General features: G+C 72.5%; 430 protein-coding genes and 3 pseudogenes (1 of these 433 running past the window's edge). 195 read left to right on the top strand and 238 right to left on the bottom strand.

From position 1 onward, the window contains the following. Positions 1 to 168: 168 nt before the first annotated feature. The 6 genes from ACQP00_RS27705 (at position 169) to ACQP00_RS27680 (ending at position 3,515) form a co-directional block, all read left to right on the top strand. A complete protein-coding gene (locus tag ACQP00_RS27705) occupies positions 169 to 729 on the top strand; it encodes a HEAT repeat domain-containing protein (RefSeq protein ID WP_433199838.1) in 561 nt (186 codons plus the stop codon). Between the two features lie 37 nt (positions 730 to 766). After that, positions 767 to 1,165, top strand: coding sequence for a hypothetical protein (locus ACQP00_RS27700; protein WP_433199835.1), 399 nt, complete (start codon positions 767 to 769; stop codon positions 1,163 to 1,165). Further along, positions 1,155 to 1,865, top strand: coding sequence for a hypothetical protein (locus ACQP00_RS27695; protein ID WP_433199832.1), 711 nt, complete (start codon positions 1,155 to 1,157; stop codon positions 1,863 to 1,865). The genes ACQP00_RS27700 and ACQP00_RS27695 overlap by 11 nt, the downstream gene beginning before the upstream one ends. A gap of 111 nt (positions 1,866 to 1,976) precedes the next feature. After that, complete coding sequence (locus tag ACQP00_RS27690; RefSeq protein ID WP_433199829.1) at positions 1,977 to 2,207, top strand: hypothetical protein; 231 nt, start codon at positions 1,977 to 1,979, stop codon at positions 2,205 to 2,207. 144 nt (positions 2,208 to 2,351) lie between these two features. After that, the gene (locus ACQP00_RS27685; protein WP_433199826.1) at positions 2,352 to 3,212 is read left to right on the top strand and encodes a phosphotransferase enzyme family protein; all 861 of its coding nucleotides are present in this window, start codon (positions 2,352 to 2,354) and stop codon (positions 3,210 to 3,212) included. A 3-nt stretch (positions 3,213 to 3,215) separates the two neighbouring features. Next, complete coding sequence (locus ACQP00_RS27680) at positions 3,216 to 3,515, top strand: hypothetical protein (protein WP_433199823.1); 300 nt, start codon at positions 3,216 to 3,218, stop codon at positions 3,513 to 3,515. On the opposite strand, the gene ACQP00_RS27675 is transcribed toward ACQP00_RS27680, so the two are convergent. The 5 genes from ACQP00_RS27675 to ACQP00_RS27655 are packed head-to-tail and all read right to left on the bottom strand — an operon-like array spanning position 3,505 to position 8,567. Next, positions 3,505 to 3,945, bottom strand: a complete 441-nt coding sequence (locus ACQP00_RS27675) for an N-acetyltransferase family protein (protein WP_433199820.1) — start codon at positions 3,943 to 3,945, stop codon at positions 3,505 to 3,507. The genes ACQP00_RS27680 and ACQP00_RS27675 overlap by 11 nt on opposite strands. After that, complete coding sequence (locus tag ACQP00_RS27670; RefSeq protein ID WP_433199817.1) at positions 3,942 to 4,859, bottom strand: hypothetical protein; 918 nt, start codon at positions 4,857 to 4,859, stop codon at positions 3,942 to 3,944. Before ACQP00_RS27670 ends, ACQP00_RS27675 begins: the two co-directional genes overlap by 4 nt. Next, positions 4,856 to 5,503, bottom strand: a complete 648-nt coding sequence (locus ACQP00_RS27665; protein WP_433199814.1) for a hypothetical protein — start codon at positions 5,501 to 5,503, stop codon at positions 4,856 to 4,858. The genes ACQP00_RS27670 and ACQP00_RS27665 overlap by 4 nt, the downstream gene beginning before the upstream one ends. An 11-nt stretch (positions 5,504 to 5,514) precedes the next feature. Next, positions 5,515 to 7,875 carry an ABC transporter permease gene (locus tag ACQP00_RS27660; protein WP_433199811.1) on the bottom strand — a complete coding sequence of 787 codons (2,361 nt, stop codon included), beginning with the start codon at positions 7,873 to 7,875 and terminating at the stop codon, positions 5,515 to 5,517. Next, positions 7,872 to 8,567: an ABC transporter ATP-binding protein gene (locus ACQP00_RS27655; RefSeq protein ID WP_433199808.1), complete on the bottom strand. Its 696-nt coding sequence runs from the start codon at positions 8,565 to 8,567 to the stop codon at positions 7,872 to 7,874. Before ACQP00_RS27655 ends, ACQP00_RS27660 begins: the two co-directional genes overlap by 4 nt. A 152-nt stretch (positions 8,568 to 8,719) precedes the next feature. On the opposite strand from ACQP00_RS27655, the gene ACQP00_RS27650 reads away from it, so the two are divergent. Together ACQP00_RS27650 and ACQP00_RS27645 are read left to right on the top strand one after the other, a co-directional pair. Beyond that, positions 8,720 to 10,048 (top strand): sensor histidine kinase, encoded by a 1,329-nt coding sequence (locus ACQP00_RS27650; protein ID WP_433199805.1) that lies wholly within the window; start codon positions 8,720 to 8,722, stop codon positions 10,046 to 10,048. After that, a complete protein-coding gene (locus ACQP00_RS27645; RefSeq protein ID WP_433199802.1) occupies positions 10,045 to 10,731 on the top strand; it encodes a response regulator in 687 nt (228 codons plus the stop codon). Before ACQP00_RS27650 ends, ACQP00_RS27645 begins: the two co-directional genes overlap by 4 nt. Here the strand turns inward: ACQP00_RS27645 and ACQP00_RS27640 are convergent. Both ACQP00_RS27640 and ACQP00_RS27635 read right to left on the bottom strand, forming a co-directional pair. Beyond that, positions 10,697 to 11,452 carry an arylamine N-acetyltransferase family protein gene (locus ACQP00_RS27640; RefSeq protein WP_433199799.1) on the bottom strand — a complete coding sequence of 252 codons (756 nt, stop codon included), beginning with the start codon at positions 11,450 to 11,452 and terminating at the stop codon, positions 10,697 to 10,699. The genes ACQP00_RS27645 and ACQP00_RS27640 overlap by 35 nt on opposite strands. A gap of 10 nt (positions 11,453 to 11,462) precedes the next feature. Beyond that, positions 11,463 to 12,188, bottom strand: coding sequence for a LamG domain-containing protein (locus tag ACQP00_RS27635; protein WP_433199796.1), 726 nt, complete (start codon positions 12,186 to 12,188; stop codon positions 11,463 to 11,465). 88 nt (positions 12,189 to 12,276) lie between these two features. Here ACQP00_RS27635 and ACQP00_RS27630 point away from each other — a divergent pair, with 88 nt between their 5' ends. Next, a complete protein-coding gene (locus tag ACQP00_RS27630) occupies positions 12,277 to 13,077 on the top strand; it encodes an alpha/beta fold hydrolase (RefSeq protein WP_433199793.1) in 801 nt (266 codons plus the stop codon). A 148-nt stretch (positions 13,078 to 13,225) separates the two neighbouring features. On the opposite strand, the gene ACQP00_RS27625 is transcribed toward ACQP00_RS27630, so the two are convergent. The 6 genes and pseudogenes from ACQP00_RS27625 to ACQP00_RS27600 form a co-directional block, all read right to left on the bottom strand. After that, positions 13,226 to 13,729, bottom strand: a complete 504-nt coding sequence (locus ACQP00_RS27625; protein WP_433199790.1) for a hypothetical protein — start codon at positions 13,727 to 13,729, stop codon at positions 13,226 to 13,228. Between the two features lie 118 nt (positions 13,730 to 13,847). Continuing rightward, positions 13,848 to 14,474 carry a response regulator gene (locus ACQP00_RS27620; RefSeq protein WP_433199787.1) on the bottom strand — a complete coding sequence of 209 codons (627 nt, stop codon included), beginning with the start codon at positions 14,472 to 14,474 and terminating at the stop codon, positions 13,848 to 13,850. Next, the gene (locus ACQP00_RS27615) at positions 14,471 to 15,472 is read right to left on the bottom strand and encodes a sensor histidine kinase (RefSeq protein WP_433199784.1); all 1,002 of its coding nucleotides are present in this window, start codon (positions 15,470 to 15,472) and stop codon (positions 14,471 to 14,473) included. Before ACQP00_RS27615 ends, ACQP00_RS27620 begins: the two co-directional genes overlap by 4 nt. 5 nt (positions 15,473 to 15,477) lie before the next feature. Next, a complete protein-coding gene (locus tag ACQP00_RS27610) occupies positions 15,478 to 16,044 on the bottom strand; it encodes a hypothetical protein (RefSeq protein ID WP_433199781.1) in 567 nt (188 codons plus the stop codon). A 70-nt stretch (positions 16,045 to 16,114) separates the two neighbouring features. Continuing rightward, positions 16,115 to 16,798, bottom strand: a complete 684-nt coding sequence (locus ACQP00_RS27605) for a hypothetical protein (RefSeq protein ID WP_433199778.1) — start codon at positions 16,796 to 16,798, stop codon at positions 16,115 to 16,117. A gap of 40 nt (positions 16,799 to 16,838) precedes the next feature. Continuing rightward, positions 16,839 to 17,549 (bottom strand): annotated as a pseudogene (locus ACQP00_RS27600) (DUF4419 domain-containing protein); the annotation flags it as partial. An 80-nt stretch (positions 17,550 to 17,629) separates the two neighbouring features. On the opposite strand from ACQP00_RS27600, the gene ACQP00_RS27595 reads away from it, so the two are divergent. Beyond that, positions 17,630 to 18,283, top strand: a complete 654-nt coding sequence (locus tag ACQP00_RS27595) for a hypothetical protein (RefSeq protein ID WP_433199775.1) — start codon at positions 17,630 to 17,632, stop codon at positions 18,281 to 18,283. Here the strand turns inward: ACQP00_RS27595 and ACQP00_RS27590 are convergent. From ACQP00_RS27590 to ACQP00_RS27560, 7 genes are all read right to left on the bottom strand, one after another. Next, positions 18,169 to 18,663: a histidine kinase gene (locus tag ACQP00_RS27590; protein ID WP_433224015.1), complete on the bottom strand. Its 495-nt coding sequence runs from the start codon at positions 18,661 to 18,663 to the stop codon at positions 18,169 to 18,171. The genes ACQP00_RS27595 and ACQP00_RS27590 overlap by 115 nt on opposite strands. 5 nt (positions 18,664 to 18,668) lie before the next feature. Beyond that, the gene (locus ACQP00_RS27585) at positions 18,669 to 19,067 is read right to left on the bottom strand and encodes a hypothetical protein (protein ID WP_433224366.1); all 399 of its coding nucleotides are present in this window, start codon (positions 19,065 to 19,067) and stop codon (positions 18,669 to 18,671) included. Between the two features lie 9 nt (positions 19,068 to 19,076). Beyond that, complete coding sequence (locus ACQP00_RS27580; protein ID WP_433199772.1) at positions 19,077 to 19,235, bottom strand: hypothetical protein; 159 nt, start codon at positions 19,233 to 19,235, stop codon at positions 19,077 to 19,079. A 115-nt stretch (positions 19,236 to 19,350) separates the two neighbouring features. Then, entirely contained in the window at positions 19,351 to 19,863 is a 513-nt protein-coding gene (locus tag ACQP00_RS27575) for a hypothetical protein (protein WP_433199769.1), read from the bottom strand. Between the two features lie 70 nt (positions 19,864 to 19,933). Next, positions 19,934 to 21,406 carry a DUF4419 domain-containing protein gene (locus tag ACQP00_RS27570; protein ID WP_433199766.1) on the bottom strand — a complete coding sequence of 491 codons (1,473 nt, stop codon included), beginning with the start codon at positions 21,404 to 21,406 and terminating at the stop codon, positions 19,934 to 19,936. Positions 21,407 to 21,437: 31 nt separating this feature from the next. After that, positions 21,438 to 21,722: a hypothetical protein gene (locus tag ACQP00_RS27565; RefSeq protein ID WP_433199763.1), complete on the bottom strand. Its 285-nt coding sequence runs from the start codon at positions 21,720 to 21,722 to the stop codon at positions 21,438 to 21,440. A gap of 170 nt (positions 21,723 to 21,892) precedes the next feature. Then, entirely contained in the window at positions 21,893 to 23,356 is a 1,464-nt protein-coding gene (locus ACQP00_RS27560) for a DUF4419 domain-containing protein (RefSeq protein ID WP_433199760.1), read from the bottom strand. 44 nt (positions 23,357 to 23,400) lie between these two features. Between ACQP00_RS27560 and ACQP00_RS27555 the strand changes: the two genes are divergently transcribed. Both ACQP00_RS27555 and ACQP00_RS27550 read left to right on the top strand, forming a co-directional pair. Beyond that, positions 23,401 to 24,033 (top strand): hypothetical protein, encoded by a 633-nt coding sequence (locus tag ACQP00_RS27555; RefSeq protein WP_433199757.1) that lies wholly within the window; start codon positions 23,401 to 23,403, stop codon positions 24,031 to 24,033. Between the two features lie 197 nt (positions 24,034 to 24,230). Beyond that, positions 24,231 to 24,671, top strand: coding sequence for a hypothetical protein (locus tag ACQP00_RS27550; RefSeq protein WP_433199754.1), 441 nt, complete (start codon positions 24,231 to 24,233; stop codon positions 24,669 to 24,671). Between the two features lie 74 nt (positions 24,672 to 24,745). Here the strand turns inward: ACQP00_RS27550 and ACQP00_RS27545 are convergent, their stop codons facing one another. From ACQP00_RS27545 to ACQP00_RS27530, 4 genes are all read right to left on the bottom strand, one after another. Beyond that, positions 24,746 to 24,973, bottom strand: a complete 228-nt coding sequence (locus tag ACQP00_RS27545) for a hypothetical protein (RefSeq protein ID WP_433199751.1) — start codon at positions 24,971 to 24,973, stop codon at positions 24,746 to 24,748. A gap of 93 nt (positions 24,974 to 25,066) precedes the next feature. Next, a complete protein-coding gene (locus tag ACQP00_RS27540) occupies positions 25,067 to 25,834 on the bottom strand; it encodes a hypothetical protein (RefSeq protein ID WP_433199748.1) in 768 nt (255 codons plus the stop codon). 48 nt (positions 25,835 to 25,882) lie between these two features. Continuing rightward, positions 25,883 to 27,184: an MFS transporter gene (locus ACQP00_RS27535; RefSeq protein WP_433199745.1), complete on the bottom strand. Its 1,302-nt coding sequence runs from the start codon at positions 27,182 to 27,184 to the stop codon at positions 25,883 to 25,885. Next, positions 27,181 to 27,681 (bottom strand): PadR family transcriptional regulator, encoded by a 501-nt coding sequence (locus ACQP00_RS27530; protein ID WP_433199742.1) that lies wholly within the window; start codon positions 27,679 to 27,681, stop codon positions 27,181 to 27,183. The genes ACQP00_RS27535 and ACQP00_RS27530 overlap by 4 nt, the downstream gene beginning before the upstream one ends. 58 nt (positions 27,682 to 27,739) lie before the next feature. On the opposite strand from ACQP00_RS27530, the gene ACQP00_RS27525 reads away from it, so the two are divergent. Then, entirely contained in the window at positions 27,740 to 28,483 is a 744-nt protein-coding gene (locus ACQP00_RS27525) for a phosphotransferase family protein (protein WP_433199739.1), read from the top strand. On the opposite strand, the gene ACQP00_RS27520 is transcribed toward ACQP00_RS27525, so the two are convergent. Further along, a complete protein-coding gene (locus tag ACQP00_RS27520) occupies positions 28,480 to 29,100 on the bottom strand; it encodes a GNAT family N-acetyltransferase (RefSeq protein WP_433199737.1) in 621 nt (206 codons plus the stop codon). The two genes, ACQP00_RS27525 and ACQP00_RS27520, sit on opposite strands and share 4 nt — an antisense overlap. Positions 29,101 to 29,153: 53 nt before the next feature. Here ACQP00_RS27520 and ACQP00_RS27515 point away from each other — a divergent pair, with 53 nt between their 5' ends. The 5 genes from ACQP00_RS27515 to ACQP00_RS27495 are packed head-to-tail and all read left to right on the top strand — an operon-like array spanning position 29,154 to position 33,363. Further along, positions 29,154 to 29,927: an ArsR/SmtB family transcription factor gene (locus ACQP00_RS27515; protein ID WP_433199734.1), complete on the top strand. Its 774-nt coding sequence runs from the start codon at positions 29,154 to 29,156 to the stop codon at positions 29,925 to 29,927. Next, entirely contained in the window at positions 29,920 to 30,372 is a 453-nt protein-coding gene (locus tag ACQP00_RS27510) for a hypothetical protein (protein ID WP_433199731.1), read from the top strand. The genes ACQP00_RS27515 and ACQP00_RS27510 overlap by 8 nt, the downstream gene beginning before the upstream one ends. Before the next feature lie 42 nt (positions 30,373 to 30,414). Next, positions 30,415 to 30,975 carry a PadR family transcriptional regulator gene (locus ACQP00_RS27505; RefSeq protein WP_433199728.1) on the top strand — a complete coding sequence of 187 codons (561 nt, stop codon included), beginning with the start codon at positions 30,415 to 30,417 and terminating at the stop codon, positions 30,973 to 30,975. Next, a complete protein-coding gene (locus ACQP00_RS27500) occupies positions 30,950 to 31,609 on the top strand; it encodes an ABC transporter ATP-binding protein (protein WP_433199725.1) in 660 nt (219 codons plus the stop codon). The genes ACQP00_RS27505 and ACQP00_RS27500 overlap by 26 nt, the downstream gene beginning before the upstream one ends. Continuing rightward, on the top strand, positions 31,606 to 33,363 hold the full coding sequence (locus ACQP00_RS27495) for an FtsX-like permease family protein (protein WP_433199722.1): 1,758 nt from the start codon (positions 31,606 to 31,608) through the stop codon (positions 33,361 to 33,363). The genes ACQP00_RS27500 and ACQP00_RS27495 overlap by 4 nt, the downstream gene beginning before the upstream one ends. A gap of 4 nt (positions 33,364 to 33,367) precedes the next feature. Here the strand turns inward: ACQP00_RS27495 and ACQP00_RS27490 are convergent, their stop codons facing one another. Then, a complete protein-coding gene (locus ACQP00_RS27490; protein ID WP_433199719.1) occupies positions 33,368 to 33,649 on the bottom strand; it encodes an SCO0607 family lipoprotein in 282 nt (93 codons plus the stop codon). A 19-nt stretch (positions 33,650 to 33,668) separates the two neighbouring features. Here ACQP00_RS27490 and ACQP00_RS27485 point away from each other — a divergent pair, with 19 nt between their 5' ends. Continuing rightward, complete coding sequence (locus ACQP00_RS27485; protein ID WP_433199716.1) at positions 33,669 to 35,246, top strand: HEAT repeat domain-containing protein; 1,578 nt, start codon at positions 33,669 to 33,671, stop codon at positions 35,244 to 35,246. Positions 35,247 to 35,273: 27 nt separating this feature from the next. Here the strand turns inward: ACQP00_RS27485 and ACQP00_RS27480 are convergent, their stop codons facing one another. Beyond that, the gene (locus tag ACQP00_RS27480) at positions 35,274 to 35,588 is read right to left on the bottom strand and encodes a hypothetical protein (RefSeq protein ID WP_433199713.1); all 315 of its coding nucleotides are present in this window, start codon (positions 35,586 to 35,588) and stop codon (positions 35,274 to 35,276) included. Positions 35,589 to 35,607: 19 nt separating this feature from the next. Beyond that, positions 35,608 to 36,318: an HD domain-containing protein gene (locus ACQP00_RS27475; RefSeq protein ID WP_433199710.1), complete on the bottom strand. Its 711-nt coding sequence runs from the start codon at positions 36,316 to 36,318 to the stop codon at positions 35,608 to 35,610. 33 nt (positions 36,319 to 36,351) lie between these two features. Here ACQP00_RS27475 and ACQP00_RS27470 point away from each other — a divergent pair, with 33 nt between their 5' ends. Next, entirely contained in the window at positions 36,352 to 37,152 is an 801-nt protein-coding gene (locus ACQP00_RS27470; RefSeq protein WP_433199707.1) for an expansin EXLX1 family cellulose-binding protein, read from the top strand. Here ACQP00_RS27470 and ACQP00_RS27465 read toward each other — a convergent pair. Both ACQP00_RS27465 and ACQP00_RS27460 read right to left on the bottom strand, forming a co-directional pair. Beyond that, complete coding sequence (locus ACQP00_RS27465; protein ID WP_433199704.1) at positions 37,149 to 37,496, bottom strand: hypothetical protein; 348 nt, start codon at positions 37,494 to 37,496, stop codon at positions 37,149 to 37,151. The two genes, ACQP00_RS27470 and ACQP00_RS27465, sit on opposite strands and share 4 nt — an antisense overlap. Then, the gene (locus tag ACQP00_RS27460; protein ID WP_433199701.1) at positions 37,497 to 37,886 is read right to left on the bottom strand and encodes a TetR/AcrR family transcriptional regulator; all 390 of its coding nucleotides are present in this window, start codon (positions 37,884 to 37,886) and stop codon (positions 37,497 to 37,499) included. It lies immediately after the preceding gene. 87 nt (positions 37,887 to 37,973) lie between these two features. On the opposite strand from ACQP00_RS27460, the gene ACQP00_RS27455 reads away from it, so the two are divergent. Beyond that, the gene (locus ACQP00_RS27455; RefSeq protein ID WP_433199699.1) at positions 37,974 to 38,705 is read left to right on the top strand and encodes an SCO6745 family protein; all 732 of its coding nucleotides are present in this window, start codon (positions 37,974 to 37,976) and stop codon (positions 38,703 to 38,705) included. Between the two features lie 225 nt (positions 38,706 to 38,930). On the opposite strand, the gene ACQP00_RS27450 is transcribed toward ACQP00_RS27455, so the two are convergent. Continuing rightward, positions 38,931 to 39,401, bottom strand: a complete 471-nt coding sequence (locus ACQP00_RS27450) for a DUF427 domain-containing protein (protein ID WP_433199696.1) — start codon at positions 39,399 to 39,401, stop codon at positions 38,931 to 38,933. Positions 39,402 to 39,441: 40 nt separating this feature from the next. Between ACQP00_RS27450 and ACQP00_RS27445 the strand changes: the two genes are divergently transcribed. From ACQP00_RS27445 to ACQP00_RS27425, 5 genes are all read left to right on the top strand, one after another. Further along, the gene (locus tag ACQP00_RS27445) at positions 39,442 to 40,098 is read left to right on the top strand and encodes an alpha/beta fold hydrolase (protein ID WP_433199693.1); all 657 of its coding nucleotides are present in this window, start codon (positions 39,442 to 39,444) and stop codon (positions 40,096 to 40,098) included. A 102-nt stretch (positions 40,099 to 40,200) separates the two neighbouring features. Beyond that, the gene (locus ACQP00_RS27440) at positions 40,201 to 40,758 is read left to right on the top strand and encodes a hypothetical protein (protein ID WP_433199690.1); all 558 of its coding nucleotides are present in this window, start codon (positions 40,201 to 40,203) and stop codon (positions 40,756 to 40,758) included. 1 nt (position 40,759) lies between these two features. Beyond that, entirely contained in the window at positions 40,760 to 42,196 is a 1,437-nt protein-coding gene (locus ACQP00_RS27435; RefSeq protein ID WP_433199687.1) for a dihydrolipoyl dehydrogenase family protein, read from the top strand. Positions 42,197 to 42,243: 47 nt separating this feature from the next. After that, the gene (locus ACQP00_RS27430) at positions 42,244 to 42,543 is read left to right on the top strand and encodes a hypothetical protein (protein ID WP_433199684.1); all 300 of its coding nucleotides are present in this window, start codon (positions 42,244 to 42,246) and stop codon (positions 42,541 to 42,543) included. 98 nt (positions 42,544 to 42,641) lie between these two features. After that, positions 42,642 to 43,211, top strand: coding sequence for an adenylate kinase (locus ACQP00_RS27425; protein WP_433199681.1), 570 nt, complete (start codon positions 42,642 to 42,644; stop codon positions 43,209 to 43,211). Between the two features lie 32 nt (positions 43,212 to 43,243). Here ACQP00_RS27425 and ACQP00_RS27420 read toward each other — a convergent pair whose 3' ends face one another. Then, a complete protein-coding gene (locus ACQP00_RS27420) occupies positions 43,244 to 43,840 on the bottom strand; it encodes a TetR/AcrR family transcriptional regulator (RefSeq protein ID WP_433199679.1) in 597 nt (198 codons plus the stop codon). 65 nt (positions 43,841 to 43,905) lie between these two features. Continuing rightward, positions 43,906 to 46,401, bottom strand: a complete 2,496-nt coding sequence (locus ACQP00_RS27415) for an AAA family ATPase (protein WP_433199676.1) — start codon at positions 46,399 to 46,401, stop codon at positions 43,906 to 43,908. Positions 46,402 to 46,463: 62 nt separating this feature from the next. Here ACQP00_RS27415 and ACQP00_RS27410 point away from each other — a divergent pair, with 62 nt between their 5' ends. Both ACQP00_RS27410 and ACQP00_RS27405 read left to right on the top strand, forming a co-directional pair. Then, the gene (locus tag ACQP00_RS27410) at positions 46,464 to 47,036 is read left to right on the top strand and encodes a TetR/AcrR family transcriptional regulator (protein ID WP_433199673.1); all 573 of its coding nucleotides are present in this window, start codon (positions 46,464 to 46,466) and stop codon (positions 47,034 to 47,036) included. Beyond that, positions 47,033 to 47,683: a lysophospholipid acyltransferase family protein gene (locus tag ACQP00_RS27405; protein WP_433199670.1), complete on the top strand. Its 651-nt coding sequence runs from the start codon at positions 47,033 to 47,035 to the stop codon at positions 47,681 to 47,683. The genes ACQP00_RS27410 and ACQP00_RS27405 overlap by 4 nt, the downstream gene beginning before the upstream one ends. A gap of 7 nt (positions 47,684 to 47,690) precedes the next feature. On the opposite strand, the gene ACQP00_RS27400 is transcribed toward ACQP00_RS27405, so the two are convergent. From ACQP00_RS27400 to ACQP00_RS27390, 3 genes are read right to left on the bottom strand one after another with little or no spacing between them, the layout of a single operon-like run. After that, positions 47,691 to 48,110, bottom strand: coding sequence for a DUF1810 domain-containing protein (locus ACQP00_RS27400; protein ID WP_433199667.1), 420 nt, complete (start codon positions 48,108 to 48,110; stop codon positions 47,691 to 47,693). 9 nt (positions 48,111 to 48,119) lie between these two features. After that, on the bottom strand, positions 48,120 to 48,443 hold the full coding sequence (locus tag ACQP00_RS27395; RefSeq protein ID WP_433199664.1) for a nuclear transport factor 2 family protein: 324 nt from the start codon (positions 48,441 to 48,443) through the stop codon (positions 48,120 to 48,122). A 31-nt stretch (positions 48,444 to 48,474) separates the two neighbouring features. Continuing rightward, complete coding sequence (locus tag ACQP00_RS27390) at positions 48,475 to 49,269, bottom strand: hypothetical protein (protein ID WP_433199661.1); 795 nt, start codon at positions 49,267 to 49,269, stop codon at positions 48,475 to 48,477. 109 nt (positions 49,270 to 49,378) lie between these two features. On the opposite strand from ACQP00_RS27390, the gene ACQP00_RS27385 reads away from it, so the two are divergent. Next, on the top strand, positions 49,379 to 49,939 hold the full coding sequence (locus ACQP00_RS27385; protein ID WP_433199658.1) for a MarR family winged helix-turn-helix transcriptional regulator: 561 nt from the start codon (positions 49,379 to 49,381) through the stop codon (positions 49,937 to 49,939). Between the two features lie 215 nt (positions 49,940 to 50,154). Beyond that, a complete protein-coding gene (locus tag ACQP00_RS27380; protein ID WP_433199655.1) occupies positions 50,155 to 51,399 on the top strand; it encodes an RNA-guided endonuclease InsQ/TnpB family protein in 1,245 nt (414 codons plus the stop codon). Between the two features lie 13 nt (positions 51,400 to 51,412). On the opposite strand, the gene ACQP00_RS27375 is transcribed toward ACQP00_RS27380, so the two are convergent. The 3 genes from ACQP00_RS27375 to ACQP00_RS27365 form a co-directional block, all read right to left on the bottom strand. After that, positions 51,413 to 53,512 (bottom strand): carbohydrate-binding module family 20 domain-containing protein, encoded by a 2,100-nt coding sequence (locus tag ACQP00_RS27375; protein ID WP_433199652.1) that lies wholly within the window; start codon positions 53,510 to 53,512, stop codon positions 51,413 to 51,415. A 149-nt stretch (positions 53,513 to 53,661) separates the two neighbouring features. Beyond that, positions 53,662 to 55,200 (bottom strand): glycoside hydrolase family 13 protein, encoded by a 1,539-nt coding sequence (locus ACQP00_RS27370; protein WP_433199649.1) that lies wholly within the window; start codon positions 55,198 to 55,200, stop codon positions 53,662 to 53,664. A 44-nt stretch (positions 55,201 to 55,244) separates the two neighbouring features. Continuing rightward, a complete protein-coding gene (locus tag ACQP00_RS27365) occupies positions 55,245 to 56,252 on the bottom strand; it encodes a LacI family DNA-binding transcriptional regulator (protein WP_433224013.1) in 1,008 nt (335 codons plus the stop codon). Between the two features lie 168 nt (positions 56,253 to 56,420). Here ACQP00_RS27365 and ACQP00_RS27360 point away from each other — a divergent pair, with 168 nt between their 5' ends. From ACQP00_RS27360 to ACQP00_RS27335, 6 genes are all read left to right on the top strand, one after another. Further along, positions 56,421 to 57,659 (top strand): sugar ABC transporter substrate-binding protein, encoded by a 1,239-nt coding sequence (locus ACQP00_RS27360; protein ID WP_433224011.1) that lies wholly within the window; start codon positions 56,421 to 56,423, stop codon positions 57,657 to 57,659. Position 57,660: 1 nt separating this feature from the next. Then, on the top strand, positions 57,661 to 59,145 hold the full coding sequence (locus ACQP00_RS27355) for an ABC transporter permease subunit (protein WP_433199646.1): 1,485 nt from the start codon (positions 57,661 to 57,663) through the stop codon (positions 59,143 to 59,145). Further along, a complete protein-coding gene (locus ACQP00_RS27350; protein ID WP_433199643.1) occupies positions 59,142 to 59,987 on the top strand; it encodes a sugar ABC transporter permease in 846 nt (281 codons plus the stop codon). Before ACQP00_RS27355 ends, ACQP00_RS27350 begins: the two co-directional genes overlap by 4 nt. Beyond that, complete coding sequence (locus ACQP00_RS27345; protein ID WP_433199640.1) at positions 59,984 to 61,681, top strand: glycoside hydrolase family 13 protein; 1,698 nt, start codon at positions 59,984 to 59,986, stop codon at positions 61,679 to 61,681. Before ACQP00_RS27350 ends, ACQP00_RS27345 begins: the two co-directional genes overlap by 4 nt. 100 nt (positions 61,682 to 61,781) lie before the next feature. After that, on the top strand, positions 61,782 to 62,609 hold the full coding sequence (locus ACQP00_RS27340; RefSeq protein WP_433199637.1) for a transglutaminase-like domain-containing protein: 828 nt from the start codon (positions 61,782 to 61,784) through the stop codon (positions 62,607 to 62,609). Positions 62,610 to 63,154: 545 nt separating this feature from the next. Continuing rightward, on the top strand, positions 63,155 to 64,546 hold the full coding sequence (locus ACQP00_RS27335; protein WP_433199634.1) for a DUF6891 domain-containing protein: 1,392 nt from the start codon (positions 63,155 to 63,157) through the stop codon (positions 64,544 to 64,546). Positions 64,547 to 64,692: 146 nt separating this feature from the next. Here ACQP00_RS27335 and ACQP00_RS27330 read toward each other — a convergent pair whose 3' ends face one another. Further along, positions 64,693 to 66,156 (bottom strand): MFS transporter, encoded by a 1,464-nt coding sequence (locus ACQP00_RS27330; protein WP_433199631.1) that lies wholly within the window; start codon positions 66,154 to 66,156, stop codon positions 64,693 to 64,695. Between the two features lie 158 nt (positions 66,157 to 66,314). Between ACQP00_RS27330 and ACQP00_RS27325 the strand changes: the two genes are divergently transcribed. The 3 genes from ACQP00_RS27325 to ACQP00_RS27315 are packed head-to-tail and all read left to right on the top strand — an operon-like array spanning position 66,315 to position 67,821. Beyond that, positions 66,315 to 66,671 carry a MarR family winged helix-turn-helix transcriptional regulator gene (locus ACQP00_RS27325; RefSeq protein ID WP_433199628.1) on the top strand — a complete coding sequence of 119 codons (357 nt, stop codon included), beginning with the start codon at positions 66,315 to 66,317 and terminating at the stop codon, positions 66,669 to 66,671. A gap of 24 nt (positions 66,672 to 66,695) precedes the next feature. Further along, positions 66,696 to 67,229 (top strand): cysteine hydrolase family protein, encoded by a 534-nt coding sequence (locus ACQP00_RS27320; RefSeq protein WP_433199625.1) that lies wholly within the window; start codon positions 66,696 to 66,698, stop codon positions 67,227 to 67,229. 52 nt (positions 67,230 to 67,281) lie between these two features. After that, the gene (locus ACQP00_RS27315) at positions 67,282 to 67,821 is read left to right on the top strand and encodes a hypothetical protein (protein WP_433199622.1); all 540 of its coding nucleotides are present in this window, start codon (positions 67,282 to 67,284) and stop codon (positions 67,819 to 67,821) included. A gap of 8 nt (positions 67,822 to 67,829) precedes the next feature. Here the strand turns inward: ACQP00_RS27315 and budA are convergent, their stop codons facing one another. After that, complete coding sequence (gene budA, locus ACQP00_RS27310; RefSeq protein WP_433199619.1) at positions 67,830 to 68,540, bottom strand: acetolactate decarboxylase; 711 nt, start codon at positions 68,538 to 68,540, stop codon at positions 67,830 to 67,832. Between the two features lie 57 nt (positions 68,541 to 68,597). Next, positions 68,598 to 71,927 carry a glycoside hydrolase family 3 C-terminal domain-containing protein gene (locus tag ACQP00_RS27305; protein ID WP_433199616.1) on the bottom strand — a complete coding sequence of 1,110 codons (3,330 nt, stop codon included), beginning with the start codon at positions 71,925 to 71,927 and terminating at the stop codon, positions 68,598 to 68,600. A gap of 331 nt (positions 71,928 to 72,258) precedes the next feature. On the opposite strand from ACQP00_RS27305, the gene ACQP00_RS27300 reads away from it, so the two are divergent. The 4 genes from ACQP00_RS27300 to ACQP00_RS27285 all read left to right on the top strand — a co-directional run bounded on the left by ACQP00_RS27300 (position 72,259) and on the right by ACQP00_RS27285 (position 75,518). Beyond that, positions 72,259 to 72,597, top strand: coding sequence for a hypothetical protein (locus tag ACQP00_RS27300; protein ID WP_433224009.1), 339 nt, complete (start codon positions 72,259 to 72,261; stop codon positions 72,595 to 72,597). Continuing rightward, a complete protein-coding gene (locus tag ACQP00_RS27295; RefSeq protein WP_433199613.1) occupies positions 72,594 to 73,079 on the top strand; it encodes a roadblock/LC7 domain-containing protein in 486 nt (161 codons plus the stop codon). The genes ACQP00_RS27300 and ACQP00_RS27295 overlap by 4 nt, the downstream gene beginning before the upstream one ends. 60 nt (positions 73,080 to 73,139) lie before the next feature. After that, positions 73,140 to 73,817 (top strand): RraA family protein, encoded by a 678-nt coding sequence (locus tag ACQP00_RS27290; RefSeq protein WP_433199610.1) that lies wholly within the window; start codon positions 73,140 to 73,142, stop codon positions 73,815 to 73,817. A 129-nt stretch (positions 73,818 to 73,946) separates the two neighbouring features. After that, positions 73,947 to 75,518: a putative Ig domain-containing protein gene (locus ACQP00_RS27285; protein WP_433199607.1), complete on the top strand. Its 1,572-nt coding sequence runs from the start codon at positions 73,947 to 73,949 to the stop codon at positions 75,516 to 75,518. A 48-nt stretch (positions 75,519 to 75,566) separates the two neighbouring features. Here the strand turns inward: ACQP00_RS27285 and ACQP00_RS27280 are convergent, their stop codons facing one another. The 10 genes from ACQP00_RS27280 to ACQP00_RS27235 form a co-directional block, all read right to left on the bottom strand. Next, positions 75,567 to 76,559 carry an ABC transporter permease gene (locus ACQP00_RS27280; protein ID WP_433199604.1) on the bottom strand — a complete coding sequence of 331 codons (993 nt, stop codon included), beginning with the start codon at positions 76,557 to 76,559 and terminating at the stop codon, positions 75,567 to 75,569. Continuing rightward, a complete protein-coding gene (locus ACQP00_RS27275; RefSeq protein ID WP_433199601.1) occupies positions 76,556 to 78,037 on the bottom strand; it encodes a sugar ABC transporter ATP-binding protein in 1,482 nt (493 codons plus the stop codon). Before ACQP00_RS27275 ends, ACQP00_RS27280 begins: the two co-directional genes overlap by 4 nt. After that, complete coding sequence (locus ACQP00_RS27270; protein WP_433199598.1) at positions 78,037 to 79,074, bottom strand: sugar ABC transporter substrate-binding protein; 1,038 nt, start codon at positions 79,072 to 79,074, stop codon at positions 78,037 to 78,039. Before ACQP00_RS27270 ends, ACQP00_RS27275 begins: the two co-directional genes overlap by 1 nt. Then, complete coding sequence (locus ACQP00_RS27265; protein WP_433199595.1) at positions 79,071 to 80,381, bottom strand: L-fuconate dehydratase; 1,311 nt, start codon at positions 80,379 to 80,381, stop codon at positions 79,071 to 79,073. The genes ACQP00_RS27270 and ACQP00_RS27265 overlap by 4 nt, the downstream gene beginning before the upstream one ends. Positions 80,382 to 80,599: 218 nt before the next feature. Continuing rightward, positions 80,600 to 83,737: a glycosyl hydrolase family 95 catalytic domain-containing protein gene (locus ACQP00_RS27260; protein WP_433199592.1), complete on the bottom strand. Its 3,138-nt coding sequence runs from the start codon at positions 83,735 to 83,737 to the stop codon at positions 80,600 to 80,602. A 174-nt stretch (positions 83,738 to 83,911) separates the two neighbouring features. Then, complete coding sequence (locus ACQP00_RS27255; protein ID WP_433199589.1) at positions 83,912 to 84,394, bottom strand: SRPBCC domain-containing protein; 483 nt, start codon at positions 84,392 to 84,394, stop codon at positions 83,912 to 83,914. Beyond that, positions 84,391 to 84,711, bottom strand: a complete 321-nt coding sequence (locus tag ACQP00_RS27250; protein ID WP_433199586.1) for an ArsR/SmtB family transcription factor — start codon at positions 84,709 to 84,711, stop codon at positions 84,391 to 84,393. Before ACQP00_RS27250 ends, ACQP00_RS27255 begins: the two co-directional genes overlap by 4 nt. Positions 84,712 to 84,736: 25 nt before the next feature. Further along, positions 84,737 to 85,387 carry a response regulator gene (locus ACQP00_RS27245; protein ID WP_433199583.1) on the bottom strand — a complete coding sequence of 217 codons (651 nt, stop codon included), beginning with the start codon at positions 85,385 to 85,387 and terminating at the stop codon, positions 84,737 to 84,739. Continuing rightward, positions 85,384 to 86,553, bottom strand: a complete 1,170-nt coding sequence (locus tag ACQP00_RS27240; RefSeq protein ID WP_433199580.1) for a sensor histidine kinase — start codon at positions 86,551 to 86,553, stop codon at positions 85,384 to 85,386. Before ACQP00_RS27240 ends, ACQP00_RS27245 begins: the two co-directional genes overlap by 4 nt. A gap of 50 nt (positions 86,554 to 86,603) precedes the next feature. After that, the gene (locus tag ACQP00_RS27235) at positions 86,604 to 87,245 is read right to left on the bottom strand and encodes a hypothetical protein (RefSeq protein ID WP_433199577.1); all 642 of its coding nucleotides are present in this window, start codon (positions 87,243 to 87,245) and stop codon (positions 86,604 to 86,606) included. Between the two features lie 157 nt (positions 87,246 to 87,402). Here ACQP00_RS27235 and ACQP00_RS27230 point away from each other — a divergent pair, with 157 nt between their 5' ends. Genes ACQP00_RS27230 through ptsP form a run of 9 tightly spaced genes read left to right on the top strand, consistent with a single transcriptional unit; the run spans position 87,403 to position 94,558 of the window. Further along, positions 87,403 to 87,984, top strand: a complete 582-nt coding sequence (locus tag ACQP00_RS27230; protein ID WP_433199574.1) for a hypothetical protein — start codon at positions 87,403 to 87,405, stop codon at positions 87,982 to 87,984. Positions 87,985 to 87,993: 9 nt separating this feature from the next. Then, a complete protein-coding gene (locus ACQP00_RS27225) occupies positions 87,994 to 88,755 on the top strand; it encodes a DeoR/GlpR family DNA-binding transcription regulator (protein WP_433199572.1) in 762 nt (253 codons plus the stop codon). Further along, on the top strand, positions 88,752 to 89,702 hold the full coding sequence (gene pfkB, locus ACQP00_RS27220) for a 1-phosphofructokinase (protein ID WP_433199569.1): 951 nt from the start codon (positions 88,752 to 88,754) through the stop codon (positions 89,700 to 89,702). The genes ACQP00_RS27225 and pfkB overlap by 4 nt, the downstream gene beginning before the upstream one ends. A gap of 12 nt (positions 89,703 to 89,714) precedes the next feature. Beyond that, the gene (gene mtlA / locus ACQP00_RS27215) at positions 89,715 to 90,857 is read left to right on the top strand and encodes a mannitol-specific PTS transporter subunit IIC (protein WP_433199566.1); all 1,143 of its coding nucleotides are present in this window, start codon (positions 89,715 to 89,717) and stop codon (positions 90,855 to 90,857) included. A gap of 6 nt (positions 90,858 to 90,863) precedes the next feature. Then, positions 90,864 to 91,172 (top strand): PTS lactose transporter subunit IIB, encoded by a 309-nt coding sequence (locus ACQP00_RS27210; RefSeq protein ID WP_433199564.1) that lies wholly within the window; start codon positions 90,864 to 90,866, stop codon positions 91,170 to 91,172. Continuing rightward, positions 91,165 to 91,599, top strand: coding sequence for a PTS sugar transporter subunit IIA (locus tag ACQP00_RS27205; RefSeq protein WP_433199561.1), 435 nt, complete (start codon positions 91,165 to 91,167; stop codon positions 91,597 to 91,599). Before ACQP00_RS27210 ends, ACQP00_RS27205 begins: the two co-directional genes overlap by 8 nt. Continuing rightward, positions 91,596 to 92,636, top strand: a complete 1,041-nt coding sequence (locus ACQP00_RS27200; RefSeq protein WP_433199558.1) for a zinc-dependent dehydrogenase — start codon at positions 91,596 to 91,598, stop codon at positions 92,634 to 92,636. The genes ACQP00_RS27205 and ACQP00_RS27200 overlap by 4 nt, the downstream gene beginning before the upstream one ends. A gap of 10 nt (positions 92,637 to 92,646) precedes the next feature. Then, positions 92,647 to 92,925, top strand: coding sequence for an HPr family phosphocarrier protein (locus tag ACQP00_RS27195; protein ID WP_433199555.1), 279 nt, complete (start codon positions 92,647 to 92,649; stop codon positions 92,923 to 92,925). After that, a complete protein-coding gene (gene ptsP, locus ACQP00_RS27190; RefSeq protein ID WP_433199552.1) occupies positions 92,918 to 94,558 on the top strand; it encodes a phosphoenolpyruvate--protein phosphotransferase in 1,641 nt (546 codons plus the stop codon). The genes ACQP00_RS27195 and ptsP overlap by 8 nt, the downstream gene beginning before the upstream one ends. Before the next feature lie 164 nt (positions 94,559 to 94,722). Here the strand turns inward: ptsP and ACQP00_RS27185 are convergent, their stop codons facing one another. From ACQP00_RS27185 to ACQP00_RS27165, 5 genes are all read right to left on the bottom strand, one after another. Next, positions 94,723 to 95,547 carry a polysaccharide deacetylase family protein gene (locus ACQP00_RS27185; RefSeq protein WP_433199549.1) on the bottom strand — a complete coding sequence of 275 codons (825 nt, stop codon included), beginning with the start codon at positions 95,545 to 95,547 and terminating at the stop codon, positions 94,723 to 94,725. 543 nt (positions 95,548 to 96,090) lie between these two features. After that, the gene (locus tag ACQP00_RS27180; protein WP_433199546.1) at positions 96,091 to 96,825 is read right to left on the bottom strand and encodes an enoyl-CoA hydratase/isomerase family protein; all 735 of its coding nucleotides are present in this window, start codon (positions 96,823 to 96,825) and stop codon (positions 96,091 to 96,093) included. A 640-nt stretch (positions 96,826 to 97,465) separates the two neighbouring features. Further along, a complete protein-coding gene (locus ACQP00_RS27175) occupies positions 97,466 to 98,671 on the bottom strand; it encodes an RNA polymerase sigma factor (protein WP_433199543.1) in 1,206 nt (401 codons plus the stop codon). A 9-nt stretch (positions 98,672 to 98,680) separates the two neighbouring features. Then, positions 98,681 to 98,806 (bottom strand): hypothetical protein, encoded by a 126-nt coding sequence (locus ACQP00_RS27170; protein ID WP_433199541.1) that lies wholly within the window; start codon positions 98,804 to 98,806, stop codon positions 98,681 to 98,683. Between the two features lie 156 nt (positions 98,807 to 98,962). After that, on the bottom strand, positions 98,963 to 99,319 hold the full coding sequence (locus ACQP00_RS27165; RefSeq protein WP_433199538.1) for a YciI family protein: 357 nt from the start codon (positions 99,317 to 99,319) through the stop codon (positions 98,963 to 98,965). Positions 99,320 to 99,432: 113 nt separating this feature from the next. On the opposite strand from ACQP00_RS27165, the gene ACQP00_RS27160 reads away from it, so the two are divergent. Further along, complete coding sequence (locus ACQP00_RS27160; protein ID WP_433199535.1) at positions 99,433 to 100,752, top strand: PQQ-binding-like beta-propeller repeat protein; 1,320 nt, start codon at positions 99,433 to 99,435, stop codon at positions 100,750 to 100,752. Here the strand turns inward: ACQP00_RS27160 and ACQP00_RS27155 are convergent. The 3 genes from ACQP00_RS27155 to ACQP00_RS27145 all read right to left on the bottom strand — a co-directional run bounded on the left by ACQP00_RS27155 (position 100,740) and on the right by ACQP00_RS27145 (position 104,768). Continuing rightward, positions 100,740 to 101,096: an MmcQ/YjbR family DNA-binding protein gene (locus ACQP00_RS27155; RefSeq protein WP_433199532.1), complete on the bottom strand. Its 357-nt coding sequence runs from the start codon at positions 101,094 to 101,096 to the stop codon at positions 100,740 to 100,742. The genes ACQP00_RS27160 and ACQP00_RS27155 overlap by 13 nt on opposite strands. Then, positions 101,086 to 101,760, bottom strand: a complete 675-nt coding sequence (locus tag ACQP00_RS27150) for a TIGR03086 family metal-binding protein (protein ID WP_433199529.1) — start codon at positions 101,758 to 101,760, stop codon at positions 101,086 to 101,088. The genes ACQP00_RS27155 and ACQP00_RS27150 overlap by 11 nt, the downstream gene beginning before the upstream one ends. A gap of 74 nt (positions 101,761 to 101,834) precedes the next feature. Then, a complete protein-coding gene (locus tag ACQP00_RS27145; RefSeq protein WP_433199526.1) occupies positions 101,835 to 104,768 on the bottom strand; it encodes a glycoside hydrolase family 48 protein in 2,934 nt (977 codons plus the stop codon). Positions 104,769 to 105,106: 338 nt separating this feature from the next. Between ACQP00_RS27145 and ACQP00_RS27140 the strand changes: the two genes are divergently transcribed. After that, positions 105,107 to 105,538, top strand: a complete 432-nt coding sequence (locus tag ACQP00_RS27140) for an SPW repeat protein (RefSeq protein WP_433065996.1) — start codon at positions 105,107 to 105,109, stop codon at positions 105,536 to 105,538. Between the two features lie 33 nt (positions 105,539 to 105,571). On the opposite strand, the gene ACQP00_RS27135 is transcribed toward ACQP00_RS27140, so the two are convergent. Further along, positions 105,572 to 106,087 carry a DinB family protein gene (locus tag ACQP00_RS27135; protein ID WP_433199523.1) on the bottom strand — a complete coding sequence of 172 codons (516 nt, stop codon included), beginning with the start codon at positions 106,085 to 106,087 and terminating at the stop codon, positions 105,572 to 105,574. Positions 106,088 to 106,148: 61 nt separating this feature from the next. On the opposite strand from ACQP00_RS27135, the gene pgm reads away from it, so the two are divergent. Then, the gene (gene pgm / locus ACQP00_RS27130) at positions 106,149 to 107,780 is read left to right on the top strand and encodes a phosphoglucomutase (alpha-D-glucose-1,6-bisphosphate-dependent) (RefSeq protein WP_433199520.1); all 1,632 of its coding nucleotides are present in this window, start codon (positions 106,149 to 106,151) and stop codon (positions 107,778 to 107,780) included. A gap of 22 nt (positions 107,781 to 107,802) precedes the next feature. Here pgm and ACQP00_RS27125 read toward each other — a convergent pair whose 3' ends face one another. Further along, complete coding sequence (locus ACQP00_RS27125) at positions 107,803 to 108,456, bottom strand: adenylate kinase (RefSeq protein WP_433199517.1); 654 nt, start codon at positions 108,454 to 108,456, stop codon at positions 107,803 to 107,805. A 215-nt stretch (positions 108,457 to 108,671) separates the two neighbouring features. Beyond that, positions 108,672 to 109,046, bottom strand: coding sequence for an FKBP-type peptidyl-prolyl cis-trans isomerase (locus ACQP00_RS27120; RefSeq protein WP_433199514.1), 375 nt, complete (start codon positions 109,044 to 109,046; stop codon positions 108,672 to 108,674). A gap of 67 nt (positions 109,047 to 109,113) precedes the next feature. Between ACQP00_RS27120 and ACQP00_RS27115 the strand changes: the two genes are divergently transcribed. Together ACQP00_RS27115 and ACQP00_RS27110 are read left to right on the top strand one after the other, a co-directional pair. After that, positions 109,114 to 109,668: a hypothetical protein gene (locus tag ACQP00_RS27115; protein WP_433199512.1), complete on the top strand. Its 555-nt coding sequence runs from the start codon at positions 109,114 to 109,116 to the stop codon at positions 109,666 to 109,668. A 43-nt stretch (positions 109,669 to 109,711) separates the two neighbouring features. Continuing rightward, positions 109,712 to 111,394 carry an MFS transporter gene (locus ACQP00_RS27110; RefSeq protein WP_433199509.1) on the top strand — a complete coding sequence of 561 codons (1,683 nt, stop codon included), beginning with the start codon at positions 109,712 to 109,714 and terminating at the stop codon, positions 111,392 to 111,394. A gap of 34 nt (positions 111,395 to 111,428) precedes the next feature. Here ACQP00_RS27110 and ACQP00_RS27105 read toward each other — a convergent pair whose 3' ends face one another. Continuing rightward, positions 111,429 to 112,442 carry an NYN domain-containing protein gene (locus ACQP00_RS27105; RefSeq protein ID WP_433199506.1) on the bottom strand — a complete coding sequence of 338 codons (1,014 nt, stop codon included), beginning with the start codon at positions 112,440 to 112,442 and terminating at the stop codon, positions 111,429 to 111,431. Between the two features lie 110 nt (positions 112,443 to 112,552). Here ACQP00_RS27105 and ACQP00_RS27100 point away from each other — a divergent pair, with 110 nt between their 5' ends. From ACQP00_RS27100 to ACQP00_RS27085, 4 genes are all read left to right on the top strand, one after another. Further along, positions 112,553 to 113,962, top strand: coding sequence for a sigma 54-interacting transcriptional regulator (locus tag ACQP00_RS27100; RefSeq protein ID WP_433199503.1), 1,410 nt, complete (start codon positions 112,553 to 112,555; stop codon positions 113,960 to 113,962). A gap of 2 nt (positions 113,963 to 113,964) precedes the next feature. After that, on the top strand, positions 113,965 to 115,917 hold the full coding sequence (locus tag ACQP00_RS27095) for a VWA domain-containing protein (protein WP_433199500.1): 1,953 nt from the start codon (positions 113,965 to 113,967) through the stop codon (positions 115,915 to 115,917). 97 nt (positions 115,918 to 116,014) lie between these two features. Then, on the top strand, positions 116,015 to 117,418 hold the full coding sequence (gene tnpB, locus ACQP00_RS27090) for an IS607 family element RNA-guided endonuclease TnpB (protein ID WP_433199497.1): 1,404 nt from the start codon (positions 116,015 to 116,017) through the stop codon (positions 117,416 to 117,418). Positions 117,419 to 117,489: 71 nt separating this feature from the next. Continuing rightward, positions 117,490 to 117,645, top strand: coding sequence for a DUF6131 family protein (locus ACQP00_RS27085; RefSeq protein ID WP_223092164.1), 156 nt, complete (start codon positions 117,490 to 117,492; stop codon positions 117,643 to 117,645). A gap of 48 nt (positions 117,646 to 117,693) precedes the next feature. Here ACQP00_RS27085 and ACQP00_RS27080 read toward each other — a convergent pair whose 3' ends face one another. Continuing rightward, complete coding sequence (locus tag ACQP00_RS27080) at positions 117,694 to 119,511, bottom strand: tetratricopeptide repeat protein (protein ID WP_433199495.1); 1,818 nt, start codon at positions 119,509 to 119,511, stop codon at positions 117,694 to 117,696. 373 nt (positions 119,512 to 119,884) lie between these two features. Between ACQP00_RS27080 and ACQP00_RS27075 the strand changes: the two genes are divergently transcribed. Continuing rightward, complete coding sequence (locus ACQP00_RS27075; RefSeq protein ID WP_433199492.1) at positions 119,885 to 121,099, top strand: hypothetical protein; 1,215 nt, start codon at positions 119,885 to 119,887, stop codon at positions 121,097 to 121,099. 4 nt (positions 121,100 to 121,103) lie between these two features. On the opposite strand, the gene ACQP00_RS27070 is transcribed toward ACQP00_RS27075, so the two are convergent. From ACQP00_RS27070 to ACQP00_RS27060, 3 genes are read right to left on the bottom strand one after another with little or no spacing between them, the layout of a single operon-like run. Then, positions 121,104 to 121,613: an NUDIX hydrolase gene (locus ACQP00_RS27070; RefSeq protein WP_433199489.1), complete on the bottom strand. Its 510-nt coding sequence runs from the start codon at positions 121,611 to 121,613 to the stop codon at positions 121,104 to 121,106. An 11-nt stretch (positions 121,614 to 121,624) separates the two neighbouring features. After that, positions 121,625 to 121,993 (bottom strand): pyridoxamine 5'-phosphate oxidase family protein, encoded by a 369-nt coding sequence (locus tag ACQP00_RS27065; RefSeq protein WP_433199486.1) that lies wholly within the window; start codon positions 121,991 to 121,993, stop codon positions 121,625 to 121,627. Next, positions 121,990 to 123,624, bottom strand: coding sequence for an ABC-F family ATP-binding cassette domain-containing protein (locus ACQP00_RS27060; protein WP_433199483.1), 1,635 nt, complete (start codon positions 123,622 to 123,624; stop codon positions 121,990 to 121,992). Before ACQP00_RS27060 ends, ACQP00_RS27065 begins: the two co-directional genes overlap by 4 nt. Positions 123,625 to 123,777: 153 nt before the next feature. Here ACQP00_RS27060 and ACQP00_RS27055 point away from each other — a divergent pair, with 153 nt between their 5' ends. Continuing rightward, a complete protein-coding gene (locus ACQP00_RS27055; RefSeq protein ID WP_433199480.1) occupies positions 123,778 to 125,721 on the top strand; it encodes an MDR family MFS transporter in 1,944 nt (647 codons plus the stop codon). A gap of 122 nt (positions 125,722 to 125,843) precedes the next feature. On the opposite strand, the gene ACQP00_RS27050 is transcribed toward ACQP00_RS27055, so the two are convergent. Further along, positions 125,844 to 126,764, bottom strand: coding sequence for an NAD-dependent epimerase/dehydratase family protein (locus ACQP00_RS27050; RefSeq protein WP_433199477.1), 921 nt, complete (start codon positions 126,762 to 126,764; stop codon positions 125,844 to 125,846). A 77-nt stretch (positions 126,765 to 126,841) separates the two neighbouring features. On the opposite strand from ACQP00_RS27050, the gene ACQP00_RS27045 reads away from it, so the two are divergent. Beyond that, positions 126,842 to 127,267, top strand: a complete 426-nt coding sequence (locus tag ACQP00_RS27045) for a MarR family winged helix-turn-helix transcriptional regulator (RefSeq protein WP_433199474.1) — start codon at positions 126,842 to 126,844, stop codon at positions 127,265 to 127,267. Positions 127,268 to 127,333: 66 nt separating this feature from the next. On the opposite strand, the gene ACQP00_RS27040 is transcribed toward ACQP00_RS27045, so the two are convergent. Beyond that, positions 127,334 to 127,873 (bottom strand): general stress protein, encoded by a 540-nt coding sequence (locus ACQP00_RS27040; RefSeq protein ID WP_433199471.1) that lies wholly within the window; start codon positions 127,871 to 127,873, stop codon positions 127,334 to 127,336. A gap of 236 nt (positions 127,874 to 128,109) precedes the next feature. Between ACQP00_RS27040 and ACQP00_RS27035 the strand changes: the two genes are divergently transcribed. From ACQP00_RS27035 to ACQP00_RS27020, 4 genes are all read left to right on the top strand, one after another. After that, positions 128,110 to 128,352, top strand: coding sequence for a PspC domain-containing protein (locus ACQP00_RS27035; RefSeq protein ID WP_433065939.1), 243 nt, complete (start codon positions 128,110 to 128,112; stop codon positions 128,350 to 128,352). A gap of 84 nt (positions 128,353 to 128,436) precedes the next feature. Then, entirely contained in the window at positions 128,437 to 129,117 is a 681-nt protein-coding gene (locus ACQP00_RS27030) for an alpha/beta hydrolase (protein ID WP_433199468.1), read from the top strand. After that, entirely contained in the window at positions 129,044 to 130,426 is a 1,383-nt protein-coding gene (locus ACQP00_RS27025) for an ATP-grasp domain-containing protein (RefSeq protein WP_433199466.1), read from the top strand. Before ACQP00_RS27030 ends, ACQP00_RS27025 begins: the two co-directional genes overlap by 74 nt. A 274-nt stretch (positions 130,427 to 130,700) precedes the next feature. Next, a complete protein-coding gene (locus ACQP00_RS27020) occupies positions 130,701 to 130,880 on the top strand; it encodes a hypothetical protein (protein WP_433199463.1) in 180 nt (59 codons plus the stop codon). A gap of 13 nt (positions 130,881 to 130,893) precedes the next feature. Here the strand turns inward: ACQP00_RS27020 and ACQP00_RS27015 are convergent, their stop codons facing one another. Genes ACQP00_RS27015 through ACQP00_RS27005 form a run of 3 tightly spaced genes read right to left on the bottom strand, consistent with a single transcriptional unit; the run spans position 130,894 to position 132,975 of the window. Further along, positions 130,894 to 131,529 carry a nucleotidyl transferase AbiEii/AbiGii toxin family protein gene (locus ACQP00_RS27015; protein ID WP_433199460.1) on the bottom strand — a complete coding sequence of 212 codons (636 nt, stop codon included), beginning with the start codon at positions 131,527 to 131,529 and terminating at the stop codon, positions 130,894 to 130,896. Beyond that, on the bottom strand, positions 131,526 to 131,864 hold the full coding sequence (locus ACQP00_RS27010; RefSeq protein WP_433199457.1) for a hypothetical protein: 339 nt from the start codon (positions 131,862 to 131,864) through the stop codon (positions 131,526 to 131,528). The genes ACQP00_RS27015 and ACQP00_RS27010 overlap by 4 nt, the downstream gene beginning before the upstream one ends. 37 nt (positions 131,865 to 131,901) lie before the next feature. Then, entirely contained in the window at positions 131,902 to 132,975 is a 1,074-nt protein-coding gene (locus ACQP00_RS27005) for an AI-2E family transporter (RefSeq protein ID WP_433224007.1), read from the bottom strand. A 174-nt stretch (positions 132,976 to 133,149) separates the two neighbouring features. Between ACQP00_RS27005 and ACQP00_RS27000 the strand changes: the two genes are divergently transcribed. The 3 genes from ACQP00_RS27000 (at position 133,150) to ACQP00_RS26990 (ending at position 135,460) form a co-directional block, all read left to right on the top strand. Further along, on the top strand, positions 133,150 to 133,875 hold the full coding sequence (locus ACQP00_RS27000; RefSeq protein ID WP_433199454.1) for a lysophospholipid acyltransferase family protein: 726 nt from the start codon (positions 133,150 to 133,152) through the stop codon (positions 133,873 to 133,875). Next, positions 133,872 to 134,816, top strand: coding sequence for an acyl-ACP desaturase (locus ACQP00_RS26995; RefSeq protein WP_433199451.1), 945 nt, complete (start codon positions 133,872 to 133,874; stop codon positions 134,814 to 134,816). Before ACQP00_RS27000 ends, ACQP00_RS26995 begins: the two co-directional genes overlap by 4 nt. Before the next feature lie 281 nt (positions 134,817 to 135,097). Continuing rightward, positions 135,098 to 135,460, top strand: coding sequence for a histone-like nucleoid-structuring protein Lsr2 (locus tag ACQP00_RS26990; RefSeq protein ID WP_433199448.1), 363 nt, complete (start codon positions 135,098 to 135,100; stop codon positions 135,458 to 135,460). 68 nt (positions 135,461 to 135,528) lie between these two features. Here ACQP00_RS26990 and ACQP00_RS26985 read toward each other — a convergent pair whose 3' ends face one another. Next, positions 135,529 to 137,979, bottom strand: coding sequence for a fibronectin type III domain-containing protein (locus ACQP00_RS26985; protein WP_433199445.1), 2,451 nt, complete (start codon positions 137,977 to 137,979; stop codon positions 135,529 to 135,531). Between the two features lie 512 nt (positions 137,980 to 138,491). Between ACQP00_RS26985 and ACQP00_RS26980 the strand changes: the two genes are divergently transcribed. The 3 genes from ACQP00_RS26980 to ACQP00_RS26970 all read left to right on the top strand — a co-directional run bounded on the left by ACQP00_RS26980 (position 138,492) and on the right by ACQP00_RS26970 (position 144,229). Further along, on the top strand, positions 138,492 to 141,239 hold the full coding sequence (locus tag ACQP00_RS26980) for a putative bifunctional diguanylate cyclase/phosphodiesterase (protein WP_433199442.1): 2,748 nt from the start codon (positions 138,492 to 138,494) through the stop codon (positions 141,237 to 141,239). 273 nt (positions 141,240 to 141,512) lie between these two features. Then, a complete protein-coding gene (locus ACQP00_RS26975) occupies positions 141,513 to 142,772 on the top strand; it encodes a type III PLP-dependent enzyme (RefSeq protein ID WP_433199439.1) in 1,260 nt (419 codons plus the stop codon). A 134-nt stretch (positions 142,773 to 142,906) separates the two neighbouring features. After that, on the top strand, positions 142,907 to 144,229 hold the full coding sequence (locus tag ACQP00_RS26970) for a hypothetical protein (protein WP_433199436.1): 1,323 nt from the start codon (positions 142,907 to 142,909) through the stop codon (positions 144,227 to 144,229). Positions 144,230 to 144,271: 42 nt separating this feature from the next. On the opposite strand, the gene ACQP00_RS26965 is transcribed toward ACQP00_RS26970, so the two are convergent. The 6 genes from ACQP00_RS26965 to ACQP00_RS26940 all read right to left on the bottom strand — a co-directional run bounded on the left by ACQP00_RS26965 (position 144,272) and on the right by ACQP00_RS26940 (position 151,105). After that, a complete protein-coding gene (locus ACQP00_RS26965) occupies positions 144,272 to 145,459 on the bottom strand; it encodes an ROK family protein (protein WP_433199433.1) in 1,188 nt (395 codons plus the stop codon). Between the two features lie 40 nt (positions 145,460 to 145,499). Beyond that, positions 145,500 to 146,753: a sugar ABC transporter permease gene (locus ACQP00_RS26960; protein WP_433199430.1), complete on the bottom strand. Its 1,254-nt coding sequence runs from the start codon at positions 146,751 to 146,753 to the stop codon at positions 145,500 to 145,502. Continuing rightward, complete coding sequence (locus tag ACQP00_RS26955) at positions 146,750 to 147,514, bottom strand: ATP-binding cassette domain-containing protein (protein ID WP_433199427.1); 765 nt, start codon at positions 147,512 to 147,514, stop codon at positions 146,750 to 146,752. Before ACQP00_RS26955 ends, ACQP00_RS26960 begins: the two co-directional genes overlap by 4 nt. 43 nt (positions 147,515 to 147,557) lie before the next feature. Continuing rightward, positions 147,558 to 148,646 (bottom strand): sugar ABC transporter substrate-binding protein, encoded by a 1,089-nt coding sequence (locus tag ACQP00_RS26950; RefSeq protein WP_433199424.1) that lies wholly within the window; start codon positions 148,644 to 148,646, stop codon positions 147,558 to 147,560. Positions 148,647 to 148,758: 112 nt separating this feature from the next. After that, the gene (locus tag ACQP00_RS26945) at positions 148,759 to 150,300 is read right to left on the bottom strand and encodes a PQQ-binding-like beta-propeller repeat protein (protein ID WP_433199421.1); all 1,542 of its coding nucleotides are present in this window, start codon (positions 150,298 to 150,300) and stop codon (positions 148,759 to 148,761) included. Between the two features lie 55 nt (positions 150,301 to 150,355). Then, complete coding sequence (locus ACQP00_RS26940) at positions 150,356 to 151,105, bottom strand: M15 family metallopeptidase (RefSeq protein ID WP_433199418.1); 750 nt, start codon at positions 151,103 to 151,105, stop codon at positions 150,356 to 150,358. A gap of 19 nt (positions 151,106 to 151,124) precedes the next feature. Between ACQP00_RS26940 and ACQP00_RS26935 the strand changes: the two genes are divergently transcribed. After that, the gene (locus ACQP00_RS26935) at positions 151,125 to 152,069 is read left to right on the top strand and encodes a L,D-transpeptidase family protein (protein ID WP_433199415.1); all 945 of its coding nucleotides are present in this window, start codon (positions 151,125 to 151,127) and stop codon (positions 152,067 to 152,069) included. A gap of 71 nt (positions 152,070 to 152,140) precedes the next feature. On the opposite strand, the gene ACQP00_RS26930 is transcribed toward ACQP00_RS26935, so the two are convergent. From ACQP00_RS26930 to ACQP00_RS26915, 4 genes are all read right to left on the bottom strand, one after another. Next, entirely contained in the window at positions 152,141 to 153,211 is a 1,071-nt protein-coding gene (locus ACQP00_RS26930) for a DUF4037 domain-containing protein (protein ID WP_433199412.1), read from the bottom strand. A gap of 54 nt (positions 153,212 to 153,265) precedes the next feature. Further along, positions 153,266 to 158,827 (bottom strand): carboxyl transferase domain-containing protein, encoded by a 5,562-nt coding sequence (locus ACQP00_RS26925; RefSeq protein WP_433199409.1) that lies wholly within the window; start codon positions 158,825 to 158,827, stop codon positions 153,266 to 153,268. A 330-nt stretch (positions 158,828 to 159,157) separates the two neighbouring features. Next, positions 159,158 to 160,588: an ATP-binding protein gene (locus ACQP00_RS26920; protein ID WP_433199406.1), complete on the bottom strand. Its 1,431-nt coding sequence runs from the start codon at positions 160,586 to 160,588 to the stop codon at positions 159,158 to 159,160. Further along, the gene (locus tag ACQP00_RS26915) at positions 160,585 to 162,246 is read right to left on the bottom strand and encodes an FAD-dependent oxidoreductase (protein ID WP_433199403.1); all 1,662 of its coding nucleotides are present in this window, start codon (positions 162,244 to 162,246) and stop codon (positions 160,585 to 160,587) included. The genes ACQP00_RS26920 and ACQP00_RS26915 overlap by 4 nt, the downstream gene beginning before the upstream one ends. On the opposite strand from ACQP00_RS26915, the gene ACQP00_RS26910 reads away from it, so the two are divergent. Next, the gene (locus tag ACQP00_RS26910) at positions 162,149 to 162,598 is read left to right on the top strand and encodes a ubiquitin carboxyl-terminal hydrolase 14 (RefSeq protein ID WP_433199400.1); all 450 of its coding nucleotides are present in this window, start codon (positions 162,149 to 162,151) and stop codon (positions 162,596 to 162,598) included. The genes ACQP00_RS26915 and ACQP00_RS26910 overlap by 98 nt on opposite strands. 368 nt (positions 162,599 to 162,966) lie before the next feature. Here ACQP00_RS26910 and ACQP00_RS26905 read toward each other — a convergent pair whose 3' ends face one another. Next, positions 162,967 to 163,836, bottom strand: a complete 870-nt coding sequence (locus ACQP00_RS26905) for an NAD(+)/NADH kinase (protein WP_433199397.1) — start codon at positions 163,834 to 163,836, stop codon at positions 162,967 to 162,969. A gap of 10 nt (positions 163,837 to 163,846) precedes the next feature. Next, on the bottom strand, positions 163,847 to 164,488 hold the full coding sequence (locus ACQP00_RS26900; RefSeq protein ID WP_433199394.1) for a DUF1275 family protein: 642 nt from the start codon (positions 164,486 to 164,488) through the stop codon (positions 163,847 to 163,849). A 117-nt stretch (positions 164,489 to 164,605) separates the two neighbouring features. Here ACQP00_RS26900 and ACQP00_RS26895 point away from each other — a divergent pair, with 117 nt between their 5' ends. After that, a complete protein-coding gene (locus ACQP00_RS26895; RefSeq protein ID WP_433199391.1) occupies positions 164,606 to 165,349 on the top strand; it encodes an ATP-binding protein in 744 nt (247 codons plus the stop codon). 33 nt (positions 165,350 to 165,382) lie between these two features. Here ACQP00_RS26895 and ACQP00_RS26890 read toward each other — a convergent pair whose 3' ends face one another. The 4 genes from ACQP00_RS26890 to ACQP00_RS26875 all read right to left on the bottom strand — a co-directional run bounded on the left by ACQP00_RS26890 (position 165,383) and on the right by ACQP00_RS26875 (position 171,671). Then, positions 165,383 to 166,024 carry a dihydrofolate reductase family protein gene (locus ACQP00_RS26890; protein ID WP_433199388.1) on the bottom strand — a complete coding sequence of 214 codons (642 nt, stop codon included), beginning with the start codon at positions 166,022 to 166,024 and terminating at the stop codon, positions 165,383 to 165,385. 560 nt (positions 166,025 to 166,584) lie between these two features. Continuing rightward, a complete protein-coding gene (ahcY, locus tag ACQP00_RS26885) occupies positions 166,585 to 168,102 on the bottom strand; it encodes an adenosylhomocysteinase (RefSeq protein ID WP_433199385.1) in 1,518 nt (505 codons plus the stop codon). A gap of 142 nt (positions 168,103 to 168,244) precedes the next feature. Beyond that, positions 168,245 to 168,913, bottom strand: a complete 669-nt coding sequence (locus ACQP00_RS26880) for a hypothetical protein (RefSeq protein ID WP_433199382.1) — start codon at positions 168,911 to 168,913, stop codon at positions 168,245 to 168,247. Between the two features lie 103 nt (positions 168,914 to 169,016). Then, positions 169,017 to 171,671, bottom strand: a complete 2,655-nt coding sequence (locus ACQP00_RS26875) for a DEAD/DEAH box helicase (RefSeq protein ID WP_433199379.1) — start codon at positions 171,669 to 171,671, stop codon at positions 169,017 to 169,019. A 760-nt stretch (positions 171,672 to 172,431) separates the two neighbouring features. Between ACQP00_RS26875 and ACQP00_RS26870 the strand changes: the two genes are divergently transcribed. Further along, positions 172,432 to 173,049: a hypothetical protein gene (locus tag ACQP00_RS26870; protein WP_433199376.1), complete on the top strand. Its 618-nt coding sequence runs from the start codon at positions 172,432 to 172,434 to the stop codon at positions 173,047 to 173,049. Between the two features lie 537 nt (positions 173,050 to 173,586). Here ACQP00_RS26870 and ACQP00_RS26865 read toward each other — a convergent pair. Beyond that, the gene (locus ACQP00_RS26865) at positions 173,587 to 174,789 is read right to left on the bottom strand and encodes a ferric iron reductase (RefSeq protein ID WP_433199373.1); all 1,203 of its coding nucleotides are present in this window, start codon (positions 174,787 to 174,789) and stop codon (positions 173,587 to 173,589) included. 50 nt (positions 174,790 to 174,839) lie between these two features. Here ACQP00_RS26865 and ACQP00_RS26860 point away from each other — a divergent pair, with 50 nt between their 5' ends. Further along, complete coding sequence (locus ACQP00_RS26860) at positions 174,840 to 175,943, top strand: type III PLP-dependent enzyme (protein ID WP_433199370.1); 1,104 nt, start codon at positions 174,840 to 174,842, stop codon at positions 175,941 to 175,943. A 178-nt stretch (positions 175,944 to 176,121) separates the two neighbouring features. Then, the gene (locus tag ACQP00_RS26855) at positions 176,122 to 177,810 is read left to right on the top strand and encodes a substrate-binding and VWA domain-containing protein (protein WP_433199368.1); all 1,689 of its coding nucleotides are present in this window, start codon (positions 176,122 to 176,124) and stop codon (positions 177,808 to 177,810) included. On the opposite strand, the gene ACQP00_RS26850 is transcribed toward ACQP00_RS26855, so the two are convergent. Then, on the bottom strand, positions 177,807 to 179,186 hold the full coding sequence (locus ACQP00_RS26850) for an IucA/IucC family protein (RefSeq protein ID WP_433199365.1): 1,380 nt from the start codon (positions 179,184 to 179,186) through the stop codon (positions 177,807 to 177,809). The two genes, ACQP00_RS26855 and ACQP00_RS26850, sit on opposite strands and share 4 nt — an antisense overlap. Before the next feature lie 157 nt (positions 179,187 to 179,343). On the opposite strand from ACQP00_RS26850, the gene ACQP00_RS26845 reads away from it, so the two are divergent. Further along, positions 179,344 to 179,709 carry a hypothetical protein gene (locus tag ACQP00_RS26845; RefSeq protein ID WP_433199362.1) on the top strand — a complete coding sequence of 122 codons (366 nt, stop codon included), beginning with the start codon at positions 179,344 to 179,346 and terminating at the stop codon, positions 179,707 to 179,709. A gap of 142 nt (positions 179,710 to 179,851) precedes the next feature. Further along, positions 179,852 to 180,205: a nuclear transport factor 2 family protein gene (locus ACQP00_RS26840; protein WP_433199359.1), complete on the top strand. Its 354-nt coding sequence runs from the start codon at positions 179,852 to 179,854 to the stop codon at positions 180,203 to 180,205. Here ACQP00_RS26840 and ACQP00_RS26835 read toward each other — a convergent pair. Further along, positions 180,187 to 181,107 carry an ADP-ribosylglycohydrolase family protein gene (locus ACQP00_RS26835; RefSeq protein WP_433199356.1) on the bottom strand — a complete coding sequence of 307 codons (921 nt, stop codon included), beginning with the start codon at positions 181,105 to 181,107 and terminating at the stop codon, positions 180,187 to 180,189. The two genes, ACQP00_RS26840 and ACQP00_RS26835, sit on opposite strands and share 19 nt — an antisense overlap. 76 nt (positions 181,108 to 181,183) lie before the next feature. On the opposite strand from ACQP00_RS26835, the gene ACQP00_RS26830 reads away from it, so the two are divergent. The 6 genes and pseudogenes from ACQP00_RS26830 to ACQP00_RS26805 all read left to right on the top strand — a co-directional run bounded on the left by ACQP00_RS26830 (position 181,184) and on the right by ACQP00_RS26805 (position 185,807). Beyond that, positions 181,184 to 181,546, top strand: a complete 363-nt coding sequence (locus ACQP00_RS26830; protein WP_433199354.1) for a hypothetical protein — start codon at positions 181,184 to 181,186, stop codon at positions 181,544 to 181,546. A gap of 149 nt (positions 181,547 to 181,695) precedes the next feature. Then, positions 181,696 to 181,959: a ribbon-helix-helix domain-containing protein gene (locus ACQP00_RS26825; RefSeq protein WP_433065821.1), complete on the top strand. Its 264-nt coding sequence runs from the start codon at positions 181,696 to 181,698 to the stop codon at positions 181,957 to 181,959. Further along, positions 181,956 to 182,357 (top strand): hypothetical protein, encoded by a 402-nt coding sequence (locus ACQP00_RS26820; RefSeq protein ID WP_433199351.1) that lies wholly within the window; start codon positions 181,956 to 181,958, stop codon positions 182,355 to 182,357. Before ACQP00_RS26825 ends, ACQP00_RS26820 begins: the two co-directional genes overlap by 4 nt. An 841-nt stretch (positions 182,358 to 183,198) precedes the next feature. After that, a pseudogene (locus ACQP00_RS26815) lies at positions 183,199 to 183,558 on the top strand (DUF6319 family protein); the annotation flags it as partial. Between the two features lie 843 nt (positions 183,559 to 184,401). Next, the gene (locus tag ACQP00_RS26810) at positions 184,402 to 185,190 is read left to right on the top strand and encodes a lysophospholipid acyltransferase family protein (protein ID WP_433224005.1); all 789 of its coding nucleotides are present in this window, start codon (positions 184,402 to 184,404) and stop codon (positions 185,188 to 185,190) included. Positions 185,191 to 185,612: 422 nt separating this feature from the next. Then, a complete protein-coding gene (locus tag ACQP00_RS26805; RefSeq protein ID WP_433224364.1) occupies positions 185,613 to 185,807 on the top strand; it encodes a hypothetical protein in 195 nt (64 codons plus the stop codon). Here ACQP00_RS26805 and ACQP00_RS26800 read toward each other — a convergent pair. Both ACQP00_RS26800 and ACQP00_RS26795 read right to left on the bottom strand, forming a co-directional pair. Beyond that, complete coding sequence (locus tag ACQP00_RS26800) at positions 185,777 to 186,328, bottom strand: LuxR family transcriptional regulator (RefSeq protein WP_433199348.1); 552 nt, start codon at positions 186,326 to 186,328, stop codon at positions 185,777 to 185,779. The two genes, ACQP00_RS26805 and ACQP00_RS26800, sit on opposite strands and share 31 nt — an antisense overlap. A 147-nt stretch (positions 186,329 to 186,475) precedes the next feature. Beyond that, positions 186,476 to 189,019 carry a helix-turn-helix domain-containing protein gene (locus ACQP00_RS26795; protein WP_433199345.1) on the bottom strand — a complete coding sequence of 848 codons (2,544 nt, stop codon included), beginning with the start codon at positions 189,017 to 189,019 and terminating at the stop codon, positions 186,476 to 186,478. Positions 189,020 to 189,274: 255 nt separating this feature from the next. Between ACQP00_RS26795 and ACQP00_RS26790 the strand changes: the two genes are divergently transcribed. From ACQP00_RS26790 to ACQP00_RS26775, 4 genes are all read left to right on the top strand, one after another. Continuing rightward, entirely contained in the window at positions 189,275 to 190,762 is a 1,488-nt protein-coding gene (locus ACQP00_RS26790; RefSeq protein WP_433199342.1) for a dynamin family protein, read from the top strand. Positions 190,763 to 190,826: 64 nt separating this feature from the next. Next, complete coding sequence (locus tag ACQP00_RS26785) at positions 190,827 to 191,687, top strand: nucleotide exchange factor GrpE (protein WP_433199339.1); 861 nt, start codon at positions 190,827 to 190,829, stop codon at positions 191,685 to 191,687. Continuing rightward, positions 191,684 to 193,603 carry a dynamin family protein gene (locus tag ACQP00_RS26780; RefSeq protein ID WP_433199336.1) on the top strand — a complete coding sequence of 640 codons (1,920 nt, stop codon included), beginning with the start codon at positions 191,684 to 191,686 and terminating at the stop codon, positions 193,601 to 193,603. Before ACQP00_RS26785 ends, ACQP00_RS26780 begins: the two co-directional genes overlap by 4 nt. 11 nt (positions 193,604 to 193,614) lie before the next feature. Beyond that, the gene (locus ACQP00_RS26775; protein WP_433199333.1) at positions 193,615 to 194,343 is read left to right on the top strand and encodes a hypothetical protein; all 729 of its coding nucleotides are present in this window, start codon (positions 193,615 to 193,617) and stop codon (positions 194,341 to 194,343) included. A gap of 70 nt (positions 194,344 to 194,413) precedes the next feature. On the opposite strand, the gene ACQP00_RS26770 is transcribed toward ACQP00_RS26775, so the two are convergent. Next, on the bottom strand, positions 194,414 to 195,916 hold the full coding sequence (locus ACQP00_RS26770; protein WP_433199330.1) for an Hsp70 family protein: 1,503 nt from the start codon (positions 195,914 to 195,916) through the stop codon (positions 194,414 to 194,416). A 104-nt stretch (positions 195,917 to 196,020) separates the two neighbouring features. Here ACQP00_RS26770 and ACQP00_RS26765 point away from each other — a divergent pair, with 104 nt between their 5' ends. From ACQP00_RS26765 to ACQP00_RS26730, 8 genes are all read left to right on the top strand, one after another. Beyond that, positions 196,021 to 196,782, top strand: coding sequence for a glycerophosphodiester phosphodiesterase family protein (locus tag ACQP00_RS26765; protein WP_433199327.1), 762 nt, complete (start codon positions 196,021 to 196,023; stop codon positions 196,780 to 196,782). Continuing rightward, on the top strand, positions 196,773 to 198,161 hold the full coding sequence (locus ACQP00_RS26760) for an MFS transporter (RefSeq protein WP_433224003.1): 1,389 nt from the start codon (positions 196,773 to 196,775) through the stop codon (positions 198,159 to 198,161). Before ACQP00_RS26765 ends, ACQP00_RS26760 begins: the two co-directional genes overlap by 10 nt. A 56-nt stretch (positions 198,162 to 198,217) precedes the next feature. Then, complete coding sequence (locus ACQP00_RS26755; protein WP_433199324.1) at positions 198,218 to 201,205, top strand: AfsR/SARP family transcriptional regulator; 2,988 nt, start codon at positions 198,218 to 198,220, stop codon at positions 201,203 to 201,205. Between the two features lie 11 nt (positions 201,206 to 201,216). Further along, positions 201,217 to 201,927 (top strand): thymidine kinase, encoded by a 711-nt coding sequence (locus ACQP00_RS26750; RefSeq protein ID WP_433199321.1) that lies wholly within the window; start codon positions 201,217 to 201,219, stop codon positions 201,925 to 201,927. A 119-nt stretch (positions 201,928 to 202,046) separates the two neighbouring features. Next, the gene (locus ACQP00_RS26745) at positions 202,047 to 203,999 is read left to right on the top strand and encodes an Hsp70 family protein (protein WP_433199318.1); all 1,953 of its coding nucleotides are present in this window, start codon (positions 202,047 to 202,049) and stop codon (positions 203,997 to 203,999) included. 53 nt (positions 204,000 to 204,052) lie between these two features. Then, positions 204,053 to 204,523 carry an NUDIX domain-containing protein gene (locus ACQP00_RS26740; RefSeq protein ID WP_433199315.1) on the top strand — a complete coding sequence of 157 codons (471 nt, stop codon included), beginning with the start codon at positions 204,053 to 204,055 and terminating at the stop codon, positions 204,521 to 204,523. A 249-nt stretch (positions 204,524 to 204,772) separates the two neighbouring features. Then, the gene (locus tag ACQP00_RS26735; protein ID WP_433224001.1) at positions 204,773 to 205,225 is read left to right on the top strand and encodes a DUF6193 family natural product biosynthesis protein; all 453 of its coding nucleotides are present in this window, start codon (positions 204,773 to 204,775) and stop codon (positions 205,223 to 205,225) included. Between the two features lie 170 nt (positions 205,226 to 205,395). Beyond that, positions 205,396 to 207,765, top strand: a complete 2,370-nt coding sequence (locus tag ACQP00_RS26730; RefSeq protein WP_433199312.1) for a HelD family protein — start codon at positions 205,396 to 205,398, stop codon at positions 207,763 to 207,765. A 91-nt stretch (positions 207,766 to 207,856) separates the two neighbouring features. On the opposite strand, the gene ACQP00_RS26725 is transcribed toward ACQP00_RS26730, so the two are convergent. Continuing rightward, positions 207,857 to 208,417 (bottom strand): histidine phosphatase family protein, encoded by a 561-nt coding sequence (locus ACQP00_RS26725; protein ID WP_433199309.1) that lies wholly within the window; start codon positions 208,415 to 208,417, stop codon positions 207,857 to 207,859. 197 nt (positions 208,418 to 208,614) lie between these two features. Here ACQP00_RS26725 and ACQP00_RS26720 point away from each other — a divergent pair, with 197 nt between their 5' ends. Next, entirely contained in the window at positions 208,615 to 209,256 is a 642-nt protein-coding gene (locus ACQP00_RS26720) for a class I SAM-dependent methyltransferase (RefSeq protein WP_433199306.1), read from the top strand. After that, positions 209,253 to 210,221 carry a tyrosine-type recombinase/integrase gene (locus ACQP00_RS26715; protein WP_433199303.1) on the top strand — a complete coding sequence of 323 codons (969 nt, stop codon included), beginning with the start codon at positions 209,253 to 209,255 and terminating at the stop codon, positions 210,219 to 210,221. The genes ACQP00_RS26720 and ACQP00_RS26715 overlap by 4 nt, the downstream gene beginning before the upstream one ends. A gap of 387 nt (positions 210,222 to 210,608) precedes the next feature. Here the strand turns inward: ACQP00_RS26715 and ACQP00_RS26710 are convergent, their stop codons facing one another. The 6 genes from ACQP00_RS26710 to ACQP00_RS26685 form a co-directional block, all read right to left on the bottom strand. Then, on the bottom strand, positions 210,609 to 212,291 hold the full coding sequence (locus tag ACQP00_RS26710; protein WP_433199300.1) for an acyl-CoA dehydrogenase family protein: 1,683 nt from the start codon (positions 212,289 to 212,291) through the stop codon (positions 210,609 to 210,611). Between the two features lie 157 nt (positions 212,292 to 212,448). Then, positions 212,449 to 214,095, bottom strand: a complete 1,647-nt coding sequence (locus ACQP00_RS26705; protein WP_433199297.1) for a hypothetical protein — start codon at positions 214,093 to 214,095, stop codon at positions 212,449 to 212,451. A 160-nt stretch (positions 214,096 to 214,255) separates the two neighbouring features. Beyond that, complete coding sequence (locus tag ACQP00_RS26700) at positions 214,256 to 215,716, bottom strand: MFS transporter (protein WP_433199294.1); 1,461 nt, start codon at positions 215,714 to 215,716, stop codon at positions 214,256 to 214,258. A 57-nt stretch (positions 215,717 to 215,773) separates the two neighbouring features. After that, positions 215,774 to 216,238 carry a MarR family winged helix-turn-helix transcriptional regulator gene (locus tag ACQP00_RS26695; protein ID WP_433199291.1) on the bottom strand — a complete coding sequence of 155 codons (465 nt, stop codon included), beginning with the start codon at positions 216,236 to 216,238 and terminating at the stop codon, positions 215,774 to 215,776. A 1-nt stretch (position 216,239) separates the two neighbouring features. Beyond that, positions 216,240 to 217,196: an endonuclease/exonuclease/phosphatase family protein gene (locus ACQP00_RS26690; RefSeq protein ID WP_433199288.1), complete on the bottom strand. Its 957-nt coding sequence runs from the start codon at positions 217,194 to 217,196 to the stop codon at positions 216,240 to 216,242. Positions 217,197 to 217,224: 28 nt separating this feature from the next. Continuing rightward, complete coding sequence (locus tag ACQP00_RS26685) at positions 217,225 to 218,430, bottom strand: winged helix DNA-binding domain-containing protein (protein WP_433199285.1); 1,206 nt, start codon at positions 218,428 to 218,430, stop codon at positions 217,225 to 217,227. A gap of 50 nt (positions 218,431 to 218,480) precedes the next feature. Here ACQP00_RS26685 and ACQP00_RS26680 point away from each other — a divergent pair, with 50 nt between their 5' ends. Both ACQP00_RS26680 and ACQP00_RS26675 read left to right on the top strand, forming a co-directional pair. Beyond that, entirely contained in the window at positions 218,481 to 218,801 is a 321-nt protein-coding gene (locus tag ACQP00_RS26680; RefSeq protein WP_433199282.1) for a DMT family transporter, read from the top strand. 1 nt (position 218,802) lies between these two features. Next, entirely contained in the window at positions 218,803 to 219,342 is a 540-nt protein-coding gene (locus tag ACQP00_RS26675) for a TetR/AcrR family transcriptional regulator (protein WP_433199279.1), read from the top strand. On the opposite strand, the gene ACQP00_RS26670 is transcribed toward ACQP00_RS26675, so the two are convergent. The 3 genes from ACQP00_RS26670 to ACQP00_RS26660 form a co-directional block, all read right to left on the bottom strand. Next, positions 219,328 to 221,388, bottom strand: a complete 2,061-nt coding sequence (locus ACQP00_RS26670) for a 3-hydroxyacyl-CoA dehydrogenase NAD-binding domain-containing protein (protein WP_433223999.1) — start codon at positions 221,386 to 221,388, stop codon at positions 219,328 to 219,330. The genes ACQP00_RS26675 and ACQP00_RS26670 overlap by 15 nt on opposite strands. A 65-nt stretch (positions 221,389 to 221,453) precedes the next feature. Next, positions 221,454 to 222,665: an acetyl-CoA C-acetyltransferase gene (locus ACQP00_RS26665; protein WP_433199276.1), complete on the bottom strand. Its 1,212-nt coding sequence runs from the start codon at positions 222,663 to 222,665 to the stop codon at positions 221,454 to 221,456. Positions 222,666 to 222,715: 50 nt separating this feature from the next. Then, entirely contained in the window at positions 222,716 to 223,525 is an 810-nt protein-coding gene (locus ACQP00_RS26660; RefSeq protein ID WP_433199273.1) for a class I SAM-dependent methyltransferase, read from the bottom strand. An 87-nt stretch (positions 223,526 to 223,612) separates the two neighbouring features. Between ACQP00_RS26660 and ACQP00_RS26655 the strand changes: the two genes are divergently transcribed. Continuing rightward, on the top strand, positions 223,613 to 224,278 hold the full coding sequence (locus ACQP00_RS26655; RefSeq protein ID WP_433199270.1) for a winged helix-turn-helix transcriptional regulator: 666 nt from the start codon (positions 223,613 to 223,615) through the stop codon (positions 224,276 to 224,278). Positions 224,279 to 224,472: 194 nt separating this feature from the next. Next, a complete protein-coding gene (gene rox, locus ACQP00_RS26650; protein WP_433199267.1) occupies positions 224,473 to 225,945 on the top strand; it encodes a rifampin monooxygenase in 1,473 nt (490 codons plus the stop codon). Here the strand turns inward: rox and ACQP00_RS26645 are convergent. Continuing rightward, positions 225,872 to 227,116, bottom strand: coding sequence for an acyltransferase family protein (locus tag ACQP00_RS26645; protein ID WP_433199264.1), 1,245 nt, complete (start codon positions 227,114 to 227,116; stop codon positions 225,872 to 225,874). The two genes, rox and ACQP00_RS26645, sit on opposite strands and share 74 nt — an antisense overlap. Before the next feature lie 78 nt (positions 227,117 to 227,194). On the opposite strand from ACQP00_RS26645, the gene ACQP00_RS26640 reads away from it, so the two are divergent. The 9 genes from ACQP00_RS26640 (at position 227,195) to ACQP00_RS26600 (ending at position 237,377) form a co-directional block, all read left to right on the top strand. Then, positions 227,195 to 228,106 carry an SDR family oxidoreductase gene (locus ACQP00_RS26640; protein WP_433199261.1) on the top strand — a complete coding sequence of 304 codons (912 nt, stop codon included), beginning with the start codon at positions 227,195 to 227,197 and terminating at the stop codon, positions 228,104 to 228,106. Between the two features lie 11 nt (positions 228,107 to 228,117). Further along, a complete protein-coding gene (locus tag ACQP00_RS26635; RefSeq protein ID WP_433199258.1) occupies positions 228,118 to 229,902 on the top strand; it encodes a cation:proton antiporter in 1,785 nt (594 codons plus the stop codon). A 35-nt stretch (positions 229,903 to 229,937) separates the two neighbouring features. Further along, a complete protein-coding gene (locus tag ACQP00_RS26630; RefSeq protein WP_433199255.1) occupies positions 229,938 to 230,366 on the top strand; it encodes a MarR family winged helix-turn-helix transcriptional regulator in 429 nt (142 codons plus the stop codon). Between the two features lie 34 nt (positions 230,367 to 230,400). Then, on the top strand, positions 230,401 to 231,168 hold the full coding sequence (locus ACQP00_RS26625) for an SAM-dependent methyltransferase (RefSeq protein WP_433199252.1): 768 nt from the start codon (positions 230,401 to 230,403) through the stop codon (positions 231,166 to 231,168). A gap of 9 nt (positions 231,169 to 231,177) precedes the next feature. Then, positions 231,178 to 232,284, top strand: a complete 1,107-nt coding sequence (locus ACQP00_RS26620) for a CaiB/BaiF CoA transferase family protein (protein WP_433199249.1) — start codon at positions 231,178 to 231,180, stop codon at positions 232,282 to 232,284. Next, positions 232,281 to 233,828, top strand: coding sequence for a hypothetical protein (locus tag ACQP00_RS26615; RefSeq protein WP_433199246.1), 1,548 nt, complete (start codon positions 232,281 to 232,283; stop codon positions 233,826 to 233,828). The genes ACQP00_RS26620 and ACQP00_RS26615 overlap by 4 nt, the downstream gene beginning before the upstream one ends. Before the next feature lie 375 nt (positions 233,829 to 234,203). Further along, complete coding sequence (locus ACQP00_RS26610; RefSeq protein WP_433199243.1) at positions 234,204 to 235,619, top strand: hypothetical protein; 1,416 nt, start codon at positions 234,204 to 234,206, stop codon at positions 235,617 to 235,619. 236 nt (positions 235,620 to 235,855) lie between these two features. Next, complete coding sequence (locus ACQP00_RS26605) at positions 235,856 to 236,200, top strand: RNA polymerase-binding protein RbpA (RefSeq protein ID WP_223092257.1); 345 nt, start codon at positions 235,856 to 235,858, stop codon at positions 236,198 to 236,200. A 139-nt stretch (positions 236,201 to 236,339) separates the two neighbouring features. Further along, on the top strand, positions 236,340 to 237,377 hold the full coding sequence (locus ACQP00_RS26600; protein WP_433199240.1) for a pentapeptide repeat-containing protein: 1,038 nt from the start codon (positions 236,340 to 236,342) through the stop codon (positions 237,375 to 237,377). Between the two features lie 428 nt (positions 237,378 to 237,805). Here ACQP00_RS26600 and ACQP00_RS26595 read toward each other — a convergent pair whose 3' ends face one another. Further along, the gene (locus tag ACQP00_RS26595; RefSeq protein WP_433199237.1) at positions 237,806 to 238,150 is read right to left on the bottom strand and encodes an STAS domain-containing protein; all 345 of its coding nucleotides are present in this window, start codon (positions 238,148 to 238,150) and stop codon (positions 237,806 to 237,808) included. Between the two features lie 65 nt (positions 238,151 to 238,215). On the opposite strand from ACQP00_RS26595, the gene ACQP00_RS26590 reads away from it, so the two are divergent. Continuing rightward, positions 238,216 to 239,712 carry an MFS transporter gene (locus tag ACQP00_RS26590; protein WP_433199234.1) on the top strand — a complete coding sequence of 499 codons (1,497 nt, stop codon included), beginning with the start codon at positions 238,216 to 238,218 and terminating at the stop codon, positions 239,710 to 239,712. Positions 239,713 to 239,954: 242 nt separating this feature from the next. On the opposite strand, the gene ACQP00_RS26585 is transcribed toward ACQP00_RS26590, so the two are convergent. From ACQP00_RS26585 to ACQP00_RS26505, 17 genes are all read right to left on the bottom strand, one after another. Further along, positions 239,955 to 240,317, bottom strand: a complete 363-nt coding sequence (locus ACQP00_RS26585; protein WP_433199231.1) for a hypothetical protein — start codon at positions 240,315 to 240,317, stop codon at positions 239,955 to 239,957. Between the two features lie 163 nt (positions 240,318 to 240,480). Further along, a complete protein-coding gene (locus tag ACQP00_RS26580) occupies positions 240,481 to 240,942 on the bottom strand; it encodes a GNAT family N-acetyltransferase (protein ID WP_433199228.1) in 462 nt (153 codons plus the stop codon). 89 nt (positions 240,943 to 241,031) lie between these two features. Continuing rightward, entirely contained in the window at positions 241,032 to 241,589 is a 558-nt protein-coding gene (locus tag ACQP00_RS26575) for a hypothetical protein (protein ID WP_433199225.1), read from the bottom strand. Between the two features lie 46 nt (positions 241,590 to 241,635). Beyond that, positions 241,636 to 242,265 carry a uridine kinase gene (locus tag ACQP00_RS26570; protein ID WP_433199222.1) on the bottom strand — a complete coding sequence of 210 codons (630 nt, stop codon included), beginning with the start codon at positions 242,263 to 242,265 and terminating at the stop codon, positions 241,636 to 241,638. Further along, positions 242,262 to 242,768, bottom strand: a complete 507-nt coding sequence (locus tag ACQP00_RS26565; RefSeq protein ID WP_433199219.1) for an FxsA family protein — start codon at positions 242,766 to 242,768, stop codon at positions 242,262 to 242,264. Before ACQP00_RS26565 ends, ACQP00_RS26570 begins: the two co-directional genes overlap by 4 nt. Positions 242,769 to 242,822: 54 nt before the next feature. After that, complete coding sequence (locus ACQP00_RS26560; RefSeq protein ID WP_433199216.1) at positions 242,823 to 243,626, bottom strand: polyprenol monophosphomannose synthase; 804 nt, start codon at positions 243,624 to 243,626, stop codon at positions 242,823 to 242,825. Further along, positions 243,623 to 245,329, bottom strand: a complete 1,707-nt coding sequence (lnt, locus tag ACQP00_RS26555; protein ID WP_433223997.1) for an apolipoprotein N-acyltransferase — start codon at positions 245,327 to 245,329, stop codon at positions 243,623 to 243,625. Before lnt ends, ACQP00_RS26560 begins: the two co-directional genes overlap by 4 nt. A gap of 732 nt (positions 245,330 to 246,061) precedes the next feature. Continuing rightward, positions 246,062 to 247,264: a glutamate mutase L gene (locus ACQP00_RS26550; RefSeq protein WP_433223592.1), complete on the bottom strand. Its 1,203-nt coding sequence runs from the start codon at positions 247,262 to 247,264 to the stop codon at positions 246,062 to 246,064. After that, positions 247,261 to 247,647, bottom strand: coding sequence for a hotdog domain-containing protein (locus tag ACQP00_RS26545; protein ID WP_433223590.1), 387 nt, complete (start codon positions 247,645 to 247,647; stop codon positions 247,261 to 247,263). The genes ACQP00_RS26550 and ACQP00_RS26545 overlap by 4 nt, the downstream gene beginning before the upstream one ends. Further along, positions 247,644 to 248,411, bottom strand: coding sequence for an OAM dimerization domain-containing protein (locus ACQP00_RS26540; protein WP_433223588.1), 768 nt, complete (start codon positions 248,409 to 248,411; stop codon positions 247,644 to 247,646). Before ACQP00_RS26540 ends, ACQP00_RS26545 begins: the two co-directional genes overlap by 4 nt. Beyond that, complete coding sequence (locus ACQP00_RS26535; protein WP_433223586.1) at positions 248,408 to 249,955, bottom strand: lysine 5,6-aminomutase subunit alpha TIM-barrel domain-containing protein; 1,548 nt, start codon at positions 249,953 to 249,955, stop codon at positions 248,408 to 248,410. Before ACQP00_RS26535 ends, ACQP00_RS26540 begins: the two co-directional genes overlap by 4 nt. An 18-nt stretch (positions 249,956 to 249,973) precedes the next feature. Beyond that, positions 249,974 to 251,464 (bottom strand): amidohydrolase, encoded by a 1,491-nt coding sequence (locus tag ACQP00_RS26530; protein ID WP_433223584.1) that lies wholly within the window; start codon positions 251,462 to 251,464, stop codon positions 249,974 to 249,976. Then, a complete protein-coding gene (locus ACQP00_RS26525; RefSeq protein ID WP_433223582.1) occupies positions 251,461 to 252,486 on the bottom strand; it encodes an L-erythro-3,5-diaminohexanoate dehydrogenase in 1,026 nt (341 codons plus the stop codon). The genes ACQP00_RS26530 and ACQP00_RS26525 overlap by 4 nt, the downstream gene beginning before the upstream one ends. Before the next feature lie 66 nt (positions 252,487 to 252,552). Further along, a complete protein-coding gene (locus tag ACQP00_RS26520) occupies positions 252,553 to 253,128 on the bottom strand; it encodes a GTP-binding protein (protein ID WP_433223580.1) in 576 nt (191 codons plus the stop codon). Continuing rightward, the gene (locus ACQP00_RS26515) at positions 253,109 to 253,609 is read right to left on the bottom strand and encodes a DUF742 domain-containing protein (RefSeq protein WP_433223578.1); all 501 of its coding nucleotides are present in this window, start codon (positions 253,607 to 253,609) and stop codon (positions 253,109 to 253,111) included. The genes ACQP00_RS26520 and ACQP00_RS26515 overlap by 20 nt, the downstream gene beginning before the upstream one ends. Further along, on the bottom strand, positions 253,606 to 254,016 hold the full coding sequence (locus tag ACQP00_RS26510) for a roadblock/LC7 domain-containing protein (RefSeq protein ID WP_433223576.1): 411 nt from the start codon (positions 254,014 to 254,016) through the stop codon (positions 253,606 to 253,608). The genes ACQP00_RS26515 and ACQP00_RS26510 overlap by 4 nt, the downstream gene beginning before the upstream one ends. Further along, the gene (locus ACQP00_RS26505; protein WP_433223574.1) at positions 254,013 to 256,235 is read right to left on the bottom strand and encodes a nitrate- and nitrite sensing domain-containing protein; all 2,223 of its coding nucleotides are present in this window, start codon (positions 256,233 to 256,235) and stop codon (positions 254,013 to 254,015) included. Before ACQP00_RS26505 ends, ACQP00_RS26510 begins: the two co-directional genes overlap by 4 nt. A 232-nt stretch (positions 256,236 to 256,467) precedes the next feature. Between ACQP00_RS26505 and ACQP00_RS26500 the strand changes: the two genes are divergently transcribed. Beyond that, a complete protein-coding gene (locus ACQP00_RS26500) occupies positions 256,468 to 257,838 on the top strand; it encodes a KamA family radical SAM protein (RefSeq protein WP_433223995.1) in 1,371 nt (456 codons plus the stop codon). Between the two features lie 60 nt (positions 257,839 to 257,898). Then, a complete protein-coding gene (locus ACQP00_RS26495; protein WP_433223572.1) occupies positions 257,899 to 258,324 on the top strand; it encodes a hypothetical protein in 426 nt (141 codons plus the stop codon). Between the two features lie 233 nt (positions 258,325 to 258,557). Here the strand turns inward: ACQP00_RS26495 and ACQP00_RS26490 are convergent, their stop codons facing one another. The 11 genes from ACQP00_RS26490 to ACQP00_RS26440 all read right to left on the bottom strand — a co-directional run bounded on the left by ACQP00_RS26490 (position 258,558) and on the right by ACQP00_RS26440 (position 272,142). After that, entirely contained in the window at positions 258,558 to 259,241 is a 684-nt protein-coding gene (locus ACQP00_RS26490; protein ID WP_433223570.1) for a potassium channel family protein, read from the bottom strand. A 24-nt stretch (positions 259,242 to 259,265) separates the two neighbouring features. After that, positions 259,266 to 260,597, bottom strand: coding sequence for a TrkH family potassium uptake protein (locus ACQP00_RS26485; RefSeq protein ID WP_433223568.1), 1,332 nt, complete (start codon positions 260,595 to 260,597; stop codon positions 259,266 to 259,268). Positions 260,598 to 260,607: 10 nt separating this feature from the next. Continuing rightward, the gene (gene dinB / locus ACQP00_RS26480) at positions 260,608 to 261,798 is read right to left on the bottom strand and encodes a DNA polymerase IV (protein WP_433223566.1); all 1,191 of its coding nucleotides are present in this window, start codon (positions 261,796 to 261,798) and stop codon (positions 260,608 to 260,610) included. A gap of 39 nt (positions 261,799 to 261,837) precedes the next feature. Continuing rightward, positions 261,838 to 263,232, bottom strand: coding sequence for a GH1 family beta-glucosidase (locus ACQP00_RS26475; protein WP_433223564.1), 1,395 nt, complete (start codon positions 263,230 to 263,232; stop codon positions 261,838 to 261,840). A gap of 47 nt (positions 263,233 to 263,279) precedes the next feature. Then, positions 263,280 to 264,293: an ABC transporter ATP-binding protein gene (locus ACQP00_RS26470; RefSeq protein WP_433223562.1), complete on the bottom strand. Its 1,014-nt coding sequence runs from the start codon at positions 264,291 to 264,293 to the stop codon at positions 263,280 to 263,282. Then, complete coding sequence (locus ACQP00_RS26465; protein WP_433223560.1) at positions 264,290 to 265,330, bottom strand: ABC transporter permease; 1,041 nt, start codon at positions 265,328 to 265,330, stop codon at positions 264,290 to 264,292. The genes ACQP00_RS26470 and ACQP00_RS26465 overlap by 4 nt, the downstream gene beginning before the upstream one ends. A gap of 1 nt (position 265,331) precedes the next feature. Next, the gene (locus tag ACQP00_RS26460; protein WP_433223558.1) at positions 265,332 to 266,312 is read right to left on the bottom strand and encodes an ABC transporter permease; all 981 of its coding nucleotides are present in this window, start codon (positions 266,310 to 266,312) and stop codon (positions 265,332 to 265,334) included. Beyond that, on the bottom strand, positions 266,309 to 267,436 hold the full coding sequence (locus ACQP00_RS26455; RefSeq protein ID WP_433223556.1) for an ABC transporter ATP-binding protein: 1,128 nt from the start codon (positions 267,434 to 267,436) through the stop codon (positions 266,309 to 266,311). The genes ACQP00_RS26460 and ACQP00_RS26455 overlap by 4 nt, the downstream gene beginning before the upstream one ends. Positions 267,437 to 267,540: 104 nt before the next feature. Then, positions 267,541 to 269,190 (bottom strand): ABC transporter substrate-binding protein, encoded by a 1,650-nt coding sequence (locus ACQP00_RS26450; RefSeq protein ID WP_433223993.1) that lies wholly within the window; start codon positions 269,188 to 269,190, stop codon positions 267,541 to 267,543. 140 nt (positions 269,191 to 269,330) lie between these two features. Continuing rightward, positions 269,331 to 270,350, bottom strand: coding sequence for a LacI family DNA-binding transcriptional regulator (locus tag ACQP00_RS26445; protein ID WP_433223554.1), 1,020 nt, complete (start codon positions 270,348 to 270,350; stop codon positions 269,331 to 269,333). Between the two features lie 259 nt (positions 270,351 to 270,609). Then, positions 270,610 to 272,142: a protein kinase domain-containing protein gene (locus ACQP00_RS26440; protein WP_433223552.1), complete on the bottom strand. Its 1,533-nt coding sequence runs from the start codon at positions 272,140 to 272,142 to the stop codon at positions 270,610 to 270,612. 208 nt (positions 272,143 to 272,350) lie between these two features. Between ACQP00_RS26440 and ACQP00_RS26435 the strand changes: the two genes are divergently transcribed. Next, on the top strand, positions 272,351 to 272,926 hold the full coding sequence (locus ACQP00_RS26435; RefSeq protein WP_433223550.1) for a hypothetical protein: 576 nt from the start codon (positions 272,351 to 272,353) through the stop codon (positions 272,924 to 272,926). A 4-nt stretch (positions 272,927 to 272,930) separates the two neighbouring features. Here the strand turns inward: ACQP00_RS26435 and ppgK are convergent, their stop codons facing one another. From ppgK to ACQP00_RS26385, 10 genes are all read right to left on the bottom strand, one after another. Further along, positions 272,931 to 273,692 (bottom strand): polyphosphate--glucose phosphotransferase, encoded by a 762-nt coding sequence (gene ppgK, locus ACQP00_RS26430; RefSeq protein WP_433223548.1) that lies wholly within the window; start codon positions 273,690 to 273,692, stop codon positions 272,931 to 272,933. 88 nt (positions 273,693 to 273,780) lie between these two features. Next, positions 273,781 to 274,041 carry a Prokaryotic metallothionein gene (locus tag ACQP00_RS26425; protein ID WP_433223546.1) on the bottom strand — a complete coding sequence of 87 codons (261 nt, stop codon included), beginning with the start codon at positions 274,039 to 274,041 and terminating at the stop codon, positions 273,781 to 273,783. A 48-nt stretch (positions 274,042 to 274,089) separates the two neighbouring features. Further along, positions 274,090 to 275,664, bottom strand: coding sequence for a SpoIIE family protein phosphatase (locus ACQP00_RS26420; RefSeq protein WP_433223544.1), 1,575 nt, complete (start codon positions 275,662 to 275,664; stop codon positions 274,090 to 274,092). Next, on the bottom strand, positions 275,661 to 277,367 hold the full coding sequence (locus tag ACQP00_RS26415; RefSeq protein ID WP_433223542.1) for an ATP-binding protein: 1,707 nt from the start codon (positions 277,365 to 277,367) through the stop codon (positions 275,661 to 275,663). Before ACQP00_RS26415 ends, ACQP00_RS26420 begins: the two co-directional genes overlap by 4 nt. Then, entirely contained in the window at positions 277,364 to 278,401 is a 1,038-nt protein-coding gene (locus tag ACQP00_RS26410; protein ID WP_433223540.1) for an ATP-binding protein, read from the bottom strand. The genes ACQP00_RS26415 and ACQP00_RS26410 overlap by 4 nt, the downstream gene beginning before the upstream one ends. After that, entirely contained in the window at positions 278,398 to 278,817 is a 420-nt protein-coding gene (locus ACQP00_RS26405) for an ATP-binding protein (protein WP_433223538.1), read from the bottom strand. Before ACQP00_RS26405 ends, ACQP00_RS26410 begins: the two co-directional genes overlap by 4 nt. Continuing rightward, positions 278,810 to 279,211 carry an STAS domain-containing protein gene (locus ACQP00_RS26400; protein ID WP_433223536.1) on the bottom strand — a complete coding sequence of 134 codons (402 nt, stop codon included), beginning with the start codon at positions 279,209 to 279,211 and terminating at the stop codon, positions 278,810 to 278,812. Before ACQP00_RS26400 ends, ACQP00_RS26405 begins: the two co-directional genes overlap by 8 nt. Continuing rightward, positions 279,211 to 280,065 (bottom strand): STAS domain-containing protein, encoded by an 855-nt coding sequence (locus ACQP00_RS26395; RefSeq protein ID WP_433223534.1) that lies wholly within the window; start codon positions 280,063 to 280,065, stop codon positions 279,211 to 279,213. Before ACQP00_RS26395 ends, ACQP00_RS26400 begins: the two co-directional genes overlap by 1 nt. 185 nt (positions 280,066 to 280,250) lie before the next feature. Then, a complete protein-coding gene (locus ACQP00_RS26390) occupies positions 280,251 to 280,499 on the bottom strand; it encodes an SCO4226 family nickel-binding protein (RefSeq protein WP_433223532.1) in 249 nt (82 codons plus the stop codon). A gap of 114 nt (positions 280,500 to 280,613) precedes the next feature. Continuing rightward, entirely contained in the window at positions 280,614 to 280,862 is a 249-nt protein-coding gene (locus ACQP00_RS26385; protein WP_433223530.1) for a hypothetical protein, read from the bottom strand. A gap of 35 nt (positions 280,863 to 280,897) precedes the next feature. Here ACQP00_RS26385 and ACQP00_RS26380 point away from each other — a divergent pair, with 35 nt between their 5' ends. From ACQP00_RS26380 to nth, 3 genes are all read left to right on the top strand, one after another. Next, complete coding sequence (locus ACQP00_RS26380; RefSeq protein ID WP_433223528.1) at positions 280,898 to 281,686, top strand: methyltransferase domain-containing protein; 789 nt, start codon at positions 280,898 to 280,900, stop codon at positions 281,684 to 281,686. Between the two features lie 70 nt (positions 281,687 to 281,756). Continuing rightward, positions 281,757 to 282,746 carry a malate dehydrogenase gene (locus tag ACQP00_RS26375; RefSeq protein ID WP_433223526.1) on the top strand — a complete coding sequence of 330 codons (990 nt, stop codon included), beginning with the start codon at positions 281,757 to 281,759 and terminating at the stop codon, positions 282,744 to 282,746. 68 nt (positions 282,747 to 282,814) lie between these two features. Continuing rightward, positions 282,815 to 283,510, top strand: coding sequence for an endonuclease III (nth, locus tag ACQP00_RS26370; protein WP_433223524.1), 696 nt, complete (start codon positions 282,815 to 282,817; stop codon positions 283,508 to 283,510). Here the strand turns inward: nth and ACQP00_RS26365 are convergent. The 4 genes from ACQP00_RS26365 to ACQP00_RS26350 all read right to left on the bottom strand — a co-directional run bounded on the left by ACQP00_RS26365 (position 283,503) and on the right by ACQP00_RS26350 (position 289,683). After that, complete coding sequence (locus ACQP00_RS26365) at positions 283,503 to 284,552, bottom strand: DNA glycosylase AlkZ-like family protein (protein ID WP_433223522.1); 1,050 nt, start codon at positions 284,550 to 284,552, stop codon at positions 283,503 to 283,505. The genes nth and ACQP00_RS26365 overlap by 8 nt on opposite strands. Positions 284,553 to 284,818: 266 nt before the next feature. Further along, entirely contained in the window at positions 284,819 to 287,167 is a 2,349-nt protein-coding gene (gene lon / locus ACQP00_RS26360; RefSeq protein ID WP_433223520.1) for an endopeptidase La, read from the bottom strand. A gap of 123 nt (positions 287,168 to 287,290) precedes the next feature. Beyond that, the gene (locus tag ACQP00_RS26355; RefSeq protein WP_433223518.1) at positions 287,291 to 287,515 is read right to left on the bottom strand and encodes a hypothetical protein; all 225 of its coding nucleotides are present in this window, start codon (positions 287,513 to 287,515) and stop codon (positions 287,291 to 287,293) included. An 89-nt stretch (positions 287,516 to 287,604) separates the two neighbouring features. Further along, positions 287,605 to 289,683: an ATP-binding protein gene (locus ACQP00_RS26350; protein ID WP_433223516.1), complete on the bottom strand. Its 2,079-nt coding sequence runs from the start codon at positions 289,681 to 289,683 to the stop codon at positions 287,605 to 287,607. 50 nt (positions 289,684 to 289,733) lie between these two features. On the opposite strand from ACQP00_RS26350, the gene ACQP00_RS26345 reads away from it, so the two are divergent. From ACQP00_RS26345 to ACQP00_RS26335, 3 genes are all read left to right on the top strand, one after another. Further along, entirely contained in the window at positions 289,734 to 290,354 is a 621-nt protein-coding gene (locus tag ACQP00_RS26345; RefSeq protein WP_433223514.1) for an NADPH-dependent F420 reductase, read from the top strand. 10 nt (positions 290,355 to 290,364) lie between these two features. Continuing rightward, positions 290,365 to 290,673 carry a hypothetical protein gene (locus tag ACQP00_RS26340; RefSeq protein ID WP_433223512.1) on the top strand — a complete coding sequence of 103 codons (309 nt, stop codon included), beginning with the start codon at positions 290,365 to 290,367 and terminating at the stop codon, positions 290,671 to 290,673. A gap of 67 nt (positions 290,674 to 290,740) precedes the next feature. Then, the gene (locus ACQP00_RS26335; RefSeq protein WP_433223510.1) at positions 290,741 to 291,496 is read left to right on the top strand and encodes a PP2C family protein-serine/threonine phosphatase; all 756 of its coding nucleotides are present in this window, start codon (positions 290,741 to 290,743) and stop codon (positions 291,494 to 291,496) included. Between the two features lie 113 nt (positions 291,497 to 291,609). On the opposite strand, the gene ACQP00_RS26330 is transcribed toward ACQP00_RS26335, so the two are convergent. Both ACQP00_RS26330 and ACQP00_RS26325 read right to left on the bottom strand, forming a co-directional pair. Continuing rightward, positions 291,610 to 292,764, bottom strand: coding sequence for a CynX/NimT family MFS transporter (locus tag ACQP00_RS26330; RefSeq protein ID WP_433223508.1), 1,155 nt, complete (start codon positions 292,762 to 292,764; stop codon positions 291,610 to 291,612). Between the two features lie 174 nt (positions 292,765 to 292,938). Further along, positions 292,939 to 293,511 (bottom strand): TetR/AcrR family transcriptional regulator, encoded by a 573-nt coding sequence (locus tag ACQP00_RS26325; protein WP_433223506.1) that lies wholly within the window; start codon positions 293,509 to 293,511, stop codon positions 292,939 to 292,941. Between the two features lie 77 nt (positions 293,512 to 293,588). Between ACQP00_RS26325 and ACQP00_RS26320 the strand changes: the two genes are divergently transcribed. The 5 genes from ACQP00_RS26320 to ACQP00_RS26300 all read left to right on the top strand — a co-directional run bounded on the left by ACQP00_RS26320 (position 293,589) and on the right by ACQP00_RS26300 (position 302,474). Next, a complete protein-coding gene (locus tag ACQP00_RS26320) occupies positions 293,589 to 294,773 on the top strand; it encodes an FAD-dependent monooxygenase (RefSeq protein ID WP_433223504.1) in 1,185 nt (394 codons plus the stop codon). Between the two features lie 718 nt (positions 294,774 to 295,491). Beyond that, positions 295,492 to 295,872 (top strand): CAP domain-containing protein, encoded by a 381-nt coding sequence (locus tag ACQP00_RS26315; protein WP_433223503.1) that lies wholly within the window; start codon positions 295,492 to 295,494, stop codon positions 295,870 to 295,872. A 731-nt stretch (positions 295,873 to 296,603) separates the two neighbouring features. Beyond that, positions 296,604 to 297,896 carry a glutamate-cysteine ligase family protein gene (locus ACQP00_RS26310; RefSeq protein ID WP_433223501.1) on the top strand — a complete coding sequence of 431 codons (1,293 nt, stop codon included), beginning with the start codon at positions 296,604 to 296,606 and terminating at the stop codon, positions 297,894 to 297,896. A gap of 29 nt (positions 297,897 to 297,925) precedes the next feature. Then, positions 297,926 to 298,864, top strand: coding sequence for a ribose-phosphate diphosphokinase (locus tag ACQP00_RS26305; RefSeq protein WP_433223499.1), 939 nt, complete (start codon positions 297,926 to 297,928; stop codon positions 298,862 to 298,864). Between the two features lie 163 nt (positions 298,865 to 299,027). Further along, positions 299,028 to 302,474 carry a BTAD domain-containing putative transcriptional regulator gene (locus ACQP00_RS26300; protein WP_433223497.1) on the top strand — a complete coding sequence of 1,149 codons (3,447 nt, stop codon included), beginning with the start codon at positions 299,028 to 299,030 and terminating at the stop codon, positions 302,472 to 302,474. A gap of 20 nt (positions 302,475 to 302,494) precedes the next feature. On the opposite strand, the gene ACQP00_RS26295 is transcribed toward ACQP00_RS26300, so the two are convergent. After that, positions 302,495 to 303,142 (bottom strand): hemerythrin domain-containing protein, encoded by a 648-nt coding sequence (locus tag ACQP00_RS26295; RefSeq protein ID WP_433223495.1) that lies wholly within the window; start codon positions 303,140 to 303,142, stop codon positions 302,495 to 302,497. A 123-nt stretch (positions 303,143 to 303,265) separates the two neighbouring features. Between ACQP00_RS26295 and ACQP00_RS26290 the strand changes: the two genes are divergently transcribed. Continuing rightward, positions 303,266 to 304,447 (top strand): cytochrome P450 family protein, encoded by a 1,182-nt coding sequence (locus ACQP00_RS26290; RefSeq protein WP_433223493.1) that lies wholly within the window; start codon positions 303,266 to 303,268, stop codon positions 304,445 to 304,447. A 3-nt stretch (positions 304,448 to 304,450) separates the two neighbouring features. Here ACQP00_RS26290 and ACQP00_RS26285 read toward each other — a convergent pair whose 3' ends face one another. From ACQP00_RS26285 to ACQP00_RS26270, 4 genes are all read right to left on the bottom strand, one after another. Beyond that, positions 304,451 to 305,050 carry a hypothetical protein gene (locus tag ACQP00_RS26285; RefSeq protein WP_433223492.1) on the bottom strand — a complete coding sequence of 200 codons (600 nt, stop codon included), beginning with the start codon at positions 305,048 to 305,050 and terminating at the stop codon, positions 304,451 to 304,453. A gap of 68 nt (positions 305,051 to 305,118) precedes the next feature. Next, complete coding sequence (locus ACQP00_RS26280; RefSeq protein WP_433223991.1) at positions 305,119 to 305,475, bottom strand: tetratricopeptide repeat protein; 357 nt, start codon at positions 305,473 to 305,475, stop codon at positions 305,119 to 305,121. 36 nt (positions 305,476 to 305,511) lie between these two features. Further along, a complete protein-coding gene (locus tag ACQP00_RS26275) occupies positions 305,512 to 306,342 on the bottom strand; it encodes an alpha/beta hydrolase (RefSeq protein ID WP_433223490.1) in 831 nt (276 codons plus the stop codon). 199 nt (positions 306,343 to 306,541) lie between these two features. After that, entirely contained in the window at positions 306,542 to 306,928 is a 387-nt protein-coding gene (locus ACQP00_RS26270; RefSeq protein ID WP_433223488.1) for a VOC family protein, read from the bottom strand. Between the two features lie 50 nt (positions 306,929 to 306,978). Between ACQP00_RS26270 and ACQP00_RS26265 the strand changes: the two genes are divergently transcribed. After that, a complete protein-coding gene (locus ACQP00_RS26265) occupies positions 306,979 to 309,351 on the top strand; it encodes a hypothetical protein (protein WP_433223486.1) in 2,373 nt (790 codons plus the stop codon). A gap of 29 nt (positions 309,352 to 309,380) precedes the next feature. Here the strand turns inward: ACQP00_RS26265 and ACQP00_RS26260 are convergent, their stop codons facing one another. Both ACQP00_RS26260 and ACQP00_RS26255 read right to left on the bottom strand, forming a co-directional pair. Beyond that, on the bottom strand, positions 309,381 to 310,400 hold the full coding sequence (locus ACQP00_RS26260) for an ABC transporter substrate-binding protein (protein ID WP_433223484.1): 1,020 nt from the start codon (positions 310,398 to 310,400) through the stop codon (positions 309,381 to 309,383). Positions 310,401 to 310,584: 184 nt separating this feature from the next. Further along, positions 310,585 to 311,328, bottom strand: a complete 744-nt coding sequence (locus ACQP00_RS26255; RefSeq protein WP_433223483.1) for an AraC family transcriptional regulator — start codon at positions 311,326 to 311,328, stop codon at positions 310,585 to 310,587. Positions 311,329 to 311,427: 99 nt separating this feature from the next. Here ACQP00_RS26255 and ACQP00_RS26250 point away from each other — a divergent pair, with 99 nt between their 5' ends. Both ACQP00_RS26250 and ACQP00_RS26245 read left to right on the top strand, forming a co-directional pair. Beyond that, positions 311,428 to 313,032, top strand: coding sequence for an ABC transporter transmembrane domain-containing protein (locus ACQP00_RS26250; protein ID WP_433223481.1), 1,605 nt, complete (start codon positions 311,428 to 311,430; stop codon positions 313,030 to 313,032). After that, positions 313,029 to 314,711 carry an ABC transporter ATP-binding protein gene (locus ACQP00_RS26245; protein WP_433223479.1) on the top strand — a complete coding sequence of 561 codons (1,683 nt, stop codon included), beginning with the start codon at positions 313,029 to 313,031 and terminating at the stop codon, positions 314,709 to 314,711. Before ACQP00_RS26250 ends, ACQP00_RS26245 begins: the two co-directional genes overlap by 4 nt. On the opposite strand, the gene ACQP00_RS26240 is transcribed toward ACQP00_RS26245, so the two are convergent. Genes ACQP00_RS26240 through ACQP00_RS26230 form a run of 3 tightly spaced genes read right to left on the bottom strand, consistent with a single transcriptional unit; the run spans position 314,626 to position 317,485 of the window. Continuing rightward, complete coding sequence (locus ACQP00_RS26240; RefSeq protein ID WP_433223477.1) at positions 314,626 to 315,450, bottom strand: ABC transporter ATP-binding protein; 825 nt, start codon at positions 315,448 to 315,450, stop codon at positions 314,626 to 314,628. The genes ACQP00_RS26245 and ACQP00_RS26240 overlap by 86 nt on opposite strands. Beyond that, positions 315,447 to 316,496: a FecCD family ABC transporter permease gene (locus tag ACQP00_RS26235; protein WP_433223475.1), complete on the bottom strand. Its 1,050-nt coding sequence runs from the start codon at positions 316,494 to 316,496 to the stop codon at positions 315,447 to 315,449. The genes ACQP00_RS26240 and ACQP00_RS26235 overlap by 4 nt, the downstream gene beginning before the upstream one ends. Then, complete coding sequence (locus tag ACQP00_RS26230; RefSeq protein WP_433223473.1) at positions 316,493 to 317,485, bottom strand: FecCD family ABC transporter permease; 993 nt, start codon at positions 317,483 to 317,485, stop codon at positions 316,493 to 316,495. The genes ACQP00_RS26235 and ACQP00_RS26230 overlap by 4 nt, the downstream gene beginning before the upstream one ends. Positions 317,486 to 317,681: 196 nt before the next feature. Between ACQP00_RS26230 and ACQP00_RS26225 the strand changes: the two genes are divergently transcribed. Further along, positions 317,682 to 318,938 carry an FAD-dependent oxidoreductase gene (locus ACQP00_RS26225; protein ID WP_433223471.1) on the top strand — a complete coding sequence of 419 codons (1,257 nt, stop codon included), beginning with the start codon at positions 317,682 to 317,684 and terminating at the stop codon, positions 318,936 to 318,938. Between the two features lie 48 nt (positions 318,939 to 318,986). On the opposite strand, the gene araA is transcribed toward ACQP00_RS26225, so the two are convergent. Genes araA through ACQP00_RS26190 form a run of 7 tightly spaced genes read right to left on the bottom strand, consistent with a single transcriptional unit; the run spans position 318,987 to position 327,295 of the window. Next, entirely contained in the window at positions 318,987 to 320,471 is a 1,485-nt protein-coding gene (gene araA / locus ACQP00_RS26220; protein WP_433223469.1) for an L-arabinose isomerase, read from the bottom strand. Beyond that, complete coding sequence (locus ACQP00_RS26215; protein WP_433223467.1) at positions 320,468 to 321,127, bottom strand: L-ribulose-5-phosphate 4-epimerase; 660 nt, start codon at positions 321,125 to 321,127, stop codon at positions 320,468 to 320,470. The genes araA and ACQP00_RS26215 overlap by 4 nt, the downstream gene beginning before the upstream one ends. Further along, positions 321,124 to 322,737, bottom strand: a complete 1,614-nt coding sequence (locus ACQP00_RS26210) for a ribulokinase (protein WP_433223465.1) — start codon at positions 322,735 to 322,737, stop codon at positions 321,124 to 321,126. Before ACQP00_RS26210 ends, ACQP00_RS26215 begins: the two co-directional genes overlap by 4 nt. Further along, positions 322,734 to 323,750, bottom strand: a complete 1,017-nt coding sequence (gene yjfF, locus ACQP00_RS26205) for a galactofuranose ABC transporter, permease protein YjfF (RefSeq protein WP_433223463.1) — start codon at positions 323,748 to 323,750, stop codon at positions 322,734 to 322,736. The genes ACQP00_RS26210 and yjfF overlap by 4 nt, the downstream gene beginning before the upstream one ends. Next, positions 323,747 to 324,772, bottom strand: coding sequence for an ABC transporter permease (locus ACQP00_RS26200; protein WP_433223461.1), 1,026 nt, complete (start codon positions 324,770 to 324,772; stop codon positions 323,747 to 323,749). Before ACQP00_RS26200 ends, yjfF begins: the two co-directional genes overlap by 4 nt. Further along, positions 324,769 to 326,271: a sugar ABC transporter ATP-binding protein gene (locus ACQP00_RS26195; RefSeq protein ID WP_433223459.1), complete on the bottom strand. Its 1,503-nt coding sequence runs from the start codon at positions 326,269 to 326,271 to the stop codon at positions 324,769 to 324,771. The genes ACQP00_RS26200 and ACQP00_RS26195 overlap by 4 nt, the downstream gene beginning before the upstream one ends. 31 nt (positions 326,272 to 326,302) lie before the next feature. Then, positions 326,303 to 327,295 (bottom strand): ABC transporter substrate-binding protein, encoded by a 993-nt coding sequence (locus ACQP00_RS26190; RefSeq protein ID WP_433223457.1) that lies wholly within the window; start codon positions 327,293 to 327,295, stop codon positions 326,303 to 326,305. Between the two features lie 305 nt (positions 327,296 to 327,600). On the opposite strand from ACQP00_RS26190, the gene ACQP00_RS26185 reads away from it, so the two are divergent. Beyond that, a complete protein-coding gene (locus tag ACQP00_RS26185) occupies positions 327,601 to 328,587 on the top strand; it encodes a LacI family DNA-binding transcriptional regulator (protein WP_433223989.1) in 987 nt (328 codons plus the stop codon). A 55-nt stretch (positions 328,588 to 328,642) separates the two neighbouring features. Here ACQP00_RS26185 and ACQP00_RS26180 read toward each other — a convergent pair whose 3' ends face one another. From ACQP00_RS26180 to ACQP00_RS26125, 12 genes are all read right to left on the bottom strand, one after another. After that, complete coding sequence (locus tag ACQP00_RS26180) at positions 328,643 to 329,644, bottom strand: LacI family DNA-binding transcriptional regulator (RefSeq protein WP_433223987.1); 1,002 nt, start codon at positions 329,642 to 329,644, stop codon at positions 328,643 to 328,645. A 176-nt stretch (positions 329,645 to 329,820) separates the two neighbouring features. Beyond that, positions 329,821 to 330,273: a hypothetical protein gene (locus tag ACQP00_RS26175; RefSeq protein WP_433223455.1), complete on the bottom strand. Its 453-nt coding sequence runs from the start codon at positions 330,271 to 330,273 to the stop codon at positions 329,821 to 329,823. After that, positions 330,266 to 330,859: a hypothetical protein gene (locus ACQP00_RS26170; protein ID WP_433223453.1), complete on the bottom strand. Its 594-nt coding sequence runs from the start codon at positions 330,857 to 330,859 to the stop codon at positions 330,266 to 330,268. The genes ACQP00_RS26175 and ACQP00_RS26170 overlap by 8 nt, the downstream gene beginning before the upstream one ends. A 7-nt stretch (positions 330,860 to 330,866) precedes the next feature. Then, positions 330,867 to 331,781: a formylglycine-generating enzyme family protein gene (locus ACQP00_RS26165; RefSeq protein ID WP_433223451.1), complete on the bottom strand. Its 915-nt coding sequence runs from the start codon at positions 331,779 to 331,781 to the stop codon at positions 330,867 to 330,869. Continuing rightward, on the bottom strand, positions 331,778 to 333,187 hold the full coding sequence (locus tag ACQP00_RS26160; protein ID WP_433223449.1) for a sulfatase family protein: 1,410 nt from the start codon (positions 333,185 to 333,187) through the stop codon (positions 331,778 to 331,780). The genes ACQP00_RS26165 and ACQP00_RS26160 overlap by 4 nt, the downstream gene beginning before the upstream one ends. Then, on the bottom strand, positions 333,180 to 334,640 hold the full coding sequence (locus ACQP00_RS26155) for a sulfatase-like hydrolase/transferase (RefSeq protein WP_433223447.1): 1,461 nt from the start codon (positions 334,638 to 334,640) through the stop codon (positions 333,180 to 333,182). The genes ACQP00_RS26160 and ACQP00_RS26155 overlap by 8 nt, the downstream gene beginning before the upstream one ends. Positions 334,641 to 334,663: 23 nt before the next feature. Next, positions 334,664 to 335,653: an aliphatic sulfonate ABC transporter substrate-binding protein gene (locus ACQP00_RS26150; RefSeq protein WP_433223445.1), complete on the bottom strand. Its 990-nt coding sequence runs from the start codon at positions 335,651 to 335,653 to the stop codon at positions 334,664 to 334,666. Then, complete coding sequence (locus tag ACQP00_RS26145) at positions 335,650 to 336,423, bottom strand: ABC transporter ATP-binding protein (protein WP_433223443.1); 774 nt, start codon at positions 336,421 to 336,423, stop codon at positions 335,650 to 335,652. Before ACQP00_RS26145 ends, ACQP00_RS26150 begins: the two co-directional genes overlap by 4 nt. Before the next feature lie 64 nt (positions 336,424 to 336,487). Continuing rightward, positions 336,488 to 337,264 (bottom strand): ABC transporter permease, encoded by a 777-nt coding sequence (locus tag ACQP00_RS26140; protein WP_433223441.1) that lies wholly within the window; start codon positions 337,262 to 337,264, stop codon positions 336,488 to 336,490. A gap of 377 nt (positions 337,265 to 337,641) precedes the next feature. After that, on the bottom strand, positions 337,642 to 338,787 hold the full coding sequence (locus ACQP00_RS26135; RefSeq protein WP_433223439.1) for an ROK family transcriptional regulator: 1,146 nt from the start codon (positions 338,785 to 338,787) through the stop codon (positions 337,642 to 337,644). A gap of 217 nt (positions 338,788 to 339,004) precedes the next feature. Then, positions 339,005 to 340,168, bottom strand: a complete 1,164-nt coding sequence (locus tag ACQP00_RS26130; protein WP_433223437.1) for an LCP family protein — start codon at positions 340,166 to 340,168, stop codon at positions 339,005 to 339,007. A gap of 259 nt (positions 340,169 to 340,427) precedes the next feature. Then, complete coding sequence (locus ACQP00_RS26125; protein WP_433223435.1) at positions 340,428 to 341,417, bottom strand: ArsR family transcriptional regulator; 990 nt, start codon at positions 341,415 to 341,417, stop codon at positions 340,428 to 340,430. 383 nt (positions 341,418 to 341,800) lie between these two features. Between ACQP00_RS26125 and ACQP00_RS26120 the strand changes: the two genes are divergently transcribed. Next, positions 341,801 to 343,012 carry an MFS transporter gene (locus ACQP00_RS26120; protein WP_433223433.1) on the top strand — a complete coding sequence of 404 codons (1,212 nt, stop codon included), beginning with the start codon at positions 341,801 to 341,803 and terminating at the stop codon, positions 343,010 to 343,012. A 303-nt stretch (positions 343,013 to 343,315) separates the two neighbouring features. Then, entirely contained in the window at positions 343,316 to 343,948 is a 633-nt protein-coding gene (locus ACQP00_RS26115; protein ID WP_433223985.1) for an FhaA domain-containing protein, read from the top strand. An 18-nt stretch (positions 343,949 to 343,966) separates the two neighbouring features. Here the strand turns inward: ACQP00_RS26115 and ACQP00_RS26110 are convergent, their stop codons facing one another. Then, positions 343,967 to 345,256, bottom strand: coding sequence for a M20/M25/M40 family metallo-hydrolase (locus ACQP00_RS26110; RefSeq protein ID WP_433223431.1), 1,290 nt, complete (start codon positions 345,254 to 345,256; stop codon positions 343,967 to 343,969). On the opposite strand from ACQP00_RS26110, the gene ACQP00_RS26105 reads away from it, so the two are divergent. Beyond that, entirely contained in the window at positions 345,230 to 346,273 is a 1,044-nt protein-coding gene (locus ACQP00_RS26105) for a hypothetical protein (protein ID WP_433223429.1), read from the top strand. The genes ACQP00_RS26110 and ACQP00_RS26105 overlap by 27 nt on opposite strands. Before the next feature lie 78 nt (positions 346,274 to 346,351). On the opposite strand, the gene ACQP00_RS26100 is transcribed toward ACQP00_RS26105, so the two are convergent. Continuing rightward, positions 346,352 to 346,879 carry an HIT family protein gene (locus tag ACQP00_RS26100; protein ID WP_433223427.1) on the bottom strand — a complete coding sequence of 176 codons (528 nt, stop codon included), beginning with the start codon at positions 346,877 to 346,879 and terminating at the stop codon, positions 346,352 to 346,354. 209 nt (positions 346,880 to 347,088) lie between these two features. Next, on the bottom strand, positions 347,089 to 348,012 hold the full coding sequence (locus tag ACQP00_RS26095; RefSeq protein WP_433223425.1) for an EcsC family protein: 924 nt from the start codon (positions 348,010 to 348,012) through the stop codon (positions 347,089 to 347,091). Positions 348,013 to 348,097: 85 nt separating this feature from the next. On the opposite strand from ACQP00_RS26095, the gene ACQP00_RS26090 reads away from it, so the two are divergent. After that, positions 348,098 to 348,895, top strand: a complete 798-nt coding sequence (locus tag ACQP00_RS26090) for an SAM-dependent methyltransferase (protein WP_433223422.1) — start codon at positions 348,098 to 348,100, stop codon at positions 348,893 to 348,895. Here the strand turns inward: ACQP00_RS26090 and ACQP00_RS26085 are convergent. Continuing rightward, a complete protein-coding gene (locus ACQP00_RS26085) occupies positions 348,892 to 349,290 on the bottom strand; it encodes an OsmC family protein (RefSeq protein ID WP_433223420.1) in 399 nt (132 codons plus the stop codon). The genes ACQP00_RS26090 and ACQP00_RS26085 overlap by 4 nt on opposite strands. A gap of 103 nt (positions 349,291 to 349,393) precedes the next feature. Between ACQP00_RS26085 and ACQP00_RS26080 the strand changes: the two genes are divergently transcribed. Genes ACQP00_RS26080 through ACQP00_RS26070 form a run of 3 tightly spaced genes read left to right on the top strand, consistent with a single transcriptional unit; the run spans position 349,394 to position 353,252 of the window. Further along, positions 349,394 to 351,214, top strand: coding sequence for an FAD/NAD(P)-binding protein (locus tag ACQP00_RS26080; RefSeq protein WP_433223418.1), 1,821 nt, complete (start codon positions 349,394 to 349,396; stop codon positions 351,212 to 351,214). Further along, the gene (locus ACQP00_RS26075; RefSeq protein WP_433223416.1) at positions 351,211 to 352,446 is read left to right on the top strand and encodes a putative PEP-binding protein; all 1,236 of its coding nucleotides are present in this window, start codon (positions 351,211 to 351,213) and stop codon (positions 352,444 to 352,446) included. The genes ACQP00_RS26080 and ACQP00_RS26075 overlap by 4 nt, the downstream gene beginning before the upstream one ends. Next, positions 352,443 to 353,252, top strand: coding sequence for an NAD(P)H-binding protein (locus ACQP00_RS26070; RefSeq protein ID WP_433223414.1), 810 nt, complete (start codon positions 352,443 to 352,445; stop codon positions 353,250 to 353,252). The genes ACQP00_RS26075 and ACQP00_RS26070 overlap by 4 nt, the downstream gene beginning before the upstream one ends. Positions 353,253 to 353,526: 274 nt before the next feature. On the opposite strand, the gene ACQP00_RS26065 is transcribed toward ACQP00_RS26070, so the two are convergent. Further along, entirely contained in the window at positions 353,527 to 354,297 is a 771-nt protein-coding gene (locus ACQP00_RS26065) for a class I SAM-dependent methyltransferase (protein WP_433223412.1), read from the bottom strand. Then, entirely contained in the window at positions 354,294 to 354,821 is a 528-nt protein-coding gene (locus ACQP00_RS26060; protein WP_433223410.1) for a GNAT family N-acetyltransferase, read from the bottom strand. The genes ACQP00_RS26065 and ACQP00_RS26060 overlap by 4 nt, the downstream gene beginning before the upstream one ends. A gap of 90 nt (positions 354,822 to 354,911) precedes the next feature. Here ACQP00_RS26060 and ACQP00_RS26055 point away from each other — a divergent pair, with 90 nt between their 5' ends. Together ACQP00_RS26055 and ACQP00_RS26050 are read left to right on the top strand one after the other, a co-directional pair. Then, on the top strand, positions 354,912 to 355,955 hold the full coding sequence (locus tag ACQP00_RS26055) for a serine hydrolase domain-containing protein (RefSeq protein ID WP_433223408.1): 1,044 nt from the start codon (positions 354,912 to 354,914) through the stop codon (positions 355,953 to 355,955). A gap of 97 nt (positions 355,956 to 356,052) precedes the next feature. Next, positions 356,053 to 356,910, top strand: coding sequence for a flagellin (locus tag ACQP00_RS26050; protein WP_433223406.1), 858 nt, complete (start codon positions 356,053 to 356,055; stop codon positions 356,908 to 356,910). A gap of 375 nt (positions 356,911 to 357,285) precedes the next feature. On the opposite strand, the gene ACQP00_RS26045 is transcribed toward ACQP00_RS26050, so the two are convergent. Beyond that, on the bottom strand, positions 357,286 to 358,143 hold the full coding sequence (locus ACQP00_RS26045) for a DNA-3-methyladenine glycosylase family protein (protein ID WP_433223404.1): 858 nt from the start codon (positions 358,141 to 358,143) through the stop codon (positions 357,286 to 357,288). A gap of 65 nt (positions 358,144 to 358,208) precedes the next feature. Between ACQP00_RS26045 and ACQP00_RS26040 the strand changes: the two genes are divergently transcribed. The 4 genes from ACQP00_RS26040 (at position 358,209) to ACQP00_RS26025 (ending at position 361,580) form a co-directional block, all read left to right on the top strand. Next, positions 358,209 to 359,159, top strand: a complete 951-nt coding sequence (locus ACQP00_RS26040) for a helix-turn-helix transcriptional regulator (protein WP_433223402.1) — start codon at positions 358,209 to 358,211, stop codon at positions 359,157 to 359,159. A gap of 175 nt (positions 359,160 to 359,334) precedes the next feature. After that, positions 359,335 to 359,514, top strand: a complete 180-nt coding sequence (locus ACQP00_RS26035) for a hypothetical protein (protein ID WP_433223400.1) — start codon at positions 359,335 to 359,337, stop codon at positions 359,512 to 359,514. 121 nt (positions 359,515 to 359,635) lie between these two features. After that, positions 359,636 to 361,204, top strand: coding sequence for a methyl-accepting chemotaxis protein (locus tag ACQP00_RS26030; RefSeq protein WP_433223398.1), 1,569 nt, complete (start codon positions 359,636 to 359,638; stop codon positions 361,202 to 361,204). 10 nt (positions 361,205 to 361,214) lie between these two features. Then, complete coding sequence (locus ACQP00_RS26025) at positions 361,215 to 361,580, top strand: VOC family protein (RefSeq protein ID WP_433223396.1); 366 nt, start codon at positions 361,215 to 361,217, stop codon at positions 361,578 to 361,580. Between the two features lie 152 nt (positions 361,581 to 361,732). Here ACQP00_RS26025 and ACQP00_RS26020 read toward each other — a convergent pair whose 3' ends face one another. Then, the gene (locus ACQP00_RS26020; protein ID WP_433223394.1) at positions 361,733 to 362,311 is read right to left on the bottom strand and encodes an adenylate kinase; all 579 of its coding nucleotides are present in this window, start codon (positions 362,309 to 362,311) and stop codon (positions 361,733 to 361,735) included. A gap of 315 nt (positions 362,312 to 362,626) precedes the next feature. Here ACQP00_RS26020 and ACQP00_RS26015 point away from each other — a divergent pair, with 315 nt between their 5' ends. Continuing rightward, positions 362,627 to 363,211, top strand: coding sequence for a carboxymuconolactone decarboxylase family protein (locus ACQP00_RS26015; protein ID WP_433223392.1), 585 nt, complete (start codon positions 362,627 to 362,629; stop codon positions 363,209 to 363,211). Positions 363,212 to 363,231: 20 nt separating this feature from the next. Here the strand turns inward: ACQP00_RS26015 and ACQP00_RS26010 are convergent, their stop codons facing one another. Continuing rightward, positions 363,232 to 363,855 (bottom strand): hypothetical protein, encoded by a 624-nt coding sequence (locus tag ACQP00_RS26010; protein ID WP_433223390.1) that lies wholly within the window; start codon positions 363,853 to 363,855, stop codon positions 363,232 to 363,234. Positions 363,856 to 363,991: 136 nt separating this feature from the next. On the opposite strand from ACQP00_RS26010, the gene ACQP00_RS26005 reads away from it, so the two are divergent. Genes ACQP00_RS26005 through ACQP00_RS25995 form a run of 3 tightly spaced genes read left to right on the top strand, consistent with a single transcriptional unit; the run spans position 363,992 to position 366,952 of the window. Next, entirely contained in the window at positions 363,992 to 365,854 is a 1,863-nt protein-coding gene (locus ACQP00_RS26005) for a sensor histidine kinase (protein ID WP_433223388.1), read from the top strand. Further along, on the top strand, positions 365,851 to 366,492 hold the full coding sequence (locus ACQP00_RS26000) for a response regulator transcription factor (RefSeq protein WP_433223386.1): 642 nt from the start codon (positions 365,851 to 365,853) through the stop codon (positions 366,490 to 366,492). The genes ACQP00_RS26005 and ACQP00_RS26000 overlap by 4 nt, the downstream gene beginning before the upstream one ends. A 1-nt stretch (position 366,493) precedes the next feature. After that, positions 366,494 to 366,952, top strand: a complete 459-nt coding sequence (locus ACQP00_RS25995) for a hypothetical protein (protein ID WP_433223384.1) — start codon at positions 366,494 to 366,496, stop codon at positions 366,950 to 366,952. Here the strand turns inward: ACQP00_RS25995 and ACQP00_RS25990 are convergent. From ACQP00_RS25990 to aceA, 3 genes are read right to left on the bottom strand one after another with little or no spacing between them, the layout of a single operon-like run. After that, positions 366,939 to 367,850 carry an NAD(P)H-binding protein gene (locus ACQP00_RS25990; RefSeq protein WP_433223382.1) on the bottom strand — a complete coding sequence of 304 codons (912 nt, stop codon included), beginning with the start codon at positions 367,848 to 367,850 and terminating at the stop codon, positions 366,939 to 366,941. The genes ACQP00_RS25995 and ACQP00_RS25990 overlap by 14 nt on opposite strands. A gap of 20 nt (positions 367,851 to 367,870) precedes the next feature. Beyond that, a complete protein-coding gene (aceB, locus tag ACQP00_RS25985) occupies positions 367,871 to 369,463 on the bottom strand; it encodes a malate synthase A (protein WP_433223380.1) in 1,593 nt (530 codons plus the stop codon). Then, the gene (gene aceA, locus ACQP00_RS25980; RefSeq protein ID WP_433223378.1) at positions 369,460 to 370,728 is read right to left on the bottom strand and encodes an isocitrate lyase; all 1,269 of its coding nucleotides are present in this window, start codon (positions 370,726 to 370,728) and stop codon (positions 369,460 to 369,462) included. Before aceA ends, aceB begins: the two co-directional genes overlap by 4 nt. A 153-nt stretch (positions 370,729 to 370,881) precedes the next feature. Between aceA and ACQP00_RS25975 the strand changes: the two genes are divergently transcribed. Then, positions 370,882 to 372,261 carry a short-chain fatty acyl-CoA regulator family protein gene (locus ACQP00_RS25975; RefSeq protein WP_433223376.1) on the top strand — a complete coding sequence of 460 codons (1,380 nt, stop codon included), beginning with the start codon at positions 370,882 to 370,884 and terminating at the stop codon, positions 372,259 to 372,261. On the opposite strand, the pseudogene ACQP00_RS25970 reads toward ACQP00_RS25975, so the two are convergent. Further along, positions 372,248 to 373,029: pseudogene (locus ACQP00_RS25970) on the bottom strand (serine hydrolase domain-containing protein). The gene ACQP00_RS25975 and the pseudogene ACQP00_RS25970 sit on opposite strands and share 14 nt — an antisense overlap. Before the next feature lie 36 nt (positions 373,030 to 373,065). On the opposite strand from ACQP00_RS25970, the gene ACQP00_RS25965 reads away from it, so the two are divergent. After that, positions 373,066 to 373,416 (top strand): VOC family protein, encoded by a 351-nt coding sequence (locus ACQP00_RS25965; RefSeq protein WP_433223374.1) that lies wholly within the window; start codon positions 373,066 to 373,068, stop codon positions 373,414 to 373,416. 145 nt (positions 373,417 to 373,561) lie between these two features. Here ACQP00_RS25965 and ACQP00_RS25960 read toward each other — a convergent pair whose 3' ends face one another. Then, positions 373,562 to 374,425: a hypothetical protein gene (locus ACQP00_RS25960; RefSeq protein ID WP_433223372.1), complete on the bottom strand. Its 864-nt coding sequence runs from the start codon at positions 374,423 to 374,425 to the stop codon at positions 373,562 to 373,564. A 59-nt stretch (positions 374,426 to 374,484) separates the two neighbouring features. On the opposite strand from ACQP00_RS25960, the gene ACQP00_RS25955 reads away from it, so the two are divergent. Next, positions 374,485 to 374,904, top strand: coding sequence for a MarR family winged helix-turn-helix transcriptional regulator (locus tag ACQP00_RS25955; protein WP_433223370.1), 420 nt, complete (start codon positions 374,485 to 374,487; stop codon positions 374,902 to 374,904). After that, complete coding sequence (locus ACQP00_RS25950; protein WP_433223368.1) at positions 374,901 to 375,287, top strand: hypothetical protein; 387 nt, start codon at positions 374,901 to 374,903, stop codon at positions 375,285 to 375,287. Before ACQP00_RS25955 ends, ACQP00_RS25950 begins: the two co-directional genes overlap by 4 nt. Positions 375,288 to 375,479: 192 nt before the next feature. Here the strand turns inward: ACQP00_RS25950 and ACQP00_RS25945 are convergent, their stop codons facing one another. The 4 genes from ACQP00_RS25945 to ACQP00_RS25930 all read right to left on the bottom strand — a co-directional run bounded on the left by ACQP00_RS25945 (position 375,480) and on the right by ACQP00_RS25930 (position 379,397). After that, positions 375,480 to 376,883 (bottom strand): M36 family metallopeptidase, encoded by a 1,404-nt coding sequence (locus ACQP00_RS25945; RefSeq protein WP_433223366.1) that lies wholly within the window; start codon positions 376,881 to 376,883, stop codon positions 375,480 to 375,482. 72 nt (positions 376,884 to 376,955) lie between these two features. Beyond that, a complete protein-coding gene (locus tag ACQP00_RS25940; protein WP_433223364.1) occupies positions 376,956 to 377,180 on the bottom strand; it encodes a CATRA system-associated protein in 225 nt (74 codons plus the stop codon). A gap of 442 nt (positions 377,181 to 377,622) precedes the next feature. Continuing rightward, on the bottom strand, positions 377,623 to 378,741 hold the full coding sequence (locus ACQP00_RS25935) for a sensor histidine kinase (protein ID WP_433223362.1): 1,119 nt from the start codon (positions 378,739 to 378,741) through the stop codon (positions 377,623 to 377,625). A 2-nt stretch (positions 378,742 to 378,743) separates the two neighbouring features. Further along, positions 378,744 to 379,397 carry a response regulator transcription factor gene (locus ACQP00_RS25930; RefSeq protein ID WP_433223360.1) on the bottom strand — a complete coding sequence of 218 codons (654 nt, stop codon included), beginning with the start codon at positions 379,395 to 379,397 and terminating at the stop codon, positions 378,744 to 378,746. An 86-nt stretch (positions 379,398 to 379,483) separates the two neighbouring features. Here ACQP00_RS25930 and ACQP00_RS25925 point away from each other — a divergent pair, with 86 nt between their 5' ends. Both ACQP00_RS25925 and ACQP00_RS25920 read left to right on the top strand, forming a co-directional pair. Then, the gene (locus ACQP00_RS25925) at positions 379,484 to 380,320 is read left to right on the top strand and encodes an ABC transporter ATP-binding protein (protein ID WP_433223358.1); all 837 of its coding nucleotides are present in this window, start codon (positions 379,484 to 379,486) and stop codon (positions 380,318 to 380,320) included. Beyond that, a complete protein-coding gene (locus ACQP00_RS25920; protein WP_433223356.1) occupies positions 380,317 to 381,309 on the top strand; it encodes an ABC transporter permease subunit in 993 nt (330 codons plus the stop codon). The genes ACQP00_RS25925 and ACQP00_RS25920 overlap by 4 nt, the downstream gene beginning before the upstream one ends. On the opposite strand, the gene ACQP00_RS25915 is transcribed toward ACQP00_RS25920, so the two are convergent. The 5 genes from ACQP00_RS25915 to ACQP00_RS25895 form a co-directional block, all read right to left on the bottom strand. Next, positions 381,302 to 383,365: a PQQ-dependent sugar dehydrogenase gene (locus tag ACQP00_RS25915; RefSeq protein WP_433223354.1), complete on the bottom strand. Its 2,064-nt coding sequence runs from the start codon at positions 383,363 to 383,365 to the stop codon at positions 381,302 to 381,304. The two genes, ACQP00_RS25920 and ACQP00_RS25915, sit on opposite strands and share 8 nt — an antisense overlap. 124 nt (positions 383,366 to 383,489) lie before the next feature. Further along, entirely contained in the window at positions 383,490 to 385,298 is a 1,809-nt protein-coding gene (locus ACQP00_RS25910) for an endonuclease/exonuclease/phosphatase family protein (protein ID WP_433223352.1), read from the bottom strand. A gap of 185 nt (positions 385,299 to 385,483) precedes the next feature. Further along, the gene (locus ACQP00_RS25905; RefSeq protein WP_433223350.1) at positions 385,484 to 386,008 is read right to left on the bottom strand and encodes a hypothetical protein; all 525 of its coding nucleotides are present in this window, start codon (positions 386,006 to 386,008) and stop codon (positions 385,484 to 385,486) included. Between the two features lie 241 nt (positions 386,009 to 386,249). Next, positions 386,250 to 386,927, bottom strand: a complete 678-nt coding sequence (locus ACQP00_RS25900) for a response regulator (protein ID WP_433223983.1) — start codon at positions 386,925 to 386,927, stop codon at positions 386,250 to 386,252. A 193-nt stretch (positions 386,928 to 387,120) separates the two neighbouring features. Beyond that, positions 387,121 to 388,710 (bottom strand): ATP-binding protein, encoded by a 1,590-nt coding sequence (locus tag ACQP00_RS25895; protein WP_433223348.1) that lies wholly within the window; start codon positions 388,708 to 388,710, stop codon positions 387,121 to 387,123. Between the two features lie 191 nt (positions 388,711 to 388,901). Here ACQP00_RS25895 and ACQP00_RS25890 point away from each other — a divergent pair, with 191 nt between their 5' ends. Continuing rightward, positions 388,902 to 389,591 carry a DUF4386 domain-containing protein gene (locus ACQP00_RS25890; RefSeq protein WP_433223346.1) on the top strand — a complete coding sequence of 230 codons (690 nt, stop codon included), beginning with the start codon at positions 388,902 to 388,904 and terminating at the stop codon, positions 389,589 to 389,591. A gap of 803 nt (positions 389,592 to 390,394) precedes the next feature. Here the strand turns inward: ACQP00_RS25890 and ACQP00_RS25885 are convergent. Continuing rightward, the gene (locus ACQP00_RS25885; protein ID WP_433223344.1) at positions 390,395 to 390,583 is read right to left on the bottom strand and encodes a DUF3072 domain-containing protein; all 189 of its coding nucleotides are present in this window, start codon (positions 390,581 to 390,583) and stop codon (positions 390,395 to 390,397) included. Between the two features lie 213 nt (positions 390,584 to 390,796). Here ACQP00_RS25885 and ACQP00_RS25880 point away from each other — a divergent pair, with 213 nt between their 5' ends. From ACQP00_RS25880 to ACQP00_RS25865, 4 genes are all read left to right on the top strand, one after another. Beyond that, positions 390,797 to 391,213, top strand: a complete 417-nt coding sequence (locus ACQP00_RS25880) for a hypothetical protein (protein ID WP_433223342.1) — start codon at positions 390,797 to 390,799, stop codon at positions 391,211 to 391,213. Between the two features lie 545 nt (positions 391,214 to 391,758). Continuing rightward, positions 391,759 to 392,688, top strand: a complete 930-nt coding sequence (locus ACQP00_RS25875) for an amino acid ABC transporter permease (protein ID WP_433223340.1) — start codon at positions 391,759 to 391,761, stop codon at positions 392,686 to 392,688. Continuing rightward, a complete protein-coding gene (locus tag ACQP00_RS25870; RefSeq protein WP_433223338.1) occupies positions 392,685 to 393,449 on the top strand; it encodes an amino acid ABC transporter ATP-binding protein in 765 nt (254 codons plus the stop codon). Before ACQP00_RS25875 ends, ACQP00_RS25870 begins: the two co-directional genes overlap by 4 nt. An 18-nt stretch (positions 393,450 to 393,467) precedes the next feature. Next, on the top strand, positions 393,468 to 394,448 hold the full coding sequence (locus ACQP00_RS25865; RefSeq protein ID WP_433223336.1) for an ABC transporter substrate-binding protein: 981 nt from the start codon (positions 393,468 to 393,470) through the stop codon (positions 394,446 to 394,448). A 19-nt stretch (positions 394,449 to 394,467) separates the two neighbouring features. Here ACQP00_RS25865 and ACQP00_RS25860 read toward each other — a convergent pair whose 3' ends face one another. Next, positions 394,468 to 394,896 (bottom strand): GlcG/HbpS family heme-binding protein, encoded by a 429-nt coding sequence (locus ACQP00_RS25860; protein WP_433223334.1) that lies wholly within the window; start codon positions 394,894 to 394,896, stop codon positions 394,468 to 394,470. Positions 394,897 to 395,103: 207 nt separating this feature from the next. Between ACQP00_RS25860 and ACQP00_RS25855 the strand changes: the two genes are divergently transcribed. Then, the gene (locus ACQP00_RS25855) at positions 395,104 to 395,727 is read left to right on the top strand and encodes a TetR/AcrR family transcriptional regulator (RefSeq protein WP_433223332.1); all 624 of its coding nucleotides are present in this window, start codon (positions 395,104 to 395,106) and stop codon (positions 395,725 to 395,727) included. A gap of 39 nt (positions 395,728 to 395,766) precedes the next feature. Here the strand turns inward: ACQP00_RS25855 and ACQP00_RS25850 are convergent, their stop codons facing one another. Continuing rightward, positions 395,767 to 395,946: a hypothetical protein gene (locus ACQP00_RS25850; RefSeq protein WP_433223330.1), complete on the bottom strand. Its 180-nt coding sequence runs from the start codon at positions 395,944 to 395,946 to the stop codon at positions 395,767 to 395,769. 116 nt (positions 395,947 to 396,062) lie between these two features. On the opposite strand from ACQP00_RS25850, the gene ACQP00_RS25845 reads away from it, so the two are divergent. Next, positions 396,063 to 396,452 (top strand): hypothetical protein, encoded by a 390-nt coding sequence (locus tag ACQP00_RS25845; RefSeq protein ID WP_433065268.1) that lies wholly within the window; start codon positions 396,063 to 396,065, stop codon positions 396,450 to 396,452. A 69-nt stretch (positions 396,453 to 396,521) separates the two neighbouring features. Here ACQP00_RS25845 and ACQP00_RS25840 read toward each other — a convergent pair whose 3' ends face one another. Genes ACQP00_RS25840 through ACQP00_RS25830 form a run of 3 tightly spaced genes read right to left on the bottom strand, consistent with a single transcriptional unit; the run spans position 396,522 to position 399,131 of the window. Further along, positions 396,522 to 396,854 (bottom strand): TraR/DksA family transcriptional regulator, encoded by a 333-nt coding sequence (locus tag ACQP00_RS25840; protein WP_433223328.1) that lies wholly within the window; start codon positions 396,852 to 396,854, stop codon positions 396,522 to 396,524. 16 nt (positions 396,855 to 396,870) lie between these two features. After that, a complete protein-coding gene (locus ACQP00_RS25835) occupies positions 396,871 to 397,545 on the bottom strand; it encodes a response regulator (RefSeq protein WP_433223326.1) in 675 nt (224 codons plus the stop codon). Continuing rightward, positions 397,542 to 399,131 carry a sensor histidine kinase gene (locus tag ACQP00_RS25830; RefSeq protein ID WP_433223324.1) on the bottom strand — a complete coding sequence of 530 codons (1,590 nt, stop codon included), beginning with the start codon at positions 399,129 to 399,131 and terminating at the stop codon, positions 397,542 to 397,544. The genes ACQP00_RS25835 and ACQP00_RS25830 overlap by 4 nt, the downstream gene beginning before the upstream one ends. Before the next feature lie 54 nt (positions 399,132 to 399,185). Here ACQP00_RS25830 and ACQP00_RS25825 point away from each other — a divergent pair, with 54 nt between their 5' ends. From ACQP00_RS25825 to nhaA, 7 genes are all read left to right on the top strand, one after another. Beyond that, positions 399,186 to 400,574 (top strand): cation:dicarboxylate symporter family transporter, encoded by a 1,389-nt coding sequence (locus ACQP00_RS25825; protein WP_433223322.1) that lies wholly within the window; start codon positions 399,186 to 399,188, stop codon positions 400,572 to 400,574. 289 nt (positions 400,575 to 400,863) lie between these two features. Further along, entirely contained in the window at positions 400,864 to 401,955 is a 1,092-nt protein-coding gene (locus tag ACQP00_RS25820; protein ID WP_433223320.1) for an ATP-binding protein, read from the top strand. A 279-nt stretch (positions 401,956 to 402,234) separates the two neighbouring features. Then, the gene (locus tag ACQP00_RS25815) at positions 402,235 to 402,369 is read left to right on the top strand and encodes a hypothetical protein (protein WP_433223318.1); all 135 of its coding nucleotides are present in this window, start codon (positions 402,235 to 402,237) and stop codon (positions 402,367 to 402,369) included. A 9-nt stretch (positions 402,370 to 402,378) separates the two neighbouring features. After that, entirely contained in the window at positions 402,379 to 403,479 is a 1,101-nt protein-coding gene (locus ACQP00_RS25810; RefSeq protein ID WP_433223316.1) for a YeiH family protein, read from the top strand. A 67-nt stretch (positions 403,480 to 403,546) separates the two neighbouring features. Beyond that, positions 403,547 to 404,497: a sulfotransferase family protein gene (locus ACQP00_RS25805; RefSeq protein ID WP_433223314.1), complete on the top strand. Its 951-nt coding sequence runs from the start codon at positions 403,547 to 403,549 to the stop codon at positions 404,495 to 404,497. A 2-nt stretch (positions 404,498 to 404,499) separates the two neighbouring features. Further along, positions 404,500 to 405,384, top strand: coding sequence for a hypothetical protein (locus ACQP00_RS25800; protein WP_433223981.1), 885 nt, complete (start codon positions 404,500 to 404,502; stop codon positions 405,382 to 405,384). Positions 405,385 to 405,464: 80 nt separating this feature from the next. Then, positions 405,465 to 406,616: a Na+/H+ antiporter NhaA gene (gene nhaA / locus ACQP00_RS25795; protein WP_433223312.1), complete on the top strand. Its 1,152-nt coding sequence runs from the start codon at positions 405,465 to 405,467 to the stop codon at positions 406,614 to 406,616. Between the two features lie 164 nt (positions 406,617 to 406,780). Here the strand turns inward: nhaA and ACQP00_RS25790 are convergent, their stop codons facing one another. After that, complete coding sequence (locus ACQP00_RS25790) at positions 406,781 to 407,179, bottom strand: ArsR/SmtB family transcription factor (protein WP_433223310.1); 399 nt, start codon at positions 407,177 to 407,179, stop codon at positions 406,781 to 406,783. Positions 407,180 to 407,263: 84 nt separating this feature from the next. Between ACQP00_RS25790 and ACQP00_RS25785 the strand changes: the two genes are divergently transcribed. Then, positions 407,264 to 409,321 carry a heavy metal translocating P-type ATPase gene (locus ACQP00_RS25785; RefSeq protein WP_433223308.1) on the top strand — a complete coding sequence of 686 codons (2,058 nt, stop codon included), beginning with the start codon at positions 407,264 to 407,266 and terminating at the stop codon, positions 409,319 to 409,321. On the opposite strand, the gene ACQP00_RS25780 is transcribed toward ACQP00_RS25785, so the two are convergent. After that, positions 409,313 to 409,651, bottom strand: a complete 339-nt coding sequence (locus ACQP00_RS25780) for an STAS domain-containing protein (RefSeq protein ID WP_433223306.1) — start codon at positions 409,649 to 409,651, stop codon at positions 409,313 to 409,315. The two genes, ACQP00_RS25785 and ACQP00_RS25780, sit on opposite strands and share 9 nt — an antisense overlap. A gap of 50 nt (positions 409,652 to 409,701) precedes the next feature. Further along, positions 409,702 to 410,112 (bottom strand): PaaI family thioesterase, encoded by a 411-nt coding sequence (locus ACQP00_RS25775; protein WP_433223304.1) that lies wholly within the window; start codon positions 410,110 to 410,112, stop codon positions 409,702 to 409,704. A gap of 32 nt (positions 410,113 to 410,144) precedes the next feature. On the opposite strand from ACQP00_RS25775, the gene ACQP00_RS25770 reads away from it, so the two are divergent. After that, positions 410,145 to 411,302, top strand: a complete 1,158-nt coding sequence (locus ACQP00_RS25770) for a serine hydrolase domain-containing protein (RefSeq protein WP_433223302.1) — start codon at positions 410,145 to 410,147, stop codon at positions 411,300 to 411,302. Here ACQP00_RS25770 and ACQP00_RS25765 read toward each other — a convergent pair. Beyond that, on the bottom strand, positions 411,299 to 412,267 hold the full coding sequence (locus ACQP00_RS25765; protein ID WP_433223300.1) for a zinc-dependent alcohol dehydrogenase family protein: 969 nt from the start codon (positions 412,265 to 412,267) through the stop codon (positions 411,299 to 411,301). The two genes, ACQP00_RS25770 and ACQP00_RS25765, sit on opposite strands and share 4 nt — an antisense overlap. A gap of 369 nt (positions 412,268 to 412,636) precedes the next feature. Between ACQP00_RS25765 and ACQP00_RS25760 the strand changes: the two genes are divergently transcribed. The 3 genes from ACQP00_RS25760 (at position 412,637) to ACQP00_RS25750 (ending at position 414,142) form a co-directional block, all read left to right on the top strand. Beyond that, on the top strand, positions 412,637 to 412,978 hold the full coding sequence (locus tag ACQP00_RS25760) for a hypothetical protein (protein ID WP_433223298.1): 342 nt from the start codon (positions 412,637 to 412,639) through the stop codon (positions 412,976 to 412,978). Positions 412,979 to 413,045: 67 nt separating this feature from the next. Further along, positions 413,046 to 413,429, top strand: a complete 384-nt coding sequence (locus tag ACQP00_RS25755; RefSeq protein ID WP_433223296.1) for a hypothetical protein — start codon at positions 413,046 to 413,048, stop codon at positions 413,427 to 413,429. Between the two features lie 5 nt (positions 413,430 to 413,434). Then, positions 413,435 to 414,142 carry an FHA domain-containing protein gene (locus ACQP00_RS25750; protein WP_433223294.1) on the top strand — a complete coding sequence of 236 codons (708 nt, stop codon included), beginning with the start codon at positions 413,435 to 413,437 and terminating at the stop codon, positions 414,140 to 414,142. Here the strand turns inward: ACQP00_RS25750 and ACQP00_RS25745 are convergent. Genes ACQP00_RS25745 through ACQP00_RS25735 form a run of 3 tightly spaced genes read right to left on the bottom strand, consistent with a single transcriptional unit; the run spans position 414,123 to position 416,571 of the window. Then, entirely contained in the window at positions 414,123 to 414,749 is a 627-nt protein-coding gene (locus tag ACQP00_RS25745; RefSeq protein WP_433223292.1) for a DUF4291 domain-containing protein, read from the bottom strand. The genes ACQP00_RS25750 and ACQP00_RS25745 overlap by 20 nt on opposite strands. Before the next feature lie 8 nt (positions 414,750 to 414,757). Then, positions 414,758 to 415,408 carry a response regulator gene (locus ACQP00_RS25740; RefSeq protein ID WP_433223290.1) on the bottom strand — a complete coding sequence of 217 codons (651 nt, stop codon included), beginning with the start codon at positions 415,406 to 415,408 and terminating at the stop codon, positions 414,758 to 414,760. Further along, positions 415,408 to 416,571 carry a sensor histidine kinase gene (locus ACQP00_RS25735; RefSeq protein ID WP_433223288.1) on the bottom strand — a complete coding sequence of 388 codons (1,164 nt, stop codon included), beginning with the start codon at positions 416,569 to 416,571 and terminating at the stop codon, positions 415,408 to 415,410. Before ACQP00_RS25735 ends, ACQP00_RS25740 begins: the two co-directional genes overlap by 1 nt. Here ACQP00_RS25735 and ACQP00_RS25730 point away from each other — a divergent pair. Further along, complete coding sequence (locus tag ACQP00_RS25730; RefSeq protein WP_433223286.1) at positions 416,570 to 417,187, top strand: class I SAM-dependent methyltransferase; 618 nt, start codon at positions 416,570 to 416,572, stop codon at positions 417,185 to 417,187. The two genes, ACQP00_RS25735 and ACQP00_RS25730, sit on opposite strands and share 2 nt — an antisense overlap. Here ACQP00_RS25730 and ACQP00_RS25725 read toward each other — a convergent pair. Beyond that, the gene (locus ACQP00_RS25725) at positions 417,138 to 418,592 is read right to left on the bottom strand and encodes a hypothetical protein (RefSeq protein ID WP_433223284.1); all 1,455 of its coding nucleotides are present in this window, start codon (positions 418,590 to 418,592) and stop codon (positions 417,138 to 417,140) included. The genes ACQP00_RS25730 and ACQP00_RS25725 overlap by 50 nt on opposite strands. Positions 418,593 to 418,603: 11 nt before the next feature. Further along, positions 418,604 to 419,545, bottom strand: coding sequence for an AraC family transcriptional regulator (locus ACQP00_RS25720; protein WP_433223282.1), 942 nt, complete (start codon positions 419,543 to 419,545; stop codon positions 418,604 to 418,606). Positions 419,546 to 419,619: 74 nt separating this feature from the next. Between ACQP00_RS25720 and ACQP00_RS25715 the strand changes: the two genes are divergently transcribed. Continuing rightward, on the top strand, positions 419,620 to 420,597 hold the full coding sequence (locus tag ACQP00_RS25715; protein ID WP_433223280.1) for an SDR family NAD(P)-dependent oxidoreductase: 978 nt from the start codon (positions 419,620 to 419,622) through the stop codon (positions 420,595 to 420,597). Between the two features lie 52 nt (positions 420,598 to 420,649). Then, positions 420,650 to 421,372: a DUF2470 domain-containing protein gene (locus tag ACQP00_RS25710; RefSeq protein ID WP_433223277.1), complete on the top strand. Its 723-nt coding sequence runs from the start codon at positions 420,650 to 420,652 to the stop codon at positions 421,370 to 421,372. Positions 421,373 to 421,383: 11 nt separating this feature from the next. Here the strand turns inward: ACQP00_RS25710 and ACQP00_RS25705 are convergent, their stop codons facing one another. From ACQP00_RS25705 to ACQP00_RS25685, 5 genes are read right to left on the bottom strand one after another with little or no spacing between them, the layout of a single operon-like run. Beyond that, positions 421,384 to 422,472 carry an LLM class flavin-dependent oxidoreductase gene (locus ACQP00_RS25705; RefSeq protein ID WP_433223275.1) on the bottom strand — a complete coding sequence of 363 codons (1,089 nt, stop codon included), beginning with the start codon at positions 422,470 to 422,472 and terminating at the stop codon, positions 421,384 to 421,386. Next, a complete protein-coding gene (locus tag ACQP00_RS25700; protein WP_433223273.1) occupies positions 422,469 to 423,494 on the bottom strand; it encodes an LLM class flavin-dependent oxidoreductase in 1,026 nt (341 codons plus the stop codon). Before ACQP00_RS25700 ends, ACQP00_RS25705 begins: the two co-directional genes overlap by 4 nt. Continuing rightward, on the bottom strand, positions 423,491 to 424,816 hold the full coding sequence (locus tag ACQP00_RS25695; protein ID WP_433223271.1) for an NtaA/DmoA family FMN-dependent monooxygenase: 1,326 nt from the start codon (positions 424,814 to 424,816) through the stop codon (positions 423,491 to 423,493). Before ACQP00_RS25695 ends, ACQP00_RS25700 begins: the two co-directional genes overlap by 4 nt. After that, positions 424,813 to 425,850, bottom strand: coding sequence for an LLM class flavin-dependent oxidoreductase (locus ACQP00_RS25690; RefSeq protein ID WP_433223269.1), 1,038 nt, complete (start codon positions 425,848 to 425,850; stop codon positions 424,813 to 424,815). The genes ACQP00_RS25695 and ACQP00_RS25690 overlap by 4 nt, the downstream gene beginning before the upstream one ends. Next, positions 425,847 to 426,617 (bottom strand): glutathione S-transferase C-terminal domain-containing protein, encoded by a 771-nt coding sequence (locus tag ACQP00_RS25685; protein ID WP_433223267.1) that lies wholly within the window; start codon positions 426,615 to 426,617, stop codon positions 425,847 to 425,849. The genes ACQP00_RS25690 and ACQP00_RS25685 overlap by 4 nt, the downstream gene beginning before the upstream one ends. Before the next feature lie 204 nt (positions 426,618 to 426,821). Here ACQP00_RS25685 and ACQP00_RS25680 point away from each other — a divergent pair, with 204 nt between their 5' ends. The 12 genes from ACQP00_RS25680 to ACQP00_RS25625 all read left to right on the top strand — a co-directional run bounded on the left by ACQP00_RS25680 (position 426,822) and on the right by ACQP00_RS25625 (position 437,355). After that, positions 426,822 to 428,444, top strand: coding sequence for an ABC transporter substrate-binding protein (locus ACQP00_RS25680; RefSeq protein ID WP_433223265.1), 1,623 nt, complete (start codon positions 426,822 to 426,824; stop codon positions 428,442 to 428,444). Positions 428,445 to 428,446: 2 nt separating this feature from the next. Then, positions 428,447 to 429,367: an ABC transporter permease gene (locus ACQP00_RS25675; RefSeq protein ID WP_433223264.1), complete on the top strand. Its 921-nt coding sequence runs from the start codon at positions 428,447 to 428,449 to the stop codon at positions 429,365 to 429,367. Positions 429,368 to 429,369: 2 nt separating this feature from the next. Continuing rightward, on the top strand, positions 429,370 to 430,161 hold the full coding sequence (locus ACQP00_RS25670) for an ABC transporter permease (RefSeq protein ID WP_433223262.1): 792 nt from the start codon (positions 429,370 to 429,372) through the stop codon (positions 430,159 to 430,161). 1 nt (position 430,162) lies between these two features. Continuing rightward, a complete protein-coding gene (locus ACQP00_RS25665; RefSeq protein WP_433223260.1) occupies positions 430,163 to 431,758 on the top strand; it encodes a dipeptide ABC transporter ATP-binding protein in 1,596 nt (531 codons plus the stop codon). Further along, a complete protein-coding gene (locus ACQP00_RS25660) occupies positions 431,755 to 432,438 on the top strand; it encodes a GNAT family N-acetyltransferase (protein WP_433223258.1) in 684 nt (227 codons plus the stop codon). Before ACQP00_RS25665 ends, ACQP00_RS25660 begins: the two co-directional genes overlap by 4 nt. Further along, complete coding sequence (locus ACQP00_RS25655; RefSeq protein ID WP_433223256.1) at positions 432,435 to 433,238, top strand: LLM class flavin-dependent oxidoreductase; 804 nt, start codon at positions 432,435 to 432,437, stop codon at positions 433,236 to 433,238. The genes ACQP00_RS25660 and ACQP00_RS25655 overlap by 4 nt, the downstream gene beginning before the upstream one ends. After that, the gene (locus ACQP00_RS25650) at positions 433,235 to 434,494 is read left to right on the top strand and encodes an LLM class flavin-dependent oxidoreductase (RefSeq protein ID WP_433223254.1); all 1,260 of its coding nucleotides are present in this window, start codon (positions 433,235 to 433,237) and stop codon (positions 434,492 to 434,494) included. The genes ACQP00_RS25655 and ACQP00_RS25650 overlap by 4 nt, the downstream gene beginning before the upstream one ends. 58 nt (positions 434,495 to 434,552) lie before the next feature. Then, entirely contained in the window at positions 434,553 to 435,062 is a 510-nt protein-coding gene (locus tag ACQP00_RS25645) for a flavin reductase family protein (RefSeq protein WP_433223252.1), read from the top strand. A gap of 28 nt (positions 435,063 to 435,090) precedes the next feature. Continuing rightward, entirely contained in the window at positions 435,091 to 435,591 is a 501-nt protein-coding gene (locus ACQP00_RS25640) for a hemerythrin domain-containing protein (protein WP_433223250.1), read from the top strand. A gap of 77 nt (positions 435,592 to 435,668) precedes the next feature. After that, positions 435,669 to 436,649: an LLM class F420-dependent oxidoreductase gene (locus tag ACQP00_RS25635; RefSeq protein ID WP_433223248.1), complete on the top strand. Its 981-nt coding sequence runs from the start codon at positions 435,669 to 435,671 to the stop codon at positions 436,647 to 436,649. A 71-nt stretch (positions 436,650 to 436,720) separates the two neighbouring features. Next, on the top strand, positions 436,721 to 437,227 hold the full coding sequence (locus ACQP00_RS25630; RefSeq protein ID WP_433223246.1) for a GAF domain-containing protein: 507 nt from the start codon (positions 436,721 to 436,723) through the stop codon (positions 437,225 to 437,227). Next, positions 437,224 to 437,355 (top strand): hypothetical protein, encoded by a 132-nt coding sequence (locus ACQP00_RS25625; RefSeq protein WP_433223244.1) that lies wholly within the window; start codon positions 437,224 to 437,226, stop codon positions 437,353 to 437,355. The genes ACQP00_RS25630 and ACQP00_RS25625 overlap by 4 nt, the downstream gene beginning before the upstream one ends. 11 nt (positions 437,356 to 437,366) lie before the next feature. Here the strand turns inward: ACQP00_RS25625 and ACQP00_RS25620 are convergent, their stop codons facing one another. Genes ACQP00_RS25620 through ACQP00_RS25610 form a run of 3 tightly spaced genes read right to left on the bottom strand, consistent with a single transcriptional unit; the run spans position 437,367 to position 438,357 of the window. After that, positions 437,367 to 437,678, bottom strand: a complete 312-nt coding sequence (locus tag ACQP00_RS25620; RefSeq protein ID WP_433223242.1) for a nucleotide pyrophosphohydrolase — start codon at positions 437,676 to 437,678, stop codon at positions 437,367 to 437,369. Between the two features lie 17 nt (positions 437,679 to 437,695). Next, positions 437,696 to 437,899, bottom strand: coding sequence for a hypothetical protein (locus tag ACQP00_RS25615; RefSeq protein ID WP_433223240.1), 204 nt, complete (start codon positions 437,897 to 437,899; stop codon positions 437,696 to 437,698). Between the two features lie 8 nt (positions 437,900 to 437,907). Further along, positions 437,908 to 438,357: a MarR family winged helix-turn-helix transcriptional regulator gene (locus tag ACQP00_RS25610; protein WP_433223238.1), complete on the bottom strand. Its 450-nt coding sequence runs from the start codon at positions 438,355 to 438,357 to the stop codon at positions 437,908 to 437,910. Between the two features lie 63 nt (positions 438,358 to 438,420). On the opposite strand from ACQP00_RS25610, the gene ACQP00_RS25605 reads away from it, so the two are divergent. Next, on the top strand, positions 438,421 to 438,789 hold the full coding sequence (locus ACQP00_RS25605) for a VOC family protein (protein ID WP_433223236.1): 369 nt from the start codon (positions 438,421 to 438,423) through the stop codon (positions 438,787 to 438,789). 9 nt (positions 438,790 to 438,798) lie between these two features. Here the strand turns inward: ACQP00_RS25605 and ACQP00_RS25600 are convergent, their stop codons facing one another. From ACQP00_RS25600 to ACQP00_RS25565, 8 genes are all read right to left on the bottom strand, one after another. Then, positions 438,799 to 439,206, bottom strand: a complete 408-nt coding sequence (locus tag ACQP00_RS25600; RefSeq protein WP_433223234.1) for a hypothetical protein — start codon at positions 439,204 to 439,206, stop codon at positions 438,799 to 438,801. 9 nt (positions 439,207 to 439,215) lie between these two features. Beyond that, positions 439,216 to 441,306 carry a glycoside hydrolase family 15 protein gene (locus tag ACQP00_RS25595; protein WP_433223232.1) on the bottom strand — a complete coding sequence of 697 codons (2,091 nt, stop codon included), beginning with the start codon at positions 441,304 to 441,306 and terminating at the stop codon, positions 439,216 to 439,218. A 42-nt stretch (positions 441,307 to 441,348) separates the two neighbouring features. Further along, positions 441,349 to 442,077: an SDR family NAD(P)-dependent oxidoreductase gene (locus ACQP00_RS25590; RefSeq protein ID WP_433223230.1), complete on the bottom strand. Its 729-nt coding sequence runs from the start codon at positions 442,075 to 442,077 to the stop codon at positions 441,349 to 441,351. Continuing rightward, positions 442,074 to 442,739, bottom strand: a complete 666-nt coding sequence (locus ACQP00_RS25585; protein ID WP_433065150.1) for a type 1 glutamine amidotransferase domain-containing protein — start codon at positions 442,737 to 442,739, stop codon at positions 442,074 to 442,076. The genes ACQP00_RS25590 and ACQP00_RS25585 overlap by 4 nt, the downstream gene beginning before the upstream one ends. Positions 442,740 to 442,750: 11 nt before the next feature. After that, on the bottom strand, positions 442,751 to 443,791 hold the full coding sequence (locus ACQP00_RS25580) for a phosphotriesterase family protein (protein WP_433223228.1): 1,041 nt from the start codon (positions 443,789 to 443,791) through the stop codon (positions 442,751 to 442,753). Beyond that, positions 443,763 to 444,212, bottom strand: a complete 450-nt coding sequence (locus ACQP00_RS25575) for a DJ-1/PfpI family protein (RefSeq protein ID WP_433223226.1) — start codon at positions 444,210 to 444,212, stop codon at positions 443,763 to 443,765. The genes ACQP00_RS25580 and ACQP00_RS25575 overlap by 29 nt, the downstream gene beginning before the upstream one ends. Before the next feature lie 70 nt (positions 444,213 to 444,282). Further along, positions 444,283 to 445,149 carry an ROK family protein gene (locus ACQP00_RS25570; RefSeq protein ID WP_433223224.1) on the bottom strand — a complete coding sequence of 289 codons (867 nt, stop codon included), beginning with the start codon at positions 445,147 to 445,149 and terminating at the stop codon, positions 444,283 to 444,285. Then, positions 445,142 to 445,990, bottom strand: a complete 849-nt coding sequence (locus ACQP00_RS25565; RefSeq protein ID WP_433223222.1) for a cupin domain-containing protein — start codon at positions 445,988 to 445,990, stop codon at positions 445,142 to 445,144. The genes ACQP00_RS25570 and ACQP00_RS25565 overlap by 8 nt, the downstream gene beginning before the upstream one ends. An 88-nt stretch (positions 445,991 to 446,078) precedes the next feature. Between ACQP00_RS25565 and ACQP00_RS25560 the strand changes: the two genes are divergently transcribed. Further along, the gene (locus ACQP00_RS25560) at positions 446,079 to 446,834 is read left to right on the top strand and encodes a GntR family transcriptional regulator (protein WP_433223220.1); all 756 of its coding nucleotides are present in this window, start codon (positions 446,079 to 446,081) and stop codon (positions 446,832 to 446,834) included. Here ACQP00_RS25560 and ACQP00_RS25555 read toward each other — a convergent pair. The 3 genes in view from ACQP00_RS25555 to ACQP00_RS25545 are tightly spaced (at most 4 nt apart) and all read right to left on the bottom strand, a layout consistent with a single transcriptional unit that may run on beyond the window. Then, on the bottom strand, positions 446,831 to 447,655 hold the full coding sequence (locus ACQP00_RS25555; protein ID WP_433223218.1) for a carbohydrate ABC transporter permease: 825 nt from the start codon (positions 447,653 to 447,655) through the stop codon (positions 446,831 to 446,833). The two genes, ACQP00_RS25560 and ACQP00_RS25555, sit on opposite strands and share 4 nt — an antisense overlap. Next, entirely contained in the window at positions 447,652 to 448,584 is a 933-nt protein-coding gene (locus ACQP00_RS25550) for a carbohydrate ABC transporter permease (protein ID WP_433223216.1), read from the bottom strand. Before ACQP00_RS25550 ends, ACQP00_RS25555 begins: the two co-directional genes overlap by 4 nt. Positions 448,585 to 448,588: 4 nt before the next feature. After that, a protein-coding gene (locus ACQP00_RS25545) for an extracellular solute-binding protein (RefSeq protein WP_433223214.1) crosses the window boundary here: on the bottom strand, positions 448,589 to 448,634 show its 3' portion. The gene runs 1,256 nt beyond the window's last position; the window shows 46 of its 1,302 coding nt (coding positions 1,257–1,302); its start codon lies beyond the right edge, outside the window; it ends in the stop codon at positions 448,589 to 448,591.

Raw genomic sequence — 448,634 nt, 5'->3', positions numbered from 1 at the left:
AACAACGCCAGTGGGACCTGGTCACGCGGGCTGCATCGGCACGGCGGCGCCGAGGCGCTGAACCTGGCCTCGCGGCTGAAGGGCCACCCCGACCCGGCGTACCGAACCCTGATCGCCAACGTCCTCGGCCAGCTCAACGGCGCACCGAGCCTGCCGCCGCTGCTCACGATGATCGAGACCGAACGCGACCCGGCCGTGCTCGCCGCCATCGCCGTCGCCTTCGGCCACATCGGCGACGAGCGCTGCGTCGAACCACTGGTCCGGCTGCACCCGCACCCCGACGCCGACGTCCGGATGGGCGTCGTCTTCGGGCTGCTCAAGCGTCCGGAACCGGCGGCTCTCGACGCGCTGATCACCCTGTCGGCCGACAGCGACGCCGGGGTACGCGACTGGGCGACCTTCGGCCTGGCCCGCCAGACCACGCAGGACTTCCCGCGCCTGCGCGCCGCCCTGGCCGCCCGCCTCGCCGACGAGGACCCGGACGCCCGCGCGGAGGCGATCCACGGCCTGTCCGTCCGCGGCGACGCCCGGGCGCTGGAGCCGCTGCTCGACGCGCTGCGCTCACCGGAGCCGATTAGCGACTCCTTCGTCATCACCGAGGCGCTGTACGCGCTGGCCGCCGCGACCGGGGACCCGCGCCTGCACCAGTACCTCATCGCCGACCGCGAGGACCATCCGGACGACGAGGTCCCGGAAGCTCTGACGGCGGCCCTCGCCCGTTACGCGTAGCTGTCGAGGGGGCAGCCCCAAGATACAATCCTGCCCGATGCGAGCAGACCACCCGATCGACCGCCTGGTAGCCACGGTGCAGGGCACGCCCCCCGACTCCCTGCGGGCGCTGGCGACGCAGCTGCCCGGCCGGCGGCGGTGGATCCTCGGCCCGCCCGAATTCGTCGGTGGATCGTCGTTCGTCCTGTCGATCCATACCGCCCGCCCGCCGTGGGACGAGGCCCTGGACGCCGCGACCGACCGGGCCCACCTGGACGAGGTCAAGGACCTGCTCGGCGAGCTCTGCCGCATCTCCGCCGAGCACGGTACCGAGTTCGCCGTCGACTTCGCCGGCGAGATGATCGGCACCGTCGAGGACGGCCAGATGGACACCTCGCTCGAGGTCGGCCTGCTCGCCGAGTGGCAGCGCGTCCTGGACGACCGCCGTGTCGTATGACCTCGCCGTCTGGGAGGGCGACCGCCCCGCCGACGACGCCGCCGGGGCCGCGGAGTTCCAGCGCCTGTACGGGCGGCACGCGGGAGACGAGCCGACCGCCCGGATCGCCGCGTACGTGGCCGCCCTGCTGGAACGCTACCCGGACATCGACACGGACGACGGTGCCGACAGCCCCTGGTCGACCGGCCCGCTGATCGGCGAGGCACGAGGCCCGCTGGTGTACTTCCCGATGGTCTGGAGCGCCTGCGAGGAGGTCTCCGCCTGGGCCGCGGACCTCGCCGCCGAGCACGGCCTGCAGTGCTTCGACCCGCAAGAGAATCGCATGCGAACCCCCGCCAACCGCCCCGCCACGGTTCCCCGCGTCGCCAAGGTGACGCCCGAGGACATCGCGCTGTTCGACGCAAGCTTCACCGAGCACGGCTGGACCGGCACCCGCCGCCGCAAGGACGGCCGCCAGACCCTGCGCGACTACCAACGTGACGCCACCCCGGACTCACGAATCGTCGCGCGGCTGACGTTCAACCCGACCACTCGCGGCGTAGAGGTCTCGGCAACGATCGGCGTCGAGCACGACGCGGTGAACGACCTCTACCTCCGGTTCCTGGGATCCACGCCAGGCGGCATCTGGACCTACGGCCGCAGCGTCGCCGATCTGGTGCCCCGCGACGGCGGGCACGACCCGTGGACCCGCTGGAAATAGACGGACCGCCAACCGGCGGCCGAGGTCGCCGCGGTCCTCGCCGACGACGTCATCCGGTACGGCCTGCCCCAGGTCCAGCCCCTGCTGCCGCTCGACGGCCTCATCGAGCGCATGTCCGCGGTGCCGCGCCACCAGGCCTGGGACGGCATCCTCGCCACCGCCTGCGGGTTGGCCGGACGGATGGACGAGGCCCGCACGCTGCTCGAGCGGTACGCGGCCCAGGCCGCCGAGCAGAACGGCGGCATGGCGGAGCAGTCCTGGCGTTTCGTGCGCGCGTTCACCGCGCGCTTCGAACTGTCGAACCTGCCCTTCGAGATCCCTGACGCCCAGGACAGGGCCTAGCGACCGCGCCGGCGCACGAGGCCGATCCCGCAGGTCACAATGCCGACGAGCCCGAGCCCGCCCCAGAGGCGCTGCAGCGATTGCGGAGTGCGGGCGGGCAAAAGTCGGTCGCCTGTCGTGCACGGGACTGCTTGACTGCGATGCGTGATCGACGATGGGCTGCTTCGCGAGGCCCTGGCGGGCCTGTGGGGGCTGGACGGGGTGGCCGTCGAGGTCCACAACGGCGGCATGAACTCCGCGACCTGGTTCGTCACCGACGGCGGCCGGCGGTGGGTTGCCAAGGCCGTCGTGCCCGCCTCGCGCCGCTCGTTCGCCGGTGGCCTCACGGTCGCGGCCGCGCTCGAGAACGCGGGCATCGCGGCGGGAGCGCCGGTGCCGACCCGCCACGGAGACCTCGTCGCCGATGTCGGCGGCGTGCCGATGACGTTGCTGACCTGGGTCGCCGGCGAGGAGCTGGCGGACCCGGCGATCCTCGGCGCAACGCTCGCCCGAGTACACCGCGCGTTGCGAGGCGTTTCGGTGCCCGACGCCGAACGGTTCCACTGGGTCGATCCGCGTGCCGAGCACCTGGGCATCCGGCCGTGGGTGCGGGCCTCCGTCGCCGGGGCCGTCGCGGCCTACGAGCAACTGGACCCGGCGACGCTGACGTGGGGCCTGCTGCACACCGACCCCGCGCCCGAGGCGTTTCGGATGGACCGTGCCGGGAACGTCTGCGGGCTGATCGACTGGAGCACCGCGATGGTCGGGCCGCTGGTGTACGACCTGGCGTCCGCTGTCATGTACGCGGCGGGGTCGGGAGCACTGGTCGATGCCTACCTGGAGCAGGGAGTCGTGTCGCGGGCCGAGGCCGGGCGGGCGTTGGGTGTCATGCTGCGCTTCCGGTGGGCGGTGCAGGCCGACTACTTCGCGCGCCGCATCGCCGCCGACGACCTGACCGGGATCGCCGGCGCCGCGGACAACGAGCGCGGGCTCGACGACGCGCGGCTGGGACTGGAGGGGTACTGAGCGATGCACCACGTACGCGCGCAAGCGGTCCGGTGGGTCGAGGAGGACTGGCCCAGATGGGTCGAGGTGCACCTCGTCGAGGCGGACGGGACCGTCGTGTCGATCGTCGAGAAGGTGCCGGTCGTCGACGACACCGATCGGATGGTGCCCGGCTGTGCCTTCCCGGTCGAGCTGGAGATTCCCTGCGACGTGGTCGACGGCAGCGACGAGCGGGCCGTCGCGATCCGGCTCCACCACGGCATCGAGGACCAGCAGGGCCGGACGCTGTTCCATGTGGACGCGCGCTCGCTGACTACAGCGTGAGGCGGAGGATGAAGTTCAGGCCGAATTCGGTGTCGGAGGTGCGGACGTCCGTGTAGCCGAGCCGGTGGTAGAAGTCGTGGGCCGAGATGCTGGCGCCGGTCTCCATGTACTCGCGGCCCTCGCGGGCGGCCAAGTCCTCGATGTGGCGCATCAGCGAGCGGCCCAGGCCCTGGCCGGCGGCGGCCGGGTGGACGAACATGGTGTACACCTTGTTGCCGTCGCGGGAAACCGTGCCGACCACGCCGTCGACGTCGGCGACGTACATTTCGCGTCGGCCGGCCAGCTCGCGGATGCGGGACTCGGTGAAGTGGGCGCACATCCGGTCGATGATGTGGGGCGGGTAGTCGCGGCTGTTCACCTCGCGCAGGCAGGTGGCGATGAGCGTGGCCACGGCGGGCGCGTCGGCGTCGGCGAACCGTCGGATCGTCACGACGCCGCCGCGGTGAGGTCGTCGAGGTCGATGGTGTACCAGGTGGAGCGGACGAAGGCGTGGGCACGGTCGGCGCGGGCGAAGTACCGTACGCGCTGGGTTTCCAGGCCGTCCGGGAACACGATCCGGCACTGGGCGCCCTGTTGCACCACGCCGCCGGAGCCCAGCCTCAGCAGGGTCGCGACGTCGTACTCCGCGCCGTGGCCCCTGATCAGCGCCAGCTCGGGGCCGCGGCGCAGGAGGGTGTGGGCGTAGCGGTACGGCGACTCGCCCCAGTCGGTGACCCGGTCGCCCGTCGCCGAGAGGATGTGGAAATCCGTGTACGGGCAGAAGTACGCGGTCTCGCCGGTCAGGTTGAGCGTGTAGCAGTCCACGATGTCGCGACGCGGGTACAGCCAGTCGACGCTCAGGTCGTCGTTGAAGCGCGCCAGGCCGTGCCCCTCCGGGCCGGGGCCGCCCAGGGCCTCGTCGAAGTAGCTCGCCCACACCTTGCCGGCCGCAGTGGTGAACAGGTCCTCGATGGCGTCGCCGAGGTGGGCGCGTCGCTCCAAATCGCCGGCTGCCGTCCACACCTCGGCGTTCGGTTCGCCGGGCCTGGCTCGCGCGGAGGCTACGAGCACGCGGCCCTCCGGCAGCGGCTGGACGAAGCTCAGCCGCAGGTCGGTCGCGATGTCCACGGCGGCGACGGCGTGGCGCCGATCCAGCACGTGCCAGGTGACCTGTTGGCGCCCCGGAGCATCGCGGTACGGCCACACAGCGACGGCGGTGCCGTCCGGGCCTACGCCGGCCACGCCCGGAACGTCCACGGTGGCGGCGGGGTCGGAAGGGGCCAGGACGCCGTGGCGGCGCAGCGGGGCGACGGGCAGGCGCAGCACCTCGAGGCGGCGGCGCAGCTTGTCGGCGTCGTCGGTCACGGGGCCAGGCGGGCGGCGAGTTTGCGCAGGTACTCCTCGACCTGGGCCCGGTCGTAGCCGCGCATGACGACCAGCAGTTCCGGCTCGGCCAGCGCCGCCCGCACCTCCGCGCGCTCCGCCTCGGAGCCGGAGACCAGGGCGTCCTGCGCGCGGCGGATCAGGCGGTCGATGCGCCCGGGCTCATAACCGCGCAGCACCGTGTCGAACGAAGGCTTGTCGGCGCGGCGGGCGAGGCGGTCCTCGAAGCGGTCACCGGCGAACTCGTGCAGAGCAGCAACAAGAGCATCCTGCGACTGTCGTACGTCCTGCAGCTTCAGCACGATCCGCCCGCCCGGTTCCAGGAGCAGGTGGGGGCCGGACATCGCGGGCGGCACCGGCTCGTCGAGGACGACCTTGTCGATCGTCGACCAGGGCTGCAGCCCGGCGGTCGTCGTGATGCCGTCCGAGGCGATCCGGAAGACGAACGGGCGGAACTCGTCGCGGATCAGGACGGCCGCCATCACCAGGGCCAGCAGGCCCCCGGCCGCCAGGATGAGGCGGCCGGGGCCGTTGTCGCTGCCCCAGGCGCAGGCCAGGGCGGCGACGGCGAACACGGCGACGAGGAGAGCGAAGCCGAACGAGCGGCGTCTGCGCTGCAACTCCATGCGCCGGAACACTACTCGGTGCGCAGGGCCTTCGCGGTACTGGTCCGGGCCGCCCAGCCCGCCGGCAGCAGGGCACCGGCCACGGCGATGACGAGGCCGCCGAGCGCGAGGGGGGCGAGGACGCTCAGGGAGTACACCTGCAGGATCTTCGGCGGGAAGCGGGTGCCGGCGGCGTGGCCCATGGCCGGCAGGACCCAGTCGTGCAGCGCCATGCCGGCGGGGACGCCCAGCACGCCCGCCACCAGGCCCAGTCCGGCGACCGAGGTGAGGACCATGGCCACGGTCTGCCTCGGTGCCATCCCCAGGGCCTTGAAGACGCCGAGCTCGTGGACGCGCTCGCGGGTGTCCAGCACGACGGTGTTGAGCACGCCCAGGCCCGCCACCGCCATGAGCATCAGGGTGAGCGTGAAGGCCAGGGTGTCGATGACGACGACCGTCTCGCCGATGTCGGCCACGTTGACCTCGGCGTGGCCCTTGTCCCCGAGGGCCGCGTTCAGATTTTTCGTGTACTGCCCGAGGTCCGTCCCGTCCGTCAGCAGCACCTCCCACATCTTGAACCGGTCCTCGCCGAGGCGCATCCCGTCCAGCGAGCGCGTGTCGGTGATGAGCTTGCGGCCGTCGCCGCTCAGATCGAGGGCCTCGCCGACGATCGTGAGCTTGGCCGAGGTGCCGTTGCTGGACACGGTGACGGTGTCGCCGACGTGCACGCCGGCCGCGTCGAGGAAGCCGCTCGGCACGACCGCCTCGCCGGGGGCGGCGAACCAGCGGCCGCTGATCATCTCGTAGCTGGCCCAGGAGGCGTCGCCGTCGAACAGCACGGCGCGGGTGGTGCCGGTCAGGCCGGCCACGGTCACCTCGGTGTCCTGCATGGCGAAGTACCTGGCGGTGCCGGGCTGGGCCTTGATGGCCGCCTCGATCGCGGCCGTGTCGGGTCCGGACGACGACGGCGGCGGCGAGCCGGGGGACGGCGGGGCGATGCCGACCTCGACGTCGCCGGCGGTGCGCTTGTTCATCGCGGCCTGGACCTCGCCGACCGACAGGGCCAGGCCGGTGCCGAACGTGACGCCGAGCGCGCCCAGGGCGACCGCGGCGGCGATCGTCGCCGAGCGGCCGGGGCGGGTGAACGGGTTGGCCAGGCCCAGGCTCACCGGGCGGGGCAGCGGCAGCCGGCCCAGCAGGTGGCGGGCGGCCCGGCCGCGGCCCAGCGACGGGGTGCGGCCGACGGCGAGGGCGTCGACGGTGCGCAGCCGCCCGGCCCGCAGCGCCGGCACGAACGCGGTGACGGCGACCGCGGCCAGGGTGGCGAGCGGTACGGCGAGCGAGACCCACCAGTCGATGGTGTTGACGCCGGTGCCGAAGGCCTCGCCCTCCTCGTTGAGGATCGGCACGGCGGCCAGGTTGCCCAGCGGCACCCCGACCAGCGCGCCGATGGTCGCCGGGATCAGGGCCTGCATGACGTAGGCGCGGGCGACCTGGCCGGGGCTGTAGCCGAGGGCCTTGAGGATGCCGATGCGCCGGGTCGCCGAGCCGACGGCCCCGCTGACCACAATGCCGATGATGAGCACCGACATGACCAGGCCGAGCACGCCGAACGCGACGACGAACGGGGCGAAGGTGGCCGCGATCCGCTCGGTCTCGGTCTTCACCGTGAGCCACGACGTGCCGCCCTGCAGGGCACCCTCCGGCACCGTGGCGGCGACGGCGTCCTTGCCGGCGTTGATGCCGGCGTCGGTCGTGGCGCTGGCGAAGCGGTACAACATCTGCAGTCCGCCCTTGCCCTCGGGCGTGAGCGCGGTGACGGTCGCCGGAAGGGCCCAGACCTGGCCGGTGCGGCCGATCGAGCGGGCCAGGCCGACGACGGTCAGCACCGGCTGCCCGGGGGCGGACTGGACGCGGAACCGGTCACCGACGGAGAACGGGCCGCTGTCGTCGAGGAACACGATCTCGCCGGGCCCGGTCGCGTACCGTCCGGCGGTCAGCTCCAGCCGGTCCAGCCCGGTGCCGGCGTCGGGCCGGCCGACGAGGGAGAACGCCGGCAGTTCGACGCCCTCGGGCACGCCGAGCTTGTTGCTCACCACGGTCGGCACGAGCTCGGTCGTCGGGTACGGCCCGGCCGCCTCCGTCACCCCGCTCGCCGTCCGGGTGGCGTCGAGCTGGGCGGCGGTCACCTTGCTGGCATCGAACTGGGCGGCCAGGTGGGCGCCGTGCTGGCGGTCGAAGGCCCGCGCGAACGGCTCCGAGGACGCCACCAGCAGCCCGACCGCCAGCACCGACGCGGTCACGGTGAGCAGCGTGGTGAGGACCATGACGACGGTCTGCACCCGGCGCCGGCCGACGCCGGAGCGCACGATCCCGCCGATGCCCGCGCTCACGCGGTCACGCCCAGCGGCGACCCGGCCAGCCGGCCGTCGACGAGCGAGATGGTCCGGGTCGCGCAGGCCTCGGCCAGGGCCAGGTCGTGGGTGACCAGCAGCAGCGTCTGGCCGTCCCGGTTGAGCTCGGTGAGCAGGTGGCGGACCTCCTGGCCGGAGGCGGTGTCCAGGGCGCCGGTCGGCTCGTCGGCCAGCAGCAGCGGCGGCCGGTTCATCAGCGCCCGGGCCACCGCCACCCGCTGCCGCTCGCCGCCGGAGAGCCGGCCCGGGAACGCCTTCGCGTGCCGGGCCACCCCGAGGTACTCCAGCAGTTCGTGGGCGCGCTTCTGGGCCGGGCCGCGGGCGGTGCCGGACAGCTGCGCGGGCAGCAGGACGTTGTCGGCGACGGTCAGATCGTCCAGGAGGTTGAAGAACTGGAAGACCATGCCGATCCGTTGCCGCCGGTACTGCGCCGAGCCCGCCTCCGACAGCCGGTCCACCCGCACCCCGTCGACCGTCACCGTCCCCGACGTCGGACGGTCGAGCCCGGCGATCAGGTTGAGCAGCGTCGACTTGCCGCTGCCGGACGGTCCCAGCACCGCGAGGGCCTCCCCGCGCCGCACCCGCAGGCTGAGCCCGGCCAGGGCCGCCGTCCCGCCCTCGTACTGCTTGGTCACATCGTCGAACTCGATGAGCACCGCTGATTCGGTCATGCCGCGGACGCTATGGCCGCGCCCGGTGCCCGGGCGTCGGCCGCCGTGCGGGTTTCGGGTCGGCCGCGCGGCGTACGGGCGGCGGGGTCATCCTTGCGATGTACGCACCGGTCGGGACGCGCGCCGGGCCGGGCGTCGGCGAGACTGGGCGGGTGAAGCTGCGGGAACTCGCCGCCCGGCCCTGGGGGGCCGCGGTGGCCTGGCTGCGCGCGGAGACGCCGAACCAGCCGCGGCCGACCGCGTGGGCGTGGGCGGCCGACATCATCCTCGCCGTGCTGCTGGCCGTCGGCGCGGTCAACGGCGCCACCGAGCCGGTCGGGCACGACGCCGACGTGCCGATCGTCGTGTACGGCCCGTTCGGTCCCTACGACCCGGACCCGCCCGACCGGCCGGATCTGCCGGATCTGCCGGATGCGCCAGGCGCCCCGCAGGACCGGTACCGCATGCCGTTCCCGCCGCCCGAGGACAGCGAGCCGGCCGGTGCGCTGCTGATCGTCGCCGCGCTGACCGCGCTGCCGCTGGCCTTCCGGCGCCGCTACCCCCTGGGCTCGTTCCTGCTCATCGCGGTGTGCGCGTTCCGGGTGTACCGCATGGACGGCGACCCGACCTGGACCGTCGTCGCCTCCGTGATCGCCGCGTACAGCGCCCCGATGTACTCCCGCTACCGCAACCTGGCCCTGGCCAGCGTGGTCGTCGCGGCCGCGATCGCGGTGAGCGACCTGCAGGAGAACGTGCCGAGCCTGCCGCAGGGCCTGCTGCTGTTCCTGATGTTCTCCTCGGTCGGCCTCGCCGCGAACGCCATCCACACCTGGCGGGTCCGCGCCCGCGCCGCCGAGCGCGACCGCGAGTCCGCAGCCCGGCTCGCCGTCGACCGTGAACGGGCCCGCCTCGCCCGGGAGCTGCACGACGTCGTCACCCACAACGTGAGCGTGATGGTCGTGCAGGCCGGCGCCGCCCGCAAGGTCATGGACGCGCAGCCGGACCAGGCCCGGGAGGCGCTGCTGGCGGTGGAGGCCGGGGGCCGGGCCGCGCTGACCGAGCTGCGGCAGGTGATCGGGCTGCTGACCGTCGACGCCGACGGTGCCGACCTGGCCCCGCAGCCGGGCCTCGACCAGCTGGAGACGCTCGTCGCCCGGGTCCGCGAGACCGGGGTCCCGGTGAGCCTCGCGGTGGCCGCGCCGGCGGTGTCGCCGGGGATCGGGCTGGCCGCGTACCGGGTCGTGCAGGAGGCGCTGACCAACGCGGTCAAGCACGCCGCCGGTGCCGCCGTCGACGTCGTGGTGTCGGCCGACGGGCGGGTGCTGACCATCGACGTGGCCGACTCCGGCGGGGTCGCGGCGCCGGGCGCGCACGGCAGCGGCCGCGGCCTCGCCGGGCTGCGCGAACGGCTGACCGTGTACGGCGGTACGCTCACCGCCGGCCCCCGCCCGACCGGCGGATTCCGCGTGGTGGCCGAGATTCCCCTGGAGGCGTCCCCTTGACCGCACCGCTGCGCGTGGTGATCGCCGACGACCAGGCCCTCGTCCGCACCGGCTTCCGGATGATCCTCACCGCCGACGGGATCGACGTCGTCGCCGAGGCCGCCAACGGGGTCGAGGCGGTCGAGGCGGTCCGCCGCACCGTGCCCGACGTGGTGCTCATGGACGTGCGGATGCCGGAGATGGACGGCCTCGAGGCGACCCGCCGCATCCTCGCCGACGAGGCCGCCACCGCACCCCGGGTCGTCATCCTGACCACGTTCGACCTGGACCGGTACGTCTACGCGGCGCTGTCCGCCGGCGCGTCCGGGTTCCTGCTCAAGGACGTCAGCCCCGAGCAGCTCGTCGCGGCCGTCCGGCTGGTGCGGGCCGGGGACGCGCTGCTCGCACCGGCGATCACCCGGCGGCTCATCGAGCGGTACGCGGCCCGCGACGCCCGCACCGCCACACTGCACCGGGACCTGTCCACGCTGACGCCCCGCGAGGTCGAGGTGCTGGCGCTGCTGGCCCGCGGACTGTCCAACGCCGAACTCGCCGAACGGCTGTTCCTGTCCGACGCCACGGTCAAGACGCACGTGGCCCGGATCCTGTCCAAGCTCGGTCTGCGCGACCGGGCCCAGGCGATCGTGGTCGCCTACGAGACCGGGCTCGTCACGCCGGGAACTTCGGGGCCGGCGGCGAGCTGAGCGCGATGCCGAAGCGCTCGCGGTACACCTGAAGGATTTCGGGCTCGGAAAGCACGCGCTCGTCGCGCCCGGCGGCGGTGGTGTGGATGAGCTTGTCGCCGGCGAGCGTGAGCCGGCCGTCGCCGGTGAGCCGGGAACAGGTCAGCGACCGGGTGAAGTGCGACTGCGGCGAGGTCTGGTGGAACCAGCACGTCGGCCCGAAGTCGCTCAGCGCATAGGAGCGGGAGTCGATCCGGTACTCCGGGCCGCCCGGACCGGCGACATCATGGCCCTCCGGGTGCGGGGTGACGGTGTAGACGCCGCCGGGATCGTCCTGCGGCCCGGTGCCGCCGAGGCGCAGCGGGTGGTGCGCGAACTTCCCGAACCCGACGTCGACCAGCCAGTCCTCGCCGTCGAGGCGGACCTTGAGGGCCAGGTGGTCGAACGGGAACCCATACCCGGAGCCGTTCCAGGTGCGCGCCGAGTGCAGGCTCACGTGGTACCCGAGGTCGCGCAGCAGCAGCGCGAACGCCCCGTTGACCTCGTAGCAGAACCCGCCCCGCCGGCGCCGCACGATCTTGTCGAGCAGCCCCTCGTCGTCGAGCCGGACGGGTTCGCCGAGGCCGATGCTCAGATTCTCGAACGGTACCGTGCCCAGGTGCGCCCGCTGCAGCGTGCGCAGCGCCGCCAGGTCCGCCGCGGCCGGCCGGGCGGCGCCGATCCGCGCCAGATAGTCGTCCACACGCGCGAGACTAGCGCGCCTCGAGCGAGACGTAGTCCAGGTCGCCCGCGTAGTAGTCGCAGCCGACGTCGCGCTGGTCGCAGTCGGTCTTGCCGCCGACGGACAGCGGCCAGCCGTTGGCGATGTACCCGGTCCAGCCGGACGCGCGCGCCTCGGTCCGCCCGTCGACGACGAGCGCGATCCCGGCCTGCGTCCGCTCGCAGCGGACCGTGTGCCAGCGCCCGTCGTTGAGCCGGCTGCGCGAGGAGACGATGAGCGAGCCGTGGTCGCCGCGGAACAGGCACTGGGCGACGCCGCTCGGGATCTGCAGCTTGTAGTTCCCGCCGTCGACCGTCGCCTGTCCCTTCTGGACGATGTTGCCGAAGTGGTACTGCGTGCGCAGCCGCACCGTCACCGCGAAGTCCCGGTTCCCGGGGTTGAGGTCCGGCGCGCTGCGCACGGTCGCCAGGTGCCGCGGATGCGTCGGCGGGGTGTCGGGCTCGAGCCGCTCGAAGCGGTACCCGGTCTCGCCCTGCACCCGCACGCCCGTGCGCACCTCGGAGCCGACGGCCCCGTCGAGCCCGTGGCCGGAGCCGTCGACCATGGTGCGGGCATGCTCGCCCTCGTTCATCTCGTACCGCGCGACGGTGTGCCCGGCCGCCGCTTCCGTCACCGCCCCGGCGCCGGCGGCGGTGGCCACGAGCGTCGCCGCGGTACTGAACGTGACGGCGACGACGTACCGCCCTCGATTGTGCATAAATTCCCCCGCTCGATCATGCCTGCTGTCATCCTAAATGCCCGAAACATCCTCTGATGCGGTTTTCTGCGTCGGAGATCATGGTTTCGTGCAACGCATCGACCTCCACCGCGACGACGTCGTCCTGTCCTGCCTCGTGCACGGTCCCGCCGCCGCCCCGCCGGTCCTGCTACTGCACGGCCTGGCCGGCGCGGCCGCCGAGCTCGCGCCGACGGCCCTGGCGCTGGCGGACCGCTTCCGCGTCGTCGTCCCGGACCAGCGCGGCCACGGCCACAGCACCCGCCGCCCCGCCGACCTGTCCCGGCACGCCTTCGCGGCGGACGCCGCCGCTGTCATCGCAGAGCTGTGCGGCGGCGGCCCGGCCGCCGTGGCCGGCCAGTCGATGGGCGGCCACACCGCGCTGCTGCTGGCCGCCTGGCACCCTGCCCTCGTCAGCCGGCTCGTCATGCTGGAGGCGGGCGTGGGCGGCATGGCGCCGGACGACGACTATCCGGCCCGGCTGGGCCGCTGGTTCGCGGGATGGCCTGCGCCATTCGCCTCCCGCGCGGCGGCGGAGGAGTTCCTCGGCGGTACGGCGACGGCGCGGGCCTGGGCCGCGGACCTGGAGCCGACCCCCGACGGCCTGCGCCCGCGCTTCGACGCCGACGTGATGGAGGCGGCGATCCGGCCGGTGGCAGCGGAGGCGCGGTGGGACGAGTGGTCCTCGATCACCGCGCCGACGCTGCTGATCCGCGGCTCGCGCGGCACCTGCCCACCGGAGGAGGACGCGCGGATGCGTTCGCTGCGGCCGTCGGTGGGCTACGAGGTCATCGCGGACGCGGGGCACGACGCCCACCTGGACCAGCCGGCCGCGTGGCTCGACCTGCTCAACCGGGAACTCCGCCCGTAGCCGCCGCAACCGGACGGCGGCGACCACGGGGCGGCGCCCGGCCGCCGGCCGTCGAGATGACGTGCAGGTCGGTGTGACGCTCGAACCTCGATGGTGACTCGCCGTGCTGGTGCTGGGCGCGGTGGCTGGACCGGGACGCGGCCCGGGGTCAGGATGTGGACGGCCGCGGACTGGCGTTGCGGCGGTCCTGCTCGGTCTGCCCGAGGTCGTAGGCCTCGATGTCCCAGGCGGTGATGGTGGCCGGCCGGTCGATGGCGATGGTGAACGGGCCGTGGTCCTGGTCAGCGGCCTCGATGCCGTACGCCGGGAACCAGGCGTCCGAGAACTCCCACCGGCCGGTGCAGGGCCCGTGCACGGTCATCCTGAACGGGTGCGGGGTGCTCACGACGATGCTGAGCTCGCCGGTGCCCGTGCAGCGGACCCGGAGGTGGAGGTGAAAGCCGCTGGGTATCGAGACCTCGGCGTGGCCGGCGCCGTAGACCGTCGAGCTCCATGCGCCGGCCGGGTGGTCGTACGAGTCGGGCGTCTGGTCGGGCTCGGGTGTCGAGGCGGTCGTCCGGTTCGGCCCGGGTATCGACGCGGCCGCATGGTCCGCCCCGGATTCCGGGTCAGGCCGGGAATCGCTGGTGCAGGCGGCCAGCCCAAGGAACACTGCAAGAGCCCCTGCGTACCACCGGCCAGTGCAATGCCCCCGCATGGTGGCAGGGTACAGAGGCCCGGCAACGCGCGGCGGGCGGCAACTGCCGGTCGGCAGGTATCGGGGGCGCCGGTCACGGCAGGAGGCCGCGGTCGCGGGCGTACACCGCGGCCTGGGTGCGGTCGCGCAGGCCCAGGCGGGTCAGGATGCGGGAGACGTGGTTCTTCACCGTGCCCTCGCTCAGGAACAGGCGGCCGGCGATCTCGCGGTTCGTGGCGCCCGTCGCGACCAGGCGCAGGATCTCCAGTTCGCGGCCGGTCAGGTCGTCCGGGGTGTCGGCCGCTCGGGTTGCGGCCAGGCGGCGGGCCACCGACGGGTTGAGCTGGGCCACGCCCCGGTGGACCAGGCGTACCGCGTCGGCGAGTTCGGCCGCGCCGAGGTCCTTAAGCAGGTAGCCGTCCGCGCCCGCCCGCAGCGCCAGGGCCACGTAAGCGTCGTCGTCGAAGGTGGTGAGCATGATGACGCGGCAGGTGGGGTGGGTGCGGCGGATGGCGCGGGTGGCCTCCACGCCGTCGAGGCCGGGCATGCGGACGTCCATGAGGATCACATCCGGTACCAGAGCGGCAGTTTGCGACAGCGCCTCCTCGCCCGACGCGGCGGTGCCGGCGATCTCGATGCCGGGCTGGATGCTCAGCAGTGACGCGATGCCGTCGCGGACCAGTTGCTGGTCGTCGACGACGAGGACGCGGACCGGGGTCATGCGGGGATGCTCACCCGGACCCGGACGCCCGTGCCGGTGGGGGCGACGGAGAGGGTGCCGCCGAGCTGTTCGACGCGTTCGCGCATGCCGCGCAGGCCGAACCCCGTGCCCGGTTCGTCCGGCAGGCCGGTGCCGTCGTCGGTGACGGTCAGGGTGGCGGTGCGGCCGCGGAAGTCGGCGACGACGGACATGGTGCGGGCCCGGCCGTGGCGGCGGGCGTTGGTCAGGGCCTCCTGCGCGGCCCGGTACAGCGCCAGCCGTACCGGCGCGGCCAGGGTCTGCTCGTCGCCCGCGATGTCGACCGTCACGTCCGCGGCGTGGCGGGCCAGGTCGTGCAGGGACGGCGGGTCGTCGCGCAGCTGGCGGACCGAGTCGCGGACCTCGGCCAGGGCCTGCCGGGCCGACCAGCGGGCGTCGGTGACCGCCTGCGCGGCCGCGTCCTCGTCGCGGTCGCGGAAGGCCTCGGCCTTTTCCAGCTGTACGGCGATCGCGGTCAGATGGTGCCCGAGACTGTCGTGAAGGTCGCGGGCGACCCGGATGCGTTCGCGGGCCGCGGCCAGCTCCTCGGCGCGTCGCAACCCGCCGGTGGCCAGGGCCGCCGCGGTCAGCGCCAGGGTCAGGCCGACGGCGTACATCACGAGGTCCCGCGGGTCGCCGCGGCCCGTCAGCGCGTAGCCGGCCGCGAGCACCGCCGCACCCACGACGCCGAGGGCGATGGCGGTGCGGCGGCCGGCAGTGAAGTACGCCGCGAAGGGAACGGTGATGAACAGCGCGCCGGTGAGACCGTCGGGGTCGAACGGCACCACGGCTGCGAGCGCCGCCAGCCGGGCGAGCAGCCACGCCCGATGCCCGCGGTCGAGGGCCTCGACGACGGCGAGCGCGAGCACACCGGCGGCGAACCCGGCCGTGGACGCGCCGACGGGGTGTGCGGCCAGCCCGGCGACGAGCACCGCCCCGCACAGCACGAACGGCACCCACCGCACCGGCAAGGCCCTCACAGCCGTCAGGCTACTTGCACCAGGGCCCGCCGCGGCAGCGCGACGAGCGACAACCAGGTCACGGACGCGCCCGCCGCCACATGGACGAGGCTGGTCCACGCCGTGTCGTCGAGCGGTGCGAGCGCCGCGAGGAGGGTGAGCGCGAGCCCGTACCCGGCCGCGGGCACCCTCGGGAACACCCCGGCCCGCAGCAGCGACGCCCCGAACAGCAGCGTCCCGGCCACGAACACCCCCGCACACGCGAGCAGCGCCGGCCCGGTCGGCCCGTCCTTGACCGCCGCCACGGTCGCGGGGTCGAGATAGAAGAGCACGACGTTGAGCGCGAAGGCGACACCCGTGAAAAGCCCCAACCCCAGCAGGTGTACCGCGAACGCCACCGCCCCGAACCGCCCCGCCCTCGGCCGCTGATGCAGGTACAGCGCGGTGGCGGTAGGTGCGGCGAGCGCGGTGCCGAGGCCGAGCACGAGACCGGTCGCCGCGGTCTCGCCGGTGAACGCCTCGACGGCCCCGGGCAGGGCGATGGTCAGTCCGAGCAGGACGCCGCAGCCGGCGCCGAATCGTTGCAGCCACATGCCCGGGGACGCTATCGACGGTGACCCGGCCCGGGGGAGTGCCGACCGGCCAATCCGGCACCGCCACTCGTCACTGGATCAGCTCGCTGAGCCACCCGGTCCGCAGGTGTGTGATGTCGCCGCCGCTGTCGAGGGCGGCGTCGAGCAGCATCGCCAGCGACGTGCCCAGCACCGGCACCTCGGCCGGATCGTCGGCGAGAAAGTAGAGGCCCCAGTCCCCGTCCCCTTCCTTGCGTACGCGGCCCACGATCCAGTAGGTGATCCCGGCCTCGATGTCGGGCGCCCCGATGATGCTGCGGCCGTCGTCGAGGTCGAACAGCCGCTCCGCCGCCCACAGCCGTGCCGTGAGCCCGTTGAGGCCGCGATGCTCGTCCACCGGCCGCAGCCGCCACCGCCCGCCGAACAGCGAGGCGGTGCCGAGCCGGCGGTAGAGCCCGATCACGTCCGCGGGCGCGTCGGCGGGCAGATCCCGCCCCGGCGTGGTCTCGTGGCCGGCCACGATCCGGTCGATGACGTCGTCGATCTCGAGGGCCTTGGCCGCCACGTGCCAGCCGGCGATCGGCTGCAGCGCACCGCCGGCGTCCTGGGCCACCCCGATCAGGCCGCCGTGCAGCGCCACCTGCGAGTTGACGCCCCGGGCGCGGTCGTTGAGGTTGATGGTGACCTTGGACAGCGTCGCGGGTACGGAGTCGCTGCGGATGCCGGGCGGGTCCTCCGCGACGTCGCTGGGCTCGCCGATCGGCAGCTCCAGCATCGGGTTCCGGCACGTCGACGGCCGCCGCGCCGAGGTACGGGTAGAAGCGCGTGACCCAGCCCGTGATGACATCCCCGCCGTAGGCGTCGACGGGGCTGTAGATCCGTTGCCAGAAGGCGATGTCCGGGTCGCCCTGAGCGGCCCGGACGAACTCGTCGGTGATCGGGCGCAGCGAGCGGCACCACTGCTCCAGCCCGAACGTCGCGACGGCCTCGACCCGTTCGCGGATCCGGGTCCAGTCCTCGACGGTGCCGGTGAGCGTGACGGCCGGGATGCCGCAGACACAGACGAGCCAGTACGAGAAGTACGGCGAGTACGCGTCCAGCAGGACCACCCGCCCGACGGTCCGCTCGAGCTCCGTGCTGGTGGAGAAGTCGCAGTCGAACAGCGCGGCATCGTCGATCTCACCGGCGAGCAGCTTCGCGAACGAGTCGGTCAGGTACGACCACTCGTCGGCGGTCACGGGCAGCGCGAGCACCTCGACCGAGAGGGGCTTCTTCTCCTCGTGCCGCACCAGCAGCGCCCGCAGTTCCTCGGCGTGCAGCCGGATGTGCTGGGCGAGGCCCTGCGTGATGGTCAGCCACACGGCGTCGGGCGACAGCACGAGCGGCCGGTGGTCCGCGAACGCGCGGGAGACGGCGCTGAGCAACGGATGCACGCCGTCGGGTTCGAGGACCTGCCGGTCGGTCACCCCCGATCGCGAGGGCCTCAGGGAACAGGGATCGGACGGTCCGGGTGGGCAGAAGCGCATCGGCGGGCGTGACATCATCGACCGCGAAGGTGACCATGGACGGACCTTAGCGGCGTTGACAAGCCCTGCACCATGTACCCATGGCGAGTAGCACGGACCTCGGCTGGTGGGGCCGGCACCCGTACTTCTACGTGAGCTTCACGACGAGCATCGCCCTGGTGTTCTGGGCGGCACTCGCCTTCGCGGCGCTGGTCGACCTCGAGATGGCCTTGGCCGTGGGCGGGTGCGGCGGCGTGCTCGGCGTGCCGATGACCATCGCCGCCGTGTACGCCTGGCGCTACCTGCTCAAGGACCGCCACCTCGACGAGCGGGACCGGTGGAACTGGGACCGTCCACTCGGGACGGTCGCGCGGGTCCTGGTGTGGGTGGGGTTCGCCGCGATGCTGGTGGCGACCGTGGACGGGTTCTACGACGCGTACCGGTTCGACCGCTACGGCCGCACCGCGGAGGCCGTCGTGACCCGCGTCGAGCCGGGCAGCACCTTCGTGACCGTCGCCGGCCGCGAGGCCGAGCTGTCGCCGGGCCGCGGCGACCCCCGCCCGCAGCCGGGCGAGCGCATGCGGGTCCTGCACATCCCCGGTACCGCCGACGTGGACTTCACGGATCGCTGGCCGTACCGCTACGCGTTTCCCGCGGCGTTGATCGCGGCGGTCCTGGGCGTGTTCGCGCTGGCCCGGCGGCCCGGCGGGGCAGCGGCAGGGCGAGGACGGCGGCGAGCAGCGCCAGCAGCGTGAGGATCAGCCCGATCTCGTGGAAGCCGGCGATCGGCCCGACCCGCACCGCCCGCGTCGCCAGCAGCGAGCCCAGCACCCCCACGCCCAGTGAGCCGCCGAGGCGTTGGGCGATGTTGAACAGGGTGTTGCCGTCGGCGAGCTGGTCGTCGGTCAGCGGGTCCAGCATGACCGACAGCAGCGGCGTGATGCCGAAGCCGAACGTCCTGCGCGTGCCGGGCCAGCTCGTGCAGCGACGGCGGGTCGTCGCGCAGCTGCCGCACCGAGTCGCGCACCTCGGCCAGGGCCTGGCGGGCCGACCAGCGGGCGTCGGTCACGGCCCGCGCGGCCGCCTCCGGGTCGCGGTCGCGGAACGCGTCGGCCTTCTCAAGCTGTACGGCGATCGCGGTCAGGTGATGCCCGAGGCTGTCGTGGATGTCGCGGGCGACCCGGTTGCGCTCGCGGGCCGCGCCAGCTCCTCGATCCGGTCCATCGCGCCGACCGCCAGGGCCGCGGCGGTGAGCGCGAGCGTGAGCCCGACGGCGTACATCACCAGGTCGCCCGGGTCGCCGCGCCCGCTCAGTGCGAAGCCGGCCGCCAGCACCGCGGCCCCGCCGGCGCCGAGGGACGAGCACGGCCAGGCGGGCGAGCAGCCAGCCCCAGTGCCGGCCCGCGACCGCCTCGACCGCGCGGCGAGCGCGAGCACCCCGGCGGCGAAGCCGAGCGACGACGGGCCGAGCGGATGCGCGACGAGACCGGCGACGAGGACCGCCCCGCACAACACGAACGGCACCCAGTGGACGGACATGGCGTCAGGCTACTTGCCGTGTTGGGGGCGGCGGGAGTGCCGGTCGGCCACGGTACCGCCGCCGAACGTCACCGTGCGAGCCCGCTCAGCTTCCCGGTCGTCGAGGTCGAAGGCCGTCTGCACCCACCGGTTGCCGGGCAGGGACTGCACGTAGCAGCGCTCCTCCACCAGTGACCATGCCGAAGACCGTAGCGGCGCCGGCAACCCCGTTACGGCGTCCGTCGTGGCGGTCAGGCTACGTGCACCACGGCCCGGCGCGGGAGGGCGGCGAGCGACAACCAGGTCACGGAAACCCCGGCCGCCACGTGGACCAGGCTCGTCCACGGCGTGTCGTCCAGCGGGGCCAGTGCGGCGAGCAACGTGAGGGCAACGCCGTACCCGGCCGACGGCAACTTCGGAAACGCCCCGGCCCGCAGCAGGGAAACCGCGAAGCAAAGGTTTCCGGCAACGAACACCGCCGCGGAAACCAGCAGCACCGGCCCGGTCGGCCGGCCTTCACCGCGGCCACCGTTGCCGGGTCGAGGGAGAACAGCACCACGTTGAGCGCGAATGCGACGCCGGTGAACAAGCCGAGGCCCAGCAGGTGTACGGCGAACGCGGCCCGCCCGAACGCGCCGGTCCGGTCGCGCTGGTGCAGGTACAGGGCGGTCGCGGCCGGGGCGGCCAACGCCACCCCGACGCCGAGGACGAGGCTGGTCGCGGAGGTTTCGCCGGTGAAGGCCTCGACGGCCCCGGGCAGGGCGATCGCCGGGCCGAGCAGGACGCCGCAGGAGGCGCCGAATCGTTGCAGCCACATGCCCCGGGACGGTATTGGCGGTGCCGCGCCGGCCGGGAGTGCCGACCGGCCAGTCCGGCACCGCCACTCGTCACCGGCCGACCTGGTCGAGCCGCCCGGTCTCCAGGTGTGCGATGTCGCCGCCGCTGTCGAGGGCCGCATCCAGCAGCATGGCCAGCGACGTGCCGAGGACCGGGACGTCCGCGGGGTCGTCGGCGAGGGTGTTCAGCTCGTACCTGGTCGCACCCATGGCGATCCGGCCCGCGATCCAGTACGTGGTCATCGTCCGCTCGTCGAACGCCCAGGCGATGCTGCGGCCGTCGTCGAGGTCGAAGACCGTCTGCGCCCACAGGTTGCCGGGCAGGCGCAACACGTAGCAGGGCTCCTCCACCGGCACCAGCCGCCAGCGCCCGCCGAACAAACTCGCCGAGCCGATCTTGTGGTAGAGGGCCACCACTTCCTGGGGCGAGTCGTCGGGCAGCCCCAGGGACGGTCCGGTCTCGTGCCCGGCGACGAGCCGGTCGAGCACGTCGCCCATGTCGATCGGCGCGGGGGCCACGTACCAGCCGGCGACCGGCCGCAGCGCCCCGCCCGCGTCCTGGGCGACCCCGATCAGCCCGGCGTGCAGGGCCACCGCGACGTTCTCGCCGGCGGCCCGGTCGTTGAGGTTGACGACGACCCGCGACAGCGTGGCCGGCACGTCGGTGCTGGTGAGGCCCGGCGGCGTGTCAGGACCGGTGTCCCGCGGCTCGCCGATCGGGAGCTCCAGCATCGGGTTCGGCCGATCGGGCACGGCCCCGCCGTTGAGGTACGGGTAGAAGCGCGTGACCCAGCCCGTGACCACGTCTCCGCCGTAGGCGTCGGCCGGGCTGTAGATCCGCTGCCAGAACGCCACGTCCGGCGCGCCCTCGGCGGCGCACACGAACTGGTCGGCGATCGGCCGCAGCGACCGGCACCACTGTTCCAGCCCGAACTCCTCGATCGCGTCGACCCGCGCCCGGATGCGCCGCCAGTCCTCGACGGTGCCGGTGACGGTCACCGCAGGAATCCCGCAGAGGGCCGTGAGCCACAGCGAGAAGTACGGCGAGTAGGCGTCGAGGAGCACCACCCGCCCGGCCGTCCGCTCGATCTCGGTGCTGGTCGAGAAGTCGCACTCGAACAGCGCGGCGTCGTCGATCTCCCCGGCGAGCAGCTTCGCGAACACCTCGGCCGTCTCGGCCCACTCGTCGGCCGTCCCGGGTCGACGGTTCGCCACGACCTTGAGCGCCTTCTTCCCCGCGTGCCGGACCAGCCGGGGCCGCAGCTGCTCGGCGTTGAGCCGCACGTGCTGCGCTACGCCCTGCGCGATGGTCAGCCACACGGCATCGGGCGACAGCACGAGCGGCCGGTGCTCCGCGAAGGCCGTGGCGACGGCGCCGAGCAACGGATGCACCCGGTCGGGCTCGAGCACTTCGAGGCCGGGCTCGACGCCGACCGCGAGCGCCTCGGGAAACAGCGTGCCCGCCGGCCGGGTCGCCAGCCTGGTATCGGCCGGCGTGACGTCATCGACCGCAAAGGTGACCATGCCGAAGACCTTAACGGCGCCGGCAACCCCGTTACGGCGTCCGCGGCGGACCCGCCTCGCCGCTCCACCACGCGACCAGACGCTCGGCCATCGCGCCGGTGCCGTTGCGCGCGGGGTCCATGCCGAAGTGGCCGCGCAGCTCCGCGTCGAGCAGCGCCCGGACTCCGTCCGCGTCGGCGCCGCCCGCGAGGGTCTCCAGGAGCGGCGAGAGCATGCAGTCGTACTCGTCGGTGTTGGTGACCGGATCGGCAACGCCGATGAAGTCCCAGTCGTTGAGCAGCGAGCGCAGTTCGTCGGCCCGCTCGTACGGTGACATGGCCTCAGGATGGCACGTGGATCAGCCTGATCCTGCCGCGGCGGTCAGCCGCGGGAGGGCGGCGAGCGACAACCAGGTCACGGAAACCCCGGCCGCCACGTGGACCAGGCTCGTCCACGGCGTGTCGTCCAGCGGGGCCACGGCGGCGAGCAACGTGAGGGCAACGCCCGTCAGCGGCCGACCTGGTCGAGCCGCCCGGTTTCCAGGTGCGCGATGTCCCCGCCGCTGTCGAGGGCGGCGTCGAGCAGCATCGCGAGGGACGTGCCCAGCACCGGCACGTCAGCCGGATCGTCGGCCAGCCGGTCGCCGTCGAACTCGTCGACGCCCGGCCGGATGCGGCCCACGACCCAGTACGTGGTCCCGGTCTGGAAGTCGACGGCCGAGATGATGCTGCGCCCGTCGTCGAGGTGGAACAGCGGCTGCGACCACAGCCCGGCGACGTCGGCGAGGTACGGCCGCTCACGGGCCGGCACCAGCCGCCAACGCCCGCCGAACAGCGAGGCGGTACCGATGCGGTGATAGAGCGCGACCACCTCGGCGGGCGCGTCGTGGGGCAGCTCCTGGCGCGGGGTCGTCTCGTGGTCGGCCACGATCCGATCGATGACGTCGTCGATCTCGAGGACCGCGGGCGCCACGTACCACCCGGCGACCGGCCGCAGCCCGCCGTCGTCGTCCTGGGCCACCCCGATCAGCCCGGCGTGCAGCGCCACCCTCGTGTTCTCGCCGGCGGTCCGGTCGTTGAGGTTGACGTTGGCCCGGGAGAGCGTCGCGGGCACGACGTCGCTGCGGATGCCCGGCGCGCCCGCGCGGACGTTGCGCGGCTCGCCGATCGGCAGCTCCAGCATCGGGTTGGGCGTGTCGACGACCGACGCGCCGAGGTACGGGTAGAAGCGCGTCACCCAGCCCGTGACGACGTCCCCGCCGTACGCGTCGACCGGGCTGTAGATCCGCCGCCAGAACGCCGGGTCCGCATGGCCCCGCGCGGCGAGCACGAACTCGTCGGCGATCCCCCGCAGCGAGCGGCACCACAGCTTCAGCCCGAACGCCTCGACGACATCGATGCGCTCGCGGATGCGGGTCCAGTCGGCCACGGTACCGGTCAGCGTCACGGCCGGAATCCCGCAGACGCACGTGAGCCACAGCGAGAAGTACGGCGAGTACGCGTCGAGCAGCACCACCCGCCCGGCGGTCCGCTCGACCTCGGTGCTCGTGGAGAAGTCACACTCGAACAGCGCGGCGTCGTCGATCTCCCCGGCGAGCAGCTTGGCGAACGACTCGGCCACCGCCGCCCACTCGTCGGCGGTCCGGGGCCGCGCCTCGACCTCGACCGACAGCCGCCGCTTGCCCTCGTGCCGCACCAGCAGCGGCCGCAGCTCCTCGGCGTGCAACCGGATGTGCTGCGCGAGCCCCTGCGCGATCGTCAGCCACACGGCATCGGGCGACAGCACCAGCGGCCGATGCTGCGCGAACGCCCGGGCGACGGCACTGAGCAACGGATGCACCCCGTCGGGCTCGAGCACTTCGAGGCCGGGCTCGACGCCGACCGCGAGCGCCTCGGGAAACAGCGTGCCCGCCGGCCGGGTCGCAAGCCTGGCATCGGCCGGCGACACGTCATCGACCGCGAAGGTGACCATGCCGCGCACCCTATCGGCGTTGACAAGCCCCGCACCATGGGCACATGGCGAGCGGCGGCACGGACCTCGGCTGGTGGGGTCGGCACCCGTACTTCTACGTGACCTTCACGACGAGCATCGCCCTGGTGTACTGGGTGGCGCTCCTGCTCACCGCGCTCGCCGCCCCGTCGGCGCTGCTCGCGGTGGCCCTGTGCCCCGGCGTGGTCGGCGTCCCGATGACGTTCGCCTCGGTGTTCGCCTGGCACCACCTGCTCGTCGACCGCCACCGCGACGAGCGGCAGCGCTGGAACTGGGACCGCCCGGTCGTGGGCGTCGTGCGGGTCCTGCTGTGGGTCGGCTTCGCCGTCATGCTCGCGGTGACCGTGACCGCCGGCTGGGACGCGTGGCGCTTCGACCACCACGGCCGCATCGCCGAGGCCGTCGTGACCCGCGTCGAGACCAATGCCATCTTCCTGACCGTCGCCGACCGCGAGGCCGAGCTGTACCGCGGCCGCGGCGATCCCTGGCCCGCGCCGGGCGAGCGCCTGCAGGTGCTGCACATCCCCGGTACCGCCGACGTCGAGTTCGCGGGCCGCTGGCCGTACCGGGACACGCTGCCCGCCGTCCTGCTCACCGCGGTCCTCGGCGCCTTCGCGATCGCCCCCAACCCCGGGAAACGGCGGCGGCGTCCTGCCTGAACGGCGGAAGGCGCTCAACGTGTGACCGAACCCGCCGGGATGGTCTCCGGGCGGTGCACTAGCGGATTGTCCGCGCTCCTGGGCAGCATCGTGGCGTGCAACCTGCTCCGGCCGGCACCGCGCTCCCGCCACCCCGGAGCCGGGCCACCACGCTGCTCGCCTGCTTCGCCGTCGGCGGCATCCTGTTCGCGGCAACTATGGTGTTCCTCGCGTATCGCGGCGCCGGCGTGGAGGTCCCCGGCCTGTCGGCCGAGCCGCGAACCGTCGAGGCGGCCAGGACCGCGCTGCAGCATGCGATCGACAGAAGCGCGGCCGGCGATGCCGGCGGCGCTTGGGATCTGCTGTCGAAGCGTGGCCAAGCGGCGGTCAGCCGAGCCGACTACATCGCCTATGCCCAGGCCTGTCCAGGAATCCGCGGCCTCACCGGCGAGGTCACCGACGTTCGCCTCCTGACCTCCGACCGCGCCGTCGGAATTCTGAAGGTCCTCACCTTCGCGGTGCAGATGGTCGCGGTCTACGAGTCGGGGCACTGGAAGTGGGAGCCCGACGCTGAGCAGGTCGAACGGCGGTCGCGGCCGCTGGCCGAGCAGATCGCGGCCGCACACGCGGACGGTTCCTGCCAGCCAGGTACGTCGTAACGAGGCCTCATGAACCGGCAACGTCACCACGCCGGTCGCGGGCCGCAGACCACGCACCCTGCGCGCATGCGCCGTCAACCCGCGAGCAGTTGAATCCGCTCGACCGCCACCCATTCGGTGTGGTCGGTGAAGCCCAGGCGCAGATCCCGGCCCCGGACCAGGACCGTGCCGCAGCTTCCGTTGCCGCACCGGACGACCTCAAGGCCGATCTGATTCGAGATGCGCTTGCTTGCCTGCGTCGACTGGGCGTTCACCCGGCGACTGCACGACGGGCAGACATTCTTCTCCGGTACATCAGCCACCGATTGATGGTCGCCGTCTTCGACGCCGGAATGCGATCGTCTTTCGGCTGACCTTCCATCGACGAAGGCCGCGTCGTGGGGGTCGGGGGGCGGCTACTTGAGGGCTTCGAGCAGGGCGGGCGGCGCGGGCTGGGCGCCGGGCGGGGCGGTGATGGTCACGGGCTTGCCGAAGTCGGTGAAGCGCAGCGTCGTGTCGTACGCCGGCGACTGGATCGCCTGCGGCACGGTGATCAGAAGGGTGACGAGGTAGCCGTCGCCGACGGTGGCCTGGAAGGCGATCTGCTTGGCGGCGTCGCCGAGTTGTTGCATGGTGGCGCGGCCCGCGTCGGTCTTCGTCATGTCGAGGACGCCCTTGAAGTTGCCGGGTCCGGTCTTCTCGGCGCTGACCAGGCCCGCGGTCAGGGCGGACAGGTTGGCCGGGTCGTCGCCGTTGATGCCGAGCTTGGTCAGCGGGCCGGACTTCGCGCCGTCGACGTGGATCCAGGTGCCGGCGGCGAGGCCGGCGATCGGGGTGGCGGACTTGAGGTACAGGTCGGTGCCGATGCGGACCATCTCGAAGCCGTCCATGGCCGCGGTGCTGGCGTTGCGGGCCGCGTCGATCTTGCCGGTGACCTTGTTGTCGAGGCTGGCGGAGACGGACGTGGTCTCGGCCGTGTACGCGGACGTGGTGCCGGCCGTCTTCGCGGTCGCGGCCAGCAGCTCGGTCCGCGCGTCGGCGGGCGGCGGCGCGGCGGTCGTGGCGGTGGCCGCGGTCGGCGCGCCGGCCGGTTGGGCGACCGGCGTCTTCGGCTTGGCGCAGGCGGCGGTGGTCAGCACCGCGCACACCGCGAACCCGATCAGGACAGCACGACGTGAACCCATGCGGCGTTCCTCCCCGTATTCGATCGCCACCGGAGCGACGATCATAAATCAGACGGCGAGCCGGCGGGGAAGTGGCAGGGCCAGGAGGGCGGCGAGCAGGGCCAGCGCGGTGAGGATCAGGCCGATCTCGTGGAAGGCGGCGACCGCCCCCACCCGCACCGCCCGCGTCGCCAGCAGCGAGCCCAGCACCCCCACGCCCAGCGAGCCGCCCAGGCGCTGGGCGATGTTGAACAAGGTGTTGCCGTCGGCGAGTTGGGAGTCGGTCAGCGGCTCCAGCATCACCGACAGCAGCGGCGTGATGCCGAAGCCGATCGCCGCCGCGCGGCCCGAGAGGATCGCCGCCGTGGCCCACAGCGGGGTGGCCGGGGTGAGCAGCAGCAGGGCGCAGCTGGCCAGGGCGAGCAGGAGGAAGCCGGCGCAGACGAGGAGGCGTACGCCGTAGCGGTCGGCGAGCCGCGCGCCCGCCGCGGTGCCGAGGCCGGTGATGAGGCCCTGGGGAAGGAGCGCCAGGCCGGTGGCGAGGGCGGTGTGGTGCTGGACCGACTCGGTGAAGATCGGGAGCAGGAAGACCGCGGCGAACGCGACCACCGACGACACGACGCTCAGGACCAGGGCGAGGGCCGAGCGGCGGTGGCGGAGCAGGGCCAGGTCGACGGCGGGGGTGGCGGTGTGGCGGGCCCACAGGACGTACAGGAGCAGCGGCACGGCGCCGAGGACGACCGCGTGGGCGAGGGCGGCGACGAGGCCGGTGGCGAGCAGGAGCAGGCCAACGGGGTCGGGGCGGGCGGCGGGGGAGCCGGCCGGGGCGAGCTCGGGCGGCACGCGGCGCAGGCCCAGCAACGCCAGGAGACCGATCGGCAGGTTGACGAGGAAGATCCAGCGCCAGCCGCCGGCGGCGATCAGCAGGCCGCCCAGGGACGGGCCCAGGGCCGGGGCGAGGAAGAACAGCAGGCCGGCGGCGACCGGGATGCGGCGGGCGGCGCCCTGGCCGAGCAGGACGCTCATCGCGAGCGGGACCAGGGGAGCGCCGGCCAGGCCCTGCAGCGCGCGGGCGGCGACCAGGGCCCAGATTCCCGGGGCGGCCGCGCACAGGACGGAGGCGGCGACGAAGCCGGCCAAGGCCCAGGCGTAGACGCGCATGGTGCCGAAGCGGCGGGCCAGGTACGACGTGGCGGTCAGCCCGGCGGCCAGGGCGAGCAGGTAGCCGCTCACCACCCATTGCGTGTCGGCGAGGCCGGTGTGCAGTTCGGTGGCGATGTCGGGGGCGGCGACGTTGACGATCGACGAGTCGACCATCGTGAGCAGGGGCCCGGCGAGCAGGCCGAGCTGCATCAGGCCGGTGAGCTTCATGCCTCGGCCGCCAGGGTCGCGATCCAGGCCAGTTCGCGGTCGACGCGGTCGGTGAGCTCGGTCACGACCAGGCTGCCCCAGCGGTGGTCCCGGGACTTCTCGGCCAGGGCGCGCATGTGCCCGGCCTGCGTTTCCAGCGCCGTGGTACGCGCGGCCAGCACCCGCCGCCGCTCGTCCGTCGTGAGGTGCTCGAACTGGCCGAGACGGGTCAGGAACTCCGGCTCGTCGGCGGCCCGCTCGGCGGGCAGGTCGGCCAGCATGTCGTGCAGCAGTTCGCGGCCGAGGTCGGTGATGGCGTACACGTGCCGGGGCGGTTTGCCCTCATGCTGCTCGGCGGTGCGGGTGACGGCGCCGGACTCCTCGAAGCGGCGCAGGGCCGGGTAGAGCGTGTTGTTGTGCAGCGCGTACGCCGTGGTCGCGGACACGTTGCGCTTCAGCTCGTAGCCGTGGACGGGGCCGCGCTGCAGGTGGCTGAGGATCACGATGTCCATGTACATGCCGTCCAGGGTGACATAGGTACAACTGGACGAGCAAGCATCCGGGACAATGATCGGCATGGACGAGGTGCACGTCGTGGTCGCGCACTCGGAGCGCACGACCCTGCGCGTCGGGGACGTCTTCGTGAAGGTCGACGCCGACCCGGCGCGGCTGGAGGTCGAGGCGGCCGCGATGGCCCTCGCGCCGATTCCGACCCCGAAGCTGCTCTGGTACCAGCCGCCGGCCCTGGCCATCGCCCGCCTCCCCGGCCGGGCGCTCGGCAAGCTCGGGGAGCCCTCGACCGCCTCGTCCGCCGCGTGGGCCGCCGCCGGGGCCGTCGTGCGGGCGCTGCACGAGGCGCCGCTGCCGCCGTGGGAAGGGCCGGGCCGCGACGCGCTCGCCGCCGAGCTGGAGACCGAGTGCGCGCTGCTCGTCGCGAACGGCATCCTGCCCGCCGAGCTGGTCGAGCGGAACCGGCGGATCGCGGAGCGGGCGCTGCGGCCGTACGAGCCGGTGTTCGTCCACGGCGACCTGCAGCTCTCGCACGTGTTCGTGGACGGCGACGCGGTCACCGGGGTGCTCGACTGGTCCGAGGCGGCCCGGGGCGACGCGATGTTCGACCTGGCCACGCTCACGCTCGGGCACGAGGAGCACTTCGCTGCCGTCCTCGCCGGGTACGGCACCGAGGTGGACCTCGACGCGATCCGGGCCTGGTGGTCGCTGCGCAGCCTGTGCAACGTGCGCTGGCTCGCCGAGCACGGGTTCGACCCGGCCGAACCCGGCTGCGAGGTCGACGTGCTGAAGGCCCGGATGAAGGATTAGCGGTACCGCTCGACGCGCGCCCGCAGCCGCTCCTTGACCTGCGGCCACTCGGCGGCCGTGATCGAGTACATCGCCGAGTCGCGCAGCCTGCCGGTCTCGCCCGAGGCCCACGACTGCGACCAGTTGCGCAGCACGCCCTCGAAGGTGGCGCCGACCGCGGCGATCGCGGCGCGCGAGCGGGCGTTGCGGGCGTCGGTCTTGAGGTCGACCCGGGCCACGTGCCACGTCTCGAAGGCGTGCGTGAACAGCAGCAGCTTCGCCTCCGCGTTGATGCCGGTGCCCTGGGCCGCCGGGCCGAGCCAGGTGAAGCCGACCTCGACCGCGTAGGGGTCCGACGTTCCGGGCAGGAAGCGCGGGTCCCAGAACGACGTGCCGCCGACGGCCTTGCCGGACGCGCGGGAGATCTGGGCGTACGACATCATCCGCCCGGCGTCCATCCGCGCCCGCATGTCGGCGTAGTAGGCCGGCAGTTCCTCGGGGCGCGGCACCCACGTCCAGCCGAAGGAGTCGCGGTCGCCGCCGCCGGCCTCGGCCAGGTCGGCGGCGTGCCGGTCGTCGAGCGGTTCGAGGAGGACGAGGCGGCCCTCGAGGGCCGGCGCAACAAGTCGAAACGTCACCGGGCGATTGTGGCGTTGACAATAGGCAGGCAAACACCTGCATAATGGGGGCCATGGAGCTCGTGTTCAAGGCGCTCGCCGACGAGACCCGGCGCACCGTGCTCGACCGGCTCCGCGCGCGCAACGGCCAGACGCTGCGGGAGCTGTGCGACGAGCTCGGCATGGCCCGGCAGTCGGCCACCCAACACATCGACATCCTCGTGCGGGCCAACCTCGTCACCGTCGTGCGGCGGGGGCGGGAACGGCTGCACTACCTGAACCCGGCCCCGATCCACGACATCGAGGAGCGCTGGATCTCGGGGTTCGACCAGCCGCGCCTGCGGGCGCTCGGCGCGATCCGGCGCCAAGCCGAGGAGGAGTTCGCCATGACGACGACAATCCCGACCTATGTGTACGTCACCTACATCCACGCCACCGCCGAGCAGGTGTGGCGGGCGCTGACCGACGCCGACCTCTCCGCCCGGTACTGGGGCCACCCCGCGGTCTCCGACTGGGAGCCCGGCGCGCCGTGGGAGCTGCGCCGCCCCGACGGCAGCGGCACCGCGGTCACCGGCACGGTGCTCACGACCGAGCCGCCGACCCGCCTGGTGATGACCTTCGAGGACTCGCCGGACGAGGAGCGGGAGCCCTCGACCGTGACCTTCCTCATCGAGCCGCACGAGTCGATCGTCCGGCTGACCGTCACGCACGAGCGGCTGGCGAACGTGGACCAGTACCAGGGGATCGCGGCGGGCTGGCCGGCGGTGCTGGCGAACCTCAAGTCGCTGCTGGAGACCGGCGACGTGCTGCCGGCGGCGCCGTGGGCGATGGGCCGGGCCCATGGCTGAGCGCTTCGACGCCACCGGGCTGCGGCAGGCCTTCGCCGCGCTGCTGAGGACCGAGCCGCGCCCCGAGCCGCCGCCGGGGGAGTGGGACACCGGGCAGATCCTGGCCCACGTGTCGCTGGTGACGGCGGCGACGATCACGGCCGTGAACGGGGCCGCTTCGGGTGCGATCGCGACCTACGACAACCGCCTCGCCCAGGACCCGTGGACCCTCGCCCGCGTCGCCGGGCTGGCCGGCGGCCCCGACGGGCTGCGCGCGCGGATCGCGGCCCAGGGCGAGGCGCTGTGCCTGCTCGCGGAGGGGCTCAGCGGGGCCGAGCTGGCTTCGACGGTACCGTCGCTGCTCCTGTCCAACGGCCAGTGCCTCGTCGACGCGTCGATGTCGATCGCGGACATCCTCGGCGGCCTGGCCACGGCCGAACTGCCGGGGCATGCCAATCAGCTCTGAGACTATTGCCAGTGGGTATACTCACCGGGAATAGTGAGGGCCGTGACGATCGCCTATGCGCTGCTGGGACTGCTCGAGGCCACGAGCCGGCACGGCTACGACCTCAAGCAGTCCTACGACCGGCGCTTCGGCGGGGCCCGGCCGGTGCGCTTCGGGCAGGTCTACCGCACCCTCGCCCAGCTGGAGCGGGACGGGCGGGTCACGGTGCTCGGCGTCGAGGCGGGCGGCGGGCCGGACCGCCGCCGGTACGCGATCACCCCGGAGGGCGTCACCGGGCTCGGCGCCTGGCTCGCCGAGCCCGAGGACCCGCAGCCGCAGCTGCAGACCGTCCTGTTCACCAAGGTCACCCTCGCGCTCATGTCCGGGCGGCCCGCCGCGGCGTACCTCGACGCCCAGCGCGCCCGCCACCTCGCCGTGATGCAGGAACTCACCGCCGCCCGCCGCGCGGCCGCGTCCGCCGCCAAGCACGGCATCGACGCCATGCTCATCGACTACCAGCTCTTCCACATCGAGGCGGACCTGCGCTGGCTGGACCACGCCGAGTCGCGCCTGCCGACGCTGGCCGAGGAGTGCCGCGATGACCCCGATCCTCGCCGGGCATGACCTGCACAAGTCCTACGGGCTGACCCCGGCCCTGCGCGGCGCCGCCGTCGAGGTGGCGGCGGGCGAGATCCTGGCCGTGATGGGCCCCAGCGGCTCGGGGAAGTCGACGCTGCTGCACTGCCTGGCCGGGGTCCTCGCGCCCGACCGCGGCCAGGTGTACTTCGCCGGCGCCCGCCTCGACCGCCTCCCCGACCGGCGCCGGGTCGAGCTGCGGCGCACCGCGTTCGGGCTGGTGTACCAGTTCGGGCAGCTCGTGCCGGAGCTGCCGGTGGTCGAGAACGTCGCCCTGCCGCTGCTGCTGGCCGGCCGCCCCTGGGGCGCCGCGGTCACCGAGGCCCGCGGCTGGCTCGCCCGGCTCGGCCTGGCCGGGCTCGACGAGCGGCGGCCCGCCGAGCTCTCCGGCGGCCAGGCTCAGCGGGTCGCGCTCGCCCGGGCCCTCGTCGCCCGGCCGAAGATCGTGTTCGCCGACGAGCCGACCGGCGCCCTGGACTCGGCCGGCGCCGACGACGTCATGGAGATCCTCGTCGCGGCGGCCCGGGACCTCGGCACCGCGGTCCTGATCGTCACCCACGAGTCCCGGGTCGCCGGGTTCGCCGACCGGGTGGTTCTGCTGCGCGACGGCGACGTCCGGTGAACGCCCTGCTCCGCCTCGCCCTGCGGCTGGCCGTCGGCCGCGACGGTCGCGCCCGCACCGTCCTCACGGCCGTCGGCACCGGGCTCGGCCTGGCCCTGCTGCTGCTCAGCCTCACCGCCCCGGCCGCCCTCGCCGGCCGCTACGCCCGCGTCGACTGGCACGACGCCGCCTACTCCGCGCTGAGCCCCGACACCGGCGACGGCCCGGTCGCCGACACCGCCGACGGCGCCCTGTTCCTCGCCGTCACCGACTACAACAACGGCAACCGCATGACCCGGGTGTACTACGCGGCGCTCGGCCCCGACGCGCCCGTCCCGCCCGGCCTCGACCACGCGCCGGCGCCCGGCGAGGTCGCCGTGTCCCCGGCCCTGCGGCGCCTGCTCGCCGCGACCGCCGACGACGAGCTCGACGACCGTTTCCCGGGCCGGGTCACCATGACGATCGGGCCCGCCGGCCTCGCCCACGACCGCGAGCTCGTCGGGGTCATCGGCCGTACCCCGGAACAGCTCGAACACGTCCGCTCGGTCGGCCGCGTGCACGGCTTCACCGGCGTGCGGCCGACCGCCTGGGCCATCACCGCCGCCCTGTCCGGGTTCGTGCTCGCCGGCGCCCTGCTGGTGCTGATCCCGATCGTGCTGCTGGTCGCCACGGTGGCCCGGGTCGACTGGCGCCGCCGGGAGGCCCGGTTCGCCGCCCTCCGGCTCGCCGGCGCCACCCGGGGCCAGGTCGCGGTCCTCGCCGCCGGGGAGGCCGGGGTCGGCGCCGCGGCCGGGACGGTGCTCGGCTGGCTGCTGTACGAGGCGGGCCGGCGGGTCCTCGCCGCGACCGTGGTGTTCCAGGGCGGGCACTTCTGGCTCGACGACGTCGCCGTGCCGGGCCGGTGGCTGGCGGGTGCGCTGCTCGCGGTACCGGCGCTGGCGCTGCTGACGTGCCTGCTGTCGCTGGGCCGGATGCGGGCGCACCGGCCCTCGCCGCGGCTGGGCGGGTTCGTGGGGCGGTGGCTGCGGCGGCTGCCCGTGGGGGTGGGCGTCGTGCTGGCCGCGCGCCGGATCGCCCACGACCCGCGCTCGGCGTTCTCCCCGGCGGTGGTGGCCGGGCTGGCCGCCGGCGGGCTCGCGTTCCTGGCGTCCCTGGCCCCGGTCGCGCCGGCCGCCCCATCCGGCGTCGTCACGATCGACACGGGCGGGGTGGCCCCCTCGGTCATCGAGCAGCTGCGCGGCCCCGGCGTGATCGTCAAGGGCAACCTCGTGATGGTACCGACGGACGGTTCGCTCGCCGCCGAGAACCGCGTCCGCACCCGGGTGGCGAACCTCGTGCCCAACGCGATCATCAACAGCGGCCGCGACCCGATCGACCACCACCTGGAGACGTTCCTGGCCGACCTGGACCGGCTGGCCGCCGTGGCCGCCGCGTTCGTGCTGGTCATCGGGGCGTTCGGGGTGGCCGCGGGCACCGCCGGGGCGCTGCTGGACCGCCGCCGGCCGGTCACGCTGCTGCGCGCCGCCGGGGTGCGCTGGGGCGAGGTGCGCCGCGCGGTGCTGCTGGAGACGGCGGCCACCATGACCGTGGCGTCGGCCGCCGGGGTCGCGCTGGGCCTGCTGGTCGCGCAGGTGTCCGGCCCCGCGCGGCAGTGGCCCGGGATCGGCCTCTACGCGACCGTCGCCGCCGGGATCGTCGCGGCCGTGCTCTGCACCGCGCTGACGCTGCCGCTGCTGCGGCGCAGCACCCGGCCGGAGCGCGCGCGGTTCGCGTGAAGGGTCACTGCTCCACCACGGTGCCGTGTTCGTCGACGACCTTCGTCTGCCAGTAGCGGTACCACTCGTCGTCGATGTAGACGGGTTCCTGGCCGGCCGGGTAGCGCACGTAGCCCGACGGCGGCTGCTGGTCCTTCGGCACGCACGCGGCGCCTGTCCGGTTCCCGACCGCCTTGACCGGGTACTCCTGCGAGCGGCAGACCCGCTCGCGGGTGTTACAGCCGGTCACGGGCAGGAGCGTGAGGGCGAGCACGGCCACGGCGGAACGGATGCGGACGCGGTGCATCCCACTATGGTGTACCACGATGGCGCTGAATGACCGGCTGCGCGACGCGTTGCGCGACCCGAACGCCGTGGTGCGGCTGGACGCGGCGCGCGCGGCCGCCGGCACCGGGGACCACCGGCTGGTCGAGCCGCTGCTGGAGGTGGCGCTGCGCGACACGGCCGAGGTCCGCGTGTCCGGCGGCCTGGGCGAGACGTTCGAGCACGTCGGGGACGCGGCCGCGGTCGCCCTCGGCGAGATCCTCGGGCGCCGCGGCGGCATCGACACCCGGGTCGCGCTGGCCGTGGAGGACCTGCGCTGCGACGACGACCGGGTCGCCACCCTGCTGTACTACCTGGGCCCCCGCTACGAACCGCTGCGCCAGCGCCTCGAGCACCACGAGCAGCCCCGGCTGCGGCTGCGGGCGGCCCGGGCGGTGCTGTCCATCAACCGGACCGCCGAGTTCGCCGCGCGGCTGCTCAACGACCCGTCGCCGCTGCTGCGCCTGGAGGGCCTGCAGGCGCCCGCGCACGTCCGCGACGACGGGGTGTGCCTGCGGCTGATGCGCCTCGACGCCGACCCGCGGGTGCGCGCCGAGGCGGCGATGCTGCTGCGGTTCAGCGGCGCCGGCGTCGAGCCGTTCGCCACCGCCGCGCGCACCGAGCGTGACCCCGCGGTGCGGGCCGCGCTGGTGGCCTGCCTGGCCCACCGCCGCCGCGACCCGGAGGCGGTGCGGGCGATCGCCGGGCTGCTCGGCGACCCCGGGGTGGCGGTCCGGCGGGCGGCCGCCGAGGCGTTGCGCGACGCCACCGACCCGGTCGCCGGGACGGCCATCGGGCTGCGGGTCCTGGCCGAGCCCGACGACGAGACCCTGGCCGCCCTGCTGCGCTACCGCGGCCTGCTCGACGACGCGCCGGAGTTGCGGCCCCTCATCGAGCGCCTGCACCGGTACGCGAACTTCGACGACGACCGCCGCGCGCTCGGCGCCCTGCTCAACGCCCGCACCCGCGCCACGGAGCCGGCCGGGTTCAGCGCCGACGGCCGGATGCTGCGCGCGGTGCTGCGCCAGGCCGCCGACGCGCTCGGCTCCGACCCGCTGCGCGACTGGCTCGACGACCCCGCCCGGCCGCTCCCGGTCGGTTCGCCGGAGGTCGAGGAGTGCGTGCAGGCGTGGTCGTCGCTGGACCCGGAGCGAGCGCTGAACGCGGGGGAGCACGCGGCGTACACGGCCGCCATCGCCGACCCCGCCTACGCCGCCCCGGACCCGGTCCGCGGCCCGACCACCGCCGCCCGCCGCGCCCTGGAACTGACCCGGATCGCGCACGTGCTCACCGCCCGGCTGCTCGCCGCCGGGGCCGAGCCGCCGCCGGCCGCGCCGATCCAGCGCCTCGTCCTGCCGGGGGAGAACCCGATCGAGGCGCTGCGCTCGGTGCTGTCGGTCGCCGAGTGCCGGCGGGCGAAGAACGTGGCCTGGCTGCGGCTGCTCATGCGCCCGGCCGACGAGACCTGGTACCTGGAGCAGCTGCGCGGGGCGGGCCTGCCCGAGGACCAGGTGACCGACTGGCACGTCGAGGTGGCCGCGACCGCCGCCGAGGGCCGCCGCACGACGGGCTACCGCTGACCGCTCGCTCTACTGTGGACGCCGGGGTCAGTCGGCCACGCGGGGCATGACCGGGCGCAGGCGCTGTACCGTGGCGGCCAGGGCTTCTCCGAAGAGCGGGTCGGTCCAGGCGGCGTCCTCGAGGGCCTGCACGATGCGCCGCCGGGTGCCCACCGTCGGTGTCGGTGACGCGGCGGACTCCCGCTCCAGGGTGACCAGCGCCGGGTCGTCCTCCAGCTTCGCCCGCACCAGGCCGGCCAGTCCCCGCAGCTGCTCCTCGATCGCGGGCTCGGCCTCCTGCGCCTGCCCCCGGTCGAACAGGTGCGACGCCAGCCAGCCCACCGCGAGTTCCACCATCGTCACGACGAATACCTTCGCACATTCACCGGCCGTCAAGAATGGCCGCGAACCGCTCCTCGGCGAGGTCGAGGTGGCGAGCGATGTGTTGTTTCACCAGCCGTGACAGAGGTGTGTCGGGCCGCGCGACGAGTTCGCGCAGCACGGGGACCATGGGGCGATATTTGGTGGCCAGCCGCTCGACTTTCGGTCCCGTGGTATGGATCACACCGACGCCGTTGTCGGTGAAATCGGACAGCTTGATGACCCGCGCCCACGGCTCGCCGTCGAGACTGGTCCTGACGTGCTCGCGGTACTGCTCGTGCTTGTCGTATGACGGGTCGTACTCGGGGTTGGTGACGGCCTCGACGAGCCGCGCGACGCGATCGCCGAACCGCTTCGCGAGCTCCGCGACCGCCTCCTCGGTGCTCGCGCCGTCCTTCCCGGCGAGGGCGTCCGGATGGTCCTCGACCGTGTCGTGCAGGACGGCGGCCGCGATCACGTCCACGTCGGACACCTCGTAGTGGTGCATGATGCGGATCGCGACGCGCAGCAGGTGGTTGACGTACGGCTCGCGCACCCGCCGGTCCTCCCGGTGCAGCTCACCGGCCAGGTCCAGGGCGGCGGCGAGCCGGTCGCGGTCGGGCGGGGCGAAGCGCTGGATCTCCAGGCGGTAGCGCTCGCGCAGGCCGGGCTCGCCATAGATCTCGGTGATCGCGTGCAAGGGCATCGTGCCGATGTACGTCGGGAACTCCATGGACAAGCATTATCAGCCGCTACGATCCCGGACATGAACCGCCGTCACCTTCGCTGGATCGTGCCCGCCGCCACCGTCGTCGTCGCCTCGGTGGTCGCGGTCGTGCTCGTGACCCAGGTCGGTGGCAGCGCGGCGTGCGCGGCCGGCGGTTCCGCCTCCTACTACACGGCCGGGCGCAACGGGATGTGCAACCTCGGCACGCCGGCGGAGGGCGCGTACGCGGCGGTCGGGAAGGCGGAGTACGCGGGCGGCAAGGGCTGCGGCACCCTGCTCGACGTGACCGGCCCGAACGGCACCGCCCGCGTGCAGGTGGTGGACCTGTGCCCGAGCTGCCCGGCCGGGAAGATCGACCTGGGCAAGGGCGCGTTCCAGCGGATCGGCTCGCTCAGCGCCGGGGTCATCTCGGTCTCCTACACCACGGTCCGCGACCCGGAGGTCGGCCCGCTGCGCGTGAAGGTCAAGGGCGGCCAGGGCTACTCGTCGCTGAGCGTGGTCGTCGACCATCACGGCAACCCGCTGTCCACTGTGGAGCTGTCCCGGGGCGACGGCTTCGTCGCCTTGCGCCACGGCGAGGACAACACCTGGACGGGGCCCTCGGGCCTCGATGGCACCGTCGCGCTGAGGATTGCCGATGTGTACGGCCATCAGGCGCTCGTCTCCGGCCTCGCCCTCGGCCAGAGTGATTTCCAGCAGACGACGCAGCTGCTGTACGGCGGGCCGTCCCCGTCGCCCTCGGTGGCCCCGTCCACTGTGGAGTCCTCGGCCGCGGCCTCGGCGGCCCCTTCCGTGGTCCCGGCCGGCGTGGGGACCACGGCACCTCCGGTGCGCTGCTAGATCGCGCTCTCGATCAGCTTGACGGTCGCGCGCGGGTCGTCGACCTCGATGACCAGGCGCGCATAGCGCTCGTCGGCCAGCTCGATCACGACCGCCTTGCGCGCGTCGTGCACGTCCCAGAACACCTTCTCCCCGTCGAGGTGGAACGTGCCGGCGGTGATGACGTTCGGGATGTACGCCCCCGGCGTCCGGATCCCCTTCGGCTCGTGCGCGATCCCGGCGTCGGCGGTCGCCCCGCGGACGTTGGCGAGCGGTATCGCCAGGCGGCTCTTGAGCGCCCAGAGCTTGTCGAGCCCCTCGATCTCCACGACGAGGGTGTCCCCGTCGATGTTCACGGTCGCCATCTACTGCTCCCCGGTGTCGATGCGGGCCCGCAGCCGCGCGCCCAGTGTCCTGTCGGTCTCGTCCGCCCCGAGCTCCTCGTCGAGCCGGGCCAGCGCCCCGCTGATCAGCGCCCCGACCTCCGCGTCGAGCGGTGCCTGCTCGGCCGCGGCCAGCAGCAGCAGGTCGAGGCGGTCGCCGTCGAGGAGCGCCCGGGGGTCTTCGAGATACTTGCGCAGCGCGGCCAGGTACAGCCCGCGCTTGCTGCCGAACGTCTTGTAGAGGCTGTTGCGGTGCACCCCGAGCCCGGTGACGAGGTCGTCCACGGAGAGCCCGTCGTAGGCCCGCCGGGCGAACAGCGCCACCGCCGCGCGGACCACCGCCTCCTCGTCGAATCCTCGCGGCCGTCCCATGCCCCTCACGCTAGCGCGTTCAGGAACGAACAGTCAAGAACGAACGTTCCTGTTTGAGGACGGCGAATATTGGTTACGTTGCATGGGATGGACCCCGAGGAGGCGGCCCGCGCGGCCCGCGACCCGATCGTCCGCCTGGGCGCCGAGTTCGGCGGCTCGAAGGCGTTCGGCGAGGTGGGCCGCCGCTTCCGGCTGCAACCGCTGCCGCTGTACTTCGGCGGCCGCTGCGCCGTCCTGGGCCCGGTCGACGCCGGCGTGGTGGCGGCCGCGTGCGGCTTCTTCGCCCCGCCGATGGTCCGCGAGGCGTGGCGCGACGTGCTGGCCACGCACCGCCTGCCGGGCCTGGTCGCGGCCGACGCCCGCTGCTGCGCGACGTGGGCCCGCGAGCACCTGCGGTGCCCGGATCCGCTCCGCGCCGCCGAACTGACCACGCGCGCGGTGACGGCCGCTCCCGCGCACGGCCGGGTGTTGTTCGCCGCCTGGCGCGCGGTCCCCGACCCCTACGACGACCCGATCGCCTGCCTCGGCGTCAACCTGCTGCGCCTGCGCGAACACCGCGGCGGCGGCCACCTGCTGGCGGTGCTGTCGGCCGGCCTGACCCCGCTGGACGCGATCCTGACCGGCCCGGGCGGCGAGGCGAAGGCCCTCGCGAACGGCTGGCTGCCCCCGTACCCGCCGCCACCCGCGGACGCGGTCGCCCGCCTGGCCGAGGCCGTGGCGCGCACCGATTCCCTGGCGGCGGGCGCGTTCGCGGTGCTCTCCGATGCGGAGCGGAGCGAGCTGGTCCGGCTGCTGGCCGCCACGACCGTTGCGCGGTAAGCGTTTGGTGGCGATATGTCGGGCGCTGGCGCGCCGCGACATATCGGACTTATACCCCGACGGGGGATTTGCCGATTCGTGCGCGGGCCGTGGCCGGTGCATGATCGTTTCAGCGCCACGTCAGGACCGGGTGGCACCGTCATCGGCAGCACCGCGATGCGCCCCGGGTCGGCAACCCGGCCAGCTGCCCAAATCACGGACCCGCCCGGGTCGTGTCGCGGTGCTTCACCAGCCCCGGGTGCCGGGGCCGCCCTTGATCGGGCCGGTGATGTCCGACGTGAGCCAGCCGCCGTAGAAGTCGCCGGGCTGGGCGATGACCGGCTCGCCGTCGACGGTGCACTCGTCGAGCAGCGCCGGGTAGAACGCGAGCCGGCCGCGCAGCGCCTCGTACCCGTGGGCCGGGTCCTCGTACGACCAGGCGGCGTCCGGCACGGTGAGGCCGGCGACGCCGAGATCCCAGTACGACGCGAAGCCCTTGAACTCGCAGACCGTACGCCGATGCGCCAGCGTGAGCGTGCCGTGCACGTCGTCGCGCGGGACGTAGTACACCGGCGGATGGGACGTCTCCAGCACGCGCAACGCGGCGCGGGTGTCGAACACGGTCTCACCACGGTGGCGGGCCACGATGTGCCGATCGGTCGGCTCGACCCTGGGCGGCCGCGGATAGTCCCAGACGGATTCGACGGGGCGCTGCATGCCCCCAGTCTTGCACCCGGCGGTTGTAGGGTCGCCCGACATGGAGACCGTGATCCTCGTTCCGGCCCTGGCCACCACCGCACGGCTGTGGCGGCCACAGATAGAGGCCCTGGCCGGCACCCACGAGGTCGTCGTGCCCGCGCTGCCCGGCCACGGCGCCGCCCCCGGGCCGTTCACCCTGGCCGCCGCCACCCGGACCGTCACCGCCGCCATCGACGCCGCCGCCGGCCCGGTCCTGCTCTGCGGGATCTCGCTGGGCGCGACCGTGGCCGCCCTGGCCTGCCTGGAGCGCCCGGGGCGGGTCGGACGGCTCGTGCTGTCCGGCGGCGTCGCCCATCCGCCGCCGGCCCTCGCGGTGCAGCGGGCGATCTCGGCGGTGCTGCCGATGGCCGTGCTCGCGCGGATCGCCGGGGCGCAGCAGGGGCCGGACGGTGCGGCGGACCTGCGCGCCGTCGGCAAGGGCACGTACCTGGCGGCCCTGCGCGAGCTCGCCCACCTCGACCTGCGCCCGCGCCTGGCCGGGATCGACGCGCCGACGCTGGTCGTGTGCGGGGAACGGGACCGGGTAAATCTGCCGCTGTCGCGCGAGCTGGCCGCCGGCATTCCGGGCGCTGAGCTGCGGATCATCCCCGGGGCCGGGCACCTGTGGAACCTGGAGCAGCCCGCCGAGTTCACCGACCTGTTGCGTACGAGATAGAACGTTCGGTCTTGACACTCGCGGCACGGCGAGGCATTGTCGAGTAGACAGAACGTTCTACCTCGACACGTTCTACCTCGACGCAGTACCGAAAGGATCGCCATGACCACCGTGGCCGCCCCAGGCTTGTCGACGACGGCGTCCGCCCTCCGGCGGCTCTACTTCGTCCGCTTCGGCTTCGCGATCGTCTGGGCGGCGGTGATGATCCCGCTGGCCAAGGATCTCAACCCGCTCACCACCGCGCTGCTCGTGCTCTACCCGCTGTTCGACGTGGCCGCCGCCGTCGTCGACGCGCGGGCGTCGCGGTCCACCGGATCGCCGGTCCTGCTCTATGTGAACATCGCGATCAGCCTGCTCGCCGCGATCGGCCTGGCCTTCGCCGGCGCCTCCGGCGTCCCGGCCGTCCTGCGGGTGTGGGGCGCGTGGGCGGTCGTGGCCGGCCTGGTCCAGCTGGCGGTGGCCCTGCCGCGCCGCCGGCTGGGCGGGCAGTGGCCGATGATCATCAGTGGCGGCATCTCCGTGCTGGCCGGCGGATCGTTCATCGCGGCCGCCGCGGCCGACGACCCGGCGCTGACCAACGCGGTCGGCTACGCCATCCCCGGCGCCATCTTCTTCCTCATCGCCGCCATCCGCCTCGGCCGCGCCGCGAAGGGCAACTGACATGGGAACCACCTACGACGTCGTGGTCATCGGCGCGGGACCGGTCGGGGAGAACGTCGCCGACCGGGTGGTGCGGGGCGGCCTGACCGCCGCGATCGTCGAGCGCGAACTGGTCGGCGGCGAGTGCTCCTACTGGGCGTGCATGCCGACCAAGGCGTTGCTGCGCAGCGCGAGCGCACTGCGGGCGGCCCGCGCACTGCCCGGCGCCCGGGAGGCCGTGACGGGCGAGCTCGACGCGGCCGCCGTGCTGCGCCGCCGGGACGGGTTCGCATCCGGCTGGAAGGACGACGGACAGGTGGCCTGGCTCGATTCGGCCGGGATCCATTTGTACCGCGGGCAGGGCCGGATCAGCGCCGCCCGTACCGTCGAGGTGACCGGGGAGGACGGCACCGCCACCACCCTCACCGCCCGGCACGCGGTCGTCGTCGCGACCGGCAGCGGCGCCCTGCTCCCGGACGTCCCCGGCCTGCGCGAGGCGGCCCCGTGGACGAGCCGCGAGGCGGCCGCCGCCCGGGCGGTCCCCGGCCGGCTGGCGATCATCGGTGGCGGGGTGGTGGCCGCCGAGATGGCGACCGCGTTCGCGAGCCTCGGCGCGGCGGTGACGGTCCTGGCCCGCGACGGCGTCCTGCACCAGGCCGAGCCCTTCGCCGGCGAGCGCGTCACGCAGTCGCTGCGGGACGCCGGGGTCACCGTGCACATCGGTGCCGAAGCCGCATCGGTACGCCGGGACGCCGCCGGCACCGTGCACGTCACGCTGACCGACGGCACGGCGGTCGAGGCCGACGAGGTCCTGGTGGCGATCGGCCGCGTGCCGAACACCCAGGACATCGGGCTCGACCGGATCGGCCTCAAGCCCGGCGGCTGGCTCACCGTCGACGACACGCTGCGGGTCCTCGGCGAGGACGGCGCGCCGGTCGGCGACGGCTGGCTCTACGCGGCCGGGGACGTCAACCGGCGGGCGCTGCTGACGCACCAGGGCAAGTACCAGGCCCGCGCGGCCGGCGACGTCATCGTGGCGCGGGCCGTGGGCGGGACGGTCGAGGACGGCCGGTGGGGCCGGCACGCCGCCACCGCCGACGAACGGGCGGTACCGCAGGTGGTCTTCACCGACCCGGAGGTCGCCTCGGTCGGGCTGACCGCGGCCGCCGCCGAGGCCGCCGGGCTGCGGATCCGGGTCGTCGACCACGACCTGGCGGGTGTCGCCGGCGCCGCGCTGCACGCCGACGGCTACCAGGGGCACGCCCGGATGATTGTCGACGAGGACCGGCGTGTCGTCGCCGGCGTCACCTTCGTCGGCCCGGACGTCGCGGAACTGCTGCACGCGGCCACGGTCGCGGTCGCGGGTGAGGTTCCGCTGGACCGGTTGTGGCACGCCGTCCCGGCGTACCCGACGGTCAGCGAGGTCTGGCTGCGCCTGCTCGAGGCGTACGGCCGCTGACGGGCCCGCCTCTCGCGGGCCCGCACACAACACACGAGGAGAGCTTCATGCCCACCAAGATCACGCTCATCATCGGCAACCCCGCCGACCCGGACGAGTTCGAGAAGGCCTACGCCGAGGTGCGGCGGGCCGCGGAGACGTTTCCGAAGCTGCGGCGGGTCGAGTCGGCCAAGGTGTGGCCGAAGGAGGACGGCACCGCCACCCCGGCGTACCGCACCCTCGACCTCTACTTCGACAGCTACGAGGACGCCTCCGCCGCCGTCGCCACCCCGGCCGCCGGCGCCGTCTTCGGCGGCCTCCAGGCGACGGAGGTGACGCTCACCGGGCTGTTCTCGGACATCGAGTAGCCCTCGAGGGTCATCTGACCGATGCCGGACCGGCGGCCGCCGCACACGATTGATCGTGGCCGCCGGTCCGGCGGCCGTGGAGAGCGAGGACGGACAGCATGCGAGTGGTCATGATCGCGCCGCCCGGCGCGGGCAAGGACACGCAGGGCGGCCTGGTCGCCGCCCATTTCGGCATTCCCCGGGTGGTGATCGGCGACGTGCTGCGCGGTCACGTCGCCCGGCGCACGGACCTGGGCCGCGCGATCCGGGCCCACCTCGACCGGGGCGAGCTCGTCCCCGACGAGATCGTCCTGCGGCTGGCCCGCGAGGCGCTGATCGACACCAGGCGCCTGGGCGGCGGGATCGTCATCGACGGCGTGCCCCGCACGGTCGCGCAGGCCCAGGCGGGCTACGAACAGGCGCGGGAGCTGGGGATGGCCGCGGACGTCGCCCTGCACCTGGAGGCCGACGACCGGGAACTCACCCGGCGGCTGCTGGCCCGGGCGGAGCGCGAGCACCGCAGCGACGACACCGAACCCGTCATCCGGCGCCGGCTGGAGCTCTACCACGAGGTGACGCACCCGATCGTGGAGTGGTACCGGAAGCGACGCATCCTGATCTCGGTCGACGCGATGCGCCCGATCCCGGAGGTCGGCCGCGACGTGCTCGCCGCCCTCGAAGCGGCCTGACGCGCCGCCCGTACCATGGCGGCCTTTTTCCGTCAGGAGGACGGGCGGGCCGCGTGCGTCTCGACGAGGCCGTCGACGCCGCGCAGGAACGTCTCGCAGATGCGGTCCGGGTCGAAGAGGCACCCGGCGGCCATGGCGCCGTCGCGGAGCATGACGAAATGCTGCGCGGCCGGCCCCGCCTCGCTCGGGTGGATGCGCGCCATCAACGTGTGGATGGTGTCGAGGAACCACTGCCGGTGGGCGAGGACGGCCTGGTGCACGGGGTTCGCCGGATCGGGGTACTCGGCGACGGCGTTGAGGAAGGCACAGCCCCGGAAGCCCGGCGTCCGGATGTTCTGGGCGATGCCCGCGGCGATGGCCCGCACGATGTCCGTGGCCGGCCGCTCGGCGGCCACGGCCTCGTCGACCTGGCCGCGGATGGCCTGGTCGACGCCCTGCAGGTAGGCCAGGACGAGGTCCTCCTTGCCGGGGAAGTGCCGGTAGAACGTGGCCCGGGTCACCTGCGCCTCGGCGATGACCCGGTCGACGCCGACCGAGTGGATGCCCTCGGCGTAGAAGACGGCGGTGGCCGCGGCGAGCAGCCGCTGCCGCGCCTCGGACGGCCGGGTCTCGGTGTCACTGGGAGCCATCCGACCATCGTAGCGACAGAACGTTCGGTCTCGCACCCCCGAGTGCAGCGCGGCACCGGCAGCGGTCAGGAGCCCAGCGCGTCGCGCAGCGCGGCCCGGGAGGCGATGCCGAGCTTCGGGAAGATCCGCCGCAGATGGGCCCCGACGGTGCGGTGGGACAGGTGCAGCCGCTCGCCGATCTGCTTGTTGGTCAACCCGGTCGCGGCCAGCGTGGCGATCTGGCGTTCCTGTCCGGTGAGGGCGCTGCCACCGCCCGCCGCGGGGCCGGCGGCGATCCCGGTCGCGCGCAGTTCGTGGTGCGCCCGCGTGGCCCAGGGCCGGGCGCCCAGCCGGTCGAGGGTCTCCGCGGCCGCGCGCAGGTGCAGCCGGGCGCGGGCGGTGTCCCGGCCCCGGCGCAGCCACTGGCCGAAGGCGAGCTGGATGCGGGCCTGCTCGAACGGCCACCGTCCGGCCTCCGGCAGCGCCAGCGCCGCCTCGAACAGCCCGCCGGCCCGCTCGTCGCCGGCCGCCAGCGCCGCGGCCCCGGCCGTGATGAGCGCGGTCCGGGTGGAGATCCGGTCGATGCCCGCCCGTTCGGCGGCGGCGACGTGCGCGCGGGCCTCGGCGGTCCGCCCGGTCCGCACGGCCGCCTCGACCAGGTCCAGCAGCGTCCAGCGGCCCGGAACGCCGGCGTTGGGGCCGCCGGGCGGGGTGATCCGGGAGGCCTGCGCGTACGCCGCCTCGTAGTCGCCCCGGCCCAGCGCCATGAGCACGCGGGTGTGCCCGGCGGACTCGTGGGTCATCCCGACGCGCCGCGGGGCCGCCCAGGTCGTGACCTCGTCGAGGATCCGCGCCGGCTCGGCGTTCCCGCGGCCGGCCGCGATGTACGCCAGCGAGACGCGGTGCTGGCCCTCCAGGAGGTGGTAGCGGTGCGCCGTCGCCAGGTCCAGCCCTTCCCGGGCCATCGCCTCGGCCTCGTCCCACTGCCCGCGCCCGTACGAGTCCAGGCAGAGCAGCAGCAGCCCGGCGACGACCAGGGTGACCGCCCCGCCGTCGCGTTCGCGTTCGACCATCCGCCGTACCACATATCGGTATTCGGCCAGGGCATCCATCGCGGCGGCCGCGTGCGCGAGCGGCAGGACCTGCCAGGGCGGCACGTCGGCGGGCAGCGCCGCGAACGCGTCCGCGAGGCCCGCCCGCACCGTGCCGGCGGTGCGGGCCGGGTCGACGAAGGCCTGGTGGCAGAGCCGGAACGGGGCGACGGTGTCCGCGGCGAAGCGGTCCAGGGCCGCGTCGAGCAGCGCCCACCGCTCGGGCCGGGCGCCGTACACCCCGATGAGCAGCAGCGTGAGCAGGATCCCGTGGGCGTCCCAGGTGCCGGGGGCCTCGCCGACGTCGTCCAGCGCCCGGGCCAGCAGGTGGTTGGCCGCGTCGACGTCGCCCTCGACGGCGCTCAGCAGGTGGGCGGTCGCGGCGAGGACGAGGCCGGAGGGGCGGTCGGCCGCGGCCACCAGCCGCGGTACCTCGTCGAACTGACCCGTCATGGTCGCCAGGAACGCGGCCTCGGCCAGGCGGCGGGACCGGTCGGCCGGGTGCGGGCTCAGCTCACCGGCCCGGACCAGCGCGGCCACCGCGACGGACAGCGCCTCGTGCCGCCAGGCGGCCAGCGCGGCCTCGTGCAGCGCGCCGGCGACGCCCTCGTCCGGCGCCGCCGTCGGCACGACCGCCGAGCGCAGCAGCGGCAGGCCGGCGTCGGCGTCGGCGTGCAGGGCGGCCAGCAGCAGCTGTTCGCGGGCCGGTGCCGGCAGGGCCCGCAGCCGTCCGGTCACCCAGGCCCGCAGCCGCCGGTTGAGGGGCAGGAACGCCGGGAGCGGGTCCCGGCCGGAGCGCTGCCCCTCGGTGAGCGACGCGGGCAGTTCCTCCAGCACCAGCGGGATGCCGGCCGCCTCGGTCAGCACCCGCCGCCGTACGGGCGGGGCCAGGTCCGGATGCCGGGTGTCCAGCAGCCGGGCGGCCGGCTGCTCCGCGAGGGGCCCGATCTCCCGCTCGGGCAGGCCGGCCTGGTCGAGCGGGCCGCCGGCGCCGGTGCGGGCGGCGGCGAGCCACCGGATCGGATCGTCGCCGGTACGGCGCACGCAGAACCCCAGGACGGTGGCGCTGGCCGGGTCGATCCACGGCACGTCGTCGAGCAGCACCAGCAGCGGTCGCTCGGTGGCCGCCGCGCGCAGCAGGGCGTGCACGGCCGCCGCGATGACCAGCGGCCGCGGCGGCGGTCCGGCCCCGAGCCCGAGGACGTGCGCGAGGGCGTCGCGGTGCCGTCCGGCGAGACGATCGCCGAGGAGGCGCAGCGGGGAGACCAGTTGATGCAGAGCCGAGAAGCTCATCTGGTACTCGAACGGCGCCCCGGACACCCACAGCACCCGCGTCCCGGCCGCCCCGGCCCGCGCCGCCGCCGCCCGCAACAGGGCGGTCTTGCCGACGCCCGGGTCACCGCGCAGCACCAGGCCCGGACCGCCCCGGCTCCGCCCGGCGAGCAGCGCGTCGATCCGGTCCAGGTCGCCCGCGCGGACCTCGATGTCCACGGCATCAAGCCTGCCACCTGCGCGAGTAGACAGTGTCTACGCCGATGCGGTAGACACTGTCCGTGCATGACGAAGCGGGGCTGCGGGAACGGCTGGTGCGGGCCGGGGCCGAGCTGGTGGCGCAGGAGGGCTCGGCCGCCGTGTCGCTGCGGGAGATCGCGCGGCGGGCCGGGGTGTCGCACGGGGCGCCGCGCCGGTACTTCCCGGCGCACGTCGACCTGCTCTCCGCCATCGCCCGGGTCGGGTTCGCCGACTTGACGGCGCGGCTGCGGGAGGTGGGGGAGGACGGCCCGGCCCGGGAGCGGCTGGCCGGCCTCGCCCGGGCCTATGTGACGTTCGCGCGGGAGCACCGCGGGATGTACGAGCTGATGTTCCGCCACGACCTGCTGCGCTCCGACCGGCTCGGGCTGCGCGAGACCAGCCTGCCGCTGTTCGGGACCCTCGCGCTCCTGCTGGCCGAGGCGCGCGGCGAGACGACCCCGGCGGTCACGGCGGCGGGCGCGTTCTGGGCCAACCTCCACGGGATCGTGCAGCTCTGGCTGTGGGGCAGCCTCCCGCTCGCCACCGGCCAGGACGACCTCGGCCCCCTGGTCGACGCCGCCCTCGACGCCCACACCACCCGGCGGGACGCATGACGCCGGTGCTGTATCGCTTGGTCCGGGCGACCGCCGGGCGGGCCCTGCGCGTCGGGTGGCGGCCCACCGTCCACGGCCTGGACCACATCCCGGCCGGCGGGGCGGTCCTCGCCGGCAACCACCTGTCGGTCGCCGACGAGCTGTTCCTCGGCGCCGTGGTGCCGCGGCACATCGCGTTCTGGGCCAAGGCCGAGTACTTCCGCGGCCACCGCCTCGCCGGCGCGCTCGTCCGGGGACTCGGGGCCATCCCGGTCGAACGCGGCGGCGGGCGGGCGGTGCTCAGCGCGTTCGACGGGGCCGTGCCCGTGCTGCGCGCCGGTGGGCTCGTCGCCGTGTTCCCGGAGGGGACCCGGTCACCGGACGGGCGGCTGTACCGGGGCCGCACCGGCGCCGTCCGCCTCGCCCAGCAGGCCGGGGTGCCGATCGTGCCGTTCGGGGTGACCGGGACCGACGCCGTGCAGCCGATCGACGCCCGCTGGCCGCGCCGGGTGCCGGGGGCCGAGATCACGTTCCGGTTCGGCGCCCCGGTCGACGTGGCCGGCGGCTCGGTACGCGCGGCCACCGACGAGGTGATCCGGCACATCGCCGCGCTCAGCGGGCAGGAGTACGTGCCCGCCTACGCGCCGCTGCTCCGTCTCGGGCGATAGCCGGCAATCACAGACGGCGGACGGTTTCCGCGTCCTCGGCGCCCGAGTAGTAGCGGTCCAGGACCCGGGCGAAGCGGTTCTCCGCCGGGTCCGCGTGCGCGAACAGCGTCATCGACGAGCGCAGCTTCATCGCGTCCGTCTCGCCGAAGATGCCCACGGCGGTGTGCGTCCCGTCGCCCAGCAGCGCGTCGGTGCACTCGAGCAGGCGCGGGCCCAGCACCGGATGCTGCAGGTAGGCCCGCGCCTCGTCGAGGGAGCCGATGGCGTACCGCTGCGCCATCGAGCTGCGCCCGAGGCCCTGGATCTGCGGGAAGACGAACCACATCCAGTGGCTGCGCTTGTTGCCGTCCTTGAGCTCGGCGAGCGCGTGGTCGTACGAGTGCTCCTGCGCCTCGACGAACCGGGACAGCTGGTACGGATCCTCCATGAACCCAGCTTAATCGTCGAACTGCGCGGTCAGCTCGGCGATCCGCCCGGCCGACCAGCGCAGCCGCAGCGAGCCCGAGCCGCCGGCGGTCCACGCCACCCGGGCCACGTCCTCGTCGCCGTCGGACTCGACCGAGGTGACGGTGAGCGTGTCGTTGGGCGGCGCGACCGCGTACGCGGCCTCGATGGCGGCCCGGCCCTCGTACGGGCTGCCGGGGTCGCCCTCGATGCGCATGGTCGCGCCGTCCGCGAACCGGTCCAGGTAGCCGGCCCAGTCGCCGGTGCGGACGCCCTCGTTGAACAGCCGGCACTGGTCCAGCACTCGTTCAGCCATGCCGAAGGTGTACCACCGCCATCGACGAAAGTCACTCCGAAGGGGCCGGCGGCGGCTGGGTGGGATCGACACCGGCGAGGAAGTTCCGGCACTGCCCGGCGATCCGCCCGGCACCGATCGCCTCGGACCAGCGCAGCACCTCGGTCGCGAGGGCCACCGCGCCCGCCTCGTCGCCCGCGTCGCGGGCCAGCACGGCCAGCAGGATCTGCTGCGACAGCGTCCCCGCCACCATGCCCATCGCCGCGCCGGCCGAGGTCGCGTCCCGCCACCGGGCCAGGGCGTCGGCGTGGTCGCCCGCGTCGTGGTCGTGGTCGCCGAGGTGCCGTTGCGCCTCGCGCCGCAGCAGCGGGTCGTCGCCGGAGTTGGCCAGCGCGATCTCGTAGTGGGCGGGGGCGTCGACCCGTTCCTCGAGGACGTTGTCGTACACCAGCCCGAGGTACATGTGCGCCCATCCCAGCCGCCGCGCGTCCGGCGCCGAGTCCACGAACCGCTGACCCTCCTCGCGCAGGAAGGGCGCGTGCTGCCGGAGGTGGGCATAGTAGGTAGACCGGAAGCGGGCGAACTCCAGGTCCCACCGGCCCAGGTCGTCCAGCGCATCGGCGTCCACCTTGGACAGCCGGGCGGCGCCTTCGTCGTTTCCGTTGTACCACACGGAATCCACGGCGATCTCGGCCGCCGCGAGGGCGATCCGCGCGCCCGCGCCACGGCCCTCGGCGGTCTGCGGCAACCGGGCGGCGGCCGCGTCGAGCAGCCCCGTGGCCTGCTCCCACCGCGCCCCGAGGGCCAGTCCCCGGGCCGCCCCAACGAGCTCATCCAGCGTCATCATGCGGCCGACGGTAGTAATCCCAAAAACTATCCACAAGAAAACTACTTTCGGACCGATGTCGGGCCGGCGGAGCGCCCGACATGTCGTCCAACTGGCAGAGTAGGCAACCGTGGAAGACGAAGCCGATCGGCACGTGGACGTCTGGACCCGCGAGCTCGACACCCTGGATCCCCTGGCCGAAGCCATCTTCGTCCGGCTGGCCATCCTCGCGAGGCACCAGCAGCAGCGCCGGCGCGAGGTCCTGGCGGCCGGCGGCATGCAGCGCTGGCAGTTCAAGGTCCTGCTCATCCTGCGCCGCCACGGCCCGCCCTACACCGCCAGCCCGTCGGAGATCGCCGACCACCTGGGCCTGACCCGCGGCGCCCTGTCCGCCCGCCTCGCCGCCATCGAAGCGGCCGGCTGGATCGTGCGCGACGGCGACGAGCAGGACCGGCGCCGGGTCCACGTGCGGCTCACCGACGCCGGTCACGAGCAACTGCTGCGCCACCTCGGCGACGAGGAGCGCGGCGAGTCGGTCCTGCTCGCGCCGCTCTCGCGGCGCGAGCGTCAGACCCTCGCGAACCTGCTGCGCAAGATGGTGCTGGCTACCGGAATGGCGGCTAGTGCACCCGTTTCCCGGGCGGGGGTGAAGACGAGCGGGGGAAGGACGCCAGGCCCGATCGTGCCGTAGCGTCGGTTCTGCTGCTTCCTGACGCCCCGGGGCCGCGCCGCTAACGGAGCGAACGAAGTACGAGCCCCGAACTGGGCTTGGCCCGGCAATAGCCTGCCGTATGTCGGGAACTCCAGCCGCAGACCGAGGTCATGAGAACCAAGCGGGTGCGCAGGACGAATTCTACCGGTGCTGATGCCTTCGCGTGCTGCCATGTCAATTGGTACGGTGCGCCGGTGCAGCTCCGTTACAACTTCCGGATGTACCCGAATGCCAGTCAGCGCGCAGCGCTGGCTCGGGCGTTTGGATGTGCTCGGGTGGTGTTCAACGACGGGTTGCACGCACGGCAGCAGGCGCGGGCCGAGGGACTGCCGTACATCTCGGACGGAGACTTGTCCAAGCAGGTCATCACCCAGGCCAAGGCGACCCCGGAGCGGGCGTGGCTGGGTGAGGTCTCGTCGGTCGTGCTGCAGCAGGCCCTCGCTGATCTGAACATGGCGTACCGCAACTTCTTCGCCTCGATCACGGGCAAGCGCAAGGGCCGCAAGGTCGCGCCGCCCCGCTTCCGGTCCCGCAAGGACGGCCGGCAGGCCATCCGGTTCACCAGGAACAGCAACTTCAAGCTCCTCGACGACGGTCGGCTGCGGCTGCAGAAGATCGGCAATGTGGAGGTGCGTTGGTCCCGGAGGCTGCCCTCAGACCCGTCCTCCGTGACGGTCGTGAAGGATGCAGCCGGGCGGTACTTCGCCTCGTTCGTCGTGCAGACCACGGACGAACCGTTACCTGAGGTGGATTCCGAGGTGGGCATCGACCTTGGGCTGACGTACTTCGCGGTCATGTCGGACGGTACGAAGATCGCGGCGCCGAAGTTTCTGCGCCGCGCGGTGCGCAAGCTCAAACGGCTGCAACAAGCCGTCTCGCGCAAGCAGCGGGGCAGTCAGAACCGCGCGAAGGCCGTGGTGAAGGTCGCGCGGATGCACGCGCGGGTGGCCGACACCCGGCGGGACTGGCAGCACAAGCTGTCCACGGCGATCATCCGCGACAACCAAGCGGTGTATGTCGAGGACCTGTGCGTCGTCGGTCTCGGCCGGACGCGGCTCGCCAGGAGCGTCCACGACGCGGCGTGGGCCAGCTTCACCGCGATGTTGCAGTACAAGGCCGCCCGCTGGGGGCGGACCTTCGCGAAGATCGACCGGTTCGCGCCCACGTCCCAGAGGTGTTCGGTGTGCGCCCGGCTCGACGGACCCAAGCCGCTGTCCGTCCGGTCGTGGACCTGCCTTTGCGGGGCGGTCCACGACCGGGATGTCAATGCGGCGCTCAACGTGTTGGCCCAGGGACGCTGGGACAACTCAAACGCCTGTGGAACGCGGGTAAGACCGGCACGTGTGCCGGCGCCTCGGCCGGCCTCGCGCCGAGAAGCAGGAATCCGCCCCCACGCCGCGTGTTCCACACGCAGCGTGGGGGGAATCTCCGTTCTCTAGTGCGGAGCGAACGTCAATTCCACGTCGCCGTGATGGTCTGCGGCGACGTACCGGTGTTCAGCGTCCGGTTCGCGCCGCTCTCCCAGGTGATCGAGCCGTCGGTGTTCTTCTTGATGAACTTGTACTCCACCGCGGTGTTGGCCGGCATCGCCACCGTCGCCGACCAGATCGGGTAGTTCGCCGACGACAGGGCGACCGCGCTCGCCGTGTTCCACGAGCCCAGGGCCGGGATCGAGCCGACGACGAACACGTTCTGCCCGAACGTCGTGGTCACGGTGGCGTTGAACGTCACCGACGGGCTCGACGTCGACGAGCCGTTCCAGGTCGTACTGACCGTGCCGCTGCCCGACGCCGGCACCGTGTACGTGTGGTTGTTCCCCGGCTCCCACGTCACCGTGCCCGAACCGGTCCTGGTGATGAACTTGTACTCGATCGCCGTACCGGCGGGCAGGGAAACCGTTGCCGTCCAGTTGCCGCCGCTCGCCGTCATGGGCACCGCGTTCGCCGTGTTCCAGGAACCGAGCTGGGCAACCGAGCCGACCAGGTAGACCGGGTTGCCGGTGGGCGCGCCAGAAACCGTGAAGGAAACACCGGACGGGTTTGCCGTGGGGGTTGCCGTGGGGGTTGCCGTGGAGCCGCCGGAGACCCGGGCGCCGGCGTGGATGGCGACCGCGTCCTTCGCGCCGACGCCGACCGTGGCCTGGCCGCTGCCGTTCACCGTGACCGTCGGGCCCGAGCACGTCGCGGCGGCCGCGTTGTAGTCGCCGTGGATGACGTCGCAGTAGACGCCCGCGGGCAGGCCGGTGCTGAAGGTGCGCGACCCGACCGCCGAGCCGCCGTTGTTGATGGAGATCCAGCCGTTGGTACCGCGGGAGAAGGCGATCGCGTTCGCCCCGTCCGACCACCAGTTGCCGACCGTGGTGTCCGCCCGCGTCGCGTTGTGGAAGCCCACCATGTTCTTGATCGCGCGCTGCCGGTGCTGGCACTCCCAGCCGCTGCCGCACGTGACGGCGCTGACGTAGCCACTGGCGTTCGCCGGCGGCGAGGCGTCGTTGTTGGAGAACGTGAACGAGCTCATGACGTTCGGGGTGCCGAAGTTCCAGGCGAGCATGAACACGCTCGCGAGCGTGTCGGTGGCGCCGTTCTTGTAGGACAGCGTCGATCCGTTGCGCTCGGTGTCGTGGTTGGACACGAACGCCGTGGACTTCGCGCTGGGTTCCAGGCCCCAGGAGGTACCGAACGATTGCAGGTTGGCAATGCTCCCGGTGAACTGGTTCTTGAGGTTGGTGGCGTAGTTGAACTCCAGCACGCCGCCGACGCCCTCGTAGGCGGCCGGGGCGAGGCTGCCGGAGCCGCCGGGGATGACCTCCTGCGCCCAGTAGACGCTCTGGTTGGTCAGCTTGCCCTTGATGGCGGCCAGGTCGGCGGGCGGCATGTGCTTGGCCGCGTCGACCCGGAACCCGTCGACGCCGACCGAGATGAGGTCGTTGAGGTAGCCGGCGATCTTCGTGCGCACGTAGTCGGTGCCGGTCTTGAGGTCCGACAGCCCGACGAGCTGGCAGTTCCAGACCTCGGTGGCGTTGTTGTAGTCGTGGATCTGATTGTCGGACTGCGGGCAGTCGGCCGGGTTGAAGTGGAAGTCCGACGAGCTGTAGCCGGCGCTGGGGTAGCTGTAGTTGTTGGTGAAGGTCGCGCCGCCGTACGAGGTGGTGCTGGCCTGGTTGGCGCCGGTCATGTGGTTGACGACCGCGTCGACGTAGACCTTCACGCCCGCGTTGTGGCAGGCCGTGACCATGCTCTGGAACTGGGCGCGGGTGCCCATGCGGCTGTTGAGGTCGTAGGCGGCGGGCTGGTAGATGTCCCACCACGGGTGGCCGGCGACGCTGATCGAGTCCTCCGGCGGGGCGACCTGCACGGCGCCGTAGCCGGCCGGGCCGAGCACGTTCGTGCACTCGGTGGCGATCGACGTCCAGGGCCAGAGCCAGAGATTGGCGATGACATCGTTGCTGCCGACGGCAGCCTCGGCCTTGCGGCCGCCCGTCAGCAGCGGCACGGTCAGCGCCGCACACAGGACGAGGCCGCCGACTGCGGCCAGGGTTCTCTTCAGGGACACGCGCACGAGGGCCTCCGGAATGGCGGTAGCGGAGCCGGGCGGGAATGGAATTGACGCTGAGCTTCGGCCCCGCTGAAACCCTCTGTCAAGGACCTTGCAAAGATTGCCCGGAGACAACCGTTCACAAGGCCCTTGAACTGCGGAAATGATTAGGAAGATCTGGCAGTTCTTGCAAAGATCCACACGGCGGTGTCGGCCGGAAGCGCACCGCCGTCGATGGGACGGCTGGCCAGGACGACCTCGGAATCGGGCATGTCCGGCAACGTGCAGGCCGTGCGTGAAAGGTTCACGACGCAGCGCAGCCCGTCGCGGGAGAAGTCCAGCACGCCGTCGGGGCTCTCGTGCCAGCGCAGCGGTCCGGTCAGCGAGCGGCGCAGGCGCAGCGCCTCGCGGTACAGCTCCACAGTGGACGACCGGTCGGCCGCGAGCTCCGCGAAGGCCGGCGGCTGCGGCAACCACGCGGCGCCGGTGGGGGAGAAGCCGAACGCGGGTGCCGCCGCCCGCCACGGGATCGGCACGCGGCAGCCGTCGCGGCCCGGATCGGTGCCGCCGGAGCGGAACCACACCGGGTCCTGCCGGGCGTCGTCGGGCAGGTCGAGCACCTCGGGCAGGCCCAGCTCGTCGCCCTGGTACAGGTACGCCGACCCCGGCAGCGCCAGCATCAGCAGCGCCGCCGCGTTGGCCCGCTCGAGGGAGCCCAGGCGCGTCACGTGCCGGCGCACGTCGTGGTTGGACAGCACCCACGTCGTCGGCGCGCCCACCGACTCGGCGGCGTGGATGCACGAGTCGATGCTCGCCCGCACGGCCGCCGGGTCGGCCCAATTGGCCTGCAGGAACTCGAAGTTGAACGCCTGGTGCAGCTCGTCCGGCGCGGTGTAGCGGGCCAGCCGCTGCGCCGTCGACGCCCAGGCCTCGGCCACCGCCATCCGCTCGCCCGGGTACGAGTCCAGGATCTTCCGCCACGCCTTGTGGATCTCGTGCACGCCGTCCTGGTCGAAGTACGGCAGCACCCGCCGCCCGAGCAGCCCGATCTGGCCGGTCAGCCCGGCCGCCGGGTATCCGGCCGCCTTGACCATGCCGTGCGCCACGTCGACCCGGAAGCCGTCGACGCCGCGGTCGAGCCAGAACCGCAGCACGTCCTCGAACTCGACCCGCACGTCGGGGTTGTCCCAGTTCAGGTCCGGCTGGGCCGGGTCGAACAGGTGCAGGTACCACTCGCCGTCCGGCACCTGGGTCCAGGCCGGGCCGCCGAACACGGACTCCCAGTCGTTCGGGGGCAGACCGTCCGGGGTCGGCGGGCGGAAGTGGTAGCGCTGGCGGGCCGGATCGCCTGGAAGACTTTGCAGCGCTTGCGTGAACCAAGCGTGTTCGCTCGACGTGTGGTTCGGTACCACATCGATGATCACCCGCAGCCCGAGGGCGTGCGCGTCGGCCAGCATCGCGTCGAAGTCGGCCAGGGTGCCGAAGCTCGGGTCGACGTCGCGGTAGTCGGCCACGTCGTAGCCGCCGTCGACCATCGGGGAGCGGAAGAACGGGGTTAGCCAGATCGCGTCGACGCCCAGGTCACGCAGGTGCGGGAGGCGTTCGCGCAGGCCGATCAGGTCGCCGACCCCGTCGCCGTCGCCGTCGGCGAAGCTGCGGACGTAGACCTCGTAGATGACGGCGGTGCGCCACCAGGTTGCAGGCATGGCAAAGGAGCCCTTCAGCGAGGGTTTGTCGGATTTGAACCGGGCTACCGGGGTGCGATCCCCGTGGAGTTGCGCACCACGAGCTCGGGCGCGAACACGAACTCCGAGTGCGGCGACGGCTGCCCGTTGATCGCGTCGATCAGCGACTGGGCGGCCGCGTTGGACATGGCCAGGACCGGCTGGCGCAGGGTGGTCAGCGGCGGGTCGGTGAAGGCGATGAGCGGCGAGTCGTCGTAGCCGACCACCGACACGTCCCCCGGCACCGACAGGCCCCGGGCCCGCGCGGCCCGGATCGCGCCCAGCGCCATGAGGTCGGAACCGCAGACCAGGCCGGTGATCCCGCGGTCGAGCAGCCGGCCGGTGGCCGCGTGCCCGCCCTCGACCCCGAACAGCGACAGCTCGATCGCCTCGGGCAGGCCGTGGCGGCGCATCGCCTCGCGGTACCCGGAGATCTTGCGCTGCACGGGCGTGAACCGCTCGGGGCCGGAGATGAAGCCGATGCGGGTGTGCCCGAGCGAGGCCAGATGGTCCACGGCCAGCTCGGAGGCCCGGGCGTCGTCGCAGGAGATGCACGGCGCCTCGAGGTCCGGCACCGGCCCGGTGACCATGACGATCGGCAGCGGGCGGTCGATGAGCTTGCGGTACCGGTCGTGGTCGGCCGTGGTGTCCGCGTGCAGGCCGGAGACGAAGATGATGCCGGCGACCGCGCGGTCGAGCAGCATCTCGATGTACTCGTCCTCGGTCACCCCGCCGGGCGTCTGCGTGCACAGCACCGGCGTGTATCCGTGCCGGGACAGCGCCGACTCGATGACCTGCGCGAACAGCGGGAAGATCGGGTTCTCCAGCTCCGGCGTGACCAGGCCGACCAGCCCGGCGCTGCGCTTGCGGAGCCGTTCGGGTCGCTCGTAACCGAGCACGTCGAGCGCGGTGAGCACGGCGTGCCGGGTGTCGGCGCTGACCCCGGGCCGGTCGTTGAGCACCCGCGAGACGGTGGCCTCGCTGACCTCCGCCTGCTTGGCGATGTCGGCGAGGCGGGCTCGGGGAGCGTCCATGGCCATGCGACGAGAGTAAGCGGCTCTTGGCCGAAATTGAAAGTCGCTTGGAAACTCTTTCATTAGTTGCAAGTCCTTGCTACGGTTCCGAGCCATCGGCAGATCGACACCCCTTGCACGTCTGGCCGACCCACCTTCCCCATGCCTCCATCAGGAGTCCCCATGCGCATGCCCCTGCGCGCCTTCGGCGTGCTCGCCGTCGCCGCGTTAGCCCTGACCGCCTGCAGCGACGACACCAAGACCCCCGAGGCCGGCAACACCGCGCCGAAGGCCACCCTCGCCATCTGGGCCGACGACCAGCGTGCCGCCGCGCTCAAGCCGTTCGCCGAGCAGTTCGGCAAGGCCAACAACGTCGACGTGCAGGTCCAGGCCGTCTCCAAGGACCTGCAGACCAACTTCGTGACCGCCGCGCAGTCCGGCAAGGGCCCGGACATCGTGGTCGGCGCCCACGACTGGATCGGCAACCTGGTGCAGAACGGCACCATCGACCCGATCCAGCTCGCCGACTCCCAGAAGTCCGCGTTCGCCGAGGTTGCGATGAAGGCGGTGACGTTCAACGGGCAGGTGTACGGCGTGCCGTACGCGATCGAGAACCTCGCCCTGATCCGCAACACCGACCTGGCCCCGAACGCCCCGGCCAGCATCGAGGACCTCGTCGCGACCGGCAAGGCGCTCAAGGACGGCGGCAAGGTCACCAACATCATGTCCCTGCAGGTCGGGCAGAACGGCGACGCGTACCACGTGTACCCGCTGTTCACCTCGGCCGGCGGCTACCTGTTCGGCACCAAGCCCAACGGCGACTACGACCCGGCCGACCTCGGCGTGAACAAGCCGCAGTCGGTCGAGGCGTTCAAGAAGATCGCCGCGCTGGGCGAGAAGGGCTCCGGCGCGTTGACCCGCTCCGTCAACAGCGACAACGCCATCCCCACCTTCACCGGCGGCAAGACCCCGTTCCTCATCTCCGGGCCGTGGGCGGTCGCCGACATCAAGAAGGCCGGCATCAAGTACGACATCACGCCCGTGCCCGGGTTCGCCGGCGGCAAGGCCGCCCAGCCGTTCGTCGGCGTGCAGGCGTTCTACGTGGCCAGCAAGGGCAAGAGCAAGGCCCTCGCGAACGAGTTCATCACCAACTACCTCACCAAGCCCGAACTGCAGGTCGCGCTCTACCAGGCCAACCCCCGCCCGCCCGCGCTCATCGCGGCGATGGACCAGGTCAAGGGCACCGACCCCGACATCGAGAAGTGGCTCGCGGCGGGCAAGGGCGGCGCCGTCCTGCCGGCCATCCCGGCCATGGCCGCGGTCTGGGACCCGTTCGGCAAGGCGGAATCGGCGATCGTCGGCGGCGCCGACGTGCCGTCCACCCTCGCTGGTGCGTCCAAGACGATCACCGACGCGATCAGCAAGTAACGTGAAGATTCCGGTCCTCGGGCTCGCCCTGGCGCTGGCGGTGTACGCCGCCTTCCCGCTGGCCGAGGCCCGTGCATGGGGATGGCTCGCGGTGCTCGTCGTCGTCACAGGGCTGATCTTCGCGATCTACCTGTCGCCGCGGGCCGTCCCGGCGAAGTACCTGGTCCCCGGTGTCCTGTTCCTGCTGGCGTTCCAGGTCGTCCCGGTGCTGTACACCGCGGCGACCGCGTTCACCAACTACGGCGACGGGCACCGGGGCGGCAAGCAGGAGGCGATCACCGCCATCCAGAGCGCGTCCGTGCGGCAGGTGCCCGGCTCGGTCGAGTACACCCTGTCGGTCGCGCTCGACGGCGGCGGTCTCAAGTTCCTGCTGCTCGCCGCGGACGGCAAGGCCTACGTCGGCGACGGGTCCGGCCTGCAACCACTGCCGGACGCGGAGGTCACGGCCGGCCGGATCACCGCGGCAAACGGTTTCCGGCTGCTCAACCTGGGCCAGGCCACGCTGCGCAACGACGAGATCCTCGCGTTTGCCGTGCCGACCCAGGGCGGTGCGATCCGCGCCTCCGGCCTCACCCGCGCCTACACCGGCCAGGCGACCCGCTTCTACGAGGCCGGCTGCGACTGCGTCACCGACCGGGCCACCGGGCGGCAATGGTTTGCCGACGAGAACACGGGCGCGTTCGTGGCCGCGGACGGCGAGCACCTCGCGCAGGGCTGGAAGGTCAACGTCGGCCTGGCCAACTTCGCGCGGGTGATCACCGACTCGCGGATCGCGGGCCCGTTCCTCAAGACCCTCGTGTGGAATCTGGCCTTCGCGGTCGGGTCCGTGCTGGCCACGTTCGCCCTGGGACTGCTCTGCGCCCTGGCGCTCAACGCGAAAATGCGCGGGCGCAGCTGGTACCGCGTGTTGCTCGTGCTGCCCTACGCGATGCCCTCGTTCGCCATGCTGCTGGTCTGGCGGGACCTGTTCAACCAGGACTTCGGCCTCATCAACCGGCTGACGGGGCTGCACGTGGACTGGTTCGGCACCCCGTGGACGGCCAGGCTCGCGGTGATTCTGGTGCAGTTGTGGCTCGGGTACCCGTACATGTTCCTCGTAGCCACCGGCGCGCTGCAGGCCATCCCGCGGGAGATGGGCGAGGCGGCCGCGATCGACGGCGCGACGGCCTGGCAGCGCTTCCGCCGGGTCACCCTGCCGCTGCTGCTGGTCGCGCTCACCCCGCTGCTCATCTCGTCGTTCGCGTTCAACTTCAACAACTTCAACGCCATCTACCTGACCACCGAAGGCGCGCCGTTCCCGCCCGGCAACTCCAGCATCGGCGCGACCGACCTGCTCATCACCTACACCTACCGGCTCGCCTTCGGCGGCTCCGGGGCGCAACTGGGCTTCGCCGCGGCCATCTCGGTCTACATCTTCGCGATCGTCGCCATCATCTCGGTCGCCGGCTTCCGCCGTAGCCGCAAGCAGGAGGAGGTCTACTCGTGATCGCCTGGGTCCGCCGGTCCGGCTGGCGGCACGCGGCCGGGCTGCTCGCCGTCGCCTTCTCGCTGTTTCCGATCCTGTTCGTCGTTTCCGCGGCGCTCAACCCGCTGGGCTCGCTGAGCTCGACCCAACTGCTGCCGCGGGCGGCCGGGTTCGGAAACTTCGCCGACCTGTTTTCCCGCACCGAGTTTCCGCGTTGGTACCTCAACTCGGTCCTCATCGCCGGCATCGCCGCCGCGGCCGGGGTGTTCCTGTCCATCCTGGCCGCCTACGCGTTCTCCCGGATGCGGTTCAAGGGCCGGCGGGTCGGCCTCGTCTCGCTCCTGGTGATCCAGATGTTTCCGCAGTTCCTCGCGGTCGTGACCATCTACCTGATCTTCGCCGCGGTCGGCGACTACTACCCGGCGATCGGGCTCGACCGGCCGTGGGGGCTGATGCTGCTGTACCTCGGCGGCGCCCTCGGCGTGAACACCTGGCTCATGAAGGGTTTCCTGGACACCGTGCCCAAGGAACTCGACGAGTCCGCGGTCATGGACGGCGCCAGCCACGCCCAGATCTTCTTCCGGGTCACCCTGCCGCTGGTCGCGCCGATCCTCGCCGTGACGGGCCTGCTCGGCTTCATCGGCACCATCAACGAGGTGCTGCTGGCCAACGTGTTCCTGCACTCCGACGACGCCAAGACCCTCGCCGTCGGCCTCTACGGCCTGGTCGCCGAGCAGCGCAACGCCAACTTCGGCATGTTCTGCGCGGGTTCCCTGCTCACGGCCGTGCCCACGGTCGTCGTGTTCCAGGTCCTGCAGCGGTACATCGTGTCGGGCCTCACCACCGGAGCGGTGAAAGGATGACGGTGCATCACGACGGCTCGGCCCTGTACGTGCCGGACCAGGCCCCGCGGCTCGGCTCCACAGTGGACGTCTGGCTGCGCACCCCGCGGGACGTCCGCCGGGTCCACGTCCGCTCCGTCGAGGACGGCGAACCCCGCTTCACGGCGGCGGTGCCGGAGCGGCGCGGACCGGAACTGTGGTGGCGGGCGAGCGTGCTGGTCCGCAACCCCGTCACGCGGTACCGCTTCCTGGTCGACGGCGACTGGTACACCGTCCTCGGCCGCTTCGCCCACGACGTGCCCGACGACACCGACGTCCGCCTCGTCGCGCACCCGGCCCCGGCCCCGTGGACCCGCGAGGCAATCGTGTACCAGATTTTCCCCGACCGCTTCGCCCGCTCGGCCACCGCACCGTCCACACCGGACTGGGCGGTGCGCTGCGAGTGGGACGACCCGGTCCTCGCCCGCGGCGACGACGCCGCCCGCCAGTGGTACGGCGGCGACCTCGACGGCATCGCCCGGCGCCTGGACCACATCCAGGACCTGGGCGCCGACACGGTGTACCTGACCCCGTTCTTTCCCGCGCGGTCCAACCACCGCTACGACGCCGTCGCGTTCGACCGCGTCGACCCCCTGCTGGGCGGCGACCGGGCGCTGCGCCGCCTCTCCGACGCCCTGCACACCCGCGGCATGCACCTGATCGGCGACCTGACCACGAACCACACCGGCCTGGACCATCCCTGGTTCGACGAACCGGACTGCTACTACACCGACGGCGCGGGCGGGTACGAGTCCTGGCTGGGGGTACCGACGCTGCCGAAGTTGAACTGGCACTCCGCGCGCCTGCGCGAACGGTTCGTCACCGCCCCCGACTCGATCGTGCGCCGCTGGCTGCGCTATCTCGACGGCTGGCGGGTTGACGTGGCGAACATGACCGGCCGCCGCGCCGCCGACGACCTGACCCACGAGGTCGCCCGCCTGATCGCGGCGGCCGTCCGCCCGGACGCCCTCCTGGTCGCCGAGCACGCCCACGGCGCCGGCCCCGACCTGGACGCGGCCGGCTGGCAGGGCACCATGAACTACGCCGGCTTCACCCGTCCACTGTGGACCTGGCTGCGCGACCCGGCGCTGAACCTGCCGGACTTCCTGGGCGTCCCCGGCGGCGTCCCGGCCCGCGACGGCCAGGCCTTGGTCACGACGATGCGAGCAATGATGGCCACGATGTCCTGGCGCAGCTGGACCCACTCCTGGAACCTGCTGGGCAGCCACGACACCGCCCGCATCGCCACCGTGACCGGCTCACCGCAGCGCATGGAGGTCGCGGTCGGCCTGCTGGCCACCCTCCCCGGCGTCCCGATGGTCTTCGCCGGCGACGAGTTCGCCCTGACCGGCACCACCGGCGAGGAGTCCCGCACCCCGATGCCATGGCGCAACCGCGAAATACTTCCCTGGTACGGCCGGTTGCTCGCCCTCCGCCGCAAGCACCCCGCCCTGCGTGGCGGCGGCCTGCGCTTCGCCCACGTCTCCGCCGACGCGATCGCCTTCTGGCGCGAGACCGCCGACGAACGGCTGCTGGTCCTGGCCCGCCGCGCCGCCGGCCCCCCGGTCGCGCTCCCGGGCGTCCCGGAGGCCCTCAACCTGTACGGCGGCGCGACCTGGACCGGCGCCCTGCCCGGCGACGGCCCGACCCTGCAGATCTGGTCCTGCCCGGCGTGAGCCGTCCGCGCGGACATTCGCCCAGGTGCCACCCTTACAGAAGCGGAACCGGCGGGGCGGGGCGCGGTTTTTTGTCGTACCCCGGGACTACGGTCGACGCATGGACGAGCTGGAGTTCTACACACGACAGACCGCCATCACCGACCCCGGGCGGCAGACCGGGCTCCCCGCCGACCCGGCCGAACTGGCCAAAATCGTCGGTGGCGTGCTCATCCACCGCGACTGGGCCTGGCAGTTCGGCGTAGGCGTGACCGAGCAGCGCCGCCGCGAGGAGGCCAACATCCGCTTCGTCGGCGCGATGCTGGCCCGCCTCGGCTCGCTGGACGCCCGGCCACCCGCCGAACGGCTCGCCGTCACCTGCCGCGACTTCGCCGTCCTGCTGGTGTCCCTGCTGCGCGCGGTCGGCGTACCGGCCCGCGCCCGCGCCGGCTTCGCCGGCTACTTCACTCCCGGCTTCCACGACGACCACTGGGTCACCGAGGCCTGGTCCGACACCCGCGGCTGGTACCTCATCGACGCCCAGGTGGCCGGCGAGCCGAGGGACACCTACGGCACCGGCGACCTCAACCCCCTGGACGTCCCCCGCGACCAGTTCCTGGTGGCCGGCCAGGCCTGGTCCGAATGCCGAGCGGGCCACCGCGACCCGGAAACGGTCGGCATCAGCTCGGCCAACCTGACCGGCCTGTGGGAGGTCCAGGGCAACGTCCTGCGCGACCTGGCCGCCCTGTCGGGCGTGGAGGCGCTGCCCTGGGACAACTGGGGCCTCATCCCGGTCCACTACGACAAACTCCCCGCCTCGGACCTCGCCTTGCTGGACACTGTGGCGGCGGTGAGCGCGGCGGGCGGCCCGTTGGAGGCGGCCTGGAAGGCCACCGCCCTCGACCCGCGCCTACCGGCCCCCGACGAGCTGCGCGGCCCCGCGGCCTGACCACCGGCCGCCCCGTACGCCCCGCACGCCCCGCACGCCGGACCACCGGCCATTCGGCACGCTCAGCACGCCTTACGGACTGCGCCGCCCCCACCACCTGACGACTGGCCGCCCCGCACGCTCTGCACGACGGACCCGCAACGCTCCGCCGCCTGACCACCGGCCACCCGGCACGCTCAGCACGCCTCACGGACTGCGCCGCCCCGCCATCTGACCGCCGGCCGCGCCGTACGGCGGACGACTTGCGATGCGAGGCCAACTGACCGCTGGCCGACCCGCACGACGGAGGACATGCAGCGTCCACCCGCCCGCCGGACCACACGACGACCGGCGCGCACGCACCAGGCCCCGGCGAACAGGCACCGCGCTGGGCAGTTCCGGAATCTGGGGGCTGCCGCACGACCATTCGCGGGCCGAACAGCACGGCGATTCGCGTGACTGTGCGGCGACCCGCGTGCCCGGGCGATGCCGGTCCGTGCGGCGATTCGTGTGACCGTGCGGCGACCCGTGAGCCGTACGACGGTCCACGCTGTCCGATCACCCGCGTGACCGCGCGGCAGCGGCTCGTGCGCGCCGCGCGGGACGGCTTTGGACGTGCGGCGCCGGTTACTCTCTCCCGCGTGAATGGCGATGAGCTCGAGGCGGCTGCGGGGACCTACGTGCGGACGGCGGTGGCGTGCGGGCGGCTCACGTGTACGCAGGTCGTCGAGGGCGTCGTCGATCACCTGCACGGATATGCCGGGCCGGGGGAGCTGCGGGCCCTCGGGTGGCGGCTGGCCGGGCCGGAGTTCGCGGCGCATCTGGTGGCGCAGGCGGGGTGGTCGGACCGTACCGACAGCGAGCGGCTCACCGATGCCTTCCGGGCGCTCGATGCTGCGGGGATCGTGGCGCGGGAGGACTTCGCCTGCTGCCAGAACTGCGGCACCGGCGAGATCGGCGGGGAGGTGTTGCCGGACTTTCCCGCGCGTGGGTACGCGTTCTATCACCTCCAGGACGCCGATCGCGCCGCCGGTGGTGGTGAGTTGTGGATCGCTTGGGGGCGGTTCGACGCGCCGCCGGACGCTGAGCTCGGGGACGAGATCGCGGCGGCGCTGCGGGGGCAGGGGCTCGCCGTCGACTGGGACGGTGACCCGGGGATGCGCATCCGGGTGCCGATGACCTGGGCGCGGCGGCGGGTGGGGCAGATGGCGGCGTACGTTGTGCCCGACCCGGACGAGCGTGAAGTCGTGTTCGAGCCGCCGGGCGGGCGGATGGCCGTGCCGATGCCGGTCTCCGCGGTGGCGGCGGTGGAGCTGCCGTGGCTGCCGGCCGGTCGGGCCGCACGCGTCGACGGCGTCGAGGTGACCCGGCGGCAACATCTGCTCGTGCTGAGCGACGGGCGCCGCGCCGGGCGGTTCGACGGTCTGCGGCTGCTGGGCGGCGCGGAGTCGCAGCCCGCGCCCGGCGATGAATCCGTGCCCGAGGATGAATCTGGACCCAGCCGTGAATCTAAACCCAGCGGTAAATCCGGACCCGGCGGTGAATCCGCGCCCGGCGGCGGTGAACCCCTGCCCGGCGGCGGTGAACCCGTGCCCGGCGGCGGTGGACCCGTGCCGGCCGGTGAGGCAGGGCTGATCGAGGTGACCTACGAGATCGGGCCGGGCGGGCCGATCGAGGCCGACGGGGTGCCGATGCCCTGGGAGGCGGCCGCCGAGATGGTGCGCCGGATGCCGACCCGGACCGGGTCGTGGCTGTCGGCGATCTCCCCGTCCGGCAGGATCGTGCAGCTGGCGCTCGACGACGGGCGGCTGTGGCTGGAGTCGCCGCAGCCGGACGACGAAAGCTCGACCGGCAAGCACGCGACCGTGGAGGAGGCCGAGCTGATGCTGCGCATCCTCGCCGAGGAGGACCGGGTGGCGATCGCCGAGCTGCCCGGTGCGGTCCGCCGCCCCTGGTAGACCGCCGCCACCGCAAACGCACCAGTCGCCGCCGGGCCGGTCACCGCGCGGCCCGCCGAGGACGGATGACCACCCAGCGCTCGGCCCAGCCGCGCGCAGCGGCCGGCCCGTCGAGCGGCGGGCCGGCCGTTTCGCGTTCGCCTGGGTCAGCCGGCGACCGGGGTCAGTTCCGGGTCGGCCTGCTCGGCCGCCGGGTCGATGTGGGTGCGCGTCTCGCTGGCCGGGGCCTCGGTGCGGTGCCGCGGAATGAGCAACGCCACCAGGACCGACAGGGCGGCCGCCACGCCCAGGGCGATGAACGCCGAGGTGTACGCGGACTCCGTCGGCAGGCCGTCGGCGCGCAGGTCGCTGGTGACGATGGAGCTGACGATGGCCGTACCGATGGAGGCTCCGATTGTCCTGATGTTGGCGTTCATCCCGCTGGCGGCGCCCGTCTGGGCCATCGGGACGCTGTGGACGATCAGGGAGGTCATCGACGCGTAGGCCAGGCCGATGCCGGCGCCGAAGACTGCGGCGGCGGTGGCGACCTGCCAGGGGTGGGTGTGGGCGAAGGCGAAGGCCGCGCTTGCCGCCGTGGCGAGCAGGGAGCCCACGATCACCTGGGCGCGGCTGCCGAACCAGGATGCCATGGGGCCGCTGAGCATGCCGGCGACGGCCATGGTGGCCAGCATCGGGACCATCAGCAGGCCCGCCTCGCCGACCGAGGCGCCGAAGCCGTAGCCGGTGGCCGAGGGGATCTGCATGAACTGGGGGAGGAACGCGTACACGCCGAACATGCCGGCGCCGAAGAGCAGGGCGACGATGTTGGTGGTCCACACGGCGGGCAGCCGCATCATGCGCATGTCGATGAGCGGGTTGCCGGAGCGCATCTCGGTCGCGACCCAGGCCGCGGCGAGGAGTACCGCCGCCGCGAGCAGGGCGATCGTCAGGGGCGAGGACCAGCCCCACGCGTTGCCCTTGCTCAGGGGGAGGAGGAGGGCGACGAGCCAGGCGGAGAGCAGTACCGCGGCGAGCCAGTTGACCTTGCCCCGGGTGCGGGTCGGCGACGGCGGGACGAAACGCCAGGCCAGCAGGCCGGTGACCACGACGACGCCGAGGGGAATCCAGAAGAGCCAGCGCCAGTTCAGCGCGGCCACGACCGGGCCGGCCAGGACGATGCCGAGGCCGCCGCCCAGGGCGATGACGGCGGACATGGCGCCGACCGCCGAGATGACGCGGGCGGGCGGGAACTCGTCGCGGATGATGCCGAACGAGAGGGGGAACAGGGCGCCGCCGAGGCCCTGGATGACGCGGGCCACGATCAGCACGGCGACGTTCGGCGCGAGGGCCGCGAGCAGGCAGCCGACCGCGATGGCGGCCAGTGCCACGAGCAGCGTGCGCTCCTTGCCGATCATGTCTCCGATGCGCCCCATGAGCGGCGTGGCCACGGACGCGGCGAGCAGCCAGGCGGTGAGCACCCAGGTGACGGTGCCCGCCGAGGTGTGCAGGTCGCGCTGCATGACCGGGAGCACCGGGCTGACCAGCGACTGCAGCATCGAGAACGCCGCGGTCGACGCGGCGAGGACGCCGAACGTCAGCCGGTACGACGACCGACGAGAAACTTGAGGCATGCCTCCACAATAGCGGAGGCCAGCCTCCGGACAATCCTTCCCGCGAGTGACGGGGGTCGCATTGGCAGATCCACAGGAAAACTTGGTAGGTTGCCTACATAAATGCCGAGGCCGTCGCCCGTGACCTGATCGACCTGTTCCGGACCCTGCGCGCCCGTATGCGGGATGTGCCGTCCGGCGGGCTGACGCCGTCGCAGGCGGCGGTCGTGCACCGGCTGCACCGCGACGGCGCCTCGTCGACCACCGTGCTCGCGCTGGCCGAGGGCGTCCGCTCGCAGTCGATGACGGCCACCCTCAACGCCCTCGACGCGCTCGGCCTGATCGAGCGCACGCCCGACCCCGAGGACGGCCGGCGGCACGTCATCACCCTGAGCCCGGCCGGTCGCACCCGGGCGCTGGCCGACAAGCAGGACCGCAGCGCGTGGCTCGGGCGCGAACTCGACCGCCGCTTCACCGCGGACGAGCTGGCCACCATCAATGAAGCCCTGGCCCTGCTGCAGCGCCTCGGAGACTAGAAAGGCCCCACCATGTTGCTCGCCATGGACTTCCAGAACGCCATCGTCGACCGCGCCGACGGCGGACCCGCCGCCCTGGCCAACGCCGCCCGCGCGATCGAGGCCGCCCGCACGGCCGGCATCCCGGTCGGCTACGTCCGCGTCGCCTTCCGCCCCGGCTATCCCGAGATCGACCCGGCCAACCCGATCTTCGGCGGGATGACCCAGGCCGGCGACGCCATGACCCAGGACGCCCCGCCCACCCAGCTGCACCCCGGCCTGCCCGTGCGGCCCGGCGAGCCGGTGATCCTCAAGCGCCGGGTGAGCGCCTTCGCCGGCAGCGACCTCGACGTCCTGCTGCGCGCCAACGGCGCCCGGGAGCTGATCCTGTGCGGCATCTCGACCAGCGGCGTGGTCCTGTCGACCCTGCGCCAGGCGGCCGACCTCGACTTCCGCCTGACCGTCCTCGCCGACGCCTGCGCCGACCGCGACGAGGAGGTCCACCGCGTCCTGCTGGAGAAGGTCTTCCCCCGCCAGGCCACGGTCACCACCACCGACGAATGGATCAAGTCCCGCTGAGGAACCGGGACCGCGCCCGGCGCGTCGGACCGGTGTGCTGAGACGGAACCTCATGGGTGCGCTGCTCGTGGCGGCGATGCTGAGCGGCTGCAACGCGACGGCGACGGAGGCGGCGGGCGGGCGGCCGGCCGGGGTCGAAAAGGAAGCGGCCGGGGACTGGCCCGCCGGAGTCAAGGAGGCCGAGGTGTACTCCGCCGTCCTCCGCCGATTCCTCGGCAACTCCTCGGAAAACACGTTTCCGGAGATGACCTTCCCGACCGTCTACGTCCTGGACCGCGACGACGCCGGCGGCCCCATCGCCGCGAACACGCGCGAGCAGCTGACGGCGGCGCTGGCCGGCGTGACCAGCGTGCAGTTCATCGCCGACCGCGAGTCGGTCCTGGAGACCGTCGACGGCTGCCCGCGGGTGCGGAACGGCGGCCTGCTCATCGAGCTCGGCCGGGTGCAGGGCGACGACAACGAGGTCACCGTGTACGTCAACGGCTTCGTGGCGTGCCTCGGCGCGAGCATGCTCACCTACGTGGTGCGCCACAACGATCCGGGGCCCGGCTGGACCGTCACCGGCACGACGGGCCCGCGCGCCGTGGCGTAGGGCCGGACTCAGCCGCCCTCGGCCTGGCGGATCTGGGCGGCCATGTCGGCCGGGGTCAGGTTGGCGTCCAGGAACTGCTTGGTGCGCGGCAGCCGCAGGTGCAGCTCGGAGCGGGCGCCGACCTCGACCGTGCCCTCGTCGAGCCGGAACCCCAGCGCGTGCCCGCCGTGCGCCCCGTCGTCGGCCAGGAAGTGCAGGTGGTACCCGGCGACGGAGATGTCCTGCTCGAACGACGGCGTCCGGAAGCCGGCCAGGGTGCCGTGCACGTCATGCATGACGGTCTCGGCCTGCCCCAGGGTGGCCTCGGCGAGCGGCGGGTACGGCGTGGACTGCTCCCGTACCGTCCGCGTGCGGATCTCGCCGAACGTCCCGGTGATCCGCACCGCGTAGACGAGGTTGGCGCTCGGCACGGCGTCGTCGATGGTGGTCATCACGGTCTCCCGGTCGCTGCCCGGCGCCACCGGCACCGACGCCCCGGCCTCGAACTGCGTGACGACCGCGAACGGTGTGCGCTCCTGCTCCCCGGCGACCCGGGCGCTGCCGTCGGCCCGCAGGTGGTGGCAGACCCCGTCGAGCACGAGCATCTCCCCGTCGAGCCGGTTGAACGTGCCGAGCCCGAAGTCCCCGTGCTGGAGCAGTTCGGCCACGGTCACGTCACCGTCGTACGCACCCTGGATCATCGCCCCGATGGTGGACGTCTGATAGATCTCGCCGTTCATGCGACCAACGGTGGCCCGGCCCGGGCGGAGCGCACTCACCCGGGCCGGACGGGCGCGTCAGGCGTACAGGTTCAGCTCCGCCACCGACCACCAGCTCGTCGACGTGCCGGTCTGCACGATCCGGACGTACCGCACCGTCTGGGCCGGGAACGTGGCGGTGACCAGGGCGCCCGTGCCGGTACCGGTGGCGATCGGGGCGCTCCACGTGGTCCCGTCGGCGGAGGTGAGGATCTGGTACCCGCGGGCGTAGTCGGCCGCGCTGCCCGCCGAGTCCATGCGCAGCTCCTTGAACGTGCGGGCGGCGCCCAGGTCGAGCTGGAGCCACTGCCCGTTCGCCATCGGGGTGCCGGTCGACCAGCGGGTGGTGGTGTCGCCGTCCAGGACGCGGGACGGGACGTCGGTGCCGCCGGTGGGCGAGGCGGTGGCCGTCCAGCCGGTGCGGGACAGGGGGCCGGTGGGCTGGGTGACGGTGCCGGAGGTGTCCAGGTTCAGTTCGGCCACCGACCACCAGCTCGTCGAGGTGCCGGTCTGCACGATCCGCACGTACCGGGCGGTCTGGGCCGGGAACGTCGCCGTGATCAGGGCGCCGGTGCCGGTGCCGGTGGCGACCGGGGAGCTCCAGGTGGTGCCGTTGGCGGAGACCAGCACCTGGTACCCGCGGGCGTAGTCGTTGGTGCTGCCGGCGGCGTCCAGGCGCAGGCGGTCGAAGGTCTGCGCGGAGCCGAGGTCGACCTGCAGCCACTGGCCGTTGGCCATCGGGGCGCCGGTGGACCAGCGGGTCGCGGTGTTGCCGTCGATGGTGCGGGCCGGGACGTCGGCGCCGGCGGTCGAGGAGGCGGTGACGGTCCAGCCGGTGCGCGGCAGGGGCGTCTCAACCTGGGTGCTGCCGCCCAGGGTGAGCTGGCCGGTCAGGCGCAGGTCGCGGGAGGAGGAGCCGACGGCGAGCTGGTGGGTGCCGGGGGTGGTGGTCCAGGCGCTGCCCCAGGTCTGGAAGCTGCGGGCGTCCAGCGTGACGGTGACCCGCTGGGTCTGACCGGCGGCGAGCGAGACCTTGGTGAAGCCGCGCAGGTTGCGTGGGGGCTCGCCGGCGGCGGCGGGCTGGCCGACGTACACCTGCGGCACCTCGGAACCGGCCCGTGATCCCGTGTTGGTGACGTCGAAGGCGACGGCCACCCGGCCGTTCGTGTCCGGGGCGGCGACGGTCAGGTTGGCGTAGCCGAAGGTGGTGTAGGACAGGCCGTGGCCGAAGGGGAAGAGCGGCGTCACGTTCTGGGCGTCGTACCAGCGGTAGCCGACCTTGAGGCCCTCGGAGTACGACACCTGGCCGTTCTGACCGGGCCACTGCGCCGTGGTGTTCGCCGGGACATCAGCCAGGCGCGCCGGGAAGGTGACCGGGAGCTTGCCGGTGAAGTTGGCGTCGCCGTAGAGCAGGGCGGCGAGGGCGTTGCCGTCCTCCTGGCCCGGGTACCACGCCTCGACGACCGCCTTGACGCTGCCCAGCCAGGGCATGGTGACCGCCGAGCCGCTGTTGACCACGACGACCGTGTTGGGGTTGGCCGCGGCGACGTCGGCCACGAGCTGGTTCTGGGCCGCGGACAGGTCGATGCCGGCCAGGTCGGAGCCCTCGGACTCGAAGTTGTCGACGAACACGAGCGCGGTGCCCGCGCCGCGGGCGGCGGCGACGGCCTGGTCGTGGACCGACTGGCCGGGCACCGCCCAGCCCAGGGTGAGGTTGCTGGCGCCGCCGCCCTGGAAGTAGTCGACCTCGAGGCTGACGTTCTGCCCGGCGGTCAGGGTGACCGAGCCGGTGCGGGTGGTGCTGCCCTGGTTGAACCAGTTGTTGATCACCTGCTGGCCGTTCACGAGCAGCCGGCTGCCGTCGTCGCTGGTCAGGGAGAACTGGTAGGTGCCGGTGACGGTGGGGTGCAGGGTGCCGGTGTACCGCGCGGACCAGTTCGTCGCGTTGACGCCGGGGGCCGGGGAGGCGCCGCCCCACACCTTGTCGATGGTGCTCTCGGCGCGGCTGAGTACGGCGGGGCCGGTGAGGTCGGTGCTGTTGTGGTACTCCGCGCTCAGCCCGGTGACCGCGCTCGCCGGCACCGGCGGCAGCGCGCCGTCGGCGGCCGGGATGCCGGGGGCGTAGACGGCCGAGGCGCTGCGGGCGTGGATCGCGTCGAAGGGCGTCACGAGGTACGGCGCGTTGACCGCCGCGCTCCCGCCGCCCTGGACCATCGCCCGGGTACCGCCGCCGGGCCCGATGACCGCGACCGTGGACCCGCCGGCCAGCGGCAGCGCGTTGCCGGCGTTCTTGAGCAGGACCGCGCCGTCGCGGGCGACCTGGCGGGCGACGTCGGCGTGGGCGGTGGTGGTCACGACCGCGCCGGTGTTGACGGTCTGGGTCCTGTCGAACAGGCCGCGGCGGAACATCGACAGCAGGATGCGCCGCACGTGGTCGTCGATCGTCGCCTGGGAGACCTGGCCGTTCTGCACCGCGGTGGTGAGGGCGGCGCCGAAGTACTGGCTGCCGGGCATCTCCATGTCCAGGCCGTTGTTGGCCGAGGCGACCGTGGAGTGGGTGGCGCCCCAGTCGGAGGTGATGAAGCCGGTGAAGCCCAGGTCGCGCTTGAGCACGTCGTTCTGCAGCGGCCCGTTCTCGCAGGCGAAGGCCCCGTTGACGGCCGAGTAGGAGCACATGGCCGAGTCGGCCTGGCCCTGCTGGACGGCCGTCTCGAAGGCCGGCAGGTAGATCTCGCGCTGGGTGCGGGCGTTGACGATCGCGTTGTCGGCCAGGGTGTTGCGGTTGGTCTCCTGGTTGTACGCCGCGTAGTGCTTCACCTGCGCCATCGGGCCCTGGCTCTGGATGCCCTGGATGTCGGCCGCGCCGATCTGCCCGGCCAGGTAGGGGTCCTCGCCGAACGACTCGAACGCCCGGCCCCACCGCGGGTCGCGCACGATGTTGATGGTCGGCGCGAGGACCACGTTGGTGCCCTTGCCCCACTGCTCGGCCCCGAGGACCTCGCCGTACCGGCGGGCCAGCCCGACGTCCCAGGTGGCGGCCGAGGCGACCGGGGCGGGCAGCTGCGTGACGCCGGTGAACCCGTCGCCCGCGCCGACCGGCCCGTCCTGCAGGCGGATCTGCGGGATGCCGAGCCGGGTGTTGGCGTCCACGCAGCCGGCGAAGCCGCAGCCGGCGCCGCCGTGCAGCATGGTGAGCTTCTCGGCCTGGGTCATGGCCGCGAGGAGCTCGTCGGCGCGCTGGGCGGGGGTCTGCGACGCGTCGCGCCACGGTTGGTCGGCCGCCTCGGCGGCGCGGACGCCGGCGAGGAGGCCGGCGGTGAGCGCGGCGACGGTGCCGGCGGCGAGCAGGGCACGGCGAAGTGACGGCATCGATACTCCGAAGGTGATCATGGCGGTGATCGGGAGAGCGCTCTCCGAGCCTGAGGCCCGCCGTCCGGACTGTCAAGGCCTTCAATTCGAAGGACACTTCGACCAGCACCGATGCGTCGCACATGCACGTGCGACATTGCGTTACGGCAGCATCACGCGACCCACCGTCACCGGGGCATCGGTCGGCAGGGCAGATGCCGATGAGCCGAGTGTCTGAAACCCGCGTCGAAACGTGCGTCGGAAGATCTACTTGTGACAGGCTCACGAACGTTCCACTTGTGCTTTGGAGGCAGGCTTGACCAGCAATCTGGATGTCGCGCTCAAGGGCGCGATGAACATCGACGGCGCCATCGCCGTCGCGCTCGTGGACTACACCAGCGGCATGACGCTCGGCACGATGGGCGGCGGGCCCGACTTCGACATCACCGTGGCCGCGGCCGGCAACACGGACGTCGTGCGGGCCAAGCTGCGCACCATCGAGATGCTCGGGCTGCCCGACAAGGTCGAGGACATCCTGATCACGCTCGACCACCAGTACCACATCATCCGCCCGCTGAGCGCGCTCGGCGGCCGCGGGCTGTTCCTCTACCTCGCGCTGGTCAAGTCCCGCGCGAACCTAGCGCTGGCCCGGCACCAGCTGCGCCAGATCGAAGAGGGCCTCGAGCTGTGACCTTCTTCGGGACTGCGACCCCGACCGGTGCGGAGGGGCTGCCCCGCCGCGCCGGATCGGAGCAGGCCTGGACCGGCACCACGCCGGCGTTCGGCACCAGGATCGATCCGATGGCCGCCGCGCTCGCGGCGGTCCGCTCGGAGCTGACCGACCTGCGGCTGCGGGTGCCGGGCGTGCGGGGCGCGGCCGTCGGCGGGGTCGACGGCCTGCTCATCACCCACGACCTGCCGCCCGGCCTGGAGCCGGCCGACCTGGCGGCACTCGCCGCGACCACCTACGGCCTGGGCCGCCAGACGGCCATGGTGCTCGGCCAGAGCCCGTTCCGCGACGCGACCCTGCGCAGCGAGGGCGGATACTTCACGGTGTACTCGATCAACCCGACCAGCCTGCTGGCGGTCCTGGGCGACGACGGCATCAACGTCGCCCGCCTGCACCTCGAGGCCCGCCCCGCCGTGGCCCGCCTCGCGCCGCTCCTGCCGTAAGAACCACCGGCGGCCGATTGGCTCCAGCGTTGCCCGGACGACGCGAGCCATGATGACGCCGTGGAAGCCTTCGAGGATCTCAGCACCCCGCTCGTCGCCGACGCCTGCGTGCGCGCCGGCATCCCGCCGCGGATCGCGCCCGCCGGCATCAGGCCCGTCATTCCCGGGACGCGCCTGGCCGGACGGGTGCTCCCGGCCCGCCACGCCGGCAGCGTCGACGTCTTCCTGGAGGCCTTCGAGGCCGCCGAGCCGGGCGACGTGCTCGTCGTGGACAACGGCGGGCGCACCGACGAGGCCTGCATCGGCGACCTGACCGTGCTCGAGGCCGCCGCGGCCGGGGTGGCCGGCCTGGTGGTCTGGGGCCTGCACCGCGACACCGCCGAACTGGTCGAGATCGGGCATCCCGTGTACAGCTACGGCGCCCTCCCGCTCGGCCCGCTGCGCGTCGACCCGCGCGAGCCCGGAACGCGCTTCGGCCCGTACGAGATCAGCCGGAACGACCTGGTCCTCGCCGACGACGACGGGGTGCTGTTCCTGGAGGCCGGGCAGGCCGCCGCCGTCACCGGGATCGCCAGGACCATCCGGGACACCGAGCGTGAGCAGGCCCGGAAGATCAAGGTGGGGGAGACGCTGCGGCGGCAGACCGCGTTCGCGGAGTACCTCGCGCGCCGCGAGGAGGACCCGCAGTACACGTTCCGCATGCATCTGCGCCGGGTCGGTGGGGCCATCGAGGAGTAGACGCAGGGCCAGGCAAAGGGTTTGCCTCGTTGACGGGGAAGTTCGTCGATGTGAGGGTGCGAATCACATTGACGGGCGGCTACGCGTGCCGACACGACCGCCGCGCGTACCCCGACGAAGGGATCCCCCATGCGCAAGAGACGGACACTCGCAGTCGGCGCGGCCATCCTCGCCGTCGCCGCGAGCGTCGTCGCCGGCCCGGCGCCCGCCCAGGCGCTCGCGGTCACCGGCCTGGGCTCGACGATCGCGCTGAACAACTGCTCCGGGTCGCTGGTGCGCTGGCCGCAGTCGGTCGACTCGGACCGGGCCATGCTGCTGACGAACGGGCACTGCTACGAGAACGGGTTCATCCCGGCCGGCCAGGTGTACACCAACCGCACGAGCAGCCGCACCGGCACGCTGCTCAGCGACACCGGGGCGTCGCTGGGCACCGTGCGCGCCGACAAGCTCATCTACGGCACGATGACCGGCACGGACGTCTCGCTGTACCAGCTGACCGACACGTTCGCGCAGATCAAGTCCAAGTACAACAACACCACCGCGCTGACCGTGGCCGCCTCCCGTCCGGCCGACGGCACCGCGATGACGATCCCGTCGAGCTACTGGAAGCAGGTCTGGACCTGCTCCATCAACGGGTTCGTGAACACGCTGCGCGAGGACACGTGGACGTGGAAGGACTCGATCCGGTACAACACGGGCTGCCAGACCACCCATGGCACCTCGGGCTCGCCGATCATCCGTTCGTCGGACCGGCAGATCATCGGCATCAACAACACGGGCAACGACGACGGGCAGCAGTGCACCCTCAACAACCCGTGCGAGGTCGACGCGAACGGCACCATCACCGTCCACCAGGGACAGTCCTACGGTGAGCAGACGTACTGGTTCACCACCTGCCTGAACTCCTCGCGGGCGATCGACCTGACGGTGTCCGGCTGCATGCTGACCGGCGCGACCACGCCCGGCAACCGGGTCACCGTGACCAACCCGGGCGCGCAGACCGCCACCGTCGGCACCGCGAAGTCGCTGCAGATCACGGCGACCGACTCGGCGTCGGGCCAGACCCTCACCTACTCGGCGACGGGGCTCCCGGCGGGCCTGAGCATCAACGCGAGCACGGGCCTCATCTCCGGTACCCCGACCACGGCCCAAACCACCACCAGCACCGTGACCGCCCGCGACACCACCGGCGCGACGGGCAGCGCGAGCTTCACGTGGACGGTCAGCGGCGGGGGCGGCGGCACCTGCAGCGGCCAGAAGCTGACCAACGGCGGCTTCGAGTCCGGCGCGACCGGCTGGACCGGCACGACGGGCGCGATCGGCCAGTGGTCCTCGCAGGGCCAGGCCGCGCACGGCGGCACGTACAGCGCCTGGCTGCTCGGCTACGGCTCGACCCACACCGAGAGCGTCTCCCAGTCGGTGACGATCCCGGCCGGCTGCTCCGCGACGCTGACCTTCTGGGTGCACATCGACACCGCCGAGACGACGACGTCGACGGCGTACGACAAGCTGACCGTGACGGCCGGCTCGACCACCCTGGCGACGCTGTCGAACCTGAACAAGGCGAGCGGCTACGTGCAGAAGTCGTACAGCCTGAACGCGTTCGCCGGCCAGACGGTGACGCTCAAGTGGAACGGCACCGAGGACTCCTCGCTGCAGACGTCGTTCGTGATCGACGACGCCGCCGTGACCGTGAGCTGACGCAGACCGGGGTGGGGGCCGGCACCCGGAGCCGCCCCCACCCCACCCTCACGAGTCCTGGGCCTTGCCCGTGGTCAGCCGGGCGAGCACCAGCGCGACCAAGATGATCAGGCCGTACACCGCCTGGATCCACTGCGCCGAGATGCCGGCCAGGGTCAGGATGTTGGTGATCAGGCCGAGCACGAGCACTCCGCACAGCGCCCCGAACAGGGTGCCCTTGCCGCCGTTCATGCTGACCCCGCCGATGACGGCGGCCGCGAACACCTGGAAGATCATGCCGCTGCCCTGGGCGGAGGCGATCGAGCCGAGCCGGCCGGTCATGAGCAGCCCGGCGAGTGCGGCCAGCGCCCCGGCGATCATGAAGACCGCGTACATGACGCGGTCGGTGCGGATGCCGGCCGCCCGGGCCGCGTCGGCGTTGCCGCCGATCGCGTAGACGGCGCGGCCGTGCCGGAACCAGCCGAGCACCCCGATCCCGGCGGCGAACAGGGCGGCGCAGATCCAGATCGACAGCGGCAGCCCAAGCCAGGCGGTGTTGCCCAGGTACATCACCGACGGCGGCAGCGTGAACAGGCTCTGCCCGCCGGTGATGCCGATCTGCACGCCGCGTGCGGTGATGAGCATGCCGAGCGTCACGATGAACGCCGACAGCCCGAAGCGCAGGATCAGCAGCCCGTTGAGCCCGCCGATGGCCACCCCGGTGAGCAGGATGAGCGGCACCGCGAGGGCGGCCGACCACTCGGTGCCCAGGCCGTGGTCGGCGACCGGGATGACCAGCGCCACCCCGAGCGCCGGGGCGAGCCCGACGGTCGACTCGAGGGACAGGTCGAACCGGCCCCCGATCAGGATCAGCGTCTCGGCCAGCACCAGCAGCGACAGCTCGGTCTGCTGCTGCAGGACGTTGACGAGGTTGGCCCGGGACAGGAAGACCGGGTCGATCACCGCGCCGACGATGAGCAGCACGATGATGGCGGGGACCAGCGCGAGGTCGCGCATGCGGCCCAGGCGCACGGAGGGGCGTACCAAAGCGGTGGTGGTCATGCGGCGACTCCTTCGACGGCGGCGACCACGTCGGTGTCGCTCCACCCAGCGGGCAGCTCGGCCGTGACCCGGCCGTGGAACATGACGAGGACCCGGTCGCAGTGGCGCAGGTCGTCGAGCTCGTCGGAGACCATGAGCACCGCGGTGCCGGCGTCGGCGGCGGCCCGCACGGCGCCGAGCAGCGACTCCTTGGAGCGCACGTCGACACCGGCGGTCGGGTTGATGAGGACCAGGACGCGCGGGTCGGCGGCCAGGGCCCGGGCCAGGACCACCTTCTGCGCGTTGCCGCCGGAGAGGCTGGCGACGGGCGCGTCGGGGCCTTCGGCGCGGATGTCGTACCGCTCGATGAACTCCTCGGCCTTGGCCCGGCGCCGCGCGGGGACGATCACCCCGCCCGGTCCGAGCCGGTCCGCGATCGGCAGCGTGGCGTTCTCGCCCACCGACAGCAGCGGAATCAGGCCCTCCCGGTGCCGATCCTGCGGCACGAGCCCGATCCCGGCGGCGAGCGCGTTCGGAACGCCGGAACGAACGTTGACGTCGCCGACGCGCACGGTTCCGGAGCTCGGCGCGAGGAGACCGCCGACGGCCTCGGCCAGCGCCACCTTCCCGCTGCTGCCCGACCCGGTCACACCCACGATCTCGCCCTCACCCACGTCGAGCGAGACCGGCCCAAAACGGTCGACAACCGACACATCGTGCAAGGCAAGAACAAGATCAGAAGAGCGAGGCTGCCTTGGTACTACCGAAGTCAGCCCGACGGCCTCGCCCGTCATGGCCGCGACCAGGTCGTCGTGGCCGAGCGACTTGACCGGCGACGTCAGCACCCACCGCGCGTCGCGCAGGACGGTGACGGTGTCGCACACGTCGTACACCTCCTGCAGGTGATGGGAGATGAACAGCATCGTGACGCCGGCCGCGCTCAGCGCGCGCAGCCGCTCGAACAGCCGGTCGATGGCCGTCGCGTCCAGTCGGGCGGTCGGCTCGTCCAGGATGATGAACCGGGCCCCCTGCGACAGCGCCCGGGCGATCTCGACCAGTTGCCGCTGCTCGACGCCGAGGTCCCCGGCCAGGGCCCGCGGGTCGACGTCGACCGCGTACTCGTCGAGCAGCTCCGCCGCCCGCCGGCGCAGCGCCGCCCAGCGCACGACGGTGCCCTGCCGGTTCAGGAACAGGTTCTCGGCCACCGTGAGGGTGGGGATGATGGTGGAGCGCTGGAAGACGCAGGCGACCCGGGCCCGCCAGGCGCCGCGGTCGGCGACTGGCGGGGCGGGCTCGCCGCCGAAGCGGATCTCCCCGCCGTCGGGCTTGTGTAGCCCGGTCAGCAGCGAGACGAGGGTGGACTTGCCGGCGCCGTTGCGCCCGACGAGCGCGTGGGTCTCGCCGGGCGCGATGCGCAAGGAGACTTCGGACAGCGCCGTGGTGGCCCCGAAGCGTTTGGTGACGCTCGAGGCCTCCACGGCGGGGTGTGCTGCGGTCATCACTTCCCGATCTGGTTGCCCCACAGGGCCTTGTCGTCGACGTTCTCCTTGGTGACCAGCGGCGCGGGCAGCTGGTCCTCGAGCACGCCGTCACGCACCTGGACGATGGTGCTGTCGTGGTCGGTCTTGCCCGGCTGGAACGTCTTGCCGTCGACCGCGGCCTTGGCGTAGAAGAGCGCGTACTTCGCGTACAGGTCGGCGGGCTGGGAGACGGTGGCGTCGATGTCGCCCTTGCGGATCGCGTCGAACTCCTGCGGGATGCCGTCGTTGGACACGATGAAGATGTGCTTGGGGTCGCTCGGCGGGACGAGCAGGTTCTTGGACTTCAGCAGCTGCAGGGTCGGGGCCAGGAACACGCCGCCGGCCTGCATGTAGATGCCGTTGATGTCGGGGTGCTGGGCGAGGCGGGTCTGCAGCGCGGCCGAGGCCTTGGCGCCCTCCCAGTCGGTGGGCTCGGCGAAGACCGTGATGCCGGGGAACTTGCTCTGCATGCAGGCGGCGAACGCCTCGGACCGGTCGCGCCCGTTGACCGAGGACAGGGCGCCCTGGAACTCGACCACCTTGCCCTTGCCGCCGAGCTTCTGGCCGAGGAACTCACAGGCCTTTTCGCCGTACGCCTTGTTGTCGGCGCGCACCACCATGTAGACGTTGCCCTTGTCGGGCCGGGTGTCGACGGTGACCACGGGGATCTTCTTCTGCTCCAGGGTGGTGAGCGTGGTGGCGATGGCGCCGGTGTCCTGCGGTGCCATCACGATGGCCTTCGCGCCCTGGCTCGTCAATGCCTGGGTGTTGGCCACGAGCTTGGCGATGTCGTTCTGCGAGTTGGTCGGCGTCATGAGGTTGATGCCGGACTCCTTGGCGTACTGCGGGATGTACTTCGCGTAGGAGTTCCAGAAGTCGGAGTCGGCCCGCGGCAGGTCCACGGCGATGGGGGAGCCGGCACCTCCGGAGGCCGAGCCGCCGGGGGTCGCGTCGTCGGAGCAGGCGGCGAGGGAGATGAGCAGGGTGGCGGCGATGAGCGGCGGGAGCATTCTCATGGCGTGGCCTCGTTCCAGATCGGTCCGTCGGGGTAGGCGAACTGAGCGCGGCTCTCGGGCCGCATGGTGGAGCTGAACCCGGGCGCCGTCGGCGCGAGATAGCGGCCTGCGCGTAGGCGGACCGGGTCCGTGAAGTGTTCGTGAAGGTGGTCGACGTACTCGATGACGCGGTTGTGCATGGAGCGGGAGACCGCCACGTAGTCGAACATCGACAGGTGCTGGACGAGCTCGCACAGCCCGACCCCGCCCGCGTGCGGGCAGACCGGGACGCCGAACTTGGCCGCCAGCAACAGGATCGCCACGTTCTCGTTCACCCCGGCGACGCGGGCGGCGTCGAGCTGGACGAACGAGACCGCGCGCAGCTGCAGCAGCTGCTTGAACACGACCCGGTTCTGCACGTGCTCGCCGGTGGCGACCGGGATCGGCGCGATCCGCCGGGCGATCTCGGCGTGCCCGACGACGTCGTCGGGCGAGGTGGGCTCCTCGACCCACCACGGGTGGTACTGGGCCAGGGCCCGGACCCACTCGACGGCGGTGCCGACGTCCCAGCGCTGGTTGGCGTCGACGGCGATGCGCACGTTGGGCCCGCACACCTCGCGGGCGATGCGCATCCGGCGCAGGTCGTCGCCGAGGTCGGCGCCGACCTTGAGCTTGATCTGGGTGAAGCCGGCCGCGACGGCCTCGCGGCACAGCCGGGTCAGCTTCTCGTCGTCGTACCCGAGCCAGCCGGGCGAGGTGGCGTAGCCGGGGTACCCGTCGGCGAGCAGCGCGGCGACCCGCTCCTCGCGGCCCTCGGCCCCGGGCTTGAGGATCTCCAGGGCCTCGGCGGGGGTGAGCGCGTCGGTGAGGTACCGGAAGTCGACGAGCTCGACCAGCTCCTCCGGCGACATCGCGGACAGCAGCCGCCACAGGGGCAGCCCGGCCCGCTTGGCCTTGAGGTCCCACAGGGCGTTGACCACGGCCGAGATGGCCATGTGCATGACGCCCTTCTCGGGGCCCAGCCAGCGCAGCTGCGAGTCGTGCACCAGCTCGCGCCACAGGCCGCCGAGGTCGCCGAGCACGTCGGCGACGACCCGCCCGACGAGGTACGGGCGCAGGGCCAGGATCGCCGTGGTCTGCACCTCGTTGCCGCGCCCGATGGTGAAGGCGAACCCGTGGCCCTCGTGGCCGTCGGCGGCGTCGGTGCGCAGGACGACGTAGGCGGCCGAGTAGTCGGGGTCGGGGTTCATCGCGTCGGACCCGTCGAGCTGGCGGGACGTGGGGAACCGCACGTCGTAGGTATCCAGGGACGTGAACCGTTCGCTCATACATCGGATGTTTAGCAGGACGCGGCGGCCGATGCAAGGCTCGATACGGTATTGACGTGATGAGAGATCGGATGTTCACTATCGAATCGAGGGTTGCCCATCGGTTCGTTCGGGCGGAGCCACCGCCGCGGACCGGGGTGACACCCGGGTGTCGTGACGCCGACGCGGCACCACGGGACAGGTGCCGGCCGCGGAGACCCGCGGCCGGCACGCTCCGGTCAGGACGTGACCAGGTCGAACTTCTCCCACGGGCCGATGGCGTCCCGGTTGGCGATGAGCGGCGCGGCGCCCGCGCTCTCCGCCGTGACGTACCGGCTGTTGACCGTGGCCTGCAGGCTCACGCTGTTGTCCGAGTTGCGCAGCAGCCGGAAGGTCTCCCACGAGCCGGCCTGGGCCCGGTTGGCCACGAGCGGGTTGGCCCCGGCGTTCTCGGCGCAGACGAACTGGCCGTTGACCCGGGCCCGCAGCGCCACGAGGCCGCCGCCGAGGTCGACGACGTCGAACTGTTCCGCGGTGCCGATCGATGTCTTGCTGGCGATCAGCGGGCTCGTGCCGCCCGCGTCGGCGGTCACGTAGCGGGTGTTCACCTGGGCCCGCAGCGCCGAACCGGCCGGCGGCTGGGTGGTGCCGGTGGTGATCCGCAGCGCGTCGACCATGCCGACCGACGTGGTCTTGTTGACGATCCGGATCGTGTGGGTGCCGTTGGCCAGGCCGGTCTTCGTGTATACGGTCTGCTGGGCCTGCCGGGCGCCGGTGGCGTACAGGTTCACGTTGGCCTGGAAGACGTTGTCGATGTACACGTCCAGGTTGCCCATGTCGCTGAAGCGCTCGGAGAGCACCTGCACGCCGGTGCCCGTGAACGTGTAGCTCGCGGCGGCGCCGACCGTGGTGCTGTGGTGCGTGTCGTCGTTGTAGTCGCCGTAGCCGCGGGCGGTGGTCAGGAACCAGTTCGCGTCGTACGTCAGGGCGGTGTCGTTGACGAGCCCCGGCTGGCCGGCGCCGGGGGTGCCCAGCGTGGACGCCGTACCGGACAGGGTCTTCTGGCCGTTGTTGGCGGTGCCGGTCAGGGTGGCGCGGGTGTAGGACGTCAGCGGCTTGGCGGTGCGCTCGACCACGTAGACCGTGTTCGCGGCGGTGCCGAAGGTGACCTCGCCGGCCGTGCTGGTGGCCAGGATCGCGTTGTCGGAGACCCGGCGGACCCGGACCTCCTGCGTGCCCCACGGGTTCACGACGCGGGCCTGCTTGCCGTACAAACTCTTGAGCCCGACGTATTTCGTCTCGTTGCCCTCGCGCTCCGACGTGACGAGGAACCCGTCCTTGGCCAGCAGCGTGAACTTCCCGCTGAAGTTCGCGTCGTTCGGGGCCGCCGGGAAGACCCGGATCTTGTCATTGTAGGACTGGAGCAGCGACTCGTTCATCGCCGCCAGGTGCACGCCGAGGTACTCGAACACCCCGTTGGTGTTGTTGGTCATGCCGTTGGGGTAGTTCTGGTACCGCTGCAGCATCAGCTTCATGCCCGCCAGCGCCTGATCGCCCAGGCCCAGCCGCGCGGCCTGCACGGCGTCGTTGGCCCACACGTTGCTGTACGGGTTGGGCCGGCCGTTCCAGCTGTCCAACGCGGTCTGGTAGTCGGCCGCGCCGATGCCGGTCAGGTCGTAGGGCCAGATCAGCTCGGCGGTCACGTTCTCGCCGTTGCGCTGCTGGACCGACGGCGGGTCGTGCGGCAGCCAGGCGCCGTTGCTGACCTTGTACGGCTCGATGTTGGTGAGCACGTCCTGCCACCCGGCCCGCAGGTTCGCGTCGACGCCGAGCTGGTTGCTGACCGCGATGGTCAGCGGGAACAGCAGCCGGACCGCGGCCAGGTCGGTGATCGCGTTCTTGACGTCCCAATAGGTCTCGTGCGCGTTCGACGAGGCCATCTGGTACTTCCCGGTGCTCGCGTCCCGCGTCAGTTTCGCCTGGTAGAACTTGACCACCTCGCGCATGAACGGGTACGCGGTGCTCTGCAGGTAGGCGGTGTCGTTCGTGTACCGGTACTGCAGGTACATGTTGTAGGCGGCCTCGGTGCCGGTCGAGTAGATGTCGTTGACGAAGTCCGAGCCCACGGTGCCGCGCGCGTTGCCGTCCCAGCCCATCGTCTCCGGTGTCCACAGCCCGTCGATCGCGTACCGGGTCTGGGTGTAGGCCTTCAGCGCGATGTAGTTGCGGCTGTAGAGCCGGTTCTCGGTCGCGAACAGGTCGACGTGGTTCGAGGCGAGCATCGAGTTGTACAGGTCCCGCTGATTCCAGTACCAGTAGCCGTTGCTCCACTTCGTGTTGTCCTGGGTGGCCCGGAACACGCCGTTGATGAAGTGGAACGGGTAGGTGCCGAAGCCGCCGGCGGCGATCATGTAGGTCGCGAGGTAGTACACGTTCTCGAGGTAGTCGCCGGTGCCGGCCGCGCCCGAGTACTGCACGAACGACCTGGCCCAGAACGCGTGCCAGAAGTTGCGGTAGTTGTTGAGCGTGGTCAGGTAGCCGGCGCTCTTGGCCGCGGCGAGCTGGCTGCGGGCGGCGGCGACCGAGTCGCGGTTGGCCGCGTTGATCCGGCTCGCGACCGTGAACCACACTGTGTAGCTGGCGGTCGGGGTGATGCTCAGCCGCACCTGGCGGCCGCCGACGACCTGGGTGGAGTACGCGGCGCCCTCGACCGTCGCGGCGAGGGTGTAGCCGAACCCGCCGGGATCGTTCTGGCCGCGGCTGAACCCGGCCGCGGTGCTGTCGGCGAACGTGCTGATCTGCCGCCACGTGTCCAGGTTGGGTACGTCGGCGCTGTTGCCCACCGTCGCCGGGTCCCACATGCTCAGGTCCAGGGTGGTGGTGCCGAGGCCGGTGCGGGAGTCCTCGACGTGGATGCCCATCACCTCGGAGCCGGGCACGCCGAGCACGGTCACGGTGCGGTTGTTGTCGTACTTCGTGGTCAGCGTGCCGTCGTAGAGCGAGAGCCGCTGCTGGTAGGTGCTGTACCCGGAGTCCAGGGCGGGGCTCGTGTTCAGGTTCACCAGGCCGGCGGCGTAGGCCGACTGCTCGGACGCGTCCACGTTGGACGCCTGCATGGTGATCCCGTTGGCGCTCCACGCCATCGCGCCCGTGCGGCCGTTGCCGACCGTCAGGCCGTACAACGGATTGGTCTGCGGGCTGTTGTAGACGACGTCGTGCTTGGACAGGTAGCCGGCGTAGTCGACGTCGAGGGCGCCGGTGGCCGGGTTGAACGCCTGGTCGGTGGTGGCGGCGGTGGCGGCGTCGCCGGGCAGGACGGCGACGAGCGAGCCCACGAGGGCGGTGGCGGCCGCCAGGAGGGCGAGTCGGCGGGACACGGTTGCTTCTCCTTCTGCAGGACGTTGGGCGACCGCCCGCGGCCCACACCCGCCGAACGCGGGGCCGCGGACGGTCGTCCGCTAGATGCCTGCAGTCAACATGGGAGGTATCGGCTTCGTCAATGGCCGCGGTGCGGCATATGCCAGCCTTCATGCTCCCAGAGGTTGGATGATTCAGTCGCCAAATCCGGAACCCGTCTCCAGCACGGACTTCATGTCGCTGAGGATCCAGGCCCAGCCGCCGCCGGCCCCCATCTCCTCGAACGCGCCCGCCATGACCTGGGCCATGCCCGGGGCGTTGTCGAGCTCGTGGGTCACGGTCAGCGCGGTGACGCCGTCCTTGCCCTCCTTGAGCTCGTACGTCAGCTTCGTGAAGCCCTCGGCCGCGACGTTCGGGTCCATGAGCATCCGGAACGTCTGCACCAGCTTGTTCGGCGGGTCGACCTCGAGCACCTCGCCGTCCGTGCCGACCTCCGGCGCGCCCATGGCGATCATGCCGGCGTTCGACCGCCCGACGATCTTGCCGCCCGGGCGCAGGTCCATCTCGGTGGCGCCGCGGTAGCCGTAGCGGTTGTTCCACTCGGGCGAGGTGATGGCCTCCCAGACCTTCTTCGCGTCGGCCTTGATGTAGACCTTGTACACCTGCGTTCCGCTCATGTGTCGTCCTCCAGAGAGTGCTTCAGGTCGAGCAGTGCCGCCGCGGTGTCCGACGTGTACTTGTCGATCCACCGGTCGTGGATCTGCCGGATCGGCACCGCGTTGAGGAAGTGCAGCTTCTCCCGGCCGTTGCGCCGGGTCACCACGAGGTTCGCCTCTTCCAGGACCTTCAGGTGTTTCATCACCCCGAAACGGGTCATCTCCAGCTCGGACTCCAGCTCCGTCAGCGTGCGGCCGTCACGCGCGAAGAGCAGGTCGAGCAGGAACCTCCGGGTGGGGTCGGCGAGGGCCTTGAAGACGCGATCGTCGTCGTCCACCGGCCCAAGTTATGTGACCATTCGGTCACGTGTCAAGCGAGGTCACCCGCCGGGCGGCGATCGCGGCCTGCATGCGGCTCTGCAGCCCGAGCTTGGCCAGGATCCGCGACACGTGCGTCTTGGTGGTCGCCTCGGCGATGCCCAGCCGGGCGGCGATGGCGGCGTTGGACAGCCCCTCGCCGAGGCACTCGAGCACCTCGCGCTCCCGGGCGGTGAGCAGCCCGACCGGCACCGGCAGCGGCACCTGCGCCTCGGCGACCGGCCCGGCGAAGGCGCCGAGGACCCGGCGGGTGACGGCCGGTGCGACGACGCCCTCGCCGCGGGCCACCGTGCGCACCGCCGCGACCAGTTCCTCGGCCGAGGCGTCCTTGAGCAGGAACCCGGCGGCGCCCGCCCGCAGCGCCCCGAAGAGGTACTCGTCCAGGTCGAACGTGGTCAGCGCCAGAACTCCGGTGACGCCGCCGGCGACGATCTCGCGGGTCGCGGCCACCCCGTCCAGGCGCGGCATCCGCAGGTCCATGAGCACCACGTCGGGGCGCAGCCGCAGCCCGATCTCGACCGCCGCCGCGCCGTCGGGTGCCTCGCCGACCACGTCGATGCCGGGGTGACTGCGCAGGATGAGCACGAGCCCGGCGCGTACCGCCGGCTGGTCGTCGGCGACGAGCACCCTGATCATGCCGTCGTCTCCCACGGCAGCCGGGCCTGGACCACCCACGTGTCGTCCTCTTCGCCTGCTCGGAGTTCGCCGCCGAGCAGAGCCGCGCGCTCATGCATGCCGATGAGGCCCGCGCCCTCGTTGCGCCGGTGTCCGGCCGGGAGCCGGGATCGGACGTGGATACGGGTGGCCTGAGGGCCACACGCCACCGAAACCGTGACCGTCCCGCCGTCGCCGTGCTTGAGCGCGTTGGTGAGGGACTCCTGCACGATCCGGTACGCCGCCAGATCCACGCTCACCGGCACCTCCTCGACCGCACCGCGCACCTCGAGGCGGACCGGCAGCCCGGCCCGGGCCACGAGGTCGTCGAGCGCGCCGAGCCCGCCGGGCGCGTTGTCGGGCAGCGCGGCGGGGTCGCGCAGCGTTTTGGGGTCGCGCAGCGTTTTTGGGTCGCGCAGCGTTTTGGGGTCGCGCAGGAACCCGACCATCCGCCGCATCTCGGCGAGGCCCTGCACGCTGTTCTCCCGGATGGCGGTGAGCGCCGCCCGGGTCCCGTCCGGGCCGAGGTCGGCCGAGAGCGCGGCGGTGGCGTGGATGGCGACGGCGCTGAGATGGTTGGCGATGACGTCGTGCAGCTCCCGCGCCATCCCGGCCCGCTCGGCCGCGACGGCGTTGGCCCGGTCCGCCTCGGCCAGCCGCGCGACCTGCTCGGCCGACCGGCGCGCGGCGGCGGCCTGGTCGCGGTGGTGGCGCACGTGGCTGCCGGTGAGGATCGGTACGACGGTGACGAGCGCGAGCAGCAGCCCCAGCCCGACGGCCCGGAAGTCCCGCAGCACGACGAGGCAGGCCACGGCGGTCACCACGCTGCCGACGACGGCGGTGGCGAGCAGCACCCGGGCCAGCCGTGCGGTGCCGTGCAGGCAGGCGTCGTAGAGGACCTGGGTGTACACCAGCGGCGTCGCGAGGGACGGCCCGATCACCACGTCCCCGGTCACCGCCGCGGTGCCGACCAGCACCGAGGTGAGCGGCGCGGTCCGGCGCAGCAGCAGGGCCCCGCAGCACACGACGAGCGGCACGAACAGCCACCGCGGGTCGACGTGCGCCTGGTACTGCCCGGTGAGGTACATCAGCGCACCGACCCCGAGCCCGCTGCCGGCGAGCACCAGATCGACCGCGCGTCCCCTCACCCGACCGATTCCACCATCCGGTCGCGCCCGCGCTCAATGCGACTTTCGATTTACGCCGGCGTCTCCAGGCGCGGGCAGGTGCAGCGGGCCACGGCGAGCAGGCGGTGGTCGAGGCGCCGGCCCAGCGGCAGCTCGACCCGCCCGAGCAGGTCCGTCACCCCGCCCAGCGCGGCCAGGGCGGCACGGCGGCCCGGGCCGGCGGCGCCGAGGTGCTCGACGACCGCGGCGAGGATCTGGTCCGGGTCGACGAAGGTCAGCGCGGCGGCCAGGGCCGCGTCGGTGCACGGCTTCTCCGGCAGGTCGGCCAGCACCGCCGGCCCGGCGCCGGCGTGCCAGGCGGCGACGACGGCGCCGATGCGGTCGACCGCGACCGCGCGCGCCCTGTCGGTGCGCTCGGCGGTGACCAGGGCGGCCACGAACGCGTTGATCAGGCCGCGGAAGGCGATGTGGTCGAGGTACCGCAGCGGCCCGAACCGCACCGGGAACCAGGCGTCGTCGAGGGTGGCGCTCAGCCGCTCGGCGAAGGCCCGGGCGTCCTCGCGCTGCCCGGGGGTGACGCCGGGGCGCGGGCGCGGCGGGGCCTGTTCGGGCCATCGGATCAGCAGGTCCGCCGCCGCCGCACGGACCGCCGGGTCCGGGTCGGTGCCGGCGATGCGACGCAGTTCGGTGCTGCTGGCGCGCGGGTCATCCATGGCGGCCGCCGATTGTCATAGCGATTGTGGTCAATGAGATTACCGCCGCGGGCGCCCGGAGCGTCATCGGCCGAACCGGTCGGGTCCGTCCAACGATGTACGCGAACCGTCGCCGGTGCCGACGCGATCGGCGCGGCCGGCGGCGAGGCTCGAAGCCATGCTGATCGCGTGGATCGTCGGATGTGAGATCGCCTTCTGGGTACTGCTCGTCCTCGGCCTCGGCGCCCGCTACCTGCTGCGCCGGCGGCGCACCGGGGCGGTGCTCCTGGCCGCGACGGCGCTCGTGGACCTGGTGCTGCTGGTGGTGGCGGCGATCGATCTGCGCGGCGGGGGAGCGGCCGGGCGCACGCACGCCCTCGCCGCGGTGTTCGTGGGCTTCTCGGTGGCGTTCGGGCCGTCGATGGTGCGCTGGGCCGACGTGCGGTTCGCGCACCGGTTCGCGGGCGGGCCGCCGCCGCGGGTGATCGCCAAGCGCGGGCCCGAACGGGTCAGGTACGAGTGGCGGGAGTGGGGCAAGGCGCTCCTTGGCGGGGCGATCGCCGTGGCGCTGCTGGAGGGTGCGAGCTGGTGGATCGGGGGCGGCGAGCGGACCGAGGCGTTGCGGGGGATGGCACGGTTCGTGGTGTTTGCCCTGGTGGTCTGGTTGCTGGGGTGGCCGGTGTGGGTTTCTGTGGTTCAACTCTTGACTGCCCACACAAACGGGCGTAAACAAAACACAAGCAAATCGAAACGGCGGTGAAACCACATCATGTACGCCGAGGAGCGGCAGCAGGCCATCGTCAGAATCGCCCGTGAGCAGGGGCGGGTCGAGGTGGCCGGGCTGGCCGACGAGCTCAACGTCACGTCGGAGACGATCCGCCGCGACCTCACCACGCTCGAACGGGCCGGGGTCCTGCGCCGGGTGCACGGCGGGGCGATCCCGGTCGAGCGCATCGGCTTCGAGCCCGCCCTCGCCACCCGCGACGCCGTGCTCGTGGAGGAGAAGGAGCGCATCGCCAAGCTGGCCCTCGGCGAGGTCCCCGAAGAAGGGGCGATCATCCTCGACGCCGGCACCACCACCATCAAGCTGGCCAACCTGCTGCCCGCCGACCGCGAGCTGACCGTCGTGGTCAACTCGCCGGTCATCGCCACCGCGCTCGGCACCCGGACCAACCTCAACGTGCTGCTGCTCGGCGGCCGGGTCCGGGGCAAGACCCTGGCCACCGTCGACGACTGGTCGCTGCGGCCCCTCGCGGACCTCTACGTCGACGTGGCCTTCGTCGGCACCAACGGCATCTCGGTGGAGCGGGGCCTCACCACCCCCGACCCGGCCGAGGCGGCGGTCAAAAGAGCCATGATCAAAGCCGCCCGTCGTACTGTCCTGCTGGCCGACCACACCAAGCTCGGCAACGACTACCTGGCCCGGTTCGGGGAACTCGCGGACGTCGACCTCATGGTCACCGACTCCCGCGCCGACTCCGACCTCGTCGGTGACATCGAGGCCACCGGGGTCAGGGTGGTCCGCGCATGATCGTCACCGTCACGCTGAACCCGAGCCTGGACCGGGCCATGGACGTGGGCCGGCTCGCGCGGGGCGAGGTCATCCGGGCCACCGCGGCCCACCTCGACCCGGGCGGCAAGGGCGTCAACGTCTCCCGGGCGCTGCTGGCCAACGGCGTGCCGTCGGTCGCGGTGCTGCCCTGCGGCGGCGACGAGGGCGGCCAGCTCGTGCGGCTGCTCAAGGCCGAGGGCGTCGAGGTCCTCGCGGTGCCGATCTCCGGCCGGACCCGTTCCAACATCACCCTGGCCGAGCCCGACGGCACCGTCACCAAGGTCAACGAGCCCGGCCCGGAGCTGGTCGGCACCGAGTTCGCCGAGATCACCGAGCGGGTGCTGGCCCGGGCCGGCTCGGCCGACTGGGTGGTGCTGTGCGGCAGCGTCCCGCCGGGCCTGCCCGCCGACGCCTACGCCCAGCTCTCCCGCCGCCTGGCCGGGGCCGGCATCCGGGTCGCCGTGGACACCTCCGGTCCCGCCCTGCGCGAGGCCGCCGCGGCGGGGGCGACGCTGCTCAAGCCCAACCGGGACGAGCTGGCCGAGGTCGTCGGCGCATCCCTGGCCGACCTCGGCGACGTGGTCGCCGCGGCCCAGCAGCTGCGCGGGTGGGGCGCGCAGACCGTCCTGGCCAGCCTCGGGGCCGACGGGGCCGTCCTCGTCGACGCCGACGGCGTGGTCACCGGCACCTGCCCGGTCGCCCGGCCGCGCAGCACCGTCGGCGCCGGCGACGCCCTCCTGGCCGGGTTCCTCGCCGCCGGCGCGCGCGGAGCCGCCGCGCTCGCCGAGGGCCTCGCCTGGGGCGCCGCCGCGGTCAGCCTGCCCGGCAGCAGGATGCCCGGCCCCGCCGACCTGATCCGCCACAACGTCACCATCCACCCCCGACCGGACGAGCTCCGCCCACTGCTGTCCGGACCTTCCTCCTGAAGGAGACACCCCGTGTCGAGCTACACACCGCAGGTCACCGGCTCGGGCTTCCGAGCATCCGTCCAACGCGTCGGCGGGTACCTCGCCGCGATGGTCATGCCGAACATCGGCGCGTTCATCGCCTGGGGTCTCATCACCGCGCTGTTCATCCCCACCGGCTGGATCCCCAACGCGCACATCGCGGAGCTCGTCGGCCCGATGATCACGGTGCTGCTGCCGCTGCTCATCGGCTACACCGGCGGCCGGCTGGTGCACGGCCAGCGCGGTGCCGTCGTCGGCGCGGTCGCCACCATGGGCATCGTCATCGGCGCCGACGTGCCGATGTTCCTCGGCGCCATGATGATCGGCCCGCTGGCCGCCTACGTGCTGAAGCTGTGGGACGGCCTGGTCGAGAACCGCATCCGTCCCGGCTTCGAGATGCTCGTGGACAACTTCAGCGCCGGCATCATCGGCGGCGCGATGGCGATCGGCGGCCTGTACGGCATCGGCCCGGTCGTCGAGTGGCTGACCAAGCAGGCCGGCAAGGGCGCCGACTGGCTCGTCGGGCACGACCTGCTGCCGCTGACCTCGGTCGTCGTCGAACCGGCGAAGGTGCTGTTCCTCAACAACGCCATCAACCACGGCGTGTTCGGCCCGCTCGGTGTCGCGGAGGCGGCCGAGAAGGGCAAGTCGATCCTGTTCATGATCGAGTCGAACCCCGGCCCGGGCCTCGGCCTGCTGCTCGCGTTCTTCCTGTTCGGCCCGCGCAACCTGCGCCCCAGCGTGCCGGCCGCGATCATCGTGCAGTTCCTCGGCGGCATCCACGAGATCTACTTCCCGTACGTGCTCATGAAGCCGAAGCTGATCCTCGCCATGATCCTCGGCGGCGCGGCGGGCGTCGGCACCTTCATGATCACCGGCGCCGGACTGGTCGCGACCCCCTCGCCGGGCAGCATCTTCGCCTACATGGCGGTCACCCCCAAGGGCGGCTACTTCGGCGTCCTGCTCGGCATCATCATCGCCGCCGGCGTCACCTTCGCCGTCGCCTCGCTGCTGCTGGGCTTCGGGCGCAACGAACCGGCCGAGGACGAGGCGATCGGCCCCGACGAGGAGACGGTCGTCGACCCCGACGAGGCCGAGAACGTGCAGGCCAAGCTCAGCCGCCAGGAGGCTTAGGAACCCATGCCGAGCATCAACGGTACGGACATCAAGAAGGTCGTCGTCGCCTGCGACGCGGGCATGGGCAGCAGCGTCATGCTGGCCAGCCAGCTCAAGCGCCAGCTCAGCAAGAACAACGTGACCGTGGAGCACACCCCGGTGAACTCGATCCCGGCCGACGCCGACGTGGTGCTGTGCCACCAGGGTCTCGCCGCCCGGGCCCGGGTCAGCGCCCCGGACAAGGTGATCATCCCGTTCCAGGTGTTCATCGGCGACCCGGCCGTGACCAAGGTCGTCCAGGTGGTGCAGCGCGGCGGTGAACTCAGTGGGTGACCTGCTCGCCCGTGACGCGATCCGGCTCGGTGAACGGGCCGGATCGCGGGACGAGGCCATCCGCCGCTGCGGCGAGGTGCTCGTCGGGATCGGGGCGGTGACCCCCGCCTATGTCGAGGCGATGCTGGAGCGCGAGCAGAGCATCTCCACGTACATCGGCGAGGGCGTCGCGATCCCGCACGGCACCCTCAACAGCAAGGAGACCGTCACCCGCGACGCGCTCGCGGTGCTCTCCTTCCCCGACGGCGTCGACTGGGGCGGCGAGGACGTGCGCGTCTGCGTGGCGATCGCCGCCGCCGGCGACGGGCACGTCGACATCCTCGCCGCGCTCGCCGACGTCCTGATGGACCCCGACCAGGCGGCCCGGCTGCGCGCCGCGGCCACCCCCGACGAAGTCCTCGAGCTGCTAGTACTGGAGCGATCGTGAGAGTTGTACGGTTCCACGCCCCCGGCGACGTCCGCATCGAGGACGCGCCCGAGCCGTCACCGGGCCCCGGCGACGTGAAGATCCGGGTGCGGGCCTGCTCGACATGCGGTACCGACGTCAAGATCTTGAACTTCGGACACCACCACATCGTGCCGCCGCGCGTCATGGGCCACGAGATCGCCGGCGAGGTCGTCGAGGTCGGCGCCGACGTGAGCGGATGGGCGCCGGGCGACCGGGTGCAGGTGATCGCCGCGATCCCGTGCGGGGTGTGCGGCGAGTGCCGGCGGGGCCGGATGACCGTCTGCCCCAACCAGGTGTCGATGGGCTACCACTTCGACGGGGGGTTCGCGGAGTACATGATCGTGCCGCCGAACGTCCTGAACGTCGACGGCCTCAACCGCATCCCGGACGGGCTGACCTTCGCCGAGGCCTCCGTCGCCGAGCCGCTCGCCTGCGTGCTCAACGGGCAGAACCTGGCCGGCGTCGGCGAGGGCGACGACGTGGTCGTGATGGGCTCCGGCCCGATCGGCTGCCTGCACGTGCGGCTGGCCCGGGCCCGCGGCGCCGCCCGGGTGTTCCTCGTCGACCTCAACCGTGAGCGCCTCGACCTGGCGGCCGGCCTGGTGCATCCGGACGCGGCCATCTGCGGCTCGGAGACAGACGTGGTCGACGCGGTCCTGAAGCTCACCGAGGGCCGGGGCGCCGACGTCGTCATCACCGCCGCCGCCGCGGGCGCGGCCCAGGAACAGGCGGTGCAGATGACCGCCCGGCAGGGCCGGATCAGCTTCTTCGGCGGCCTGCCCAAGGACAAACCGGTCATCGCCCTGGACTCCAACCTGGTGCACTACCGGGAGCTGACCATCGTCGGCGCCAACGGCTCCAGCCCCGGGCACAACAAGGAGGCGCTGCGGCTCATCGCCGAGGGCGCCGTCCCCGTCGCCGACCTCATCACCCACCGGCTGCCCCTCGAAGGGGCGCTGGACGCGTTCGGCATCGTCGCCCGCGGCGAGGCGATCAAGGTCACCATCGAACCCTGAGGAGGCAGTCGTGCCCATCCGCACCGTCGTCGTCGGTTCCACCAGCGGCCTGCACGCGCGCCCCGCCGCCCTGTTCGTCGCCGCCGCGGCGAAGCAGCCCGTGCCCGTGACCATCAGCACCGAAGGGGCGAAGAAGCCGGTGCCGGCCCGTAGCATGCTCGGTGTGCTGTCCCTCGGCGCCAAGCAGGGCACGGAAGTGACCCTGGAGGCCAACGGCGACGGGGCGGACGCCGCCCTGGACGAGCTCGCCGCGCTCCTGGCCAGCAACCTGGACGCCACCGATGGCTGAGCTGCACGGCATCGGCGTCTCACCGGGCCGCGCGGCCGGCCTGGTGCTGCACCTCGCGCCGCCCCCGGCCCTGCCACCGCAGCCGGCGGTGATCGACGCGGAGCGGGAGAAGGCTTCCGTACGCTCCGCGGTCGACGCCGTGGCCGCGGAGCTCACCCGCCGGGCCGACGCCGCGGCGGAGGACACGGTCGCGGAGGTGCTGCGGGCGCAGGTGCTCATGGCGACCGACGAGATGCTGTCGGACGCTGCATTTGAGCTCATCTCCGGGGGCTCGTCGGCGCCGCACGCTCTGGCCGGGGCCCTGGCGGAGCATCGGGCCGCTTTTGAGGCCGCGGGCGGGTACCTCGCGGAGCGGATCGCCGACCTCGACGACCTGCGGGACCGGCTGATCGCCGCCTGCCTCGGGTTGCCCATGCCGGGGATTCCGTCGCCCGGCCACCCGTTCATCCTGGTCGCGCGGGATCTGGCGCCGGCTGATACCGCGGGGCTGGATCCGGCTGTGGTCTTGGCGCTGGTGACCGCTGAGGGTGGGCCTACCTCGCACACCGCGATTTTGGCGCGGACCCTCGGGATCCCCGCCGTGGTGCGATGCGGTGCGGGCTTGGCGGATATTTCGGATATGTCGGTTATTTCGGTCGACGGCGCCTCGGGGGTCGTGGTCGCCGGGCTGTCCTCGGCGGAAGCCGACGCCGTCAACGCCGAGGCCGCCGAGCTGCTGCTGCGGCGGGCCGCGTCGTCCGGGCCGGGGCGGACGGCCGACGGGCATCCGGTGGCGCTGCTGGCCAACATCGGGTCCGCGCGGGACCTGAGCGCCGAGGTCGAGGGGGTGGGGCTGTTCCGGACCGAGCTGCTCTACCTCGACCGGGCCGACGCGCCGTCCGAGCAGGAGCAGGTCGCGGCGTACTCGGCCGTCTTCGCCGCGCTGCCCGGCAAGAAGGTCGTGGTCCGCACCCTCGACGCCGGGGCCGACAAGCCGCTGCCGTTCCTGCGGATGGCGGAGGAGCCGAACCCGGCCCTCGGCGTACGCGGCCTGCGGGTCGCCCGGCGCACCCCGTCGGTGCTGTCGACCCAGCTCGCGGCGATCGCCACCGCCGCGGCGGCCAACACCGCCGAGGTGTGGGTGATGGCCCCGATGGTCGCCACCGCCGCCGAAGCGTCCGAGTTCGCCGCGCAGTGCCGCGCGCACGGCCTGCCCTCGGCCGGCGTGATGATCGAGGTGCCGGCGGCGGCGTTGCGGGCCCCGTCGATCCTGCGGGACGTCGATTTCCTGAGCCTGGGGACGAACGACCTCAGCCAGTACACCTTCGCGGCGGATCGCATGTGCGGGGACCTCGCGGAACTGCTCGACCCGTGGCAGCCGGCGCTGATCGCGCTGATCGCCGCCTGCGCCACGGCCGGCCTCGAGGCGGGCAAGCCGGTGGGGGTGTGCGGGGAGTCCGCCGCCGATCCGGATTTCGCTCTTGTACTGGCCGGGCTCGGCATCTCCAGCCTGTCCATGGCGCCGCGGAGCATTCCGGCGGTGCGCGACTCGCTCGCGGCGCACACCCTGGAGGAGTGCCGGCAGATCGCGAAGCTGGCCCTGGCCGCCGACACTCCCGAAGCAGCACGCGCGGCGGTCCGCCGGGCCGGCTGAGGTTCGCAGTTCTGCTGTCTCGCGGTCTCGCGGTCTCGCGGTTCTGCTGTTTGGCGGTCTCAAGGTTTGCGCGGTTTGCGCGGTTCTAGCGGTTTGCGCGGTTCTAGCGGTTCGTTTCGCGGTTCGGGTTAGTGGTGGCGTTTTGTCCGCTTTTGTCGGGCCGGCTAGAGCTGCACACCCAGGGCGACGAACTGCAGCCCGCGGGACTGCAGGGCGGGGATGACCGTTTTCAGCGCCGCACAGGTCTGGGAACGGTCCCCGCCCCCGTCATGGCACAGCAGAATGTCCCCGGCCTTCGCGGCCAGCAGCTTGTTCGTGATGTACGACGTCCCCGGCTTCGTCCAGTCCCGCGGGTCCCGATCCCAGTTCACCGGCACCATCCCCGCCTTCGCCGCCGCCTCGAACACGGCCGGCGAACAGGTGCCCCCAGGTGCCCGGAAAATCGTCGGCGTGCGCCCGGTGGTCTCATGAATCTTCTCCTGCGCCCGCTCCACCTCCTGCTGCACCTTGTCCAACGGCATCGTGGCCAGCTGCGCCGGATGGCTCCAGGTGTGGTTGGCCACCTGATGCCCGGCATTCACCACACTCCGGGCGACCGCCTCCTGCCCGAGGATCTGATTGCCGATCATGCAGAACGTCGCCGGCACGTGGTACTTCTCCAGCAACCGCAGCACCTGCGGCGTCCACCCACCGTGCGGCCCATCGTCAATCGTGAGCGCCACCGCATTGTCGGGAAACTCCGGCCCAGGCACGATCTGCCGAAACTCTTTGAGCGTGTACACCGGCCGAGTCAACACACTCCCGGAAGGCGACACCGACGGCGACGGCGGAGGAGCCGGACGCGGCGGCGGAAGGAGCAACGGAGGCGGTGTCCGCGCCGGATTGTTTGGCACCGTCCGCGGATGGGCAAGGGCATCCCGGCCCAGTGCGGCCACACTCGCGGCAACAATGCCGGCACCAATCAGGCGGCGGCGGGACAAGCTCGTCAAGGCTCCTCCGTCGGGGGTTGTGCGCCGATGCACTGTCCAGACGTGACGCGCCGATTATCCGTTGCATCCGTTTTCGCCACGCCGTCACCCCGACAACTCACCACCCCGATCACCCACGCCCAAAACCGCTCCCAGCTCGCCGCCAGGCGTTCCCAAGCCCTTCCCGACCGGTCTTCACACGCCGTGTTAATTCGCCATGACGTCACAAACGCCACGCCCCTCGGCGACACAGGGTGCTCCCAACGGCACAGATCGTCCCCCGGTCACGCGGCACGCACCCCGACAGATCGTCCCCCGGTCACGCAGAACCCACGCCGACGCGCGGCATGTTGGTGCTTACACCCGGTCGCCGGAGCGCCCTGTTTCGCGACCTCGCTCGTGCGCCCCGTCCCGCGACCTCCGCTCGTGCGCCCCGTCTCGCGGCCTCCGCTCGTGGAGCGCGACTCCGCACTGCGCGGCACGGCGGGGTGGAGGCCCAGCGGGCGACTCGCCATCCCGCCCGTGCGGCGCGACTCGCACTGTGCGGCACGGCGGGGTGGGCGCTCAGAGGCCAAGCTGCCCGACGTGGTGGCCGAGCCGGTTCTCGACATCGCCCGGTTCCTGCAGACCCTCGTCCAACAGCCGCTCGATCCGAGCCTGCGCGGCGGGACGCTGGACCGAGGCGAGGAACGCATCCCATCCCGGCGCGAGGTCGCCGTCGACGGGCAGGCTGGCCCGGTCGACCAGGCGCTTCGTCGCGGCGATGGCCTGCTTGTCAAAGGAGGCGATCCGACTGGCGAGCGCGTCCACGAAGGCATCGAGATCGGCGTCGGGCAGTGCGCGGTTCACATACCCGTACCGCTCGGCCAGCTCCCCATCGATGTCGTCAGCACCCAGCAGCACCTCCAAGGCGCGGCCCCGGCCGATGAGGCGGGGCAGGCGCTCCAACGGACCGCCGCCCGGCACCAGGCCCGCCCCGACCTCCCACTGGGACAGCAGGGCCCGCTCCCGGCTCGCGAACCGCATGTCGCTCGCGAGCGCGAGCTCACTGCCGACGCCGGTCGCCCGCCCCCGGATCGCCGCGATCGACACCACCGGAGCCCGGCTGATCCGGGCGAGCAGATCGGGCAGAGCCGGCAGCCCGGTCGGCCCAGCGGGCAGCTCGGTCGTGTCCCCGAGCGGCGCCCGCAGGTCGTAGTGGGTGAGGAAGAAGCCGTCAACGGCACTGTCGAAGACCACCACCCGCACGTCGCCGTCGGTCTCCAAGGCCCGCACCACCCGCTCCAGCTGCGGGATCATGCCCGGCCCGAAAAATGTTCAACGGCGGATGGTCGAACGTCACCCGCCACCGAAACGGCGACAGACGCTCGAGACGGATGTCCACGGACTCACTCATCGCCGAATCGTGACCGCCGTTTCCGCCTGTTGCCTGCCATTGCCCCGCCGACCGGCCCGGTTTCGCCCCGCATCTCCCTCGAAGCGCCCGACGTTGGCAGCGCCCGCCCCCGCAGCGCCCGACCTCCGCGGCGCCCGACGCTGGCGGCGCCCGACCCCCCGCAGCGCCCGACCTCCGCGGCGCCCGACTCGCGCGGTGCCCGACTCGCGCGGTGCCCGACCTCCGCGGCGCCCGACCTCCGCGGCGGTCGACGTTGGCAGCGCCCGAGTTCCGCGGCGCTCGACGTTGGTGGCGCCCGACGTTGGTGGCGCCCGACCTCCGCAGCGCCCGACGTTGGCGGAGCCCCATGTTGGCAGCGCCCGACTCCGCAGCGACCCTCCTCGAACGTCACGGCCGTGGCGCCGGTGAAGCCGGTGCCGGTGATCGGCGCCGTTTCCTCTGGGCTGCCCCGCTGTGGCGGCAAACGTTCCTCGGTGTTTCCGCCCTCGCCGGCCCGTTTCCTCTCGAGTTGCCGCTGTTGGCAATGACTTTCGCGGCGTGGGCTCAGGGGCGGTCGAGGTCGGCGAGGCGGGCGGTGAGGAAGGCGCGTTCGGGCTCGTTGGCGGTCAGGGCGAGGGCCTCCTCGTACGCCAGGGCGGCCTCGGCGCGGCGGCCCAGCCGGCGGAGGAAGTCGGCGCGGGCGGCGGCGAGGTAGCCGTAGCCGGCGAGGGTGGGCTCCGACAGCAGGGGTTCCAGCGCGGCCAGGCCTGCCTCGGGACCGTCGCGCAGGCCCAGGGCGACGGCGTGGTTGAGGGTGACTACGGGGGAGGGCCAGAGGTCGGCCAGCACGGCGTACAAGCCGCAGATTTCGGTCCAGTCGGTCGTCTCCCAGCTCGGGGACTCGGCGTGCACGGCGGCGATGGCGGCCTCGACCGCCCAGCGGGTCGGGGGGCGGCGCAGGGCCTCGCCGAGCAGGGCGGTGCCCTCGGCGACCTTCGGGCCGTCCCAGCGGGTGCGGTCCTGTTCCGAGAGCAGCAGCAGGCGGCCGTCGGGGGCGGTACGGGTCGCGCGGCGGGCGTCGATGAGCAGGAGCAGGGCCAGGAGGGCGGCGACCTCGGGGTCGCGGGGTAGCAGCAGGCGCAGCATCCGGGCCACCGCGATCGCGCCGTCGGTGAGGTCCGTGCGCTGCAGCTGGGGGCCGCTCGGGGCGGTGTGGCCGGTGGTGAACACCAGGTGGACCACCTCGCAGGCGGCCTGGACGCGGGGCGGCAGCTCGTCCGGGCCGGGGACGCGGAACGGGATGCGGGCGGTGGCGATCTTCCGCTTGGCTCGGGTGATGCGGGCGGCCATGGTCGGCTCCGGCACCAGGTACGCCCGGGCGACCTCGGCCGTCGACAACCCGCACACCAGCCGCAGGGTCAGCGCGACCTGGGCGTCGCGGGACAGGGCCGGGTGGCAGCACATGAGGATCAGGCCGAGCCGGTCGTCGGCGGGCGGGGCGACCTCGTCGGTGACCAGCAGGGGCAGCATCCGTCGCAGTGCGGTCTCGCGGCGCAGGCGGTCCACGGCCCGGTTGCGCGCGACGGTGGTCAGCCAGGCGCCGGGGCGGTCCGGGATGCCGGCGTCCGGCCAGGTGCGCAGGGCCTGGGCGAACGCGTCCTGGACACACTCCTCGGCGAGGTCCAGGTCGCGGGTGAGGCGGACGACGGCGGCCAGGACGCGGGCCCACTCCTCACGGTGGGCCCGCTCCACGGCCTCAGCGACGCTCAAAGCCGCCACTCACAGCACGGCGACCGGCAGCAGCGCGCCCGACAGCAGCGCGACCGGCAGCAGGGCGGCCGGCAGCAACGCAACCGACAACACGGCGAGCGGCAGCAGGGCAACTGACAGCAGCGCAACTGACATGAGGCCAATCGGCAGAGCTGCCGTTCGCAACGCTGCAGCTCATGGCACTGTCGATCACCGAAAGGCGCATATACGAAATGTCCGAAATGTCGCGGCGCGCCAGCGCCCGACATTTCGTGAACCAGCCCGAGGTGAGCCGGGCCGCCTGCGACAGGGTCACGAGTGGTCCACGATCGGGCGGACCTCGACGCCGCCGTGGCCTGCGGACAGTTCGGGCAGCCGGCCCGCCAGGTGCAGGGCGGCGTCCAGGTCCGGAGCCTCAATGACGTAGAAGCCGCCCAGGGCCTCCTTGGTTTCCAGGAACGGGCCGTCCGTCGGGGTCGGGCGGTCGCCCGTCGTGGAACGCAGGGTGGTCGCGGTCGACGAGGAGGCCAGCTCGTGGCCGGTGAGCATGTTGGCGCCGAGGGCCTCGGCGAAGGCCCGGTGGCCGGCGTCCTTCGCTGCGCGGTCGGTCGGGGTCTCGGCGTCCCAGCGCTGCTCGTCGCCGTAGATCAGCAGGAGGTACTTCGCCATGGTGGGCGTCCAATCGCTGGTTGGGTTCCGTCATGGGGACGACGAACGGGGTGACGCCGTTTCGACACGTGGGCCGCCGTACGATTCGATCGCATGACGACCTGCGAGGGCCGATGAGGCGCCGGACGGTGCTGCGGGCCGGTGGGGCCGCGGCCGGGGTGGTTGCGGCGGGGGGTCTTGCCGCGTGGTTCGGGCTGCGGGAGGACACCACCGTGCCGGGGGCCACCGCGTCGGGGCGGCGGTGGCGGGTCCAGCTGGGCGATCAGCCTGATGTGCTGCAGCTCGACGGGGACACCCTGCTGGCGCTCGGGAGCGGGCTGACCGCGTTCGGGGCCTCCGACGGCACTGTGCGCTGGCGGGACGATCTCGGCCGCAACACGCTGCAGACCGCCCGGGCCGGGGACCCTCCCGTGCGCATGGCCGGCGATGCGTTCGTGTTCCGCACCCAGGATCGCGCCGCCACTCCAGGAAACTCGGCAAACCCGCAAGGAAACCCGGCAACGCCGCAAGGCAACGCGGCAACACCCCAGCGCAACTCGGCAACCCCGCAAGGCAACGCGGCAACGCCCCAGGGCAACTCGGCAACCCCGCAAGGAAACCCGGCAACGCCGCAGGGAAATCAGGCAACGCCGCAAGGAAACTCGGCAACGCTGCCGCCGGGGACCGCTGCCCAGGTGCGGGTCGCGGGGCTCGGGGACGGCAAGGACCGGTGGTGGCGGGCGTTCACCGGATACCTCGGGGACATCGCGCTCATCGACAGCAAGACCGTCGTCACGGTCGCCGACGGCACCGACGGCCGCGCGCTGACCTGTTTCGCCGGGCCGACCGACACCTGGCGGCAGCCGGTCCAGGCAACCAGCGGCCCGTTCGACCTCGCCGTCGCCGCCGGGACCGTGTTCGCCGCCGCCCAGGAGCTCGCCGCGCACGACGCCGCGACCGGGACCCGCAAATGGGCGGCCACCGCGCCCGACGGGCAGGTGTTCGGGCGGCCGGTGGTGCTCGGAGCGCTCGTCGTGGCCCTCGGCATGCGGTACGTCGACGACGATTACTTGTTCCGCAACGAGTCCCTGCACGCCTTCGACGCCGCCACCGGCCGGCCGAAGTGGAGCTGGGACGCGCCCGACGGGTTCCTGGCCGACGGTGCGCCGCTGCTCACCGGGCGCGGGATCGTCGCGGTGCACGAGAGCGGGCGGCTCACCGGGCTCGACGGAGGCACGGGCGCCGAACGGTGGCACTACGACTGGGACTTCGCCGACATCACGAGCCTCGGCGACACGGTGTACGTCGCGACAACCGACGGCGTCGCGTTCGTCGACCCGGTCACGGGGGAGCGCACCCGGCTGCTCGACGAGCCCAACGCCTACAAGCTGGCCGGCTCCGGCAAGCGGCTGTGCGTCGCCGCCGGCGAGACGCTGTCCGGCTACGACGTCTGATCCGCGGGCTTGGGGCGGTCGCGCTTGGGCAGCTTGGACACGACCCAGCGGTACGACTCCTCGATCGCCTCGAGAATCTCCTCGTCGGGGATGGCGCCGCCGATGGACAGCGAGTTCCACCCGGACCGTCCGATGTAGGCCATCGCGGCGGCGTCCGCGGGGTACCGGTGCAGCCACTCGTCGGCCGCCTCCCGCGTCGGGGCGCACTTCACCCCGACCGTGTCCGTGCCGACGAACGCGAAGATCTTCGGCCCGACCTTGGCCACCACGTCGCCCTCCCACGGCTGGTCCTCCCAGGCGCCGGGCTTGGCCAGACACTGCGCGAGCAGCTCATCACGATTCACGAGCGTCCCCCCAAGGAAAAGCGTCCCCCAAGAAAGAAGCGTCCCCCAGGAAAGAAGCGTCCCCCAAGAACGGGCGTCGCCCAACGAAGCACAGGAACCGGGTCTGCGCATCGGCCCCGGCCGGCGGCGTCACCGGCGGGTCGAAGGCCCCGGTCGCGAGCAACCCCGCCGCGAACGGCTCGGCCGCCGCGTGCACCCGAGCGACCTGCGCCGCGTCGAGCGTCTCGTCGCCGCCGGTGGCCCGGGCGAGGTCCCAGGTGTGCACCAGCACCTCCACGCTGCCCACGACGGACACCGCCTGCGGGATGGGCACGGCGCCCATCGGGCCGCCCGGCAACCGGCGGGCGGTGCGCTGCGGGTCGGCGAGCATGGCCAGCATGTCGTCGCGGACGCGCCCGAACGCGGCCGCCAGGTCGGCGCCGGGCTCGATCGGCGGCGCCCCGGCCATCGGGCCCGTGCCCACGCCGTCGGCGGGGGCCGGGGGCGGGCCGCCGGCCAGGAACAGGAAGCCGCGGTGGCCGTTGACGAGGTGGCCGACCACGTCCCGGGCGCTCCAGCCGGGGCAGGGGCTCGGATTCGCCCAGGCCCCGGCGGGCACCGCGCGGATGCGGGCCAGGAACCCCTCGCTCACGACCGCGTAGTCTTCGCGCACGTCGGTGGACATGTCACGCAAGATAGGCCGGGCCGTTCTTGCGCGTCAAAGGGGGCGCCCCGCCCGTGGACGGGGCGCCCCTTCGATCAGGAACCGATGAGCAGACCGTAGTCGGCCATCGCCATGGCGATGTCGGACTGGGCCCAGAAGCGGTGGAACGTGAACGTCGGGGCCGAGCCGCCGTCGAGGTAGGACTGCACGGCCGGCCAGTTCGGGTCGTTCTTGTAGAAGGAGCGGATGTCCAGGAAGGACTTGCCGGGGGCGATCACGTCACCGTTGGGCATGACGCCGTTGTACCCGGACGGGATGTACAGGCCCTGCTGGTTGGACGAGGACCACACGTCGTCGAAGCGGTTGTAGTCGGCCCGGGTCTCCGGGATGCCCACACCCTGCGAGTCGGTGTGCAGCCAGATGCCGTCGAGCAGCTTCTTGGCCGTGGTCTTCGCCGCCGTGTTGTTCGCCTTGGCGCCGTAGTAGGTCAGCAGCCGCGCGTACGCCGCCGCGATGCCCACGTCGGTGCCCTTGTTGACGACCGTCACGTGCAGGTTGGTGTTCGCCTGCGGGTTGGACGGGTTCCACGTGTTCGGCGCGCCGCTCCAGGACAGCGTGTCCGGGATCTGGAAGTCGCCGTTGGAGCTGAACGTGGTGTTGGCGATCGCCCAGGTGACCCACTTGTCGAGCATGGCCTTGGCCTTGGTGTCGCCGGTGGCGTAGTAGTACTCCGCGACCCGCTCGATCGACCACGCCTGGAAGCCGAACCACTGGTTCGACGGCGGGTCGTGGTAGACCGGCTGGACGTCGTAGAACAGGCCGTAGAACGTCGGCGTGCCCGACGGCGGCTGCGAGTAGCTGCCGCCCCAGCTGTTCGTCGCCCCGCCGGCGAAGGCGCCCTCGGAGGACTGCAGCCACTGGTAGAACTCGAGCTGGCGGCCGAGGCTGGTCTGCCAGTCCGCCTTCGCCGAGGACGACTTCGGAGTCAGCGCCGTGACGTTGGACAGCGCCCACGCCGCGAGCGGGTTCTGGTACCCCTGGTGGTTGTGGCTGGAACCGATGCGCCACGACCACGCGCCGCCCGCGTCGCCGCCCCACGCGAAGTACCACGACAGCAGGTAGTTCGCCGAGTCCTTGCCGGTGCCGGCCGCGCACGCGGTCGAGGTGCAGCCCGGCTTCTTGAAGTACTTGTCGTACATCGCGTAGCGCAGGTAGTCACCCATCTTGGCCGCCTTGGCGACGGTCGCCGCCACGTCGGCCTGCTTGCCCTGGGCCGTGGCCCACTGCAGCGCCCAGTAGGCCGCCTCGACCGCGCGGGCGTCGGCGTCCGGGGCGTCGGTGTAGCGCCACTGCTTGGCCGGGGAGCCGTCGATGAACAGCGGCAGATACCCGCCGTTCTGCTTGGCCCCGTAGGCGAACGTCTCGCAGGACGGGTGGGCGACGGTCTCCCACACCGACTCCTGCGGGCCGCGCTGGTAGGTGTTGATGAACGACACCTTCGAGCCCGACACCGGCGTGCAGGAGCTGTAGCCGTAGACGTTGTCGACGTCCTCGATCCAGTGCATCGCGTACATGTCGGTGTTGCCGTAGGTCGAGGTCAGCTCGCTGTACAGCGGGTCGGCACCGACCTTCACCGACGAGTCGAGGTGGCCGCCCTGCTGCGGGTACAGGCTGGGCTGGTCGGCCTCGGGCGCGTAGTCGGCCGGGTCGCTGGCGTTGTAGCCGCCGGTCGTCTGGTTGGCGTGGGTCGGGATGATGTACTTCTCCATCGTGTCCCAGGCCTTGTTGAACGGGGCCCAGTCACCCTTCACCCGGCCGTACTGCGCCTCCATCCAGATCCAGAAGCTGAACGCCTCGGACGTCGTCTCGTGGCCCCAGTCCGGCGCCTCGACGACGAGCGTCTCGATCGCGTGGTACGGCACGCCCTCGGACGAGAAGTACCCGTTGCTGTGGATCTTGTTGTACTGCTCCAGGAAGCGCTGCACGTACACGCCCCCGGCCACGTCGTCGTCGCTCTCGTTCAGCGTCACGGTCGCCGACTGCCAGCCGCTCGCGCTGAGCGTGACCGTCGCCGTGCCGTTCGTGGTGTCCGAGTCCTGGGCCGCGGACGCCGTCACGTTCTGCGCCGTGTTCCAGTTCGACGTGGTGAACGTCAGCGACGTCGGGCTCACCGAGAGGTCCGCGTCGCCCGACTTGCTCACGGCCACGGTGGTGGTCGCCGTGGGCGCCTGGTTGAGCTTCACCGCGAACGTCGCGGTGCTGCCCTCGGGCACGCTCACCGAGGTGGGCGTGGCGACGATCGACGGCCCGGTGACCGGGTCGACGAAGACCGGCACCGCGGTGGAGGTGCCCACCGCGCCCTTGCTGTCGTACGCCTTGGCCTGCAGGCTGTACGCCGCCGACTGGGCCGGCACGCCCGTCCAGTTGTAGGTGAACGGGGCGCTGGTGTCGGTGCCCAGCAGCAGGCCGTCGTGGTAGAACTCGACCTTCGCGATCGAGTCGCCGGTGTCTGGGTCGCTCGCCGAGGCCGTCATCGGGATCGTGGCCGGCGCCGAGTAGCGCGTGTTGGCCGCGGGCGCGGTGAGCGACACGGTCGGCGCCTGGTTCGGGCCGGTGCACGGGGTGCCGTTGAGCGAGAAGGCCGTCGGGTTGGTGTTCGTCCCGCTGTAGTTCGCGTTGAAGCCCGGGTTGACGGTGCCGCCCGAGGGCAGGTTGCCGTTCCAGGCCGCATTGCGGATGGTCACGTTCTTGCCGGACTGGGTGAAGTCGCCGTTCCAGCTCTGGGTCAGCGCCTGGTTGCCGGCGTACGTCCAGCTGACGTTCCAGCTCGACACGGCGTCACCCAGGTTGGTGACGACCAGGTCGCCGGTGAAGCCGGTCGGCCACTGGCTGCGCACGGTGTACGTCACCGAGCAGCCGGTCGCGGCATGGGCGGTGCCGGCCGGCAGGGCGACGAAGGCGCCGGCGATCAGTACGCCGACGGCCAACGCGCGGAGCCGGCGTTTCGGCCCGCGTTGGGGTGTGGACATCTCGCTCCTCGTGAAAGTTACGTACCGGGGAACGGGCACCCACCAGCGCAATGGCTTCGGTGTGCAAGGCCATTGCTGGCAGTGCCCCGGCGGCTCCCATCCGCGAGGTGACGAGGATTCTGGCATGGGAGCGCTCCCGGGACAAGCGGCGCTACGGTCTCGGCACCCATCGATCTCCATGGAGGTGATGCCGAACCCCCACTCGCGGCTCCCACGCGAAACCCGCCGGGCGCGGCGATTCCGTCGCGCCCGGCCCCTGCAGAGTTCGGCCACTCCAGCGGGTTAGTTCGAGCCGATTTGGGTTAGTCCCACCCTCATCCGACCGGAAGGGGGTCGTCATGGTCCGACCCATCGCAGACCTCGAGGGGCATCCGGACATCGTCGAGATGCGTGCCCGGTACGACACGGTCTCGGAGACGCCCGCGGCGCGCATCACCGACGGCGCCTTGGTGCTCGCGGGGCTCTACCTCGCGGTGTCACCGTGGATCGTGGGGTTCCCGCCCTTCGAGGCGAACCTGTCCGTCAACAACTTCATCTGCGGCATCGCGATCGCCGTCCTCGCGGGCGGGTTCGCCGTCGCCTACGGCCGTACACACGGCCTGACGTGGGTGCCGGTGGCGCTCGGCGTGTGGACGATCATCGCGCCGTTCGTCATCCAGCGCGGTTACGCCTCGGGCGGCGCGATCTGGAGCAACATCCTGATCGGCATCGTCACGGTAGCCCTCGGGCTCGTCGCGATGCGGCCGGCGATGATGGCCCGGAAGAGGTGACGGACGGTGGCCCGGCTGGGCCCCGCTGCGGGCTCAGCCGGTCTCGCCGTCGATGCGCTGGCGCAGCAGGTCGGCGTGGCCGTTGTGCCGCGCGTACTCCTGGATGAGGTGCAGATACATCGCCCGCAGCGACATCTGGCCGCGCAGCGAGTCCTCGAACGCGTCGTCCAGCGCGTTGCCGGCCACGGCCTCCCGCGACGCGCGCCACTCGTCGATCAGCCGCTGGTAGTCCCGCTCGGCGTGGGCGGGGTCGACCTCGTCGAACGCGGCGTCCTTGGCGTCGGGGCGTTTGTAGGTGTACTGCACCGAGCGGCCGTGGAAGCGCGCCTGGAACCACTCGCGCTCGACGTCCGTCACGTGCCGGAGCAGCCCCAGCAGGGAAAGCGTCGACGGTGGTACCGCCGGTGCGGCGAGCTCAGCGCCGGTCAGACCGGTGCACTTGCCGACCAGCACGGCGCGCTGCCAGTCGAGGAAGCCCTCCAGCAGCGTGCGTTCGTCGGCGACGAGCGAGCCCCCGAACGGCGGCGGTGGCGGTGCGACCCAGGTCATGAGGCGATCCTAAAGCCGGTCCACTGCGCATGTTGCCGGGGAGCATGGCAACGTATGCAGCATGTCCGTCCATCCCCGCGCAGGGCAGCCCGCGCAGCGCTCCGACCTCGTCGACGTGCCGCGGCTCATCACCAGCTACTACGCCGTACACCCCGATCCGGCCGACCCCGCCCAGCAGGTCGCCTTCGGGACCTCGGGTCACCGCGGATCGTGCCTGCGCGGCTCGTTCAACGAGGACCACATCGTCGCCACCAGCCAGGCCATCTGCGACTATCGGGCCGGCCAGGGGTACACCGGACCGCTGTTCCTCGGTCGTGACACCCATGCGCTGTCCGAGCCGGCGACGGTGAGCGCGCTGGAGGTGTTCGCGGCGAACGGGGTGACCGTGCTCATCGACAGCCGCGACGGGTTCACGCCCACGCCCGCGGTGTCGCACGCGATCCTCGTCAACCGCCACCGCGGCGCCGACGGGGTGGTGGTGACGCCGTCGCACAACCCGCCGGACGACGGCGGCTTCAAGTACAACCCGCCCAACGGCGGCCCGGCCGACACCGACGTGACGAAGTGGATTCAGGACCGCGCGAACGAGCTGCTGCGGGCCGGCCTGACGGGCGTCAAGCGGGTCACGTACGCGCAGGCCCTGGCAGCCGACACCACGCAGCGGTACGACTTCATGGCGTCGTATGCCGACGACCTCGGCTCGGTGATCGACATGGCGGCGATCGCGGGCGCGAAGGTGCGCATCGGCGCCGACCCGCTCGGCGGGGCGAGCGTGGCGTACTGGGCGTACATCGGCGAGCGGTACGGCCTCGACCTGACCGTCGTCAACCCGCTGGTCGATCCGGCGTTCGGCTTCATGACCCTGGACTGGGACGGCAAGATCCGGATGGACTGCTCGTCACCGAACGCGATGGCCTCGCTCATCGGGCGGCGCTCCGAATACCAGGTCGCCACCGGCAACGACGCGGATGCGGACCGTCACGGGATCGTCACGCCGGATGCGGGGCTCATGAACCCGAATCACTTCCTGGCCACGGCGATCGATTATCTGTACCGCAACCGCTCCGGCTGGTCCGCGCAGGCCGCGATCGGCAAGACGCTCGTGTCGTCGTCGATGATCGACCGGGTGGCGGCGGACCTGGGGCGGACCCTGATCGAGGTGCCGGTCGGGTTCAAGTGGTTCGTGCCGGGGCTGCTGGACGGGTCGGTGGCGTTCGGCGGCGAGGAGAGCGCGGGGGCGTCGTTCCTGCGCCGCGACGGGTCGGTGTGGACGACCGACAAGGACGGCATCCTGCTGTGCCTGCTCGCCTCGGAGATCATCGCGCGGACCGGGCGGACGCCCTCCGCGCACTACGCGGATCTCGTGGCGCGGCACGGGGAGCCGGCGTACGCGCGGCTCGACGTGGCCTCGACCCGCGAGGAGAAGGCGGTGCTGGGGAAGCTGTCGCCGGAGCAGGTCACGGCGACCTCCCTGGCGGGGGAGCCGATCACGGCCAAGCTGACCGCGGCCCCGGGCAACGGGGCCGCGATCGGCGGGCTGAAGGTGGTGACGGAGTCCGGGTGGTTCGCGGCGCGGCCGTCGGGCACCGAGGACGTCTACAAGGTGTACGCGGAGTCGTTCCAGGGCCCTGATCACCTGGCGCGCATCCAGGACGAGGCGCGCGGCGTGGTGTCGGCGGCTTTGACGGCCTAGGACAGGGCCGTGTGGTGCCGGGTCAGGCCACTGCCTTGTCGGCGGTGGCCTGACGGGCGGCGCTGACGGCGTGGGTGTTGGGGCGCTTGAAGGCCCGCTGCAGCTGCACGATGATCGACCAGGTCACCTCGGAGACCGGGCGGGCCCCGTTGACCTGCAGGAGCAGCTCGCGGGAGGCGTAGTACTCCAGCAGCGGGCGGGTCTTCTCCTCGTACACCTTGATCCGGTGCCGGATGACGTCCTCGGTGTCGTCGGCGCCGCGGGCGCGGGCCAGGAGGCGGCGGATCAGCTCCTCCTCGGGCACTTCCAGGTGTACCGCGATCTGGACGCCGACGCCCAGGCTGCCGGCGGTGCGGTAGGCGGCCTCGGCCTGCTCGACCGTGCGCGGGAACCCGTCGAGCACGTAGCCGCCGGTGTCGCTGGCCGCCATGACCGGCTTGCGCAGCATGTCCATGATCACGGCGTCCGGGACGAGTTCGCCCTTGTTGACGATGTCCTCGACGGTCTTGCCGATGGTCGTGCCGTCCGCGATGTGCTTGCGCAGCAGATCGCCGCTCGCGATATGCGTGATGCCGAACTGCTTCGCGATCGCGTCGGCCTGGGTGCCTTTTCCGGCGCCCGGTGCGCCAACCATCAGAATCCGCTTCGACCGCGGTGCCGCCGACTGCATCGTCATCTGCACACCCCTTCGTATGCCACGCTGAGTTCGGCGCCGCCGCCGATGGTCCAGCATCGCATCTCGATCTGGTGCGTGGGCTGTGGGACGACTGTGAATTTGCACATGCCCGGCTGAAGGAATTGTTTCCCGCCAGCCGGGAATGAGCGTGCTTCTTGAGGCGTTGACCACCTGGTTCGGAAGATTTTCCCGTCCCGCGATGTGGTCGGCGCCGTTTAGTTGGTGCCCAGGAGATCGACGACGAAGACGAGGGTCTCGCCCGGCTTGATCGCGCCGCCCGCGCCGCGGTCGCCGTAGCCCAGGTGCGGCGGGATGACCAGCTTGCGGCGGCCGCCGACGCGCATGCCGGCCACGCCCCGGTCCCAGCCGGTGATGACCTGACCCCGGCCCAGGCCGAAGTCGAACGTGCCGCCCCGGTTCCAGGACGCGTCGAACTCCCGGCCGGTCGACAGGGCCACGCCGACGTAGTGGACGCTCACCTGCTGCCCCGGCACGGCCTCGGGCCCGTCACCGACGGTGATGTCCTCGATGACGAGGTCGGCCGGCGGCGGCCCGTCGGGCAGCGTCACTTCAGGCTTGCTCAGCGCCATGCGCTTGACTCCTCTTCGTTACGAAACGTCGGCTCCATCCTGCCCTATCCCGTCGTACGGTCGGCGTGTGCATCCCGTCCGGGTGGCGTTCTGGTCGGTGACGGCGTGCGCCGTGCTGGAGCTCGGCCAGGCCGCGACAGCCGGCTGCCTGGTGCTGCGCTACGAACGCCTGGTGGACGATCTCGGCCCGTGGACCCGGATCGAGGCCATGCTGGTGGAGACCGTCTACGTCCACCTGACCGGCGCGTTGATCCTGGCCACCGGCCTGGGCATGATCCTCTCCGGCGCGGCCCTCGCGGTGCCCCGGCGCAACCCGTACACGCGCACGGTGGTCGGCTGGACCCTCCTGGTGGTCAACCTGTCGCTGCTCCTCGGCGTCGTCTACAGCCCGGACTCGGTCCTGCTGCCCGACAGCCAGCACCAGCTCGATCATCTCCAGCCGTTGCTGCCGCTGTGGTACACCGCGCAGCAGGGCCTCACCGTCACGGCGGTGATCGCCTGCTCGGCGGTGGCGATGGTGCGCCTGGGCGGGGAGGCGGCGAGCGAGTACTACCAGCGCCACGACCCGACCGCCACCTGGCACGGCTTCACGTCCTGGCTGGACGTCCGCTTCCAAGACTGACGCCGGGATGTCGAGGGCGGGGGAGCGGCTCCGACCGGTTGGCATGAAGCAACGCTCGCCCTGGCTCGGCCTCGCGGTCCTCGCGCTGCCCGCCCTGCTCGTCTCGATCGACGTGTTCGTGCTGCTCCTGGCCATGCCCCGGATCGGCGCCGACCTGCATGCCAGTAGCACCGAGCAGCTGTGGATCCTCGACGTCTACGGGTTCCTGCTGTCCGGCTCGATGATCACCATGGGGACCCTCGGCGACCGGATCGGGCGGCGGCGGCTGCTGCTGATCGGCGCGGGCGCGTTCGGGGTGGCGTCGATCGTCGCCGCGTACAGCAACGGGCCGGTCATGCTCATCGCCGCCCGCGCCGTGCTCGGCATCGCCGGTGCCACCCTCGCCCCGTCGGCGCTGGCCCTGATCAGCGGCCTGTTCCCCGACCCGCGGCGGCGCGGCCTGGCCATCGGCGTCTGGATGGTCTGCTTCATGAGCGGCGCCATCATCGGCCCGGTCGTCGGCGGCCTGCTGCTCGAGCACTTCTGGTGGGGCTCGGCGTTCCTGCTGGGCGTACCGCCGATGCTGCTGTTGCTCATCCTCGGCCCGCTCCTGCTGCCCGAACAGCGCCACCCGGGCGCCGGCCGCTTCGACCTGCCCAGCGTCGGGCTCTCGCTCGCCGCGATCCTCCCCGCCGTGTACGGCATCAAGGAACTCGCCCGCGCCGGCTGGCACCCGCTGCCGGGCGTGTCCCTGCTGCTCGGCCTGGTCCTCGCAGTGGTGTTCGTCCGCCGCCAGCTGATCGTCGGCAACAGCAATCCACCGGCAACGCCGGCCGAACGGCCCGCGGCCGCGATCGATCAGCCCGGCACCGCCGATCCCGAGCGCGGACGGAGCGGTTCGGCCGAGGTGACAGCGGCGCTGGCGACCGAGATTGATCAGGGCCAGAGCGTCCGGAGCGGCCGGGTCCGGGAGCCGCTCCTCGACCTGCGGCTGTTCCGCAACCGGGCGTTCGCCACGGCGCTCGGCGGGATGTTCGCCGGCACCATGCTCACCGGCGCCATGATGGTCTTCATCACCCAGCACCTGCAGCTCGTCGACGGCCTCTCCCCGCAGTCCGCCGGCCTGTGGATCCTGCCCGCCGCCGTCGCCAGCGGCATCAGCTTCCAGGTCTCGCCGCTGCTGGCCCGGCGCGTGCCGCAGGGCCGGCTCATCGCGGGCGGCCTGCTGCTGTCCGCGGCCGGCGCCGCCCTCGTCATCCTCGTCCCGGCCGGTGCGGGCCCGCTGCCGATCGTCACGGCGTTCGTGATCAGCAACCTCGGCATGGGCCCGATGGTCACCCTCGCCACCGGGATCGTGCTCGGATCGGCCCCGCCGGAACGGGCCGGGTCGGCCGGGGCACTGTACGAGGTGTCCGGCGAGTTCGGGTACGCGCTCGGCATCGCCCTGCTCGGCAGCCTCGGCGCCGCCGTGTACCGCGCCGTCGTCGAGGTCCCCGCCGGCCTGCCGGGCGCGGCCGGGGTCCGGGACACCGCCACGGCCGCGACCGCGGTGGCCGCGACCCTGCCCGGGGACCTCGGCGACCGGGTGCTCGCCACCGCCCGCGACGCCTCCACCGCCGGCCTGCACGTGGTCGCCGCCGTCGCCGCGGTGGTGCTGGTGGTCCTGGCCGTGGTGACGTACCGGATGCTGCGCCACCTGCCCCCGCTGACCTCCGCGGAGCCGGCGGAGACGGCGGACCGAAGCTGACCCACGCGCGGGTGCGGCGGCCGGCCCGCGGCCGTCAGGTTCGCAACGCCGGCCGGTGCGGACAGGCCGGCCGCCGCCGCAGGTGGTACGCCACCGCCGCCGCACCCAGCGCCACGGCCCACACCGTCCACAGCACCCCCGGCCCCGCCACCGCCCACGTCGACCACGTGATCGACAACCGCAGGTTCATCAGCCCGGCCGGCACCAGCACCACCGCGACCAGCAGCGCCGGCACCACGGCCAGCATCGGCGGGACCGGCCGCCCGGAACGCCCCGGCACCCAGCGCGGGAACCGCTCACCCCAGGGCGCGACCAGCCCGTGGGTCAGCACCCCGCCCGCCATCGACGCCACCGCGCACCCCAGCCCCACCTCGAGCATCCCGGGTGTGGCCTGCATCATGGCCAGAAAGTCCCGCGGGATCCCCAGCGGCACCCCCAGGTACCAGGCGATCCGGGTGACCTCGTAGGGCAGCGGCGCCAGCAGCGCGACCAGCACGGCGCGCCGCCCGAACCGCAGCAACGTGGGGCGCGGCACCGCCGACCCGCCCCCGCACCGCAGGCACACGCCCCGGGCGCGGCGGGACGCGACCAGCGCGGCCAGCGCCCACAGCACCCCACCGGCGAACAGGATCAGCAGGTTGGTCCGGTGCCAGTACATGATGTCGCCCAGCCCGTCCTGCGGCCCCGGCACCCCCGTGAACGCGAAGACCACCAGGAGCGGCGCGAAGGCGAGAAAGGCCAGCAGCGAGTAGTCGGGCAGCAGCAGCGCCAGCACGGCGGCAAGCCCCCAGGCGGCGATCAACGCGGCCCGGCCGGCCCCGCCGCGGGCCAGGTACACCGCGAGCGCGACCCCGCCCAGGCACACCCCGGCCAGGACCGGCGCCACCACGCCCACCGGCGCGCCCTCCAGCAGCGACGCCGACCGGTGATCGTCGTCGACGGGCCCGAACGGATACGAGCCGCCACCCGCCCACCAGACCACCGACAGGACCCCGTACCCGGCGGACCAGGCCCCGGCGCCCCACGCCGGCCACTTCCACAGTTCCATGGGGGAGATCTTCGATATAACAGCCTGTGATGGTACTGAGCGATGCTGAGCCCGTTGCCAGATTGCGGGAGCCCACGCGAACCGGGTGAGGCGAGATAGTGTTCGGAGACGTGACTGTGACGCCAGACCAGCCCCTGGACCTTCCCCGCACGGCAGGCGAGCTCCGGGCGAGCGGCCACCGGTTCCGCACCGTGAAGGAGGAGCTCCGCGAGAACCTCCTCGACCGGCTGCGCTCCGGCGAGCCCCGCTTCCCCGGCATCGTCGGCTACGACGACACCGTCCTGCCCGAGCTGGAGCGGGCCATCCTCGCCGGGCACGACGTCGTGCTGCTCGGCGAGCGCGGCCAGGGCAAGACCCGGGTCATCCGGGGCCTGATCCACCTGCTCGACGAGTGGACGCCGATCATCGCCGGGTCCGAGCTCAACGAGCACCCCTACGAGCCCATCACGCCCGCCTCGCGCCGGCTGGCCGCCGAGGCCGGCGACGCGCTGCCGGTCGACTGGATCCACCGCTCCGTCCGGTACGGCGAGAAGCTCGCCACCCCCGACACCAGCGTCGGCGACCTGATCGGCGACGTCGACCCGATCCGGGTCGCGCAGGGCCGGACGCTCGGCGACCCGGAGACCATCCACTTCGGACTCGTACCGCGCACCAACCGCGGCATCTTCGCCGTCAACGAGCTGCCCGACCTCGCCGAGCGCATCCAGGTCTCGCTGCTCAACGTCCTGGAGGAGCGCGACATCCAGGTCCGCGGCTACCAGCTGCGGCTGCCCCTGGACATCCTGCTCGTGGCCAGCGCCAACCCCGAGGACTACACCAACCGCGGGCGGATCATCACGCCGCTCAAGGACCGGTTCGGGGCCGAGATCCGGACCCACTATCCGCTCGATCTCGAGCTCGAGATGGATCTGGTACGGCAGGAGGCCCAGCTCGTCGCCCAGGTCCCCGACCACGTCATCGAGGTGATCGCCCGCTTCACGCGCGCGGTCCGCGAGTCGCCGTCCGTGGACTCCCGCTCCGGCGTGTCGGCCCGGTTCGCGATCGCGGCGGCCGAGACCGTGTCCGCGTCGGCGCTGCGCCGCGCGGGGCTGCTCGGCGAGGAGCTGCCGGTGGCGCGCATCGGCGACACCGAGTCGGTGACCTCGACGCTGCGCGGCAAGGTCGAGTTCGACAGCGGCGAGGAGGGCCGCGAGATCGAGATCCTGGCCCACCTGCTGCGCACCGCGACCGCGGAGACGTTCCGGGGGCGGCTGGCCGGGCTGGACCTGTCCGGGTTCACCGACCTCGTCGCCGAGGGACAGGTCATCGAGACCGGGGAGCTGGCCGCGGCGGACGAGATCCTGCGCCAGGTCGGTACCGTGCCGGGTCTCTCCAAGGTCCTGGATCGTCTCGGGCTCGGCGACGCGCCCAGCCGGGGCGAGGCGGCCGCCGGCGTCGAGTTCGCCCTGGAGGGCCTGCACCTGACCCGCCGGCTGTCGAAGGACCTCACCGACGACGGCCGCACCGTGTACGGAGGCTGATCTTGCGCCACAACAGGTTCCGCTACGGGGCGTGGCGCGGCGGGCCCGACCCGCTCGCCCCGCCCTACGACGTGCGGGCCGCCGTCGACCAGGTCGGCAACGAGGTCCTCGAGGGCGGCAGCCTGCGCGACGCGCTGCGCAACCTGCTGCGCCGCGGCCCGCAGGGCGGCCGGGGCCTCGACGACCTGCTCGCCCGGGCCCGCCGGATGCGCCGCGAGGCGATGCGCCGCGGCCAGCTCGACGGGGCCGTGACCCGCGCCCAGCAGCTGCTCGACCAGGCGCTGGCCGAGGAGCGCGACACCCTGACCCGGCTCGACGGCGACGACGCCCGCTTCGCCGAGGCGCAGCTCGACGCGCTGCCACGCTCGACTTCGCGGGCCGTGTCGGAGCTCAGCGAGTACAACTGGCGCTCCGAAAATGCTCGTCAGCTCTACAACCAGATCCTCGACCAGCTCCGCCAGGAGGTCGTCGAGCAGCGCTTCCAGGGCATGCAGCAGGCCCTGCGCGACCCCGAGGCCCAGGCCGCGATGCGCGAGATGCTGCAGGACCTCAACGCGCTGCTGGCCAAGCACGCCCGCGGCGAGAACACCGACGACGCGTTCGCCGAGTTCATGAACCGGCACGGCGACTTCTTCCCGGAGAAGCCGAACAACGTCGACGAGCTCATCGACGCCCTGGCCCGCCGGGCCGCGGCCGGCGAGCGGCTGATGCGCTCGCTGTCCCCGCAGCAGCGCGCCGAGCTGCAGGACCTGATGGCCCAGTCGCTCGGCGACATGGCCGGCGAGTTCGCCGCCCTCACCGACAACCTGCGCGCGCTGCGCCCCAACCTCAACTGGGGCCGGGGCGAGCGGGTCCGCGGCGAGAACGAGCTCGGCTACGGCGACGCCGCCGGCGCCCTGGAGGAGATCGGCGACCTCGACGACCTGCTCGACCAGCTCGGCCAGGAGCACCCCGGCGCGACCCTGGACGACGTCGACGTCGAGGCGGTCGAGCGCCAGCTGGGCCGGTCCGCCGCCGACGACGTGCGCCGGCTGCGCGAACTCGAGCAGCAGCTGCGCCGCCAGGGCTGGGTGACCCGCGGCGCCGACGGGCTGACCCTGAGCCCCAAGGCGCTGCGCCGGCTCGGCGGGACCGCGCTGCGGACCGTCTTCGCCCAGCTGCACGCGGGCCGACAGGGCCAGCACGACCTGCGTGACGCCGGCGCGGCGGGCGAGCTGACCGGGGCGTCGCGGCGCTGGCAGTACGGCGACGAGCAGGCCCTGGACGTCGTGCGCACGATCGGCAACGCGGTGCGCCGGCAGGCCACCGGGGGAGCGGCGACCCTGCCGATCGGCCTGGACGTCGAGGACTTCGAGATCGCCGAGACCGAACGGCGGGTCTCCGCCGCCGTCGCGCTCTGCGTCGACCTGTCCTTCTCGATGATGGCCGACGGCCGGTGGGGCCCGATGAAACAGGCCGCCCTGGCCCTGTCGCACCTGGTGGCGACCCGCTTCCCGCAGGACGCGCTGCAGATCATCGGCTTCGGGCGGTACGCGAGCACGCTCAGTCAGGAGCAGCTCGCCGCGGTCGAGCCGGACATGGTGCAGGGCACCAACCTGCAGCACGCCCTCAAGCTGGCCGCCCGCCACCTGCGCCGCCACCCGGCCTCGGACCCGGTGGTCCTGGTCGTGACCGACGGTGAGCCGACCGCCCACCTGCTGGACGACGGCAGCTCGTTCTTCATGTGGCCCTCGACCCGCGAGACGGTCCGCGCCACTGTGCACGAGGTCGACCAGCTCACCCGGTACGGCGCGGTGCTCAACGTCTTCATGCTCGGCGAGGACCCGGGCCTGCGCCGCTTCGTCGACGCGGTGGCCCGCCGCAGCGGTGGCCGGGTCTTCACCCCCGACGCCGATGACCTGGGCCGATACGTCGTTTCGGACTACATGCGGGCGAGGAGGGGACGCCGCGGCTGAGGATTCCCCCTCATGGCCATGTGGCTATACAATCATGTGGTCCCCAGCCCTTCCGGGCTGGGGACCACATTGCGATGCGGCTACAGGACGGTTCCGAATGCGAACGCTGCAGGGATACCGGTACGCGCTGGACCTCACCCCGAGACAGGAGCGGGCGATCCTGCAGCACGCCGGTGCGGCCCGGTTCGCGTTCAACTGGTCGCTCGCAAGGGTTGTCGCCGTCATGGGGCAACGCGCGGCCGAGCGCTCGTACGGCATACCCGACGCCGAGCTGACACCCGCGATCTCCTGGTCCTATCCCGCGATGCGCAGGGCATGGAACGCGGCGAAGGCGACGGCGGCGCCGTGGTGGCCCGAATGCTCGAAGGAGGCCTACAACACCGGCCTGGAAGCTCTCGCGCGGGCGTTGAAGAACTGGTCCGACTCCCGGTTGGGAAAGCGGCGGGATCGGCCGATGGGATTTCCCCGGTACAAGTCTCGCCACCGAACCGCGCCCTCGGTGAGATATACGACGGGCCCGATTCGGATCGAGCCTGACCGGCGGCACGTCGTGCTGCCACGACTGGGGCGGCTGAAACTGCATGAATCGGCCCGCAAGCTGGCCCGGCGACTGGAGGCCGGCACCGCGCGCATCCTCTCCGCCGCGGTAAGGCGCAACGGCGGGCGATGGTACGTGTCGGTGTGCGTCGAGGTTGAGCGGGCTGAGCGGGCTCCTGCCCGGCCCCGCTCCGTCGTCGGCATCGATGTCGGCATCACGAACCTCGCCGTTCTGTCCACCGGCGAGGTCGTGGCCAACCCTCGGCATCTGCAACGATCACTCCAGCGACTCCGGACCCTGGGCCGAGGCATGTCCCGGAAGTCGGGTCCCGCTTGGGCGGCCGGGCGGCCGCCGTCCAACCGTTGGCGGCGGGCCCGCGGCCGGCTCGCCGCGGCCCACGCGCGGGTCGCGAACCTCCGGCGTGACGGTCTGCACAAGCTCACCTCGCGGCTGGCCCGGACGCACGGGACGATCGTCGTCGAGGACCTCAACGTCGCGGGCATGCTCTCGAATCGCCGCCTGGCGCGGCATATCGCCGATGCGGGATTTGCGCCGCTGCGGCGCCAGCTTACGTACAAGACCGAATGGAACGGCGGCCGGTTGATCGTGGCCGACCGCTGGTATCCCTCCTCGAAGACCTGCTCAGGCTGCGGTGCGGTGAAAACCAAGCTCACCCTGTCCGAGCGCACGTACGCCTGCGAAGCGTGCGGTCTTCGGCTGGACCGGGATCTGAACGCCGCACGGAATCTGGCCGCGCTCGCCGCGGCCGCAGTATCGACAGCCGGGAGCGGCCCGGTGTCAGGACGCGGAGCCGACCGGAAGACCCCGAACCTGGGGCAGGTGGCTGTGAAACGTCAACCCGGCACTGCGCAAGCAGGCAAGACCGGGACCGTCCCTCTGCAAGGGGGGCCTCCGTCTCACACTTTCGAAGAAGTGGGTGAGACGGGCCTGATCCGTGTTTGAGGATCATGGTCTGGCGGTACTTCAATCAACGTAGATCGGTTTCGGTACCCACTCCTCCCGGGAGCTGACAAATGATCGTCCTTGGTCTGATCCTCTTCCTCGTCGGCCTGTTCCTGCACGTCGGCATCATCGAGACGATCGGGATCGTGCTGCTCATCGTCGGCGCGGTGCTGTGGATTCTCGGCGCGGTGGGCCGTCCGATCGCCGGCCGCCGTCACTATTGGTAACCAGCGAGCGCAAAGAAGGGCCGGCCCGGTGCCGGCCCTTCTTGCTGTTCAGCGGCGGAACCAGCGGCGTTTCTTCCCCGGGTGTACCGGCGGTTGCTCGGGCGTGCTGAGCAGGTCCCGCGCCACGCTCGTCACGGCCGGCGCCATCTCCGGTGTGCGCAGCGCCAGCACGGCCAGCGACTCGGCGATAGTCACGCCCCGCGTGCGGGCCTGCTGCACGGCGTCGAGGAAGCGTTCGGCGACCGTCGCGCGCACCTCGGCGCGGCAGGCGGGGTCCAGCCACGCGGCCACGACCAGCGCGAACACGGCCGCCTCGGTGGTCCAGTCCTCGACGCCGAAGACGATTTCGGTCAGCAGCCGCCGGGAGCGGGCCGTGTCGCCCGGTTCGGTCCCGGCCCGCAGTTCTTCGCAATGCAACAGGCCCAGGCAGGTGTACGCCTGGCAGGCCCGCTCCCACACCCCGTCCGGCAGCCCCGGGTCGGTGCCGGCCGGGGGATGCACCAGCAGCGCGACGAGCTCGGCGGCGGGCAGCTGGCCCAGCGGCAGCGCATGGTCGTACGCCGCGACCGGGTTGGGCCAGTCGGGCCGGACCACGCCGCGCAGCAGGTCCACCGCACGAGGTGTCGGCGGCGGTACCGCCGGTGCCGCCGACATCCCCGCATACGTCCACAACACGCGGCCGAAGGGCCGCTGCGGCGCGACCATGTCCGGCGGCGGGGCGCCCTCGATGGTGAGCGACAGGCCGGGGACGTCGCGGTGGACGAGGCGCAGCGCGCTGGGCACCTCCAGGGCGGTCAGCGTGGCCACCCCGCCCATGTCGCGCTGGTCGCGGGGAATCTGGCGCAGCAGGTTCACCACCGATTCGGTCGGCCCGGCGACGCGCCCGAGCCAGGGGCGGCCGCGGCAGGCGCCGTCGAGGTCGGTGTGCTCGTGGCTGGTGACCGGGTGCTCGCGCATGAAGTCGACCAGCGCGACCAGGTGCCGGACGTCGCCGTCGCGCTGGAACCGCAGCCGGGCGGCGGTGTGCACGGCGCAGTCGTAGTCCGGCACCCGCCTGATCGCGCTGTCGAGCAGGTCCAGGGCCTCGTCGAGGCGACCGGCCTCGGCCAGCCAGTTGGCCATGTCGGCGCACAGGTCGACCTCGTCGGGCTGCTGCTGCCAGGCCTGGCGCATGACCTGGATGGCCTGCTCGAACCGGCCGTCGGCCTTGAGCGCGTACGCGTACCAGACGGCGGTGAGCTTGTCCGGGCGCAGCCGGTGGCCGTGGGCGCCCCAGCGCACCGCCTCGGCGAGGACCCCGGGGGCGAGGGCGGTGAACCGCCGCCCGAGCCCGGCCGCGGCCCCGTGCAGCAGGGCGCTCGCGGGGTGGGCGGCGCAGGCCCGCCGGGCCAGGTCCAGGTAGACCTCGTTCGCCCGGGCCACCGCCGGCTCGGCCGGGTCGCCGAGGCCGGGCATGACCGCGACGAACAGCCGGGCCAGGTCGTCGGGGTCGAGCCGGCGCGGTTCGAGGGCCCGCACCCAGCTGACGTCGGCCCACGGCTGGGCGGGGTCGAACCGGGTCGCCTGGGCCAGCATCCGCAGCCCGCCGAGCGGATCGTGCCGCCCCTGCAGGTGCGCCCGGGCCACGACCGAGCCGATGAACGCCGGCTGCTCGATCGGGAACAGCGCGATGGCACCCTCGTCCCCGGCCCGCGCGACCAGGGCGGCGAGCAGTTCGTGCACCTCGGGCAGGCGCGGCGCCCAGGCCACGGCCCCGGCCACGTGACCGGCCGCGTGCTCGAGGTCGCCGTCGGCGAGCGCGATGCGGGCCAGGGAGAGTTCCCCGTGGGCCTGCGCGATCGGGTCGTCGCGCTGCTCGTCGGTCACTGCGTGAGCGTATTGCGTTCCGCCCGCTTTCGGTGACCCGCCCCGTCCGCCCGATTTCGCGGCCCACCCTCGCCGTCACCGGCCCGACCCTCGCCGGATTCCCGCGCCCTCCGGCCCGTCGCCCCGTTTCCCCGGCCCGCCCGTGGGCCGGTGGCCGCGGTGGCCGGCGCGCGCCGTCATGGCGCTGCCCGTCGCGGCCGACCGGTTCGGCCACCGGCGCGCGGTCGTCACCGGCGTGCTGCTGTTCGTCGCGGCCGGTCGCCGGCGCCGGGCCGGCCCTCACAGCCGCAGCCGTGAGGGCCAGGGTCGTCCTGGTGGGGTTGAGTATCTTGCTGCCGCGCCACATGGCTTGATGCACGGTATGTTGCCCGGCATGAGCGATGTCAGCGCGCCGCCCCCGGTCCGGCCGTTACGGGAACTGCTGCCGAACCTCGTCTGGGAGGCCGTCCTCCTGCTGGTCGCGATCGGGATGACCATCGCGCTGTACAACCGGGCGGAGGTCCTCTACACGTCCGGCGGGATCTGGCTGTCGATCGCGTCGCTCGGCTTCGCGACGAGCGGGCTGGCGCTGTCGCTGCGCACCGGCACCCCGAACCTGGCCGTCGGGCCGCTCGCCGGGCTGGCCATGTTCCTGTTCGTCGACCAGAACATCGGCGTCGCGCTCGTCGCCGTGCTCGGGGCGGGCGTGGTGCTGGCCCTGCTCGTCGGGCTGACCGGGGTGCCGGCGTGGGCCGTCACGCTCGTCGGCGGCCTGCTGGTGCAGGGCATCGGGCTCGGCCTCAGCGACGCGCAGACCCACCCGCTGAGCGACCGGCCGGAGACGTTCTGGACCTGGGGCGCCGGCTTCATCGTCGTGTCGATCGCGGGCGGCGTGGCGTTCGCGATCCCGCCGGTGCGCCGCTATCTCACCGCGAACCGCCCCGGCGGCGGCGAGGCGGGCGCGTTCAGCGGTTCCCGGTTCGTGGGCGCGCTGGTCGGCGTGGTCGGCTCGAGCTTCCTGGCCGGCATCGCCGGCGTCGTGCTCGCCCTGCAGGTCGGCGCCTCCACCCCCGCCGACAACGGATTCACCCTGGCCGCGCTGGTGGCGGCGATGCTGGCGGGCGTGAGTCCGTTCGGGCGGCGGGCCGGCATTCTCGGCGTCGTCCTGGCCGTGGTCATCCTCGACGCGGCCCGCCGGTTCGTGCAGCTGGAGGGCGGCGGGGCCTGGGTCGTCTTCACGCTGCAGGGGCTGCTGGGCCTGCTCGGCGTGCTCGTGGTGTGGATCATCGAGCTGATCGGGCGGCGGGCGTCGCCGTTCGTGACCGCCGTTCCCGCACGCCCGGCTCCGCAGTTCGGGGCGGCACCGGGATTCCCGCCGCCGGCGCCGTTGTACCCACCCCCTGCCCAACCGTGGGGCCCGCCCACGCCGGTGAGCCCAGCGGCGGCACCGCCGCCCGTCTCGGCTCCTCCGACCTCCGCGCCGCCCGTTTCGGCGCCGCCCGCGTTCCCGCCGTTGCCGGGTTCGGCGCCGCCGCCGCAGCAGGGCCCGAGCTGGCCGTCGACGCAGCAGCAGCAGCAGCCCGGGCCGAGCTGGCCGCCGGCGCCGTAGCGGTTCAGACGGAGTCGCGCGGCCCGAGGGCCGGATGCGCCGAGCCGGGGGCGATGAACCACGCCTCCGGCTCGTCGCGCAGCGTCTGATCGATCCGCAGCCGCGCGAACGCCTCCATGTCCGGCAGTTCGGACACGGCGAACCAGCGCATGTCCAGGGACTCGTCGTCGGCGACCTGCGCCTCCCCGGAGACGTGCCGGCAGCGGAACCACACGTTCATGTAGTCGCACTGGTCGCCGTTCGGGTACGTGACCGCGTGCATCGCGACCCCGGCGATCCGCTCGACCGCGATCTCGATGCCCGCCTCCTCGCGGACCTCGCGCACGATCGCGTCGGCCGGCTGCTCGCCCGGGTCGACCATGCCGGCCAGCAGCGACCAGCGCCCGGTGTCGCTGCGCCGGCCGAGCAGCAGCTCCCCGGCGTCGTTGAACACCACCGCCGACACGCCCGGCAGCAGGATCGGGTCGTGGCCGACGTGCTTGCGCAGGTTCCGCAGATACTCAGACATCGCCATGAGCCGCGACCCTACCGGTAGGTGCCGAGGACCCGTTCCACCGTGACGACGATGACGACCCGCGCCGGGTTCGGGCGCGGAACCTTGTACCGGCGGGCGTAGAGCTCCTCGGCCTGCCGTACCAGTGCGGGGTCCGACTCGACCGTCGCGGTGCCCTCGATGGTGCTCCAGCGCCGGCCGTCGATCTGGCAGATCGCGATGCGCGGATTGTGGGCGAGGTTGCGGACCTTCTGCGAGCCGCCCGACGTGATGATGCGCGCGAGGCCGGCCGCGGGGTCGTAGGTGGCGCCGACCGGGACGCTGTGCGGGGTACCGTCGCGGCGGATTGTCGTCACGGTGCACAGATGCCGTTCGGTCCAGAAGTCCGCGAGCTCGCTCACGCCGCCGTCACCTTGCCGTCCTCGACCTGGATGTGCCGGTTCGTGTGCACCGCCTCGAGCATCTGCCGGTCGTGGGTGACCAGCAGCAACGTGCCCGGATAGCCGTCCAGCGCCGACTCCAGCTGCTCGATCGCCGGCAGGTCGAGGTGGTTGGACGGTTCGTCGAGCACGAGCAGGTTCACGCCCCGGCCCTGCAGCAGCGCGAGCGCGGCGCGGGTGCGTTCGCCGGGGGAGAGGCTCGCGGCGGGACGCAGCACGTGCCCGGCCCGCAGGCCGAACTTGGCCAGCAGGGTTCGCACGTCCGCCGGATTCTGCTCCGGTACCGCCTGCCGGAACGCATCCAGCAGCGAGTTCTCGCCCTCGAACATCCGCCGCGCCTGGTCCACCTCGCCGACGACCACGCCGGGGCCGAGGTGGGACCGGCCCTCGTCGAGCGGAATACGCCCGAGCAGCGCGGCCAGCAGGGTGGTCTTGCCCGAGCCGTTCGCGCCGGTGATCGCGACCCGGTCGGCCCAGTCGATCTGCAGGTCGACGGGGCCGAGGGTGAACGTGCCGCGCCGCACCACCGCGGCGTTCAATGTCGCCACGACCGCCCCGGCCCGCGGCGCGGCGGCGATCTCCATCTTGAGCTGCCACTCCTTGCGCGGCTCCTCGACGACGTCCAGGCGCTCGATGAGCTTCTCGGTCTGGCGGGCCTTCGCGGCCTGCTTCTCGGTCGACTCGATCCGCTTCGACTTGCCGATCTTGTCGTTGTCGGGCTGCTTGCGGCGGGCGTTCTTGACGCCCTTCTCCATCCAGGCGCGCTGCATGCGGGCGCGCGCCTCGAGGTCGGACTTCGTGTCGGCGTACTCCTCGTAGCGCTCCCGCGCCTGCCGCCGGGCGATCTCGCGCTCCTCGAGGTAGGCCGCGTACCCGCCGCCGTACAGGCGGATCTGCTGCTGGTGCAGGTCGAGCTCGAGGACGGCGGTGGCGGTGCGGGTCAGGAACTCCCGGTCGTGGCTGACGATGATCGCGCCGGTCCGGAGGTCCTGGGTGAAGCGCTCCAGCCGCTCCAGCCCGTCGAGGTCCAGGTCGTTGGTGGGCTCGTCGAGCAGGAACAGGTCGTAGCGCGACAGCAGGAGGCTGGCCAGTCCCGCGCGGGCCGCCTGGCCGCCGGACAGGGCGGTCATCTCCAGGTCGAGGTCGACGGCCAGGCCCAGGTCGGCCGCGGTCGCCTCGGCCCGCTCGTCGAGGTCCGCGCCGCCGAGCGCCAGCCACCGTTCCAGGGCGATGCTGTACTCCTCGGCGGCCCGCTCGTCGTCGCCCAGCGCCTCGGCGGCGGCGTCCATGCGGGCCTGGGCCTCGGCGACGCCGGTACGCCTCGCCAGGAACGCGCGCAGCGTCTCGCCGGGGCGGCGGTCGGGCTCCTGCGGGAGGTACCCGATGGTGGCGGTCGGCGGGCTGAGCTGGACGGTGCCGTGCTCGAGGGGCACCAGGCCGGCGATCGTGCGCAGCAGCGTCGACTTGCCGGCGCCGTTGACCCCGACCAGGCCGATCACGTCGCCGGGCGCCACGACCAGATCCAGCCCGCTGAACAGGGCCTTGTCGCCGTGCCCGGCCGCGAGTTCCTTGACCACCAGGGTTGCTGCCACGTCGGTTCGATCCTCCGGAAATTGTCGTACCCGATCGTTAGTCTGCCTGGTGCGTGTTCGGGGTGGTCGCCGCGCCCCGGTAGGGATCGAGGAGTAGCGTGAATTCTGAAACGCGACCGGATCGAAACGGCTTGCTCTAACAGGAGAGACGCCTTGAGCACAACAGCACCAGCGGCCACGGGGGACGACACCGCGCTGACCCACCGCCAGATCGTCACGATCCTGGTGGGTCTGATGATGGCGATGTTCCTGGCCGCGCTGGACCAGACCATCGTGTCGACGGCGATGCGGACCATCGCCGACGACCTCGGCGGCTTCTCGTTGCAGGCATGGGCGACGACGGCGTTCCTCATCACCTCGACGATCTCGACGCCGTTGTACGGCAAGCTGTCGGACATCTACGGCCGCAAGCCGTTCATCCTCTTCTCGATCGGCATCTTCATCGTCGGCTCGGTGCTGTGCGGCACGGCCGGCTCGATCTACCAGCTGGCCGCGTACCGCGCGGTGCAGGGCATCGGCGCCGGCGGCCTGTTCTCCCTGGCCTTCGCCATCATCGGCGACGTGGTGCCGCCCCGCGAGCGGGCCAAGTACCAGGGCTATTTCCTCGCCGTGTTCGGCACGTCGAGCGTGCTCGGGCCGGTGCTGGGCGGCTTCTTCGCCGGCACCGGTGACATCCTGGGCGTGACCGGCTGGCGCTGGATCTTCTACATCAACGTGCCGATCGCCCTGGCCGCGTTCCTGGTCGTCATGCGCGTGCTGCACATCCCGCACCGCCGCCAGGACCACCGCATCGACTGGCCGGGCGCGCTCGCGCTGATCGTCTGCCTGGTGCCGCTGCTGATCGTGGCCGAGCAGGGCCGCGAGTGGGGCTGGGGCTCCGGGCGCTCCCTGCTGTGCTACGGCATCGGCTTCGTCGGGCTGATCCTGTTCCTGGTCGCCGAGACCGCGTACAAGGAGGAGGCGCTGCTGCCGATCCGCCTGTTCCGCGGCCGCACCTTCTCGGTGGCGTCGATCGCGAGCTTCGTGCTGGGCATGGCGATGTTCGGCGGGCTGCTGACCCTCCCGCTCTACCTGCAGATCGTCAAGGGCGCCACCCCGACCGAGGCCGGCCTGATGCTGCTGCCGCTGGTGCTGGGCATCATGACCGGCTCGATCGTGTCGGGCCAGACCATCGCGCGCACGGGCCGGTACCGCATTTTCCCGATCGTCGGCTCCGTGCTCATGCTCGCCGCGCTGTTCCTGTTCTCCCGCATCGGCGCCGACACCCCGCTGTGGCGGACCATGCTCATCATGGCGCTGATGGGCCTCGGCCTGGGCGGCAACATGCAGCCGGTGATCACCGCGGTGCAGAACGCGGCGAACCCGCGCGAGATCGGCGTGGCCACCTCGACGGTGACGTTCTTCCGCTCGATGGGCGGCACCCTGGGCGCCGCGGTCTTCCTGTCGGTCCTGTTCAGCCTCCTGCCCGACAAGATCAAGTCCGCCTTCACGTCGGCCTCGACCGCGCCGGAGTTCCGCGCCGCGGTCCAGGCCCACCCCCAGGACCTGCAGAAGATCCAGGGCGCGGCGACGTCGGGCTCGGCCAGCAGCCTCAACGACACGTCCTTCCTGGACTCGGTGAACGCGACCCTGGCCCACCCGCTGAAGGTCGGCTTCTCCGACTCGATGAGCGTGGTCTTCATGGTGGCGGCCGGCATCATGGTCGTCGGCTTCGTCATCATCCTGTTCCTGCCGGAGATCCCGCTGCGCTCCATGTCCGGCGCCCAGGCCCGCGCCGCGGAGGACGCCGCCGCCTCAGGCTCCCCGGCCGCGACAACCCCTCCGGCGAACTCGTCGTCTCCGAACGGCGGCTCCACCGCGGCTTCGTCGTCTCCCAACGGCGGCTCCGCCGCGGGTTCCTCGTCCCCGGCGGTTGCCGCGTCCTCGAACGGCGGGAGTCCGGCGACGGCCGCGCTGGAGACCGCGGGCGGGGCCCACGAGGCGGCGGAGACGGCGCCTGCGGTGGACCACACCCCGGCGCACGCCGTGGAGGCGGGCGCCCACGAGGCCGACGGCGAGGCCAGCCCGACCGACGTGCCTCCCCGCCACGCGCGCTGACCACTGTTCGCTCAGGCACGTCCGCGGCGGCTCCTGCACGGGGCCGCCGCGTTCGTGTTTTCCCATCTTGGCGCCTCGCCGACTTGACCTAGCATCCTAGGACGTCTTAGGGGAAGTGCCCGTCACCGCTCGTGGCCGGCGGCCAGCCAGTCGAGATAGTCGGCGACGGCCCGGTCGAGCGGCCACTCGGGCGCCCAGCCCGCTGCCCTGAGCCGCGTCGTGTCGAGGTAGGGGACCGGCCCGTGGCCGCCGTCGGGCAGCGCCGGCCGGACCTCGGGCCGCACCTTGGCGATGGCCGCGACGACTTCGCCGTTCGTGGTCGGCCGTCCGCCCCCGACGTTGTACACGCGATGCTCCAGCACCGGCGCGGTGGCCAGCATCGCGAGGGCGGCACCGCAGTCCCGCGCGTACAGGAGGTCGGCCCCGCTGGTGTGCACCGCGGCGGCGCGGGTGTCCGATGTGGCGGCGCCGGCCCGGATCTGGGCGGCCGCCGCGTGCACCAGTCCCGGGGCGGCCATGAACGGGCTGGACGGGCGGCCGCCCGGCCCCCAGATGCCGCCGATCCGCGCGACCACCACCTCGAGCCCGGACGCGAGCGCCAGGATCTCGGCGATCTTCTTGGACGCCGGAATCGGGTGCGGCGAGGCGAGGGGGAGCGGAGCGTCCTCCCGCCACGGGAGGTGCTCGACCCCGGCGTACACCCCGATCGTGCTCGCCAGCACCACCCGCTCCACCTGCCAGCCGGCCGCCGCCCGGAGCACCGCAACGGTCGCCGCCGTGTTGTGGTCCAGTTCCTCGAGCGCCGTCCCGCCACCGAGCGGGGCCGCGGCCAGGTGCACGATCGTCGTGATGTGGTGCCGCCGCCCGAGCCCGGCGAGGGACTGCGGGTCGGTGCAGTCGAGGGTCGTTGCCGCGACCTCGGCCGGGAGCAACGCCGACAGCCGGGGGTTTCGCGAGGCGGGCAGCGCGGGCGCGCCGAGGTCGAGCAGTGCGCGGGTCGTGTGGGCTCCGATGAAGCCGTACCCGCCGGTCACCAGGATCATGGCGCGGATCTCCCCAGCCGGCAGCGATCGATAGCGTGCTAGCGAAATGTAGCCGCAAAACTCGTTAGCATGCAAACGTGGCTGACGTGATCCGGCTGCTGACCCGGGCCCAGAAGTTGCTGCGGACGGCGGCCGACGAGGCGATGAGCGCGCACGGCGTGCGCATCGGTCAGAACCTCGTCCTGGAGGTCCTGTGGGCCCGGGACGGCCTGTCGCCGGGCGAACTGGCCACCCACCTGGGCGTGACCACGCCCACCATCGTGAACACCGCGACGCGGATGGTGAACGACGGCCTGATCGAACGCCGCCCGGACGCCGCCGACCGCCGCCTGGTCCGCCTGTACCTCACCGAGAAGGCCCGCGCCGCCCGGTCCCCGATCGAGGACGCCCGCCGCCGCCTGGCCGAGCACGCCCTGGCGACCCTGACCCCCGAGGAACTCGCGGCGCTGGAGACCGCCCTGCAGAAGATTATCGACCGCATGCAGACCCCGCCCCTGCCGTAGCGACCCGCGACCGCAACCGCCGCAGTCGCTGCTGCTGTTGCGGTCGCGGTCGCGGTCGCGGGAGGGTCAGTTCGCGGCGCGCCAGTTCTGGCGGGTGATGAGGACGCGGGCCTCGTCGGCGACCTCGCGCTCGACCGTCACCGCGTACTCGCCGGCCTGCAGGGAGCTGCGGGACGTGAAGTCGCGGCGGCCGCCGGTGAGGGCGTGGGCGATGGCGCCGAACACGCCGCCCCACAGGGCGCCGATGAGGATCGTCGCGAGCAGGATGCCCAGCCAGTTCGAGTTGCTGAACAGCGTGAAGAGGATCCCGATGAACAGGCCGAACCAGGCGCCGCTGGCGACGCCGGCGAGCGCGGCGCGGGCGACGGTGAGGCGGCCGAGGACGTTCTCGACCAGGCGCAGGTCGGTGCCGATGATGGCGGTCCGCTCGACGGGGAACCCGTTGTCGGACAGGTAGTCGACGGCCTGCTGCGCCCCGGCGTAGTCGGCGAAGCGGGCGACGGTCACGGTGCTGCGCTCGAGTTCGACGAGGTCGCCGACGTTCGGGTCGGGCTCGGGGTCCGGGGCGGGAACCGGCGGTTCGTCCACGGGAGGAGGGGTCGTCATGCCGGTCAGGGTAGGGCTGTCGGGGCCATCCCGCCCGCAACGCAACGGCGAATTTCCGGGTGACCGCCGGCAACACGTCCAAAATGACGCTGCCGGCCGCGACCGCGCCCGAGACCGGTAGCAGGAGGTCACCGCTCGGTCACCCAGTGCGTCGAATTGTCGGGGTGCGGGACTCAGGGGTACTTCCGGGCGTCACCCGAGGTCGTCGGGGCATTCCGGCGGGCAACCTTGCAGACATGACCGACATCAAGCGTCTCCGCCGGTCGCGGACCGACCGGACGGTCGCCGGTGTGCTGGGCGGCCTCGCCGAGTACCTCGGGACCGACCCCACCATGGTCCGCGCCGTGTTCCTGTTGTCCATCCTGCTGACCGGGGGCGTGGCCGTCCTCGCGTACCCGATGCTCTGGATCGTCATGCCCGAGGCCCCGCCGGCCCCCGTCAGCCCGGCCCCGAACGATCACCTCACCTTCGGCGCCTGACCCCGCCGGGGTTCTCGACTCCCTGCGCAGGCCGCCGCCGGAGCGAACGCTGCGCGCGGCGAGAAGTTGACCTATGGTGCGTGAGTGGCCCGTGACTCCCGCGTGACGATTGAGTCGCGGATCGTGGCGCCGTCGGCACGGCCGGGCAGTGGGCTGGTGCTGCTGGTGCATGACGGGCCGGAGTTCGAGCGGGTGGCCGGCGTCGTGGCGCGGTTCCCGCACGAGCACGTGGTGCTGCTGTCGCCGGGCAGCCGCAACGAGTGGTACTCGGCCAATCCCGCCTACGCCGCCGCGCTCGTGCGCGAGGTGTTGCCGTCGTTGCCGCCCGGGCCGGTCGTCGGGCTCGGGGCGAGTCTGGGTGCGCTGGCGCTCCTGCACGCCGAGAGCCGCCATCCGGGCAGTTTCGCCGGGCTGTTCCTGCAGTCCGGGAGCTATTTCACCGCTGAGCTGGACCCGCAGGAGTCCGGTTTTCCGCGGTACCGCCGGATCCTCGCCTTCGTCCGCCGCGCCCGACCGGTCGCGTCGCGGGTGGTCTTGACGTGCGGGCGGGACGAGGAGAACCTGCTCAACAACCGGGCGATGGCCACGCGCCTCGGCGTGCCGCTGCTCGAGGTGCCGGGCGGTCACTCGATGACCACCTGGCGCGACGCGCTCGATCCACACCTGCACCGCCTCTTGCAGGAGGTCACCGATGACCACGCCGGAACCCAACGCGACGACCCCGCTGCCGGGAAGCCAGTCCCCGGCAGTACCACCGCCGGCTGAACCCGCCGGCCGATCGAGCGGGCCGGCCGCCGCCGCGGGCCTCGGCGAGATCCCGCAGCAGCGCGCCGCCGAGGCGGGTGTGCGGGACCATCTCGTCGGGCTGCTGCTCGGGACCGAGCAGGACTGGCCGCGGGCGTTCGAGACGCTGGTGGCGCGGCTCGGGACGGTCACGGCCGCGGACGGGAGCCGGCACCGGCTGCGGACCGAGCGGGTGACCATCGAGCCGTTCAGCCTGCGGGACCGGCCGGCGCACCAGCTCGTCATCGATCGGCTGGCGTACTGGTACTACCACCCGCGGGAGTGGCTCAAGAAGATCGCGTTGATGGATGACGTGTACCTGCTCAACAGCCCGTTCACGTTCCAGTCCATGGAGAAGCACGCGGCGTACTGCGCGATGATGCGCCTCGGCCTGCACGTGCCGGAGACGGTGCTGGTGCCGTACAAGAATCCGGTCGATCATGCGAAGTGGGCGTACACGGCGGACCGGTACAACCAGCCGTTCGACCTTGACGCGGTGGCCGAGCGGCTCGGGTATCCGCTGTTCATGAAGCCCTACGACGGCGGGGCGTGGGTCGGGGTGTCGCGGGTCGCCGACAGTGCGGCGTTGCACGCCGCGTACGACCAGTCGGGTGAGCGGTTGATGCACCTGCAGCAGTCGGTCGAGGATTACGACGTGTTCACCCGGTCGCTGTCGGTGGGGCCGGAGACGATGGTGATGAAGTTCCGGCCCGCGCTGCCGATGCACGAGCGGTACGAGGTGTCGCACGGCTTCCTCAGCGACGAGGTCGGCGACGAGGTCGTGACCATCTCGCGGCTCGTCAACGCGTTCTTCCGGTGGGAGTTCAACTCCTGCGAGTGCCTGGTCCGCGACGGTGTGGTGTACCCGATCGACTACGCCAACGCGTGCCCGGACGTCGCGCTGACGAGCCTGCACTACTACTTCCCGTGGGCGATGACGGCGCTGCTGCGGTGGTCGGCGTTCTGCGTGGTGACCGACCGGCGGGCGAAGCTGGACATGGACACGGCCCGGTACTTCGAGATCGGCGACTCCGGCGCCGACTACCGGTCGAAGCTGCGCGGCTACCGGGCCCTCGCCGACGAGTACTTCGACACCGACCGGTACCGGGAGTTCTGCGACACGACCCTGCGGCACGTGCCCGAGCTCGTCGCGGAGTGGGTCGCGTCGGCGGACTTCGACGACCTGATCGTGAGCACGGTCCGGGCCACGTATCCGGCGCACGAGCACGAGCGGTTCGTGGCGCATTTCCGGGGACTCGTCGGGCAGTGGCGGCACGAGAACGGATCGTGACAAGCCGGGGCGAAATCGCCGTACTGTAGCGGCGCCGGGCAGGTGCGGCGAGGGTCGTGACGCGGTTCACGAGGATCGTTCGCCCGAACCGGTGACGTCGTGGTAGCCCGCGTCACAATCCGTAGTTCGGGCTGGTAGACGTGCGTACCGTCAATGGTGTCAATCGTTGGCGATCGTTGGAAGGCGGTACTGCATGGGTCCGTACGACCACCCCGCATGGTGCGCTCGAGGGCACCGTTGCAACCTCGGTGAGCACCGGGCGCACCCGGCGGTCATGGAGATCGACGGGGTCGGGAAGGTGCTGATCACCCGCGTGCTCGGCCGGAACGGGCGGGAGCGGATGGAGGTCACCGGGTCGGCGTACCTGAGCACCACCGGGCAGGCGGCGAACCGTCAGGTCGACCGCACCCTGCGCGGCTTCGCGCACGTGATGGCGAACGCGGCCGCCCGCTGAAAAAGCAGGGACCTCAGCGGGGCCAGTCGCGCAGGCGGAGGCGCAGGGCGGCGATGCGGTCCGCGTCCAGGCCGTAGAAGGCGAACCGGCCGTCGTCGAGGCGGTCCAGGTAGCGGCCGGCGGCGAGGACGTCGGCGAACTCGAGGGCCGGGTCCTGGCGGCGGGCGAGTTCGAGCAGTTCGCCGAGGGAGTAGCGCTCCATGGCGGCGGCGACGTCGATGTAGTCGCGGACCTCGCGGCGGTTGATCAGGGCGGCGACCTTCGTGGCGATGAGGTCGTCGAGGTGCATGACCGGCCCGACGTCCATCATCACGGGGCTGTGCCGGCGGTCGAGGCGGGACAGCGTGAGGCGTACCGTCTGCGTGCCGTCGCCGACCGTGAACTCCCGCTGGTCGAAGCCGGCGAACAGTTCGAGGAGGTCGTCGGCCTCCTCCTCGTGGACGGTGTAGCCGGCCGCGCGCAGGGCCGCGCAGACCGCGTCGGCGGCGGCTCCGGCGGCGCCGTCGGTGTCGGTGAAGAGGTCGACGTCCTCGGTCGGGCGTTCGACGAGGCCGTTCATCAGCCAGGCGAAGCCACCGCCGAGGACGAAGCCGTGCTCCTCCGCCACGGCCAGGGCGACCCGGGCGACGTCGGTGTAGAAGGGGATCACCGCGGGCGCAGCGCCGGGTGCCGGACCTCCCAGGCGCGGCGGACGCCGTGCGGCAGGTTCAGCTCCGGCCAGACCCGCACCAGGATCTTCTTGTTGAGGAAGCGGCGCAGCTCGTCGTGGCGGATCGCCTCGCGCAGGACGTTCTCGTACATCCACAGCAGCAGGTCGTGGTTGTCGAGGTCGAAGGCGCGCTGGGGGTTCCACATCAGCCGCTGCGGCAGCTCGACGACGCCGCGGACCGGGCCGCGGAGCTCTTCGAGGGTGCGGGCGACGAGCGCAGGGCGGTGCGGGCGGGCCAGATAGGCCACGCGTCCGTGCGCCGGCTCGTCGTGCATGAGGCGAAGTGTACCTGTCATCCCCATTCTGAGAACCTCACCGCGCGTTCTGCCGGGGAATGACGACCTCGCGGAAGATGAGCTGAATCGCGGCGACGACCGGAATGGCGATGAGCGCGCCGACGACACCCATGAGCGCGACGCCGATGAGGACCGAAAGGATCGCGGCGAGGTCGGAGACCTTCACCGCGCGGCGCATCACGGTCGGGTAGATGAGGTAATTCTCGACCTGCTGGTAGATGACGAAGAAGATGACGCAGGCAATGCCGGCGTGCAGCGAGGTCGCGAAGCCGACAATGGACACCACGACCGCGCCGAGGGTCGCGCCGATCTGCGGGATGAGGTCGGTGATGGCGACGAGGACGGCGAGGGCGTACGGATAGGCGACGCCGATGACGAGCAGGAACACGAACGAGGACAGGCCCGCGACGACCGCGATCGCCAGCGCACCGCCCAGGTAGGCGCCCACCTTGGTGAGGATCTCGTCGCCGAGCAGCCGGACGCGGTCGCGGCGGCTGGCCGGGATGAGCCGGTACCCGCCGTCCTTGAGCCGGTCGAAGGCCGCCATGAAGTACAGGGTGAGAATGATGACGGTGAAGATGTTGAACAGCGCCGAGAACGCGACCTGGACGCCGCCCCACACCCCGCCGAGGGCCTTGGTGACATTGCCGGCGGTCGCCACGTTCTTGAGCTGATCGAGCAGCTGGTAGTCGTCGTTGAGCTTGTTCAGCTGGTCGTTGCGCTGCAGGTTGTCGATGTAGCCGGGCAGGTTCTCGATGAGCGCGTTGCTCTGCTGGACCAGCGGCGGAATGAGCGCGACGATACCGCCGCAGAGCACCAGCATGGCCCCGATGCCGACGATGGCGACCGCGAACCCGCGGGGGACGCCCCACTTCACCAGCCGTACCACCGCGGGATTCAAACCGATCGCGAGGAACATCGCGATGAAGATGAGCACGAGGATCGACCGGACGTTCTGGATCGCGAGATAGGCGCTCCAGGCCAGCAGCAGGCCGAGGCCGGCGGTGAAGCCGATGATGAGCGGCGAGCGGCGCATCGGCGGCCCGGGTTTGCCGAACCGGGGCGACTCCTCGACGATCACGATGTCCACCTCGACGTCGGGGGCGGCAGTGGCGTCAGCGGCGTCGGGGGCGTCGGGTCTGGGTCGTTGCGCGGCCGGGGCGGGCTCCAGCACCTCGTCCTGCACTGTGAACTCCCTGGGAAGTCAGATGGTCTTGAGGCAGGGTACCGGGTGCTCGCACGGGAACACCGTTAGCGTGAGTACATGGCAGATCTCGTGTACCCCCCGGTCATCGCGTTCGCGAAGACCATGTTCCGCGCGCTCAACATGAAGATCACGATCGAGGGCGAGGAGCATGTGCCGGCGAGCGGGGGTGCCGTGATCGCCTGCAACCACATCTCATATCTCGATTTCATCTTCTGCGGCCTGGGCGCGCGGCGCTCGAAGCGGCTCGTGCGGTTCATGGCCAAGGAGGAGATCTTCCGGCACTCGATCGGCGGCCCGCTGATGCGCGGCATGCACCACATCCCGGTCGACCGCGACGCCGGCATGGGCTCCTACAAGGCCGCGCTCACCGCGCTGAAGGCCGGTGAGGTCGTCGGCGTGTTCCCGGAGGCGACGATCAGCCCGTCGTTCATGATCAAGGACATGAAGAGCGGGGCGGCCCGGCTCGCCGCGTCGACCGGCACGCCGCTGGTGCCGATGGTCCTGTGGGGCACCCAGCGCTTCTGGACCAAGGGCCGGCCTCGGGATCTCACGAAGCGTGGCGTCGCCGTCACGATCGCGATGGGTGAGCCACTGCACCCGCAACGGCGGGACCCGCAGGACGCCGTGATGGCGGAACTACGATCGCGGATGACGGTCCTGTTGGATCGGGTGCAGCGGTCCTACCCGCAGCAGCCCGCCGGACCGGACGACGCTTGGTGGCTCCCGGCCCACCTCGGCGGCACCGCACCCGAGCCGGCCGTCCTCGAAGCGGAGGCCCAGTGACCTCGACCGAACCCACCGACCTGCTCGTCCAGCTGCGTGAGCTGGAGCCGGTCGTCGAGGAGAACCTCAACCGGCACCTGAGCACGGCCAAGGAATGGTTCCCGCACGAGTACGTGCCGTGGAGCGAGGGCCGCGACTTCGACGGCATCCTCGGCGGCGAGGCGTGGGAGCCGGGGCAGTCGAAGCTGTCCGAGGTCGCCCGGATCTCGCTCGTGGTCAACCTGCTCACCGAGGACAACCTGCCCAGCTACCACCACGAGATCGCCACGGTGTTCGGCCGGGACGGGGCGTGGGGGACCTGGGTGCACCGGTGGACGGCCGAGGAGGGCCGGCACGGGATCGCGATCCGGGACTACCTGCTCGCCACGCGCGCGGTCGACCCGGTGGCGCTGGAGCGGGCCCGGATGGCGCACATGGAGGGCGGCTTCGCCAACGCCTACGAGGGGCTGTTCGAGTCCGTCGCGTACGTGTCGTTCCAGGAGCTCGCGACCCGCGTGTCGCATCGCAACACCGGCACGGTCTCCGGCGACCCGGTGTGCGAGCAGCTCCTGGCCCGGGTCGCCGCGGACGAGAACCTGCACATGATCTTCTACCGGAACCTGCTCAACGCGGCGTTCGACCTCGCGCCCAACCTGGCGATGCGGGCCGTGACCCGGGTGGCGACCTCCTTCCAGATGCCCGGGCACACGATCGAGAACTTCGGCCGCAAGTCGGTGCAGATCGCCAAGGCCGGCATCTACGACCTGCGGCTGCACCACGACGACGTGCTCACCCCGGTCCTGCGCCAGGTGCGGGCGTTCGACCGGCCGGTGTCCGGCGACGGGGACGCGGCCCGCGACGAGCTCGCGGCGTTCATGGCCGACCTCGACGCGCAGGCGTCGCGGTTCGTGGAACGCCGCGACGCGCAGCGGGCCCGGGCGGCGGCCTCGGCGGCAGTCTGACGTTGTGTCATCGGCCGGATCCGCTGCGTCGCTCGCGGCGGGTCCGGCCTTTCGATGTGGGGACCGTCACGTTGCGTCGACGGCTGGAGTGCTCCGCGTGCTGTCCGTGCTCGTCAGAGGCGCTGCGCCTGTCGAGGGCCCCGGTTGCCTTCCGTGAGCGTTGCAGTAGGCTGCGACGACCGTTCCGTGCCTTCGACTGCCCGTCTGACCGATTTCACCGGGTCTTACGGCGGCGTACTGGCTGCGGAATTTCACTCCCCGTATCGGAAGGCAGCATCGCCATGGCCAGACGCGTGATACATGAGCTGATCGACGACCTCGACGGCGGCCTCGCCGACGAGAGCCTCAGCTTCGGCCTCGACGGCGTGCAGTTCACCATCGACCTATCCGCGAAGAACGCCGCCGAGCTGCGCGACGTCCTCGCACCCTTCGTCGGCGCGGCCACGAAACTGGGCCGCGTCCAGGCGGCGGCGCCCGTGGTCACGCGCGGTGGCCGGGTCCGGCCGGTGCTGTCGGCGCGGGCCGAGCGGGAGCAGAACCGGGCGATCCGCGAGTGGGCGCAGGGCAAGGGGCTCGAGGTCTCCGACCGCGGCCGCATCCGCGCCGACATCGTCGAACGGTTCCACGCCGAAGCGGGAAGCTGAACCGGGGGCGCCCGATCGCCGGGCGCCCCCTCTGTCCTCCAGCCCACCCGTCGCGCCCGTCGGCCGGGCTACTGGTTCGCCTCGGTGCGCGCGAAGCGCTGGCGGGACAGGACCACGAAGGCGGCGCCGGCCATCAGCATGCACAGGCCGAACAGGGCGATGCTGCTGATCGGGTCGCCGGTCACCGGCAGCGACGTGGTGGTGTCGCCCGTCTCACTGCCCGTGGTGTCGCCGTGGCTGATCGGCGCGGCCGGGACGGCGGCGTGCTGCTCCAGGATGTCGACACCGAGCGTGAGGTACCGGGCCGTGCCGTTGCTGTCCACGCCCGAGGCGACCAGCGTGTGCTGGCCCGTGTAGCCGGCCGGCACCGTCACCGCGACGCTGAACGCCCCGCCGCCGTCGGTCGTGGCCGTGGCCAGGGTCTGCGGCGCCGAGTAGATCACCACGGTGATCGTCGTGTGCGGCGCGTACCCGGTGCCGCTGATCGTGATCATCTCGCCGGGCGCGACGTCGGTGCCGCTGGAGCTGTCCACGTGCCCGGCGCTCGGCGGCACGTCGGCCGGCAGCGTCAGGCTCGCCGGCGTCGCGGTGCTCGCCGCCGACCACTCCGAGTCGCGGCCGTACTGCCCGAGCGCCTGCACCCGCACCTCGTACTCGGTGCCGGGGGTCAGGCCGGTGATCGCGCAGCCGGTCGCCGACGCCACCGCCTCGCAGCTCATCGTGGTGCCGTGACCACTCGCCGTCGCGCGGAACTTGGCGATGCCCGTGCCCGGGTCACCGGCGGTCCAGCCCACCCAGATCGCCTCGATCCGGGCCGCCGCCGTCACGTGCGACGGGGCCGCGGGGGCCTTGCTCGGCGTGGCCGGCGGCGCGCTCACCCACGGCGAGTCGCCGGTGTCGCCGGTGCCGTTGGCCGCGACCTGCACCGTGTACGCGGTGCCGTTGCTCAGCCCGGTGATCGTGCACTGCTCCGCGGTGCCGGCGACCGGGCCGCAGCTCAGCGCGTGGTCGGCGGCGGTGCGCACGGTGTAGCCGGCGATCCCGGAGCCCGTGTGCATCGGGGCCGTCCAGTGCACGAGCAGCGTGCCGTCACCCGGCGTGACCGTCACCCCGGTGGGCGGGTCCGGCGGGCTGGCCACCACGACCGGTGCCGACGCCGTCGACCAGCCGGAGTCGCCGCTGGCATTGACACCCTTCGCCTGTACCCGGAACGCGTACCCGGCCCCGCCGGCCTGCAGGTGGTCGATCTCGCAGTACGTGCTGCCGCCGTCCGTCGTGTCGCAGGTCTTCGTCGGGTCCTCGACCGCCGTCGCGACGTACTTCGCGACCCCGGCCCGCGTGGTCGCCGGGGCCGTCCAGCTGATCCGCAGCGTGTTCGGGCCCGCCGGTACCGCCGTCACGCCCGTCGGCATGTCCGGCGCGCCCGGGGTCACCGGGTCCGACGCGGCGCTCGGGTCGGAGTCGCCGTTCTGGCCGGCGCCCATGGCCTTGACCGTGAACGTGTACGCCAGGCTGTCACTGAGGGTGTCGACGAGACAGTGCAGCGTGGCGGCGTCGATGGTGCTGCAGCCCTTCGAGGCGTCCTGGTCGGCGGTCACCTCGTAGTGGTCGATGCCGCTGCCGGGGGTGCTCGACGCCGTCCAGGAGACGGTGACCGCGGTCGGGGTCTGGCCGACGGCGTGCACGCCGGTCGGGGCCGACGGGGGACCGGGGACGACGGCGCCGGAGGTCACGACGGCGGACGGCTCGCTCTCGTCGGCGGTGCCGAAGGCGACGACCTTGACCCAGTACGCGGTTCCGGCGTTCACACCGTTGACGATGTCGCAGCTCATGGCGGAGGCGTCACCGCCGAGGCAGCTGCCGGCGACGGCGCCGTCGTGGTCGTAGGCGGTCGCGGTGTAGTGGTCGACGTCGGCGCCGGAGTGGCTCCAGGAGACGTGGATGCCGGACGCCATGGCCTCGACGCTGATGCCGGTCGGGGCGTCGGGGGTGGCCTCGATGCGGGCGCCGAAGCCGGGGGCGGAGACGCCGGGGACGTACACGCCGGTGCCCGGGTTGTCCGTGTCCTTGGCCGCGCCGCGCTTGTCGGTGGCCGTTGCCGTGTCGTCCGGGACGTAATCCAGCGGCTCGGCGTCGTCGGTGGTCGCGTCCGGGGCGGTGGTCTGCGGGTGGTGGGCTGCCTGGGCGCTTCTTGTCGGGACAGGCCGGGTCGCGGTGGTGGAAGCGGTGGTGGAAGCGGTGGCGGTGGCTGAGGGGGCGGCGGCCGGGGATGCCGCGGGACTCGCGGACGGGCTGCTCTTGGGCTGGGCGTGTTTGGAGCCCCAGCCGCCGTTGGTGTCCGGGTCGCCCTGGCGGCCCCAGCCGCCTTTGTCGTGCTTAGCGTCCGGTTCGGCGCACTCGTTCGCCGACTTTGCGGAGGTGGTTTCGGCGTCGCACCGGGACGACTCCGCGGTGGGCGTGAGCGGGTCGCCGTCGGTCATGGCCGCGAAGGCCGGGCCCGCCGCGCTGCCGAGGACCACCAGGCCCGCCGTGAACGCGGCCAGGCCGGTTCTCAGTGAGCGGCGTGTGACCCGTGGCCGGCGTTTGGGCCTCGGCACCAACCTGGACTGCGCAGCCATCCCGTCCCCCGTCTCGGAGCGGTCGCACCCGAAATCGAACGCGACCAACGAACGCGAACACGTCTCGCAATCTAGTCATCACGGACAGTGAAGGCGCCCGGAATGACGATTCCGCGCCCGAGGAACCAGGGGTGCCGGGAGGGCGCGCGAGGGCCGGGGCCGCCCGAACTTCCGCACCGGGGACGAACGGGCGGCGAACGGACACAACCGGACACCACGAGACACCAGGGGGACGGGAAGCGCAGGCGGTGTCCGCCGGGCGCACCGGCGGCACACCCGTCGATCCGCAACCCACCAGCGGAAACGTGAGTTATGGGTGCGGGACGGTTGCCTGCCGGGTAGGCCGCTCAGTTCGTCCGGCCGCGACCCGATCAGTGCGGCACGCGACGCGGAACCACTGATCGGGGGGCACGATGGCGAGCTGGCCGTACAGCCTGCTCCGGGCCGCCGCGCCCACCCGCGGGTACGCCCTGCTCTGCGCGGGTGCGGCCGCCGTCACCGCGGCGCTGTTCACGGTGTTCGTCACCGGGTTCGGCGGCGAGCTGGTCGGCCAGAACGTCTCCAACATCGTGCTGTTCGTGGCCGCGCTGACCGCCGGCATCGCCTGCCTGGTCCGGGCCTGGGGCGAGCGGCAGCCCGGGACGGTCGCCGGCAGCCGCCGGGTGCGGTGGGCGTGGGCGCTGGCCGGGGCGGGCTCGGTGTCGTGGGGCATCGGGCAGGCGTTCTGCATCTGGTACGAGACGGTGCTCCGCCAGGAGGTCCCGTTCCCGTCGCTGGCCGACGCCGGCTACTTCTGGATGATGCCGTTCACCGCGGCCGGCCTGCTGCTGCTCCCGGTGAGCCGGCAGTCCCTCGCGCAGCAGTTCCGCAGCATCCTCGACGGGCTCATGATCGCCGTCTCGCTGCTGCTCATCACCTGGGTGCTGATCCTCGGCCCGCTCGTGCGCCAGGGCGCCGACAGCAAGCTCGGGCTGCTCATCACGCTGTGGTACCCCGGCGGCGACGTCGTGGTGCTCACCATCGTGCTGTTCATGGTCGCCCGGCTGCGCCGCGGCGGCCGCCGGCCCCTGTCGCTGCCGCTGGTCGGCGCCGGGCTGGCCGCGTTCACCGTCTCCGACTCCGGCTACGCCTACCTGACGCTGCTGGACACCTACGGCTCCGGCAACGTGCTCGACCTGGGCTGGTTCACCGGGTTCGCGCTCATCTTCCTGGCCGCGCGCCGCCCCGAGCCGGCCTTCGCCGAACAGGACGAGCACGCGCTGACCCAGCCGCTCGGCGTGATGCTGCCGTACCTCGCCGTCCTCGGCGCGCTGCTGACCAGCACGTTCGAGGTGCTGCGGCACGGTACCCACGACATGTTCATCTCGTGGAGCCGCTCCGCGATCATCCTGCTCATCGTCGGCCGGCAGCTGCTCACGCTGCTGGAGAACCGCTCGCTGACCCGCGGGCTGGAGGCGCGCGTGCAGGAGCGCACGGCCGAGCTGCGGGCCAGCGAGCAGCGGTTCCAGGCGCTCGTGCAGCACAGCTCCGACGTGGTGACGGTCATGGACGCGGCGGGCATCGTGACGTACCAGAGCGAATCGATGACGCGCGTGTTCGGCTATCTGCCGGAGGACATCGCCGGTCGCAACCTCACCGAGAGCATGCTGCCCGACGCCGCCGCGTTGCTCGCGGCCGCCATCGAGTCCGTGTCCGGGACCGCGTACGCGACGCGGACCGTCGAGGTGCCGATGCTGCACGCCGACGGGCACCGCTGCCTGGCCGAGGTGACCGTCACCAACCTGCTCGAGGACCCCAGCGTGCGCGGCATCGTGCTCAACTCGCGCGACATCAGCGAGCGCAAGGAGCTCGAGGACCAGCTCGTCCACGAGGCCTTCCACGACGGGCTCACCAAGCTCGCCAACCGCGCCCTGTTCAAGGACCGCCTCGAGGTCGCGCTGCGCAAGCACGAGCACGTCGCGATCCTCTTCCTCGACCTCGACGGGTTCAAGGAGGTCAACGACAGCCTCGGCCACGCCGCCGGCGACGTGCTGCTCATGCAGGTCGCGATGCGGCTCGGCGAGGCGGTGCGCGACGGCGACACGGTGGCCCGCTTCGGCGGCGACGAGTTCGCGGTCCTGCTCGACAGCGTCGCCACCCCCGAGGACGGCGACGAGCTGGCCCGGCGGATCATCGCGGCCCTCGACGAGCAGTTCGTCATCGAGAACCAGGAGATCCACGTCCAGGGCAGCATCGGCATCGCGCTGACCGGCCCGGACGCCCGGGACGCGGACCAGCTGATGCGCAACGCCGACCTCGCCATGTACCGCGCGAAGTCGGCCGGCTCCGGGCAGTTCGCCCGCTACGACCCGGCGATGCACTCCGGTCTCGTCGAGCGCCTGCAGCTCGCGGCCGACCTGCGCCGCGCCCTGGAGGCCGGCGGGGAGCTGGAACTGCACTACCAGCCGACCATCGAGCTGCGCACCGGCACCATCGTCGGGTTCGAGGCCCTGGTCCGCTGGAACCACCCTTCCCGCGGCATGATCAGCCCGGTCGACTTCATCCCGCTCGCCGAGGCCACCGGTCTCATCCGGCCGCTCGGGCAGTGGGTGCTCGCCGAGGCCTGCCGGCAGGCGGTCGCGTGGGGCGCCGAGCATCCCGAGCGCGAGCTGACCATGGCCGTCAACGTCTCCGGCGTGCAGTTCGACCAGCCGGACCTGCCCGCGATCGTCGCCGGGGTGCTCGCCACGACCGGGCTGCCGGCCGAGCGGCTGTGCCTGGAGATGACCGAGAGCGTGCTGATGACCGACACCGAGGAGAACCTGGCGGTGCTGCTCAGCCTCAAGGACATCGGGGTGCGGCTCGCGATCGACGACTTCGGCACCGGGTACTCGTCGCTGGCCTACCTGCGCCGCTTCCCCGTCGACACGCTGAAGATCGACCGCTCGTTCGTGGAGCGGCTCAGCGGGGCGACGCCGGACGCCGCGCTGGCCCGCACGATCGTGCAGCTCGGGCAGAGCCTCGGGATGTCGACGGTGGCCGAGGGCATCGAGCAGTACGCGCAGTTCCTGGCGCTGCGGCGGATGGGGTGCGACCTCGCGCAGGGGTACTACTTCTCGCGGCCGCTGCCGGCCTCCGACGCGGGGCTGCTGCTCAAGGACAAGGCGGCGCTGGCGGCATAATGGTCCGCGCCTGCTTTTTGGCGTCGAGCGGCACGCTGGGTGACGGCCCCGGAATTAGCGAATTCCGGTAATCAGTAATCCAATAATTCGGTAATGCGGCCCGCGCGGATCCTCGATCCGCGCGGGCCTGCCTGTATGCGCTCCGCGCTCGCGAGAGTGTGACCTGATCGGTGTTACCGGCCGGCACCCGGCGGCGCACCCGTGCGGCTCCTTGCGACCCCGAACCTGGTGGCTGACCAGCAGACGATCAGCCCGCGTTAGGAGCCCGCTTCGATGACGGCCGCCCTCGCCGACCAGGCCCGCCTCGACCTGCCCGGGCACTGGCCCGCCGCGCTCGGGCCACGCGCCCTCGCCAAGCTGGACGCCGCGACGCCGTTCCTGGCCATCGACCTGTCGACCGTCGCCGCGCGGTACACCGCGTTCACGGCGGCGATCCCCGGCGTCAACACGTTCTACGCGATGAAGTGCAACTCCGCCGAGGACGTGCTCGGGACGCTGGCCGCGCTCGGGTCCAGCTTCGAGGTCGCCTCCATCGGCGAGCTGCGGATGCTGCAGGAGATCGGCGTCGACCCGGCCGAGGTGCTGTACAGCAACCCGATCAAGCCGCCGCAGGCGATCGTCGAGGCGCGCCAGGCCGGCCTGTGGCGCTTCAGCTTCGACTCGGAGGGCGAGCTGCACAAGCTGGCCCAGTACGCGCCCGGCGCCGCGGTCTACATCCGGCTGCGGGTCGACGACTCGACCAGCCTGTTCCCGCTGTCGCGCAAGTTCGGGGCGGAGGCCCACGAGGCCCGCGCGCTGTTGCTGCTGGCGCGGGAGCTCGGGCTGCGGCCGTACGGCCTGACCTTCCACGTCGGCTCGCAGTGCGCGACGACGAGCGCGTGGCGCCAGGCGATCGCCGCCGCCGGACGGCTCATGGCCGCCCTGCAGGAGGACGGGGTACACCTGGAGATGCTCGACATGGGCGGCGGCTTCCCGTCCCGCTACGTCGAGCGGGTGCCGCCGCTGGACCAGATTGCCGGCACCATCAATGCGGCCCTCGAGGAGCTGCTGCCGTACCGTCCGGCGCTGCTGGCCGCCGAGCCGGGCCGGCACCTGGTCGCCGAGAGCGCCGTCATGGTCACCACGGTGCTGGGGCGCGAGGTGCGGGCGGGGGAGAACTGGCTGTACGTCGACGTGGGCGCCTACAACGGCATGATGGAGACGCAGCAGACGGTGCAGCAGTGGCGGTTCCCGCTGTGGACCTCGCGGACCGACCACGCACTGGTGCCGCACCTGCCGTTCACGGTGACCGGGCCGTCGTGCGACAGCTCGGACACGATGTTCTACGGGGTCAACCTGCCGGCGACGATCGAGGTGGGGGATCGGCTGTACATCGGGTCGGCCGGGGCGTACACCCTGAGCTACGCCAGCCACTTCAACGGGTTCGCGCCGCCGGAGCCGGTGTTCGTGGGCGGCGCGACGGGGGCCAACGCCACCGTGCAGCGCACCCCGGAGGCGCCCGTCCAGGCCGGGACCGCGGCGGATTCCGCCTGATGGCCGCGACCGATGCGGCGGCACCGCACCGGTCGCGCCACCGCACCGAGAGCGCGGGCGGCCGGCGCCCGACCGAGCACGCACCCGGCCGCGGGCCCGCATACGCGAGCCCTGAGCACGTGAGCGCTGAGCACGTGAGCGCCGAAGTCGCGAGCAGCGTGGGGCACGCGGGCGGCGCCGGGCATGCGGGCGGCGTTGCACACGCAAGCGCTGCGCCGGCGGGCGCCGGTCATGTGCCCGGTCGTCGTCGGGCCGAGCACTCCGGGGGTCGTCGCCGGGCCGGGCGGCTGCGCGAGCTGCTCGTCTCCGGCGTCGTCGACTCGTTCGGGCTGTCGCTGGGCTGGACGCTGTTCAACCTGATCGCCACCCAGCGTGGCGGGCTCGCCATGGCCGCATTGTTCAACTCGGCAATGCTGCTCGGCGTCGTGCTGTCCGCGCCCGTCGTGGGGCGGCTGGCGCGGCGGTTGCACGGGCGTATGTTGCTGCTGCTCGCCGGCTGCACCGAGGCCGTCCTGCGGGTGGCCACCCTCGCGGCGCTGCTGCACGGGGTGGACGCCACCGTCATCGCGGCCGGCGTGGCAGTCATGCACATCGCGGCGTACACGGGGTTCGCGGCGATGCGGGCCGAGGTCGCCGCCGTCGACGCGCGGCCGCGGGCGATGACCCGCTACGCGCTGTCGATCGCTGCGGTCGAGGCGGCCGGGGCCGGGGTCGCGGCCCTGCTGCCGTTGCACACCGCGTCGCTCGCGGTGGTCTTCGCGGTGTACGGGCTCAGCCTTTTGCCGACCATGCTCACCGCCCGCCGGGCCCGGACCGCGCGGAACGTGCCGCCGCCGCGGCCGCCTGCCGGGGCGTACCAAAGCAGGGTTGAACGACGGCGCGCCGAGCACGAGGCCCGGGGCGTGCGGGTGCCGCTGCCCGTGCTCGTGGCCGGGGGCGGGATCACGCTGCTCGCCGCCGGGCCGACGCTGCTGTCCGTGGCCCTCGCGACCGAGCTGCACGGCCAGCACGCCGTCGCCGGGGCCGCCGCCGCGTTCAGTGCCGGCTGTCTGCTGTCCTCGTGGGCCGTCGACCGGGTCGGGCGGCTCCGGCTGCCGGCCGCGGTCACCTGGCCGCTGTGGGGGGTCGGCATGCTGATCGGCTGGCTGCTCGCCCCGGCGCACCTGGCCGGGCTGTTCGTGGCCCAGTTCCTGTCCGGGCTGAGCCTGACCGCGTTCGAGGGCGGCATGGACGCCCGGCTCGCCCAGGCGGCCAGGCCCGGCACGGTGACGACGGTCCTCGCGTGGAGCGCCTCCACGCGGGCCCTGGGCAGCGCGATCGCCGTCCGCACCCTGCCGCTGCTGGTGGCCGCGCCGGCCGTCGGGACCGCCGCCGGTGCCGCCGCCGCGGTGCTGGCGTTGATCTCCCTCAGCGTGCTGGTCCGCGCAAAAACCGGCAGATCCCCCGTCGGGGTATAAGTCCGAAATGTCGCGGCTGAGGTACGAAGCCCGACATTTCGTTCAAGCAGAGTCGAGCGGGTCGGCGAAGAGCGGCTCGAACGCGAGCTCCGCCGCCCCCAGCAGCGCCGCGTCCTGACCGAGCTGCGGCGTACGCAGCCGCACATGCTCCCGGCACGCCGGCAGGCCGTTGCGGTTCAGCCGGGACCGGACCTGGGCCGCCGACGCGAGGTACACCTCCCGCAGCGTCCCGCCGAAGATGACCATCTCGGGGTTGAAGATGTTGACCAGGTTGGCCACGCCGAAGCCGAGCCAGTCGCCGACCTGCCGCATCGCCGCCTGCGCGGTGTTGTCGCCGCGGGAGGCGGCGTCGACGACCGCCAGGATGCCGTCGCGGCCCGCGGTCGCGTTGCGGCCCGCCGCGGTCAGCAGGGCGTGCTCGCCGATCTCGGTCTCCCAGCAGCCGTGGGAGCCGCAGCTGCACGGTTTGCCGTTGGGGTTGACGACCATGTGGCCGACCTCGCCGCCGTACCCGCCGTGGCCGGTCACCGGACGGCCGGCCGCGATGATGCCGCCGCCGACGCCGGCATCGCCGTAGAGGTAGACGAGGTTGTCGCAGCCCGCCGCCGCGCCGCGTGTGTGTTCGGCCAGGGCCGCCAGGTCGGCGTTGTTGCGGACCGCGACCGCGCGGCCGTCGCCGACCAGGGCGCGCAGCGCCTCGCCGAGGGGCTGGTCGGCCCAGCCGAGCTGGGGGCCGAGGCGCACGAAGCCGTCGTCGCGGCGGACCATGGCCGACACGGCGGCGCCGGAGCCGATGAGGCGGGCGCCGGCCGGGGCGGTCTGCCGCATCTTGCGCACGAAGTCGGCGATCGGGGCGATGACGGTGGCGGCGTCGTGCTCGCCGCGCGGGCGGGCCGCCTCGAAGCGGTCGAGCAGGACGCCGCCGAGGCCGACCCGGGCGGCGACGATGCGGTCGACCTCCACGGCGAAGGCGAAGACGCAGACCTTCTCCGACTCGGGCCGCACGACCAGCGACGGGCGGCCGGCGCGGCCCCGCTGCTCGCGGGGGACGCCCTCGCTGACCAGGCCGGCGGCGGCGAGGTCGGCGGTCAGCGCGCCGATGGTGCTGCGGTTGAGGCCCAGGCTCGTCGTGAGGTCGGCGCGGGACATCGCGCCGTGGAGGTGCACGGAGCGCAGGAGTGCTCCGAGGTTGCTCCGCCGGATCTCCTCCTGGCTGGGGCCAACGCGCATGCTCGGCTTTCTTCGATGGTGGTCGCGGTCAGCAGACTACTCAGCGCAGGCCCGCCGCGGCCGCCCGCCTTCGGGTCAGCGCGTCGATGCCGGCGGCGAGCAGCAGGACCACGCCGGTGACGACGTACTTCGTGCCGGAGCTGTATTCCATCAGGCCCATCCCGTTCTCGATGACGGCCACGACCGCGCCGCCCAGCACCGCGTTGAGGACCCGGCCCTTGCCGCCGAAGAGGCTGGTGCCGCCGATGACCGCGGCGCCGACGGCGTAGAGCAGCACGTTGCTGCCGCCGGTGTTCGGGTTGACGGAGGCGTCGCGGGACGCGGCCACGATCCCGCCGACCGCGGCCATCGTGGAGCAGATGACGAACACGGCGATGCGGATCGCGTCCACGTGGATGCCGGCCCGCCGGGACGCCTCGCGGTTGCCGCCGACGGCGTAGACGTGCCGGCCGAACGTGGTGCGGTTGAGTACGAACGTGCACAGCCACAGCAGCAGCCCCAGGATCGCCACCACCATCGGCACGCCGCGCTGGGAGATGGCGTCGTTCTTGGAGCGCTCCAGGTTCAGCGTCCACACGGCCGCGCCGAGCAGGACGGCGACCGTGAGCACCCGCAGCGCGATCACCGAGATGGGATCGGCGGTCAGGCCGTGACGGACCCGGCTGGAGCGCTTCCACAGGTGCAGGGCGAGCATGCCGGCGATCGTCACGCCGTACAGAATCCAGCCCTGCAGTGGCGTGAAACGCCCGTCGAAATTGATCTTCTTGATCGTCGGGTCGTCGACGGCGACGATCGTGCCGCCCTTCATGAGCAGCAGCACGGCACCCTGGAAGGCCAGGAACGCGGCGAGGGTCACCACGAACGACGGGATCCCCAGCTTGGCGACGAGCAGGCCGATCACGAGCCCGATGACGGCTCCGGTGGCGATGGCGCCGAGCACAGCGACGTACCACGGAAGCCCGAAGTTCGTCAGTAAGACGGCCAGGACGGAGGCGCAGACGCCGCTGGCGAACCCGGCCGACAGGTCGATCTCGCCCAGCAGGAGCACGAAGACCAGCCCCATGGCGATCACGGTGACGGCCGCGCCCTGGTGCAGCAGGTTGGCGAGGTTGCCGGCGGTGACGAACTCGGGCCGGGCCACGGAGAACGCCACCACGAGGGCCAGCAGGCCCAGCACGGCGGGCAGGGCACCCATGTTGCCCCCGCGCACTTTCGCCAGATAGTCCCGGGTGTACGCCCCGAGCCCCGACGACGGATGCCCGCCGGCCCGCTCCTCCAGCAACGAGAGGCTCATACGTTCGCTCCTAGGCCGAGCGTGCCGCTGCGGCCGGTGGTGATGAGCTCGACGACCTGGGAGTGGGTCACGTCGGTCGCGCGCACCTGGGCAGCCATCTGCCCGAGGTACAGCGCGGCGATGCGGTCGGCGACGGCGAACACGTCGTTCATGTTGTGCGAGATGAGCACGACCGCGAGGCCGTTGTCGGCCAGCCGGCGCACGAGCTCGAGGACCTGCGCGGTCTGGGCGACGCCGAGCGCGGCGTTGGGCTCGTCGAGGATCACGATCCGGTTGTTCCACAGGACGGCCTTGGCGATCGCCACCGTCTGCCGCTGCCCGCCGGACAGGCTCGAGACCGGCTGGCGGACCGACGCCACGGTGCGCACCGACAGGCTGGCGAGGGTGTCGGCGGCCTTCTGCTCCATGGTGATGTCGTCCAGCACCAGGCCGCGGCGGATCTCCCGGCCGAGGAACATGTTCTGCACGATGTCGAGGTTGTCGCACAGCGCCAGGTCCTGGTAGACGATCTCCACGCCGAGGGCGGCGGCGTCGCGGGGCCCGTGCACGGAGACCGGCCGGCCGTCGAACAGGTACTCCCCGGCGTCGATCGAGTAGATCCCGCCGACGCACTTGACCAGCGTGGACTTGCCGGCCCCGTTGTCGCCGACGAGGGCGGTGACCTGTCCGGCGTGGACCTGGAAGTCCACGTCGCGCAGCACCTGGACCGGTCCGAAGCTCTTGCTGAGCCCCCGGATCTCCAGCAAGGGTCGTTCGGTCACGTTGCTCCTTCAGGCCGCCGGCTCCCCAGGCGAGACCGGTACCTTACTTGATACCTGCCGCGGCGCATTTCGCGGCGAAGTCCGGCGTACAGACCTCGTCGGCCGACACGTAGCCGTCGTCGATGACGGCCCGGACGTTGTCCCTGGTGATCGCCTTGGGATCGAGCAGGATGGCGTCGACGTCGCGCTTGCCGACCCGGTCGTACACCTTGGTCGTGGTGACGCCCGTCTCACCCTTGGCCAGCGCGATGGCGAGTTTCGCGGCCGCCGCGGCCTCCCGCCGGACGTCCTTGTAGACGGTCATGCACTGGTCGCCGTTGAGGATGTTCTGCAGGCCCTGCGCGGTGGCGTCCTGGCCGGTGACCGGGATGTGGCCGTTGAGGCCCTGCTTCTTGAGCACGTTGATGGCGGCGTTGGCGAGGCCGTCGTTGGCCGCGATGACCCCGCCGATGTTGGGCTGGGCGGTCATCATCTGCTCGAAGGCGGTGCCGGCGCGGGTGTTGTCCCACTCCTCGATCCACTGGTCGGGGCCCTTCACGTACTCGCCGGAGTCGAACTTCGGCTTGAGCACGTTGTCGTAGCCCTCCTTGAACAGCGTCGAGTTGTTGTCGGTCTGGGAGCCGTTGAGCTCGGCGACCACCGGCCGGTCGATCTTGGCGTCGGCGAGGCAGCGGACCAGGCCCTGGCCCTGCAGCGTGCCGACGGCGGTGTTGTCGAACGAGACGTAGTACCGCGCGGAGCCGCCCAGCGTCAGCCGGTCGTAGTCGATCGTGGCGACGCCGGCGTTGCGGGCCTTGTCCAGCACCGCCTTGCCGGTCCCGGAGTCCAGGTTCACGATCATGAGCACGTCGACGCCCTGCGTGATCATCTGCTCGGCGAGGGTGGTGAAGGCGCTCTTGTCGTTCTGCGCGTTCTGGATCTCGTAGTCGACGCCGGCCGCCTTGAACGCCGCGGCCAGGTACTTGCGGTCGGCGGTCTCCCACCGCGCCGAGGACTTGCTGTCGGGCAGGATGACCCCGATGCGCGGCTTGCCCCCGTGCCCGCCGGTCCCGGACACGTTCGCGGTGCAGGCGGCGGTCCCGCTCGCGACGAGGGCGCCGGTGGCCAGCAGGGACAGGATCCCTCTGCGCATTGCTCGGGTCCTTTCGGCTGATTGTCGTGTCGGGGAACGTATGGCGTGCCGTTCACCGAGACCAGTCGCGGCCCGTAACAATTGCGCAATACCTTCTGCGGTACCGGCGGCGCTACCCGGCGGACAGGGCGTGCACGGCACCGGCGCGCGTGCCGAAATACAGCGAGCCCTTCCACACCGCGGGCGTCGCCTCGATGCAGCCACCGATCTTGAGCTCCCACAATAGCCGCGGATCGGCGTGCGTGTCGCTCACGTCGTAGGCGTGCATCACGCCCGAGCAGTCGCCCATGAACAGCGTATCGTCCACGATGACCGGCGACTGCCAGGTCTCGCCGCCGGGCAGGTGGAAGCGCCACCGCACCGCGCCGCTGGCCCGGTCGATGCCCAGCACGTCGCCGCCGGCCGTGTCGTAGACGGCGATGTCGCGGTACAGCGCCGGCGTGCCCCAGACCCCGCCCGGCCGCTGTCCGGCGGTGTCCTTGACCGCCCACACCACGGGATTGTCCGGTTTGGACGGGTCGAGCTTGAGCATCTGCCCGACCTCCTTGGAGCGGGCGTTGCCCTTCTCGTACTCGGAGCCGACGTACAGGAAGCCGTCGGCGTCCACCACGACCGACGCGTCGGTGTCGTCGCCGGTCCAGAACCGGAACGTGCGCGTCGGCTCCTTGCCCGCCTTCAGCCCGGAGAGGTCCCAGCCCTGCACGAGGCCGCCGGAGTTGGCGAAGTACACGGTGTCGCGGAACACGGCGACCGAGTTCTCGATCGACACGTTGTTGTCGCCGGCGTCCTTGAGCAGCTGCTCGTCCCAGCCGGGCGTGTGCCACACCAGCTGCGGCGCGACGGTGACCTTGCCGTCCGGCCCGTATCCGCGGTTGAGCTTCACGACGTGGAACTGGCTGTTCTCGCCGCCCTCGAACAGGTAGTCGTCGATGATGAGCCCGGAGCTGTCCCAGTCGTCGTTCCACAGCGTCGGTTTCACCGCGTCGGCGGAGAGCTTCCACAGCTCGGTCGGGGTGGCCCGGTCCATGGCGATGACCCGGTAGTAGCCGTCGCGGGACCCGGAGTAGAGCAGCGGGAACCCGTCGGGGTCGACGGTGACGCTGCCTTTGATGATGTCGCCGGTCTTGAAGTCCGGCAGGATCCGCTCGCCGGTGGCGGCGTCGAGGAAGTGGATGCTGCGGTCGTACGCGCCGAACACCACCCAGGTCCGCCCGTCCCGCTCGAACACGGCGGGCTGGCCGGTCCAGCCGGTGCCGCACCACTCGCGGGTCTCGCCCTTGTCCGACGACATCGCGCACAGCCCGCCGCTCTTCGGGAACTGCCAGCGCTGCACCGGGGTCGTGCGGGGCACCGGGCCCTCGCCGTAGTACGTGCGGGTCGGGTTGCCACGGAACGTGAGCAGGCCGTTGACTTTCGTGCCGTACGGCTTGCCGACCAGCGCCGGGTCGGACCAGCCGGCGAACGGCGGCGGGGCGGGCGAGCCGGACGCGGACGGCGGCACGGACGGGCCGGCGCTGGCGGCCTGGCTCTCGGCGCCCGGCTCGGCCAGGGTCTCGGCCCGCCGCAGCGCCCAGGCCGTGGTGGCCACGCCGCCGACGATCAGCACGAGCATCCCGGCGATCAGCAGCCGGAACACGCCCATCCGCGATTCCATGCCGGACAGTATGGCGACGGTGATCTCGGCGCGCCGCATTGTGACGCGAAGCGGATTATGCTTTCTCGAAGTGCTGGTAGTCGGTGCCGTTCTTCCAGGCCCCGCCCCAGACGAACCCCTGCGCCCGAAACGCCTTCACGGTCGCGTCCCCGGCGACGATCATGCCCGGCCGCACGTTCCCGCGGTCCAGGAACGCCTTCCCGGCCGGCGGCATGACCTGCCCCTTCGGCAGGTACGGGTTCTCCACGGTGTTGACGTCGATCGCCCGCCCGTACGCGTGGTTCGACCAGTGACTCGTGTTCGGCACGTTGCGGCAGTTGAACGCCGACGTGTTGTCGGCGGCCATCGACGCGTCGTCACTGCCGCCGTACTGCTCGATCAGGTGCATGCTCCGGATCGGGAACCGGGCCGCGCGCAGCTGCTGGAACACGCGCAGGGCGGCCTCGGCGATCGCCTTGTGCACGACCAGCTGCCCGGCCTGCAGCTTCCCGTCGAAGTCCACATACGACACCTGCACGAGCCGCAGGTCGTCGAGGCTCACGGGGCACCCGGGCCGCCACGACACCCCGGTCATCGTGGTGCGCAGCGCGGCCGGGAGCACCTCGATCGAGTCCTCCGGGATCGTTTCCGCTTCTGGTGTACTCCCGGTGCTCGCATCGGCCCGCCCGCTCGCCGCGCTCGACGTCGTCGCGGAGGCGGGCGTGGTGACCGGGTCCCCGCCGCACGCCCCGGCGAACAGCCCTACGGCAACGATGAGTGCGGCAATCCGGCGTGTTGCCGGATTTGTCGGGAACGTTGCGGGCATGGGCTCGATACTATGTGGTGTGCCGGACGAGCAGCCCGAACACGTGTTCCCCTTCCCCCGGACGCGCCGAATTGTCCGCCTCCTTGCCTTTCAGGCGCTTCCCGCACTGCTGATCGCGGCCCTGGCCGGGTGCGGCGGCGCGGACCCGGACGCCACGGCGGCGCCGGCCTCGGGGGTGCCCGCGTCACAGCCGGTCACGGCGTCAGGTTCCGATCCGGCTTCCGCCGTCGCGGCCCCGTCCTCGCCGGCCGGGGTGGCCGCTCCGACGACGGCGGCGACCCACCCGACCACGGGTGCGCCGCCGAAGCCTCCCGGCAACGGCGGTGGTGGCGGGACGCCGGGCAAGGAACAGACCCCGGCCAACGACGCGGCCAAGCTCAAGTCGCTGCCCGCGAACACGACCCAGGTCGTGATCGTGCAGTCGGCGGGCGTGTCGGCGACGACCGCGACCCTGCAGGCGTACGCGAAGTCGGCCGGTGCCTGGCAGCCCGCCCTCGGCCCGATGGCGGCGCGGCTGGGCTCGAAAGGGTTCAGCGACGCGAAGCGGGAAGGCGACCGGACCACGCCGGCGGGGATGTTCGCGATCGACGGCACCATGTACGGGATCGCCGCCGACCCGGGCGTGCGCTACCGCTACCACCAGGTCGGGCCGGACGACTGGTGGAACGAGAACAGCGACTCGCCGGGGTACAACACGTTCAGCCACGGCCCGAACCCGGGCGGGCCGAGCGAGGCGCTGTGGGAGATCAGCCCGCAGTACACGCACTTCGCGGTGATCCGCTACAACATGCCGGCCACACCCGGCCGCGGCAGCGGGATCTTCCTGCACCAGTCGAACGGGAACAGCACCCTCGGATGCGTGAGCCTGGCCCAGTCCGACCTCACGGCGGTCCTGCGCTGGCTGGACCCGTCCGCGAACCCGCGCATCGTGATGGCGCCCACGGCCTGGCTCGGCCGCTACTGATCCACGGTCGGTTCCTAGCATCCTAGGACGCGCTAGGGAGCGTGGCGGAGCCACGCCAGAAGAACCGGCCGCTACGCGGCAGGGTCCCGTCCGGGGACCGGATACACCGCGGCCGCCAGCCCCCGGGTGAGCCCGGGCTGGACGAGCACGTCCGTGTTGTCGACGAACTGGTCGATCGCCCCGACCCGCGACACGCCCGGCGCCAGGGCCTCCGCGAACCGGGCCGCGTCGATGACGGGGAAGGGGCGGTCGAAGTACGGCCGGCGGCTCGCGTTCACCGGGTAGGTCAGGCGCAGCCGGTTCTGCCAGGCACCCACGGCCTCGTAGGCGTCGCACAGCGCCGACTGCCGGTCCTGCGCGTCCGTGGCCGCCAGCGCCTCGGCGAGGGCGTCGCCGATCGGGGCGCTGTCGGGCAGTGCGGCGAAGGCGGTGCCGAGCCATTTGGTGTACGGGGGGTAGCGGCGGGCCAGCAGCAGGCACAGCCGCATCACGTCGCGGCTGAGGCGGGCGGCGGTGATCCGGCTGCCGAGGTCGTCGTCCATTTCCGCGGCGCGGCCGACGAACGCCTCCTCCTGGGCGATGCGGATCCACTGCGCGGCGAGGATGCGCTTCCACAGCGGCTCCGGGTACCAGGCGAGGTTGGTTCGCAGCGCGGTGAGCTCGCCCAGGTCGTCGTGGTACACCGCGCCGGCGGTCGCTTCGGCGAGTCTCTGGGTCGGGGTGGCCAGCCAGTCGGTGTCGGTGACGGCGGACCGGGCGTCGAAGCCGAGGTGTTCCCGGGACCAGGTGGCGACGTCGGTGATGACGACCCGGTGGTGGACGGGGCCGGTGGTGGTCGCGGCCATGACGCGGATGCGGCCTTCGGGCGGTTCGAAGCTGGTCGGCCAGCCGTGGATCTCCCGTGGCAGCCGTTCGCTGAGCAGCGCCGACAGGGCCGCCGGGTCGACTGTGGCCGGGTCGACGAACAGGTCGAGCCGGGGGCCCCAGTCGTGGTCGGCGGAGCGTGCGGTGTCGAAGCCGAGCACCTCGGAGCCGGGGCCGATGCGGGCGGCCGCGTGCGGGACGGACCCGAGGAGGGGCCGCACGCCCTGCTCGTAGAAGTCGCGGCAGAGCTGCAGTCCGGGTACGAAGGTAGGCGCCACCCGCGACAGGGTAGGCGGCCGGCCCCGGAAGAGCCGACCGCCTTTCCCGGAAAGCTACTGCTTCAGGCCGCGGGAGACCGCCTCGATGATGGCGGGGCGCAGCTGGGCGGCGCTGATGATGGCGTCGACCGAGCCGACCTCGACGGCGCGCTGGATGCTGTGGACGCGGTCGAATTCGCTGGCGACGGCGCCGAGCATCTCAGCCCGTACCGACGACTGCACTTCTGCCAAGCGGGCGTTGAGGGCTGCCCGTGCGGCGCCCGATGCGGCCGACACCTGTGCCTGGAGGTCGGTGACGCGCGGGTCGGTGCTGGTGCGGTTGTTGACCTCGCCGGCGAAGACGACCGCGGCGGCGGGGGCGCCGCCGAGGACCGACGCGAACGAGCCTTCGAGGGCCAGGACGGTCATGTTGGGGTTGAGGGCCTTGGAGAACACGACGAACGCGCCGCCGTGGTAGCGGGAGATGACGCAGAAGACGATCGGGCCGTCGAAGTTGACGATGGCGCGGCCGATTTCGGCGCCGTACTCGAGCTGGAGTTTGCGCATCGACTCGGGGGAGCCGTCGAAGCCGGACAGGTTGGCCAGCACGACGAGGGGCCGGTTGCCGGAGGCGGCGTTGATGGCGCGGGCGACCTTCTTGGAGGAGCGGGGGAAGAGGGTGCCGGCGGTGTAGGTGTCGGGGCCGTCGGTGGGCGGGAAGCCGGTGCGGGGCACGGAGCGGGATTCGATGCCGACGAGGCAGACGGGCCAGCCGCCGAGGCGGGCGTCGGTGACGACGGCGGTGTCGGCGTCGGCCATGCCGGCCCAGCGTTCGAGGACGGGGTGGTCCTGGTCGGCGAGGGCGCGCATGACGGTGCGGATGTCGAAGGCCTTCTTGCGGTCCGGGTTGTGGGCCGTGGAGAAGATCTGGCCGACGGTGGTGAAGTCGCTGCCGGCGACGGTGTGCGGGAACGGCGACACGTCGCGGTCGGCGGGGTCGCTGGTCGGGGCGCGGCGGGGGCCGGGTTCGCCGGGGACGATGTAGGTGTGGTCGTAGTGGGCCATGAGCACGTCGCGGGCGCCGGGGAGGTTCGGGGCCCAGTACTGGGCCTGGCCGTTGGGGCCCATGACCCGGTCGTAGCCGCCGATGCCGTAGTTGTCCTCGGCGGAGACGCCGCCGGAGAAGTCCAGGGCCTGTTTGCCGGTGAGGACCATGGCGGAGTCGGGGGTCATGACGAGGATGCCCTTGGTGTGCATGAGCATCGTCGCTTCGGCGTTCCAGTACGGCTGGGCGCCGACGTTGATGCCGGTGACCACGATGTTGATCTCGCCGCCGGCCTGGGTGAAGGTGACGATGCGTTTGAGGGCGGCGGCGACCCAGTCCATGTTCTCGGTGCCGGAGGACATGGAGATGCGGGCGCCGGCCGACAGCGCGAACCATTCGAGCGGCACGTGGAGCTGTTCGGCGAGGTCGAGGGCGGCGATGACGCGGCTGCATTCGGGTTCGGACAGGGCGCCGAGGGCCTTGGTGGGGTCGCCGAGGAGCACGACGCGGGTGACGCCTTCGGGGTGGCGGGGGGTCGGGGTCGACACGACGCCGGCGATGATCGCGGCGCTGTTGCGGCCCTTGGGGCGTTGCACGGGCACGAGGACGCCGTGCTGGTCGAGGTCGTGTTCGGTGAAGCTGCCGCCCGGTCCGGCGAGCAGGCCGGTGAGCTCGTACGGGTACACGTTGCCACGCCGTGCCGCCCGGAGCACTTTCTGCCGGTAGTCGTCGAGCGGCTGGACGGGTTCGGTGGAGGGTTTGTCGACGGTGAGGGTGGCGCCGTGGCCGGGGTCCAGGGCGATGCGGACGGCGACCTCGGACAGTTCACCTGCGGCGTTGCGCTGGCGGGCGAGGAACTGGACCTCTTCGAGGCCGGCGCCGGCGGTGGTGGGCAGGAGCCGCTGGACGACGGTCTCGATTTCGTCTTGGGTCAGTTCGGTCGCCGGCCAGACGTACATCATGATCCGGTTGGTGTCGAAGCGCTTGTTCTGGGGCCGCTGGGCCTGGATGTTGCGGATCGCGTCGAGGCAGCCGGTGGTGATGTCCTCGAGGGCGGGGAGGGCGACGAGGCGGCCGTCAGCTTCGCGCAGGGCGGTGAGGTCGCGGACCTGGCCCATGGCGATGAGGCGTTCGTCGGCGGGGTTGGTCTTGGCGACGGCCTTGAACAGGTAGATCTCCTCGTCCGCGGACGGGAGGCGGGTGAGGTCGAACTCGCGCAGCCGGTAGAGCTGCAGGCGGTTGGCGATCTGCGGGTGCAGGCCGCGGATGAGGCGGTCCTCGGCGAAGGTGCCGCCGTCGGGGCGGAACGTGAAGTGGTGGTGCATGACGGCGCCGGTGGTGCCGGCGACGGTGATCGTGACGCGCCGCACGCCGGTGGGCTGCGGGTGGGCGGCGAGGAGGGCGCCGAGCCGGTCGCCGATGGTGGCGGCGTCGGGCTGGTCCTCCCACGCGACATAGATGTCGGCGACCACGCCACGATCAAAGGCGGCTGCGTCGGTACCGTCGGATCCTCGGGTCTGCGGCCCGTCGCCCGGTGTGGTGGCGAAACCGTGCTCGGCGTGCTCGGTCGCGAACGCGGCGACGGTGTCGAGGGCGGCGGGCAGGGTGGCGATGTCGACGGCGGTGGTGACGACGCGGGTGCGCCCGGTCCGCCCGGCGTGGTCGGCGGTGACGAACCGGCCGCCGGCGGTGTCCTGGGCGGCGACGTTGGCCAGTCCGCGGTTGCCGTAGTAGCGGCGGGTGAGGACTTCGAGCAGGGGTGCGTGGTCGCGGCCGGGGCGGCCGATGCGCTGGCCGATGAGGCGGACGAGGGGTTCGGCGCTGGCGACCATGTACTGGATGCGGTCGGCGCGGTCGGCGGCGTCTGGGTGGCGGTCGAGGTGGCGCAGGTGGGTGCGGACGGTGACGTACACCTCGGCGCGGTTGCGGCGCAGCAGCGGCTGGGCGAACCAGCGGAAGACGATGCCGCGGGCGAGGTCGGACACGGCCGGGAAGCGGACCTGGGTGGCTTCGATGAGGTGTTCGAGGGTGAGGCCGGCGGGTTCGGCGAGCGCTTCGACGGGCAGCGGGCCGGCGAGCCATTGGCGCAGCAGTTCGGAGACGATGGCGACGTCGGTGGCGGTGCGCTGCTGGGCGAGGAAGATCCGGAAGACGGCGGCTTCGAGTTCGGGGGTCCGGTCGAGGCTGTCGATGCCGTAGTGGGCGAGGACCTTGGTGAGGCGGGCCTGGAAGGTGGCGGGGACGCCGGCGCGTTCGACGTCGAGGCTGCCGAGGTAGCGGTGGAAGTATTCGCGGGGGGAGTGCACGGCGGTGTTGGGTTCGCCGCCGATCTCGCCGCCGGGGGTGTTGCGGGTCAGTTCGGCGAGGTCGGCGAAGACGGTGAGCAGTTCGACCTCGCCGGGGGCGGGGCGGGCGCCGTTCTCGCCGCGGGCCTGCAGGTAGCGGGCGAGGGTGCGGCCGCGGTCGTGCGGGTCGGTGTCGAAGCCGAGCAGCAGGGCGCGCAGGTCGGCGAGGCCGGCGGCGAGGCGTTCGGTGACGGTGGCGGCGGTGTCCTCGGGTGGCAGGTCGATGTCGACGGCGGCGCCGGCGGGGCTGTCGGCGGCCTGGTCGTCGTCGTCGCCGAGGGGTTCGAGGCGCATGAGGGGTGCGCCGGTTTCGACCTGGCTGCCGACGGCGACGGGCAGTTCGCGGACCCGGGCGCGGAACGGGGCGCGCAGCGCGGTCTCCATCTTCATGCTTTCCAGCACGAGGATGGGGGCGCCGGCTTCGACCTCGTCGCCGACGGCGAGGGGGGTGGCGACGACGAGGGCGGGTGCGGGGGAGCGTACGACGCCGCCTTCGTCGCGGCTGATGCGGTGGGTGACGCCGTCGACCTCGATGGAGTGGATGGGGCCGTGGGTGGCGGAGACGAGCCGGAAGCGGCGGCCGTTGACGGTGATCTGGCCGCGGTGTTCGTCGAAGCGTTCGAGTTCGACGTCGGCGGGGTGGGTGTCGGCGCCGGCGGTGATGCCGACGCGGTAGCGGGTGGGTCCGACGCGGGCGACGGCGACGCGGTAGCCGGCGCCGCGGAGTTTGAGGTCGAGGGGGCGGCCGGATTCGTGCTGGACCTGGGGGCGGCCGCCGTGGGCGGTGGTGAGCAGCCGGCCGCGGGCGATCTCCTCTTCGTCCTGGTAGGCCTCGATGGCGGCGGCGGCGAGGGCGATCGCGGAGTGGCGGTGGTTGACGAGGCGGCCTTCGGCGCGGACGCGGTCGATCCAGCCGGTGTCGGCGGTGGCGTCGATGACTTCGGGCTGGTCGAGCAGGTCGATGACGAAGCTCTTGTTGGTGGCGCCGCCGTCGATGATGACGGTGGTTTCGGCCATGGCGCGGCGCAGCCGGCCGAGGGCCTCGTCACGGTCCCGCCCGTACGCGATGATCTTGGCGATCATGGAGTCGAAGTCGGAGGGGATGCTGTCGCCCTCGCCGACGCCGGAGTCGACGCGGATGCCGGGCCCGGCGGGCAGCACGAGCCGGGAGATCCGGCCGGGGGCGGGGGCGAAGTCGCGGTCGGGGTCCTCGGCGTTGAGCCGGGCCTCGACGGCGTGGCCGAGTTCGGCGGGGCGTTCCCCGTCGAGCTTGCCGCCGGAGGCGACGTGGATCTGCAGTTTGACGAGGTCGGTGCCGGTGGTGATCTCGGTGATCGGGTGCTCGACCTGCAGGCGGGTGTTGACCTCGAGGAAGGCGAAGAGTTTCTCGGTGGGGTGGTAGAGGAATTCGACGGTACCGGCGCCGCGGTAGCCCACGGCGAGGGCGAGGCGTTCGGCGGCCCCCTTGAGCTCGGCGGTCTGCTCGGGTCCGAGGACCGGCGACGCCGACTCCTCGATGATCTTCTGGTTGCGGCGCTGGACGGAGCAGTCGCGCACGCCGAGGGCCCAGGCGGTGCCCTGCCCGTCGGCGATGACCTGGACCTCGACGTGGCGGGCGCCGGTGACGAGGCGTTCGAGGAAGACGATGCCGGAGCCGAACGCCCGCAGGGCCTCGGCGCTGGTGCGTTCGTAGGCGTCGGCGAGCTCGGCGCCGTTCTCGACCTTGCGGATGCCGCGCCCGCCGCCGCCGGCGGTGGCCTTGAGCATGAGCGGGTAGCCGATGCGGTCCCCGGCGGCCAGGGCGTCGTCGAGGGTGGCGACCTCGCCGCGGCTCCACGGGGCGACGGGGACGCCGACCTCCTCGGCGATGAGCTTGGCGCCGATCTTGTCGCCGAGTTTGCGCATGGCGTCGGCGGACGGGCCGATGAACGTGATCCCGATCCGGTCGCAGAGTTCGGCGAAGGCCGGGTCCTCGGCGACGAAGCCCCAGCCGACCCAGGCGGCGTCGGCCTCGGTGGCGCGCAGGGCCTGTTCGAGGAGGGCGTGGTTGAGGTACGGGCGGGCGGCGGCGGGGCCGAGCGGGTAGGCGAGGTCGGCCTCGCGGACGAAGGTCGCGGTGCGGTCGACGTCGGTGTAGAGGGCGACCGTCTCGATCCGGGTGCCGGTTTCGGCGGACAGGTCGCGCACGGCATGGATGAGCCGCATCGCGGCTTCTCCGCGGTTGACGATGGCGATACGACTGAACACCGGTTGAGCCTCCTGGTTGACCCGCGACTTGCCCGCACATGTGCCGTACGCCCCGTGTTGCGGAGGCGTCCGGCCTACACCCTGCTTGATTACTGCCGAGTACACCAATGCGGCTGTCGACGCATCCTAGGCCCCTCCTCTTGTGGGGTTCCTACAACATTTCTTGCTTGTATCGGAGCTTAGATCCTAGCGTCCTAGGATGCCTTAAGCAGCGTGCCTTACGGCACGCCAGAACCATCAACGTTCGGCGCTCCGCGCCGACCTGCACCAATACAAACAGGCGCGGCCCGCGGGCCGCGCCTTCCTGGTTGCTTGCTGGTGGCTCTGTGGTCAGGCGGCTTCGCGCAGGGGGAGGACGACGGTGAAGTGGGTGTTGCCGGGCTCGGAGGTGACCCGGATGTCGCCGTGGTGTTTCTTGACGACGATGCGGTAGCTGATGTCGAGGCCGAGGCCGGTGCCCTCGCCGACGGGCTTGGTGGTGAAGAACGGTTCGAAGATGCGGGGGCGGACGTCGGGCGGGATGCCGGTGCCGGTGTCGGCGATGTCGACGGTGAGGCAGTCGCCGGTCGGGTCGAGGGCGGTGGTGATGGTGAGGGTGCCGTCGCCGTGCATGGCGGAGACGCCGTTGTCGATGAGGTTCGTCCACACCTGGTTGAGCTCGGCGGCGTACGCGGGGATGTTCGGCAGGCTGCGGTCGAAGTCGGTGACGACGCGTACACCCTGGGGGATTTTGGCGTTGAGCATGATGAGGGTGGCGTCGAGCAGTTCGTGGACGTCGACGACCTGGAAGGGGCCGCGGTCGAGCTGGGAGTATTGCTTGGCGGCGGAGACGAGGCCGGAGATGCGGCCGACGGCGTCGTCGATCTCGCCCATGAGCAGTTCGGTTTCGATGGTGTAGCAGAGCCAGCGGACGGCGGGTTCGAGGTCGAGGTCGCCGATGCCGTCGGCGACGCCTTCGAGCCAGGGCAGTTCGATGCCGCCGGCGACGAGGGTGGGTGCGATGTCCCAGGCGCCGTTGACCTGGTGTTCGTCGAGCCAGTCGCCGATGGCGTCCTCGGCGTCGGAGATGTCCAGGGCGCTGCGTTTGGTGACGTTCTGGGCTTTCTTGACGGCGGCTTCCTGGAGTTCGACGAGGGTGTGGAGGCGTTCGCCGTCGAGGCGGCCGTCGGCGATCATGGCGAGTTTGTGGCGCATGCCGGCGACTTTGTCGCGCAGGACGGCGGTGGCGCGCACGGCGGCGGCGGCGGGGTTGTTGAGTTCGTGGGTGAGTCCGGCGGAGAGGCTGCCGAGGGCGAGGAGGCGTTCGCGTTCGGCGACGGCGTTGTTGCTGTTGCGCATGCCGAAGAAGAGGCCTTCGAGCAGGTGCATGGCCATCGGGAACCATTGCCGGATGACGGGTCCGAATTCGGCGGCGGGGACTTCGAGGACCTCGGCGTCGGTGATGGCGTGCATGGTGTTGTTGTAGACCTGGGCGACCTGTTCGCCGAGGTAGGCCTGGGTGGCGCCGCCGTAGACGCCGGACTGGTCGGTGCGGGAGAGTTCGACGTCGTCGCCGCGGATGTTGCGGCTGAGGGAGACGGTGCCGGAGAGCAGGACGACGAAGCAGGTGGCGGGTTCGCCTTCGGTGTAGATGGCGTCGCCGGCGGGGTGGGTGACGGCCCAGCCGCGGGTGGAGATCCAGTCGAGTTTGTCGTCGTCGAGGGCTTCGAAGAGGAACAGTCCGCGCAGTTCGTCGGGGCTCAGGCGGCGGCCGTTGGTCATTGGGACTCCAGGAGGTACCGGTGGACGAGCGAGACGGCCATGGCGCCTTCGCCGACGGCGGAGGCGACGCGTTTGACGGAGTCGGCGCGCACGTCGCCGGCGGCGAAGACGCCGGGGATGGACGCTTCGAGGTGGTAGGGGTCGCGGGTGAGGCGCCAGCCGGCGGGTGGGCCGTCGCCGGTGAGCAGGTCGGGGCCGGTGAGGACGAAGCCGCGGGGGTCGCGTTGGACGGTGCCGTCGAGCCAGTCGGTGCGGGGTTCGGCGCCGATGAAGATGAACAGCCAGGAGGCGTCGACGGTGTGGCCGTCGCCGCCGTCGAGGGGGCGGAGTTCGAGGCGTTCGAGGTGTTCGTCGCCGTGGGCGGCGGCGATTTCGGTGCAGGGGTGGACTTGGATGTGCTCGACGTTGTCGATCTGGTCGATGAGGTATTGGGACATGGAGGCGTTGAGGTTGGGGGCGCGGATGATGAGGTGGACGCGTTTGGCGTAGCGGGAGAAGAACATGGCGGCCTGGCCGGCGCTGTTGGCGCCGCCGACGATGTAGACGTCCTGGTCGGTGCAGGAGGGTGCTTCGGTGGCGGCGGAGCCGTAGTAGACGCCGCGGCCGTGGAGGTCGGCGAGGCCGGGTGCGGTGAGGCGGCGGTAGGAGACGCCGGTGGCGAGGATGACGGCGTGGGCGGCGATGGTGGTGCCGTCTTCGAAGTGCAGGACGCGGGTGTTGCCGGCTTGTTCGAGGCGGGTGACGCGGCAGGCGGTGAGGAGTTCGGCGCCGAATTTGACGGCTTGGCGGCGGGCGCGGTCGGTGAGTTGGGCGCCGGAGACGCCGTCGGGGAAGCCGAGGTAGTTTTCGATGCGGCTGGATTGGCCGGCTTGTCCGCCGGTGGCGCGTTCTTCGAGCAGGACGGTGCGGAGGCCTTCGCTGGCGCCGTAGACGGCGGCGCCGAGGCCGGCGGGGCCGCCGCCGACGACGACGAGGTCGTAGAAGTCGTTGGTGGGGGTGGTGGTGAGGCCGACGTGGGTGGCGAGTTCGGCTTCGGTGGGGTTGAGGAGGGTTTTGCCTTCGGTGGTGATGACGAGGGGGACGTCGTCGGGGCTGACGCCGGCGGCGGTGAGGAGGCGTTGGCCTTCGGCGTCGTCGGTGGTGTACCACCGGTAGGAGATCATGTTGCGGGCGAGGAAGTCGCGGACCTTGAAGGAGGGTGCGCTCCAGCGGTGGCCGATGATTTTGACGTCGGCGGAGGGCCGGTCGGGGGCGGCTTTCCAGGCTTCGAGCATGGCGTCGATGACCGGGTACAGCTTCTCTTCCGGCGGGTGCCAGGGTTTGAGCAGGTAGTGGTCGAGGTCGACGATGTTGATGGCCTGGATGGCGGCGTCGGTGTCGGCGTAGGCGGTGAGCAGGACGCGGCGGGCGCGGGGGAAGAGGTCCATGGCGGCTTCGAGGAATTGCAGGCCGTTCATTTCGGGCATGCGGTAGTCGGCCAGCAGGACGGCGACCTGTTCGCCGCGGAGTTTGAGTTCCTTGAGGGTGTCGAGGGCTTCGCGGCCGGAGTCGGCGCGGACGATGCGGTACTCCTCGCCGTACTGCCGGCGCAGGTCGCGGGCGACGGCGCGGGAGACGGCGGGGTCGTCGTCGACGGTCAAGATCGCTGGCTTGGCCATGCGGTCAATCCAACCACGCAATGGGCTGCTCGACGAATGTGACGGGGTTTACGGTGGTGCGATGCAGAGTGGTTGTACGCATGTGGACATGGTGGCCGAGGTCGAGCCGTCGGCGGACGGGTGTGAGGACTGCCTGGCGGTGGGTGGGCGGTGGGTGCATCTGCGGTTGTGCCTGACGTGCGGGCATGTGGGGTGTTGCGATTCGTCGCCGGCGAAGCATGCGACGGCGCATTTCCGGTCGTCGGGGCATCCGTTGGTGCAGTCGTTCGAGCCGGGTGAGGAGTGGGTGTGGTGTTACGCGGATGAGGCGATCGTGCCGGTGGCGGGGTTGCCGTCGCGGGCGCACAGCTGAGGTTGCCTCGCACTGAGGTTGCCTCGCACTGAGGTTGCTGAGGTCCTGCTGAGGTCGTTTCTGGCCGGCCCGTCGTGTCATGCCTAGGGGTGTGGTGCGGTCGTGGCCGGCTTTTTGCTGCCGGCGTTGGGTGCGTGGCCGCTGCCCGCATTGATGCCGCACGCCGATCTGGTTCGCGCCTAACGGACGCGACCGGGTGCGTCTGGTGACTTTCTGCCGCCCGCGTTCTTACCGCACGCTGTTGTGGTTTGCGCTCTGCGGAGGCGTGCGGCGGTGTCTGCTGCTGGGCGGTGGCGTGCGTCCCGTGGCGGGGTTGCCATCGGCCAGGGCGCTGCTGGTCGCGCGCCGGGCGGTACAAATGCGGCGTTTTATGGTAGTTCGACTTCGAGGCTGCCGTTGACCTGGAGTTTGCGGCGGGCGCGTTCGTAGAAGGTGGTGTAGCCGAGGCGGACGACTTTGGCGGCGGCGGGGGCGGCGGAGACGGTGAGGGTGTCGCCGGGGTTGAGTTCGCCGAGGACTTCGCCGTCGACTTCGATGACGAGGCGGCCGCTGGAGGGGAGCAGCTCCAGGTCGAGGTCTTCGTTCGGGGAGAGGACGAGGGCGCGGTTGAAGGCGGAGTGGGCGGCGGCGGGGACGACGAGGATGCCTTCGACGGTGGGGGAGACGATGGGTCCGCCGGCGGAGAAGCTGTAGGCGGTGGAGCCGGTGGAGGTGGCGACGATGAGGGCGTCGGCGGCGTAGCGGACGAACGGGTAGCCCTGCATGGAGATGGCGATGGCGGCGAGGCCGTGGCCGGGGGTGCGGACGAGGGCGATGTCGTTGAAGGCGGTGACGGCGGTGCCGTCGGGCAGGGTGGTGCGGATGGCCATGCGGGGTTCGACGGTGAAGCGGTGGGCGTCGATGGCGGAGAGGGCGTCGGGGAGTTCTTCGACGGAGACTTCGGCGAGGAAGCCGAGCCGGCCGAGGTTGACGCCGAGGACCGGGGTGGGTTTGCCGGACAGCAGCCGCATGCTGCGCAGCATGGTGCCGTCGCCGCCGAGGCTGACGACGAGGGAGGCGCGGCCGACGAGTTCGTCGGCGGATACGGCCACGGCGGTGCAGTCGATGCGGTCGACTTCGTCGGGCAGGCCGAGGACGGTGGTGTCGCGGCTGCGGGCCCAGTCGATGACGGCGTCGATGGCCGGTTTGGAGTCGCGGCGTGGATGCAGGACGAGTCCGACGGTGTGCACCATCCCCATTGGTGCCACTTTACGGGGTGCGGGCGGGTTCGGGTCTGGGGGTGGCGCCGGCGCGGGTGCGGGTCTTGCGGGGTGGGATGGCGCGCAGGACGACGGCGGCGGCGACGAGCGCGACGGCGGGGAGCGGTCCGAGCCAGGGGATCTTGTCGAGGAGGAGGGCGGCGCCGGCGGCGCCGAGGGGCATGGCGATGAGGGGTGCGCCGTCGCCGGCGAGGTGGATGCGGCCTTCGGCGACGCGGATGAGGGGGCCGGTGAGGTAGCCGGTGGGCGGGTCGCCGTCGCGTTGGGCGGCGGCCTGCAGGGCGGCGGCGATGACGGCGAGGACGAGCAGGGGCAGCTGGGCGGTGCCGTGGGGGTCGTGGTGGACGGCGGCCCAGGCGCCGGTGAGGGTGCACAGGGCGGCGAGGCCGGCGACGAGGCAGCGGGCCGGTGGCAGGTTGCGGGCGAGTGCGACGGTGATCGTGTAGACGGCGACGGCGAGCGCGGCGCGGGCGGCGGTGCCGGTGAGGTGGTGGGGGTCGGTGGCGGCGGTGATCCCGACGAGGAGCAGGTTGCCGGTGACGACGCTGGCGAAGACGCCGCCGAGGTACAGCAGGGCGAGGCCGTCGACGTAGCCTGCGGCGAGGGCGAGGATCCACACGGTTCGGCGCACCGTTGTCCGCTTCCCTGCCGGCGGGGTCCGTCCCTCACCCACCCCGGGTGACTGTGGGGTTCATCCTGGGTACGGGTACGTTGACGGTGAGTTCTGGCTCGCGCGGGAGGGGGTCGGGTGTCGATCGCGTTACGGCTGGCGTTGCATTTGCCGCGGGATGCGGCGACGGTACCGGTGGTGCGGCGGCTGCTCGATCAGGCGCTGCGGACGCTGGGGGTCGAGCCGGGGTGCCGCGACGATGTGGGGCTGATCCTGACCGAGGCGTGCGCGAATGTGATCGAGCATGCGCTGCAGATCCACGACTATGAGATCACGATCGACGTGTCGGGGGAGCGGTGCGTGATCCATGTGATCAATGCTGGGGCGGTGGTGGATCCGGCCCGGCTGGCGCCGGTGCCGATGGGGGTTTCGCAGGGGGCTTCTTCATCGGCGGGTTCTTCGTCGGTGGCTCAATCGGCGGCGGGTGCTTCGGCGACGACGGCTTCGGTGGCTGGCCCGGTGGTGCCGTCGGCGCGGCCGGCCGGTGATGGGGTCGGTGGGCGGGGCACGTTCGGCGATGGTGGTTCAGGGTTGTCGTCGGCGTCGGCTGCGGCAACTGTGTCGGCTGCGGCGGCGGTGGGTGCTGGGGACGGGCATGCCGGGTTGGGTGACGGGCACGATGAGCATGCCGGCCCGGGTGATGGGCGTGCCGGTGACGGGCAGGCGGACCCGGTGCTGGACGAGCACGGGCGAGGGTTGCACATCATTCGGTCTCTGGCGGACGAGCTGTACCTGACGCCATCACTGTCCGGTGGGCTGGTGTTGCAGGCGGTGACGACGCTGCGGTGGACGGCGGACGCCGAGGTGTGGCAGCGGCGCTGAGCGGATTATCGGATTACTGGATCCGGTAATCCGCTATTTGATAATTCGCATCCAGGTGTTGATCGCCTGCGCGGTGTGGGAGACGTGGAGCTGCTCCAGCCGCACCGGCCCCGCGCTGCGAGCGCGGCGGCCACCATGGCCAGCGCCGCGCTCGGATTCTTCTCGATATTCTTCTCGGGATTCGTCTCGGGATTCGTCTCGCGGGTCGTCGTCGGACTGGGTGAACGCGAGTAGGCGGGTGCCGCCGCCGAGCAGGACCGGGGCGGTGATCGCGAGGATCTCGTCGAGCTCGCCGAGGGCCAGGCACTGACGGGCGATGTCGGCGCCGATGATGTTGACGTACCGGTCGCCGGCGGCGGCTTTCGCCTCGCGGATTGCTGTTTCGACGTCGGCGACGAACGTGATGCCGTCGCCGTGCGGGCGGGGATGGTGGGTGACGACGAACTGCGGGCCGTCCCAGCCGCCGCCGAACGGTTTCCCGGCGCCGTCGGTGCCGCGGTGCGGGTCGTCGCCGCCGAAGGTGCGGTTGCCGACGATGATCGCGCCGATGCGGGGGATCAGGTCGTCGACGAGCGGGTTCGGGGCGATGTGCGGGGTCAGCCAGCTCATGTCGCCGCCGGGCCCGGCGATGTAGCCGTCGAGGGACATCGTCGCGGAATAGAGCATGATCGCCATCGGTGTACCGCCGTTCGCCGTCGGGTGGGTCGCCGCCCATGTCGCCGCTTCAGCTGTGTCGCTTCAGCTGTGTCGCTTCATGTGACGAGCGGCGGATGGCTGAATCATCGCTGCCGCCAATCCGGCGTGCCTGCATGTGGCGCGCTGGCACTTCCGCGCGCGGCGTCGTGCCTCGAGCAGCCCGGTGACGGAACTCCCGGGGTGACGGAACTCCCGGACGGAACTCCCGGACGGAACTCCCGGACGGAACTCCCGGACGGAACTCCCGGACGAGACTCCCGGACGAGACTCGCGTCGGAAGGGGAGACCCGGACCACTCCCGTCGGAACGGGGAGACCGGAACGGGGAGACCGGAACGGGGAGACCGGAACGGGGAGACCGGAACGGGGAGACCGGAACGGGGAGACCGGAACGGGGGACAGGACCGGGGGAAGAAACGCGCCGCGAGCCGGGGCGGTGGCCTGGCTCGCGGCGCGAGGGTAGTGCGGGATGGTACAGGTCGTGCGGGATGGTGCAGGTCGTTCAGGTTGTGCAGGGTGGTGCGGGGTCACGCGGGATTGTCAGTAGCGGTAATGCTCCGGCTTGTACGGGCCGGCGACGTCGACGCCGATGTACTCGGCCTGGTCCTTGGTGAGTTCGGTCAGGCGCACCCCGAGGGCGTCGAGGTGCAGCGCGGCGACCTTCTCGTCGAGGTGTTTGGGCAGGCGGTACACCTGGCGGTCGTAGGTGTCGGGCTTCGTGAACAGCTCGATCTGGGCGATCGTCTGGTTGGTGAACGAGTTGGACATGACGAAACTCGGGTGGCCGGTGGCGTTGCCGAGGTTGAGCAGGCGGCCCTCGGACAGCACGATGATGGACCGGCCGTCGGCGCGGACCCATTCGTGGACCTGGGGTTTGATTTCGTGTTTGGTGATGCCGGGCAGCTGGGCGAGGCCGGCCATGTCGATCTCGTTGTCGAAGTGGCCGACGTTGCCGACGATCGCGTTGTGCTTGAGGCGGTCGAGCTGGGCGGCGGTGACGATGCCCTTGTTGCCGGTGGCGGTGATGACGAGGTCGGCGGTGTCGATGACGTCGTCGAGGTGGACGACGGGCAGGCCGTGCATGGCGGCCTGCAGGGCGCAGATCGGGTCGATCTCGGTGACGGCGACGCGGGCGCCCATGCCGCGCAGGGCCTCGGCGGCGCCCTTGCCGACGTCGCCGTAGCCGCAGACGACGGCGAGTTTCCCGGCGAGCATCACGTCGGTGGCGCGGTTGATGCCGTCGAGCAGCGAGTGGCGGATGCCGTAGGTGTTGTCGAACTTCGACTTCGTGACGGAGTCGTTGACGTTGATCGCCGGGAAGAGCAGCTCACCGGATTCGGCGAGCTTGTAGAGGCGCTTGACGCCGTTCGTCGTCTCTTCGGTGACGCCGCGGACGGCGGCGGCGATCCGGGTGAACCGCTGCGGGTCGCGGGCGAGGCTCGCGGTCAGGGCGGCCAGGATGATCCGGTACTCGGGGTCGTCGCCGTCGGCCGCCTGCGGGACGGCGCCGTTCGTTTCGGCCGCGACGCCCTGGTGGAGCAGCAGGGTCGCGTCGCCGCCGTCGTCGACGATCATGTTGGGGCCGAGGATGTCGCCGTTGTCGGCGGTGAACTGGAAGAGCTGGTCGGTGCACCACCAGTACTCGGGAAGGGTTTCGCCTTTCCAGGCGAAGACCGGGGTGCCGGTGGGGTTGTCGGCGGTGCCGTGGGGGCCGGCGACGACGGCGGCGGCGGCCTCGTCCTGGGTGGAGAAGATGTTGCACGACACCCAGCGGACCTGGGCGCCGAGCGCGACCAGGGTTTCGATGAGGACCGCGGTCTGCACGGTCATGTGGAGGCTGCCGGCGATCCGGGCGCCGCGCAGCGGCTGGGCGGCGGCGTACTCGCGGCGGGTCGCCATCAGGCCCGGCATCTCGTGTTCGGCGAGGCGGATCTGGGTGCGGCCGACCTCGGCGAGGGACAGGTCGGCGACGGCGAAGTCGAGGCCGTCGCGTCGCTGCAGGTACGGGTGGCCGTGCTCGACGAGCTGCTGCAGGGTGTGTTCGGTTGCGTGGGACATACCTGAGGTCACCTCCCGGTGACAGGAGGCGCCCTTGGGGTCAAGGGAGGTCAGATGCTGGCCGAGCGTGGCGGACACTGGAGGTCCGTCGCAGCGCCTCTCGGCCCTGACCGCGGCGTCGGAGCGCCGCTGGGATTCGACGTTACCGGCTGTGGCGGCGCTCCGGCAACCCCGGGTCGCGCTGTGTGACGGTGTGATAGGCGTCGCGGAGCAGGTCGGTGACGTCGTACCGGCCGGCGGTGAGCGGCAGCGGGTCGAGCTGTTCGAGGATCGCGTCGGCGCGGCGCAGGGAGCCGGGGACGTCCGGGTCGGGGGGCTGGCGGCGGGGTCCGGCCTGCCAGAAGGTACCGGCGACGGGGGTTAAAGAAACGGGCTCCGGGTGCTGGTGGCGGGCGATGTGGGACAGGGCGGAGACGCGGTGGGCGCGCAGGGCCTCGAGGAGGTCGTCGCGGCCGCGGCCGCGCCAGGCGAGGATCGCGAACGGGTCGGCGTCGAACTCCTCGGCCAGGACGTAGCAGGCGGCGGTCAGGTGCCGGCACGGTTTCTGCCAGCCGGGGCACGAACAGTCCAGGACGATCTCGGCCAGGGACTGCGGGAACAGCGACAGGCCGAACCCGGCGAGGATCGTCTCGAGGTTCTCCGGCAGGTGCCCGGCGAGCAGGCGGGCGGCGTGGATCGCCTCGCCGGCCAGGGCACGCTCGATGCGGGCCCAGTCGGCGGCGGTGAACGCGGCCACCCCGATCCTCGCACGGTACGTCTCCCCGTCCTCATCGACCACCAGCGCCGTCACGATGGAGGTTGAAATCGTCACGGAGCGTACGTGTCCGGCGCGGGCGTAGCGGCGGCCCGCCGAAAATGTCGTACCCATCCGCAAGGATTCGAGCATGGCCAGAAACTGGTGGGACCATCTCGTCTCAGGCATCGCCCACCGCCTCACCGACCGCCTCACCGACCGCCTCACCGACCGGCTCACCGACTGGCTCACCGACTGGCTCACCGACCGCTTCCGGCGCGAGCGACATCAGGTCCAGCAGGTCGTTCGTGGACAGCCCGGTGAGCCAGCCCTCGCCGGAGCCGACCGCGACCCCGGCCAGGTCCCGTTTGCTCGCCATGATCTCCTCGACGCGTTCCTCGATCGTGCCGATGCACACGAACGTGTGGACCTGCACGTCGCGGCGCTGCCCGATGCGGAACGCCCGGTCGGTCGCCTGCGCCTCCGCGGCCGGGTTCCACCACCGGTCGACGTGCACGACATGGTTCGCGGCGGTCAGGTTCAGGCCGGTCCCGCCCGCCTTCAGCGACACCAGCAGCACCCCCGGGCCCGACCCGGACTGGAAGCGGTCGACCATGCGGTCCCGGGCGCCTTTGGGTGTACCGCCATGCAGGAACTCGACCCCCACCCCGAGCTGCTGCGCCAGGTGCGGCACGAGCAGGTGCCCGAACCGCGCGAACTGCGTGAACACCAGGGCCCGGTCGCCGGCCTGGACCGCCGCGGACAGGATCTCCTCCAGCCGGGCGAGTTTCCCGGACCGGCCCGGCAGGGGTGTGCCGTCGCCCATGAGGTGCGCCGGATGGTTGCACACCTGCTTGAGTTTCGTCATCGCCGACAGCACCAGGCCTTTACGCGCCGGACCGGCCCGGCCCTCGCGGAGCTTCACGAACAGTTCGTCGACGACCGCCTTGTACAGGGTCGCCTGCTCCAGGGTCAGGGTGCACCACTGGCGGCGTTCGACCTTCTCCGGCAGGTCCGCGATGACCGCCCGGTCGGTCTTGACCCGGCGCAGCAGGAACGGCCGGGTCACCTGCCGCAGCCGGCGGGCCGCGTCGTCGTCGCCCCAGCGTTCCACCGGTACCGAATAGCGGGCCCGGAAGATCGACGCCTCGCCGAGCAGGCCCGGGTTGAGGAAGTCGGCGATCGACCACAGCTCGGTGAGCCGGTTCTCGACCGGGGTGCCGGTGAGCGCGACCCGGTGCCGGGCCGGCAGCCGCCGCACGGCGCGCGCGGTGACCCCGGTGGCGTTCTTGACGTGCTGGGCCTCGTCGAGCACGACCCGGTCCCAGCCGATCCCGGCGAGGGTGTCGATGTCGCGGGTCGCCACCTGGTACGTGGTCAGCACCAGATCCGCGGCCACCCCACCGGTCTGGGCGTTGGCCACGCCGCCGGTTATGCCGCCGGTCGTGTCAACGCTCGTGTCGCTGGTCGGGCCGCCGCGGGAGCCGTTGGTCAGGTCGGCGGCGGTGAGGCGGGCGGCGCCGTGGTGGACGCGGACCGTCAGGCCCGGGGTGAACCGTTCGATCTCCCGCCGCCAGTTGCCCAGCACCGACAGCGGGCACACGATCAGCGTCGGCGGCCGCGGACCCTGCGCCCGCAGGTGCGCCTCCAGCGCGAGGACCTGCACGGTCTTGCCCAGGCCCATGTCGTCGGCGAGCAGCGCCCCGACCCCGACCGCGTCGAGGAACGCCAGCCACGACAGGCCACGGCGCTGGTACGGGCGCAGCGTCGCCGTCAGCCCCGCCGGCGGGTCGAGCAGCTCGAGGTGCTCGGCGGCGCGGCCGGTCAGCAGGTCGGCGAGCCAGCCCTCCCCGTCGACGCCGGTCACCGGCAGCGGCAGATCCCCGTCGGGGACGAGCCGGGTCAGGCGCATCGCCTCCCCGGCGGTCATCTCCCCACGCCCGCCGCGGCGCAGAAACGCCAACCCGGCCCGGAGCCGTTCCCGGTCCAGGTGCACCCACCGGCCGCGCAGCCGCACCAGGGGCACCTTCGCCCGGGCGAGTTCGGCGAGGTCGGCCTCGGACAGGAACTCGTCGCCGATCGCGAGCCCCCACCGGAACGCGACGATCGCCGCCCGGTTCGTCGTCGTGTCCCGCAGCACCGGCGCCGCCGGCTGCCTGGCGCGGACCGTCAACGTCAGCCCGAGCTCCTGCCGCCGCTGCCACTGCGCCGGCAGCAGCACCCCGAACCCGGCGTCCTGCAGCAGCGTGGCGTGGGTGAGGAACCGGTACGCGCCGATCGTGTCCAGGCGCAGCGACTCCGGCCGGGCCGCCCACAACGCCACGTCGAGGTCCGCCCACAGCCGCGCCGCCCGGCCCAGATCCGCCAGGAGCACGTCCTGCGGATAGTCGACCCACTTGAACAACGGCGACGCCGCGTCATGCCACACGTCACCGGCCGGGACGAGCAGGCCCGGCTCCTCGGCGGGCTGCAGGAGAAACTCGACGAGCCACGACCCGCCGTCCTCATCGACAGCGGCCGGCCCGGCGGTGTCCGGCAGCTCCGTGGCCCGCCCGCCGCGGTGTCCGGCGGGCGCCGGTTGCGGGAGTCCCGGACCGCCGCGGGTGCCTCGGCCGCCGCGGGTGCCTCGGCGGCCGCGGGCGGCGGGCTTCGGCGCTTTGGGGATCAGGTCGCCTTCGGGCGCTGGTGCGAGGTCGTCGTCCTCGTCGCCGCCCTCGACGTAGGAGAGCCGGAAACACAGCCGCACGGGCGCGGGCCGCCCGCTGTCCGCCCACCGCTCGAGCACCTCCCGCAGCCGCGCGACCTCGGGACCGTCGGCGATGAGCGGCCCGCGCACTTCGGCCGCTCGTGACGGCTCGGCCGCTGCTGGGATGTTGCCCAGCGCGGGCGCGTCGAACGTGGCTGGTGCCGACGCCGTGGGACCGGGACCCGTGCGTGGCCGGCGCGTCTCGACGGTGGCCGGTGCCTGGAGTGCGGCCGGCCTCTCGTCCTCCGCCGCACCGAGCGACTTGGGCGACTTGGGCGATTCGGGTTGCACGGCGGCTGGCGCAGCACCGGTCATCGGCTCGTCGTCCACGGCGGCGCCGGGCGATTCGGGTTGCACGGCGGCTGGCGCGGCGACTGGCGCGGCGACTGGCGCGACACCGGTCATCGGCGCGTCGGTAGCGGCCTCAACAGTGTCTGGTGCCGGGAAAGCACGACCAGCGGACGACGTTGAGGCGGACGGACCAGCGGGCGGTGCCGAGCTGGTGGCGGAGGTGCGGCGGGCGGCGGCCTCGGCGATCGCGCGGGCCTCGGCTCGGGCGGTCAACGCCGCGGGACTGAGGCCGCGGCCCGCCAAGCCCGCCATGCCCGTCAGGCGACTCGGGCCAGTCGCGTCGGTCCGGCTAGTCGAGTCGGTCGGGTCGGTCGCGTCGGTCGGGTCGGTCGCGTCGGTCGGGTCGGTCGGGCCAGTCGCGTCGGTCCGGCTAGTCGAGTCGGTCGCGTCGGTCGCGTCGGTCGGGTCGGTCCCGCCGGTCGGGTCGGTCGGGCTAGATGGGCCGGTCGCAGCGGTCGCGGCGGTCGGGTCCGCCGGGCCGGTTGGGTCGGTCAGCGCGGTGGCCGTTGTCGTCGAAGCGGTGGTGGAGGTGGCAGGAGGGAGGGTGCGCAGGCGAGGGTCGGCGGTGGTGAGCGCGGCAAGCCAGGCGTGGACGGCGCTGGTCTGCCGGGACTGGGTGTCGGTCAGCAGCGGCCGACCCCGCAGGCGGGTGCGGACCAGGTGGTCGACGACCGTGTTCAGGGCTTGGCGGGCGGCGTCGGCGGTGGACCAGGTGAAGGTCCGGGTTCGCAGGCGGGCCGCGGCCGGGGGCGGCTCGGGGACGACGGCGGCGGTGACCCCCGGCATGGAGCCGCACAGGGTGTCGAACGCGGCGGCGTCGGCGCCCCACAGGACCGGCAGCCAGCGGGCGGCCGGGCCCCGGCCCGGCGACGACGGCATGGACGACGACGGCATGGACGACGACGGCATGGACGACGACGGCGCGGACGACCAACGCGCGGAGGACGACATGGACGACGACGGCGCGGACGACCAACGCGCGGAGGACGACATGGACGACGACGGCGCGGACGACCAACGCGCGGAGGACGACAGCGCGGATTCGGTGGTCAGGGCAGGCAGGAACCGGCCGCGGTCGACGAGGGAGGTGGCGAAGGACAGCAGGTCAGCGAGGTAGCCGATCGACGAGCCCGGTGAAATGTCCGGGTCGCCGGTCAGGAGCTGCTCCGGGTCGGTGCCCGGCGGCAGGATCACGACGGGAACCGTCCACACCGTCTGGCGGCGGGCGGCCGGTTCGCGGTGGCCAGCCGGCAGATGTGCCGTCAGCTCCGGCGATGCGCCCGGCCGGGTCGGCGTCGACGGCAGCAGCAGGTCAGCGGTCACCACCGTCCCGGGCACCGGCGGCAGCACCGCGAACGGATGCACACCCGGCCCGGAGTCGGCGCCGCCGGGCACGACAGCGGCATGCGCGCCGGGCGGTGGGGGAGTGGACGGTGCCGGCAGCGCCGCGGCGGGAGACTCGGCCCAGCAGCCGAGCGTTCCGTCCGGCAGGACGAGGCCGTGCACGACGATCACCGCACCGACCCTACTGCGCACCCCGCCAACACGCGGCCAACGGCGCACCGCCCAGCACCACCCAGATCAAGCACCACCCAGATCAAGCACCAGCCAGAGCAAGCACCGGACGAGCGAGGTCAGCAAAGGACGAGCCGGGTCAGCGCCACTGCGGGGGTTCGCCGGTGTCGACGAGCTTCCAGTCGCCGTTGTCGTACAGCACGTTGTCGTAGTAGAAGACCGTCCGCGGCAGCAGGTCCGGGGCCGTGAACGCCTCCCGCGCCGCCTCGTGCAGCGACGACGCCGGCACCCGCCACCGGGACGCGGCCAGGGCGGCAACATAGGACAGGGCGTGGTGGCCCATGAAGCTGTCGTACGTCAGCGAGAACACCTCATCCGAGGCGAGCGGCACATCGCGCGGGATGACGTTCGCGGGCGGCAGCGACGGTGGCAGGCCCGCCGCGGCTCGTAGGGCGCTGTCGACGTAGATGGCGCAGTCGCGGTACAACATCTGCGTCTGGGAACCGGAGAACGCGAAGAGCGTGTTCTGCCCGTGGGTCTCCAGCGGGCACCCCGTCGCGCGGGCCGTCGACGACCACATCCGCACCATCGGCGCCACGATCCGCTGCGCCACATAGTCCAGGGGCGCCTCGCCGGACGCCTCCACGAGCTGCTCGAGCAGCGTCGGGTCGGACGGGGCGCGCAGGTCGCCGCCGTACAGGGCGAACAGCGGCACCGTACACGCGGGGGACGGTGTCACGGGGCGGGCGGCGCGGATCAGGAACCCCCACGCCTCGTCGCCGAGGCCGGGGTCGAACCAGCCGCCGCCGACCTCCGGCAGCACCGGCGTCCCGACCCGCAGCAGCTCGTCGGAGACCCACAGTTGCAGCTCGATCACGGGGCGGCGCAGGCGGCGGGTGAACCGCGACAGCCGCCGCGGGTAGTGCAGTTTCACGAAATGCGGTTCGACGGCGGCGCCGTCGACGGCGGTGACGAACACGGTCCGGGCGTTCGCCGACGGGACCACCGTCAGGAACGGGCCCGGCTCCAGGCCGAGCAGTGTGGACCGGCCGGCGAGGTCGGGGCTGTCGAGGGTGTTCGGGTGCACCGGCAGCAGCAGCCCGTCACCGTCGGTGTACACGTCGGGGAGCCCGGACGGTGTCCCGGCCCGCCGCACCGTGCCGAGGGAACCGGGCACCCGGAAGGTCGGGAGCTGGAACGTCGCCGTGCCGCGCTGCGGGTGGTAGGCGTCGGCGATGTCCAGGTCGCCGGCGTAGGGGCTGTAGGTGCGGGTCCCGACCCCGAGATACCGTTCCGCGTACTGCCACAACGCGATCGGGTCGCGGACGTCGATGAGGCGCATCGCCGTGAGCTTACTGTGCGTGCCCGGCGCCACCGTGAACGGAGTACAGGGTGACCGTCGACCCGCGGGTCCGCGAAACCGTCCTCGGCGGGCCGCTCCCCGCCTACGTCTACGACCCGGCGGTCGTCGGCGCCCGCATCGGCGCCCTGCGCGACGCGCTGCCGGCGGGGACGCGGATCGCGTACGCGATGAAAGCCAACGGCCACCCCAGCATCGTCGAAGCCGCCGCACACGCCGCCGACGCGATCGAGGTCGCCTCCGCCGGCGAACTCGAAGCGGCCGCCGGTACCGGGAAACCGCTCATCCTGTCCGGGCCGGCGAAACCTGACGCGCTGCTGCGGCGGGCGGTCGAGCGCGACGCGGTCATCAACGTCGAAAGCCTCCACGAGCTGCGGCGCATCCCCGGCCGGGCGAGGATCTGCCTGCGGGTCAACCGCCGCCACCCCGCGCTGCCGGGCCGGCACCACATGTCCGGCGTCCCGACCCAGTTCGGCTTCGCCGAGGAGGACCTGGACGAGGCCCTCAACGCCGCGAACCAGCACGAGGTGCTCGGGGTGCACCTGCACGCCGTGTCGAACAACCTCGACGCGGCAGCGCACGCCGCCTACATCCAGGACTGCCTGGACTGGGCGCGAACCAGAGCGGCCATCGGGCACGTCGTCAACGCCGGCGGCGGGTTCGGGGTCGACATGACCGGCCGGCAGGCGTTTGACCTGGACGCCCTTCGTGATCTTTCTCTCCCGGCGGGCCGGACGCTTATCGTCGAACCGGGCCGGTACGTCGCCGCCCCCGCCGGCTGGTACGCCGCCGAAGTCCTCGACATCAAGCACAGCCACGGCACCTGGTTCGCGGTCGTCAAAGGCGGCACCCACCACTTCCGGCTCCCCGCCTCCTGGGGGTACAGCCACCCGTTCACCGTCCTGGACGTCGACGCGTGGCCGTACCCGTGGCCGCGCCCCGAAGTGATCGACGCGCAGGTCACGGTGGCCGGTGAACAGTGCAACCCGCGCGACGTGCTCGCCCGGGACGAGCCGGTGACGCGGCTGCGGGCTGGGGACGTGCTGCTGTTCGCGACGACCGGCGCCTACGGGTGGGAGGTCGCCCACCACGACTTCCTGCGCCTCGACCCGCCGGCGTTCCGAATCGTGACCTGAGCAGGGCCGGGGCGGCGGGGACCGGGGTTGACGAGGGCCTACACTATGCCGACTTCCCACCCCCGGAGGCACACCCATGGCCCACCCGGCCGACCGGGCAGATGTGCGGTCACACCGCCGCAGCCCAGCTCAGGACCGCTTTCGATTCACCCCGTGGATCATCGGCGGGCTCGTTGTCGTGCTCGCCGGCGCCGGCGGCGTCTTCGCGTACGGCAAGCTGACGAAGACGACGTGCACCGGGTCCGTCACCGCGACCGTCGTCGCCTCCCCGGCCACCGCGACCCTCCTGGAAGACCTCGCCACGAAGTGGTCGGCGACCGACCCGGCCGTCGCCGGGCAGTGCGCGCACGTCGCCGTGTCCGCCCGGGACACCGCCGTCATGGCCCAGGCCCTCGGTACCGAATGGGACGCGAAGGTCGGACCCCAGCCCGACGTGTGGGTCCCCGACTCGTCCGCCTGGGTGCGGCGCGCCTCCACCGCCGCGATCGCCGAACGGATGATGCCCGACCTGCAGCCCAGCCTCGCCCGGACCCCGTCCGTGCTCGCCATGCCCAAGCCGATGGCCGAGGCACTCGGCTGGCCCGACGGGGAGATCTCCTGGCAAGACATGATCAACAAGGTGGCGGCGGACCCGCAGGGCTGGGCGAAGTACAACAAGGCCGACTGGGGCAAGTTCAAGTTCGGGATGTCCGACCCGCTGCAGTCCACGTCCGGGCTGCTGGCGCTGATGGCGATCCTGGACGGCAACGACGACGGTGAGGTCACCCCAGACGAGCAGGCGACCCTCGCGAAACTCAAACAGGAACGGGCCGTCTACACCGACACCACCGCGCAGCTGCTCGACGGGCTGTCCAAGGCCGACAAGACCGGCGCCGAACAGGGCCTGCAGTACGTGTCGGCGTTCCCCGCCCTCGAGCAGGACGTCCTCACCTACAACAAGTCCAACCCGCACACCCCGCTCGTGGCCGTGTACCCGTCCAACGGGTCCGCGGACGCCGACAACCCGTACCTGATCCTCGAAGCGCCGTGGGCGTCGAAGGACAAACAGGACGCGGCCAAGGCGTTCCTGGCCTACGCGCGCGGCCCCGAAGGACGCCAGGTGTTCCTCGACGCCGGGTTCCGCGACCCGAACCGTGTCGGCGGCGCCGCCCTGGCCGGGTCGACGTTCGCGGCGCGGATCAAGACCGTGCCACGGGCGGTACTGCTGCCGGAGTCCGTGAAACAGTCCATGGACACCTGGACCGCGCTGACCCGCCCCACGAACGTCCTGCTCGTGCTCGACGTGTCCGGCTCCATGAACGAGCAGGTGCCCGGCACCGGCAAGACCCGCATGCAGCTGGCCAAGGACGCCGCCCGCTCCGCCGTCGAGCTCTTCGACGGCGACGTCGACGCCGGCCTGTGGGTGTTCTCCACGAAACAGGCCGGGACCACCGACTACAAGCAGCTCGTCCCCATCGGCCGGGTCGGCGACCCCGTCGGCGGGAAACCGCGCCGGGACCAGATGACCGCGGCGATCGACAAGCTCGCCGCGACCGGCGACACCGGCCTCTACGACACCGCGGCCGCCGCCCAGCAGGCCGTCGTCGACGCCTACCAGCCCGGCGCCACGAACCTCGTCGTGCTCATGACCGACGGCAAGAACGACGACTCCACCGGCGGGCTCAACCTCGACCAGCTGCGGGAGAAACTCCAGGCCAACGCCGGCAGCGACAAGAAGGTCCCGATCGTCACCGTCGGCTACGGCAACGACGCCGACTTCGCGTCGCTGCAGGAGATCTCCCGGGTCTCCGGCGGCAGCCTCTACACGTCCAAGACCGCGTTCGACATCAACGAGGTCCTGCTCACCGCCATCTTCGGCAAGGTCTAACGGCGCAGCGGGTTCGGGATCCGGCACCAGCGATCGGTGAGCGGGTCCCGGGCCACGCGCATCGCCGTCGTCGCCTTCACCGGCCACGGGTTTTGCAAAATCCAAGAGCCGTCGCTTGTACCGCCTGTGCCCGCCACCACCGCCGCCACGTCCTCCCACAGTCCGTCGCCGGCGATGCTGGACAGCACCGTGGCGAACAGCGACGCGACCAGCTTCGTGCGCAACGCGTCCTCGTCGCGGGTCGGCAGCGCCCCGATCAGCGGCGGCATCGTCCGGCCGGCCCGGGCCAGGCGCTCCGGGTGCACGTGGATACCGCCGAGATCCCGGTAGTACACCCGGATCGGTTGTTTATTTGTGTCGAGCTCGACGAGGGTGTTCTGGCCGTGGGCCTCCAGGGCGACCCCGTCGTGCAGCAGCCGCAGCATCGGCGGCAGGACCAGCTCCACCAGGGCCTTCCGGAACGCGCGGGTGGCGAGGTCGGGGCGGTGGGGCAGCAGCGCCAGCGGCAGCACGTCCGCGCCCGGCGGGGGGGCCTCCCGCCACACCGCGCCCAGCGTCCGGTTGTCCAGGACGGTCCCGGCGCTCACCTCCCGCAGCACCCGCAGCCCGCCGGTGGCCAGGGACGCGACCAGGTCGGAGGCGAGCGGGCCGTTGTGGATGGCGGCGGGGGAGAGGGTCCGCACCGCCGACGTCATCTGCACCTCGACCGCCGTCTTCACATGCCCGCCGGCCGTTTCCAGGGTCCGCAGCGACATCAGCGGCCGCGCCGGGACATCGACGCCCGTGTCCCGGACGAGCCCCGTGGCCAGGGCCCGGGGGAGCTGCCACGGGTGGACCGGGAAGCGGGGCGGGACCGGTACGCCGGCGGTGCGCCAGTCACCGGGGTCGGCCTCCACGATCCGCAGCGCCACCTCCGGATGGTGCTCCGGGGCGTAGGCGAGGACGTCGAGGGTCGACATGCCGATCCTGGTGCGGCAGCACGGATGCAGCGGGTGGCCGTCCACGATGGACTGTTCCGCGCCGGCCAGCCCGCCGAACGGCGGCGGCGGGGCCGTCATCGCCAGCGCCAGGTTCGCGACACTGTTGTCGAGCTCCCGCCTGAACGCCGGCGCCATGTCCAGGGCGGCGGCCAGGGCGCCCGGATCGTCGAACGCTGTTCCGTCGACGACCACCTCCGGCCGTGGCGGGCCGAACAGCGGCGGGGGAGGACCGTCGAGGCGGGCCGGGTCGACGAGGCCCTCCCGCCACAGCGCACCCCACAGCCGGCTCATCACCGCGGCCCGCGCATCCGGGACGTTCGCCTCGAAAGCGGACACGAGGTGCGGGCGGTGCTGCCGGAGCGCCGCGGCGGTCTCGGCGACGTCGGGTGCGCTCACCGGCCCGATTTTAGAGTGGCCGCTGCGACCGATGTGATCGACGTCGTCCGTTCGGCCCAATTTGTCCACGCCGACCACCCGGCTGCCGACCTACCTGCGGAAATGCTGTGATGTACGCGAGGATCAGCTTGGAGCACGGACGCTTCGGGAGGCCAACATGGAGATCAGACAACTGACGGCCAGCACGCCGGCCGCCGCCCAACCGCCGGCACCGCCGAAAACGGTGCCGGGTGCGGCGACGAACGCCGCGGTGGAGGCACCCGCCCCGCCGCCGAAGGGCGGACTGCCCGCATCGCAGCAGGTGCTGAGCAAGCTCACGCCCGGCGACCGCGCCGCTATCGCCGGCGCCACCGGCTACCACCTGTCACCGACCGGTGCCGTCACCAACGCGTCCGGGGCGGTGCCGCCGTGGTCGTTCATCATGGCGTTCGCGGCCTCCCGGACCGCCGTACCCACCGACGACGCCGCAGCGGCCAAGGCCGACCCGGCCGACGGCGGCAACCAGATCGACGTCACCGTCTGAGCATCGCCGTGTTGAAGATGCGCCGGCACGCCGACCGCCGGCGCATCCCTCCCATCAGTCTGCGCGTTACGGTCCCGTTTCGCGTGTAAACATCGGCCTGCGGGGCGTTGACCGCGCCGCGGCCGGGCCGTTGCATGGACGCATGAGCGACGCGCCGGCACTCATCGCGACCCTGCTCACCGTCATCGACCGCCGCGACTGGGCCGGGCTGTCCGGCCTCGTCACCGACGACGTCGTCTACCACCGCCCCGGCTGCCCGCCGATCGAGGGCGCCGAGGCGTTCGTCGGCTTCTACCGCCGGCGGTGCATCGTCTCCGCCGGCCGGCACCAGGTCGACCGCTGCCTGTCCGGCGACGGCGAGGGCTTCTGCTGGGGCCGCTTCGACGGCATGTCCCACGCGGGCGTGCCCCTCAACGAGATCTTCGCCGACTGGTACGAGTTCCGCGCCGGCCGCATCGCGCGGCGCCGGACGTTCTTCTACCGGCCGGCGATCTGATTGTTCTCGGGCTCTGTTTGTTGAGGTTCTGGCTGCTGTCGGCCCGCGACTTGCGGGAGTGGCTCCCGGGCCTGGACCCAGTCCGGTGGCAGCGCCGGGTCGTGGGCGGCGAGGATGCCGCCGGTGATCGCCGCGGTCGTGTCGATGTCGCCGCCGGCGGTGCAGCACGCCTCGATCCCGGCCGTGAAGTCGCCGAGGAACCGGTTCGCGACCCAGATGGTGTACGGGACGGTGTCCTGCGCCGTGACCCGCTCACCGGTGCCGAGGACGCTCGCCGCCTGCTGGACATTTCGGATATTTCGGGCCTTGCGGAGCAGTTTCGCGACGGTGGTGGCCGGGTCGACGTGCTGCAGGGCGGCGGCGAGCAGGTCGGGCCGGGCCCCGGTGAGCCGCGCGTACGCGGCGGTGCTCGCGGCGACCGCCACCGCGACGGCCCCGGCGACACCTTCCGGGTGGGCGTGCGTGACGACCGCCTGCGCTTGGGCTTGTTCCGCGGCCCGGGCCGGGTCGCCGGCGTGGTAGGCGCCGAGCGGGGCGACCCGCATCGCGGCGCCGTTGCCGTAGGAGCCCTGCCCTCCGAACCCGTCCCGGGCCGCGTCGGGCCAGGGTGTGCCGGCGACGATGGCCTGCAGGGTCAGGTAGGCGCCGACGCCGTACCCGCGGCCTGGTTCGCAGGCTGTTGCCCACGCCTTGGCGAGCTTGTCCTGGTCGACGGTGTCGCGGGTGTGGAGGTGCGCGACGAGGACGGCGGCCATCTGGGTGTCGTCGGTCCACGGCCACGGCGGGGTGCGCAGCTCGGGGCGGGTGAAGTGCTGCGCGCCGTACGCGTCGCCGGTGGCGAGGCCCTCGAGCGCGTCCCTGGCGAGGGCCCGGCGCGTCTCCGGGTACAACACTGGCCGCATGGCTCTCAGCATAGTCTGGTTGACATAATGTGCATTATCGACCATGGACGGGTTGGTCGGTCGGAGGCTCGAGCGCGTGGTACGGCTCGCATGGCACTGGCCCGGTGACCCCGTCGAGCACAACGCCGGCCCGGTGCACCTCGTGTTCGACGACGGCCGCGGGCTCGTGCTCGACGGCCGCAGCGACTGGACGCTCAGACTTACCGAGACCGAACCCGGCGACGACAGCTGGCTGCGCATGTACGACTACGATTTCGACGGCGGGCGCTGGCTGCCCCGCGACGCGACAAGCGAGCCGCCGTTCGCCGCGGTCGTCACGCGCACCCTCGACGGCGCCGAACAGCTCCGCAATCAGTTCGGCGAGCTGGACGGCCTGCGGCTGCACTTCGGCGGCCGGACGGTGACGTTGCGGACCGTCGAGGGTGAGATCACAACCTGACCGGGCGGGACATCCGGGGCGGAACATGGTCACCGTCGGTTGCGGTTTTCCGGACGAGCAGGCATGGACGGCGCAGGTGGGCATGAACGGGGCCCCGTTCGGGTGAGGCACGCTAGGTGATCGACGTATGCGGCGGCTACCCTGTGCGTATGCGTGAGATGCGCAAGGAACGGGTGACGGTGACGATGCCCGCCGATGACGCCGCGGCCGTGCGCCGGTTCGTGGACGCCGGCGGCGCGGAGTCGGTGTCGGCGTACGTGGCCGAGGCGGTCCGTGGCCGGCTCGCCCGGGACCGGGCGCTGCTGACGCTCAACGAGCTTTATGCACAGCGTGGTGTACGGCTGGACCCGGAGCATCACGCGTGGGCACGCGAGGTGCTGGGGGTGGCGCCCGCGAGCGGTTCGGTGTCGTGACCGCGGTCGGGGGAAGAATCCTGGACAGTTCGGCGATCCTGGGATTCGTAGCCGGGAAGCCGTACAGTTCCGCGATCGTCTGGCACGCCGTCGACCAGGGCGTCGTCCTGGCGGTGCCGGCGGCGGCCCTCGCCGAGGCGTGGGCGCAGACGTCGCCGAAGGATTACGACGTGCTCAAGGTACTGCTGAGCCTGCCGGTGGTGGTCGTGGACGACCTGACCGCGGCGGACGCGATGGACGGCGGCGCCATGTTCGCCGGCGACGGCGGCCCGGCGACGGTGGCGGCCGCGCACGTGGTCCGCCGGGCGCAGGCCCGTCCCGGCTGGGCGATCGTCACGGACCGCGCCGACGTGCTGCGGACCCTGGACCCGCAGGCGGAGATCGACGAACTCCCCTGATCCCTGTTCTCTGCGTCTCGCTCCCCGCCCTCTGCGTCTCGCTCCCTGTTCTCGCTCCCTGTTCTCGCTCCCGTTGCCGTCTCGTGCTGTCGTACGGTGTGTCGCGTTCGGAAAATGTCGTAGGTGGCTGGTATGACTGTTCCGACACATGTTCGATTGACGGGTTGGGGAGGGTGCGATGGTTGCCGCGCGGACCGCGGCCAAGGGCTTGTCGACGGTGGATCTGGAGCAGATCCGGGACACCCTCGCGGCCGGCCGGAAACCGAAAGTCGTATTCACCGAGCAGGCCGGGCAGATCGCCGGGCAGCTGGGCCAGATCGTCGCCTTGACGGACCCGGAGCTGTCCGACGAGTGGGTCGTGGTCCGCTTCGGCCGCGACGAGCTGCCCTTCTCCCCCACCGACCTGGCGATCGCCCCGAAGACCGCGCCGGCGAAGCGTGCACCGGCCGTTCCCGCACCTCGTGAGGAGAGCCCCGTGCCAGCCCCTTCCGTAGCCGACTCCCCCGCCGCCACCGCGGCCCCGGACTCCTCCCCCGCCGCCGGCAAGTCCGCAGCCACCGACGCCGCCGCCGGCTCCGGCTCCGGGTCTGGCGGCTCGTCGTCCGCCGCATCCAAGTCCACCGGTTCGACGGCCGGCAACGCCTCTGGCACCTCCGGCTCGCCCACCGCGGGCGGATCGTCCGGCGGCAGCTCAGCCGCCGGCGGTTCGGGCGCCGGCGGCTCGAGTGTCGGCGGTTCGGGCGCCACTGGTTCGGGCGGCAGCGGTTCGGGCGGCAGCGGTTCGGGCGGCAGCGGTTCGGGCGGCAGCGGTTCGGGCGCCGGCGGCGCGGCCAGTGATGAGGGCGGCGATTCGTCCGATTCGTCGGCTTCGGCAGCGAAGCACACGCCCGGAAAACCGGCCGCGAAGAAGGCCGCCCCGAAGCCCAAGCCGGCGCCGGGCCTGACGGTGACCCTGGCCTACGCCGACGGCGAGTGGACGGTAGCCGCGAACCAGGGCGCGAAGGCCCTGGCCAAGCCGTACGTCATCAAGGCCGGCGAAGCCCTGAAGATGGTCGCGATGCTCGACGTCCCCGGCGTCCACGAGGCCGTCGAGGAGATCGTCTCCGCCGCCCGCGCAGAGGCCGAAACCCAGGCGGAGCGCCTGCGGGCCGAACTGGCCGAAATCGAGGCCCGCCTGGCAGAACTGCGCGAGGCCGAGTAGCAAGCACGCGCCTCGGACAGTGGGCCACCGCCACCTCGGCCGTGGCCCACTGCGCCGGGTCTTGGGCCCGCCGTCCCCGCCGTGGTCGTTGTGCCCGCCGGTCGCCGCATCGTGCACCGTGCTGGTCCGCGCTATCCACGCCGAGACCTCGCCATCGGACGTGAGTATGGTGCACCGCGCCGGTCCGCGCCCCGGGTCGCAGCCGCAGGTTCGCGCTATCGACGCCGAGACCTGCCGTCGGACGAGCCGTCGGACGCGAGTATCGAACACCGGGCGGTCCGCGCCGGCAGGTCTGCGCCATCTACGCCGAGTTTGCCGGCAGACGAGCGTGGAGGGCGCACTGCCCGCCCACGGGTGTTCGGTGGCGACCTCGGTCGGCGTGACGCTGGCAGGTCGGATGAGCGGAACACCGGCTGACGGTATGGTTGCGCGTTCCGGATACGGCGCTACCGTGTCCGGATCGGTAGCCAACCACCAGCAGCCAGAGGACACGCGTACGTGAGCGACGGGGAGCCAGCCGGGCGTCCGGCCGACGACACCACCATGACCGCGTCCCGGTCCGCGGCTCCCCCGTCGGCGAACGTCCCGTCGGCGAACGTCCCGTCGGCCAACGTCCCGTCGGCGAACGTCCCCACGCGGGAAGGCGGCGCGGCGAACATCCCCACGGCGAACGGGCCGACGACGGAAGCCCCTGCGGGGGAAAGCGGCGCGGCGAACGTTCCCACGGCGAACGTTCCCACGGCGAATGCCCCGACGACGGAAGCCCTCGCGGGGGAAGGCGGCGCGGCAGGCGGAGGGCGGCCGGACGACTTGGCGGGCGCGCTGGACGGGGCCCGGGGCGGGGTGGGGGTTGAGGTGTGGCGGGTTCCGCGTACGTGGCGGTTCCTGCTCGTCCTCGCCCGGGTGGTCGTGGCGCCCGTTGCGCGGTTGCGGGTCACCGGAGGGCTGCCGGCGGAGTTGCGGGGCGGGCCGGTCATTCTCGCCGTCAATCACATCGGGCCGTTTGATCCGGTGGCTGTCACGGCTGCTTGTCAGGCGGCTGGGCTTGCGCCTCGGCTGATGGCTACCGGGGGGCTGTTCCGGGCGCCGGTTGTCGGGGCGGTGATGCGGGCGGCGGGGCATATTCGGATCAACCGGCGGCAGGCGAATGTCGCTGCGGCCGTTGATGATGTGACGCGGGCGCTTGCGGCTCGGTCGCAGGTGCTGGGGTATCCCGAGGGGCGGATCACGCTTGACCCTGGGATGTGGCCGGAGCGGGGTAAGACCGGGCTGGCTCGGATTGCGTTGGCTACCGGGGCACCTGTGGTGGCGGTTGCGCAGTGGGGCGCTCATGAGGTGGCGGCGTGGGGTGGGTTCGGGCCTACTGTGCGGACCCTTGCGCGGGCCTTGGTGCGGCGGCCTGTAGTGCGGGTGCATTTCGGGGCTGTGGTTGACCTGTCGGGGATTGACGCGGGGGTGCCGGGGGCGGCGCAGCGGGCCACGGATCGGATCATCGATGCGATCACCGAGGAGTTGCGGCCGTTGCGGGTGGATGAGCCTCGGCTGCCGCGGTACGTCGATCCCGTCCGGCCGTTGACGCTGCAGCGCCGGCATCGTTCGGCCAGAGCGGTGAGCGGCCGGCCGTCCGCCTGACACGGCGACGGCGCGGTCCGAGGCCGCCGACGAAAGCCGGCGGGACCAACCTGGCCAAAAAGGCAGCCAGATCAGCCCGGCGAGCCAACTCAACCAACGCGACCAAGCACCTCGAGCATAAATCGAGCACGGTGTCAGCCAGGTGTCACCTAACCTCGACGCGAAGCGCCGCGACCGGGCGCGCAGCAACGAGCAATGAAGCGCGAGCGCCAGAAGGAGAGCACGACTCGTCGGGGAGCGTAGGGTGCGGCTGTCCGGCGGGCAGCGGCAGCGGATCGCGCTGGCGTGGGCGTTCTACCGGGATGCGCCGGTGCTGGTGCTGGACGAGGCGATGTCGGCGTTGGGAGCCGAGGCGGAGGCGGCGGTGTACCTCGCCTGCCGGACGTGCATCGCGATTTCGCACCGGCTCGACCCTCTCGCGGATGGACCGGATCGTGGTCCTCGACGCGGGCCGGATCGCCGAGGAGGCACCCACCAGGAGCTGCTGGACCGGCGCGGCTGGGACGCCGAGCTGTGGGGCACGCAGCACGGAGGAGCTGCTGCAGCGGCGCGGCTGGGACGCCGAGCCGTGGCGCCGGCAGCGCGGTCAGCTGCCCTCGCGGCGCATCCGCAGGTAGGCGAGGACGGCCTCGCGGGTTGTGCGCACGCCGAGGACCTCGCGGGCCTCGGCGATGCGCCGGTTCGCGGTGCGCAGCGACAGGAATTCGGCGGCCGCGGCAGCGGCGATGGTCTCGCCGCCGGCGAGGCGTTCCAGGAGGGCGCGTTGTTCGGGGGCGAGGACCGGGCCGCCGCCGTCGTCGGACGGGTCGGTGCCGAGGTCGGCGTCGGGGTCGGTGGTGACCGGCCCGATCCGGCCCAGGTCGGCTAGCAGGGCGCGGCCGATGTCGGCGGCGGTGTCGCTGATGGCGACGATGCCGGCGCCGCGGGCGGCGGCGAGCAGGGCGAGTTCGGCGGTGTCGCCGTCGGCGACGCGGCCGAACAGGGCGAGCCGGGCGTCGGAGACGTCCCAGCCCTGGTCGGTGAGGGCGAAGCCCTCGCGGGTGGTCCAGCCCGCGCGGGCGAGCCTGCGCAGCACGGCGGTGGCGTCGGCGCCGTTCGCCACGACGTACCGCGGTGCGAGTGCCGGATCGCCCGTCATTCAGCGGCCCCTGGGTGAGAACATGCGCCCACCATGCGATGAAGGGGCCTTCCCGCACAAGACCACAGCGCTACTCATCCACGTTCCTCTATGTCCGCGAATCCGTGCCCATTACCCGGGACGGCGGACTCGTGAAACAAAAATCTCTCACTGGCCGAGCTCCTCGATGGCCAGCGCGGCCGCTTCGGTGCGTGTTCTGGCTCCGAGCTTGCGCATTCCGGACCGGATGTGCGTTTCCACGGTCTCCCGGGAGATGCCGAGCTGCCCGGCGATGCGGCGGGTCGGCTCGCCGTTGGCGACGAGGCGCAGCACGTCGCGTTCCCGGTCGGTGAGCTCGTCACCGGCGCGCCGGCCGCGGGTGTCGCGCCGGATCGAGTGCCGGCGCAGGGCCCGGCGGGCGCGGCCGAGGAGCACGACGAGACCGGCCTCCTCGGCGAGGCGTTCGGCTTCCAGCAGTGGTGGTACCGCCTGCTGTGCCTCGTCCTCGAGCAGCCCCTGGGCGAGCAGGCAGCGCACCTCCTCCCGGCGGGCCAGGGCGTGCCAGGCGGCAGCCGCCTCGGCGAAGCGGTCCGGGGCCTTCCACGCCTCCAGGGTCGCCTGCACCGGGGCGAGCGGCACGAGGTCGTCGCCGGCGGTGACCGCGGTGCCGGCGTCGTAGGCGGCCCAGCGGGCGGTGATCCGCCGCAGCCCGTCGACCAGCGGCGTGGACACCGCCCCGTCGGACGGGTCGAACGCCTGGTCGGGGCGGCCGTCGAGCCATGCCGCCTCGCGGGTCACCCAGTCCAGGACCGGCCCGGCCGACGCGGGACGGTTCTGCAGCGCCTCCAGGCGGGCCCGGGCCGGGGCGAGCAGCCCGCCGTCGGCCTCGGCCAGCGACGCGGCGGCGACGGCGTAGCCGCGGGCCAGGGCGGGCAGGGTCCGGTCGGCGAGGTCCCCGGCCCGGCGCACCACCTCGTCGATCTGGTCGCCGCGCAGCGCGTCGCACCACAGCTGCGCGGCCAGGAACCGGGTCTGCCACGAGTAGGCGAGGTCCCCGGCACAGGCGGCGGCGGCCGCCGCGGCGGCCTGGGAGGCCTCGGCGAGGCGGGCGTCGGCGGTCAGGGTCTCCACGAGCAGCCACGCCGACCAGCGCGCGGCGAGCGCGTCACCGGCCTGCCCGGCGGCGGAGGCGGCGGAGGCGAGGCCGTACTCCCAGCCGGGCTGGCGGGTCCCGGCCCGCACCGCGGCGATCGCGGCCCGCAGCCCCGGATGCGCGGGCGCGTCACCGTGCACGCCCAGCAGCTCCTCGGCCCGGGCCAGGGCGCCGCCGGGGTCGGTGGTGAGCATCGACAGCAGCCGGATGCGGTCCCGGCCGCCGAGGACCTCGGCCGGCACGTCGTCGCCCACCGACGCGACGGCGGCCGCGGCGGGCACAGGGCTGCCCTGCTGCAGCAGCGCCTCGCCGCGCAGCACGGCCGCGACCGGGTCGGCGCCGTTCGCGTCGAGGACCCGCAGGCAGGAGCCGGGACGGCCGGCGGCCAGGGCGGCGCGGGCGGCGGCGATGCGCACCTGCGGCTCGGCGTCCACGCCCGGCAGGTCGCAGGCGAGCAGCAGGAGCTCGGCGCGGTCGCCGGAGGACTCGGCGGCCGCGGCGGCGGTCACCGCGACCTGGTACGCCTCCGCGGCGGCTCCGGCGGCGGCGAGGTGGCGGGCCGCCTCCCGGGGCGGGACCAGGGTGGCCAGGCGGCGGTGCAGGGCGGCGCGCTCGGCGGCGTCCAGCAGGCCGGCGGCGACCTCCGCGGTGTACGGGGAGACCGGTGCCGCCACCCCGTCGGCCAGCTCGACCAGGCCGGTCTCGACCAGCTCGGTGAGGCCCTCGCCGAGGACGGTCGCGGTCACCGGGCGGCCGAGCAGGCCCAGCGCCGCCATCGCGGTGCGGGCCGGACGGGTCAGGTCGGCCAGGGCGCCGGCGACGGTGTAGGCGAGGCCCTTGTCGAGGCCGTCGTCGCGCGGGGTCCCGCCCTGCGCGACGTGCTTGGCCAGGGCGACGACGGCCAGCGGGACGCCACCGGCCCGGCGGACCAGGTCGGTGACGACGGCGGCCGACGCGGACGGGGCGAGCTGGCGCACCAGCGCGGCGGCGGCGTCGGCGGGCATCGGCGGCATCGACAGCCACGCCCCGGACTTCGCCGCCGCCTCGCGCAGGGCCCGCTCGGCGTCGCCGGGGAGCCGGTGCGGGGTCCGCAGGGTGACAACTATCCGACAGTGCTCGGCGATCGCCGGCAGGGCCGCCATCGTCAGCGGATCCGCCCACTGGAGGTCGTCGAGCAGTAGCAGGCCGTGACGGACCCGGGAGCGGACGGCCTCGGCGAGCAGCGGCGCCTCATGTGACGGGAGTCGCACCCGCACCGCCCGGGACAACGCCAGCGCCGGTACCCCGCGCAGCATGGCGAGGGCGCCCCCGCTGAACACGGGACCGCGGAAGGACTCCCCCAGGCGCTTGAGCACCCCGGTGCGGCCCGTGCCCGGAGCACCGGAGATGACGACCAGACCGGGGTTGTGCAGGGCCTCGACGGCCGAGGCGAGCAGGTCGGCGGGCGGCCACACGGCAGGAACGCTCGCCCGGCCCACGACCGCCGACGCCACCGCCGGCCCGGCCGCCGGGCTGGCCGGCTGCTGCACGACGGGCTCATCAGTCGGTGCCTCAGGCACGGGAAGCCTCCATTCCTGGCACGAACATGGGATCCTGCGCGCGCAGGATATTCGTAATGTGTGTGCCGTACGTGCGTGACATGACGGTACTGATCTGCACCCAGGAGCGAATAATGAGCGAGGTCCACCCCTTGGACACCCGAGGGTACGTCGGCATTGTGGCTGAACCCACCGGCCTCGCGCAGTCGGTGATCAGTCTGTGGCCGACGTCGAAGCGGGGCTGAACCCGTGCCGACAGGACCACTCAGCTCCCGTGTGGGTGAACTGTGCGCCGAAGTCGGCAACCGGCTCGGCGGCGCCGCCCAGGCCCAGGTCGTCGACGTGCGCCGCCGCCTCGGCGAGCCGCTGCGGGTCGCGATCGCCGGGCGGCTCAAGTCCGGCAAGTCCACCCTCGTCAACGCGCTGATCGGCCGGCGGGTCGCGCCGACCGAGGTCGGCGAGTGCACCCGGATCGTCACGCAGTTCCGCTACGGCACCTCCGACCGCGTCGACGTCGTCAAGCGCAACGGCAACCGGGTCAGCCTCCCCCTCGACGAGGCCGGCATGATCCCGCAGCGCCTCGGCGTGGCCCGGCACGAGGTCGCCTACGTCGACGTCACGCTCACCAGCGACCACCTGCGCGACCTGACCGTCGTGGACACCCCCGGCCTGTCCAGCGCCAACACGTCCGTGTCCGACCAGGCCCGCCGGTTCCTGTTCTCCGAGGCCCCGATCGACGACGACCTCGACTCCGACTCCGCCGGGGCGCTGTCCGGCGCCGAGGCCATCATCTACGTGTTCACGCAGTCCGTCCGCGACGACGACGTGCAGGCCCTGGAGGCCTTCCGGTCCATCTCCGCCCGGCTGTCGTCCAACCCGATCAACTCCCTCGGGCTGTTCAACAAGGTCGACAAGCTCGCCGGCGGCGGGCAGGACCCGTGGCCGATCGTCGCCCCGCTCGCCAACGACCAGTCGAAGGTCCTGCGCCGCGTCGTCTCCGACGTCGTCCCCGTCGTCGGCCTGCTCGCCGAGACCACCGAGGCGGGCCGGCTCACCGCCGCCGACTGCGAGGCCCTGCGCCAGCTCGCCGCCCTCGCCCAGGGCGAACGGACCGTGCTGCTGGCCTCCGTCGACCTGTTCACGACCCGCGACTGCCCCGTCAGCCGCGAGTCGCGGGAACGACTGCTGCGGCTCCTCGACCTGTACGGCATCAGCTTCGCCATCGCGCAGCTCGTCGCCAAGCCGACCCTGGCCACCGGTGAACTGGTCCGGATGCTGTTCCAGGCCTCCGGGTTCCCGCGGCTGCGCCAGACCCTCGACCACGCGTTCCGGTGGCGCACCGACGCCATCAAGGCCGGCTGGGCGCTGTCGAGCCTGGAGAAGATCGCCAGCCACGCCGAGCGGCCGCACGACCGGGAACTGCTCCGCGACGCCATCGAACGGGTCCTGCAGCAGCCCGAGTCGCACCGGCTGCGGCTGCTCGAGGTGGCGCAGCTGGTCACCACCGGCGCCGTCGACCTGCCCGACCAGATGGAGGGCGAGCTGACCCGCCTGGCGCTGTCCAACGACCCCGGCTGGATCCTCAACCTGCCCAGCGCCGACCGTGACTCGATGGTCCGCGCCGCCCTGGACGCCGCCACCCGCTGGCGCGCCTACGCCGTGGCCGGCGCCAGCCCGTCGCAGTCCCGCGTCGCGCTCGTTGCACACCGTGGCTTCTACCTGCTCTCCCAGCGCATCCGCGGCGGTGGAGCAAATGTCCGATAATCACAACAGCACCACCTTCTCCGGTACAGCCAATACCCGAGGCCCCCACCCCCAGGAGCCGAAGATGTCCTCCAACAGCCTGCGTCTGCTCGCCGTCGGCGTCGCGCTCGTCATCGCGGTGCTCACCGGCGTGGCGACCGGCCTGCTCGGCGGTGCCCCGAACTGCCCCGCCCAGACCGCGACCGCCGGCGCCACCCCGACACCGACCCAGGTCGAGGGGGCCGGCGCGGCCGGCGGCGCGGTCAAGGCCGGCGGCAACACCCCCGAGCAGCCGGAGAACACCGGCGCCGGCACCACGCAGGCGCAGACCCTGCAGACGAAGGCCTGCACCGCGCAGGAGGGCTTCGGCGTCAAGCCGGCCCTGGTCGCGTTCGTCGGCACCCTGTTCGTCGGCGCCGCCCTGCTGCTGTTGCTGCTGCTGGCCTCCCGGGGCGGCGGCCGCGGCGCCACCGCCCCCGTGTCGGCGCCCCCGGGCGGCCGCGGCGGGCAGTCCGACGCCGACCGGCGGGCCCTCGTGCAGGCCTCCATCTACGTGCGGGACCGGGTCACCAGCAAGGCCCTCGGCGACCGGCTCGGCGCCGCCCTGCACGAGGCCGGGGTCACCACCCTGGAACCGGCCGGGGTCCGCTTCGACCCGGCCCACCACGAGGCCGGCGGCACCACCCCGACCAACGACCCGAACCTCAACGGGCAGATCTCCGGCGTCGAGGTCCCCGGCTACGTCGACCGCGACGGGCGGGTCCTGCGGGCCCCGATCGTCACCGTGTACCAGTCGGCGCGCACCGCCGGCGGCCCGACCGGCGCCCACCCGACCGTCGGCCGCCCCGCGCAGGCCGGCGGCCAGACCGGCCAGCACCCGGTCGTCCAGCCGAGCCAGCCCAGCCAGCACACCACGCAGCAGCCGCGCAGAGAGCAGCCACGATGACCCAGACCCCGAACGCACCCGCCGGAGCGGCGCCGAAGAAGCCCGCCGACGCCACCGCGGCGCTGGGCAAGCTGCTCAAGGCCGGCGTCGACGGCAGCCTCGCGTACCTGCGCAAGATCGACCCGGACGCGGCCGCCGACATCGACACCGAACGCCGCCGCGAGGTCGTGCGCCCGAAGGTCGTCGTCGTCGGCGAGACCAAGCGCGGCAAGAGCTCGCTGACGAACATGCTCATCGGCGTGCCGAACCTGTCGCCGGTCGACGCGGCCGTGGCCACCGCCTCCTACCTGGAGTTCATGCACAACCCGCAGCACGGCGCCCGCGCCTACATCCCCGGCCGCGAGGACCCGGTGCCGATCGGCCTGGGCGACCTGCGCGACTGGGGCACCGTCCTGGGCCGCATGCCCGACGGGATGCGCCCGCCGCGGCGGATCGAGATCCACCACTCGGCGCCGCTGCTGCAGTACCTGACGCTCATCGACACCCCCGGCACCGGCGGCCTGGACTCGATGCACGCCGAAGTCGCCATGGACGCCGTGGAGAAGGCCACCGCGCTGCTGTTCGTCGTGGACTCCTCCAGCCCGTTCTCCAAGCCGGAGATGAACTTCCTCATCGAGGCCAGCAAGAAGGTCAACTTCGTGCTGTTCGCGCTGACGAAGGTCGACGCCTACCCCGGCTGGCGCAAGATCCTCGACGACAACAAAGGACAGCTGCAGACCCACGCGCCCCGGTTCGCCTCCGCACCGTGGTACCCGGTGTCGGCCCGCCTCGCGGAGCTGGCGATGCAGATGCCGAAGGACGCCGCCGGCGAGCTGATCCGCGAGTCGCGCATCGCCGAGCTGCAGCACGCCCTCATCGACCTGGCCTCCAAGGGCCACCTGCTGCAGCAGGCGAACGTGCTGCGCAGCGTGCGCTCCGAGTACATCCGCGTCGACCAGGAGATCGGCGACCGGATGAAGGCCACCGACCCCGACCCGGCCGACGCCGAACGGGCCAAGGAGGAGCGCCAGCAGGTCGCCACCCGCAAGCGCACCGAGTCCCGGCAGTGGTCCCTGGCGCTGTCCACGGAGACCCAGCGGGCCCGGGTCGAGGCCACCACGCGGCTGCGCAACTACATCACGCAGCTGCAGGAACAGTTCATGGAGAAGATCGACAAGGGTGGCCGCGGCGACATCTCCGAGCTGCCGGCCGAGCTGGACAAGGCGCTGTACGCGCTGTCCGTGCGGCTCTCCCACGACCTCGAGTTCCGCTTCCGCAAGGTCGGCGAGCGGGTCCTGGCCCAGGTGTTCCACCCCAACGAGCTGCAGCACGTGCTGCGCGGCCTCAACGCCCGGCTGCGCCACGCGCTGGGCACCAAGCCCCGCCGCGAGCAGTCCGGCGACGGCGCGATGGTCGTCATGTCCTCCGCCGGTATGGCAATGATGGCCGCCCGCATCCCCGGCATGGTCGGCGGTGGCGCCGCCCTCGGCGCGATCGGCCTGGCCGGCGCCGGGCTCGTGCTGCCGGTCGTCGGGGTCGGCCTCGGCCTCGCCGCCGGCGCCTACATGATCTTCAAGCGCAAGAGCATGGCGGACAAGCAGCAGGCCCGCCAGTGGCTGCGGGAGGTCCTCGGCGAGGCCCGGGCCGCCCTGTCCGACGAGATCATGCACCGGTTCACCGACCTGCAGTACGCGCTGACCCTCGCCCTCGACGAGGCCATCGAACGGCGGGTCAAGCAGCTCGACGCGCACATCGCGCAGATCGACAAGTCCCTGGGCGAGGACAAGGCCGAACGGGCCAAGCGCAAGGCCGCGCTGAACACCGAACGGGAAGGTCTGCGATCCCGCATCAAGCAGGTCGACGAGGTGCTGGTGCGCATCCGCGCGCTCACCCCGTCCGGCCCGGCCGATGCGGGTGAAGCGGCCGCCGAGGCGTAGGGGGTTGACCGATGGACGGGCACTGGCAATGGTCCGAGGGCGACGACGCCGACACGGCTGACCTCGGCGCCGACGACGGCGGGCACGACCTGCACGGCGGCTTCGGCGAGGACTACGGCGCCGGCTACGACGACGCCCACGACGCCCACGACGACGCGCACAGCGCCGGCGGGTACGACGAGCACGACCTCGGCGAACCCGGGCAGCACCTCAGCGACGGGCACCTCGGCGGCGACCACGACCTCGAGGAGCCGCTCGGCACCGAACACGCCACCGCCGAATACGACGAAGCCGTCCACGACGACGGCGGCGACGGCAGCGACGGCGGGGAGCCGGCCGACGACGGGCAGCTGCACCTGAGCGACGGGCACATCGACGGCGCCGAGGACAGCCACGAGATCCAGGACGGGCACGAGGCGGCGTTCGGGACCGATCCCGACGTCGACGCGTCCGCCGACGACCCGGGCTGGCACGAGGTGCAGTTCCCCGAAGAGCTGCACCTGAGCGACCCGCCCGCGCCCGTCGACGGCTTCCCGTGGACCGACGCCGACGTCCTCGGCGGGCCCGACCACAACCTGTCCGCCGCGTTCGACCCGGCCGTGCACGAGCCGGCCGAACCCGCCGGGCTGGCACAGTACGAGCATCTCGACCTGCCGGCCGGCACCGACCCGTGGAGCCTGCTGCTGGGCTCCGACGACCCCGGCACGAGCAGCCTGGCCGCGTTCTGGGCGCCTCAATAAAGAAGCAACCGCAGACAAGCGCGGCTCTGGTACCTCAGTGGGGTACCAGAGCCGCGTTTGTGGTTCTTGGTTAGTTGAGGGCCGTCCAGAGCAGGATCACGAACAGGATCGCGACCAGGACCAGGACGACGACGATCACGGCGATCCAGTTGCGCTCCGCCGCCTCGCCCTGGTTGGCGGGGGCCTGACGGGCGGCCTGCGGCGGGAACGGGCCCGGGCGGGCCGGGACGACCGGCTGCTGCACGACCGGCTGCGGGGCCGGCTGGGCGCGGAACACCGGCGCCGGGGTCACCGGCTGCTGGACCACCGGCGGGCGCTGGACGACGGGCTGCGGGGCGAGCACCGGGGGACGCTGCTGCACCTGCGGGACGACCGGCGGGCGCTGGACCGCCGGGGAGACCGGGACGCCCGACATCGGGGCGTTCGTCACCCGCGCCGGGGCCTGCTGCGGCATCGGGCGCTGCTGCGGCGGGACCGTGCGCGGGGTGCCCGAGGTGCCGACCGGGGCGACGGCGGCGCCGATGCACAGCGCACCCTCGACCACGACCGTCTCCGGCTGTTCCAGGGTGGTCGGGGCCACGCCGAGCTCGGTGTGGATGAGGTGCGCGGCCAGCGGGATGCGCGACGAGCCGCCGACGAGGAAGATGCCGACGAGGTCCTTGGGCTGCAGCCGCGCCGACTCGATGGCCCGGCGCAGGCAGGCGACGGTGCGCTCCAGGTACGGCCGGACGAGCGTCTCCAGCTCCTCGCGGGTCAGGTGCGCGTCGATCTCCATGGACGGCAGGTGGATGTCCGTCGACGCGGTGCGCGACAGCATCTCCTTCGCGCCGCGGACGTCCTCGTAGAGCATCCGGCGCAGCCGGCGGTCCGAGGCGTCGGTCGGGTTCGCCAGGGCCGCCCACTTCTCGGCGTGGGACTCCTGGTACGTCTTGCCCAGGTGCTCCACGATCGCGTGGTCGAAGTCGAGGCCGCCGACGTCGGCGAGGCCGTCCTCGGCGAGCACCTCGAAGCCGGACTGGGTGCGGCGGACCACGGTCGCGTCGAACGTGCCGCCGCCGAGGTCGTAGATGGCCAGGCTGCGCCCGACCGGCACCGCGGAGCCGAGCACGGCGGTGAAGTACGACGCGGCGCCGACCGGCTCGGCGATCAGCCGCGGGGTGCCCAGCCCGGAGATGCGGCAGGCCTCCATGAGCAGCGACCGGCGCCGCTCGCCCCAGCGGGCCGGGTGGGTCAGCCGGACCTCCTCCGGCGCCCCGCCGAGCTGCCGCCGGGCCTCCGCGTTGACCTGTGACAACACGTGCGCGAACAGGCGCGGCACCGGCATCGAGTGGTCGCCGATGAACACCTCGCCGTCGTCGATGCGCCGCTTCGGGTTGGGCTCGAAGCGGGCCGGGTCCAGCCGCGCGTTGCGCTCGGCGTCCCGGCCGACGAGGACCTTCCCGTCGGTGTTGAAATACAGGGCAGAGGGCAGCAAGGGAGAACCGTCGAACAGCAGCGGTCGCATCCGCGTGTCCTGGGTGCGGACCATCGCGACCGTGTTCGACGTGCCGAAGTCGATGCCGAGCACGCGCATGTGCGTCACCATACCTTTGCCGTTCCGCGCTCTGCGTCGGCCGTCAAGCCTGCCGTAACCCGCCGTTGCGCGAAGTTGACCCATGATCGCTGCATACTGGCCGCGTGAAGCAGGTGCCCTACCTCGACGCTCCAGGACCGCTGGGCTTCGCCCACCGTGGCGGGGCGGCCGCCGGTGACGAGAACACGACAGCGGCGTTCGCCCGTGCCGCCGACCTCGGTTACCGCTACATCGAGACCGACACGCACGCCACCGCCGACGGGGTCGCGGTCGTGTTCCACGATGACACGCTGCAACGCCTCCTGGGGCGCCCGGGTCGGATGATCGACTTACGGTGGTCGGATCTGGCCACGGAGCGGGTCGGCGGGGCCGCGGCCGTGCCCCGCCTCGACGAGGTCCTCGACGCGCATCCGGACATCCGGTTCAACATCGACGCCAAGACCGAGCCCGCCGTGGCCCCCACCGTCGAGGTCGTGCGGCGGCTCAACGCCCACGACCGGGTGCTGCTGGCGTCGTTCTCCTCCGCCCGGCTGCGCCGCCTGCGCCGCCTCGCCGGGCCCAGTGTGGCCACGTCCATGGGGATGCGTGAGGTCGCCGGGCTGTGGGCCGCCTACCAGGTCGGACGCCGCTACCAGCCGCTGGAGACGGTCGCCGCGATCCAGATCCCGCCACGGTACGGCCGGATCGCGCTGGCCACCCGCCCGTTCGTCGACTACTGCCACCGCGCCGGGCTGCACGTGCACCTGTGGACGATCGACGAACCGGCCGAGATCGAGCACTTCCTCGACCTCGGTGTTGATGGCATCATGACCGATCACATCGAGGTGCTGCGCGACGTCTACATCAAGAGGGGCATCTGGCCGTGACGGGTGTTCGGGAAGAGTCCACAGTGGAGTACAGCTCCCGTCGTGAGCGCGTCGGCTGGTACTTCTACGACTGGGCCAACTCGGCGTTCCCGACCACGGTCGTGACGGTCTTCCTCGGCCCGTACCTGACCGCGATCGCCGAGGCGGCGGCGCACTGCCCCGACTCGGGCTGCCCCGACGACGCCGCCGTGCACCCGCTGGGCTTCGCGATCGCGCCCGGGGCCCTGTTCCCGTACTCGGTGTCGCTGTCGGTGTTCCTGACGGTGTTCGTGCTGCCGGTGGTGGGCGCGATCGCCGACCGCTCGCCGCGCAAGAAGGAACTCATGGCGCTGTTCGCCTTCATCGGCGCCGCCGCCACGATCGGCATGCTGTTCCTGACCGGGGAGCGGTACCTGCTCGGCGCCGGGCTGTTCCTGGTCGCGAACATCAGCTACGGCGCGTCCGTCGTGGTCTACAACTCGTTCCTGCCGCAGATCGCCGACGAGCAGGACCGCGACAAGGTCTCGAGTTTCGGCTGGGCCTGGGGCTACCTCGGCGGCGGCACGCTGCTGCTGCTCAACGTGGCCGCGGTGCTCATGAAGGACAGCCTCGGAATGAGCACCGGAGAGGTCGCCCGCTACAGCATCGTCTCCGCCGGCATCTGGTGGGCCGGGTTCACCACCATCCCGCTGCTGACCCTGCGCAACCGGCCCGTCGCCGACGAGCACCTCGGCGTCGACGTGCGCGGCAACGTGCTCACCGACGGGTTCCGGCAGCTGTGGGGCACCCTCAAGGGCCTGCGGGCGCTGCCGCTGACACTGTTCTTCCTGGTCGCGTACCTCATCTACAACGACGGCATCCAGACCGTCATCAGCCTCGCCAGCGTCTACGGCACCGAGGAACTGCAGCTGCCCGACGACGTGCTGGTGCCGACCATCCTCATGGTGCAGTTCCTGGCCTTCGCCGGGGCGCTGCTGCTGGGCCGGCTCGCCAAGGCCATCGGCGCCTGGAAGACCGTCCTGGTCAGCCTGGTGCTGTGGACGGTCGTCATCGTCGTGGCGTACTTCATGCCGGCCAAGCAGGCGGTCCTGTTCGTGATCCTCGGCGGCGGCATCGGCCTCGTCCTCGGCGGCAGCCAGGCGCTGTCCCGCTCGCTGTTCTCGCAGCTGATCCCCAAGGGCAAGGAGGGCGAGTACTTCGGGCTGTACGAGATCTCCGACAAGGGCACCAGCTGGCTCGGGCCGCTCGCGTTCGGCCTCGCCCTCGACCTGACCGACAGCTACCGGGTCGCGATCATCGCCCTCGTCGTGTTCTTCGTCGCCGGGTTCGTGCTGCTGCTGTTCGTGCCGATGCGCCGGGCCATCGAACAGGCTGGCAACACGCCCCCCGCCAAGCTCTGACGTCTCGCTGACTGGTGGGTGTCGTGTACGTGACACCCTGCGTTACTGTTCGGTTCGTGCATTACCGGCTGCTCGGTCCGCTGGAGGTCGATGTCGCCGGCCGGCGGCTGGAGATCTCCGCGACCCGCGACCGGGTCCTGCTGGTCATGCTGCTGCTGCAGCCGAACCGGGTGGTGACGCTGCCCAGGCTCGTCGATGCCGTCTGGGGCGACGCCGCCCCGGTCACCGCCCGGGCCCAGCTGCACACGTGCGTGTCGCGGCTGCGCCGGCAGTTGCCGGGCGCGATCCAGACGGACACCGCCGGGTACCGCGCCGTCGTCGCCCCCGACGAGCTCGACACCCTCGTCTTCGGCCAGCTCGTCGCCGACGGGCGGGCCGCGATGGCCGGCGGGGAGCTGCACACCGCCCGCAAGCACCTGCGCGACGCCCTCGACCTGTGGCGCGGCCCCGCCCTGGCCGGCGTCGACTCCCCCAGCGTCCAGGCCGCCGCCGTCGCCCTCGAGGAGCGGCACAACAGCGCCCTGGAGGACTGCCTCGACGTCGAACTGCAACTCGGGCTGCAGGCCGAGCTGATCAGCCAGCTGACCGGCCTGGCCGAGCAGCACCCGCTGCGGGAACGCCTGCACGGCCAGCTGATGACCGCCCTGGCCCGGGTCGGTCGGACCGCCGACGCGATCCAGGTCTACCTGCGCCTCGCCGACGCCCTCGACGAGCAGCTCGGCCTCGCCCCGAGCGCCGCCCTGCAGGAGTTGTACCGGGGGCTGCTGCAACCCGCACCCGCCGGTCAACCGGCCCCGCCCGGCCCGCCCGCGCTGCTCGGCGCCGCACCGGCCACCCGGGCCATGCCGGTCCCGACCCCGTGGACGCTGCCCCGCGACATCGCCGACTTCTCCGGCCGCGACGACCTCGTCGCCCGGCTCGTCGCCGCCGCCCGGCCCGGCCGCGGCGACGTCCCCGTCGTGCTCACCGTCGACGGCATGGCGGGCGTGGGGAAGACCAGCCTGGCCGTACACGTGGCGCACCTCGTCGCCGACGGCTACCCCGACGGACGGCTCTTCGTCGACCTGCGCGCCCACGGCGAACGCCCGCCGCTCGCCGCCCACGACGCCGTCGGGCTGCTGCTGCGCCACCTCGGCCTCGACCCCGAACGCATCCCCGCCGACCCCGACGAGCGCGTCGCCCGCTGGCGCAGCGAGCTCGCCCAGCGCCGGATGCTCGTCGTGCTCGACAACGCCGCCGACCCGGCCCAGGTCACCCCGCTGTTACCGGGGGCGTCGGCGAGCCTCGTGCTCATCACCAGCCGCCGCCGCCTCGGCGGGCTCGACGGCGCCCACTCCGTGTCCCTCGACGTCCTCGACGACGCCGAAGCCGTCCGGTTCGTCACCACCGTCATCGGCGAACGCGCCGAGCACGACCCGCGGGCCGTCGCCGACGTCGTGCGCCTCTGCGGCGGGCTCCCCCTGGCGCTGCGCCTGGCCGCCGCCCGCCTCGCCCACCGCCCCTCGTGGAGCGTCGCCGACCTCGCCGACCGGCTCCGCCAGGCCAACCCGGCCCCGATCGACCTCACCGTCGACGGGCGGTCCCCGCACGCCGCGTTCGCCCTGTCGTACCGTGCCCTCGACGACGCCGCCCGCCGCCTGTTCCGGCTCACCGGCCTGCACCCCTCCGGCGAGTTCGCGGTCCCGGTCGCCGCCGCCCTGGCCGACCTTCCGCTGCGCGACGCCGACGAGCTGCTCGGCCGGCTCGTCGACGCCCACCTGCTCATGGAGCCCGTCGCCGGCCGGTTCCGGCTGCACGACCTGCTGCGGGAGTACGCCGCGCAGCTCGCCGCCGACGACCCCGAACACGACGCCGCCACCGACCGGATGCTCGACTTCTACCTGCAGGCCGCCGCCGCCGCGACCCGCCCGTGGGAGCACGGCCGGGCCCGCGGCGCGATCGACGTCGGCGACGTGCAGGCGTGGGTGCCGCGCTTCGCCGACCTCGCCGACACCCGCCGGTGGCTCGACGCCGAGATCGGCAACCTCATCGCCGTCACCCAGCTCGCCGACCGGCTCGGCCGGCACCGGCACACCGTGCTGCTGCCGCGGGCCGTGTGGGGGTACCTGTTCCGGCAGTCGATGAACGACGTCTCCATCGACCTGCACCACCGCGCCCTGGCCGCCGCCGAGGCCCTCGCCGACGACGACCTCGTGGCGATGACCCGCAACTACCTCGCCTCCGCCTACGCCCGCGAAGGCGACCAGGAACACGCCGCGCACCACCTCAACCTCATCGGCGAGCACCCGAAATGGGGCGCCCGGGCCCGGTCCAACCTCGCCGCCGTCTACCACTTCTCCGGCCGCTTCAGCGAGGCCCTCGACCTGCTCGAGCAGTCGCTGCTGCCGATCTATCCCGCCGAGGACACGGTGTACGCCGGGCAGTGGCCGACCCTCACCATGATCCTGCGGCTGCGGGGCCGCATCGACGAGGCCACCGTCGCCGCCCGGCGCACCCTCGCCGCGGGCCGGGTCAGCCGCGCCGCCGGCACCCAGCTGGCCATCAACGGGGCGATCGAGCTCGCCGTCATCCGCCAGCTCCTCGGCCAGCACACCCTCGCCGAGCTGCTGCTGCGCTGGACCGTCGAGCGGATCCCGCCCGAGGCCGGCACCGCCACGATCTGTGAGGCCCGCAGCTACCTCGGGGTGAGCCTCATCGCGCTGGGCCGCCTCGACGAGGGCCTGACCCTGGTCGAGGCGGCCGCCCGCGACTCCGAGCACCTCGAACCGCACATCGCCTGCCTGGCCGCCAGCAACCACGGCGCGGGCCTGCGGGCGGCCGGGCGGCTCGACGCGGCCAAGGCCGAATACGCGCGGGCCCTGGAACGGGCGATGCGGGCCGGGTACCGCTACGAGCAGGCCCGCGCCTACCACGGCCTCGGCCTGTCCACCGACGACCCGCGGCTGTCGCGGCAGCGGCTGCAGGCGGCCGCGGACCTGTACCGGGCGATGGGCGTCACCGAACTCGCCGAGGTCGAAGCCCTTCTGCACGGCACCGACAAGTAGGCTTCCTCGCCGTGACGCCAACCGACGACGACCCATCCGCCTGCGTGGCCGCCGGAGACTCCCGCACCCGCCGCGGCGGCCGGCTGAAGTTCTTCTACGGCCCGATGGACTGCGGCAAATCCACCCTGGCCCTGCAGATGGACTACAACCACGCACGGCAGGGCCGCCACGGCCTGGTCCTGACGACGATCGACCGGGCCGGCCCCGGCCGCCTGTCGACCCGCATCGGCCTGGGCAAGGACGCCGTCGACGTCGCCGGACTGGATCTGCGCTCGCTGGTGCGCGACCGCTGGGCCCGCGGCATCCGCGTCGACTACCTCATCTGCGACGAGGCCAGCTTCTACACCGTCGAGCAGATCGAACAGCTCGCCGACCTGGTCGACAACTCCGACGTCGACGTGTACGCCTTCGGCCTCGCCACCGACTTCCGCACCTGCCTGTTCCCGGCCGCGCAGCGCCTGTTCGAACTCGCCGACGAGGTGACCCGCGTCCAGGTCGAGGTCCTGTGCTGGTGCGGCCGGGCCGGGACGCTGAACGCCCGCGTCGTCGACGGCCTCATCGCCCGGGAGGGCGACCAGGTCGTGATCGGCGACACCGCCGCCGACGACATGGTCTCGCCGTCCCCGGCCGACGTGCACTACCAGGTGCTGTGCCGCCGCCACCACCGCGCCGGCAACCTCGGCCCGGCCGCCCGCGCCGAGGGCCAGCTGCGCCTCGTGTGACGGTCCCGTGCCACCGGGTCCGGGGCTGTCTCGTCGTCGTGGCGGGCTGTCACTCGGCGGTGTTCACCCCCTCGTTCCGGTCAATGACCACGCCGGGTGTCACGTCGTAGGGTGCGCTCGTGATCACTGTCGGGTACCGCCTCGGGATCGACTACGGCACCTCCAACACCGCGGCCGTGATCCAGGAACCCGGCGGCCGGACCCGGCCCCTGCTGTTCGACGGCTTCCCGCAGCTGCCGTCGTCGGTGTGCGCGAGCGGCGAGGGCCTGCTCGTCGGCCGCGAGGCGGCGCACGCGGCGAGGGTGCGCCCGGAGTGCTTCGAACCCCACCCGAAGCGGCGCATCGACGACGGGACGGTGCTGCTGGGCGACCGGGAGTACCCGGTGCCGCAACTGATCGCCGCGGTGCTGGCCCAGGTCCGCGCGGAGGCGATCCGGACCATGGGCGGGCCGCCGGCGGGTGTGGCGCTGACGTACCCGGCGGCGTGGGCGGCGCCGCGCCGGGCGGTGCTGCTCGAGGCGGCCGCGCAGGCCTCCCTGTCCGGCCCTCCGGACCTGGTGCCGGAACCGGTCGCGGCCGCCACCTGCTTCGCCCAGGGCACCGGGGCCGACGTGCCGGTCGGATCGTGCGTCGCCGTGTACGACTTCGGGGCCGGCACGTTCGACGCGTCCATCGTCCAGCGTACCGATAGTGGCTGGGACGTCACCGCCAGCGACGGCCTCCCGGACGGGGGCGGCCTGGACGTGGACGCGGCGATCGTCGCGTATCTGGGCGCGGTGTATGCGGAGGGTCACCCGGCCGAGATCCGCCGCCTCGACCAGCCCACCTCCGCCGCGGACCGCCGCGCACGGCGCAACCTGTGGGAGGACGTGCGGACCGCGAAGGAGATCCTGTCCCGCTCGGCCTCGACGTACGTGCACCTGCCCATCCTGGACGTGGACGCACCCCTGGGCCGCGAGCAGATCGAACGCCTGGCCGCACCGGTCGTCGGGCGGACCGTGGCGCTGACCCGCTCGGTGATCGCCGCCGCCGTACCGTCGGGCCGCCTCGCCGGCCTGTTCCTGGTGGGCGGTTCGAGCCGGATGCCACTCGTCGCCACCCTCCTGCACCGCGTCACCGGAACCGCACCCACCGTGATGGAACAGCCCGAACTGGCAGTGGCCCAGGGCAGTGTCGCGGCGGTGACGGCACCGTCACGGATCGTCCGCCCACGCGCCGAGATCCGCTCCTGGGCCGCGGTCCTCGACGCGCCCGCGGTCTCGGCGGAAACGGCCGCGATCGTGGCCCGCCCCTTGCCGGGCCCACCGCAGACTCGACAGCCGGAGGCGCCACCCGAAGCTCCGTCGGAAATGCCATCGGATCCGCCCGTTGCTGCGCCGGCACGGACTGGAGCTGGGGCCGCGGCCGGCATCGTCGACGCTCAGCCCCGCGATGCCGCGGCGGGCGCGAGCCGGGGCGGACGGTCACTGTTCGTGGCGGTGCCGTTGCTCGCCGGGCTGATGGTGATGACGGGACCGGCGCGTGAGCGGGTGCCGGAGTGGGAGTTCTGGCTCGGCGACGCGTTGCTGTACCCGGGGTACGCGATGTGGCTGGCCTACCTGTTCGCCGCGGCTGGGCCCCGGCTGTTCCGGCGGCTGGCCTGTCATGTCGGGGTACTGCCGGCCGGATGTCTCGTCGGGTACCTCGGCGTCGGCGAGATCTCGTCACGGTGGGGATCCGTGGCGGTACTGACGGTGCTCGGCGTGACGGTGCTGACCGGTGCGGCAATGGCATTCGCGAGACGTACGGAGCGTCACCGCGTACGCGCCGGCTTCGGGGTGGCCGACCTCGGCGGGCTCAGCCTCGCGCTGGCCGGGTTCGGCGCCGCCCACGGGCCCGACTTCACCGCCCGTGTTACGCCGGGGCTCGCGCTGGCCGGGCTGCCCGCTGTGGTCGCGTTCGTCGGGGCGGCCGCCGCCCTCGGCCGGTACGTGGCCGGCCGCGAACCCGGGGCCGTGCGCTGGCTGCCCAAGACGGCCGCCGTGCTGCTCGCCGCCGGCGGCATCGGCACCGTGGTACAGCTCATCCGGTGACGGCGAAGCGCGCCGGGACTGCGGTGGCGCGGCGGCCGTGACAGCATTCCCGGATGCGTGCGTCCGTCGCGGTCGTTCATGGCCTGGTGTCCCGGCTCGCACCGGTCGACAGGCTCGGCGCCGAGCACCGCGCGGCGGCGCTGGACTGGCTGGCGCGTACGGACGACGTGTTCCGGCGGGTCAAGCCGGCCTCTCCGCCGCAGCATCTGGTGGCCTACGTGGTGCCGGTCGCCGCGGACGGACGGATCCTGCTCGTCGATCACGTCAACGCCGGGCTGTGGCTTCCGCCGGGTGGGCACGTCGAGGTCGACGAGGACCCCGCCCAGACCGCGCGGCGGGAGATCCGGGAAGAGCTCGGCCTGGGCGATGCGGGTCTGTCGCGGTCGCCGATCTTCCTGACCATCACGCGTACGGTCGGGCAGGACCACGGCCACACCGACGTCAGCCTCTGGTACGTCCTGACCTGCGCCGGCGACGAGGAAATCCGCCCGGACGCCCGCGAGTTCCACGCGGTGCGGTGGTGAACCCGGGACGAGCTCGCGGCGGCTGACCCGGCCCGCTTCGACCCGCACTTCATCCGCTTCCTGGCCGCGCTCGACGCCGCGCGCGCCGCCGCGCTCGACCGGGGTGGCCTGGCCGGCGAACTGCACCGGCGGACCGGTCTCGAGCGGCTGCGCGGCGGCTCGGACCGCTTCGGCCCGGTCGCGGCCCAGCTGCTCACCTCCAGTGGTCACATCAGCGTGCGCGCCGGTTGTGGCGGTGGCTATGAGGTGATGGTGTGGAGGTACCTCGGCGACCCGGCCGCGGCGGGCCGGACCGGCGACCTGGACGAGATCGCCGGCACCATGCTCGACCTGCACGACGGGCGTACCGCCGAGGAGCTCGCCGAACGTCACCCGTACCTTGCCGTCATCGACCCGGCGGCCGCGATCGAAGCACTCTGGCACATGCTCACCGAGCACAACGACGACGACACGGAGGTGCCGCCCGCCCGTGCCGCCGCGGCGAACCCGGTGCTCCGCCGTGCGTGGCCGTGGATCAGTCACGGCACCCTCAACCTGTACGATCGCCGCGACCGGCCCAGCCTGGTCAGCCGCGGCCTGGCGTTCCACCCAACGGTCGGCGGGTTCATGGTGCGGCCCTACGGCGGCGAGCTCTCCGCCGCCCTGCCGACGCCGGCCGCGATCGCCCGCGCGGCCGAGATCGTCGCCTCGTGGGCGGACTGAACTGGCAGGCTGACGCCTCCTCCGGCGCCGATCTCGCCGCCGGTGCGCGGGTCCTCGTAGATTAGGCCGGGACGGGCGGCGTGGTTCGCGACATCGATTCGCACGGCGGGCCGCCCAACAGCTAGAGTAGAGCGTTCGGGCAACAAAAAAGACGCCACCAGGGCGTCGACATGCTGAATGTTAGCCGACTGGAGAGCGGATTGTCAAACCCATCCGACACAGCCGACACCGTCGAGGAACAGGCGCATCTCGACACGCTCTACGAGCACCTCGATCGCCTGCGGGAGGAGGCGTCGCAGCAGCTCACCTCGACCCTGTTGCAGGGCGGCGGGACGCCGGCGGACCGGTCGCACCGCGATTCGCAGACGGCGTTGTACTCCGACCGCATCGCGCAGTACAGCGCGGTCGAGAACGGGCTGTGCTTCGGCCGGCTCGATTTCGCGAAGGACGAGGTCCGCTACATCGGCCGGATCGGGATCTTCGACGAGGACAACGACTACGAGCCGCTGCTGATCGACTGGCGGGCCCCGGCGAGCCGGCCGTTCTACCTGGCGACCGCTGCAGCACCGGACGGGGTACGGCGCCGCCGGCACATCCGCACCGAGCGGCGCACCGTCACCGGCCTGGACGACGAGGTCCTCGACCTGAGCGAGGCGCACGCCACCGGCCGCGGCGCGCACGACGGGGTGACGGGCGAGGCGGCGCTGCTGTCCGCGTTGAACGCCACGCGTACCGGCCGGATGCGCGACATCGTCGAGACGATCCAGGCCGAGCAGGACCACGTCATCCGCGCCGACCTCAACGGCGTCCTCGTCGTGCAGGGCGGGCCGGGCACCGGCAAGACGGCGGTGGCGCTGCACCGGGCGGCGTATCTGCTGTACACCCACAGGCAGATGCTGTCCTCGCGCGTCGTGCTGATCGTCGGGCCCAACGCCACCTTCCTGCGCTACATCTCGCAGGTCCTGCCGTCGCTGGCGGAGACCGGCGTGCTGCTGGGCACGATGGGTGACCTGTTCCCCGGCGTGGTCGCCGACCGCGAGGAGCCGGCCGAGGTCGCGGCGATCAAGGGCCGGGCCGAGATGGCCGAGGTCCTCGCCGAGGCGGTGCGGGACCGGCAGCGGGTGCCGGCCGAGCCGCTGCGGCTGCGCCTGGACCTGCTCGACGGCGCCGAGGTCGTCCTCGAGCCGGCCGTCATCGAGGACGCCCGGGAACGCGCCCGGCGCGGCGGGAAGCTGCACAACCTGGCCCGCCCGACCTTCGACACCGAGATCATCCACGCGTTGTCGCTGGTGGTGGCGGACACGATCGGGATCGACCCGTACGCCGACGATCCGCTCGGCGGCGACGACGCGCCCGGCGACGCGCAGCTGCTGGAGGAGGCCGACCTGGCCGAGATCCGGCGGGAGCTGCGCGGCGAGGCCGAGGTGCTGGGCGCGCTGGACTGGCTGTGGCCGATCCTCACCCCGCAGCAGCTGCTGGCCGCGCTGTTCGCCTCCGACAAGCGGCTCGCTGCGGCCGGGGCCGACCCGCGGCTGAAGCGGGCCCCGCGCGAGGGGTGGACGCCGGCGGACGTGCCGCTGCTGGACGAGGCCGCGGAGCTGCTCGGGGAGGACGAGACCGTCCTGGAGATCCTGGCCGAGCGGCGGCGCCGGCAGCAGGTCGCGTACGCCGAAGGGGCCCTGGAGATCGCGTTCGGCTCACGGTCGATCGACGTCGAGGACGAGGACGACCCGGAGCTGCTGTCGGTCACCGACCTGCTCGAAGCCGACCGGCTCGCCGAGCGGCAGGACGAGGGCGAGGCGCTGACCCCGGCCGAGCGGGCGGCCGCCGACCGCAAGTGGGCGTTCGGGCACGTGATCGTCGACGAGGCGCAGGAGCTCTCGGCGATGGCGTGGCGGCTGCTGATGCGCCGCTGCCCGAGCCGCTCGATGACCGTCGTCGGCGATGTCGCCCAGACGGGTGACCTCGGCGGGGCGTCGTCGTGGGGCGAGGCGCTGACCCCGTACGTGGGCGCGCGCTGGCGGCTGCGGGAGCTGACCGTCAACTACCGCACGCCGGCCGAGATCATGTCGGTGGCGGCGGGGGTGCTGGCCGGCATCGACCCGGACATCCAGCCGCCGCGGTCGGTGCGCGAGGCGGGCGTGGAGCCGTGGGTGCGCGGCGTGGCCCCGTCCCGGCTCGGCGACGCCCTGGCGGAGGCGGTCGAGCAGGAGGCGGAGGCGGCGGGCGAGGGCCGCCTCGGCGTGATCCTGCCGGCGGGGATTTTCGAGGATCTGGTACCGCACGTGCGCAAGGCCGCCCCCGACTGCGCGCTCGGCGAGGAGCCCGACCTGACCACCCGCGTCGTCGTGCTCACCGTGAAGCAGGCCAAGGGTCTCGAGTTCGACGGTGTCGTGGTCGTGGACCCGGAGCGGATCGTCGAGGAGTCGCCGCGCGGCGCCAACGATCTCTACGTGGCGCTGACCCGGGCCACCCAGCGCCTCGGCATCCTGCACCCGGGCTCGTTGCCGGACTCGCTGCACGCGGTGGTGGGGATGTAGGACGCGGGTTCTGGCCGGGAGCGTGATGGGTCGGACTCCAGCACGCTCACCGAACCGAGGGTGACTCTAGCAACCCCCGTTCGGGGACTTGTCAGAGGTGCCCGGTGTCGTTCGCGCAGACCAGCAGGGGTGGGCGTCCGGGCTCGTACCGCACGATGTTCAGCCCCGTATTGGCCTGCTCGATGACGAGCCAGCGCCACTCGGGCGCGCCGAGGACGTGCCGCACGAACCAGGCGGCGACGAAACGGTGGGTGACGACGAGCTCGTGCCGGTCGCCGTCACCGACCCGGGTGAGCCGGTCCACGGCGTCGGTGAGCGCGGCGGCGTCCTCGTCGCGCTCACCGGCCGGGACCGCGTCCAGCCACGGCAGGTACCGGGTCGGATACCGGGAGCGGCGGCCGGGTGACGGCACCGGCGTACGGTCCGCGGCCAGCTCGCACGGGTGCGGCCCGGCCCCGGCGGTCAGCGTCCCGGCGATGATCGCGGCGGTCTCGGCCGCCCGCGGCAACGGACTGTGGTGGAAGCCGGTGAACGGAATGCCGGCCAGCCGCCGCCCGACGAGCGCGGCCTGGGTGGCGCCGAGCGCGGAGAGCCCGTCGCCGCCGGTCGCCTGCTCGGCGTGGCGCACGAGGTAGACCGTGGTGCTGCTCATGCACCCAGCTTTTCAGGCATCGTCCTTGCGGCGCCACGAATCGACGTACAGCAGGATCAGGATCAGGGCCACCACCGCGAGCCCGAGCATGATCCAGACGAATACGGCATCTCCGCCCATGTTGCGACGGTACCGAAGTGCACGTGCACGGGGCGTCGCACGCAGGAGTGACAGCCCGCCTGGTACGGTCCGCTCCGATGACCGCACAGTTCGTCCTCGACAACACCCGCCTGGTGCCCGTGCCGCTCGCCCCCGAGGTCCGGCTCCGGCTCGCCGACGAGGCCATTGAGCTGTGGGAACGCACCGAAACCGATCAGGGCGGGCAGATGCCGCCGCCGTTCTGGGCGTTCGCCTGGGCGGGTGGGCAGGCCCTCGCGCGGTACGTGCTCGATCACCCCGACCTGCTCGCCGGCCGCACCGTGCTGGATCTCGCCGCCGGCTCGGGCCTGGTCGCGATCGCCGCGATGAAGGCCGGCGCCGCGCACGTGACCGCCGTGGAGATCGACGAGCTCGCGGTGGCCGCGATCGCCATCAACGCCGAGGCGAACGGCGTGGCCGTCACCCCGCTGCTGGCCGACGTCCTCGAGCAGGAGCCAGACGCCGCCGTTGTACTGGCGGGAGACGTCTTCTACAGCCGCGAGATGACCCGCCGCATGCTCGACTACCTGCGCCGGGCCGCCCGCAACGGCGCGACGGTGCTCGTCGGCGACCCGGGCCGCGCCTACCTGCCCCGGGAGCATCTGACGCTGCTGGCGGAGTACGACGTGCCGGTACCGCAGACGCTGGAAGACACACCGATCAAGCGCACCACCGTGTGGGCGGTCAACCCGTCACCATGAGCAGCCCCGAGCGCCTCCCGCCGCCCGCCCTGCCCGCGATCGCCGACGGCGCCACCGACTTCACCGAGGCGTGGCTGGCCAACCGCAGGCTCTCGGCCCACACCCGCGCCGCGTACCGCCGCGACGTCCAGCAGTTCCTCGTCTGGTGCACCACCCGCGACCTGGACCCGTTGCGCACCTCGTTCCTGCACGTCAACGCCTACGCCCGGGACCTGGAGTCCACGGTCGATTCCCGGACCGGCAAACCCCTGGCTCCGGCGAGCGTGGCGCGCAAGCTGTCGGCACTGTCGAGCTGGTACCAGTTCCTGCTGCGCCTGGAAGCGGTGACGGCCAACCCGGTCGGCGGCGCGGACCGCCCCCGGGTGGATCGGGACGTCTCCGCGACGGTCGGCCTGGCCGCCGCGGAGGTCGACGCGATGCTGGCCGCGGCCGCGCGACTGGACGGCCCGACCGCCGCCCGCGACCGGGCGATCCTGGCGCTGCTCGCGGATCTGGGGCTGCGGGTCGGTGAGGTGGTCGCCCTGGACGTGGACGACCTCGGTTCGGAGCGCGGCCACCGCACGGTGCGCTTCACCGGCAAGGGCGGCAAGTCCCGCCGCCGGGCGCTGACCCCGGGCGTACTGCGGGCACTGGACGACTACCTGGCGTCACGCGGCGATCTGCCGGGCCCGTTGTTCGCGACGGCTACCGGCGGTCGAGTGGACCGTCACGCGGTGTTCCGGCTGGTGCGCCGGCTGGCCCGGGACGCGGCCGTGCCGGCCTGGGACCGGTTGAGCCCGCACTCGCTGCGCCACGCGTTCGCGACGGCGGCCCGGGACGAGGGCGTGCCCCTGGAGGACGTCCAGGACGCGATGGGGCATGCGGACCCGCGCACAACCAGGCGTTACGACCGCGACCGGCACAACCTGGACCGCGACCCGGCCTACACCCTCGCAGCGGCCCGCGCCCGGCGGGGAAGAGCCTGAAAACGCCGCTCTTGTACCGCCTGTGCCGCTCTTCGGATCCCGCCCGTCCGAGAGTCGCTTCGGCCTCGCCCGTCGCGTCGGCACCGGCCGCTTCTCACCGCAGCCGTTCCTGACGCACGCAGCCATTCCGGACGCCCGCGGCCGTTCCTGACGCACGCAGCCATTCCGGACGCCCGCGGCCGTTCCTGTCGCCGCACGGCCCTGAGCGGCGGGCGTTTGCCACGTTGCATGGCGCGGGCAGCATGTGGTCACGGCGCCGATTCGCCTGGCCCGCACGCCGGTAATGCCAATCCGCCCGGCCGGGTTCGCTGACGACGCCGGGCGGATCGAGCGGCGGGCCTTGCCACGTTGCACAACCGCAGTCGCCCCGGGCATCCGTGCGTGCTGTTACGGGGCGGTCACCAGCTGATCGAACCCGGCATGCAGGTCGGCCGAAATGTCGGCATGCCCGAGCCGGCGAAGAATCCACAGCGACGCCAGCAGCGCCGGCCGCTCATCCCCGCGCTCGGCCGCCCACGCCGCGTGCTCCAGCAGCAGCCCCGCCGTGTACGCGTGCCCGAGCCGCAACGCCAACTCCCGCGCCCCCGCCACCACGCGAGCGTCCCGCGGATCGCCGGCCGCGGTCGCCACATCCCCGGCCAGGCGCGTCGTCGCGGCGGCCAGCGCCTCCGCCACGCCGGGCAGCCGGTGGGTCGCGGCGTCGGCGGCCGCGGTCAGCCGGTGCAGCAGCGGCCGCCCGCCGTCCGCGGACAACGCCCGGAGCACGTCGATCGAGAGCACGTTCGTGGTGCCCTCCCAGATCGGCAGCACCTGAGCGTCCCGCAGCAGCCGCGGGATCCCGGTGTCCTCGACATAGCCGGCCCCGCCGAAGCACTCGAGGTACTCGCTCGCCGAGGCGACCGCCAGCCGCCCGGTCGTCAGCTTCGCCAGCGGAGCCGCCAGCCGCAGCTCGGCCGCCGCGTCGGCGTCCCCGTGCTCGGCCCGGCCCAGCAGCGCGAAGGAGTGCGAGGCGAGCGCGAACGCCCCGGCCGCGTCGACCGCCAGCCCGCCGAGGGTGGCCCGGTGCAGGGGATTGTCGGCCAGTAGCCCACCGGCAACGGTCCGCTCGGCCGCGTACGCGAGCGCGTACTCCAGCCCGCGCCGCATCCCCCCGGCCGCCGCGGCCGCATTGTGCAGCCGGGTCACGACCACCAGCGTCATCATCGCGGCCAGCCCCGGCTGCGCGGGATCGGTCAGCGGAAACGCCTGGGCCCCGTCGAGCCGCACCTCGCCCGTCGGCACCGCCCGTGTTCCGAGCTTCTCCTTCAACCGCAGCACTTGTACGCCCCGAGCCGGCAATCCCCCCTCGCCCGCGTACCGGGGCACGAGGAACGGCACCAGGTTCCGGCTGCCGGCCCCGGCACCCTCGGGCCGGGCCAGCGCCACCGCCATCGCCGAGTCGATGGCGGAGCAGAACCACTTGTCCCCCGTCAGCACCCACCCGCCGGCCCCGTCCGGCTGCGCCGTGGTGGTCGACCTGGCGATGTCCGACCCGCCCTGCGACTCGGTCATCCACTGCCCCGACGTGACCGCGACCGCCGGATCGGTCGACACGAGCCGGGCCAGCCACTCCCCCTGCGCCCCGGTCTGCGTCAACAGCGCGGCCGCACCGTCGGCCATGGCGACCGGACACGAGAAGGTCGCCGACTCCGGCCCCCACAGGTGCAACAACGCCTGCTGCACGACCCGGGCCCCGGCCCCCCAGGTCGCCCGGGCCTCGGCCAGGTACGGCAACGCCACCACCCCGTGCCGAGCCGCCGCCGCCCGCTGCGCCTGCCACCCGGCCGACGTGTCGACGCGCTCGATCCGCTCGCCCCAGGCGTCGAACCGCGTCAGCGTCGGCGGATGCGTCTCGGCGTCGTGGTGCGCGGCCCGCAGCGGCCCGAGCACCTCGGCGGACAGGTCCGACAGCCGCTGCTCGGCCGCCGCGTGCCCGTCCTCGCCGAGCAGCCGATCGAGCCACCCCCGCAGCTGAGGGTCAGCGGTGTACGGGTCCCGCAACGACGGCCCGGTCTGCACGAATCGCGTCATGCCAGCCAGGTTACCGACTGGTACGCCCGCGCTCCCGGGCCGGTCCTCCCCGCATTACCGATTATTGAATTACCGATAATCGCAATACCGGTAATTCGGCGCCGCCCACAGCGCACCGCAAGACCGGTAACCCGGAGCCGGTCAAAGCGCGCCGACCTCAGGCCCCGGCCGGGTCGGACCCACCCGAACGGGGCCGCTTGGTGGACTTGGTGGCCTTCGTGGCCTTGCTCGCCCGCCCGGCGCCGCGCGGCCCCCTGGACTGCGGCGGAGCCGCGGCCGGCGCCGGCGAAGCGGGCGAAGCAGCGGACGCCGGCGCCGCGGGCACCGGAGTCGTCGGAGCTGACCCAGGCTCGTCGTCCGCCGGCTTCGCCTGAGCCGGTGCAACCACCGACTCACCAGCAGCCGACTCGCCCTCGCCCGGTCCCGCCCCGTCGTCACCCGCGGACTGGGTCAGCTCGCCATCGCCACCGCTCGTGGACGCGACTGGCCCGGGGCCGCCGTCGCCGCCATCGTCAGTGGTGTCGTCGGAAGGCACCGGCGAGACGGTGGTGTCGTCGGAAGCCGCCGGCGAGACCGTGGTCCCATCGTCGGCCGGCTCACCCGTGTCGGCCTGCGACGAGGCGCCGGCCGCCGCGGTCCCGGCCGTCCCGCCACCGGCCAGCAGCAGCGCGCGACGCTGACGGCGGGACCGGATCACCGCGAACACCCCGACCGCGATCATCACCAGCCCCACCACGCCGATGCCGGTCACGATCCGGGTGATGTCCTGCAGCGTGAGGCTGTCCAGGAACGAGCGGTCGGCGGTCTTCGGGGCCTGCGCCTGCGCCGCCGGCGACGGGGCGGCCGGGGCCGGCGGCGCATACGGGGTGTAGCGCAGGATCGTCGTCGGCTTCGGCTGGTCGGAGGTGGTCAGGAACTCGGTGCCGTCGCGGCTGTAGGTGATCGCCTCGCCCTGCGGCTCGCTCGGCAGCGGGGTGATGCGCGGGGTCGTGCCGCCCGTGATGGCCTCGGCCAGGTCGCCGTCGGCGAGGTCGAACTCGTACGCGTCGGACATGGTGCGCACCACCGCCCGCTTGCCGTCCGGGCTCATCGCGGCGCCGGTCACGACGCCGGTGCCGAGGATGCCGTACGGGTTCGCGGTCCCCGTCGCCAGCGGTTTGAACGACCCGGCCCGCGACAGGGGCGCCGGGTTCGCGTTGTTGGCCGGCAGCGGCTCGGTGACGGTGTACACCTCGCCGACCGGGTCCTTCGTGATGATGACCGGCCGGCCCTCGGCGTCGATCAGCAGGGCCTCGGCGTCGCGGGCCTTGCCGTCCGGGTACGCCAGGCGGTGGATCACCGGGGCGTTCGCGCCCGGGGCGAGGCTCCACAGCGCGATCGACGAGCGGCGGTTGCCCGAGCCGCCGGTCAGCGTGGTGTTGTCCCCGATGTCGGCGACCCACAGCGTCCCGTCCTTGGTGACCGCGAGGTCCTCCGGGTCGAAGGCGCTGCTCGGGTAGCTCACGGTCCGGGTCACGCGGCACGCGTCGTCCAGCAGGAAGATCTTCTCGCGGCTGCGGTCGACGTTGCTGTCGTTGATGACCGCGTACCCGTCCGTGGTCGCGACGAGCCCGGAGATCTCGGTCAGCTGCGGGTCACTCATGGTGCACACGGCGCTACCGCTGATCGCCGGTCCGAGGTTCGGGTTCGCCGCGCCCGAGGCGGTCGGCGACGGGCTGGGCGCCGCGGCCGCGATCGACGGGACCGCCAGGACCGTCACCAACACCATCGACGCCCCGAACGCGCCCCCGACCCGCTGCCGCATGCGCGACAGTGTTGCAGACACCGCTGAGAAACCGGCCACAGCCCGCCCCGAATCCGATCATGCCCACCCGAGCCGCCACCCTCGGGGCGACGGCATCAATCCGTGACAAAGACGGACCCGGGCCCCCATTCGTTGCAGCAGAACGAGAGTAGTCGCCTCATCACTCGCGGTGCGCCTCGACCCGGCCCGCCGAATCCGCGCCCGCCGCGTCGGAGCGTGCCGCCGCGGTGACAGCATCCGTGGTGGCGGCGCGGGCCGGGGACCGCAGCAGCACCGCCGAGCCGGCGATCGACATGGCCAGCAGGACGGCGCCGATGGTGAACGCCAGCCGGTAGCCGTCGGTGAGCGCCACCGCCTCCGAGGCGCCGGTCCGCAGCTGTGCGGACGTCCGGGCGGCGGCCACAGTGGACAGTGCGGCCACCCCGATCGCCATGCCCAGCTGCTGGGTCGTGTTGAACAGCCCCGACGCGAGCCCGGCATCGTCCGGCTTCGCCCCCGACATCCCCAGCCCGGTGATCGCCGGCAGGACCAGGCCGCCACCGGCGATGAGCACCATGACGGGGAGCAGATCGGCGACGTACCGGGCGTCGGACGGCAGCCGCGTCAGCCACCCGAGCGCCGCCGTCAGCAGCACCAGCCCCGCGATCAGCACGACCCGCTCCCCGAACCGCTGGATCAGCCGCGCCGACACGCCGAGCGACACCGCGGCGATGCTCAGCGCGGCGGGCAGCATCGCCAGCCCGGTCTGCAACGCCGTGTAGTGCAGGACCCGCTGCATGTACAACGCGATCAGGATCTGGAACGAGAACATCGCCCCGATCATCAGCACCTGCAGCGCGTTGGCCCCGGCGACCTGCCGCGACCGCAGCACCCGCAACGGCATCAGCGGATTGCGCGCCGTCGCCTGCCGCAGCACGAACCCGCCCAGCAGCACCACCGCCACGCCGGCCGTGACGAGCCGGTCACCCCGGGTCTGGACCACGGCATAGATTCCGGTCATCAGCCCGGCCGTCACCAGGAGCGCGCCGAGCACGTCCGCGCCGGCGCGCAGCCCCAGCCCGCGATCCGCCGGCAGGTACGGCACGGCCAGGGCGAGGGTCGCCACCCCGATCGGCACGTTGATCAGGAAGATCCAGTGCCAGCTCAGCGCGTCGGTGAGCACCCCGCCCAGCACCTGGCCGAGCGACGCGCCCGCCGCGCCGGTGAACGAGAACACGCCGATCGCCCGGGAACGCTCGCCCTGCGCCGGGAACAGCGTGACCAGGATGCCGAGGCTCACCGCGCTGAACATCGCCCCGCCGACGCCCTGCAGGAACCGGGCCGCCAGCAGCATCGCGGGCCCGTTCGCCACCCCGGCGAGCACGGAGGCGGCCACGAACACGGCGGTACCCGCGATCAGCACCCGCTTGCGCCCGAGCAGATCCCCGAGCCGCCCCGCGAGCAGCAGCAGGCTCCCGAACGCGATGAGGTACGCGTTGATCACCCAGGTCAGCGCCTCGGGCGTGAAGCCCAGGTCGCGCTGCATGACCGGCATGGCAACGGTGACGATGCTCCCGTCGAGGATGACCATGAGCATGCCGGTCGCCAGCACCGCGAGCGCGACCCATCGATTCTGTCCCATAGGACCGACCGTAGCAGATCGTCCGCTACGGAACTATCTCTGACGGGACCAAATTCTTTACTGCCGGGCGCGCCGGACGCCCTGGGCCTCGACCGGCGTCGCGAGGTGCCCCTGCGCCAGCCGGGTCAACGCCCGGACCAGCACCGAGCGCTCGTCGGCGGGCAGCGCGTCCAGGACCGCCGCATGCACCGAGTCGGCGATCTCCTGGCTGCGTGCGGCCATCTCCGCCCCCGACGGGGTCACCGCGATGATCCGCGCGCGGCGGTCGGTGCTCGACGCCCGGCGCTGTGCGTAGCCGGCCTTCTCCAGGGCGTCGACGGTCACCACCATCGTGGTCTTGTCCATCCCGCCGATCTCCGCGAGCTGGATCTGCGTCCGCTCCTCGCCCAGCGCGTGCACGAGCACGCAGTGCATCCGCGGTGTGAGGCCGATCTCCGCGAGCGCCGCCGTCATCCGCGTGCGCAGCACGTGGCTGGTGTGGTCGAGCAGGAACGACAGGTCAGGCGTCAGCGGGGCGGCCATGTCACCCAGCATAGAAGCCCGCGGGCAGCACCAGCTCCGCCACGACGGGCCGGTGGTCGCTCTCGCCCGCCGGCCGGGTGCCGTATTCACGCACCCCGATCCGGGCGTCGATCAGCACGTGGTCGAGCGTGATCGGCGGGGTCCAGAAGGGCAGGGTCTCCGTCTTGTACGGCCACGTCGCCGCCAGTCCCCGCCCGCGCTCCGCCGCCGCGTCGCGGTAGCCGGCCCGCAGCAGCTGCCGCAGCGCCGCATGATCGAGGGTGGCGTTGAAGTCGCCGAGCAGCACCCGCGGCGGCCCGAGCGCGGACGGCACCGCCTGCGTCGCGATCTGCTGCTGCCAGATCCGCACCCGGCCCTGCCGCGGCGGATACGGGTGCGCGGACTCGATCAGCACCGGCCCCGCCCCCGGCACGTGCACCGTCGCCGCCGTCTGCTGCATCGGGATGTCGTCGAGGCTGCGCGCCGCCGGGTCCTCGATCGGGTGCCGGCTGAACAGCCCGGATCCGCCGCCGCCGGGTGCGGTGGACACGACCCGGTGCGGCAGGAGCGCGTCGATGCCGGCGTCGTCGAGCGCGGCCAGCCCCTCGTCGGTGAGCTCCTGCACCGCCAGCACGTCCACGTCGTCGATCTTCAGCTGGTCGACGAAGGCGAGGGTGGCGTTGCGCCCGAACAGCAGGTTCGCGCACATCACCCGCAGCCGCACCCCGTCGCGGGGCACCGGCGGCGGGACCAGCCGCGGCACGACCAGCGCCGCGAGGACCGCCCCGCAGGCGAGCAGCACCAGCCCGGGCAGCAGCGCGAGGAACGCGACCGCGGCACCGGCGACGAGCGCGGCCAGGGCCGCGTACGGCGTGTACGAGACGAGCTGCACCAGCGGCGTCCCGCGCTCGGCACCCAGGACACGCACGACCGTGAAGGCGGCGGCGAGCGCGGCCGCCGCCCAGAACACCGCGGTCACGCCACCGGCTCCGACCCCCGTGCAACCGTCATGGGACGACCGTACCGGCGACGTCTGACAGTTTTCGCTCAAGTGGGGCCCGGAACCTGGGAGTCACCCGCACGCCGCCCAGCCAGCCCTGCAGTTCATCCGCGGCGCGGGCGACGGCCTTGCGCACGGCGGGCGTGACGTCCTCGGTGAACTCGGTCGCGACCCGGCCCGATGCCTGCTGGCCCCAGCCGCCGACGATGCGCCCGTCGGACCAGATGGTCGGTCCGGCGTTTCCGGTGCGGTCGAACAGGGCGGGTGCGTGCGGCCCGAGGTACCAGAGACGGCTCTGAAACCCCATGACCGTCGGGTCGAGGCCCGGCAGCAGGGCCACCCACGGCCCGGGGTCGTCGACCGGGCCGGTGTCGTCGGGCAGCACCCAGCCGGTCTCGCCGCCGTCCAGGGACACGTCCACGGCGGCCAGGTCCCGCAGCGCCGCCTTCGTGTGCGTCATGGTCCAGCCGGTCCACCATTTCAGGTCCGCGGTGGTACCGGGTCCGAAGCGCGCCAGCCACGCCCGCGCCAGCTCGGCCCGGGCGGCGGCGGGGTCGAGCTCCGGCAGCGGCTCGGGGAGCCAGTCGGGCAGGCACGACCACGCGTACTGGCTGCTGATCCACGTCCCGACCGGCCGCCCGCGCACGATCCGCCCCTCGGCCGCGAGCAGGAACAACACCCGGCTGGTGACGTACTGGTTGCCCTGCGGGAACACCATCAGGGTGCGCAGCCGCGGCTCGTCGCCGGCCAGCTGCGCGGCGGTGGCGCTCCCCCGGCGGCGCAGCGCCTCGTACGTCGACTCGGAGACGTCCTGCAGCCACGCGGCGTCGCCGACCCCGGTCTCGGCGAGGTGCTTGAGCAGCAGGCGGCGCTGCTCGGCGGCGACCGCCCGGGTCGCACCGGCCTGCACGACCGCGGCGAACCCGGCCGGCACCACGAACATGGTGCGGCGCATGCCGAGCATCCGCAGCAGCGACCGCCGCTCGTACAGCGCCGCTTCCAGGTCCGCGACGAGGGGGCGGTGCAGCCGGGCGGCGACGGACAGGTGCACGGTCGCCGGGTCGGTGGCGTGCAGGGCGACGAGGTCCGCGGCGACCTCCTCCGCCGTTTTCCCCGGGTGTACCGCACCGGCCAGGCCGTGCCGCACCGCCAGCCGGGCGCGCCGCTGGGCGGTGTCGATGTGCAACGTCACACGCACCACGATGCCGCTCACGGTCGCCAACTTGTACGATCGTACTAGTTGCCGCGTCTGGGGAGGTCGTCGTGGCGTACGTCATGCTCGGATTCGCGATCGCCGTCGAGGTGGTCGGCACCAGCCTGCTCAAGGCCACCGAGGGATTCACGAAGCTCTGGCCGACGGTCGGCGTGCTGGTCGCCTACACGCTGGCGTTCCTGTTCATGGCCCAGTCGGTGAAGCAGGTGCCGGTCGGCGTCGCGTACGCGATGTGGTCCGGCCTCGGGACCGCCGCCATCGTCGCGATCGGCGCGGTCTTCCTCGGCGAGCCGCTCAGTGTGCTGAAGGTGGTGGGCGTGAGCCTGGTCATCGCCGGTGTCGTGGTGCTGAATCTCGGCGGCGCGCACTGACGTGGGTACCAGCAAAGATCCCGAAGGCCGCAAACGGGCGCTGGCCGAGGCCGTGGTCGCCGTCGTCGCCGAGGTGGGCGTCGGGCGGGTCACGCACCGGATGGTGGCGGCCCGGGCCGGCGTGCCGCTCGGCGCCACCACCTACTACTTCCCGACGCTCGCCGACCTGATCGCGGCCGGCCTGGCGCTGGTCAGCGACTCGACCACCGGCGACCTGGACGAGTGGCGGGCGGCGATCGAACACGCCGGCGACCTCGCCGCGGTGCTGAGCCGGCTCGTCGCGGAGTACCTGGCGGACCAGCCGAAGGCGCTGCTCGAGTACGAGCTGTACCTGGCCGCCGCCCGCGTGCCCGAACTGCGGCCCCTCGCCCGGGCCTGGCTCGACGGGGTGCACCAGCTCCTCGCCCCGCGGACCGGCGACCGCGCCGCCCGGGCCGTCAGCGCGCTGATCGACGGTGCGATGCTCCAGGCCGTCGTCACCGGGGATCCCCTCGATGCCGGCGGCCTGGAAGCCGCGATCCGCTCGCTACTGGAACGTTGATCCCTCGTCGGCCATGCGCAGCAGCAGCGGCGGCGGGGTGAAGCGCTCGCCGTACCGCTCGGCCAGCTCGTTCGCCCGGGCGATGAAGCCGGGCAGGCCGCCCTTGTACTGGTTGACGTACTGCAACACGCCGCCCGTCCAGGCCGGGAACCCGATGCCGAGGATCGACCCGACGTTGGCGTCGGCGACCGAGGTCAGCACGCCCTCGTCGAGGCACTTCACGGACTCGAGCGCCTCGGCGAACAGCATCCGCTCCTGCATGTCCGCGAACGGGATGCCGGTGCTGTTCGCTCCGGGCTTCGCGAAATGCTCCTTGAGACCGGGCCACAGGCCGGTGCGCTTGCCGTCCGTGTACTCGTAGAAGCCCGCCCCGCCGGAGCGTCCCGGCCGGCCGAAGTCGTCGACCATGCGGTCGATCAGGTCGTCGGCCGGGCTCGGGGTCCAGGTGCCGCCGCCCGCGACGATCGCCGCCGCCGTCGCGTTGCGGATCTTCTGCGGCAGGGTGAGCGTGAGTTCGTCCATCAGCTGCAGTACCGGAGCGGGATAACCGGCCTGCAGGGACGCCTGCTCGATCGACGGGGCCGGGACGCCCTCGGCGAGCATCCGCAGGCCCTCCATGGTGAACGTGCCGATGACGCGGCTGGTGAAGAAGCCGCGGCTGTCGTTGACCACGATCGGGGTCTTCTTCAGCAGCCGGACCACCGCCAGGGCCTTGTCGAGGGCCTCGTCGGAGGTGTCGGCGCCGCGGATGACCTCGACGAGCGGCATCTTGTCGACCGGGGAGAAGAAGTGCAGCCCGATGAAGTCGGCGCGGCGGCGGACCCCCTCGGCGAGCATCGAGATCGGCAGCGTCGAGGTGTTCGAGCACAGCAGCGCGTCGGGGGCGACGACGTCCTCGATCTCCGCGAACACCTTGTGCTTCAGGCCCGGGTCCTCGAACACGGCCTCGATGACCAGGTCGGCGCCGGCCAGGTCGGCGACGTCGGCGGTCGGGGTGATCCGGTCCAGCAGCGCCTGGTCGTGGCGGCGGCTCTCGGCGTACGCCTTGCCCTTGCGCGCGCCTTCGAGGGTGACGTCCTTGAGGACGACGTCGAGCCCGTTCTTCGCGCACACGTACGCGATCGCGGCGCCCATCATCCCGGCCCCGAGGACCGCCACCTTGCGGAACGCGACCTTCCCGCTGCCGCGCGAGTTCGCGGCCTGCAGGTCGAAGAACAGCGCCTTGATCATGTTCTTGGCGGTCTGGCTGGTGGCGAGCTCGGCGAAGTAGCGGCCCTCGATGACGAACGCGGTGTCGAGGTCGACCTGGGCGCCCTCGACGGCGGCGCAGAGGATGTTGCGCGGCGCCGGATACGGCGCGCCCTTGAGTTCCTTGCGCAGGGTGGCGGGGAAGGCGGGGAGGTTCGCGGCGAACTTCGGGTTGCTGGGGGTGCCGCCCGGGATCTTGTACCCGGCGACGTCCCACGGCTGCACCGCGTTCGCGTTGCCGGCGATCCACTCGCGGGCCCGGTCGACGAGGGCTTCGGCGGGCACGAGCTCGTGGACGAGGCCGACGTCGAGGGCTTTGGCCGGGCGGTGGCGCTGGCCTTTGAGCAGGACCTGCATGAGCGCCTCGGTGATCCCGAGCAGCCGCACGGTGCGCACCACGCCGCCGGCACCCGGCAGCAGGCCGAGGGTCACCTCGGGGAAGCCGATCTCGATGCGGCTGTCGTCGGCGACGATCCGCCGGTGGCAGGCCAGGGCCAGTTCGAGCCCGCCGCCGAGCGCGGACCCGCTGATCGCGGCGACGACCGGCCGGCCGAGCGTCTCCAGCCGGCGCAGCAGCGACTTGAGGTGCGTGGTGGACGCCATGATGTCGGCCGCCTGGTCCGGGCCGATGCTGCCGAGCAGGTCCAGGTCGCCGCCCGCGAACCAGGTCTTCTTGGCCGAGGCGAGGACGACGCCGGTGATGTCGACCTTTTCCGCGTACAGCCGGTCGACCACGGCGCCGAACGCCTCGGTGAACGCGGCGTTCATGGTGTTGGCGGACCGGGCCGGGTCGTCCATCGTGAGCAGCACGACGCCGTCCTCGCCGCGCTCGTAACGGATGATCTCCACGTCGCTCCCCCGGTTCACAGTCGCTCGACGATCGTCGCGATGCCCATGCCGCCGCCGACGCACATGGTGGCCAGCCCGTACCGCTCGCCGCGCCGTTCCAGCTCGTCGACGAGCGTGCCGAGCAGCATGCCGCCGGTCGCGCCGAGCGGGTGGCCCATGGCGATCGCGCCGCCGTTGACGTTGACCTGGTCCAGCGAGAAGCCCATGTCCTTGGCGAAGTGCAGGACGACGGCGGCGAAGGCCTCGTTCATCTCGACCAGCGCGATGTCGTCGACGGTGAGCCCGGCCTTGGCGAGGGCCTTGCGGCTGGCGGGCGCCGGCCCGGTGAGCATGATCAGCGGGTCGGCCCCGCTCACGGCCGCGGCGACGATCCGGGCCCGCGGGGTGAGCCCGTGCTCCCGCCCGGCCGCCTCGCTGCCGACCAGGACCAGCGACGCCCCGTCCACGATCCCGGAGGAGTTGCCGGCCGTGTGCACGTGCTCGATGCGCTCCACCCAGTGGTACTTCTGCAGCGCCACGGCGTCGAACCCGCCCAGCTCGCCGATCATGGCGAACGAGGCGGGCAGCGCGCCGAGCCCGTCCATGCTCGACTCCCGGATGTGTTCGTCCCGGTCGAGCACGACGAGCCCGTTGCGGTCCCGCACCGGCACGACCGACCGGTTGAAGTACCCGCCGGCCCACGCCTTCGCCGCGCGGGTCTGCGACTCCAGCGCGTAGGCGTCGACGTCCTCGCGGCGGTACCCGTCCATGGTCGCGATCAGGTCCGCCCCGATGCCCTGCGGCACGAACCCGGTGGCCAGGTTCGTCTCGGGGTCCATCGCCCACGCCCCGCCGTCGGAGCCCATCGCGACGCGGGACATGGACTCGACACCGCCCGCGAGGACGACGTCCTCCCAGCCGGCCCGCACCTTCTGCGCCGCGATGTTCACCGCCTCGAGCCCGGAAGCACAGAACCGGTTCAGCTGTACCCCGGCCGCTGTCTCCCCGAGGCCGGCGGCGATGGCGGCGATGCGGGCGATGTCGGAACCCTGGTCGCCGATGGGCGAAACGACACCCAGCACCACGTCGTCGATCCGTTCGGGATCGAGCCCGGGATTGCGGCGCCGCACTTCGTCGATCAGCCCGACGACCAGCGAGATGGGTTTGACGCCATGCAGCGAGCCGTTCTGCTTACCCCGGCCGCGCGGTGTGCGAATGGCATCGAAAACGAAAGCCTCAGTGCTCACCTACCGAAGAGTAACCAACGGGGTCGGGCCTCCACCAGACCGCCGGCGCGTCACGCTCCGGCGCGGCGGGCGGTCAGCAGCAGGTACTCCCACTCCATCGATCCGTCGGCGGCCCGGAACCGGCCGGCCACCTCGTCCAGGGCGGCGTCGAGCTCGGCGGTGCGCTGCGGGTCGTCGGCGTGCAGGCGGTACACGGCGACGGTCGGCCCGTAGTTGTGCTTGAAGTACTCCCGGAACCCGTCCGCCGCCGCGAACCGCTCGACGCGCACCGTCCGGGTCTGCGCGCGCACGTCCGTGACCCGCTCGCCGAGCAGCGCGCGGACATGCGCCTCGTCGCCCCACAGCGGCCCCGGCTGCGCACCGGGCGGCGGCGGCGCCGCGAACGGCTTCATGGTCGCGAACAGCTGCCCGACGAACCCGGCCGGCGTCCAGTTGATCAGGCCGATCGTCCCGCCGGGCCGGCAGACCCGGGCGAGCTCGTCGGCGGCCGGCTGGTGGAACGGCGCGAACATGACCCCGACGCAGGAGATCACGCAGTCGTACTCGCCGTCGGCGAACGGCAGCGCCTCGGCGTCGGCCTCGGCCCAGGTCAGTTTCGCGTCCTGCTCGTCGGCGAGCTGCCGCCCGATGTCGAGCAGCCGCGGCGTGAGGTCGCTCGCGGTGACGTCGGCTCCGGTGAGCGCGGCCGGGATGGCGGCGTTGCCGGTCCCGGCGGCGACGTCGAGGACCCGCTGCCCCGGCCCGATGCCGCAGGCCTCGACGAGCACCGGCCCGAGGCTCGGAATGATGTCGGCGGCGACGGCCGCATAGTCGCCCGACGCCCAGATGGCGCGGTGTTTGTCTTGCAGTGGTGTGGTCATGCCAGCACGCTAGGTTCGCGCCGGTGTCGGGAACTAGTACACGATCTGTACTGGAGCGCCGGGTCGCCCGGGTTCTACCCTTCCGGCATGGGAGCGGGCTACTACCAGTTCTGCCCGGTCGCGAAGGCGATGGAGCTGCTCGACGAGCGCTGGACGATGCTGGTCCTGCGCGAGCTGATGGCGGGCAGCGGCCGCTTCAACGACCTGCGCCGCGGCCTGCCGCGGATGTCGCCGGCGCTGCTGTCGAAGCGGCTGCACTCACTCACCGTGGCGGGCCTCGTCCGCAACGACGACGGCCGGTACGTGCTCACCGCCGCCGGTCTGGAACTCGCCCCGATCCTGGAGGCGATCGGCGTCTGGGGCGTGCGCTGGATCGGCGAGCTCGGCGACGCCGACCTCGACCCGAAGCTGCTGCTGTGGGACATGCACCGCCGGGTGGACCACGACGCCGTACCGCCGGGCCGGTCGGTCGTGGCGTTCGAGTTCACCGACGTGCCGAGCGCGCTGCGGCAGTGGTGGCTGGTGATCGCCGCCCGCGAGGCCGACGTGTGCGACGCCGATCCCGGCTTCGACGTGTCGGTGACGGTGCACGGCTCGCTGCGCCGCCTCACCGAGGTCTGGCGCGGCGACGTCAGCTGGCAGCACGCCCAGCGGGACGAGGCGCTGCGGGTGCGCGGCCCGGAACACCTGCGCCGGGCCCTGCCGGCGTGGTTCACGCTCGCGCCGTACGCGACGGCGGCCCGCCCCAGCTGAGCCTCTTTCCGCTGCGTGCAGGACCAGGTGCGGTTTTGAGGGGGCGTGGGTGGAGCGGAGCTCCCCCACTGTTCTTCAGGACATAACGGCGTAACCAACCGTGCCAGGGCGCCCATACAGTGCAATACCCTTCGGCCGGAGACGCACCGTACGCAATTCGGGGTGTACGGGCGCTTGTGGCAGGGGGATCGCACGTGATCGACGTGATCGTCGCCGGTGGTGGGCCGACGGGTCTGATGCTGGCCGCGGAGCTGCGGCTGCGCGGCGTGACGGTGGTGGTGCTGGAGCGCGACCCGGAGCTGACGAAGGTCGTACGCTCGATGGGCCTGCACGTGCGCAGCATCGAGCTCATGGACCAGCGCGGGCTCCTCGAGCGCTTCCTGGAGCACGGCAAGCGCCACGACAACGGCGGCTTCTTCGCCGGCATCGCCGGGTCGTGGCCGGACCGGCTGGACACCGCCCACGGCTACGTCCTCGGCATCCCGCAGACGATCACCGACCGGCTCCTCCACGAGCACGCGGTGTCGGTCGGCGCCGAGATCCGCCGCGGCTGCGCGCTGACCGGGCTGCACCAGGACGGCGACGGCGTGACCGTCGAGCTGGCCGACGGCGGCACCCTGCGGTCGCGGTACCTGGTAGGCTGCGACGGCGGCCGCAGCACCGTCCGCAAACTGCTGGGCATCGGCTTCCCCGGCGAGCCGAGCCGCGTCGAGACCCTGCTGGGCGAGCTGGAGCTGACCGCGCCGCCGGAGGAGGTGCTGGCGGTGATGACGGAGGTCCGCAAGACGCAGCTGCGCTTCGGTGCGGGCCCGATCGGCGACGGCGTGTTCCGGGTGGTCGTGCCGGCGGCGGGACTGGCCGGGGATCGCGACGTACCGCCGACGCTGGACGAGATGCGCCAGCAACTGGTGGCGACGGCCGGCACCGACTTCGGCGCCCACTCCCCCCGCTGGCTGTCCCGGTTCGGCGACGCGACGCGGCTGGCCGACCGGTTCCGGGCGGGCCGGGTGTTCCTGGCCGGCGACGCCGCCCACACCCACCCGCCGGCCGGCGGGCAGGGCCTGAACCTCGGCCTCCAGGACGCGTTCAACCTCGGCTGGAAGCTGGCCGCCGCGGTCGCCGGCTGGGCCCCGCCGGACCTGCTGGACACCTACGAGCCCGAACGCCGCCCGGTGGCCGCGTCGGTGCTGGACAACACCCGCGCCCAGATGGAGCTGATGTCGCTGGAGTCGGGCGCCCAGGCGGTGCGGCGCCTGGTGACCGAGCTGGCCCAGTTCGAGGACGTCCGCCGCCACCTCATCGAGAAGATCACCGCGATCGGTGTGCGCTACGACTTCGGCCCCGGCCCGCAGCTGCTGGGCCGCCGCCTGCGGGACCTGCCCCTGCGGGACCTGCCCCTGCAGCACGGCCGCCTGTACGAGCTGTTGCGTACCGGCCGCGGCCTGCTCCTCGACCAGACCGGCCGGCTGTCCGTGTCGGGCTGGGCGGACCGCGTCGACCACGTCGTGGCGGTGACCGGGCACCTCGAGCACCCGGCGGTCCTGCTCCGCCCGGACGGGCACGTGGCATGGCTCGGCGACGACCAGCAGTCACTCACCGCGGCGCTCCCGACATGGTTCGGTCCGGCCGCACCGCTCCCACCGGGTGTGACCGCCCAACGCCGCTGAGCCCGTTGCCGCGCTCGTGGCGGCTCTCGTAGCGGTGGAACAGCGCCCAGCACACGGTGAGGACGGCGGCGAACACGGGCAGCCACAGCAGCCGCGCGAACAGCCACGACGGCCCTTCCGGTGCGGTGTGCAGCCCGGGCAGCGGACCGGGCGTCAGCAGCGTGACCGCGAGCAGCGCCGTCTGATGCCACAGGAAGATCGTCATTGCGGAGCGGTTCACCGCGGTCACCGTCCGCCACGGCCGGTCGCGGCGCATGAGGCGATGCAACACCGGCATCAGCAGCAACGCGGCGCCGCACTGGGCGATCCCGAACGTGACGGCGGCGAGGGTCGGCGGGTTCAGGTTGGAGATGCCCTGCCCGGGGACGCCGACCATGGACACCGGGTAGCCGAACCACCGGGTCAGCGCCACCGTCGCGGCCGCCCCGCCGAGCAGCATCAGCCACGCGCTCGCCCGGGACCGCAACCGCCCCCGCGACCAGGCGGCGCCGAGGCAGAACGGCACCAGCCAGCCGGCCGCCAGGTTGACCCAGCCGATCCAGCCGGGCGCGCCCAGCCCGAACCGCCCGAGATCGACGGCCGCGACCACGGCCAGCGGCCAGCCGGGGTGCAGCCGCGCGACAAGCGGCCGGGCCATCGTGAGGGCCGCGAACACGAGCAGGAACCACAGCGGCGACGCGACCAGCTTCAACACGGTATGCGACCGGACCGCCGCCAGGAGGTGATCGACCACTCCGGCGCCGCTTGACGCGGCGGGCACGTACGACCACAGCGTCGCGGCGATGACCAGCGCGCTCCAGACGGCGACCAGCACCAGGACCGGCCGGAACAGCCGCTCGAGCCGCCCCGTCAGCCACCGCCCGTAGCCGCGCCCGACCCCTCGACCACCCCGACCGCCACGGTCGCCGGCGGAACCGTCCGTCTGATGCGGCGCCGGGCGGGGGCGGGCGGCGACGAGGCCGCCGACGAAGAAGAACAGGGCGAGGGTCTGGAACAGCCACGACGCCGGCGCGAGCCAGGGCACCGCGCGCAGCGGGCTGGCCACCCGGATCGTGTCGCCGTCCACGACGACGGCGGTGACGAGCCAGTGCCCGAGCACCACGCCGCAGATCGCGATCGCTCGCAGGGCGTCGACGGCGCGGTCACGGTCGGTTGACGGTGCGGTGGTCATGGCGGGACCGTACGAGCGCGACACGCACCGTCACGTCCCACCACGGAGCGATCTGCGGCTAGCTCTGCGGTATTACTGATGCCCATGGCGCGAATCCTGATCACCGGAGCGACCGGTTCCCTCGGCCGGCGCGTGGCGTTGCTGGCCAAGGCGGCCGGGCACACCGTGCTGGGCACCCATGTGCGGCCGTGGATCGAGGCGGTCCAAGGCCAGCCGGGCATCAGTACGACGAACAGCACGGGAACCAGCACGGGGATCGGCGCGGATTTCGCCGCGGCGATCAGCCCGGTCCGGCTCGACATCCGGGACCGGGAGGCCGTCGCCGAGGTCGTCGCGGCGGTCCGGCCGGATCTCGTCATCCACACCGCCGCGGGCCGGGACCGCAACGACTGGGTCACCAACGCCGACGGGGCCGCCAACATCGCCCTCGCCTGCGGCGACCGGGTCCGGCTGGTGCACGTGTCCAGCGATGCGATCTTCTCCGGGCGGGCCGGCCGGGAGTACACGGAGCAGGACCTGCCCGACCCGATCTACGCGTACGGGGCGGCGAAGGCGGCGGCCGAGACCGCGGTGCGGGCCATCGCACCCGGCGCCGCCGTCGTGCGCACCTCGCTGATCATCGCCGACGGGGCCGGCGGGCACGAGCAGCTAACGTACGACCTGCTGGCGGGCCGGATCGACGGCGCGCTGTACACGGACGAGATCCGCAAGCCCGTGCACGCCGACGACCTCGCGGACGCGCTGCTGGAGATCGGGGCCGGTGACTTCAGCGGGGTGCTGCACGTGGCCGGGGCGGATGCGGTGAGCCGGTACGACCTCGGGGTGCTCGTCGCCGAGCGGGACGGGCTCGACCGGGGCCGGCTCCGCTCCGCGTCCGGGTCGGGCCGCCCCGGCGACATCCGGCTGGACATCGGCGTGGCGAGCAAGATGCTGCACACGCGGCTGCGTGGCGCGTACGAATTCATGCGCGCGAGTGCGGTACCGAATTAGGGTGATCTTCCGTGAACGGTGTCCAGCTGCTCCTGATCATCGTCGGCGGAATCGCGGTCTCGGCGGTCGCGCACCGGAGGGGGGTGCAGCCGGGGCTCGTGGTCGTCGTGCTGGCGGCCGCGGCGTCGTTCCTGCCCGGGGTACCCCGGCTGGAACTGGACTCCGAGCTCATTCTGGCCGTCGTCGTGCCGCCGCTGCTGTACTCCGCGACCCGGAACGCGTCGTTCTCGGGGTTCTCGCAGAACCTGCGGCCGATCCTCACCCTCGGCGTGACGCTCGTGGTGCTCACCATGGGCGTGGTCGGGCTGGTCGGGAGCTGGTTGATGCCCGCGATCGGGCTGCCGGCGGCGCTGCTGCTCGGTGCGGTCCTGGCGCCGCCGGACACCATCACGACGGTGTCGCACGGTGACGAGCTGGGGCTGCCGCGGCGGGTGTCGGCCATCCTCACCGGGGAGAGCCTGGTCAACGACGCGACGGCGCTGACGCTGTTCGGGGTGGCGGCGGCCGCGGCGGGCGCCGAGGAGACGCTGATCGACAACCCGTTCCTGCTGTTCGGGTACACCGCGGTGCTCGGCGTGTTCGTCGGCGGCGTGTTCGCGCTCATCGCGCTGTGGCTGCGGCCGCGCCTGCACAATCCGGTGCTGGAGACGTCGCTGGCGCTGCTGCTGCCGTTCACCGCGTTCCTGACCGCCGAGCAGATCCACGCCTCCGGCATCCTGGCCGTGGTCAGCTGCGCGTTCATGTTCAGCGCGAACACGTTGCTGGACCCGAAGTTCCAGTACCCGACCGCGTACCGCACCCGGCTGCAGGAGGACGCGGTCTGGCCGGTCTTCGACTTCCTGCTCGAGACGTTCGTCTTCGCCTACATCGGGTTGCAGCTGCGCTTCGTCGTGTCGGACCTGTCGCACACCACCGCGAAGCCGGGCCTGACCATCACGTTGATTGCCGCGGCGGTACTGCTCGTGACGGTCATCGTGTTCCGCCTGGGCGCGGTGTGGCTGATGTTCTGGTGGTGGGACATGCGCCGCCGGGCGTTCATCCACCGGATGGATCAGGACCCGCGGTTCCGGGAACGGATCAAGCGCCGGGCGGAGTCGCGGATGGCCCGCCGCCGCCTGCAGCAGTCGGCCGGCGAGTGGCGGGGCCCGCTGGGTGCGCCGACGCCGCGGGAGTCGCTGATCGTCGGGTGGACCGGCATGCGCGGCATCCTGACGCTGGCCGCGGCCGCGGCGATCCCGCCGACGCTGCACAACGGCGAGCCGTTCCCGGGCCGCGACGCGATCCAGGCGATCGCGCTGTTCGTCACCCTCGGCACGCTGCTGCTGCAGGGCACCACGATCCGGACGCTGGTCCGCCGCCTCAACATCGACACGCACGGCGAGCGGGAGGGCGCCAACCAGTTGCTGGAGCGCGGCGAGTCGATGATCTGGGCGACGGTGACCCACAGTGGCCCGCCGGCTCCGGAGGACTTCGACCGGCAGCGGTCCGCGGTCGTCGGCGGCGTCGTGCGCGGCGAGCTCGACGACGACACGGCCCGCATCCTGGTCCACGACGTCGACCTGCACCAGGCGGCCGAGACGCACCTGACCCGGGAGGAGACGGCGGGTGTCGACGAGCCGGTGCGGCCGCCGCGCCCCGAACACCCGGGACAGCCGGAACACCCGGTGCCGCCCGGCTTCGACCGCATGTCGCCGCGCAACCGCGAGTTCGCCCAGCGCTACCGGGACCGGGCCCGCCGCGGCGGGCCGGGCCGCCTCGGACCATCCGGACCATCCGGACGATCCGGCGGCCGGTAGTTCGTGGCACGTACTACATGCCGTACGCTGGGCCGGTGACCACCGACGACGACACCGTGGACGCCCTGGTCCAGCTGTCCTTCCAGATCCAGCGCATCCTGGCCGCGGCCGGCGCCCCGCACGACCTGTCGGTCGTGCAGATCCGGCTGCTGGGCATCCTGCGTGACCGGCAGGTCGGCATGCTCGAACTCGGCGGCCACCTGGGCCTGGACAAGTCGTCGATCACCGGCCTGGTCTCCCGCGCCGAGAAGCGCGGCCTGGTGCGCCGCTCGCCGTCACCGTACGACGGGCGGGCCGTCCTCGTTGCGCTCACCGACGAGGGTCGCCGGCTGGCCGCGGACGGTGAGCGGGAGATCGGCCGCCGCGTCCTGGACCTCGCCGCGCACCTGTCCCCCGAGACCCGGGCGACCCTGACCAGCCTGGCGTTCTCCCTCGTCCGCGCGGGCACGGGCCAAAAACCGTAGACAGCGGGTGTACCGCACTGCCACGGTCACCCGCATGGACGTACTGCGCGCGCACGAGATCGCCGAGGCCGGGCACCGGATCCTGAACCCGCTCACCGAGGACAAGCTGATGCTGCTCGGCGAGCTCTGCCGCCTGCGCCCCGGCCGGCGCCTGCTCGACCTGGCCAGCGGCAAGGGCGAGATGCTGTGCCGGTGGGCGGACGCGTTCGGCATCGAGGGCCGGGGCGTCGACATCAGCACCGTGTTCGTTCCCGCCGCCCGCGAACGCGCGGCGGAGCTGGGGGTGGCCGACCGCGTGACGTTCGTGCTCGGCGAGGCCGCCCGGTCCGTCGACGCCGCGGTGGAGTCGGGCGAGCAGTTGGAGTACGACGTCGTGGCGTGCATCGGCGCGACCTGGATCGGCGGCGGGCTGGCCGGCACCGCGGACCTGATGCGCCGCGCGCTGCGCCCCGGCGGGCTGCTGCTCATCGGCGAGCCGTATTGGGCCGACGACACCCCGGACGAGGCCTACGAGGCGCTGTCGATGCCGCGCGGAGCGTTCACCACCCTCGCCGGCACCGGCGACCGGCTGCGGGAGGCGGGCCTGGAGCTGGTCGAGATGGTGCTCGCCGACGGTGACAGCTGGGACCGGTACGTGGCGTCGCAGTGGTGGACGGTCGACGAGTGGCTGCGCGCGAACCCGCAGTCCCCCGACGCCCCGGCGATGCGCGAGTACCTGGTGACGGCGCGTCGGACGCACTTGCGGTACCAGCGAAGGTATTTGGGTTGGGGCGTTTTCGTCTGCCGGGTGATCGACCGGTAACTTGCTCGCATGAGCGAAGGACCGCTGCGGGGCCTGCGGGTGGTGGAGCTGGCGGGCATCGGTCCCGGCCCGTTCGCCGCGATGCTGCTGGCCGACCTCGGCGCCGACGTGGTGCGGGTCGACCGGGTCGGGCCGGGCTCGCCGATCGCGCCGCCGCCCGCCGGCGACCTGACGAACCGCGGGAAACGCTCCGTCGCGGCGGACCTGAAGACGCCGGAGGGTGTCGAGCTCGTCCTCGCCCTGACCGAGCGGGCCCAGGTGCTCATCGAGGGGTTCCGGCCGGGGGTCGCCGAGCGGCTCGGGGTCGGCCCGGAGCAGGTTCTGGCCCGCAACCCGGCGCTGGTGTACGGGCGGATGACCGGCTGGGGCCAGGAGGGTCCGCTGGCCGCGCGGGCCGGCCACGACATCACGTATCTGGCCCGGACGGGCGCCCTGCACGCGGTCGGCCGGGCCGGCGGGCCGCCGCAGGTGCCGGTGAACCTGCTCGGCGACTACGGCGGCGGCGCGCTGTACCTGGTCGTCGGCGTCCTCGCCGCGCTGCGGTCCGCCGAGGCGACGGGCCGTGGCCAGATCGTCGACGCGGCGATCGTCGACGGCGCCGCCCACCTGTCCATGATCCTGCACAGCCTGCTCGCCGCCGGCCTGTGGCGCGACCAGCGGGGCGTGAACCTCATCGACACCGGCGCGCCGTTCTACGACGTGTACCGCACCGCCGACGACCGGTACGTCGCCGTCGGCGCCCTGGAACCCCAGTTCTACGCCGAGCTGATCGCCACCCTCGGCCTCGACGACGCGCCGGAGCAGTTCGACGTCGCCCGCTGGCCGCAGCTGCGGACCCGGCTGGCGGAGACGTTCGCGACCAGGTCCCGCGACGAGTGGGCGGCGCTGTTCGACGGTACCGATGCGTGCGTCGCTCCGGTCCTGTCCCTCGCCGAGGCCCCGGCCGACCCGCACCTCGCCGCCCGCCGCACCTTCATCACCGCCGGCGACAACGCGGCGGTGCAGCCGGCCCCGGCGCCGCGGTTCTCGGCCTCGGCGCCGCCCGCCACGCCGGGTGAGCCGCCGCTGCCGGGCCAGCACACCGCCGAAGTCCTGGCCGAGTGGGGCGTCGCGTGAGGCTGCGCCGGGCCTGGCCGCCGCTGCTGGTGGCGGTGGCCGCGATCGGGTTGTTCCTGGCGTACCTGCGGATGGCCCGCGCGGTGACGGTGAACAGCGACGGGGCGAGCAACGCGCTGCAGGCCTGGGATTTGTTCCACGGCAACGTGCTGCTGCGCGGCTGGACCTTGTCGGACGTGTCGTTCTATCCGACGGAGCTGGTGCAGTACGGGCTGATCCAGCTCTTCACCGGCGTCACCACGGACCAGATCCACATCGCCGCGGCCCTGTCCTGGACCCTGGTGGTGCTCCTCGCCGGCCGGCTGGCGTGGGAGCGCCGCCTGGACAGCACCCTGCACGGCTGGCTCGCGGCGGCGATCGCGGTGGCGATCCTGCTCGTGCCGGCGCCGGGCGTGGGCTACCAGACGCTGCTGTCCTCGCCGAACCACACCGGCTCCGCGGTCCCGCTGCTCATCGCCTGGCTGCTGATCGACCGGGCCCGGGACCGGGTGTGGCTGCCGTTCGCGGTCGCCGCGGTCCTCGCCTGGGGCGCGATGGGCGACCCGCTGATCACGTTCGTGGGTGCGGCGCCGCTGGTGGTCGTCGGCGCCTACCGGGCACTGCGGGACCGTTCGTGGCGCGGCACCGACGCCCGGCTCGCCGCGGCCGGTCTGGCCTCGATCGTCGCGTCCCACACGGCGCTGTGGCTGATCGAGCGCCTCGGCGGGTTCCGCGCCCCGAAACCACCGATCCAGCTGTCGCCGATCGAGCAGTGGCCGGACCGCGCGCGGATGGTGGCCCGCATGGCCGGCATCCTGTTCGGCGTGACCCGCCCCGGCGTGCAGCCGCCCTGGGTCGAGACGCTGCTGCAGGTCGTGCGGGTCCCGGGCCTGCTGCTGGCCGTCGCCGCGCTGATCCTCACCGTGGTCGCCGTGCTCCGCGGCACCGCCGACCGGGTCGACGCGATCCTGGCCGTGGCGATCGTCGCCGACCTCACCGCGGAGATCGTCTCGACGCTCCCGATCGACCTGCTCGCGACGCGGGAGGTGGCGCCGGTCCTGCCGATGGCCGCCGTCCTCGCCGCCCGGGTGAGCGTGCGTCTGCTGCGGGCCGGCCGGATCGTCCCGGTTGCGCGGGCACTGACCGCCGCGGTCCTGGCGGTCCTGCTGGTGTCGCTCGTCGCCTACGTCCCGCCCCGCGCCGAGCCGGTCGAGGGCCAGGAGGCGGCCGACTGGCTGGAGAGCCGCGGCCTGCGCTACGGGCTCGGCTCGTACTGGGTGTCGAACAACATCACCGTCGGCACCGCCCGCCAGGTCACCGTCGTGCCGACGCTCAGCGGCAACGGCCGCATCGTCGGCATGTGCTGGCAGACCCACACCGACATGTACGACCCGGCCACCCACGACGCGCGGTTCGTGCTGCTGGAGAAGCAACGCCCGATGTACGGCACCCCGGCAGACGTCCTGGCCCAGTACGGCACTCCCGTGACCCGCCGCGACTTCGACCTCTACGTGATCTTCGTATACGACCGGAACCTGCTGCAGGGTTTCGCCACCACCTGCTGAGGACCAGGCTGCGGGCGCGATCTTCTCGCATCGAGCCTCACCTCCCGCATCGCGACGCGCCACGCTGTCTGGACGGACGTTCGCCGGAAGGTCGTCCGGGTTTCGACCGGCGGCGATCGCGTGCGCCCGCCTCAGTGCAGCCGAGACGGGACCGTCGCACCGCGGGGGCGATCCTGCCGCACGCCTCGACAGCGCCTGGGATCGCCGAGCCAACGCTGCGCGCGCATAACTGACATTATGGTGTACCGCCTTCGGCGGCTTTCCGACGCTCCCAGCGCCCCTCCGGCCCGAATTATCGAATTATTGGTAATAGCAATTCAATAATTCGGCGTGTCGGGCCGACCAGCGGCGAACTTCTTCTCTACGCTGTGCGCCGTGACAGAGTCTCGGATCGACGTACGGCTCGACGGCGACGGCGCCGTGGCCGGCGAGTGGATCGTGGACGAGCTCGGCGGCGAGCAACGCCCGTGCGCGTACTGCGGCCGACCCGTCCCCCAGCGCAGCGCCGCCGGGCGCCCGTTCCGGTACTGCCGCGACAACGACGGCGAGTGCCAGCGCAACGCCCGCAACGCCCGGATGCGCCAGCGCACGTCACCGGGGCTCACCGGGCAGGTCGCGCGGGCGTTCGAGATCGCCGAACGGCTCGACCAGTCCCTCGCCGATCTGGTCGAGGCCCTGCACGCCGAGGTGTCCACGTCCGGGATCGAACGGCAGGTCGCCGAGGCCCGCGCCGAGGCGGCGGCGGGACTGGTCACCGCGCACGCCGAGCGCGACGACGCCCGCGACGAGGCGCGCCGGGCCCGGGCGGCGATGGAGGAGGCCCGCGCGGAGGCGGCCCGGCAGCGTCTCGAGGCCGACGATGCGCACAACCTGGCGATGGCCAAGCACGGCCAGCTGCTCGAGGAGCAGGCGCAGCGGCAGGCGGCCGAGGACGAGGCCGCGTTCGTGCACGGCCAGAGCACGGCCCGCATCGCCGAGATCCAGCAGCGCCTCGACGCCGCGGAGGCGACGTCCCGCCGGATCGCCGAGGACGCCGCGGAGCACGGCCGGCGGGTGGCGGCGGAGGCCGACGCCCGGGTCGCCGCGGCGCGGGAGGAGGCGGAGCGGCGCATCGCCGACGCCAACCGGGCGGCCGCGGCCCGGGTCGCGGAGCTCAAGTCGTCGGCCGAGCAGGCGATGGTCGCGGTGCAGGCGGACGCGGAGGCGACGGTCACGGAAGCACGATCGGCGATGGAACGCACCCTGGCCGACGTCCGCGCCGGCGCCGAACGTTCCGTGCAGGACGCGCGTGCGGACGGTGACCGGCGGGTCGCGGAGATGCAGGCGGCCGCCGACGAGACGATCGCCGCGGCGCGGGAGGCGGCGGAACGGTCGATCGGGCAGTACCGCGAGGCGGCCGAAACGGTCGCCGCCGAGCGCGACGCGGCCCGGCGTGAGGCCGCGACCGAGGCGGCGCTGCGAGCGGAGTCCTATCGCGAGCGTGACGCGGCCCGAGATCTGGCCGGCAACGCGCTGCGGGAGCGTGACATCGCGCACACCGCCGTGGAACGGGCGCTGCGGGAGGGTGCGGAGACCGAAAGCCGGCTGCAGCGGCGCCTCGACGCGGAGGGCGCCCGGGCCGCCGGAGCCGAGGCGGCGCTCATTTCCGCACGTGAGGAGCTGGTACGGTTGCGCGCCGAGGCGGATCGCGCGCACGCCTGGGCGGACGATCTCCGCGACCAGGTGACCCAGCTCACGTCGGCTCTCACCCGGCTCACGGTGTCGGGAAATGTGCCACCACACGGCGGGTGAGAACCGTCAACCTGCAGGGTGACCTGCCGAAACTACCATCGGTGAGCCGCGCGACGCATCGCACGATGTGGTCGATGATTGAAACCCAACGTAAAATCAGGGTACCGACCCGGCGACGAACCTACCGCAGTCCCGGGTGGGTCGTGTAATCTGCCCGCCCGCGGTGGGAATCGTCAGACCACGTGGCGTCGTTGATTACAGCGAAGCGCAACACGATTCGAAGGGGAAGACCGACCATGGGCGAGCGCATGCTGCGCGGCAGCCGTCTCGGAGCCGTCAGCTACGAGTCCGACCGCAACACCGAGCTGGCTCCGCGTCAGACCCGCGAATACCTGTGCGCGAAGGGGCACCAGTTCGAGGTACCGTTCGCCGTCGATGCCGAGGTCCCGATGACCTGGGAGTGCAAGTTCGACGGGAGCGTGGCGCGGCTGGTCGACGGCAGCGAGCCCGAGCAGAAGAAGGCCAAGCCGCCGCGCACGCACTGGGACATGCTCCTGGAGCGGCGCACGATCGCCGAGCTCGAGGACATCCTCAACGAGCGTCTCGAAGAGGTCCGCCTGCGCCGCGGCCGTTCCGCCTAGGCACCGCGACAGCTGACGAGAAGCCCCGGCCGACCAGGCCGGGGCTTCTCGCCGTCCACGGTGGAGTACCGGCCGACCAGGCCGGGGCTCTTCGCCATCCGTGGTGGGGGTACCGTCGTCCGCGGACCGGGAAGGGATCATGGACACCGAGCTACGAGCCGATTGCTCCAAGTGCTTCGGCCTGTGCTGCGTGGCCCCGGCGTTCGCCCGCTCCTCGGACTTCGCCATCGACAAGCCCGCCGGCCACCCCTGCCCGAACCTGCGCGACGACTTCCGCTGCGGCATCCACACCCGCCTGCGCGACCGCGGCTTCACCGGCTGCACCGTCTACGACTGCTTCGGCGCGGGCCAGCACGTCGCCCAGGTCGTCGCCGAAGGCCGCGACTGGCGCCAGGCCCCCGCGACCGCACCCCGCATGTTCGAGGTCTTCGCCGCCGTCCGCATTCTTCACGAGCTTCTCTGGTACCTCACTGAAGCCCGCACCCTCCCTCAGTGCCAGCCGCTCCACGACGCCCTCGAAGACGCGCTGTCGACCACCCGCGCACTCAGGGACGCCTCCGACGACCTGACCCCCGATCGCGCCGAACGTCACCGAGCGCAGATCGCCCCGCTCCTCCGAGAAGCAAGCCACCTGGCCCGCACCAACCCCAACCCGGAGCCCTCCCAGCCACCGGACCGGCACACGCCCGCCGCATCCAGCCCAACCGCTCACACCGCCCCAACTCCTCACACCGCCCCAACTACGGACGCCGACACAACCACGGGCGCCGGCAAGACCCGGCATGGCGAGGGTCCACGGCACGGCGAGCAGATGCGCTCGGATGGCGCCGCACGAACGCGAGGCCGCGGCAAGACCCGCCGGCAGACGGCGCCCGGCAGCCGCTCGAAGGCGCCGGTGACGCTCGGAAGGCCGTTGATCGGGGCAAGATTGCGCGGTACCGACCTGCGCAACGCCGACCTCCGCGGAGCCCTGCTGATCGGGGCCGACCTTTCCGGTGCGGACCTGCGCAATGCCGACGTGATCGGCGCCGACCTCCGCGGCGCGAATCTGTCCGGCGCGGACCTCAGCACCACGCTGTTCCTGATCCAGTCCCAGCTCGACGCGGCCGTGGGCGACGCCGCAACGAGACTGCCGCCGCGACTGCACCGTCCGGCGCACTGGCCAAACTCCCGATGACGGTCCGGTGCACTGGTTCACGGCACGCTCCTGGCCACTTCCGGTCCGCCCGGCCGCGTCGACGACCGTTCCTTGCGCGCGCGGCCGCATTCGCCGAGGTCCGGTGCACTGCGTCACGGCACACTCCCGGCCACTTCCGGTCCGCCCGGCCGCGTCGACGACCGATCGTTCCGAGCGCGGCCGCATTTGCCGAGGTCGGGTCGATCTGCGCCGTCGGGTTGATCTGCGCCGTCGGGTTGATCTGCGCCGTCGGGTTGATCTGCGCCGTCGGGTTGATCTGCGCCGTCGGGTTGATCTGCGCCGTCGGGTTGATCTGCGCCGTCGGGTTGATCTGCGCCGTCGGGTTGATCTGCGCCGTCGGGTTGATCTGCGCCGTCGGGTTGTCAGCCCAGGGCGCGGCGGCGGTCAGGCGGCGGTCAGGGCGGCGGTCAGGCGGCGGTGGCCTCGTGGAGGGCGTCGGTGACCGTCGGGTGCACGGGGATTGGGCCGGTCAGACCGACCGTGGTTAATAACCGTGACAGGAACGGTGAGGGCGCGGCCAGGCGTAAGAAGCCTCCGGCGGCGGCGCAGTGATTGCGGGTGTAGGCGAACGTGCCCAGCCCGATGGAGTCGCAGAAGTCGACGCCGGCGAGGTCGACGACGATGCGGGTGCGCCCGGCGTTCAGGAGCTGGTGCATCGTGTCGCGGAGGGCGGGGGCCGTGTTGATGTCGATCGCGCCGTGGATGCTCACCAGGGCGATGTCACCGTCACGGTTGGTCACTGCAACATGCATGCCCAAATCCTGCCCTTGATCTCTGCGTTCCGCAGCCTGGCAGGCACCCGATCGGGTGACGGGCGGTGAGCGCCCTACGGCTGCTCGCCGCCGCGGCGCTGGCCCGGACCGCCGACGCGGGAGCCGGGGTGGTGCTGGTCCTGGCCTCGATCCGGCAGTTCGGCGGCCCGGCCCAGGGGTCGATCGTCCTGGCCGTACTCCTGGTGCCGCACCTGCTGGCCGGTCCGCTGGTCGGCCTGGTCACCGACCGTGCCCGGCGGCCGGCGCTGGTGCACGCGGCGTTCGTAGCCGGGTTCGGCGCCGCGATCGGTGGCATCCTGTCGCTGCTGGGTCACGTACCGCAGCCACTGGTGCTGCTGCTGGCCCTGATCGCCGGCTGCTGCGGGTCGATGATCTTCGGCGGGCTGTCGGGACGGCTCGATGACGTCGTCGCCGAGCCGAGCCGGGCACGGTACCGGGGGCTGGACGCCGCCACGTACAACGTCGCGGACATCTTCGGCCCGGCAGCTGGGGCGGCCCTGGCGGTGTCGATCGGCGTCCCGGCCGCGGCGGCGGTGATCGTGGCGGTGTGCCTGTCCGCCGCCGTGCTGTTGCTGACCGTGCGGCCTCTGCCGGACACCGCGGACCCGGACACCGCGGACCCGGACACCGCAGACCCAGACTCCGCGGGCCGAGGCTCCACAGACCCAGACTCCGCAGATTCAGGCTCCGCGGACCGAGACTTCGCAGACTCAGACTCCGCGGCCCGAGACTCCGCAGACGCAAACTCCGCGGACCCAGACTCCGCAGACCGGAACCCAGCGGAGACGAGCGGTGGGGGCTGGGGTGCAGCGGTGGGCGATGAGACGCGACCAGCCGATGCGGCAAGTGGCGCGCTGGTCACGCGGTTGGCCGACGGAGAAGTGCCGACCGGCCCGGCCGATGCGGCCCTCGAGACCGCGACGCGCGACGGAGCACCGACGACCTTCGGTGAGGATCTGCGGGACGGGTTCCGGGCGATCGTCGTCTCGCCGCGGTTGTTCGCGGTGACGGTGGCGACGGTGGTGGGGACGTTCGGTACCGGGATGATGCCGTCCATCGCGGTGCTGCTCGGTGTCGCGCACGGGCGTCCGGCCGGTGGTGGGCTGCTGGTGGGGGCGATCGGGCTCGGCGCCCTGGCCGGGTCGTTGCTGATGGCGCGGCGGCCGGTCGCGCAGCCGCCGCATCGGGTGGTGTTCGGGTGTCTGCTCGTCACCGGGGTGTTGCTGGCGGTGGTGCCGCTGGTGCCGAGCTGGGCCGGGGTAGTGGCGTTGTTCGCGGTCGTGGGGGTGTTCGACGGGCCGCTGTTCACGTCCGTGCTGCTGGTGCGGTCGAGTGAGGCGCCGGCGAGGGTGCGGACGCAGGTGTTCACGCTCGGGTCGGGGGTCAAGCTCACCGCGGCGGCGGCCGGGGCGGCGGTGTTCGCGAGTGTGGTCGGGTGGCCGCTGTGGGTGCTCGTCGTCGGGCTCGGTGCGACCCAGGTGGCCGCCGCGGCGGTCGGTGTCCTGCTGCTCGCCGCCCGTGGCCACCGCACCACCCCGTAGCGAAAACGACAAGCCGAGGCCACCGTGCCGCCCCGTGGCGAAAACGAGAAGCCGTGGCCACCGCGCCACCCCGTTGCGAGGAAGACAAGCCGTGGCCGCCGCGCCGCCCCGTAGCGCAGACGAGAAGTCGTGGCAAGCGCGCCGGCGTAGCAGGAACGAGGAGCCGTAGTCGTGGCAAGAACAGCAAAGCCGTACGGGCGGCCCCCGGAGATGGGTGGCCGCCCGTACGGTGCAGAGCTCTCCTAGCGGTGACCGCGCCGGCCGTAGTCGTGCGCGATCAGCAGCCACGTGCCGCGGCGGCCGTTGAACGCCGGGACGCAGCGGCCGTCGTCGAAGCGGCCGCGGTGCTCGCCGACCCAGGCGAAGAACTGGCAGGTCTTGCGGCTGTTGTAGCGGCCGTCGACCCAGGTGCGGTCGCGGTCGTTGTGGCGGCCGTTGAAGTTGCCGTTGTGATCGTCGTGGCGATCGTGCGGCCCGGGCTGCGCGGCGGTGGCCTGGCTGCCCTGCTCCGTGGACGCGGACGCGGCCGTGGCGGTCATGCCGAGGACCGCACCGGCGGTCAGGGTCATGGCGCTCAGGGCCAGGATTCGCTGTGCGTTTCGCATCTTGACTCCCCCTCGTGTCGTGATGACGCGATTACACTATGTAGCCGAAAGCCATAAATCTGGCAAAACGCGTCAACCTTTCAGCCAAAGGCTGACGGACATATGGCTCCCGGCAACCGCCGACCGGTGTGGTGGGTTCTAGGCGAAATGTCCAGCCTAAAAGTCAGACAGAACGCACCAGAACGGTCCCGCCGCTGGTGAACGGCTCGCGGCTGGTCGGGGTGAACCCGCAGCGCAGGTACGCGTGCATCGCGGCGGTGTTGCCGCAGGCGATCTCCAGCTCGACGGTGTCGTGGCCGCGCTCGCGGGCCCAGCCGGTGACGGCGTCGGCGAGCAGGACCGCGATCCCGCGGCCGCGGCAGGAGGGCACGACCCACATGCTGATCAGGTGGGTCGTGCCGGGGGCGCTGGCCGCGACCCAGGACCCGGCGATCCCGAGCGGCACCGCGTCGCGGAAGGCGGCGAAGAACGCGCCGCCGGCGGGCCAGGTGCGCCAGTCGGCCTCGGAGCGTTTCACTTCCCGCGCGTAGGTGCTGGCGAAGGCGTGCGGGCTGTCGCGGAGCGCGGCGAGGCGAAGGTCGCGTTTCAGGGACCATTCGTCGCCGGTCAGCGGGCGCACCTCCACGGGAGGAACATTCCCAAATCACCCGCCGAAGGGCAAGAGGGAATGAGCCCTACGAAAGCGCCCGCCGAAGGGCAGGGAGCGGAACCGCGCTACGAGAGTGCCCGGTCGGTGTCGAGCTGCTGCACGACGGGCCCGACGAGGTCGGCAAGGTCCCGGACGAGGACGGCGACGGCGCGGGACGCGGCGAGGGCGAGGTCGTCGGGGCCGGTGTCGGGTTCCGGGGCCTCCGGCAGCCCGTCGAGGGGCAGCGGCGCCTCGAGCAGCAGGGTGGTGCGCAGGTGCGGGTTGCGGCTGAGGTCGCGGTCGGTGGGCTGGACGAACTGCCCGAACAGTTCGGGCCAGCCGCGCCAGCCGCGGTCGCGCCACCAGGCGCGGGTAGTGGTGAGTTCGGCGGGCAGCGGGGAGACGAGTTCGACGCGGGCGGTGAGGCCGCCGTCGAACGGGTTGCGGCTGCAGGTCGCGGACAGGACCCGCCGGTGCCAGCGGACGTAGCCGGGGTCGAGGATCGGCGGGGTCGCGAACGTCCAGGCGGCGCAGGCGAACGCGACGGGTGCGATGTCGCCGAGGGTGTACGTGAAGCCGCCGGCGTGGGCGCGGACGAGGTGCTCGTACCGGTCGTGATCGCGGTCCACCCAGAACGTCTTCACCGCCCCCACGCTAGTCCGTGATCACCGCCGTGCCCGCCCCGTCCGCTCACAGCGCAGTCACGAGCGCGGGATGCACCGGATCATCGGCCCGGACAACCAGATCCGCCTGATATTCGGGCATCACTTCGTCCCGGTACCGCCCGTACGCGGGCAGCGTCCACGCGAGGTCCGCAGGCAGCCGCCGGGCCACGGCCGCGTCGCTCTGCATGAGGTGTACGGCGACGTCGAACTCGAGTCCGGCCCCGAGCAGGAACACTCCGGACACGATCAGCACCCCGTGCGGCGGCAGCGTCACATACGCGGCCCGGGTCGCCCGGTCCGTCGCGGCGTCCCACAGCGACGGCAGCACCCGCCCGGTGCCACCCGGCCCGGCCGGCCCCAGCACTTCGCGGGTCAGGGCCCGCAGGTCGAGCCAGTCCTCGTAGTAGGCGTCGGGGTTGGTGCGGCCCCGTTCGAGGCGCAGCGACGCCGCCCGGTAGAACCCGTCGGCGGGGGCGTGCAGGACGGGGATGCCGGCGTCGCCCAGTACCGACAAAACCGCCTCGGCCAGCACGGATGGTCCGGCGGTCGGGGCACCGTCGAGGGCGACCCGGGCCGGGTGCGCACCGGCGGCGGCCCGGGCCCGTTCGGCGACGTCCGCGGCGAGCGCGTCGACGGTGACGGGGACGGCCTTCACCGGGCCGGCGGGTCGATGATCTCGCCTTCGACGATCTCGCCGGGCTGGCTGGTGCCGACGGTGGGTTCGGCGGTGGGGGTGCCGCGTTCGGCGCGGACGATCCGGGGGCCGAAGAGGTCACCGGCGGCGGCCGGGGAGATGCGGCGTTCGGCGACGCGGCGGACCTGCCGGCCCGCGAACGCGCGGACCGGCGGGGCGAGCAGCAGCAGCCCGGCGGCGTCGGTGAGGAAGCCGGGGACGATGAGCAGCAGGGCGCCGAGCAGGCCGGTGAGGCCGTCGGAGACCTCACCGCCGGCCGGTCGGCCTTCGCCGAGGGCGGTGCGGAACCGCCGCCAGGCGCGGACCCCTTCGCGTTTGACGAGCATGAATCCGAGGGCCATGGTGGCCAGGCCGATGAGGATCGCCCAGCCCCAGCCGATCTGCCGGGCGACCAGCACGAACACGGTGATCTCGGCGATCACCAGCAGGAACGCGCCGATCGCGGCCCAGCCGAGCCCTCGCATGTCGTCCGCCCCTTTCCGTTGCCGGCGCCCTGTCAGCGCCGGATCAGCGCCGGATCAGCGCCCGGGTTCGCCCTTGGCCGGGCCGTTGCCGGCGACGGCCTTCTTGAGGGCGTTCCAGCGGGCGGCGGTGCCCCACACTGTCACCTTCCACAGTGCCTCACGAACGATGGAGGAGCTCATCTTCGACTGGCCGCGTTCGCGTTCGGTGAACGTGATCGGCACCTCGGCGACCCGGAAGCCGTCCTTGTGGGAGCGCCACGCGAGGTCGACCTGGAAGCAGTACCCGTGGGAGGCGATCGTGTCGAGCTCGAGCTTGCTCAGCACGGGGATGCGGTAGGCGCGGTAGCCGCCGGTCGCGTCCCGCAGCGGCATGCCGAGGGCGAGCCGCACGTACACGTTGCCGGTGCGGGAGATCGCCTGCCGGTGGAACGGCCAGTTGACGGTCTTGCCGCCCTTGACGTAGCGGGAGCCGAGCACGACGTCGTTGTCGGCGAGCGCGTCGAGCAGCTTCGGCAGTTCCTCGGGGGCGTGGGAGCCGTCGGCGTCCATCTCCACGACGGCGTCGTAGCCGTGTTCGGTGCCCCACGCGAACCCGGCGATGTAGGCGGCGCCGAGGCCCTGCTTGCCGGCGCGGTGCATGACGTGCACGGCCGGGTCGGCGGCGGCGAGCTCGTCGGCGATGGCGCCGGTGCCGTCCGGGCTGTTGTCGTCGGCGATGAGGATGTCGACGGCCGGGGTGGCCTTACGGACCCGGTCGACGATGATCCGGATGTTGTCGGCCTCGTTGTACGTGGGGATGATGACGAGGACCCTGCCGACTCCGGGGTATTGGTTCACGCCTCGGTCGGGTGTACTCACAGGTCCTCCTTGATGCCCGGCTTCATGCCTGGTTCGATGCCTGGTTCGGCGGTCTGGGTGGTCTTCTGGGTGGTTTGCGGTATTTCGACAACGGTGGAGACTACAGAATCGTCCAGCTGCCGCCGCCGCAGCCGTGCGGCGGCCAGCCCGGCGAGGGCGAGGACCACGATCACGTATTCGGGGATCGCTCCCAGCCGTGTTGCAAGCGTACGGTCTTCGCCCAGGTGCAGCTCGGCGAGGATGACCGCCTGCTGGTCGAACGCGGTCTCTTCGCTGGTGGCGCCGGTGGTGTCGGCGAACGCGGAGATCCCGACGGTGGAGGCCATGAGCGCGTCCCGGCCGTGTTCGACGGCCCGGAGGCGGACCATGGCCAGCTGCTGGCGGGCCTCGGACTCGTTGAACGTGGCGTTGTTCGTCTGCACGGCGATGAGCTGCCCGCCGCCGGTGACGGTGTCGCGGACGAGCCCGTCGTAGGCGACCTCGAAGCAGATGACGTCGCCGACGGTGGCCGGGCCGACCCGCAGCACGCCGGGGCTGGTCCCGGCGGTCATGTCGGAGACCCGGTCGACCTCTTTGGACACCAGCCGGGCGATGCCGCGCAGCGGGATGGTCTCGGCGAACGGCACCGGGTGGCGTTTGACGTATTTCGGGACGGGGTCGCCGAGGCTGCGGCCGGGGTTGAACACCAGCCCGGCGTTCTCGACGCCGGTCTCGGGGCTGTAGAGGACGCCACCGACGAGGATGGGCGCGCCGACGGCGTCGGCGGCCTGGTCGATGAGCAGCCCGGCGTCGGCGTTGCGCAGCGGGTCGATGTCGCTGGAGTTCTCCGGCCACACGACGAGGTCGGGCCGCCGGGCCCCGGCCTTGACCTGGTCGCCGAGGGCGATGGTGGCTTTGACGTGGTTGTCGAGCACGGCGCGGCGCTGGGCGTTGAAGTCCAGGCCGAGGCGGGGCACGTTGCCCTGCACGACGGCGACGTAGACCGCTTCCCCACCGGGTTGCTGCGCCGGTACCACCTGTGCCACCCCGGCCACCGCGACCCCGGCGAGCACCGCGGTCAGGGACGGCACGGCGCGGCGGGCGTCGGTGCCGGCGCTGATGCCGCGCAGCACCGCGTAGGCGAGCAGGCCGCCGAGCAGTGCGACGGCGAACGTGACGAGCGGGGCCCCGCCGGCGGCGGCGAGGCGCAGCAGCGGCGAGGTGTCCTGGCTGAAGGCGAGCCGGCCCCACGGGAACCCGCCGAACGGGGTGCGGTCCCGCAGCGCTTCCTGCCCGACCCACAGGGCCCCGACGGCGACCGGCCACATCCAGCCGCCGCGGTTGACGGGCCGGTGCCCGGCCAGCAGCGGGCTGATCCCGGCGCCGGCCGCGCCGAGCAGGCCGAGGTACAGCGCCTGCAGGATCGACAGCAGCAGCCACGGGACCATGCCGGTGTGCAGGTTCGTCCACGCCAGCAGCGGGGTGAAGAACAGCGCGCCGGTGGCGGCGCCGAGCCAGAACCCGGTCCTGGCCCGCCGCCCGTGCACGGCGATAGCGAGCAGCGCCACGGCAGCGGGGGCGGCCCACCACAGCCCGTACGGCGGGAACGCGACGAGCATGGCGCCCCCGGCGAGGGCGGCGGTGAGCAGCGCGGCCCACAGCGGCAGCGGGGGGCTGTCCCCGGGCGGCGCCGCGGGTGCGGCGGCCGTGTCTGGTTCGACCAACGTCACCTGCGCCATCCCCGTGTCGTAACCGAGCGAGCCCTGCGGCGCCCATTATGCGGGGTGGGTCGCCCGATCGTGGAATCGCGGGGTCGATGCCGGTGTGCCGGCGGGCGGGCGCGCCGATCCGTGTGCGGCGCATCACCCAATGATCATGAGTTGCGCTCCCGGGAAGCGCGCAGGCACCTGCATGGCGCGCTGGACCCCGGCCGCTGGCTGCGGCCGCGGCGTGTCCAACGGGTGCGGCCTGACGGTGGCGCCGGTCCGGCGCGAGGCCCCCATGGCCGGCAACGGCGCCCGGGCTGAAATGGGGGCGCGACTGGTTCCAGTCGCGCCCCGCGCTCCCAGGCCCTGTGTCCGGCCGGTGCGGCAGTGACGTTCGTGCGCGGCCTTCGTTCCAGCCCGGCACGGTGCTGGCTGCCCGTGCGCGTGCCGTTGTCTACTGGTCGCGTGATCCCCCCTGCCCTGACACCGGTGGATGCCCGTTCGCAGCCCCCGCCGACCCCCACCGGCTGTGGCCGGGGTCGTCTCGTCGGTTGACGCAGACGTCCGGCCGAGCTGGCGTTGGGAGGTAGCGAACCGCGGTCATCCTTCCCGAGGTAGGACGCAAAGACGGTACGCGCCGCCGCGGGGTGCCTGTCAACCGCCTCCGGGGATGGATTTGGCCGGGGCGGCGTGTCGTCTGGGCGTGTCGGCCCCGGTTCACCCCCCAGCACACGCTGTGTCGCTACCCGATCACGCTGTGAGTGTTCTACAGAGCGTGAGGGCGGCGTCGGGGTGGTCGCCGGCGAGGAGGCCGGCGGCGGCGAGGATGTAGGTGGTGTCGATCGTGGTGCGGGGTGCGCGGGGCAGGGCCCAGCCGCCGGCGTGATCGGTCAGCGCCGGGGTCAGGGCCGCGCGGGCCGCGGCTGGTTCAGCATGCCGGAAGACGCCGCCGGACGCCACGACCGTGGCGACGTGTCGCAGGTCCCGTCCGCCTCGGGTGTGCCGGCGCACGGCGACGGTGACCGCGGCGGCGGCGAGCCCGAGCGGCCCGTCGCCGACCGCGATCCGCTCCCGGGCGGCGGCGGCGCGGATGCCGTCCACGTTCCACCGCACGCCGAGATCGCCCTCGACGGTCCTGAGGTGCCACAGCACCCCGGCGACGGCGTCCTGGGGCGTCTCACCGGGCTGCAGCGCCGAGTACACGTCGGTGGTCGCCCCGCCGACGTCGACGACGAGCAGGTCCCCGCCGGCGGCCCGGGCGAGGACCCCGACCCCGGTCAGCACCGCGTCCGGGGTGGCGGCGCTGACGAGCCGCCCGAACCGGGGCCCCTTCGACAGCCGCTTGCCGCCGATGACGTGCCGGATGAACTGTTCCCGGATCGCGGCCCGCGCCGGGGCGGGGTCGGTGACGCCGATGCGGGGCAGGACGTTCCCGGCGGCGGCGACGGGCAGGCCCCGCCCGGCGAGCAGGCCGACGATGTCGTCGCGGGTGTCGGCGTTCCCCGCGACGACCACGGGCACCTTCCAGCGGGCGGTGGCGAGGCGGTGCGCGTTGTGCCGGATGGTGTCGGCTTCTCCGCCGTCGGTACCGCCTGCCAGCAGTACCACATCCGGCTTGGCGTTCTTCAACGCGGCGACGGCGGCCGTGGTGAGGGCCCCGGTCGCGATGTGCACGACCCGGGCGCCGGCGGACAGGGCGACGCGGTGGGCGGCGTCGGCGGAGACGAGGGCCTCGAACCCGATCACGGCGAGCCGCAGCCCGCCGCCCGCGGACGAGCAGCAGTAGACGTGGTCGACGGGCCCGGCCGCGGCGAGGAGCGCGTCGACGCCGTGCAGGACGTCGGTGCCGAGGGTCGTCGGGTGGGTGCCGGTGGACAGCAGGTCGCCGGTGCCGGTGTCGACGACGGCGAGTTTCGTGTCGGTCGACCCGACGTCGAGACACGCGGCTTTCACGGTTGCGGGACGACGACGGTCCCGGTCGCCGACACGGCCAGGATCGGCTCGGCGAGGACGGAGGCCGCCGAGGGGCCGCGGGCGGGGTCGGCGCGGCAGGTGACGTGGCAGGTGAAGGCGACGGTCCGGGACCGGGTGCCCTGCCGGGTGACCGTGGCGGTGACCTCGACGACGTCGCCGGCGTGGACGGGGGCGTGGAACGTGACGGTGCTGTAGCCGGCGAAGAGGCCCTCGTCGGCGTCGGTGCGGATGCACAGTTCGGTGGCGGCGTCGCCGAACAGGGCGAGGCTGTAGGCGCCGTCGACGAGGTTCCCGCCGTAGTGGGCGTGCCCGTACGGCACGTACCGGCGGTGGGTGACGGTCACGCCTTCCAGGCTGCTCACGGGCGGCTCCTGACGGTGTGGGCGAGGCTGTGGGCAAGATACGACGCGACCTCGCGGGGGGTGGTGCCGCGGCCGAAGATCCGGTCGACGCCGAGCTCGCCGGTCATCAGCTCGTCGAAGCGGGGCCCGCCGGCGACGAGCAGCGGCCGTCTGGCGGCGGGGAACGCTTCGCGGAACGCCGCCGACATGGCTTTGACGTTGTGCAGGTGGGCGTCGCGCTGGGTGACGACCTGGGAGACGAGGACGGCGTCGGCGTGTTCGTCGGCGGCGGCCTGGACGAGGTCGGCCACGGCGACCTGGGCGCCGAGGTTCACGACCCGCAGTTCCCGGTAGTACTCGAGGCCTTTCTCCCCGGCGATGCCTTTGAGGTTGAGGATGGCGTCGATGCCGACGGTGTGGGCGTCGGTGCCGATGCAGGCGCCGACGACGACCATTTTGCGGCGGAGCCGGTCGCGGATGGCGGTGTTGACGTCTTTCGGGGACAGCAGCGGGTAGTCGCGTTCGGCGACGACGACCTTGGCCGGTTCGACGAGGTGGTTGACGCGGCCGTAGACGACGTAGAAGGTGTGCCCGTCGCCGATGGGCCGGGCGTGCACGACCATGGCCGGGTCGACGCCCATCTTCCCGGCCAGCTGCAGGGCGGCGCCTTCGCCGCGTTTCCCGGCGGGCAGCGGCAGCGTGAACGACAGCTGGATCATGCCGTCGCCGGTGGTGTCCCCGTACGGCCGCACGACCTTCGGGTCGGTGATTGGTTCGCTGCTCATGACGCCTCCCCGGTGAGGAGCTGCTCGGCCGGGTTCCAGTAGGTGTCCTCGCGCCGGGCGACGCCGTCGAGGCCTTTGCCGCGGTCGGCGGGGCGGCGCATGATCCCGAACGTGCCGTCGCCGATGGCCTGCAGGAGTCCCCGCTGCCCGATGTGCTCGAGGAGTTCGACGGCTTCGTGCAGTACCAGGGCGGCCCGGTCCTTGATGAAGGTGCCGGGGGTGAAGTCTTCGTGGAGGTTGCCGGCGGCGCGCAGGACGTAGTGGACGTTCTGCAGGGCGATGTCCCGGTCGGACAGCCACGGGGTGACGACGGCCTCGGTCATCATCCCGACGAGGAGGATGCCCTGCCCGGTCAGCGCCCCGGCGAGGTTGAAGAACCCGTCGAGGAGGTTGCCGCGGAACACGTCGCCGGTCATGTGCCGGGTCGGCGGCATCCATTTCAGCGGGGCGCCGGGGAACAGTTCCCGGGCGAGCAGGGCGTGGGCGAGTTCGAGGCGGAACGATTCGGGCAGCTCGGGGTTGATCTCGAAGGCGTGGCCGAGGCCGAGCTGCCACGTCTGCAGCCCGGCCTCGTCCGCGAAGTACTCGTTGAGCAGCTGCGACACGGTGACGGTGTGGGCGGCGTCGACGGCGTCGGCGGTGGTGAGGTAGTTGTCCTCGCCGGTGTTGATGATGATCCCGGCGCGGGCGTGGATCTGGCGGGAGAACCGCTGGTCGACGAAGGTCCGGATCGGGTTGATGTCGCGGAACAGGATGCCGTACATGGAGTCGTTGAGCATCATGTCGAGCCGTTCGAGCCCCGCGAGGGCCGCGATCTCCGGCATGCACAGCCCGGACGCGTAGTTCGTCAGGCGCACATACCGGCCCACCTCCTTCGACGTCTCGTCGAGGGCGGCCCGCATCAGCCGGAAGTTCTCCTGGGTGGCGTACGTGCCGGCGAACCCTTCCCGGGTGGCGCCTTCGGGGACGTAGTCCAGCAGCGACTGGCCGGTGGAGCGGATGACGGCGATGACGTCGGCGCCGGCCCGGGCGGCCGCCTGCGCCTGCGGGATGTCCTCGTAGATGTCGCCGGTCGCGACGATCAGGTAGATCCACGGCCGCTGCCGCGGGTCGCCGAGGCGGGCGATGAGCCGGTCCCGTTCCCGCCGCCGCCGGTCGATCCTCGCCACCCCTCGCCGCACGGCCGCGGTCGCGGTGCGCCGGGCGGCCGGCCCGGTCGGGACGTCGAAACGCACGCTGCCGGCGGCGGCTTTCTGCGCGAGGAGGGTCAGGTCGGCGTGCCCGTCGCGGCGCAGCGCGTCGTAGACGGGTTGCAGGACGCCGTGGCCGAGGCCGATGTCGGCGGCGACGGCGTCGACGAGCCGGTTCACCCACGGGATGCCGTCGGGGTCGGCGCCTTCGATCCCGGCCAGGCGCAGGGTGGCGCGTTCGACGGCGACGGTGGTGTGGGTCCGGGCCAGGTCGACGACGGGCCGCCCGGCCGCCGCCGCGAGCCGTCTCGCCGTGGCGACCAGGTCCGGGTCGAGGCCGAGTTTGCCGGTCACACCACCGCCTCCTTCACGTCACAGGGTCCAGATGTCGGTGCCGGCCAGGACGGTGGTCCGGGCGGCCGGGGTGTCGTCGCCGGTCAGCACGGCGGTGAGGGTGGCGGTGGTGTCCCAGACGGTGAACGTCGCGGTCCCGCCGGGGTTGAGGACGCCCTCGTCGTCGTCGCCGACGGCCCGCCAGCCGCCGCGGGTGTGCGCGGCGAACGCGGCCTTCGGCCCGATCCGCTGCACCGGGTTGTGGTGGCGCATCGCCGCCCGGCACGACCCCCACGGATCGAGGGGGGTGACGGGGCTGTCGGAGCCGAACGCGAGCAGCACCCCGACGCCGGCCATGGACCCGATCGGGTTCGCCGACAGCGCCCGTTGCGGGCCGAGCCGCTGCGCGTACATGCCGTGCTCGCCGCCCCACCGCCGGTCGAACGCCGGCTGGATCGAGGCGACGATGCCGTACTCGACGAACTTCGCGATCGCCGCCTTGTCCAGCAGCTCGGCGTGTTCGATGCGGTGCCGCCCGGCCCGCAGCCGTTCGACGCCGACGGCCCGGGCGGCGTGCCCGAACCCGGCCAGGACGGTGCCGATGGCGGCGTCGCCGATGGCGTGGAACCCGCCCTGCATACCGTGCTCGACGCAGCCGACGAGATGTTCGCCGATCTGTTCGGCGCTGAGGTAGCCGTGCCCGGCGGAGCCGTGGTCGTCGAGGTAGTCGTGGGACAGGTGCGCGGTGCGGGCACCCAGCGCCCCGTCGGCGTACAGGTCCCCGGCCGCGCCCCGCGCCCCCAGCTCCCGCGCTTTCGCGGCGGCGCCGGCTTCGCCCCACAGGCCGTACACCTTCGGGAACTGCGGCCCGTGGGCGAGGGCGGCGGTGAAGTCGTCCTCGCCGGACGTGCCGGGCCCGCCGCATTCGTGGATGGCGGCGATGCCCAGCGACGCGGCGTGGCGCAGGGTCGCCTGCTGCGCGGCGTGGATCTGCGCGGCGGTGATCGACCCGTAGGCGGCGGCGCGGGCGGTGTGGTGGTCGTCGCGGGTCAGCCACCCCCGCCCGTCACCGCGCACCCCGCCGGTCAGCAGCTTCGACGAGACGAGCGCGGCGTGCACGCAGGTCCGGGACAGGTAGACGGCGCGGCCGCCGCCGGCCCGGTCGAGCTCGGCGCTGCTCGGCGTCGTCTGCTCGGCCCACCCGGACTCGTCCCAGCCGTGGCCGATGACGACCGCGTCGGGCGGGAGCGTGGCGGCGTGGGCGGCGACGGCGTCGAGGACGTCGGTCGCGGAGCGGGTGGCGGTGAGGTCGAGGCCCTGCAGGGTGATGCCGGTCGCGGTGGTGTGCACGTGCGCGTCGACGAACGCCGGGGTGAGCAGCGCCCCGGCGAGGTCGACGACCCGGTCGGCGCCGGTCGGGGCGTCGGCGTCGGGCCCGAGCCAGGCGATGCGGTCGCCGTCGGTGAGCAGCGCGGTGGCGGAGGGGTCGGCCGGGGTGTGGACGCGGCCACCGCGGTACAGGGTTCTCATGCCGCCCAGTCTGCCAACCGGGGTGCGAGGCGCGCTTCGAAGATGGCCCGGACGGCGGGTTCGGATCGCAGCAGGCCGATGGCGTACTCGGCGTGGCCGGGGACGTAGCCGTTGCCGATGAGCATGGTCACATCGGCGGCGAGGCCTTCGGCGCCGAGGGCGGCGGCCGGGAACGAGGTGGCCATGGAGAAGAAGATGACGGTACCGCCGGGCCGGGTCGCCAGGATGGCGGCGTGTTCGCAGCCGGGGACGTCGACGCACACCACCGTCAGGTCGGCCGGGTCACCGATCGCTTCGCTGAGGCCGACGGCGTCTCTGGCGTCGGCGACGACCACGTCCGTCGCGAGACCGCTTGCGGCGATTTGTGCGCGTTCTCGTTCGTCGCGGACGACGGCGACGGTGTGTCTCCCTTTCGCCGCGGCCAGGGCGAGGCTGCCGGACTTGCCGGCGGCACCCAACACGGCCACTTTTCGGACATCAGCCGAAATATGGCGCTTGACCAGTGCGGGTGCGCCGCAGACGTCGAGCACCGCGAGGGCCAGCTCGGGGGCGAGGTCGCCGGGCAGCACCGCGGCGATCGACCGGGCGAACAGAATCGCGTGACCCTCGCACGGCACCTGCTCGCTCAGCCCGTCCCAGTCCCGCAGCCCGTCGGTGATGGCCAGGGGCGTCAGGGTCAGCGACACCAGGGTCGCGATCCGGTCGCCGGGGTTGAGGCCCAGGGGCGAGTCCGGGCCGGCCGCGTCGACGGTGCCGATGAGCATGCCACCCGAGCCGGTGACCGGGTTGTGCATCTTCCCCCGCGCCGCCACGATCTGCAGCACCGCGGCCCGGATCGCCGCTCCGTCACCGCCGTGCGCGTCGGACAGCTGCCGGTACGAGGCGGCGTCGAGGTTCAGCCGCTCGACCCGCACCCGCACCTCGTCGGCCCCGATCGCCGGTGACGCGTCGAGCCGCTGCGCCGCCTGCGGCAGCACCCCGGCCGGGGCCAGCACCCGATGCAACCCGATCGAAGAGCTCATTTTCCCGCACCACCCCACCGTTGACCGAAGATTTTCCGGCACAGTAACGCGATGACAGGATATCTTTCAAGACCGGGTCAGGGTGAGGACATGTTCCACCAGGCCGATCAGCACCGCCTTCGACGACTCCCGATCCCGCGCGTCACACAACAACAGCGGCACAAGACCATCCAGGTCCAGGGCCTCCCGCACCTCCGCCTCCGAATACGTCACCGCATCGTCGAAACAGTTCACCGCCACCACGAACGGCGTGTTGCGCCGCTCGAAATAGTCGATCGACGGGAAACAGTCCGCCAGCCGCCGCGTGTCCGCGAGCACCACCGCCCCGATCGCCCCCAGCGCCAGCTCGTCCCACAGGAACCAGAACCGGTCCTGCCCCGGCGTCCCGAACAGATACAGCACCACCTCCGGCCCGATCGTGATCCGGCCGAAGTCCATCGCGACCGTCGTCGTCGACTTGCGCTCCACCCCCGTCACATCATCGGTGCCGACCCCCGCCGACGTCAGCGACTCCTCCGTCGTCAACGGCCGGATCTCACTCACCGCCCCGACCAGGGTCGTCTTGCCGGCCCCGAACCCGCCGGCGACGAGAATCTTCACCGCCGTCGGCACCCGCGGCAGCTCAGAGCGCCCGGAGTCCATGGATCACCGCCTTCAACACACTCGCGCTCGGCAGCCCGCCGGTGCCCTGCGGCTCGTACAGCTCGATCAGCCCCTGCCCCAGCAGGTCCCCCAGCAGCACCCGGACCACCCCGAGGGCCAGATCCAGATGCGAGGCCAGCTCCGCCACCGCGAGGGGCTCCCGGCACGCGGCGAGGATCGCCCGGTGCTCCGGCTGCAACCCCCATCCGCCCGCACCACCCGCGACGGCGACGACCATCGCGACCACGTCGAACTTGTCCGACGCCGGCACGACCCGACCGCCCGTCATCGCGTACGGCCGCACGACCGGGCCCGCGTCCCGGTCCGCCCACGTGTACTCCGCCCACGGCCCCTCCGGCGGGTGCAGGTCCTCCCGCGGCGGCTCCGGCCACCGGTACGAGCCGCCCGGAGCGTCCTGCCGGCCGTCCTGCCGGCCGTCCTGAAGGCCGTCCTGCCAGGCGTGGCGGCCAGGCTCGGTCATGTCCCGTCCTCCGCCGGCCGCGCCGCCGCCGTCAGGTTCGCCCCGACCCGCTGCACGAGCATCGCCATCTCGTACGCGATCAGCCCGATGTCCGCGTCCGCCGCCGCGAGCACGGCCAGGCACGCACCCCGCCCCGCCGCCGTCACGAACAGGAACGCCTCATCCATCTCGATGATCGTCTGCCGTACCGCGCCGCCCCCGAAATGCCGGCCCGCCCCACGCGCCAGCGACTGGAACCCGGCCGCGACCGCCGACAGATGCTCCGCGTCCTCCTGCGACAGCCCCGCCGACGCACCCAGCAGCAGCCCGTCCACGGACAGCACCACCGTGCGCTGCACCGACGGCACCCGCCCCACCAGATCGTCCAGCAGCCACGCCAGGGCACTGTTGCCGCCCGCGCCGCTCACCGCTCGTCCCCGTCCTCGTCGGCGCGGGCCTCGTGACGGCCGCGGGCCGTACCGGCCTGGAACGACGTCATCATCCGGCGCAGCTCATCCGGCGAACGACCCGCCGGCGCCTCCATGACCACCGTCTCGTCCTGCTGCAACTGCGGCGCCAGGGACCGCTGCCGGACCCGCTTCGGCAGACCGCCCGGCGTCGTGGTCCGCGGCTCCTCCACCTTGGGAAGCTCCGCCTTGGGACGCTCCGCCGGCCGCAACGGCACCGGCTCCGGCCTTGGCTCCGGCCTTGGTTCCGGTTCCCGCTTCGCCGGCAGTTCCAACACGGGCGCCGGCAGCTCCGGCGCCGCCACCACCAGATCCGCGGGCAGCAGCACGACCGCCGTCACACCCCCGTACGGCGACGCCCGCAGCACCACCCGCACCCGGTGCCGGGCCGCCAGCTGCGCGACCACGAACAACCCCAGCTGCGCACTGTTGCCCGGGTCGAACACCGGCGGCTCGGCCAGCCGCCGGTTCGCGACCTCCAGCGCCTCCGCGCTCATCCCCAGCCCGCGGTCCTCGATCTCCACCACGAACCCGTTCGGCACCGCCTGCCCGGTGACCTGCACCTTCGTGTGCGGCGGGGAGTACGACGTGGCGTTCTCCAGCAACTCCGCCAGCAGATGGATCACGTCACCGACGGCCCGGCCCGTCACCGCACCGTCGCCGATCGCCACGACCTGCACCCGCGCGTAGTCCTCGACCTCCGACACCGCACCCCGCACCACGTCGATCACCGGCACCGGGTTGCGCCACCCCCGGCCCGGCGTCGACCCGGCCAGGATCACCAGGTCCTCCGCGTGGCGGCGCATCCGGGTCGCGAGATGGTCGACCCGGAACAGATCCGCCAGGTCGTCCGGCTCGTGCGTACGCCGCTCCATGCCGTCCAGCAGCGACAACTGCCGGTGCAGCAGCGTCTGCGAACGGCGGGCGATGTTCAGGAACACCTCGTTCATGCCCTGCCGGACCGACGCCTCCTCCACCGCCGACGCGACCGCAGTCCGCCGCACCGAGTTGAACGCCTCCGCCACCTGCCCGATCTCGTCGACGCCGAGCCGCAACGGCGGCGCCTCCGCCGCCACATCCACCTGGTCACCCTGCCGCAGCCGGGCCACCACCGACGGCAGCCGCGTCTCGGCCAGGTCCCGGGCCGCCCGCGCCAGACCGTCGAGGCGCCGCGCCACCGACCGGCCGATCCGCACCGACAGCAGCACCGACGCCGCCACCGCCAGCAGACCCACGAACCCGGCCCCGACCAGCTGCCACACGATCCGGTCCGACGCGTCCGACGCGTGCCGCACATTGAGCTTCTGCACGTCGGAACGGAACTTCGCCAGCGCCGTGTTCACCGGGTCGAACGCCGCCCGCCACTGCCCCAGCTCGATCCCCGACGTCGTGCCGGGCGTCGTGCCGATCAGCCGGTTCTCCAGATCCTGCAACGCCTTCAACGCGGGTGTACCGCCCAGCTGCTGCTGATACTGCGCCTGCTGCTCGGCCCGCAGCTGCGTCGCCGCGTACGGCAGCAGCAGCCGCGCCTGCCCGACCAGCGTCACCATCTGCGCGTAGTCCTCGACGGTGTAGTCGCCCTCGGTCGTGAAGTCCCCGACCAGCGCGTCCTCCTCCGACAGCAGCTCACGCACCATCGACAGGACGAACACCCCGCGGGCCTCGGCCGCCACGCCGGCGTCGGAGTGGTTCGACGCCGCCTCGAACACCCCGTACGTCGTGTTGACGATCAGGCTGATGCCGTTGCGGGCGTCGTCGGGCTCGCCGCCGCCGTCCGCGGCCGCCCGGATCGGCGCCAGGCTCGTCAGCGCCTTCATCGTCGTCTCCAGCGCGACCTTCAGCTCGTCGGACGCCGCGTCCTGGGCCGGGCCGCTGGACGACTGCCGCTGGAAGTTCGCCACCGCCAGGTCGGTCTTCTGCCGCGCCTCCACCATCAGCGCCTGCCCGCTCTTGCGGCCCGACGCGAGGAAGGCACCGGTCAGCTGCCGCTCCGACTGCAGCGCCGTCACCATCGTCTCGGCCGGCTCCCCGACCCGGTCGGCGATCGTCGACGCGCCGCGCAGATCCAGCGCGGACGGCAGCGTGATACTCACCGCGAACAGCCACAGCGCCACGAGCATGACCAGCGGCACGGTCATCATCGCGGTGATCTTGGCGCGGACGGACCAGCGACTCTTCATCGTTCCTCAGCGGCAGGCAGTGGAGCACGGGACAGGGTGCAGAACGGTTGCGGGCAGGTTGCCGCCCAGCTCAGCCACCGTATGCACCAAGATCCCGATCGACGTCGGGCGTTCGGGCGAGTTTTGCCTGCTCACCGGCTTGTACACGACAAACAGCACTTTTTGGTCTTTCCGGACCGCCCCGAGAAACCTTCCGGCCAGGGGATCGCCTGCCGGATAATTTCCCGATAATCTGCCCTCAGGACACAAAACCTTGAGGAGCGCAGCCGTGCAGCCATACGTCTACCAGCGCCACGCCCTCCACGAACCCGACTGGCGCCGCTACCCCGGCTGGCACGACGTCACCCGCGACCAGTGGGAAAGCGCCCAATGGCAACGCGCCCACTGCGTCAAGACCATCCCCCAGCTGCGCGCCGTCCTCGGCCCCACCGTCACCGACGCCTTCTACGCCGACCTCACCGAAGACCAGGCCCACCACGCCACCATGTCCATGCTCATCCCACCCCAGATGATCAACACCATGGTCCCCGGCGCCACCCCCACCGACGACACCCTGCGCGCCGACCCCATCCGCGCCTACATGCTCCCCATCGCCACCGACCGCCGCCCCGACTTCCCCTCACACCCCTACGCCACCCGCGACTCCCTCCACGAACACGACATGTGGGTCGCCGAAGGACTCACCCACCGCTACCCCACCAAAGTCCTCGCCGAACTCCTGCCCACCTGCCCGCAGTACTGCGGCCACTGCACCCGCATGGACCTCGTCGGCAACAACACCCCCACCGTCACCAAACTCAAACTCGCCAGCAAACCCGCCGACCGCCACACCGCCATCCTCGACTACCTGCGCACCCACCCCGGCGTCCGCGACGTCGTCGTCTCCGGCGGCGACGTCGCCAACCTGCCCTGGCACCAACTCGAGACCTTCCTCATGGCACTGCTCGGCATCGACACCATCCGCGACATCCGCCTCGCCACCAAAGCCCTCGCCGGACTCCCCCAGCACTGGCTGCAACCCACCGTCGTCGAAGGCCTCGAACGCGTCGCCCGCACCGCCGCCCGCCGCGGCGTCAACCTCGCCATCCACACCCACGTCAACCACGCCCAGTCCCTCACCCCACTCGTCGCCAAAGCCGCCCACACCGCCCTCGAAGTCGGCGTCCGCGACGTACGCAACCAGGGCGTCCTCCTGCGCGGCGTCAACGCCACCGCACCCGACCTGCTCGACCTCTGCTTCGCCCTGCAAGGAGAAGCCGGCATCCTCCCGTACTACTTCTACATGTGCGACATGATCCCCAACGCCGAACACTGGCGCGTCGCCGTCTGGCAGGCCCAGCAACTCCAGCACGACATCATGGGCTACCTGCCCGGCTACGCCACCCCACGCATCGTCTGCGACGTCCCGTACGTCGGCAAACGCTGGGTCCACATGGTCACCGAATACGACCGCGAACGCGGCATCAGCTACTGGACCAAGAACTACCGCACCAGCATCGAGGACGACGCCACCCAACTCGACCGCACCTACCCCTACTACGACCCGATCGACACCCTCCCCAAGACCGGCGCCGACTGGTGGCGCAAAGAACACGCCGCCTGACCCCGCGCGCGATGGCGCAAAACGGGCACCGAGCGCAGCCGGAGAGCGCACCCTGAGTACGTGCGCCGCCGCAACTTCCTCCGCCTGCTCGGCATCGCCATCGCCGCTGCGGCGCTGATCTCGTACGTCAACTGGGCCGGCGACCGGGGAACCCAGTTCGACCCGGCCGCCCAGCTGCACTGCGCCCGCGGCACCGAGATCGCCGGCGCCCGGGCCACCGCCGCACCGACCAGCCAGGAGACCCGCTCCCCCGACCAGCTCGCCGACGCCTGGGCGAACGCCCGCAATCCCGAGCTCGTGGCCGGCAAGCACCGGGTGTTCGACAGCGCCGACCGGATCGACATCGGCTTCGACCGCAAGGCGCAGACGGTCGCCGTGCTCACCTTCCTGCGCTCCGACAAGGCGCTGGGCTGGCACCTCGACGCCGTCGTCGCCTGCCAGGCCCAGGTGCGCCGATCCGCCGCCCCCAGCGCCAGTCCCTCATAGCTGCGGGCCGAATCCCCGAACCCTCGGACCGTGGGATGCCGACGGGCCGGAACCCAAAAACCTAAGTCAGCCGCGCAGCGGCTAGGAAGTTCGTTTTTCCTGACGTGGCGTAGCCACGTCCTCTAAGGCGTCCTAGGACGCTAGGATATGGCCTCGGACCCGGTCAAGGACTGGCTCGGCACCGCCTCTACGGCGTCCTAGGACAGTGGGATCGGCGCGTCGGGGCGCGGGGGTCAGGAGCGGGCGAAGCCGCCCTGCTCGCCCAGGCGTTCGACCTTTTCCGTGGGGCCCGAGACGATCAGCATGTCGCCGGAGCCGATCACCGTCTCCGGCACCGCCGTCTCCGCCTCGGTGCCCGGGCGTTTCACCGCGACCACCGTGATCCCGTGCCGGCTGCGCAACCCCAGCTGCGCCAGCGTCGAACCCGCGAACTCGTCGGGCGGGCAGACCTTGGCGATCGCGTACCCGTCGTCGAGCTCGATGAAGTCCAGCAGTTTCCCCGTCACCAGGTGCGCCACCCGCGCGCCCATGTCGGCCTCCGGCAGGACCACGTGCCGGGCGCCGACCCGCTCCAGGATGCGGGCGTGCTTCACCGAGATCGCCTTGGCCCAGATCTCCTCGACGCCCAGCTCTGTCAGCGCCAGCACGGTCAGCACGCTGGCCTCGATGTCGGTGCCGATGCCGACCACGGCCCGGTTGAACTCGGCCACGCCGATCTGGCGCAGCGCCTCCTCGTCGGTGGAGTCCGCCTCCACGACGTGGGTCAGCGTGTCGGCGAGCTTCTGCACGATCTCGGCGTTCTCGTCGATGCCGAGCACCTCGTGGCCGAGTTCGGTCAGCGACTCGGCGACCTGCCCGCCGAAGCGGCCCAGGCCGATGACGACGACCCCCCGCGCCGAGGCGTCCTTCTTTCCCACAGCAACTCCAAAGGCAGAGGGCGGTCAGCCGATGATCGGGCGTTCCTCGGGGCGGCGGAAGCGCAGCTTGCGGTGCCGCAGCGCCAGGGCCGAGGCCACCGTGATGGTACCGACGCGGCCGACGAACATCAGCACGACGAGGACCACCTGGCCCACCGGCGGCAGCGACGCCGTGATGCCGGTCGACAGGCCGGCGGTGGAGAACGCCGCCGTCGCCTCGAACAGCACCCGGTCGAACGGCAGGTCCGTGACGAGCAGCAGCACCATCGTCCCGGCCGCGACCGCCGCCACGCCCAGCAGGGCGACCGTCACCGCCTGGCGCAGGGTGTGCGGGGAGACCCGGCGGGAGGCGATGTTCACGTCGTCCTCGCCGCGGACCTCGGCCCAGATGACGTACGCGAGCAGGAAGAACGTCGTCACCTTGATGCCGCCGGAGGTGCCCGCGCTGCCGCCGCCGATGAACATCAGCACGTCGGTGAAGGCGAGGGTCTCCGGGCGTACCGCGGCGTAGTCGATGCTGTTGAACCCGGCGGTGCGCGGGTTCACGCCGGCGAACACGCCGCCGACGAGCGTCTCGCGCCAGTTCAGCGGGCCCAGCGTCGCCGGGTTCGACCACTCCAGGGCGGTGACGGTCACGATGGCGGCCACGAGCAGCAGCGCCGTGCCCCACACCGTGAGCCGGGTGTGGATCGACCACAGGCGGGGGGTGCGCCATTCGCGGTAGAGCTCCAGTACGACAGGGAAACCCAGACCGCCGAGGACGACGGCGACGGCGACCGTGCCGCAGATCCACGGGTCGCCGACGAAGCGCACGAAGCTGTCGGAGAACAGGGTGGTGCCGGCGTTGTTGAAGGCGCTGACGGCGTGGAACACCCCGTGCCAGGCCGCGGTGGCCAGGGATTCGTCGTAGGCGATGCGGAACCGCACGGTCAGCACGACCGCGATGAGCAGCTCGAAGCCGACCATCATGGCCAGCACCCGCAGCAGCAGGTTGCGGACCTCGCCGAGGTTGATCGCCCGGGTCTCGGCCTGGGCGACGAGCCGGGTCTGCAGCGCGAGCCGGCGCGAGACCATCAGGCCCAGCACCGTCGCGAACGTCATGATCCCGAAGCCGCCGATCTGCACCAGCGCGAGGATGATCCCCTGGCCCAGCGGCGACCAGTACGTCGCGGTGTCCACGGTGCTCATGCCGGTGATGAACACCGACGACGCGGCGGTGAACAGGGCGGTCAGCGGCGGCGCGGACTCACCGGCGGTGCGCGCGGCGGGCAGCAGCAGCAGGCCGGTCCCGACCAGCAGCGCCGCCACGAACGCGGACGGCAGCAGCCGCGTGGGATGCCGCAGGGCCCGGAGCATGCGGAGGATCTTAGTCGGGCAGCAACGGTACTGTCGGACCTTGCCGCCGTCCGATCAGCGACGCGCGCATCAGGGCGGCCGAGCCGAACCGGTCGCGCACCTTGTCCATCGCCGTGTCCAGGCCGTCGCCGGAGGTCACGTCGAACGGCAGCTCCAGCTGCGCGGTCCCCTCCCCGTCGAGGTTGGTGACCGCCAGTCCCACCAGCGTCAGGCCCCGGTTGACGATGTCGGAGACCGCGGCGGTGTGCAGCCGCAGGACCGCATCCAGGATCGTCTGCGTGTGCGACGTCGCCCGCGGCATCGTGTGCGAGCGGGTGACCCGGGTGAAGTCGGCGAAGCGCAGCCGCAGCACCACCGTGCGCCCGGACCGGCCGGCCGCCCGCATCCGGCGGGTCACCCGGTCGGTGAGCTCGGAGAGGACCGCCTGCTGGAACGGCAGCGGGTGCGGGCCGCGGCCGAGGGCCCGCTGCGCCCCGATCGAGCGCCGCCGCTGCCCGACGACCACCGGCCGCGGGTCGCGGTTGTGGGCCAGGGCGTGCAGGTGGCGGCCCTGGCCCTCGCCGAGCATCGAGATCAGCGTGGCCTCGCCGAGCCTGGCCACCTGCCCGACGGTGGAGACGCGGTGGGCGTGCAGCTTCGCGGCGGTGACGGTGCCGACGCCCCACAGCCGCTCGACGGGCAGGCGGTGCAGGAACTGCAGTTCCCCGTCCGGCGGTACCAGCAGCAGCCCGTCGGGTTTCGCGACCCCGGAGGCGACCTTGGCCAGGAACTTGGTCCGCGCCACGCCGACGGTGATGGCCAGGCCGACCTCGGCCTTGACCCGGGCCCGCAGCCGCTCGGCGATGCCCAGCGGCGCCCCGGCGATCCGGAACAGCCCGGCGACGTCGAGGAACGCCTCGTCGATCGAGAGCCCCTCGACCATCGGCGTGGTGTCCCGGAAGACCGCGAACACGGCCTTGGACGCCTCGGAGTACGCGCGCATCCGCGGCGGGACGACGATCGCCTCCGGGCACAGCGCCCGCGCCTGCCGCCCGCCCATCGCCGTGCGCACCCCGCGCCGCTTCGCCTCGTAGCTGCAGGCCAGGACCACGCCGCCGCCGACGATCACCGGCCGGCCGCGCAGGCGGGGGTCGTCGCGCTGCTCCACCGAGGCGTAGAACGCGTCGAGGTCAGCGTGCAAGATGGAAGCCCCGTCCGACACGAACATATGTTCGCACAGGACGGGGCCACCAGGAAGAACTTACGCGCGCAGGGCCCGGATCGTGTCGCGGTACCAGTGCGCGGAGCGCTTCGGGGTGCGCTCCTGGGTGTCGTAGTCGACGCGCACGATGCCGAAGCGCTTGTCGTAGCCGTACGCCCACTCGAAGTTGTCCATCAGCGACCACGCGAAGTAGCCCCGGATGTCGGCGCCCTGCTGGCGGGCCAGGGCCACGGCGCCGATGTGCGAGTCGAAGTAGGCGACCCGGTCGGCGTCATCGACGTAGCCGGTCTCGTCGGGCACGTCGTCGAAGGCCGCGCCGTTCTCGGTCACGTAGATCGGCAGCCGGTAGTCGGTGTAGAGGCGCACCAGCAGCTGGGTGAAGCCCTCGGGGACGATCTCCCAGCCCATGGCCGTGATCGGCCGGCCGGTCGGGATGACCCGGCTGACCGGCAGCCCGGCCGCGTCGGTGGTGTTGCCGTCCTCGTCGACGCCGGAGACCGTCTCGGAGAAGTAGTAGTTGACGCCGAGCACGTCCAGCGGCGTCTTGATGACCTCGAGGTCGCCGTCCCGCACCGGCAGCTCGATGTGCTGCTTCGCGAGGTCGTCGACGAGGTCGGCCGGGTAGCGGCCGTGCACCAGCGGGTCGAGGTAGATCCGGGTGGACAGCGCGTCGGAGCGGCGGGCGGCGTCGCGGTCGGCCTCGGAGTCGGTCTGCGGGGTCGGCACGCCCATGTTCAGGGTGATGCCGAAGGTGTGCCGTCCGTCCGACGCCTCGCGCATGCGCTGGGTGGCCAGGCCATGACCGAGCAGCAGATGGTGTACCGCCGACATGCTCGCCGCGAAGTCGCGCCGGCCGGGGGCGTGGGCGCCGTAGGCGTACCCGAGCATCGCCGAGCACCACGGCTCGTTCAGCGTCGTCCAGGTGGTGATCCGGTCCTGCAGCGCCTCGAAGACGAGCATGCTGTAGTCGGCGAACCGGTACGCGGTGTCCCGGTTCGGCCAGCCGCCGGCGTCCTCGAGCTCCTGCGGCAGGTCCCAGTGGTACAGCGTCAGCCACGGCTCGACGCCGTTGGCCAGCAGTTCGTCGGTGAGCCGGTCGTAGAAGCCGATGCCCTCCGGGTTCACCGGGCCCCGGCCGCGCGGCTGCACGCGCGGCCAGGCCACGGAGAAGCGGTACAGGTCGACGCCGAGGTCGCGGATCAGCGCCACGTCCTGCGGCATGCGGTGGTAGTGGTCGCAGGCGACCTCACCGGTGTCGCCCTTGTCGATCGCGTCGGGCACGTCGCAGAACGTGTCCCAGATGGACCGGGTGCGTCCTCCCTCGTCGACCGCGCCCTCGATCTGGTAGGCCGAGGTCGCCACACCCCAGCGGAACGAGGGTGGAAGCGTGGCGATCGGGTTGCTGCGATCGAGGGGTGTCACGGTCGTGTCCATGGTTCTCCTGGGATGTTCAGCGGTTGTGTGTCGGAGGCCTGCTGCGGCTAGCCGGCGGTGACCGGGTGCAGGTGACAGGCGACCGTGCGGGCCCGCCCGACGTGGTCGTCGGGCTTGCCCAGGATCGGCAGCACGGTGTCGCACGGCTCGAATCGCTTCGGGCAGCGCGGGTGGAACGAGCAGCCCGACGGCATGCCGCGCAGGTCCGGCGGGGAGCCGGGGATGCCCGACAGCTCGCGCCGCTCGCCGCGCAGGGCCGGGAACGAGCGCAGCAGGCCGCTGCTGTACGGGTGCAGCGGCTCCCGGTAGATGTCGGCGGACGGCGCCTCCTCGACGATCCGGCCGCCGTACATGATCGCGATCCGGTCGCTGAACTCCACCAGCAGCGACAGGTCGTGGGTGATGAACAGCACCGAGAAGCCGAGCCGCTCGCGCAGCTCGACGAGCTGGCCGAGGATCTGCCGCTGCATGACGACGTCCAGGGCGGTCGTCGGCTCGTCCATGATGACCAGCTGCGGCTGCAGGGCCAGCGCCATGCCGATCATGACGCGCTGGCGCATGCCGCCGGAGAGCTGGTGCGGGTAGGCGTCGAGGCGGTCCTCGGCGATCCCGACGAGCCGGAGCATCTCCTTGGCCCGGTCCAGCCGCGCCGCCTTCGACAGGCCCGGCTCGTGCGCCTTGATCGCGTCCATCATCTGTACGTCGATCTTGTGCACCGGGTTGAGCGAGTTCATCGCGCCCTGGAACACGATCGACGTCTCGGCCCAGCGGAACTTGCGCAGTTCGGCGTCGGACAGGCTCAGCACGTCGTACGGCTCGCCGGTCGGCGGGTGGTAGGTGACCTGCCCGCCGGACACCACCCCGGGCGGGGGCAGCAGCCGGGTCACGCCGTAGGCGAGGGTCGACTTGCCGCTGCCGCTCTCCCCGGCGAGGCCGACGACCTCGCCGCGGTGGATCGTCAGGTTGACCTCGCGGACCGCGTGCACCGCGTCGTCGCCGAGGCCGTAGTCGACGTTGAGGTTCTTGATCTCCAGCAGGGGCCGGGTCAGGACCTGGGTCATCGCGCGGTACCGTCCATCTCGATCTTCGCCGCCGGCTCGACCGGGCGCGTCACGGGCGTGAAGCCGACCTTCATCCGCACCTTGCGCCCGTCCGGGCCCTTGGTGTTGCCGGCGCCGGAGGTGCGCAGCCGCGGGCTGACGAACTCGTCGATGCCGAAGTTCACCAGGCTCAGCGCGGTGCCGAGGATGGCGATGGCGAGGCCGGCCGGGACGAACCACCACCAGGCGCCCTGGGCGAGGGCCTGCTGCCCCTGGGCCCAGAACAGGATGGTGCCCCAGTTCCACGACGACACCGAGGAGATCCCGATGAAGGCCAGCGTGATCTCCGAGAGCACCGCGAAGATGACGGTGCCGACGAAGCCCGACGCGATGATCGCGGTCAGGTTCGGCATGATCTCGAAGAAGATGATCCGCCAGGTCTTCTCGCCGGTGGCCCGGGCCGCGTCGACGTAGTCCCGCCGGCGCAGCGACAGCGTCTGGGCTCTGAGCACCCGTGACCCCCACGACCAGCTGGTCAGGCCGATCACCAGGGCCACCGTCAGGTCGTTCACCCGGGGCAGCGACGTGCAGATGATGATGACCAGCAGCAGGCCGGGGATGACCAGGAACACGTTGGACAGCACCGAGAGGATCTCGTCGGCGACGCCGCCCAGGTAGCCGGCGGTGACGCCGACGAGGATCGACAGGACTGTGGCGACGATCCCGGCGACCGCGCCGACGAACACGACGCTGCGGGTGCCGGCCAGGATCTGGCTGAAGATGTCCTGGCCGAGGTGCGTGGTGCCGAACCAGTGCTGGGCCGACGGCGCCTGGATCGCGTCCTTGGTGATCGCGTCCGGGTCGTACGGGGCGACCCACGGGCCGATGATCGCGAACAGCACGTAGATCGCGAGGATGACCAGGCCGGTCGCGGCCTTGCCGTTGGCGATGAACCGGAACCGCTTGCGCTTGGCCTTCTTGGCCACCGCCGGGTCCGGCTGGGCCATCGCGCCCTGGCCGGGGATGACCTGCTCGATGCTGGAGGGCGTGACGGTCATGTCAGCCGGCCTTTCGGGTGCGCGGGTCGAGCAGCGTGTACGCCACGTCGGCGAACAGGTTCGCCACCAGCACCGAGATCGTGATGACCAGGAAGATGCCCTGCATCAGCGGGTAGTCGTGCGCCCCGACCGCCTGGAAGAGCTGGAAGCCCACGCCCGGGTAGGAGAACACGATCTCCACCAGCAGGGTGCCGCCGACGATGAAGCCCAGCGACAGCGCGAACGCCGAGATGTTGGGCAGCAGCGCGTTGCGGGCGGCGTAGCTGAACGCGACCCGCCGCTCGGAGAGGCCCTTGGCGTGCGCGACGGTGATGTAGTCCTCGGCGGACACCGTCACCATCATGTTGCGCATGCCGAGGATCCAGCCGCTCATCGACGACAGCAGGATCGTGCACGCCGGCAGGACGCTGTGGTTGATCGCCGAGCCGATGAAGGTCGAGTCCCAGTACGGCACCAGGCCCGGCGTGTAGCCGCCGGAGGACGGGAAGTAGCTGCCGTTGCCGGTGAACAGGGCGATGAAGACCAGCCCGAGCCAGAAGTACGGGATGGAGGACAGGAACGTGGTCGCCGGCAGCAGCCCGTCGATCCAGGTGCCGCGCCGCCAGCCCGCGCCGATGCCCAGCGTCGTGCCGATCATGAAGCTCAGGATCGTGGTGATGCCGACCAGGCCGATCGTCCACGGCAGGCTGGAGGAGATGACCTCGCTGACCGTGGACGGGAAGAACGTGAAGGACAGCCCGAGGTCGCCGTGGAACAGCTGGCCCCAGTAGTCGAGGTACTGCTGCCACAGGCTCTGCTGCTTGTCGAGCCCGAACAGCACCTCCAGCGAGTGGATCGAGTCCGACGACACCGCGCCCTGGTTGCGGGCCAGGAACGAGCTGATCGGGTCGCCGGGGATCATCCGCGGGATGAAGAAGTTGATGGTGATCGCGGCCCAGGCCGTGAACAGGTAGAAGGCGAGGCGTTGCAGCAGGAACTTCATGATGCCTCCTCCGGCGCGTGCAGGGCCGGCGGCGTGGGGATCGACGGATCGGCGACCGAGCCGACGCCCTCCTTGGCGACGGTGTCGGCGTCGTACAGCCAGCAGGCGGCCCAGTGCCCGGGCTCGCCGCCGACCTCGAGGCGCGGCGGCAGGTCCACGGTGCAGCGCTTCATGGCGTGCGGGCAGCGCGGGTGGAACCGGCAGCCCTGCGGGGGCCGGATCAGGCTCGGCGGCTCGCCGTTGCCCCGGTCCTTCGCGGTCGCGTCGGCGATGCCCGCGATGCGGTCCGGGTCCGGCGCCGACTCGATGAGCAGCCGGGTGTACGGGTGCGCGGGGTTCTGCGTGACCGACTCGCTGTCGCCGCCCTCGACCATCCGCCCGGCGTACATCACCATCGTCTCGTCGGCGAAGTACCGCGCCGAGGCGATGTCGTGCGTGATGTACAGGATCGCGAGGTTGAGGCGCTCCTTGAGGTCGCGCAGCAGGTTGAGGATGCCGAGGCGGATCGACACGTCCAGCATCGACACCGGCTCGTCGGCGAGCAGGGCCTCCGGGTCGGCGCCCAGGGCGCGGGCGATCGCCACGCGCTGGCGCTGGCCACCGGACAGCTCGTGCGGGAACTTGTCGATGTAGCGCTCGGGCGGGGTCAGCGCGACCCGGGTGAGCAGGTTGGCCAGGGCCGCCTCGAGCTCCTCGGAGGTCCGCCCGGCGTTGCCGTGGATCTTCAGGGCCCGGGTCAGGTGGTAGCGCACCGTGTGCACCGGGTTGAGCGAGCCGAACGGGTCCTGGAAGATGAGCTGGACCCGGCTGACGTATTCGCGGAACCGGCGCCCGCCGCCCACCCGGGTGGTCTCGCCGTGCAGACGCAGGTCGCCGCCGGTGCGCGGGTACAGCTGCGCGAACAGCCGGGCGACCGTGGACTTGCCGGAGCCGGACTCGCCGACCAGTGCGGTGACCCTGCCGCGGCGCAGGGTGAGGGACACGTCGTCCACGGCGTGGACGACCGCCCGCTTGCCGGTGAAGATGTCGCTCAGCTTCCGCCGGACGGGGAAATGCTTGGTCAGGCCCTCGGCCTCCAGCACCACCTCGCCGACCGGCGCCGCCGGGCTTTCGCTCAACGTCATGCCGAATGGTCCTGTCTTGGGGGTGTCGGTGTCGTCACGGGGTACCGCTCCCCGGGTGGCCAGTATCGCGCCACCCGGGGAGCGGTGTCAGTACGATCCGGTCGTCAGGAGCCGGCCGGCTTGAGGTGCAGGATCACGTCCAGCGCGTTGGCCTGGGTCGGCTGCGCGGCACCGTACGGGTTGGCGTCGTCCGGCCAGCCCGTCCAGTTCTTGGCGCTGTAGGCCGCACCCACGTTGTCGGCACCGACCGGGATCATCGGGGCCTGCTCGACGAAGATCTTCTGCAGCGTGGCGAGCGCGGTCTTGCGGGCCGCGTCGTCGGTGGCGGAGGCGTAGGCGCGCAGGGCGGCCGTGGCGTCCTTGTTGTCGAAGCGGCCGAAGTTCGCGGCCGGGGACGCGGTGCCGATCGGCTTGAGCTGGTCGCCGTCCATCACCGTGCGGTAGATGTCGTACGGGGTCGAGCCGCCGTCGGTCCAGCGGAACGTCGCGTCGAAGTCACCGGCCTCGACGTTCTTGAACCACGCGTCCTGGTTGGCCTTGTCGACCGTGGCCGCGATGCCGATCTGGGCCAGGTTCGCCTTCACGATCTCCAGCGACGTCTGGTAGTCCGACCAACCGGCCGGGTCGGTCAGGGTCAGCGTGACCGGCTTGCCCGACGGGTCCTTCAGGGTGGTGCCGTCCAGCTTGTAGCCGGCGCCGGTGAGCAGCGTCTTGGCGCCCTCGACGTCGACCTTGTAGTCCTTGCCCTTGTACTCGTCGGAGATGAACGCGTCACCGGCCGGCGAGGGCAGGCCCGTCACGCTCTTGACGAGCGGGTGGAAGTAGCCGGCCTCGGCGGTGGTGAAGATGTCGTCGCGGTTGATGACCATGCCCATGGCCTGGCGCAGCTTGGCGTCGTTGAACGGCGCCTTGGTGGTGTTGATGTACAGGCCGTGGATACCGAGCACCGGCGGCGCCCAGATCTTGTGGCTGGCCGCGTCCTTGTCGATGAAGACCGTCTTCACGTTGGGGATGAAGACGAAGCTCCACTCGCACTCGCCGTTGGCCAGCGCCGTGGTCTGCGCGTTGTTGTCGTTGTACGACGTGTACCGCAGCTCCTTGACCTGCGGCAGCGTCTGCCAGTAGCCCTTGTCGCGGACCGTGAGGGTCGTGGTCTGCGGGGTGAAGGACTTCAGCGTGTACGGGCCGGAGCCGATCGGGTTCTTGTTCGCCTCGGTCTTCGGGTCCGCGACCTTCGACCAGATGTGCTCGGGCACGATCGGGATCTGGGCGATCGCCTTCTGCTGGCTGACGTACTGCGAGGACTTGAACGTGATGGTCACGTCCGAGCCGGTCGCGGTGGCGTCGGTGATCGGCACACCGCCGGAGTTCAGGGCCTCGTTGTCGCGCACCAGCTTGTAGGTGTAGACGACGTCGTTGGCGGTGAGCTTCTCGCCGTCGGACCAGGTGGCGTTGTCGCGGATGTTGAGCTTGACCGAGGTGTAGTCCTTGTTCCACTCCGCCTTGGTGGCGAGCCACGGCTTCATGGGGTCGGCCGGCTTGACCGGGTTCCACATCATCAGCGGCTCGTACAGCACCCAGCGGTAGCCGTCCTTGGCCCCGGCCGAGGTGGTCAGGAACGGGTTCTCGTTCTCGGTCAGCGGGCCGTTGGGCATACCGACGGTCAGGACCGTGGTCTTGGCGCCGTCGCCCTTGTTCTCGTTCGGCGAAGAGCCGCACGCGGCCAGGCTCGACGTGGCCAGCAGACCGGCCATGCCGAGCAGTACGGAGCGTCTGGTCAACACGGGGGTGTCTCCTTTGGTACCTGGATCGACAGGTGGGGCGGACAGGAACTTTTCTGCGGTATGACGACGGCGCCGGACGTTCGGTGGCGCCGCCCGTGGTGCGTGAGGCGTCAGGTGGTGCGCTCGGGCTGCGCCGTGACGGTGGAACCGCGCACGACGAGCGTGGTGGACAGGATGTTCGGCTCGGCCGTCAACGGCGTGCCGTCGAAATGCGCGATGAGCCGGCGGGCCGCCATCTCGCCCATCTGGCGCATGGGCTGGCGGACGGTGGTCAGCGGCGGCTCGGTGTGCGCCGCGTGCAGGATGTCGTCGAACCCGACGAGGGCGACGTCCTGCGGGACGGACTTGCCCGCCAGCCGCAGCGCCTGGAGGGCGCCGGAGGCCGACAGGTCGTTGTGGGCGAACACGGCGTCGAACTCGATGCCCTCGGCGAGGGCCCGCTGGACCGACAGGATGCCGCACTCGTAGGTGAAGTCCCCCTCGATGACGAGGCGGGGGTCGATGGGCGCGCCGGCCGCCGCGAACACGTCGGCGAAGCCGCCGAGGCGGTCCTGCGTGCAGCCGAACTTCTCCGAGCCGGTTATCACCAGCGGGCGGCGCCGGCCGATCTCCACCAGGTGCCGGGCCGCGAGGGAGCCGCCGGCCCGGTTGGTGGTGGCCACCGACGGCATGAGCGGCTTGTCGCCGCGGTCGTCGATGAGCACCACCGGCAGCCCGCCGGCGTAGAGGTCGGCGAGGTAGTCCAGGGTGCCCTCGGGCTCGATCGCGAGGAGCCCGTCGAAGGACTTGCCGGAGACCTGGGCGGAGAACTGGCGCATGGACTCGGCGCCGCGGTTGCACGTGAACAGCAGCAACCCGTACCCCTCCGACTCCACGACGTCCACCGCGCCCTGCACGACCTCGCCCATCCAGGGCCAGGTCAGCGACGGCACCAGCATGCCGATGACCCGGGTGTGCCCCCGGGCCAGATTCACCGCCCGCGCACTGGGCACGTAGCCCAGCTCGTCGATCACCGTGCGTACCCGTGCCGCGGTCGCCTCGTCGACCTCGCCTTTGCCGTTGAGCACCCGGGAGACGGTGGTCTTGCTGACCCCCGCCCGGGCCGCCACATCGGCGATGGTGATCGGCACGCCGCATCCTTCCGGTGAGAGCGCTTTCTGGCAAGAGAGCGTGTTCTGGAACCGGTTCCGCAACCGGTTCCGGCACACTAAATCCGATCGCGGACTGTGGTGTCAATAACACGGTGGTAACGAAACTTAACGTCCTGGCAACCCTTGCCAACGGGCTGTCCATGGTGTTTGCTCGGGATCACCGTCGATGCGACCGCGGTCCCACCGGCCACCCCGGCGCGACCCGCCCGGAACCGCTCCCATGGAGCGCTCTCACACCTCAGCGGAGCTTGATCGCGGAGCTGTCGCCGCCGACGAGCCCCGACTTCACCCGCAGCTCGGTGAACGTGAGCCCCTCCGGCACGTCGTAGACGAGCGTGCCCGTGACCGAGTCCCCCGGCCCGATCTCGTTGAACAGCGGCCGCGCGTCCTCGTACCAGAGCCACGCCAGCTCGTCCGGCCCGTACTCGTGGCCGTCGCTGTCGCGCAGCTTCTGGTTGCCGACCCAGATCCGGCCCTTGCTGTCGCTGGTGTTCTCCACCTTGAGCTCGGCCAGGCAGTACTGCCCGCCGGCCTTGCGGGTCAGCGGCCAGTCCCCCAGCTCCTGCTTGCCGCAGCTGAACCCGGCCAGCGTGAAGCGCATCTTGCCGTCCCCGGCGACCGGGCTGCGTTTCGGCGTCGGCGACGGTGTCGGGGACCTCGTCGGCTCGCCCGGCTGCGCCCCGGCCCCGCCCTTGCCGGCCTTCTCGGCCAGTCGCAGCCCGCCGAGCAGGCACCCGAGCAGCGCGACGAGCGCGATCCCGGTCGTGATCGCCCGCCCGGTCCGCCGCGGCCGGCGACGCGGAGGCGGCGGCGGGGGTGGCAGCGGCCGCGAGAACCGGGGCGGCCCGGCGGGGTCGACGCGGGTCCCCGGCAGCGGACGGAGGTGCTGGGTCGGTGGAGGCTTCGACGGTACCGATGCCGCGCCCTTGGAAAACGCGGCCGTGGACTGCCGTGCGGTGCGTGGCGCCGCCGACGCCCGGACGGTGGCGGCGACCTGCGCGGCCGCCGGGTCGTCCTGCCCGACCTGCGCGAGGAGCACCTGCCGGGCGGTGGGACGGGCCGCCGGGTCGCTCGCCAGAGCCTGGCGCACCACCCGGGCCAGCGCCGGCTCCAGGCCGGTCACCTCCCCGTCCTGCGGCATCCGGCCGGTGCCGGCCCACGCCACGAGCAGCCCCCACGCGTACACGTCGGAGGCCTGCGACGGCGGCCAGCCCCGCACCTGCTCCGGCGCCAGCCAGCCCGGCGTGCCGAAGTTCGGCCCGTGCGCCGCGGCCTGCCCGAGCAGCCGCGCCACCCCGAAGTCGATCACCTTCGGCCCGAACGGCGACAGCAGCACGTTGCGCGGGCTCAGATCGGCGTGCACGAGCCCGACGGCGTGGATCGCGGTCAGCGCCGCCGCGACCCCGACCGCGACGGCCTCGACGTGCCCGGCGAGCGGCCCGTGCTCGGTCGCGTACTCGTGCAGCGACGGCCCCGCCACGTACTCCGTGACCAGATGCGGCACGTCCCCGTCGAGGGCCACGTCGAGCACCCGCGCCGTGCAGAACCCGGCCACCCGCGAGGCGGCGGCCGCCTCCGCCGCGAACCGGTGCCGGAACATCGGATCGTGGTAGAACGCCGGATTGATGACCTTCAGCGCGACCTTCCGCCCGTCGCGCGCCTCGGCCAGGTAGACGGTCCCCATCCCGCCCACGCCCAGCACACCACGCAGCACGTACGACCCGACCGACGCCGGATCGCCGGCACGCAACGGCGCGGGCGAATCCCCCATGCCAGCCATGGTGCCTCACCCACGCACATCACCCGAAACGAACCCCGGATATCCAAGACATTCCGGGACACAACCGCAACGCATGATGCCCCGCACGTGCTCGGGGTGGACGGCACCCTGCAGGGTCCGGGCTCGCGGGAGGCGGAGCGGCTGCGGCGGGAGCGACGTCCGTCCACCTGAGCGGGCGGGGGGCGGCTATGCTCCCGCGGTGCGGAGGATCTCGGGGGCCGCGGCCCTGCTCGCGGCGTGCACGCTCGCCGGCTGCAGCGGGGTGACCACGAAGTGGGTCGGGCCCTACTCGTCGCCGATGCCGGGCGCGGCGGCCGCCAACGGGCAGCCCGCGCCCGTCGACTCCACCAAGGTCACGGCCTATCCGTCCGCGTACCCGCTGGTGTCCCCGGCGCGGCCGACCGCCAAGCCGGCGCCGGGCGGGAACGGCGGCAAGGTCAGCAGCGTGACGGTGTCCCTCGCGCAGCCGGGGCAGAGCGGGTTCTGCGCGACCGACGGCGTGCAGGCCGAGCTGCGCTGGGTGGTGAAGGTCGACTCCGACGCGCGCACGCCGGTGCGGATGGACATCCAGTCGACCGACGGGCTGCTGCTGGGCAGCGAGAACATCGAGTACGTCGTGGAGAACGGGCTGCTCGCGGGCAGCCGGCGGCACACCGTCACCTGGGACAAGGCGCATCCCAGGCGGACGGTCGAGTACTGGATTCAGACGACCTCGCCGAACCGGGTGCAGTCCAGCCGCGTCAAGTTCACGATCGACTGCACCACGGCCGGATAGAAGCTCAGACCACCTTGGCGTTGCGGGCCGCGAGCAGGGCGGCGCCCGCGATGCCGGCGTTGTTGAGCAGGGTGGCCGGGACGACCTTCGTCGGGACGTCGACCAGGTGCAGCCACTTCTCGGCCTTCTTGCTCACCCCGCCGCCGATCATGATCAGGTCGGGCCAGAGCAGGGCGTGCAGGTGCCGCAGGTACGTCTGGACCCGCTCGGCCCAGTCCGGCCAGCTCAGCTCCTGCGCCTCGCGGATGCGGTCGGAGGCGTAGTCCTCGGCGTCGCCGCCGTGCAGGTGCAGGCCGCTCATCTGCAGGTGCCCGAACTCGGTGTTCGGGACCAGCACGCCGTCGTTGAACAGGGCGGTGCCGATCCCGGTGCCGAAGGTGACCATCACGACGAGACCCGGCACGCCGCGGCCCGCCCCGTACTCCAGCTCCGCCACCCCCGCCGCGTCGGCGTCGTTGAGCACCGTCACCGGCCGGCCCAGGGCCTCGGAGAACAGCCGCTCGGCCGGCGCGTCGACCCACGACGCGTCGACGTTCGCGGCGGTTTTCGTGACACCGTGCAGTACCACGGCGGGAAAGGTGATCCCGATGGCGTCGGCGGCCGGGAACGAGCCCGCGACGGCCACGACGGTCTTCACCACGCTGGCCACGTCGGCCGGCTGCGGCGTCTCGATGCGGACCCGCTCGCTGGTGAACGCGCCGGTGGCCAGATCGACCGGAGCCCCCTTGATGCCGGATCCACCAATGTCGATTCCCAGGACGACCACAGCTGCTCCTTCACGCGCGGGGCTCCCACATTGCCTGCGGGTTACCCAATCATGACGGCCGAACGCGATGATCACCGGGGGAACGCGATCACCCCGGGTACGCCCCCACCGCGTCGCGCACCTCGAGCCCGATCGGCGCGTCGGCGGTGCGGGCGCAGTGCGCGCAGCAGTAGAACCGGCCCGACACCTCCGCACCGTGCCCGACGATCCTGGTCCCGCAGTGCTCGCACACCGGCGCCAGCTTCTGGATCGCGCACTCGAACGAGTCGAACGTGTACGAACCGCCGCCGACGGTCCGCACCTCGAACGCCATGTAGTAGTCGTTTCCGCAGGTCACACAGATAGCCATAACCCCGAAGGATGGCCCGGCCGGGCGGCCGCCGCCACCGGTTCGGCGCTAAATCCCCCGCCGGATCACCAGCATCGCCTGGTCGTCATCCGACTCGTCGCCCAGGCCGAGCAGCAGCGCGTCGCAGAACGCCTCCAGGTCCCCGTCGCCGCCGTCGGCGCCCAGCCCGCCCGCCAGGGCCGTCTGCAACCGCTCCAGGCCCTCGTTGAACGTCGACCCGCGCCGCTCGATCAGCCCGTCGGTGACCAGCACCAGCGACTCACCCGGGTCGAGGGTGAAGATCGTCTCGGCGTCGTGGACGGTCGGCACCCCCAGCAGCGCCACCCGGCCCTCGACCGGCACCGCCCGCCCGGCCGCGACCCGCAGCGGCGGCGGATGCCCGGCGTTCGTCAGCCGGATCTCCCCCGACGCGAGCTCGATGCGCAGCAGGCACATCGTCACGATCTCCTCGGGCAGGAACCGCAGCATCATCCGGTTGAGCCGCTCCAGGGTCAGCCCCGGCGCGTGGTCCTCGGCCAGGTACGCCCGCAGCGCGTGCCGCACCTCCGCCATGATCGTCGCGGCGCGCAGCGAATGCCCGGCCACGTCGCCGATCGCCGCCACCACGTGACCCGGGACGGCGACGATCTCGTAGAAGTCCCCGCCGACGTACGCGTGGTCGCTGGCCGGGCGGTAGCGCACGGCGATGTCGTAGCCGGGCACCGGCGGCAGCGACGCCGGCAGCATGCTCTGCTGCAGCGTCAGCGCCGTGCGCCGCTCCTCGTCGTAGGAGCGCAGCGCCTCCACCGCCAGGGCGATCGCCTGCCCGAGCTGGCGCAGCACGTCGTGGTCGTCGTCGGTGAACCCGTCGGCCGGCACCGCGATGTGCAGCGGCTCCCGGCCCGCCTTGGCCCGGGCCACCACCCGGAACACCGGCCGGCCGCCCCACCACGGCCCGTCGTCCTGCCCGAACAGCGACGCCCCGACCGCCCCGTCGAGCGGGTCGGTCTCGAAGTGCTCCCGGTGCGCGGCCCGCATCAGCGGCACCGCCCCGGCCGCGTCGACCTCCACGGCGAGGGCCCCGGTCTCCGGCGACGCCGCGGCGACCGCCGCGGCCCCGCCGAACACCTGCGACGCGCCGACCGCGGCCAGCCGCAGCAGCTCCGGCAGGCTCGTCGCCGAGTTGATCGCCTGGGTCGTCTCCACCAGGCGGGTCAGCCGCCCGGCGAGCCGCTCGGCACGGTGCCGGGCCCGGGAGTAGCGCAGCAGTGCCCCCACCGTGGCCAGCAGCTCGTCGGGGTCGATCGGCTCGGCCAGGTAGGCGTCGGCGCCGCGGATCAGCCCCTGCGTGCGGTCCACCGCGTGCACCGCCGTGGCCGAGATGTGGATGACCGGGATCGCGGCCGTCCGCGGATCGTCCTTGATCCGCTCGGCGACCTCGAACCCGTCGATGTCGGGCAGGCGCACGTCCAGGACGACCAGTTCGGTACCCGGCGCCCCGTCGTGCAGCAGCGCCAGGGCGTCCTCGCCGGTCGCCGCCTCGATCACCCGGTGCCCTTCGCGGCGCAGCCAGCTGGTGATCACATAGCGTTTCGACGGGCTGTCGTCGACGACGAGGATGTCCGCCGCCGCGATCGTCGTCACGGCTCGAGCCCCGCGACGAGCTCGACCACGGCCCGGCGGGTCACCTGCTCCTTGGCCAGCACCGAACGGGCGTGGGCCAGCTCGTGCGGCGCGAAGTCGGACAGGTCCGCCGCCGTCACCACGAACACCGGAATCCCGGCCACGTCCGGCAGCGCGGCCAGGTCGGCCAGCATCTGCGTGCCGTCCCCGCCTGGCATCCGCAGATCCAGGAAGATCACCGACGGGTGCTCCCGGACCGCGATCGCCAGCCCCGACCGCACGTCGGCGGCCTCGCTGACCTGATCGGCGACCCCGGCCAGCAGCTGGCGCAGCAGGTGCCGCGCGGCCGGGTCGTCGTCGACCACCAGGGCCCGGTCCACCTGCGGCAGCGGCCCCTCACCCTCGTGTGCGTCGTCGGGCACCGCCGGGCGCAGCGGCAGCGACAACGTGAACGTGCTGCCCTCCCCCGGCTCGCTGACCATCGTCAACGCCCCGCCGAGCAGGGTCGCCAGCCGCCGCGCGTACGGCAGCCCGAGCCCCGTCCCGCCCGCCTGCCGCGCCCCGCGGACCTGATGGAACTCCTCGAACACGCGGGACTGCTCCGCGAACGGGATACCGATGCCGGTGTCGGCGACCGCGATGTACAACCGGTCCCCGTCCACCCACCCGCCCATCCCGACCGTGCCCCGATCGGTGAACTTCAGCGCATTCGTCAGCAGGTTGCGCAGGATCTGCGTCAGCAGCAGCTCGTCGCTGACCAGCCCGCCGGCCGGCGGCTCCTCGACCTCCAGCGCCACCTCCGGCCGCGCCAGCGGCCGCAGCGTGCCGCGCAGCTGCCCGAACACCGCCGCCAGGTCCACCGGCGCCCAGTTCGGCTCGATCCTTCCCGACTCCGCCTTGGCCAAATCCAGCAGGTCGTTGACCCGGGCCAGCAGGTCGGCCGCCGAACCCTGCACCAGCTCCAGCTGATGCGTCTGCTCCCCGGTCAACGGCTCCGAACGCGGGTCCAGCAGCAGCCGGCTCAACCCGATGATCGCCGTCACCGGCGCCCGCAGCTCGTGCGACACGTTGGCCAGGAACCGGCTCTTGGCCTCGTTGGCCTCCCGCAGCTGCGCCGAACGCTCGTCGAGCTCCGCGTACAGGGCGACCACACCCTGGTTGGTCTGCTCCAGCTCCTCGGACAGCTGCGTGTACAGGGCCATCACGCCCTTGTTCGTCTCCTCGAGCTCCGCGTTGAGCCGCAGCAGCTCGTCGCGGTGCGCCTGCACGTCCTCCAGCGCCGTGACCAGCTGCCGGTTCTGCACGCTCAGCTCGTCCAGCGCGGTCGTCGGCGCACTTCCGGCGAGCTCCCGGCGCGCCTGCTCGAGCCGCTCCGGGTCGACCTGCCCCGGTAACCGCCGCGTCAGCACGATCCGCTCGTCGTCCACCCGCACCTCATCCATCAACCGCCCGGCCGCCCGGACGCCGTCGAGGTTTCTGGTACCCACGGCCGCTGATGTCACAACAATGACCAGGTGGGGGCGGGGTTCCAAGGCCGTCGCGAAGGTCACCTCCCCCTCGGCCACGTCCCGCCCGACCTCGCTCAGGGCGGTCGCCACGCGCACCTGGTCCTGGTGCTCCATGCCGAGCGCGGCCGCCACCTCCCGCCCACGCTGGCGCAGCACGAACACGTCGTGCTCCTCCCGCAGCACCATCCGCAGCAGCACCGGCTCAGGGCCGGTCACGTCGGCCCCGCACCCGTACGCGCCACCGCCACACACGCATCGTCCCGCCGTACCCCCGCATCGCGCAGCAGCGTCGCCGCCACCAGCAGCGGGTCCTGCCGCGACAACCCCGGGTAGTCCCGCAGGTTCCACCGATCCGACACCCCGTCGGAGTGCATGACCACGATCGCCTCCGGCGGCAGCTCATAGGTGAACTCGCGGACCCCGCGGGCCTGGTGCCCGACGATGCCCGGCATGCTCACCATGCCCCGCCGATCCCCGTTGGGAAACGCGATCGTCCCCGCGACATTGCCCAGCCCCGCGAACACCGCCGACCCGTCACCCAGCCGCGCCACCGACACCGCCGCCCCACGGGTGTGCGACACCACCCGGTGCACGTGATCCACGATCTGCCCGGGGGCCTCGGACGCCGTACCCAGGAAGGCATCCACCACCGCCGCCGACGCCGCCGCGGCCAGCGACCCGTGCCCCAGCCCGTCGGCCACCAGCACCAGCAGACCCCCGTCACCGGTCGACCGGGCCGCGTACCGGTCCCCGCACACCTTCTCGCCCGTGATCGGCCGCGACAACCCCGCGACCCGCCGCGCCGGCGCCACCCCACGCCGCTCCGCCGGCCACAACTGCGCCGTCAGCACCGTGCCCTTGCCCGGCAGCGAATAGCCCGCCGCCACGTCCGACAGCCGCTGGACCGCGCCCAGACCGATGCCGAGGGTACCGGCCGTCGAATGCCCGTCCAGCGAGCTGAACGGCAGGTCCCGCATCCCCGGTCCGGCATCCACCGCGACCAGTTCCACCCCGCCGACATCGCCGCGGCGCAGGCAACGCACCGACAGCGCACCCCCGTCGGCGTGCCGGTGCAGGTTCGACGCCAGCTCGGCGGCGACAATCGCCACCTCACCGGCCCGCTGCTCACTGAAGCCCAGCCGGTGCGCGCAGTCGACCGCGACCCGGCGGGCGACCCCCGCCGCCCCCGCGTCCTCGACCGCGACCCAGCCCAGCTCCTCGACCGTCGGCGGCGCCGCAGCGGCCGTCACCGGGCCCACTTCGTCACCGCGATGCGCGTACCCGCACCCGGCGTCGAATCGATCTCGAACTCGTCCACCAGCCGCCGCGACCCCGACAGGCCCAGTCCCAGCCCGCTGCCGGTGGTGTACCCGTCGGTGAACGCCAGCCCCAGGTCCACGATACCCGGGCCGGTGTCGATGAACTCGGCCCGCACCCCGCCCCGCCGGCCGTTGTGCACCGCCGCGATCGTGGCGTAGCCGCCGCCGCCGTGGATCAGGGTGTTGCGGGCCAGCTCACTGGCCGCGGTCACCAGCTTCGTCTGATCCACCAGCGGCAGCTTGGCCTCCACGGCCAGCACGCGGACCGCCTGCCGGACCCGCACGACGTCCTTGTCATCGCCGATGTCCAGCCTGAGCGGCTCCTGCCCGGCCCCGGAGTCAGGCACCGTCGTCCTCGGTCACCGTCAGCATGCCGACCCCGTGGATGTGCTTCGACGCGGCCAGGATCTCCAGCGCCTTGTCCACGTTGAGCGCGGTCCTGACACCGTTGAGCGACAGGCCCAGCTCGACCAGTGTGATCGCCACCGCCGGGCGCATCCCGACCACCACCGTCTCGGCGTCCAGCACCCGCGACACCGCCGCGATCGTGGACAGCATCCGGCCGATGAACGAGTCGACGATCTCCAGCGCCGAGATGTCGATGACGACACCGTGCGCGCCGGTGATGACGATCTGGTCGGACAGGTCCTCCTGCAACTGCATCGCCGACTCGTCGTCGAGGTCGATCTGGATCGACACCAGCAGGATGTCGCCGATCTTCAGGACGGGTACCCGGTCCATCAGGCGGCCCGGCCCCGCTTGAGCTCGACCCCGCTGGCCCGCAGCGCGTGCACGAGCGCGTCGGCGAGCGTCGCCTTGGTGGCGATGTCGCCGAACTCGATGCCCAGCGCCACGACCGTCTGGGCGATCTGCGGCCGGATGCCGGAGATGATGCACTCCGCGCCCATCAGCCGCGCCGCCACCACGGTCTTGAGGATGTGCTGCGCGACCTGCGTGTCGACCGCCGGTACACCCGTGATGTCCACGATCGCGTAGGCCGATCCGGTGTCGACCAGCGTCTGCAGCAGCTTCTCCATCACCACCTGGGCGCGGGCCGAGTCCAGGGTGCCGACCAGCGGGACGGCCACCACGCCCTCCCACAGCTTCACCACCGGCGTGGACAGCTCCAGCAGCTGCTCGGTCTGGTCGGCGATGATCGACTCACGGGCCTTGGAGTAGGCCTCGAACGTGTACAGGCCCATCTCGTCGACGAGCAGCGACAGCACCAGGAAGTCGGCCAGCACCGAGTCGGCCTCGGCGGACTGCGACAGCTCGAGCACGACCTCCTTGACGGTGAAGACCAGGTTCGCCGTCTCGGTCGGGGTGAATCCCTGCCGCGCCCAGTCCTTGGACAGCTCACCGAGCGCCGCGCGGGACTCCCCGCCGTGGGACCCGGCCAGCTCGCCGTCGCCGTTGCCCTCGAGCATGCCCAGCAGCGCGGCGTAGACGTCGCGCACCTGGCGCAACAGCTCGGCCTCGGTGAGCCGGCCCCGCAGCGAGCGGGACGCGATCTCCGTCCAGCGCTTCAGGACCTCGTCCTCGTGCGACCGCAGGAGCGCACTGAGCCGCTGCCTCGCCTCGGCGTTCACCTTCACCCGTCCACTCCCCCTACAACGCGTTTCGCGATTCGGAGTGGACGGTACCGCCCGCCGCGCAGCCAAGCGAACGCGGACACCTGTTTGCCACCGGACAAATTTCACACCCGGTTGTCCGCGGCGGCGCGACACCTGTCACCGGTGCCACGCCGCGTTGGCCGTCCTAGGATACTAGGCCTGTACGGTCAGACCTCGACCGGGAGCTCGTACACCTCGGTCGTGGGGTGGCCGGCCTTCTCGTGCACCCGCATGACCGCCTCCTTGCTCGGCCCGCTCGACAGGCAGAAGACCTTGCCCGCCTCCGGGTCCAGCCAGGCCCGCTCGAAGTGCACCCCCTCCTCGCCCTCGACGGCGAGGTCGGCCTCGTGCGCGGCCGCCAGCTGCTCCGCCGTCACCCCGACGAACCCGTCGTGCACATCCATGAACTTGGCCATCGTCCGTCCCCTTGCGATCCAGGGGCACGCTCCGCACCCCGCTGCGGACCAGCCTCGCCGAGGGGCGGATGAGCACGCATCGGTAACTCTGCCGACTGAGGCGGCCCGGCGGCGTTATAGCGTTGCGAGGCGGGTCTCGCGCTGGGCAGACTCGAGCGCCTCGCCGCGGGTGTCGCCGAGCCACGAGATCGGGCCGACCGGATGCCCGACCCGCATCAGCTGGCCGGTCTCGTCGGTCCACGCCACCAGCGGCACCGGCTCGATGTGCTCGGTCTGCCACCCGATCACCCGGCCGGCCTGCACAACCTCGTTCTCCGCGGTGGTGGCCAGCCACAACGGCGTGTTCTGCGGAATGATCGTCATGCCTGGGTGATGCCCCGGCAACGGAGGGTACAACCATGAACAGGCTCGACGACCTGCTCGACGAGGCCGCCGCCGCCCCCGTCGAGGGCTGGGACTTCTCCTGGTTCGCCGGGCGCGCCACCGAGGAGCGCCCGCCGTGGGGCTATGCCCGGCTCCTCGGCGACCGGTTGCGCACCGCGGCCGCCGCCCTGGACGTGCAGACCGGCGGCGGGGAGGTCTTCCGCGAGGCCCTTTCCTCCGCTTGTACCGCCGGTGCGTGCCCGGCCACCGTCGCCGCCACGGAGTCGTGGCCGCCCAACACCGCCCTCGCCCGCGCCGCGCTGGACGAGTTCGGGGCGAGCGTCGAACAGGTCGAGGACGACGCGCCGTTGCCCTTCGCCGACGGCGCGTTCGACCTGGTCTCCAGCCGCCACCCGGTCGTCGTCGGCTGGCCGGAGATCGCCCGGGTGCTGGCCCCCGGCGGCACGTACCTCGCCCAGCACGTCGGGGTCGGCACCGCCGCCGCCCTGACCGACTTCATGATGGGCCCGCAGCCGCTCGGCGACGGCCGCAGCGTGGCCCGCGCCCGCGCCGGGGCGCAGAGCGCCGGGCTCGACGTCGTCGACGTGCGGGAGGCCACGCTGCGGCTGGAGTTCCTCGACGTCGCGGCGGTCGCGGTGTACCTGCGCAAGGTGATCTGGATCGTGCCGGGCTTCACTCTCCAGCGGTACCGCGACAAGCTCGCCGAGATGCACGAGCGCATCGAGCGGGAGGGCCCGTTCACCGCCACCGTGGCCCGGTACCTGATCGAGTGCCGTAAGCCACACGGAGTGGACGGAAGGTGAACGGCCGATCGGGCGGCGAGGATAGTTTGGGGGCAGAAGCATACCCGCCGTTGCTGCCAGGAGACTTCTCATGAGCGATTCGTCCGTCAACGTCACCGTGACCGGCGCGGCCGGCCAGATCGGCTACGCGCTGCTGTTCCGCATCGCCTCCGGGCAGCTGCTCGGCGCGAACACGCGGGTCAAGCTGCGGCTGCTGGAGATCCCGCAGGCCGTACGCGCCGCCGAGGGCACGGCCCTGGAGCTGGAGGACGGCGCGTTCCCGCTGCTCGCCGGGGTCGACGTGTTCGACGACCCGAAGGCCGCCTTCTCCGGCGCCAACGTGGCCCTGCTCGTCGGTGCCCGCCCCCGCACCAAGGGCATGGAGCGCGGCGACCTGCTCGAGGCCAACGGCGGCATCTTCAAGCCGCAGGGCGAGGCGATCAACGCCGGCGCCGCCGAGGACATCAAGGTCCTCGTGGTGGGCAACCCGGCCAACACCAACGCCCTCATCGCCCAGCGCCACGCCCCCGACGTGCCGGCCGAGCGCTTCACCGCCATGACCCGCCTCGACCACAACCGGGCGATCTCCCAGCTGTCGCGCAAGCTCTCCGTGCCGGTCTCCGAGATCCGCAAGGTCACCATCTGGGGCAACCACTCCGCCACGCAGTACCCGGACCTCTTCCACGCCGAGGTCTCCGGCCGCAACGCCGCCGAGGCCGTCGGCGACCAGCAGTGGCTGGCCGACGAGTTCATCCCGCGGGTGGCCAAGCGCGGCGCCGAGATCATCGAGGTCCGCGGCGCCTCCTCGGCCGCGTCCGCCGCCTCGGCCGCCATCGACCACGTCTACGACTGGGTCAACGGCACCGCCGAGGGCGACTGGACCTCGGCCGGCATCGTCTCCGACGGCTCCTACGGCGTGCCCGCCGGCCTCATCTCCTCCTTCCCGGTCACCTCGGCCGGCGGCAAGTGGGAGATCGTGCAGGGCCTGGACATCGACGAGTTCTCCCGCGCCCGCATCGACGCCTCGGTCGCCGAGCTGGAAGAGGAGCGCGACGCGGTCTCGCGCCTGGGCCTCATCTGATCGCGTCCTTTCGTGGGGCGGCCCGGCGACGGGCCGCCCCATCGTTGTATCCGCAGTAGGCTTCCGGCGTGACTCCAGCGGCAACGGCTCTGCCCATCGCGGAGACCAGACGGGCCCGGCGCATCCTCAAGCTCCTGCTGGCCCGCTACCCCGACCACCGCCTCGAGCTCGACTTCGCCTCCCCGCTGCAGCTGCTGGTCGCCGCCACTCTGGCCGCGCAGACCCTCGACGAGCGGGTCAACGCCGTCACCCCGGTCCTGTTCACCCGCTACCCGGCCGCCGCCGACCTGGCCGCCGCCGAGCAGGAGGAGATGGAGCAGATCCTGGTCCCCGTCGGGTACTACCGGCAGAAGACCCGCAACGTCATCAAGCTCGCCGCGACCCTCGTCGAGCGGCACGCGGGCGAGGTCCCCGCCACGCTGGACGAGCTCGTGGCGCTGCCGTGGGTCGGCCGCAAGACCGCGAACATGGTGCTGGGCAACGCCTTCGCCGTCCCCGCCGTCTCCGTCGACACGCACACCGGCCGCGTCGCGCACCGCCTCGGCTGGTCCCCGGAGAAGGACGTGGACGCGGCGGAGGCGGCGATCCAGGCGCGGTACGACAAGAAGGACTGGGTCACCGTCAACCAGCTGCTGATCCTGCACGGCCGGCGGACCTGCCACTCCCGCAAGCCGGCGTGCGGCGCCTGCCCCCTGGCCAAGGAGTGCCCGTCATCGGCCCTGGGCGAGCAGGACCCGGAGAAGGCCCGCGCCCTGCTCAAGTGAGCCGCCTGCGCTCCGCCGTCAGCTTGGCGGCGGGAACCTTGTCCCAGAGCGTCTCCCCGTCGCCGTCCCAGGTTCCGGCGATCCTCCCCCGGTACGCGACGACCGGCGAGATCCACCCGCCCGCCCGGCTCACCTCGGCGCGGTGCTCCTTCGGCAGCGTCCGCTCGTCGGCGGTGCCGGGCCCGAGCACGAACTGATCGAACGCCGGCAGCAGCCGCACCTCGTCGAACCGGGGTTTCGCCGCCAGACTGTCGACGTCCTCGGTGCGGGCCCACAGCCGCTCCCCCTCGACGTCCACCTCGGCGATGAGCCCGTCCTCGTGCAGGCCGGCGAACCACTGGCGGAGCATCGCCTTCTTCGACTGCCCGCGGATCAGCCACTGGTCGAACGTCTCACGCGACGCCGGCCCATACGCCCCGAGGTACGCCGGCACCACCACCCTCGCCGCCTCGCCCGGCTCCGGGATCTCGAAGGACGGCCGCGTGAACGTGACCCGGTTGTCGTCGCTGTTCGGCCCGTACACCAGCAGGCCCTGCCACGACAGCGGCTTGAGCACCGCCCCCCATCCGGACTTCAGATGCTCCGCGAGCGACGGGTCCCCGGCGTGCTCGACGATCGCGGCGGTGAGCTGCTCCCGCGTGAGGACGTGCCCGTCGAGCGCCTCCCGCGCGGCCTCGGCCATCGCGTCCATCTGCGCCACGGTCACGAACGTCCGCTGCCACACCCCCTTCTCCCACGTGCGCGCCGCCCCGAGGAGCGTGAGCTGGGCGGCGGCCTGCGTGGGCGTCAGCAGATGCAGGGTGCCGCGCACCGACCACGTTTTGACAAGCTTCTGCTCTTGTACCGCCTGCCGCACCGACCCGGGATCAGGTCGCGCCTGCCGCGCGGCGACGGCCTGCTCGGCACACGACGCCACCTGCGCCTGCACCCCCGCGAGCCGCTCGACCACGGCCACCGGATCGACGGCCTGCGCCGGGCGGTGCAGCCACTGCTGCCGGCACCGCCAGTGCAGCACGTCGTCCCAGCTCAACGAGAGCGTCACGCGGCCACGCTACCGGCTACCGGCGCCGGCCACGATCCGTCGCCCGCCGTCGCCGTCCTTGCCCGGCATGAGCACGACGCGAGGCGACGGCGCGGGGTGGGCATCCGACATCGCCGGACCTGACGCGGCGCCACGCCCGGTGTTGCCGGACATGACGCGGCGCCGCACCCGGGTTCACCGGATACGGCGCCGCGTCTCCGCTACCACCCCCACGCCCCGGGTCCGGCGCGCCCCGCCAGGCGCCTTGCCGGACCCGCGGTGCGGTCCTAGATCCCGGCCGGGACGTAGTCCGGCACGGCCGGGCCGTCGCTGCCCTCACCCTCGGCGGCCGGGCGCAGGGCCAGGGCGAGGACGTCGGCGACGTCGGCCAGGGCGTGCACGGTCAGCTGCTCGCGCACCTCCTGCGGCAGGTCGTCCAGGTCGGGCTCGTTGCGCTTCGGGATGATGACCTCGGTCAGGCCCGCGCGGTGGGCGGCGAGCAGCTTCTGCTTCACGCCGCCGATCGGCAGGACCCGGCCGGCCAGGGTGACCTCGCCGGTCATGCCGAACTCCGGGCGCACCGGGCGCCCCGTGGCCAGCGACGCCAGGGCCGTGACCATGGTGATGCCGGCGCTCGGGCCGTCCTTGGGCACCGCACCCGCGGGGACGTGCAGGTGGATGCGCCGCCCGGCGAGCTGGTTGGGGTCGATGCCGAGCCGGCGCCCGTTCGAGCGCAGGTACGACAGCGCGATGTGCGCCGACTCCTTCATCACGTCGCCGAGCTGGCCGGTCAGGGTCAGGCCGGGCTCGCCCTCCATCGAGGTGGCCTCGATGAACAGCACGTCGCCGCCCGCCCCGGTCACCGCCAGGCCGGTCGCCACGCCGGGGACGGCGGTGCGCTCGGCCGACTCGGGCGTGAACCGCGCCCGGCCCAGGTACTTCGCGACCTCGTCCACCCCCACCTCGACCGGCGCCGGGTCGCTCGCCAGCGCGACGGCGACCTTGCGCAGGATCTTGGCCAGGGCCCGCTCGAGCTGGCGCACGCCGGCCTCGCGGGTGTGCTCGCCGGCGATGCGGCCCAGCGCCTCGTCGGTGACGGTGACCTCGGAGGCCTCCAGCCCGGCCCGCTGCAGCTGCCGCGGCAGCAGGTGGTCGCGGGCGATGGCGACCTTCTCCTGCTCGGTGTACCCGTCCAGCTGCACCAGCTCCATCCGGTCCAGCAGCGGGCCGGGGATGGTCTCCACCACGTTCGCGGTGGCCAGGAACAGCACGTCGGACAGGTCCAGGTCGACCTCGAGGTAGTGGTCGCGGAACGTGTGGTTCTGCGCCGGGTCGAGCACCTCGAGCAGCGCCGCGGCCGGGTCGCCGGCGTAGCCGACGGCCAGCTTGTCGACCTCGTCGAGCAGCACGACCGGGTTCATCGAGCCGGCCTCACGCAGCGCCCGCACGATCCGGCCCGGCAGGGCTCCGACGTACGTGCGCCGGTGGCCCCGGATCTCCGCCTCGTCCCGCACGCCGCCGAGCGACACGCGGACGAACTTGCGCCCGAGCGCCCGGGCCACGGACTCGCCGAGGCTGGTCTTGCCGACCCCGGGAGGGCCCGCGAGCGCCAGCACGGCACCCGAGCCGCGCCCGCCGACGACCTGCAGGTTCTTCTCGGCGCGACGGTTGCGCACCGCGAGGTACTCGAGGATGCGGTCCTTCACGTCCGCCAGCCCCGCGTGGTCGGCGTCGAGCACCGCCCGCGCCGCCGCCAGGTCGGTGTTGTCCTCGGTCCGCTCGCTCCACGGCATCTCCAGCACCGTGTCGAGCCAGGTGCGGATCCACCCGGCCTCCGGCGACTGGTCGCTGGCCCGCTCGAGCCGCCCGACCTCGCGCAGCGCCGCCTCCCGGACGTTGCCGGGCAGCTCGGCCGCCTCGACCCGGGACCGGTAGTCGGCCGACCCGTCGGGCTCGTCCTCGCCGAGCTCCTTGCGGATCGCGGCCAGCTGCTGGCGCAGCAGGAACTCGCGCTGGGTCTTCTCCAGCCCCTCGCGCACGTCATGGTTGATCTTCTCGTTGACCTGCTGCTCGGCCGCGTGCGCCCGCGCCCACTCCACGAGCAGCTCCAGCCGCGCGGTGACGTCGGGCGCCTCCAGCAGCTGGATCTTCTGCTCCAGGGTGAGCCACGGCGCGTACCCGGCGGAGTCGGCCAGCTCGGACAGATCACTGATCTTCTCGACGGTGTCGATCACCTGCCACGCGCCGCGCTCCTGCAGCACGCCGATGACCAGCGCCTTGTACTCGCGCGCCAGCTCCCGCGCCTTGCCGGCCGGGACGGGCTCGCTGACCTCGGAGGCCTCGACCCAGAGCGCGGCACCCGGCCCGGGCACACCGGCCCCGATGCGGGCCCGGTCCAGGCCGCGGATCACGGCCGCCGGCTCCCCGCTGGGCAGCCGCCCAACCTTCTCGAGCACGGCGATCACACCGAACGACCCATAGGCGCCGTCGACCCGCGGGACGGCGAGCACCCGCTTGTCACCGGCGGAACGCGCCGCGTCGACAGCCGCCTGCGTGGAGGCGTCGAGCGTCACGGGAATGACCATGCCAGGAAGCAGGACGTCGTCGTTGAGGGGTAGAACTGGAAGTGTTGCCATCAGGACACACCTGCCATCAGTAGGTTGAGCGTGTCAGGCTTAAGTTACAAACGGTGCCCCTTGTTCCCGCCGGCACCTGACGTGTGACCCAGGCCACTCGCGCGCTTGGTGCTGCCGCCGCGCTCAACCGATACGGGCGACCACGGTGCGCTCCGCAGGCACGCCGGCCCCGAGCACGGCCGCCGCGTCGACCGCGGTCGAGTCGGCGGTCCCCGCGATGTGCGCCTCGGCGAGGATGGCCTGCACCGGTGCGACGGCATCGCGGCCGGCGATCAGCAGCAACGGGCGGTCACCGCCCAGCGGCGCCGGAGCGCCGGCGGGGAGCCACAGCTGGACGCGGTCGCCCACCTCGGCCCGTTCGACCAGGGCGACGCCGACCGGGTCGTCGTGCTGGACGGCGACGTGCAGCTCGACGACACGATCGGCGAGCGGCGGCGTCAGGAGGTTGCCGGAGTCAGCGCCGCCGCCCCCGTCACCGCCAGCACCCCGTCGAGCGCCGTCCGCATCCCGAAGCGGTACGCCCCCGCGAAGTCCGCCGAGGGCAGCGCGCACCGCAGCCCCGACTCCGTGGCCGACCGGCCCGGGCGCTCGCACAGCGGGGTCGGCGCCGAGATCTCCCGCCGTACCACGTCCGCCGCCCCCAGCAACGCGGCCGCGTGCGCGGGATCGCCCAGCCGGCGGCGGCACTCGGCGAAGGACTCCAGCACACTCGCCGTACGCCAGCGGTCGCCCACCCGCCGGTGCAGGGAAAGACTGGCCCGCAGCCGCTCCGCCGCCGCCGGCAGCCGGCCCTCCGCCAGATCCACCCGGGCCAGCAGCTCCTGGGCCCAGGCCACGCCCTCGGGGAAGGCCAGCTCCGTGAAGCCGGACAGCGCGTCCTCCAGCGCGGCCCGCGCGGCCACCTGGTCGCCCCGGTAGTGCGCCACCGCGCCCAGGTGTGTCAGCGACGAGGCCGCCGACTCCGCGTCGGCCAGGTCCCGGAACGCGGCCAGCGACGCCGCCAGCAGCCCGTCCGCGCCGTCCAGGTCGCCTGACAGCCAGGCCGTCGCGCCCGCGAGCTGGGTCGCGCGGCCCTCGCCCCAGGCGTCACCCGACGCGCGGTACAGCTCCCGGGCCTCCTCCAGGTACGCCCGTGACTGCGGGTACCGGGCCCGCTCGCGCTCCACACCGCCCAGCAACGTCAGCAGCGGCCCCCGCGCGGCGGCGAAGGGCAGCGCCTGGTGGGCCAGCGCGTAGGCGGCACCGTAGTCGCAGGCGAGCATGGCCAGGGTCGCCGCCGCCGAGGCGGCCGCCGCGCGGGCCGGGGCCGGCGCGCCGGGACGGCGGGCGAGGGCGGCGGCGAGCCAGTCGCGGCCCTGGGAGTACCCACCGATGAAATGCTGGAAGGGCGCCATCGCGGTGGCCAGGCGCAGGTCCGCGTCCTCGGTGCCCCCGGGACGGGCGGCGAGCGTGGCCAGCGCCGCCCGCAGGTTGTCCTGCTCCAGGGTGAGCGTGCGCAGCCACGTGCGCTGCTCCGGCCCGCGGATCCCGGCCGCCGCCCGCTCGGCCAGGTCCAGGAAGAACGCGGCGTGCGCGGCGGTGGCGGCGTCGTGCTCGCCCGGCGCCTCGGCCAGCCGCGCGGCCGCGTACGCGGTGACCGTCTGCAGCATCCGCCCGCGCCCCGGCGACGACGTCAGCAGCGAGCGCTCCGCCAGCGCCTCGAGCAGCTCCGGCCGGTACCCCGGCAGGACACCCACCGCCGCGGCACTCCACCCGCCCTGGAACACCGCGAGCTGCCGCAGCAGGGTCTGCTTGTCCGCCGACAGCAGGTGATACGACCAGTCCAGCGCGGCCCGCAAGGTGCGGTGGTGCGAGGGACCGGGCGCCTTCGCGTCGGCGAGCACGCGGAAGCGGTCGGCCAGCAGCCGGCGTACCTCCGGCACCGACAGCAGCGCCGCCCGCGCCGCGGCCAGCTCGATGGCCAGCGGCAGCCCGTCGAGGGCGGCGCAGATGGCCGCGGCCGCCGCCGTGTGCTCCGGCGGCAGCGCGCGCCCCGTGCGCTCGAACATGCGGGTGGCGAACAGGCGCAGCGCCGTGTCGGGATCGAGCGGCGGCACGGCGAGCACCGTCTCCGCGGCCAGCCCGAGCGGCTGCCGGCTGGTCGCGAGGACCCGCAGGTCCGGCCGGGCCGCCAGCAGCCGCCCGGCGAGCGCCCCGACCGCGGCCGCGGCGTGCTCGCAGTTGTCCAGCACGAGCAGCCCGGCGTCCAGGGTCTCCACCAGCGTGCCGAACGCGTCCAGGTCCGGGCGCCGGGTCACGCCCAGCGCGTCCAGGAGAAAGCCCGCCACGTCCGGGTCGTCCATCGTGGACAGATCGACGAAGTGCACCGGCCCGGGAAAGGAGGAAACGACGGCGATCGCGATGCGGGTCTTGCCGCTGCCCGCCGCACCCACCAGGGTGACGGGGCCGGAGGCGAGCAGGCGGGCCGCGAGACGCACCTCGGCATCCCGCCCCACCAGCGACGCCGCGGCATCCATCCGGCGACTGTACCGCCAAGCCGCCCGCCGCCGCGGGTAGCGTGGAACGCATGAAGATCGGGATCATCGGGTCGGGGAAGATCGGCGGGACGCTCACCCGGCGGCTGCGCGAACTCGGGCACGACGTCACCGTCGCGAACTCGCGCGGACCTGGTTCGCTGGCGGGCCTCGCGGCCGAGACGGGCGCGTCGGCGGGCACGGTGCGGGAGGCGGCGCGGGGCGAGATCGTCGTCATCGCGGTACCGATGAACGCCGTTCCTGATCTTCCGGCCGAGGACCTCGCGGGGCGCGTGGTGGCCGACGCCGGCAACTATTATCCGGCGCGCGACGGGCAGATCGCGGCGCTGGACAGCGGCACCACGTCGAGCCGGTGGACCGCCGAGCAGCTGCCCGGGGCCCGGGTCGTCAAGATCTTCAACACCATCCGCGCCGATCACCTGCTCACCCACGGGCGACCGGCGGGCGGCGACGGGCGCATCGCGCTGCCGGTCGCGGGCGACGACGGGGCGGCCAAGGAGCTCATCATGGGCCTGGTCGACGAGCTCGGCTTCGACCCGATCGATGCGGGCGGCCTCGACGACAGCTGGCGGCAGGAGCCGGGCGCGCCGGTGTACGGTGCGGACCTCGACGCCACCCGCCTGCGCGCGGGCCTCGCCGACGCGACCCGCTGAGGCGCGCGCGGTGGCGTTTCTGGTGGAGATGCCCGACGGCGGGTACCTCGAGGTCGAGGAGCGCGACGACATCGCCGACCCGCGGGTCATCGGCATCCTCGGCGGCTCGCCGCTGGCGGGCACCGGCCTGATCACGTTCGGCGCCGCGGTGCGCACCGGGCTGTCCGTCGACGAGCAGGACGACTTCGCCGACTGGCTGTACGACCGCGTGGTGATGTTCGCGGAACTCGGCGGCGAGATCGACGGATGGTCCCAGCGCGACGACGGCACCTGGGAGATTCGGGCGTTCCGTGCGGACGGGAGCGACGAACGTCACTGATCGACGCTGAACGGTGGATGAATACGGGGCCACCCGGCCACCCCGGCAACGGTTACCCTGACCGTCGATGGCGATGACGATCGAGGTCCAGGGCGCGGGGCGGCTGCTCAGCGTCGGGGCCGCCACGGACATCGGCCGGCGGTATCCGGCCAACTTCGACGTGCTGCACGCGGCCGAGCTGCAGCGCCGCCCCGGTCTGTGCGCGGTCGTGGCCGACGGCATGGGCGCCGGCGAGGGCAGCCGCACCGCCGGTCGGATGGCCGTCGACGTCTTCACCTCCGCCGTGCAGGACCACCGCGGCCCGTTCGAGCCGACCCCGCTGTTCGCCGCGATCGCCGACGCCCAGCGCCGGGTCCGCGCGGCCGGGCAGGAGCTGCGCGAGCTCACCGGCTGCACGCTGACCGCCCTCGTCGCCGACGCCACCGGCGCCTGGGTCACGCAGATCGGCGACAGCCGCGTGTACCGCCTGCGCGGCGGACTCCTCGAGCTGCTCACCGTCGACCACACGGCGGCGTGGCTGGGCGCGGTGCACGGCTGGTACCCGGCCGACTCACCCCAGGCGGCCGCCGCGCGCTACCAGCTGCACCGCTTCATCGGCCATCCCGGCCTGCCCGAGCCCGACGTGCTGAGCGTGACCATGTTCCCCGGCGACGTCTACTGCCTGTGCACCGACGGGATCGCGGAGCAGGTGCCGTACCAGCTCATGGAGCGCACCCTCGGCTCCGGCGCGTCCCCCGACGTCATGGCGTCGGCCCTGGTCGCCGCGTCCCTGGAGGCGGGCGGCCGGGACAACGCCACGACGGTCGTTGTGAAGGTCGCCTAAACCGTTGCGGTGACCACGGGACTGCTCACCGCCCCCGTTGCCGATCTTGGCGCAAATCCACCCTAGTGGGGACGGGTCCTCCAGACACGAGCCGTTCGGCCCACCCATTCCGGCTAATCCCGCGCGATCGTCCGGGGCCGCCCCGCCAGCACGGCGAACACCGCGATCAGACAAGACACCAGAACCAGAGCCGTCACCGGTACCGTCCAGGCCCCCGTCGCATCCCGCAGCGCCCCGATGAGCACCGGGCCGGCCGCGGCCAGCAGATACCCCACCGACTGCGCCATCGCCGACAGGGCGGCGGTCTGCGCGTCGTCGCGGGTACGCAGGCTGAACAGCGACAGGCACAGCACCAGCGCCATCCCGGCGCCGAACCCGTTGACCAGCACCGCGACCAGGGCCCAGCCCGCCGTCCACGGCAGCCACTGCAGGCCCGCGATCCCGGCCCCGATGAGCACCGCGCACACCACCCCGACGAGCCGCTGGTCCGGCAGGCGGCGGATGAGCACCGGCACGGTCAGGTTGGCCACGACCGACGCGGCGAGGCTCGCGAACAGGTGCCAGCCCGCGATGCCCGGGGCGATCCCGTGCTCGCGTTCCAGCGTCGGCATCCACGCCACCAGCACGTAGAAGGCCAGCGACTGCAGCCCCATGAACAGCGTGACCTGCCAGGCCAGGGCGCTGCGCCAGGGCAGCGGCGCGCGGCGGGGCGGTCCGGCGGCGGCCGGGCCGCCGCGCAGTTGCGGCAGCCAGACGACGATCGCGACCAGGACGAGCAGGACCCAGGCCCCCATCGCGTACCGCCAGCCGCCGATCGCCGCCGCCAGCGGTACCGCGATCCCGGACGCCACTGCCGCCACGACCGCCTGAGCGGCCGAATAGCCCCCGGTCAGCTGTGCGACCCGGTCCGGGAAGTCGCGCTTGACCACGCCCGGCAGCAGCACGTTGAAGCACGCGATGGCCGCGCCGACGGCGAGCGTGCCGGTCCACAGCTGAGTCGGCACCGACCGCACCACGATCCCGCCGGCCAGCAGCGCCAGGGCCAGGGCCAGGCTGCGTTCCAGCCCGATCCGCCCGGCGATGCGCGGTGCGACGAGCGAAAACACCCCGAAAGCCAGCAATGGTACGGCCGTGAGCAACCCGGTCGCCGCGGAGCTCAGACCGAGGTCGTGGCGGATGTCGGCGACGAGCGGCCCGACCGACGTGATCGGGGCGCGGCCGACCGCCCCGATGAGCAGCACCCCGGCCACGAGCTGGCTGCTTCTCACCGGCCCGCCGCTCCTCGCGGGCCACCCGCGTTCACAGGCCCGCCGCTCCTCGCGCGGCCGCCCGCGTTCACAGGCCCGCGGCTCCCCGTGGGGCCGCCCGCGTTCACAGGCCCGCCGCTGCTCGCGGGGTCGCCCGCGTTCACGGGCTCGCCGCTTCTCGCGGGTGACCCGCGTTCACAGGCCCGCGGCCACGAACCGCACGGCGGCGCTGAGGTCCTGGGCGGTCGGGGCGTCGTGCTCGTCGATGAGGACCTGGGTCAGTACGCCGCTGACCAGGGCCTGATAGAACGAGCCGAGCTGCGCCGCGCGGGCCGGTTCGACCTCGGGATCGATGCCGTGGAACACCTGCGCCCACAGCAGTCTGGCGTCCCGCATGCCCTCCACGAGCATCCGCCGCACCTCGTCGTTCTGGTCCAGCTGCACGAACGCGTCGTACGTCGCCATCAGCAGCCGGCGGTGGGTGCGGACGCTGTCGATCATGTACTCCCAGTACCGCTCGAAGCGCTCCGCCCCGCTCAGCCCCTCCGCGCCGGCGTTGCCGATCGCCTCCGCGAGCGACAGGCCCCAGTTCTCCATGGCCCGTTCGAGCGCGGCGGTCATCAGGTTGGCCATGCCGCCGTAGTGGTAGCCGATCGAGCCCAGGTTCGTGCCCGACGCCTCGACGATGTCGCGCGCCGTGGTGCGCGCGAACCCCTTCTCGTAGATGCAGCGAACCGCGCCCTCGAGCAGGTCCTCGCGATGTCCCATGAAGCCCGATCTTACTATACGGACGTGTTATACGGCCGTTCTATACAAACGTGTAGCACGGGCGTATGGTTCCCGGCATGGACATCCTGATTTCGGGGGCGAGCGTCGCGGGACCGGCCCTGGCGCTCTGGCTCAGCCGCTACGGACACGACGTCACCGTCGTGGAGAAGGCCCCGGCCCTGCGCGGCGGCGGCTACGCGGTCGACTTCCGCGGCCCGGTGCACCTGGCGACGCTGGACCGCATGGGCCTGCGCGCCGCCCTGGAGGCCAAGGCGACGCACATGGGCGACATCGCCGTCGTCGACGGCGCCGGCGAGCGCCTGACCGCCCTGCCGTCCGCCATCTTCAGCGGCGACGTCGAGGTGCTCCGCGGCGACCTGGCGGAGGTGCTGTACGCGGCGACGAGGGAGCGCGTCCGGTACCGTTTCGGCGACCAGATCACGGCCGTGGACCAGGACGAAACGGGCGTCGACGTCCGGTTCGCCGGCGGCACCGCCGAGCGCTACGACCTGCTGATCGGCTGCGACGGCGTGCACTCCGGCGTCCGCCGCCTGGTCTTCGGCGACGACCCCGAAACCCGCAAACCCCTCGGCGTGTACGGTGCGATCTTCACCATGCCCGGCACCCTCGGCCTGCACCGCAGCGGCATCATGTACTCCGAGCCCGGCCGCTCCGTCACCGTCTCGTCCCCCCACGGCGGCAACCAGATCGTCTCGCTGAGCTTCTACGAGCCCGGCCTCGAGTACGACTACCGCGACCCGGACCAGCAGCGCCGGATCATCGCCGCCCGCTTCGCCGACGCCGGCTGGCGCACCCCCGAACTGCTGGCGGCCATGGAGCACGCCGACGACTTCTGGTTCGACTCGACCACCCAGATCCACCTGCCCCGCTGGTCGCAGGGCCGGGTAGCCCTCCTGGGCGACGCCGGCTTCGCAGGAGGCCCCGGCGGCAACGGCACCGGCCTCGCCATCGTCGGCGCCCACGTCCTGGCCGGCGAACTCGACCGCGCGCGGGGCGACCACCGCGTGGCGTTCGCCCGCTACGAGGACCTGATGCGCCCGTACGTCGCGACCTGCCAGAAACAGGCCGACGCCGGCCCCGACTTCCTGGTCCCGCTGACCTGGAGGAAGATCGCCCAGCGCAACCGCTTCTTCAAGATGATCCGCTACATGCCGATCGCGCCCCGCCTCATCAGCCGCCTCGCCAGCCGAACAGCAGCGGCGTTCGACCTGCCGACATACGAACTCCCGGCGCTGCGCTGACCGCCCCCGACGCCGCGCTGAACTCGGCGGCGCTGCGCTGCGCTCCCTGGCGCGGCGGTGCTGCGCTGCCCTCTTCGGTGGCGCGGCTCTGACCCCAGCGCTGCGCCGACCCCGGCGGCGCTGACAACCGCCCCGGCGCTGCGCTGATCCCGGCGGCACCGCGCTGATCCCGGCGGCGCTGACGGCCTCGGGTGCCGCCGTCACCGCACCCGGCCACGCCACCAACACCCACCGCCGCCGCGCTGCCGCCGCGCTGCCGCCGCCGGCCGCCGCACTGTGCTCGCAGCGGCTATCACCATCAGCGCAGAGTCCGAATCTGTCGTGGACCGACCACTCACCACGCCACACCACCACCGCCACCCGCCGCATCACCGCAACGCATCTCGCCCACCGCCGCACCGACTGCTGCGTCGCTGCGTAGCCGTTGTTGGCACCACCTTCAGGACACCCACCGTGGCGTTCGCATCACTCATCCGGGTGAACTTCGGGCGGTCTTCGCGCGTGGGGCAGGCGCTTCATAGCGCAGAAACGGTGCAAACACGCGGTTTTGCCGATATTCGGGCCGCAAATCCGACCAACCCGTACTTTCAGGCCATCTGCCCTACTTCGTGGAGGTGAGATGGGATTCCGAAAGGGTCTCGCCGTTACGCTCGTCGCCGGTGCGGTTGCGGCGGGCGCGGCGGTTCAGGGCGGGCCGGTGTTCGCGGCCGATTCAGGCATGACTCGCGGCGTCGTCGCCCTGACCAACAGCGTGCGCGCACGCGCCGGATGCGGGCCGGTCTCGGCCAGCCCGCGGCTCGGTTTCGCCGCGTGGCAGCACTCGCGGGACATGGCCGGTCGCGGCTACTTCTCGCACGGGTCGCCCAGTGGCGGCTCCCCCGGTAGCCGAGTCCGGGCCGCCGGGTACCACTGGTCCTCGTACGGCGAGAACATCGCCTGGGGCCAGCCGGACGCGCGAACCGTCATGAACGCGTGGATGAACAGCCCCGGCCACCGGGCCAACATCCTCAACTGCCGGTTCCGCAACATGGGCGTCGCCGTCGCGTACAACTCACGCGGCGTGCCCTACTGGACCCAGGACTTCGCCAGTCCCTGGTGACACGCCCAGGCCCGGCTCCGCGGACGACGAACCCCGGAGCCGGGCGGCGGCACCGAAATTTCTCGGTTCAGAATGTGTCGACGGAGTGTAGCCAGGGAAGTACGCGCCGGAAACGCACCGGCGATATGCCGGGCGATTCGCCACTGGGCACTCTCAGTAGTTCATTGACTACTCCATCCGCACTCGCACCGCCGTGGCGCACCAGGATGCGGTGCGGGGCCGGGCTTTGCGTCACGCGATCGACACACTCCGCTGCACACCCCGAAGAAATCGAACGGAAAGCCACCCCGAGCGCGACGCCGGGGTATTTCTCGTGATCATTCTCGAGTTCGTCCGGCGCGTGGGTGCGACAGCGGCCGTACCAGAGAAAACGCTTTCATCGATGGTCCGGAAATCGCTTCCGGAGACCGATAAACATCGATCTTGATGGCCTTTGGAGCGCGAATTCGCGGCTGGCGCCAAAGGTGACTCGGCGGGCGTGCGGGGGCGCTGACCCGGCTGACTTCCAGCGGCTTCCCATCGGAAGTTCATCGCGCGTTGTCCTCGGACGCTGGACAGAACGCCCCGCTGACCGCCTAATTGAATGCACCTCGCCCGGCACCCCGCCGCCGGTCGGGCCCGCCGCCGCACCGTGCACCACCCCGCCGCCGAGCACGACGCACCTGAACGATCACTTTTCCCATCCGCAACACCACCCTGGGTAGCACGCACCCTTCTTCCGGGAGGCCGCCGTGAACGACACGACATCCGCCATCCTCCTCACGGAGACCACCGCTTCCGCGTATGTGGCCGCCGCCGGGTTCCGGGTCGGTCCGGTGGGTCGCGTCGGGGTGGAGCTGGAGTATTGCGTGCGCGATCCGCGCCGGCCGCTGCATCGCCCGGCGCCGGACCGGCTGCTGGGCCTGGTGGCGCACCTGGGCAACCCGTTGCCGGGCGGCAGCGCGGTGACGATCGAGCCGGGCGGCCAGCTGGAGCTGTCCAGCTCCGTGGGCGGGTCGCTGGCGGAGTGCCTGGCCGCGCTGGCGGGCGACCTGGCGCTGGTGCGGGCGGCGCTGGCCGAGCACGGGCTGTACCTCGACGGGACCGGTCTGGACATGCTCCGCCGCCCGCGTCTGGTGACCGACCACCCACGCTATGTGGCGCTGGCCGAGTACCACGACCGTGCGGGCAACCGGGGACGCACCGTGATGACGAACTCGGCCTCGATCCAGGTCTGCCTCGACTCCGGCACCGATGAGGCGGAGGCCGACGACTGGTCGCACTTCACGCGGCGCTGGTGGCTCGCCGACGCCATCGGCCCGGTGATGATGGCCGCGTTCGCCAACTCCCCGCACGTCACGCGGGCCGGGCGCCGCTGGGCGTCCTACCGCCAGGCACTGCGCTTCGGCACCGACGCCAGCCGCACCCGCGCCCCGAAGCGGACCGACGACCCGCGCCAGGCCTGGGCCCGCTACGCGCTCGCCGCGAAGGTCGCGATGGTCGCCCCGCCCGGGGACGACCCGGCCACCGGCCAGGACGGGCGCTGGCACGTCCCGCACGGGCTGACCATGCGGGACTGGCTGCGCGGGTACGGTCCGCGCCCGGTGACCCTGACCGACCTCGAACGGCACCTCGGCACCCTGGTCCCGCCGGTGCGCCCGCGCGGCTACCTGGAGCTGCGGATGATCGACCAGCAGGCCGGCGACGACTGGGTGGTGCCGGCCGCGGTGGTCACCGCGCTGCTCGACGACCCCGAGGGCGCGCAGGCCGCCGCCGACGCCACCGAGCACCTGCGCTCGCCCCTGCGCCGGCACCGCGACTGGCTCGCCGCCGCCCGGGACGGCCTCGCGGACCCGGCCACCGCCGCCGCCGCGCTCGCCTGCTTCACCGCCGCCCAGGCGGTCCTGGCGCGCAGCGACGCGCCGCTCACCGTGCGCGATGCCGTTGCCCAGTTCGTCGACCGCTACGTTCTGCGAGGACGCTGCCCGGCAGACGACGCGCCGCAGGAGCGGGCGCGCGGGATGCGTGTGGTATCAACGGGATGACCAGACCCCGGCTTCGAGGAGTCCCGCTCGTGCGCGACATCGCCGTGTTCAGTGGTAGTGCGCATCCCGCGCTGGCGGAGGAGATCTGTGCGCAGCTCGAGGTGCCGCTCCTGCCCGTGCGGGTGGATCGGTTCGCCAACGACTGCCTCGAGGTGCAACTGCAGGCCAACTGCCGTGAGCGCGACGTGTTCCTGATCCAGCCGCTGGTGCCGCCGGTGCAGGAACACCTCGTGGAACTGCTGCTCATGCTCGATGCCGCCCGCGGCGCGTCGGCCGCGCGGACCACCGTCGTCATGTCGCACTACGCGTACGCGCGCTCCGACAAGAAGGACGAGCCGCGCATCTCCATCGGCGGGCGGCTCGTCGCCGACCTGCTCTCCGCCGCCGGGGCCAGCCGCGTGCTCACCCTGACCCTGCACTCGCCGCAGGTGCACGGCTTCTTCTCGGTGCCGGTCGACCACCTGCACGCCCTGCGCGAGCTGGCCGGGCACTTCCACGGCACCGACCTGTCCAACGCCGTCGTCGTGTCGCCGGACCTGGGCAACGCGAAACCTGCTTCGGCCTTCGCGCGCATGTTGTCGGTACCGGTGGCCGCCGGCGCCAAACAACGCTTCTCCGACGACCGCGTCGTCATCAGCACGGTCATCGGCGACATCGAGGGCCGCGACGTCATCGTCCTCGACGACGAGATCGCCCGCGGCAGCACCGTCTTCGAGCTCATCGACCGCCTCCGCGAACGGGGCGTGGCCAGCATCCGGGTGGCGTGCACGCACGGGCTGTTCACCGGCGACGCGCTGCGCCGCCTGCAGGAGCAGGACGACGTGCTCGAAATCGTGTGCACCAACAGCGTCCCGCTCCCGAAGGACAAGTGGGTCCCGAAGCTGCGCGTGCTGTCGATCGCGCCCGCCATGGCCGAGGCGATGCGCCGCATCCACAACGGCGAGTCCGTGAGCTCACTCTTCCACTGACGTCACCAACGAGTGACGCCACCACGCACCGGCGGGTGAATGGTCAAGCGTGGTGTCCGATGTCCGCATCGCGGTTGTCGGCACTCTCCGTTCATGATCAGATGCCGGGAGAAGCACTGTCCCCAGTTCTGACGTGAGTGAGCCCCGATGTTCGTGACTTCCCGTGCCTGACACCGCACGCCCAGGTGCCGGCCGCGGCGATCCACACGCGGGCTCCGGCACGGCGACCCCCGGCGACGGCCCGGCCACCGTCCGCGTCGGCGTCCTGGGCCCCCTGCGGACCACGGTCGGCGGCGCACCGGCCGACGCCGGCGGCCCCCGGCAGCGCGCGGTCCTGGCCCGGCTCGTCGCGGCGGGCGGTCACGTCGTGCCCACCGACCGCTTCATCGACGACCTGTGGCAGGGCGAACCACCGCCGAAGGCCCTGGCCGCCCTGCAGGTGTACATCTCCAACCTGCGCCGCGCCCTGGAACCGGGCCGGGCCCCCCGCACGGCCGCGACGGTCGTCGTGTCGGTGGCACCCGGCTACGCGCTGCGCCTGCCCGACGAGCAGGTCGACGCCTGGCGGTTCGAGACGCTCCTGCGGCAGGGCACCGACCTGGCCGGCCCCGACCCGCGCACGGCCGACCGGCTGCTGCGGGCGGCGCTGGACGCCTGGGCCGGCCCCGCGTACGCCGAGTTCGCCGACGAGGCCTGGGCCACCCCGGAGGCGGCCCGGCTGGAGGAGCTCCGCCTGGCCTGCGTGGAGGCGGCCGGACGGGTGGCGCTGCGGCTGGGACGGGCGGCCCTGGTCGTCCCCGAGCTGGACCGGCACGTGCAGGAGCACCCGCTGCGCGAGGGGGCCGTGCACGTCCTGGCCTCGGCGCTGTACCGGGCGGGACGGCAGGCCGACGCCCTCGCCGTGCTCCGCCAGGCCCGCGAGCGCCTGGCCGACGAGCTGGGCGTCGACCCGGGTCCGGCGCTGCGCGCGCTGGAGGCGGACGTCCTGGCGCACGCCGAGCACCTCTCCGCCGACGCGCCGCCCCCGCCCCCGGCCTCGTCGCCGGCGGCGGCAGCAGGCACCAGCCGGGCCGACGAAGAACCCGGCCGCCCCGGCACCCAGCCGGCGGTGCGGACCGCCGAGACCCGTGGCGGCGAGGCGGTGGGACGCGAAGCCGAACTCGCCGCGCTGACCGAGGTCGCCGACGCGGTACAACGGGATGGTCTGCGCATCGTCTGGGTCGGCGGTGAGGCGGGCGCCGGCAAGTCGACCCTGGTGCGGGCCTTCTCGGCAACGATGCCGGCGCGGGGCTGGCAGGTCGCCTGGGGCCGCTGCCCCGAGGTCGACGGCGCGCCACCCGCCTGGGCCTGGACCGAGGTCCTCGCCGACGAACCGCTGCCGCAGGGCGGAGCCGCGCCGTCCGACCAGCGGCTCGCGGACCAGTTCCAGCTCGCCCAGGCCGTCGGTGAGCGGCTCGGGTCGGGCGGACCGTTGCTCGTGGTGCTCGACGACGTCCACCGTGCCGACGGCGAGACCCTCCAGGTGCTCCGGCACGTCGCCGTCGCGCTGGCGGGACGGCCGGTGCTGGTGGTGGCGACCTTCCGGACCGGCGAGGACCACCCGCAGCTCGCGGCCGCACAGGCGGCGCTGGCCGGGCCCCGCTCCCGCGAACTGGTGCTCGGCGGCCTCGAACCGGACGCGGCGGCGCGCGTCCTCGCCGACCACCTCGGCGCCCCGGTCGACGCCGCCGTCGCCGCCGTCGTCCACGAGCGCACCGGCGGCAACCCGCTGTTCCTGGCCGAGACCGCCCGGCTGATCTCCGCCGAGGGCACGGGCAGCGCCGTCCGCGCGATCCCGTCCGGCATCGGCCACGTCCTGCGCCGCCGCCTCGCCCGGCTGCCCGCGGCGGCCCAGACGGTCCTGCGCCACGCCTCGATCCTCGGCCGCGACGTCGACATCGACGTGCTCGCCGAGGCGTTCACCGAGGACGAGGACGCGGTGCTCGACGGCCTCGAGGCGGGCGTGCTCGCCGGCCTGCTGGAAGAGCCCGCCCCCGGCCGGGTACGGTTCGGTCACGCCCTGTTACGCGACGTCCTGTACGACGACATGCCCCAGCTCCGCCGCCGCCGGTTGCACGAGCGCGTCCTCACCGTGCTGGAGCGCACCAACCCCGACGACGTCGCCGCGCTCGGCCATCATGCCCTGGCCGCCGCCACCCCGGCCACGGCGGTGCGGGCGGCCGGCCACGCCGTGGCGGCGGCCCGGCAGGCGGCCGGGCTGTCCGCGCACAGCGAGGCGGCCCAGCTGTACGCGGCCGCCCTCGACGCCCTCGGCCTGCGCCGCCCGGCCTCCGCCGACCCCGGCGAGCACCCGGGGGCGCTGCGGCTGGACCTCCTGTGCGGCCTGACCTCGGCCCGCGCCAACTCCGGCGACATGCTGGGCGCCCGCGCCGCGCGCTGGGACGCGGTCCGCGCCGCCACCGAACTCGGCGTCCCTGATGCGGCTGGTGCGGCCGGGGCGGCCGGGGCGACTGGTGCGGACAGGGCGGCCGACGTCGAGCCGCTGGCCCGGGCCCTGGCCGCGTTCGACGCGCCGGTGGCCTGGTCGATCCGGGTGGCCCGGGTCATCGACCGGCCGCTGGTCGGCCTGCTCGAACAGACCCTGGCCCGCCCCGGCCTGCCGGCCCGGTTGCGGGTGCGGATGCTCGTGGCCCTCGTCTACGAGCTCGAGGGCGACGAGCTGACCCGGTGCGACGAGGCGAGCGCGGAGGCGCTGCGCATCGCCCGCGCCGAGGGTGACGCGCTGTTGCTGTGCCAGGCCCTCAACGCGCGCTACTTCGCGGTGCTCAACCCGCGACGCCGCCACGAGCTGCCCGCGGTCGGCGCCGAACTGCTCGACGTGGCGGAGCGGGCCAAGTCGCTCGGGTTCCAGGCGCAGGCGCACCACATGCTGTACCAGGCGGCGCTGGAGCGCAACGACCTGCGGCTGGCCCAGGAGCACCTCGACCGCGCGCTCGAACGGTCCACCGCTGGGCAGCTCGGGGTGACCCTCTCCGTGATGGCGATCCTCGGCGCGATCCGCGCGGTGTTCGCCGGGGACAACGCCACCGCCGAGCGCATCTACACCGAGCTCGGCCGGCGGATCGAGGCCGCCGGGCAGCCCAACGCCAACCTCGTCAGCCTCGTCGGGGTGTTCTTCGTCCGGCTCACCCAGGGCCTCGGGCACACCTGCCTGCCGGTGCTGGAGCCGCTGCGGACGCTGTCGACCGCCGAGGCCGAGGCCGGCGAGTTCATCGCCCGGGCGCACGTCGACGCGGGCCGGCTCGACGAGGCCCGCGCGGCCTGGCGGCCCGGCGTGCCGGTCCGCGAGGACTACTACTGGCTGGCGATGATGGGACTGCGCAGCGAGAACGCGGCCGCGCTCGGCGACGTGGCCGTGGCGGCCGACTGCTACGAGCAGCTGCTGCCGTGGGCCGGGCAGTTCGTCGGCCTGGCCAGCGGTACGGTCCCCGGTCCCCCCGTCGATCTGGTGCTCGGCAAGCTGGCGGTCGCGCTCGGACGGCCCGCCGACGCCCACTTCGCGGCGGCGAAGGCGTTGGCCGCCCGTACCGGTGCGACGCCCTGGATGTGACGCCCTGGATGTGATGCCGGTCAGCCGAAGATGAGCTGTTCGCGGCGCAGGAACCCGGGCCGGACCGCGGCCAGGAGCAGGCGCAGCACCGGGCCCGCCTGGCGGTACAGCGCGACGAGTTCCTCGGGCGTCGCATAGCGCTCGATGCGGGGCAGCTCGAAGCTCATCTTCCCGCCCTTGCGCACCGCGTCCTCGACCTTCTGCCACTGCTCGCCGGACACGTACCGGACGATGACCGGGAAGACGGTGCGCTCCTCGTCGTCGATGTGCTCGTCGAGCAGGTCACGCAGCGTCGCCAGGGAATCGGCGAGCCGCGCGGCCGCGGCCGGGTCGCCCGGCGCACCGGCGAGGGCGGCGGACTGTTCGCGGATGCGGTCCAGCAGCGGGTCCAGCTGCGCGTGGTCGTCGGTGAGCTCGGCCAGGTCGACCTCGGCGCCCGCGGTCGCCTGCAGCACCGGCCACAGGATGTCGTCCTCGGCCTGGTGATGGTGGTGGATGCCGTCGCAGAGGCTGGTGAGGTAGCGGTGGATGGCCTTGGCGCGGGCGGGCGTCGCGGGAATCAGCCCGTCGGCCAGGGCCCGGGTGACGTCGGCGAACCGGCGGGCGTCGCCGCGCATCGAGCGGTGGTTGATGGTGATCCCGAGCAGGTCGGGTGCGGAGTGCTTCATGCCGTACAGCAGACCCGGCAACGGTTGGCGGCCACTTAACAGCCGCTTGGCGCCACGCCGGTGGTCCTGCCACGTTCGAGCCGGAGGTACCGGCCGGCCAGTCCGATTCGTTACCGTTGATGCGTGACGTCGCAGCTGCAGTTCACGCCGGAATTCTGGAACAACCCCCATCCCGTGTACGCGCACCTGCGGCAGGAAGCGCCGGTCCACCCGGTGACGCTGCCCAACGGCATCGAGGTCTGGCTGGTGACGCGGTACGCCGACTGCAAGGTGGCGCTCGCCGATCCACGCCTGTCGAAGCGGCAAGGTGCCGGGGACAACGCGAGGTCGCTGGCGCGGCCGGTGAGCACCCCGCTGACCAGGCACCTGCTCGCCAACGATCCGCCCGATCACACCCGGTTGCGCAAGCTGGTGGCGAAGGTGTTCACGGCGCGCCGGGTCGAGGAGCTGCGGCCCCGGGTCGGCGAGCTGAGCGCCGCGCTGGTCGGGTCGCTGCGCGGCCAGGAGGAGGCGGAGCTGGTCGAGGATTACGCGGTACACCTGCCGATCCAGGTCATCTGTGAACTGCTCGGCGTGCCGGTCGAGGATCAGGCCGACTTCCGGCGGTGGACCTCCGTCATGGTGTCGGCGTCGGCGGGCGGGCCCGGCGTGCCGGAGGCGGCCGCGGCGTTCGTGGGCTATCTGCTGGGGCTCATCGACCGCAAGCGTTCGGCGCCGGCGGGTGACCTGCTGAGCGCGCTCATCGCGACCCGGGACGAGGGCGACCGGCTCAGCGAGGACGAGCTCACGTCGATGGCGTTCCTGCTGCTGCTCGCCGGGCACGAGACGACGGTCAACCTGATCGGCAACGGGATGTACACCCTGATGACCCATCCGGACGCGCACCGCCGGCTGCGGGCGGATCCCGCGCTGGTTCCGGCCGCGATCGAGGAGTTCCTGAGGCTGGAGAGCCCGGTGGAGACGGCCACGTCCCGCACCGCCATGGAGCCGGTCACCTACGGCGGCGTGACGATCCCGGCCGGCGCGATGGTGGCGATCTCACTGCTCGCGGCGGATCGGGACCCGGAGCGTTTCCCCGCGCCGGACACGTTCGACCTCGACCGCGCCGACAACCAGCACCTGGCGTTCGGGTACGGCATCCACTACTGCCTCGGCGCGCCCCTCGCCCGCCTCGAGGCGCAGATCGCGTTCACCGACCTGCTCACCGCGTTCCCCGGCATGCGGCTCGCGGTGCCGGCGGCGGAGGTGCGGTGGCGGCCGGGCGTGCTGATCCACGGGCCGGTCGCGCTGCCCGTGCGCCTCTGAGCGTCAGTCCTCCGGCATGTGGCCGCCCGCACCCAGGAAGAAGGCGGACAGTCCCAGCACCGCCACGATGAGGGCGGCCAGCTTCGTGAACAACCCGGTCGGGTCGGCGACCGTGACGTTGAACCAGCCGCGCGGGTCCTTGCGCACCCGGACCACGTCGCCGACCTTCGGCTCGGTGCTCATGAACCGCAGCCGGCCCAGGTTCTCGCCGGTCTGGCGGTCGGCGACCTGGTAGGCGGGGAAGCGCTTCTCGGAGACCTTGCTGATCGCGCGGACGACCTGCGTGACCTGCGCGTCGGTGGGCACGCCCTCGCGCGACATGTACACCGGCAGGACCAGCAGCGTGCCGAGCACCGAGCCGGCGATCAGCGCCAGCAGCATCACCACACGGTTGCCGGCCGAGTGGTCGGGCGCGCCGAGCCGGTACAGCAGGTAGCCGGGCACGGCCGCGAACAGCGACAGGATCAGGCCGGCGGCGAGCCACTTGAAGCTCGGACCGCCGGCCATGATGCCGCACACGATGACGAACGCCGTCGTCACGATGAGTGCGAGCAGCGTTCGCCAGATGCCCTTGAGCAGTGCGCGCCACGGATAGTGCCTCACGAGTGAGCACCGTAGGCGATCACCGCGCGAAGCGCTGCCCCCGGGTTGGCACCAATCCGCTCACCTGCTCAGACCTTGCCCTCCACCCGTTCGACGGCGGTCGCGTAGTCCGGGACCGCCGACATCGCCGCGGCCAGGCGCAGGAACGGCAGCGCGTCCTTGGGCCGGTTCTGCCGCTCCAGCGTGCGTCCCAGCAGGTGGCACGCGTAGTGGTCACTCGGGTCCCGATCGACGAGCGCGCGCAGATGCGTCTCGGCCCGGTTGAGCTGCGCGGAGGCGAAATAGGCGCGCGCCAGCCACAGCCGCACCTCGGCGTTGCCCGGCTCCTCGTCCAGCACGGTGGACAGGATCTTGGCGGCCTCGATGGGATCACCGGCGTCGAAGTAGAGGACTCCCCTGCGGTACTCGGCGATGGCGTCGTTCATGGTCAGCCACAACGCACGGACGGTACGAAAGCTTCCCTAGTGCTGCCGCAGCCACCCGATCAGGTCATCGAGCACGCGCTCCTGCTCGGGTTCGTTGTACACCTCGTGGTGCAGGCCGTCGTACACGTGCAGCGTGAGGTCCTTCGAACCGGCACGTTCGGCGATCAGCCGGCTCGATTCGGCGTCGACCAGGCCGTCCTCCGACCCGTGCAGCACGAGCGCGGGCAGCGTCAGCTCGGGCAGCCGGCGCTGGAACTCGACCATCTGCGAGAGCATCGCGCCGCCGAGCCCGGCCGGCACCTTGCCGTGATGCACCAGCGGATCGGCGTCGTACTTCGCCACCACCGCCGGGTCCTTCGAGATCAGCCGGGACGGCAGCGTCTGCACGGGCGCCCCGGGCGCGATGCGGCCGAGCACCTTGGCCACCGCGATCGCCGGCTTCGGGATTCCCTTGCCGGGCAGCACCGGCGTGCCCGACAGCACGAGTCCGCGCAGCTCGGCCTGGTGATCGAGGGCATACGCGAGCGCGATCATGGCCCCCATGCTGTGCCCGATCAGAAACGGCGACTGCCCCGCGTGCCGGTCGCGCACAGCCGCGAAAAGCAACCGCAGATCGCTCGTGTACTCCCTGATGCTCCGGGCCAGCAACCGCTTGCCCGCCGACCGTCCGTGCCCCCGGTGGTCGGGCGCGTACACCGCGAGCCCGATGTCGCCGAGCCGCTGCACCACGTGGTCGTAGCGCCGGGCGTGCTCCCCCATGCCGTGCGAGAGCACGGCGTAGCCGGTCGCGCCGGACTCGGGCACCCACGCGTCGTACACGATCCGGACGCCGCCACCGCCGGTGAGGGCGAGTTCATCGCGCTGCATGGCAGCATGGTCCGCCGACCGCCCCCGCCGCGCAAGCACCACCGGGCATACTCGTGACGACATGGTCACGCTACGCAGTCGCCGCTTCTCCCGCCGCAACGTGCCCGCTCCGCGCGCCTGTCGGATCGGTCACGCGAGTGCGCGATCCGGTCACGCCGTGCGTTCGGAGGGCGGCGCGGGGCACGGCGGCAGGAAACGGTCACCCGGTGCGTTCGGCCGGCGACCGTTCGATGCAGAACTCGTTGCCCTCGGGATCGGCGACGACAACCCAGCCGGTACCGTCTGGTCGTCTGAAATCGTCGACTTGAGAGGCGCCCAGGGCGAGCACCCGCTCCAGCTCCTCGTCGCGCGTCGCGTCCAGCGGCTGCACGTCGAAGTGGATGCGGTTCTTCACGCTCTTGGGCTCGGGGACGCGGATGAACAGCAGGCCGGCAGAGCCGTCCGGAGCCAGGATGAGCGCCTGATCATGCGTTGGCAGGTTGGGGTCGTTGGGTGCTTCCTGGTAGCCGGTCACCGCACTCCAGAAGAGGGACAAGCGGTACGGGTCGGCGCAGTCGATCGTGATGTGCCTGATGCGGACGGTCATTGCGTCAAGGTATATGTGACAACGGTGTTGCCGCCGAAGGGAGCCGAAGGTTGCTGACAGCTGGCCCGGCGTGGACGGCTCCGGCCGAGCGCCCGCAGACTCCCGCGCCGCTGCTCAGCGGCGCCGAAGAGGTGCTCGTCCTGACCGGCCGCGCGGATCTCGGCTTCGCCGAGGCCTGCCTGCGCCAGGCGCGCGCGGCGGGGGCGCGGACCACCGTGCTGTTCGACGCCCGCGCGGAGGCGACGCTCGGTGCGGGCACGACGGCGGTGCGCGAGGTGCTGCCGGTGCCGGTGGTGTGCCGTTCCGGCGGCGCGTTCCGCGCCCGCGTGGTGATCGCGGTCTCACCGACCGCCGCCACGGTGTCGATCGGCTCCGGCGACGCCACGCCCGGCGGATGGGGCCCCGACGCGGAGGTGTGGACGCACCTGACGGCGGACGGCCCGACGGTACCGACGCTGATCACCGACCTGGCGGAGTGGCTGCGGCGCCTGCCCGGCCAGCTGTGGATCGAGCCGATCGGGGTGGAGCGCCTCGAGTCGGTCGCGGCCCTGCTGACCGCCCGCCCGCACGAAGGCGAGCACGAAGGCGAGCACGACGAGCCGATGCTGCTCGCCAACGACCAGGTGCCGATCGTCGAGCAGCTGCCGTTCTCCCCCGGCGCGGACCGGCTCAGCGTCGCCGCGCCCGCGTTCGACCCGGCCGGACGCGCCTTCGGCGAGCTCGCCCGCGCGGTGCGCGCGTTGCAGGTGCGCCTGCTGGTGCCGTCCGGGGTGCGCTGCGACGCGGCCGGCCTGACCGCCGCGCTCGACGAGGTCGGCGGCTTCGACGAGACCGGCGAGGTGCTGGTGCAGACCGCGAGCGACGGGCGGTACCGCGGCGCCGGGGTCATCGAGTGGTGGAACGGTGACGCCGGCGTGCTCGTGACCGGTGGCCTGGACTGCACCCCCGAGTCGCTGCTGGTGACGAGCGCCGACCCGGGCGGCAACTGCGAGCTGGCGCTGCTGCAGGAGGTGACGGCGTCGCTGCTGGACCCGGTCGACGGGCGCGAGGTCGCGCTCGGCGACCCGTCCCTCGCCGTTCGTACCCCCGAGCCGGTCCCGCCCGCCGCCACCCGGGTCCTCACGCTGCGCGTGCACGCCGATCGCGTCGAGGCGAACCTGGTCGCGGCCGGTTCGAGCGCGCCCGACGGCCTGGTCGCGACGGCCGGCGAGACGTCGCTCAAGCTGCCGTGGACGGCGGCGGAGGGGCGGCTGCACACGTACGTGGCGGAGGGCGCGCGGCTCGGCGGCCGCTCGGCCCAGGTCCGGGCGGCGGACGGCACCCAGCTGGGCGAGGCCGTGATCAGCGACGTCGCCGTGGCCGTGACCCGCTACACGCACCCCTCGCCGCTGGAGGTCCGCGAGCTCGGCGACGTCTTCGGCGACGCCGGCGACCTCGAGGCGCTGTTCGCGGCGGTCTCGGCGCTGGCCTCCGGGCGCACCGCACGCCACGGCGTCCCGGTCGCCGAGCGCCGCGCCGCCGAGGAGGAGCGGCTGCGCGCGATCGTCGGCCCGGCGCTGCTCGACTTCGCGTTCGGCCGTACCGCCGTGGACGCCGCCGACGGCCTCGGCATCGCCGTGGTCGGCATGGACGCGGGCCAGATCGAGCGCCTGCGCCAGCAGGTCCTGCGCCTCGGCGGGGCGGCCGCGGGCTGGCCGCTGCCCGCCCGGCTGGCCGCGTTCCGCATCGTGCTCGTGCTCGCCGCCGCCGGCCTGTGGCCCGCGCCGCAGGACTGGACCCCGCTCCTCGCGGCCGGCCTGGACGCCCTCATCGCGGCCGACGACGAGGCCTTCGCCGAGGAGCAGGCCGCCCTGGCCACGGTCGGTCTCGCCGCGGTACACCACGGCCACCTGCTCTCACCGCTCGGCGGCTTCGAGGACCTCCGCGCGCAGGTACGCCTCGACGCGGCCCCGCCCGCCGACCTGGTCGCCCGCTTCGCCGACGGCCTCGCGGGCGACATCCTCGGCACCGACTTCCGCGCCGAGGGCATCGCCGCCGACGCCGGCGAGCTGCTCGTGCGCTCCGCGTTCGACGACGCCGTCGACGCGATCCCGGACTCCATCGGCACCGTCCAGCGCTCGGACCACGGCGGCGTGCTCGTCGACACCTCCAAGGACCCGCGGCGCACCACGCTGCTCGTCCTGGACCTCCTCCGCGACTTCCCCGACACCCACGTGACCGTCCGCGGCGCGGCGGGCACCGAGACCCACGGCTGGTGGAACGGCCGCCGCCTGGTGCTGCTGACCCCGTTCGGCGGCCGGTGGCGCGGGTCGCTGTGGCCGGGCCTGATGACGGGCATCGCCACCTACGCGAAGGGCGCCTCCCAGCTCCCGACCGCCACCCGCACCTGGATCACCGAGGTCGCGGAGATGGACGAGAGCTGACCCGCCGCTCCGCTCGCGTCGACCTGGTGTCAGGCTGCGGACTGCAGGGTCTTCAGGCCGGCCTCGACCTGGTCCAGCACGGCCAGGGCGTCGCCGTAGCCGCCGGGCAGGAAGTCGGGGATGGGGACGAGGCGGTTGTTCTTCGCGGCCGGGAGGTTGGTGAAGGCCGGCTGCGCCCACAGCTTCGGGCCCTCGTTGTTCGGCTTGCCGTCGTACCCCGCGTAGAAGCCGATCACGTCGCCGTCGGCGAGGGCGTCGATGCGCTCGTAGGACAGGGCCTGGTTGCCGGGGCCCGGGACGGCGGCGCTGGCCGGGGCGAACTGGATGCCGGCGGCGGCGAGGATGGTGCCGACGTCGGAGCCCGGGCCGTACACCCAGTACTGGCCCTGGTCGAAGCCGCCCTGCAGGATGCTCCACTTGTAGCGGCCCAGCACCGCGGCGTAGGTGGACTTGATGGTGTTCGCGCGCTCGGTGATCTGCTTCTCGAGGTCCGCGATCCGGTCGCGCTTGCCGACGGCGTCGGCGGTCGTCCTGGCCGTCGCCTGCCAGGTGTCGGCGGTCGCGATGACGGTCGGGGCGAGGGCGGACAGCTTGTCGTACACGTCGGTGTTCCACGGGTAGTCGACGCCGATGATGACGTCGGGCTTCAGGGCCGCGACCTTCTCGAGGTCGATCTGGCCCGCGGTGCCGATCTTCGGGGCCGGGGTCCAGCGGTCCTTGTACCGCGGGGAGATGTACTCCTCGCCCTGGTCGTACACGCCCACCGGCACGACGCCGAGGTCGTACAGGGTCGCCGAGGCCGACGGCTGGATGGTGACGACGCGGGCCGGCTGGGCCGGAATCTCGATCGGGCCCTTCGCGGTGTCGATCTTCCGGGTACCGGCCGCCGCCTGGGACCCGCCGCCCGCCGACGGGCCGTCGTCGTCCGTGCCGCAGGCGGCGAGCCCGAACAGCGCGGCCACGCCGAGGCCACCGGCGAGCAGACCGCGGCGGGACACCGTGCGGTTCGAGGGCGTATTGCTGGCAACGGGCTGATGGTTGGCGCTCATGCGGCGTGGCTCCTGCGGGTGGCGATTAGCTTAGGCTTGCCTAACGATCGCCAGGCTAGGAGTCAGGCCTTTGGCGGGACAAGGCCGGGCCGCGCCAGGTGATGTCGCCTACTCGCCGCTGTCACGCCGATCCGCCACCGTCAGCCGGCCGCAGACCATCGGGCGAAAGACGACCGGACGCGGATCAGAGGGTCGGCAGGCGCGAGAAGTACGCCGCCGGCGTGTGGCCCGTGACGCGGCGGAAGGCGGCGACGAATGCGCTGGCCGTCGCGTACCCCACCTGCGGTGCGACCCGCGCCACCGGCTGCCCCTCGGCCAGCAGCCCGATCGACGCCTGCAGCCGCGCATGGGCCCGCCACTGCGTGAAGGTCAGGCCGGTCTCGGTCAGGAAGAGCCGCAGCAGCGTACGCGGACTCGAGCGCGCCACCCGCGCCAGCTCGTCGAGGCTGCGGTGGTCCGTCGGGTCCGACAGCAGCAGGTGGGCCACGTCCCGGGCCCGCTCGTCGGCCGGGAGCGGCAGCTCGATGGTGGCCTTCACGACCGGCCGTAGCACCTCCAGCAGCACCGTCTCGGCGTGCAGGCGGTGATCGTCGGCGAGGGTGCCCGCCAAGTATTCGATCAGGTTGCGCGCCAGCGGGGACACCGCCATCACCGTCGGGTCGCGCCACGCCACCGGGCAGTTGTCGGGGTCCAGGTAGATGCCCTGCATGACGGAGGTGCGCAGGGCGATGGTCGCGTGCCGGACGCCGCCCGGGATCCACAGGGCCAGGGCGGGCGGGAGGACCCAGTACCGGTCGTCGACGTCGACCATCAGGACGCCGGCCGGGGCCCAGACCAGCTGATGCTCGCGGTGCACGTGGTGCTCGAACCGCTCGCCCCGCATCATGTCGAACCGGGCCAGCCCGATCGCCGCGGTCTGGATCGCCACGCGCCCTCCACCCTGATGGACCACTCATGGCGAACAGCCGACACCGGTTGGCGGGCTACGCCGTTTACGCCGAACTTAGGTCAGCCTAACGTAGCGATCATGATGATTGCCCCTGGTCACCTGCTGCGCGCGGCGTTGTGGGCGCGGCGGCGGGACCTCGTGCTCGCCACGGTGCTGTACAGCAGCCACCAGCTCGGCGAGGCCATGGTGCCGGTGATCATCGGGGCGGCCGTGAGCGGGGCCGTCGACCACGGGAGTCCGGCCGGCCTCGCGCTCTGGCTCGGCGTGCTGGGGGCCGACTTTCTGCTGCTCTCGATGTCGTACCGCTTCGGCGCCCGGGCCAGCACGCGCGCCAAGCAGTACACCGGTCACACCGTGCGCCTGTGGCTGACCGAGCGCGTGGTCCGGCCGGCGGGCGGGGTTCGCAACACGCCCGGCGACCTCCTGAGCCGGGCGAGCAGCGACACCACGCGGGTCGGCGCGTACGCGGGGCAGGTTGCCGCCGCCATCGCCGCCGCCGTCGTGCTGCTGGTCTCCGTCGTCCTGCTGCTGCGGTTCTCGGTGCTGCTCGGCGCTATCAGCCTGGCCGGCGCCGCGACCCTGCTCGCGGCCCAGCACGTCGTCGGCCGGCTCGTGCACGCCCGCAGCCTCACCGAGCAGCACGCGCAGGCCCGGGCGACCGCGCTGGCCGAGGACACCGTCCGTGGCCTGCGGGTGCTCAAGGGCATCGGCGCCGAGGACGGTGCGGTGACCGAGTACGCGAAGGCCAGCCGCCGGGCCATCGCCGCCGCCCGCCACGCGACCTCGTCCGGCGCCGCGCTCGCCGCCGCCGGGGCCCTGTTGAGCGGCGGGTACCTCACCGTCATCGCCGGCACGGGCGGCTACCTGGCGCTCACCGGCCGCATCGGGCTCGGCGCGCTGGTGTCGGCCCTCGGGCTGGCCCAGTTCGTGATCGGGCCGATGCAGGTGCTCGCCGGGGCCGCCGTCGCCCACGCCCGCGCCGCCGCCTCCGCCGCCCGCGTCCACGAGGTGCTGACGCAACCCCCGGCGGTCGAGGAGGGCGGCGGCGCCGCATCGGGCACGACGGTGCGCTTCGAGCGTGTCCGCCTGGCCGCGGGCCACACCGAGCTGACGGTGAGCACCGGGCCGGGCGGCCTCACCGGGATCACGTGCGCCGACCCGGCGGCAGCGGCCGCGATACCGATGCTGCTGGCCCGCGAACAGGACCCGGCGGAGGGCCGCATCCTGCTCGCCGGCCGGGACATCAGGGACTCCGGACTGGCCGGGCTCCGCGCGCACCTCCTGGTGTCACCGCACGACGCGGTCCTGATGCCGGGCACCATCGCCGAGAACCTCGCGGCGCTCACCGGAACGCCGGCCGCACCGGCCGACGCGATCCGGGCGGCCGCCGCCGACCAGGTCGTCGAGGTCGCCGCCGACGGGTTGCACACCGAGGTCGGCGACCGCGGTGAGGCCCTCTCCGGCGGCCAGCGCCAGCGCGTCGCCCTCGCCCGGGCACTCGCCGCCGATCCCCCGATCCTCGTCCTGCACGACCCGACCACCGCCGTCGACGCCGTCACCGAGGACCGTATCGCCGAGCGTGTCAAGCAGCTCCGCGGAGCGCGACCGACGATCGTGGTCACGAACAGCCCCGCCTGGCTCACCCGCTGCGACCACGTCATCACGGTGCAGCCGGCGTCATGAGCGACCCGATCCTCCCCGTCGCCACCGGCGCCGAGGTCCGGCACGAGCTGCGCACCCTCCTCGACGGACACCGCGCCACACTCGCCGCCGCCTTGGGCGTCCTGCTCGCCGGCAGCGCGGTACGGCTCGCCGGACCCGCCGCCATCGGCGCCATCACCCAGGCGATCGCCGACCACCGCGGTACCGCAGCGCTGGCCGGACCCCTCGCGCTCCTCGCCGCCGCCGCGCTCGCCGGCGCCGGCACCACCTGGGCCGGCACCGCGCTCCTCACCCGCGTCGTCCTGCCCGCCCTCGGGCGGCTCCGGGAACAGGCGCTCGGCGCGGCGGTCAAGCTTCCCCTCGAAGCGGTCGAACGGGGCGGCACCGGCGACCTCGTCGCCCGCCTCGCCGGCGACGTCGAGCAGGTCGGCGACGTCGCCCAGGGCGTGCTCGGCCGCTTCCTCAGCGCCGCCCTCACCATCGCCGCGACCCTGGCCGGGCTGGCCGTCCTGGACTGGCGGTTCGCCGTCGCGGGGCTGCTGGCCGTACCGGTGCAGGCGACCACCCTGCGCTGGTATCTGCGCACCTCCAGGCCGATCTACGCGGCCGGCCGGGCCGCCGACGGCCGCCGGGCCGCCGCCCTGCTCGCCGGGTTCACCGCCCTGCCCACCCTGCGCGCCCTCGGGCTGGGACAGCGGCAGCGGGACGCGATCGACCGGGCGTCGCGGGAGTCGATGGCGTACGAGTTCCAGGCGACCCGGGCCGCCACCCGCTTCTACGGCCGCCTCAACGTGGCCGAGTTCGTCGGGCTGGGCGCCGTCCTGCTCGTCGCGTACGTCCTGGTCCGCAACGGCTGGGCCGGCATCGGCGCCGCCACCACCGCCGCGCTGTTCTTCGCCGGCCTGTTCGACCCGGTCAACGCCGCGCTGGGCGTGTTCGACGAGCTCCAGCAGGCCGGCGCCGGCCTGGCCCGCCTGGTCGGCATCACCCGGGCCCGGCCCGAGCCGCCGCGAAGCAGCCATCCCGGCCGGGAGCTGCGGGCCGAACACCTGCGGTTCGGCTACGGCGCCGGCCCGGACGTCCTGCACGACGTCAGCCTGCACGTCCCGCCGCGGCACCACGTCGCGATCGTCGGCGCCAGCGGCTCCGGCAAGTCGACCCTCGCCGCCCTGCTCACCGGCCTCCGGCAGCCCCGCCGGGGCACGATCCACCCCGGTGGCGTGCTCGTGACGCAGGAGACGCACGTGTTCGCCGGTACCGTCGCCGACAACCTCCGCCTCGCCAAGCCGGGCGCCACCGACGAGGAACTCGCGCAGGCGCTGCGGGCGGTGGGCGCGCACCTGCCCGAGGACGGCCCGCTCACGGCGAGCCAGGCCCAGCATCTCGCCCTGGCCCGGGTCATGCTGCTCGACCCGGACATCGTGGTGCTCGACGAGGCGACCGCGGAGGCCGGCAGCGACGCCGCGAAGAGCCTGGACCGGGCCGCGGCCGCCGTCCTGCGGGGCCGCACCGCGGTGACCATCGCCCACCGCCTCGAGCAGGCGATGGGCGCCGACCTGATCGTCGTCATGGAGGCGGGCCGGATCGTCGAGCGCGGCACCCACGACGAGCTGATCAGGAACCGGCGGACCTACGCCGAGCTCTGGGCGAAGCGCGATGCATGGGCACGATCAGCGGCGTCCCGCTCTGCGGGTCGGTGATGATCTCGCAGCGCAGGCCGAAGACCTCCTCGACCAGCGCGGCCGTGACGATGTCGGCCGGCGGCCCCTGCGCCGCGATCGCCCCGTCCCGCATCGCGATGAGGTGGGTCGCGTACCGGCACGCGTGGTTGAGGTCGTGCAGCACGGCCACGAGGGTGTACCCCTGGTGCTCGTGCAGGTCCGCGCACAGGTCCAGCACGTCCGTCTGGTGCGCGATGTCCAGGAACGTGATCGGCTCGTCGAGCAGCAGGATGTCCGTCTGCTGGGCCAGCGCCATCGCGACCCAGACCCGCTGCCGCTGCCCGCCGGAGAGTTCGTCGACGTAACGGTCGGCGAGTTCGAGTACACCCGTGGCGGTCATCGACTCGGTGACGATGCGCTCGTCGTCGCGCGACCACTGGCGCAGCAGGCGCTGGTGCGGGTAGCGGCCCCGGGCGACCAGGTCGGCCACGGTGATGCCGTCGGGCGCGGTCGGCGACTGCGGCAACAGGCCGAGCCGCCGGGCCAGCTGCTTGGCGGGCATCCGGGTGATGTCGCGGCCGTCGAGGTAGGCCGCGCCCCGGGTTGGTCTGATCATCCGGGACAGGGCGCGGAGCAGCGTCGACTTGCCGCAGCCGTTGGCGCCGACGATGACCGTGAAGGAGCCGTCGGGGATGACCACGTCCAGGGCGGTACTGATGATCCGCTGGTCGTAGGCGAGCGTCAGATCCTCGGCGTGCAGCCGGGCGGGCGGGTTCATGAGCGTCCGGACCTCCACTCGCGGGCCAGCAGCCAGCACAGGTACAGCCCGCCGAGCGCCCCGGTCAGCACGCCCACGGGCAGCTGGCCGGAGGGGATCACCCGCTGGGCGGCGAAGTCGGCGGCGAGCAGCAGCGCGGCGCCCATCGCCCCGGCCGGCACGAGCTGCGCGCCGGGGCCGCGGGTCAGCGGGCGGCACAGCTGCGGCGCGGCCAGCGCGACGAAGGTGATCGGGCCGGCGGCGGCGACGGTGACGGCGGCCAGGGCGGTGCCGGTGAAGATCAGCAGGTACCGGCTGCGCTCGACGGGAAGCCCGAGGCCCTTCGCCGTCTCGTCGCCCAGGGCCAACCACCCCAGCGCCCGCCCGCCGACGACGGCCAGAGGCGTGAGCAGGGCCACGGACACCGCGAGCGGCGTGACGGTGCCCCAGCCGACCGCGTTGAGGCTGCCGATGAGCCACACGGCGGCGCTCTGCGCGTCGGTGAGCGTGGCCTTGGTGAGCAGCCACGTGGTCACCGACTGCAGCATCGCGCCGATCCCGATGCCGATCAGGATGAGCCGATACCCGGTCAGGCGGCGGTGCCGGGCCGACAGCAGCGTCACGACGACCGCGGTGACGAGGCCGCCGCCGACCGCCGCGATCGCGAGCTGCGCCGGGCCGCCGCGCAGGACCACGATCTCCAGCACCGCACCGCAGGCCGCGCCGGCCGTGAAGCCGATGATGTCGGGGCTGCCCAGCGGATTGCGCGACAGGCCCTGAAACACGGCCCCGCTCAGGCCCAGCGCCCAGCCCGCCAGGATCGCCGTCAAAACCCTTGGAAGCCGCAGTTGTACCACGATGAAGTGCTCGATCCGCGTGCCGTGCCCGAGCAGCGTGGCCCAGACCCGATCCAGCGCGACGGGGTACGTGCCGGTGGTGAGGCTCAGCGCCCCCACCGCGACGACGATCGCGAGCAGCACCCCGCAGACGGCAACGGTGCGCGGGTGCCAGCGCACCGAGAACCGGTCGGCGCGCGTGCGCAGCACCCGGCCGGACCCGACGCTCACAGCTCGGGCACCCGGCGGCGGCGGACGAGCGCGATGAACACCGGCGCGCCCAGGAACGCGGTCACGATGCCGGCCTGGATCTCGGCCGGGCGGGCGAGCAGCCGGCCCAGCAGGTCGCTGCCCAGCACCAGGATCGGGCCCAGCACCAGCGCGTACGGCATGAGCCACCGATGGTCGGGCCCGGTCACCGCGCGGGCGATGTGCGGCACGGTGAGCCCGACGAACGCGATCGGCCCGACGGCGGCGGTGGCGGCCCCGCACAGCAGCGTGACCGCGACGGCGCCGAGCACGCGGGTGCGCCCGACCCGGTTGCCCAGCGCCCGGGCCGTCTCGTCGCCGAGGGCGAGGGTGTTGAGCGCGCCGGACAGCCCGGCGGCCAGGACCGCTCCCACCGCGAGGAACGGCAGGACCTGCCAGATGACGGCCCGGTCGACGGCGGCGAGGGAGCCGACGCCCCAGAACCGGAACCCGTCGAAGACCTTCGGGTCGAGCAGCGTGATGAGGTTGATGAGCGCGCCGAGGACCGCGCTGACCGCCGTGCCAGCCAGGGCCAGCCGCACCGGGGTGGCGCCGGAGCGGCCGCGGGAGCCGAGCAGGTACACCAGCACGGAGGCGATCCCGGCCCCGGCGAACGCGAACCAGACGAACTCGGTCAGGTCGGCGAAGCGCCAGATCCAGATGGCCACGACGACCGCGAACGCGGCCCCGGCGTTGACCCCAAGGAGGCCGGGATCGGCGAGCGGGTTGCGGGTCAGGGCCTGCATGAGCACGCCGGCCGCGGCGAGGGACGCCCCGGCGGCCACGCCGAGCAGCGTGCGGGGCAGGCGCAGGTCGAGGATGACGCCGGCGTCGGGGCCGCGCCCGTGCAGCAGCGCGTCGAGGACCTGGCCGAACGGGATCGCCTTGACGCCCACGGCGAGGCTGCCGAGGACGACGAGCAGGAGCAGGGCGAGGGCGGCGGCCAGGCCGGCGGCCCGGACGGCACGCATGTGGTTCTCGTTCGCCCTTCGCCTCAGGTAAGCCTTGCCTAAGGAACCTAGGGCGAGCGGCGGCCCACGACAAGATCCGCCACCCGCCATCCCGTGTCGCCGAACCGCCAGCCGTGACCGGGAGTGACGCAAAGGCGTCCGAACGCGTACGTCTTTCGACACAGACGGCGCCCGCCCGGGCGGCGACGCTGCGTGCATGAAGCAGAACGCAGTCGTCCTCGGCGGCAGCGTCGCCGGGCTCCTCGCGGCGGCCGCCCTCGCGCCGCGCTACGACACCATCGAGATCATCGAGCGGGACGACCTCCCGTACGGGCCCGAGGCCCGGCGGGGCACGCCCCAGGGGCGGCACGTGCACGCCCTGCTCCCCCGCGGGCTCCAGGCCGCCGAAGGCCTGCTGCCCGGGCTCACCGACCAGCTCCTGGCCGCCGGGGCGCTCCCCGGCGACGTGCTCGGCAACGCCCGCTGGTACTTGAACGGCCGGCCGCTGGCCCGCCGGTCCATCGGGCTGGCGGCGCTCACCGCGAGCCGTCCGCTGATCGAGCACACGATCCGGGCCGCGGTCCGGGACCTGCCCAACGTCACCATCACCGACGGCCACGACGTCGTCGGCCTGCGCGCCGAGGCCCAAGGGGTTCGGGCGGTGCACATCACCAGCCGGTACGGGCACGGCTCCCGGGTCGTCCCGGCCGATCTTCTCGTCGACGCCACCGGGCGCGGCTCGCGGATGCCGCAGTGGCTGGCCGGCCTCGGGTTCGCGGCGCCGGCCGAGGACGTGGTGCCGATCGACGTGCGGTACGCGTCGCGGATCTTCGAGGGCGACCTGCTCGCCGACGACCGGGTGGTGATCACCGCCCGCTACCCGGGCCTGCGCCGCAGCTCGGTCATGCAGCGCCTGGAGGGCGGCCGGGTGCTGGTCACCCTGGCCGGCGTGCACGGCGAGCGGCCGCCGGCCGACCTCGACGGCTTCGCGGCGTACGCGGGCAGCCTGCCCGTCCCGGACACGGCCAAGGTCATCGCGGGCGGCACCCCGGTCGGGGACGCGTCGACGTACCACTTCCCCGCGTACGTGCGGCGCCGCTACGAGTCCGCGGCGCTCCCGCCGGGCCTGCTCGTGATCGGTGACGCCGCGTGTGCGTTCAACCCCGTCTACGGGCAGGGCATGTCGACCGCCGCGATGTCCGCGGAGCTGCTGCGCGCGGACGACGACCCGGCCCGGTTCCACGCCGGGCAGGCCGAGCTGCACGAGGCGCCGTGGACCCTGGCCGTCGGGGCCGACCTGGCCCTGGACGGCCGGTCGACCGGCGGACCGGCCGCGACGATCCGGGCCATCCAGCTGGCCGCGGTCGAGGACGGCGACCTGGCCGAGGCGTTCATCCGGGTCACGTCCCTGGTGGACCCGCCGCGGTCGCTGTTCGCGCCCTGGATCGCCGAGCGGCTGGCCGCCACCGCATGACGAAGCGGCTGGTGTCCCCGGTGCGGGGACACCAGCCGGGAAGAGAACCTAGAACCCGCGGGCCAGGCGGTAGTAGGCCGCGTTCCAGCGGACCTCCTTGGCGAACTCGCGGGTGGTGGTGTCGGCGTCGATGACGAGCAGCTCGGTGCCGACCATCTCGGCCAGGTCGTGCAGCTCCTCCACGCCGACCGCCTGTGACAGCACGGTGTGGTGCGGCCCGCCCGCGGTCAGCCACGACTCCGCGGACGTGGCGAGGTCCGGGGCCGGCTTCCACACCGCGCGCGCGACGGGGAGCCTGGGCAGCGGGGCGGATGGCGGTACCACGTCGATCTCGTTGGCGACGAGGCGGAACCGCTCCCCCAGGTCGGCCAGGCCGAGCACCACGGCCCGGCCGGGCGCGGCGTCGAACACCAGCCGGACCGGGTCCTCGCGGCCGCCGATGCCCAGCGGGTGGATCTCGCAGGAGGGGGTGTCGGCCGCGATCGACGGGCACACCTCGAGCATGTGCGCGCCCAGGATGACCTCGTTGCCCGGGGTCAGGTCGTAGGTGTAGTCCTCCATGAACGACGTCCCGCCGCCCGGCGCCATGGCCTTGAGGGTGCGCACGAGGACGGAGGTCTTCCAGTCGCCCTCGCCGCCGAAGCCGTAGCCGTCGGCCATCAGCCGCTGCACGGCCAGGCCCGGCAGCTGCCGCAGCCCGCCGAGGTCCTCGAAGTTGGTGGTGAACGCCTTGTAGCCGCCCGCCTCCAGGAAGGAGCGCAGGCCGAGCTCGATGCGGGCCGCGTAGCGCAGCGACTCCGCGCGCTCGCCCAGCAACGCCGAGGCGACCCGGTACGTGTCGGCGTACTCCTTGACGAGCTTGTCGACCTCCGAGTCCGCGGCGGCGTCCACCGCTTCGACGAGGTCGTTCACGCCGTACGTGTTGACCGAGACGCCGAAGCGCAGCTGCGCCTCGACCTTGTCGCCCTCGGTGACCGCCACGTCGCGCATGTTGTCGCCGAAGCGGACCAGCTTGAGCGAACGCATCTCGCTGTAGCCGGCGGCGGCCCGGGCCCAGGCCCCGATCCGCTGGGCCACCCGCGGGTCGCTGACGTGCCCGGCCACCGTCTTGCGGGCCACGCCGAGGCGGGACTGGATGTAGCCGAACTCCCGGTCGCCGTGCGCGGCCTGGTTGAGGTTCATGAAGTCCATGTCGATGTCCGCCCACGGCAGCGCCACGTTGGCCTGCGTGTGCAGGTGCAGCAGCGGGGTGCGCAGCGCGTCGAGGCCGGCGATCCACATCTTGGCCGGGGAGAACGTGTGCATCCAGGCCACGACGCCGACCACGCCCGGGTCGGCGTTGGCCTCCAGGCACACCTTGAGGATGTCGCCGGCCGAGGTCAGCACCGGCTTCCACACCACCCGGGGTCCGACGGCCGGCGACTCGTCGAGGGCCGCGGCGATCTGGCGCGACTGCGACGCCACCTGCTCCAGGGTCTCCGGTCCGTAGAGTCCCTGGCTGCCGGTGAGGAACCAAATCTCGTGCGACGTCATCGTGCGCCCTTCTGGCCGTATACGTTCTGATAGCGGTCGAACAAGGAGTCGACGGCCGCGCCGGGCAGCCGCTCCACGGGACCGAGCTGGCGGGCGAGGTGCATGGTGCGGGCCACGTCCTCGCACATGACGGACGCCTTGACGGCGGCCTTGGCGGACTTGCCGATGGTGAACGGCCCGTGCTGGCGCATGAGGACCGCGGGCGAGCGGTGCCCGGTCAGCGTCTCGACGATCCCGCGGCCGATCGCGTCGGAGCCGATGAGCGCGAACGGGCCGACCGGGATGTCCCCGCCGAACTCGTCGGCCATCGCGGTGATCGAGCACGGGATCGGCTCGCCGCGCGCGGCCCACGCGGTCGCGTACGGGCTGTGCGTGTGCACCACCCCGCCGACCTCGGGCATGTGGCGGTACACGTAGGCGTGCGCCTCGGTGTCGCTGGACGGCGCGTGCTCGCCCTCCACCAGCTTGCCCTCCAGGTCGCACACGACCATCGTCTCCGGGGTGAGCTCGTGGTAACCCACCCCCGAGGGCTTGATGACGAGCAGGTCCTCGCCCGGCACCCGGGCCGAGACGTTCCCCGCCGTCCACGTCACCAGGCCCCAGCGGATGAGCTCCGCGTGCAGGGCGCAGACCTCCTCGCGCAGGCGGCTGATCACCGGGCGACCTCTTCGCGCAGCGTCCGCAGCCGGTGCAGCACGTCGTTCGTGCCCCTTCCGAAGTAGTCGTGCAGGGCCACGTACTCGGCGTACAGCCGGTCGTAGACGTCGGCCGCGGCCTCGTCGGGCACGTACACGTCCCGCTCGACCCGGCCCATCGCGGCCGCCGCGGCCCGGATGTCGGGGTAGACGCCCGCGGCGACGGCGGCGTGCATCGCGGAACCGAGCGCCGGGCCCTGCTCCGAGCCGATCACCGAGATGGGGCGGCGCAGCACGTCGGCGTACACCTGCATCAGGAAACGGTTCTTGAGCAACCCGCCGGCGGCGATGAACTCCGTCACCGGCACCCCCGACGCCTCCAGCGCGGCGATGATGGTGCGCGTGCCGAACGCCGTCGCCTCGACCAGCGCCCGGTAGACGTCCTCCGGCCGGGTGTGCAGCGTCTGCCCGACGATGACCCCGGACAGGCCGTGGTCGACGAGCACCGAGCGGTTGCCGTTGTGCCAGTCGAGGGCCACCAGTCCGTGCGCGCCGGGGCGCTGGGCGGCGGCGAGCTCGGTCAGCTGCTCGTGGGTCACGGCGCCGCCGAGGAGCGTCTCGACGTACCAGGCGAAGATGTCGCCGACGCCGGACTGCCCGGCCTCGTAGCCCCACAGGCCGGGGATGATGCCGTCCTGCACCACGCCGCACATGCCGGGCACGTCGGCGAGCTCCGCGCCGCTCATCACGTGGCAGGTCGAGGTGCCCATGATGGCCACCAGCTGGCCCGGCTCGACCGCCTTGGCGGCCGGCGCGGTGACGTGCGCGTCGACGTTGCCGACCGCGACGGCGATCCCGGCCGGCAGCCCGGTCCAGGCCGCCGCCTCGTCGGTGAGCGAACCGGCCCGCCCGCCGAGCGGGGCGAGCGGGCCGTCCACCTTGGACACCCAGTCGCCGAAGCCGGGGTCCAACGCCTCGAGGAACGCCTTCGACGGGTACGCACCGTCCTGGTAGACGCCCTTGTAGCCGGCCAGCCCGACCATCCGCGTCTCCACGCCGGCCAGCTGCCAGACGATCCAGTCGGCCGCCTCGATGAACCGCTCGGCGCGGGCGTAGACGTCGGGCGCCTCCTGCAGCACCTGCAGGGCCTTGGCGAGCTGCCATTCCGAGGAGAGCTTCCCGCCGTACCGTGGCAGCCAGGGCTCTTGCCGCTCGGCGGCCAGGGCGTTGATGCGGTCGGCCTGGCCCTGCGCCGCGTGGTGTTTCCACAGCTTCGGGTAGGCGTGCTGCTCCGCGGGCAACACGTCGCAGAGCGGCGTGCCGTCGGCGAGGACGGGCAGGAAGGTGCACGCGGTGAAGTCGGTGGCGATGCCCACGACGTCGCCGGGGTCGATGCCGGCCTGCGCGACCGCCTGCGGGACCGCGGTGCGCAGCACGTCGATCCAGTCGGACGGGATCTGCAGTGCCCAATGTGGAGGGAGGGGGTCCCCGGTCGCCGGCAGCGTGCGCTCGACGGCGCCGTGCCGGTACTCGTGGACGGCCGTGGCGACCTCGGCCCCGTCGTCCGCCCGGACCACGAGGGCGCGTCCGGACAGGGTGCCGAAGTCGACGCCGACTACGTATTGCGTCATCTGGTTCTCCGCGCGGTCTGTTTCCTGGTCACCGTCCGCTGCAGCACGATGAAGACGAACAGCAGCGCACCGATGACGATCTTGGTCCACCAGGAGCTGAGGGTGCCCTGGAACGTGATGATGGTCTGGATGAGGCCGAGCACGCCGACGCCGAGGACGGTGCCGAGCACGAAGCCGGAGCCGCCGGTGAGCACCGTGCCGCCGATGACGACGGCCGCGATCGCGTCGAGCTCCATGCCCAGCGCGTTGAGGCCGTAGCCGGAGGGCGTGTAGAAGGTCAGCAGCACCCCGCCGAGGGCCGAGCACAGGCCGCTGATGGTGTAGACGCCGATCTTCGTGCGCCCGACCGGCAAACCCATGAGCAGCGCCGACTGCTGGTTGCCGCCGAGGGCGTAGACGTTGCGGCCGAAGCGGGTGTACGCCAGCACGTACGCCGCCGCCGCCACGACCACCGCGCTGATGACGACGCTCCAGCCGATGTGGAAGCCGCCGAAGCGCAGCTTGTCCGAGGCGACGCCGTTCCACCACTCGTTGGTGATCGGGATCGAGTCGGTGCTGATGACGTAGCAGGTGCCGCGGGCCAGGAACATGCCGGCCAGGGTGGCGATGAACGGCTGGATGTCGAAGAAGTGGATGATCGCGCCCATGCCCAGGCCGATGACCCCGCCGACGGCCAGCACCACCAGGATGACCAGGCCGGGATTGAAGCCCTTTTCCAGCATCGTCGCCGCGATCATCGTGGTCAGGGCGACCACCGCGCCCACCGACAGGTCGATGCCGCCGGTGAGGATCACGAAGGTCATGCCGACCGCGACGACGAGCAGGAACGCGTTGTCGATGAAGACGTTGAGCACGATCTGCGTGTCGTCGAAGCCCTCGTAGCGCACGACGCCGACGCTGTACATGATGACGAGCAGGATGCCGGTCGCCATCACCGGCTTGCGCAGCCAGGTGACGGCCACCTGCTGCCACGACCGGGCCCGCGCCTGCGCCGCGGTGTCCACTGTGGTCACGCGCCCACCTGCACCTTCTCGTCGGTCCGGGCGGCGACCGGCACCGGCCGGCGCCGCTGGAACATGGCCCGGAACTTCGCCGACTGGGCCAGGCACAGCACGATGACGACGATCGCCTTGAACAGCAGGGTGACCTCGGGCGGTACGCCGACGGTGTAGATGGTGATGTCGAGCGTCTTGATGATGACCGCGCCCAGCACGGTGCCGGCGATGGAGAACCGCCCGCCGGACAGCGACGTGCCGCCGATGACCACGGCGAGGATCGCGTCGAGCTCGATGAGCAGGCCGGCGTTGTTGCCGTCGGCGCTGGACACGTTCGAGCTGATCATCAGCCCGGCGACGGCGGCGCAGACCGCGGCGAACACGTAGACGCCGAGGATCAGCCAGCGGGACTTGATGCCCGCGAGCCGGGACGCCTCCGCGTTGCCGCCGACCGCCTCCAGCAGCATGCCCAGCGCGGAGCGGCGCACGAACAGGGCGGCCAGGCCGATGACGGCGGCCGCGATGAGCACGCACAGCGGGAGCGAGAGCCAGTAGCCGGCCCCGATCATCTTGTACGGCCCGCTGTTCACCGTGATGATCTGCCCGTCGGTGATGAGCTGGGCCAGCCCGCGCCCGGCCACCATGAGGATCAGGGTGGCGATGATGGGCTGGATGCCGATGGTCGCGACCAGGAACCCGTTCCACGCCCCGAGCACCAGCGCGAGCACGATGGCCAGGCCGACGGCGCCCAGGACGCCGCCGACGCTGGCCTGGTCGCCGAGGTCGCTGATGCGCAGGCAGGCGATGGCGCCCGCGATCGCCACGACCGCGCCGACCGAGAGGTCGATGCCGCCGGTGGCGATGACGAGCGTCATGCCCAGCGCGACCAGGGCAAGCGGCGCGGAGGCGCGCAGGATGTCGATGAGGCTGCCGTACAGGTGGCCTTCACGCAGCTCGATGCTGAAGAAGCCGTGCGAGCGGAAGACGTTCGTGACGAGCAGGATCGCGAGGACGGCGAGCGGCCAGACGAAGCGCTTCACGCGGGATCACCTCCCTTGGCGATGGCGGCCATGAGCCGGTCGGTGTCGACGTCGTCGGTGTTGGGCAGCTCGGCGACGATGCGCCGGTCCCGCAGCACCGCGATCTTGTGGCTGAGCCGGAGCACCTCCTCGAGCTCGGCGGAGATGAACAGCACCGCCATGCCGCCGTCGGAGAGCTCGGTGACCAGGCGCTGGATCTCGGCCTTGGCGCCGACGTCGATGCCGCGGGTGGGCTCGTCGAGGATGAGCAGCCGCGGTTCGGTGATGAGCCAGCGGGCCAGCAGCACCTTCTGCTGGTTGCCGCCGGAGAGGTTCCGCACGGGCAGGTCGGGGTTGGCCGGGCGGATGTCGAGGGCCTTGACGTACTTGTCGACGAGCTCGTCCTTGCGCTGCCGGGACAGCGGCCGGGACCAGCCGCGGGCCGCCTGCAGCGCGAGCACGATGTTCTCGCGCACCGACAGCTCCTCGACGAGTCCCTCGGTGCGCCGATTCTCCGAGCAGAACGCGATGTCGTGCTGCATCGCCGTGCGCGGGCCGTGCATCGCGATCGGCTTGCCGTCGACCGCGATGGTCCCGCTGTCCGCGCGGTCCGCGCCGAAGAACAACCGCGCCGCCTCGGTACGCCCGGAGCCCAGCAGCCCCGCCAGTCCGACGACCTCTCCCTTGTGGATGGTCAGGCTGAACGGCGCGATGGCCCCGCTGCGGCCCAGATCCTCGGCGGCGACCACCGGCTCCGCGTTGTCCAGCCGCCGCTTGGGCTGGTCGTCGAGGCGCTCGAGGAGCGCCAGCTCCTTGCCGATCATGAGGCTGATCAGCTCCAGCTGCGGCAGGTCGGCCACGGCGTGCTCGCCGACGAGCCGGCCGTTGCGCAGGATCGTCATCCGGTCGCAGATCTCGTAGACCTGGTCCAGGAAGTGCGAGACGAACAGGATGGCCATGCCCTCGCCCTTGAGCTGGCGCATGACCCGGAACAGCTGGGTCACCTCACCGGCGTCGAGGCTGGAGGTCGGCTCGTCCAGGACGAGGACCTTGGCCTCCACGTCGATGGCGCGGGCGATGGCCACCATCTGCTGCACCGCGATCGAGTACTCGGCCAGCGGCGCCGAGACGTCGAGGTCGAGCTCGAGGCGGTGCAGCAGCTCGGCGGCCCGCTTGCGCATGGTGCCCCAGCGGATGTGCCCGAAGGTGCGCGGCTCCCGGCCGATGAAGATGTTCTCGGCGACCGAGAGGTTCGCGCAGAGGTTGACCTCCTGGTAGACCGTGCTGATGCCGGCCTGGGTGGCCTGCAGCGGCCCGGTGAAGCTCACCGGGGTGCCGTCGAGGACGATCTCGCCCGCGTCGTTGCTGTAGACGCCCGTGAGCACCTTGATCAGGGTGGACTTCCCGGCGCCGTTCTCGCCCATGAGGGCGTGGACCTCGCCTGGCGACAGGCGGAAGTCCACGTCCTGCAGGGCCATGACACCCGGGAACTGCTTGGTGATGCCGGTCATGGTCAGCATGGTTCAGTCCGGTCTCTTCGGGCCCGCTCGATCAGTACTTGCGATCCGGCAGCGCGGCCTTGGCCTGCTCCTGCGTGAACGTGGTCTCCACGGTGAGGATGCGCGGCTCGACCGTCTCGCCCTTGACGACCTTCTTGGCGAGGTCCATGAGCTGAGGGCCGAGCAGCGGGCTGCACTCGACGATGTAGTTGATCTTGCCGACCGACAGCGCGGTCATGCCGTCCTTGACCGCGTCGACCGTGATGATCTTGATGTCGACGCCGGGCTTCTTGCCGGCCGCCTCGATCGCCTCGATCGCGCCCAGGCCCATGTCGTCGTTGTGCGCGTAGAGCACGTCGATCTTCGGGTTGGCCTTCAGGAAGGCCTCCATGACCTCCTTGCCCTTGGCCCGGGTGAAGTCACCGGTCTGCGACGCGATGATCTTCAGGTTCGGGCTGGCCTTGATCGCGTCGGCGAAGCCCGACTTGCGGTCGTTGGCCGGGGCGGAGCCGGTGGTGCCCTGCAGCTCGACGATGTTCACCGGGTCGGTCTTGCCCGCGTACTCCTTGACCAGCCAGTCGCCGGCCTTCTTGCCCTCGACCACGAAGTCGGAGCCGAGGAACGTCTTGTACAGCGAGGTGTCCTTGGAGTCCACCGCGCGGTCGGTCAGGATGACCGGGATCTTCGCGTCCTTGGCCTCCTTGAGGACCGTGTCCCAGCCCGACTCCACCACCGGCGAGAAGGCGATGACGTCGACCTTCTGCGCGATGTAGTTGCGGATGGCCTTGATCTGGTTCTCCTGCTTCTGCTGCGCGTCGGAGAACTTCAGGTCGATGCCGGCGGCCGCGGCGGCGTCCTGGATCGACTTCGTGTTCGCGGTGCGCCAGCCACTCTCGGCGCCGACCTGCGCGAAGCCCATGGTGATCTTGCCGTCGTCCTTGGCGGCTCCGGGAGCGGAGTCGCCCTCCTTCTCCCCACCGCACGCGCCGAGCGCGCCGAGCAGGAGCACGCCGCCGAGTACGGCAGCGGACCATCTCTTCAGCACTGCGTCTGTCCCTTCGAGATAGCGTGAACGTTCACATCTACAAGCAGATGGCCACACGCCAGGGGTGTGAGGCGGTGACCTGATCCCGCGTGCGGCCCCAATGCATTGGCCGTCGCGGTTGTATTTCAGGAGTGTTAGCGTTCTCATCCCGGGCGTCAAGTAGCGGCGGCCGAGATGTTGCCGGAAGGAGACACTCCGTGGCTGCAGCTGTCATCGGGCCGGACCGCGGACGGCCGGGTCCCGTCGCGCACACGGGCACCGGTCCTGACCTGGACGCCGTCGACCCGCCGCTGCGCAAGGTCGGCATGCGCGACGTGGCCCGGCTGGCCGGCGTCTCGCACCAGACGGTGTCGCGGGTCCTCAACGACCTGCCGAACGTGAGCGCGTCCACGCGGGAGCGGGTGCTCGACGCGGTCCGGGTGCTCAACTACCGCCGCAACCTCGCCGCCCGCACCCTGGTCACGTCCCGCTCGCGGACCATCGGGCTGATCGGCTTCGAGACCACCCTGGCCGGCCCGGCCTCGATGATCTACGGCATCGAGAAGGCGGCCCGCGAGGCCGGGTACTACGTCAGCATCGCCACCGTGCGCTCGCTGGAGCGCCACGCGGTCCTCGACGCCGTCGAGCAGCTGTGCGCGCAGGCCGTCGAGGGCATCATCGCCATCGCCCCGAAGAACTCGGTCGCCGACGCGCTGACCCAGGTCCCGGCCGGGACGCCGACGATCGGGGTGGGCGGGGCCGACGACGGCTACGTGCCGATGCTGCGCGTCGACAACGTCCGCGGCGCCTGCCTGGCCACCCGCCACCTGCTCGAACTCGGCCACGAGACGGTGCACCACGTCCCCGGTCCGGCGGACTGGCCGGAGGCCCGCGACCGCATCGACGGCTGGCGGCAGACCCTGCACGCGGCCGGCGCGCCGGTGCCGCCGATCGAGCCGGGCGACTGGAGCGCGCGGTCGGGGTACCTGCGCGGCCAGCACCTGGCGGCCGACACCCGGGTCACGGCGGTGTTCGCCGGCAACGACCACATCGCGCTCGGCGTGCTGCGCGCGTTCCACGAGGCCGGGCGGCCGGTCCCGGCGCGGGTCAGCGTGGTCGGCTTCGACGACACGCCGGAGTCGGGGTTCTTCCTGCCGCCGCTGACCACGATCCACCAGGACTTCGCGGAGCTGGGCCGGCGCAGCGTGGAACTGCTCGTGGCCGGGCTGGCCGGGGAGCGGGCGCCGGACCCCGGGCCCGTGCATCTTTCACCGCACCTGGTGGTGCGAGCGTCCGCGAACGCGGCGCCCTGACCGGTCGCGGCCCGCTGACCGGTTGCGGTACCCGGAGTGGTCGCGGTGCCGGGTCTCAGGCGCTGGGCGGGGCGGTGCTGGCCCGGACGATCAGGGTCGGCTCGACGCGCGGGTCCGGGGACGGGCGGTCCGGGCCCTCGCGCAGGTCGGCCTCGATCACCCGCAGCAGCGCGGCGATGCACCGCCGGCCGACCTCGTCGAAGTCCTGCCGGATCGTGGTCAGCGGCGGTGACAGGAACTCGGCCTCGGGGATGTCGTCGAACCCCACGATGCTGATGTCGTCCGGGACCCGGATCCCGCGCTCGTGGAAGGCCCGCATCAGGCCGAGCGCCATCTGGTCGTTGCCGGCGAACACCGCCGTCACGTCGTCCCGCCCGGCCAGTTCCAGGCCCGCGTTGTACCCCGAGCGCGCACTCCAGTCGCCCGTCATGAGCGGCGGCGCGGCCAGCCCGGCCTCCTCCAGCGACGTGCGCCAGCCCTCGATGCGCCCGTGCGTCTCCAGCCAGTCCCGCGGCCCGGACAGGTGCCAGACCTTGCGGTGGCCGAGCTCCAGCAGGTGCCGCACCGCCATCCGGGCCCCGGTCACCTGGTCCACCGAGATCGCCGGGATCTCCCCGCCCACGTCCGACTCGACGGCGACGGCGGCCATCCCGAGCGGCATGTTGTGCAGCGCCGCCGCGGCCGCGGTCTGCGGCGCGATGACCACGACGCCGGCCACCGACTGGTCCGCGAGCGCGCTGAGCGCCGACACCATCCCGGTGTGGTCGACCCGCTCGAGGGTCACGATGCTGACCCCGTAGCCGGCCGCGCGGGCGGCGTGCTCGATGCCCAGCAGCGTGGACGCCGGCCCGTAGAGGATGGTGTCGAAGGAGACCACGCCGACCACCCGCGACCGCCGCCCGGCCAGGCCGCGGGCCATGGCGTTGGGCCGGTAGTTGAGCTGCCGGACCGCCTCGAGGACCCGCTCGCGGGTCGCCGGGCTGACACTGGGGTGGTCGTTGAGGACGCGCGACACCGTCTGATGCGAAACGCCGGCGAGCCGCGCGACATCATTCATCACGGCGGCCCGATTGTGGCTGGTTGCCCTCATGTCACCCCCGATGATGATGTTAGCGCTGCCACGATATGCCCGCGTGCGACGGGCGGCGTGGTGCCGGTCACGGGTTTGCCCGTTCGGTGGATGCGCCCTCGGGCCTTTGCTGGGCAACAACGAGTTGGTACCGCTCCCAGCCGCTACACCGGCCACAGCTGGACGAGGTAGCGCTCGATGCCGTCGAGGTCGGCGTCCGGTTCGTCCTGGATGGCAAGCAGCTCCGCGCGGCCGGCGACGTACGCCCGCACGCCGTACGCGCCGGGCTCCACCTCCAGCGACTCCTCGTCCTCGCCCCCGTCGACCAGCGGGTTGACCTCCACCAGGCCGGAGTCGAACCGGGCCGCGCCCTCCTGACGGTCGGCCCAGGTGTCCTCGGGCGGCGGCGGGCCGTCCCAGACCTCCAGGCGCAGGCCGCCGACGTGGGACCAGGCGGCCGGGCTGTACACGGTCACCGCGTTGGCGCCGGTGCCCAGCCAGCGCGCCGGGCCGAGGCCGTCGGCCGCCGGGTGCTGCGGGCCGCCGTCGTCGAGCAGGTCGAAGGTGCCGTGGTCGACGAGGACCGTGGTGTCGAGGGCGCCGACGAGCTCAGGCATGCGCCGTGCCGCCGTCGGCGGCCAGGGTCGCGGCGAGCTCGTGCAGGACGGCGTGCCAGGTCTCCTCGGGCTGGCGGGGCAGGATGTCGTCCCACAGCACGAGACACGAGCCACGCAGCTGCATCAGGCCCTCCGGGCGGGCCACGAACCACCAGTGCATGTGGCCGGCGCCGTCGCCGACCTTGGAGATGTGCACGCGGGCGATGCCGCCGAGCGCGTGGATGGCCCGCTCGACGCGCTGCTGCAGCGGGACGAGCTCGGCCGCCAGGCCGGCCGGGAGGTCGGCGAAGTCGTGGTGGGCACGCGGCCAGAGCAGCACGACGACCGGGACGGCGGTCGGGCCGCCGGCGTGGCGCAGGACCCAGTGCTCGTCCGACCAGATCGCGCCGTGCATGGGGTCGGCGCAGGTGCGGCAGGTGTCCGGGCCGTGCTCGCCGTCCCGGGGAGGCTCGGGCAGTACCGGAGGCTCGAGGGTTTTGATCCGCAGGTCGCCTTCGAAGGGGAAGATCTCCCAGCCGGGGATGCCGCTGCCGTCGAACGGGACGGGCTCGGCGCCGATGGGAAGGTGGGCGAGGAAGCGATCCATCCGGGCATCATGCCACCGTGCGGAACCCGGCGTTGCCCATCGACGAGTCGGGGGTGTTCGAGGAGCGGGCGCTGTTGCGGTACCGGTTGCAGTAGGAGTCGTGGCACAGGTAGGACCCGCCGCGCAGCACCCGGCCCGGTCCACCGGCGGGGCCGGTCGGATTGTCCACTGGGGACCGCGCGTACCAGCCCGGGTCGAACCAGTCGGCGCACCACTCCCACACGTTGCCGACCGGCTGCCACAGGCCGTAGCCGTTCGGGGCGTAGGTGCGCACCGGGGCGGTGGCCGCGTACCCGTCGTCGCCGGTGTTCTCGGTCGGGAACGTGCCCTGCCAGATGTTGCAGCGGCCCGCGTCGAGCTCGTCGCCCCACGGGTAGCGCCGGCCGGGCAGTCCCCCGCGGGCGGCGCACTCCCACTCGGCCTCGGTGGGCAGGCGGCGCCCGGTCCACGCGCAGTAGGCGCGGGCGTCGTTCCAGGAGACGTGCACGACCGGGTGGTCCTCGGCGCCGTCCACGGTGGACCCCGGGCCGAACGGGTGGGCCCAGTCGGCGCCGCGCACGCCGAGCCACCACGGGGTCTGCGGCGGGCGGCCGAGCACGTCGGCGTCGTCGGCGGCGAGGAAGAGGTGGAAGACGGCGGAGTACCCGAACGTCTCGGCCTCGGTGCGGTAGCCGGTCGCCGCCACGAACCGCGCGAAGTCGGCCACGGTCACCGCGGTGGCGTCGATGCTGAACGCGTCGAGCCGGACCGCGTGCACCGGCGTCTCGCCGTCGGGTCGCGCGCCGTCGCCGTGCGCGTCACCCATGGCGAAGGTCTGCGCCGGTACCGCGACCTGCTCGACCAGGTGGACGCCGCCCGGGTCCACGATGGAGGGCGTTGTCTCCCGGGCCGGCTCGCCGGGCTGGCAGCAGGCGGCGCTCATGTCCCGGCCGGCCGGGGCTGCGACGGGTGCGGGGTGTCGCCGAGGCGGGCCTGCTCGCGCCACATCGCCGCCGTCAGCTCCTCGCGCACGGCCTGATAGGCGGGGTCGTGGTACACGTTGTGCGTCTCGGTGGGGTCGGCGATCAGGTCGTACAGCTCCCACTCCGGCGGATAGGTGAACGATCCCGTGCCGGGCAGCCCGAGGCCGTCGTTGTAGAAGTAGATGAGCTTGTGCGTGGCGGTGCGGTAGCCGTAGTGCGCGGGCGCCTTATGGAACACGTCGTCGTGCTCCCAGTAGCGGTAGTACATGCCGGTCGCCGGCGGCTCCTCCGGACGCCCGAGCAGGTCCGGCCAGAAGCTGCGGCCCTGCATCCGCGGGTGGTGGCCGACCCCGGCCGCGTCGAGGACGGTCTGGGCCCAGTCCACATTGGTCACGATGTCGCCGAACACCCGCCCGGCGGCCAGTTTGCGCGGGTAGGACAGCACGAGCGGCATCCGCAGCGACTCCTCGTACATGAACCGCTTGTCGAACCAGCCGTGCTCCCCCAGGAAGAACCCCTGGTCGGAGCCGTACATCAGCAGGGTGTCGGCGAACCGCCCGCGCTCGCGCAGCCAGTCGACGACCCGGCCTACGTTGTCGTCGACCGAGGCGACACAGGCGAGGTAGTCCTCCATGAACCGCTGGTACTTCCACGACGCCTCGTCCGCATAGGACAGTCCGGGCGGCGGGTCGGTCTTGAGGTCCTCGCGGCTCAGGTGCTCGGCGATGCGCATCGCCGCCCGCCGCGCCGACGACGTGCGGGTGGCGTAGTCGTCGAAGAACGTACCCGGGACGGCTTTCGGGCTGGTGTCGACGGACCCGGGCGGCTCCCAGGGGCGGTGCGGGGCCTTGTGGTAGATGAGCACGCACACGGGCGCGTCGTCCACCGTGGACATCCAGTCCAGGGCCAGGTCGGTGACGATGTCCGTGGCATAGCCCGCGACGGTGCGCAGGCCGTCCTCGGAGAGCAACCGCGGATTGTGGTACTCCCCCTGCTCGATGAACACGTCCCAGTAGTCGAAGTCCTGGGGGTCGTGGCCGGGACCGTCGCCCATGTGCCACTTGCCGACCATGGCCGTGCGGTAGCCCGCCGCCCGCAGCAGCGACACGAACGTCGGCTGGCTCGCGTCGATCGGCGTGACCAGCGTCGTGACGCCGTTGACGTGGCTGTACGTGCCGGTGAGGATCGACGCCCGGCTCGGCGAGCACAGCGCGTTGGTGGCGAAGCAGTGCTCGAACCGCCAGCCGAGCCGGGCGATCTCGTCGATGCGCGGGGTGGCGTTGACGACCGAACCGTACGCGCCGATCGCGTGCGCGGCGTGGTCGTCGGTCAGGATCATGACGATGTCCGGCGGCGGTTCAGGCATTGCCGGCATACGTCGACTCGTCCAGGCCGCTCAGCGTCGGGTCGTGGTCGAGCTCGCCGACGTCGTACATCGAGGCCATCCAGTGGTGGAAGTTGTCGCCCCGGTCCCGCAAAAGCGTGTACAGCCGGCGCAGCAGCGCGCTCCTGACGTCCGCCAGCTCGGGCAGGGTGTACAGGTTCAGCAGCTCGTCGGGGTCGAACGTGAAGTCGTAGAGCTCGTTGGTCGAGTCCGGATTCACCACCAGCTTGTACCGCTCGGTGCGCAACATCCGCTGCGGGTACGGGAAGTGGTGGCCGTGGAACTCCGCCACGACGTCCGGCGGCCAGTCCGGCGACTCCCCCCGCACCAGCGGCAGCAGCGAGCGCGAGTCGACCGGCTCGTCGGCCGGGATCCCGGCCAGCTGCATGATGGTCGCGGTGCAGTCGGTCAGCGACACGAACTCGTCGCGGACCTGGCCCGCCGGGGCGCCCGGCACCCGGACGATCCCCGGCGTGCGGTAGATGTCCTCGTACATCGCCGGGCCCTTGTCGTGCAGCCGGTGCGCGCCGGTGAACTCGCCGTGGTCGCAGGTGAAGAAGACCGAGGTGTCGCCGGTCAGGCCCAGCTCCTCCAGCGCGCCCAGGACCCGGCCGAGCTGCTCGTCGATGAGCGTGACATATCCCCAGTAGACCGCGATGAGCTTGCGCGTCACCTCGATCGGCATGGTGTCGAAGGTCCAATGGGCACTGTAGTTGCGCTGCACCGGCGGCTTGCCCTGGAACGTCTCGGCGATCGAGCGCGGAAGCTCCACGGTGGACGGATCCACCAGGTCGAAGTAGGCGTCCGGCACGATGTAGGGCAGGTGGGGACCGAAGAAGTGCAGGGCGAGGAAGAAGGGGGCGCCTTCGTCGCGGTACCGGTGCAGCATCTCGATCGTTCTGGTGGCGAGGTAGTGCTCGAACGTGGCCTCGACCGGCTGGTGCAGCCGCGCCGCGAGCAGGTTCCCGGGCTGGCCGTTGGGCAGGGTGCCGCGGATGCGATCGCTGATCTCATACGGCGGCAGGCCCCGCTCGGCGAGGTAGGCCAGATAGTCGGGGTGGTCCACCGGGTTGTGCCAGCCGGGCAGGTGCACGCCGTCCAGGCCGTAGTCGGCGGGAGTCTTGGCCGTGCCCGCGTGCCACTTGCCGACGAGCCCGCAGTTGTACCCGCGGTCGCGCAACGCCTGCGGGAACGTCCACGTGCCGTCGGGGAGGTCCTCGGAGTACCCGACGTTGCGCTCCTGGTTGGCCAGCAGCTTGTGCCGGAACGGGGCCTGCCCGGTCAGCAGGCTCGCCCGCGCCGGGGTGCAGATGGCGGTCGGGGTGTACCAGCGGTCGAAGCGGGTCCCGGTGCGGGCGAGCTCGTCCAGCACCGGGGTCCGCGCGAGCGGGTTGCCGTAGGCGCCGAGCGTGTCCACCCGGTGCTGGTCGGTCATGAGGAACAGGATGTTGCGGGGACTCACTTCGCGGCCGTCCATTGGTCGCCCAGGTAGTACGACTTCGGGTCGGCCTTCTCCTTGAGCTTGCCGGCGCTGAGGAAGAACTCGCCCATCGCCTCCAGCCACTTGCCGACCGTGCCGTCCGCGGTCTGCGCGTCGAGCTCCTGCGTCGTCATCGCCTTGTTCAGGTCGGCGTCGGCCTTCACCGCGTCGACCGGCTGCTTGGTGAGCTCGGCGACGGCGGCGATGACCTCGTCGCGGTGCGCGGCCCGGTAGTCGGTCGCCTCGCGCAGCACCTGGACGACCTTCTTGACCACGTCGGGCCGGTCGCTGACCGCCTTGTTGCCGGCCACGTACGCGTTCGGGAACTGGACCTTGTCCTTGAACGTGTCGTCGTTGGCGAGCTCGACGAGGTTCGGGACGGACTTCTTGATGGTGGCGATCGCCGGGTACCAGAAGCCGGCGCCGTCGATCTGCTTGGCCGAGAACGCCGAGGCGAGGGTGGCCGCGTCCATCGGGGTGCGCTGGATGTCCTTGTTCGTCATGCCGGCCGCCTGCAGGGCGAGGGTCAGGATCATGTCGCCGGAGGTGCCCTCGGGTACGCCGACCTTCTTGCCCCGCAGCTGCTCGATCGAGGTGATGCCGGGCTGGGCGATGACCCGGTCGGCGCCGCCCAGCGTGTTGATCGCGATGATCTTCGCCTGGCCGGACGCCGGGAGCCAGAACGCGCCGGGGCCGATGTAGCCGAAGTCGAGGTCGCCGGTCTGCATCGCCTGGATCTGCACCGGGCCGGTGGTGAACACCTTGAGGGTGGCCTCGAGGCCGTGCTTCTCCCAGAGCTTGAGCTTGTTGGCGATCGCGGGGAGGCTGCTGCCGTTGTAGTCGCCGATGTAGCCGAACGTGACTTTGGCTGTGCTGCCGCTTGTCTCGTTCTTGTCATCCCCGCAGCCGGCGAGCGTGGCGACGGCTGTTCCGGCGAGGAGGCCTATGAAGGCGCGGCGGGACGTCATGAGGGGGTTCCTTTCTGGTGGTGGACCGCGCTCCACACGCGGTTGCGCAGGGCGGCGAACTCCGGGCCGAGCCGGACGTCCTCGGTGCGCGGATAAGGCAGGCCGACGTCGACGATCTCGACGATCCGGCCCGGGTCGGCCGCCATCACGACGACCCGGTTGGCGAGGAAGACGGCCTCGTCGACGTCGTGGGTGACGAACATGACGGTGCGCTGGTCGCGGCTCCAGGTCTGCAGGAGCTGCTCCTGCAGGCGGACGCGGGTGAGCGAGTCGAGGGCGCCGAACGGCTCGTCCATGAGCAGGATCTGCGGGTCCACGGCGTACGCGCGGGCGATGGCGCAGCGCTGCTTCATGCCACCGGACAGAGTCTTGGGCAGGGCGTCGGCGAACTGGCTCAGGCCTACGAGCTCGATGAAGTGCTCGGCCTTCGCGCGGCGTTCCTGCTTCGGTACCCCGGCCGTGCGCAGGCCGAACTCGACGTTCTTGCGCACGGTCAGCCACGGGAACAGGGCGAACTGCTGGAAGATCACGCCGCGGTCCGGTCCTGGGCCTTGCACCGCTTTTACGCCGACCCTGACGTCGCCGCTCGTGGGTTGCTCCAGACCCGCCACGATATTGAGCAGGGTGCTCTTGCCGCAGCCGGACGGGCCGACGATGGCGACGAACTCGCTGGCGTTGACGGTGAGGCTGACTTCCTGGAGCGCGGTGAAGGCCCTATCCTTCAAGGGGAAGACCTTGGCTACGTTGGTGATCGCGATGTCGCTGCTCATCGGCGCTTCTGGTTTTCTGTGCTGACGCTGGTCATCGGCGCTCCTGGTTTCTTGCTGACGCTGGTCATCGGCGCTCCTGCCAGGATGTTGCGCGGCGCTCGACCAGCAGGAGCACGCGGTCCATCAGGAGGCCGAGCACGCCGATGCAGATCAGGGCGGCGAAGATGGTCGGCCGGTCGACGTAGATCTGGGCGTTCTGCATCCGGTAGCCGAGGCCCTCCTGCGCGGCGACCAGCTCGGCGGCGACGAGCGTGCCCCAGGCCGAGCCGAGGCCGACCCGCATGCCCACGAGGATGTACGGCATCGACGCCGGCACCACCACCCGCGCGAAGATCGTCCGGGTCGGCGCGCCGAGCACCCGGGCCGCGTTGATGAGCGTCTTGTCCACGTCGACGACACCCTGGAACGTGGCGATGACGCAGGACAGGAACGCGGCCACGTAGATGACGAAGATCTTCGGTTCCTCGCCGATGCCGAGCAGCACCACGACGAGCGGGATCAGCGCCAGGGGCGGGACGGTGCGGAAGAACTGCACCCACGGCTCGAACACCGCCCGCGCGGTCGCGTACCAGCCCATGAGGAAGCCGACCGGGATCGCCACGGCACAGCCGAGCGCGAAGCCGATGAGCACGCGCTGGAGGCTGGCGAGGATGTCGGCCTCGAGGGTGCCGTCGGCGAACAGCTCCCCCATGCGCTTGGCCACCTCGGCGGGGGTGGGGACGTTCTCGGCGGTCGCGGACCACAACCACCACACGCCTAGGCCGGCCAGTGCGGACGCTATGTTCAGCGCGAGCAGGCGGCCACGCCTTCGGGCGCGTGGCAGCGCTTGTACTGCGCTCATCTGACTCCTTGCGGGGGGTGTCATGTTCCGCGCCGTCTGTCCGCGCGGACGTCTACCTGGTCGGGGTGGTGTCGCCTTCTGCGCCGCGTCGCGTTGCCGCGGCTTTCCTCCGCGTTTCCGCGGCCTTCCTGCTCGTTTCCGCGCCTAGGCTGCGGGTTTCCTTGGCTTTCCGCGCTTTCCTTGGCTTTCCGCGCTTTCCTTGGCTTTCCGCGGTTTCCTTGCTTTCCGCGGTTTCCTTGCTTTCCGGGTTTCCGCGGTTTTCCGTCTTGTTGCCGCGGTCGTTGCCGTCGTTGCCTGGGTTTTGCCGCAACTTTCCGTCTCGTTGCCGCGGCTTTCCGGGTTGTTGCCGAGGCTTTCCGGGTTGTTGCCGCGGTCCTTCAGCGGGCGGGTTCGGGGTAGCCGTCCAGGAGCGGCGATTGCCGGAACAGCGCGGCGATCGCCCCCAGCGCACCGTCGTCGTCCCCCAGGCGGGCGGCCCGGATCGCGGGCCGGGCGCCCCCGACTGGACACAGCTCACCGGCGAGGATCTCCTCGACCCGCCGGACGAACGCGGGCGCACCGCGGGCCAGCCGGCCGCCGATCACGATCTGGGCGGGGTCGAGCACCACGGCGGCGCTGGCCACCACCCGTCCGACGGCCGCCGCGACCTCGTCCAGGACCCGCACGGCGACCGGCTCGCCGCGGCTGAGCGCCGACTCGAACTCGTCGATGGTGGCGGTGGGCAGGCCGCCTTTGGTGCAGCTGCGGAGTACGGCCGGGATGGAAGCCACCGTTTCCAGGCAGCCGCGTTTGCCGCACCGGCACGGCTCGCCGCCGGGCTGGGCGGTGACGTGCCCGAACTCGCCGGCCAGCCCGCTCGCCCCGGCGACGAGCCGCCCGCCGACGACGAGCCCGCCCCCGATGCCGTCGGCGAGCCGGATGTACAGCACGTCGTGCACGTCCGGCCCGTCGGTCATCGCCTCGGCCAGCCCGGCGAAGCGCGTGTTGTTGTCCACGACCACCGGCGCGGCGAACCGCTCCCCGAACGGCTGCGCGAGCTCCGGCGCGGCCGCACGGGGCCCGGCCACCCCGACGCCGACGCCCTGCAGGGCCCGGAAACTCACGCCGGTACGCGCGCCGACCCGGTCGATCAGCGTGAACGCGGCCGCCACCCGCTCCTCCCAGCCGGTCTCGGCCGGATAGGCGGCGTGCCCGGACGCGATGATGTCGTGTGCGGCGTCGGCGACCGCGATGCGGACCCGGGTGTGGCCGAGATCGACGCCGAGGAACTGCCCGGAGCTCGGATCGAGGGTCAGCAGCTCCGCCGGCCGCCCGCTGCCGGCCCGCTTGGCGGCGTCGGTATCGACGACCACCACCGCGCCGCGGGAGAGCAGGTCGCCGGTGATCTCCGACAGCGTGGTACGCGAGAGGCCGACCTTGATCGCGATCTGGCCGCGGCTCAGGGCGCCGTGCTCACGCAGGACGCGCAGGACGCGCGCCTCGTGCGTGCGCCTGACCAGCGCGTGGACTCCCTGAACGGACACGTTGACACGGTAGGCATCGGCGAATTTTTCCGTCAACACTCCGACAGAATCATTCTCTGCTAATGAGATAGGTATTACATGATTTAGGCCGCCGAACGCAACCGTGCCGCGACCCTCATCGGGCCGCGGCACGCGGTGCTTGCTCTTGGACGTGCTGCGCTCGGACTCGATCGCGCGCGGGACGGCGGCCGGGTCGAAGCGGCGTTACAAAGGGTTGCTACTTGGTCGAGGGCGAGGTCGCCGGGGTGGCGGCGTCGTTCGCGACCAGCTCCGGGTGGGCCGCGACGTACGGTCCGACCGTGTCCGTGCTGTACGCCTTGAGCAGGTCGACCGCCGTCTGGTCCAGCACCTCGAACGACTGCCCGTTGATGATCTCGGTCTTGAACTGCCCGTTGTTCGTGCGCAGGGTCATCATGCCGTCGGGGTTGACGCCCTTGAGCGTGAAGATCCAGTCGGCGAGCGACACGTCGTTGTTGTAGAACGACACCGCCTTGCCCACCGAGTTGAGCATCTCGTTGACCTTGATCGGGTTGGCCAGCACGCCCGCGCTCATCGCCTTCTTGGCCATGGCCTTGATGAACTGCTGCTGGTGGCGCTGCCGGCCGTAGTCGCCGTCGTTGTTGGCGAGCTTGTCGCGCTGCCGCACGTAGTCGAGGGCCTCCCACGCGGCGAAGTCACGGCACCCGACCTCGTAGACCATCGGGCGCATGTTCGGCTTGAGGCTGGTCGGAATGCCGTCCGCGTTGAAGTTGTACGGCACGCCCTCCGCCCCCGTCTTCGTGTTCCACCCCGTGTGGATCGACGTGGTCTTCTCGTCGACGCACATGTACACGCCGTCCAGGGCCTTCACCAGCCCCGAGAATCCGTCGAAGTTCACGATCGCGGCACCGTTGAACTTCAGCCCGCCGCCGGCCAGCCCGCTGACCGTCTCGGCCAGCAGCGCCAGCCCGCCGTCCCGCCCGCCACCGTTCTGGTACCCGAACTGGAACGCCGCATTGATCTTGTCAGTCCCGCCGTTGTACTTCGTCTTCTTGCTCGGCGGAATCGCGGCCTTCGTGTCCCGCGGGATCGACATGAGGTACACAGCGTCGTGCGACGCCGGCACGTGCGCGACAATGATCGAGTCGGCCCGCGCCCCCATCTCCTCCTTCTGAACACGCTCGTCAATACCGACGAGGAGCAGGTTGATCGGCCCGTCGATGGTCGCGCCCGAGGCCGCCGCATCGCCGAGGCCGCCCTCGTGGGTGATCTGGTCGCTGTAGTGATTCAGCAACAGATTGCCACCGACGAGCGAACCCCCGCTGAGCAGCAGCAGGAATGCCCCTCCGATCAGGGACAAACGCGCCCACAACGGGTCTTTCTTCCCACGCTTCTTCGCCATACCACTCCCCGGCACCAACAGACCCTCGGCGGGCCACAATATCCCCCCGAAGTGTGCGTCCGTGTTTCGTACCTGAAGACGGATGCAGGACAGCGGATGGTTGCAGTTTCAGGCTCTTCTCAGAATTTCTGGCAGATCCGCCCCGTCCTCGCCGCTTGCGACCGCCCTGTCACCCACTGTCCGATTTCCGCGACGTCGTGGCCGGCACGGCTCCGTCGTGGCCAGTGGGATGTCTCCGGGTCGGGGTTCCGCTCAGCGGTCAGGGTTCGCCGTCGAGGAGGGCGAGGCCGAGGTCGGTGCACAGGTAGTACACGGCGCGTCCTTGGCGGTTGCGGCCGACCAACCGGGCGTCATGGAGCAGGCCGAGCTGCTGGCTGACCGCGCCGAGGGACAGGCCGGTGCGGTGGGCGAGGTCGGAGGTCGTTCCGGGGGCGCGCAGTAGTTCGAGCAGCTGGGCCCGCGCCGGTCCGAGCACGGCGCCGAGCGGGTTGTGGCCGGTGGTCGCCGTCCGGCGGCCCTCCCACAGGGTGCCGACTGCTCGCGCCGGGTACACGGCTCCGGGCGCGGAGTCGTTGGAGCACGAGATCAGCGGCGCCTTGTCCGCGAACACCGACGGCATCAGCGGAAAGCCACGACCACTCACGGACAGTGACTGTGTCCATCGATCGGCGATCACGAGGCGGTCCCGGTCCCACCGTGCCGCCGGGTGCAGGGTGTCGAACAGCAGCCGGGCCCCGCCGCCGGCGAGTTGCCGTGCCCGGTACGCGATGTCCGCCTCCAGCAGTGCCCGCATCCGCGGCCAGTGCCGCGCGATGGCCGCGTCGTGCCAGGCCTGCACCGCCTCGACGAGCTGCGGCAGCATGACGTCGGGCTCGTCGGCCAGCCGTTGCGCCAGCGGGTCGAGGGGTCGTGACGCAGCGGTGATGAGCACGTCCCGCCGCACCTCCTCCCCCGGCGTTGCCCGCACGGTCGCGAGCTCCTCACCGATGGCCACGAGCGGCGACCCGGGCGGCGGCGTCAGAAAGTCGGGTATCCAGGACTTCGGCCGCGCGAACGCCGTGAGCAACCGCACATGCCCAGCCAACTCCCTCCGCCGCGCCACGGTCTGCGCCCCCTTGATCCACGGCAGGTGCAGCGCATGACGGCCCGGCTGGGCGAGCGCCCACAGGCTGGCGACGGTCTCCCACAGCGGCGAGACACAGAACCGGATCTCCGCCACGTCGGCGACCTCGAACCGCACCTCCGACATCGCACCCCCTCCGTCCGCTGCGCACTGCCCTGCCACCGGCCAAACTCAACTACGCACGACCACGCACGACCACGCACGACCTGCTGGACATTGCGCGGCCGATGTCACCGCGAGGCCTCCTTTGGCACCGCGTGGCCGATCGCCGTGTCCGGTTTGCCGACGTCCTGCACGACCGACGAGACGGCAAGGGCCGCCTGCCGCCACGTGGCGCGGCGCCATTGCCGGCACTGCCGTTGTCTCGCGAGTCCGCCGGTATTGCGGTGGCGTCTGTCCACATGCGACGTTTTGGCGCAGTCTAAAACTTTCGCGGCGGCGGCGCATCACGCGGTGGACTGTCCGGCATGAATTTCTTGCCACCTCGGGGAGTGGCCCGATCACTGTGCGTGCAGTCGCTGGTTTGGGCCGCGGGTACCGGTGTGTTCGCTACGGGCAGTGCCGTCTTCTTCCTCAGCGTCACCGGGCTCACGCCGGTTCAGGTCGGCATTGGGCTGTCCGTGGCCGGAGCCCTGGCCCTTGTGCTGGCGGTGCCGTTGGGGCGGATCGCGGATCGGATCGGGGGACGGCGCGCGTGGGTGGTGGGGGTGCTGGCCGAGGCGGGCGTTCTGGCGCTGTATCCGGTGATTCACGGGTTTGCGGCCTTCCTCGCGCTGGTGCCGCTGGCCGCGGTTGCGGAGGCGGTGGCCGGCTCCGGTCGTGCCGTCTACCAGGCGGAGGTGTTGCCGCGTGAGGACCGGATCCGGAGCCTGGCGTTCGTGCGCTCGGCGACGAACATCGGCTTCTTCGCGGGTGGCGGGGTGGCGGCGGTCCCGCTGGCGGTGGGGACGCACTGGGCGTACCGATGCATGGTTTTGGGTTGTGTCTTCGGGTTGCTCGTCAACGCGTTGATGATCGCGCGGATGCCGGAGCCGCCGGAGTCGGTGCGGGTTTCGCGGGCGGAGGCTCCGGCGCGACGGGGTGCGGTGTGGCGGGACCGGCCGTTTCTGGCGCTGGTTGCGCTCTGTAGTCTCCTCAGTGGGTATTCGTCACTGACGACCGATGTGATTCCGCTGTGGCTGGCCGCTAGGACGGATGCACCGAACGTAGTGCTGGCGGTACTCTTCGCGGTCAACACCGCGATGTGCGTGGCCCTGCAGGTGCCGGCGAGCCGGGGCGCCGACACTCCGGCTGGGATCGCCCGGCTGCTCCGGCGCAGTGGGCTGGTGGTCGCGGTGGCGTGCCTGCCGTTGGCGGTGTCCGGCGCGACCACCGGCTGGGTGACGGTCGCGCTGCTGCTGGTCGGGGCCGCGCTGGTCACGATGGGTGAACTGTGGCAGTCGGCCGGGTACTGGGGTGTGACCACCGAGTTGCCTCCGCCGGCGGCGCGTGGCGAGTACGTCGGGGCGGCTCGCATGTCGTTCGGGCTGCAGGGGATGTTGGGGCCGGCGTCGCTGACGTTTCTGGCCATGCACGGCGATGGGGTGGGCTGGGCGATCGTGGCGGTGCTGTTCGTGATCGGGGCCGCCCTGACCGGGCCGGTGATGCGGCGGGTTGTGGCGACCCAGCCGGGCCGGGTGGCTCAGGGCAGCGCCGAAGTGCAGAGCGCTCCCGTGGCTTAGGTCGGACGCGGTGACCTAAGCGGGACGTGGCCGGGATCCGACGTGGCCGGGATCTGACACTGTGCCTGAGATCCGCGGTAGCTCGGCTGCGGCACGGCTCCGCCGGCGTGCCGCAGACGTTCACCGGCTGGATGCGAGGGCTGGCGGTGTCGATCTGTAGTGGCGCTGGTCACGGACGGTTGCGGCGGGGCGTCGTGGGCACGACTGCGGGGGTACAACCGTCGTGATACACAGTCTGTGCCGGATCAGTTTGAGGGGGACGAGTTGGGCGCGCTGCAGCGGTTCGAGAAGCGGCTGGAAGGCATGGTGGAGGGCACCTTCGCCAAGGTCTTCAAGGGCGTCGTGCATCCCGTCGAGATCCTCAACGCCATGCAGGGCGAGGCGAACGCCAACCAGACGCAGATGACGGGCGGGCGGATTCTGGTGCCGAACCGGTACCTGATCGCGCTGGCGCCGGCCGACCATTCGCGGCTCGCGCCGTTCGCGGCGGCGCTGGCGCAGGAGCTGGCCCAGTCGCAGGCGGAGTACGTCGGCGAGCAGGGGTGGGCCGTCTACGGCGACATCGTGGTCGAGATCACTCGCGGTGACGACCTGGATACGGGGCTGTTCCGGGTCTCGGCTCAGGTGTACACGGGCGGGCAGGTCGCTCCCGGTGAGGGCAGCGGCGTGCGGCTGGTGACCGAGGACGGGCAGAACTACCCGCTCACACAGGGTGCCGTGATCATCGGTCGCGGGGAGCAGGCCTCGTTGCGCCTCGCCGATGTGGGGGCCTCGCGGCAGCACGCGCGGGTTGACTACGACGGGCATCGGGCGGTGCTCACCGACCTCGGATCCGCGAACGGGTCGATGGTCAACGGGCGGCGGGTCGACACGGTGATTCTGGCTCCGGGCGACGAGATCGTCATCGGTACGACCCGGCTGTCGTTCCGCGTCTGACGTTCGGGCAGCTGGGGTTCAGCAGTTGCGCAACAGGCGGTCCAGGACGCGTTCGCCGAATTCGAGGCCGTCCAGGGGGACGCGCTCGTCGATGCCGTGGAAGAGGGCGGTGAAGTCCAGGTCCTTGGGCAGGCGGAGCGGGGCGAAGCCGAAGTGGCGGATTCCCAGGCGTTGGAAGGACTTCGCGTCGGTACCGGCGGAGAGCATGTAGGGCAGGAGGCGGGCGCCCGGGTCTTCGGCCTCGATGGCGGTGGCCATGGCGTCGACCAGGTGACCGTCGAAGGTGGTGGCGACCGGGGGCAGGAGGTCCCAGTCGAGCTCGACGTCGGGGCCCAGGACGTCGGCCAGTTCGCGTTCGAAGGCGCGCTCGCGGCCCGGGAGCATGCGGCCGTCGACGGTGGCTTCGGCTACGGACGGTACGACATTGGCTTTGTATCCGGCTTTGAGCATTGTCGTGTTGGCGGTGTCGCGCAGTGTGGCGCCGATCATGCGGGCGAGTGAGCCGAGGCGGGCGACCGTCTTCTCCGGGTCGTCGGGGTCGAACGGGACGCCGGTCAGGTCGCTGACGCCTTCCAGGAACTCGCGGGTTGCCGGGTGCAGGACCAGCGGGAACTGGTGCTCCTCCAGGCGGGTCAGGGCCTTGGTGAGCTTGGCGACCGGATTGTCGGCGTGCAGCATCGAGCCGTGGCCGGGGGTGCCGCGGACCTTGAGGCGCAGCCACATGACGCCCTTCTCGGCCGTCTCGACGAGGTAGGCGCGCACGTCGTCGCGCACCGTGTAGGAGAAGCCGCCGACCTCGCTGATGGCCTCGGTCACGCCGTCGAACAACTCCCGGTGCTGGTCGACCAGGAAGCCCGCGCCCTGCCGGCCGCCGGCCTCCTCGTCGGCGACGAAGGCGAAGACGATGTCACGTGGGGGTACCACATTGTCACGCTTGAAACGGCGGGCGACCGACAGGGCCATCGCGACCATGTGTTTCATGTCGATCGCGCCGCGGCCCCAGAGGTATCCGTCGCGGATCTCGCCGGCGAACGGGGGGACCGACCACTCGGAGGCGTCGGCCGGCACGACGTCGAGATGGCCGTGGATGAGCAGGGCGCCGCGGGTCGGGTCGGCGCCGGGCAGCCGGGCGACGACGTTGGCGCGTTTGGGGGCGGATTCGAGGTACACCGGCTGGAAACCGACATCGGCCAGCTTTTCGGCGACGAACTCCGCCGCGGCCCGCTCGTTGCCGGTGGCGCCGTCGTCGCTGGCGTTCGTGGTGTCGTACCGGATCAGGGCTTGTGCCAGCTCGACGACCTCGCTCATGATCGTCACCCTATCGGGGCCATGTGCATTGACCGTTACCTGGCTTCGGCGATTCACAGTGACCTGACAGGTCTGTGGGATTGCGGTGCCAGCTATCGGGCGCACGGTCGTCTGGACAGGACCGACTTCTCCGCAGGAGTGCGCCCGATGAGCTCGACCCACGACAACGACCCGACCGCGCCGCAGCCGGTGGTACCGCAAACGCCCTCCTGGCAGGCGCCGGCCTCGCCAGCGGCGGAGTCCGTGACAGCGCCGCACGTGGATGCGCCGGCACCTGGTGTGTCGCAGCCCGTTTCGGGGCCGTCTGGAGCTGCGACCACGCCGATCTGGGCGGCCGGGGCGCCGGCCGGGCCGGTCGGGGGTGTTGACGGTGGGCAGCCTTCGGCGCCTGCTCGTTCGTCGCGGTTGAAGCTCGGCATCGTCGCCGCCGTGTCCGCCGTCATCGTGATCGGCGGTGGGGTGGCGGTGGCGCAGGCGGCCAGTGACAGCGGGTCCGGGCAGAGCCAGAGCGGCGGACCGGGCGGTGGGCGTGGAGGCGGGCAGGGATTCCCGGGCGGCGGACAGGGTGCGCCCGGCGCGCAGAACGGCCAGAACGCGCAGGGTGGCCAGGCCGGTCAAGGCGGCTTCCCCGGCGGCGGGTTCGCCCGCGGCGGCAACGTGATCAGCGGAGCGCTGCACGGTGACTTCGTCGTGAAGGGCAGCGACGGGCAGTACGTCACGCAGCGGCTGCAGACCGGTACCGTCACCGCGGTCAGTGCCACCTCGATCACGGCCAAGAGTGAGGACGGGCACGCCACGACGTTTGTGGTGGGGGCGGATACCAAGGTCGACAACGGGGCGTCGAAAATTGGCGACGTGAAGGCCGGGGACACGGTCACGGTGATCGGCCTGGTCTCCGGCGACACCGCCACGGCGACCACCATCACGGACACCGCCCTGATGCGCCAGCGGAATGGGAACAATGGCGGCGGCAATGGGCAGCGGCAGGCCAGCCCGCGTCCCACACAGACCACCTGACGCCGGCGCACCGAAGTTCGATGGTCGGCGGCGGCGCCGGTCGGTGCGAGACCTAAGTGCGTGTTTGGCGAAACGTTCTCAAACGTGCGCCAACACGGCCCGGATACGCGCGCCCAAATCGGCGAACTGCTGCGGTACATAGGGCAGGACGCCGTTCTCGGCCATGAGCGCGTGGTACTGCTGCCGCTCATACGGCACGCCCGGCGGCAACGGCGCGACGTGCCAGTGCACATGCGCGTTGCCCTGCATACTGCCGAGCGAGAGCAGGTAGGTGCGCTCCGGCTGGAGCACCTCACCGACGGCCCGAGCGACTCGGTGCACCACGGCCTGCAGGCTCAGATACCCCTGAGGCGTGAAATCCCGGACCACGTCCTCCACGTGCCGACGGGGAACAACGAGCGTGTAGCCGGGCAGCGTCGGATATCGACTGAGGAACGCGACGTGGGCACCGTCGTCATAGAGCAGTTCGTGCTCGAACCCCGGTTCACCGTCGAGGAAGGCGCAGATAAAGCACCGTCCCGCACGAACCCGCCGCTCGTATGCATCGAGGTCCAACGGCACTCGATCACCAAGGCCACTCATCCACGCACCGTAGTCGTTGCGCATCCCGCCCGCATCGGACACTTCTCAACACGCTCTTAGGCCAGGCCCGAACCCCGCGAATCGTGACCTGGCATGTCACCGCGGGCGCTACTGGTGGTGACGCAACTTGGTCAACATCGCCAACCCAGGGAACCCGTCGAGCATCACCTGCCGCCGCACCCCGGCCGATACCGGAGCGCAGCAACGAACGTAAGCGGCGGGAACGCGGGACGTCAGCGGCCGGGCGGGAGCTGTCGCGGCGGGTGGAAGGCCAGCGGCGCGTGCTGAGGCATCGGCGGCCGTCGGTACAAGCCGATTGCCCGTCCCCCGAGCGCCCGCGTCGCGTTGCCGTTCGTGACGCCGCCCAGGATGATCGCCAGGCCCGGGATGACCTTCGCCGCCATCTTCTTGACCGCCCGCACGCCGGCCATCTGGGCGAGCTTGAGGCCGAGGCGCATCAGGACCTTGCGCACCTCGGGGCGGTCCGCCGGCATCAGCGCGTCGATGCTCTCGCGGCCCCGGGCCACGGCCAGCGCCGTGCGGGCGGTCTGGGTGTACTTGTGGATCCCCTGCAGCACCAGCAGGTCCACGGCCCGGTCGGGATGGGCCGGGTCGAGGCCGTAGTTCGCGGCGAGCATCAGCACCATCCGCGCCTGCGTCCAGGCCAGTACGCCCACGTCGAGCAGGGCACCGGCGACCGGCACCGCGCCGCCGACGGCGCCGGAGAGGCGGGACTGGTTGACGTACCGATAAATGATCATGTCGGCGAGGGCGTCGGCCGGGGCGCCGGGGTTCTGGCCCTTGAGCTTCTGCAGCTCGTTGGCCATGCGCGGGCCCAGGCGGGTGACCGCCTCGAGGGCAAGGTGCTCGGGCGCGTACTCCGGGTCGGCCTTCATCTTCGCCCACAGCCCGGGCGGCGGACCCTCGACCCTCGGCGCTTCCGGATCGCCCGGCCCGGCGAACGCCGACGCCGAAGGCTCCGCCGGAGCAGCCGGCCCGGCGAACGCCGACGCCGACGGCTCAGCCGAAGCAGCCGGACCAGCGGGCCCGGCGAACGCCGACGCCGGCGGCTCAGCCGGAGCGGCAGGAGCAGCCGAAGCAGGCGGTGCGGCAGGAGCGGCAGGAGCAGCGGGAACGGTGAAGGAGGGCTCGGTCACGACAACAACGGTAAGGACAACGTGCCACGTTCCAGTAGCCTGACATCAGATCGTCATATTTACCGCCGGCGGCTACCCTCGATCCGTGAGCCTGCCCGAGTGGGCGCCCGAGGGCGTCGATGTGAGCGTTCCCAATGCGGCCCGCGTCTACGACTACGGGCTCGGCGGGTACCACAATTTCGCCGTCGACCGGGAGTTCGCCGAGCAACTGATCTCCGCCTGGCCCGGCATCCTGCAGGTCGCGCACACCAATCGCGCGTTTCTCGGGCGGGTCGTGCGGTGGCTTGCGGGGCAGGGCGTGCGGCAGTTTCTTGACATCGGCTCCGGCATCCCCACCCGCGGCAACGTGCACGAGGTCGTGCAGGCGATCGACCCGGCGGCGCGCGTGGTGTACGTCGACGTGGACGACGTCGCCGTCTCGCACGGGCAGGCCATCCTCGCGGGCGACCAGCACGCCGCGGCCATCGGTGGCGACCTGCGTGATCCGGCCGCGATCCTCGGCGACGAGCGGGTGCGGGCGCTGCTCGACTTCGACCGGCCCGTCGCCGTGCTGCTGGTCGCGGTGCTGCACTTCCTGAGCGACGCGGACGACCCGCCCCGGCTGGTCCGCGAGCTCACCACCGCGCTCGCACCGGGCAGTTTCGTGGCCGTGTCGCACTTCACCGCCGTCGAGGACCTCGGACACGAGCACGAGCAGGTCACCAAGTTGTACGACCGGACGCCCACCACCGTGCGCACGCGCACCCCCGATCAGGTGGCCGCGATCCTCGCCGGCCTCGACCTGGTCGAACCGGGCATCGTGCCGATCACGAGCTGGCACCCGGACGACCCGGCGGAACCGGAGCAGCGCTCGGTGCTGGGCGCGGTGGCACAGAAGCGTTAAACAGCACCGACGACGACGTCCATCCCCTGCCGCAGCGTCGCCACCACCAGGCAACCCCGCGACGCGACCTCGACGAGATGCGCGAGCTCGTCGGCCGGCAGGGAGGAGCACGCCACGTCGATGCGCAGCGATCCGAAGCGGCGCGGTGAGGCGGCGAACGTACCGGAGACCGTGCATGTCGCGTCTTTGACGTCGATCGATCGAGCGTTCGCCGCCGCATAGAGGGTGCTCATGAGGCAGCCCCCGACCGCGGCGAGCAGCGTCTCGCCGCCCATCGGGCCGGCGTCGGTTCCGCCCTGCGCCTCCGGGCGGTCCATCACGATGGTGTGCGCGCGAATCCCGGCCACGGTCGCCGTGCGGCCCGACTGCTCCAGCGTGACGGTCAGCTCATCCATGCCCGCCACTCTGCCATGGCGCGGCACGCCGTTTCACCCGCGATATTGCTGCATCCGCACTGATGAAGTTGAACGGGCCAGGGGCACCGGCAAGACTTCAGCAATGCGCCGACCGCGAATCCTCATCATCGGCTCCGGCCTGGCCGGCACCGCCACGGCGATCCGGCTGCTACGGTTCGCACGCGCCCCGCTGGAAATCGTGTTACTCGAGCGCCGTCCGGATTACCGGTACGCCGGCGTGGCGTACCACCGCGACGGCAATCCGTGGGATCACGTCTTCAACATCCAGGCCGGCCGGATGTCCGCGTTCCGCGAGGACGTCGACGACTTCGTGCGCTGGGCCAACGACGAGGCGGACCGGCGGCACTGGCCGGCGCCGTGGACGGATTTCGACTTCGTCGAGCACGGCCCGGCCCCGCGGCGCATCTACCACGATTATCTGACGGCTAGGATCGCCGAGGCGCGCCGCGAGGCATATCCGGACGTCGATCTGATTGAGGCCGAGGGCGAAGCGGTCGATCTGGCCATCCGCGGCGAGCAGGCGGAGGCGACCATTCGCCACGCGGCCGGGCACACATCGACGCTGACGGCCGATCACGTGGTACTGGCGACGGGTCTGGAACTGAAATCGCCGGCCTTCGCCGCCGAGGTGCTCGGGCACGACGCGTTCATCCGCCAGCCGTACTCCACCGACGGCGTGCGGCGCCTCCTGTCCATTCCGGCCGGATCGAGCGTCGTCATCGTCGGTACCGTGCTGAGCGCATTCGACTCGGCGGCGCTGCTGCTGCGCCAGGGCCATACCGGCGCCATTCACCTCGTTTCCCGGTCCGGCACGACCCCGCGCACGTACCCCGACGACCACCAGCACGGCGTCATTCAGCTGCCGGCGCCGGCTCGGCTGCTGGAGCCGTACCGCAATCGCGACGAGTTTCTCGCCCGGGTGCACGAGGAGTGGAAGACCGCGTGCGCGACGGTGCGCGCCGAGCACCCCGGCATGGCGGAAACGGTCGTCACCGAGCGGACGGCGAAGGCGTGGGAGCCGTACCTGCCGGAGATCATCGACCTGATCCCGACGTACGAACTGCGCCAGCTGCTCGACGAGTTCGGCACCCAGATCGCGGCGCTGCGGGTCGGCGCGGTGCCGTACACGACCGCGATCGTCGAGGACGCGATGACCTCCGAGCACGTCGAGGTCGTCCTGGGCAAGGTCCAGCAGGTCGAGCCGGTCGGGCCGGTGCAGCTCGCGGTGACCGTCGCCGCCCCCGCGACCCGCCGGGTGATCCTGGCCGACCTGGTCGTGTGCAACTTCGGCCGGGAGGCGGACTACACGCAGGTCGGCTCCCCGCTGTGGAAGAACCTGCTCGCCAAGCACCTGGTCACGGCCCACCGCCGGACCGGCCGCGGGATCGAGATCGACGAGCAGGGCACCCCGCTGCGCCCCGGTGGCGAGCCGATCGCCCCGCTGTCGGCGATCGGCGTGATGCGCGAGGGCGACGAGATCGTGCGCAACGGGCGCTCGGGTGCGTTCGCGTTCAACCTGGCCGCGATCAAGAACCATTCGATCGTCGTCGCCGCGCACGTGATCGAGCGCTTCGAGCTGCGGTGCGACGGCGAGGCGCGGCTGGCCGCGGCCGACTTCGGCGCCACCTTCGAGCAGGACGAGGCGTTCGAGGCGGCGGTCGCGCTCGAGGTGCGGCGGCTGGCCGCGCGCTCGCGCAACGAGCGCCGCCGGCTCGACGACCGGCTGGAGGCGCATCTGCGCGCCACGGCCACCTTCCGCGCGCCGCTGAGCGACGGCCGGGGCCACCTCGTGCGGGCGGCCGTACATCAGGCCGCGGTCGAGCGACTCACGGACATCTCGGTGACACCGCGCCAGCTGCGCCACCAGCTGCGCATCACAACCGAAGAAGCGGAGATCACGTGACCGACGGACCGATCCGCGGCGTCCTGCTCACCCCCGGCACCGCGCCGACGGTGAGCGGGGCATGCAATCACACCGGCCAGCCGATCGAAGGCTCCATCCTCGTCACACCCGTCCTGAGCCCCAACTTGTACGACGCGATGCTCGCCGCCCGCGCGATCGTCTGCAGCCGTGGCGGCGCCACCGGGCACATGCAGTCGCTGTGCCGCGCGAAGAGCATCCCGGTCCTGCGCGTCGACCCGGCCGACCTGGACCGCCTGTTCGGCGAGGTGACGCTCGACCTGCACGCGCAGACGGTCACGCCCGGGCCGCCCGCCGCGCACGACGCGCCCTCGCGCACCGCCGGCCCGTCGCCGGACGTGCTCGGATCGGCCTGCGCGGTCATCGCGGACGCGGACGACATCCGCGCGCTCAACGCCGTCGCGCCGGGCGGTGTGGAGTCGTTCTTCCTGCGCGAGGAGTTCCTGTGCCTCGCCGCCGGCCTCAGCCCGATCGACTCGCTGCACGGCGGCCCGGCGAGCGTCGACGCCTACGGCCGGGCGGTGGCCGAGCGCCTGCGGTCGTACGTCGAGCTGCTCGCCCCCGGCCAGCGCCTCGTCCTGCGCATGCTCGACCTGCGCTCCGACGACGCCGCGCGCATCACCGAGCGCACCCCGATCCACACCGAGCCGAATCCGGACATGGGTCTGCACGGCACGCGGTGGTTGCTGCGCTCGGACGCGTACCCGCACGCGCTGCACGTCGTCCTGGACACGTTGCACACGAGGCTGGGCGCCGAGGCGGGACGGATCAGCCTGTCCGCCCCGTTCCTCAACGACGCCGAGGAATTCGCGAAGCTCCGGCCGCATCTCGGGCTGCCGCCGGAGACGCCCTTGTCCGCCTTCATCGAGACCCCCGCCGCGGTACACGCCACGTCGGCCATCTGCGCCGCCGGTGCGGACGAGCTGTTCGTCGGTACCAAGGATCTCGTGCAGTTCTACCTCGCCGCCGACCGGAGCAATCACCTGGTCGCCGAGTCGTATCGGACCCGCCACCCGGCGGTGCTCGACGGCCTGCGCAAGGCGGTCGAGGACGCCGCGCGCACCTCCACGCCGACGCGCGTGTTCGCGCTCGCGGCCGACCTCGAGCACTACGTCGCGCACCTGCCCACCCCGACCGGTTACATGATGTGCGTCGGTGAATTGCGCCGGCTGCTGCGAAATGCCGTTGACAGCCATGTGAATCTTGGCGCGTGACCTCGGACCCCATCGCCGTCACCGGCGCCTCCGGCGCGCTCGGCCGCCGCGTCGTCGACCGGCTCCTGCTCCTCGTCCCGCCGCGCCGGATCGTCGCCGTGGTGCGCGACCCGGACAAGGCCGCCGACCTGGCCGCGCGCGGCGTGCAGGTCCGCCACGGCGACTACGACCAGCCGGCCACCCTCGACCGCGCGTTCGCGGGCGCCGGCACGGTGCTGCTGATCTCGTCCCCGGAGCTGGACACGGCCCGCCGCTTGGCCCAGCACCGAAACGTGACCGCGGCCGCAATTGGCGCCGATCTGCTCGTTTACACCAGCTTCCTCGGCGCGGACCGCCCGGGCCCGGGTGTCACCGAGGCCCACCACGCCACGGAGGCCGCGATCCGCGCGACCGGCCGCCCACACGTGTTCCTGCGCAACCCGTTCTACACCGACGCGTTCGTCCACAGTGGACTGCGCACCGCCGCCGAGGCGGGCGAGCTGACGAGCGGCACCGCCGGCCGCACCCTCAACACCGCGACCCGCACCGACCTCGCCGGCGCCGCCGCCACCGTCCTGACCACCCCCGGCCACGAGGGCCGCGCCTACGACCTCACCGGTCCACTGTGGACCTTCCCCGAGCTCGCCGAGGTCCTCGCCGCGCATTTTCAGACGCCCATCTCGTACCGCGAGCAGCCTCCACCCGGCCCCATGTCCTACCTGCACCACCTCGCGGCCACCGGCGCGCTCGAGCAGCAGACGAGCGACCTCGAAACCCTGCTGGGCCGCAAGCCGACAACCATCGCCGACCTCGTCGCCGCGCTCTGACCGCCCAGCGCTCAGCGTTCAGCGCTCAGAGGCGCCGGCCGAGCATGTCCGGCGGACTCATGCGTTCGGCCATGTCCGGTGGGCCCATGCGTTCGGCGAATCGGCCGGTCGGCGAGGCGTCAGTGACCTCGTCGCCGCGCGCTGACCGCCCGGCGCTCAGCGGCGCCAGACGAGCATGGCCGGCGGGCTCATGCGTTCGGCGAATCGGCCGGTCGGCGAGGCGTCAGTGACCTCGTCGCCGCGCGCTGACCGCCCAGCGCCCAGCGCTCAGCGCTCAGGGGCGCCAGACGAACATGTCCGGCGGGCCCATGCGCTCGGCGAACCGGCCGGTCGGCGAGGCCTCGGCGAGCAGGCGGCGCAGGTCCGACTCGAACGCGGCGCGGCGGTCGGCGAAGAAGTGCGGGGTGGAGTAGGACATCGAGTACACGGAGGAGATGAGCTCGTCGGCGGAGCGCTCGACGACGTCGCCCGGCCACGGGGTCAGGCGGACCGGGCCGTGGAAGCCGGCGGCGCGCATGACGTCCTGCTCCCCCGACTTCGTGGCGGGGCGGTCGCGGCCCAGGTAGTTGCGGACGAGCTCGTCGATCGCGGGCCAGGGCGGGCGGGGCAGCGGCAGGGGGCCGGGGTCGTCGACGCCGCGGTGGGTGTTGCCGCCGACGTGCACCCAGGCGCCGCCCGGCTCGATCATGGCGCGGACCCGGCCGGCCACGAGCGGCTGGTCCATCCAGTGGAACGACTGCGCGAACGTGACCACCCTGAACGTGCCCAGGCCGGCCGGGAGGTCCTCGCCGCGCAGGACGTGCCACTCGAGGCCGGGGAACTCCGCGCGCGCCTGGGCGATCATCTCCGGGTCGGCGTCGACGCCCACCGCGCGTTCGAACAGAGGCGCGAGCAGCCCCGTGAGCGAGCCCGGGCCGCAGCCGACGTCGAGCAGCCCGCCGGTACCGTCGAGGCCCAGCTCTTCTCGCAGTGCCGCCCTGAACTGCTGCGGATAGGGGCGCCGGCCGGCGGAGTAGTGCTCGGCCGCGCCCGCGAAACGGCTCATGCGACCTTTTTGACGAGCGTCTCGAACGCGAGGTCGGGGCGGCGGGGCACGCCGAAGCGCTCATCGCCGTACGGGAACGGGGTGACCTCGCCCGTGCGGGTGTAGCCGTGCCGCTCGTACCAGGCGATCAGTTCCTCACGCTGCACGATGACGGTCATGCGCACCTCGGCCGCGTCCCACTCGGCCCGCGCATGGCGTTCGGCCTCGGCGAGCAGGGCCGCGCCGAAGCCGCCGCGCTGGCGGGAGGGGTCGACGGCGAACATGCCGAAGTACGCGTAGCCGTCGCGGCGCTCCAGCTGGCAGCACGCCACCACGCCGTCGCCGGCCTGCGCGATCAGCACGACGCTGTCCTCGGCGGTGATCGCCTCGGCGACCATCGCGGGGTCGGTGCGCTGGCCGTCGAGCAGGTCGGCCTCGGTGGTCCAGCCGGCGCGGCTGCGGTCGCCACGGTACGCCGACTGCACGAGCTCCACCAGCGCCGGCACGTCGGCGGCGGCGGCCGCGCGGAAGGTCAATGCGGACATCGGCCCATGATGTCACTACTGCTGGCCCTACCATCGGGCGGCAAGCTGGCGGGATCGATTCCGCGCGGGCGGGTTGCGACGCTGGTGAGCATGCGGGAGTACACCATCGGCACGGCGCACGGCATGCTGCAGGAGGCCCTCGACGACCTGGTCCGGCTCGGGGCCGGCGGGGCGCAGGGCCAGGTGCGCGCCGGTGGGCGGGGCGTCACCGCGTGGTCCGGGGTGGGCATGCCGGCCGCCGGGCGCTTCCGGATCGGCTGCACGACCGCCGCCTTCACCGCCACGGTCGTCCTGCAGCTCGCGGGCGAGGGCCGCCTGTCCCTGCGCGACCCCGTCGGGTCACTGCTGCCCGACCTGCTGCCCGAAGCCACTTTTTCGGTACGGTCCGTGCTCCAGCACACCACCGGCCTGCCCGACTACCTGGGTCGTCTTCCCGCCGGTGCGCTCGGGGCCCGCCACGAACCCGCGGACCTGGTGCGTCTGGTGCGCGACGAGCCCGCGCCGCGCGAATGGCGCTACTCGAACACCGACGCGCTGGTCGCCGGCCTGATCGTGCGCGCGGTCACCGGGCGGTCGTGGGCGGAGCAGGTGCGCAACCGGATCGCCCGGCCGCTCGGGCTGCGCGACACGTACTTCCCGTACGACCACCCGTCGCTGCCCCGGTCCTCGGCCCGCGCGTACCAGCAGCTCGTCCCCGGCGGCCCGGTGCTGGACGTCACCGAGCTCAACCCGACGGCGCTGGACGCGGCGGGCGGCCTGGTGAGCACGACCGAGGACCTGACCCGGTTCTGGTGCGCGCTGCGCGGCGGGGAGCTGCTCGGCCCGGCCGAGATGGCCGAACTGGACCGTACCGTGCCGGCCGGGGCGTACCAGGACGTGCGCGCCGGGCTCGGGTTCGGGCTGGGTGCGTTCCGGGTGCCGACGGCGTCCGGCGGGTTCTGGTCGCACCCGGGGGACGTGCCGGGCACCGCGACCTGCAACGGCGTGAACGACTCGGGGTCGTGTGCGGTCGTGTTGTACCGCACCACGACCCCGGCGGACCCGGTCCGGCGCGGGCTCCTGGACGCGCGGGCGCTGCGGCTCGTCGAGGAGACCCTGAGTTTCGCGGAAGCGACCCTGACGGCAACGGTTTAGCGACCCGGCAGTCCTCATCCCGGGGTCCGGGCGGGCGATGTCTGAGGCAACGGCGCCAAGGACGGACGCCGGTCGGAGCCCTTCCAAGGAGGACATCATGGGTCTTCGCATCAACAACAACATCGCCGCCCAGAACGCGTACCGGAACCTTTCGGTGACCGACAGCCAGATGAGCAAGTCGCTCGAGAAGCTGTCGTCGGGTTACCGGATCAACCGGGCCGCCGACGACGCGGCCGGCCTGTCCATCTCCGAGGGTCTGCGCTCGCAGATCGGCGGCCTCAAGGTGGCAGTCCGCAACGCGCAGGACGGCATCTCCGTCGTGCAGACCGCTGAAGGTGCGCTGACCGAGACCCACTCGATCCTGCAGCGCATGCGTGACCTGTCCGTGCAGGCGTCCTCCACGGGCTCGCAGGACTCCGACGCGCGCTCCGCCGCGCAGACCGAGTTCTCGCAGCTGGGCAAGGAGCTCGACCGGATCGCGTCGACCACGGCGTTCGGCGGCCAGAAGCTGCTGGACAGCACCACGGCGTACACCGGCACCTTCCAGGTCGGCGCGAACGGGTCGTCGTCCGACCAGATCGCCGTCAGCCTGGGCTCCTCCGCGTTCGGCAGCGGCGCCGGCCTGTCCGGCTTCGACTCGGCCGGCCTCGGCCTCGGCTCGCTGGACCTGACCAGCTCCGGCACCGCCGCGATCGACGCGATCGACAAGGCGATCAAGGGCGTGTCGACGGCCCGGGCGACGCTCGGTGCGTACCAGAACCGTTTCGAGCACACCATCAACAACCTCAACGTCGCGGTGGAGAACCTGTCCGCGTCGGAGTCGCGCATCCGTGACACCGACATGGCCCAGGAGATGGTGTCCTACACCCGCTCGCAGATCCTGACCCAGGCCGGCACCAGCATGCTGGCCCAGGCCAACCAGGCGCCGCAGAACGTCCTGTCCCTGCTGCGTTAAGCCTCTGCACGGGTGGTGACGGGGAGCGGACAGCGGCGTCCGCTCCCCGTCCTTTTACCCCGAGCGCGCGATCCCGCACAGCCCCCTCTGTGCGCGATCGCGCGCTCCTTTGTGCGTGCGATCGCGCGTTCCTTTTCGTGTACGGCCGGGCGCCTCTTTCGTGTCCGAACGCGCGCTCCTTGTCGGGTGCGATCGCGCGGTCCTTCGTGCGTGCGATCGCGCGAGGGTTCGTGAGTGCGATCGCGCGCTGCATCGTGAGTGCGATCGCGCGCTGCATCGTGCGTGCGATCGCGCGCTGCATCGTGCGTGCGATCGCGCGCTGCATCGTGCGTGCGATCGCGCGCTGCTTGGTGCGTGCGCGAATGGGCTTGGCCGTCACGTGGTGCGGGACTGGGCGCGGCGTTCGCTTGCGTGGACGAGGACCGAGCACCACATGCGGTAGGGCCGCCACGGTTCGGCCATGCGGGTCATGTCGGCGTCGGTGGGTTCGTGGCGCAGACGGTACAAACGCTGAAGGCCCTGGCGCGTGAACCCCTCGGCCGGGATGGCGTCGCGGCGGCCGGCGCCCCGCAGGACGATGCCGGTGGCGAAGAAGTCGCCGACTCCCCGCAGGCGCTTGACGTCCGCGTAGGCCTCGTCGAGCGGCATCGCGCGCAGCCGGGCCCGGTCCAGGCGGCCGGCCAGGGCCGCGTCGGCGATGCCGTGCAACCGCGTGAGCTTCTCCGCGTCGAGGCCCGGCAGCTCGCGCAGGCCGCGCAGGACCTGCGGCGACGGGAACGCGTGGACGACCTGGCCGCCGACCTCGATCGCCGCGCCGTGGGTCTGGGCGATCCGCGCGCGGATGGCGCGTTGTTGCGTGATGCGCAGGCGGTGGCCGATCACGAACGCGCAGGCCGCCTCGTACGCGGAGTGGAACAGCACCGGCCGCAGGTACGCGTGCTCGCGTTGCAGGGCGCCGATGACCGGGTCGCGCTCGCCGACCTCGGGCCAGCCGGTGCCGTCCTCGTCGAGCGAGAGGGTGGCGAGGGCCTGGTCCCAGGCCTCGGGCGGGCCGGTGACGTCGCCGGTGACCGTGTCGCCGTCCTGGCGCAGCAGGACCGCGGCCGACTCCGGCCGGCCCTCGACCGGGAACGCCATGAGGATCGAGCGGGGGTCGTCGGCGGGGCGGACCCAGCCGCCGAAGAACTCGGCCTGGCGGCCCATGTCGTACGGCCCCGAGATGCGTGTCTGCATGCGAACGAGCATGCGCGCCGAAACAGGACACGTGTTGTCATGTTTTCGGCGGTACCGTCGGAGGCATGCGCGGCGATCGTCTCCTGTCCCTCGTGCTGCTGCTCCAGGCCCGGCCCGGCGCGGTCGCGCCCGAGCTGGCCGAGCGCCTGGGCGTTTCGGTGCGCACGGTGCTGCGCGATGTCGAGGCCCTGAGCGGCGCGGGCATTCCCGTGTACACCGAGCGCGGCAGGAAGGGCGGGATCCGGCTGCTGGACACGTACCGGGCGGGGCTGGCCCACCTGAGCCGGGCCGAGGGCGCGGGACTGGCGGTCGGCCAGGCGCGCCTCGCGGGCGACCTCGGCCTCGGCGACGCCCTCGACACCGCGCTGGAGAAGCTCACCGGCGCGGGCGGCGGGGCCCTGCGCGGCGGCCTGACCGAGGGCCGCAGCCACGTCCTGGTCGACGTCGACCCGTGGATGCGCTCCGGCGAACCGGTCCCCCACCTGCCGGCCCTGCACGAGGCGCTGCTGCAGGGCCGGCGCATCGAGGTCGTGTACCGCGACAGCGAGGGTTCCCGCACGCGCCGCCGGCTCGATCCCGCCGGTCTGGTGGCCAAGGCGGGCGTCTGGTACCTGGTCACCGCCGAGCCGGTGCTGCTCCGGGTCGCCCGGGTGGAGGCGTGCACCGTCCTGCCCGACGAGGCCGCGCGCCCGGACGGGTTCGACCTCGCCGCGACTTGGGCGACGCTGCGCTCGGCGGTGGAGTCGCGGCCGCGCGAGCTGCGGGTGGTCGCGCTGGTCGAGCCGGCCGCGGCGCCGCTCGCCCGGCGGGTGCTGGCCCGGCACCTCACCGCCTCGGACGGTTCCCGGCATCTCACCGGATCGGAGGGGGAACGGCTCGAGCTGTCGTTCAACGGCGTCGATCACGCGGTGGGGAGCCTGCTGGGGCTGGGGGCGCGCCTCGAGGTGATCGAACCGGCCGCGGTCCGGGCCGCCCTGCGGGAGGCGGCGCTGGCGGTGGCGGCCCGCTACGCGTAGCCCACCGCAGTCTGGGCCGCGCTGCGGGAGGCGGCGCTCGCGGTGGTGATGGTGGTGGCGGCGCGGCGGTGGCGGCGCTGGCGGTGGTGGCGGCGGCTGTGGTGGCGGTGCGCGAATCCTTACGGCGCGCGAACGGGGATTGACCGGCCGGGCGGGGCAGGAGGAGGCTCGGGCCATGCGTTGGGTTTTCGTCATCGTGGGCGTGCTGCTGGTGCTGGCCGGGGTCGTGTGGACGCTGCAGGGGCTGAACGTGCTCGGTGGCAGCGCCATGAGTGGGGCGACGGTGTGGGCGATCGTCGGGCCGGTCGTCGCCATTGTGGGGCTGGTCCTGCTCGTGCGGGGGGCGCGGCGCTGAGCGTGGGCGGTGGACAGTACCGTTGCGAATTGTTTGAAACGAGTGTGAGGCGGGTGCACTCAAGTCGCTGTTCCAGGCGCCGATAGCGGGGTGACCGAGGCGTCTGGAACTGGAGTTGACCATGGGTAGCGGATGGCTCGCCAACCGGCGGATGCGGACGAAGATGCTGGTGGGCCTCGTGGCGATGGCGCTCACCGCGATCGTCACCGGGAGCCTGGCGCTGGCCCGGATGACCTCGATGGACCAGACGGTCGAGCAGATCAAGACCGAGAACGTCCGCACGCTCTCGCTCATCAGCGACATTCGCGGTGACCTGGCGATGATCGCGCACAATGCGGCGCGGATGGGCAACGCCGGCGGGAATCTGAGCGAGATCGCCAGTGCCCAGCAGGACACCGCCACGGCGTCGAAGGCGCTCGATGCGGCGCTGGTGCGGTTGGGGCAGCAGCCGATGACGAGCGAGGCCGAGCAGACCGCGAGCACGTTCTCGGAGCTGTGGAAGCAGTTCAACGCGGCGATGGGTGAGATCGCGGCGGGGCGGGCGCCGACGGTCGACTTCAATGTCGTCGTACCGGGCATGGAGGCGGCGATGGCCAAGCTCGCCGGGCTGCAGTCCACCGCGGTCGACGTGGCGGTCGCCGGGGCGCACGGGCAGCTCGACACGGCGCGGCTGCAGGTGCTCATCGCGCTCATCGTCGGGCTGGTCGTCGCGACCGCCCTGGCGCTCGCGGTGGCGGCGTCGATCACGCGGCGGCTGCGGCCCGTCGTCGCGGCGATGGATGCGATGGCCGAGGGAGATCTGAGCGTGTCGGCGGAGGTCGGCGGCAGCGACGAGATCGGCGCGATGGCGCACGCCGTGGAGCGGGCCACGGCCGGGGTGCGCGAGACGGTCGGGGCGCTGGCGCGCAGCGCGAACCTGGTCGCGCACAGTTCCGGGCAGCTCGACTCGGTGACCGCGAGCGTCGCCGGCAGCGCGACGTCCGTGTTCGAACGGGCCCGGACGGCCGACGCGACGGCCGGGCGGGTGTCCGGCAACGTGCAGACCGTCGCGGCCGCGTCGGAGGAGATGTCGGCCTCGATCCGCGAGATCGCGCGCAGTGCGAGCGAGGGTGCCCGCGTCGCCGAGCAGGCCGTGGTCGTCGTGACCGCCACGAACCACACGGTCACCAAGCTCGGCGAGTCGTCGGCCGAGATCGGCAACGTCGTGCAGGTCATCACGTCCATCGCCGAGCAGACGAACCTGCTCGCGCTGAACGCCACGATCGAGGCGGCGCGCGCGGGTGAGGCGGGCAAGGGGTTCGCGGTCGTCGCCGGCGAGGTGAAGGAACTCGCGCAGGAGACGGCGCGGGCGACCGAGGACATCGCCGCGCGGGTACGCACGATCCAGTCCGACACGGCCGGTGCGGTCGCCGCGATCGAGCAGATCAGCGGGATCATCGGGCAGATCAGCCAGTACCAGACGACGATCGCGTCGGCCGTGGACGAGCAGACGGCGACGACCGGCGAGATGACCCGCAACGTGGCCGAGGCGGCGGACGGCACCCGCTCGATTGCCGACACGGTGGCCGAGGTCGCGGCGGCCGCCGAGGAGACCAGCCGCAGCGTCGAGGCCGGACGCCAGGCCAGCGGCGAGCTCACGTCGCTCTCCGCCGAACTGCAGCACCTCGTGGGCCGGTTCCGCAGCGTGTGATACTGCCCGGATGAGGCTGGTGCAGGTCGCGCAGCACGCCGAGGATCTGGGGCGGGCCGCGCGCTGGTACGCGGAACTGCTCGGCACCGGACCGCTCGCCACGTTCGATCCGCCCGGGCTGGTCTTCTTCGACCTCGGCGGCACGCGGCTGCTGCTCGAACGGGGTGCCCCGCCGGCGCTGCTGTACCTGGCGGTCGCCGACATCGAGGGCACAGTCGCCCGGCTGCGCGACGCGGGCACCGAGATCCGCTCCGAACCGCACGTCATCTTCGCGCATCCGGACGACACCCTCGGGCCGGCCGGCACGCAGGAGTGGCAGGCGTTCGTGGTGGACAGCGAGGGCAACCTCGTCGGCCTGGTCGAACATCGCGCTTAGGCGGACCGCTGCGTCCTCGGCGCGGCTCGGGTCGCGCCGGGCGCGCTCATCCGGCCCGGGCCGCTCGGCGTGCGCTGTGACGGTCACCGCCGTCGACGCAGTCTGGCGCGGCCGGCCTTCCCGTCCGCGGCGGTGGCTGGAGCCGCGGCCGGTCACACCGCGGCGCGGGCCTCCAGGGCGGACAGGACGTCGGCGCTGACCACCTCGACCGGTCGCATGGCGTCCACGCTGAGCAGGATGCCGCGCCGGGCGTAGAAGGCGAGCACCGGCTGGGTGACCTCGCGGTACAGCTTCAGCCGTTCGCGGATCACCGGCTCGGTGTCGTCCGGGCGGTGTTCGATGTCCGCGCGTTTGAGCAGCCGGCGCATCAGCTCGTCGTCGTCGGCCTCGAGGTGCAGGGCCACGTCGACGGTCATGTTGATCGAGCGGGCGACCCGGTAGGCGGCGAGGGCCTGCGAGACCGTGCGCGGAACGCCGTCCAGCACGTAGCCGCCGCCCGCCGCCTTGGCCTCCAGCAGCCCCTGGCGCAGCAGGTCCAGCACGACGTCGTCGGGCACCAGATCGCCGTGTTGCAGGAGCGGTTCGACGCGCCGGCCGAGTTCGGTGCCCTCGGACACGTTGCGCCGTAACAGGTCGCCGATGGCCACGCGCTGGATGTGGAAGTGCTCGGCGATCACGGCACCCTGCGTACCTTTACCCGCGCCGGGCGGCGCAACCATCAAGACCCGCACGCGACCACGCTAACGCATGTCACTGCTCAGGCAACCCGGGCAGGTTCGCAGTGCCGACTCACAAGGAGTCCGTAAGATCCACCGTCGCCGTCACGCGGGCCGGTGCTGCCCGGGCCGGCCAGCTCTCCGGCCGGCTCCCGGACCCGCTCGACGGGCAGGCGAAGGTGCCGCCGGGGAGCATCTCGCCGGGTGCCGCCACGCACGGTGACGTCTTCGACCGCCACTCCCCCGTCCGCACGACGCGGGGCCTGGACACCGCAAGATGGGCAACTTCACCCATGTCGGGGGTGGCGCGGGCGGCCTAGCGTGCCCGGCATGTCGTTCCTTGCCGACCCGCCCGCGCACGACCCGGACGTCGAGCGCCTCTACGCCGCCGATCGGGCCCGCCTCGGGTACGTGGCCAACTACACCCGCGCCCTCGCCTGGCGCCCCGCCGCCGTCGATGCCTGGGCCGGGCTCAACGGCGCCGTCCGGTCCACCATGGACCCGCACCGGTACGAGCTGATCACCCTCGCCGCCGCCCGCCGCCTCGGGTCCGCCTACTGCAGCCTCGCGCACGGCAAGCTGCTGCGCGAACGGTTCCACGACGCCGGGACCGTGGCCCGCATCGCGAAGGACCATCACGATGCGGGCCTGGACCCGGCCGACGCGGCCGTCATGGACTTCGCCGAGCGGGTGGCCGACGACCCCAACGGCATCACCGCCGCCGACGTCGACGTGCTGCGCGGCCACGGGCTGAGCGACCCCGAGATCCTCGACGTCGCCCTCGCCGCGGCCGCCCGCTGCTTCTTCAGCACGGTCATCGCCGCCGTCGGCGCGCGTCCCGATCCGGCCTATGCGGCGACGCTCGATCCCGCCCTGGTCGCGGCGCTCACCCCAAACGCCCGGACCGCGGCGTAGTGCGCCGGGAGCGCGACCGCTCAGACCATCGCCTCGGCGGGCCGGTCCGGTGCGGTCGAGCGACGGACCGCCAGCAGCACCGAAGCGGTCGCGAGCCACAGGGGCAGCACGAGGTACACGACGATCGCCAGCGGTCCGAGCACCCCCACCACGGCGAGCACCACCGTGGCGGCCGCGAACCACTTCGGCAGCGCGGCCGTGCGCCACCCGCCCAGCCCCACGCCGAGGAACGCGGCGATCAGCCCGGCCAGCGCGGGCAGCCAGCCGATCAGCGCGAGCTGCCCGAGGGTGGCGGTCGCGGCGGCGTCGTGCGCGCGGGCCGCGTTGGTGAGGGCGATCTGCACGACGCCGAGCGCGCCGAAGCCGCCGGCCGCGACGAGCAGGCCGCCGTGCGCGACGGAGGAGTACGTCGACTCGCCCGCCTCCCGTGAGCGCAGGCCGCGGCGGGTGGCGGCGGCGAAGAGTACCAGGAAAAGAACGCCGGCCAGGAGGGCGAATCCGGCGGCGTAGTTCGCGACGACGGCGTCGCCGATCACGGTCACCGCGCGCGGGTCGGCGGGGTCGTCGGGGGTGGTGGCGGCGAACAGCTGGACCGCCCAGGCGGCTCCGGCCAGGACACCGGACCAGGGCAGGAACTTCTGCATGGCTTGCTCCTCTCGGTTGGGGCTTCAGCAGACGCGTCCCGGCGCCCCGGCCGCACGATCCCGGCGTCCCGGGCGGGCCGGGAACCGTTCCCGGGCGTGCTGACAGGACCAGCGCGGCGCGGCCACAATGGCGGCCATGCAGCCAGTGCTCGTCGCCGCCGGCGCGGCCGTTCCGATCGTGATCGGCGTGCTCGTGGTGCGCGGGCGGGCCCGGCACCCGGCCGGATGGCTGCTCATCGCGCACGGTGCGGCGTTCTTCGTCCTGCTCGCCTTCCCCGGTACGGCCACCACTCCCGCCGGCCGCGTCGCCGACCAGCTCGGGCAGGGGCTGTGGGTGCTGCTGTTCCTGTTCCTGGTGCTGGTCGCGTACCTGCTGCCGGACGGGCGGTTCGGCAGCCGGTTCTGGCGCTGGTGGGTGCGCGGCGGGCTGGCCGGCGTCGTCGCGTTCGTGGTCGGGGCGGCCGGCGACCGCGAGGGGTACGCGGCCGCGCACGCCGGCGCCGCGCCGCCGCTGCCGTGGCTGCCGGCGCCGGTGTCGGGCCTGCTCGGGGCGGCCGGTCTGGTGCTGGTGGCGCTGCTCGTGTTCGGCAGCGTCGCGGCGGTCTGGTGGCGGCTGCGCCGGGCCCGCGACGACGAGCGGCTGCAGCTGCTGTGGCTGGTGTGGGGTGCGCTCACGATCCCGGTGACGCTGCTGACCGGGTGGGTCGACCACTTCCTGCTCGGCGGGGGGCGGCTCTTCGCCGCGGCGCTGGGCCTGGTCGCGGTCGGGCTGCCGGTCACGATCGGGATCGCGATCCTGCGCCACCGCCTGTTCGACATCCGGCTCGTCCTGTCCCGCACGCTCACCTACCTGCCGCTGGTGGCGGCGGTCGTCGCCGTCTACGCGCTGCTGCTGTTCGGCACCGACCGGCTGGTGGGCAACGGCACGGCGGGCGGGCTGCTCGCGGTCGGCGTGGTGGCGGTCGCCGTGCACCCCGCGCAATCAGTGCTGCGGGCCAGGATCGAGCGCTGGGTGTACGGTCTGCGCGCCGATCCCCGCGCGGCCCTGCAACTGCTGGCGGCCCGGGCCGAGGCCGCCGATCCGGACGGTCTGCGGGTCGCGGTCGCCGCGGCGGTGGCCGACGCCCTGCGCGTCGACGGCGTACGCCTCGTGGACACCGCACAGCCCGGGGACACCGCGCCGTCCGGGGACACCGCACCGTCCGGGGGCGCCGGCGAGGCCGTGCGGGTGCCGATGATGCATCGCGGCGCGCGCGTCGGCGTGCTCGAGGTCGCCGCGCCGCTCGACCGGGCGGCCCTCGACCTGCTCGGCGACCTGGCCCGGTACGCGGCGATTTTGGTGCGCGCCGAGCAGCTCAACGACGAGCTGCGCGACTCGCGGGCCCGGATCGTCGCCGGCCGCGAGGAAGAGCGCCGGCGGCTGCGCCGCGACCTGCACGACGGCGTCGGCCCGGCGCTGGCCGCGGTGGTGCTCAAGCTCGACGCCACGCAGTCCCGCCCGGACGCGGAGCAGCGCAACGCCCTCATCGCCGAGACGCGCGACGAGGTGCGGGCGGCCATCGCCGAGGTACGCCGCCTCGTCGACGACCTCCGCCCGCCCGCGATCGACGAGGTCGGCCTGCTCGACGCGCTGCGCCAGCGGGCCGCCTCGCTCTCCGGCACCGTGGCGTTCGAGGTGACCGGCCCCGGCGACGTCCCGGCGCTGCCGGCGGCGGTGGAGGTCGCCGCGTACCGGATCGCGTCCGAGGCGATGACGAACGTGGTGCGCCACGCCGCCGCCGCGCGCTGCCGGGTGCGCCTCGAGGTGGCCGGCGGCGGGCTGCGGGTGAGCGTCGAGGACAACGGCCGCGGCCCGGGCCGGGCCGCGCCGGGCGTCGGCTGGACGTCCATGCGCGACCGCGCGGCCGAACTCGGCGGCACCTGCACCGTCGCCCCGCGCCCCGAGGGAGGCACACTGGTGCGTGCCGAACTCCCGCTCGCCGTCGGAGGTACCGCGTGATCAGGCTCCTCGTCGCCGACGATCACCCCGCGTACCGGCGCGGGTTGCAGCTGATGCTCGACGGCAGCCCCGACATCGCGATCGTCGGTGAGGCCGCGACCGGCGAGCAGGCGGTCGAGCTGGCGCGCTCGCTCGGCCCGGACGTGATCCTCATGGACATCCGCATGCCCGAGCTCGACGGGATCGAGGCGACCCGCCGGCTCGCGCACGCCGGCTCGGCGGCCGCGGTCGTGGTGCTGACGATGTTCGAGGACGACGACTCGGTCTTCGCCGCCATGCGCGCCGGCGCCCGCGGGTACCTGCTCAAGGGGGCCGACCAGGCCGAGATCGAGCGCGCGATCCGGGCCGCGGCGGCCGGTGAGGCGATCTTCGGGCCGCAGGTCGCGCAGCGGGTGATCGCCCACTTCGCCTCCGGCGGCGGCTCGGCGGCGGCGGCGTTCCCGGCCCTGACCGAGCGCGAGCGCGAGGTGCTCGAACTGGTCGCGGCGGGCAAGGGCAACGCCACGATCGCGCACGAGCTGATGATCAGCCTCAAGACGGTGCGGAACCACGTCTCGAACATCTTCGCCAAGCTGCAGGTGTCCGAGCGTGCCCAGGCGATCGTCAAGGCCCGCCAGGCCGGTCTCGGCGGGGCCTGACGTGCGTGCCACCAGCCGGCGCCGCGACGGCGGGATGCTCGTCGCGATCCTCCTCTTCGGCCTGGCCCTGTTCCTGGCCTGCAACGGCCTGTGGTTCGGCTGGCACTGGGCGAGTGTGGAGTCCCGGGCGGACGGCATCTGCGCCGCCGGCTCCCGGCTGTACGCGGCCGACAACCCGTGGGGCCGGGTGACCGGCTGCCGGGTGCTCGACCGCAGCGCCTATCTCTACGACGGCGACGACCGCGACGGCAGCGTCACCGTGCTGCTCGACACGGACCGGGGCCTGGCCGCGATCCGCGTCGACTACTGGGAGATCTCGGTGGGCCACCCGCGGGCGACCGCCGTCGAGCTGGCCGTCGACGACACCCCGGGCCTGTCCGAGGCCACCGTGCGCCGGTTGCGCAGCGACGTCATCGACCGCGCCGGCCCGCGCCCGGAGCCCTGGGTCATCGAGGGCTGAACGTCTCGCGGATCGCGCCGCCGAGGTCGCGGCCGGTGGCCGGTTCGACGTAGAGCTCGGCGAGGAACAGCCCGGCGGCGTGGCCCACGTTGACGCCGGATTCCTTGCCGCCCAACGCCTGCAGCGCCCCGCCGAGCCCGGTGGCGGCGCGCACGACCCCGCCGGGCAGCCGGCGCACGGGCCGCGGGCGTCCGGCGGCCAGGGCGATCCGGGCGAGCAGGTCGCGCCAGGTCAAGTTCTCGTCGGCGGCCGGCAGGTCGGACCCGTCCGCGCTCTCGAGCGCGTCGGCGGCCATTTCGGCCACGGTACGCACCGACACGGCCGCCGTCCCGCCCGCCGGTGCCAGCATCGGCGTGGCCGAGCGGGCCCACCGCTCCAGCGCCGGCGCCCAGTTGGGCAGGCGGTCGCCGGCCGCGCCGAACACGAACGGCAGCTCGATGACGGCGACCGGCAGGTCCGGCCCCGCCGCGGTGCGCGCCTGCGCGGCCTGCTCGACCCGGCAGCGGATGTAGGTGTGCCGCTCGGCCAGCCGCCACTCGGGGTGCAGGCGGTCGAAGTACGTGTAGTAGGAGCCCATCACCACGCCGCGGGTGAGCCCGGCCGTGCGCGCGGCGGTGAACAGCCGCGCGACCGGTTCGACCATGTCGCGGCGGAACGCCGGCAGGATCGGCTTGCGCAGCGGGCGCTGCTCGTCGGTGCGCGCGGCGTACACGATGCCGTCGTGTCCTTGCAGCCTTTCCCCGAGCTCGCCGACCGACGCCGCGCCGAGGTCGAGCACGTGGTCCACGCCGTCGCGGGCGGTGCGCGCGAGCGAGGTCACCTCGTGTCCCCGCTCGCGCAGCACCGCCCCGACATGCGCGCCGATCAATCCGCTGCCACCGACCACGAAGATTTTCACGCGATCGATTGTCGATGATGCTAGGCCGACGGAGCCAGGTGGGCGTACGCGTCCGTGGTGAAGAACGGCGGCAGGTACTCCTCCAGCATCGCGCGTTCGACCACCCCGGCCGCCGCGACCGCGCGTTCGAGCTCGGCGCCGGTCCGCGACTCGCTCAGGGCGGCCAGTTCCTCGGCCAGCAGCGCGCGCACCGTCGGCTCGGTGACCGTGCCGCCGCCGGCGAGGGGGGTGCGGTGGTGCAGCCACTGCCACACCTGGCAGCGCGCGATCTCGGCGGTGGCCGCGTCCTCCATGAGGTTCGACAGCGCCACCGCGCCGGTGCCGCCGAGCCACGCGTCGATGTACCGCAGCGCCACCGCGATGTTCGCGCGCAGCCCGGCCGCCGTCACCTGGCCCGGGGTCTTGTCCACCGCGAGCAGATCGGTGGCGGTCACCTCGACGTCCTCGCGCAGCCGGTCGAGCTGGTTCGGCCGCTCGCCCAGCACCCGGTCGAACACGTCGCGGCAGACCGGCACCAGGCCCGGGTGGGCGACCCAGGAGCCGTCGAAGCCGTCGCCCGCCTCGCGCTGCTTGTCCGCCTCGACCTTGGCCACGGCGGCCGTGTTGACGGCGGTGTCCCGGCTCGGGATGAACGCCGCCATGCCGCCGATGGCGTGCGCGCCCCGCTTGTGACAGGTCCGCACGAGCAGTTCGGTGTACGCGCGCATGAACGGCACGGTCATCGTGACCTCGGCGCGGTCGGGCAGGACGAAGTCCGACCACTGGCCGAAGTTCTTGATGATGCTGAAGATGTAGTCCCACCGGCCCGCGTTCAGGCCGGCCGAGTGCTCGCGCAGCTCGTAGAGGATCTCCTCCATCTCGAACGCGGCGGTGATCGTCTCGATGAGCGTCGTGGCCCGGATCGTGCCCTGCGGCAGGCCGAGGTACTGCTGCGCGAACACGAACACGTCGTTCCACAGCCGCGCCTCGCGGTGGTCCTCGAGCTTGGGCAGGTAGAAGTACGGCCCACCGCCCGTGTCGAGCTGGCGGAACGCGCAGTGGTAGAGGTACAACCCGAAATCGACGAGGCTGGCGGAGATCGGGCGGCCGTCGACGACGATCCACTTCTCGACCAGGTGCCAGCCGCGCGGGCGGACCACGATGGTGGCGAGCTGCTCACTTTCGCCGAGCGCGTAGCGCTTGCCGCGCTCGTCGGTGAAGTCGAGGTTGCGGTCCAGCGCGTCCATCAGGTTGAGCTGCCCGCCGATGACGTTCTCCCAGGTCGGCGCGGTGGCGTCCTCGAAGTCGGCCAGCCACACCTTCGCCCCCGAGTTCAGGGCGTTGACCGTCATCTTGCGCTCCGGCGGCCCGGTGATCTCGACCCGGCGGTCCTCCAGGCCCGGCGCGGGCGGCGCGACCCGCCACGTGGGATCGGCGCGCACGGCCGCGGTGTCGGGCCGGAAGTCGGGCATCTGCCCGGCGCTGAAGCGGGCCCGGCGGGCGCGGCGGGTGTCGAGCACGGCCACGCGGCGGGCGGCGAACCGGTCGTCCAGCGCGACGAGGAAGTCCAGGGCGCCGGGCGTGAGCACCTCGTCGAAGCGCTCGTGCATCGGACCATTGATCTTGTACCTCATGCGAACTGCTCCGTCTCCGTCGAGCCGCGCAGCGCCGTGGTCTCCCCCGCGGGGTTCAGCACGGTGCTGATCAGGTCGAAGTACCCGGTGCCGACCTCCCGCTGGTGCTTGACCGCGGTGTAGCCCTGCGCCTCGGCCGCGAACTCGCGCTCCTGCAGCGCCACGTACGCGGTCATGCCCTCGTTCGCGTAGCCGCGCGCGAGGTCGAACATCGAGTAGTTGAGCGCGTGGAAGCCGGCCAGGGTGATGAACTGGAACTTGTAGCCCATGTGGCCGAGCTCGCGCTGGAACTTCGCGATGGTGGCGTCGTCGAGGTGCTTGCGCCAGTTGAACGACGGCGAGCAGTTGTACGCGAGCATCTGCTCGGGGTGCTCGCGCTTGACGGCCTCGGCGAAGCGGCGGGCGACCTCGAGGTCGGGGGTGCTGGTCTCCATCCAGAGCAGGTCGCTGTACGGCGCGTAGGCCACCCCGCGGGCGATGCACGCCTCGACGCCGTTGCGGAAACGATAGAAGCCTTCGCCGGTACGTTCACCGCTCACGAACGGCGCGTCCCGCTCGTCGATGTCCGTGGTGAGCAGCGTCGCCGCCTGCGCGTCGGTGCGCGCCACGATCAGCGAGCGGACCCCGGCGACGTCGGCCGCCAGCCGGGCCGCCTGCAGCGTGCGGATGTGCTGCCCGGTCGGGATGAGCACCTTGCCGCCGAGGTGGCCGCACTTCTTCTCCGACGCGAGCTGGTCCTCCCAGTGCACGCCGGCCGCGCCCGCGACGATCATGCCGGTCATCAGCTCGTACGCGTTGAGGACGCCGCCGAAACCGGCCTCCGCGTCGGCGACGATCGGGGCGAGCCACTCGGTGCCGGTGTCACCCTCGGCGGTGGTGATCTGGGCGGCGCGCAGCAGCGCGTTGTTGATCCGCCGCACCACCGCCGGCACCGAGTTGGCCGGGTAGAGGCTCTGGTCCGGGTACGTGTGACCGGACAGGTTGGCGTCGGCGGCCACCTGCCAGCCCGACAGGTAGATGGCCTTCAGCCCGGCCCGGACCATCTGCACGGCCTGGTTGCCGGTCAGCGCGCCCAGCGCGTGCACGTAGTCCTCGTCGTGGATCAGCTGCCACAACCGCTCGGCGCCCCGGCGGGCCAGGGTGTGCTCCTCCTGGATCGCCCCGCGCAGCCGCACCACGTCCGAAGCGTCGTAGTCGCGCCGCACCCCCTGCCAGCGCGGGTCGGTGTCCCATTCCTGCCGCAACTGCTCGACTGCGTCGCTCATCGTTCGCTCCCTAGTGTGCCGTGCTTCTCCGCAAACGGTCACACGAGGTCAATGGGGCGGTCGAGGGGCGGAAAAAGCCAAGTCTTGCCAATTTTCCGAGCGGTTTTGCTAACTTGCGAAAACACAATTTGACATTGGTGCTATTTCTAAGTGATGGCGAAAGTGTTCGCGGGCGCCCGGCTGCGGCGGCTGCGCGAGGAGCACGGCCTGAGCCAGACCGACCTCGCCCGGCACCTGGCCATCTCGCCGAGCTATCTCAACCAGATCGAGCACGACGTGCGGCCGCTCACCGCGCCGGTGCTCATCCGCGCGACCGAGCTGTTCGGCATCGACCCGGCCGTGTTCGCCCAGCACGACACCCCGCAGCTGGTGGCCGGGCTGCGCGAGGCCCTGGCCGGCGCCGGGAGCATCGCGGACCTGAGCGAGCTGGCCTCCCGCCTGCCGGAGCTGGCCGAGTCGATCATCGATCTGCATCGCCGGTACCGTCAGGTCTCCGACCAGCTCACCGAGCTCGTCGGCGACCGCGGCCAGCTCGGGCGCAGCCCGCACGACCAGGTGACGGAGTTCTTCTACCGCCGCCAGAACTACGTGCCGCTGCTCGACGAGGCGGCCGAGGCCCTGGCGGTGCGGATGAACCTGCGCCGGGGCGAGGTCCGCCCGGCCCTGCGCGACCGCCTGAGCGAACGGCACGGCGTGCGGATCGTGCGCGAGGAGGCCTACGGGGAGCTGCACCGGTACGAGCCGCGGACCCAGACCCTGCACCTGTCCACCTCGCTGCGGGCCGGGCAGGAGGCGATGCGCATGGCGGCCCAGCTCGCGCTGCTGGAGTACGCGGACGTGATCGACGAGATCGTCGAGGAGGAGCACTTCGACGACGTGCAGACCCAGATCCTGACCCGGGTCGGGCTGGCCAACTACTTCGCAGCCGCGCTGATCCTGCCCTACGAGCAGTTCCTGACCGCCGCCGAGGCCCGCCGGTACGACATCGACCTGCTCACCGAGCACTTCGCGATGGGCTGGGAGACGGTCTGCCACCGGCTGTCGACGCTGCAACGCCCGCGCGCCCGCGGCGTGCCGTTCTCGTTCGTGCGCGTCGACCGGGCCGGCAACATGTCGAAGCGTCAGTCGGCGACCGGCTTCCCGTTCTCCCGCACCGGCGGCACGTGTCCACTGTGGAACGTGTACGAGGCGTTCTCCTCCCCCGGCCGCCCGGTCACCCAGGTCGCGGCGATGCCCGACGGCCAGCGATACCTGTGGATCGCCCGCACCATCACCCGCCACCACGGCGGCTACGGCCAGCCCGGCAAGGTCTACGCGATCGGCCTGGGCTGCGAGATCCGGCACGCGGCGCGGCTGGTGTACTCCACCGGCATGGACCTGCACGACGCCGACGCCGCGATGCCGATCGGGCCGGGCTGCAAGACGTGCGAGCGGGCGACCTGCCCGCAGCGGGCGGCGGCGCCGATCAGCCGGCAGCTCGATCTGGACGAGAACCGCAGCACGTTCGTGCCGTACCCGCTCAAACTCCGGTGAGCGCGCGGTAGCCGGGGTTGTCGCCGGTGTGCATCGCCGCCGGGCGGCCGTCGAGGGTGCCCACGAAGTGCCCGTAGCCGTAGCCGGTCACCGCGAGGCGGCCGGCGCAGCCGAGGTCCGGCTCGTCGAACGTCGTGTGCGCGGTGCGCATCAGCGCGAGCGACGCGCGCGACACGAGCCGGCCCGCGTCCAGCGCCTCGGCGTAGGTGAGCAGGTCGGCGACGGTCGAGCAGACGTCGCCCGCCGCCACCATCGAATCGACCGACCACGACGGGACCGGCACCCCGGCGCGGTGGCCCGCGACCACATCGGACGGCCGGCGGCCGCTGACCGTCGCGTGCAGGCCGAGCGGCTCCAGCACGCGTTCGGCGAGCACCTGCGGGTACGGCCGGCCCGCCGCCCGCTCGATGACGACGCCGGCGACCAGGAAGCCGGGGCTCGAGTAGTGGAAGCGGCCTTGCGGGGAGGTGCGCGGCGCACCGTGTCAACGCTTGGGATCTGGGGCCAGTGCCCGATCCCCGAGCTGTTGCTCAGCAGGTGGTGCAGGGTGATGCCGGCCCAGTCCGGCGGCGCCTCGGGCAACCGGCGCGCGATCGGCTCGTGCACGTCGAGCCGGCCGTCCTCGGCGAGGAGCATCGCCAGTACCGCGGCCAGGTTCTTCGTCACCGAGGCGACCTGGAACCGGGTCGCCGTCGTGCAGCCCCCGCCGCTCGTCACGCGCGGCGGCGCACCCGGCCGGGCGACCGCGAGCACACCGGACAGCTCCATGTGTTTCATCCCTCCAGCGCCGGGCAGGTGAGGCCGATGGTGAGCCGATTCGCGCAGTGGACGCTCGACGTGCACGACGTGCAGAAGATGGCCGGCTTCTGGTCGCAGGTGCTCGGGTACGGCATCGAACCGGACGACGACGGCGACGGCGCGCATCTGCGGCCGCGGAACGGTGCGGGGCTGAGCGTCTGGCTGCAGCCGACGGACGCGGCGAAGTCGGGCAAGAACCGCGACCACCCCGACCTGGTGGCCGACGGCGACGTGAACGCGGAGATCGAGCGCCTGCTCGCGCTCGGCGCTACCCGGGCGGACGTCGGCCAGCAGGGGGACGAGGGGTTCGTCGTGCTGCGGGACCCGGAGGGCAACGAGTTCTGCCTGCTCTGCTGACTCACCCAGCGCGTGCGGGGCAGACCGCGGCAGCGCCTCACCCGGCGCGCGCCGGGCAGACCGGGGCGCTGACTCGCCCGGCGCGCGCCGGGCAGGCCCGGGCGCTGCCTCACTCGGCGCGCGCCGGGCACGCAGGGGCGCTGACTCACTCGGCGCGCGCCGGGGCGGGCCTGGGCCAGCAGGCGACGACGACGGCGGCCACGATCGGGAGCAGCGACAGGATGGCGAGCGGCTCGGCCCCGTAGATCACGAAGCCGCCCCAGTACACCGCCGGGCCCGTGCCGTTGCGGCCGGTGTTGGCCAGCCAGGAGCCGGTCGAGGTCGGGATGTTGCCCAGGCACGCCGGGGCGAGCATCAGCAGCGCGACCACGCACAGGATCCGGTACGCCCGCCGCCGGCCGCGTTCCTGCCCGCGGACGCGGTTCGCGGTGAACCAGCCCAGGCCCGCCCCGAGCAGCGCGCCGGCCAGGCCGCCGAGCACGGTGTCGCGCACATGCCCGGGCGGCTCGGCCCACATGACACTCAGCTGCGCCGCCGTCGGGTTGTACGCGTCGCCCTCGGTGACCTCCACCGCGGCGAGATATCCGGCCCGGGTGCCGGTCACCTCCGCGTGCGCCGACGGCGAGGTGTGCGGCGGGTAGCGCTCCACCGTGAGCCGCACGTCCCGCCAGCCGTTCGCGCGCATCTTGTCCCGGACGGCCGCGGCGAACTGCTCGAAGGTGGTGCCGGCGGGCACGGTGCCGCCGACGCCGGCCCGGCCCGCCCGCACGCCGGTCCCGCCGTGCAGGGTGTTCTCGCTGTACGGGTTCCAGAAGGTCTTGTGGATGTAGTAGGTGACGCGTTCGTCGAACGGCTCCGGCAGCACCGTGTGGGCCAGGCCGACCGTGGTGGCCTCGTCGGGCAGCGTCGGTTCCACGGCCTGCCACGCCAGCCACGAGCCGAGCGCGATGCCGCTGAGGCCACCGAGCACGGCGGCGATCGCGGCGACCACCACACCGGAGCGATTCATGCCGTGCATTCTGCTCTGCCGGCTTCAAAATCGGGGGTAGCTAAGCTAGGTTAGCTATCGTGACGCTCGCGCAGGATCTGCGGCTCGCGGTGGGCCGCTTCGCGCGCCGGCTGCGGCAGCTCTACGCCGACGGCGACGACAACCTGTCCTTCCTCGAGCTCGCCGTGCTCCAGCGCCTGGAACGCACCGGCGCCGCGAGCCCGGGCGGCCTCGCCGGCCAGGAGAACGTGACGTCGGCCGCGATTGCTCCGGTCCTGCGCCGCCTCGACGAGCAGGGGTTCATCAGCCGCACCCCCGACCCCGCCGACGGCCGCCGCGCGGTCGTCACCATCAACCCCTCCGGCCGCACCGCGCTGCGGACCCGCGAGGCGGCGAGCATCACGCGCATCCACGACGCCCTCGAAACCCTCACCGCCGACGAACGCCGGCGCCTCGCGGACGTCATCCCCCTGCTGGAGAAGGTGACCGCTCAGCTATGACCTGGACCCCGCTCGACCCCGACGTCGCCGCCTTCCTCGACGCCTACGACTCGGGTGACCCGCTCGCCCTGTTCGCCGCCACGTTCCTGGCCCTGGACCCGGCCCGCGCCGTCGCGATCACCCCGGCCCAGCTCGCCGCCGCCCTGCCCGCCCGCCGCGCCATGTTCGACCGCGCCGGCGTCGGCCCACTCACCCGCGCCGCCGCCCGCCAGCTGCGCCTCGACGACCGCCACCTGCTCGTCGGCGCCGACTGGACCGCCCCGCGCACGGGCGGCGAGCCGCTGCACACGACATCGACATTCCTGCTGCGGCGCGAGGGAGATTCGTTCCAGATCATGGTGTACCTCAACCACACCGACCTCGCCGCCGCGCTGGCGCCCTGACCACACCCGCCGCCGCGCTCGCGGCCCGACCACACCCGCCGCCGCACTCGCGGCCCGACCACACCCGCCGCCGCACTTGCGGCCCGACCACACTCACCGCCCCACTCGCAGCCCGATCACACTCGCCGCCGCGCTCGCGGCCTGACCACGCGGAGGGCCCGCCGCACGCGCGACGGGCCCCCTGCGTACGGGTCAGAGGATGCCGCGGGCGTGGAAGGCGGCGCGGACCTTGTCGGCCGCCGCGGCGCCGTAGAGCACGCGGGCCGTGTTGACGGTCGCCTTCGCGGCGGCCGGCATCGTGGTGTTCGGGTCGAAGCGGAAGTGCGCCTCCAGGATCACCCGGTTCGCCTTGGTACGGCCCAGTGCTCCGTTGATGTCGAACAGCGCCCGGGACCAGATCTCCCCGTCGGCGTGCACCTCGCCCTCGAGGTCGGCCGGGTACATCTTGGTGCCGTCGACGCGGCGCAGGCAGTGCGGGACGTCGTCGGTGTAGGAGGTCGAGTCCCAGTCGGCGATGCAGGCCAGCGGGGTGCGCCGGGTGTCCGGGCTGGTCGCCTGGGACATCGTGAACGCCCAGTAGTCGCCGAAGCCCTCGCCGATGGAGCCGGCCTCGATCTCCTCGCCGAAGCCGGGGACCTGGTCGTCCTGGATGGCGTGGCCGTACTCGTGCCAGATGACCTCGTTGTCCTCGGCGTCGTCGACGCCGCCCGTGCCGAAGGTGATGCCGTCGACGTCCGGGTCGTAGAAGGAGTTGTCGTCGGTGAAGCCGGTCGTCTGGTAGTCCTGCGGCTCGTTGTTGACGTCGCGGAACCCGAGCTGGTGGATGTACTCCTGCGCCGAGGTGATGCTGTGGTACCCCATGACCTGCTCGAATCCGGCCTGCGAGCGGTTGTAGTCGTAGACCCGGCGGGGTGAGCGGACGGCGTCGGCGCTGATGTTGTTCGCGAAGTCGCCCTGCAGCGTGGTCTTGCGGGCGTCGAGGTGGGTGAGGGTCACCTCGCGGTACGCGGCCCGCAGCGCCGGATAGTTGGCGTCGTCGCGGTCGGTGAGCGACTCGTTCTGCAGCCGCACGACGGGGTTGGGGTCGAAGACGGTGCCGCTGCCGGTCGCCTCCCGGGCCAGGTTCTTCTCCTGCAGGGTGGCGCCGGTGCCGGCGTCGAGCACGGTGCGGACCGTGCCGCGACCGGTGCGCGTGGCCAGCAGCCAGGCAAGCTTGGCGGGCGACCCCGGCAGGATCACCAGCTCGGAGCGGGCGACCTGGCCGCCGGTCCGCCCGGTGACGGAGGCGCGGGCGTGGTCCGGGGCGACCGCCGGCGTCTCGGTGGCCAGGCCGCGCACGTCGAGCCGGCCGTCCTGGACCGTGACCTCGCCGGTCGCGCTGTCGGTGTGGGTCGCGTACCAGCCGCCGAGCACGGGCATGCCGTGGTACAGCTGCTGGTACCACGTGTGCGTGCCGGTCAGCGACTCGCGCGTCTGGATCTGGCGCAGCCCGTCGGGCACGGCCGGGGCGGCGTGCGCGGTGGTCCCCGCCATCGTCGCGATCAGGGTGCCGGCGGTCATGGCCGCCAGCCATCGGTACCCGCGTCGACGCATCATGAGCCGACCCTAGGCCCGGATCTTGATACATCCGCATGTACAGATGCGCGGCGAGGGGGTCGACGAGGGGCGCTACGAGATGCCGGTGTGCACGCGGCGGATCAGCGTCTCGATCTTCTCGGCGAGGGCGGGCGGGCACAGCGACGTACCATGGCCGCCGATGGACGGCGTCGCACCGGGACGCAGCAGTTCGAGCCGCTGGTGAGCGTCCTGCAGCGCAGCCGGGTCGTCGTCGCGCAGCGCCCGGTCGACGCGGGTGGCGAGCCCGTCGAGCAGAATCCAGGCAGCCGCAGGCAACCGCCACCGCCGCGTGTCAGCAAGCGTGTCCACAATCCCGCGCGGCGTCCGCTCAGCCCGCGACGTGCCCTCCGCGCGTGACGTGCCCTCCGCGCGTGACGTGCCCTCCGCGCGCGGCGTCGGCTCGGCTCGCGGCCTGTGCTCGGCGGGCGTCGGCTCAGGGCGCGCGCTCGGCTCAGCTCGCGGCGTGCGCTCGGCGCGTGACCTACCCTCAGCTCGCGGCGTGCCGTCCGCGCGCGGCGTCGGCTCGGCTCGCGGCGTGTGCTCGGCGGGCGTCGACCCAGGGCGCGCGCCCGGCTCAGCTCGCGGCGTGCGCCCAGCGCGTGACGTGGCCTCAGCTCGCGGCATGCGCTCAGCGGGCGGCGTGCGCTCGGCAGGCGGCGTCGACTCAGCGCGCGGCGTCGGATCGGCGCGCGGCGTGTGGTTGCCGTGCGGGGGGCGGTCAGCCAAGGCGGTCCGCCGGGAACAGTACCTGGACGCTCAGGCCGCCGTCCGGTCGTGGGCGGGCCTCCAGGGTGGCGCCGTGCACGGTCGCGATGGCCCGCACGATCGACAGGCCGAGGCCGTGGTGGCCGTCGTCGGCGACCCGGCGCAGCCGCTGGAACGGCTCGAACAGCCGCTCGACCTGGTCGGGCGGCACCTGGGGGCCGGTGTTGGTGATGATCAGCCGAGCGTACCCGTCGAGCTGGCGCGTGCCCACCTCGACGGTGCCGCCGGGTGTGTTGTAGTGGATCGCGTTGTCGAGCAGGTTGGCGACGAGCCGGGCCAGCAGGGTCGGGTCGCCGAGGATGCGGGCCGGGCGGATGGTCGCCGTCACGGTCAGGCCGGGCGGGGCGAGGCCGTGCAGGGCGTCGCGCAGCACCGCGTCGAGCTCGACGGGCACGCCGGTCTCCCGGGCCGACTCGCTGCCGGCCAGGGTGAGCAGCGACTCGAGCAGGGCCCCGCGCTGCCGGTTGACCGCGAGTAATCGCTCGAAGTTGGCCCGGTACTCCTCGACGCCCGCCTCCGGGTCGATCAGCGGCTCCTCCAGCAGGGCGTGCTCGACGGTGAGCGGGGTGCGCAGCTCGTGCGCGGCGTTGGCGACGAACCGCTTGTGCCCGTCCAGCGCCGTCTCCAGCCGGCCGAGCAGCGCGTCGATGGTGTCGGCGAGCTCCTTGAACTCGTCGCGCGGCCCTTCCACGGCGAGCCGCTCGTGCACGTTGCGGCCGGAGATGCGCTGCAGGCGGCCGGTCATCGTGCGGACCGGGCGCAGCATCCGCCCGGCGATCAGCCACCCGACGCCCAGCGAGATCGGCACCATGATGAGCAGGGCGAGCCCGGGGGTGATGAGCACCCGTTCCTTGAAGTTCTGGGTCTCGCTGTCGGCGATGCCGATCCGCACCCCGGTGTCGGCGCCGGGCGGGCGGGGCAGGCCCATCGAGCGCGGCGTCTGGGCGACGTCGGTCGGCGGCAGCCCGGCCGACAGGCTGATCACGATGAGGATCAGCACCGCGCCGGAGACGAGCGTGGCGAGGCTGTACAGCAGGGTGAGCCGCCACCGCAGCCGGTTGGACGCGGGCATGGCTAGATCCGGTACCCGGCGCGGGCGACGGTCTCGATCAGCGGCGGGTCGCCGAGCTTGGTGCGCAGCCGGTTGATGGTCGCCTTGACGGTGGTCGTGAACGGGTCCGCGGCCTCGTCCCAGACCCGGTCGAGCAGCTCCTCCGCGGACACCACCCGGCCGCGCCCGGCCAGCAGGTGCTCGAGCACCGCGAACTCCTTGGGGCTCAGCGGCAGCCTGGCCCCGTCGCGGGTGGCGACCCGCTGGGCCGGGTCGAGGCGCAGGTCGCCGTGGACGAGGATCGGCGGGACGGCGGGGCGGGACCGGCGGCCGAGGGCGCGGATGCGGGCGACGAGCTCGGCGTAGGCGAACGGCTTGGGCAGGTAGTCGTCCGCGCCGAGGCCCAGCCCTTCGACCCGCTGGGCGATGGTGCCGGAGGCGGTGAGCATGAGCACCCGGCTGGGCGCCTCGCGGGCGACGAGGGCCCGGCACACGTCGTCGCCGTGCACGCCGGGCAGGTCCCGGTCGAGGACCACCACGTCGTACTCCACGACGTCGGTCCGTTCGAGCGCCGCACCCCCGTCATAGGCGACGTCGACCGCCAGTCCCTCGCGGCGCAGCACCCGCGCGACCGAGTCGGCGAGCTGCCGCTGATCCTCCACCACCAGCACCCTCATGCGGCCGACCTTAGTCCCGGCCCGGTGACAACCAGGTCACAACGATTGACACCTGGCTGACACCGACCGAGGACTACAACATCCCCATGACGACAACGGTCATCGAGACAGAACGGCTCAGCAAACGGTACGGCCGGCGCCCGGCCCTCACCGACTGCACGCTCGCCGTGCCGGCGGGGCGGATCGTCGGCCTGGTCGGGCCCAACGGCGCCGGCAAGTCGACGCTGCTCGCGCTCACCTGCGGGCTGATCGCGCCCAGCGAGGGGCGCATCACGGTGCTGGGCCACGCCCCGGCCGCCGATGCCGCGCAGCTGGCGCGGGTCGGGTTCGTGGCACAGGACGCTCCGGTGTACTCCGGGCTGTCCGTCGCCGACCACCTGCGCCTCGGCGCCCGGCTCAACCCGGGCTGGGACGACGGCCTGGCCCGGCGGCGCATCGAGCGGCTCGGCCTGGACCCGGCGCAGAAGGCCGGGCGGCTCTCCGGCGGGCAGCGCGCCCAGCTGGCTCTGACGATCGCCGCGGCCAAGCGCGGCGAGCTGCTCATCCTCGACGAGCCGGTGGCCTCGCTGGACCCGATCGCGCGCCGCACGTTCCTCTACGACCTGCTCGACTTCGTCACGGAGCTCGGGGTGACGGTGGTGCTGTCGTCGCACCTGCTGGGCGACCTGACCCAGGTCTGCGACCACCTGATCGTGCTGGCCGGCGGCCGGGTGCAGGTGGCCGGGGACGTCGCCGACCTGCTCGCCGTGCACCACCGCGTCGCGGCCGGCGCGGGCGCGCTGCCGCCGGGGGCACGGGTCGTACACACGGAACGCAACGGACCCTCGGTGGTGCATTCGGCCGAACCGCCGGAGGGCGCGGAACACACGGACCTGGAGGACGTCGGCATGGCGTACATGATGGCGGCGGAGGCGGCCCGATGATCTGGCTCACCTGGCGGCAGTTCCGCACCCAGGCGATCGTGGCGGCGGTCGCGCTGACGGCGCTGGCTGCCTACCTGCTCTACCTCGGCGTGCAGATCCGCCACGACTACACCGCGCAGGTGATCAACTGCGTGCCCGAGGACTGCCTCGTGACGAAGCGGGAGTTCCTCAACCGGTACGAGGTGCCGGTCGGCATCGTGGGCCTGCTGCTGATGGCCGTGCCCGGCCTGATCGGCGCGTTCTGGGGCGCCCCGCTGGTCGCCCGGGAGCTGGAGTCGAAGACCGATCGCCTGGTCTGGAACCAGAGCGTGACCCGCGGGCGCTGGCTGGGGGTGAAGCTCGCCGTGCTGGGCCTGGCCGCGCTCGCCGTCGCGGGGCTGCTCAGCCTGCTGCTCACCTGGAGCGCGAGCGACTACGACCAGTACGTCGGCAACCGGTTCGCCGCGGCCAACTTCGGCGCCCGCAACGTGGTGCCGTTGGGCTACGCGCTGTTCGCGTTCGTCCTCGGCGTCGTCGTGGGCCTGCTCGTGCGGCGCACGGTGGCGAGCATGGCGATCGTCGTCGCGCTGTACGCGGTGCTGCAGATCCTGGTGCCCAACGCGATCCGGGCACATCTCATGCCGCCGGTGACCACGGACGTGGCGCTCACCCCGGACGTGCTCGCCCACGCCAACGGCTTCGGGCTCAATCAGACCTCGGCGCGCATCATCGGGTACACGATGGCGGGCACCTGGCCGGAGGACTCGATCCACCAGATCTACAACGCCGACGGCACGCCCTACACCGCCGAGCAGAACCGTTCGTGCATGACGGGCAGCATGGACAAGGACTTCGGCTGCCTGGCCACGAAGAACCTGCATTTCGCCTACACCTACCAGCCCGGCAGCCGCTACTGGCCGTTCCAGTGGATCGAGACTTCGGCGTACCTGGTGCTGAGCGCCGCCCTGGCCGGGTTCGGGCTCTGGTGGGTGCGGCGGAAGGTCAGCTGAGGGTCACGTGGAAGAGCTTCTCGTCGCTGTTGTTCGGGACGCTGTCCTTGTCGCCGACGTTGGACGTGGTGAGCCACAGCCCGCCGTCCGGGGCCGGTTCCACGGTGCGCAGGCGGCCGTAGGTGCCGTTGAAGTACACCTGCGGGGTCTGCAGGGACGACCCGCTGATCGGGGCCCGGTAGAGGCGGGTGCCGCGCTGGCAGGCGATGTAGACGACGTCCCGGACGACGGCGAGCCCCGAGCAGGAGCCGTCGGCCGTCGGGTAGGTGCGCTTCGGCGCGATGTAGCCGGCGGTCCCGCAGGTGCCGCTGGTGCCCTCGCACGCGGGCCAGCCGTAGTTGCCGCCGCGGGTGATCAGGTTCGTCTCGTCCATGACCGAGTTGCCGAACTCCTGCTCCCACAGCCGGCCCTGCGAGTCGAAGGCCAGGCCCTGCGGGTTGCGGTGCCCGTAGCTCCACACGTAGTTGCCGAACGGGTTGTCGGAGGGCACCGAGCCGTCCGGGTTGAGCCGCAGGATCTTGCCGTTGAGGCCGCCGGTGTTCTGCGCGTTGTCGCCGTTCTGGGCGTCGCCGGTGGCCGCGTAGAGCTTGCCGTCGGGGCCTAAGCGCAGCCGCCCGCCGTCGTGGAACTTGTTGCGCAGGATGCCCGAGAGCAGCACCTGCTCGCTGGAGGTGTCGAGCCGGTCGCCGTTGAGTTTGATCCGCACGATCCGGTTGTCGGTCGGCGAGGTGTGCATGATGTACAGCCAGTGGTCGCTCGCGAAGCCGCCGCTGATCGCGAGGCCCATCAGGCCGCCCTCGCCGTCGGTGCTCTGCACGTTCGGCACCGTGCCGACGGTGGTCCGCGCGCCCGTGGCCGGGTTGAGCTTCACGATGTCGTGGGCGTCGCGGCGGGTGTAGAGGATGCTGCCGTCCGGCAGCGTGGCGATTCCCCACGGGATGTCGGTGTCGGTGCCGACCTGCGTCACCGCGCACACCGGGCTGCCGCAGGCCGCGCCGGTGGTCACGGTCGCGGTGCCGCTGTGCGGCGACACGTTGGCCTGGGCGTCGCGGGCCACGACGTAGTACCGGTAGGTGGTGCTCGCCGCCAGGCCGCTGTCGATGAACGTGGTCGCCGGGGTGCTGGTGGCGGTGCCGGTGATGGTGCCGACCTTGCCGTCGTTGCGGAAGACGTCGTAGGCGCGCACGCCGATGTTGTCGGTGGCGGCCGTCCAGGCGAGGCTGACCGAGGTGCCGGAGACGCTCGCGGTCAGCCCGCCCGGCGCGGTCGGCGCCTGGCTGTCGGGCTGGCACTGCGGCGGCGTGATCGTCACGGTGGTGCTGGCCTGGGAGACGTTGCCGGCGGCGTCGCGGGCGTTGACGTACAGGCCCCAGGTGGCTCCGGCGACGACGGTCAGGCTGGTCGACAGGGTGTTGCCGGGCACGGACGTCATGAGCTGCCCGTCGTGGTAGACGTCGTAGAACGCGACGCCGACGTTGTCCGTCGAGGCGTTCCAAGCGAACGTGACCGCGTCGCACACGAGGTCGCTGACCCGCGGGTTGCCGGGCACGGCCGGGGCCTGGGTGTCGCCGCTGCCCAGCGTGCTGCGCCACTGCTGGTTGCTCTGCCCGTTGCAGGTCCACAGGTTCACCGGCGTGCTGTTGGCTGTCGCGGCGCCGGTGACGTCGAGGCAGAGCCCGGACTGCACGCCCACGATGGTGCCGTCGGCGTTGAGGCGCCACTGCTGGTTGGCGCCGCCGTTGCAGGTGTAGAGCTGCGCGGTGGCCGGCGACGTGGTGTCCTGACCGGCGACGTCGAGGCACTTCGGCTGGTCGTACACCCGCAGCTCACCGGCCGCGGTGTAGGTCCAGGCCTGGTTGTCCTGCCCGTTGCAGTCGTAGATGTTGATCGCGGTCTTGTCGGTGTGCGACCGCCCCGTCACGTCGAGGCACCGCCCGGACGCCACGCTGACGATCGTGGCGCCGCTGGCGGCCTCGGCCGGCACCAGCACGGCGGCCCCGGCTCCGACGACGATCGCGGCCAGCACCGCACCGCCGAGAACGAACCTTGCGCGCATGCGGGGCCTCCACCGGTGACGCGGGTGCAGGGCGGCTGGCGGACCGCCCCACACCTCGGACATGCATCATCGAAGATGCGCGTTCGTCACCTGTCAAACGCTCGCGCCGACTTAAGGAGCATTTTCAGTTCACTTGAAACACCGTCAAGACCGCGGCATGATCCGACGGCCACGCGTTGCCCGCCGGGTTGCTCTGCGACGGCGTCCCGACCCAGAGCGCCTCCGACGACACGACGCTCAGCGGCCCGCGGTAGTGCACGAAGTCGATCCGGTCCTGCGGCTCGGCCTCGCCGGTGTGCGAGTCGTACCCGTACCCACCGGCGAACGTCTTGTCGACCGGCGACCACGTGTTGCCCGGGCTCTGCGCCGGGTTCGGGTGTGCCGCCCGATACGAGTCGGTGAGCCCCGCGTTGGCCGGCGCGGTCGACGACGGCCACGGCACCGCCCCGTATCCGCAGCGCGGGTTCGCCGCGGTCCAGTCCAGGTGCGACGGCGCGTTGAAGTCCCCGGTGAGCAGCACCGGCGTGCTCGCCGACGCGGCCAGGTCCGACGCCATCGCCGAGATGATCCCGTTGATCTGCCCGGTCCGCCCCGACGACGCCTCCCGGTCGAGCAGCTGCTGCACCGAGAGGTGCCCGAAGCACGCGTCATAGGGGCCATAGGGGGTGTACCCGAGGTGTGCGCTCCACAGCTTCAGGCTCCGCGACCCGAGGTCGATCTTCGCCGCGACGGCGACACCGGCGGTGGTGGGCGTCGTGGCGGTGATCGGGTACCGGCTCAGCACGGCGACGTCGCTGTTCTGGTAGTACGACCAGCCGAGCGCGCCCGCGAGCTGCGCCGCCGCGCCCGAGTTCTCCTGGATGCCGACGACGTCGACGTCCTGGTCGAGCAGGAACTTCAGCTCCTTCTCCAGCCCGTTGCTCACAACGGTCCCGCCGTGCCACAGGTTCCAGCTCATCGCGCGCACTTGCGGTACAAGTGCGGCAGTTTGAATCTTGATGCTGACGGTGGCGTCGGCGCTTCCGGTGCTGGTGGTGGCCCGGATCCCGACGGTCGCGGTCCCGCCGGCGGTGGGCGTGCCGGTCACCGCGCCGCTGCTGGACACCGAGACCCACGCGGGCCCGGACGTCTTCGCGAAGGTCAGCCCGGCCGTGTTGCCCTGCACGAGCCCGCCGACCGACGCCGAGTAGGCCGCCCCGACCTTGGCGTTGCGCAGCGTGAACGCCCCGGTCGGGAAGTGCGGGGTGCCGCTGCCGGTGATGCGCAGCGTGACGGGTTGCGCGAGCCAGGTGTACCCGTCGTTGTACAGGTAGTACAGGATGTAGTCACCCGCGGTGAGCCCGTCGGTGGGGATCGCGGCGGTGCCGCTGGAGCCGGTCGCGTAGGCCCACTGCTCGGAGGCGCCGACGAACGCCTGGTTCACCGGCCCGTTGCCCGGGTTGTGGTAGAGGCCGAGCCAGTTCGTGCTGCTCACCTTCGACGTGGCGTAGGTCGCCTGGATCGGCGTGCCGGCGGCGACGGTCGCGGAGGCGATCTTCAGGCTTCCGGAGGATGCGCTGGTGAGCTGCACCTTGACCGGCTGGGCGAGCCACGTGTACCCGTCGTTGTACAGGAAGTACAGCACGTACGATCCGGCCGCGAGCCCGCTGGTCGGCAGCGTGCCGGAGCCGCTGGCCGCGCTCGCGTAGGCCCATTTGGTCGACGCGCCGACGTAGACCTGGTTCACCGGCCCGTTGCCGGGGTCGGTGTAGAGCCCGACCCAGTTCTTGGCGTTCGGCCGGGGCGTCGAGTACGTGAACCGGAGATCGCTCCCCACGGCAACGGACGAGGCGGTGAGCGTACCGTCAGCGGCGGCCGAGGCCGCCCGCACCGGTACGACGGCGCTCAAGGCCCCCACAAGCAGGGCGAACACCAGGGGCAGAAGTCTGCGCATCGCTGCTCCACAAATCGAAGGTCGGCGATCGAGCCTGCCACCTTCCAGTGAAACGAAGCGGTGCATGGAGCAACCGCCATATGTCGCCGAGGTGTGGAGATCCTTGTCCCCGGCCCGACTGCGTCGCGGGCTTGGCTGTGATCGGCCACGTCGGTCCCGGCGAGACGGAGGTTCTGATCGGCGCTTCAGAGCGGATTGCCACGGCCGCCGGGCAGCACGCCGCAGTTCCGGCAGGCTCTGAGCGGGCGCCGATCGTCGTCGCCACAGACGAGGCATCTTCCCGCCGGGTCAACCCCGGCGACGCACGCGTCGAGCACCCGGCGCACCACGACGGGAAGCGGTTCGGGCGGATGCTTTCGCGGATCAGGGCAGTAGGCGATGGCGCTGCAACCCCATGAGTCCCACGGATGCAGCGTTGCCGGGACGCGCCGCCCCTCCCGCTTCTGCAGGCGCCGCTGGGCCGCAAACTCGGCCGCCCTCGGCAGCACCAGCGCACGGGCCGCCTCGAGTTCGCCGAGCGCCCGAACCAGCGATGATGGATCGACCTCGATGCTTCCCGGGATGCGGTGTGTGGTTGCCAGGTGATCCCAGGTGGCGCGGAAGCCATACGGCGCGAAGTGGAAAAGGCAGTTCCGCAGCCGCATCCGGCGTTGTCGAGGGTCGAGGCTCTCGTCACGAACCCGGCGAGCGATCGCGGGGAAACTGGTCACACCCTAATGATCACGAGTCGGCCCGCCACCCATCAACGCCATTTCCCTCAGCCGCCTGTCGTTCGGTGGGCTTCAGCCTGCGGCGGGCTCGCAGCAGCGCTGCGCGACAGTCCGTGACGGTGCCCGCAGCCCGCGCCAGCCCCTGGCGCGCTGGGCCAGGCCTGGCGCGCTGGGCGGCCATGGCCTGGGCTAGGCCCGCAGACCACCTGGGCAACGACGGGACGGTCGGCGTGAAGCTCCGTCAGCCGCCGGCCCCCTTCCCGGTCGGCACGATGCGCCCGGTCTCGTACGCCCACATCGCGATCTCGACCCGGTTCCGAGCCCCGAGTTTGGCCATCAGACTCGCCAGGTGCGTCTTGGTCGTACTGAGGCTGATGAACAACGAACTCGCGATGTCATGGTTCGACAACCCCTGCGCCACCGCGATCAACACCTCCTCCTCCCGCGGCGTCAACGGATCCACCGGCTGCACCGCGATCCGCCCGGCCGGCACGCTGGCGAACGCCTCCAGCAGCCGCACCGTCACACTCGGCGCGATGAGCGCCTGCCCGTCTGCCGCCGCCCGCACCGCCTGCGCCAGCAGTTCGGGCCCGGCATCCTTGAGCAGAAATCCCCGCGCCCCGGCCCGCAGCGCCCCGTACACGTACTCATCCAGGTCGAACAGCGTGATCACCACGACAACCATCGGCTCGGCGACCCCAGGCCCCGCCAGCATCCGCGTAGCCTCCAGCCCGTCCAGCTCAGGCATCCGGATGTCGAACAGGCAGACGTCCGGCCGCAACTCCCGCGCCAGCCGAACCGCCTCAGCCCCGTCCTCGGCCACCCCAACGACCTGGATGTCCGGCTGCGCCTCCAACATGATCCGCAGCCCGTTGCGCATGATCGCCTGGTCATCGGCAATGAGCACCCGAATCGCCACCACTCACCGCCCCTCGTCCAACGACGGCTGCCCGCCCCTCGAAAAGTGCTGCCCCTCGCCCGGCAGACCCAGTTCTCCGCCCACGCGATCCTCACTATCACCCGACGACTCGCGCTCTCGGCGCTGAAGCAGTGGACCCCGCTCCCCGCTCAAGCGACGCTGCCTGTCGCCCGCTGGCTCGCGGTCCCGGCGCTCACGCATCGGACCCTGCTCTCCGCCCAGGGCGACGCTCCCCATCGCCCGACGGCTCGCCCTCCCGGCGGTCATGCATCGGCCCCTGTTCTCCGCCGAAGCGACGCTCTCTATCGCCCGACGGCTCCCGCTCCTGGCGCTCGTGCGCGGGGCCCTGCTCGGCGCGGGCAGAACGTCGCCCGTTCCCCACCGTGCGCGGCAGCTCGGCCTCGACCAGCCATCCGTGTCCAGGGCAGGGTCCCGCGCTCAAACTGCCGCCCAGCAACGACGCTCGTTCCCGCAGCCCGGTGAGCCCGTACCCATCCCGCCCTCTGCCCCGACCCCGCCGGACCGCCGACCCGTCATCGCGCACCGTCACCCGAACCCGATCCGCCGCGGCCGAATCGACCCGGACCTCGACCCGAGTCGCGTCCACCGCGTGCCGGGCCGCGTTGGTCAGCGACTCCTGCACAATCCGGTACACGGCGGCATCCACCGCGGCCGGCAGCCGCTGCGCCGACGGCGAGATCCACAGGTCGACCGCCAGCCGCCGGCCCGCCGGGCCCCGGGTCAGACGTTGCAGATCAGCCACTCCGGCTACCGGCGTCATCTCGGCCCGTGTGTCCTCGTCCCGGAGTGCCGCGACCATGGCCCGCATTGCCTCGAGCGTGCGTGCGCCCTCTTCCTCGACGCCTTCGAGGGTCTCCCGCATCACCGCCCGCAGCGCCTCGGTCCGACTCGCCTCGGGACCGGTAGCTGCACCGCGGTCCGGCACCGCACCTTCCTCGGCACTGCCGCCGGTCGTGTGCCCCTGGAGGGCGTCGCCCCTCTGATCACTGGCGATCGCAGCAACGGCCCGGTCGTCGTTGTCCGCCGGGTGCTTCTGGCCGACGTTGTGGTCCATGAAGCGCTGGTCGTCATTGCCCGCTGCGTTCTCCCGGCCGACGTCATGGCCTGTGTCGAGCTGATCGTTGTCGTTCGCCGGTTCGTCCGGGGCGTCGGCTTTCGGGTCGATTCCGCCAGGGTCGGTGGCTGCGGCCAGCACTCGGCCGGCTTGGGCTCGGACCACGATGGCGGCAACATGGTGCGCCACGGTGTCGTGCAGTTCGCGGGCCAGCGCCGCCCGTTCGCGGGCCCGCATCCGGTCCAGGTCGCGCTCGCGCGAGGTCGACCACATCCGCACCGACAACCCGAGGATCGCAGGCAGGGCCAGGAACACCAGGCTGCCGAGTACGTCGGACGCCGGAAGCTCGTCGACTGTCAGTGACAGTGTGAAGGATGCGAGGGTCACCGCCCCGCCGAGGATGATGTCGCGGCCTGAGCCCCACCTTGTCAGGGAGTACACCAGGATGAGCACGACCATGCCGGAGTAGAGGCCGAGCGGGCGGTCGTGGTTGGCGGCGACGTCGACGAGGGTGAGCACGATGCCGGTGCCGAACGCGAGCGCCACCATCGCCAGCGGATGCGTGCGGCGCCACAGGGTCGCCGCGTAGAGGACGAGCGTCACGAGCAGCGAGACCGGCCACAGCACGACGTCGCCGCGCAGGGCCGTTTCGAGTCCTGCGCCGACCAGGCCGGCGGCGAGCAGGACCCAGTCCCGCCACACTCGCACCGGTGGGTCGGTCGCTCGCGGCTCGGTCCACAGCCGCCGCAGGTCGTCTCGGAACACGGGTCAAGCCTCGGCCACTGCGGGCCGCCCGTCATCGGCCGAAAGAACGAGCGGCGAACCGGTCCGCAGACCGAGGAAATCGCTGGCTCGCAGGCCGATGTCCGAACGCCGGACACCGACGAGGCTCATCGGCCATGAGAACCCCGAACTCACCGGCCCGAGCGGCCGGCCTCCTGTTCATCTTGGCTTCGGCCACCGCCATTGCCGGCGGATCGCTGCTGCTGCCGATCACCGGGACACAGTTCCTGACCACCGGCGGGAGCCGACCTCTTCTGGCCACCGGCGCGCTGTTGGAGATCGTCCTCGCTCTGAGCGTCGCCGCCATCGCCGCCATGCTGTGGCCGGTCCTGCGCCGGGTCAGCGAACCGGTCGCGGCGCTGTATGTGGCAACGCGGACGCTGGAGGGCGCGCTGATCGCCGGCGGCACCCTCGCGGCGCTGGTCATGACGTCGCTGGCCGGATCTCATGCGCCGCCGGCCAGCGGTGACGCGCTGCTCGATGGTCGCGACTGGGCGATTCGCATCGGCACCCTGGTCGTGTTCGGCGTGAGCGCGGTCATGCTCAACGCCCTGCTGCTCCGTGGTCGGCTGGCCCCGCCGTGGCTTGCCTGGTGGGGGCTCATCGGCGGCGGGTTGCTGGTGCTGCGCGGAGTCCTCGAGACGTATGGCATGACGTTGCCCGCTGCCGTCCAGGCCGTCCTCGCCGCGCCGATCGGGCTCCAGGAGATGGTCTTCGCGGTGTGGCTGCTCGTGAAGGGCCTCCGCGAGCCGGGTGCGGTGAGGAACGAGGCAGGCACGAACATGACAGCGGCCATGAGGGGCTAGGGCGGACGCCGGAAGATCGGTCAGAGGGAACGCACGACAAGTCCAGGCCGGCGCGGGGGCTCACGACAAGTCGGAGCGAACCATGGGGAGTGCACGGCGCGTCAGAACGTGTGGCTGGATGGGCACGAAGCGTCCGAACATGTGGCGGGCACGGCGAATCCAGCGGGTAGGTACGTCGTGCTCCTGCGTCGGGGTTGGCGCCGCTACGCGGCCTGCTTCGCACGGCTGCAAGACCGCGGCGTTCGGTGCGTCCGTGGGGGTCAAGAGATTATGGCCCGCTTGGACGGCACGCTTCTGAACAATTACGGACGGATCCGTGGTTCCCGCTCGGGCTGGTTCCGCACCGAGCAGTCCCTCTGAGCGTGCGTGGGGCCGCGGGTGCTCGAAGCGGCCGACAGTCTCACGAAGCGTCGGTCGAAGAGCGAAAAGCCTTTATCTTCAAGGGGAGGAAGAACAATGATTTGAGCCTGGCCGCACGCGGTGCCTTGGCCACGACTCCGTGCGGTGGAGATCACCGCCGGAGTTGAACTGATCGGACCAGCGGCACCGACAGCGGGCCTCACATGAGGCGCGGGCAGGAGCGGGCACGATGCGCGTCAGCAGTTCTTGGCGCGCGGCTGGAACCGGCGTTGCTGTGCGAGCCGTCGCCGCCGGACGGGTGGGGCGGGCCCTGGACCGGTTCCAGAGGCCATGACCCGCCCCGCAAACCACGTCGGACGATCGGCTGCGGAATCCGGTGGTGGCGCGACAACTCGGCCAACGAACCGGGGTCCGGCTGCGAAGTTCGGTGTCGGCGCGGCGGGTCAGCCGCGGCCGGTTTCCTGCTGCAGTTCGTCGATCATCTCGGACGCCTCGGCCTTGGTCAGGTCCTCCGGGACGTCCTGTCCGGCCTCACGGGCCAGGGTGCCGAGATAGGACTCCTGCGGGCCCGTCATCGGCTCGTCGCCGGTCACCCAGTCGGCGGGGTCCTTCTCCGGATTGCGATCAGTCACGGCCAGCTCCTCAACGAATGCTATTCGAACACCCGTTGCATACCCATCCGCGCGGGACGCAATCATGATCCGCCGGCGGGCAACTCGATCGGGGACGGCGCCGGGGTCCATACCTGCAACACACGGGCGGGGAGCGGCGGCGGGGGCCGTACTCAGGTGCGGTTGAGTACGTGCACGGATGATCGCCGGCCGGCGGGGCCGTAGGTTTCCGATGTGGACGAGCTGCCGGTACGGCGGATGGTGTGGGGCGGCCTCACGGTGGCCGGGCTGACGGCGGGCTGGCTGGTCGGGCTCGCGATGCTGGCGTTGACGTATTTCGCGCGTCTGCTCCTCGGCCCGAACGAGAACCGGCCGCCGGACCCGCATCTCGGGTGGCTCGGGTTCGGCACCGTCGCGGTGCTCGTCGGGGGGCCGCTCGTCATCGCGCTCGCGGCGTGGGTGCTGCGTCTGGATGGGGTGCCCAAGGCGTACCTGGTGATCGCCGTCCTGCTCGTGCTGCCCGCGATCTACGGCTCCTGGATCAGCTGGAACGACATGCATCCGCGCAACGCCGAGCCGACCGCACCCTGGACTCCGCCGACGCACTGCGTGGCGTACAGCGGCGGATCCAACAACTGCCCCGGCGGCTGACCACCGCACCGAGCCCGCGCCGCGAAAACCGCGAACCGGCAAGCCGCCGCACCGCCAAGCCAGCACACCCGCAAAGCGGCACACCCGCAAACCGGCGTGCGGCAAAACCGGCGCGCGGGGCAACACCAGCACACGCGGCAAGGCCAACGCAGGGCAAGACCAGCGCGCGGCAAGACCGGCGAACCACCAACCGCGCCGTGGGCTAAATACTAGTTTTCCGATAGGGATTGACAAGTTACGGCCGTCTCCCTAAGTTGCCCTGTAAGCGGATGCGATGAGCGACATCCGCGTCGACGGAGGGCGATCCCGATGAGCAGCGCGCGCGTACCCGCGACCGGGTACTTCTACGCGCGCCGGTACATCGATCTCGTCCGCGTCGGCAGTGCGCAGTGTCGCGCCACGTCGTCCTGACCGACGCCGAAACACCGACGCCGAAACACCAGGGCCGCGCCGTACCCAGGCGGCCACAGCGAAACGATCCCAATCCAGCATGAGGCCGCGCCGTGATGGTGTGTGCCTGCGGCCGTCCGGATGGAGCCAATCCCATGACCGCGACCCTGGAGTCACCCCAAGTCGGCGGGCTCGACCCGCGGATCGCCGAGCGGCGGGTCACGCCGCGCCTGCAGCCGTGGCGTTGGCTCGTCAGTGCCGTCGTGCTGGTGGTGCTCGCCCAGTTTGTCATTGGCGTCTTCACCAACACCCACTACGAGTGGCAGAAGTTCTGGCCGTTCTTCACCCGCGAGTCGATCCTCGACGGCGTCCTGGTCACGCTGAAGGTGGTCGCGCTGAGCGCGGTCTTCGGGCTGCTGCTCGGCGTGGTCGTCGCGCTCGGGCGGCTGTCGAGCAATCCGCTGATCGGCGGGCTGGCCTGGGCCTACGTGTGGTTCTTCCGGGCCCTGCCGCTGCCGTTGCTGCTGATCATCACGTTCAACTTCTCGTACTTCTACCCGCGGCTCGGCGTCGGCGTTCCCTGGGGGCCGGTCTTCGCCGAGGTGCAGACGAGCAGCCTGACGCCCCTGGCCATCGGGGTGATCGCGCTGAGCCTGAACGAGGCGGCGTACGCGGCGGAGGTCATCCGCGGCGGCATCCTGTCGGTCGAGCACGGGCAGATCGAGGCGGCCACCGCGCTCGGGTTGTCCAAGGCGCGGCAGCTGCGCCGGGTGGTGCTGCCGCAGGCGTTGCGTTCGATCGTCCCGGCGTACGGCAACCAGCTCGTCGGCCTGGTCAAGGCGAGCTCGCTGGTCTACTACGTGTCGCTGCTGGACCTGTTCGGGGCGGTGTTCGTGCTGGAGTCGCGCCACCCCGAGTCGATCGTGCCGATCCTGATCGTCGGCGCGGCCTGGTACCTGCTGATGACCGCGGCACTGTCGGTCGTGCAGTTCTACGTCGAACGGTACTTCGCCCGCGGCACCGCCCGCGCCCTGCCACCCACCCCGATCCAGCGGCTGCGCGCGTTCACGAGGGGCCTCCGATGAGTACGCCGGCGTTGGAGATCCGCAACGTGCACAAGGCGTTCGGCCCGCACGAGGTGCTCAAGGGCGTCGACCTGACCGTCCGGCCCGGCGAGGTGGTCGCGATCCTCGGCCCCTCCGGCTCGGGCAAGTCGACCCTGCTGCGCACGATCAACCACCTCGAACGCCCGGACCTCGGGTACGTCGCGGTGCACGGCGAGCTGATCGGCGTCGAGGTCCGCGGCACGCACCTGCATGAGCTGTCCGAACGCGCCGTGCGGCGGCAGCGGACCCGCATCGGGTTCGTCGCGCAGAGCTTCAACCTGTTCCCGAACCTGACCGCGCGCGACAACGTCGCCGAACCGCTCATCGCGCACAAGCGGCTGCCCCGCGCGGCCGCCCACGAGCGGGCGATCGAGCTGCTGGGCAAGGTCGGGCTGAGCGAGCGCGGCGACGCCTACCCGCGGCGGCTGTCCGGCGGGCAGCAGCAGCGCGTCGCGATCGCCCGCGCCCTGGCCCTCGAACCGGGCGTGATCCTGTTCGACGAGCCGACCTCCGCGCTCGACCCCGAGCTCGTCGGCGAGGTGCTCGCGGTGATCCGCCGGCTGGCCGCGACCGGCACGACGCTCGTGATCGTCACCCACGAGATCGGGTTCGCCCGCGAGGTCGCCGACACCGTCGTGTTCATCGACGACGGGGTGATCGTCGAGCAGGGCCCGCCCGCCGACGTCCTCGACCGCCCGCACCAGCCCCGCACCCGCGAGTTCCTCTCGAAAGTCCTCTGAAACCGCTTTGGAGAAACCATGAAAAAGCCCGCGTTGGTACTGCTCGTGCTCACCCTCCTCGCCGGCTGCGGCACCGACGCCGCGGCGGACGCCGGCGCCGCCCCCGACGGCAGTGTGAGCATCGGCGCGCAGGCGAAGGGCATCGGCCGCCCCGCCGAACTGAAGGTCGAGAAGCAGCAGGGCATCGCCGACGAGGTACCGGATGCGATCAAGTCCGACGGCAAGCTCACCATCGGCCTGGGCGCGCTGCCGACCGGATTCCCGCCGCTCGCCTTCATCGGCGACGACGACAAGACCCCGACCGGCGCCGAGCCCGACCTGGGCCGGCTCGTCGCCGCGGTGCTGGGCCTGAAGCCCGAGTTCAACAACGACACGTGGGACAACCTGTTCGTCGGCATCGACTCGGGCAAGAACGAGGTCGGCTTCTCCAACATCACCGACACCGAGCAGCGCAAGGAGAAGTACGACTTCGCCTCCTACCGCCAGGACAACCTCGGCTTCGCGGTGAAGGAGGGCAACTCCTGGAACTTCGGCAAGGACTACAAGAACCTGGCCGGCCTCAAGGTCGCCGTCGGCGCCGGCACCAACCAGGAGAAGATCCTGGTCGCGTGGCAGGAGAAGCTCAAGGCCGAGGGCAAGACCCTGGACATCAAGTACTTCGCCGACACACCGAGCACCTTCAAGGCCATCGTCTCGGGCCAGATCGACGGCTACTTCGGCCCGAACCCAGGCATCGCCTTCCAGATCAGCCAGACCCAGGGCACCCCCGACGCGGTACGCAACGCCGGCGTCTACTCCGGCGCCGGCGAGTCGCTGCAGGGCCTGATCGCCGCGACCACGAAGAAGGACAACGGCCTCATCAAGGCCATCGCCGACGCGATCAACTACCTGATCCAGAACGGTCAGTACAAGGCGTGGCTGGCCGCGTACAACCTCGACACCGAGGCCGTGGCGACCTCCGCGGTGAACCCGCCGGGCCTGCCCAAGTCCAACACCTGACCGGAAGCGGTGCGGCCGGTCATCCGCCGGCCGCACCGCCGGCGTCAACCGCGGCGAGCGCGGCTTCCGCGCAGGCGTCGTCCTGCCCCGGCGCCGTGCCGCCGCTGACCGCGAGTGCGCCGACGATGGTCCCGCCGCGCCGGATGAGGGCCGCGCCGGCGCCGGCCAGGATCGGGGTCCGGACGGCCCGGTCGAGCTGGGCGAAGAAGCCGGGGTTGGCCTCCTGCATCTGACGCAGGGCGGCGCCGTCGCGGCGGAAGAGGGCGACGCTGGCCGCCTTGGTCTGCGCGATCTCGGCCGAGAGCGGCGGCGCGCCGTTCATGCGGCCGAGGGCCTGCAGGTGCCCGCCCTCGTCGACGACCGCGACCGTGACCAGCGCGGCAATCGTACCGGCGTGCTCGTGCGCGCCGGCGATGACGGTCTGAGCCTCTTGCAACGTGAGCGGCATGGCAATCTCCCCGCGTTATGAGGACAGCTGTCCTTGCATGGACGAGCGTATTGCCAGCGATGGCCCGACGCAAGGGTGCAAGGGCGCACGGCGCACGGCGCACGGGCGCAGGGGCAAGGGCGCACGGCGCACGGCGCACTGCCCAAGGGCAAGGGCGCACGGCGCAGGGGCGAGGGCGCAAGGGCGCAAGGCTAGGATGATCGGGCGATGGACGACACCAGCTCGCCGGACGCTCCTACCGGCCCGCGCCGGCCCAACGCGCGCGGGCAGGGGGAACGGCTGCGGGAGGAGATCGTCGCCGCGGCCGTGCGGATGCTCGGCGAGCTGGCCGACGACGAGGCCCTGTCGCTGCGCGCGGTCGCCCGGGCGGTGTCGATCTCCCCCAACTCGGTCTACCTGTACTTCCCCGACCGTGACGCGCTCGTCGCGGCGGCCATGGAACGCTGCCACGCGGAGATGCTCGCGGCCGCGGACGGGGCCGAGGCCGCGCAGCCGGACCCCGCGCTTGGCCTGCGCGCCCGGATCCTGGCCCAGGCGGCCTGGGTGCAGGACCATCCCGGCATCTACAAGGTGATGCACGAGAGCAAGGTCGGCATGCCCTTCAAGGAGGTCATGTTCACCCGTACCACGGCCGCGGTCCAGCGCTGCATGGACGCCGGGGTCGCCGCGCCGGGTGACGCCGCCACCGTCGCGCTCGACCTGCGTACGGCCGTCATCGGCATGCTGTCGCTGCGGATCAACGAGCCCGACCTGCCGTGGCCGCCCTTCCCGGAGCAGGCCGACCGCTTCCTCGCCAAGCTCGTCGGGCTCGCGCCGCCGCGCTCCACCTGAACGGCACCGCGGCCTCCGCACCTGACCGGTACCGAGACCTCAGGACGCGGGCGCGCTCGGCGGCAGGTGAAACCAGTAGTTGACCGTCGGTCCCTGGGTCGCCAGGCCGGCGCCCATCGACTCGTACAGGCGGCGCGCGGCCGCGTTGTCCGCGCCGGTGAACCGCTGAGCGGCCGTTTCGAGTAGGTCCGTGGTGGCCGGCGAGGCGCGAAGGATCACCGCAGCATCCTGCCCCGGCGGGCGGTCGGGTGGGTGGCACGTTTCCGGGATTTGTGCGGGTCGCGGTCGCCCTAACGTTCTTGTCAACAGGCAAGCAACGGTTGAGGGAGATAAAGATGAGCGACGTCGACTACGGACAGTACGAGGCCGGCCAGGAGAGCGGCGAGCTGGACCAGCTGCACCAGGCGGAGGGCTCGGAGTACGACGCCCAGTCGCAGTTCGGGGTGTACGAGCAGGACCACCACGCCCAGGAGTCGACCGACTTCTCGACCGGGCAGCACGTCGAGTACGACGCGCCGGGGGCCGTGCACTACGAGTCCACCGACTACACCAACTACAGCCACGACGCGTCCGAGGACGACCACGTCTTCGCCGCGCAGGGTTCGGAGTCCGTCCACCAGGCCGAGTTCTCCGAGCTCGACGCCCTGCAGGAGCGCTTCGCCACCGCGTTCGAGCGCGGCACCGTGTTCAGCGGCTCCGACGCCCAGCTCGAGGCCGCGAACTGAGCCCCCGCGGACAGCAGCACGGCCGGTCTCCTGTGGAGGGGTGACCGGCCGTGCTGCGTGTCCGGGTCCTCACGCGCAGGTCACGCAGGTGCGGGCCGACGGGCGGGCCAGCAGCCGCTCGGGCGGGATCGGGCGGCCGCAGCGCGTGCACACCCCGTAGGTCCCGGCGTCGACCCGGGCCAGGGCATCGTCCAGGTCGGCGAGGCGCCGGCGGGTGGCGTCCAGCACGGCCGTGAGCTGCGCCCGTTCGTACGCGATGGTGCTGCCCTCGGGATCGTGCTCGTCGTCGGCGTTGGACTCGCGGGACGCCTCGAAGACCGCGCGCAGGTCCGACTCGAGGGCCTGCACCTCGGCCGCCGCCTCGGCGCGCAGGCGCCGGAGTTCCGCTCGCAGCGCGTCCATGTGTCAACAGTAGGCATCACGGAATCCAGCGGTACTCGACCTCCGGGCGTCCGGTGTTGCCATAGCGGAGGTGCCGGCCGGCCGCGCCGCGCTCCGCGAGGTACTCCAGGTAGCGGCGGGCCGTCACCCGGGAGGCCTGCAGCGACTGCGCGACCTCCGCCGCCGACAGGCCGCCCGCCGCCGATCGGATGAGACCCGCCACCGCGGCCAGGGACTCGGGGCTCATGCCCTTCGGCAGGTGGGTCGGCGACTGGCCGCGCAGGGTGGCGAGCAGGCCGTCGACCTCGCCCTGGTCGGCGACCGAGGCCGAGCGTTCCAGCTGGGTGCGGTACTGCCGGTACCGCTCCAGCTTGTCCCGCAACGCCGGGAAGGCGAACGGCTTGAGCAGGTAGTGCACGATCCCCTGGGACACCGCGGCGCGGACCACGTCCAGGTCCCGGGCCGACGTCACGGCCATCACGTCCGCGGGGTGCCCGGCCGCCCGCATCGCCCGCACCAGGTCCATGCCGTGCATGTCGGGCAGGTTCATGTCCAGCAGGACCAGGTCCACCGGCTGGCTGGTGAGCACGCGCAGCGCTTCCGCGGCGGTCGTCACCTGGGCCGTCACCGCGAAGCCGGCCACCCGCGAGACGTAGAGGACGTGCGCGTCCGCCGCGATCGGCTCGTCCTCCACGACAAGAACGCGGATCATGAAGTACCAACCGGGGAAGACAACGGCAGCCGCACGGTGAACGCCGCCCCGGACACATCGATGGCGCCCCCGTGCCGGTGCACCGCCTGCCCCACCAGCGCCAGCCCCAGGCCGCGCCCGGCGAGGTTGCCCGCGGCCGGCTTCGTCGACCAGCCCCGCGAGAAGGCGTGCGTGACATCCGCCGGATTCAGGCCCGGCCCGCTGTCGGCCACGCACAGCAGCAGCTCCTCCGCGTGCCGGACCGCCGCGAACTCGACCCGGCGCGGCGGCGGGGCGGCGACCGCGGCGTCGATCGCGTTGTCCAGCAGGTTGCCCACGATCGTGACGAGGTCGCCGGGCGGGAGGGCCGCCTCCGGGACCTCCGCGTCCGGGGCCACCTCGAGCTCCACCCCGCGCTCCGCCGCCTGGGACGCCTTGGCCAGCAGCAGCGCGGCCAGGACCGGTTCGCGCACGGCGCCGACCACGCGGTCGGTGAGGCGCTGGGCCACGGCGAGCTCCTTGCCGGCGAAGTCGATCGCGTCGTCGGAGCGGCCGAGTTCGATCAGCGACAGTACCGTGTGCAGGCGGTTCGCGGCCTCGTGGGCCTGGGCCCGCAGCGACTCGGCGAAGCCGCGCACCGAGTCGAGTTCGCCGGTGAGGGCCTGCAGGTCGGTGTGGTCGCGCAGGGTGACCACGGTGCCGAGCGGGGCGCCGTTGCTGCCGGCGGCGGCCGGGGCCTGGTTGATGACGAGGACCCGGTCGCCGGCGAGGTGGATCTCGTCGGTGCGGGAGCGGCCCTCGGCCAGGGCGCCGCCGAGCGCGGCGGGCAGGCCGGCCTCGCCGATCGGGCGGCCCAGCGCGGCCTCGTCCAGGGCGAGCAGGCGGCGGGCCTCGTCGTTGGCGAGCAGCAGCCGGCCGTGCCGGTCGAGCAGGAGCAGCCCCTCGCGTACGGCGTGCAGGACCGCGTCGTAGAACTCGTACATCCGGCCGAGCTCCTCCGGGCCGAGGTCGTGGGTGCGGCGGCGCAGCCAGCGGCTGACCAGCCAGGAGCCGGCGCCGGCCAGCAGCATGGCCAGGGCGGCGGTCACCAGCAGCGACGGGATGCGGGCGCGGACCTCGCGGGCGACCGAGGTGAGCCGGATGCCGACCGAGACCAGGCCGACGATCCGCTCCCCCGCGCGCACCGGCACCACGGCCCGCATCGAGGGGCCGAGGGTGCCGGTGTAGGTCTCGGTGAGCGGGCGGCCGTGCACGGCGGGGTCGATCGTGCCCAGGAAGTGCCCGCCGATCTGTTTCGGGTCCGGATGGGTGTACCGGATGCCACCCGGAGTCATGATCACCACGAAGTCGGTCCGGGCGTCCCGGTTGAGCTGGTCGGCCAGCGGTTGCAGGACGGCCGTCGGGTCGGGCGCGGCGAGCCCGTCGCGCACCGCCGGGGAGTCGGCGACGCTCCAGGCGATGCCGAGCACCTTCTGCCGGGCGGCGTCGAGGCTGGCCCGGTCGGCCTGGACGTACGCGCCGACGAGGGTGCCGGCCACCAGTACCGTGATGACGGTCAGCTGCAGGCCGAGCAGCTGACGGGCGAGGCTCCAACGCCGGGGCGACATGTACGCAATGTACAGAACAGTGACGCAGGTCACTGCGACTCCCATGCTTCCGGTATGAGCACCCCCGACACCGCGCCCGCCCCGCGGCGCGACCGTACCCATCTGCTGTATCTGGCCGTGATCGTGGCGGTGGTCCTCGGCGCCGCGTTCGGCCTGCTGTTCCCCAAGACGGCGCTGGAGATGAAGCCGCTCGGCACCGGCTTCGTCAACCTGATCCGGATGATGATCAGCCCGATCATCTTCTGCACGATCGTGCTGGGCATCGGCTCGGTGCGCAAGCTCGCCCGGGTCGGCAAGGTCGGCGGCCTGGCGCTGGGCTACTTCCTGGTCATGTCGACGGTGGCGCTCGCCATCGGCCTGGTCGTGGGCAACATCCTGCAGCCCGGCGCCAACATGCACCTGACCGACGCGGCCAAGGCGGCGGCGGAGAAGCAGGCGGCCAGCGGCTCCGGCTCCACCACCGACTTCCTGCTGGGGATCATCCCGACCACGTTCTTCTCCTCGCTGACGTCCGGGCAGGTGCTGCAGGCGCTGCTCGTGGCGCTGCTGGCCGGATTCGCGCTGCACTCCATCGGGGAGGCCGGTCAGAAGATCCTGGTCGGCATCTCGTACCTCCAGAAGCTCGTCTTCCGCGTCCTGGCCATGATCATGTGGCTGGCCCCGATCGGTGCGTTCGGCGCGATCGCGGCGGTCGTCGGCGCGGGCGGCTGGAGTGCCATCGAGAGCCTGCTGCAGATCATGGCCGGCTTCTACCTGACCTGCGCGATCTTCGTCTTCCTGGTGCTGGGCGTCATCCTGCGCACGGTGGCCGGCGTGAACATCCTGCTGCTGCTGAAGTACCTGGCGCGGGAGTTCCTGCTGATCCTCGGCACCTCGTCGTCGGAGTCGGCGCTGCCCCGCCTGATCGCGAAGATGGAGCACGCCGGCGTCTCGCGCACGGTGGTCGGGCTGACCGTGCCGACCGGGTACTCGTTCAACCTCGACGGCACCGCGATCTACCTGACGATGGCGTCGCTGTTCATCGCCGACGCGCTGGGCCAGCCGCTGAGCATCGGCCAGCAGATCTCCCTGCTGCTGTTCATGATCATCGCCTCCAAGGGCGCGGCGGGCGTGACCGGCGCCGGGCTGTCCACGCTGGCGGGCGGGCTGCAGGCGCACCGCCCGGAACTCGTCGACGGCGTGGGCCTGATCGTGGGCATCGACCGCTTCATGTCCGAGGCGCGGGCCCTGACCAACTTCGCCGGCAACGCGGTCGCCACGATCCTGGTCGGCAAGTGGACCAACGACTTCGACCGCGAGCGCTGCGACGAGGTCCTCGCCGGCCGCCTGCCGTTCGACGAGCGCACGATGGTCGACGACCACGCCCCGCGCGACCCGGGCGACGACGACACCGCCCCGCCGGCCGGCCCGCCGACACAGCGCGAGGCGGCGCCGGCGTCCTGAGTCACCCGTCCTGTTCAGTGGTGGCGTGCCGGACGCCCACGAGGGTCATCACCGATCGAGGCGCGCGCCACCGGCCGGGCCGCAATCCGCGGCGTGAGCGCCGGCAGCGCGTCGAACGCCGCCGGCGCTGCCCCGGCGTCGGTGGCGAGGTCGGCGGCAGGCAGCTGTGCGGCCGAACGCCGGTACGCGGAAATTGTTTGGCCGCGCACGGGCCGGGGCAGACGCTCACCATCGATCGACGAGACGCGCGGACACCGGCCGGGGCGAGCGCACGGCGAGCCCGGGCCGCGTGCCGCTGCCCGGACATCGGCCGGTCGCCGTGATCGGGCACGCCGTCCTGCTGTACGACGATCCGCTCGACCTGGCCGATCGCCTCGCGGCGACCGGCGCCGGTGGCGGGCGCCTCGCCCTCGCCTGCGACCCCGCCCACGCGGCCGTCCTCGCCGCCCGGCTCGGCGGTCCCGTGCTGCGCCGCCTCGCCCGCCCCGACATCCACACCCGCCCGGCCGCCGCCCTGGCCGCCTGCCACCGGCTGACCCGGCCGGACCACGGACCGCACCGGACCAACCCGGAAGCCGACCCGGAGGCGGACGCGGATGCCGGCCGAGAGGCGGACCCGAAGCTGGGCGGCCCCGTCGTCGCCGTGCTGGAGCCGGAACCGGGCACCAAGGACGAGGACTGGGCGCGGGCCGCGCGGTTCGAGGCCGCGCTCGACCTGACCGTGCCCGGCAGCGGCCTGACCGCCGTGTGCACCTATCCCGCCCGCATTCCGGAGCCGCTGCTCGGGTACGTGCTGGCCACCCACCCGTTCCTGCTCACCCGGGCCGGGCGGGCGCTCAATCCCGGCCACGTCGACCCGGCCGGGCTGCTCGGCGACCTGGGCCCGCACCGCCCGACCGCGGCCCCGCCCGGCGAGCCGCGGCTGCACCTGGACGGCTCGAGCACCCTGCGCGACCTCGAGCCGATCCGCCGCCGGGTGGTCGCCGCCCTCGACGACGTGGCCACGCTGGTGCGCACCGACTTCGTGGCCGCCGTCAACGAGATCCTCACCAACGCGTTCCTGCACGGGCGCCCGCCGGTCGAGCTGACCCTGTGGGCCGGCGAGGGCGCCGTCGAGTGCCGCATCACCGACCGCGGCGACGGAAGGCCGGACCCGACCGCCGGGTACCGCCCGCGCCCGAGCCCCACCCGCGCCGGCGCCGGGCTGTGGCTGGCCCGGCAGGCCTGCGACGACCTCGACATGTGGCGCACCGACGACGGCCTCACCGTGCGCGCCGCCACCGCCACCGACCGGCCCCGCCAGCACGCCGGCGCGATCGCCCGTGCGGAGACCGCCCGCAGCCGGGCCGACCTCTTCACCCGCCGGGCCTCCGTCCACTGAGGACACCCATTACCCATTAAGTCGATAGGTATTGACGGACGGGATTGCCATTGTCTACCGTGACGGCATGAAATCGGTCCGGTTGACCTGTCGGCGGTACGTCGACTGCTGCCGGACCTGCGCGTGCCTGTGTCCGGCCGCCACCGCCTGACCGTCACCCGCCGTGACCGTCACCGCCTGACCGCCGGCGCCTGAGCAGCGCGCCGAGCACCGCTCCCAGCCCCGCCGACCCGGCCCCCGCCGGGCGCTTCGCCATACCCCCGAAACCCCGGAGTTCCCATGCCCGAAGAGCGCCAGCGCGTCTCCCTCGACTGGATCGCGGTCGCCGTGGCCGCCGTCTTCGCCGTGCTCGCCGCCGTCCGCGTGCTGCCCGCCATCCCGTGGGACAGCGTCACCATCCCCCTCATCAAGTAGGGCGGCGCCGTGACCACCGTGACCGCCGACCCGCCCGCGAGCCGGACCGAGCGCTTCACCGCGATCCCGGTCCTGCGCTACGTCCCCGGCGTGCTGCTGCTCGTCGCGATCGGGCTGGCCGGCAAGTGGGCCCAGGCCGAGCTGAAGATCATCGCGGCGAACACGCACACGCACCTGCCCGACATCGAGTACGTCCTGTGGGCCATCGTCCTCGGCCTGATCATCGCCAACACGGTCGGCCTGCACCCGATCTTCCGGCCCGGGGTCGGCACCTACGAGTTCTGGCTGAAGATCGGCATCGTGCTGCTCGGCGCCCGGTTCATCCTCGGCGACCTGGCCAAGGTCGGCGGGGTCAGCCTCGGCCTGATCCTCATCGACGGCACCATCGCGGTCACCACCGTGCTGCTGCTGAGCAAGCTGTTCGGGCTCAAGGGCAAGCTCGCCTCGCTGCTGGCCATCGGCACCGCGATCTGCGGCGTCTCGGCCATCATCGCCGGCAAGGGCGCGATCGACGCCGACGACGAGGAGTCCGGCTACTCCATCGCCGCGATCCTCACCCTGGGCGCCGTCGCGCTGTTCACGTTCCCGGCCATCGGCCACGGCCTCGACCTGAGCCAGCACGCGTTCGGGCTGTGGGCCGGGCTGGCCGTGGACAACACCGCCGAGACCACCGCCACCGGCGCCATCTACGGCCCGGAGGCGCAGAACGTCGCCGTGCTCGTCAAGAGCACCCGCAACGCGCTGATCGGCTTCGTGGTGCTCGGGTTCGCGCTCTACTGGGCCTCCCGCGGCCAGGCCAAGACGATCGAGAAGGGCAGCCGGGCGCGGTTCCTGTGGGAGAAGTTCCCCAAGTTCGTGCTGGGCTTCATCGCCGTCTCGGCCCTGGCCACCTGGGGCGTGTTCACCAAGGCCGACATCACCAGCCTCGGCAACGTCTCCAAGTGGGCGTTCCTGCTCACCTTCGCCGGGGTCGGCCTGAACACCGACTTCCGCGCCTTCGCCAGGAGCGGCTGGCGGCCGTTCATCGTCGGCGCCCTGTCCCTGGCCGTCGTCGCCGTCACCTCGCTGCTGCTGGTGCTGGGCGCGACCGCCGTGTTCGATCTCGGGTGACGTGCCGCATGACACTCCGGGGCGATATTCCGGTCGATCCGATCGGATTTGGGGAATAGAGGTTGCCATGGCCCTTCCCGACTTCCTGATCGCCGGGGTACCCAAGGCGGGCACCTCGGCGCTGCACGCCGCGCTGGCGCCGCACCCCGGGCTGTACCTCTCGGCCGTCAAGGAGCCCAAGTTCTTCCTCACCGACGGGCCGCCGCCGCGCCGGGGCGGCCCCGGGGACGTGCAGACCTACCAGGAGCACGTGTGGCGGCGCGAGGACTACGAGGCGCTGTTCGACCCGGCCCCGCCCGGCACCCTGCGCGGCGAGGCGACCCCGTTCTACCTGCACGACCTGGACTCGCACGCGCGGATCGCCAAGCTGCTGCCCGCGGTGCGGATCATTCTGGTACTGCGGGACCCGGTGGACCGGGCCCACTCGAACTGGGCCCACCTGTTCGGGGCGGGGCTCGAGTCCGAGTCCGACTTCCTGCGCGCGGTCGAGCTGGAGCCGCGGCGCAAGGCCGCCGGGTGGGCCGCGTTCTGGCACTACACGGAGCTCGGGCAGTACGGCAGCCAGCTCGAGCACCTGCTCCGCCACGTCGACCGGTCGCGGGTGCTGCTGCTGCGCTACCGCGACCTGCGCGACGCCCCGGCGACCACGCTGGACCGGGTGTGCGCGTTCCTCGGCGTGGCCACCGGGCTGCTGGCCGAGGCGCCGCCGGAGAACGTCCGGCGGTTCGTCGACGACACGCCCGCGAACGCCGTCATCCGGTTCGCGCTGCGCACCGGCGGGCGGATCGGGCACCACTTCCCGGTGCCGGTGCGGGTCGCGGCCCGTACGCCGCTGCTGAACCTCCTGCACCGCCGGCACGGCAGCCGCCCGCGGGTGACCCCGGCGGAACGTGCGGCGCTGCTGCCTCGTTTCGCCGAAGAGATCCGCAAGCTGGAGAATGTCAGCGGAGAGTCGTACGCCGACTGGCTGAGCCTGGAGCACGCCAGCCGGTACACGCCGAAGGGAGCCACCTCTTGAACGTGCCGCCACCGCCACCACTCCCCCGCCTGCACGACTCCGCCGTGGCGGTCGCCCCGCCCGACGGCGGCACCGGCACCTGGGCGGGCGCCCCGAGCGCGTGGCGGCACGGCGAGGACATCTACCTCGCGTACCGGCTGCGCCGCCCGATCGGCGAGGGCCGCGGCTACGCCAACGTGGTCGCCCGCTCCGCCGACGGCGTGCGGTTCACCCCGGTCGCCGAGGTGCACAAGGACCGCTTCGGCGGCGCCTCCCTGGAGCGGCCCGCGCTCGTGCGCACGCCGGAGGGCCGGTGGCGGCTCTACGTCAGCGTCGCCACCCCCGGCACCAAGCACTGGCGGGTCGACGTCCTCGAGGCCGGTTCGCCGGACGAGCTCACCGACGCGCCGGCCAAGACGGTCCTGCCCGGCGATCACACGGTCGGCGTCAAGGACCCGGTGGTGTACTGCGACGGCGCCCAATGGCACCTCTGGGCCTCCTGCCACCCCCTCGAGACCGACGAGCACGCCGACCGCATGTCCACCTGGTACGCGACCAGCCCCGACGGCCTCGCCTGGCAGTGGCGGGGCGTCGCGCTGGCCGGCCGCCCCGGCGCCTGGGACGCCCGCGGCGTGCGGGTCTCGGCCGTCCTGCCCACCGCCGGCGGGATCGTGGCCACCTACGACGGGCGGGCCACGGCGGAGGAGAACTGGGAGGAGCGCACCGGCGTCGCCACCGGCACCTTCGCCGCCCTCACCGCCACCGACGGCGAGCCGCTCACCTCCCCGCACGCCCCCGGCGGCCTGCGCTACCTCAGCGTCGTCGCCCTGCCCGACGGCCGGCACCGGGTCTACTACGAGATGACCCGCGAGGACGGCGCCCACGAGCTGCGCACCGAGCTCGTCTGATCATGTCCTGCTACGTTTGCGGAAGGTGAGCCGGGAAGTCTGGTCGGCGCTGGCCCGACCGACCCCGGAGGAAGACCTGTATGGCCCGCCGCATCGCCGAGATCCTGCGCACCGAGACCGCGGGCGGGGTCCTGCTGCTCATCGCCGCCCTGGTCGCCTTCGGATGGGCGAACTCGCCGTGGGCGGCGTCCTACAAGACGTTCGGCGGGCTGCACCTCGGCGGCCTGACGCTCGCCGAGTGGTCCGCCGACGGCCTGCTCGCGATCTTCTTCTTCGTGGCCGGCCTCGAACTCAAGCGCGAGTTCGTCGCCGGTGACCTGCGCGAACCGCGGCGGGCCGCGCTGCCCGTGGCCGCCGCGGTCGGCGGGATGATCGTGCCGGCGCTGCTGTACACCCTGGTCAACGCGACCATGCCGGACGGGCAGCCGCGCGGCTGGGCGGTGCCGAGCGCCACCGACATCGCCTTCGCGCTCGCCGTGCTGGCCGTCGCCGGATCGCGGACCCCGCCCGCGCTGCGCACGTTCCTGCTCACCCTGGCCGTCGTCGACGACCTGCTGGCCATCCTCGTCATCGCCGTCGCGTACACCGCCGGCCTGGCCGTGCTGCCCCTGCTCCTCGCGGCCGTCCCGCTCGCCGCGTTCGCCTGGGTGGTGCGCCGCGGCGGCCGGGGCACCCGCTGGCTGCTCGCCCCGCTCGCGCTCGCGGTGTGGGTGCTGGTGCACGCTTCGGGGGTACACCCGACCGTCGCCGGCGTCGCGCTCGCCTTCACGGTGCCCGTCGCCCGGACCGACGGCGACGACGACCCCGCCGGGCGCCTGGAACACTGGTGGCGGCCGGTGTCCGCCGGGTTCGCCGTGCCCGTCTTCGCGTTCTTCGCCGCCGGTGTACCCCTCGCCGGCGCCGCCGCCCTCGCACCCGCCCTGCGCGACCCGATCACCATCGGGGTCCTCGCCGGGCTCATCCTGGGCAAGCCGATCGGCGTCCTGGCCACGTCCTGGCTCACCGCCCGCGCCGCCGGCACCGGCCTGCCCGAGGGCCTCACCTGGCGCGACCTGACCGCCGGCGGCCTGCTGGCCGGCATCGGCTTCACCGTGTCGCTGCTCATCGCCGAGCTCGCGTTCGGCCCCGGCACCCCCGCCAACGACCACGCCCGCCTGGCCATCCTGCTGGCCTCGTGCGTCTCCGCGGCCGCCGCCACGCTGCTGATGCGGATCCGTCCCGCCGGACGCTGAACACCAGCGTCCCGGACACCTCAGCGCCGCGGCCGTGCCCGGTCGCCGAACGCAGAGTGCCGAGGTGGCCGACCGCGGCGGTGCCGTCGTTCCACGCAGCGGCGCCGACGACGAACCTGCCGGCCCGCCGGTCGTCGCCGGCCGATCGAGTCGCGCCCGGGCGGTCAGGCGCCGCGCGTCAGCTTGCCGCGGGCCACCAGGTGCTGGTGCGGGGCATGGTCGCCGCCGGGATGGTCGGGCAGGTCCTGGTCGGCGTGGTCGGCGTGGAACAGCGCCTCGGCGAGCAGGGCGCGCACGTGGGTATCGGCGGCGGAGTAGTGCACGAAGGTGCCTTCCCGGCGGCCCTTGACCAGCCCGGCGAGGCGCAGCTTGGCCAGGTGCTGGCTCACCGCGGTCGGGGCGGCGCCGACGAGCTCGGCCAGGCACGCCACCGACGACTCGCCCTGCAGCAGCGCCCACAGGATCTTGATCCGGGTCGGGTCGGCGAGCAGCCGGAACCCCTCGGCGGCGAGGTGGACCTGCTCGTCGTTCGGCATCCGGAAGTCGGGCAGCTCGGTGTGCACCCGACCAGCGTAGCGGCATCCTCGACCAGCTGTCTGCTCATCTGCTTGGCTATCTGCATGCCTACGCAGGTATGGTTGCTTCTCGTGACCCTGACCTCGACCCAACCGGCCACCCCGGCGACGGCCGCACCGTCCCCGGCCCGGCCGCGCCGGCTCGGCGCGCGCATGTGGGCGTTGGCGGAGATCCGCTGGGCGGCGATCGCCGCGGTGCTGTTCGCCGCGGGCGGGCTCGCCCAGCTGTCCGGGGCTCCGGCGGCGGTGTGGTGGAGCCTCTACCTGGCCTGCTACGTCACCGGCGGGTGGGAACCGGCCCTGGCCGGCCTGCGCGCCCTGCGAAGGCGCATGCTGGACGTCGACCTGCTGATGATCGTCGCCGCGATCGGCGCGGCGTCGATCGGGCAGGTCTTCGACGGGGCGCTGCTCATCGTCATCTTCGCCACCTCCGGCGCGCTCGAGGCGTTCGCCACCGCCCGCACCGCCGACTCCGTCCGGGCCCTGCTCGACCTCGCCCCGGACCAGGCCACCCGCCTCGACCCCGGCGGCACCGAGACCGTGGTTCCCGCCGCCGGCCTCGTCGTCGGCGACCTCATCCGCGTCCGGCCCGGGGAACGCATCGGCGCCGACGCGGTCGTCGTGACCGGGGACAGCGACGTGGACCAGGCCACCATCACCGGGGAGCCGCTGCCGGTGGCGAAGACGGCCGGGGACGAGGTGTTCGCCGGCACCCTCAACGGCACCGGCGCGCTGACCGCCCGGGTGCACCGCGCGGCCGGCGACACGGTCATCGCCCGGATCGTCGCCATGGTCGGGCAGGCGTCCGCGACGAAGTCCCGCGCCCGGCTGTTCATCGAACGCATCGAGCAGCGGTACTCCATCGGCGTCGTCGTGGCCACCCTCGCCCTCTTCGCCGTCCCGTTGCTGTTCGGCGCCGGCCTGCAGCCGACCCTGCTGCGGGCGATGACGTTCATGATCGTCGCCTCGCCCTGCGCGGTCGTCCTCGCGACCATGCCGCCGCTGCTGTCCGCGATCGCCCTCGCCGGCCGGCACGGCGTCCTCGTCAAGTCCGCCGTCGTCATGGAGCAGCTCGCCGGCACCACCGTCGTCGCCTTCGACAAGACCGGCACCCTCACCACCGGCGCGATCCGCGTCACCGGCGTCCACCCTGCCACCGGCGCCGGCCTCGACGAGGCGAGCCTGCTGCGCCTCGTGGCCGCCGTCGAAACGCACAGCGAACACCCGCTCGGCGCCGCCATCGTCACGGCCGCCCGGGAACACGGCCTGCGGATCCCGCCCGCCGAGCACTTCCGCTCCGCCCCGGGCCACGCCGTCGCGGCGACCATCGGCGGCCGTCACGTCCGGGCCGGCAAGCCCACCCTGTTCGACGCGGTCGACCCGGCCGAGGCGGACGGTGCGGTCCTGGCCCAGGTGCGCCAGGTCGTGACCGACGCCCAGGACGCCGGGCGAACCGCGGTCGCCGTCGTCGTCGACGGCCGACCGGCCGGCGTGATCGTCCTCGCCGACCAGGTCCGGGCCGAGGCCGCCACCACCGTCGCCGCCCTGGCCACCGTGACCGGTACCGCGCCGGTGCTGCTGACCGGCGACAACGCCGGCGCCGCCCGGCGCCTCGCCGCCGCCACCGGCATCGTGCAGGCCCACGCGGGCCTGCTGCCCTCGGACAAGGTCGAACGGGTTCGCGCCCTGCAACAGCAGGGCGGGCGGGTGATGCTCGTCGGCGACGGCGTCAACGACGCCCCCGCGCTGGCCACCGCCGACCTCGGCGTGGCCATGGGCCGCCACGGCTCCGACCTCGCCCTCACCAGCGCCGACCTGGTCCTCGTCCGCGACGACCTCACCACCCTGCCCCCGCTCATCGCCCTGTCCCGGCGAGCCCGCCGCGTCGTCGTGGCGAACCTCGTCATCGCCGGTGCGTTCATCGCCGTCCTCGTCGCCTGGGACCTCTTCGCCGACCTGCCGCTGCCGCTCGGCGTGGCCGGGCACGAGGGCTCCACCGTGATCGTCGGCCTCAACGGCCTGCGCCTGCTCACCGGCGCCGCCTGGCGGCGCGCAACCCGCGATGCCGCGCCCCGAGCCGCCGCGGAACTGCCGGATCGACCGGCCGCGCGAACCGCCGGCCTATGCTGAGATCGCCTCCGCGATGCTCGGGAACGTCGGCAGGTACTTGGCCGCCCGGGCCGCCTCCAGCACCGCCTGTGCCTCGGCCGACGGGCCGGCCAGCCGCAGGGCGCCGCCGCCGGTGACGGCCACGGCCGCCGCCGCGCGCAGGACGGTCAGGGCGGTGAGGTCGCACGGCCGGGCCTCGGCCAGGTCGACGACGATCGTCGCGCCCCGGTTCTGCAGCAGGCTCTCCAGGGCCGCGTGCAGCGTCATCGCGTGCGCGGCGATCATCGGCCCCCGCACGGTGAGCACGTCGGCGTCGCCCACGCGGCTCACGTGCAGGTGCAGATTGGACATGCAGGCACGCTAGCGGCGCGCCCATCCGGACGGGATCGTCCGTGTGACCGCTACCGGGGGTCGATCCGGATGAGCGTCTGCTGGCCGGCCGCGACCAGGGTCCGCCGTTCGCCCCGCTCGGCGAAGACGTCCAGCCGGCACACCGTGAGCGTCCGCCCGGAGCGCAGCACCGTGCCGACCGCCTCGAGGAACTGGCCGTCCGCGGGCGCCAGCAGGTTCATCTTGTACTCCACGGTCAGCACCTCGCTCCCCGCCGGAAAGACGGTCAGCGCCGCGTACCCGCCGGCGCTGTCGGCGATCGCGCTCGTGGCGCCGGCGTGGAAGTACCCGTGCTGCTGGGTCAGTTCCTCCCGCGCGTCGAGCCGGATGTGCACCGTGCCCGCGCCGACGTGGGTGATCCGGGCGCCGAGGTGGCGCATCAGGCCCTGCCGGGCGAAGCTCTCCAGAATCCGCTCCTCCACGTGCCGATGATGCAGCATGTAGGGTGCGACGGGTGACCACGGGTGGCTTCTCGGCGCGCCGGCTGACCAGACTGCGGAATCTCCTGGAGCGCTGGGTCGAGACCGGCTTCGTGCCCGGTGCGGTGGCGGTGCTGGCGCGGCACGGCGCCGTACACGTGGAGCAAACAGGAACGCTCGCCTTCGCCGGGCCTGGATCGTCGGCCCCGATGGGGACCGGGACGATCGTCCGGCTGGGCTCGATGGGCAAGCCGCTCGCCGCCGCCTGCCTGATGACCCTGGTCGAGGACGGCACCCTGCGCCTCGACGACCCGGTCGACGACCTGCTGCCGGAGCTGGCCGAGCGGCGGGTGCTCGCCGACCCGGGCGGGCCGCTGGCCGACACGGTGCCCGCGCACCGGGCGATCCTCGTCCGGGACCTGCTGACGTACACCCTCGGCATCGGCATGGTGCCCGCCGAACCGGGGACGGTGCCGATCGCCGACGCCATCGACGCGATCGGTCAGCCGGAGCCGGACGAGTACCTCCGGCGCCTCGGTGCCCTGCCGCTGGTGCGGCAGCCGGGCGACGCGTGGATGTACGACACGGCCGGCGACGTGACCGGGGTGCTCGTGGCCCGCGCGACCGGCCAGTCGTTCGGCGCCGCGCTGCGGGAGCGGATCTGCGAGCCGCTGGGAATGTCCGACACCGGGTTCAGCGTCGCCGCGGCGGGGCTCGACCGGCTGGCCACGGCGTACGTCCCGGTCAGCGGCCCGGAAATCGAGGACGGCCCCGACGGCCGGTTCAGCCGTCCGCCCGCGTTCGAGTCCGGCGGCGGCGGGATCGTGTCGACGGCCGCGGACTGGCTCACCTTCGCGTCCTCGCTGCGGTCGTACGGTGTGCTGTCGCGGCCGGCGGTGACCCTGATGACCAGCGACCAGCTGACGCCGGAGCAGAAGGCGAACGGCGGGTTCGGGCCCGGGTACCTCGCCGCGATCGGCTGGGGCTTCGGGATGTCGGTCCGCACCCGCCGCACCGACCTCGGCCCGTCCGTCGGCAGCTACGGGTGGCACGGGTTCTACGGCACCGCCTGGTACACCGATCCCGCCGAGGACCTGACGACCATCCTCATGATCCAGCGCGCGCACGCGGGCAACCAGCAGCTGCCGCACGCGCGCGACTTCTGGACCGCCGTGTACCAGGCGATCGACTAGCCGTTGGGCTTGAAGATGGCCTTGCCGCGGAACTTCGCCGCGACCGTCAGCGCCTCGGCGTGCTCGCCCAGCCCGAACTCCCCGGCGATCGGGTACGGGGTGCTGGCGGCGGCGCACTCGCGGTACAACGAGGCCACCTTCTCGACGCTGGTCTGCCGCCGCAGCCAGGTGACCACCCAGAACCCGCGCAGGCACTGGCTGGTGTAGACCAGGTTCGGACTGGACACCCGGGCCGGTTCGCCGCTCATGCCGGCGTAGACGGCGACGGTGCCGTACGGTGCGATCGCGTCGAGCAGCCGCTGGGTCGACTCGCCGCCGACGCCGTCCAGCGCGAGCTCGACCGGCGCCCGGTCCGTCGCCGCCGCGATCCGCCGCGCCAGGTCGGGGCCGTCGACCAGCACGACGTCGCCGCCGAGCGCGGTGAGCTCCGCGACCACCTCCGCGCGGCGCACCACGTTGACCGTGCGCAGGCCGCGGGCCCGGGCCAGCGCGATCACGGACCGCCCGACACCCGAGTTCGCCGCGTTCTGGATCACCCACTCGCCCGCCCGCGGCCGCACGAACTCGGTCAGCAGCAGGCACGCGGTCGGCGGGTCGATCCCGAGCATCGACAACTGGCCGACGTCGCCCTTCGGCAGCGGCCGCAGCCACGGCACGTCCGTCTTGACCCGCTCGGCCCACGCGTTGCTCAGCAGCGGCACCAGGGTCCGGTCCCCCTCCCGCACGTAGTCGACGTCCCGCCCGACGGCCGCGACCCGGCCGACCCCCTGGGCGCCGAGCAGGTGCGGCAGCGGCGGGAGGTAGCCGTAGGTGCCGGCGATGATGGCCAGGTCGGTCGGCTCGACCGGCGACGCCTCGACGTCGATGACCACCTCCCCGGCCCGCGGCGCGCCGACGTCGGGCACCTCGACGAGCCGGACCACTTCGCACGGATCGCCGCGCGCGGCAAGCTGCAGCGCCTTCACCGGGACGCTCCCCTCGCCGGTCCGGCAAGCACCGCCCACGCGACGCGGGCGGCACCGGTGACGAGCGTGAGGTGGCGAATCACTGGACGGCCCTCCAGTTCGCGGATACTTGCGCTGCTGTGCTGCGACATCTCCACAGGCCTGGAATCTCCAGCCTACGTCGCCGAACGGGGCCGTGCGGTGGGCGCGGTTGTGCTCTACTGCTGGCGTGCAGCGACGTGCCAGGCGGCTGTCGGCCGTGGCGATCCTCCTGGCCGTGGCCGCGGCCGCCGGGGTGGCTGGGTGGAGGTGGCACGAGCGGCCGCCGTACGGGCCCGGCGCGCTGCACGCCCAGGCGACGCTTGAACAAGTCGGATCTTCGTCGGGCGGGTGAGCTCGACGCCGCCGGGCGGGGTGCGGGGCGGGGGCTCGCTGCGCATCGTGGTGCTGGACCAGCGGCGGCATCGCATGCCCGGGTTCGTCGCCGTGCACGCCGCGCGGCCCGATCGGGTTGCCGCCGGGACCGACGGGGCGCTCGACCGGGCGGAACGGCGGTATCCGTGGCTGCGGGGCGTGACCACGGGCAGCGCCGTCTCGGTGTGGGCGGTCGATGCCTCGCCGGTGACGATCCAGGCTGTGCTGCGCGACGTGGCCGTCGAGGATCTGCTGGTCGCGCTCATCGGTGTGGGGCCCGGCGGGCAGGTGTTCTGGGCGGAGCGGCTCCTGCACTGACGGGCGATGTATCAGAACGCCGCCTCGGACATCTTTCCTGTGTCCGGACCATCAGCTGGGGGCGGCGATGACGTTCAACATCGGCAATCAGCGTGCGGCCAATATCAACAACGTGGCCGGCAACCAGTACAACGCCGGGGGTCAGCACGCGAGCGTGACGATCGGCGAGGCGCATGCCGCGGTGCGGGCGTTGCAGGCTGCCGTGCAGCGGCTCGCGGTGCCGGAGGACCTGCGCGGGCACCTGTTGCGGGACGCGGCGGCGGTGGAGCGGGCGGTCGTCGCCGGTACGGCCGACAAGCCCGAAGTGGGGGGCCGGCTCGAGCGGGTCACGCGGGCGTTGTCGCATGCCGGGGCGCTCGCCGCGGCCGGGGCCGGGCTCGTCGGGCCGCTCACGACGCTCGGGCAGTGGCTCGGGCCGGCCGGGTCCGCGCTCCTCGCGCTGTTGCGGTGAGTGCCGTGTTTCTCGAGGTGATGGGGCACGGCGGGAACGGGCTCCGGATTCCCGTCGGGGGCGGGCCGACGACGATCGGGCGGGCCACGGTGCTCAACGATCCGTCGGTGAGCCGGGTGCACGCGGCGATCGAGGTGCACGGCGGGCGGCTCGTGGTGCGGGACCTGAACTCCAGCAACGGCACGTACGTCAACGGGCGGCGGATCACCGGGCCGGTGCCGGTCGGCGAGGGCGACATCGTGGCGTTCGGGCACGTCGAGACCCAGCTGGTGATGGCCGCGGCGCCGGGGTACCGGCCGGTGTACGACGTGCGCGACCAGCACGCCGGCGGGAGCATCCACAACGTCGCCGGCAACCAGTACAACAACTACGAGGTCCAGCGGGAGAGCTTCCTGGCCGAGATCGCGGCCCGCAAGAGCTGGGGGCGCTGGCTGGTGTGGCTCGGCATCGTGGCCAACGTGGTCGGCTTCGGGATGTTCGCCTACGGGGTGCTCGGGTTCATCCAGGCCATCCCGGACGTCACCATCGACACGCCGCAGTCCGAGGTGCCCTCGCCGTTCGGGCCGGACGCGGGCGGGGTGCCGCTGGGGATCATCGGGTTCGCGATCGCCGGGGTCGGCGGGTTCCTGCTCATCATCGGGATCGTGTTCCACGTCAGCGCCGCCGCGCGGCGGCGGAAGATGGAACAGACCCTCAGGCCTCGCCGGTACTGATCCGCGCCCCGACCCCCGCCGGCAGCGGATAGGGGCGCTCGACCGGCAGCCGGGCGGCCGCCTCGTCGTCGCGCCCGGCGTCGAGCAGCGCCCGGATCTCCCGGACGGTTCCCGTGATGTCGGTGATGGCGGCGGTCCACTCGTCCACGTACCGGTCGACCGCCGCGCCGGACAGGCCGACCTGCAGCGAGCGGTACGGCAGCGCCTGCAACCGCAGCGACCGCTCCGGGTCCCACTGCACCCGCACCGGGCTGGTCCTGAGCTGCTCGGACCACGCCGCCCGGTCCGGGTGCAGGTCGCGGTCGTAGTGGCTGAGCGCGGCGTTGGCGAGGGCCCACTCGAAGCCCGCCCGGGTGAGCTCGATCGCCAGCACCCGCTCCTGCCCGGGCTTGGCGGCCCAGCCGCAGCGGTACATCATCCACAGGAACGACGGCTTGATCCACGTCATCCGCTCGCGCCGGAACGGCGGCCCGAACCGCCCGGCCGCGACCGCGGGCCCGGCGATCTCCGGTGGGTACGCCTGGTACACCGTGATGGTCGCGTCCGTCCAGGCGGCGCGGATCTGGCGGGCGGGCACGGCGACGGGCGGGGACACGGACGGGGACACGGCACCGATCATAGGAGCCGGTGCTCGTGGGCCAGCACGACGGCGCCGATGCGGTCGCGGACCTGCAGCTTGCCGAGGATCCGGCGGACGTGGGTCTTCACCGTCGTCTCGCCGAGGTGGAGCCGGTCGGCGATCTCGAGGTTGCTCAGGCCCCGCGCGATCAGCCCGAGCACCTCCCGCTCGCGCTCGGTGAGCCGGCCCAGCCGGGGGTCGCGCGGGGACTCGGTGGCCACGTGCCGGTCCAGCAGGCGGCGGGTCACCGACGGCGCGACCATCGTGTCGCCGCGCAGGACGCCGCGGATCGCGACCAGCATCTCGGCGGCGGGCGCGTCCTTCACCAGGAAGCCGTCGGCCCCGGCGCGCAGGGCCCCGAACGCGTACTCGTCCAGGTCGAACGTCGTGATCATGAGGATCCGGGTGGCGGGCACAACGGCGCGCATCCGGGCCGCCGCGCTCACCCCGTCCAGACCCGGCATCCGTACGTCCAGCAGCACCACATCCGGCCGGTGCGCGACGACGGCGCGGACCGCCGCCGGCCCGTCCGCCGCCTCGCCGACGACGGTCAGGTCGGGCTGGCTGTCCACCACCATGCGCAGTCCCATCCGCATCAGCTCCTGGTCGTCGCAGACGAGGACGCGGGACGGTGCGCGGTCGGTCATCAGCCCATCCTGTCGGCACCCGCCTGTGGATCCGCTGTGACGAGCGGCAGCGTGGCGAGCACCCGGAAGCCGCCCTCCGGCCGCGGCCCCGCCTCGAGGGTGCCGCCGAGCGCCGTGACCCGCGCCCGCATCCCGGCCAGGCCCCGCCCCGACGACGGCAGCCGCGGCTCGGCATCGCCTGCACCGCCGTCGCGAACCTCGATCCGCAGCACCCGTCCCGGCCCCGGCTCCCCGAGCGCGACGAAGGCCTCGACGCAGACCCCGGCCCCGCCGTGCTTGACCGCGTTGGTCAGGGCCTCCTGGACGATCCGGTACGCGTGCTCGACCACCCCGGCCGGCACGCCCGACGCGCTGCCCGTGATCCGCAGCGTGGCACCCGGGATGCCCGCCGTCAGCCGGTGCAGGTCCGGCCAACCAACAGCTTCCCCGTCCAGTACCGTCAGCAGCCGGCGCAGGTCGGCCAGCGCGGCCCGGCCGGTGGTGCTCACGAGGTCGAGCGTCCGGTCCACCACGGCCGGGTCGGTGTGGCGCATCAGCCGGGCCCCCTCGGCGTTGACGACCATGACGCTCACGCTGTGCGAGAGCCCGTCGTGCAGCTCCCGCGCGATGCGGGCCCGCTCCTGCGCGGCCGCCGCCCGCACGAGGGCCCGCCGTTCGGCGCCGAGGTACGCCCGGCGGGCCCGCACCAGCTCGGCCAGCAGCCAGACGGTGGCGAGCGACAGCGCGTAGGTGAGCACGCTCCACCGGGCGTCCACCCCGGTGCCGAGGGCCCAGACGGTGAAGAAGGCGCCCGCGGCGACGGCGGCGGCGGCACCGGTCCGGCGGCGGCCGCGCACGATCAGGGTGTACAACATGATCTGCATCGATAGGTGCGCCAGGGGCAACCGGTCGGCCCAGACGTGGCCGAGCAGCCCGGCCCAGGCGGCGGCGAGCACGACGGCGGTCATCGCGCCCGGCCGGCGCCGGCGCCACAGCAGCGGCAGCACGAGGCCGCTCAGGACGGCGACCTGCACCCAGAAGGGCCTCCCGGCCGGCGGGTCCACGAGCGCGGGGAGCACGAGGAGCAGGGCGAGCACGGCGTCGACGGTACTCCCGCGGGAGGACCACGACGGCCCGCCGGGACGACGACCGGTGACGCCCGCCGCTCCTAGCGTCGCCGCCATGTCCATCCTCACCGAGTTCCTGCGCCGGCCGTTGACGACCGGGGCGATCGCCGCCAGCTCACCCGCGCTGGCCCGCCGGATGACCGACGGCCTCGGCCTCGAGCGGGCCCGCACCGTGGTCGAGCTGGGCCCCGGCACCGGCGTGGTCACCGACGCCATCCTGGGCCGGGTCGCGCCGGGCACCCTGGTCGTCGCCGTCGAGCTGAACGGGCGGCTGGCGGGGCGGCTGATCCGGCGGTACCACGGAAGGCCCGTCGAGATCGTGCACGGCTCCGCCGCCGACCTGGCCCGGCTGGTTTCCGGCCCGGTCGACGCGGTCGTGTCGGGGCTGCCGTGGACCGTGATGGCCGCGCCGGTCCGGGCGCGCATCCTCGACGCCGTCACGGCCGTGCTCGCCCCGGACGGCTGCTTCGCCACCTTCGCCTACGCGCACGCGGCCTGGACGCCGCCCGCCCGCCGGTTCGCCGGCGAGCTGGAGCGGCGCTTCGCGGCCACGACGACGAGCCGGCTGGTGTGGGGCAACCTGCCGCCGGCCTTCGTGCACCGAGCCGCCGGCCCGCTGCCGGTCAGGACGCCACGAGCCGGCGGCGGAACTCGGCGTACGCGGACTGCATGACCTCGTTGAGCCGCTCCAGCTCCGCCTGCTGCGGCTCCCGGGACAGCTCGACGTTGACCCGGAAGTCGCCGCCGGTCACCTCGACGTGGACGTCGGCCAGCAGGCCGCGCGGCACCTTGCTGAGCACGAACTCGCGGTACGCCCGGGCGATCGTGTCCGGCATGTCGCCGCAGCCGCAGGTGCGGCCCTCCAGCACGGCGCCGAGGTGGCTGCGGCCGATCATCGCGTCGGGGTGCACCGGGTCGAGCACGGCCAGGCCCTGCTCGATCACGCCGCGGGCCTCGGCGAGGCGGTTCTGGTGCTGCAGGAACAGCCCGAGCGCGATCCGGCCGCGGCCGAGCAGCTCGTAGTCGGCGCCGGTCTCGGCGGCCCGCACGGCGTCGGCCAGGGCGCGCTCGGCGTCGGCCGGGCGGTCGGCGTCCCGCAGGGCCAGCCCCCAGTTGCGCAGCACCTGGCTGACCAGCTCGGGGCGGCCGAGGCGGGTGGCGCGCTCGTACGCCGAGGAGTACGCGCGCAGGCCCGCCTCCTGGTCGCCGGCATCGCCGTGCGCGAGGGCCAGGCCCAGGGCGACCTGGAGCGCCGCCTCGGCCTGGCCCTGGCGGTCGTGGGAGGCCAGGACCCGCTGGATGGCCTCGATCCGGCCGGTCTGGTCGCCGCTGTCCCGGCCGAGGTTCGCGATGCGGGACAGGGTGGCGAGGGTGGCCCGGTGGTCGGGGCCGAGCCGGGCCTCGAGCAGGGCGACGAGCTCGGTGAGCAGCGGCCGCCCGGCGCCGGAGCGGGCGAGCACGGCCCCGGCGAGGTCCTCGATCAGCTCCGCGGGCAGCCGCTCGGCGCCGGCGAACGCGGGCTCCGCCGGGCCCTGGGCGCGCACGATCTCGGCCCGCAGCGCCATCGCGACCACGACCCGCGGGTGCCGGGCGGCGTCGAGGTTGGCCACCATCTCCTCGGCGACCGCGCGGGCCCCGGCGAGGTCGCCGCGGTCCAGCAGCAGCTCGGCGAGGGGTTCCAGGCCGAAGCCGAAGCCGGCGTGGTCGCGCCCGTAGAAGGCCGCCCGTTCCTCGGCGCCGCGGCGCAGCTCCGCCTCGGCCTCGTCGAGCCGCCCGGCCAGCCGCAGCGCCCCGCCGAGGTTGCTCACATAGGTCAGGTGGTCCTTGTGCAGCTCCGGGAAGTCGCGCGGCGACACCGAGACGGCGGCCCGATAGCAGTCGATGGCGCGGGGCACCTGGTCGGCGTTGATGAGCACGTTGCCGAGGTCGCACTGCACAGAGGCCCATTCCGGGGTACCGGCACCGTGCCGGGCGGTCACCGCCTGCACCTCGCGCACCATGAGCGCCTCGGCCTCGACGAGCCGCCCGTCCTGCAGCAGCGCGACGGCGGCGTCGAACGGCGTGGGAGTGATGGTCACGACGCGGCAGTCTACGCAGGGCGGGGGGTGCGGAGGCGTTGGCGGTACCGCAGCGGGGATTCACCGATCTCGCGCTTGAACGCGGTGCTGAAGGCGCTCTCCGAGCCGTAGCCGAGCTCGGCGGCGAGCGCTGCGACCCGCACGTCGGGGTCGCGCAGGGCGCGCTGGGCGAGCACCATCCGCCAGCGCGCCAGGTACGTCAGCGGCGGCGTGCCGGCGACCGTGCGGAACCGCGCGGCGAAGGTGGTCCGGGACATGCCGGCGGCCCGGGCGAGCTCGGCCAGCTCCCAGGCCCGGCCGGGCTGCTCGTGCAGGAGCCGCAGCGCCGGGGCCAGGGGCTCGTCGGCCAGCAGCCGCAGCCACCCGGTCGGCGGCTGTTCCTGTTCGAGGTACGCGCGCAGCACCTCCAGGAGGATCAGCTGGCCGTTCTGCCGGATGGCGAACGCCGAGCCGAGCCGGCCGCTGGAGGCCTCGACGAAGTGCTGCGCGACGAGGGCGGCCAGCCGGGACGCGGCCGGGGTCCGGGCCCGGACGTGAACGAGGCCCGGCAGCGCGGTGCGGAGCAGTTCCAGCCCGGCCGGGTTGACGCCGACCCAGCCGCCGACGAGCACGTCGTCGGTGGCCAGGTCGGCCGCGGCCAGCGCCAGGGAGTCGAAGCCCAGCTCGGGGATCAGCTCCCGCGGCGGGCCGTCGCCCCGGCCGCCGCGCATGTCCAGGGAGGTGCGGTGGTTGAGCAGCACGACGTCGCCGGGCGCGAGGTCGACCGGGCCGTCCGGGCCGCCGGGCCCGTCGACGCTGAGCCGCGCGGATCCGGCGACCAGCGCGGCGAGCTTCAGCGGTTGCCCGATCGTGTGGCGGGAGGCCCAGGGCCCGCGCACCGCGAACCCGCCGGTGATCACGCTGCGGACCTCGACCTGGTCGAAGACGTCGGACAGCGCATCCGTGGCAGGCATGGTTCGTACTCTGACGCAAGAAATCCGGACTCGCAATGATTCCGCGTCCGGCCGGCGAAGATCAGACTGGACGCATGACACGTTCCCAGGCACCGCTGCCGACCCCGTTCACCGCCGCCTCCACCGCGACCGACGTCCTGGCGGGCGTCGACCTCAGCGGCCGGAACGCGATCGTCACCGGCGGGCACGGCCGGCTCGGCCGGGAGGTCACCCGCGCGCTCGCCGCGGCCGGCGCCGCCGTGACCGTCGCCGCCCGCGACCCCGAGCGGGCCTCGGCGGCCGTCGACGGCATCCCCGGCGTGCGGGTCGAGCGGCTGGACCTCGCCGACCCGGCCTCCGTCGACGCGTTCGCCGCGCGCTGGATGGACTCCGGCGTTGCGCTGCACATGCTGGTCAACAACGCGGCGCTGATGTTCGGCCCGCAGCGGCGGCTCGACGCCCGCGGCCACGAGCTGCAGTTCTCGACCGCGCACCTCGGGCACTTCCAGCTCACCCGGGCGCTGCTGCCGGCCCTGCGCGCGGCGGGCGGCGCGCGGGTGCTCAACGTGACCTCGGGGGCGGCCCGGTTCGGCGAGATCCGCTGGGACGACCTGGACTTCGCGTCCGGCTACGATCCGGCGGCCGCGTACGGGCAGGCCAAGCGGGCGAACGTGCTGTTCACCGTGGAGCTGGACCGGCGCTTCGCGGCCGAGGGCATCCGATCCTTCGCGGCGCACCCGGGCGTCATCGTCGGCCCGGGCCCGCACACCGGGGAGCGGCTGGCATCCCTGCGCGCGCAGGGCCTCGTCGACGAGCACGGCACCCCGGTCATCGACCCGGCGGCCGGCAAGAAGACCATCGAGCAGGGCGCCGCGACCCTCGTGTTCGGCGCGGCCAGCCCGCTGCTCGCCGGGGTCGGCGGCGTGTACCTCAAGGACAGCGACGTGGCCCCGCTCGACGACGAGGTGCGCCCGCTGACCGCCGACAGCATCCCGTCCGACGCCAACTCGGCGATGCTCGACCCGGCCGACGCCCGCCGCCTCTGGGACCTGAGCGAGAAGCTCCTCGACTGACCCGAGGGCTTAGGTTAGGCTGCCCTTACTCAAGGGACTGGGGGTGGCCGACGTGGGGCCGACGCTTTTCGAGATCGCGCGGACGCTGGCGTTCGGGCGCGTGGCCGGGACGGTCAAGGCGGCCGCCTCGTTCGACGCGCTGCCGGTGCCGCACGCCGCCGACGAGCAGGGGCGGCCGCTGCTGCTGGCCCGCACCGGCAGCGGGGCCGACCGGGACCTGGCCGGGCTGGCCCGGCGGCAGGTGCCCGTGGTGCTGACCGTCGACGACCACCCGCCGCTGCTGGGCTCGCCGAGCCTCGGGCGGGTCCGGATCACCGGGCGGCCGGTGCGGCTCGACCCGGTCGCGGGCCGGGCCGCCGCGCACGTGTTCGCACTGGCCAACCCGGTCGCCGACCTGCTCGACGTGGGGGTGAGCGCGGCGCTGTACCGCGTCGAGGCCGACCAGGTCCGCGTCCGCCATCAGCACACCTGGCACGTGCTCGACCGGGCCGGGTACGCCGCCGCCCGGCCCGATCCGCTGCACGAGGACGAGAAGCACCTGCTCGCCGACCTGGCCGGGCACCACGCGGCCGAGATCGGGGCGTACCTGCGGACCCGGCTCGCCGCGGCCGGCACGCCGGTGAAGCAGGCGGTGCCGATGCGGCTGGACCGGTACGGGTTCACGGTGGCGACCGGGGCGGGCGTCTGGCATCGCGTCGACTTCCCCGCCCCGGTGCACGACGCGAGCGAGCTCTCCACGCTGCTGCACGGCGTGCTCTTCCACGGCGACCGCTAGCACCACGCGCTTCAGAACCACGCGTCCGCGAGGAGTTCGAAGGAGCGGATGCGGTCCGCCGGGTCGTGGGTGATGGTGGTGACGAGCAGCTCGTCGGCCGCCGTGACCCGGCGCAGCGTCTCCAACTGCGCGACCACCTGCGCGGGCGTGCCGACGAACCGGGTGTCGAGCCGGTCCCGGACCAGGGCCTGGTCCTCGTCGCTCCACGGCAGCCCCGCCGCCTCGGCCGGGGTCGGGTACGGGATGGCGCCCGTGCCCGTGCGGATGCTGCGCACCCAGTGCCGGTACGGCGAGGCCAGATGGTGCGCCTGCGCCTCGGTCGGGGCGGCCAGCACGTCGGCGGAGACGAGCACGTACGGCCGGTCGAGCACCGCCGAGGGCCGGAACGCGGCCCGGTAGGACTCGACCGCCTCCAGCACGTTGGACGGGGCCACGTGGTAGTTGGCCGCGAACGGCAGGCCCCGCTCCCCGGCCACCCGCGCGCTCTCCCCGCCGCTGGAGCCGAGGATCCACAGCTCGGTCTTGGCACCCTCGCCCGGGGTCGCGTGCAGGTCGAATCCGTCGCGGGTGAGCGTACCGGCGATCAGCGCCTGGATGTCGTCGACGATCTCGGCGAACGGCGCCGGCGTGGCCCCCGGCTGGCGCAGCAGTGCCCCGTAGGCGGCGAACCGCGGTCCGCCGGCCAACGTCGAGAAGTCGAACGGGGCCGGGATCAGCAGCCCGTCCACGACCCGGTCGGCGGTCTCGGTGACCGGCGTCGGCTTGCCGCCGGAGCGGCCCAGGCCGAGGTCGACCCGGCCCGGGTACACCGCGTCGACGAGCCCGAACCGCTCGACCACCGACAGCGGGGTCTGGTAGCCGACCTGCACGGCGCCGGAGCCGACCCGGATGCGGTCGGTCGCGGCCGCGATGAGCGCGATGAGCACGGCCGGCGCGGCGCTGGCCACGCCGGCGGCGAAGTGGTGCTCGGCGACCCAGTACCGGCTGTAGCCGGCCGTCTCGGCCCGCCGGGCGACGGCGACGCTGGCGCGCAGGGCGGCCCCGGCGTCGGAGCCGGAGCTGATCGGGGCAAGGTCCAGAATGGACAGTGGAACGCTCATGCGGGCACCACCGGGGCGGGGAACGGACGGCTGGGAATCTCGCGGCGCAGCACCGGCGTGACCTCGGACTGGAACAACTCGAGGGACGCGCGGTGCTGCTTGTCGGTGAGCCCGTCGGCGTCGGCCTGCACGTGCATCACCTCATGGCCGAGGCGGCCGTGGTACCGCAGCACCTTGTCGATGATCTGCTGCGGGCTGCCGACGAGCGTCGAACCCCGCTCGATGGCGTCCTCGAGCGACGAGAAGACCGCCGGACCGTACCGGCGGCGCGCCTCGAACACCGGCCGGTAGGCCTCGATCGCGTCCTGCGAGCGCTCGGCCACGTACAGCCCCGCGGAGCCGGCCCCGACGAGTGCGGTGGCGGGGTCGTGGCCGTGGAACGCCAGCCGCTCGCGGTAGTGGCGCGCCAGTTCCTCGTACGGCTCGACCGGGTTGGTGACGTTGGCCGAGAACAGCGGGTCGCCGTACTGCGCGGCCAGCTCCACCGACGCCTTGCTCGTCGCGCTGCCGTGCCAGATCCGGATCGGCCGCTGCAGCGGGCGGGGCAGCACCTCGGCGTCGGTCAGCGACGGGCGGAACCGGCCCGACCAGGTGACCTTGTCCTCCCGCCAGAGCCGGGTGAACAGCTCGTAGCCCTCCCGGTTGCGGTCCCACTGGTCGTCGGCGGTCACGTGGAACAGCTGGGCCTGGGCGGCGCCGTTGCCCTTGCCGACGATGAGCTCCAGCCGCCCGTCGGAGAGGTTGTCGAGGGTCGCGTAGTCCTCGTAGGCGCGGACCGGGTCGAGCAGGCTCAGCGTGGTGACGGCGGTGAACAGCCGGATGGTGCGGGTGCGGGCCGCGATGTGGCTGAGCACGACCGGCGGCGAGGAGGAGATGAACGGCCGCTCGTGCCGCTCGCCGACGCCGAAACCGTCGAAGCCGAGCTCCTCGGCGAAGACGGCGTTGTCGACCACCTCGCGCAGCCGGTCGCGCGGCGACTTCTGCCCGTCGTGGACGATGAGGGTGATCGCGAGGAATTTCATGACGCCAGCCCCAAATGCCCGCGCAGGGTCGTGGTCTCGTATTCGGTACGCAGGACGCCGCGCTCCTGCAGCAGCGGCACGACGGTGTCGACGAACTCGTCGAGGCCGCCGGGCACGATGTGCGGGACGAGGATGAAGCCGTCGGCCGCGTCCTGCTGCACGAAGTCGTCGATGGTGGCGGCGACCGTGGCGGCGGTGCCGATGAAGGTCTGCCGTCCGGTGACCTCGATGACGACCTCGCGGAGACTCAGCCGCTTCTCCTCGGCGAGGGCGCGCCACTGCCGGGCGGTGGCGACCGGGTCGGCGAACATCCCGGCCCGGCCCTTGATGATGGAGTCCTGGTCCGGGACAGGGTCGAAGGCCGGCAGCGGGCCGTCCGGGTCGTGGTCGCTCAGGTCCTTGTTCCACAGCTGCTCGGCCAGCAGGATCGCGGTCTGCGGGCTGACCTGCTGGCGGCGGATGTGGTGGGCCTTCTCGCGGGCGTCGGCCTCCGAGGTGCCGAGCACGAAGGTGCTGGCCGGAAGGATCTTCAGGTCGTCGGGCCGGCGGCCGTGGCGGGCGAGGCGGCCCTTCACGTCGGCGTAGAAGGCCTTGCCCTCCCCGAGCGTGCCGTGCCGGGAGAAGATCGCGTCGGCGTCGCGGGCGGCGAACTCGCGGCCGGCGTCGGAGTCGCCGGCCTGCAGGATGACCGGGCGGCCCTGCGGGCTGCGCGGGATCGGGAAGTGCCCGGCGATGTCAACGTGCTGTCCCTTGTGGGCGAACGCGCCCGGCTCGGCGTGCCTTGACCACACGCCGCTCGCCCGGTCGGCCACGATCTCGTCGGCGGCCCAGGTGCCGAACAGCTCGCGGACGGTCTGCAGCACCTCGGCGGCGCGGGAGTAGCGGTCGGCGCGGTCGAGGTACCCGCCGCGGCGGAAGTTCTCGCCGGTGAACGCGTCCCAGGAGGTGACCACGTTCCAGCCGGCCCGCCCGCCGGACAGGTGGTCGAACGAGGCGAGCTTGCGGGCCAGCTCGAGCGGTTCGTTGAACGTCGAGTTGAAGGTGCCGGTCAGCCCGAGGTGGCTGGTCACCGCGGCCAGCCCGGCCAGCACGGTCAGGTTGTCGGGCCGCCCGACGACGTCGAGGTCGTGGATGCGGCCCCGCTGCTCGCGCAGCCGCAGCCCCTCGGCCAGGAAGAAGAAGTCGAACCGGCCCCGCTCCGCGGTCTGCGCGAGGCGGCGGAACGACTCGAACGCGATCTGGCTGCCGGCCGCCGGGTCGCTCCACACCGTGGTGTTGTTGACGCCGGGGAAGTGCGCGGCGAGGATCACCTGCTTGCTCATGCGGCCGCCTTCGCGTAGCGGTTCTCGGGTCGGTCGAGGCCGAGGTGGCCCCGCAGGGTGTCGGCGGTGTACGCGGTGCGGAAGGCGCCCCGCGCGCGCAGGATCGGCACCAGGTCCGCGACGATCGCGTCCAGGTCGGCCGGCAGGACGCCGGGCCGCAGCCGGAACCCGTCGAGCCCCGCGGCCTGCCACGCGAGCAGAAGATCGGCGAGGCCGGCGGCGTCACCGGAGTACACCACGGCGTCGCTCTCGAAGGCGGCCAGGGCGTCCAGCCGTGCCTTGCGGCCGGGGTCGAGGAACACCACGAGGTCGGCGAAGATCAGCAGCCGGTCGGAGAGGGCGCGGACCTCCGCCACGATCGCACGGGCGTGGTCCACATCGGACGGTGTCACGTAGACGAGGTCGGCCGAGGAGGCGGCGAACTCGTAGATCGGCCGGGCGTGGGCGAGCGCGGTCACGAGCGGCTGGCCCTGCGGCGGCCGGGGTGTGATCGACGGGCCCTTGACGCTGAAGTGCTCGCCCGTGAAGTCGATGTAGTGCAGCTTGTCCCGGTCGACGAACCGTCCGGTGGCGGCGTCGCGGATGACGGCGTCGTCCTCCCAGCTGTCCCAGAGCCGCCGCACCACCTCGACGTGGTCGGCGATCTCGGCCAGGCCCTCCACAGTGGACACCCGGGCCCGCCACCCGGCGCGGCCGGTGCTCACGTGGTCCAGGGTGGCCAGCTGGGTGGAGACGTGGAACGGCTCGGTGGTGTCGGTCAGCACCGTCGGGACCAGCCCGATGTGGCTGGTCAGCGGGGCCACCCGGGTGGCGATGAGCAGCGCGTCGAGGTGCCCGCGCACGCCGCCCGGGGCCAGGCCGTGGCTGTCCTCGATGGTGACGAAGTCCAGGGTGCCGGCCTCGGCCCGGCGCACCAGCCGCACCCAGTAGTCGGCGGAGAACAGCTCCTCGGTCCGCGCGGACGGGTCGCGCCACGCCGCCGGGTGCCAGCCGGCGCCGTCCAGCGCGACGGCGAGATGCAGGGGTTCGCTCATGCCAGGGACCAATCCGGGTGGGGGTACGTGCTGAAGTCGGTCGTGTCGCGGAACGCCGGGATGCGGTAGAGGTCGCGGGCGTAGCGGTGCAGGTTCGGGTACTCGGCCAGCCGCGGGCCGAGCCGGGCCAGGTGCACCCACAGCCGGATGTCGGCCTCGGTGAGCTCGCCGCCGACGAGGTACCCGCGCCCGGCCAGCCGCTCGTCGAGGGCGGTCAGCTTGGCGGGGGTGTCGATGGTGACGTCGGTGGCCTCGATCTGCGCGCGCAGGTGCTCGGGGTAGGTCGCGACCACCCGGGTGGCCACCTTGCCGAACTTCGTGGCCAGGTCGATGCCGATGCCGGCGAAGTCGTTGCTGACCACCCGGGCCAGGTCACGGTCCCACAGCGCCGGCACGCTGACGTGCCCGTCGAAGCCCTCCTCGGTCGCCTCGTACGCGTGGCGCAGCAGGGTGAAGCCGTTGACCGGGTCGGGGCCGTAGCGCTCGCGGAACGCCCAGCCGCGCCCGTCGCGGACGTTGTCGACGTACGAGACCGTCACCACGTCCCGCAGCCCGGCCAGGGCGTGGGCGATGGTGACGCGCTGTGACCACGGGCAGAACCAGCCCGCGTAGATGTGGTACCGGCCCGGCTGGGGGTCGTCGTCGACGTGACCGGTGAACCGGTACAGCGGCCGGGGGTCGTCGGGGCGTCGGACTATGCGGTACTCGCCGTGCGCCTCGGTGTCGACCGGGCTGGCCAGACGGCTGGAGCGGGGCAGCTTGGACATGGGACCTCCGTCGTGCCGGAGTGCAATAGCCGACTAATCCTACGTGCAAGATATGGTTTTGGCGAGACCCCAGTGACATGGCCGACAGAGAGCACCGTCGAACATTGACAGTCACGCTCGGCCACTGTTGCACTGGCCGACACCACCCGGGCCGATTCGGTTTCCCCGCACCGGGATTCGCCACTCTCCGATCGAGGCATCGCTATGCGTAGATACTTGCTGTCCCTGGCCGCCGTGACCCTGCTGGCGGCCGGCTGCGGTGGGACCGCGGCCGGCGATCCCGGGGCGGCCGCCGGTGCGCCCGTCGCCGGCGGCCGCCTCACCTGGGCCGTGGAGACCGAGCCGGTCACCTTCAACCCGCACCAGTACGCCCAGGCCAAGGCCCGTCTGCTGGTCTGGAACAGCTTCGAGGCGCTGCTCACGCACGACGACAAGGGCGGCTACCTGCCCTGGCTGGCCAAGTCCTACGAGGCCTCCGCCGACGGCCGGCAGTACACCTTCAAGCTGCGCGACGACGTCACGTTCACCGACGGCGACAAGTTCGACGCCGCGGTCGTGAAGGCCAACCTCGACCAGCTGTTCGTCCCCGGCTACGCCCCCGGCGTGACCTCGACCCAGCTGAAGAACTACGCGGCGGCGAAGGTCGTCGACCCGTACACCATCGAGGTCGACCTCAAGCAGCCCGACGTGCAGATCCTGGACTTCTTCGCCTCGCCGCAGGGCGCGCAGATCTCGCCGAAGTCGCTCAAGAGCCCCGACCTCAAGGCCGGCGGCCCGGACGTGGCCGGCACCGGGCCGTTCATCCTCGACCGCTACAGCAAGGGCCAGGAGGTGCACTACAAGAAGAACCCGAACTACAACTGGGCGCCGGCGAACGCGGGTCACCAGGGCGCGGCCTACCTCGACGAGCTCACGTACCGGTTCCTCAAGGAGTCCTCGGTGCGCGTCGGCGCGCTGACCTCCGGCCAGGTCGACGTCATCGAGGGCGTCCCCGCGACCGAGCAGGGCCTGGTCAAGGCCGACCCGAACCTGCAGTTCGCGCAGCACCTCAACAGCGGCACGGCGTACAACTACTACTTCAACCAGACCCGCGCGCCGTTCGACGACATCAAGGTGCGCAAGGCCTTCCGCGACGCGGTGGACGTCGACGGCGTGCTGCAGGGCGTGTACCGCGGCACCGCCACCCGCGCCTGGAGCATCCTCAGCCCGTCCGGCCCGTACTACGACCCGTCGCTGGAGAAGACCTACGGCAACAACCCGGCGGAGGCGAACAAGCTGCTCGACGAGGCCGGCTGGGCGACGAAGGACGCCGAGGGGTTCCGGACCAAGGACGGCAGGCGGCTCACCGTGCGCATCGTGCTCTCGGCGCCGTTCGTGCGCGACAAGCGCGACATCCTGGCCCAGGCCGTGCAGGCCGCGGTGAAGCAGTCGGCCGGCATCGACCTGCAGGTCAAGGTGGTCGACCAGGGCACCGCGAACGACGCCCTGGCCAAGAACGAGTTCGAGGTCTTCGACAACTCCCGGGCCGACACCGACGCCGGCGCCGCGCTCACCCTGATCGTGCCCAAGGGCGCCCCGATCAACCGGCACGGGTTCACCAGCCCGGAGCTCGACGCGCAGGTCGCGGCGGGGGCGGCCACGGCCGACCAGGCCAAGCGCAAGGAGATCTACACCGGCATCCAGCGCGAACTGACCGACAACGCGACGCTGCTGCCGCTCTACGCCCCGGCCGACCAGCTCGCGGCCCAGAAGAAGATCGGCGGCCTCGGCTTCGAGCCGACCGCGGGCGTGCCCGGCAGCGCCTACAACGTCTGGATCGGCAAGTAGCCATGTGGCGAGCCGTACTCCGGCGCCTCGGCAGCGGGGCGGTGGTCCTCTGGGCCGCCGCCACCGCCGCCTACCTGGCGCTGCACCTGGCGCCCGGCGACACCGTCGACACGCTCGTCGGCGACGGCCCGGACACCCCGCAGATCCGCGCCCAGATCGCGGCCGACCTAGGCCTGGACCGGCCGGCGGTCGTCCAGTACGTCGACTACCTGTGGCGGCTGCTGCACGGCGACTTCGGCCGCTCGTACGTGCTGCAGCGCCCGGTCCTGGACATCATCGGCAGCCAGGTCTGGCCGACGGTGAAGTTGACCCTGGCCGCGTCGGCGTTCAGCGTCGTCATCGCGGTCGGCCTGGCCCTGGTGAGCACCGGGCGGGCCCGCTGGATCCGCGGCCTGACCTCCACCCTGGAGCTGTCGCTGGTCTCCGCGCCGGGCTTCCTCATCGGCATCCTGCTGCTGAGCGTGTTCTCGTTCCGGCTCGGCTGGTTCCCGGTCTCCGGCGACCGCGACCTGTCCGCGCTCGTCCTGCCCGCCCTCGCCCTGGCGCTGCCCATCGGCGGCCTGCTCAGCCAGGTCATCCGGGAGGGCCTCGAACGGGCCCTGGACGAGCCGTTCGCGGTGACCGCCCGGTCGCGCGGGCTGACCCGGCAGGCGCTGCTGTGGCGGCACGCGTTGCGCCACGCCCTGCTGCCCGCCGTCACCCTGGCCGGCACGCTGATCGGCTTCCTGCTCAGCGCGGCCGTCGTCGTCGAGCGGGTGTTCGGCCGGCCGGGCCTGGGCCAGGTCGCCACCGACGCGGTCAGTGCCAAGGACATCCCGGTCGTCCTGGCCGTGGTGATGCTCTCCGCCGCCATCTACGTCGCCCTGAGCACCGCGGCCGACCTGACCTATCTTGTCGTCGACCCCAGGCTGCGGCGGAGCTGAACATGGCGTTCCTGCGCTGGGCCTGGATTCCCGCCCTGCTCCTGTTGGCCGCGGCCGTACCTCACCTGTTCACCGGGGCCGACCCACTCGCCGCGAACCCGCTCGCCGCCCTGCAGCCGCCGGGCCTCGGGCACTGGTTCGGCACCGACCAGCTGGGCCGGGACGTCTTCACCCGCACCGTGTACGGCGCGCGGTACTCCCTGGCCATCGGCGCCACCGCGACGCTGCTGTCGGTCGTGGCCGGCGGGCTCGCCGGGTTGCTCGCCGGGCTCGCCCCGCAGCGGGTCGACGAGATCCTCAGCCGCGGCCTCGACGTGCTGTCGGCCTTCCCGGAGGTGCTGCTGGCGCTGCTGTTCATCGCGTTCACCGAACCCGGCACGCCCAGCCTGGTGCTGGCCATCGCGCTCGCGTTCGCGCCCCGCTACGGCCGGATCGTGCGGGCCCAGACGCTGCTCGTGCGGCGTTCCGGATACGTCGAGCAGGCGGTGACGTTCGGGATTTCGCGGGTACGGCTGGCGGCCCGGCACATCCTGCCCAACGTCCTCGGGCCGCTGCCGATCCTGGCCACCATCGGCCTCGGCACGGCGATCGTGAACGCCTCGGCGCTGTCGTTCCTCGGCATGGGACCGCAGCCGCCGACCCCGGAGTGGGGCGCGATGCTCTCGGAGAGCCGCAACTACCTGCGGGTGGCCTGGTGGTCGGCGATCCTGCCGGGCGCCACGCTGACCCTCACCGTCATCTCGCTCACCGCCCTCGGCCGGCGGCTGCAGCGCTGGTTCGAAGGCAGGCACTGACATGGCGCCGCTCGTCGAGGTCGAGGACCTCCGCGTCACCTTCCCCGGGCCGGTGCACGCCGTGCGCGGGATCAGCTTCACCGTCGAGCCGGGCGAGTGCGTCGCCCTCGTCGGCGAGAGCGGCTCGGGCAAGAGCGTGACCGCCCGCACCCTGGTCGGCCTGGCCGGGCCCACCGCCGACGTGCGGGCCGGCGCGCTGCGCCTCGGCGGGCGCGACACGACCGGGTTCACCGACCGGGACTGGCGGCGGCTGCGCGGCCGCATCGCCGGGCTGGTGCTGCAGGACGCCCTGGTCTCGCTCGACCCGCTCAACACGGTCGGGCAGGAGATCGGCGAGGTGCTGCGGGTGCACGGCATCGGCACCGCCCGCGAGCGCCCCGGGCGGGTCACGGCGCTGCTCGACGCGGTGCACGTGCCCGATCCGGCCGAGCGGGCGCGGCAGTACCCGCACCAGCTCTCCGGCGGCCTGCGCCAGCGCGCGCTCATCGCCTCGGCCATCGCCGCCGACCCGCCGCTGCTCATCGCCGACGAGCCGACGACGGCGCTCGACGTGACGGTACAAGAGCAGCTGTTGCGGCTTTTGGAAGAACGCCGGGCGGGCGGGTCGGCGCTGCTGCTGGTGAGTCACGACCTGGCCGTCGTGTCCTCCCTCGCCGACCGGGTGCTGGTCATGCACGACGGGGTGATCGTCGAGCAGGGTCCGACCGGGCAGGTGCTGCGGGAGCCGCGGCACGAGTACACCCGGCTGCTGCTGGCCGCGGTGCCCACCGCCGCCTCCCGGGGCCTGCGGCTGAGCAGCACCGGACGGGAGCCGCTGCCGGCGCGCCACCCGGAGCCGGAGCGGATCGTGCTGCGGGCCGAGGGGCTGCACAAGCACTACGGCGCCCGGCACGTCGTCGACGACGTGAGCTTCACCCTCGGCCGCGGCGAGACCCTCGGCATCGTCGGCGAGTCCGGCTCCGGCAAGACCACCGTCGCCCGCATCGCGCTCGGCCTGGTCGAGCCCGAGGCCGGCACCGTCAACCTCGGCGACGTGCGCTGGAGCGGGGTCCGCGAGCGGCACCGGCGGCCGCTGCGCCCGCGGGTCCAGGTCATCGCGCAGGACCCGCTGAGCTCCTTCGACCCGCGGTACACCGTGGAGCGACTCGTCGCCGAACCGCTGCCGCTGCGCGGGAACGAGCGCCGGGACCGGGTCGTGGAACTGCTGGAGCGCGTCGGCCTCGGCCCCGCCCACCTGCGCCGGCACCCGCGCGAGCTGTCCGGCGGGCAGCGGCAGCGGGTGGCGATCGCCCGCGCCGTCGGTCCCCGCCCGGACGTGCTGGTCTGCGACGAGCCGGTCTCCGCCCTCGACGTGTCCATCCAGGCCCAGGTCCTCGACCTGCTCGCCGACCTGCAGGCGGCCGACGGCACGGCGCTGCTGTTCATCTCCCACGACCTCGGCGTCGTGCACCATCTCGCCGACCGCGTCCTGGTCCTGCACGACGGCCGCATCGTCGAGCAGGGCCCCGTCGGCGACGTCTTCCACCGTCCCGCCCACGACTACACCCGGGCCCTGCTGGCCTCGGTGCCGACCCTGGAACCAGAGGTTGCCCGGTGACGAAGCATCCGCTCGACAATCCCGCCTGGCACGCGTTGCACGGGCCGCACAAGCGCTTCGCCGAGGGTGTCGGCAACGCGGTGCGCTACCAGGTCGACGTGGCCCCGTTCCTGACCGTCCACCCCGACGCCGGGCCGGAGGTCTGGCCGGACGTGGCCGCGCTGGCCGGGCCGGGCGCCGTCATCGCGGTCACCGGCGACGGGCCGCCGCCCCCGTCGCACTGGGCGGTGGTCGAGGACGCCGGCGGCGTGCAGCTGGTCGACGCCGGGGTCGAGGCCCGCCCGGAGCCGGAGGCGGTCGTGCTCACCGCCGACGACGTACCGGAGATCCTGGACCTGATCGGGCGGACCAGGCCGGGGCCGTACCGGCAGCGGACCATCGAGCTCGGCACGTATCTGGGCATCCGGCGCGACGGGCGGCTGGTCGCGATGGCCGGGGAACGGCTGCACCTGGACGGGTGGACGGAGATCTCGGCCGTGTGCACCGACCCGGGGTTCCGCGGCCAGGGCCTGGCCACCCGGCTCGTGCGCGCGGTCGCCCACGGCATCCGGGAGCGCGGCGAACAGCCGTTGCTGCACGCGGCGGCTACGAACGTCAATGCGATCCGGTTGTACGAGTCGATCGGCTTCGTCCTGCGCCGGACCACCGCGTTCCGGGTCGTCACGGTGGGGGCGCTGTGACCGGGCTGCTGTTCGCCGCCGAGGTCGACGCGCCGGACCTCGCGACCCTGGAGCTTCGGGTGCGGGCGGCCGAAGAGGCGGGATACGCCTTCGTGACGCTGCCCGACGATCCGCTGCGCGGCGGGGTGGAGGCCGGCGTCCTCGCCGCGTTCCTGGCCCGGCGCACCGCGCGCATCGGCCTCGCCCCGACGCTGCACACCAGCACGACCGAGCCGTTCCACCTCGCCACGCAGCTGGCCAGCCTCGACCACGCGTCGCTGGGCCGGGCCGGCTGGGTCGTCGGGGCCACCACCGACCCGGCCGCCCTCGCCACCGTCGGGCGTTCCGGCGTCGACCCGGCCGAGGTCGCCGACGTCGTCGAGGTCGCGCGCGGGCTGTGGGACTCGTGGGAGGACGACGCGGTCATCAAGGACGTGGCCACCGGCCGGTTCCTCGACCCGGCGCGCGTGCACCACGTGCACTTCGAGAGTCCCCGGTTCTCGGTGGTCGGGCCGCTCATCACGCCCCGCCCGCCGCAGGGCCAGGTCGTGGTCATCGGCCCGGCCGCGCTCGGGATCACCGATCGGCTCGACGTCGTGCTGGCCGACCCCGCCCAGGGCCGGCCGGCGGGCGCACCGCTGGTGTTCGCGTCGGTGCGCGACGTGCGGGCCGTGCCGCCCGGCTTCGACGGCGTGCACCTGCTCGGCGCCGGCGACGACCTGCCGCCCGTCCAGCGCCGCGCGGCCGGGCCGACCCTGCGGGAGACGCTCGGCCTGCCCCGCCCCGAGAACCGTTTCGCGCTCGCCCGGAGGACCGCATGAGCCGGCAGTTGCATCTGGGTGTGTTCTTCACCGGCGTCGGGCCGAACCTGCTGTGGACCCGGCCCGACTTCGCCGACCACACCCACATCGACACGTTCGTCCACGTCGCCAGGACCCTCGAACGCGGGCTGTTCGACGCGTTCTTCCTCGGCGAGGGGCTGCGGGTGCGGGAGAACCGCGGCACCGTCTACGACCTCGACGTCGCCGGCCGCCCCGACGCCATCACGCAGCTGGCCGCCCTGGCCGCCGAGACGACCCACATCGGCCTCGTCGCGACCCAGAACACCACGTACAACTACCCGGCCGACCTGGCCCGCCGGCTCGCGAGCCTCGATGCGGTCTCCGGCGGCCGGGCCGGCTGGAACATCGTCACCACCGACAACGCCTGGACCGGCGAGAACTTCCGGCACGGCGGGTGGCTGCCGCACGAGCGTCGCTACGAGCGGGCCACCGCGTTCGTCGAGACCGCCAAGGCCCTGTGGCGCGGCGAGCGGGTCACGGCGGCGACCGACCTGCTGACCCTGGACGCGACCGGGGCGATTCCCGCGCGCCCGGTGCTGTTCCAGGCCGGCGACTCCCCCGGCGGCCGCGAGCTCGCCGCCCGCCACGCCGACGTGGTGTTCTCGGCCAACACGAGTTACGTGAAGGCGGCCGCATACGCGGCCGATCTGCGCGGCCGCCTCGCCGCGCACGGCCGGGCCGCGGACGCGGTGCGCATCCTGCCCGGCGCCTCCGTGGTGCTCGGCGACACCGAGTCAGAGGCGCGGGAGAAGGCCCGCTGGATCAAGCAGGAGCAGACGACCGGGCCGCGGGCGATCGCATACCTGGAGCAGTTCTGGGGCAAGGATCTCTCCGGCTACGACCCGGACGGGCCGCTGCCGGACATCGACCCGACCGAGCATGAGCTGGACCCGTCCCGCGGCACGCTGCCGGTCGAGTTCCGCACCGGCAAGCTGGCCCGCATCGCGTCCTGGCGCGAGCTGGCGGCCGCCCGGAACCTCTCGATCCGGCAGCTCGTCATCGAGGTCAGCCCCGGCCACGACAGCTTCGTCGGCACGCCGGGCCAGGTCGCCGAGGAGTGGGGCCGCTACCTGCACGACGGCGTGGTCGACGGCTTCAACCTGCTGCTCCAGCAGCTGCCGGGCACCGTCGAGGACGTGGTCGACCGGCTGGTCCCGGAGCTGCAGTCGCGCGGCCTGTACCGCACCGCCTACACCGCGTCCACGCTCCGAGGCCACCTATCCCTATCGGATTAGTAGGACTTAGGTTAGACTCACCATGACCGGTACACCCGCGGAAGGCAGGGCCGAACCGATGACCGCTCCCGCATTGCTCTCCCCCACCGACCTGCGCCGCGTCTTCGGGGCGTTCCCGACCGGCGTGACGGCGATCGCCGCCGTCGTCGACGGCGTCCCGGCCGGCCTCGCCGCCAGCTCGTTCACGTCGGTGTCGCTGGACCCGCCGCTGGCCTCGGTGTGCATCGCGCGGACGTCGAGCACCTGGCCGATCCTGCGCCGCGCCGGCCGGCTCGGCGTCAGCGTGCTCGCCGCCGACCAGGAGCGGCTCGGCCGGCAGCTGGCCCAGCGCGGCGGCGACCGGTTCGCCGGGGCGACCTGGCGGGCCAGCCGCGACGGGGAGATCCTGCTCGACGGGGCGTGCGCCTGGCTGGACTGCAGCATCGAGCAGGAGGTGCCGGCCGGCGACCACGTGATCGTGCTCCTGCGCATCCACGACCTCGACGCCGATCCCGATGCCGCGCCGCTGGTCTTCCACCGCAGCACATTCGGCCGTTTGCGCAGCTCCGTGTCGGGTACGCCCTCTTGAGTAGGTCCGTACCCGCCAAGGAGAGTCGATGTCGACTGACGCCATTGTGCTGCTCAAGGAAGATCACAAGACCGTCAAGGGGCTATTCAAGCAGTTCCAGGCGGCCGAGGACGGCCCGGCGGCCGCCAAGGCGAAGATCGTCGAGCAGATCCTGCGTGAGCTGACCGTGCACACGTACATCGAGAACGAGGTCATGTACCCCGAGGTGCGCAAGCTCCTGCCCGACCTCGAGGACGACGTGCTCGAGTCGTACGAGGAGCACCACGTCGCCGACGTGCTGTGCCTGGAGCTCTCCACGATGGACGCCGACGACGAGCACTTCGACGCCAAGGTCACCGTGCTCATCGAGAACGTGACGCACCACATCGAGGAAGAGGAGCAGGAGTGGTTCCCGAAGGTCCGCGAGGGCCTGGGCCGCAACCAGCTCCAGGAGATCGGCGCCCGGATGCTGGAGCTCAAGCCGAACGCGCCGACGAAGCCCACCCAGCCCGCCGCGCTGAAGAAGGCGCTCGACGCCATCCGCGCGTAACGGTTTTTTCCGCAGGGCCGGTCCGGTTTTCCGGGCCGGCCTTGTTTGGTTTCGGCCTCGCGTGGAACCGGACCGTTGTGGTGAATTTCGGATACACGTTGATGACCGAGCAGAGCGGGCCCAAGGACCTCGTCCGCTATGCCGTGCAGGCCGAAGAGGCCGGGTTCGACTTCGAGGTCTGTAGCGACCACTACTCGCCGTGGCTGACCGAGCAGGGCCACGCGCCCTACGCCTGGTCGGTCCTCGGCGCGGTCGCCCACGCCACGAGCCGGGTCGAGCTGGCGACCTACGTGACGTGCCCGATCCAGCGGTACCACCCGGCGGTCGTGGCCCAGAAGGCGGCGACCATCCAGCTGCTGTCCGACGGCCGCTTCATCCTCGGCCTCGGCGCCGGGGAGAACCTCAACGAGCACGTCACCGGCGAGGGCTGGCCCCCGGTCGCCCAGCGCCAGGACATGCTGGAGGAGGCCGTGCAGATCATCCGCGAACTGCACACCGGCGACCTGGTCACCTGGGACGGCGACTACTTCCGGGTCGACTCGGCCCGGATCTGGGACGCCCCCGAGGGCGGGGTCCCGATCGGCCTCGCCGTCTCCGGCGACAAGTCGGTCGAGCGGTTCGCCCCGCTCGGCGACCACCTCATCGCCGTGGAGCCGGACGGCGACCTCGTCAAGGGCTGGAACGGCGCGCGCCCGAAGGGCGCGGCGAAGTCGCGGGCCATCGGGCAGATCCCGATCTGCTGGGCCCCCGACAAGCAGCAGGCGATCGACCTGGCCCACGAGCAGTTCCGCTGGTTCGGCGGCGGCTGGTTCGTCAACGCCGACCTGCCGACCCCGGCCGGCTTCCAGGCCGCGAGCCAGTTCGTGCGCAAGGAGGACGTGGCCGGCTCCATCGCCTGCGGCCCGGACCTCGACGAGCTGGCGGAGAGCGTCCGTCCGTACCGGGACGCGGGCTTCACCGACATCGCGCTCGTCCAGGTGGGCGACGCCCTGCAGCAGCGCTTCCTCGACGAGGCGGCCGGTCCGCTCCTGGACCGCCTGCGGAAAATCTTCTCGTGATCTGAGGCCGGGCACCCGGGCCGCACCCGGGTGCCCACCTTCCCGGTTCCGCGCGTCCCTACGCTGGTCCCATGACGTCCTCCGCCCCCGACCCGGCCGACTCCTGGCGGCTGGCTCCCGCGCGCGAGGTCCTGACCAACTACGACCGGCTCGACCATGCGGGCCTGGCCGCCCTGGCCCGGCACACCGCCGAGATCCTCGGCGCGCCGGTCAGCGCCATCAACGTCATCGTCGGCGGCACCGCGGTCCAGATCGCCACCCACGGCCTCGGCGACACCCCGGCCGACCTCGCGGGCGTCCCGACCGACTGGCTCCCCTGCCACACCGTCATCACCGGCAACGCCCCGACCCGCATCGACGACCTGCGCACGCACCCGTCCGGCGACGGCCCGCTGCTGCGCGGCGGCCCGTTGCGCTCCTACGCGGGGGTGCCGCTGGCGCTACCGCTGGGCCGCTCCATCGGCACGCTGTGCGTCCTGCACGAGTTCGTCGGTGCCTTCTCCGCCACGGACCTGCGCGTCCTGGCCAGCCTGGCCCGCGACGCCACCGGCCTGCTGCAGGGCCCCGCTCCCGCGTGAAGGTCACGTTCGCATCGTCGCCGGCCCCGGGCCGCCGGACCGAACACGCCCGCGCCGGCACCACGACCCGCCGGAAACGCCACGACGACGCCACCGCGGCCCTCTGCACCTTCGCCGCCGAGCGCTGACCGGCATCGGTTCAGGCCAGGTGTTGCTCGATGCCGTCCGTCATGCGGGCGAACTCGGTGACCAGGTCCACGTCGTACCGGCCGGCCAGGACGAGCACCGCCCACAGGCAGTCGGCAAGCTCGTGCCCCAGCAGCTCCCGGGCGTCGGGGATCTCCCGCCGCCCGTCGACGGCCATCACCAGCTTGGCCAGGTCGCCCACGTCACCGGCGAACCCCAGCGCCAGGTCCCCGGTGCTCCAGGCTCCGCGCCCGGCCGCGATGTTGTGGCGGTCGTACAGTTCCGCGATGGCCAGGGCCCGCGCCTGCAACGCCTCGATGTCCATCGCCGCAGCCTAGGGCTTCACAGCTGCGGTACCACCCGCAGGACGATCCCGGTCGCGGTGTCGATGACGACCAGGAGGCCGCCGCCGCGGGCGTAGCGCGGGTCGCTCAGCAGGACCTCCGCGATCGGCCCGCGCGTGCACACCTCGGCGTCCAGTGCCGCCGGGCGGCCGCGGCCCGACTCGGCGGCCCGCGCGATGGCGATCAGCTCCGCATCCGTCACCGGCACCACTATGCCCCGTCGCCGGCGTGCAGGGCACGGGTCATGCTGCGCAGCAGCCGCAACGCCGTCGCCTGCTCGGCCTCGGTCAGGCCGGCCAGCATCCTGAGCTCGACCGACCGGACCGCGACCGTCGCCTTGTCGAGGCTGCGCCGGCCGCGGGGCGTGAGCCTGGTGGGCAGCACCTTGCCGACCGGGGCCTCCGCCGGCCGGGTCACGAGGCCCTCCCGCTCCAGCGACTGCAGCAGCACGTTCATCGACTGGCGGGTCACGAACGCACCCCGGGCCAGGTCAGAGTTCGACAGGCCGGGCCGCTGGGCCAGCAGTTCCAGGCACGAGTACTTCGTCACGTTCATCCCGAGCGGCCGCAGCACCTCCTCCATCGCCGCACGCAGCGCGCTCGATGCCTCTTTCAGCAGGTACCCCAGTGACGTGTCGAGGTCGACACCGGCTTGACTCATGTCAGCATTCTGACATACGGTTGGCTGTGTCAGTTAACTGACATCGACCAGAAGGAGCGCACCATGCCCGTCACCGGACCCGACTTCATCTCGCTGCAGGCCCGCGACCTGGCCGCGTCGCAGGCGTTCTACGAGCGGTACCTCGGCCTCGTCCGCTCCCCCGCCGGCCCGCCGCACGCCGTCGTGTTCGACACCAAGCCGATCGCGTTCGCGCTCCGCGACGTGCTCCCCGGCACCGACCTCACCTCCGTGGCGCAGCCGGGCATCGGCGCCGCGATCTGGCTGCACGCCACCGACGTGCAGGCGATTCACGACGCCCTGGCCGCCGACGGCCACACCATCGTCGCGGACCCGATCGACGGCCCGTTCGGCCGGACCTTCACCTTCGCCGACCCGGACGGCTACCGGATCACGCTGCACGACCGCGCCTGAATTGGGCGGCTACCGGCGAACCCGCGGATCGATGAGCACGGCCGCGATTACGGCCGTCATCCCGTTTCTGCACAGCGTCGGCGCGGCGACGACGAACTCCTCCCGCTCGACCCACTCCACGGCCAGGACTCCCGGCATTTCGCGAAGTCCGTCGTCGAGCCGCAGCGGCGCCCGGTCGTGGTAGTGGCCGCGCGCGGTGTCGCCGACCCACAGCGACCAATGGAACGCGCCGCCGGTCGCATGCCGGGTCGCCGGTAGGAGCGGATCGGCCTTGAGGTCGCCGGAGTCCAGCAACTCGGCGACGGTCATGGCCGGCAGGCCGGGATGCGCCGCCGGTACGACCACCGTCAGCAGCTGCTCCAGGTGGATCGTGCAGGTGCACCGCCCGCGCTCCGGAGGCGTCCAGTCATCGACCATCACCGCACTCTACGATGGCGGCAGGTAGCGGTCGGCGACCGCGGCGGGCTGTTCGACGATCCGCCCGGCGGCGATGCCCCACGCCAGCCGGATGTACTGCGCATGCGTCCAAGCCAGCGGCGTCGCCGAGAACGTCGGCGTGCCGGGAGCGAATCCGGGCCTCCCCGCCGGCGGCCGGTTGTCCCACACCTGCTCCGGCAGCATCAGCCCGGGCCCGGCGGCCCGGCCCATCGCCGCGAGCTGCGCCCGTGCGCCCCGCGGGTCGCCGGCCGCGACCAGGTATTCGCCGCGCTCCCCGTTGAGCAGCGGCCAGGCGCGCCCGAGGGTCTGGAACGAGTCGGCCGGCAGCGGGAACGACCACGCGGCGCCGCTGCGCTCCTCGCCGTACCCGTCGAAGGAGGCGCGGTGCCAGTACGCCCCGGTGCCGAGCTGCGCGTCGACCACGGCGAGGGAGTTGACCACGGCCGGATCGCGCGCCGGCAGCACGCCGAGCCGGACCAGTTCGAGGAAGCTCGGATCGACAACGCGCCGCTGGTCGACGGCTGACGGGCCGCTGTCGCCGATGCTGTACGTGGTGCCCGCGTCCGGGTTGCCGTCCTTGGTCAGGCGCAGGAAGTACGGATCGCGGGAGTACGGGCCGGTCGTGGTCACCGTCCAGCCCTTGACCCGCGCCGCCCACTCGTCGGCGGCGCGCTGGTACCGCGAGGCGGAGGCGGCGTCCGGGGCCAGGGCGGCCGCGCAGACGAGACCCGCGATCTCGGCCGCGATCGTGGCCGGGGAGTAGCCGGACTGGTTCTCCCAGCGCTCCTGCGGCGTCGCCGGGGCGCCCGGGAACGACAGCAGGAACTCGGCCGCCGCCCGCACGTGGGTCCAGGTGGCGGGGTCGGTGCGGCCCAGCTGGTACGCCAGGACGATCGGCAGCGCGACCTCGTCCAGCTGCAGGCCGGTCCAGACGGGCGTGCCGGCCACGTCGGAGTTCTGCGGGAATGAGCCGTCGGGACGTTGCTGCACGGTGAACAGGAAGTCCAGCGCGCGGCCGGCGCCCGCGGTGTCACCGGCGGCGATCAGGGCCGTGGCGATCTGATACAGATCCCGGGACCAGACCAGGTGGTACGGCCCGGAAGGCTCCTCCGACCCCCAGATCCACGGCATGTTCGGCGCGGCGACGTAGGCACCCGGATGCGCCTTGTCCTCGCTCGCGGCGAGCACCATCGCCGACACCCGGTACAGCCGGCGGTCGGCGACGGCCGGCGCGGGGTGCAGGCCGGCCAGGTAGCCCCGCCAGCCCTGGGCGTAGTCGCGCGCGGTGCGGTCGAACCCGGCGCGCAGCGAGGCGCGCGCGGTGGCCAATGCGGCCGGACCGGTCGAACCGAAGCCGAGTGCGATCGTCGTGTGCGCGGCGGCGAGGCGCGCGGTCTGCACGAGGTTTCCGGCCGCGGCCGAGGGATAGTGCCAGTCGAGGCGGCCGTCGCGGGCGAGGTCCGTCCAGCCGTCACTGGTACCGCGGAAGCCGTTGGACGTCGCCGCGAAGCCCGGCTCGGCGGCGAGGGCGCTGGCCGTGCTGGCGTCGCGGGCGATGAGCGCGTTGCCGTCCGTAGCGCCGGCGTCGTCGTCGCGGGTGTCGCCGAGCGCCGGGTCGTAGATCGCGTACAGGTCCCGGCCGGGACCGGTGAACCGCACGTCGAGCAGGACCGTGGCCCGCGCCGGGTCGGTGACGTAGGTGACGGCGAGCCGCCAGCGCCCGCCCCGGTCGCGGAACGTCTGCCGGAAGGTGACATCGTCGTCGACCGTCGTCTCCACGACGGCGTCCTGGGCGCGGGTGGCGTGCCCGTGCCGGTCGGCCACCGCGAACTGCAGCGCCCGCGCGCTCGGCGTGCCCAGGTCCGGGTAGTAGATCTCGCCCAGCCCGCCCTCCCGCTGCACCGTGAGCCAGACGGGGCTGGTGGCGGCTCGGGCGGTACCGAAGCCGGATTTGTCGGCGGGGAGGAACTGCTCCGAGATGCCGGGCCCGCCCGGTGCCGCGCCGGCGGCCAGGGCCACCGACGGCGTCACGACGAGCAGGACCACGACCAGCACGGCGGCGAGCAACGGCGAGCGCATGCACCGCCCACTTCCCCGCCTATAGATCGACTAACGTCGAGCTCATGCGGAAAGCAGGCCGCCGTCGACGGTGATCGACTGGCCGGTCACGTAGGCCGCGCCCGGGCCGAGCAGGTACACGATGAGCGCGGCCACCTCGTCCGGGTCGCCCTGCCGGCCGAGCGGCACCCGGGCCTCGATACCCTGCCGGGCCGCCGCGGTGTCGGCCTGGGCGTTCCAGTACGGGTCGTTGAACGGCGTGTCGATCCAGCCGGGGCACACGCTGTTGACGCGCACGCCGCGCCCCGCCAGCTCGACGGCGAGGGAGCGGGTCAGGCTGATGAGCGCCCCCTTGGAAGCCGCGTAGGCGAACGTCCCCGCGCTGCCGCGGTGGGCGGCGGTGGAGCCGGTGAACACGATGCTGCCGCGGGTCTCCGCCAGGGCCGCGACCGCCGCCTGGGCCAGCAGGAACGGCGCGCGGACGTTCAGCGCCATGGTCGCCTCCCACGCGTCGACGGCGAACGACTCCAGCGGCGCCACGACGTGCAGGCCCGCCGTCACGACGACGCTGTCGAGCCGGCCGAACGCCGCCAGCGCGGCGTCCACGGCGGCGCGTGGCTCGTCGCGCAGCGTCAGGTCGTGGTGGCCCACGACGAGCCGCCCCGGCTCATCCGACGCGGCGGCCGGCTCCTTGACGTCGGCCAGGTAGACGTCGGTGCCGGCGGCCCGCAGCATCCGGACGGTCGCCCGTCCGATGCCCGTCGCGCCGCCGGCGACCAGGGCGACGGTCACTCGCCGGCCACCGCGTACGCCCGGTAGTTCGCCGAGCCCGGTCCGGCCGCGCGGTTCTTCACGACGGCCGCCGCGCGGTACACGGCGGAACTCGGCTTCGAATCGTTGACGACGGCCGCAACCGGGCCACCGGGGGACGAGCTCGCGGCCAGGGCCTCCAGGATTCGGGCGAGGAAGAACGGAAGGTCGTTCGGCAGCTGCGAGGTGATCAGGTTGCCGTCGACCACCACCGCCTCGTTGCGCCAGTCGCCGCCGGCGTGGATGACGTCGTCCTTGATGACCGGGACCGACGTGACGGCCCGGCCCTTGACGATGTCCGCGGTCGCGAGGAGCCAGCCCGCGTGGCAGATCGCCGCCACGGGGGCGGCCCGGTCGTTGAGGGCGCGGACGAAGTCGACGAAGCGCGGCTCGCGGCGCAGGTACTCGGGCGAGAAGCCGCCCGGCACGATGACCGCGTCGAAGTCGTCGGGGGTCACGTCGCCGATGCCGACCTCGGCCACCGCGGGGTAGCCGAGCTTGCTGGCGTACACCTCGCCGGCGCGGGCGCCCACGATCGTGACGCGCACGCCGGCCTCGCGCAGCCGCAGGACCGGGTACCAGAGCTCCAGTTCCTGGTAGAGGTTCTCGGCCAGGACGGCGACCCGTGCGTTCTGCAGTTCCATCCAGTCCTCCGTCAGACCGCGATCGACAGGATGCGGCGGGGGTTGTGAATCATGATCTGGTCGAGCTGCTCGTCGGTGACGCCCTTGGACTTCAGGCGCGGCACCCAGCTGGTGAACATGTAGTTCAGGTTGACCTTCTCGTTCTCCAGCTGCGGGTCGGAGTCGGTGACGGCCGCCCGCGGGTTGAAGAACCAGCGGTCGAAGGACAGCACGATCCGGTCCAGGTAGCCGTCCTCGATCAGCTCGATGAGGGCGTTGGCCATCGCCTCGTCGAGCTCCTCCGCGCTGCCGACCCGCCAGGGGATGCCGATGTGGTCGAGTTGGACGTTCGCGCCCATCTTGAGGATCTCGCGCATCATGTTGACCTGCGGCGGGACGAAGGCGTGGCCGATGATCACCTTGGACAGGTCCATGCCGACCTCGTCGAGGATCTCCAGCTGCTCGCGGCCCGGGTTGGTGACCTCGAAGTCCATCGGGTCGATGTGCGTGTTGATGCCGCAGCCGACCTGCATGGCCGCCCGGCCGGCCGCGCGGATCACGCGGTCCTCGACCTCGTGGACGTGCCGGCCGTACGCGCCGACCGGGCTCGGCTTGGGAAAGACGCTCTCCTGCCCGGTGGCGATCTTGATGGCGCCGGCCTTGTAGGGCGTCTGCTGCCAGGCGAAGACCATGCCCTCGGTGAGGTCCTTGACGAAGAACTCGGTGAGCTCCTCGATGGTCTGCCGGCGCCAGTAGTACGGCACGCCCATGCGCTCGGGGAAGAAGCCGGTGATCGCCACGACGTTGATGCCGGTGCGGCGGGCGCAGTCCACCATGAACTGCGGGTGGCGGCCGACCTCGGGCGGGGTCATGTCGATGAGCGTGCGGTACCCGTTCGGGATCATCCCGTCGACGATCTGCGCGCTGACCCGCTCGACGGCGGCCGGGTGGTCGAAGACCGTGCGGTGGTCGAGCTCGGCGCCCGGGTAGCCGTACAGCAAATGCTCGTGGGTCAGGATGCGGCCCGACTCCTCGGCCGGGACGTCACCGAGAACGGTGCGAAAGATCTGCATGGAGCACGCTCCTTAACCGGGTGAACAGGGACGGGAGGGCGTCGGCGTCGGCCGCGACGTGGTCGGGATCGACGTCGAGCACGAGCTCCCGGACCAGGTGGGCGCCGGAGCCGCTGGCGAAGATCGGCACGTCCGCGGCGCGCAGCCGGCGCAGGAGCGTCACCTGCTCGGCGCTGATCGCCGGGCGGCCGGCCACCGTGCCCGGCACGACGAGGGCGTCCACGTCCTCGGAGACGACCTCGGCCGCGACCGTGTCGCCGAGGACCGGGTAGCCCAGGTGGCTCTCGCACGGCCCCTCCCCCGGGCCGACGACCTTCACCTCGGCACCTTCCTCGCGGGCGCGCAGGACCGGGTACCAGAACTCGAGTTCCTGGTAGCCCTCGAAGGCGAGGACCACGATCGAACGGTTGGACAACGTCATGAGGACCTCTCATGGGAAACTGGTCTACAAAGCAGACCAGTTGGAGTCTGTCACAGCTGCGGCCGAACCGCTACAGCCGGTCGAGCGCGTACGCCGCGGCCCCGAGCAGCGCCGCGTCCTCGTCGTCGCCGGCGTGGTGCAGCTCGGTGCGGGCCCAATGCGGCCGGATGCGGTCCCAGTGCGCCCGCACCGCCCGGCCGAGCCAGGTGTCCGGGGCCAGGGGCGCACCGGCGAGCACGATGCGGTGCGGGTCGTGCGCCGCGACGATCGAGCGCACGCCCGCGGCCAGGGCCAGCGCGGACCGGTCGAGCACGCCGGCCGCCCGCTCGTCGCCGCGCCCGGCCGCCGCGACCAGGGCCGCGGCGTCCGGCAGGCCGAGCGCATTCGCGGCCGACGCCAGCACCCGCCCCGACACCAGGGCCTCCAGGCAGCCGGTACCGCCACAGGGACACCGCGGGCCGCCGAGGTCGACCACCATGTGCCCGAAGTCGCCGGCGCCGCCGAGGCCGGGATCGAGCGCGCCGTCCCGGATCACCGCTCCGCCGATGCCGGTGCCCATCGTCAGGACCGCGGTCGTCCCGTGCGGCCAGCGCGCGGCCAGCCCCAGCGCGGCCGCCTGCGCGTCGTTGAGCAGCCGGACCGGCACCGCCAGCAGCGGACGCAGGGCCGCCGCGACGTCGGTGCCGTCGGTGAAGCCGAGGTTGGCGGCCGTCCCGACGAGGCCCTCCTGCACCACGCCGGCCAGGCCGACGCCCACGGCGCTCCCACCCACGCGGCGGACCAGCTCCGCGACGGTGGCGTACTGCTCGGCCAGGCTCGCCGGCTTCGCCCGCCGCTCCCGGCGCAGGATCCGGCCGTCCGCCACCGCGGCCGCCCGGATCCAGGTGCCGCCCCAGTCGACCCCGGCGACCGTGACGGTGCCGGTGACCTCAGGCACTCGGGCCCGGCAGGTAGTCGCCGGCCACCGAGAACAGGCACGTGGCGGCCTCGTGGCTCATGTTGTAGAACGAGTGCGGGGTGCCGGCCGGGATGCGCACGCCGTCCCAGGCGTCCAGCTCGACCCACTTCTTGGTGCCGGTGAGCTCGACGTGCAGGTTGCCCGACTCGACGAAGACCACCTTGTCGGCGGCGTGGGTGTACACGTCGCTGCGCTGCCCGCCCAGGAAGGACATCTTGCCGGCGGTGAGGTGCTCGGTGCTGGCCAGGATGCCGACGAGGATTTCGCGGCCCCGGGTCTCGCCCTCCATCCGCCACAGGATGTCGGCCTCGCGGATCATCCAGGTGGTCTGCTCGCGCGGGGTGTCGCGGGCCATCGGCCAGTTGCCGATCAGCTCGTCCTGGCCCTGCTTCGGCGGCCCGGGAAGCGGCGGCTGCGCCCGGGCATACGCGCCGCCCGTGCCGGACTTCGGCGCCGGCTGGAAGAACTCCAACATCCGCAGTTGTACGTTGCTGTGGTTCCACTGGTAGTGCCAGGTGTCCTTGCGGAAGAAGATGGCCTCACCCGGATTGACGACGAACACCTCGCCGGTGACCGGGTTGCTCTGCACCATCCGCCCCTCGAGCACGTAGAAGAGCTCGTCCGCGCCGAAGACGGTCGGGTTGGCCGGCGAGGAGATGGCGGAGCCGTTCGGCGGCATGCCGACGATGTTCAGATTCATGGTCGCGTCGTCGGCGTAGAACCAGTCGCACAGCCGTCCGGTGGTCTCGTCGCCCCACGTGCGCCGCTCCAGGTCCCGGTAGCGAAGGACCTGCGGCTCACGGTTGCTCTCGTTTGTCATGTCGACCTCTCGTGGCACTAACTGGTCTGTAATATGGACCAGTCTGGCCGACCCGGGCGAGGACAGTCAAGGCATTAGGATGCTGCGCATGGTGAAGGCACTCGACCTGAAGGTCTCCCCGGCCCGGGTGGAGGGCCGCAACAACGCCGTCGAGGCCTACCGCGCGCTGCAGGAGGCGCTGACCGTCGGGCAGTTCCCGGCCGGCACCCGGCTGCCGGGCGAGCGCAGCCTCGCCGCCGATCTGGGCGTCAGCCGGGCCACGCTGCGCGCGGTGCTCAGCGCCCTGGCCGAGGCCGGCCGGATCGTGCCGTCGCCGCAGCGCGGCTGGTTCGTGGCCGAGAACCGGCTCGTGCACGAGCCCAACCGGCTGCGCGGGCTCAGCGAGGTCGCCCGCGAGCGCGGCATGGAGGCCACCTCGCGGGTCATGAAGGCCACCGTCCGCCCGGCCACCCTGGCCGAGGCCGAGGTGCTGGGCATCGGCACCGACGCGCCGGTGGTCGACCTGCGCCGGGTCCGGTTCCTCGACGGCGCGCCGCTGAGCATCGACCAGTCGTGCCTCGACGCCGCGCGGGTGCCCGGTCTCGAGGACGTCGACTTCGCCGGGCAGTCGCTCTACGACGTGCTGCGCGACCGCTACGACATCGCGGCCAGCCGGTGCGACTACGAGCTGGCGGCGGAGGCGGTGAAGGCGCGCGAGGCCAAGCTGCTCGGCCTGGCCGCGGGCGATCCGGTGCTGGTGGGCTACCAGCGCACGTTCGACCAGCACGACCAGTGCTTCGACGTGGGCCGGCAGCTGTACCGCGGCGATTCGTATCGTTTCCAGGCGTCCCTCTTTCGCTTCTAGCCCTTCATCGCCCCTGATGCCATCCCTTGCATCAGGCGCTTCTGCACGACGAGGAAGAAGATGACGACCGGGATCGTGAACACCACGCTGGCCGCCATCACGCCGCCCCAGTCGGTGTAGTAGCTGGAGAAGTACTGCTGCAGCGCCACCGGCAGCGTCTCGACCGCCGGCCGTTGCATGTAGGTCGCCGAGAACATCAGCTCGTTCCACGACGTGATGAACGCGTACACGGAGCTCGCCGCCAGCCCCGGCCACGCGAGGGGGAACACGATCGACCACACGGCCCGCAGCCGGCTCGCCCCGTCGACCAGCGCCGCCTCCTCCAGCTCGAACGGGATCTCCACCACGAACGAGCGCAGCATGAACGTGCACAGCCCGACGGTCAGGGCCAGGTGGCTCAGCGTCAGGCCCTGGAACGTGTTGAGCAGGTCAGCGTTGCGGAACAGCGTGAACAGCGGGATGACGAGGATCGTCTGCGGCAGCAGCTGCGTGACGAGGATGACGACGGTGAGGATGTGCCGGGTCCGCAGCCGGTACCGCGCCAGCGCATACCCGGCCAGCAGCGCGATGAGCCCGGTGAGCACCGTGGTGGCGATCGCGACGATGAGCGAGTTGCGGAACTGGGTGGGGATGTTGCCGTCGAGCAGGTGCGTGTACCGCTGCACGGTCGGCGACGTGACGATGAACCGCGGGGTGCGGGTGAACAGCTCGCTGTCCGGCTTGACCGACGTCACCAGCATCCAGAAGAACGGGAACAGGCTGCTCACCACGATGACGGCGACGAGCAGGACCAGCGCGCCGCGGCGCAGCAGTGACGTCATCGGACGTCCTCTCGGTTCAGCCGGACGTAGAGCACGCTCACCGCGCCCAGCATGAGGAACAGGACCACGGCCATCGCCGCGGCGGAGCCCTGGTCGAGCTGGGCGAAGGCCTCCAGCCAGGTCAGCAGGGACAGCACCTCGGTCGAGTGGTCCGGGCCGCCGGGCGGGGTGGTCATCACCAGGAAGTGGTCGAACGACTGGTACGCCCAGATGGTGGAGATCGTGGTCATCACGACCAGCAGCGGCCGGATCATCGGCAGCCGGATGCGGCGCAGGATCTGCCACGCGCTCGCCCCGTCGACCCGGGCCGCCTCGACCACCTCGCCGTGCGTGCCGCGCAGACCGGCGAACAGGGAGACGGCGACGAACGGTACCGAATGCCACACCACCGCCACCGTGATGGCCACCATCGCCGGGGTGCCGGTGCTGAACCACGAGTAGCCCTGGAACCGTTCGAGGCCGAACCAGTGCACCAGCAGCCAGTTGACCACCCCGTACTGGTCGTCGAACATCCACTTCCAGACGATGCCGGACGCGACCCGCGGCATCGCCCAGGGCAGCAGCACGATGACGCTGAGCACCTTGGCCGCGCGCGGGGCGGCGTCGAGCACCAGGGCGATGGCCAGGCTCAGCAGGATCGTGGTGACGACCACCGCCACCGCGAACACCGTTGTGCGCACCAGGGCGGCGACGTAGTTCGGGTCGGCGAAGATGTCCTTGTAGTTCTGCACGCCGACGAACGGGCCGCTCTGCAGGTACTCGCCCTCGTGGAACGACAGCCAGACGGTGCGCACCACCGGATACCCGACCACGCCGGCCAGCACCGCGAGCAGGGGCGCCAGAAAGGCCCACGGCAGGAATCGTTTCTCGAAGCCTTGCAGCGCCCTCGGGGTGACCGAGGACGCTGCGCGGCGGTTCGTGGTCTTCACGTTCTCAACCAATTGCCTGGTTCACCTGGTCCGCGAGGTCCTTCATGGCG

Source organism: Dactylosporangium sp. CS-047395 (genome assembly GCF_050942185.1).
Classification (GTDB): Bacteria; Actinomycetota; Actinomycetes; order Mycobacteriales; family Micromonosporaceae; genus Dactylosporangium.
This window is presented reverse-complemented; position numbering and strand designations above follow the sequence as displayed.

What these genes read in the sequence shown, in the direction of transcription:
- ACQP00_RS27535 (WP_433199745.1), bottom strand. Translation starts at nt 27,184, where the DNA reads ATGAAGCTCACCGGCCTGATGCAGCTCGGCCTGCTCGCCGGGCCCCTG.
- ACQP00_RS27210 (WP_433199564.1), top strand. Translation starts at nt 90,864, where the DNA reads ATGCCGAGCATCAACGGTACGGACATCAAGAAGGTCGTCGTCGCCTGC.
- ACQP00_RS26440 (WP_433223552.1), bottom strand. Translation starts at nt 272,142, where the DNA reads ATGGGGGATTCGCCCGCGCCGTTGCGTGCCGGCGATCCGGCGTCGGTC.
- ACQP00_RS26620 (WP_433199249.1), top strand. Translation starts at nt 231,178, where the DNA reads ATGAGCGAAGGACCGCTGCGGGGCCTGCGGGTGGTGGAGCTGGCGGGC.
- ACQP00_RS26865 (WP_433199373.1), bottom strand. Translation starts at nt 174,789, where the DNA reads ATGCGCCTCATCGACGTCCGCGACCCGATCGCGTTGTGGCAGTACGCG.
- ACQP00_RS25865 (WP_433223336.1), top strand. Translation starts at nt 393,468, where the DNA reads ATGAAAAAGCCCGCGTTGGTACTGCTCGTGCTCACCCTCCTCGCCGGC.
- ACQP00_RS25935 (WP_433223362.1), bottom strand. Translation starts at nt 378,741, where the DNA reads ATGCCCGCGTCCAACCGGCTGCGGTGGCGGCTCACCCTGCTGTACAGC.
- ACQP00_RS26160 (WP_433223449.1), bottom strand. Translation starts at nt 333,187, where the DNA reads ATGCCTGAACCGCCGCCGGACATCGTCATGATCCTGACCGACGACCAC.
- ACQP00_RS25630 (WP_433223246.1), top strand. Translation starts at nt 436,721, where the DNA reads ATGACGTCCTCCGCCCCCGACCCGGCCGACTCCTGGCGGCTGGCTCCC.
- ACQP00_RS26975 (WP_433199439.1), top strand. Translation starts at nt 141,513, where the DNA reads ATGACGGCCGCCCTCGCCGACCAGGCCCGCCTCGACCTGCCCGGGCAC.
- ACQP00_RS26710 (WP_433199300.1), bottom strand. Translation starts at nt 212,291, where the DNA reads ATGACGCGATTCGTGCAGACCGGGCCGTCGTTGCGGGACCCGTACACC.
- ACQP00_RS26920 (WP_433199406.1), bottom strand. Translation starts at nt 160,588, where the DNA reads ATGACCAACGGCCGCCGCCTGAGCCCCGACGAACTGCGCGGACTGTTC.
- ACQP00_RS26185 (WP_433223989.1), top strand. Translation starts at nt 327,601, where the DNA reads ATGCGCGACGTGGCCCGGCTGGCCGGCGTCTCGCACCAGACGGTGTCG.
- ACQP00_RS25670 (WP_433223262.1), top strand. Translation starts at nt 429,370, where the DNA reads ATGGCGTTCCTGCGCTGGGCCTGGATTCCCGCCCTGCTCCTGTTGGCC.
- ACQP00_RS27285 (WP_433199607.1), top strand. Translation starts at nt 73,947, where the DNA reads ATGCGCAAGAGACGGACACTCGCAGTCGGCGCGGCCATCCTCGCCGTC.
- ACQP00_RS26530 (WP_433223584.1), bottom strand. Translation starts at nt 251,464, where the DNA reads ATGAGAACCCTGTACCGCGGTGGCCGCGTCCACACCCCGGCCGACCCC.
- ACQP00_RS27425 (WP_433199681.1), top strand. Translation starts at nt 42,642, where the DNA reads ATGCGAGTGGTCATGATCGCGCCGCCCGGCGCGGGCAAGGACACGCAG.
- ACQP00_RS26890 (WP_433199388.1), bottom strand. Translation starts at nt 166,024, where the DNA reads ATGGCGATCATGCTCTATTCCGCGACGATGTCCCTCGACGGCTACATC.
- ACQP00_RS26525 (WP_433223582.1), bottom strand. Translation starts at nt 252,486, where the DNA reads ATGAGCTCTTCGATCGGGTTGCATCGGGTGCTGGCCCCGGCCGGGGTG.
- ACQP00_RS26260 (WP_433223484.1), bottom strand. Translation starts at nt 310,400, where the DNA reads ATGAGCGCCAACCATCAGCCCGTTGCCAGCAATACGCCCTCGAACCGC.
- ACQP00_RS26600 (WP_433199240.1), top strand. Translation starts at nt 236,340, where the DNA reads ATGGACACCGAGCTACGAGCCGATTGCTCCAAGTGCTTCGGCCTGTGC.
- ACQP00_RS27460 (WP_433199701.1), bottom strand. Translation starts at nt 37,886, where the DNA reads ATGGGACGGCCGCGAGGATTCGACGAGGAGGCGGTGGTCCGCGCGGCG.
- ACQP00_RS26640 (WP_433199261.1), top strand. Translation starts at nt 227,195, where the DNA reads ATGCCCATGGCGCGAATCCTGATCACCGGAGCGACCGGTTCCCTCGGC.
- ACQP00_RS26470 (WP_433223562.1), bottom strand. Translation starts at nt 264,293, where the DNA reads ATGACCCAGGTCCTGACCCGGCCCCTGCTGGAGATCAAGAACCTCAAC.
- ACQP00_RS26425 (WP_433223546.1), bottom strand. Translation starts at nt 274,041, where the DNA reads ATGGCTATCTGTGTGACCTGCGGAAACGACTACTACATGGCGTTCGAG.
- ACQP00_RS25830 (WP_433223324.1), bottom strand. Translation starts at nt 399,131, where the DNA reads ATGTCGCCCCGGCGTTGGAGCCTCGCCCGTCAGCTGCTCGGCCTGCAG.
- ACQP00_RS26195 (WP_433223459.1), bottom strand. Translation starts at nt 326,271, where the DNA reads ATGCTGACCATGACCGGCATCACCAAGCAGTTCCCGGGTGTCATGGCC.
- ACQP00_RS27165 (WP_433199538.1), bottom strand. Translation starts at nt 99,319, where the DNA reads ATGGCGAAGTACCTCCTGCTGATCTACGGCGACGAGCAGCGCTGGGAC.
- ACQP00_RS27010 (WP_433199457.1), bottom strand. Translation starts at nt 131,864, where the DNA reads ATGCACGACGAGCCGGCGCACGGACGCGTGGCCTATCTGGCCCGCCCG.
- ACQP00_RS26100 (WP_433223427.1), bottom strand. Translation starts at nt 346,879, where the DNA reads ATGCGCAACGACTACGGTGCGTGGATGAGTGGCCTTGGTGATCGAGTG.
- ACQP00_RS27515 (WP_433199734.1), top strand. Translation starts at nt 29,154, where the DNA reads ATGGAGCTCGTGTTCAAGGCGCTCGCCGACGAGACCCGGCGCACCGTG.
- ACQP00_RS25975 (WP_433223376.1), top strand. Translation starts at nt 370,882, where the DNA reads ATGGCGAAAGTGTTCGCGGGCGCCCGGCTGCGGCGGCTGCGCGAGGAG.
- ACQP00_RS27280 (WP_433199604.1), bottom strand. Translation starts at nt 76,559, where the DNA reads ATGACCACCACCGCTTTGGTACGCCCCTCCGTGCGCCTGGGCCGCATG.
- aceB (WP_433223380.1), bottom strand. Translation starts at nt 369,463, where the DNA reads ATGAGGTACAAGATCAATGGTCCGATGCACGAGCGCTTCGACGAGGTG.
- ACQP00_RS26940 (WP_433199418.1), bottom strand. Translation starts at nt 151,105, where the DNA reads ATGCCCGCAACGTTCCCGACAAATCCGGCAACACGCCGGATTGCCGCA.
- ACQP00_RS27025 (WP_433199466.1), top strand. Translation starts at nt 129,044, where the DNA reads ATGACCACGCCGGAACCCAACGCGACGACCCCGCTGCCGGGAAGCCAG.
- ACQP00_RS27595 (WP_433199775.1), top strand. Translation starts at nt 17,630, where the DNA reads ATGGCGAGTAGCACGGACCTCGGCTGGTGGGGCCGGCACCCGTACTTC.
- ACQP00_RS26175 (WP_433223455.1), bottom strand. Translation starts at nt 330,273, where the DNA reads ATGCCTGAGCTCGTCGGCGCCCTCGACACCACGGTCCTCGTCGACCAC.
- ACQP00_RS26335 (WP_433223510.1), top strand. Translation starts at nt 290,741, where the DNA reads ATGGCGATGACGATCGAGGTCCAGGGCGCGGGGCGGCTGCTCAGCGTC.
- ACQP00_RS27395 (WP_433199664.1), bottom strand. Translation starts at nt 48,443, where the DNA reads ATGGCTGAACGAGTGCTGGACCAGTGCCGGCTGTTCAACGAGGGCGTC.
- ACQP00_RS26585 (WP_433199231.1), bottom strand. Translation starts at nt 240,317, where the DNA reads ATGCGAAACGCACAGCGAATCCTGGCCCTGAGCGCCATGACCCTGACC.
- ACQP00_RS25945 (WP_433223366.1), bottom strand. Translation starts at nt 376,883, where the DNA reads ATGATGCGTCGACGCGGGTACCGATGGCTGGCGGCCATGACCGCCGGC.
- ACQP00_RS25585 (WP_433065150.1), bottom strand. Translation starts at nt 442,739, where the DNA reads ATGGAACTGCAGAACGCACGGGTCGCCGTCCTGGCCGAGAACCTCTAC.
- ACQP00_RS27000 (WP_433199454.1), top strand. Translation starts at nt 133,150, where the DNA reads ATGGCAGATCTCGTGTACCCCCCGGTCATCGCGTTCGCGAAGACCATG.
- ACQP00_RS25915 (WP_433223354.1), bottom strand. Translation starts at nt 383,365, where the DNA reads ATGCGCGCAAGGTTCGTTCTCGGCGGTGCGGTGCTGGCCGCGATCGTC.
- ACQP00_RS26915 (WP_433199403.1), bottom strand. Translation starts at nt 162,246, where the DNA reads ATGGCCAAGCCAGCGATCTTGACCGTCGACGACGACCCCGCCGTCTCC.
- ACQP00_RS27035 (WP_433065939.1), top strand. Translation starts at nt 128,110, where the DNA reads ATGACCGACATCAAGCGTCTCCGCCGGTCGCGGACCGACCGGACGGTC.
- ACQP00_RS26385 (WP_433223530.1), bottom strand. Translation starts at nt 280,862, where the DNA reads ATGACGATCATTCCGCAGAACACGCCGTTGTGGCTGGCCACCACCGCG.
- ACQP00_RS26085 (WP_433223420.1), bottom strand. Translation starts at nt 349,290, where the DNA reads ATGGATGAGCTGACCGTCACGCTGGAGCAGTCGGGCCGCACGGCGACC.
- ACQP00_RS27370 (WP_433199649.1), bottom strand. Translation starts at nt 55,200, where the DNA reads ATGCCTGCAACCTGGTGGCGCACCGCCGTCATCTACGAGGTCTACGTC.
- ACQP00_RS26655 (WP_433199270.1), top strand. Translation starts at nt 223,613, where the DNA reads ATGGGAGCGGGCTACTACCAGTTCTGCCCGGTCGCGAAGGCGATGGAG.
- ACQP00_RS27365 (WP_433224013.1), bottom strand. Translation starts at nt 56,252, where the DNA reads ATGGACGCTCCCCGAGCCCGCCTCGCCGACATCGCCAAGCAGGCGGAG.
- ACQP00_RS27405 (WP_433199670.1), top strand. Translation starts at nt 47,033, where the DNA reads ATGACGCCGGTGCTGTATCGCTTGGTCCGGGCGACCGCCGGGCGGGCC.
- ACQP00_RS27420 (WP_433199679.1), bottom strand. Translation starts at nt 43,840, where the DNA reads ATGGCTCCCAGTGACACCGAGACCCGGCCGTCCGAGGCGCGGCAGCGG.
- ACQP00_RS27620 (WP_433199787.1), bottom strand. Translation starts at nt 14,474, where the DNA reads ATGACCCCGGTCCGCGTCCTCGTCGTCGACGACCAGCAACTGGTCCGC.
- ACQP00_RS25875 (WP_433223340.1), top strand. Translation starts at nt 391,759, where the DNA reads ATGACCGCGACCCTGGAGTCACCCCAAGTCGGCGGGCTCGACCCGCGG.
- ACQP00_RS27440 (WP_433199690.1), top strand. Translation starts at nt 40,201, where the DNA reads ATGACCACCGTGGCCGCCCCAGGCTTGTCGACGACGGCGTCCGCCCTC.
- ACQP00_RS26625 (WP_433199252.1), top strand. Translation starts at nt 230,401, where the DNA reads ATGGACGTACTGCGCGCGCACGAGATCGCCGAGGCCGGGCACCGGATC.
- ACQP00_RS26565 (WP_433199219.1), bottom strand. Translation starts at nt 242,768, where the DNA reads ATGCGAGGGCTCGGCTGGGCCGCGATCGGCGCGTTCCTGCTGGTGATC.
- ACQP00_RS27300 (WP_433224009.1), top strand. Translation starts at nt 72,259, where the DNA reads ATGAACATCGACGGCGCCATCGCCGTCGCGCTCGTGGACTACACCAGC.
- ACQP00_RS27490 (WP_433199719.1), bottom strand. Translation starts at nt 33,649, where the DNA reads ATGCACCGCGTCCGCATCCGTTCCGCCGTGGCCGTGCTCGCCCTCACG.
- ACQP00_RS25680 (WP_433223265.1), top strand. Translation starts at nt 426,822, where the DNA reads ATGCGTAGATACTTGCTGTCCCTGGCCGCCGTGACCCTGCTGGCGGCC.
- ACQP00_RS26780 (WP_433199336.1), top strand. Translation starts at nt 191,684, where the DNA reads ATGACCCAGACCCCGAACGCACCCGCCGGAGCGGCGCCGAAGAAGCCC.
- ACQP00_RS25740 (WP_433223290.1), bottom strand. Translation starts at nt 415,408, where the DNA reads ATGACCGACCGCGCACCGTCCCGCGTCCTCGTCTGCGACGACCAGGAG.
- ACQP00_RS26965 (WP_433199433.1), bottom strand. Translation starts at nt 145,459, where the DNA reads ATGCGCGTTGGCCCCAGCCAGGAGGAGATCCGGCGGAGCAACCTCGGA.
- ACQP00_RS25605 (WP_433223236.1), top strand. Translation starts at nt 438,421, where the DNA reads ATGCCCGTCACCGGACCCGACTTCATCTCGCTGCAGGCCCGCGACCTG.
- ACQP00_RS27135 (WP_433199523.1), bottom strand. Translation starts at nt 106,087, where the DNA reads ATGACCTGGGTCGCACCGCCACCGCCGCCGTTCGGGGGCTCGCTCGTC.
- ACQP00_RS25780 (WP_433223306.1), bottom strand. Translation starts at nt 409,651, where the DNA reads ATGTCCAATCTGCACCTGCACGTGAGCCGCGTGGGCGACGCCGACGTG.
- ACQP00_RS26060 (WP_433223410.1), bottom strand. Translation starts at nt 354,821, where the DNA reads ATGTCCGCATTGACCTTCCGCGCGGCCGCCGCCGCCGACGTGCCGGCG.
- ACQP00_RS25805 (WP_433223314.1), top strand. Translation starts at nt 403,547, where the DNA reads ATGGCCCTTCCCGACTTCCTGATCGCCGGGGTACCCAAGGCGGGCACC.
- ACQP00_RS26455 (WP_433223556.1), bottom strand. Translation starts at nt 267,436, where the DNA reads ATGACGTTGAGCGAAAGCCCGGCGGCGCCGGTCGGCGAGGTGGTGCTG.
- ACQP00_RS27550 (WP_433199754.1), top strand. Translation starts at nt 24,231, where the DNA reads ATGGTGTTCCTCGCGTATCGCGGCGCCGGCGTGGAGGTCCCCGGCCTG.
- ACQP00_RS26730 (WP_433199312.1), top strand. Translation starts at nt 205,396, where the DNA reads ATGCTGAATGTTAGCCGACTGGAGAGCGGATTGTCAAACCCATCCGAC.
- ACQP00_RS26245 (WP_433223479.1), top strand. Translation starts at nt 313,029, where the DNA reads ATGAGCGACCCGATCCTCCCCGTCGCCACCGGCGCCGAGGTCCGGCAC.
- ACQP00_RS26025 (WP_433223396.1), top strand. Translation starts at nt 361,215, where the DNA reads ATGAGGCTGGTGCAGGTCGCGCAGCACGCCGAGGATCTGGGGCGGGCC.
- ACQP00_RS27500 (WP_433199725.1), top strand. Translation starts at nt 30,950, where the DNA reads ATGACCCCGATCCTCGCCGGGCATGACCTGCACAAGTCCTACGGGCTG.
- ACQP00_RS27140 (WP_433065996.1), top strand. Translation starts at nt 105,107, where the DNA reads ATGGTCCGACCCATCGCAGACCTCGAGGGGCATCCGGACATCGTCGAG.
- ACQP00_RS26145 (WP_433223443.1), bottom strand. Translation starts at nt 336,423, where the DNA reads ATGAGCAGCGACATCGCGATCACCAACGTAGCCAAGGTCTTCCCCTTG.
- ACQP00_RS25575 (WP_433223226.1), bottom strand. Translation starts at nt 444,212, where the DNA reads ATGACGTTGTCCAACCGTTCGATCGTGGTCCTCGCCTTCGAGGGCTAC.
- ACQP00_RS26315 (WP_433223503.1), top strand. Translation starts at nt 295,492, where the DNA reads ATGACTCGCGGCGTCGTCGCCCTGACCAACAGCGTGCGCGCACGCGCC.
- ACQP00_RS26720 (WP_433199306.1), top strand. Translation starts at nt 208,615, where the DNA reads ATGACCGCACAGTTCGTCCTCGACAACACCCGCCTGGTGCCCGTGCCG.
- ACQP00_RS26400 (WP_433223536.1), bottom strand. Translation starts at nt 279,211, where the DNA reads ATGGACCGGGTACCCGTCCTGAAGATCGGCGACATCCTGCTGGTGTCG.
- ACQP00_RS26280 (WP_433223991.1), bottom strand. Translation starts at nt 305,475, where the DNA reads ATGAACGACGCCATCGCCGAGTACCGCAGGGGAGTCCTCTACTTCGAC.
- ACQP00_RS26520 (WP_433223580.1), bottom strand. Translation starts at nt 253,128, where the DNA reads ATGGACTCCGGGCGCTCTGAGCTGCCGCGGGTGCCGACGGCGGTGAAG.
- ACQP00_RS26250 (WP_433223481.1), top strand. Translation starts at nt 311,428, where the DNA reads ATGATGATTGCCCCTGGTCACCTGCTGCGCGCGGCGTTGTGGGCGCGG.
- ACQP00_RS26010 (WP_433223390.1), bottom strand. Translation starts at nt 363,855, where the DNA reads ATGCAGAAGTTCCTGCCCTGGTCCGGTGTCCTGGCCGGAGCCGCCTGG.
- ACQP00_RS27320 (WP_433199625.1), top strand. Translation starts at nt 66,696, where the DNA reads ATGGACTTCCAGAACGCCATCGTCGACCGCGCCGACGGCGGACCCGCC.
- ACQP00_RS27325 (WP_433199628.1), top strand. Translation starts at nt 66,315, where the DNA reads ATGCGGGATGTGCCGTCCGGCGGGCTGACGCCGTCGCAGGCGGCGGTC.
- ACQP00_RS25925 (WP_433223358.1), top strand. Translation starts at nt 379,484, where the DNA reads ATGACGACAACGGTCATCGAGACAGAACGGCTCAGCAAACGGTACGGC.
- ACQP00_RS25950 (WP_433223368.1), top strand. Translation starts at nt 374,901, where the DNA reads ATGACCTGGACCCCGCTCGACCCCGACGTCGCCGCCTTCCTCGACGCC.
- ACQP00_RS27125 (WP_433199517.1), bottom strand. Translation starts at nt 108,456, where the DNA reads ATGACGATGCAGTCGGCGGCACCGCGGTCGAAGCGGATTCTGATGGTT.
- ACQP00_RS27040 (WP_433199471.1), bottom strand. Translation starts at nt 127,873, where the DNA reads ATGACGACCCCTCCTCCCGTGGACGAACCGCCGGTTCCCGCCCCGGAC.
- ACQP00_RS27070 (WP_433199489.1), bottom strand. Translation starts at nt 121,613, where the DNA reads ATGGCGATGTCTGAGTATCTGCGGAACCTGCGCAAGCACGTCGGCCAC.
- ACQP00_RS26465 (WP_433223560.1), bottom strand. Translation starts at nt 265,330, where the DNA reads ATGACCGTCACGCCCTCCAGCATCGAGCAGGTCATCCCCGGCCAGGGC.
- ACQP00_RS26945 (WP_433199421.1), bottom strand. Translation starts at nt 150,300, where the DNA reads ATGGAATCGCGGATGGGCGTGTTCCGGCTGCTGATCGCCGGGATGCTC.
- ACQP00_RS26150 (WP_433223445.1), bottom strand. Translation starts at nt 335,653, where the DNA reads ATGACGTCCCGCCGCGCCTTCATAGGCCTCCTCGCCGGAACAGCCGTC.
- ACQP00_RS27585 (WP_433224366.1), bottom strand. Translation starts at nt 19,067, where the DNA reads ATGTCCGTCCACTGGGTGCCGTTCGTGTTGTGCGGGGCGGTCCTCGTC.
- ACQP00_RS25665 (WP_433223260.1), top strand. Translation starts at nt 430,163, where the DNA reads ATGGCGCCGCTCGTCGAGGTCGAGGACCTCCGCGTCACCTTCCCCGGG.
- ACQP00_RS27555 (WP_433199757.1), top strand. Translation starts at nt 23,401, where the DNA reads ATGGCGAGCGGCGGCACGGACCTCGGCTGGTGGGGTCGGCACCCGTAC.
- ACQP00_RS26380 (WP_433223528.1), top strand. Translation starts at nt 280,898, where the DNA reads ATGAACAGGCTCGACGACCTGCTCGACGAGGCCGCCGCCGCCCCCGTC.
- ACQP00_RS26345 (WP_433223514.1), top strand. Translation starts at nt 289,734, where the DNA reads ATGAAGATCGGGATCATCGGGTCGGGGAAGATCGGCGGGACGCTCACC.
- ACQP00_RS26165 (WP_433223451.1), bottom strand. Translation starts at nt 331,781, where the DNA reads ATGAGCGCCGCCTGCTGCCAGCCCGGCGAGCCGGCCCGGGAGACAACG.
- ACQP00_RS26725 (WP_433199309.1), bottom strand. Translation starts at nt 208,417, where the DNA reads ATGAGCAGCACCACGGTCTACCTCGTGCGCCACGCCGAGCAGGCGACC.
- araA (WP_433223469.1), bottom strand. Translation starts at nt 320,471, where the DNA reads ATGACGTCGCACGAGATTTGGTTCCTCACCGGCAGCCAGGGACTCTAC.
- ACQP00_RS26740 (WP_433199315.1), top strand. Translation starts at nt 204,053, where the DNA reads ATGCGTGCGTCCGTCGCGGTCGTTCATGGCCTGGTGTCCCGGCTCGCA.
- ACQP00_RS26605 (WP_223092257.1), top strand. Translation starts at nt 235,856, where the DNA reads ATGGGCGAGCGCATGCTGCGCGGCAGCCGTCTCGGAGCCGTCAGCTAC.
- ACQP00_RS25675 (WP_433223264.1), top strand. Translation starts at nt 428,447, where the DNA reads ATGTGGCGAGCCGTACTCCGGCGCCTCGGCAGCGGGGCGGTGGTCCTC.
- ACQP00_RS27020 (WP_433199463.1), top strand. Translation starts at nt 130,701, where the DNA reads ATGGAGATCGACGGGGTCGGGAAGGTGCTGATCACCCGCGTGCTCGGC.
- ACQP00_RS26460 (WP_433223558.1), bottom strand. Translation starts at nt 266,312, where the DNA reads ATGAAGTTCCTGCTGCAACGCCTCGCCTTCTACCTGTTCACGGCCTGG.
- ACQP00_RS25695 (WP_433223271.1), bottom strand. Translation starts at nt 424,816, where the DNA reads ATGAGCAAGCAGGTGATCCTCGCCGCGCACTTCCCCGGCGTCAACAAC.
- ACQP00_RS25560 (WP_433223220.1), top strand. Translation starts at nt 446,079, where the DNA reads ATGGTGAAGGCACTCGACCTGAAGGTCTCCCCGGCCCGGGTGGAGGGC.
- ACQP00_RS25815 (WP_433223318.1), top strand. Translation starts at nt 402,235, where the DNA reads ATGCCCGAAGAGCGCCAGCGCGTCTCCCTCGACTGGATCGCGGTCGCC.
- ACQP00_RS26225 (WP_433223471.1), top strand. Translation starts at nt 317,682, where the DNA reads ATGAAGCAGAACGCAGTCGTCCTCGGCGGCAGCGTCGCCGGGCTCCTC.
- ACQP00_RS25930 (WP_433223360.1), bottom strand. Translation starts at nt 379,397, where the DNA reads ATGAGGGTGCTGGTGGTGGAGGATCAGCGGCAGCTCGCCGACTCGGTC.
- ACQP00_RS26055 (WP_433223408.1), top strand. Translation starts at nt 354,912, where the DNA reads ATGCGGGAGTACACCATCGGCACGGCGCACGGCATGCTGCAGGAGGCC.
- ACQP00_RS26595 (WP_433199237.1), bottom strand. Translation starts at nt 238,150, where the DNA reads ATGCATGTTGCAGTGACCAACCGTGACGGTGACATCGCCCTGGTGAGC.
- ACQP00_RS27470 (WP_433199707.1), top strand. Translation starts at nt 36,352, where the DNA reads ATGAACCGCCGTCACCTTCGCTGGATCGTGCCCGCCGCCACCGTCGTC.
- ACQP00_RS26155 (WP_433223447.1), bottom strand. Translation starts at nt 334,640, where the DNA reads ATGACCGACCAGCACCGGGTGGACACGCTCGGCGCCTACGGCAACCCG.
- ACQP00_RS27340 (WP_433199637.1), top strand. Translation starts at nt 61,782, where the DNA reads ATGGACGAGCTGGAGTTCTACACACGACAGACCGCCATCACCGACCCC.
- ACQP00_RS25860 (WP_433223334.1), bottom strand. Translation starts at nt 394,896, where the DNA reads ATGCCGCTCACGTTGCAAGAGGCTCAGACCGTCATCGCCGGCGCGCAC.
- ACQP00_RS25965 (WP_433223374.1), top strand. Translation starts at nt 373,066, where the DNA reads ATGGTGAGCCGATTCGCGCAGTGGACGCTCGACGTGCACGACGTGCAG.
- ACQP00_RS26110 (WP_433223431.1), bottom strand. Translation starts at nt 345,256, where the DNA reads ATGAGCGAGGTCGTCGAGCTGGCACAAGCCCTGATCCGGTACGACACC.
- ACQP00_RS26485 (WP_433223568.1), bottom strand. Translation starts at nt 260,597, where the DNA reads ATGCTCCGGGCCCTGCGGCATCCCACGCGGCTGCTGCCGTCCGCGTTC.
- ACQP00_RS27540 (WP_433199748.1), bottom strand. Translation starts at nt 25,834, where the DNA reads ATGGGTTCACGTCGTGCTGTCCTGATCGGGTTCGCGGTGTGCGCGGTG.
- ACQP00_RS26700 (WP_433199294.1), bottom strand. Translation starts at nt 215,716, where the DNA reads ATGGGACAGAATCGATGGGTCGCGCTCGCGGTGCTGGCGACCGGCATG.
- ACQP00_RS25870 (WP_433223338.1), top strand. Translation starts at nt 392,685, where the DNA reads ATGAGTACGCCGGCGTTGGAGATCCGCAACGTGCACAAGGCGTTCGGC.
- ACQP00_RS26140 (WP_433223441.1), bottom strand. Translation starts at nt 337,264, where the DNA reads ATGAGCGCAGTACAAGCGCTGCCACGCGCCCGAAGGCGTGGCCGCCTG.
- ACQP00_RS27225 (WP_433199572.1), top strand. Translation starts at nt 87,994, where the DNA reads ATGTACGCCGAGGAGCGGCAGCAGGCCATCGTCAGAATCGCCCGTGAG.
- ACQP00_RS26130 (WP_433223437.1), bottom strand. Translation starts at nt 340,168, where the DNA reads ATGGCGAAGAAGCGTGGGAAGAAAGACCCGTTGTGGGCGCGTTTGTCC.
- ACQP00_RS27450 (WP_433199696.1), bottom strand. Translation starts at nt 39,401, where the DNA reads ATGCAGCGCCCCGTCGAATCCGTCTGGGACTATCCGCGGCCGCCCAGG.
- ACQP00_RS26505 (WP_433223574.1), bottom strand. Translation starts at nt 256,235, where the DNA reads ATGAAGAGTCGCTGGTCCGTCCGCGCCAAGATCACCGCGATGATGACC.
- ACQP00_RS26115 (WP_433223985.1), top strand. Translation starts at nt 343,316, where the DNA reads ATGGTGGAGGGCACCTTCGCCAAGGTCTTCAAGGGCGTCGTGCATCCC.
- ACQP00_RS25715 (WP_433223280.1), top strand. Translation starts at nt 419,620, where the DNA reads ATGACACGTTCCCAGGCACCGCTGCCGACCCCGTTCACCGCCGCCTCC.
- tnpB (WP_433199497.1), top strand. Translation starts at nt 116,015, where the DNA reads ATGCGAACGCTGCAGGGATACCGGTACGCGCTGGACCTCACCCCGAGA.
- ACQP00_RS25620 (WP_433223242.1), bottom strand. Translation starts at nt 437,678, where the DNA reads ATGGACATCGAGGCGTTGCAGGCGCGGGCCCTGGCCATCGCGGAACTG.
- ACQP00_RS27690 (WP_433199829.1), top strand. Translation starts at nt 1,977, where the DNA reads ATGTCCGCGGTGCCGCGCCACCAGGCCTGGGACGGCATCCTCGCCACC.
- ACQP00_RS26125 (WP_433223435.1), bottom strand. Translation starts at nt 341,417, where the DNA reads ATGTCGGAGGTGCGGTTCGAGGTCGCCGACGTGGCGGAGATCCGGTTC.
- ACQP00_RS26045 (WP_433223404.1), bottom strand. Translation starts at nt 358,143, where the DNA reads ATGCAGACACGCATCTCGGGGCCGTACGACATGGGCCGCCAGGCCGAG.
- ACQP00_RS27255 (WP_433199589.1), bottom strand. Translation starts at nt 84,394, where the DNA reads ATGAGCGGAACGCAGGTGTACAAGGTCTACATCAAGGCCGACGCGAAG.
- ACQP00_RS26230 (WP_433223473.1), bottom strand. Translation starts at nt 317,485, where the DNA reads ATGCGTGCCGTCCGGGCCGCCGGCCTGGCCGCCGCCCTCGCCCTGCTC.
- ACQP00_RS26515 (WP_433223578.1), bottom strand. Translation starts at nt 253,609, where the DNA reads ATGACCGAGCCTGGCCGCCACGCCTGGCAGGACGGCCTTCAGGACGGC.
- ACQP00_RS27265 (WP_433199595.1), bottom strand. Translation starts at nt 80,381, where the DNA reads ATGAGCGAACGGTTCACGTCCCTGGATACCTACGACGTGCGGTTCCCC.
- ACQP00_RS27400 (WP_433199667.1), bottom strand. Translation starts at nt 48,110, where the DNA reads ATGGAGGATCCGTACCAGCTGTCCCGGTTCGTCGAGGCGCAGGAGCAC.
- ACQP00_RS27465 (WP_433199704.1), bottom strand. Translation starts at nt 37,496, where the DNA reads ATGGCGACCGTGAACATCGACGGGGACACCCTCGTCGTGGAGATCGAG.
- ACQP00_RS27120 (WP_433199514.1), bottom strand. Translation starts at nt 109,046, where the DNA reads ATGGCGCTGAGCAAGCCTGAAGTGACGCTGCCCGACGGGCCGCCGCCG.
- ACQP00_RS26065 (WP_433223412.1), bottom strand. Translation starts at nt 354,297, where the DNA reads ATGAGCCGTTTCGCGGGCGCGGCCGAGCACTACTCCGCCGGCCGGCGC.
- ACQP00_RS27575 (WP_433199769.1), bottom strand. Translation starts at nt 19,863, where the DNA reads ATGTGGCTGCAACGATTCGGCGCCTCCTGCGGCGTCCTGCTCGGCCCG.
- nhaA (WP_433223312.1), top strand. Translation starts at nt 405,465, where the DNA reads ATGGCCCGCCGCATCGCCGAGATCCTGCGCACCGAGACCGCGGGCGGG.
- ACQP00_RS27435 (WP_433199687.1), top strand. Translation starts at nt 40,760, where the DNA reads ATGGGAACCACCTACGACGTCGTGGTCATCGGCGCGGGACCGGTCGGG.
- ACQP00_RS26080 (WP_433223418.1), top strand. Translation starts at nt 349,394, where the DNA reads ATGCGCCGACCGCGAATCCTCATCATCGGCTCCGGCCTGGCCGGCACC.
- ACQP00_RS27430 (WP_433199684.1), top strand. Translation starts at nt 42,244, where the DNA reads ATGCCCACCAAGATCACGCTCATCATCGGCAACCCCGCCGACCCGGAC.
- ACQP00_RS27510 (WP_433199731.1), top strand. Translation starts at nt 29,920, where the DNA reads ATGGCTGAGCGCTTCGACGCCACCGGGCTGCGGCAGGCCTTCGCCGCG.
- ACQP00_RS27050 (WP_433199477.1), bottom strand. Translation starts at nt 126,764, where the DNA reads ATGATCCTGGTGACCGGCGGGTACGGCTTCATCGGAGCCCACACGACC.
- ACQP00_RS25845 (WP_433065268.1), top strand. Translation starts at nt 396,063, where the DNA reads ATGAGCGACGTCGACTACGGACAGTACGAGGCCGGCCAGGAGAGCGGC.
- ACQP00_RS26475 (WP_433223564.1), bottom strand. Translation starts at nt 263,232, where the DNA reads ATGGACACGACCGTGACACCCCTCGATCGCAGCAACCCGATCGCCACG.
- ACQP00_RS25610 (WP_433223238.1), bottom strand. Translation starts at nt 438,357, where the DNA reads ATGAGTCAAGCCGGTGTCGACCTCGACACGTCACTGGGGTACCTGCTG.
- ACQP00_RS26040 (WP_433223402.1), top strand. Translation starts at nt 358,209, where the DNA reads ATGCGCGGCGATCGTCTCCTGTCCCTCGTGCTGCTGCTCCAGGCCCGG.
- pfkB (WP_433199569.1), top strand. Translation starts at nt 88,752, where the DNA reads ATGATCGTCACCGTCACGCTGAACCCGAGCCTGGACCGGGCCATGGAC.
- ACQP00_RS27530 (WP_433199742.1), bottom strand. Translation starts at nt 27,681, where the DNA reads ATGTACATGGACATCGTGATCCTCAGCCACCTGCAGCGCGGCCCCGTC.
- ptsP (WP_433199552.1), top strand. Translation starts at nt 92,918, where the DNA reads ATGGCTGAGCTGCACGGCATCGGCGTCTCACCGGGCCGCGCGGCCGGC.
- ACQP00_RS27330 (WP_433199631.1), bottom strand. Translation starts at nt 66,156, where the DNA reads ATGCCTCAAGTTTCTCGTCGGTCGTCGTACCGGCTGACGTTCGGCGTC.
- ACQP00_RS27525 (WP_433199739.1), top strand. Translation starts at nt 27,740, where the DNA reads ATGGACGAGGTGCACGTCGTGGTCGCGCACTCGGAGCGCACGACCCTG.
- ahcY (WP_433199385.1), bottom strand. Translation starts at nt 168,102, where the DNA reads ATGTCCCACGCAACCGAACACACCCTGCAGCAGCTCGTCGAGCACGGC.
- ACQP00_RS25650 (WP_433223254.1), top strand. Translation starts at nt 433,235, where the DNA reads ATGAGCCGGCAGTTGCATCTGGGTGTGTTCTTCACCGGCGTCGGGCCG.
- ACQP00_RS25685 (WP_433223267.1), bottom strand. Translation starts at nt 426,617, where the DNA reads ATGTCCAAGCTGCCCCGCTCCAGCCGTCTGGCCAGCCCGGTCGACACC.
- ACQP00_RS26390 (WP_433223532.1), bottom strand. Translation starts at nt 280,499, where the DNA reads ATGGCCAAGTTCATGGATGTGCACGACGGGTTCGTCGGGGTGACGGCG.
- ACQP00_RS27230 (WP_433199574.1), top strand. Translation starts at nt 87,403, where the DNA reads ATGCTGATCGCGTGGATCGTCGGATGTGAGATCGCCTTCTGGGTACTG.
- ACQP00_RS25960 (WP_433223372.1), bottom strand. Translation starts at nt 374,425, where the DNA reads ATGAATCGCTCCGGTGTGGTGGTCGCCGCGATCGCCGCCGTGCTCGGT.
- ACQP00_RS26840 (WP_433199359.1), top strand. Translation starts at nt 179,852, where the DNA reads ATGAGCGACGCGCCGGCACTCATCGCGACCCTGCTCACCGTCATCGAC.
- ACQP00_RS27560 (WP_433199760.1), bottom strand. Translation starts at nt 23,356, where the DNA reads ATGGTCACCTTCGCGGTCGATGACGTGTCGCCGGCCGATGCCAGGCTT.
- ACQP00_RS26035 (WP_433223400.1), top strand. Translation starts at nt 359,335, where the DNA reads ATGCGTTGGGTTTTCGTCATCGTGGGCGTGCTGCTGGTGCTGGCCGGG.
- ACQP00_RS25580 (WP_433223228.1), bottom strand. Translation starts at nt 443,791, where the DNA reads ATGCAGATCTTTCGCACCGTTCTCGGTGACGTCCCGGCCGAGGAGTCG.
- ACQP00_RS26240 (WP_433223477.1), bottom strand. Translation starts at nt 315,450, where the DNA reads ATGAACCCGCCCGCCCGGCTGCACGCCGAGGATCTGACGCTCGCCTAC.
- ACQP00_RS27245 (WP_433199583.1), bottom strand. Translation starts at nt 85,387, where the DNA reads ATGATCAGGGTGCTCGTCGCCGACGACCAGCCGGCGGTACGCGCCGGG.
- ACQP00_RS26805 (WP_433224364.1), top strand. Translation starts at nt 185,613, where the DNA reads ATGGACCGGATCGTGGTCCTCGACGCGGGCCGGATCGCCGAGGAGGCA.
- ACQP00_RS25700 (WP_433223273.1), bottom strand. Translation starts at nt 423,494, where the DNA reads ATGAAATTCCTCGCGATCACCCTCATCGTCCACGACGGGCAGAAGTCG.
- ACQP00_RS26210 (WP_433223465.1), bottom strand. Translation starts at nt 322,737, where the DNA reads ATGACGCAATACGTAGTCGGCGTCGACTTCGGCACCCTGTCCGGACGC.
- ACQP00_RS26320 (WP_433223504.1), top strand. Translation starts at nt 293,589, where the DNA reads ATGGACATCCTGATTTCGGGGGCGAGCGTCGCGGGACCGGCCCTGGCG.
- ACQP00_RS27570 (WP_433199766.1), bottom strand. Translation starts at nt 21,406, where the DNA reads ATGGTCACCTTTGCGGTCGATGACGTCACGCCGGCCGATACCAGGCTG.
- ACQP00_RS25595 (WP_433223232.1), bottom strand. Translation starts at nt 441,306, where the DNA reads ATGCGCTCGCCGTTGCTCGCCGCCGTGCTGGTCGTGGTCCTGCTCGTC.
- ACQP00_RS26270 (WP_433223488.1), bottom strand. Translation starts at nt 306,928, where the DNA reads ATGACCGTCCGCATCAGGCACATCACGATCGACTGCGCCGACCCGTAC.
- ACQP00_RS25855 (WP_433223332.1), top strand. Translation starts at nt 395,104, where the DNA reads ATGGACGACACCAGCTCGCCGGACGCTCCTACCGGCCCGCGCCGGCCC.
- ACQP00_RS27705 (WP_433199838.1), top strand. Translation starts at nt 169, where the DNA reads ATGATCGAGACCGAACGCGACCCGGCCGTGCTCGCCGCCATCGCCGTC.
- ACQP00_RS27315 (WP_433199622.1), top strand. Translation starts at nt 67,282, where the DNA reads ATGGGTGCGCTGCTCGTGGCGGCGATGCTGAGCGGCTGCAACGCGACG.
- ACQP00_RS25920 (WP_433223356.1), top strand. Translation starts at nt 380,317, where the DNA reads ATGATCTGGCTCACCTGGCGGCAGTTCCGCACCCAGGCGATCGTGGCG.
- ACQP00_RS26950 (WP_433199424.1), bottom strand. Translation starts at nt 148,646, where the DNA reads ATGCGCAGAGGGATCCTGTCCCTGCTGGCCACCGGCGCCCTCGTCGCG.
- ACQP00_RS27150 (WP_433199529.1), bottom strand. Translation starts at nt 101,760, where the DNA reads ATGTCCACCGACGTGCGCGAAGACTACGCGGTCGTGAGCGAGGGGTTC.
- ACQP00_RS27270 (WP_433199598.1), bottom strand. Translation starts at nt 79,074, where the DNA reads ATGAGAATGCTCCCGCCGCTCATCGCCGCCACCCTGCTCATCTCCCTC.
- ACQP00_RS27360 (WP_433224011.1), top strand. Translation starts at nt 56,421, where the DNA reads ATGCCCCTGCGCGCCTTCGGCGTGCTCGCCGTCGCCGCGTTAGCCCTG.
- ACQP00_RS25600 (WP_433223234.1), bottom strand. Translation starts at nt 439,206, where the DNA reads ATGGTCGATGACTGGACGCCTCCGGAGCGCGGGCGGTGCACCTGCACG.
- ACQP00_RS26910 (WP_433199400.1), top strand. Translation starts at nt 162,149, where the DNA reads ATGCGGTACTCCTCGCCGTACTGCCGGCGCAGGTCGCGGGCGACGGCG.
- ACQP00_RS26275 (WP_433223490.1), bottom strand. Translation starts at nt 306,342, where the DNA reads ATGCAGCGCGATGAACTCGCCCTCACCGGCGGTGGCGGCGTCCGGATC.
- ACQP00_RS26705 (WP_433199297.1), bottom strand. Translation starts at nt 214,095, where the DNA reads ATGCGGCAGCGGGTCGGGGGCGCGTTCGGGGCGTCGATGGTGTTGGTG.
- ACQP00_RS27075 (WP_433199492.1), top strand. Translation starts at nt 119,885, where the DNA reads ATGAGCGATGTCAGCGCGCCGCCCCCGGTCCGGCCGTTACGGGAACTG.
- ACQP00_RS25640 (WP_433223250.1), top strand. Translation starts at nt 435,091, where the DNA reads ATGTCGACTGACGCCATTGTGCTGCTCAAGGAAGATCACAAGACCGTC.
- ACQP00_RS25910 (WP_433223352.1), bottom strand. Translation starts at nt 385,298, where the DNA reads ATGCGCAGACTTCTGCCCCTGGTGTTCGCCCTGCTTGTGGGGGCCTTG.
- ACQP00_RS26015 (WP_433223392.1), top strand. Translation starts at nt 362,627, where the DNA reads ATGTCGTTCCTTGCCGACCCGCCCGCGCACGACCCGGACGTCGAGCGC.
- ACQP00_RS26295 (WP_433223495.1), bottom strand. Translation starts at nt 303,142, where the DNA reads ATGAAGCACTCCGCACCCGACCTGCTCGGGATCACCATCAACCACCGC.
- ACQP00_RS27655 (WP_433199808.1), bottom strand. Translation starts at nt 8,567, where the DNA reads ATGACCGAATCAGCGGTGCTCATCGAGTTCGACGATGTGACCAAGCAG.
- ACQP00_RS26960 (WP_433199430.1), bottom strand. Translation starts at nt 146,753, where the DNA reads ATGAGCCTCTCGTTGCTGGAGGAGCGGGCCGGCGGGCATCCGTCGTCG.
- ACQP00_RS27105 (WP_433199506.1), bottom strand. Translation starts at nt 112,442, where the DNA reads ATGGAACTGTGGAAGTGGCCGGCGTGGGGCGCCGGGGCCTGGTCCGCC.
- ACQP00_RS27605 (WP_433199778.1), bottom strand. Translation starts at nt 16,798, where the DNA reads ATGCTGGAGCTGCCGATCGGCGAGCCCAGCGACGTCGCGGAGGACCCG.
- pgm (WP_433199520.1), top strand. Translation starts at nt 106,149, where the DNA reads ATGTCCGTCCATCCCCGCGCAGGGCAGCCCGCGCAGCGCTCCGACCTC.
- ACQP00_RS27180 (WP_433199546.1), bottom strand. Translation starts at nt 96,825, where the DNA reads ATGATCCCGCAGCTGGAGCGGGTGGTGCGGGCCTTGGAGACCGACGGC.
- ACQP00_RS26990 (WP_433199448.1), top strand. Translation starts at nt 135,098, where the DNA reads ATGGCCAGACGCGTGATACATGAGCTGATCGACGACCTCGACGGCGGC.
- ACQP00_RS26375 (WP_433223526.1), top strand. Translation starts at nt 281,757, where the DNA reads ATGAGCGATTCGTCCGTCAACGTCACCGTGACCGGCGCGGCCGGCCAG.
- ACQP00_RS27160 (WP_433199535.1), top strand. Translation starts at nt 99,433, where the DNA reads ATGAGGCGCCGGACGGTGCTGCGGGCCGGTGGGGCCGCGGCCGGGGTG.
- ACQP00_RS27700 (WP_433199835.1), top strand. Translation starts at nt 767, where the DNA reads ATGCGAGCAGACCACCCGATCGACCGCCTGGTAGCCACGGTGCAGGGC.
- ACQP00_RS26715 (WP_433199303.1), top strand. Translation starts at nt 209,253, where the DNA reads ATGAGCAGCCCCGAGCGCCTCCCGCCGCCCGCCCTGCCCGCGATCGCC.
- ACQP00_RS25555 (WP_433223218.1), bottom strand. Translation starts at nt 447,655, where the DNA reads ATGACGTCACTGCTGCGCCGCGGCGCGCTGGTCCTGCTCGTCGCCGTC.
- ACQP00_RS26735 (WP_433224001.1), top strand. Translation starts at nt 204,773, where the DNA reads ATGGTGTGGAGGTACCTCGGCGACCCGGCCGCGGCGGGCCGGACCGGC.
- ACQP00_RS25730 (WP_433223286.1), top strand. Translation starts at nt 416,570, where the DNA reads ATGTCCATCCTCACCGAGTTCCTGCGCCGGCCGTTGACGACCGGGGCG.
- ACQP00_RS27170 (WP_433199541.1), bottom strand. Translation starts at nt 98,806, where the DNA reads ATGTCAGTTGCGCTGCTGTCAGTTGCCCTGCTGCCGCTCGCCGTGTTG.
- ACQP00_RS26050 (WP_433223406.1), top strand. Translation starts at nt 356,053, where the DNA reads ATGGGTCTTCGCATCAACAACAACATCGCCGCCCAGAACGCGTACCGG.
- ACQP00_RS25840 (WP_433223328.1), bottom strand. Translation starts at nt 396,854, where the DNA reads ATGGACGCGCTGCGAGCGGAACTCCGGCGCCTGCGCGCCGAGGCGGCG.
- ACQP00_RS26695 (WP_433199291.1), bottom strand. Translation starts at nt 216,238, where the DNA reads ATGGCCGCCCCGCTGACGCCTGACCTGTCGTTCCTGCTCGACCACACC.
- lon (WP_433223520.1), bottom strand. Translation starts at nt 287,167, where the DNA reads ATGGCAACACTTCCAGTTCTACCCCTCAACGACGACGTCCTGCTTCCT.
- ACQP00_RS25835 (WP_433223326.1), bottom strand. Translation starts at nt 397,545, where the DNA reads ATGATCCGCGTTCTTGTCGTGGAGGACGAGCCGATCGCGGCGGACGCG.
- ACQP00_RS26905 (WP_433199397.1), bottom strand. Translation starts at nt 163,836, where the DNA reads ATGGGGATGGTGCACACCGTCGGACTCGTCCTGCATCCACGCCGCGAC.
- ACQP00_RS27390 (WP_433199661.1), bottom strand. Translation starts at nt 49,269, where the DNA reads ATGATGACGCTGGATGAGCTCGTTGGGGCGGCCCGGGGACTGGCCCTC.
- ACQP00_RS27680 (WP_433199823.1), top strand. Translation starts at nt 3,216, where the DNA reads ATGCACCACGTACGCGCGCAAGCGGTCCGGTGGGTCGAGGAGGACTGG.
- ACQP00_RS27235 (WP_433199577.1), bottom strand. Translation starts at nt 87,245, where the DNA reads ATGGATGACCCGCGCGCCAGCAGCACCGAACTGCGTCGCATCGCCGGC.
- ACQP00_RS26325 (WP_433223506.1), bottom strand. Translation starts at nt 293,511, where the DNA reads ATGGGACATCGCGAGGACCTGCTCGAGGGCGCGGTTCGCTGCATCTAC.
- ACQP00_RS26540 (WP_433223588.1), bottom strand. Translation starts at nt 248,411, where the DNA reads ATGAGCAGCGAACCAATCACCGACCCGAAGGTCGTGCGGCCGTACGGG.
- ACQP00_RS26825 (WP_433065821.1), top strand. Translation starts at nt 181,696, where the DNA reads ATGCGTGAGATGCGCAAGGAACGGGTGACGGTGACGATGCCCGCCGAT.
- ACQP00_RS26450 (WP_433223993.1), bottom strand. Translation starts at nt 269,190, where the DNA reads ATGGCCGGTCTGCTGGCCACGTCGAGCCTGGCCGCGTGCGGCTCTTCG.
- ACQP00_RS27275 (WP_433199601.1), bottom strand. Translation starts at nt 78,037, where the DNA reads ATGACCGCAGCACACCCCGCCGTGGAGGCCTCGAGCGTCACCAAACGC.
- ACQP00_RS25645 (WP_433223252.1), top strand. Translation starts at nt 434,553, where the DNA reads ATGACCGCTCCCGCATTGCTCTCCCCCACCGACCTGCGCCGCGTCTTC.
- ACQP00_RS26980 (WP_433199442.1), top strand. Translation starts at nt 138,492, where the DNA reads ATGGCGAGCTGGCCGTACAGCCTGCTCCGGGCCGCCGCGCCCACCCGC.
- ACQP00_RS26800 (WP_433199348.1), bottom strand. Translation starts at nt 186,328, where the DNA reads ATGACGGGCGATCCGGCACTCGCACCGCGGTACGTCGTGGCGAACGGC.
- ACQP00_RS27305 (WP_433199616.1), bottom strand. Translation starts at nt 71,927, where the DNA reads ATGCCGTCACTTCGCCGTGCCCTGCTCGCCGCCGGCACCGTCGCCGCG.
- ACQP00_RS27085 (WP_223092164.1), top strand. Translation starts at nt 117,490, where the DNA reads ATGATCGTCCTTGGTCTGATCCTCTTCCTCGTCGGCCTGTTCCTGCAC.
- ACQP00_RS26845 (WP_433199362.1), top strand. Translation starts at nt 179,344, where the DNA reads ATGGAGATCAGACAACTGACGGCCAGCACGCCGGCCGCCGCCCAACCG.
- ACQP00_RS26770 (WP_433199330.1), bottom strand. Translation starts at nt 195,916, where the DNA reads ATGCGCGTGCTCGGCATCGACTTCGGCACGTCGAACACGGTCGCGATG.
- ACQP00_RS25705 (WP_433223275.1), bottom strand. Translation starts at nt 422,472, where the DNA reads ATGAGCGTTCCACTGTCCATTCTGGACCTTGCCCCGATCAGCTCCGGC.
- ACQP00_RS27485 (WP_433199716.1), top strand. Translation starts at nt 33,669, where the DNA reads ATGGCGCTGAATGACCGGCTGCGCGACGCGTTGCGCGACCCGAACGCC.
- ACQP00_RS26005 (WP_433223388.1), top strand. Translation starts at nt 363,992, where the DNA reads ATGCAGCCAGTGCTCGTCGCCGCCGGCGCGGCCGTTCCGATCGTGATC.
- ACQP00_RS26180 (WP_433223987.1), bottom strand. Translation starts at nt 329,644, where the DNA reads ATGAATGATGTCGCGCGGCTCGCCGGCGTTTCGCATCAGACGGTGTCG.
- ACQP00_RS26645 (WP_433199264.1), bottom strand. Translation starts at nt 227,116, where the DNA reads ATGACCACCGCACCGTCAACCGACCGTGACCGCGCCGTCGACGCCCTG.
- ACQP00_RS25735 (WP_433223288.1), bottom strand. Translation starts at nt 416,571, where the DNA reads ATGGCGGCGACGCTAGGAGCGGCGGGCGTCACCGGTCGTCGTCCCGGC.
- ACQP00_RS27345 (WP_433199640.1), top strand. Translation starts at nt 59,984, where the DNA reads ATGACGGTGCATCACGACGGCTCGGCCCTGTACGTGCCGGACCAGGCC.
- budA (WP_433199619.1), bottom strand. Translation starts at nt 68,540, where the DNA reads ATGAACGGCGAGATCTATCAGACGTCCACCATCGGGGCGATGATCCAG.
- ACQP00_RS26660 (WP_433199273.1), bottom strand. Translation starts at nt 223,525, where the DNA reads ATGACCACACCACTGCAAGACAAACACCGCGCCATCTGGGCGTCGGGC.
- ACQP00_RS26775 (WP_433199333.1), top strand. Translation starts at nt 193,615, where the DNA reads ATGGACGGGCACTGGCAATGGTCCGAGGGCGACGACGCCGACACGGCT.
- ACQP00_RS27145 (WP_433199526.1), bottom strand. Translation starts at nt 104,768, where the DNA reads ATGTCCACACCCCAACGCGGGCCGAAACGCCGGCTCCGCGCGTTGGCC.
- ACQP00_RS27610 (WP_433199781.1), bottom strand. Translation starts at nt 16,044, where the DNA reads ATGTGGCTGCAACGATTCGGCGCCGGCTGCGGCGTCCTGCTCGGACTG.
- ACQP00_RS26670 (WP_433223999.1), bottom strand. Translation starts at nt 221,388, where the DNA reads ATGGACGACCCGGCCCGGTCCGCCAACACCATGAACGCCGCGTTCACC.
- ACQP00_RS25690 (WP_433223269.1), bottom strand. Translation starts at nt 425,850, where the DNA reads ATGAGCGAACCCCTGCATCTCGCCGTCGCGCTGGACGGCGCCGGCTGG.
- ACQP00_RS27565 (WP_433199763.1), bottom strand. Translation starts at nt 21,722, where the DNA reads ATGTCACCGTACGAGCGGGCCGACGAACTGCGCTCGCTGCTCAACGAC.
- ACQP00_RS26170 (WP_433223453.1), bottom strand. Translation starts at nt 330,859, where the DNA reads ATGGATCGCTTCCTCGCCCACCTTCCCATCGGCGCCGAGCCCGTCCCG.
- aceA (WP_433223378.1), bottom strand. Translation starts at nt 370,728, where the DNA reads ATGAGCGACGCAGTCGAGCAGTTGCGGCAGGAATGGGACACCGACCCG.
- ACQP00_RS26785 (WP_433199339.1), top strand. Translation starts at nt 190,827, where the DNA reads ATGTCCTCCAACAGCCTGCGTCTGCTCGCCGTCGGCGTCGCGCTCGTC.
- ACQP00_RS25565 (WP_433223222.1), bottom strand. Translation starts at nt 445,990, where the DNA reads ATGACAAACGAGAGCAACCGTGAGCCGCAGGTCCTTCGCTACCGGGAC.
- ACQP00_RS27635 (WP_433199796.1), bottom strand. Translation starts at nt 12,188, where the DNA reads ATGCACAATCGAGGGCGGTACGTCGTCGCCGTCACGTTCAGTACCGCG.
- ACQP00_RS27455 (WP_433199699.1), top strand. Translation starts at nt 37,974, where the DNA reads ATGGACCCCGAGGAGGCGGCCCGCGCGGCCCGCGACCCGATCGTCCGC.
- ACQP00_RS27665 (WP_433199814.1), bottom strand. Translation starts at nt 5,503, where the DNA reads ATGGAGTTGCAGCGCAGACGCCGCTCGTTCGGCTTCGCTCTCCTCGTC.
- ACQP00_RS26030 (WP_433223398.1), top strand. Translation starts at nt 359,636, where the DNA reads ATGGGTAGCGGATGGCTCGCCAACCGGCGGATGCGGACGAAGATGCTG.
- ACQP00_RS26350 (WP_433223516.1), bottom strand. Translation starts at nt 289,683, where the DNA reads ATGGATGCCGCGGCGTCGCTGGTGGGGCGGGATGCCGAGGTGCGTCTC.
- ACQP00_RS25890 (WP_433223346.1), top strand. Translation starts at nt 388,902, where the DNA reads ATGAGAACCCCGAACTCACCGGCCCGAGCGGCCGGCCTCCTGTTCATC.
- ACQP00_RS25825 (WP_433223322.1), top strand. Translation starts at nt 399,186, where the DNA reads ATGAGCACCCCCGACACCGCGCCCGCCCCGCGGCGCGACCGTACCCAT.
- ACQP00_RS27445 (WP_433199693.1), top strand. Translation starts at nt 39,442, where the DNA reads ATGGAGACCGTGATCCTCGTTCCGGCCCTGGCCACCACCGCACGGCTG.
- ACQP00_RS25720 (WP_433223282.1), bottom strand. Translation starts at nt 419,545, where the DNA reads ATGCCTGCCACGGATGCGCTGTCCGACGTCTTCGACCAGGTCGAGGTC.
- ACQP00_RS27110 (WP_433199509.1), top strand. Translation starts at nt 109,712, where the DNA reads ATGAAGCAACGCTCGCCCTGGCTCGGCCTCGCGGTCCTCGCGCTGCCC.
- ACQP00_RS27475 (WP_433199710.1), bottom strand. Translation starts at nt 36,318, where the DNA reads ATGGAGTTCCCGACGTACATCGGCACGATGCCCTTGCACGCGATCACC.
- ACQP00_RS25755 (WP_433223296.1), top strand. Translation starts at nt 413,046, where the DNA reads ATGACGTTCAACATCGGCAATCAGCGTGCGGCCAATATCAACAACGTG.
- ACQP00_RS26835 (WP_433199356.1), bottom strand. Translation starts at nt 181,107, where the DNA reads ATGCGGCCAGTGTTGTACCCGGAGACGCGCCGGGCCCTCGCCAGGGAC.